This window comes from Streptococcus sp. 11273D007BT, from assembly GCF_053547195.1.
Window position 1 is genome coordinate 1,441,787 of sequence record NZ_JBPWPE010000001.1, and the last position, 461,373, is coordinate 1,903,159.

The window sequence follows — 461,373 nt, forward strand, 5'->3', positions numbered from 1 at the left end:
ACTCAGATACGGATTCTGAGACTGACTCGGATACAGATTCTGAAATTGATTCTGATACGGATTCTGAGACTGACTCGGAAACGGACTCAGATACTGATTCGGAAACGGACTCAGACACTGACTCAGAGATTGACTCGGATACTGATTCTGAAATTGATTCTGATACGGACTCGGATACAGATTCGGAAACTGATTCAGATACTGACTCAGACACAGATTCTGAGATTGATTCTGATACGGATTCAGACACTGACTCAGAGATTGACTCGGATACAGATTCTGAGATTGACTCGGATACGGATTCTGAAATTGATTCTGAGACTGACTCAGACACAGATTCTGAAATTGATTCTGATACGGATTCAGATACGGATTCAGACACTGACTCAGAGATTGACTCGGATACGGATTCTGAGACTGACTCGCTTACTGATTCAGATACGGATTCAGATACTGACTCAGACACAGATTCTGATACGGATTCAGATACTGACTCAGACACAGATTCTGATACGGATTCAGACACTGACTCGCTTACTGATTCAGATACTGACTCAGACACAGATTCTGAAATTGATTCTGAGACTGACTCGGATACTGATTCGGAAACTGATTCAGATACTGACTCAGACACAGATTCTGAAATTGACTCAGATACAGATTCTGAAATTGATTCTGAAATGGATTCAGATACAGATTCTGAGATTGACTCAGATACAGATTCTGAAATTGATTCTGATACTGACTCGGAGACAGATTCGGAAACTGACTCGGAGACGGATTCTGAAATGGATTCAGATACAGATTCTGAGACTGACTCACTTACTGACTCTGACACGGATTCTGAAACCGACTCACTTACTGACTCGGAAATTGATTCTGATACTGACTCGGATACAGATTCTGAGATTGATTCTGAAACGGATTCAGACACTGACTCAGAGATTGACTCGGATACTGATTCTGAGATTGATTCTGAAACGGATTCAGACACTGACTCGCTGACTGATTCAGATACTGACTCACTTACTGACTCGGATACTGATTCTGAGACTGATTCAGACACTGACTCGCTGACTGATTCAGATACTGACTCGGAGATTGATTCTGAGACGGACTCAGATACAGATTCTGAGATTGACTCAGATACGGACTCGGATACAGATTCTGAGATTGATTCTGAAACGGATTCAGACACTGACTCGCTTACTGATTCAGATACGGACTCGGATACAGATTCTGAGATTGATTCTGAAACTGACTCGGAAATTGATTCAGAGACTGACTCGCTGACTGATTCTGAGATTGATTCTGATACTGACTCTGAAATTGATTCTGAGATTGACTCAGACACGGATTCTGATACTGACTCACTTACTGACTCTGATACGGACTCGGATACGGACTCGGATACAGATTCTGAAACTGACTCGGAAATTGATTCAGAGACTGACTCGCTTACTGATTCTGAGATTGATTCTGATACTGACTCACTTACTGACTCTGATACGGATTCGGATACAGATTCTGAAACTGACTCGGAAATTGATTCAGAGACTGACTCGCTTACTGATTCTGAGATTGATTCTGATACTGACTCACTTACTGACTCTGATACGGATTCAGAGATTGATTCTGATACTGATTCTGAGATTGATTCACTTACTGACTCGGAGACGGACTCTGAAACGGATTCTGATACAGATTCTGAGATTGACTCAGATACGGATTCTGATACTGACTCTGATACAGATTCTGAGATTGACTCAGACACGGATTCTGAAATGGATTCTGATACTGACTCTGATACGGACTCGGATACAGATTCTGAGATTGATTCTGAAACGGATTCAGACACTGACTCGCTGACTGATTCAGATACTGACTCAGATATAGATTCTGAGATTGACTCTGATACTGATTCTGAGATTGATTCAGATACGGATTCTGAAACGGACTCGGATACAGATTCTGAGATTGACTCAGATACGGATTCTGATACTGACTCAGATACGGACTCGGATACGGATTCTGAGACTGACTCGGATACAGATTCTGAGATTGATTCTGAAACGGATTCAGACACTGACTCGCTGACTGATTCAGATACTGACTCAGATACAGATTCTGAGACTGATTCTGAAACGGACTCGGAAATTGATTCAGAGACTGACTCGCTGACTGATTCTGAGATTGATTCTGAAACGGATTCAGACACTGACTCGCTGACTGATTCAGATACTGACTCAGATACAGATTCTGAGATTGACTCTGAGACTGATTCTGAGATTGATTCAGATACGGATTCTGAAACGGACTCGGATACAGATTCTGAGATTGACTCAGATACGGATTCTGATACTGACTCAGATACGGACTCGGATACAGATTCTGAAACGGACTCGGATACGGATTCTGAGACTGACTCGGATACAGATTCTGATACTGACTCGCTTACTGACTCAGATACGGACTCGGATACAGATTCTGAGATTGACTCAGATACGGATTCTGAGATTGACTCGCTTACTGATTCAGATACTGACTCGGATACAGATTCTGAGATTGACTCAGACACGGATTCTGAAATTGATTCTGAGACGGATTCAGACACTGACTCGCTTACTGATTCAGATACGGACTCGGATACAGATTCTGAGATTGATTCTGAAACGGATTCAGACACTGACTCGCTTACTGATTCAGATACGGACTCGGAAATTGATTCTGAGATTGACTCAGATACTGACTCTGATACAGATTCTGAGATTGACTCAGATACAGATTCTGAAATGGATTCTGATACTGACTCAGACACAGATTCTGAGATTGATTCTGAAACGGATTCAGACACTGACTCGCTTACTGATTCAGATACGGACTCGGATACAGATTCTGAGATTGATTCTGAGATTGATTCTGAGATTGATTCTGAGACTGACTCAGATACGGACTCGGATACAGATTCTGAGATTGATTCTGAAACGGATTCAGACACTGACTCGCTTACTGATTCAGATACTGACTCGGATACAGATTCTGAGATTGATTCTGAAACGGATTCAGACACTGACTCGCTTACTGATTCAGATACTGACTCGGAAATTGATTCTGAGATTGACTCAGATACTGACTCGGATACAGATTCTGAGATTGACTCAGATACAGATTCTGAAATGGATTCTGATACTGACTCGCTTACTGATTCAGATACTGACTCAGATACAGATTCTGAGATTGACTCAGACACGGATTCTGAAATTGATTCTGAGACTGACTCAGATACGGACTCGGATACAGATTCTGAGATTGATTCTGAAACGGATTCAGACACTGACTCGCTTACTGATTCAGATACTGACTCGGATACAGATTCTGAGATTGATTCTGAAACGGATTCAGACACTGACTCGCTTACTGATTCAGATACGGACTCGGAAATTGATTCTGAGATTGACTCAGATACGGACTCGGATACAGATTCTGAGATTGATTCTGAAACGGATTCAGACACTGACTCGCTTACTGATTCAGATACTGACTCGGAAATTGATTCTGAGATTGACTCAGATACTGACTCTGATACAGATTCTGAGATTGACTCAGATACAGATTCTGAAATGGATTCTGATACTGACTCAGATACAGATTCTGAGATTGACTCAGATACGGATTCTGATACGGACTCAGATACAGATTCTGAAATTGATTCTGAGACGGATTCTGAAACGGACTCGCTTACTGATTCAGATACTGACTCAGATACAGATTCTGAGATTGACTCAGATACGGACTCGGATACAGATTCTGAGATTGATTCTGAAACGGATTCAGACACTGACTCGCTTACTGATTCAGATACGGACTCGGATACAGATTCTGAGATTGATTCTGAAACGGATTCAGACACTGACTCGCTTACTGATTCAGATACTGACTCGGAAATTGATTCTGAGATTGACTCAGATACTGACTCTGATACAGATTCTGAGATTGACTCAGATACAGATTCTGAAATGGATTCTGATACTGACTCAGATACGGATTCAGACACTGACTCGCTTACTGATTCTGATACTGACTCAGACACAGATTCTGAAATTGATTCTGATACTGACTCGGATACGGATTCAGACACTGACTCGCTTACTGATTCTGATACTGACTCGGATACTGACTCAGACACAGATTCTGAAATTGATTCTGAGACTGACTCACTTACTGACTCTGACACGGATTCTGAAATTGATTCTGAGACTGACTCAGATACAGATTCTGAGACTGATTCTGAAACTGACTCAGATACGGATTCTGATACGGACTCGGATACTGACTCAGACACAGATTCTGAAATTGATTCTGAGACTGACTCACTTACTGACTCGGATACTGATTCGCTGACTGACTCACTTACTGACTCGGATACTGATTCGCTGACTGACTCACTTACTGACTCTTTAACTGATTCTGAGACGGATTCACTGACAGAGTTCGATAACGATTCTGACGTCGAAATAGACTCTGAGGTTGACGTTGATTCTGAGACGGACTCAGAATTTGAGATGGATTCTGACGTCGAAATAGACTCTGAGGTTGACTCAGAATTTGAGATAGATTCTGATTTAGACGTCGATTCTGAGACGGACGTTGAGTTAGAGAGGGACTCTGAACTTGAAGTCGATTCAGATTCAGACAAGGAGAATGAATTAGACTCTGATAGTGACTCAGACTCAGATGTATCTACTGTATACCAGTGTGTCGTCTCATTGGCAGTAGCGGTGTATGTATTACGGAGGGAAAGCTGAATACCTAGAGGCGCGTGTCCATTGTTAACAAATGAATCGGCTGATCCTAACCATTTATATTCTGTACTACCTGTATTTTCAGTTGACCAAATTTGTACGCCTAGGAATATTCGACCATAAGTCCCACCTGTAGAATCATTTCCTGAAAATTGACCAACCAATCGGTAGAGACCATCTGGGCTTGTGTAAAAGACCATGATTTCATTACCCTTATAGGTATCAGTAGTATAGTTAGCTGTTATGGTACTTGAAGTATTCCATGAATAACCCGAATCATTTAGAGCGTTAAGCGTACTAGTCTCAAGGATCTTGATAAAGCCATCAGTATTTGTACCTGACCAGTCTAATGTACCTGTGTAAGATGGATCTGCAATATACACACCTTTGGTCACTGCACCATTTTCATCCACAACTGTTGCAAGGGTCTTGAATTTAAGATCTCCAAGCGAGGTATTATTAAATGAAAATAGATGAAAAGCACCTGGTGATTGATCAACAAGCGCTTGTGATTTCGTAGTTATTGAATAATCATAACCGGAGAAATCTCGAATTCCTGAAGCTGTAATCGTTTGACCACCAATAGTTACAATTGTGTAGCTAGCAATCAGTGAATCATCTGTTGTTTTATAGTAGGTTGTATTTGTACCATAAGCAGGGACAGGGTTGTTATAATAATAAGTTGCACCATCAAGAGTTGCAAAACGCATTGACCCTGGACTACCATCAATTGCAGTAGCGGTATCATAAATAATTTTAATCGTCTGGTTATTAGAATTGACAGTAGTTGGATAAGTAAAAGTTGCGCTTGAACCAGGCTCAATCTGATATGACTCTACAACATTACCGGTAGCTCTATCAACTAATTCCGCAAGTACTGTTGACGTTGTTGGATCTGAATCTAATGAATAACGGACATAAGCATTAATTGCAGTACCGTTAATTAATGTAATATTGCTTGTATCTGATTCGTCATAACCAGACACTTGTGTAGCATCGTATGTCTCAGTTGAGTAATACCCAAATGTATGCCATCCTGACTCAGTTGTGGCTGCAAAAGGTGTTGGAACCGTCTGATCTGTTACAGTTGCACCATTTGGATCATCCATTGATGGTGACGCTGTTGAGAGCGTGTCAACTAAAACACCATAACCTTCACCAACTTTTGTTACTGTAGCTGTCGTTGTTGTATCCAGCGCAAATGTAATGATGCCATCTTCATCATCTTTGATAAGTAAAGCACCAAGGGCTTGGCTACTGTTTTGAACAGAGTCAACAACTGTTTGAATCTCTTCTGCTGTCGCTTCAGTATTACCCAAAATTAGCTTAGCTGCTGCAATATCTTTGGTGCTAACTGCTACCGCATCTGTCAACTCTTGGCTAGGAGTCGTTTGACCATTGGCAATCTGAACCAGGATCTCAGCTTCTGAAGTCACTTGCTCTAAGACTTCACGAGCTTCTGTCGAACTACTTGAACTGCTGGTATCAGTGCTGCTTGAGCTATTTGAGCTACTTGAACTTGCTGCTTCAGAGCTTGCCTCACTTAATAAGGTAGAAACAGACTCAGAACTTGACGTTGACTCTGAGCTGGATGTGCTCTCTGAAAGAGACTCAGAAACTGATTCTGAGACAGATTCACTAATAGACGTTGAGGTTGAAGCCGATGCACTTTCTGAAAGCGACACTGATGTTGATGCAGATGCCGAATCAGACAAGGAAATGCTTGTTGACTCTGATGCAAAAACAGACAAGCTTGTTGAAGCTGAAGTAGATGCACTTGTGGTGTCAGCTGCTTCTGTTGTCGTTGTTGTCGTTGTTGTCGTAGCGGTTGTTGCTGATGCTGTATCTGTTGAAGATACTGTTGTGTCAGATAAGGCTACCGTATCAGTAGTTGCCAAGGTACTCGTGCTAGTCTCTGAGGCAATAGCAGTTTCTTCTGCAAAAGTATTCTCAGCCACCATAGCACCACCAGCCAAGGCACCTGCTGAGGCTAGACCACGTAAAAGAGCTGTCGGAACAGAGTAGTCCGTTACCTCTTTTTCTAGACGTTCAACCTTAACCTCATGTTGACCTGAACCACCCTTAAACAGGCGAACAAGATTAATCTGTGACATAACTGTACGAACCCAGTGTTTACCAGATTTGTGCATCTTAACACGGCTCTTACGCGACGATTCCGTATAGTCTTTGCGTAATCTCTTATTACTCATATCTACTGAAGATTCCTCCAAAAAAGTTTCTATCATCTACTTCAACATCACATTAGTGAGAAGGGTATAAAATATCCTAAATCTCCAATTTTTTTAATTTTATTATGGATTGTGATAGGATATTTTCAGATAATAGTACTATTGTAATATATAGCGTAACATATTTCAATGCTTTTTTAATGTTTGTTTTTTTTTTTTTTTAATTTCAAGCTGTGTCGTTTTAGGTAAAATATCTATTAAGAAATTTACTTGTTCCTCTTTTTTAGATAAACTTGATCGCTACTCTGATATGCCTGATGTTATCATCAAACCAGCAGATGTTTTTTAACTACCATAGCCCTTACCAACGCTCTGGCTTTCAGTTTACACCTGGCCATTCACATGGTGGGGTTTCCTTTACCTTTGAAAAAAGGAAACCGTCTTTTCTAATGATGTACTTTTTAGAGAAACTATCGGACCTACTGATTTGCCAACCAGTAACTTTGGTGATCTCATCACTAGGATAGCAGACCAACTGCTGACGCTCCCTAATCACTATACCGTTTATCCTGGACACGATTGGGATATCACCATTGGACACGAGAAAACCTTTAATCCATTTTTAAAATAAGAAAAATGCCCGTATAGACTTTTTGGAGTTCTATAATTTCTTTAGTGAGTAAGACCACTAAGGAGATCATGGAGCCTTTTTAAGTGTAAAAAGTCTCATATAACCTATAAGGTTTTGAACCCACTAGAATCGCCTACTCTAACACTAAATTAGAAGCTACCAATGATCTCATCAAAGTCATTAAGAGGAATTCCTCTGGTTTTAGGAACTTTTAAAACTTTAAAAAACGGATTCTGTTGCTTTAAACATAAAGAAAGAGAGGACTAAATTCGTCCTCTCTAGGTCTTAGCTTTTATCTACCCACTACAGTTGACAAAAAGCCGCATTATCTTGTTCTTTGATAAGTGGTTATTTTAAATATTGAGCATTAAACCATAGACTATCAATTAAGCAACAATAGCTTTGGCAACTTCTTCAACTGACATGCGTGAGAAATATTCTGTCGTATCAATTGTTTTTAAGGTCTCTAAAATATCTTGATACTCATAACGAACACCAACAAGAAGATCTTCAATATCTTTCACATCCTTGATACCAAAGAAATCCCCATAAATCTTAATCGATTTAATCACCGATTTATCAACATTTGCATAAATAGTTACTTTACCTGCTGGATAGCGGACACTACGAGAGATGGTGTACTCTGGTGCCGCACCATAAGTCCACTCCCATGTCCCAAACTGTTCATCGGCAGATTTTTGAATCTTAGCCAACTCATCTTCTGATAGAACATATTCTGTCATGTCAGGATAATGCTCTTTCATTTTTTCTAAGATTTTATCAGAAAATTCGTGAACTGTAATTTTTTCTGGTAACTCACTTAAAATATTCGTCACCCGTGCACGAACAGATTTGACACCTTTAGACTCAATTTTATCCTTGCTCACTTTTAAGGCATTTCCTAAAACGGTCATATCAACATCAAATAGCAAACAACCGTGGTGCATCATGCGACCATTAGAGTAAGCCTGGGCATTTCCACAAAATTTCTTCCCGTCAATTTCAAGATCATTTCGACCAGTAAATTCAGCAGTGACCCCTAAATCTGCTAAAGTTTCAATAACAGGTTGAGAAAAGGTTTTAAAATCAAAAGCTCCCTCATCAGCTTTATTGGAAATAATGGTATAGTTCAAATTATTTAGATCATGATAAACAGCGCCACCACCTGATAGGCGACGAACAACATGGATACCATGCTCATCTATATATTCCTTATTAATTTCCTCAATAGTATTTTGATGCTTCCCAATAATGATAGCAGGTTCATTTATCCAAAGAATGAAAATCTCATCCTCATCACGCAACTCTTTAAAAGCATAAGCTTCAAGAGCAATGTTGTAAGCAGGATTATTACTCTTATTGACAATATATTTCATTTCTAGTCTCCTATAAAAAAGATACTTCTATTTTAATGCAAACGGTATCAAAACACAAGTATTGAGATTACAAAAGCATCAGATGGCCTAGGATCTCTAATAATCAAAAAGGTATAGCTCCGACAAAACTTGAGAACTATACCTTCTTATTTTTTATAAACTTTAATTAAGATGATTATTTACGTTTTGGAGGGTTGTGGATGGCTACGCCTAAAACATCTAAAAAGGCTTCATACATGACCTCTGAGAAGGTAGGATGCCCATGAATAGAGGCTACAACATCATCAACTGTCAATTCTGATTCCATAATAGTTGCCGCTTCGTTAATCATTTCCGCAGCAACAGGTCCAATAATATGAACACCTAAAATCTCGTGGTATTTACTATCTGCAATCACTTTAACAAAACCATGTGCCTCATTAGAAGCAATCGCACGACCATTACCTGCAAATGAACAACGTCCAATCAAAATGTCATTGCCATATTGTTCACGTGCCTGATCTTCTGTCAGACCAACCATAGCAATCTCTGGATGAGTATAAACAGCAGCTGGCGTGTAGTCCAACTTGGCTTTATGATGATTACCACGCATAGCATTTTCTGCTGCCACCTCACCCATACGGTAAGCTGCGTGAGCTAGCATTTTTGTACCGTTAACATCACCTGGAGCATAGATCCCTGGAATAGAAGTTTCTTGATAAGCATTTACCTTAATACGACCACGATCAAGTTCAAGGTTAAGATTTTCAAGTCCAGCTAATTGTGGGACACGTCCGATGGACAATAAGGCTTTCTCAGAGATGATTTCTGAACCATCATTAAGTTTAATGGTAAGCTGATTATTAGCTTCAATAATTTCTTCCACACCAACAGAGGTTAGGAATTTCATTCCTTTTTTAGATAGCACTTTTTGAAGTTCTACAGAAACTTCACGGTCCATACCAGGAATGATACGATCTGCCATCTCTACAACAGTGACTTCTGTACCGTAGGAAGCATAAACCAAGCCAAGTTCCACACCGACAACACCACCACCCATAACAGTGAGTGATTTTGGAATTTCTCGAAGATCAAGGATATCATCAGAAGTTAAAACCAATTTAGAATCAATACCTGGAATATTGATACGTGATACCTTAGATCCTGTAGCAAGGATAATATTTCGTCCCTTAATCGTATCACCACCAATGGTTACCGTCTTATCTGGGTTGACTTGACCTAGACCATTAAAGATGGTTACTTTATTGGCTTTCAAGAGACCTTGAACACCACCAGTAAGCGTTTTGACAACTTGATTTTTAAAATCAACTGTTTTGTCCATATCAATGGTGTAATTGGTTGAGGCTAAGTTAATACCTCGCCCAGCAGCTATCTTAAGACCATCTAGGATTTCTGCATTTTTAAGATAAGTCTTAGTTGGGATACAACCCTTGTTTAAACAAGTTCCACCAAACTCTGATTTTTCAACAATGGCAATCTTACCACCTAATTGTGCACCACGAATCGCTGCATAATAACCCGCAGGACCTCCACCGACAACAACAATATCGTATTCATTTTCAGCTAGTGCAACCTTTGGTGTTTCTTCTGCCACCGATGCTGGAGCAGTTGGAACCTCTAAACCTGCTGCTTTCAAATCAGCAGTTGCTTGAGCTACCTCTGGTGTTGTAGCTGCATCTTCTACTACCTCACCTGCAGCACCGATATAACCGATAACTTCCGTTACTGGAACTGTTTCACCATTACCACGCACAATTTTCACCAAGACACCTGAATCCTCAGCTTCAAGTTCCATATTGGTTTTATCAGACATGATTTCAAGAAGAATATCCCCCTCTTTGACCTCATCTCCTTCTTGCTTTTTCCATTCAATAATTTCACCCTCTTGCATGTCCACGCCAAGTTTGGGCATAATAATTTCAATTGCCATAATTATGATACAAAGAACGTTAAAATGCGATAGAATTTTCGATAAGTCAGAAATCTTTGATCTCGTAGATCACCCACGTCAAGACAATTAAAACTTTCAAAGACTGTCGTCAAGGAAAGTTCAGACGTCTGCAACACAGAGAGCCCTATATCTTACCATTATCATCCTAGCATTTAGTTCGTGTTCCAATATCACGAACTCGTCCTACATCCTTTCTTTATTTTCTATTCAGAAACGTCTATTCTTTTATTTTTGATCAATGAAAACCTTATCAGATTAATAGTTCCAATGGATTTTCAAGCAAGTTTTTCAAGTCAACCATAAACTTAGCTCCATTCATCCCATCAACGATACGATGGTCAATGGTTAAGCACATCGCCATAATCGGACGCACAACGACTTCACCATCTACTACAACAGGTGTTGGAACCGTTGCAGCAACTCCTAGAATGGCTGAGTTCGGCTGATTGATAATCGGGTTAAACGATTTCGTACCAAACATTCCCAGATTGGTAATAGAGAAGGTTGAACCTGACATTTCTGCTGCTTTTAACTTACCAGTCTGTGCTTTTTTGATGACATCTTTTGATGCCACAACAAATTCTGATAGAGTCATCTTATCCGCACCATGTACAACTGGAACAACTAAACCTTCATCTAGACCAACGGCAATACCAATATTCACAAATTGGTGTAACTCAATTTCAGTAGCATCATTGATTAAAGAAGCATTTAAATAACGGTGCTCCTCTTTCATTAGTGTTCGTGTTACAGCTAAACCTATTAAGTCAGTAAAAGTTACTTTTAAACCTGTTTTATTCATAATAGGCTCTAGTACCTGCTTACGAAGAGCCATCAGATTCGTCATATCAATATCATAGTTAAGGGTAAAGGTTGGCGCTGTCAAGTATGAATGCACCATACCTTTTGAAATAGCCTTACGCATCGGACTCATCTTGATAATTTCTACACCCTCTGGTAATTCTTTGACAGACTCTTCTTTAGCCACAACAGCCTCAACTACTTTTTCTTCGACATTAGCTGGTTCAATCAGCGCAAGAACATCTTCTTTTAGGATTTTTCCGTTAACACCTGTTCCTGTCACTGTTGACAAATCAATTCCCTTATCTGCTGCAATACGAGCAGCAAGTGGTGTGGCTTTAGGAGCGGCTCCTTTAAAATCTTCAACGTCAGATTTATGAACACGGCCTTTAGGTCCTGTTCCGGGTACAAGGCCTAAATCAATATTCAATTCATTAGCTAGTTTCCGAGCAGCTGGAGTTGCTCTAACTTTACCAGCACCTTGGGCTTTTGCGACAAGTGGTGTCACAACAACAGGAGCTCGACCAGCTGGAACTTCTTCAATCGCAACGGCAGGACTAACTTCAGCAGTAGGAGTATCCCCAACTACTTCACCAGCCTCACCAATATAGCCAATCACTTCCGTTACTGGAACTGTTTCACCATCACCACGAACAATTTTAACAAGAACTCCTGAGTCCTCGGCTTCCAGTTCCATATTGGTTTTATCAGACATGATTTCAAGAAGAATTTCACCTTCTTTGATCTCATCTCCTTCTTTTTTCTTCCACTCGATGATTTCACCCTCTTGCATGTCCACACCGAGTTTAGGCATAATAATTTCTATTGCCATAATTATGATACATAAGACCTCTCTTTCCAGCCTGACTAATTACTGAAAGACTGTAATGAGATGCCCCACTCCCCTTCCTTTATTTTTATGCTACACAGCTTACAAAATATCTTTTATTAATCTGATCAGATAATAACAGACAAAGGGCTGATGCCCTCATCTTCATTATCTTAATTTCCTTTATTGACCATCTTGTAGATTGCAGTCTTAATCTTTTCAACATCTGGGAGCATGGCTTGCTCAAGGACACGTGCATACGGAACAGGAACATCTTCACTAGCTAAACGGACAATAGGATGATCAAGGTAATCAAATGCTTCACTTTCTGTGACCATTGTTGCGATTTCTCCAATAAAACCACCTGTTTTATAGGCATCGTTAACCAGCATCAACTTTCCTGTCTTTTTAACAGAATCAATAATTAATTCTTTGTCTAATGGAATAAGTGTACGTGGGTCAACAACTTCTACGTTGATACCATCTACAGCTACTTCCTCAGCGGCTTTTAAAACACGCTCTAGCATACGGCCGTAGGAAACAATCGTTAAATCAGTTCCCTCACGCTTAATCTCACCTTTTCCAAGTGGAATATAAAAATCAGGATCTTGAGTAACCTCTTCTTTTTTACCGTAAAGTGCTTTTGGTTCCATAAAAATCACAATGTTATTGTCCTGAATAGATGATTTTAACAACCCTTTTGCATCATTGGCATTTCCAGGAGCTACCACCTTAATCCCTGGAATGTGCGTTAACCATGCTTCCAAGGACTGAGAATGTTGTGCTGCCGATCCAATACCTGATCCAGATGCCACACGATAAGTTACAGGCGTCTTCAACCCACCACCAAACATGTAGTTATTTTTAGCACCATTGTTCACAATAGCGTCTAATGCAATAGTAATAAAGTCCATGAAGGTCAAATCAATGATAGGACGCAACCCTGTGATAGCCGCACCAACGGCAGCTCCTGCAATTGCTGCTTCAGAAATTGGAGTATCACGCACACGTTTTTCACCAAATTCTGCTAACATTCCTACTGAGGTTCCAAAGTCACCACCATAAACACCGACATCTTCTCCCATTAAGAAAATATCTTCATCCTTACGCATTTCCTCGCTCATGGCAAGGTTAATCGCTTCACGCAAAGCCATTACTTTTGTTTCAGCCATATTTTTATTACCAAAACCGATTAGAGAGTCGAAGACAAAATCCTCAGCCTTCCATTCGGTTCAATTCCTTTCCTCTTACCAATAAATACTATCTTTTTATGATGTTTAATCTACCCAGATATCTTCATAGGCTACCGCTAAATCTGGATCTGGACTGTTTACCGCAAACTCATAGGCATCATCCACTTCTTTAACCACCTGTGCATCAATCGCATCAAGTTCCTCATGAGTTGAGATCTCATTTTCAACTAAGTAGTTGCGATATTTAATTAGTGGGTCTTTTTTCTTCCACTCATCCACTTCTTCTTTCGTACGATAAACACCTGCATCAGCAGTTGAATGACCAAACCAACGATAAGAAATCACTTCAACAATAGCTGGTCCATTACCACCACGAACATGCTCAACAGCTTTTTCCATGGTTTCATATACAGCTAATACATCATTTCCATCCTCAACATAAAATCCAGGAATGCCATAAGCTTCTGCCCGAGTGTAAAGGTGAGGTGTATTGGTAGCATTTTTGATGTCCATCGAAATACCGTAGCCATTATTAATGATGAAAAAGATCACTGGTAATTTCCAAGTCGCTGCCATATTAACAGACTCATGGAATGACCCTTCATTAGTTGCACCATCGCCAGAAAAGGCTACTGCGATATTATTTGTTCCTTTATATTGTTGAGTTAAGGCTGCACCAACTGCCATCGCATAGCCCCCACCAACAATACCATTAGTTCCATAATTTCCTTTTTTAAAGTCTGCCAAGTGCATAGAACCTCCGCGTCCTTTAGACACACCTGTAACTTTACCAGCCAATTCAGCCATCATGGCATTTAAGTCCATATCTTGAGCAATAGATTGACCATGTCCACGGTGGTTAGAGAAAAAGATGTCATCATAAGTTAAGTGTTGAACAGCTCCTACGTTAGCAGCTTCCTCACCAACTGAAAAATGGGTCATCCCTTGAACAAAACCTCGACGGACTAATTTATTGATGCGCATATCGAATTCACGAATCCGTTGCATTTTCAAATACATCTCTAAATGTGTTTCTTTTGTTAACGTTTTCATTTTTCGCCTCCGAAATCATTTTACTTCTCTATCATATTGTAAAATTTCACAAAGTGCAAATAATTGAACCGCTTTCTTTACTTAAAATTAACCTTTTATCCTAGAAAAAACTTTGTGAAAAAATATACTTTTTTAAGTACCACTACTGATCAAATCAGAAGCCTTCTAGCATCCCGCTTCATTTTTAAATAATTTTATACGAGGAAAACTGGCTGAAATCAAAAATAAAAAAGCACCTAGAACATAGTCCTAGAGTGCTTTTCTCCTTGGGCTTTTGCCCATTTAACTCAATAAGAGATTATTTTTTAAGGTTGTAGAATGATTTGATACCTTTGTATTCTGCAACTTCACCAAGTTGATCTTCGATACGAAGCAATTGGTTGTATTTAGCGATACGGTCTGTACGTGACAATGAACCTGTCTTGATTTGACCAGCGTTAGTTGCAACTGCGATGTCAGCGATTGTTGAATCTTCAGTTTCACCTGAACGGTGCGATACAACTGCAGTGTAACCAGCTTCTTTAGCCATTTCAATAGCTTCAAATGTTTCAGTAAGAGTACCGATTTGGTTAACTTTGATAAGGATTGAGTTAGCTGCACCTTCTTTGATACCTTTAGCTAGGTATTCAGTGTTTGTAACGAAGAAGTCGTCACCAACCAATTGAACACGTCCACCAAGACGCTCAGTAAGTGCTTTCCATCCATCCCAGTCATTTTCATCCATACCATCTTCGATAGTGATGATTGGGTATTTGTTAACCAACTCTTCAAGGTAGTCGATTTGTTCTGCTGAAGTACGAACAGCTGCACCTTCACCTTCGAATTTAGTGTAGTCATATACACCACGCTCTTTGTCGTAGAATTCTGATGATGCACAGTCGAAACCGATCATGATTCCGTTTTCACCAGCTTCGTAACCAGCAGCTTCGATAGCTTTAAGGATAGTTTCTACACCATCTTCAGTTCCTTCGAATTTAGGAGCGAATCCACCTTCGTCACCAACAGCTGTAACAAGTCCGCGTTCTTTAAGGATTTTCTTAAGAGCATGGAATACTTCTGCACCCCAACGAAGACCTTCTTTGAAAGTAGGTGCACCAACAGGCATGATCATGAACTCTTGGAATGCGATTGGAGCATCTGAGTGTGATCCACCGTTGATGATGTTCATCATTGGTGTTGGAAGAACTTTAGTGTTGAAACCACCAAGGTAGCTGTAAAGTGGTACTTCAAGGTAGTCAGCAGCAGCACGAGCTACAGCGATAGACACACCAAGAATAGCGTTAGCACCAAGTTTACCTTTGTTTGGAGTACCGTCAAGAGCGATCATAGCACGGTCGATAGCTTGTTGGTCGCGTACATCGTAACCGATAAGCGCTTCTGCAATAACGTTGTTTACGTTGTCAACAGCTTTTTGAGTACCAAGTCCAAGGTAACGAGACTTGTCACCATCACGAAGTTCAACTGCTTCGTGCTCACCAGTAGAAGCTCCTGAAGGAACCATACCACGTCCGAAAGCACCTGACTCAGTATAAACTTCTACTTCAAGTGTTGGGTTACCGCGTGAGTCTAGGACTTCGCGAGCGTAAACATCAGTAATAATTGACATTATAATACTCTCCTTATGAGTTAAATATTTTACACTGCTATGATACCACAATCTCAACTGATTATCAAATAAAAGTGGCATTTTTTCAAAATTTCTATGGAGTTTTTAATATTTGTTCAGCTTAAAAATAACATTAGTAGCCCAATAAATCAAAAACTGCTATAATGACTGTATTCAATTTTTTACTGAGGTGACTTATGTCTAATTTAGAGGATCGTTTATTAAATTCATCTACAGGAGAGCATCGACTCCATCCTGATGAGCAAAGAAGATATTTAGGGACCTATGCAGAACGTGTCGCTCTTACCATTTTGGTGGAAGATGCTCGAAATGAACAGGTTACTCAACATTTTCCATCAATTCTAGAAGAACTTAATCATCACTACCAACCCTTAAAAGTCAAAATTTCTCCTACTCTTTCAGATCGCCTACAACTTGTCTATATGAAGACGTCCAAAAATTTAGGCATTCCTTCCTGTATCGTGGAAGAGCTTAAAAGTCAGACTCCTTTTGGCATTGTCGTTTTCTCTGATCATCCGATTAATGTCGAAAAACAGGATATCCACGAACGATATCCTGAATTATTTGAATCACCAATAAAAACAAATGATGAAAAAATTCCTTTTTGGAAAAAATTATTCCATTAAAATCTTTCCCCAGTTTCAAAAGCTGGGTTTTTTGCTGCTATTTTTAATAGTTGTGCTATATTTTGCGCAGTATATTCAAGATTCGCTTTAGCACTTAAAAAAGTGTGTTCTGGGCTATCAATTTTGGAAATAATGGAAAATGCTGCACGAATATTCTCAAATGGAAATTCTGGTAAAGCATCCGATAACGAACCACATATGGCAATGATGGGAATAGATTTAGGGGTATGTCTTGCTACCCCAATAGGTGCTTTCCCAGACAAACTCTGCTGATCTAGTCTTCCTTCTCCAACAATAACTAAATCGGCACCTCTTACCAATCGTTCGTAGTCGAGAAGCTTTAAAACTTCATCTATTCCAGACACCAGTTCTCCTCGAAGAAAGGTCACTAAACCTGCTGCCATCCCTCCACCTGCACCTGATCCACTTAAGGTAAAAATTTGAGGATTAATCAAGTGATAAAACTGCTTCAAGGCAGAGTCAACAACCGTTATTTTCTCTGTAGGTAAGCCCTTTTGTGGGCCAAAAACCTGACTGGCTCCTCGTGGTCCTACTAATGGATTGGACACATCTGTTAAGACCTTTATCTTGATCCCAGATAAGTCTGGACATTGAGATGTCTTTTCAAAATGAGCAACTCTACTTAAATTTTTTCCTAAAGGTTCTAACAATTCTCCTTTTTGATCATAAAATCGATAGCCCATCCCATGTGCTAGCCCTATCCCTCCATCAATTGTAGAGGTTCCACCTACACCAATAACAATCTCCTTAAACCCTTTTTGAATGAGATCATTCAATAACTCTCCCACTCCGACATTGGTAATGGTTAAAGGATCCCTTTTTTCATTAGGAATCAAAGCCAAACCCGTAATATCGGCTACCTCAAAGAAAGCCGTCTTATCCCGATAGACATAGGAAACTTCTTTTAATAGGCCAAAAGGTCCTGTCACCTTAGTATGAGAACGTTTTAGCTGAAGAGCTACACTAAGAGAAGAAATAGTCCCCTCGCCACCATCACCTACCGGTAATAAGTGATAATCTGCCTGTGGAAAAACTTTTTCAAACCCTAATTTTATGGCTTTAGCCACTTCTTCTGCAGAAAGGCTTTCTTTAAATGAGTCTGGTACAATCATAATTTTCATCATCCATCCCCCTTCCTTATAAGCTAAACCTATTATACTATTTTGATGCTATGATGTCTTTTGATAAAAAAAGATGAAGCAGGCTATAGCCAAACTTCATCTCTTTTAAAATAACTCTCTTTTTTTAACGCGACTTTTTTCTATTTGTTCTGCTTGAGCTAATGCTTCTTTATAAACTGCTGGACTCACAAAACCTCGATCAATAATAGCCTTTTCTAGCAAATAATCCACCAAGGCTACACTACTTGTTTTCAAATGATGGTAGTGTTTTAAAGACCCATCCTTAAACTTATAAAGCTCAGTGACATCAAGCTGATCTTTGGTCAACCAAGACTCTAATCGGGTCTGCTCCGACGGCTCAAATACCTCTAGACACTCTGTCAAAGTCTTTAAACGCTCTTCTAAAATCCGAACCTCATCTGCTTGTAATAAAATAGTGTAATAAACACCTTCAACACTATCTGTGGCTTCTTGCTCTAAGTAATGTTCTTCATCAGTAATAGCCAAGACACCATCAGCATGAAGACCGAATCTTTCCTCTGATGTCACATCATAAGCACCATAACGATAAACTTTTCCTTTATAACCTATATCAACGACAGGCAAACCTCCAAGAAGCGTTCTTTTTATCTCTGGGAAATAAAGACTCACGTCTACTTTATCCCACTGACTCGTTTCTGATGTCATAATATGGCTTGTTTTTCCCACTAAAAAAAGATTGATTAAAGCCAGTAATTTTTCTGGAATATAAATAGACCAAGCTAAAGGAAGAGCTACTCGCCAACGTCCCTTAAATTTTCTATTCGGTAAACTGCTCAAACGGTGAACACCATCATATAAATTCATGATTCCAAGAAAAACAGCATAAAGTCCAATAATCACTATTTGAAAAGAGGCTCGCTTATCTGAAAAAAGAAAGGCCAAAATTGCAAAAAGTGAGGATAAACCACCATCTACTGCATAACGAATTTGAGGAGTACTCCCTTCTCTTATCTCTTTAAAAAAGAGCACAAGATGTGTCGCTCCTACAAAACTAGCGTAACTTCCTAGAGATAGGGCTAGATTTTGTGAGGTAACTCCTCCATTCCAAATTAAAATCAACAAAAACAGAGTAAAGATTGTTTTAGTAAAAGCTAAAAAAAGTGTCTCCATCTTATCAAGTCGCGACCAAAATTGGCTTAATAAGTTATAAGTAGCTGAAAGAAAAGAAATAAACAAAAATAAGCGAACCAACCACATGGGTGTCAGGGCTTGAAAGAGAATTAATAGGACGCCTACAATAAGAAAAGCTAGTCCTTCTAGAACCAACTTTTGAGACGATAGCTTAAGATGAGAAAAACGATTCATGACAACTCCTTGAAACTAACTCCTTCTAGTTTAGTTGATTTTTTTGAAAATAACAAGTCAGAAACAAGATTTTTCATTAGAAAATATTTTTTGTTACAACCTTGCTATTTTCGACAGTGAGTTGTAAGATTTTGTCATCAAAACGTTTCATCAGTAATTTGTAATTTCTTTACGATCTTGAGTTTTAGAAGTCTTACCTTGACGTGAAACAAGGACGGCTTCAACTTCTTCCAAGGACACTTCGGTTTCAACTAATAATACTGCAAGATGATACAACAAATCTGCTGTTTCGTTGGCAATTTCTAATTTATCTGTATTTTTACTAGCGATAACAACCTCTGTTGCCTCCTCACCAACTTTTTTTAAAATCTTATCTAATCCTTTATCAAACAAATAATTAGTATAAGAGCCTTCTTTAGGGGATTTTTTTCGTTGCTGAGCTTCTTGATATAATTTTTCTAACATACACCCTCCTATAAAATCTCTTCAAAAAAACAACTATAAGCACCTGTATGACAGGCTGCACCTTCTTGCTGTACGGCAATCAAAAGGGTATCTCGGTCACAATCTGTCTTAATTGATTTAACATATTGATAGTGCCCACTGGTTGCCCCTTTATGCCAAATTTCTTGTCGGCTTCGACTCCAATAATGCATCTGCTTGGTTTTTAAAGTTAAAGCAAAGCTTTCCTCATTCATATAAGCCAACATCAGAACTTGTCCTGTTAGATGATCTGTTACAATAACTGGTACCAAGCCTGCTTGCTTTTTAAAATCTAACTGCACACTCATTGACGCACCTCGATTCCTTTTTTCTGCATAGCAGCCTTGGTTTCTGCAACAGATACCTCACCAAAATGAAAGATAGAGGCGGCTAAAGCACCTGTAACAGAAGTTTTTTCAAATACCTCAACCATATGCTCTTGATTTCCTGCTCCTCCTGAGGCAATAATGGGAACATTGACCACTTCAGCAAGGGCATTTAACATCTCAAGATCAAAACCAGCCTTTGTACCATCTCGATCCATACTGGTCAATAAAATCTCTCCTGCTCCTAGATTCACAACTGTTTTAGCCCAGCTAATTAAATCAAGTCCTGTATCTTTTCTACCACCTGCCACATAAACATGCCAACTACCGTCTTCTTCTTTTCTCGCATCAATTGCCACTACGACACACTGATTGCCAAATTTTTCAGAGCACGCTTTGATTAAATTAGGATTAGCCACTGCAGAAGAATTGATGGCTACCTTATCAGCGCCTGCTTTTAACATTTTATTCATATCCTCTACTGAGCGAATACCTCCGCCTACTGTGAAAGGAATAAAAACTTGGTCTGCCACGCGCTTCACCATATCAACTGTTGTCTCACGATCCTCATGTGTGGCGGTAATGTCAAGAAAAACTAGCTCATCACATCCTGCCTCATAATAAGCTTTAGCTGCATCGACAGGGTCTCCCACATCTGTCAAATTGACAAAATTAACCCCCTTAACCACGCGACCATCTTTAACATCTAAACATGGGATGATGCGTTTTTTCAGCATAGGCTACCCTCCAAAATCTTTTAACTCTGACAAATTGATATTGCCATTATAATAAGCCTTACCAACAATGGTGCCTGAAACACCAATAGTCTCTAATCTCTCTAAATCACTAATAGCATGAATCCCACCAGAAGCAATCACTTGAGTTTTTGTTAAACTAGAAACCAACTTTTCATAATGTTCAAAGTTGGGACCTAAAAGCGTGCCATCTCGATCCACATCTGTATAGACAATTAATGCCACACCTTTTTCTTCCATGGCTTTAGCAAGACTAAGATAATCAACATCTGAAGTTTCTAGCCAACCTTCTGTCGCTACCATACCAGATTTAGCATCAATCCCAACAACAATTTTATCTGGACCAAACTCCTTGAGAGCAGCTGTCACAAAGTCTGGATCTTTCACCGCCATAGAACCAATAATCACACGGTCAATCCCAACAGAAAGGTAATCGGCAATCTGCTCCAAGCTACGAATTCCTCCACCAACTTCAATCCCAAGACCAGTTTTTTCTTTAATGCTGGCAATCAGATTACGATTGGTTGCACGCCCATCCATTGCCCCATCTAAATCAACCACATGAATAAAGTCAATTCCTGCCTCAGAAAAAATCTTAGCTTGCTCTAAAACATCTGGATTCACCACTGTCTCTTTCTGAAAATCTCCCTTAAATAAACGAACTGCACGTCCATCACGAATATCAATTGCTGGTAAAATCTGCATTTATTCACCTCACTAGCCTCTATGGGCCTCTTCATTTATTCTCTGTATCTGATTGGCATAAATCCACAAATCGTTTCATCATATCCAAACCTATTTGCCCTGATTTTTCTGGATGAAATTGAACCCCAAAGACTTTATCCTTATGAATCATAGCTGGTACAGGAAAACTATATTCTGCCACAACATCACAATAATCTTTTGGCGTATCTGTATAATAGGAATGAACAAAATATACCGCTTGCCCCTCTACTCCCTGGGTTAGAGGAGTGTCTTTTCTTACTCTAAGGTCATTCCATCCCATATGCGGGATGGGGTAATTTTTTATTGCCTTCATCGGACGACAAACTCCTGGAATGAAACCAAAACCTTTAGTTTCACCATGTTCCAATCCCTTATCTAGTAACAGTTGCATCCCTAGACAAATCCCCAAAAGTGGCTTTCCTTGAGCAACAGCTTCTTTAATAACAGAAACAAGGCCTCTTTTTTCCAATTCTGCCATAGCTGTCGGAAAAGCCCCTACTCCTGGTAGAATCAAGCCTGACGCTGATGCGATTTTATCCTTATCACTAGACAGCTCAGCCTTAGCCCCAAGATTTTTCAAGGCACGCAGAACATTTGCTGTATTGCCAGCATCATAATCAATCACAATAATCATCGTCTGCTCCTTTATATGTTATAACATCCCTTTAGTTGAGTTGACGCCTTTAATATCTGGATTTATTGTCACTGCTTCACGCAAAGCACGTCCTGTTGCTTTAAATAAACTCTCTGCCTTATGATGACTATTTTTGCCATGTAAAATTTTAAGATGAAGGTTCATTTGAACATTAAAAGCTAAAGCTTGGAAAAATTCTTCTACCAATTCCGTGTCAAACTCACCAAGTTTAGGATTAGCAAAATCTGCATCAAATACGAGATAAGAGCGACCTGATAGATCTAGACTAGCCATACCGAGTGTTTCATCCATTGGAACAAAGGCTGTTCCATAACGATTGATACCTGCCTTATCACCAAGTGCTTCTCTGAGCGCTTGACCCAAAACAATTCCAACATCTTCCACAGTATGATGGCTATCCACCCACAAGTCCCCGTCTGCCTTAACAACCAGAGAAATTCGACTATGCCGAGCAAAAAGGGTCAACATATGGTCAAAAAATCCTACACCTGTTTGGATATCAACAGGCTCTTGGACATCTAAGTTCAGACTTAATTTTATTTTTGTTTCAAAAGTATTTCGTTCAATTGTTGCTTGTCTCATTTTTTACCTCATCTAAAATCTTGATCACTTGATAAAGATCTGGTTCATTAATATGATAGGGAGCTTCTTTTCGCACAATCTCTTTGGCGCAAAAAGCTATCCCAATACCAGCTTGATGAATCATAGGAAGGTCATTGGCTCCATCTCCCATTGCGATAGTATCTGATAAATCTAAATGATTTTCCTTGGCCCAATTGATCAAACTATCTTTTTTGACCTCCTTAGTTACAATTTCACCTAGTGTACGACCAGTTAGATAGCCATCTTTAACCTCTAGACGATTCGCCTTAACATAATCAAGACCTAACTGCTCAGCCAATCTGTCAACTGTTTCATGAAATCCACCTGATACGACACCTACTTTATAGCCTCTTTGATGAAGTTCTTCAACAAGTTCTTTCGCTCCTTGGTTAAAGTGAATACGGGTCAAAACTTTCTCAAAAATAGAATCAGGCAACCCCTTTAAAAGTGCCACACGTTTATCAAGAGCAGTTTTAAAATCTAACTCTCCCTTCATAGCACGTTCAGTGATATCAGCTATTTTTTCGCCTAAGCCTACTTCTTCACCTAATAAATCAATCACTTCCTCTTTGATGAGTGTTGAATCTACATCCATCAGTAGTAGTCCCTTAATTTTTGTCATTTCTCACCTCAATCGCTCTAGCATGAGCTTGCAACCCTTCTGCATAAGCTAGTCTTGTAATATCGTTTTCTGCGTTCAATACAGCTTCTTGACTGTATTGTGTGTATTGAATCCGTTTCACAAAATCGTGAACACCAAGAGCTGACGAGAATCTTGCTGTTGCTGTTGTTGGCAAGACATGGTTAGATCCAGCGTAGTAATCACCAATCGGTTCACTTGTAAAGTGCCCTAAAAAGATAGAGCCTGCATTTTCAATTTGATCAAGATAGTCGTAGGCGTCATCCATAGCAATCTCTAAATGCTCTGGTGCAATCTGATTCATTAATTCAAACATATCTTGTCGATTCTCTGTTACAATTAAACGTCCATTATTTTCAATAGAGGGACGTGCAATGGCTTCCCTTGGTAAGGTTTGAAGTTGCTTTTCTAACTCTAGTTCCACTTCCTGAGCTAATTGTTCTGAATTGGTCACTAAAATCGCACGTGCTAAAACATCATGCTCTGCTTGAGAGAGTAAGTCAGCAGCGACGTAAGCAGGATTAGCTGAGTCATCTGCAATGACCCCAATTTCAGAAGGGCCTGCAATCATATCAATTCCAACAAGACCATAAACCAGTTTTTTAGCTGTTGCAACATAAATATTTCCAGGACCTGTAATCTTATCCACTTTAGGAATCGTTTCGGTACCATAAGCTAAGGCTGCAATCCCTTGAGCTCCCCCAACCTGATAGATTTTATCAACTCCAGCAAGTCTTGCAGCGACTAAGATAGCTGGCACAAACTTCTCCTGCGGTGGAGTTATCATAATAATTTCCTTGACCCCTGCAATTTTAGCTGGGATAACATTCATCAAAACAGATGAAGGATAAGCAGCTGTCCCGCCTGGAACATAGACACCAACACGTTGGATAGGACGAATCAACTGCCCTCGAATCACTCCCTGACTAGGAGAATCTTCAAAACCTGTTTCTAATTGCTGTTTGTGGTAACTTTCGATATTAGCCTTAGCATTTTTTAAAGCCTCCAACACTTCTGGTGCTATCTCTAAAAACGCTTGTTCAATTAATTGTTCAGAGACTTCTAATTCTTCTGGAACAAGCTGATCAAATTGCTTAGAAAAGTCAAATAGGGCTTGATCTCCACGATTTTTAACCTCTTCTAAAATCGTCAATACTGCCTCTTCAACGTTAGCGTTTTGCTGACTTAAAACTAATTGTTCTTGATATAACTGTTTTGAAATCTCTTCAACAGACCCATTTAATCGCTTCATTTGAAGTCCTCCTCTTGATTTCCTACAATCGTTTCGATTTTTTGAATAAAAGAAATAATAGCTGGATTATTTTTTAGCGCTGCTTTATTCACAATCATACGAGTTGAAATACGACAAATATCCTCAAAAACCTCTAAACCATTGGCCACTAAAGTATTACCTGTTTCGACAATATCAACAATGGCATCTGCCAATCCTAAAACTGGCGTAATTTCGACAGATCCCTGAATAGAGATGATCTCAACATCCTCCCCTTTTTGATTAAAATGCTGTCGTGCCACCGTAGGGTATTTGGTTGCAATGCGTTTTCGCTTATGGTCATTAGGATTATAGCTTGGAATGGATGCCACTGAAAATTTACACAAGCCAAAATTAAGATCTAACATCTCAAGATAACCTGTGGGGTGTTCAATCAAAACATCCTTACCAACAACACCAATGTCAGCGACACCATGACGAACATAAGTTGTCACATCAGGTGCTTTAACCAATAAAAATCTAAAAGAGCGATCAGGACTTTCAAACATTAAATTTCGTCCCTTATTCGACATAAAACTCATGTCAAATCCTGCTTTTTCAAAAAGTTTAACCGTATCTTTTTCAATTCGCCCCTTGGTAAGAGCAATCGTAATAGGTTTTGTCATAGATCTCCCTTCTCAAATACAATTTGGTCCTTAATGGCTTGATAGACAGAATCAATATCAATTGCCCAACCTACCGCTGTCAGTTCTGTCGCTCCAAAACGCTCAAACAATTTATCGTAAACTCCACCTGACACAAAATGATCGGGAACCTTTTCACCAAAGACCTTAAACATCAATCCTGTATAATAAGGCATATTAGGGATTTGAGCTAAATCAAGAGAAGGAGAAACCAAATCTTGACCAAGACTCTCTAAGTAGCTTTCGATTTCATCCAAGGCATCTAAAATCTGTTGATTTTGAGTAAGGCTTTTAGCACGAGCTAAAACAGTCTGACTATTGCCAAAAAGATAAGGTAATTCTTTTAAGAGTGCATCAAACTGACTGGGGTGGGTTTGAGTAAACATATTGAGTTTGGTAATATTTTTCTCTTTAATACTCTCCTTAAGTATTTGTAACTCTGATTCAGTCAGCTGTAAGTCATCAAAAATGGTCTGTAAAATACTAGCATGCGAAAATTCAAATTGATAGGCAAGAACATGGCTAGCTTCTAAGGATAACTTTGCCATACGAATAGCTTCTAACAATGCCTGTTTCTGAGGATAGCCTACAATTTCAACACCTGCTTGTGTGTGCTCGTTAGTCAACCCTCTCATCTCTTCATGGTAGTTAAAAACCTTACCAGAATAAGAAAACTTAATAGGTGTTTCAACACGTGTTGAGGCAATGACACGTCCAATTTGACTAGTGATATCTGGCCTTAAAGCTAAGAGTTCTCCTGTCCTATCAAAAAGATGGTAATGTTCGGTAGTGACTGTATCTGAAAAAACTTGATAATGCTCTAAAGTTGGTGTTTCAATACGATAAAAACCATGTTCTATCAATAAATCACTGATTTTTCTTTCAATTTGATACATCACTTTAGCTCGCTTAAACAGCTTATCATGCATCCCTAAGGGTAAAGTATTTTTTTTCATTTCTCTGCCTCCTTGATAACAGATAGAACTTGTTTCATTTCATCTTCTTGACCAATAGATATCCTCAAATAGTCCTTAATACGCTCTACTTTTGGAAAATAGCGGACATAAATTTTTTCTTGTTCTAAGATTGAAAAAAGCTCAGCAGCAGATGTCTTATTTGGTTTTACTAAGATAAAATTAGTTAAACTCGGTAAAACATCAAACCCCATATTTATTAACTCATGACTAAACCAATCTCGTGTTGCACAAATTTTAGAAATAGTCTTCTCATAGTAAGACCAATCCTTGACAGCTTCAGTGGCTAACTTTTCAGCCACGGCATCTACATTATAAGGATTAATAGCATTTCTAACAGCGTCTATTACCCCAATTAATTCTGGACTCCCAATTCCATAACCCACTCGTAATCCTGCTAAAGCCGCATCTTTGGAAAACGTTCTTGTAATAAAAAGATTTGAATAAGTCTCTAACAAAGGAATGGCAGATTGGCCACCAAAATTAATATAGGCTTCATCAACAATCACAACAATATCAGGATTAGTTTGTAAAATTTTTTCAATTTCAGACAATGGTTTATATATCCCCGTTGGTGCATTAGGATTGGTTAGAATAATCCCACCTATCCTACCATGATAATCAGATAGATCAATTTCAAAACCTTCTGTTAGTGGGATTTCTTTAAAAGGAACTTGATATAAATCAGCCCAGACCTTATAAAAACCATAAGTTAAGTCTGGAAAAAGAACAGGGTCATTAGAATTAAAAAAACTCAGAAAAGCCATGGATAAAATATCATCACTTCCATTACCGATAATCAATTGTCTAGGAGAAACACCTAATTGACTAGCTAAAGCGGCTTTTAAATCAGCTTGATCTAGACTAGAGTAACGGCGAAGATCTTCCCCAGTAAAAGTAGATAAAGCTTTTAGGACTTTAGGGCTGGGAGCATAAGCATTTTCATTCGTATTGAGTTTTATCATTTGCTGTTGTTTAGGCTGGCTACCTGCCACATAGGGTTCAATTTGACGTAATCCTTTCATACTTTCTCCTTTTCTGATTAGACTTTAATTTAAAAAGATACAAAAAACGCCCTTGTTTTCACAAGGACGTTGACACGTGGTTCCACCTTTTTTCAACAGTCTGTCGCCAGAACTGTTCTCAAAGAGTCATTGACTCTATCCGTAACGTGGACCAAACGTCGAGCACTACTGTAATGTCTTAGTTCGCACCCGCACTCAAGAATGTGTCGTCTAGACTTTGTGTACTTTCTCAGCTTGCAGCACTCTCTGTCAATTTTTCTAGACTTTTTCTCTCATCGATTTAGTTTTTATCTATTTTACAAGAATATTCAGAATATTGCAAGTAAAAGTCATAAAAAATCGAACTAAATCAATATTTAGTTCGATGATTGTGATTAAAAACGAATATTTTCGCGAGTTTTTTCGTAAGATTTTACAAAACGTTCTGTTACTCCCGACTCAACGACTTCTAATGCATGAGAAATTGTATCAAATGAAGCTTGGTAATCAAAGTCTCTTTCAAAAAGTTGCAAGGCTTCAAGGAAAGCCGCCTGAACATTTGGCTCAAAACTACGATAGCGGTTGGAGTATTGTAATAATTGCTCCGTTAATGTCGCATTTTGAATAATCTCGTAAGTTGTCATTTCAAGATTATCAATCGCTGAAGTAGAAACCTCTGTCATTCGCTCAACAGTATCTATGTTAATTCTTGTATGATTCAATTCTTCGATCAGATTTTCTAGGTGATGACTAGTATTAAAGAAAAGATTCAAGAAATCCTGAGGAATACCAGGTAGGTTGCGTTTTTCCATAAAACGCTTGATGGAATGTAATTTATTCACAAAAATATCCACTTTTTGTCTTGAGCGATCTTCATTTTTTTCAATTTCCTTAAGGGCAGACACCACATCCAGTTGCCCTTCCTCAATTGTTTTTAAGTCCTCAAGAGTAGATTCAAATATTTTTTCCAAGTCTGAGAAAGGCTTTTCAGGAACTTGAAGATGGTTAATTTGTTCCAATGTTGTTTCTTCCATCTCTGTTAACTGTCCCTCAAAAGCATCAACTATCGAACTTTGTTTTTCATTGATGACATAACGTTTAGATAGACGTTCTAACTCAGCAAGCAATTGTTTGTTGTTTTCTCGTGTATGCGCTAAATAATCTGGAATAATGCGACTAGATTTTACGACCTTCTGATGTGCAGCAATCTCATCTTCAAACAAGCGATAAAGAGCATCAATTTTTTGTTGAATGAGTTCGTTTTCTTCTGCAGCACGATCCAACTCCAGGGTCACTAACTCTTCAGAATTATCACGAATAGATTGTCTAATTTCTTGGAATCGTGTTTCAATATTTTCTTCAGAAAATTGATAATTTTCCTCAATCAGACGGCGATAACCACTTTCCAAATCATCTAATTGATCAGGAAAATCATCTTCTAGCTTGGTTACGATTGCAGGAATTTTTTCTGTAATTTGTCCTAAAGCAATCGTATGTTCTTCGGCACGATCTAAAATCTCAGCTGCTTCAACGGGATCTCCTGAAGTATTTAGGGTCACAAATTGGGTAAACTCGGCTTCGATATTTTTCAAGTGCTTGTCAATCTCAGGCTTAGTTGTTCCGTAATTGTCTTCATTTTCAGAAATGCCGTTTTGCAAGGTTTCATAAAGATCTAAGGCATGTTTGACACGCGCACTATTTTTCTCTTCTTGTTCTTTTAAGACACCTAGTGCTTCGCGAATAGACTTGATATCTTCTTCTACGATGTTTAGTTGACTCTCCACAGTAGCAATTTCATGTCTTGCACGCACAAAATTAAAGGTATCATTTAAATTTTCAGCTGTAAAAATATGATGGTCGATATCAGGAAAAGTATTTTCAGATAGGTCCATCCATTTCTGATTCCACTCGCGAAAGTTGGTTTGACTTTGACCAACTAAGTGAAGGGACTCAATTTCATCTATCTCATCTTTCACTGGTAGAGCAACCAACTCATTCTTTCGTTCTTCTAATTTTTCAATAGTAGAATCATTTCGTTTTCTTATGATAATACCGACAATGTAAGCCAAAATAATCAAAACAACTATGGCTACAATCAGCAATACGATTCCGCTTGGCATGTTTATCTCCTTGGTTTCAATAAAATCTGTGTTTCCTTTGATTATAACATACTTACTCTCAATGTGTACAGATTTTCTAAATATAGTATTAGATGTCTAATGTACTATAAACAGCATTTTCTTCGATAAACTCTCGACGAGGTTCAACTTTATCCCCCATCAGCATATCAAAAATTTTATCTGCCTCTGCAGCATCATCAACCGTTACTCTGGCCATCAACCGATTCTCTGGGTTCATTGTTGTTTCCCATAATTGATGATCATCCATCTCTCCCAAACCTTTATACCGTTGAATAGTTGGACGTGATCTTCCTGTACTGAATCGTTCCATTGCATCTTTTAATCGTTCCTCTTGATCTTGTCCTGGTTGAATGTATTCTTTGATTTCACTTCCAACTTTGACACCGTAAATTGGTGGTTGAGCAATATAGACATAACCAGCTTCTAAAACAGGTCTCATAAATCGATAGATAAGGGTTAACAAAAGGGTCCTAATATGCGCCCCATCAACATCTGCATCTGTCATAATGACTAGCTTTTGATAACGTGCCTTAGTCACATCAAAGTCTGCCCCAAAACCAGTTCCCATAGCAGTAAACAAGCTACGAATCTCTTCATTGGCAAGAATTTTATCCATGGTCGCTTTTTCCACGTTTAGAATTTTTCCTCGAATCGGTAGGATGGCTTGAAACTCTCTGTTACGACCCGATTTAGCTGATCCTCCTGCTGAATCTCCTTCGACAATAAATAATTCATTTTGAGTGGGATCATTTGAAGAACAATCTGCCAATTTACCTGGTAGATTTGAAATCTCTAGCCCTGATTTTTTACGTGTCACTTCTCTAGCGCGTTTTGCTGCGATACGGGCTTTGGAAGCTAATATCCCTTTTTCGACTATCTTTTTAGCAATTTGAGGATTTTCTAACAAGAAGCGTGAAAATGCTTCACTAAATAGACGATTTGTAATCTTAACAACTTCGCTATTCCCAAGTTTTGTTTTTGTTTGTCCTTCAAATTGTGGATTTGGGTGTTTGACAGAGATAACGGCGGTCAATCCCTCACGAACATCTTCTCCTGTTAGATTATCCTCGTTTTCTTTTAGTATTTTGTTTTTCTTAGCGTAGTCATTGATCACACGCGTTAAGGCAGTTCTAAAACCTTGTTCATGAGTTCCTCCCTCATGAGTGTGGATATTATTGGCAAAACTTAGGACATTTTCATGATAGCCAGTTGTATATTGCATAGCAACTTCAACTGCAATTCCTTCCATCTCACCATCAGTATAAATAGGGTTGTTAAAAATGATGTCTTTCTTCTCATTGAGGAAATCAACATAACTAATGATTCCACCTTCATAGTAAAAAGTATCTTTCTTCTCTTCCCCATCTCGTTTATCTTCAATCGAAATGCGCAACCCCTTATTTAAAAAGGCCAATTCTTGAATACGTTTAGAAAGTTTAGCGTAATCATATACAGTTGTCTCAGTGAAAATATCTGGGTCTGGGGTGAAGTGAACTGTTGTTCCTGTACGGTCTGTTGTGCCAATAATAGCTAAATCAGCAACCACTTGACCACGTTGGTATTCTTGAAAGTAAACTTGCCCATTTTTATGTACATGAACGTCAAGTTGAGTTGATAAAGCGTTTACGACAGAAGAGCCTACACCGTGCAGTCCACCTGATACCTTATAACCGCCACCACCAAATTTTCCTCCAGCATGCAAGACGGTAAAGACTGTTTCAACCGCTGGTCGTCCAGTCTTTTCTTGAATATCAACTGGAATTCCTCGTCCATCATCAACAACTGTAATAGAGTTATCGGACTCAATAAACACTTGGATTTGGCTAGCAAAACCAGCTAAGGCCTCATCGATAGAGTTATCAACAATTTCCCAAACTAAGTGATGCAAACCTTCTTTCGAGGTTGAACCGATGTACATCCCAGGACGCATCCGAACAGCCTCTAAACCTTCTAACACTTGGATTTGACTAGCATCATATTCTTTTGCTAAATCTTCTAAATTTTTATGATCTTCTACCATTTCCCTAACCTATCCTAATTCATGCTAAAATCATGCATTTTAGTGCGCTAAATACATCATTAACTGGCATAAAATTTCATCGATTGACTATCTAAATTGATGTTCATTATTAGAATAGTCCATAAGTGACATTATATCATATTTCATCTATTTTTTACAGAATTTACTAATATCTAAATTCCAGCAAATTGAGCTAGCAAGCCTTTTTCTAAAAATAATAAAAAACATCAGAACTAATCTCTCAGTCCCAATGTTTTCAAGTTTAGCACCCATTGAAATAAATTATTTTTAGGCTTCACTATTCTCTGTTCAATTAACGCCAACTTCGACGTAATTGACTTTGCATTTGCTTTTCTTCAGCTAAATTATTTTGATAGGCCATTGATAATACCAAGCCAACGCCAATCAAATTAGATATCATCGCACTTCCCCCTTGTGAAATAAAAGGAAGGGGAATTCCTGTCAAGGGAAGAATCCCAACGGCAGCACCAATGTTTTCAAAAATATGAAATAAAATCATCATAATAAATCCAGTGGATATATAGGTGTAAAAACGATTATTGGATTCAAATGTCACTCTCACCATCCGATAAATCAATAGTAAGTACAAACCTAGAACTACACTGCTTCCCAAAAAACCAAAATTTTCTGCAATAACAGTAAAAATCATATCACTTTCTCGCACTGGAATGGCTAGTTCAATTTGATTGAATCCTTTACCTAGTAATCCACCGCTTCCAATTGCAATCAGACCCTGTGCTTGCTGGAAGGTTACCGTATCAGCGTATTCAAATGGATTTAACCAGGCTGAAATACGATTGATTTGATAAGTATCCATACCGATATCGCTTAGAAATTCTTTACCATTTGGCATTAAAAAAATAACCAAGAAGACTGTCACGGCTGTCACGGCTAAGCCGAGGACAGATAAAATAATCTTCCAAGATACACCTGATACTAAGACCAATCCTGCAAAAATAGCCATAAAGACCAATGCTGTCCCAAGATCTTTTTGTAAAAATAATAAGAACAAGACAGGTGCAGTAATCAAAGACATCAAACCAAGCAATCGAAAATCTGTTGACAACCCCTCATCCTCTTTTTTCTGTTGAAAAATCACCAAGGCTCTCGCCAACATCAAAATATAAGATAATTTCATAAATTCAGAAGGTTGAAATAAGGTCATATTATTGATCGTCACCCAGTTTTTTGCCCCTGTTGAAGCATATAAGGAAGGGCTGTAAAAAATCAAAGGCATAACCATTAAACATAGCCCAAATAAATATAAAATAGGCGTTATTCGCCATAAAAATTTTGTCGGAAAAAGCATAACGACAAAACTAATTACCACACCTAGCACCAACCAAGCAACCTGCTGTGCCATTACTATCCCAAGCTTATTAGGATAATCATGATGAACAGAAACATAAATGGCTATCACACCAATGATTAACAGTAAAAAAACAGGCAAAATTAAAGAATAATCAATGCGGTTATCTATCGAATTTTTTTTCATTACAGCCGTCTACCTCCAAAATATAACTATTTCATTATAGCACGTTTCCTCATCTCTACCGTATGAAAATATTAGATTTGTTAAATAAAAACTACTCTTATGGAAAGTTGGCGATGCTAATTAAAGACGAAATAAGTGCTGACGATGTTATTACCACCATCTCAGCGACCCACAACTTCCATACAACAGAGTATCTCCCCTAAAACAAAAGCTTCTGAAAGGCAAATAAGCATATCTGACAACCTCCTACTATTATACTGACACCAATGTTATCCTTATTAATAGCCAGAGAAAAGATTACCCAAGCTAGCAGAAAATAGTGTTCCTTTAAAAGCTATTATGGAACGTGTTGAACATACAAAGACAACACTAGCTATCTATTCACATGTTACCGTCAACCTAAAATTGCTCATCGCCCCTTTTTGACGATTAAAACAACAAAAACCCCTTATTTCAAAGGGTTTTTGTTCATTATTTATATTCCCTGCCGGAATCGAACCAGCAACTACTTCTTAGGAGGAAGGTGTTATATCCATTTAACTAAGGGAACAAAGAATCTACTTCCTCCATTCTACCTTAGACGAGTATTTTTTTCAAGGAAAAATTAAGCTACCCTAATTTTTTTCATTTCGATAGGTTTTCATTTTCTCTTTAAATAGCTCGCTACTAGTTGGTGCTGTGTAGGTCACTGCATTCGCTCCTGCTTGAATAACACTTAAAATACTTTCTTCACTAGGTCCTCCTGTTGCAATAATAGGAAAATCAGGATAGAGCTGACGTATTTTTTTCACAACTCTAGCCGTCTCGGCACCGCAACTGATATTTAATATATCCACTCCAGCCTCAATACGTGATGTTAAATCAATCTGATCAGATAAGACTGTATAAATAATTGGAATATCGATCATTTGATTCACTTTTTCAATGGTTTCTACATTTGTTGGCCCGTTTAAAACAACAGCATAAGCACCTTCTGATTCAGCTAATAAACTCATATTAGCTGAACGTGTTCCATTTGTTAATCCTCCACCAACACCTGAAAACACAGGGACAGAAGCAACCATCATTATACTTTTCAAAATGGCAGGATGCGGAGTAAATGGATAAACTGCCAAAACAGCATCTGCATCATGATTAGCTATGATTGAAACATCTGTTGAAAATAAAATCGAGCGAATCCTTCTACCATATATTCTAATCCCAGAACAAGTTTTAATGATTTCTGGGACACGAACAATCTCTTGCCGTAAATTAGACATCACATTAGGAATATTATCGTTCTTCAATTTCTACTACTCCTCATTCACTCTGTAGCCAATTCCTCTTGAGGAAGGTCATCATAGATAGTTAAACCATAATATTCTATCAATGCATTTAACTTCTCATCATATTGTGTATCTGTTGCATAAGTTCCTGTTAAAGCTGCTGTTGCATCTTGATAAGATGCAGTATTAACACGCCAAGTATCAATATAATAAGATGAACTTGTGAGGAGAACGGCATAATCTTCCAATGACTCTGACACACTAGGATAAGACCGAAAGGCCGCATCAATCGTATAGGCATTTCCTTCTCCATCATCTTCCCAAGTCTGCATGGTAACACTGGCACCATTATAAGCACCTTTAATCCCAAAAAGATTATTATAATTCGCTGATAAACTAGATTGCCCACTTTGAGACTCTAAAACTGCTTGCGCAATCATCACAGAGGGGTACAGGCCGTATTCGTCTGCAATAACTTTAGCATCTTCTCCGATTGTATGAATAAAATCAACTGTCACCTGATCATAGTCGTATCCAGATACCTTCAAACCTCTATTTTTATTAAAGGCAAAAACTAAACACAGGCTTGACAAAATTGTAAGTAGAATAATTGCCATTCGGCGCTTCTTCTTTTTCATTAGAAATCCTCCTGTCCTCACTTTTACTACCTCTACCCCCATTATAACTCAGCCTTCTTTTTATCTCAATAAAAAAACAATTTATTAGAAATAGATCTATATTATTAATTTTATGTTAAACTAATACACTAGAAGTATATTAAAATAAACGTACACTAAAAAGCTCCTTTATTAAAGAGCTTTTTAGTGTACGTCTAGATATAAGACTATTAACGACGAATTTCTTTGATACGTGCAGCTTTACCTTGCAATGCGCGTAGGTAATAAAGTTTAGCACGACGAACTTTACCATAACGGATAACTTCAATTTTGTCAACACGTGGTGTGTGAATTGGGAATGTACGCTCAACACCTACACCGCTAGAGATTTTACGAACAGTGTACATCTCTGAGATCCCTTGACCTTTACGTGAAATAACAACACCTTCAAAAATCTGGATACGCTCACGAGTTCCTTCGACAACTTTCGCGTGAACACGCACAGTGTCACCAGGACGGAATGATGGGATATCAGTACGAAGTTGACCTTCAGTCAAACTTTGAATTAATGGATTCATTTATTTTTCTCCTTCTCTTACCAATCTTGAGAGCCTATCGTCCCAGCGGATTAGCCGTTTTTTGTGTGTCCATTACACACTCTTAATATCTTAGCAAATTCTTCTTCACTTGTAAAGTTATTTAAAGTAAAATTCCTAAAAAAACAAAAGCTAACCCTAAAATATACGTCAAGCTACAATAAAAGATAAAATGATACTTACGATTAAAGAGAGCGAACAATTCATAATTCAAGGTAGAATAAGTTCCTAAACCTCCTAAAAAACCTGTTACTAAAATTGTTCTCCAGGTAGTATTAGAAAAGTGTTTTGAAAAATACCCTATCAAAAAAGCCGCCAATAAATTAGCTAACAAGGTCCCTAAAGGGATTGAAAATTTAGGATTTATCAGACTAAGGTAATATCGTACAACAGCTCCAATGCCACAGGCAAGAGCCACTAACACTACTTCCATTTTCTCAACTCCAAATATCTCCTAGCACAGTAGTGCGCAAAAAAGGCTACGCCAATTCCTCCGACAACATAGAGTATTGCATACCATAAAAAAGTCTTATAATTTTTATTCAATAAAAACTGCACAAAATCGAGAAGAGGACTAGCAATCGTCGTGAAGCCACCCAAAAATCCAACTCCTAAAGCAGTTAAACTTTCCTCACTCCAATTTTTTAAGGGTAACAGAGTCTTTACAAAGAAAACCAACAGGAAAATTCCAACAAAGTTAATAATAGCTAGAGGGAGAATACCTGGAAACAAGCTCACTAAAAAATAACGTAAAACTCCTGCTAAGCCAGCTAGGATAAATACATGTAACAGTAACCTAATTTGCTTCATCACTTTAATTTATCAGCTTGAAAGTCCCTTGAATGTTTCATTATGTCTGAAAACGTTCCAAGTAAACAAGCTTCATATTCCTTATTAGTAACCAGCTTAGCAATCTTATTTAATACTGCTTCTTCTCTAGATTGATCTAGAATTGGCATCTGATTTGCTTTTTTATAAGCCACCACTTCTTGAACAAGGTCCATTCGTTTTTCTAACAAAGCTACAAGTTCCTTATCCACTTGATCGATCATCTGACGTGTCTGTTCTAAATTCATTTTTTCCCCTTTTTCATTCTTTTATTTCTGATCAACTGATACAATAAAGCAAAGGCCACCACAATACCAATGATGGCTAAGAGTTGTTCTTTATTGCCTTTAAATAGAGCATCCCCGCCATAAGCATATAAAGCTGATGCTGGTAGCATACCAAGAAACATTGCACTTAAGATTTCTTTACAAGATAGCTTCAGATTAATAGCCGTGTAATTCACCAAAAAGGTTGGAATAACTGGAACCATGTAACCCAAGCTCAACCCCAATACTGGATTTTTAAAATGAGATAAATCATCTACAACATGCCCTAACCTTCTGCTATTTTGTGCTAAATGCGTCTGTTTTAAAATCTGCAAACTTAGGACGTTGCCAAGCACACCACCAGATATATTAACAACTAGTCCAATAATAGGTCCAAAAATTAAACCATTTGCAATGCAAATAACGGAACTAGAGATAAACGGCACAGCAGACATTAAAGCTGTTAAACTGAGTAATAAAAGGTAATCAAGTGGAGTCGGAGCTCTAAACATCTGCTCTAAATGACTAGGGCTTTCTCCTAGGCGTAGTAAAAAGATGAAATCATCCTGATAACGCACCATTAAAAGATAGAGCAAGACAAGAATGCCCCCTACTCCTACTAAGCTTAACCGCCAATTTAATTTTTCTTTTCGTTTTAGTTCGTTAAACAACGCTTTCATATTACCCTTTATCCATAGAAAAAAGAGGAGCGGGACACTCTTCACTTTCTGAGAACTATCCTTAACCCCTCTCCATTTAATCCATTTAAACCAACCACTCTTGCGATCATCTGATGATTTAAAATACCTTCAATCTCAACGAGTTATGGTAATTTGGTCAATAAAGACTCTGCGAATGCTTCTAATTTAGCAATGTCATCATCTTCTGCTGCCAAATCAACTTTAACAGAATCAGCTCCTTTAGTAGCACCTGTACCCGCAAAGGCTAGATCAAAGTCATCTACCGACTTACAAAAATAATCATAGAAAGTATCACCTGAGCCAACAACTCCATAAACCTTACCTGTTAAGTCAAGATCCTTTAGATCCTCATAAAAATCAACGATTTCATCAGGAAGATCACCATCACCATATGTATAACTTGCCACAACAGCAATATCTACATCTTGAAATTCATCAGCGTCGACAGTTGTACACTCATCTACATCTACATCTACGCCCAACTCACGAAGTTTATCGGCGACAATATCTGCAATTTCTTCTGTGTTACCTGTCATGCTAGCATATACAATTTTTGCTAAAGCCATAAGGTCCTCCAAAATTTAATTGGTTTTATTGTAGCATAATTTTTTGATTATTCCAACTCATTTCCTGACACCAGATAGGCTTTTTCGAGTTTACTTAGTAGCAGTTCTTTCTCTCTCTCACTTGCAAAACTTGCATTAATCGCAGCTTGATTGAACTGATAAAAGTCCTTTTTTCGAGTGCCAAAATACTTATTCCACAGTTCATATTCTTTTGTGAGATTAGTATCAGAAACAGTGCGATTGTCCGTATTGATGGTAATGTTAGCACCTGCTTGGTATAAGGGGAAATAAGGGAAATCGTCTATTGTTTTTGCCGCTCTTGTTTGTAAATTACTGGTCAAACACATCTCAGCAGTTGCCCCCGCTTTTACAAATTTAACAATGGTATCTGGATCTTTTACTAGAGCTGTACTATGTCCAAATCGTCTAATCCCTAACTCTATTCCTGTTAAAATATTAGAAACACAGCCACACTCTCCCGCATGGAAGGTCATTGGCAAGCCTAAATTCTGAGTTTGTTGGATAAGGTTTGATAACATCTCTGTGGGAAAATCTGCCTCATTACCGGCAAAGTCAAACCCCACCAAACCTTTCTTTGCTAGGTGAATGATATTTTCAAAAATATCCAAGGTTAGAGAAGGATCTGACTGTTTTAATCCGCAAACTAATACTCTTGCCACAATCCCAAAATCTTGCTCTGCCTTTTTTAAGCCATCTAACACCGCCTCAACTGTGTCAGATGCACTCAGACCTTTATCCATGGACAGCTCTGGAGCAAACCGTACTTCAAGATAAATCACATTTTCCATGGCCGCTTGCTTTGCCACGTCATAAGCTGCTAAACTTAAAGCCTCTTTACTTTGTAACAAGGGACGAATAAAATCAAAAGTTTTTAAATAATCCATCAACGATTCAATTGTTTCAGGCGCTGTGATCAATGATTTTAACTCTTCGTCGTTTTTAGGTAAATCAATCATAGCTAAATCTGCTAGTTGACGGATCGTCTGCATTGATATTGAGCCATCTAAGTGGCAATGGAGCTCTGCCTTCGCCAATTTTTGTAATTCAAAGTAATCCACATCCCTCTCCTTATATTTAAGATTTTTTCTATCTTATCATATTTCTCTTGAAATTCAAGTCAGTTTATGCTATTCTTTTGACATTTCACGATGAGATAAAGGAGAAAAATATGACATCTTATACATTACCAGATATTTGGGAAAATCCTAGTCAAATGGGAGGAGCGTGGGGCGGTCTCAACCAACCTACTGCTGGAAGTCGTTTTGAACAACATTTACCAAAGGGAGAAAAAACTTTTCAACTTTATTCCCTCGGTACTCCTAACGGTATTAAAGCTACTATTATGCTAGAAGAATTAAAAGAACTTGGTTTGAAGGCTGATTATGATCTTTACAAGATTGCAATTGGGGAAGGGGATCAGTTTGGATCAGATTTTGTCTCCATTAATCCTAACTCAAAAATACCTGCACTGCTTGATCAAGAATCACATACTAGAGTTTTTGAATCATCCTCCATTTTACTCTACTTAGCAGAAAAATTTCAGGTTCTTCTCCCAAAAACATTAACTGAAAAAACAGAAGTTCTTAATTGGCTCTTTTGGCAAACAGGTGCCGCTCCTTTTTTAGGCGGTGGGTTTGGGCACTTCTTTCACTATGCCCCTGAAAAACTAGAGTATCCTATTAACCGCTTTGCTATGGAAGCCAAACGCCAACTAGACTTATTAGATAAAGAATTAGCTAAAAAACCTTATATAGCTGGGGAAGACTATAGCATTGCTGATATCGCTATTTGGTCTTGGTATGGCCGTTTAGCTCAAGATAACATTTGGGATAAAGCAGGGATTTTCTTGGACGTCAAAAGTTATAAACATTTGCAAGCATGGACCGAAAAAATTGCACAACGTCCTGCTGTTCAACGTGGGCTAAATGCCAATTACAAAGAAATTAAGTAAATAGAAAGAGATTTTCAATCACTTGAAAATCTCTTTCTATTTATCTGTGTTATAATGGTTAAAACAAATGTGTGAGGTAACTATGCCAATCTTTCAAGATATTTTAGAAAAAATTAAAACTTATGACACCATCATCATTCATCGCCATATGCGTCCTGATCCAGATGCTCTAGGAAGTCAGGTGGGATTAAAAGAAATTATCCAGCATAACTTTCCAACTAAAACCGTTAAGGCTGTAGGTTTTGACGAACCTACACTGACTTGGTTAACACAAATGGATAAGGTTTCAGACGAAGATTACTCCAATGCTTTAGTTATTGTAACTGATACTGCTAATCAACCTCGCATTGATGATAACCGTTATACAACTGGGTCATTCCTCATCAAGATTGATCATCACCCTAATGACGATGTTTATGGAGACATTTGCCATGTAGATACATCTGCTTCTAGTGCTAGTGAGATTATCACAGATTTCGCTTTTTCAACAGGGCTCTCTCTAAATGCCCAAGCTGCTCGGTTGTTATATGCGGGTATTATTGGAGACACTGGTAGATTCCTATATCCCTCAACTACTGCTAAAACCATGTCCATTGCAAGTCAACTACGCCAATATGATTTTGATTTTTCTGCCCTAGCAAGACAAATGGATTCTTTCCCTTATAAGATTGCTAAATTACAAGGCTATGTTTACGATCATCTTGAATTGGATGACAGTGGTGTTGCGCGTGTTATCTTAACACAGTCCTTTATGAAGGAACAAGGGTTAACAGATGCTGAAACTTCGGCTATCGTCGGAGCACCTGGACGTATTGATAATGTAGAAGCTTGGGCTATTTTTGTAGAACAAGCTGACGGGCACTTCCGTGTACGCCTACGTAGTAAATCTGCCATTATCAATGGCATCGCCAAGCGTCACGACGGCGGTGGACACCCCTTAGCGAGTGGTGCTAATTCCTATTCCTTGGAAGAAAATGATCAAATCTACCAAGAATTAAAAGATCTTTTGATGTCAAAAAGCATTTAGGCTAAAACCTAAATGCTTTTTACTTTGTTATATTCGTTTTCCAAAATAGACATCAGAATAATATCTGCGTAAGACTCACCGTCCATAATAGCATGACGCAAGCGTCCTTTCTCTCTAAAGCCAACCTTTTAGCAAAGCCTTTGAGCTACCTTGTTATAAGAAAATACCTCAAGAGATAACCCATGCAACTGTAATTCTTCAAAAGCAAACTGAATAGCAACTTGCGTCGCCCAGATACCAATTCCACGATGACGATCTTTTAGAGAAAATAATAAAATTCTGAAATTAGCCTGCCTAGGCTAGTCCTCTATTTCATTTAATACAACCTCACCAATGGTTTTTCCATCTGGATTTAAAATCACAAAATCATAGCGGTCATCTGCCTGTGTCACTTTTTCTACATAAGATGTTATCTCCTCTTTAGAAAATTCTTTTTATCCACCTATAAAATAGACAAGCTTTGGATCTATAGGATTAAACCCTTCTTCATAATAGCCTGTGACATCAGATACCGACAAAGGTCTAATCTCATAACCATCCACTCTCTTTATCATAAAGTCCCCCCTTTCTCCCCAGCTTACTAAAATCAAGTAATTTTTTAAACAAATCTGAAAAAATTTATCAAAAGACTTGTCAAGAGAGCTGAGATTTGCTAAACTAGAATAGTTAATTAACTATGGCTCAAAAAGAGCTATGGCAGAAAGGAAATTTTTAAAAGATGAAAAAAGACATCCATCCAGATTACCGTCCAGTAGTATTCCTTGATACAACTACTGGTTACCAATTCCTTAGTGGCTCAACAAAAGCAACTAAAGAAACTGTAGAATTTGAAGGTGAAACTTACCCACTTATCCGTGTTGAGATTTCATCAGACTCACACCCATTCTACACAGGACGTCAAAAATTCACACAAGCAGACGGACGTGTGGATCGTTTCAACAAAAAATACGGTCTCAAATAAAAAAATGGTCCACTGGACCATTTTTTCTTTGCCTCTAGAAACTCAAAAAGACAAATGCTTTAAAATTGCTATAAACGTTGATTTTAAGCCATTCCTATCATGTAGGAATGGCTTTTGTTTTATAAAAGTAACGGAAAAAGTAACGGTTGAGGTTAAACGCCTAAAAATTGGGCAAACTTTTCAGCCGTTTTTTCCTTTACATTTTCTGTCACATGCGCATATATATTCATTGTTGTTTTAATATCCTCATGCCCCAATCTCTCTTGAACTTCTTTTATACTTGCTCCAGCTTCAAAAAGCAAACTACAATGAGTATGGCGAAAGCCATGAGGAGACTTGAATGGCAATCTATAAAACTGGAAAAGATTCCTAATAGTTGCGTTGCGATTAACTGCTATTTTACAACCTGTCAATGACTTCTTGAAGGTAGTAGATTGCATCAACTGGAATGGGATTTTGATCGTTTTTATGGTTAAAATTCAACAAAAAATCCAGTCTAAGTTGCATTCTATCTTTTAGCAATTGACGATAAGAAGCATCAAAAGGCGCTAAGGGATATTCCTGCAATTCTAGATAAGAGCAGCCAGGTAGCTCACCAAAAGGAGTAAAATTCCCTACTCCCTCTACTATTTTTTCAATCGCAGCAAGGGTGACTTCTTTTGGAATACTTTTTCCCATATAATTTCCAGTATTCACAATATAACAATCTACACCAGAATCGAATAATTCTTGAAATTTTTTAAAATCTTCTACTAAAGGATAGACTCTAAAAGGATTGGCATAAGGTTCAATAACCAATTGACTCAAATCCCTAACGCCATTTTCGGCATTAGAACGTTGTGTCATCAGGGTACAACCCAAGGTAGAAGAAAGTGAACTATTGTCAACTTTAAGAATGGGAGGGAGCGAATCATCTTTCATAATCCAAAAAATAGCATCAATTGCCTCTTCTATCTTATCTACCCGATTTGGAGTGGCGTAACGTGATTTAACTGTTCGACCATTACCATTTCTAATATCTTCTATTACCAAGACTTTTTTGCCTTCATGATTTAAAGTCACACCACAATTTTGTACGGTAACAAAATAATCTTGCTCAGGATGTCCTGCTGGGTAATCATTGGTTTTGTCAAAATAAGAGGACTCTAAAGCTATGGAAGAGCCATTTTTTGTTGAAATAATAAAGGCATCATCATGCAAAACTTGAATAGCATACTTTCCATCATGTTTAGCATGGGTTAACGTCGATTTTCCTGAACCAGATAAACCAAAAAAGGAAGCAACATAAGGCTTTTGCTCTACTTTTTTAAAAATCTTTAACCCACCGTGACAGGCAACGTAGTCATGTCTAGCAGCAGTTGCCCAAGCTAAGGTCAGCGTTCCTTTTTTGATTTCGCCAAAATAATTCAATCCTAAAATAACAGCAGTATTATGCAACGTGTCAAAATAAGCTAGGCCATCTGGGTAGGCTTCATCTTTCCAAGTGGGATCAAAAAAGATATAAATATCATTTTCATCTAGTGGTTTTGAAGCTAAATATCGCTGGTAATACACCTCGGTAAAGGCTTGAAAATTTAAAAGCCAAGAATAGAGGTTGGCGACTTCTTCTCTGGGTAACATCAAGTGAGCACAGACCATAAAATCTTCATCTAGTCCTACTAAGGCTTCTGAGGCATAGTAGGGTTTTAAACTGGCTTGATAAATCGCCTCTCGAATCCTAGGCAGAATCTGTTGGTCTTCTTGTAAATCCCTTCCTAAAATACGCCTCGCTTTTGCTGTTCGACCTGTCACAGCACCACCATTATGAACTAAAATTTTCGCTTCATCTGGTAAGTGTAGTTTCTCAGGATAGGTGACTGGCATATCTAACACAATTGTTGATGGTGATTTTTTTGCCAACTGGTAAACCTCACCAAGTCCTTTTAAATGCGTCACATTGTTGCCATAAAAAGCAGTCTCAACAATCGTCTTCAAGGTGGAAAAATGCGGGTTGTCTTTTGAAATATCGTGTGTAAAAAATTGATCTTGTGTTGCCATACTTCTTCCATCCTTTCTTTTAAAAACTGATATACAATAATGGTGTTAGTTTCTTTTATTATACTCCTTTTTTATTAAAAAATCATAAAAATATCAGCTAAAAAAACTAGAGTTTAAACCCTAGTTTCTTTTATAGATAAAAATATTTCTTTCAGTTGATTAGAAAATCACCTTACTCAGTGGGCAACAATCTCTTGTGCAATTTCATGCCCCGTCATATCTGCTGGGTAATAGGTTGGCCAATTTTCCATTTCTTCCAATAGTTTTTCTTGACTCTCTCCACCAAAGTAGATATGGAAATGTCCTGAATCTTGTGGGGAAATAGCATGGTCACTAAATTGAACGTATTTGAACTGACCAGCATTTTTGTCAGTTGCTTCAAATAAATAGCGAACACCACGATTACCTTTTTTATAAGTTAAAATTTCATAACCCACATACTTATAAGTGTACTGATAGGTTTTTCCATTTTGTGTAAAGGTCATTGTATTTTTTTTACCGTCAATCGTAATGTTGCTGACATCCGTCTTATAACCTGTCGTATAGTAAGCTTTGTACTCTTCTGCAGTCATATCTTTTTTAGACTTAGCCTTATAATCCCAGACAGGATCAAGTGTACCGTCTTCTAGATAAGGATAAACCGATTGCCACTCACCTGACCAATCTGCCAAGGTGCGTTTTTTAACATCCTTATCTTCAAAATACCCGTTATAAACGGTCTTACTGGTATCTTCTTCTGATTGTATTTCTTTACCTGACACATTGGTCGTTAATTGCAAGTTCTTTAAGTTTTGGCGCATGATTGAGAAATAATCTTCTCCTGCCTTCATTTGTTGACTTGTTAAACTTTCAAGCGGATTTAATACTGCTGTTTTAACCCCCGCAGCACTAGCCAAGGTATCTGCAACTTTTTTAGAAGCATTCTCTTCAAAATAAATATATTTAATATCATATTCTTTGATATATTTTGTCAAAGTCGCCAAACGTTTCGCTGAGGGTTCTGACTCAGCTGAAACACCTGTAATGGAAATCTGATTTAGACCATAATCAAGAGCCAAGTAGCCAAAGGCAGCATGCTGAGTAACAAATGAGGTTTGTTTAGCTTTAGATAAGGCCTTGTCGTACTCTTGATCTAAGGCTTCTAATTTCTTGATGTAGGCTGCTGCATTTTCTTTAAATTCATCTGCTTTTTCTGGAAAAGCCTTTGTTAAATCATCACGAATATTTTCTACAAGTTCAATCGAACGCTCTGGAGATAACCAAAGATGCGGATCATACTCATGAGTGTGACCATCTCCTTCTTCATGATCATGCTCTTCTTCCGCAATACCTGGTGCTAAAATCATATCACCTGTGGCTTCAATAATAGTCGTATTCTTACTATCAATGGATTTTTTTACCTTGGATACCCAAGTCTCCATACTATCATCATCATAGACAAATGCATCTGATTCTTGAATTTTAGCAATGTCTTTGGTGGATGGTTGGAAATCATGCACCTCTGTTCCTGCCTTAATAAGCAAATCGACATTTCCCTCATCACCAACAATGTTCTTTGTAAATTCATACATTGGATAGAAAGTTGTCACCACATCGACTTTATCATCTGCTTGAACAGTTTGAGCCGGACTCACTGCTGTCCCTAAAGCCAATGCAGATGCTAACCCTAGACCAAGTAACCATTTCTTTTTCATGAAACCCCTCTTTTCTTAACTGGTTAATCTTTTTGTTTACTGGTTAAGTATATCACATCGAACAGATTTTGCAAGCTTTTTTTGAAAAATTTTTCAAAAAAAGTCGAAACCTTATCAGTTTCGACTCAGACTGAAGACAAACATCTCGATTGATGTTTGTCTTTTTCTGTTTATTGGTCTGATAGTCCGTCTTTTTGCCAGCATAGTAGTTATTTGTGCAAAATAAAAAGGCTTCCCTGCCCTCATTCTTACCAATTTCTTTAGATTTAAACACGCCAAAGTCAGTCCAACTTTATCTTCCATTTTGGACTTGCCTTTCTCTCTTGTATAACGAAGATTGTGGTACTCTTTGGCCGTCCCAAAGAGACGTTCAATAGTTTCTTTCCGTTTCTGATAGAGCTCCTTCATACCTTTCCTGTGCCGAATCTCTTCACAGATTTCTAAAGCCTCTTTCCAAATGTGTCGAGTTACCACTTTCTGCTTGTTCTTGCTTTCTGTACAAATTGATAGAAGTGGACAAGTAGCACAGATAGCTGGATCACTCTTATATTCCCGATAACCTTCCCTGATTGTAGTGCGATAGGTTAAGACCTGATTCTCAGGACAGATATAACAGTCATAGTATTCATCGTAAACAAAATCCTTCGAGCGCAGTTTTCCCTTCTTCCCTTTCGGACGAGTGTAAGGAAAAACAGGAGTAATCTCTTGTTCCAGAAGGAAGTGAGCGATACTAGGGGTCTTATAGCCAGAATCGGCAATGAGAAAGCTAGGTTGAAAGGGCTGGAGCTTGGCGAAGAGTGCAGGAAAGGCCTGACTGTCATGGACATTGCCAGCCTCAAGGCTATAAGCCAGAGCCCAACCATACTTGTCACAAGCCACCTGAGCTGTGTAGGCAAATACTTCTTCGCTTTCTCATTTTGTAGGCTCAGGCTGAAAAGGTTCCCCGAACCTTTTCACTGGTCCCCTTTATGAAACAAACCACTTTCTGGGTCGGTTGTAGAAATTTTCTTAGCGACGGGCCCCTCCTCTTTTGCGGGCCCTAGCGGCTTTTTTGCATGCTTTTCTCTATCCCTGTTAATTTCAATCTCTAGCTGGTCACTCATAAACTTGGCTTGCTTTTCAATTTCACGATTGATGAATTTACGATTATTCGCCGCAGCCTTGATATGGGTACCGTCAATGAAAATTTCTGTTGGATCTATGAAGCCTGCATTGACGCAGAGACCTAAGATATGGGTGAAAATGCCTTCAATAACCTGTCTATCTTGGAAACGACGGACATAATTCTTTCCGTAGGTAGTGAAATGAGGCACCTTATCATCCAGTCGAAGACCAAGAAACCAACGGTAGGCAGTGTTTACTTCAATTTCCTTAATGGTTTGACGCATGGAGCGAATACCGAAGAGACACTGAAGGATTGGAATTTTAATGAGCAGAACAGGGTCAAGACTAGGACGCCCTGTTTCATCGCTATAGCTATCTGCGACTAAGTCATAGATAAAGGAAAAGTCAATAGCTTCCTCTATTTGACGAAGGAGATGATTTTGAGGAACAAGGTCATCTAAACTGTAGAAACCAAATTGACCGCGATTGTAGTCTGGGTTTTCTTTGTGTAACATAGCGATTCTCCCTCTACTTATTAACTGGATTCCTATCTCTATTATATTACTTTACGCATGAAAAAGCCGTTAGAATTAAAATTCTAACGACTTTGTCTTCATTCTGAGTCGAAACCTTATCAGTTTCGACTTTTTAGTCTGATTAAACACTTTTATATTTGACTTTATGCTATCAAATTTTTTAGTCACTAACCTCATATCGATTGGTCATCAAATTACTAGCATCCAATAAAATTTTAGCTAAGAGCTGATTAGTCTTAGATTCAATCTGATCACTTAATTGTTGATTCTCTTTTTCAAAATCAACTACTACACCTTGAGCCATTTTTTTATCAACTTGATGAATCATAGCTTGACCTAGCGCCATGGTTTCTTGGATATAATCCTCAATAATGCCCTCGTGCTTTTTAAAATGCGCATCTGCTAGACCTGCAATTAGGCGATTTGCCCAATAAAAACTATCCGTTGATACTTGTGCACCTGTATTCGAGAAGTACGTTGGTGTTGTTGCTACCTGTGTAAAGAAGGGAACGTTGGTGGCAAAAGGCATCGAACCAAAGGAAATCCACTGAATCCCCGTTGTTTCTTTAGGACAATCTGGACGAAGTTGTAAAATCGCTGTATGGCTGGTACGATTGATTCCAATAGGACGAAACGATCTTTGTGTGACACTTGATCCTTCTGGACCATAAGGGTCATACACCGTGTCTTGATAGTGACCACTTAAGACATACTTAATATCTTCAACTGTAATCTTACGATAGGGCTTTTGGCTCCAAGGGATAAAGAAACTTTGTGGATCTTGTTCTAGTCTAGGATTAAAGAATTTTTGGATAAACCAAGTACGAGGGGTGTTATAGTGACGATCTTTATCTCTTTGGCTACCAAATGCATAACGTGGGTTAAAATGTTCATTAGAGTAATTTAATTCCAAGTGATAGTCTTCAATAAAGTCTTTTAAATCACTCGAACACATATAATCATCTGTATTATTAAACTCAAAATGATCCAACCCTAATTGATTAGCAACCACCACATAAGTATCATCTGGCACACGTCTAGCAAGCCAGTGGTGACCACCAACTGTTTCCATCCACCAAATTTCATCCAAATCAGCAAATGCGATACCATTTGATTCATAAGTCCCATAAGCCTCTAGAAGTTCTCCTAAACGCTTAACACCCTCACGCGCAGACTTGATATAAGGTAATACCAAAGTTAAAATATCTTCCTCACCAATCCCTGTTTCAACTAAAGGATCTGCACCGAGTACACGGCTGTTAGTGGTTAAGGTTTCTGTAGCACTCATGGCAACATTAACTTCATTAATACCTGCTTGCCCCCAAATCCCTTCTTCACCTAGCGCATCAGGAACTGAGCTATAGGCCAAGGGATTATCGGGTAAGGTGATAGAAAACCGAGATAAAACAGACTGGTAATCCCGTGGCTGATCATTAGGTAAAACCATTTTAAATGCTTTAGGGGTAAAAACACCATTTTGTGAATCTTCTGTTCGAGCGATAAGAGTTGAGCCATCATAGCTTGCTTTTTTTCCAACTAAAATCGTGGTACACATCATTTTCTCCTTATAGTTCTTCTGCTATTTTATTAATCTTTCTTAAACGATGATTAACACCACTCTTGGTAAGAGGGGTATCTAAGCTATCCGCCAGCTGTTGAATAGAATAATCTGGATGAGCAATCCTAACCTGTGCAACTTGACGAAGTTCAACAGGAAGAGCATCCAATCCTACAGTGTCCATTATTTTGATAATATTATTAATCGTTTTCATACTAGCTGTAATAGTTTTAGCAATATTGGCTGTCTCTGCATTATTTGCACGATTAAGATCATTTCTCGTTTCCCGCAAAATTTTGACCTGTTCAAATTCTGACATAGCTTCCATTGCACCGATAACAATCAAAAAATCCATGATATCTTCAGCTTTTTGTAAATAGGTTATCGCACCTTTTTTTCGCTCAATCACCTTAGCATCTAACATAAATTTTTTCATCAAATTCGCCAAATCTTCCGCATGGTCTAAATAAACTGAAAAAATCTCTAATTGGTATTTACCAGTCTCTGGGTCTCTGACGCTACCATTGGACAAAAATGCTCCTCGTAAATAGGCTCGCCCTTTTTCATCGTCATTTAAAATCTCAGGCTCAATACCTGTTTCAATGCCAAAGAATGAATCGGCTAATTTCAAATCAGCTAAAATGGCCTCAACATTTTCCTCTAAAAAAACTGTATAAACACGATTTTTTCTAAGATTGGTCTTTTGATGGTATTTAATTTCTGCCTGTGTGTGATAAAACCTCTCTAGTAAGGCATAGAGATGGCGAGCTATTTTTGCATTCTCACTTGTAATAGAAAGCGTTAAGCCTGAACCTGATAATCCTAAACTTCCAGACATCTTAATCATGGCAGAAAGCTCACTTTTATCCTGATGAACCAGTTGCAGTAGCTCTTCTTTTACTTTGATGGTAAAAGTCATTTTCTCACCTGAATAATCCGAAGCAACTCCTCAACCACCAAGTCTCCGTGATGGAAAGCTCCGCCTTTTTCTAAACGTAAAAAATTTGAGGACACCACGCGAGGAACTTCTTTTCTTAGTCCTTGAAAATCGTGTTCAACCTGTACAAGATACTCATCAAAACGATTAGAATCCATGTAAGCCTGCGGAACTTTTTCAATATTGACTAAAACTGTATCAATAAATGGTTGTCCTAAGTGTTCATGTAAGACGCGAACATGATCTGCATCTGTAAAATGCTCAGTTTCACCGTATTGTGTCATAATATTGCAGACATAAGCAACTTCTGCTTGGGTTTTTAACAAGGCCTGCCCAATTTCTTTAATCACAAGATTAGGTAAAATCGAGGTAAATAAAGAGCCAGGTCCTAACACAATCATGTCACTTTCCATAATCGCCTCAACTACCTTACGACTAGCAGTAGGCTCATCATCGTTATAGGAATTTGTCACAAAAACATGATCATTCATCCCCTTATAATTAGCAATATGGCTCTCTCCGACCACTTCATGACCATCTTTGAAAATCGCATGGAGGGTCAAAGGATTTTCACTGGAGGGATAGATTTTACCTGTTGTATGAAAAAACTTAGTCAAAATCTGCATGGCGTTATAAGTTGAGCCCTGCATTTCTGAAATACCTGCAATAATGAGATTTCCCAAAGGATGACCAGATAAAGCGCCATCATTTTCAGCGAAACGATACTGAAAGATTTTCTCATAAAATTTAGGCATGTCGCTCATGGCTACTAACACATTTCTCAAATCACCTGGTGGGGTTAATTGCATCGCACTACGCAGTTCACCCGAACTCCCTCCATCATCAGCTACTGTGACAATAGCGGTCAAATCCACATCAAAATGGCGAAGGCTATTAAGAATGACAGGAATACCTGTTCCGCCACCTATTATTGTTATCTTAGGTTTTCTCATGAACGATTCACCGTTTCCTTACGTCTATCCTTATCACGATGACTTTCATTAACATGCCAATCTTTAGATAAATCATTTGCTAAGCGTCTGGCAAAAGCAACACTGCGATGTTGTCCTCCTGTACATCCAATTGCAATGGTCAGTACTGATTTTCCTTCTTTTTGATAGCCAGGCAATATCGGCTGCAACAAGCCTTTTAAGTTTTGATAGAAATCTTCTGATTCTGGGTGATTCATAACATAGTCCGATACTTCTTGATCGAGTCCTGTTTTTTCACGAAGCTCTACTTGGTAATAAGGGTTAGGTAGAAAACGCACATCAAATACAAGGTCTGCATCTAGAGGTAGACCGTATTTAAAGCCAAAGCTCATCACTTCTATACGAAATTGATTCACTTGCTCTTTAGCAGAAAACTGCTCAGTAATGGCTTTTCTTAGATGACGTGGGGTCAATTCTGTTGTATCCACAACATTTTGACTCATGCTTTTCAAAGGAGCTAGTAATTCCCGTTCCAACTCAATGCCATCCAAGACACGTCCATCTGCGGCTAAAGGGTGGCTACGGCGCGTTTCTTTATAACGTGACACCAATTCACCATCTGTTGCATCCAAAAAGAGAATTTTAAAGTTGATGTTATCATTACTTTCAATTTTATCTAAAATACTATTGATTTCTGAAAAAAATTGACGACTGCGCATATCCACAACCAAGGCAACCTTATCATAGTCACTGCCATGCTCAATTAAGTCTAAAAATTTCGGTACGAGCGCTGGTGGCATATTGTCTATTGTAAAATAACCTAAATCCTCAAATGACTGGATAGCCACAGTTTTTCCTGCTCCACTCATTCCAGTGACAATCACAAGATTGATTTGATGTTCAGACATTGAAACTTCCCCTCTTCTATCTTTTAATCTACTATTGCCATTATAACATATTCCTAACCTGAAACCTATGTCATAAAAACAATAAAAAGGAGATTTCTCTCCTTTTAACCTAGATAAGCAATCACTTCAATCTCTACCTTGACATCCTTAGGTAATCTTGCCACCTCTACTGCTGATCGTGCTGGAAAATCAGCTTTAAAAGCTGTCTGATAGACACTATTAAACGCAACAAAATCATTCATGTCACTTAAGAAACAGGTTGTCTTGACCACATGATCAAAATCTGTTCCCGCCTCCTCTAAAATAGCTGAGATATTTTTTAAAACCTGTTTGGTTTGTTCCTCAATTGTTTCACCGATAATCTCGCCTGTTTCTGGAGAGAGAGGAACTTGTCCAGAAGCAAATAGCAAGTTACCTGCCACTTTCGCTTGAACATAAGGGCCAATTGCTTTTGGGGCCTGATCTGTATGAATTGTCTTAACCATATCATTCTCCTTAACTTTAATAGCTTTATTTTAACAAAATCGTCAGAAAATTTCCACGATTTAGCGAACGAATCTCATCTTTACAGATGAATGATTTAATAGTAAAATATATCTATGCAAATAAATTAGGACAATGATCCTAGACTGGTTCGAAAACTTCCCAGAATAAAAAACTAAGTCGCATCATTATTTTGATTAAACTAGTTTTTGTGGAGTATTGGGTTTTACCCGCTCCATTTCTTTTTGCTGTACTGGGAGAGAGAATGAACCTTATTTAAACTGTTCATTCTCTCTTTTTATTATCCCTAATTTTATCTTAGAAAGGTTAAATATGACGAAACAACACGTTATTATCGACTGTGATCCAGGTATTGATGACGCTCTTGCCCTCATCTACGCCCTCAAACACCCTAATTTAGAAGTTGTTGCCATTACCATTGTATGCGGAAATGTTCCTAGTCAGCTTGGATTTGAAAATTGTGCCCTCATCTTAGAACTTGTCAATAGACTAGACATTCCCATCTATATAGGCGCAGAAACTCCTCTGAAACGCCCCTTTATCTCTGCTCAAGACACACATGGTATGGATGGTTTAGGTGAAACTTTTTTAAAACGAAACTGTAATAAAAGACCTGAGACCACCAAGGCAGATGACTATCTAGCAGATTACTTTAAGCAAAAACAAGATACCGCCATTCTAGCTTTAGGTCCACTGACTAATATCGCTTTAGCCTTAGAAAAAAATAAGGATTTAGGCGAAAACTGCTCTCGCTTTATCAGCATGGGAGGTAACTTTAAATCAAATGGCAATTGCTCTCCTGTGGCAGAATACAACTATTGGTGCGATCCTCATGCAGCAAACTTTGTTTTCAAGCACCTTAAAAGATGCGTTGAAATGGTAGGTCTTGATGTCACCCGAAAAATTGTTCTTAGCCCAAATCATCTAGAGTACTTAAAAAAGTTTCCTTCTGAACTAACTTCCTTTATTGAAAAAATCACTCGCTTTTACTTCGACTTTCATTGGAAGTATGAACATCTCTTAGGTTGTGTCATCAATGATCCACTGGCGCTAGCTTATCTTATTGATCCCAATATTTGTCATGGTTTTACCAGCTACACTGATATTGTCACAGATGGTATCGCACTGGGACAAAGTATTGTTGATGCTCAGCATTTTTATCAAAAAGACAGCAATAGTAAAATCTTAACAGAGGTTGATACCCTTAGATTTTGGCAAGATTTTTTGACCACAATCTTAGACCAACCAAAAGAGGTCATCTCACAGGACATTTTACAGTTTAATCTCGGAGGTTTCTATGAAAACTAGACAAAAAACTCATCTTATTATCTTTATCGCCCTTGCAATTGCCCTTAACTATGTCGGCAGCAACATTGCTCTCTTTTTAAAACTTCCTATCTATCTTGACATGGTTGGGAGTCTTCTTATCGCTCTATTATTTGGACCATGGCTTGGAGCTTTAACAGCTATTTTAAGTGCCCTATTAAGTTGGCTGACAACAGATATCTTTGCCATTTACTATGCTCCCGTTGCAATTGTGACCGTTTTTCTAGCTGGCTTTATGTTTAGAAAAAAAGCAGAGCTCAAACGATTGGCGATCCTAACCATCCCACTCTCTCTAATTGGAACACTTATTTCTGCCAGTATAACTGTCGTCCTTTTTAAAGGCATCACCTCAAGTGGCTCCAGTCTTCTAGCTCAAATCTTTCATGCTATGGGGATGAATCTAACAACTAGCTTAATCATGGTCCAAATCCTAACCGATTATCTCGATCGCCTAGTCAGTTTAACGCTTGTATTTGTTCTCATCAAACAACTCAAAGATCAACTCAGCTTCCAACTGTTAAAAGAAAAATAACTCGCAACCGCCTTAGAAACTAGTCTTTCTAAGGTTTTTTTATATAAAAATCCCCCTCTTGTAAAACCTAGACGACCTAGTTACTGATGAGGGGGATGTTATTTTCTTATATTGTCATTTAGTTTTTCTTTTATTACTGCATTAACTGGCCTTATCTAACTCCAGTTAGGCCTACGGCTCATTTCTGGTGCTAAAAGTAAACTAAAAGACGATAAATAATCCATTAGCTCAAGCTAATCTGTAATTTTAATAAAGGGTTTACCTTTATGTGCTGTATCATCTTTATCTGTACTTGCTTCTGAAAAAATACGACTGACAGGATACCACTCTGTTTTTCCTGTATAAGGATCTGATACAAGAGTTTGACCATTTTGGTAGCCTTTTAAAACAATTTCATGAGACCCTGTTGCCACAAACTTATTATATTGAACAGCTGCAACAACATAATGCCCTTCTTTTAGAGCATCCTCTAAAGCTGACTGGCTGTTTAATACGGTTGTATTTAAGCCCCAATTTTTACTTGCTTCAAAAATTCCAAGACTAGACGTTCCTATAAAGTATTTGTTGAAATGATTGGTCTGATGATATAGGTAATTAGCAACCGTAGTTGGTTTGATATCCTGGTTAGTCAGAGATGAGAAAACCATTGATAAGGCAGTTGGCACGCAACCAGCTGTTGCCAAGTTAAACAAACCATATTGAAGACCTCCCCAACGTCCATCTCGTTGGCTATAGACAGGCATTTCATAACGATTTCGTTCAACATATTGTGTACTTGATGCTAAAAACTGCATTTTACCGTCTAGTTTTTGATAGACATGAATCATATAATTTCCAGCATCTGCATACTGCTTACTATCAAATGTTGCTTCATAAGTTGTTGGGCTAACTGCTTTTGCACCATACCATTTCAAGTCGTCTTGTCCATTTTTTTCAGACCAAACTGCAAAGACCACTTCTCCCTTAGTGACCACATGGTTAATTGTCACACCATAGACACCTGTTCCTTTATAGGTTGTCGAAACCTGTACTTTGGCTTTTGGCACTTGGAGGTTATACTGACCTAGGTTAAATCCTTTTGTAGAGCCATCTTGATAATCAATATAGGTATGAATCGTGTAGTTTCCATCAATATACTTATGATTGACTGTATCAACAGTAATCTGAACCTGCCCATTTTTTGACTCAGTTGCAGTGTACCATTTTAAGTTAGATTGATTACTTTCAGACCAAGCTGCGACACGAACAAGTTTAACCGATGAAGCTTCTGTACCCGCATCTACGACAACAGTTACTTTTCCATTTTCTTTCTGGTAGTCGCTTGTGCTGACTTTAACCGTAGATGTCGTTGCCATGGTCTCTTTTGGTTTTGGTGTCGGAACCGTATAAGTGCTTGCAGCTAAACCAACTAACTGACTACGACCAATTTCTTGTCCATAAAAATGAACGTGGTACTGACCGGTTTCAGATTTATGATTTTTAGTGTCAACTGTTACCTGATAAGTTCCACTAGCTTGTTTGCTCGCTGTGTACCAAACCAAGTCATCTTGACCGTTCTGATTTGTCCATACAGGAACCTTAACTGAAGAGATGGTACTTGGAACATTAGTGATTGTCGCAACAAAAGCTGTTTCACCTTTTGCCACAACTGACACACTTGGTTGTTTAACAGTGTCTGCTTGAGAAGGTGTGACAGTGTAAGTTGCCGTGGTCAAACCTTGTAACTGAAGACTACCTGATGCTTGACCATAAGCATGAATGTGATACTGACCAGTTTCTGACTTATGATTTTTAGTGTCAACTGTTACTCGATAAGTTCCACTAGCTTGTTTGTTCGCGGTGTACCAAACCAAATCATCCTGACCATTCTGATTTGTCCATACAGGAACCTTAACCGAAGAGATGGTGCTTGGAACATTAGAAATGGTGACATCAAAAACAGAAACGCTTTTAGAGGATACGGTAATGGCAGGTTTAGCTGGGGCAACAACTGTCAGTTCAGTCGCATTTAAGCCCACCATGCGACCACTACGATCAGCATAAGTGTGGATATTGTACTTACCATAATCGCGATGATTTTTCAATTCCACATAGGCTGCACCTAACTTGTCTGCCGTGTACCACTTAAGGTCATCCTGACCTTTAAGATCTGACCAGACTGCAATCTTAATCACTTCATCGGAACTGATCGGACGGTTGTACTGAATAGTCAAGGCTTGATCTTTTTGCGCCACACTAGTCACTGGAAGATTAGTCACATCTGCCGCATAACCTTGCACCAAAGCGATAGCCGGTGACTCACTCGTCAAACTGGTCGTACTAGCAGTCGCACTAAGGCTAGAAACTGCATTTTCTGAACTGGCTGTCACTGGCGTAGAACTTACCGAACTAGTCTCAGAAGAAAGACGACTTGTTTGAGAAGCACTGGTTAAACTCGCTGTTTCAGAAGAGGCTGTGCTTGAAGTCACTTCTGAGCTAACATTAGAGAAAATCTCCGTACTCGTCTCACTACTTTCTTGCTGAGTTGAAACAGTAGCCTGAGACTCTGAAGAGGCTGTAGTTAAAGCATTAGTTTCTAGTGCACCTTTTACCTCAGCTATACTACTTTGAGTTAAACTCACCTCTGGCTGACTAGACTCGGTGGTCACCAATTCTTCTGCCTGAGCTTGAATGCCTCCCACAAAAGCTAAAACCATGGGAATGGTCAGAAACGCTTTACTGGCTAAATGTTTTTTTCCGTATCCTTTCATCATTTCTCCTAACTAAACATTTCATTTATCATTTTATTTTTTGATGTCAAAGTAAACACTATTCAAAGCTAAAACAGTCGGGTTGACTAAACCGAGACGACCATCCGCATTTGTCATAATGGAAACAATATAATTACCTTTTGGAGTATAGACGATTCCTGCATCATTAGCTGCACGATAGCCAGGATAACCAATCCAACCTGCTTTAGATTGTGTTTTATAAGATGAACCTAGGACAGATTTTATAGGTGATAGATTTGGGTTTTCAAACCAGGTTCCAACTTGTTTTCCATAGTTACTTGTTGTAAAGAACTGATAATTTCTTTGCCATAATGCAAAAAGCTCTTGAGCTGTCAAATAAGGATAGAGTGGAGTTACCACATTTGTTGCCACACCAGCTTCTCTTGCCCAGTTATATAAAGCAGATGGTCCATAAGTATCACGTAAATACTTGTAACCTTCATTACTTGAAGTTCTTAGCACATCTAAAATAGTACTACCTGATTTTTGGAAGGCTGAGCTATTATTGGCTACCAAGCTCGCAACAAAAGGTCCTTTAATGGTTGATGCAGAATAAAACTTGCTATTTTGGTTATAAGCAATTCCTTTATTGGTGTCTGCATCTACCAACTTAAATCCAATATTATAACCTTGATTTTCTAAAGTAGTAATGGTATTCGCTAGACTTTGTAAAACGGCATAGGTTGGATTATATTTCCCAAAAATGGTGAACGTTTTATTCGCAACTGTGAACTGTTTTTCTGATTGACTTTCTAAAGAGAGGGTTACGCTGGTTGAGGCAACCCCTTCTAGAGCACCTTGATTGTTTTTATAGTAAAGGTGGGCTAAGTATTTTCCATCAGTATATTTATGGTTACTTGCAAAGACTGTAACTTTATAGGTTCCGTTAGTTTGGGCTTGTGCTTGGTACCATTTGATATCATCTTGTCCATTTTGTTCAGACCAAACTGGTACCAAGACTTCTTTGATGCCTGCAGAAGCACCGACATTAGCAATCACTAGATCAAAAGTTCCTCTATAGTTATTCACATTTTCAACATGGATTGTCCCTTTGCTTTGTACACTTGGTACGGTGTAAGTTTCGGTCATCAGACCTTCCAATTTATCAGTGGCTTTATTTCGTCCATAAACATGAATATTATAAGAACCTGTTTGATATTGATGGTCCTTTAATTCGACCGTTACCGAAAAATCACTAGAAGTTAGTCGTTTAGCTTGATACCACTTAATATCATCTTGCCCATTTTTTTCTGACCACACTGGCACCATGACAGCAGAGATATCTGATGAAACATTAGAGATCGTAATATCAAAACCATTGTCTCCTTTAGCAGTAACTTTAAGAGCTGGTTTTGTTGTATCAGCTGGTTGAATAGAATCTGATGGGGTCGGTGTTGAATTATCTGTCACTTTATTGACAGCTGCATAGCGACGAACACCACTACGTGACATATAGCTAATCCACTCATAGCCCTCTGCTGTCAAAACTCGATCATAATTAACTTTTTGACCTGCTTCATAATAAACAACTTCTGGACTAGTAAGTTTAGGTTCACTTCTTACACTTGTCCGCTCTATAAAGACATAAGTCCCACTTGAAGGCAAGTTAGTTGTTGGTTGAGACGGACTCTCTGGTTGAGAAGGAGAAAGATTGTAACTAACTGCAGCTAAACCAACTAACTGACTACGACCACTTTCTTGTCCATAAAAATGAACATGATACTGACCGGTTTCAGATTTATGGTTTCTAGCTTCAACTGTTACTTGATAAGTTCCACTAGCTTGTTTGCTCGCGGTGTACCAAACCAAGTCATCTTGACCGTTCTGATTTGTCCAAACAGGAACTTTAACCGAAGAGATGGTGCTTGGAACATTAGTGATTGTCGCAACAAAAGCTGTTTCACCTTTGGCCACAACTGACACACTTGGTTGTTTAACAGTGTCTGCTTGAGAAGGTGTGACAGTGTAAGTTGCCGTAGTCAAACCTTGTAACTGAAGACTACCTGATGCTTGACCATAAGCATGAATGTGGTACTGACCAGTTTCCGATTTATGATTTTTAGTGTCAACCGTCACACGATAAGTCCCATTAGATTCCTTAGCAGCGGTGTACCAAACCAAATCATCCTGACCATTCTGATTTGTCCATACAGGAACTTTGACCGAAGAGATGGTGTTTGGAACATTAGAAATGGTGACGTCAAAAACAGAAACGCTTTTAGAAAATACGGTAATAGCAGGTTTAGCTGGAGCAACAACTGTCAGTTCAGTCGCATTTAAGCCCACCATGCGACCACTACGATCAGCATAAGTGTGGATATTATACTTACCATAATCGCGATGATTTTTTAATTCCACATAGGCTGCACCTAACTTGTCTGCCGTGTACCACTTAAGGTCATCCTGACCTTTAAGATCTGACCAAACTGCAATCTTAATCACTTCATCGGAACTGATCGGACGGTTGTACTGAATGGTCAAGGCTTGATCTTTTTGCGCCACACTAGTCACTGGAAGATTAGTCACATCTGCCGCATAACCTTGTACCAAAGAAAGCACCGCTGACTCACTCGTCAAACTGGTCGTGCTAGTAGTCGTACTAACGCTAGAAACTGCATTTTCTGAACTGGCTGTCACTGGCGTAGAACTTACCGAACTAGTCTCAGAAGAAAGACTGCTTGTTTGAGAAGCACTGGTTAAACTCGTTGTTTCAGAAGAGGCTGTGCTTGAAGTCACTTCTGAGCTAACATTAGAGGAAAGCTCTGTGCTAGTTTCACTACTTTCTTGCTGAGATATCACCGTAGCTTGAGACTCTGAAGAGGCTGTAGCTAAAGCATCAGCTTCTGGAGCACTTTTTACCTCAGCCGCACTACTTTGAGTTAAACTCACCTCTGGCTGAATAGACTCAGTGGTCACCAAGTCTTCTGCCTGAGCTTGAATCCCTCCTGCAAAAGCTAAAACCATAGGAATGGTCAGAAACGCTTTACTGGCTAGATGTTTTTTTCCGTATCCTTTCATTGTTTTCACCCTCTATCCCTTTCATAAGTAATCCAAAAAGATTGATAATGGTATTTTTAATATTACCGAATCATTAAAAATCATGCAATCTGTATGGTTTTTTGTCAGTTTTCGCTAATATTTTATGCATTCATTATAGCACATTTTCATGAAAAAGAAGAGGTGAATTGAAACAAAATATTTTTCTAGGTTTCACAATACTAAAAAATAAAAAGCCTTCATTAACGAAGACTTTTTATAACAAATCCAATAACATCTGATAAGACGGTACCTCATAAGTTGGATGTAAAGAGGAGGACGTTTGATTCTTTTTAGGGTTATACCAAACCGTATCAATCCCAAAATCATTCCCGCCTTTTATATCTGCACTCAAACTATCTCCAATCATCAAGGCTTCAGACTTGTTAAATCCTGAAATAGAGTTTGCGATATGATGATAAAATGCAACCTCTGGTTTTTGGCTACCTACTTCCTCTGAAATAAAGATTTTCTGAAAGAAGGGCTCTAGAGCTGATACTTTTAGACGGCCCTTTTGGATTGCAGCAATACCATTTGTAGCAGCATAGAGCTTGTAACCTCTATCTGTTAAATCGACCAACAATTCCCTAGCACCGTGATACAGCTGTCCTTGCTTTGAGAGATGATTTTGATAAGCCTTAGCTAAAGCCTTACCATCAACTTCACGACCAAAATGTGCAAATAATTTTGAAAACCGTGTATTCACTAACTCAGATTTTGCTATTTTTCCCTGTTCTAAATCTTGCCACATGCTTTGGTTCATCGGTTTATAGTAAGCCTTATAAGCCTCAATCGCCTCTACTTCTTGCTCTTTTAATAGCTCATCCAAGGCAAACTCTTCGGCAGCCTCAAAATCTAGCAAGGTATTGTCTAAGTCAAATAATAAAAATTTATAGCTCATGCTATCCTTTCTTCATTTAGAAAACTGTAAACTAGCTATCTCATCTATTCACTATCAGCTTATCTTTAAAATAGCAAGCAACCTGTGACAATAGACGGTTGCTTTCTTAATCTATCATTTGTTTATGGATGCAAACGGTGTAACATACGTGGGAATGGGATGGCTTCGCGGATGTGTTTTGTACCAGCAACAAAGGTTACCATACGCTCAATACCGATACCAAAACCACCGTGTGGGACAGAGCCGTATTTGCGAAGGTCAAGGTAAAACTCGTACTCTGATTTGTCCATGCCAAGCTCATCCATCTTAGCAACAAGGGCATCATAATCATCCTCACGCATAGAACCACCAATGATTTCACCGTAACCTTCAGGGGCTAAAAGGTCAGCACAAAGCACGCGCTCTGGATTACCAGGAACTGGTTTCATGTAGAAAGCTTTGAAACTTGCTGGGTAGTTGACCACAAAGGTTGGCACACCAAAGTAGTTTGAAATCCATGTTTCGTGTGGTGAGCCAAAGTCATCTCCATGCTCAAGATGCTCATAGTCTGTGTCTTCATCTGCTTCATGCTCTTGGAGAAGGCTAATGGCATCATCATAAGACACACGCTTAAATGGTTCTGCAATATAGCGTTTAAGAGCATCAACATCACGCTCAAGAGTTTCAAGTGCTTGTGGGGCACGGTCGATAACCCCTTGCATCAAGGCTTTGACATAAGCCTCTTGCAAATCAAGCGACTCCTCATGTGAGAGGAAGGAATACTCGGCATCCATCATCCAGAACTCTGTCAAGTGACGGCGAGTTTTAGATTTTTCCGCACGGAAAACAGGACCAAAGTCAAAGACACGACCAAGTGCCATAGCACCAGCTTCAAGATAAAGCTGACCTGATTGACTGAGATAGGCTGGGCTTCCGAAATAATCTGTTTCAAAAAGCTCTGTTGAATCTTCAGCAGCATTTCCAGAAAGGATTGGGCTATCAAACTTGATGAAACCATTTTTCTCGAAAAACTCGTAAGTGGCATAAATAATCGCATTACGAACTTGCTGAATGGCAACCTGCTTACGTGAACGCAACCAGAGATGACGATTGTCCATCAAGAAGTCTGTACCGTGTTCTTTTGGTGTGATAGGGTAATCAACAGATTCGCCAATCACTTCAAGATCAGTCACATCAAGTTCATAACCAAATTTTGAACGTTCGTCTTCTTTGACGATGCCAGTCACATAAACTGACGTTTCTTGGCTCAAACGTTTGATGGTATCAAACTTAGCAGCTCCTTCTTCTTCACCAAATTTTTCAATGAAATTTGGTTTAAAAGCAACTGCTTGGAAAAAAGCAGAGCCATCTCGGAGTTGAAGAAAGGCAATCTTACCTTTCCCAGATTTGTTGGCAACCCAAGCACCAATAGTCACTTCTTCTCCTACATGCTTAGGCACATCAATAATCGTTACTAATTTTCTAGACATTAATTTTTTTCTCTTTTCTAATTGTATTCCTCTTTGTGACAAACAGCCTCGATATTATTACTGTCTGGATCAATGATAAAAGCTGCGTCATAACCCTCATGATAATGGTTACGTTCCTAAGGAGCACCATTATCTTTGTCACCAGCAGCTAAACCTGTATGGTAAAAGGTTTCAACTTCTTACGCATCTTTGTATTAAAAGCAAAGTGATGGGGATTTGCTTGACCACTCTCCAACCAAAAATCTCCAGCAAGAGCACTTCCTCTAAGCTAACCAAAGCTAACAGCATATTCATTGTCGAAACTTAATTTATAACTAAGTGACTCTAAAGTTTTTCGATAGAAGGCTGTTGAGACTGTTGATTTTTAACACCAATACTAAAGTGGTCAATCATAAAACACCCTAGTTCTTTTCCATGAACTCTTTAATACGGCGAACAGCTTCTTTAAGGGTATCAAGGTCAGTCGCATAACTCAAACGAACATTCTCAGGGGCACCAAACCCTGCACCTGTTACCAAGGCAACTTCTGCTTCTTCTAAAATAGCATTCGTAAATGCTGTCACGTCTGTATAACCTTTCATCTCCATAGCTTTTTTGACATTTGGGAAAAGGTAAAAGGCACCTTGTGGCTTAATCACCTTAAAGCCAGGAATCTCAGCTAATAGAGGATAAATAGTATTTAGGCGTTCTTCAAAAGCTTGACGCATCCTTTCAATCGGCTCTTGGTCACCTGTTAAGGCTTCAATGGCAGCGTATTGTGCAACTGCTGTCGGGTTAGATGTGGTTTGACTAGCAATTTTTGCCATAGCAGAAATAATTTCTGGTTCACCTACAGCAAAACCAATGCGCCAACCTGTCATCGCATAAGTTTTTGAAACCCCATTAATCACAATAGTTTGTTTACGAATCTCTTCAGAGAGGCTAGAAATAGGCGTGAAACGATTGCCATTATAAACCAAACGTCCATAGATATCATCAGCCAAAATCAAAATATCATGCTCAACCGCCCAATCACCAATAGCTTTTAACTCTTTTGCTGTATAAATCATACCTGTTGGATTAGATGGTGAATTGAGTAAAAGAACCTTTGTTTTTTCTGTACGCGCTGACTCTAACTGTTCAACAGTAACTTTAAACTGATTTTCCTCAGTTGCTTGTACAAAAACTGGTTGTCCTTCCGCCATTTTAACCTGGTCAGCATAAGATACCCAATAAGGTGTTGGGATAATTACCTCGTCATTAGGATTAAGAACTGCCATAAAAAAGGCATAAAGAACAAACTTGGCACCTGTTGCCACCACCACCTGATTTGGGGTCACAGAATAGCCATAGTAATTTTCCATGTAAGTATTGATCGCATCCTTTAACTCAGGAAGTCCTGATGCCACCGTATAAAAGCTTGCTTTACCATTTGAAATAGCTTCAATCGCCTTGTCTTGAATATGTTTAGGTGTTGCAAAATCTGGCTCACCTAAGGTCAAAGCTAAGATATCACGACCTTCAGCTTTCAATGCCTTAGCACGCGCTCCTGCAGCTAAAGTAACACTTTCTTCCATAGTAAGCACACGCTCTGATAATTTTGTCATATACCCTCCGTTTTTACCAAATCCCCAGTTTTAAAATCAATGATATAGTAGGTTGTTCCAGATGCCACTTCCCAGATAGGTTTATCATCCATATAACCCAAAGTTGCCTTAACTGATTTAGCGCCATTTTCTTTAGCAATCTGTTCTGCTGCTTGTCTAGAAATCCCTTCTTTAGTCGGTATAATATGGATATCCTTATCTTTTATACCAATCACCACCACAACATTCTCATCTTGAGCAGTTTTACCAAAGACACTATAATAGCTTGTTTGTCCATTATACCGATCAATACGACTCACACTGGATAACTGGGCTTCCTTTGTAGCCACAGCCTTCACCATATTTTGTGTGTCAATATTGGGTTTCATAGAGAAAAAAATCACTAAAATAGTGGATAAAAATAAGACGAAAAAGACTAAACCAAGACCAATGATGAACTGCTCTTTGGTTGAGAGAACTCGTTTTCTTTTACGCTTTCCCATTTGATCTTCCTAAATTATTTGATGTTTTCTATTATATCAAAAAAAGCTTGTGATTTCAGTTACAATGTCAGGAAATTTTTTGCAAGATAGAGAACTATTTTGCTCAAGTATCTGACAAATTTGTTTGCCGTAACTTTTTGAGACTACTCGTTTATCTAAAATCAGAACTGCAGATACTTGATTTTCACGGCGCTGAGTTCTTCCGATAGCTTGTTTTAATTTCAAGGTCATGACAGGTAAGGTATAGTCATAAAAGGGATTTTTATGGTTTTGTCGCAAGTAGTGATTAACCTTTTTGACAAATCGATCTTCTGGATTTTCAAAAGGTAGGCGGGTAATCACCTCGATGAGCTGGTCTTGATGCACAAAATCAACTCCTTCCCAAAAACTGCCTGTCCCCAGCAAGATATTAACTTCTCCTCGATCAAAACGTTTTTTAATATTGTAAGCCAAGCCATTTTTTTCTTGACAGAGATGTTTCACCATCCAGGTATCCAAACGCTCCGATACTGCCAACATATGCTGTTTGGAATTAAATAACACTAAAATAGGCTTTTCTAGCTGTGAGAGTGCCATCAGTCGTCTAGCAATCTCTTCTTCATAAATGGCATCTGGCAAATCCACCAAATTTGGCATGGAAGTGTCAACCCATATCTTTTGATCAGAAGACTTAGTTGATTCAATCCGATAAGCCTCATAATCTGCTATACCAAGTAAATCTGGTAAGGTGACACGCTTACTAATCTCTAAGGTTGCCGACACAAAATACACTTTAGTCAAGTCAGGTAAGAAGGTTTGAAAACGAAATAAGTCAAGACGTGCTGCATTTAGGTAGGTTTTTCGTTGCTCTTGCTCGACTTCACTCTCAAACCAATAATCGCTGTAGTAAGGTAGAAAAATCTTCCACAGATCTTCTTCTAAACGAAGAGGATATTCACTGATATCTTGTCGTATGAACTCTAGGAGGTCTTGTGATAAACTCACTTCTTTTTTTTGATAAAAAGCCTGACTAGCCTGTGAAAGGTTAAATTGAAGACGTTCAAGGAGACGTTTTTGTAAAAGATTGACCGTCTGCTTGGCTTCTTTATCTAGCCATTGCAAGGTCTGGGTAATATCTAAACGTCGGCGAGAAAAGTTTTCCAAAGCTAAAAAGAATTTTTGGGCTTCGTCAACCACTAATACTTTTCCTTTTACAAAATCGATATCATCTTGCATCCTTTCAAGAAGGTAAGCGTGGTTGGTAATTAAAATTTGACTGGTTTTCGCTAGTTGGTCCGAACGCTCCCAAAAATCAACCGTTGCAAAGAGAGAATCTCTTTTCACTTGACCATCATGACGTAGCTCATCAAAATAAGACTCTAAGCGCTGCTTTTGCCTAATCTCATCCAAATCTCCTGTTTTAGTTTCAACCAGCCACACTAAGATTTGCATTTTAAAACGATTGAGCAAGCGATTTTTATCTTGGCGCTGCAGACTATGATAAAAGGCATCTAATTTGATGTAATTTCGAGGACTTTTCACACTATGGCTATTGATGTGAAAGATCTCTTTGAGCCGCTTTGCTTCATTTTCCATAATCTGATCTTGCAACAATTTTGTCGGCACACTTACTAAAATCTGCCCCTCTGCCTTAGCTAATAAAGGCAATAAGTAACCGTAAGTCTTACCGATTCCTGTCTGCGCCTCAATAAAACTGGGAACGAAAGAACCTAACCCGTCTTCAACGAGCTGTGAAAATTCTAATTGAGCAGCCCTCTCTTCTAAATCTAACAAAGCAAGATTAGTCAGAAAGTCTTGTGATAAATATTTGGATTTTCTATATTGCTTGCTATGTTGAATGACCAAACCACCAACTTCCAAGAGATGATCTGGTAACTGAGTGGGGACTTCCTCAAAAATCTCTTCAAGAACCAAACGCGACTCAAACAGAAGATGGTCCGCGAAAGACAAAATGGTTTCCAATGTTATCTTAGGTAGGCTAGCCATTTTTTCTCTGATTTTTAGAAAAAGCTGTGCTGTCGCATAAGCATCAGCTATAGCTGTATGCGCATCTTGTAAATCTAGGTCCAAGACTTCTGCTAAATTAGGTAAACTATATTTTTCAAAGCTCGGAAAAAAGACTTGTGCCAATTCAACCGTGTCAACTCTAGGTGTTCGTAACTCATACCCTTCAAAGAACAATTCTTCTGCTAAAAGATTGGCATCAAATTTGACATTATGGGCGACAAAAATACAATCCTCAATCAAGTGAAAAATCTCTCTTGCCACTTGCGAAAAATCAGGTGCCTTAGCCAAACGTTCATCGGTCAGACCTGTTAGTTCTACAATATGGTCATCTAAACTTTCATGAGGGTTAACATCTGTCTCGTAAGTTTTTATAATGTGATGATTTTCGATAATCACAATACCAACTTGAATAATTCTAGCATTGCTACCTGCAGAGGTTGCCTCCAAATCAACCACGGCATATTTTCTTGATTTTTTTTGACTCATAACACCTTAATTATAGCATAGTGCAGACTATTTCAACATGAGAAAGGGGGATTTTATCTTATTTGCTCATATGTTATAATAATTCTAACCTTATTTTAGAAAGACGATTTTACTATGATAAACTCAAAAAAATCGCTGGCTGAAGTTCATGCTAGTGTTTCTGTCCCAAAAACCAATAACTTTTGGAAACTTCTGATGACTTTCATAGGTCCTGGGAGTCTAGTAGCTGTAGGCTATATGGACCCTGGAAACTGGATAACAAGTGTTATTGGAGGGGCTAAGCACGGCTATAGTCTTCTCATTGTGATTCTCATTTCTTCTTTGATTGCCATGCAGCTTCAGCAAATGGCTGGAAAACTAGGTATGGTTACCCAGAAAGATTTGGCACAGTTAACAGCAGAACATCTTCCAAAACCTATCCGATACCTCTTGTTTGTTATTGCAGAATTGGCTTTAATGGCAACTGACCTAGCTGAGGTTATTGGATCTGCAATTGCACTTCATTTACTTTTTGGTTGGTCCTTGATTTTCTCAGTCTTTGTAACCATATTTGATGTTTTTATCCTTCTTTTACTGATGAAATTTGGGTTTAGAAAAATTGAAGCACTGGTTAGTACCCTCATTTTAACCATCTTTTTGATTTTTCTTTATTTGACTTTTCTAGCTAAACCGCATCCCAGTGCAATCTTTGCTGGCTACCTTCCTCAGACCATTCTCTCCAGTCCTCCTAGTCAGTATGCGTCACTTCTGACCCTATCACTTGGCATCATTGGGGCTACTGTCATGCCACATAACCTTTATCTGCATAGTGCTATCTCACAAACAAGAGCAGTTGATACCAGAGATAAAAAGGCATTAAAAAAGGCCATTCATTTTATGACCTTAGATTCTAATCTTCAACTTAGCTTAGCCTTTTTGGTCAATTCCCTCCTTTTAATTTTAGGCGCCAGCATTTTTCAAGGAAAAGCAGAGCATATTAAAGCATTTTCAGATATGTATCAAGCACTAGCAGACCCAAAAATCGCTGGTAGCATTGCCAGTGCTAGCCTATCAACACTTTTTGCCACAGCTCTCTTAGCTAGTGGGCAAAACTCCACCATCACAGGAACACTGACAGGGGAAATTGTCATGGAAGGCTTTCTTAATATCACCTTACCAAGATGGTTGATTCGCATGATCACAAGAAGTGTTGCTCTATTACCTGTTGCCATCTCTGCCCTAATTTTTGGCAATACAGAAGGAGCGCTAGATCAACTCTTAATTTACTCTCAGGTCTTTTTATCTATCGCACTTCCTTTTTCTATTTTTCCTTTGATTTATTTTAGCTCTAAAAAAGACATCATGGGGGAATTCCAAAATCGCAAATGGAATACCATATTAGCTTATGTGGCGGCTGTTATGTTGACGCTGTTAAATCTCAAGCTGATTATTGACTTATGGTGAAACCTAGAGCCGTTAGCTCCTCTAGGCCTCCTAGATTGGTTACTTTAGTAAATCCCTCATCTTTCAAATAAAGGGCTACCTGTTCCGCACGAACCCCTGCTTTACAATAGACATAAAGTTCCTGTGTTTGATCAGCAGTTTTTGCCCAATGGGGAATGTCACTCATAGGAATATTTTGGCTGCCCGTGATATGCCCTAGAGCATATTCCTCAGGTTCTCGAACATCAATCAGAAGGGCATTAGGATTCATTTTTTCTAACATTATCTACTCTTTTCTATCTTGATATACTTAGTATAGCAAATTTTAATAAGAATATCAGATTTTTAAACAATCAGAATAGCTTTCCCTTCAAACAACCTAAATACGGTGAGTAGGTTAATTCTTAATATAAGCTTCTCTAAAATCAGCTTCTCTTTACGATCAAGTAAGTATCTGAATTGAGATTCTCTTCTAAAGAAATACTATTTCATTTTAACAGTGCCTTTTTCAAAATAGCAAGCACTTCAAAAAATTTACTTTTTCCTCTTTTTTAGGTAAACTGGACTTATGGAAATTATTCGACTTTTAAATGCTGTCGCACGTGAAAACACTTATCTTTTAATAAATGATAAAGCTTGTCTTGTCATAGATCCAGGAAGTGATCATGCTGCGATCATTCATCAACTAGAAAAACAAAATCGTCCCTTGGCAGCTATCTTATTAACCCACACCCACTATGACCACATCATGAGTGTGGATATTCTTAGAGAGCGCTATGCTTGCCCAGTCTATGTTTCTGAAAAAGAGGCTGACTGGCTCTTTACCCCTGAGCTTAATCTTTCTGGTCTTGACCGCCACTCTGATATGCCTGATGTGATTATCAAGCCAGCAGATGCTTTTTTTAACTACCATAGTCCTTACCAGCTCTCTGGCTTTCAGTTTAGCGTCGTCCCTACACCTGGCCACTCACACGGTGGGGTTTCCTTTATCTTTGAAAAAGAGGAAACCGTCTTTTCTGGTGATGCGCTTTTTAAAGAAACTGTCGGACGTACTGACTTGCCTACCAGTAACTTTGATGATCTCATCGCTGGGATAAAAGAGCAACTGCTGACGCTACCTAATCACTATACCGTTTATCCCGGACACGGTTGGGATACCACTATTGGACACGAGAAAACCTTTAATCCGTTTTTAAACTAACCATTCTATCCATATCACATAAAAAACGATAAACATTCTGAAGATGTTTATCGTTTTTGTTATTATCAATTATACTTTCAAGAAACGTCTCATTGAGAGAACTGAACCTAGTGCTCCAATCACCATACCGACAGCTGCCATGGCAACAATCATAACTGGGATAAAAAAGCTAGGGGCATAAAGTGAGAGATTGTCTTCTTGGAAACTTGGATTCATCCCTTGATAAACCCAAGTATAGATAAAGAACATCAAGAGAGCTGGAACAATAGTTCCAATTAAGCCAATCCAAGCCCCCTCAAAGAAGAACGGTCCTTTAATGTAGGAATTTTTGGCACCTACAAGACGCATAATTTGAATTTCATTTTGACGTGCCATAATGGTGATACGAATAGTATTTGAAATGATAAAAATCGCAATCAATAACAAAATACCTGTCCCTGCTAGACCACCAATACGGATATAATTGGTAACAGTTGTTAAACGCTCGATATCTGCTCCACCAAAGTCAACCGAATCAACCTCTTCTAAATCTTGAATTTTTGCACTCAAACTTTTCAAGGAATCAGACGAGGTCAACTTAACTTCGTAAACATCCAAAAGTGGACTAGATTCCCAATCATCACCTAAAGTAGCCTTATATTTTTCTAGTTGTGCTTCCTTACTAGAATAAGTGATACTTTTGACTTGATCAAAAGCCATAATTTGATCATAAACCTTGTGATAATTCTTATTTGTAACGGTTTCACCTTTATCATTTTTAATCGTCTTTTGAGCGTCTGTCGATCCTTCTGATAAGCGAACTAAAATAGGAACATTCCCTTCAATATCTCTAGTCACCTTCTCGACATTTAACATCACTGAGGCAAACAAGCCCAATAGAATCAAGGTAATCGTCACAGAGGTTGTCGCAGCAAAGGTCATCCAACCATTACGTTTAATACTTTTCAGTGACTCCCAATTATAGCGAAAGAAACGCATCCGCACCATTAAAGTCACAAGCAAAGCAAGGATAATTACCCCTACACCTATTAGAATCCAAGGAGCTGCATTTCCGCCCACCTCTTGGCTACGTTGCCAAATTTGTTTCAATAGATTAGTCATCGTATCCATAGTCTCCTTCCTCTTGATCACGTACTAAACGTCCTTCTTCAACTGCTAGAACACGATGTTTCATAGTGTTGACAATAACACTATTATGCGTTGCCATAATCACAGTTGTCCCTTGAAGATTGATACGCTCAAGCAACTGCATTATCTCTAGCGCAATTTCAGGATCTAGGTTACCTGTTGGCTCATCGGCAATCAAAAGTTTTGGATTATTGACAATGGCACGCGCAATCGCAACACGTTGCTGCTCACCACCTGATAATTCCTCAGGAAATGAACGTGATTTATGTTTAAGACCAACTAAGTTCAATACCTCTGGCACACGCTTTTTAATATCCTTACGTTTGCTCCCAATCACTTCCATGGCAAATGCAACATTTTCATAAACCGTCTTTCGCTGAAGCAATTTATAGTCTTGGAAGACAACTCCAATGTTACGACGTAAAATAGGAACTTGACGCGCTTTAAGTTTTGTCAACTCAAATTCACCAACTTTAATGGTCCCTTTGGTTGCAGTTTCCTCACGGTACAAGAGCTTAATAAAGCTTGATTTTCCTGCTCCAGATGGACCAACAAGATAAACAAACTCTCCCTGATTGATAGAGACTGATAAATCTCTGAGTGCTGTAGAGCCACGTTTATATTTTTTGGTCACTCCTTTAAGTTCAATTAAGGCCATATTTTTCCTTTCTCTTATTCCATACGCCATTTTAGATAAGCGTCAATAAAGCCATCTAACTCACCGTCCATCACCTTATCCACTTGTGCTACTTCAAAGCTAGTCCGATGGTCTTTGACCATAGTATAAGGAGTAAAGACATATGATCTGATCTGACTTCCCCATGTAATCTCTTTTTTATCTCCTTTTAGAGCTGAGACTTCTTCGGCTTTTTTCTCTTGCTCCATTTGATAAAGCTTAGCCTGCAACATCTTCATGGCACGATCTCGGTTTCCATACTGGGTACGATCAACCGTTGAAGCTACGACAATTCCTGTTGGAATATGTGTCAAACGCACACCAGTTGAAACCTTGTTGACATTTTGTCCACCAGCACCACCTGAACGGAAAGTATCCATCTTAATCTCATCATCTCTAATCTCAACTTCAATGGTATCATCAAGTTCAGGCATTACCTCGACAGAAGTGAATGACGTGTGGCGTCGTTTGGCTGAGTCAAAAGGTGAAATCCTTACTAAACGATGTACCCCCATCTCAGACTTCAACAAGCCATAAGCATTTGGACCTTCAAACGATAAGGTAACAGATTTAATGCCAGCCTCATCACCTGCTTGATAGTCCAAAACCTCAACCTTAAAACCTTTAGCGTTTCCAAAACGGGTGTACATCCTCATGAGCATTTCTCCCCAATCTTGAGCCTCTGTTCCCCCTGATCCTGGGTGAATTTCCAAAATTGCATTATTATTATCGTAAGGCTCTGACAATAAGAGAGTCATCTCATAGCTGGTCATGATTTTCTCTAACTTTACAAGGCTCTCCTCTAACTCTTCTTGTAAAGAAGCATCTTCGGCTAGCATGTCTTGAAGAATCTCAACTTCATCAACCAGATCCTCCATATTGTGGAAGGTTTCATATTTTTGCTTTAACTCATTTAATTCTTGAGACGTTTTTTGCGCTGCAATGTTATCATTCCAAAAATCTGGCTCAGTCATACGATTTTCTAGCAGGGCAATCTCTTCTTCTAGGCGATCTAAGTCAAAGAGACCTCCTGAAGCTAGTCAACTTCTCTTTATGTTCTACTATTTTTTGACGGATTTCTGCAATATCCATACTATACCTCTTTCTTTTCAATCCTTTTCATTTTATCATAAATAGCCTATATTTGCCATTTTTTAAGGACTCTGGCACGCTCGTCCATAATATCATTATTAGATGAATCAATCCTTAACACAAAATTTTGAAGCTCTTCATTCGGTTTTTTGATAATTTCTCCAATAGCCCAAATGGCTGTTGCAACATGGATAGGATTTTGATTTTTATCAATGATTTCTAAAAGTTTTACCACTGCTGTTTTATCATGGGCATTAGCTAAAGCGATAATCGCATTTCGTTGCAAGATATTTTTTCCACGCCAAGATCCCGCAATCATTCCAAATTTCTCCTTGAACTGAGTATTTGATAATTCAAGAAATGGGATCAATTCTGGGTGCGCTAATTCTGGATCAATCTCTGTGACAGGAGGATGGTCAATCCCTTTATTATAAGGGCAAGAAATTTGACAAATATCACAACCATAGATAACCGTCTTTATTTTTTTCCGAAATTCTAAGGCCATCATTCCCTTATCTTGCGTTTGAAAGCTCAGACAACGTTTCGCATCCATGGTTGAATCACCATTTAAACAAGAGGTCGGACAAGAAGTTAAACAGCGCGTGCAATCACCACAACCATAATCAACAGGCTGATCAGGTTCAATCTCTAAATTGGTAATCAATTCCCCTAAAAACATATAAGAGCCGTATTCTTTAGAGATAACCAGCCCATTTTTTCCGATAAACCCAATCCCCGCTCGCCTAGCAACTGCCGTGTCAACCAAAGCACCTGTATCAACCATAGCCTTATGTTCATAAGGAAAACCTTCCTCTTGACATAGCCCTTCGATTCCTTCTGAAAGTTTTTTTAGCTTGTCGGCAACGACGTAATGATAATCAAGCCCCCAACTGTTAGGGGTTATCTTCCCCCGTTTATATTCGGTTTTTTGAGGTTGCTGGGGAAGTTTATGAGGATAAGCAATTGCAATGGAGATAATGGTTTTGGCACTTTCCAGTGACAGTCTTGGTTTCACCCTCTCCTCAATATTTTTATGTTCAAAACCTGAGTTAGTACCATTTTCGACTGCTAAGCGCAAGCTTTTCTCCAAATAAGAAAAATCATCAGCTGTTGCAAAACCTATCTTTGAAATACCAATATCATTGGCTAATTCTTGAATCCTTTTTTTAATATCCATATCTTTATTTTAGTGGAAAGCTGTTTGCGATGCAAGAAAAATAGGCTGGATAACTCCAACCTATTTAGGATGTTCTAAATCTTCTGGATGTTGAAACAAATCATTTTCCTCTTCGGATAAAGTCCAAGTCAAGCGAGACAACATGGGAACATCTACCATACTCATATAAGGGTAATTTTGATAGACTTCAAAAGTAACGCTATGAGCTTTACCATCATCTCGAACATCAATCACTTCGTAACGGTAGCTGACCTTGGCATCTTTTGGAAGCTCCTCTATATCACTGGTAGTTGCTCCTGACTCACCAATTTTTTCATTTAAAATAGCCAAAGTCTTTTGATCAGTTATTTTTGCCACTTGTTCATGACGAGCATTATAAACAAGGATATGATCTTGCTTTGCTGAAACCTGCCGACAAGCTACCAAAATCCAAAAAGATAAGATGAGACTGAACACACTGAGACTAACCAGTCTGAACCTCTTTTTCATGACTACCACCTCCCTTTTATTGTATTATATCACTAACACAATATTTTGTCAAAGATTAATAAAGGAGCTAAGGGGTTGACCTTAGCTCCTATTATCATTTTTTCTCAACCATTAAAATTTTAGATTGCTTTTTCATCGTAACCAAGTTTACGTTGAAAAAATTTGACGATTTCAACTGCCAATACCATAATTAAACTTCCAATGATGGTTACTAACCATTGTGTCGGAGATAAGACAGACACATGGAAGAAGGTATTAAATCCTGGAATAACAATTGTTGCCATCAACAACAAGAAAGCAAGTGGAATAGACCAGTTGAAGAGTCTGTTTTTAAAGAGTCCCACTGTAAAGATAGACTGGTAAACAGATTTAACGTTATAAGCATGTACCAACTGGATAAGACCCAAAGTCACATATGCCATCGTCAATGCATCTGCATGAATTTCTTTATAAGTTGCATGTTCTGGGTAAAGAAGTGCAAAACCATATACCCCAAGAACGAGGATAGTTTGTAAAATTCCTTGATAGATGATGGAACTCATCACACCACCTGAGAAGAAGCTTGAGTTACGTCCACGAGGCTTATGCGTCATAACACCTGGTTCTGCCGGTTCAACACCAAGCGCGATAGCTGGAAGGGTATCGGTCACTAAGTTAATCCATAAAAGATGAACTGGTTCAAGAACATCCCAACCAAATAAAGTCGCAAGGAAGATCGTTAGAACCTCTGCGGTATTAGCTGAAAGAAGGTACTGAATCGTTTTTTGAATGTTAGAGAAGACCTTACGTCCTTCTTCAACAGCAACAATAATGGTTGCAAAGTTATCATCTGCAAGGACCATGTCAGATGCTCCTTTAGATACCTCTGTACCTGTAATCCCCATACCAATACCAATATCGGCTGTCTTAAGTGATGGTGCATCATTAACACCATCACCGGTCATAGCAACTACCTTACCATCATTTTGCCATGCTTTCACAATACGAACCTTATGTTCAGGAGAAACACGCGCATAAACAGAGTATTGTTTGAAAACTTTTTGGAATTCTTCATCAGATAATTCATTAAGTTCTGCGCCAGTGAAGACATGGTCTTCTGTATCACCTTCTTCAATAATACCAAGACGCTTAGCGATAGCTTCTGCAGTATCTTGATGGTCTCCTGTGATCATGATTGGACGAATACCAGCTTCCTTAGCCACACGAACTGCTTCTGCTGCCTCTGGACGCTCAGGATCAATCATTCCGACAAGACCTGAGAAGACTAAGTCATTTTCAACAATGTCTGACTCAAGTTCAGGGATAGCATCAACGTACTTGTATGCCATCATCAAGACACGAAGGGCTTGTTTAGCCAATGATTTATTGGTAGCTAAGATAGCAGACTTATCTTCTTCTGTGATTGGACGGATAGAGCCATTATCTTCAATCTGTGTAACGCGCTTAAGTAGTTGATCAGGTGCACCTTTAACAGCAACCAAGAACTTACCATCTGCTTGCTGGTGAATGGTTGACATGAGTTTACGTGTTGAATCAAATGGTAACTCCGCAACACGAGGCTCATCAACTAAAGCTTCACGAACATCAAAATCATGATCAAGACCAAACTGAACAAGAGCTGTTTCCGTTGGATCTCCAATTAATTTCCCTGTTGGATCAACTTTAGTATCATTCGCAAAGTTCATGACACGAAGTGTTGAGTTACTTGCCTCAAATGCTTCTTTTGCATCAATCAATTGACCGTTTGTATAGACTTTTTCAACTGTCATTTGGTTCATCGTTAAAGTACCAGTTTTATCTGATGCAATAATTTCAGTTGAACCAAGTGTCTCAACAGCAGGCAACTTACGTACAATTGAATTACGTTTAGCAAGAACCTGTGTTCCAAGAGAAAGCACCACGGTAACGATGGCAGGAAGTCCTTCTGGAATAGCTGCAACAGCAAGTGCCACAGAGGTCATCAAACCTTCAAGTGGAGCCTGTCCTTGGATGAACACACCAACCGCAAAAGTAATGGCTGCAATCACTAAAACAGCATAAGTAAGTGTCTTAGATAAGTCATTCAAGTTTTGCTTAAGTGGTGTATCAGATTCGTCTGCATTAGCCAACATCCCTGCAATTTTACCAACTTCGGTAAACATTCCTGTATTGGTTACGACACCAATACCACGACCATAAGTGACGTTAGAGTTTTGATAAGCCATGTTTACACGGTCACCAATCCCTGCATCAGCTTCTAATGTTACCGTCAAATCTTTTTCAACAGGAACAGACTCACCTGTCAGCGCAGCTTCTTCAATTTTAAGAGAGTTTGCTTCTAACAAGCGCATATCTGCAGGCACCACATCTCCCGCTTCAAGCATAACCACATCACCTGGAACAAGATCTTTAGAGTCCACCTCTACTACGTGACCATCACGAAGGACACGAGCAACTGGACTAGACATGTTTTTTAAGGCTTCGATTGCTGCTTCAGCTTGACCTTCTTGATAGACACCAAAAGCTGCGTTAAGGACAACTACTGCCAAAATGATTACAGCATCTGCCCAATCATGACCACCTGTGGTAATAACTGATAGAACTGCGGCAACCAACAGGATAATGATCATCAGGTCTTTGAACTGATCTAGAAATTTTGCTAAGAGGGTGCGTTTTTCCCCTTCATCAAGTTCATTACGACCGTACTCTGTGAGACGTTTACTTGCTTCTTCACCAGTTAACCCTTCTGCTGAAGAGCCTAAGCTTGTCAACACATCGTCTGCATTTTGCGTGTAAAAAGTATCACGCTTTTGTTCTTTGGACAATTTTTCTCCTCCTTGGCCTCTATTTCTAAATGAAAAAGAGACCTGTTTTTATTAAAACAAGTCTCGCTATTTAAGATAGGGCCGGAAATAATTTCGGACTGACGACCCTATCACGATGAATATCGTTAGCTACTCCCTCGATTTGTTCTCTATTATAGCAAATTTATAAGGAAATTCAAACCATTTCTACTTCTGAAACCGTTTTCTAAGACCATGAAATTTTCATTTCGTAGTCTGCAAATATTTTTTGATTCTCTAAACCTTTCAAATGATAAGATAAATAAAGACATTGTTGATTCAAATCAACTTGATAAGCATCAGTTTGAGTGACAAAGTGCTGAATCCCTAAAGGTGTCGGAATAGTGACAACTGCTTCCTGACCTTCTAAAAAGCGCATAATGGTTTTAGGAGTTGAAAAGCGTGTCATCGTCATCTCAACGGATGAGAACTTAATCACAACTTTTTCTTTCTCTGAATTAGTAAAAAGTAAATAGTTATACCCTCCTTTTTGAAGCCATTCTCCCTCATGGACTTCGTGAATGTATTCGACCTCTTCACCCATTTGAATCTTATTTTTTAGACTAATTTTCACCACGATATCTCCTCTTAAACTATTCCTTTCTATTCTATCAAAAATTCCCAAAATTTGTCTTAGTTTCTTTAGCGCTAACTTTTCCAAAAAATAGGACTTTTTGCTATAATACTAACTATGATTGAAAAAATCTTCCGTGATCCTGTTCACAATTACATTCAAGTCAATTCTTTGGTTATCTATAAGCTCATCAATACCAAAGAATTTCAGCGTCTCAGACGAATCAAACAACTGGGAACAAGTTCATTTACCTTTCACGGTGCTGAACATAGTCGCTTTTCCCACTGTTTAGGAGCTTATGAGATTGCCCGACGCGTCTCTGATAAATTTGAACGGCATTATCCAAATCAGTGGTCTCCCAAGGAGTCCTTTTTAACCATGGTCGCCGCACTTTTACATGACTTGGGGCACGGTCCCTTTTCACACACCTTTGAACGCTTATTTCATACTGATCATGAGGCTGTAACTCAAGAGATTATTACAAATCCTGAAACAGAAATTTGTCAGATTCTTAAAACCGTTTCTGAGGACTTCCCAAATCAAGTGGCTAGTGTGATTGACCATACACATCCTAATAAGACTATTGTCTCTCTGATTTCAAGTCAAATTGATGTGGATAGAATGGATTATTTATTAAGAGACTCTTACTATACTGGGGCAAGCTATGGACAGTTTGATTTAACCCATATTCTAAGAACCATTCGCCCTGTAGCATCAGGAATTGCTTTTGATCAAAAAGGGATGCATGCTGTCGAGGACTATGTCATCCGTCGCTATCAAATGTACACGCAAATCTATTTCCACCCTGCTAGTCGGTCGGTTGAATTAGTTTTAGAAAAGTTGTTGCAACGTGCAAAATGGCTCTATCAAAAAAATCCAAATTATTTTTCTTTGAGTGCTCCAAAGCTGGTTCCCTTCTTTAAAGAAATCACTACTCTAGAAGATTATCTCTATCTAGATGATAGCATCTTAACGAGCTACTTTCAAAGTTGGATAGATTCTGAGGATGCTATTTTATCTGATTTGGCTACTTCTTTTATCAACCGTAAGCTATTCAAATCACTTTCTCTAGATGAAAATGATACCGATACCTTGTCCGCTCTAAAACAATGTATCGCAGCAGTTGGGTTTGATCCTGATTATTACACAGGATGCCATAAAACTGTAGATTTACCCTATGATAGTTATCATCCAAGAGATAAAAAACCTCGAACACAAATTGATATATTAGATAAGCACGGATCTATTGTTGAACTCTCACAACTCTCCAGTCTAGTCAGTAGCCTAACTGGAAAACAGCAAATCGACTTTCGTTTCTATTTTCCAAAAGAAATGTTAGAAGAAGATGATCTATTTTTAGAAACCAAGCAAGCTTTTAAATTACTTTTGAAACAATAAGGAGAACCTATGTCCATCAAACTTGTTGCTGTCGATATTGACGGTACACTCATTAACAGTAAACGCGAAATCACTCCAGAAGTCTATCAAGCTGTACAAGAAGCAAAACGAGCTGATGTCAAAGTTGTGATTACGACAGGACGTCCCATTGCAGGAGTTAAATCTCTCTTATCTGAACTCAATCTTGAAGATGAAGGTGACTATGTCATCACTTTCAACGGGGGACTGGTTCAAGATACGGCGACTGGTGAAGATTTAGTCAAAGAGACGCTCACTTATGAAGACTATTTGGAAATTGAATATCTAGCACGAAAACTTGGTCTTCATATGCATGCCATTACCAAAGATGGTATCTATACCGCCAACCGAAATATTGGTAAATACACCGTTCATGAAGCAACACTAGTCAATATGCCAATTTTTTACCGCACACCTGAAGAGATGGCAGATAAAGAAATTGTCAAAATCATGTTTATTGATGAACCTGAAATTCTTGACCCTGCTATCAAAAATATTCCCGATGAATTTTATGAAAAGTATAACCTGGTTAAATCACAACCCTTCTACCTAGAAGTTGTTCACAAAAATGTCAGCAAGGGGAATGCAATTATTCATCTTGCTAAAAAACTTGGTCTTACTATGGAGCAAACCATGGCTATTGGAGATGAGGAAAATGACCGTGCCATGCTAGAAGTTGTTGGCCATCCAGTCGTTATGGAAAATGGGAATCCTGAACTGAAAAAAATCGCCAAACATATCACCAAATCAAACGATGAATCTGGTGTTGCACATGCTATTAGAGAGTGGGTATTAAAATAATGTACACCTATCAAGTGAATATTACTGAAAAAGAGCATGATGACTTTGTCAGCTCTCATAAACAAGCTAATCTCTTACAAAGTAGCTCTTGGGCAAAGGTAAAAGATAATTGGGGAAATGCAAGAATTGGCTTTTATGAAAATGAGATACTAAAAGCTGTGGCTTCTATACTTATCCAGCCCCTGCCACTTGGATTTACCCTCTTATATATCCCTCGCGGTCCCATTATGGATTACACAGATAAGAAACTTGTCGCTTTTGTTCTAAAAAGTCTTAAAGAGTTTGGAAAAACCAAACGAGCTATTTTCATCAAATTTGATCCTAGCTTATTTTTAACCAAAGGGTTGATCACAGAAGAAAAATCAGACAATGCTGAAACTCTTGAAATCATCACTACTTTAGAGAGTTTAGGTTGTGAATGGACTGGACGAACAACAAATCTTGATGAAAATATTCAACCTCGTTTCCAAGCCAATATCTATCAAGATTATTTTTCAGATGAACAACTCTCCAAAAGTACTAAGCAAGCCATCCGAACCTCTCTAAATAAAGGGGTGGAAATTAGTTTTGGACAGACCGAATTTTTAGATGAATTTTCAGATCTCATGAAAAAAACAGAGGACCGCAAATCCATCTCACTTCGCGGAAAAAACTACTACAAAAAATTACTAGAAACCTACCCTGAACACTCTTATATCACTCTAGCTCACTTAGACCTAGAAAAACGTCAAACTTCTCTTCTTCAACAAAAAACTAAATTAGAGAATGAAGCTGCTAAATTTACTGAAAAAACCAAAGCAAGTAAAATCACTCATAACCAACAAGAGTTAGATAGAATAACAGAGGAACTCGCATTTTTGGAAGAAAAACTGAAAGATGGTCCAAAAAAAGTTGCCTTAGCTGGAACTTTAACCTTAGAGTTCGCTCAAACCTCTGAAAACGTCTACGCAGGTATGGATGACGAGTTCCGTCGTTATCAGCCTGCTATTATAACTTGGTATGGAACGGCTAAACATGCTTTTAAACGTGGTGCCATCTGGCAAAATATGGGAGGAGTAGAAAATGGCCTTGACGGAGGACTCTACAACTATAAATCTAAATTTAATCCTATTATTGAAGAATTTGCAGGTGAATTTAACCTCCCCGTAAACACTATTTTCTACCGTCTCACTAATAGTGCTTATAAAATTCGTAAAAAATTGAGGAGTAAAAATTAATGATTTTTTCTACTATTAGCAAGAAAGAGTTTTTAAACCACTGTCAACTTGCTGACAAAAAATCCTTTTTACAATCAGAAGAAATGGCCACATTGTTAAAAAAACGTGGATACACTGTTACTTATCTTGGTCTAAAAAACTCCCAAAAGGAAATAGTGATTTCTAGTTTAGTTTATAGCAAACCAATGACTGGTGGGCTATACATGGAATTAAATTCTGGCCCTGTCGCTACTGATCTCTCCTATCTTTCTGATTTTTATAGAGAATTACAAACTTATGCTAAACAAAAAGGCGTGATAGAGCTTGTCGTCAAACCCTATCAAACCTATCAAACCTTTGACACTGATGGAAATCCAATCTCGAAAGAACACACTGAATTGATAACTGATTTAACTTCCCTAGGCTATCTCCACGATGGCTTAAAAACAGGTTATCCTGGTGGGGAGCCTGATTGGCATTATGTCAAAGATTTAACTGACCTTAATCCTCAAACACTCCTAAAATCCTTTAGTAAGAAGGGCAGACCCTTAGTAAAAAAATCCCAAACATTTGGGATAAAATTGAAACGCCTAAATCGGGACGAACTTTACTTATTTAAAGAAATTACTAGCTCTACCTCAGAACGCAGAGAATATAGCGATAAAAGTTTAGACTATTATCAAGATTTTTATGATAGTTTTGGTGATAAAGCTGAATTTATGGTGGCAGTCTTAAATTTTCAAGATTATTACCAACACCTCGAGGAGGATCAAGAAAAACTTTCAAATAAAATAAATCAATTAACAGAACGCTTAGAAGCTCAACCTCAGTCCCAAAAACTCCAAAACCAAATCCGAGAGTTTTCTCAGCAACATGAAACCTTCGAAACTCGGAAACAAGAAGCAAAAGAATTCATTCAGAAATATGGAAATGAAGATAAGATCTTAGCAGGAAGCCTCTTTCTTTATACTCCTCAAGAAGCAGTTTACCTTTTCAGCGGATCTTATCCAGAATTTAATAAATTCTATGCTCCTGCCCTTTTACAAGAGTATGTCATGCAAGAAGCCATTAAGCGTGGCATCACTTTTTATAACTTCTTAGGGATAATGGGAGAATTTGACGGTTCTGATGGTGTTTTACGATTTAAGCAAAACTTCAATGGCTATATTGTTAGAAAAATGGGAACCTTCCGTTACTATCCAAAACCTATTTTATACAAAGTTATTCAAATACTAAAATCATTACTTCATCGTTCATAAAGGAGTCTTATGGCATTCCAAATTATTACCCCTCAACAATTTCATAACCATATTTTAGCAGCAGACGCCCAAGCATTTGAGCAATCTCCTCAGATGGCTCTTCTATTGAAAAAAAGAGGTTATCGTATCCAAATGGTCGGCTATGTAAAAGATAACGACATAAAGGTTTCTGCTCTAGTATTCAGCACTCCTATCGCTGGTGGACTAGCTATGGAAATCAATAACGGTCCTATTGTTACCGATCCAACCTACTTGGAAGATTTTTATAAGGGCCTCCAAAATTTCTCAAAACAAGAAGGTGCTATTGAGTTAAAGGTTAAACCTTACGATAATTATCAAATCTTAGACAGTAATGGCTCAGCCTTATCAGAGGAAAATCAGGCCCTGATTGACCACATGCAACATTTAGGGTTTCAACACTCTGGCTTAGAAGTTGGCTATCATACAGGAGATTGGAATTATGTTAAAGATCTTAGTCAGCTAACACCTGAGACACTCTTTAAATCTTTCAGTAAAAAGGGACGACCGCTCGTTAAAAAAGCTAAAACCTTTGGAATAAAAATCAAAAAATTAGAGAGATCAGATTTAGCAATTTTCAAGGAAATCACCTCTGCCACCTCTGATCGTCGTGACTTTGATGATAAACCATTGGAATACTATGAGTATCTTTTTGATAGCTTTGGCGATAAGGCAGAATTTGTCATCGCGACATTAAATTTCCAAGACTACTTGGATAACCTTAATACCGATCAAGCTAAATTAAAAGAAAAAATTGATCGACTAGCAAATGACCTTGAGAAAAACCCAAATTCTGAGAAAAAACAGAATCAGTACCGAGAGTTATCTAGTCAATTCGAGACATTTGATGTCCGTAAAAATGAAGCCCAAGAATTAATTAACCAATATGGACAAAACGACACCCCTTTATGTGCTAGTCTCTTCCTCTATTTAGAAAAAGAGGCTTTCTACCTCTACAGTGGATCTTATTCTGAATTTAACCGTTTCTATGCTCCTGCTATCTTACAAGAATATGCTATGTTAGAAGCCATGAAACGTGGTTTAAAACGCTACAACTTTCTTGGTATAAAAGGAGTATTTGATGGTACTGATAGTATATTAAGGTTTAAGCAAAACTTTGAGGGATATATTGAACATAAACCAGGATATTTCCTTTACCATCCACATCCACTCAAGCATAAGACTTATCAATTCATCAAAAAACTACTCGGTAGAAATTAACAGAACATCCCTAATTGAGATCCATTATATCTTCCAAAAAACAGGAAACTAAAAATATTTATAAAATTTAAAAAGACTTGTGAAAAACACAAGTCTTTTTAAATTTTATTTTACAAAGTCAAGAAGAGCTAGGAAGCTATCTGCTTCAAGTGAAGCACCACCTACAAGTGCACCATCCACATCAGGAGATGCCATATACTCTGCAACGTTTGATGGGTTTACAGAACCACCATATTGAACACGTACTTTATCAGCAACATCTTGTCCAAAATCAGCTGCAACAACATCACGAACTGCTTTACACATTTTTTGTGCATCATCTTGAGTCGCTGACTTACCAGTACCAATAGCCCAAATTGGCTCATAAGCAATCACAAGTGAAGCAACTTGTTCTGCCGAAAGATCTTTAAGTGCTGCTGAAACTTGAGCACCCACAAATTCAACTGCTTTACCAGCTTCGTAAGTTTCAAGTGACTCACCACAACAAATGATTGGCGTCATACCATTACGGAAGATAGCATGGGCTTTTTTATTGATGTCTTCATCAGTTTCGTGGAAGTAATCACGACGCTCTGAGTGACCAATAACAACATAGTTAACACCCATTTCAGACAATACTTTAGGGCTGTTTTCACCAGTAAAAGCACCTGCATCTTCAAAGTAGCAGTTTTGTGCTGCAACTTTAAGTTCTGAATCTTTAGCGAACCAAAGAAGTGCATTCAAATCAACTGCAGGAGCTGCAATGGCTGCTTCTACAAGATCAGCTGAAGGTAATTTACCTGCAATTGCCTCAACAAAAGCTTGAGCTTCTTGAGGGTTTTTGTTCATTTTCCAGTTACCAGCAATAATTGGTTTACGTGACATTTCACATACCTCTTCTTTTTTTATTTACCTTACTATTTTATCATATTTTTAGAAGCAACAAAAGGAATTTATCAGATTTTATCAAAAAAAGCTCCACCTAAGTGGAGCTTCAATTAAAGTTGTCTGACTCTAATTGTTAGTTTGGGAACTTAATTTAAATTAAGCTTCGATTTCTGAAACGATACCTGAACCAACAGTACGTCCACCCTCACGGATTGAGAATGTTGTACCTTGTTCTACGGCGATTGGGTGGATCAACTCAACGTCGATTGTCACGTTATCACCAGGCATAACCATTTCAGTACCTGCAGGAAGTTCGATAGAACCTGTTACGTCAGTTGTACGGAAGTAGAACTGTGGACGGTAGTTGTTGAAGAATGGAGTATGACGTCCACCTTCTTCTTTAGTAAGGATGTAAACTTCACCTTTGAATTTAGTGTGTGGGTTGATTGAACCTGGTTTAGCAATAACTTGTCCACGTTCGATTTCGTCACGTTGTACACCACGAAGAAGAACACCAACGTTATCTCCAGCAAGACCTTCGTCAAGTTGTTTACGGAACATTTCAACACCAGTAACAACTGCTTTTGAAGTTTCTTCTTTGATACCAACGATTTCGATTTCATCGTTAACACGAACAGTACCACGGTCGATACGTCCTGATGCTACTGTACCACGACCAGTGATTGAGAATACATCTTCGACTGGAAGAAGAAGTGGTTTGTCAGTATCACGTTCTGGTTCTGGGATGTACTCATCTACAGTGCTCATCAATTCCATGATGATATCTTCAAATTGAGTGTCACCTTCAAGAGCTTTAAGAGCTGAACCTTGGATAACTGGAAGGTCATCACCTGGGAAATCGTATTCTGAAAGAAGGTCACGGATTTCCATTTCAACCAATTCAAGCAATTCTTCATCATCAACAAGGTCGATTTTGTTCATGAATACGATAAGGTGTTTAACACCAACCTGACGTGAAAGAAGGATGTGCTCACGAGTTTGTGGCATTGGTCCGTCAGTTGAAGCTACTACAAGGATAGCACCGTCCATTTGAGCGGCACCAGTGATCATGTTTTTAACGTAGTCCGCGTGTCCTGGAGCGTCGATGTGAGCGTAGTGGCGTTTTTCAGTTTCGTACTCAACGTGTGCAGTGTTGATAGTGATACCGCGCTCGCGTTCTTCTGGAGCAGCATCGATTGACGCGTAGTCTTTTGGCTGGTTAACAGCTGATGGAAGACGACGTGCAAGTACAGTTGTGATAGCTGCAGTTAGGGTAGTTTTACCGTGGTCAACGTGTCCGATTGTACCAATGTTAACGTGCGGTTTACTACGGTCATATTTTTCTTTTGCCATTTGAGTAAAAGCCTCCAATAAAATATATTTTATAGATAGACAGTAGGCAATACAGTCTAACTTTACCTTATTATTTTATCAAATTATGATAAAAATGCAAGTGTTTTACTTTTTTTTTACCGATTTCTTCTCTCCTATATCAAATAAACTACTTTAATAAAAGCAACTCTCTATAGCAAGCTCAGAATTTTTCTTTTAATCTCGCTGTACTAACTTCTTTTTAGCCGTTCAGGACTGGATTGATTTAATATCCCTACTCTTTCTATAGATTAGTTATTTATCAATCAATCATCCATCAATAAATATCAAATAAATAAAAAAGATTGGTCAATCCAATCTTTTTTAGAATACTTCATATAATTCTTCTTCAATTTCTTGCGTCAGTTTCTCTCTTTTTTCGGTAGCATCTATATTCAAAACAATACCTACAGCAATCGATAATACCAATAAGCTATTTCCTCCTTGTGATAAGAAAGGAAAGGTTACCCCTGTTGATGGAATTAAGCCTGAAATCCCACCGATATTTACAAAAACTTGCATTAACATCATAGCACCCAAACCAAGTGCTACCATTGAATTGAAAGGATTTCTGGCTTTTATACCGACTAAAAAAATGCGTAAGATAAGGAAAAAAACTAGAGCGAGTATTAGGCTGGCACCAATCAGACCAAGCTCTTCAATAACAATTGAGAATACAAAGTCCGTCTGAGCTTCTGGAAGGTAACCATTTTTTTCAATAGAGTTTCCCAAACCGCGACCAAACCAACCACCATTACTCATGGCGTAATAAGAATTGGCTAACTGGTGTCCTGAGTCCGTTAAGTCTTCAAACGGATTATAAAAAGCTTTAAACCGCTTTGCAACATAACCAAAAACTGGTACTTTAGCCACTTTATCCACCCCTATAACTGAAATACTTCCCAATAACAGTGTGGAGCTAATCACAATCGTAAGGATTAGAGAAACAAACCACCTATAGCCAATTCCTGAAACAGAGAACAAAACAATAGCTGTCAATACAATAATGGAAGCATTTCCCAAGTCTGGCTGCATAGCCACTAGCCCTATCAAAATAGCGGTATAGGTTCGCCAATCTCTAAAAGTTTTTGGTAAAAATGTTCCTTTAGTCAAAGCTTGGTAGTCTTTTTGAGCGATGGACTGTTGACGTCTTGAAAAAGTAAAAGCTAAAAACCAAACTATAATAATTTTTAGGTATTCTGCTGGCTGAAATGACAACGGACCAAGCATAATCCAACCACGAGCACCATTAACTTCCTCACCAAATACACGGGCAATTATCAACAAAAGAATTTCAATTAAGATAACCATTGACACAACCGTTGGTTTCCTTAAAAAATTCAATTTTAAGCGATAAATAAAAGCAATACCAATTAAACTTATAATCCAAAATACACCTTGGTTAATAACCGAACGAAAAGGATTCAATCCGTATTGTACCATGGTTACACTGGTCGTCGAATAAACTACTATCAATCCTAAAACAGATAGGATTAAATAAGGAATTAAGATTGAGTAATTTAATAACTGCTTTTTATCAATTTGTGTCATTAATAATATACTTCCTACTCTTTACAATATATCATTGGCATTATACCATCTTTGTGTTTAAAAATAAACTCGTAGACAAAACATCAAAAATACAATAATAAGTTGAATATAGTGTGAACATCCTGATAAAGAATCTGATTAAAAAGAGAGAAAAAGCAGTATCAACTGCTTTTTCTCTCTTTTTAATTAGTAGCAACCTATCCAATGATCTAAACTATCAGTATATTATCACTACTTATATTAACCTGAGTTACGAAGACCAGTAGCAATACCGTTAATAGTGATGTGGATAAGTTTTTCTTGTTCTGGACTAAGTTCTCCTCGGCGTAGGCGTTCAATCAATTCAATTTGAATATAGTTTAACACATTGAAATAAGGAAGACGATAATCTAAACTCGCTTTCAGGAATCCATTGTCAGCTAATAACTCTTTTTGATCTTCGATAAGCAAAATAGTATCTTTGGTTAACTGCCACTCATCTAAGATAATATTAAAGACAGATTTGACCTCTTCACTTTGACAGAGCTGAGCATATTCAAAAGCAATATTCATATTAGACTTAGACAACACCATGTCAACATTAGACAGGAGAGCCTTAAAGAATGGCCAAGTCTGATACATTTCCTGTAACTTAGACAGATTGTTAGGGTCTTTTTTAATGAAATTATTAAAACTAGATCCTACACCATACCAACCTGGGAACATCACTCGGTTTTGAGACCATGAGAATACCCACGGAATCGCACGTAACCCACTAATCTCAGTAATGGTTTTACGAGCTGCTGGACGTGATCCAATATTTAAACTAGAAACTTCTTTTATAGGACTGGCTTCAAAGAAATAATCATAAAAGTTTTCATTTCCAAAAACAAGATCACGATAAATTTGATTACTTTCACCAACAATTTCATCCATAATCTCTGTGTAACCTGAGATTTTATCAGCTGGTACAACTTGATTAGAGACCATACGGTCCATAGCAGCTGAAATCAACATCTCAAGGTTATAATAAGCTGCATCTTTATTACCGTATTTATTTCCAATCACCTCACCTTGCTCTGTTAGGCGAATACGATCTTTGATAGTCCCAAACGGCTGAGATGAAATGGCATAATACGATGGACCGCCACCGCGACCGACTGTCCCACCACGACCATGGAAGAAGGTCACCTTAATACCACGCTCTTCACCGATACGCGTCAAATCTTTCTGTGCTTTGTACAAGGTCCATCCTGATGATAGATAACCACCATCTTTATTGGAGTCCGAGTAGCCCAACATGATTTCCTGGTAATTATGGTTGGCTTTAATCCATTGTTTCACAAGGTCTAACTCCAGATAAGAGGTCATAATGTCAGCTGAATTATCCAAATCTTCAATAGTCTCAAAAAGTGGAACAATTTGGACACGCGCAAGATCCTTATCCACTAATCCAACCTCTTTTAACATGACAGCAAGTTCTAACAAGTCTGAAACGCTTTCTGAGTGAGAGATGATATTTTGCTTAATAATCTCTTCTCCTAACGTGTCTTTTAATTGGCGTGCTGTCTTGAAGATAGCTAACTCTTTTTCAAGTAAGTCTGATTTAGGTGCATTTGTGGCAGACAAAATTCGTGGATCTTCTGTCAGTTGTTTTAATAAAAGCGCACACTTCTCATCCTCTGATAAGCTACTGTAATCTGGTACAATATTAGCTGATGCCAATAATTCCGCCACACAAGCTTCATGAACAGATGAATCTTGACGCATATCAATACTAGCTAGATAAAAACCGAAGATTTCTACTGCTTGTAGTAATTCTGTCAAGTCTCCCTTAACTAAAGTCTCTCCATTAAAGCGAAGGAGAGATGCCTTAATCGTTTCTAAGTCCGCTTTAAATTCAGTAGCTTTTGCATAACGTGGAGAGTGGTCTTTTCCTTTCGTTAAATAGGTGCGTGTATTTTCTAGACGCTCTTTAATATAGTGAAAGGCTCTACGGTACAGCTCCTTCTCACGAAATTCTGAACTATCATTGGATAATGATGCCAAGGCTTCTAACTCTTTTGAAACCTCTGTCAAACTTGTTGAAAGAGAAAAATCAGAATATAGACTCTCAACCTTTTCAATATAATAACTTAAGATAACCTCTCCTTGTACCGTTGCTGATAATCTTAAAGTTTCAGCCGTTACAAATGGATTACCATCTCGGTCTCCACCAATCCACATGCCCATTGTAATGGGTTTAGGATTGTCTAAAACAATCCCTTTTTCTAAAGCCAAGGTTTTATATTCTGTTACAAGACTAGTAATCGCTTTAATCAAGCCTTTATTATAATAATCTGTAACATTCTTGATTTCATTGGTGACTTTGAGCTTCTTCTCTCGGATGATGTCTGTCTGCATGATCATTTCAACATAAGCACGCAGCTCATTTAACCATTTGTCCTTATTGAGTAAGCCCAGCTTAACGTCACGGTGTTTTCGCAAAAGTTGGTGAATCTGATTAGTTAAGCCCAACATTGTCTTTCGTTGCACCTGAGTTGGATGTGCAGTTAAGACAGGCACAACATTGACATTTTCTAAAATTTCTTTAGCATTTTGACTTTGGGAAACAATATCAAGTGTGGTTGAGATTTTTCCAACATAATCCTTATTGATATTGTTTTGATAATTGATTTCATAGGCTAAATCAACATCTTCAGAAATATTAATCAATAAAGGTAAGATTGAAAAGTAACGCGCAATGACATCCATTTCATCCGTTGATAAATCACCTACGATTTGATTAACCTCTTGATAATTTTGAGCTCTAGATAACTCTGTCAGTGTTTGAATTTTTTTAAAAACTTCTTGGCTGACCATTTTTTGGGTTGTTTCATCTAATAGCCTCGTTAAGATATCCACTTCCTCTTTAATAATCGTCTTGTCGCTACTACCCTCTAAGTTTGGAATTAATTTTATTTTTTCCATTCTCTCTACACAACTCCTTATCATAAAGACAGCATTTGACTTGAAAATCCTGACCCTTTAATTTTTTAGTCTACTGCTTCTATCATACCACTTTTATACTAAAAGTAAACCGAAATTCCTAAAATTGTCTATTATTTCAGAAATGTTCTGATTTTTTTGAAAATAACAACTCCTCTACTTTCATATATCCATTTTTACTCTCTTTTTGATATACTAAACAAAAAGAGGAGGTTATGATGAAATTAAAAGATAGAACAAGTTTTCCAGAAAATGAGCTTTGGGATCTCTCTGCTCTCTACCAAGACCGCGAAGATTTTTTAAGAGCCATTGACAAAGCTATGGAGGATATCTACCTTTTTAGACGCAACTATTTTGATGGTCTAAATGAATTGGAAGATTTTGAAGAAGCTTTTTTAACATTAGAACAAATTTATATCCAAATGAGCCACATCGAAAACTATAGCTTTATGCCACAAACCACAGACTATAGGAACGAAGAATTTGCTCAGATCGCACAGACTGGTACTGACTTTATGACGAAAGCTCGTGTTCTTCTTAGCTTTTTCGACGATGCTTTATTGTGTACAACAGATAGTATCTTGGATCAATTAGAAAAAAATCACCACCTTAGTAGCTATATCCGACAAGCAAAAATAAAAAAAGCCCACTATCTCGGAGCTGAGCGTGAGCAACTGCTAACCCAACTTGCCGATACTTTCTCTGCCCCTCAAGATATTTACACTAAAATGCGTGCAGGAGACTTTAAAATGGAAGATTTTGAAGTTGACGGGAAAATTTATTCGAATAGTTTTGTCAGCTATGAGAATTTTTACCAAAACCACGAAAATCACCTGGTTCGCCAAAAAGCTTTCAGATCTTTCTCAAATGGACTACGCCAACATCAACATACTGCAGCAGCCAGCTATCTAGCCCAAGTCAAATTAGAAAAAGAAATCGCTCATCTTCGTGGCTATGATTCTGTATTTGATTATCTCCTTGCTGAGCAAGAGGTTGATCGTTCCATGTTTGATCGTCAAATTGATCTGATTATGAGTGATTTTGCCCCTATCGCTCAAAATTATCTTAAACATGTCGCTAAAATAAACAAACTCGATAAAATGACTTTTGCTGATTGGAAACTAGATTTAGACAATCGTTTAAATCCTGAGGTTACTATTGACCAAGCCTATGAACTTGTGATGAAATCGTTAAAACCTCTTGGGGAAGTCTATACCAAGGAAGTTAAAAGCTATCAAACCGAGCGTTGGGTTGACTTTGCAGCTAATCAGGGAAAGGACTCTGGTGGCTATGCAACTGATCCTTATCGTGTGCACCCTTATGTCTTGATGAGCTGGACAGGTCGTTTAAGTGATGTTTATACACTAATCCATGAGATTGGGCACTCTGGACAATTTATTTTCTCAGACAATCATCAGAGTTATTTTAATACCCATATGTCCACCTACTATGTTGAGGCCCCTTCAACCTTAAACGAGCTTCTTTTAAGCGACTATTTAGAGAAAGCTTTTGACAATCCACGTCAAAAACGCTTTGCATTGGCTCATCGCCTAACAGATACTTACTTCCACAATTTCATTACACATCTACTAGAAGCAGCCTTTCAACGCCGTGTTTATACATTGATTGAGGAAGGTAAAACCTTCGGAGCAGAAACACTAAACCGTATTATGAAAGACGTTTTAGAAGAATTTTGGGGAGATGCTATCGAAATTGACGATGATGCAGCTCTGACATGGATGCGACAGTCTCACTATTATATGGGACTTTACAGCTATACCTATTCTGCAGGACTGGTCATCTCAACAGTAGGTTATCTCAATATCAAGAAAGATAAAGACGGTGCCAAACGTTGGTTAGAATTTTTAAAATCTGGTGGAAGTTTACCACCTCTTGAAACCGCTCAAATTATTGGTGCAGACATCAGTACAGAAGAGCCGCTTCGCCAAACTATTGCTTTCCTAGATCAAACCGTCCAACAAATTATTGCATATAGCGAGGAATTACAAGATGACAACACTCTATAACTTCACTTTGACTGCCCAAGATGGTAGCCCAGTAGCCTTAGAAAAATATAAAGGTAAGCTAGTCCTAATCGTTAATACTGCAACAGGATGTGGACTAACCCCTCAATATAAAGGACTACAAGAACTCTACGATGCCTATCAAAATAAAGGATTTGAGATACTAGATATTCCTTGTAACCAATTTAAACAGCAGGCACCTGGCAGTGCTGAAGAAATCAACAGTTTCTGTAGCTTAAATTATGGCACTACTTTTCCACGATTTGCAAAAATAAAAGTAAACGGAAAAGAAGCAGACCCTTTATATCAATGGATGAAAGAAGAAAAGAAAGGTCCTTTTGGAAAAGTGATTGAATGGAATTTCACCAAATTCCTAATTGATCGAGAAGGAAATGTTGTTAAACGTTTTTCTTCCAAAACAGAGCCAGAAAAAATGGTATCAGAGATTGAAAAATATCTATAAAAAATAAGACAGAAAAAGAAAATCCTTTTTCTGTCTTATTTTTTATGGTCAATTCTTATAAACTTCTTGATAAAATTCTATTTTATCACCATCTTGAATCTTAATTTGATCAGCTGATTTTGGTGCTAACTCATCATTAACATCAAACATCCAATATTTTCCAGCTTTTTCATCTTGTTTGACACCATCAATTGCTGTAATAAAGCCATCTGTTTCTTCTACGTCATAATTTGCTTTTAAAAGGTCCATAACAGTATCACCTTGTGTAAAGCTAACCTTCTCATCTGTTGTATTTTTATCTGTTTTAACAACTAATTGTACCAAATGCTCCTCAGAAGAAGATGAACTAGTGGTACTTTGGTGACTCTGACAAGCCACTAATAAGATGGTCGAGAAAAATAGTAAAACTAAACTATAAATCTTTTTCATTTGAATAAAATCTCCTAAAAATAGAATGTATCAAGGGATAAAAAAATAGAGTTGATAAGCTATGCGCTATATTATAAGGCATTCCAGACAAGACATAAAGCCAGATTTTTGTACCAAATAAAATCGCTGACCAAGTATCAATCACCATACCGTAGACAATCCCAAGTATAGCAGCAAAAATCGCTTGATAGCCTAAACGATCTAAACTAACTCCTATTATTTTAACAGGTTTAAGATAATTTGTCAGGGGGTATAGGACATAAAACCAAATAGTTAACACCAAACTAAAGCTTCCAATTTGCCATAGCACCCATGGACCAAAACCAAGTAAAAAACTTGAGACAAACATGGTAAGAGCTGTAAGCGTAATGCCTTCTGATAAACTGAAACACACACTAACGACCAAAAATATAGCAGTAATCGGTTGAACATTAGGAAGACCTGAAAAAGCATAGCGTAATACAATACAAAGAGCAGTAAGTAAAGCCAATCGACTTATCTTTCGTAACAGCATCATCACTTCTTCCTTTCTTTTATTAACTTTAATAAACTTCACTTTCCTTGTCAAGTTGAGATCTTTTTTCTTATTTTAAGCATCTCGTTTTGATTTTTTACTAACTTTAAGTTACAATGGAAAGGATGAGAAAGAGAATTAAACCAATATTTGTTATTGTTCTTTTTACTTTATTTGGACTTGTATTGATGATTTCACGCATACATTTAAATCAATTAAAAAAATCAACCTTTGAAACTGCTAAGAAACAAATTCCATCATCTAATAGCTCCAGCTCTAGTAAATCGAGCTCAAAGACCAAGTCTTCTGAGGAACCTTTTGTCTTAAATCCTATTATAGATGTCTCTGGCTGGCAACTTCCGTCTAAGATTGATTACGACACCTTGGCTGACAATATTTCAGGTGCTATCATTCGTGTTCAGGGAGGATCAGGTATTGCTTTTGAAAATAATGCCGCTCATGAATCAGGAATTGATAAATCCTTCAAAACACATATCAAAGAATTTCAAAAACGTGATGTTCCCGTAGCTGTCTATGCCTATATCCGTGGCTCTTCTGTATCAGAAATGAAAAAGGAAGCTCAAACATTTTACAAAAATGCTTCTCCTTACAACCCTACTTTTTATTGGGTTGATGTGGAAGAAAAAACAATGTCTGACATGGACAAAGGGGTTCAAGCCTTTCGCAAAGAGTTAGAACGCTTGGGCGCTAAAAATATCGGTATTTACATAGGGACCTACTTTATGGAGGAGCATGGTATTTCCACCACTGGTTTTGATGCTGTCTGGATTCCTACATATGGAAGTGATTCTGGCTACTATGAGGTGGCACCTGTCACTGACTTAGATTATGATTTACATCAGTATACTTCTCAAGGCTATCTTCCAGGTTTTGACCAACCTCTTGATTTAAATCAAATCGCAATCACTAAAGATACAGAAAAAACCTATAAAAAATTGTTCACTATTCAAAAATAATATTGACAATTAAAAAATCAAGCGTTATAATGATTAAAATTTAAGATTTTCACAAAGGAGTGCTGTTAAGCTGAGATCGCTATTGCGAAATCCTCGAACCTGATCTAGTCAATACTAGCGTAGGAATTGTGACTGACTTTAGCTTGTCTTTAAGATCAGACTCCTTTTTGTGATTCAAAAGGAGTCTTTTTATGTCTAAAAAACAATCCTCAACAATTCTTGTTGAAACTGCCATTGTTGCCTCTTTTGCAATGAGTCTATCACTGCTACCTGACTTAGCTGGTTGGTTTACACCATCTTTAGGTGCCATCCCTTTGGTTGCTTTTTCATTAAAACGTGGTCTTCGATACGGCTTACTTGCCGGCCTTATTTGGGGGCTATTACATTTTATTTTGGGGAGAGTTTATTATCTCAGTTTTTATCAAGTCTTAATAGAGTATCTTTTGGCCTTTACTTGTATGGGATTAGCTGGACTTACTAGCCATAAATTTCAAGATACCTTAAAAAAAGGAAGTCTGCTTACTTCATCTTTTTGGGCTATTTTAGGAATAACTATCGCAGTTTTGATACGTTATTTCTGGCATTTCCTAGCTGGTGTCATTTTTTGGTCTGACTATGCTCCAAAGGGGATGTCACCTTATCTCTACTCTTTTATGGTAAACGGCAGTGCTTGTGGACTAACCTTTATTCTTTGTGTCATCATTTTCTTAGCTATTTTAAAATTCCAATCCAAACTACTAAAAAATTGATCACAAGGATTTCCATTTCGTATTTTATCAAGTTTGTGATATGATATTAAACATGGCTAAAACAAGAAAACGACAATCTAAATCAACGACAAAAAAAAAGCGACATAAACAGAAAATCATTTCTTTTAGCGCGATACTTTTTTTCCTCATCCTTCTTGGTTTTCATTTTACTTTCTCTATCACAACCTCAACACATTACCAGTCTAATCAGCAAGCCAGTTTGACCAATACTACGCTTTATTCGTTCCCTTACTCCATTTTAGGAACAAAACAGACTAAACAAACAGATGTGATGGTATCTGATTATTATTTGGTTCACAAAAATGGCAAAAAACTAACCTATGCTAAAATCAAATTTTCAGGACAATCATACTACGTTCTGGCAAAAGACTTAAAACTAAAACAAACCAATAGTATCAATACCTATCTAGAAGAACACCATTACCCTAAAACTACTTTTTCCACTGAATATCAAGGATTTTCTAAGCAAGCCTACCAAAATTTTTGGAAAAAACCTAGAGGAGTTATCATTCATGATACTGGCAATGAAGATTCAAGTATTGATTCAGAGGTAAGTTATATGACCAATAACTATTCCAGTTCGGGAGTTTTTGTTCATGCTTTTATTGATAGCAATACAATTTTAAGGATAGCAGATACCAACTATATGGCGCAAGGCGCAGGACCTTATGCCAACCCTTACTATATTCAATTTGAAATGACACATGAATATACTGCGGATGGCTTTGCAAGACAAGTTGGAAATGCTGCTTATTATACAGCTTATATGCTAAAAAAATATAACCTCCCTATTACTCTAGGACAAAAAGATGGTGACGGAACACTTTGGACACACGAAATGGTGTCACTTTACCTTGGAGGCACTGACCATATTGATCCTACAGCTTACTGGTCAAGTGCCGCAAGTGAGTACTTTGGGAGTGACTATACAATAGAGGATTTCCAAGATCTTGTCCAAGCTTACTATAATGAGATATAAATGGTATAATAAAGATACCATTTTTTATTTTGGAGGAAAATATGATTTCTTGGATTTCCCGTTTAATTAAGGGGGTTATTATTGCACTTGGCTTTATTTTACCTGGTGTATCAGGCGGGGTTTTAGCCTCAATTTTAGGACTCTATGAGCGCATTATTTCTTTTTTAGCTCACATTCGTCAAGATTTTGTTAAAAATGTTCTGTTTTTTATTCCAGTTGGAATCGGTGGAATTCTAGGAATCGCACTTTTTTCAGCACCACTTGAATACTTACTTGAGCACTACCAAGTTCCTGTCCTATGGGCATTTTCTGGTGCCATTATTGGAACTTTGCCAAGTCTATTGACAGAAGCTACTGCTAAATCAAAACGTGATACAACTGATATCTTGACCTTAGTCGCTACCTTTGTTGTCTCTGGACTCCTACTCTTTTTCTTAAACGATCTGGTTGGAGAAATCCCTGCTAACTTTGGTACTTTTATTCTAGCTGGTGTCCTTATCGCTTTGGGAGTTTTAGTCCCTGGACTAAGCCCATCCAATCTTTTACTTATTATGGGACTCTATACTCCCATGTTAACAGGTTTTAAAAATCTCGACTTGCTTGGCGTCTTTCTTCCAATCGCAATCGGTGGTGCTGTCACTATGCTAAGCTTTTCAAAAGCCATGGATTATGCTTTGACTAAGTTTCATTCTCGTGTTTATCATTTTATTATCGGATTGGTTTTATCAAGTACCCTATTGATTGTTATTCCAAACCCTCGAAGCGCTGAAAGTATTTCCTATGCTGGACTTGGTATTGGTGGGATTTTTACGACCCTACTTTTATTTGGCTTAGGGATTGCTCTAGGACTTTGGATGAGTAAACTTGAGGAAAAATACAAATGAGTAAAAAGGCAAAAATCAAAAAAACTTTAGTAGATCAGATTTTAGATAAGGCTAAAATTCCTCATGACAGCCTGATGTTTAATGGCCTTGAAGGAGAGATGCCAGAGGATATCAGACAAGATGATATTTTTAAAACTTTGGCATTAAAAGGAGATAAGACAGGCCCTGTTATTGGAATTTTACCTCTAACAGAGCATCTTTCTGAAAAGAAATTAGCTAAACTATCTGGTAACAAAAAAGTTGCCATGATTCCTCAAAAAGATTTACAAAGTGTTACAGGCTATGTGCACGGCGCCAATAACCCTGTTGGAATTCGCCAGAAGCACAACTTCCCTATCTACATTGATCAAACTGCTCTAGAAAAAGGAACCATGATTGTCTCTGCTGGAGAATTAGGACGTTCTATTCGTATTGATAGTCAACTTTTAGCTGATTTTGTCAGAGCTGAATTTGCAGATATTAAGGAGTAAGGCATGCGTTTATTAGGAAACTTGGTTTGGTTTATTTTGGCTGGCTTTTGGTCCTGGTTAGCTTGGACTTGTGTTGGAATCTTATTTTGTATGACTATTATTGGGATTCCTTTTGGGCTTCAATTTTTTAAAATTGCACGTTTTGGACTATTTCCATTTGGGCGAACTATTGTCCCTTCTCCTAGAACCAGTAGTTTATTATTAAATATCATTTGGATTGTCTTTTTTGGCTGGGAGTTGGCCTTAGCACATTTAGCATCTGCGCTCTTACTTTGCCTTAGTATTATTGGCATTCCTTTTGCTATTCAATCTGTTAAACTAGCTGGACTTTCACTATTTCCATTTGGAGCAGAATTTGAGTAGGAGACATTATGAAAATTTATCTTATTCGACATGGGAAAACTCAGTGGAATTTAGAAGGACGCTTCCAAGGAGCAAGTGGAGACTCTCCTCTTTTACCTGAAGCTAAAAAAAGTGTAAAAAAACTGGGACAAACTCTAGCAGATATTCCCTTTGATGCTATTTATTCAAGTGATCTCCATCGTGCCATCACAACAGCTGAAATCATCTCACAAGAACACCATCCCCCTTTATTGGTACAAAAAGAAGCTTCCCTAAGAGAATGGGACTTAGGGACATTAGAGGGGCAAAAAATTAGTATTATGGAAGCAATCTACCCCAAGCAAATAGAAGCTTTTACCCATAATCTCGCTCGGTTTGATCATAACGCTTTTGATGCAGAAAGTGTTTATCACACTACACAACGTATCGGTCACTTTATTAAGAGTCTATACGGCAAAAAAGATAGCATCTTAATCGTTGGGCATGGCGCAAGCCTGACAGCTGCTATTCGTTCTTTACTGGGTTATGAATATGCTAAACTACGACAAAATGGTGGACTAGATAATGCTTCTATCACTATTTTAGAAACCAATGACGGTCAAAATTTCGAGCTCATCACATGGAATGATACCAGTTATGATAAATAAAAATTGGGATAGTTAATCTATCCCAATTTTTATTGACTATACTTCATCCGAAGAATTTTTTCTTGTTTTTTATTGAGTCGTAAAAGAATCACGACTTTATCTATAGACATATTACTTTCCAATAAACGTTCAGCCGCCATCATCAAACCATTGTTTATTCCTAGTTGTAAAATAGGATTCTTTTTATCATTAACATCAAAAATAAATTTATTATCAGGTAAATCGAAAAGAACTTTTACCGCACCAAATAATTGCTCGAAACTATCAATTTCAAGATCAAAAACAGGCTTTGTTCCAGGCTTTAAACTACGCCCGCGATGATTAAACCACATCGAATGCCAGCCTCCGTTAAAAGCTCCCATGACATCATTATCATAAGAATCTCCCACATAGAGTGTTGTTGAGGGGTTCATATCAAATTGTTCCGCTGCAAGATTAAAGATTTCTTTTTCTGGTTTTTGAAAACCTGTCGCCTGACTGACAATCACACGTTTGGGATCCACATAATCATACAAACCCAACTTCTTCACTTTTTTTAATTGATGCTCAGTTGGCCCATTAGTAATAATACCCATAGGGACATTTTTAGACTTTAAAAAGTCCAATGTCATGCGCATCTCATCTAACATAGTAATATTTTCTAGCTCATGCTCATAAATTTCCTGAAAATGAATACCATCAGCTTCTGAGATTTCTCTATACCCAAACTCTAAAAGGGTCTCTCGGCAACGCCAAAATCGAAAATACTCTGTCGTCCACTCTCCAGCCATAACTCGTGGAAATCCAATGTCTGAATAATGACGAAATCGGATATAAGCCTGATGAATTTGTGTCATATCAAAATCAGGAAAGCACTTCTCCATAGCCAAACGATAAGGAGCCTGTTGGTCATAAATGGTATCATCAACGTCAAAAACAATAGATGTAATCATGGTATCCTTTTTCTTTCAACAAAAAATTTTTACGCCTTATTATACTATTTTTTACTAAGGAGTTCAAATCTAGAAAAAGCATAATATTTGATGAAATCATTGTTATTTTATGATAGAATAGAAAGGAAAACGATTTGGAGGAAAGCAATGTCTAACGAACATGTAGAAGAATTAAACGACCAACAGTTAGTTCGTCGTGAAAAAATGTCTGCCTTAGCTGAGCAAGGGATCGATCCTTTTGGAAAACGTTTCGAACGTACTACAAACTCAGCTGAATTAAAGGAAAAATACAACGATAAAACAAAAGAAGAATTGCATGAGATGGGAGAAACTGCCATTATCGCTGGTCGTATGATGACAAAACGCGGTAAAGGTAAAGCTGGTTTTGCTCACATTCAAGATCGCGAAGGGCAAATTCAAATCTATGTCCGCAAAGATGATGTTGGAGAAGAAAATTACGATATTTTCAAAAAAGCTGACCTTGGTGATTTTCTTGGTGTTGAGGGAGAAGTGGCTAAAACTGGTGTTGGTGAGCTAACAATCTTTGCGACTAGTATCACACACCTATCAAAAGCACTACGTCCCTTGCCTGAAAAATTCCACGGCCTAACCGATGTGGAAACCATTTACCGTAAGCGTCACCTTGATTTGATTTCTAATCGCGAAAGCTTTGATCGCTTCGTAACACGTTCAAAAATCATCTCTGAAATGCGTCGTTATATGGATGGGCTTGGTTTCCTTGAGGTCGAAACACCTGTTCTCCACAATGAAGCTGGAGGAGCTGCTGCTCGCCCATTCATCACTCACCACAATGCGCAAAATATCGATATGGTACTTCGTATCGCCACGGAACTTCACCTCAAACGCTTAATCGTCGGAGGGATGGAGCGCGTTTATGAAATCGGTCGTATCTTCCGTAACGAAGGTATGGATGCTACTCACAATCCTGAATTCACATCGATTGAAGCCTACCAAGCCTATGCTGATTTCCAAGATATCATGGACTTGACAGAAGGGATTATCCAGCACGTTACAAAGGCTGTCAAAGGTGATCAACCTGTTATCTACCAAGGAACAGAGATTAAACTCAACGAACCATTTAAGCGTGTTCACATTGTTGATGCTATCAAAGAACAAACGGGCATCGATTTTTGGCAAGAGATGACAATCGAAGAAGCAACTGCTTTGGCTAAAGAAAAAAATGTCCCTCTTGAAAAACACTTCACAACCGTTGGACATATCATCAACGCTTTCTTCGAAGAGTTTGTTGAGGAAACACTCATCCAGCCTACCTTTGTTTACGGGCATCCTGTTGAAGTATCACCTCTTGCTAAAAAAAATGCGGATGACCCTCGCTTCACAGACCGATTTGAACTCTTTATCATGACTAAAGAATATGCCAATGCCTTTACTGAGCTTAATGATCCAATTGATCAATTAGCACGCTTTGAAGCACAAGCTGCTGCTAAAGAACTTGGTGATGACGAAGCAACAGGTATCGACTACGATTACGTCGAAGCACTTGAGTACGGTATGCCACCAACAGGAGGTCTCGGTATCGGTATTGATCGCCTCTGCATGCTTTTAACAGACACTACTACTATTCGTGACGTTTTACTTTTCCCAACGATGAAATAAAATGAAAAAAGAATATATCGCTTTCTTATCTGCAGCTATTTTAATCATCTATGGTCTTCTTACTCAAAAATTTTTATTTGTTGGACTAGGAATTACCTTTATACTAATTGGAATTGCTGAAATATTAAGAAACAAGAATCATTAAAAAATCACCTCGACACATGTGTCGAGGTGATTTTTGGCCTACTGTCATCTAGCGATTAACCCCATACTTCTTTAACAATTTCTTGAATGAGAGCTAACTTTTTCCACTGATTTTCAATGGTTAATTTATTACCTTCTTCTGTTGAAGCAAAGCCACACTGGGTGCTAAGGTAAAGATCTTCAAGAGGAATGTATTGACTAGCTTCTTTGATTCTAGCGATCACCTCTGTCTTATCTTCTAGATCTGCTGATTTTGAGGTGATCAGACCAAGTACAACTTTTTTACCTGGTGTAACTTTAGCAAGAGGTTCGAATCCACCTGCACGCTCTGTATCAAACTCAAGATAATAAGCTTTAACATTTTCTTTTCCAAAAAGTGTTTCAGCTACCTTATCATATCCACCTTGAGATGCCCATGTAGAATGGTAATTGCCACGACACACATGCGTTGTAACATTAAGGTCTTCTGGCAAATCTTCCAAAATACCATTATTTAAGGTAAGAAAATCAGCACTTAACTCTTGACGAATCTGTTCAGCTGTCTTTCCAGTGTGTCCTGCAATCAGTTCCATTACGCGATCATCAACCAAAGTTCCCCAAGTACAGTCGTCCAACTGTAAATTACGTAAACCCACTGCATAAAGATCAGCAATGACGTCTTTATAAGCCTTAATAATATCCGCAAACAACTCTTCCTTATTTTCATAGTAAGTAAATGTATTTGCTGTATGCTCTGCATCACGAATTAATTCAAAGTAAAACTGAGCTGGTGAAGGAATTGTTAAGCGTGAAGCCAATCCTTCTTGATCAGCTAAGTCTTTTAAGAAAGTGTAGTGTGCAATAAAAGGATGATTCTGTCCTGATATTTTGCCTGTTAAGGACGCAGCATCTGGCTTAGTCGTCTCATCATGAAATTGATAGCCAATAGCAGCTTGTGTATGTGCTACTCCTTCAAGTCCCCAGAAAAAATCTTGATGCCAGTAAGCACGACGAAATTCACCGTCTGTCACACTCTCGAGGCCAGCAGCTTTTTGTTGTAAAACTAATTCACGAATGGCTTGATCTTCTACGGCAGTCAATTCTTCTTGTGAGATTTTCCCAGAAGTAAACGCGTCACGCGCTTCAACTAAGGCTTTTGGACGTAAATAAGATCCAACATGATCTACACGGAATGGGGCTGTTTGATGGGTCATAAAATTTCTCCTTGCGATATAATAAGAACATTATAACAGGCACTTGACTTCAAAACAAATTCTTATTTTTCATAAATAGATATAGTTTGAAACTATATCTATTTTACAGGCACTTTCTTTATAATATAGTCATTCTATTGGGGTTAGTTTTTCCATCCCTAGTAATCTTTCATATGAAGTTGTCAAGCAAAAAACCTCACTAAGATTATACACCTAGTGAGGTTTTTATGATTATTTTCATTATTCTAAGGCGAGGGAAGGGGCGGAGCCATCATAGATAGTTTGATCTGTCTCTTTTCAGTCTAATTTTTAAAGGCATTTACCAAGACTTCAAACTCTTCATTTGAAAGAGTAATCCCTTTCCCCATCTTAGTGTGATCGGGACTCCAAGTTCTAATATCAAACTTAGCTGGTGCGCCATTAAAGCTGACACGGTTCAACTCTTTTGTCCAACCTTTGTCATTTTCTGATAAAACGAGTAATTTTTCTTCAATTTCAAATTTAAATTCTGCCATAGGATTTCCTTTCTATTTTTTATTCGTAAAAAATGGTGTTAAATCCCAAATACTGAAGGATAAGTGACTAAACCTCTGACCTGCTCTGCTTTTTCCTCTAAAAATTTCACCATAAAATACTGATTGTCCACCTCAAAGGGAGGTTTTATGCCATAGTCGGATGCTGTTTGATAACCAAAACGGCTATAATAAGCAGGGTCTCCAAGAATAATAATCGTATCATACCCTTCTTTTTTAGCAACATTTTCAGCTTCTAATAATAACTGGCGACCAATCCCTTTTCCTTGATAAAGCGGATGAACAGACAGAGGAGCTAGAGCCAAGGCTCTGCTTTTTTCCACCTTTATCTCAGTTAATAAGACATGTCCCACCATCTCTTTCTCGTCAGCAGCAATCAAGCTAAGCTTAGGATGATAGGCTGGATCTTGACGAAGTCTTTGAACCAAGTCTGCTTCTTGTCCATCAGAATGAGGACTACCATTAAACGCTAAAGTAATCAACTCCTCCACCTGTTTATAGTCTGAAGGGGATTCTTGTCTGATGGTTAGCATTAAGCACGTACCGTTTGACTTGAGCCATCTGTTTTATAGAGATTAATCAGTCCTTCTTGACGATTGCGAATCATATCTCCTGGTTCTACCTTTTGCGGTACGGTTATTGTTAATAATTCCATTGGATTAGGGGCGCGATCAATTTTATTCCCCTGATCATCATGAAGATCTGTGATCGTCGCATCAAAATGGCGGAAACCTGGACCATAAAACTCGACCTGATCTCCCTCTGTAATAACATTACGTTGACGAATAGTTGCCGTCATAGTCTCTTCATCAAAGGAAACGACTTCACCTACAAATTTATACTGCGGAATTTTACGACGAGCACCAAAAAGCTGCATATTTTCATCTGGTGTTTCATAGTAAAATCCTGTTGCCAACTCACGTTGCGCAACTTTCCACATTTCATCAATCAAATCTTGTTTAATGGCTTCAAACTTTTCTGGGCTCTCAAGATAAGCATCAACACCTGCCTTATAAACATTTGCTACGGTTGAAACATAGTGAACAGACTTCATTCGACCTTCGATTTTAAGGCTATCCACACCATTTTCAATCATGTCTGGTAAATGCTCAATCATTGACATATCTACAGCAGACATAGAGAATTCTTCTGGAATTTCACCTTCTAGACTCTTTCTTTCTTGACCAAATGGCATCTCATAAAGGTCATACTTCCAACGGCAAGACTGTGAGCAACCACCACGGTTAGCATCACGCATACTCATATGGTTTGACAGGGTGCAACGTCCTGAATAAGAAATACACATAGCTCCATGAACAAAGGCTTCAATTTCAACATCTGTACGACGACGAATATCAGCCAACTCTTCCATAGAAACTTCACGCGCCAAAACCACACGTGTTAACCCTAAATTTTTCCAGAATTCAAGTGTTTCTACATTAGTAGCAGATGCTTGTGTCGAGAGATGAATTTCAAGACCTTGCGCTTCTTCAGCACAAATCTGAATAAGTGCTGGATCGGATACAATTACTGCTGCAATGCCGATATCACGTAAGCGACGGAACCACTCTCCTGCTCCTTTTTCATTTCCCTCATGGGTTACCATGTTCGCTGCCACATAGACTTTTGCACCGTACTTTTTCGCAAACTCTACTCCCTCTTCCATTTCTTCAAAAGTGAAGTTTCCTGCACGGCTACGCAAACCATAAGCTTGCCCACCAATAAAAACAGCATCTGCCCCATAATGAATGGCAACTTTTAATTTTTCCAATGTACCAGCTGGTGCTAAAACCTCTGGACGTTTTTTTACTTGTGTCATTTTATACTCCTATTTGCAAGATAGATGTAAGATAGTGCTCCTGAAAATAGACAAATCTAGCACTGTGAGACATTACTTGACCATGTCTGGGTCGTAGTCATAAAATCCGGTATCAAGACCGCGCTCTATAGGGTGATGTTTTCTAATCTCTTCGTCAAAGACAAAGGCTTGATCTTGAGTAAACTCACCTTTTTCCATCAAGTCACGCGCCTTCACAAAAACGGTTGCAATAGCAAGGAAATCTTGACCTGGTGTATAGAGTCCCTCTAATTTCCAATGGCTAAAGCCATGCTCATAAACCTCTAACAATTTAGGCATTAAATCCAAATCATTGTTAGCAAAAATATGAGTACCATGCTTATCCTCAAAGATAGAATAATGTGAGTCTGGATCATTTGGCTCACTTAAGAAAAGATTACGCTCACGCGATTTTTCCTCATCCATCTTAGTAAAGTTATAGTAATTTTGTAACAATGGACGTTTTGACTGGTGAATAATGCTAGCCCCATAAACCAAAAGTTCAGCTGGAATATCAAGATTTTCAGCCATAATAAAGAGTTCAGCTGATGGAATCTCTCTAGCCAATACAGCTTCTGAAATTCCCGCATTCTTAGCCCAAAAATTGATTTGACGGCTAGAAGTCACCATTGTTGAGGCATCATAGATTGTTTTTAAGGCTATGCCATCACGCTGTAAGGCATAAAAAACCCCAGCATCCCCAACAGTGATATAGTCAACTCCAATAGATTCTAAAAATTTCAAGTATTCTGGAAGAGAATCCATCATATCTTGATGCATCAAGGCATTGACAGCGACCACCATTTCTTTACCAGCATTATGGATAAGGTCAGCAAGTTCCCTCATCTCCTCACGACTAAAGTGATAGGGAAGACGAAGACCATAATCGCCTTCTCCCACATAAATGCGATCGACACCGAGAGCTAGGAGAGCTTTTGCTTGATCCATGCTCTCTGCAGTTGCAGTAATCATAATTTTTTTCATAACTCATCCATTATAGCAAATCTCATGCTTTTTGGCATAAAATAATACAAAAATCTTGATTTTCTCTTTATTTTATGAAAGTTTTTATGAAAAACAGTGACATTTACGGTAATTTATGATAGAATAGATAGGAATTTTGGAAAAGAAAGGAGGTTAGACTGTGAATACTAACAGAAAATTCGACCAGCACTACGATGAAGAGTATGAACAACAGATTGAGACAAGTCCGAAATATCAACCTTATCAACACATCAACAATCAATCTGCAAAATTGCGTGAACTATTATTTTTTGTGCAAATTGCTGGTTTCTGCATTTCGACTATTATCTCATGTCTAATCTTACTTTCCCTTCAGGTTAAAGTTATCCTAGCCTTTCCTTTGGCTATGATAATCAGTTTTGCTCTCTTATTGAGTTTAAAATTTTATATTAATTATCGAAAAAGACGAGGTTAATCTCCTCGCCTTTTTTTATTCCTTATGATCATCAGGATAATCAATCACAATATCATCAACTTGAACATCAGACTCAACGATAGAATCTGTGACATCTTTTACCGTACTTTCATGTTGGTTTGCTTTTTGTTTCACATGAGTAAAAGAATCTTTAGCAAAAGTTGCTGCCTGATTGGATTTTGTTTTTAATTCCTCCACGACGCTTTCTGTAGTGATTTCTCCTGTTTCCCATTTTTCTTTATAATCTTGGAAAGTATGGATAGCCAAATCTTTGTACTCTGCTGCCTTATCACTGGCTTTTTGATGATAGTCATCTTTGTTTTCTTGATAGTCTTTAAATAAATCTTGTGCTTTTTCTTTTAAGACTTTTCCTTTTTCGGTTGTTAAAAAATATGCTGCTGCTGCACCTGAGGCTGCGCCAACAACCAAAGTTTTTAAAAATTTACTCATGAGCTCTCTCCTTTTTCCTTAACACTTTTGAAGCAAATTTACTAATAGTATAGACTGTTCCTGCTTTAGCAGATTGCTTACCGACAGCACTTGCTTTAACAGATAGCTGTCTCGCTTGCGTATTTAAATCAGAGACACTTTCGGATAAATCTGCTACTGCTGTAAACAGGGGATCAATTGTTGCGACTTTACTATTCACATCTTCCACTAAAACATTTGCTTTAGCAAGAATTTCATTGGTATGGTGTAGGGTCACATTAAGATCACTGGTCAAAATCGTCAGAGTTTGCTGGGCCTCCCCAACGGTTGCTGTTAATTTTTTTATAAATAGTATGAGATAAATTACCAAAGCTACAAATGCTAGAGCAATCAATAAGACTGCTATTTCCATCATATCTTTTTCTCCTTTATATTATGTTTTTTCTAAATAAAAGTTAATGGCTTGATTTTTTCGGCGATAAATCCACAATCCCAAACCAATACAAAATAAGATTATCGATAACCACTGAGAAACACGTAACCCTGCTAACATGAGACTATCTGTTCGCATTCCCTCAATAATGAATCTCCCCAAACCATACCAGATCAGATAAAAGAATGTTGGCTCTCCAACCTTTAATAACTTAGGTCGACGAATGAGGATGGAAAGTAGTGCAAAACCAAGTAAATTCCACAAAGATTCATATAAAAAAGTCGGGACACGATAACTACCATCAATGTACATTTGTTCCTGCATCCATCGAGGAAGATAATCGAGATTGTTGATAGCCTTGCCATAAGCTTCTTGATTCACAAAATTTCCCCAGCGCCCAATAGCTTGTGCCAACATAACATTAGGAGCTATGATATCTAAAAAGTTTAAAGGCTTGATAAACCTCTGATAACAAAACCAAAATAGATAGGCTATCCCTGTTAGTAAACCACCATAAATAGCCAAACCGCCATTCCAAATCGCAAAGATTTCAGAAGGATGCTGAGCATAATAAGGCCATTGGAAAATCACATAATAAAGACGAGCCCCTAATATCGCTAAAGGAAAGGCAACCAAAATAAAATCTAAAATATCATCTGAGGTAATTCCCTTTTTTTTACCCTCATTTATTGTTAAATAAACAGCTAATATTAAGCCTGTCACAATAAAAATAGCATACCAATGGATAGCAAAGGGGCCTACTTGAATAGCGATAGGATCAATCATGGCTACCCTCATTTTGGCTAATTAACTTAGTCAAACGCTCTTCAAAGGTCTTGGTGGCATCATAGCCCATTTGTTTTGCACGATGGTTCATGGCTGCGGCCTCAATAACGACTGATACGTTACGTCCCGTTTTAACAGGGATTCTAACTCGTGGAATTTTTACAGATGATAATTCAATTTCCTCGCCACCATTTCCTAATCGATCAAAAACTTTACCTTTTTCAAAGTTTTCAAGATAGACAGCCAATTGAACTTGAGAAGAATTGCGGACAGCGCTAGCACCATACAAGCTCATAACATCAATAATGCCAACCCCTCTAATTTCAATCAAATGTCGTAAAATTTCAGCCGGTTCGCCCCAAAGAGTTTCCTCATCTTTAGCATAAACATCTACACGGTCATCAGCTACTAAGCGATGGCCACGCTTTACTAACTCAAGAGCTGTTTCACTTTTTCCAATTCCAGAATCTCCTTGAATGAGAACTCCCATCCCATAGATGTCCATTAAGACACCATGTACACTGGTACGTTCTGCTAAACAAGTATCTAAATACCAGGACATCTCGCCAGATAAACGGCTAGTAGGCACACGACTTTGTAAAACAGCTATCCCTTGCTCCTTAGCTGCTTGAACCATCTCATCTTGAATATCCAGATTGCGTGCCACAATAATAGCGGGAGTCTCAGGCTGAAACATTTTTTTCAAAACGGAATAACGGTTGTGAGAGGTCATAGCATTTAAATATGACCACTCCTTCATCCCTAAAAGCTGAATCCGCTCAGGAGAATAATAATCAAAATAGCCTGTCATTTCAAGACCAGGACGAGAAATATCTGATGTTATAATTTCTTTTTCTAGGGCTTCATCGGTAACATAAATCGGCTTTAACTTTACCTTTTCTGCTAACATTTTTACTGTAACAACCATAAGCTCCTCCTTTTTCTGTCTATTATACCATATTTATTTTCTGAAAGTAAGCGCTAACTTTTATGAAAATCAATAATGTCACCTATCTTTATCTAGTCAACAGCAGCATACTAATATGTCATATCAATAACTGCTTTACTATTGTTGATAAAGTAAAGTAAAAAAGATAGCAAACTACTAAAAAAATCAGAAACAAAGTCACTTCATGAACTTCTGTTTCTGATTTTTTTCAAGATTACCAAAACCATTTTCGGTCATTGATAACTTCGGCTTCTTTACGTTTACGTGGACCTTGTCCATACGCATCCTTAATCAAGTCTTCTTTATAGGGTAAGATAAGAGCTAGTATCAAGTATAAGAAAGCGCCTCCTTGTATAAAGATGAGTAAAAGTACAAACAATAGGCGTACTAAATTCAGATTCCAGCCAAACTTATCTGATAAACCAGCTAAAACACCGAAAAACCACCTATCTTTTTTTTGTTTATAAAATTTACCTTCCATAGAAGCTCCCTTCCAGAAATTTCCCTTGATTTTGTTCCTGTTATACAAAACCACTGTCATTCTTAGAATCTTTACTTTACCATTTTAAAGTATTTCCACAAAAAATAAATCAGCCCTTAGACTGATTTATTAAATGGTTATCTGCTTTAAAAAAGCCACCATCTTCTCTGGCTCATGAGAGGAAATGATCTGATTGGCTAACTGAGGATGGTGGGCAGTGGTGTCAAAAGCTAAAATAACTTTATTGAGCTGATGGGCTCTTGGCACAATGTCCCGTACTTCCGCATAATGATTAATATCTAGATAAATATCACAATACTTTAATAATTTTTCTACCCTAGCATCAATAATCTCAGGATAAATCAAAACATTGTCATACGAAGCTAAAATGGACAATTTTTCGGAAACCATCGTGTAGGCTGCAATATGAAACTGATAATCAGGCAAAGATTCAATTAAAAAACCTATCTGCTCTAGCTGGTCTGTCTCTGTCAAAATAAAGATATTTTTATCTGAGTAAACCACTGTCGCCATAGCTTCCTCATAGGAAACTGGCTTTTTGCGTTGCCCATCCATTTGGCTAAACTCCAATTGGAAATAATACCACCATAATTCCCTAAAGCGCGCGACGCTATAGCTGTTCCACGGCTTATCAGATGTTAAAAAATGAACCATACTGGGAACTTCATCTTTCAAATCTTCATAAAGGTAAGCTCTATGCTCATAGCGACTAACAACATCATAGGTCTGATAGTTGTATGTTTTATCTAATGCTAACCACTTTTGATCACAAACAATATTGAGGATACTCTGATCACCATTTCTCACTAAGTGATGCATGGCTTCTGCTGTCCGTAACAATTTGTCCGTTAAACCTTGCTCACGCCATAAACTCGCATTGATCAACATCACACCAGAATTAAAATTTCCACTTTCATTTTTATTAGGATCTTGAACAGCTGCAATATAATCTTCCTTCAAATCTAGGGCAAATAAGTCATCGAGATTTATATTAACAATCACGTCTGAATCAAGGTACAGGACCTTATCTGATGGTACAAACTCAGGGATAAATAATCTCAACCAACTACTGGCTGTTAGAAAGGTTTGAAATCTTTCAATTTGACGATTTGAAATAATCACATTTTTAAGGGTAGAGCCCAACTGTTTAAGTTGATAATTCACTGTTCTTATCCATTCCGTTGGTACTTCACCTTGATGAAATAAATAAAAATCCACATCACGATTATAGACACTGACGGACTTTATTGTCACCAAAGCCTTATCCAAATAATTTTTATCTGTTGCTAATACAATCGTTTTTCTCATTTTCGTCTCTCTCTACCATGAATTCGTAATAAGTTATACTTTAAACCTCTATTAAATATAAGGATGATTGACATCTCCCGCAAACATAACGCTTTAGGTTCATTTTTCTTTTTCTAAAATAATCTTGCCCACAAGCTTGACACTGGTAATGATAGGGATAAACCTCATCGTTTATTTTCGGGACAAAACGAAGCCCATTAACAGCTTTTAAAAGTTGTTTAAAATCCCTATCCTGATGTCTATATCCTTTTTTTTCAAAATAAAGATGATAGTGGCAAAGCTCGTGACGGACAATTTTTCTAAAGACCTCTAATCCTAAGGATTCATAAACTTTAGGGTTAAAGTCCAAATTGCCACTATTTGGATGAAAGCGCCCTCCTGTTGTTCTGAGCCGCTTATTCCAAGTAGCAGTGTGTTGAAATTTTTTTTGAAAGTCTTCTTGTGAAACTTTCTTGACATAATCATTGAGATTCACGAGGTGCTACCAAACTTAAATTAATCTTTTCACGTTCTAAATCAATTTTAGATACCCAAACCGTTACAATATCCCCAACTGATACTAGCTGACTAGGATGATTAACAAAGGTTTTACTCATCTGTGAGATATGAATCAAACCATCATCATGAAGACCAATATCAACAAATGCGCCAAAATCAACCACATTACGTACGGTTCCTTCTAATTGTTGCCCAATATAGAGGTCCTTAATATCTAAAACATCTTGACGAAGAGCTGGTGCTGCAAAGCTATCTCGTAAATCACGACCTGGTTTTAAAAGATCAGCAATGATATCTTTGAGAGTTTCAGGACCGATTTCTAAATCTTGAGCCAGTTCTTGTGGCTTCACAGCATTGAGTTTAGCCTTAGCAGCATCATCTAGCTGACTGATCTCTAACTGATGTAAAAGCTTTTCAACTGCTGCATAGCTTTCTGGGTGAACACCTGTATTATCTAAGAAATGCTCACCATTTGGAATACGTAAGAAACCTGCAGCTTGCTCAAATGCCTTAGACCCAAGACGAGGAACTTTTTTGATTTCAGAACGGCTCTTAATTTCGCCATTTTCTTCTCGATATTTAACAATGTTTTCTGAAATCGTCTTGTTCAAACCAGAGACATGTGACAAGAGTGCAGAACTTGCCGTATTGATGTTAACACCTACTTGGTTAACAACCATATCTACTACAAAATCAAGATTTTCAGTTAATTTTTTCTGACTAACATCATGCTGATATTGTCCAACACCAATAGATTTAGGATCAATTTTTACCAATTCAGCAAGTGGGTCTTGGAGACGTCTTGCAATCGAGATAGCCGAGCGTTTTTCCACCGTCAGATCAGGAAATTCCTGCCTTGCTAGTTCACTCGCCGAATAAACCGAAGCGCCACTTTCATTGACAATCACATACGAAACCCCTTTGACATCTTTGAGTAGATCTGCGACAAAGGCTTCACTTTCACGACTAGCTGTCCCGTTTCCAATAGCAATAATCTCAACCGCATATTCTTCCACCAAGGCTAGAAGCTCTGTCTTTGCTTGCGCAATCTTAGCAGGACTTGCAGGTGCAACAGGATAAATAACCTGGGTTGTTAATAACTTCCCAGTCTTATCCACTACTGCTAACTTAGCTCCTGTTCTAAAAGCAGGGTCAAAACCAAGCACAATTTTACCTTTCAGTGGTGGAATTAAGAGAAGATTTCTTAAGTTTTCAGAAAAAAGGGCAATTGCTCCATCTTCTGCAGTTTCTGTCAATTCTGAGCGAACACGGCGCTCCATAGCAGGCAGAACTTTCTTTTTCAAGGCTTGTTGGATCACGTCATCTATATAAAGATTTTTTTCCTTAAAACGTGCAGCATAAAACGCCAGCATCTTATCAGTATGATGATGGAAACCAACTTTTAAAACACCCAAACTCTCCCCACGATTAAGAGCTAGGGTACGGTAACCCTGCATTTTTGCAATAGCTTCTGAGAAATCATAGTAAATCTCAAAAATCTTTTTATCATCCAAGGTTTCATCTTTTACTTGTGAGATAATGTGACTATTGGCCCAAATCTCATTATAGGTCCAAGAACGCAGTCTTGCATCTTCTGATAAAGCCTCAACCAAGATGTCAACAGCTCCTTGCAAGGCATCCTTTGGCGTTTTAAAAGTCTCATTGATAAAGTTTTCTGCTTCTTTTTCAAGATTAGGAAGATTTTGTAAAATAAGGCGTGCTAACGGAAATAACCCAGCTTCTCGAGCAATCATTGCTTTGGTTCGGCGTTTTTCTTTATAAGGCAGATAGAGCTCCTCGACATCTGCCAACTTTTCAGCCGACTCAATCGCTTGACGAAGAGTATCCGTCAGTTTTCCCTGCTCTTCAATTTTTGCAAGAACAGTTGCCTTTCTATCTTTCAAGGCTGTTAAACTCTTATCTAGATCAATGATCGCTTTAATGACCACCTCATCTAGATTTCCCGTCACATCTTTACGATAACGCGCAATAAAAGGAATGGTGTTTCCCTCTTGTGTTAAACTTAAAACCCTCTCAACCTGATTTTGTGAAATTGAGAGCTGGTTTGCAATTTGTATCATATTTTCCATACAAATATTTTAGCATAATTTACAGAGAAAAAAGAGGGTGAAATTAAAAAGCACTTTCCAAATTGAAAAGTGCTGGCTATTTATTTTTTCTCAAAATGTGCTCTCACTTTTGGAGCAACTTTTTCACCAAAGAGACGAATAGCTTTTAGCGTCTCTTCATGCGGCATGGAGCCGATTGGAAGGTGAAGCATGAAGCGATCCAAATCAAGATCTTCAATAATTTTAATGATTTTTCTTGCCACATGATCAGGATCTCCTACAAACATGGCGCCATCTGGTCCAACAGCTTGAAGGTAGTCTTCATAAGTCATCTCTTTCCAATGCGGACGGTCTTTACTAATGGCATCAACAACCTGCTTCGTCGGATGGAAATACTCTTTGATAGCGGTTTTAGTATCCTCAGCAATCCAGCCCCAAGAGTGAGCCGCAACTTTAAGTTGTTCTGAAGAATGACCATGACGGCTGCCAATCTCTTTATAAATACGAACTAATTGGCGAAAAGCCTTTGGATTACCGCCAATTGTTGCATAGGCAATAGGAAGCCCTTGCTCTGCGATACGGACAGTTGAATCAAGATTACCACCTGTGGCTACCCAAACTGGAAAATCTTTTTGAACAGCTCGAGGATAGACAGGACGATTATCCACGGACTGCGTATATTGTCCCTTCCATTTCAGATTAGTATTTTCCTTAATCGCCAGAAGCATGTCTAATTTTTCATTAAATAAGTCTTCATAGTCATTCAAATCATACCCAAAAAGTGGGAAAGACTCAATAAAGGACCCACGACCAGTCATAATTTCCGCTCTTCCGTTTGACAAAGCATCAATAGTAGCATACTGCTGATAAACACGAACAGGATCAATTGAGGACAAAATGGTTACCGCACTGGATAAGCGGATATGTTGGGTGTTCACCGCTCCTGCCGCCAAAATAATTTCTGGAGCTGATACAGCAAAATCTTCACGATGATGCTCACCCACTGCATAGATATCTAAGCCAACTTGATCTGCCAACTCAATTTCTTCAATCATATTCCGAATACGTTCATCATGCGAAAGAGTTTTTCCTGTTTTTTCAAGGGGAGTTGTTTCGCCAAAAGTTGAAATGCCAAGTTCGATTGTCATAAGATTTTCCTCCGATAAGTGATGATGAAGATATATTATCACTAATTAGTGGTAATTACAAGTCTTTTGTTCAAATTTTGTAAAATCTGTTATTTGCTAGTATAATAGACCTATTAAAAATAGAAAGTTGGTCCAACTGATGGCAATTACCTTTAAAAAACGCGACGATTTAGAAAAAATGATGGAAAATTTTGCAACCCTTCCTCCTATTGAAACCACACCTCCTCCTCAAAAAGAAGAAGATAAAAAAGAAAGTAAAGAGAGTTGATCCATGACTCTATTTCAACAACTTCCTGATAGCCTTCTACAGATGCTGGCCATCTTTTTATCAATTATCATTGAAGCCCTGCCCTTTGTTTTACTAGGTAGTATCTTATCAGGTTTCATTGAGATTTTTGTAACACCAGATAAAGTTGCACAGTTTCTGCCTAAAAACAAGATCTTACGCATTTTGTTTGGTACCTTCATTGGTTTTATTTTTCCGTCATGCGAATGTGGGATCGTCCCTATTATTAATCGCTTTCTAGAGAAAAAAGTTCCCAGCTATACGGCAATCCCTTTTTTAGCCACTGCTCCTATTATTAACCCTATTGTACTTTTTGCGACCTATTCTGCTTTTGGTAACTCGATTAAATTTGTCCTACTAAGGCTACTCGGTGCTATTCTTATCGCCCTTTCTCTTGGTATCTTACTAGCTTTTGTTGTAGATGACAATATTCTAAAAGAAAATAAGGAAAATCATGATCATGCTAGCCATCATGATTCAAGTGGAAAAAAAATCTTTTTAGCGCTGAGTCATGCTATTGATGAGTTTTTTGACACAGGACGTTACCTCATTTTTGGGTCCTTGGTTGCCTCAGCAATGCAAATCTATGTCCCAACACGAATCCTAACTACTATTGGGCATAGTCCACTTATGGCGATCTTAGTCATGATGCTCCTTGCCTTACTTCTGTCACTTTGTAGTGAGGCAGACGCTTTTATCGGCGCCTCCTTATTATCAACTTTTGGCATTGCACCTGTTTTAGCCTTTCTTTTAATTGGTCCTATGGTAGATATTAAAAATCTTTTAATGATGCGCAAATACTTCAAGGGACGTTTTATTTTGCAATTTGTTAGCCTATCTAGTCTAATGGTAATCTTATATTGCATTCTTGTGGGGGTGATTTAGATGTTACGCTTTTTAATTCTCGTTGGCTATCTTGAGCTATCCATGTACCTCAAATTATCTGGCAAGCTAGACCAATATATCAACACACATTATTCCTACCTTGCCTATATCTCTATGGCTTTAGCCTTTATTTTAGCTATGGTCCAGTTAGTAATTTGGATGAAACAAATCAAGGTACATTCGCATCTTCATGGAACATTAGCTAAATTATCTAGCATCGTATTAATGACCTTTCCTATTTTTGTTGGTCTTTGTGTTCCAACAGTTACTCTAGATTCAACAACAGTTTCTGCTAAAGGTTATCATTTTCCACTAGCTGAGGGATCTAGTTCTTCTGGTCAAAGTTCAGATGGGACAAGCGTGCAATATTTAAAACCTGATACAAGTCTGTATTTCACGAAATCCGCTTATGAAAGTGAAATGAAAAAAGCTGAGAAAGCCTATTTAGGCACAGATAAATTAGTCATCACCACTCAAAACTATATGGAAGTGATGGAAATTATTTATAAATATCCCAATGACTTTATTGGTCGAGAAATTGAGTATGTCGGCTTTGTTTATAATGACCCTGAAGACTCAGACAGTCAATTTCTCTTTAGATTTGGTATTATCCACTGTATTGCCGACTCAGGTGTCTATGGCTTACTAACAACTGATGCTAGTGAACACTATGAAAACAATACTTGGGTCAAAGCCACAGGAACTATTCGCCTCGAATATAACCAAAACCTCAAACAAACCCTCCCCGTCCTTCACATCACAAAAAGCCAGAAAACTCAAGAACCACAAAATCCATACGTCTATCGTACATTTTAAGCATAAAATGCGGAGGGCAAAGAAAGTCCAAGGAAAAGCTAACATTTTCTCACAAGCTTTCGCTCGACGTTCAATTTCCAAGATACTTTTACATTAAGCAAGACGTAACAAAAATAGGAACTTGACAACAAAGTGCCTAGCACTTAGGAAAGGTCATTATTTTTGTTCAGTCTTGTCGTAAAAGTTCAATAAAAAAAGATGCTGAGAGTAGGGGAAATCTTATATTTTCTTAAAACTTTTAGCTAAACTCTATCAATAAATAAAAATACGCCTTTTTTTGATCATAAAGGTGTATTTTTATCGTTATTTAAACTGAGTAACCCTTTTAGCATCTAATCGAACGGACTGATAGCCGCTTTCTTTAGCCTTACCAATTGAAACAATCATAACAGGGAGGTAACGTTCTGGATCTAAGTCAAATGCTTCTGCCAGTTGATCAGCTTCAAAACCACCAATTGGATTGGTATCTAGCCCATAAGAACGTGCCACTAACATGAACTGCATCGCTACTAGACTGGCATCAATTTTCACAATATCTCGCATGGCTTCACGAGAAAGATTTTGATACATTGGGATAATTGCATTTAGTTGTTTATCACGCACTTCTTTAGGCATTTTTCCTTCTGCAACTGCCTTATCATAAATTTCAGGACCGTATTCGTAACACTGGGTATCACCAAAAATTAAGATCATAGCTGCTGAGGTTTCATTTTGGTTAGTATTAAAACGAATCAATGGTTTGAGCTTATCTTTGCCTTCTGGTGTATCCACCACAACAAATCGCCATGGCTGTAAGTTTACCGAAGAGGGAGCAGTGACTGCCTCATCCAATAATTGTAAAATGTCTTCACGAGATAATTTAAAGGTCTCATCATAATCACGAATGGACTTGCGTTCAAACGTAATTTTATCAAATTGATTTTCTAGACGTTTCATTTTTATAACTCCTTTATTTTAATCGCGCACGATTGATTTATGATATCATTGAGTTTATCAAGTTTCTAGATTTTTGTCAACATTTTATCATCTCTTTCTTTATACTCAAATGACAACTAATACCACTTTTAAAATGGTAAGGAGACAAATGTTACATTGTACAAAAAAAGATGATGAGCACAGCTAACTTCAGATTGACCTCACTAAAGTGGTACAAAATCTCAAATAATCCTTTACAGGAAAACTAAGACACCAATTTAGCAATCTTCCCTCTTAGTAAAGAAGAAATTGACAAATGACCTCGAAATAACTAAAAGTTAATGACCGCTTTAGACGACCGACTTCACTAAAAGACTGCTTGAACTTTCCCATCAATCGTGTTAAGCTAGTATTATCTAAATTTTATCATCAAAAGGTAGTAGCCAAGTCTGTGCTACCTTTTTATATTTTATGGAGGATACAATGCCATCAAAAGACACTGTCTCAAAAAATACCACCTTATCCATCGTTGCTACTGCTCTCCTTGGTTTTGCTGGTATCTTATCTGAAACAAGTATGAACGTCACCTTTCCAACCTTGCAAAAAGTCTTTGATCTCCCTTTATCAAGTTTGCAATGGATTACGACTGTCTATCTCTTAGCTGTTGCTATTTCCATGACCATCAGTGCTACTTTGCAACAAAATGTCAAAGAGAAAACCATTTTAAATCTTGCCCTAGTCCTTTTTACCTCAGGAACTGTCTTAGCCTTTATCACCAATTTCTTTCCGATGATGATTACAGGACGTGTGCTACAAGGGCTCGGAACAGGAATTGGGATGACACTTATGTTTAATTTAATTCTGGAGCGTGTGCCTCAAAATAAAATTGGAACTTACATGGGAATTGGAGGACTGATTATGAGTCTTGCGCCCGCATTTGGTCCAACTTATGGCGGCTTTATGATTGCACACCTTCCTTGGCAATGGATTTTCATTTTTATTCTACCTGTTCCAATCATCTGCTTTATTCTCAATCAGATCTATATGGAAAATAGCCCAAAAACTCACAAGCGTCCTTTTGATCTATTAGCTTTTAGCTTATTAGCCATTTCACTCACAAGCTCTCTTCTTGCCATCACCAGCTTAGAAGAAGGACATCCCAATTGGACCTACTTCCTCTTATTTTTACTCACTCTAAGTGCCTTTATCAGACGGAGTTTAAAAACGAAAACACCGTTTCTTGATATTCGCGTACTGAAAGTCCCTACGGTTTGGCTTGGCTTAATCCCTTTTTTCATCTATCAATTTTCAAATCTAGGTTCTAACTTCATTATTCCAAACTTCTTAATTGAAGTAAAGGGAGCTAGTTCCACCTTGGCAGGATTTGCCCTACTTCCTGGAACACTTCTAGGAGCACTTCTAGCACCTTTCTTTGGTAAATTTTATGATCGTAAAGGCCCAAAACCATCTCTTTATATTGGTAATACCCTCTTTGCTCTGGCTTTGTTTATCATGGCGAGTATGACCTCATCGTTAACTGTCTTTAGTTTAGCACTCTCTTACATCGTTTTTACTTTTGGACGTAACATGGCCTTTAACAATACTTTGGCAGTATCTGTTTCCCAACTCCCACAAGATAAAAAAGCAGATGCTTCAGCGATTTTCCAGATGATGCAACAATTTGCTGGGGCACTTGGAACAGCTATCTCTTCTGTTTTAGTCAATACCAGCTCCACACTAACCCAAGGCGTACAAGCTGTCTTTGCTTTGCAACTCGTCCTTGTTCTTGCAATCTATTTCTTCTTCTTTAACTTATTTAAACAATTAAAATAAGAGGAAAATTCTGTAAACCCTTTCAACAAGGGTTTTTCTTTTTGCGTAATTATGATATAATATAGAACGTTGAAAAGGAGAAAATCATGTTTAATACAGAATTTGGAATCATGATCTATGTTGAAGATGTAGAAAAAGAAAAGGAATTTTGGAAAAGTCTTGGTTTTGTCATTTCAAATGAACAAACTATCTTAGACTATCCATCGTTTGACATGAAAATTAACCCTGAGTCAAACTGTAAATTTACAGTCTATTCTCTTGAATTTATCCGTACTTATTCACCAGAAGTTGCTGAAAACCAACCAAGTTTACTCTTCACCAGTACAGATATCGAAACACTCTACGAAAAAGTGAAACAGATTAGCCCTTATGTCAGTGAGCTCAATGAATTACCTTTCAAAAACTTTAATTTCTCATCTGCAACTGGACAATATTATGCTGTAAGAGAAGCTTAAAAATAGAAACTAAGCATCATTTTTATGACTTAAAATCCCCATTTTCTATTAGAAAATGGGGATTTTGATTTATACAGTTAATTGAAATAGGGATAGGACAAAAGATCCTCAAGAAAAGTATCGCAATTGGCAATACTTTTCTGAGGTGTTTTTTGATATGAGCTCATGTTTTCTCAATAGGATTATACTCAGGTGAGTATGGAGGAAGTGGTAAAAGTTTATGCCCATACTCTTCACATAAGTGCTCTAGCCTACTCATTCTATGAAATCTTGCATTATCCATAATAATAACTGATGGTGTGTTTAATGTTGGCAGCAGAAATTTCTGAAACCTGGCTTCAAAAAAGTCGCTCGTCATTGTCTCTTCATAAACCATTGGAGCGATTATTTCACCATTTATCAGCCCTACAACCAAAGAAATCCTCTGATTTTTATAGGAGCTCGGAACAGGAAGGATATCATCTATGGACGCCATTACGGGAAAATATGACAGGAGCTAAGCAGTACAATAATTGGAGAGTGATGGCTATGAGAAGAACCATTGAAACACGTTTTTTCTGGTCTGAGCTGTCTATTTGATATCGAACACACATTAGCGAGGGGGCTAACGGGACTACAGTTACGACTTGAGCAAATCGTACTTGCACACAATTTACGATATTTGAAATTAACTAGCACCACGGGTAGCTAAATATAATTTTTAATAAAGTAATTTAATAACAATAATATAGATAAAAGGGAGAGAATGAATGCTGAGCTTATCACAAGACTAACGCTCATATAATTCAGCAATAAACTTAAAGCATATAAAATTAATAATCCACTTATCCTAGAGATTGTTGACTTGAGAGATATTAATGAAGATATTGTTTTCGTTGACACCTGTTTATTAAAATATATATTTAGAACAAATTGAATTATATAAAATATAAAGACATATAAAATATAGGCTATAAGATAAACTATGGGCAAGTTTAATAAGAAAAATAAAGGCAAGGCAATAACTAATAAGAGTAATAATCGATAGTTAACTAACTTTTGTAGTTTGTCTGTATGTATAGAATAGGATAGAATACTGATTATTTGAAAAAGAAAATAGAAAGCTGTGAAATATTGTTTATCAATACCTTTTTCCAATAAAAAGGATTGCCACAATTGAAAATGTGCTTGAAAAAATAACTGTGTTAATAAGTCAAAAACAATAATAACTCTAAGAATACTATTTTCTTTTAGCTCTTTAAAACTTATAGAAATTTGTCTCTTAAAAGTATCTATATTTATTTTTTCTTTATAGTAATCTCTATCTTCTTGGAAGAAAAAGCCAATATCAAAAATAGATAAACAAACTAATATTATAGCAATAATATATATTTTTATACCTATTATAAAATATAGAATACCACCTATACCGCTACCAATAATCATAGATGTAAATTGAATTTTATTATCTTTAGAAATAAAAGATTCAATAAGTCTATCATTAGATGAACGTTTCAATTTATTTATTAAATAGGAATCCAAAGTACCGCTTTCAAATGCTGCTGCAACCCCATATATAAACCAAGCTAAATATAAAAAATAGAAGTTGGAAGATATAAGGACAATAAGAAACATAATTATTAATAAAACTCTTGATGATAAGTATAAATACTTTCTTGACCAATTGTCTGATAGCATACCACTTGGAAATTCACACAATATAATTGCTAGACTGTATGCAGACTGTATTATTAATATTTGAGAAATTGATAGTCCTTTTTCTAGTAATAAGACTGTAAGTATTGAATGAGGTAGTGTATAGGCAACTGTAACTAAGAAAGTTGCAAATAGATAATGAAAAATTTGTTTTTTAATCATCTAGTGTACCACCACATATACTACAGTTAGGGTCTTTGGTATTAGGTAGGACATACTTTTCAAAGGAGTTACTATTAATACCCACTCGAGCATTAAGGGATTTTATACTATCATTATTACCTGCAAAATATTGAATAATATCCGATAGCGCTAAATCACATGCTAGTGAATTATTAATAATACTTGATGGTGAAGCATATTGTTTATTCAACTGTGCCATTGTTTTATCATTAGAGTTAATCTCACCGTTGATTGAAAATGTTCCATAACAGAAAGGACAGGAAGTTTTGTGGGGAATAACAAAAGGACCGATTACAGCAATATCGTTTAAATAACCAATATTTACAAATGGAACATTATTGGTAAGAAAGTATTTTGATGATATTGAAACAGCAGTATCGTCATCTCCAGATAATATCCCAAACATTGAATTAGTATCTTTGCCCTCAAGAATATTATTGATATTATTAGTATTTATAAACTCTGTATATACTTCAATATCAAGATCAGGATTACGTAATTTTAGTGCATCAGCAATTACTTCTGACTTGTATTTTCCGATATCGTTTATCGTAAATAGAAATTGTCTATTTAAGTTGCTTCTCTCAATTTTATCACCGTCAATAAGAACTAATTTGTTAGGAGAGTAGACCGATAAAGCATAACTCATAAAGTTTCCAATGCCACCACAACCAATGACGACAAAGGTTGTTTCTTTAAATTTAGTTAGAACATCTTGAACGTTATTTATCATTAGGTCCAAATAAAGTCCGTTTTTAAATTCCATAGTGTCTTCTTTTTGGAAAACAGCTCCACTAGTAGTGATTAATTTATTAGCTACTAATTTTTTAAAAAATGACTTATCAATATTATTACTGTCCAACCAGTTTAAGATTTCATCTTCATCTTTTTCTGTAAGTAGAAATTCTAGAATCTTTAGTGATAAATTGAATTCATCATCATTAACTGTATATTGTCTACTGCCAATACCGATTAAGTTTTCATTAGATTTTAGTGTAGTAGCGGTTAAGCTTGTTTTGTATTTCATAAATTAATCCTTCCCATTTATAATAAAAAAATCTATTTAACTATATCAAGAGATATAGCCAAATAGATTAAACTGATTAACCAAGTGTGGTTAGTTCCGGACTGTCCCTTTCATATTGGGTACCTCCTTCATATTTTTAGATAATTATACACCGCATGGAAAATAATGTCAATTCAAAAAATTCTGAATTTTATTTTTTGTGATTTGTTTCTTATTTTCATATTGGTTTGTTGTGTATAAAGTACCCGTTGTGCTAGTTAATTCTAGCCAAAACAAAAAACTTTGCGTATCATAAGCTCAAAACAAGCACGAAATGAGGAAACGATATGCAAAGCCAAGTCCATTATCTCGCAACTCCCAATCAAACACAAGTTATTTTTTCCAAAATTTTGACCAAAGTTATCACTTTGTATAAGCGCTTTGTCCCTGATAAGGTTAGAGATCGCCGAAATGTCCACTTACAAAAGCAATCTGATGTGGTTATTATTGCTAGCTATCTCTGGACAATTCAAGAAGGTTGTCGTACTGCTAGTAACATTTATAATTAATTGAAATAGGGATAGGACAAAAGTGCCTCAAAAAAGTATTGCAATTTGGCAATACTTTTTTGAGGTGCTTTTGATATGAGCCTATGTTTTCTCAATAGGATTGTACTCAGGAGAGTAGGGGGAGAGAGGTAAAAGTTTATACCCATACTCTTCACATAAGAGTTCTAACTTACTCATTCTATGGAATCTTGCATTATCCATAATAATAACTGATGGTGTGCCTAATGTTGGTAGCAGAAATTTCTAAAACCAAGCTTCAAAAACTCGCTCGTTATTGTCTCTTCATAAATCATTGGAGCGATTATTTCACCATTTATCAGCCCTGCAACAAAATAAATCCTCTGATACCTTTTATCAATTGACCTCTTAATGAGCGACCATATTCTCGATAAAAATAAGTATCGAATCCTGTTTCATCAATATAAACAGGTGTTAAGTGCTTTAAACTGTTAAAATTATTAAGAAATAACGCTACTTTTTCTGGATCTGGTTCATAGTAAGTGCTGTTCTTTTTTTGAGTATATCCCGCTTTGAGAGCATAGTGAATGGTAGTTGGATGACAGTCAAATTCAGAAGCTATTTCAGTCAAATAATCATCTGGATGAGCCATAAGATAGTTTTTGAGGCTATCTCTATCAACTTTCCTAGGTTTTGTTCCTTTTACTTTATGGTTTAGCTTCCTTGTTTTCTCTTTTAGTTTTAACCAGCCATAAATGGTGTTGCGTGAGATTTGGAAAACATCTGATGCTTCTGTGATACTACCTGTTCGCTTACAATAGGCGAGAACTTTTTTCCGAAAATCTAATGAATATGCCACAAGAAGATTATATCATGTACTATTTGTATTTCATTTTACTATACAATGCCTTCCAAGAGACCTTTTACAAAATCTTCAGAATTAAACTCTCCAATATCATCGATTTTTTCTCCAAAACCAATAAATTTAACAGGGATGTCCAACTCTTCACGAATAGCCAAAACAACGCCACCACGCGCTGTCCCATCAATCTTAGTCAATACAAGACCAGTTAGAGGGGTTATCTTAGAAAACTCTTTAGCTTGTACCAAGGCATTTTGACCAGTCGAGGCATCTAAAGCAAGAAGGGTCTCGTGGGGAGCATCAGGCAGTACTCGCTTAATAATACGTCCAATTTTTTCAAGCTCTGCCATCAAGTGATCTTTATTTTGCAGACGTCCAGCTGTATCAATCAGCAAAATATCGACACCCTCTGCAACAGCTTTTTCCATCCCATCAAAGACAACTGAAGCAGGGTCTGCTTTTTCAGGACCAGTTACAACTGGAACATCAACGCGACGTCCCCACTCCACTAACTGTGCCACTGCACCAGCACGGAAAGTATCTGCTGCAACCAACATCACTTTTTTTCCAGCCGTTTTATACTTATGCGCTAATTTTCCGATAGAAGTCGTTTTACCAACACCATTAACACCTACAAAAAGCATGACCGTCAAATCATCTTGAAAATTGATCTTCTCATTATCAAAACCATCTTTTTCATATAAATCAACCAATTTTTCAATAATGACACGACGCAACTCTTCTGGTTTTTTAGCATTTTCTAATTTTGCTTCATAGCGTAATTCCTCTGTCAAATTTGTGGCAACTGTCACACCCACATCTGATAAAATAAGCATCTCTTCAAGCTCTTCAAAAAAGTCCTCATCTACTCGACGGAAATTAGCTAAGAAAGCATTGAGACGTGCTCCAAACCCTGTTCGCGTCTTTTTAAGACTACGATTGTATTTTTCACTTTCTGTTTCAAGAGCAGGAACTTCTTGTTCTTCTTGTGGTTTTGTTTCTTCTGGTTTAACATAAGTTCCCTCAGCAATAGCTTTTTCAATTTCAGCACGCTTGGCATAGTACTCAGCCATAAAATCTTTAGCTGCTTGATTGGTTTCTATTTTTTCCTCTGCTAAATCTTCGTTCACCACCGTGTCATCAGATGTGACCTGTGTCGCATCAACCCTTGTAGCCTCTTCTCCAAATAAATCATTAAATAATCCCATGCTCTTCTCCTAAAATGAATTTTTCAACTGCCCAAGCTAAACCTGAGTCATTATTTGTATGAGGTGTCACCACATCTGCTTTTTCTTTTAATGCTGGAACACCATTTTTCATCGCAACCCCTAAACCTGCCCATTCAATCATGGTCAAGTCATTTTCCTCATCACCAATAGCTAGTACCTCTTTGGGACTAATCTCAAGATGCTGACAGAGGTGAGCTAAGCCCGCTGCCTTGTGAACCCCTTTAGGCATAAACTCTAAAACAATGTCACGTGATTTAAAGACCTCCACGTGCTGCCCTAACAAATCTTGTAAAACAGGAAGTTTTTCATCCAAAACCCTAGCATCATAAGCTGATAAAACCTTATTTAACACAATATCTTTTGGCAAATCTTCGATGCGATCTAGTTTATGAAAAACGAGATGGGGATTAACCGCTTGATAAAGTGAATGAAGCCCATCTGGATTATACTCATAAACATGAGCATCACTTAAAATATCAAGAGGTAAACCCATAGCCCCTGCTGTTTCAACAATTCGTCTAGCCTCTAAATAAGACATCTCTTTTTTATCTAAAATCTCACCCTGATTATTTTGAACTAGACCACCATTAAAAGTAATAGAGTAGGAGTCTTTTGTCATCAAATCAAGCTCCTCAAGAAGGTATTCAATAGCTTTTAAAGGACGCCCTGTGGTCACCACAACATGAACTCCTTTTTCTCTTGCTTTTTGCAAAGCCTGCTGGTTCCTTCGAGTAACTTCTTTTTGATCTGTAAAAAGAGTGCCGTCTAAATCCATGGCAATTAACTTAATAGACATCATCTACCAATCCTTCCATATAGGATAATACCGCTCCAGTGTGAGCGTGACCAATCTCAATATCAGCTATTTTTTTTATGGCTTCTCTAGCGTTTTCTGGAGCCACAGCATAGCCAGCCATGCCCATCATCTCTAAATCGTTAAGGTTATCCCCAAAAGCAACAACATTTTCTAGTCCTATGCCTAATCCTTGACAAAGATGCTCCAAACCAACACCCTTGTGAACATCTTTTAAAATGATATCCACTGATTCAAAACCTGTGGTCACAGCCGTAGCATAAGGCACAGCTTGATTCAACCAAGCCACCCCTGCTTCCATCTCTTCTGGAGAAATATTGGTAGTCACTTTAAAAATATCGTCCGTCACCTCTGAAAAAGAGCTAACCAGTTGAATATTTTCATAATATTGAGCCATAAAGGCACGATAACTGGGACTGGTCTCCTCAAGCATATAGGCGCCATCTTTTCCAGACAAGAGCAAGTCCGTCCCTTTTGCATAAGGACTATTTTTAATCACATCCGTCAAATCTAGATACTGCTCTGTGGTCATTTTAGCTTCAAAAAGTATCTCACCTTGATAAGTGACAACACTTCCATTTTCAGCCACTAAAGCAATCTGTTCCAAATACTCTTTAAACAACTCTTCTAAGGCTAAAAGAGGACGTCCACTAGCCACTGCAAAAATGATATTTTCCTGAGCTAATTTAGGCAATAAAGTCGTCAAACGGGTACGATCAAATTGACCATTTTCATCCAAAAATGTTCCATCCATGTCTGTTGCAAGTAACTTAATCTCTTGGGCCATACTAACTCTCCTATTTATCATACTCTTATTTTATCAAAATTTTAAAAAATCTTCTCGATTATCCCTCATTTCCCCTCTTTTTAACTGTTATCATATTTCGATCACTTCTAAAAAAAGTAAAGACTTCTTATCATTATCAAGTCCATTTTTAGTGCAATCTTTTTGAAGGATTAAAAAATAGCCAAAGACCTACTTCTTAAAGGGCATAACGGAGCCTTGCTAAGAAGCATGATTGTCTTAGGCTATTTGTATCATCATTTTTAGGTGGCTACATCTTTCAATTTGACTGAAACTAATTTAGACACCCCTGATTCTTGCATGGTAACACCATAAATACTATCTGCTGCCGCCATGGTCCCTTTGCGATGGGTCACGACAATAAACTGACTAGACTTATCAAAGCGATTGAGATAATCTCCAAAACGCTTCACATTGGCCTCATCTAAAGCTGCCTCAACCTCATCTAAGATGACAAAAGGAATGGTTTTGACCTTGATGATGGCAAAAAGAAGGGCCAAAGCAGAGAGTGCTTTCTCTCCTCCACTCATGAGATTCAGTGACTGAATTTTCTTGCCTGGTGGTTGAACTGATATCTCTACTCCCGCTGAGAGAAGATCTGAGCTCGTCAAAATCAAATCTGCAGCCCCACCTCCAAACATACTTCTAAAAGTCTGCTTAAAATTATCACGAATGGCCTCAAAGGTGGTGGTAAAGCGTTCCTTAACCTCAGCATCCATGTCTGAAATAGTATCTAGTAACATGGTCTTAGCCTGAACAAGATCCGATTTTTGACTGCTAAGAAAACTCAAACGTTGGCTAACTTCCTCAGATTGCTCAACAGCCTCTAAATTGATAGGACCCAAATCTTTAATGGAGCGCTCCAAATCAATCAAACGTTGTTTGGCAACGCTACTATTTTCAACAAACTGGGCAGCCTGCTTAGCTTCATCATATGATTTTTGATAATCAGTAATTAAGCGATGCCCTAACTGTTGCAACTGGCTAATGCTACCCTTTAATTCCGTTTCCAAAGCTGCTTGATTACGGATAAAGGAGTCATTTTTTTGACCTAGACTGGTTAGCTTCTCCTCAATTTCTTCCAGCTGAGCTTCTGTATCCTCTAACTCAAACTGCAACTTAATAGTATCTTGTTGTAGGCGATCAGCTTGAGCTTTAAAATGCCTTATCTTTTCCTCTAAATCAGGTAAATTTTCAGAAGATAGCTGATGACTGGCTTCCAGAAAAGCCTCTAGCTCTTGAATCTTGGACACCACCTGCTCCAAATCTAACTTTAGTCTAGAGAAATTGGCTGATTCAAATTTTAAGGTATTCGCTAATTCTCGCTCACTCAGCTGTCGCTCATTTAATAATTGACTGACATCTGAAAGCTCTTTTGTTAGACTTTCCTTATTTTCTTTAAGCTGATGCATCTCTTTTTGAAGTTCTTCTTTTTGTTTTTGGATATTTTCCAAGTCTTGATGCAACTGTGCTTTTTGCTCCAGTAATCCTTTCTCTCTTAAGTGATTATCTTTTGGAACTAACTTTGAAAAAGCCAATTCTAAATCAGACAAACGCTCCGACAACTGCTGATACTGTAGCTCCTCTTTTTGCTCTAATAGCCTAGCTTGATCTCCTGCTTGTTTTAGATTTTCCAATCCTTGACGAGCTCCATCTAACGTTTGCTTGAGACTAGCTACCTCTTGCTCCAAGCCTAATAGATCTATTGATAAGGCCGTGATGTCTTGTTTTAATTGATCAAGTTCTGGTTTAATAAAAGTTGGATTTTGTTGTCTCCTACTTCCGCCAGAAAAAACACCACCTGGTCGAATCTCACTGCCATCTAGGGTCACTATCCTCACTTGATAGCGCAATTCACGCGCCGCTTGATTGGCTTGGTCAATAGTTTGAAAAATAGCCGTTGTCCCTAGTAAATTTTTGAAAATCGCCGACAAAGCAGCATCGTAGGTTACTAACTCACTTGCTAAACCAATAAAACCTGAAAGACGCGATAACTGATTAATAACCTCATCTGATAAGTAACGTGGCTTAATGGTTGTTAATGGTAAAAAAGTGGCTCTTCCCTGACGACTTTTTTGTAAAAATTGAATCGAACGTTTCGCAGCAGACTCGTCTTCAACGATAATATGTTGACTACTAGCCCCCAACGCAATCTCTAAGGCTGTCTGATAAGATGGCGCAAAACTAAGATGCTCACTAACCGCTCCTATAATGCCATCTAACTCATGACTCGCCTTTAGTACAGCCCTGACACCCGCATAAAATTGACTATGGCTTTTTTGGATCTGTTTTAAACTTTCTTGCCTTGCTTCTTTGTGTTTAATCTGATCCATCTGATGAAACATCTGAGCTTGTTTTTCTTTATAAACTTCCTCTAGTCTTAACACCTCTTGTGACTTGTTTTGATAGTCTTCGAGCAAATCTTCAACTTGTTGTTTTGCAGACTGGTAACTCTTCAAGGCAACTTGAGTTTGTTGAGTTAAACTTAAGATTTCTGAATTTAACTTTTCAGTTTCTGCTGATTGAGTGTTTTGAGTTTCTTGATAGCTTTTAAGATCTGTCTCCACTTGTGTCAAAAGGGTTTTCTGATCAGCCTCTGTTTGCATCAAATCGACAAATTCATCTCTTAGCTGCTCTAAAACCTGATCAGGATTTTGATCAAAACGTGCCAACTTTTGTTTAAGACTTTGAATATCTTTCTCAACTTCTTTAAGTTGGGCCTCCACTTGCTCAATCGTTGCTTGCTTTTCTGTTAATTCTTGATCAAGCTGGTTTTTATCCTCTTTCAAAACCTCTAACTCTTTTAAGGCGTCAGCTCTTTTTTCTTCAGTTTGACTTGATTCAAGTGCCAATAAAGCAGCTTCTTTGTCTAACTCGCTCATTATTTTAGTAGTATCCTGCCATTCTTCTTGACAGGTTTTGATTTGCTCCACTAAATCTTGTCGGCCTTTTTTTAAAAGATGATAGTCCTGATCTAACTCGGCTTTCTCCGCATAATAAGCATCCAGCACTTCTTGAGCATCTTTGAGTTCCGAATCAAGTTTAGCCTGCTTTTGTTTCTGGTCTTCTATTTGATAAATCAGCAAATCTAAATCGAGTTGTTTTCTCTCTTTTTCTAAAATTAAAAATTGTTTTGCTGTTTCTGCTTGTTGTTTAAGCGGCTTTAATTGAAGATCCAATTCATAAATAATATCTTCTAGACGATCCAAGTTATCTTGAGTCTGATTAAGTTTTGATTCTGTTTCTTTTTTACGTGTCTTATATTTTAAAACACCAGCCGCTTCTTCAAAAATTGCTCGTCTTTCCTCAGGCTTACTGTTAAAAATCGATTCCACACGACCTTGAGAAATGATAGAAAAAGAATCACGACCTAAACCAGTGTCCATAAACAACTCATGAATATCTCGCAACCGAACCTTTTTCCCATCAATCAAATAATCACTATCACCATTTCGATAAATGTGACGTTCTATTCGGATTAAATCCGAGGCTTGTTTGATAAAATGATCAGAATTATCTAAGGTAACGGCAACACTTGCAAAGTTAAGAGCTTTTCGTCCTTGAGTTCCTGCAAAAATAACGTCAGGCATCTTGCCACCTCGAAGACTCTTTGCACTCGATTCTCCCAAAGCCCATCTTAAACTCTCTGTAATATTACTTTTTCCTGAACCATTGGGTCCAACAACAGCCGTAACCCCTTGATCAAAGTCAATTAAGGTCTTATCTGCAAATGATTTGAAACCTTGCATTTCAATTGATTTTAAGTACATTTTACCCTCTTGTTAAAATCTCCAAAGCGGCCTTAGCTGCTGCTTGTTCAGCTGATTTTTTTGACTTTCCACTTCCTTGTGCGACCTCTTGTCCATCAACCACAACTTTTACTTCAAACAATTTAGCATGTGCAGGACCAATTTCACGAAAAACTTGATAGGAAATCTTAACTTCTCCTTCTATCTGCAAATACTCTTGAAGTTTGGTCTTATAATCTGTGACGCGCTGATAATTTCCAGCTTCAACCTCTGGTATCATCACTTGATAAAGAAAATCTTTCACAACCTCAACACCTTGATCCAGTAAAACGGCACCCAAAAAGGCTTCAAATAAATCACCTAGGATCGTTGCGCGTTGTCTCCCACCTGACTTTTCCTCACCTTTTCCAAGTTTGATAAACTGATCAAATCCGCATGAAATAGAAAATCCTGCCAAGCTCTCTTCACGAACAATCATCGAGCGCATTTTTGAGAGATCACCCTCAGCTTTTTTAGGGTAGGCTGCAAAAAGATACTGAGAGATAATCAGTTGCAGAACAGCGTCTCCTAAAAATTCCAGACGCTCATTATGTGAAATATTTAGGAGGCGGTGTTCATTAGCATAACTCGTATGGGTAAAGGCTGTCTCAAGTAAAGAGAGATCTTTAAATACGATGCCAAAATCTTGCTTTAGTTTTTGAATTAAAAGTTGCATGACTATCCTTTCTAATTAACATCATAAATCATCTTACCATTATATCAAAATTCATACTAGCTGACTATAGAGAAAAGTAGAGGCTACACGCCATACGCCATACGCATGAAGAAAGTGCATATAACTGTTTTCTAGATACACGCATTTTTTCAAAAATACTTTTATGATATTTACATAATTACTTTGATTTATCCACTTTTTCATCTACATTATAATAAAATTTCATGATAAAAAGATAACTTTTTCTGAAAAACGTTATCTGAAAACGAAATTTTCTTCATGCATTTTCGTGGTAGAGGCTACTATCTGTTTTAACAATAAAAAATGCTTGAAAGACTCTTCCAAGCATTTTACTTTACCATTAAATAAGACTAAGAGGAGTTGCACTATCAGGGGAAGTATCATAAACCTGAAAATCTTTTCCCACAGCAAAATCAGCTTGTAAGAGGTTATTTTCCATGGTCATATGGGCTAACTCCTTAATGTTATTTTCTTTACTAAGGTGTCCAAGATAAATTTTTTTGGTTTTATTGCCAATAGTGCGTATCATAGTTCCTGCACCGTCTTCATTTGATAAGTGTCCTTTATCTGATAAGATACGTTGCTTTAATTTCCAAGGGTACATCCCTGAACGTAGGATTTCAACATCATGATTGGATTCAATGAGATAAGCATCTGCATTTTCAATAATCCCAGCCATTCTGTCACTCACATATCCTGTATCCGTTAGCATCACAAAACTTTTATCATCTTTCATGAAACGATAAAATTGGGGATCCACAGCATCATGGCTAACTCCAAAACTTTCAATATCCACATCACCAAAAGTTAAGACCTTCCCTCGTTCAAAAATATGCTTTTGCTCAACTGCAATTTTCCCCAACATATTTTGTTCATCCATCACTTGCCAAGTTTTTTCATTAGCATAGATATCTAAGTGATATTTACGCGCTAGCACCCCTACACCATGGATGTGGTCTTTGTGCTCATGGGTTACCAAGATGGCATCTAAATCTTTAGGGTCTCGCCCAATTTCTGCCAAAAGACTGGTGATCTTTTTACCAGACAAACCTGCATCTACTAAAATCCGCTTTTTAGGAGTCTCCAAATAAAAGGAATTACCTGTTGATCCTGATGCTAAAATACTATACTTAAATCCGCTTGTTGTCATTTACTCCTCTTCTTCATCCCAATTATCTACAGCGACACTTTCTTTATCATATGGCAGGACTATGGTAAAGGTAGAGCCTTTTCCGTACTCGCTCTTTGCCCAAATAAAGCCTCTATGTTGTTTAATAATTTCCTTAGCGATAGCCAGTCCTAAACCAGTCCCTCCTTGAGCACGACTTCTTGCCTTATCCACACGGTAAAAGCGATCAAAAATTAGAGGTAGGTCTTTTTTAGGAATCCCTAAGCCCTCATCGGCTATAGAAATAATCAGCTGAGTATCGGTTGTCTTCATTCCAACAGTTATTTTACCACCATCTGGAGAATACTTGATAGCATTGTTTAAGATATTATCTAAAACTTGGGTCATCTTATCATTATCAATCTCAATCCAAATGGGTGAAATAGGATACTCTCGAACGATATCATAGTGCTTACCTTCAATTGTTTGCTGACTTTTAATCTGATCAAAACGATTCAACACATAAGTCATAAAGGCAGTAAAATTCGTTAATTCGACATCAAGCTGACTATTATCATTATCAATACGTGATAAGCTTAGTAAATCTGATATCATTCGCATCATGCGGTTGGTCTCATCAAGAGACACACGAATAAAGCTAGGTGCCACCGCCTCCGTCAAAGCACCGTCATCTAGAGCTTCTAAGTAGGATTTAACAGATGTCAATGGCGTTCGAAGTTCATGACTGACGTTTGAGACAAATAGCCTGCGCTCACGCTCTTCTTTTTCTTGTTCAGTTGTATCATGTAAAACCGCAACTAAACCTGAAATAAAACCACTTTCCCGTTTGATAAGAGCAAAATTGATGCGTAAGCTAATCCATTCTCCAAACTCATTTTGACGTGTCAAGGTCACCTCAGGTGTCTTTGATAACAGTTCATGATAGGTATAATCTGACGTCTCACCAAGAATATCCAAAACATTCAATTCCAAAGCTTGATCCTTATCAAGTCCTAATTGACTCTGTGCCATAGCATTGATCATTATAATTTTTCCACGACGATCTGTAGCTAACACACCATCGCTCATATAAGCTAAAATGCTAGAGAGACGATTCTTTTCCTGCGCCAAATTTTCATGCGTCATGCGAAAGACATCTGATAAATCATTGATACTAGAAGACAAGTCAACTAAACTAGAAGAGCCTTTTAACGTCAAGACATCCGAATAATCCCCTGAAATTAAAGCCGTCACTTTCTGGTTCAACTGTTTTAATTGTTGATTAAACTTATAGCTTAGAATCAAAAGATAAATAAAGTAAAATAAAAAGAGAAATAAGAGAACAAGGAACCAAAAATTCCAATTAAAAATAATACGTTTGATAAACTCAATCATAAGACTTCATGAAATACCCTACACCACGACGCGTGAAAATATATTCCGGACGACTCGGTGTATCTTCAATCTTTTCACGCAAACGACGAATCGTAACATCAACTGTTCGAACATCCCCAAAATAGTCATATCCCCAAACCGTCTCAAGCAAATGCTCGCGCGTCATCACTTGCCCCATATGTGTAGCTAAATGATGCAACAACTCAAACTCGCGATGAGTAAGCTCTACTTCTTCACCATGTTTTTTGGCAATAAAGGCATCTGGAACAATCTCAAGGTTTCCGACAACAAGATTATTACTTTCTTTAGCACCTGCCTCTTCTTGAATTTGTGCGCCGAGATTATCTGTTCGGCGAAGATGGGCTTTAACACGCGCCTGCAACTCACGATTAGAAAAAGGTTTGGTGACATAGTCGTCTGCACCAATCTCAAGTCCAATAACCTTATCAAACTCACTATCTTTAGCTGACAGCATAATAATAGGCACATGGCTTGTTTTACGAATTTCCTTTGCCACTTCTAAACCATCAATTTCCGGCAACATCAAATCCAGAATAATCAAATCAGGCTTTTCTGCTTCAAACTGCTCTAAAGCTTCTTTTCCATCAAAGGCTGTAAAAACATCATAGCCCTCTTTAGAGAGATTGAACTTAATAATATCTGAAATTGGTTTTTCGTCATCAACGACCAATATTTTTTTCATATTTTTTCTCACTTATTCTTTTTATAAAATTATATCAAATTTTAGCAAAAGTTGGAAATTCTAGCTTTTTTCAGACACCTCAAACACTTACAAGTGCAGAATTTTCTGACAAATTTGACATTTTTTTAAGTTTGTGATAAGCTATTAAGTACATGTTAGAAAAGCTAACAAAGAATTATTGATTCAGTCCTATAGACTCAATCACCAAGGAGGATAAAATGGCACTTATTGAATATAAAAATGTCGAAAAATACTATGGTGACTACCATGCACTCAGAAACATCAATCTTGAGATTGAAAAAGGACAAGTGGTTGTTTTACTAGGTCCTTCCGGATCAGGAAAATCTACTCTCATTCGCACCATGAATGCCCTAGAATCTATTGAAACAGGAAGCTTAAAAGTAAATGGGCATGAGCTAGCTAATGCTTCAGCTAAGGAACTAGTTGCCCTTCGTAAAGAAGTCGGAATGGTCTTTCAACATTTCAATCTTTATCCACATAAGACCGTTTTGGAAAATGTAACCCTAGCTCCTATCAAAGTACTTGGTATGGATCCTAAGGAAGCCAATGCTATTGCTGAAAAGTACCTTACCTACGTTAATATGTGGGATCGTAAAGATTCTTACCCAGGCATGTTATCTGGTGGACAAAAACAACGTGTCGCTATCGCACGTGGTCTTGCGATGAAGCCTGAACTTCTTCTTTTCGATGAACCAACCTCAGCTCTTGACCCAGAGACTATTGGAGATGTCCTTACTGTTATGCAAAAACTGGCAAAAGGTGGAATGAACATGGTTGTTGTGACACATGAAATGGGATTTGCCCGTGAGGTTGCTGATCGCATTATCTTTATGGCAGACGGGGAGATTTTAGAAGATACAACTGATATTGAAGGCTTCTTCAACCATCCAAAAGAGCCTCGCGCTCAACAATTCCTAAGCAAAATTATTAACCACACTAGTGATAAAGTGAAAGAAGATTAGGAGGGCAACGATGAAGAAAAACTCTTTTTTCCTTAAGCTCCTTGCGATTGCAGTAGCTTTTATAGTCTTCACCCTTTCTTTTTCAACAGTTAGTGCAGACAGCTTGCCAAGTCAAGTTCAAAAGATTAAAGAATCTGGTGTGCTACGTGTAGGGGTTAAACAAGATGTTCCAAACTTCGGCTACCTTAACTCTGAGACTAATCAGTATGAAGGAATGGAAGTTGATATTGCACGAAAAATTGCTAAAGCTATTGGTGTAAAAATCCAATTTACTCCTGTAACTGCTCAGACTCGTGAACCCTTGATGGATAACGGACAGGTAGATATTATCATTGCAACTTTTACGATCACACCTGAGCGTCAAGAATCTTATAATTTCTCAACCCCTTATTACTATGACCAAATTGGTTTCCTAGTTAATAAGGATTCAGGAATTTCATCAAGTAAAGACCTAGATGGTAAAACTATAGGTGTCGCACAAGGATCAACCACTAAAGCCAACCTCAAGCTTTATGCAGAAGAACAAGGGATTTCCTTTAAATTTGCTGAACTGGGGTCTTATCCTGAGTTAGCTATTTCACTTTATGCTAACCGTATTCAAGCCTTTTCCGTGGACAAATCCATCTTGTCAGGTTATGTCAGCAGCAAAACTAAAATCTTAGACGAAGGTTTCAACACACAAGAATATGGTATTGCAACCAAAAAATCCAACACAGAGGTTATTCAATACATCAACACCCTCATTGAGAAATGGTCAGATGATGGTAGTCTAGAAAAAATCCAAGCTAAATATGGACTAAAATCCGCTGAGCCAACGGAATAAAAATAGGAGGTAATATGACTTTTTTAACTGTTGCAGGACCTTTTGCACTGTCTCGTTGGGTTGAATTTTTTCAAAACTTTGGAGAATTCGCAAAAGGATTCCTTTATACCTTAGGGTTATCTATTGGGGCATTAGCACTTGCCATGATACTTGGTATCGTGTTTGCCGCTATGTCTTCAAGTAAAAATAAATTCTTACAGATTTTATCACGCATCTATGTTGAATTTTTCCAAAATACACCACTTTTGGTACAATTTGTCTTTGTTTATTATGGTTTAGCCATTTTATCAGATGGTGCTATCATGATTTCAGCTTTCTTTACAGGTGTTATTTGTGTCGGACTTTACCATGGTGCTTATATCGCTGAGGTCTTCCGTTCAGGAATTGAGGCTGTTCCAAAAGGACAAACAGAAGCTGCTTTGTCACAGGGCTTCACCTATGCAGATACCATGCGCCTCATTATTATCCCTCAAGCTGTTCGAACAATTCTCCCACCACTGACCAATCAAGTGGTTAATTTGATAAAAAATACCGCAACGGTCGCTATTATTTCTGGTGCTGATATTATGTTTGTCGCTAAAACATGGTCCTTTGATACCACAAACTACGTTCCAGCATTTGCAGGCGCTGCTATTCTTTACTTCATTATGTGCTTCCCACTTGCTACGTGGGCACGTCGTAAAGAAGAAGCCAATAAAAAAGCCTATAGCTTATAAAATAGGAAGGAGTTACTATGTCAGATATTTTTAAAGCATCGAACCTAAGCTTCCTATTACAAGGCCTAGGGCTAACACTTTATATCTCATTTGTTGCTATCGTTTTATCAACAATATTTGGAACAATTCTAGCTGTTATGCGTAATGGGAAAAATCCCATCTTACGTATCCTAGCTAGTATCTACATTGAGTTTGTCCGCAATGTCCCTAACCTCTTATGGATCTTTATTATCTTCTTGGTTTTCCAGGTCAAATCGGTTCCAGCCGGGATTATCTCCTTTACCGTTTTTACCTCTGCTGCTTTAGCTGAGATTATCCGTGGGGGATTAAACGCTGTTGACCACGGGCAAACAGAAGCAGGGTTATCTCAAGGTTTTACCACTTTTCAAATTTTCACCATCATTGTCTTCCCACAAGCCATCCGCAAAATGTTACCAGCTATTATTTCACAGTTTGTAACCGTTATAAAGGATACGTCCTTCCTTTATTCTGTGATTGCGTTGCAAGAGCTATTTGGTAAGAGCCAAATTTTGATGGGGCGTTACTTTGAACCAGAACAAGTCTTCACACTTTATGGTTTGGTCGCTTTAACTTACTTTGTGATTAACTTTATTATCTCAAGCCTTTCACGCCGACTGGCAAAACGCTGGGAAAAAAGTGCTGTATAAAATAAGCTAGGTCACATAGAGACCTAGCTTATTTTTTATATGATATTTTTTCTTATTCTGATCTCCTTCTAAAATCATAACTCATCATCTGGCTACTATCTTTTATAGGACAAATGGTTGCACAAACTCGAAAAACGTCCCATAACATCTCTTCTGTGAAGACTTGCTTGACCTTGCCTGCAGAATAAATCTGTCCCTCTTTTAAAGTAATAATGTAGTCAGCATATTTAGAAACAAGAGAAAGATCATGTAAGACTAGCACAATGGTTTTATGATACTCTTTTTGCAATCTTTTCAATAACTCTATGAACTCAATTTGATGATGAATGTCTAGATAGGATGTTGGCTCATCAAGAAAGATATACTTCGTATCCTGTGCCAAAACCATTGCTAAAAAAGCACGCTGCTTTTGTCCACCACTTAAAGATAAAACAGATGACTTTTGATAAGATGTCATATCAACCCAGTCAATAGCTTTTCGACATAATTCTAAATCCTCACCACTCATTGAGGAAAACAGACGTTTATTATGCTGTCGGCCTAGACCTACTAAATCTTCGACTGTCATATGGTCTTGAAGGTTAGGAAATTGTGATAAAAAAGCGACAACTTTCGCTCTCTCCCTGTGGCTCAACCGATCAATCTTAGCACCGTCAATACAGGTGAAACCAGATGTCGGTTTTTCTAAATGTAGCATACTCTTTAATAAAGTTGATTTTCCCGATCCATTTGGTCCAATCAAAGCAATGAGTTGCCCCTCTTCTATTTCAAGAGAAATATCCTGTAAAATTTGTTTTTTGTCGTAGAAAAAATTGAGGTTTGAGACTGAAATCCCCATTATTCACTCCTTCTTTTCAATAAAATAATGATAAATCCTAGAGCACCAAAAAATCCAAGAAAAATATTAGTTGGTAAAACAGTAGAAAAAGCATAGTGAGCTAACAAATCACTTAATAAAATAGCATTAGCTGTCATAAAGCTACTACTTAACAAATAAAGTAGCCAACTTTCCTGATAATAAGGACGCATCACATATAAACTGGTAAATGCAACAAAAGGAAAGCTAGAGCCTAACAAAAGCCCCAACGCTAAGGCAAATGACATCAAGAAAAAATAATACACATGAAGAGTTCGTACCGAAATCCCCAAACCATACAAAGTCTCTTCATCTAAAAACAAGAATTTAAAATAAGGAAAGCTGACGACAAACATTAAAACGACTAAGGTGGTTAAAGCTCCCATCATGACAGCGTAATCTAAGTCGATATGATCAAAATTCCCTTGCATTAGTAAAGAAAAGATGTCTTTGATTTCAGGAGAATAGGTTTTTAAATAAGACAAAATGGTTGATAAAAAACTGTTAGCACCAATACCGACTAGCAACATCAAAGTCCCATCTAAAGAACCATTTTTTCCTTTAGAAAAACGGTACATGAAAATAGAAAACAGCAAGACAAACAGGGTAGAGAGAAAAAGAATTTGCCAGTAGGAGAGTTGACGCATGGCAGGACTATATAAGTATAATAAGGCCAAAGTTGTTATGGCCACATTTTGATAGCCCAAAGCGGTCGGCTCTGCTAAATCATTTTTTGATAAAGTCTGCAAGATAAGAGTTGATAAAACAGCTAATAAACTACTCGATAAAATCGCTAGAATCGCAGGTAAACGCATATGATGATTGTCCAAGCTGATAGTAAAGACTTACTAGAAGACAAACTCAAAGAATCAGCTGTCTGGCAAGACCTAACTGCCGTCAAAAATAAAAAAGTTATCTATGCGGACTATTCCACTTGGATGTTAGGATTTGGTGTCGTTTCTCAAGAGAAGATTATGGATCAAATTGAAGATAACTGGATAAACTAGCACAAAAGCTACCCAATCAAATCTGATTGAGTAGCTTTTTCATTTGTTTTCCTTTTTCTCTGACACATTTTTCAAGGGATTTGCCCGATTGGGCGTAGAGACCTTTGCGATTAAAATAACTTCTCTCCCAATCTTTTTGACCAATAGAAAAGACTAGTTTGGGAGAGCGAAAACCGTGACAAGTTTTTTTTCGAAACAAGGGATCATGATGCTCAATAGGATGGACATCCAATGCTCGATGTAAAGCATCATTTCGATAGGCATAATTAAAACTAGCTCCATTAATCACACCATTGTCTGTCTGTTTTTGTGGAGTCATAACATCAAGAAAATCCCCATCCTGAGATAGAATAAACTCCGTATGAAAATCAAGCAAGATTTTAAGGTTTATCTGAGATTTTCCATCTGGATAATAAAGCTGACCATTTTTTATGGCTAATTTATTGTGTAGTCGAGAAGACTCTTTAAACGTATAAGGTTGCCGTCTTCTCAAATATGGAGACTTTATTTTTACACTCTTTAGATAAGACAAGAGGGCTTCACGATCGGTTTGAGTTTCTTTACCATAGTGGTCTCTAACCCACTGAGATTGTTGAAGAGAAATCAGATAACGACATTGATGTATCTTTTTTTCTAAAAGCCCCTGTTGACTTAAACTCTCCTTAGGAAAGGCTAACTGAACACATTGTGCCAAGCTTTTCCAAAACCTATCATGAGGTGATAAATCGGATGAAAAACCTCTCAATAATTGTCTCACTTCCTCATCTTTTCCTGATAATTCTTCTGGAAAATCTAGCTGTTTAAGCAAAATTTGAAGTAAATTCTTGGCTTCTTTTGAAGATCGAGGTTGCGCTAGATCCCAAAGAGCCTTAAAGGAAGGAGAGCCAACCAACATCACCTCCTCAAAATATTCGTGATGCCGATAATGATCAAAAAAAGTAGAAACCAAGTTTGGTGGCCAACCATAGTCTAACAAACACTTAAGAATCTGTTTTTGTTTCAGTAAATTTCTCAAAACTTCCCTCCCGAATCACTTATTTTCATTATAAAGCTTTTCACAAAAAAAGTAAAAAATCCTTCATTAGCTCTCACCATTTCAAGCCTGCTAAACATTTTTGGTTACTAGGGATAAACCGTAATAAAAATAGATTGAAGAAAAGTATTCCATAAAGGACTACTTCTTCAATCTAAATATGATTTTATTAGCTTTTTTTCTGTGGTTAATCGTCCTCAGAAGTCACACGAGATTTACGGGCAATATCCGCTAAAATCGTGTTCACAAACTCGTCAACTGATTCAGTATGTGTTTGTTTGCTACCATAACGACGGACGTTGACTGCATTATCTTCCATTTCCTTATCACCAACAATGAGCTGGTATGGAATCTTGCTGGTCTGTGAGGCACGAATCTTGAATTGCATTTTCTCATTACGCTCATCCACTTCTGCACGGACACCATGATCACGCAAACGTTTGGCAACCTCCCAAGCATAATCCGTGTGAGCTTCATTTGACACTGGAATAAGTGTTACTTGGGTTGGCGCCAACCAAGTTGGGAAAGCACCCTTATAGGTTTCAATCAAGATGGCAGTGAAGCGTTCCATAGTCGAGATAACACCACGGTGAATCATAACTGGGCGGTGCTCTTCACCATCAGCACCAATATAGGTCAAACCAAAACGTTCTGGCAAGAGGAAGTCCAACTGAATAGTTGATAGGGTTTCTTCATTACCAAGGGCAGTTTTCACTTGGATATCCAATTTCGGACCATAGAAAGCCGCTTCACCTTCTGCTTCGAAGTAGTCCACGCCCATTTCATCCATGGCACCCTTCAACATACGTTGGGCATTTTCCCACATCTCATCATTGTCATAGTACTTTTCTTTATCCTCTGGGTCACGATAAGAGAGGCGGAAACGATAGTCGTTGAGGTTGAAATCTGCGTACACATCGATAATCAACTGGAGAGCTTTTTTGAACTCTTCTTGGATTTGCTCAGGTGTGACAAAAATATGACCATCGTTAAGTGTCATCTCACGCACTCGCTGCAAACCAGTAAGAGATCCAGATTTTTCATAGCGGTGCATCATACCCAGCTCCGCAATACGCACAGGCAATTCACGGTAAGAACGCACATGGTTTTTATAGACTTGGATGTGGTGCGGGCAGTTCATCGGACGTAGCACAAACTCCTCACCATCACCCATGTCCATGGTTGGGAACATGTCTTCTGAATAATGCTCCCAGTGACCTGAAGTCTTGTAGAGCTCAACAGAAGCCAATGGTGGTGTGTAAACGTGCTGGTAACCTGAGGCTAATTCTTTATCTGTGATGTAGCGCTCCAAGGTACGACGGATAGTCGCTCCATTTGGCAACCAGAATGGCAAACCTTGACCAACTTCTTGGCTAATCATAAAGAGATCCAATTCCTTACCAAGTTTACGGTGGTCACGCTCTTTAGCTTCTTCACGCATTTGAATGTATTTTTTAAGGTCTTTTTTGTCAAACCAAGCTGTCCCATAAACACGTTGCATCATTGGATTTTCACTCTTACCACGCCAGTAAGCACCCGCAACATTTAGGAGTTGGAAAACTTGAATACGACCTGTTGACGGAACATGCGGCCCACGGCAAAGGTCAACGTACTCACCTTGCGTATAAATGGTCAAACCACCTTCATCATCAGAATGTTCCTCAATCAACTCAAGCTTGTAGGGATCATTTTTAAAAATCTCACGCGCCTCGTCTTTTGAAACTTCACGGCGTTCTGATGGGAAATTTTCCTTAACAATTTGACGCATTTCATCTTCAATTTTTGCCAAATCTTCATTTGAGATTTGCCCTTCGCTATTATCCGTATCGTAATAAAAACCATCTTGAATAGCTGGACCAACCCCTAGCTTAATATTTGGAAAATGACGGCGAGCCGCTTGAGCAAATAAGTGAGCTGCTGAGTGACGCAAGATGTCCAAGGCATCCTCATGATCAGGCGTTACGATTTCAAGCGTCCCGTCCTCTTCAATAGCACGAGTGGTGTCAATCAGTTTACCATTAAACTTACCAGCAAGAGCCTTTTTAGCCAAAGACTTGCTGATGCTCTCAGCAATTTCAAAAGTTGTCACGCCAGCTTGGTACTCACGAACAGCACCATCTGGGAAAGTAATTTTAAGCATATTTATCTCCTTTTTATTTATTTTTTAATCCCTAATAACTCTTCTGTTTGAGTTAAAAAGGTTTCCATTTCTTTTTGAATATCAATATCTAGGCGGTCAGCCAGTTCAATCAACCACCAGATATTTTCAGCCAGTTTATGCTCCAAGCTATAGGGCGTTTCATCATAGTACCGACCCTGCTTAGTCATAATGAGACGATTCATATTGCCAATATCATTGGTAAGAGCCAAGAGGTCTTCCTCAATGGACCACTCTTTGTCGTGGTGCTTGAGTTCCAACTCTCTGTAAGCACGACGCACATCTTGACATCGTCTTAATAAGTCATCAGGTAGCATCATTCCTCCTCAAAAAAAATACGACGTCCTCGCAAAAGGACGTCGTAACGTGGTTCCACCTTCATTTATCTACGACAAAAAAGTGTCATAGACCTCATGTTTGGCGATAAGGGAACCACCCTTTTATGTTTGCATAAAATCATACCGAGTAGTGTCAATCCTATCCTCTATGTGCTTGCACCCACCGCACACTCTCTCAAAGATTTCCTAGAATTGATAAGTCTCTAAGTGTTATTATAGCATACAAAGAACATTTTTCAAGCTTTTTATCACATCAATCCTATATCAGGTGACAAATCCCTAATCTAGAAAATCTTGGATCGATTTGACTAACCTAACGGGGGCTTTGACCACTTTGACAGATGTTTTAGCGGTCTGTTTCATGGCTCTCTTAGGCAAGGTAACTGTTTGCTTGACTAATTTCAAGGATCGGTCTTCCAAACTTCCTGCCACTGTAAACGTTAGTTTATCACGTTCTCTCATCTTTTTAGAAATAATACAATCCTGGTAAAAGGCGTAAACAGATTTTCCAAAATTTTCAGCAGAAATCGCGTACAACTTCTCTTGCCACTTAAGCTCAGACTTTTTCGGTGTCGTAATCAAAGCATCTAATATGGCATCAGACAAGTCTGACTGATGATGATACAGCAAACCAAACATAGCATCGTCAATTAAATCAGCTAGATAGGGATTGCTATGCGCAATAATCGGAGTACCACTCGCTAAACTTTCTGTATAAGTCAACCCCTGTGTCTCACTAGTTGAAGCACTGATAAAGAAATCAGCCGCTTTATAATATCGAGCAGTCTCATCTGGATTAATCATACCAGTAAAGATAACATGCTCGGTTATCTCCAATTGAGTGGCTAAATCTTTCAACTCTGACAAATATGGACCATCGCCTACAATGACAAGTTTGATGTTTTCATTTTGTGTTAGGACTTCTGGAAGAGCGGTTAAAATAGCCTGAATATTTTTTTCATAGGAGATACGTGAAAGACTAAGTAACATCGTCTCATCACTTGTAAGCCCTAATTCATCTCGCAATTGTAAACTGGATTCTTCCGTAATATCTGGACGTAAATATTTCTCTAATTCTATTCCTGTTGGAATAATCTTTTTAGGAATTTTAACCGCATAGCCATCAAGAACATTTAAGACAATACGACTGGGACAAATCACACCATCTAAATCGTTAAGGTAACCTCGCACAATATACTTAACCATACTTGGTGTGATCACCTTACCCTTAGCAAAATAGTGAACATAGTCTTCATATTGCGTATGATAGGTGTGAATAACAGGAATTCTCAAGGCTCTCCCTATCATTTTTCCTAGCAAGCCCATACCAAACTCTGTCTGAGTGTGAATAATGTCCAACTGATATTTTTTAGCGATCCGATAAGATGACATAATGCCTCGATAAACCACTCGACGATCTGTAAACGAAATAAAAGGAACACTAGGCAATCGAATAATGGTTTCATCTTCACCATGTTTTAAATGCTTATCAGTAGTAGTAAAAATATAAACATCGTGGCCTAGTTTTTCTAACTCTTGTTTTAACGTTCGAATACTTGATGCCACACCTGATACCTGTGGAAAATAAGTATCTGTAAAAAGACCTATCCTCATCTTATAACTCCATGACTTTTTGATAAACTGTACCTAATTGACCCGCAATTCGCTCAATACTACGACTTTCTGCGACTCGGTAACCTTCTTTTCTCTTATCTACTTCTCCAGCTAAAATAGCGGATAAAGCTGCCACAAAATCTTCAACATCCTTACCAAATACCGTCGCTGTTTCATCTAACCACCCCTCATAAACAGGGATATCTCGTAAAACGGTATGCTGATGACTCGCTAATGCCTCTAAGACAACGATACCTTCTGTCTCCTCATAAGAGGGGAAAAAGAATGCATCCGCTCCACTCATAGCCCCTTCAAAAACATCTCCTTTGATATAACCTGCAAACGTCACGTTAGAAGGATGATGCTTTGTGACGATTCGTCTAATCTTAGCTGGAATAACCCATTTATTCGTTTCACCAAACCAAATAAAACGAACATGAGGCATTTGTTCTGCCACTTTGACAAAATCTTCAATTCCTTTTCTTTTAAAATAAAGGGCTGCGCAAATCACTACTTTTTCGTTCGGCTTGATATTAAAGTAAGAACGAAAAGCCTCCTCTTTAGCTGAATCTTTTTGATAACGGCTCAAATCAATCCCATTAGATACTGCTTCAATGGGAGTTTTCACACCATAGCCAGTAATTAACTCTTTAGAATAGGGTGTCGGAGTAATGATAAAATCTGCTTTATGATAAAAATGACAAAGGTAACGTCTAAATAAAGGTGCTAACAGGTTACTTCCAATAAAGGAATTTCTAAAATCTTCTTCCGTAGAATGCCCATGCATGATAACCTTTTTGCCAGCCTTTTTAGCTCTGTCCATTAAACGCCAGCTTTTAAACCCATAGGTATTGATATGAACAATATCATATTCCTCTTCTGGATTGGTGGTATAAGGAATCTCTTTAAGAGATAGGGCACGCTCTTGATGTTTAATAGCACGACCAATTCCTGACTTTCTTAAATAATGTTCCGCCTCTAGATACAGTAAAATCTTCATATTGCTATTATATCTTATTTTTATCTAAAATTCATCCCAATACGAAAAGACAATAAAAAGAGCTCCCTCACTTCCAAACATATCGGTCAGGGCCAAAATAGTTACTGGACTATTTTCCTCCCATCACCGAACACCTCAAACTGTCTAAATGACAGCCTGAGGTTGGAAATGAAGCGAACTCTTTACTTTGTTGAACCACGTTTAGTGATGCCGTGATTTAAGATAATCTCTTTTTCGTCTAATTCTTCTTTGTTCATGATTTTAGTCAACATCCTCATACTAATTGCCCCTAAATCATAAACAGGTTGGCTAATGGTCGAGAGGTTAGGACGAGTATATTTTGTAATTGGGGAATCATTACTTGTAATGATTTCAAAATCTTCTGGGACAGATTTACCCATCGCAAAAAGACCATTTTGAAGACCTGCTGCTAATTCATCAGAAGTGACATAGGCTGCCGTTGCACCTGAATTTACCACACGCTCTGCTAATTCAAAACCTTCATCATAACGGTACTTCGCTTCAAAAACTAACCCTTCACTAAAATCTAATTGATTAACTTTCAAACCGTCCTTATATCCTGTCAAACGAATCTTACCATTAATATCGTCAATTAAAGGACCTGAAACAAAGGCAATTTTCTGATGATTTTCAGCTAAAATAGCAATCACATCTTTTACCGCTTGCCCATAATCAATATTAACACTTGGCAATTGATGATCTAAATCAACCGTTCCAGCCAAAACAACAGGCGTACGAGAGCGTGAAAACTCTGCTCTAATTTTGTCTGTTAGGTGATAACCCATAAAAATAATACCATCAACCTGTTTAGCAAACAAAGTATTCACAACATTTACTTCTTTATCATCATCTTCATCACTAGAAGCCAAAACGATATTATACTTGTACATGGCAGCAATATCATCAATCCCACGCGCCAAGGTTGAAAAATAACTATTAGCAATATTAGGGATAACTACCCCAACTGTTGTTGTCTTTTTGCTTGCTAAACCTCTTGCCACAGCATTTGGACGATAATCCAAACGCTCAATAACCTCAAGGACCTTCTTTCGTGTATTTTCTTTTACATTTTTATTTCCATTAACAACACGGCTAACGGTTGCCATAGAAACGCCCGCTTCACGAGCAACATCATAAATAGTAATAGTTTCATCAGTGTTCATAAGCGACATCCTTTCTATTCTGAAAATCATGCTTTCATAATTATAATACCACCTTTTGAAAACACTTTCAAGCAAAATAAATGAAAATCTTTGAAAAAATCATCAAACACTTGATTTTTCAGTATTTTTTTGAAAAAATAGAAGACAAAAGGAAGGTAATGTTATGTCTAAAATTACGCAACTACTCCACTCACTTGAAGCAAATCAGATTGCTTGTGCGGTGATCTCTGATCCTGTTTCTATCAACTATCTCACAGGCTACTATGGTGATCCTCATGAAAGACATATGTATCTTTTTGTCATCTCTCAAAAAGAGCCGCTACTTTTTCTACCAGAATTAGATGTGGCGCGTGCTCGTCAAACTGTTAATTTTCCTGTCGTGGGTTATGTTGATTCTGAAAATGCTTGGGAAAAAATTAAGGCTGTTCTGCCAAAAACAGATTTCCAACAAGTTGCTCTTGAGTTTGATCACCTTAACCTGACTAAGTTTAGAGGATTAGAAAGTGTCTTTTCATCTGAATTTGTCAACCTCACACCTTATCTCAATCAAATGCGTTTATTGAAATCCTCAGATGAGATTGACAAAATGCTCTTTGCTGGTCAACTCGCAGATAAAGCTGTTTCTATTGGTTTTGATGCTATTTCTCTTAAACAAACAGAAACAGATATTGTTGCCAAAATCGAATATGAAATGAAACGTTTAGGTTACGATATGAGTTTTGAAACCATGGTCTTAACAGGAACTAATGCTGCTAATCCTCATGGTATTCCAGCAGATAATCCTATTGAAAACGATGCACTTCTGCTTTTTGACCTTGGTATCTCAGCTAATGGCTATATGTCTGATATGACGCGAACGGTAGCTGTTGGTAAACCTGATGCTTTCAAAGAAGAGATTTATCACCTCTGCTTAGAAGCCCAACTAGCTGCCCAAGACTTTATCAAACCTGGTGTTACAGCTAGTCAAGTTGATCAAGCTGCACGCGAGGTCATTGAGAAAGCTGGTTACGGAGAATATTTCAACCATCGACTTGGACATGGCATCGGAATGGATGTCCATGAATTCCCATCTATTATGGAGGGAAATGATCTTGTTATCCAAGAAGGCATGTGTTTCTCAGTAGAGCCAGGAATCTATATCCCTGGAAAAGTAGGTGTCCGCATTGAAGATTGTGGTTATGTGACCAAAACTGGCTTTGAAACCTTTACTAAAACCCCAAAAACACTCCTTCGATATTAAGCACACCATCCAAAAAGCAACGATCTCAAAATCGTTGCTTTTTTATTTATAGCTTACTTAAATTTAACCAAGCCCTTGTTCTTCTGCTACTAATTTTTTGTCATAGGCACGAACAAATGGATAGTAGATGAGAAAAGCTGTTAGAGCACACAACAAGGATAAGATAATCGCACGCCAGTCAGCTGTTCCAAGAAAAGCACCTATTCCAACTGGGGTTGGCCATGGCACTTGTGCAATAACAGCGTTTACAAGATTGAGCTTCATAGCAAAGTAGTAAACTGTTGCAGATGCAATCGGTGCAAGCATAAATGGAATAGCTAGTGCAGGATTGTAGATAATTGGAAGACCAAAGATCAGTGGTTCATTGATATTAAAGATGCCTGGTACAATAGAAGCTTTACCAATAGCACTTAGTTGCTCTGATTTGGCACGTGTTGCAAGCCAAATACATAGTCCCAAAGTAGCACCAGATCCACCTGCAATGACATACATATTTGAAAATTCACCTGCGACGATAAAGCGAGCACCGTCTGCATTGGCTGCCATATTAGCCAGTGCAATGGGACTAACAAAAGCAAAGATAATATTAGCACCATGAATCCCAACAATCCAAAGAGCTTGTGTCAAAAGATAAATAATGACTAAACCAATCCATGAGTTTGTTAAATTAGCAACGAATCCAAATGGAATGGCAATCACTTTAAAGATATCGGTTCCCAAAGCAACTAAGATACCATTAACCGCAATCATAAAGAAAGCCACGACAAAACTTGGAATCAAAGCTGTAAAACCACGAGAAACACCTTCTGGTACTGAATCAGGCATTTTAATAACCCAGTTATTCTTCACACAAAGGCGGTAAAGTAAAACTGCTGCAATCGCCATGAGGATAGCTGTAAAAATACCTGTTGTTCCAAAACGAGCAACACCACCACCCATTTGCCATCCATCTACAACAATGGTTCCATCCGCATCCAATGTATGAATGGCAGACATCACACCATCTTTAAACACAATCTGTGGCACTGTCATGATAAAGGCGAAAAGAGATAGGAGCGCACCATTAATTGGTGTTAGGTTCAAACCTTCTTCCTCAGCATAAATCTTAGTGAGTTCATAACCAATAACCAAGTTAAAGTAAAGAGATAAACATCCCATAGTTGCTGTATTAGCGACCATATAAAGACTGGTGAACTTATTAAATGAGGCATCAAAGATATCCCCCACTACAGGCCAGAATGAAAAGGCTAGAGGTAAAATACTAAAAACGAGAAACATTGATCCGACAATCGTAAATGGTACTGCTGCCATCCCTGCAGCTGTGATAGCCCGAACAACTTTATACTGTGCAATTTTTCCCATTGGTCCCATTAAGTATTTTTCAAGGAAACCAAATAATCCGTTTTGTTCTTCCATATTAGAAATCTCCTTCTAAATATTTAGTAAAATTGTTGCATCTTTTGAAAACGGTGGTAATAAGTATCTCTATCTTCTTTAATCTCAGTGATACGGTGAAGATTGATTCTAATCAATATAAGACCTAAAATTTGAAGACCTATCAAAAATAGACGAGCTTGCCATTGGTCTGAAAAAATAGGAAAGACAGCCCTACCAAAATTGAAAGATAGTAATACCAACAAGACAAGGTTAATGATCCCTTGAGCTTGTAAAGCCAGCTTCGTTTGTTTTAGTCGAACAACCTTATTTCCATATAGTCTGACTTGCTCTGAACAAGCCAAAATCTGTAAGAATAATAATAAGGTCGGAGCCAATATCAAGAAGCTCGTTTTATAAGCCAAGATCAATAACCAGTAAAGATTAGCAAAGAAGAAAATGGCTAATGAGTATCTAAAAAGCATCAAACGATTGAAGGCATTATTTTTTTCAATTTGCTGACGTTTTAAGGTTTGTGCATCAATAGTTTTAGTTTTTTGACTCATCGTTTTATCCCCCTAAGCTATTTTTTGATGCAAAGCTAGCATCTCTAGAGCGACCTCTCGCAAGGTCATAGTGGTCATCAAGTGATCTTGCGCGTGCACCATAATGATTTCTATTTTAATCTCCACACCACTAGCGTAATTTTGTAGCAGTGACGTCTGTGCATGATGGGCTGCTAATAGCTCTGTATTGGCATCTTCTAACTTTTGCTTGGCTTCTTCATACTGCCCTTCTCTCATAAAGCCAAAGGCTTCATGGACAAGACTTCTGGCGTTACCGCTACTTAGAATAATTTCAAAAGCAACAACTTGCAATTCCTCTGTATTCATAAAACAACCTTTCTATATAATGGATAAGAATAACTGTTTAAATTCCTCATAGGACTGAGAGTGAATCATTTTTTCCTTAATATCAGACCGCTCAGTGAGACGAACTAAAAGTTGGGTTAAGTCTGACAAACCATCATTATCATGTACGGAAGGTGAGACCAGAAAAACTAATTTAATGTGATGAAACTGCTCATCCCAGTCTAGCCCATTTTTAACAACAGCAACACCAATCTTATGCTGCTTGTCAAAAGCTTTTAAGGGATGAGGAACGGCTATATCTTGATCAAAGACAACTGAACTCATCTTTTCTCTTTGAATTATCAAATCCAAAAGATGATACTTGTAACTCACTTCCTCTTGTTCATTAAAACAGTCCACTAAAGCATTTAAGACCCCTGCCTTATCTGTTTTCTCAAATACTTGAAAGTAATTTGGTGAAAAATATTGGTCAAAAATACTAGCCAATTGATTGGCTTTACTAATGATTGGTCTAGAAGTACTTCCTGATAAGGTAGAGAGAACTTGTTTTATGGCTAAAACATCCTCACTTTTTAGAAAAACACTCACCGTTACAACAGGAACACTAAAAACCAACGTGGACAAATCAATTGAGGAGATAATCAAATCAACTCCAGTCAACAAGTCATCATTGATATCATAATAACCAACAACATCAACCACATGAACCTGCCTACTCAATTCATTGAGTAGGCGATGCTTTAGCATCTGTGCAGAACCATATCCCGTTGCACAGATGACTAAAACATTCACCTTTTCATCTTCTTTATACCGCTCAAGAGCTGCCATCAAATGTAGTGCAATATAGGCTAACTCATCATCTGACAGGTGGTAATCCTTAAAGAAAACAATCTGATTAACCAATTCTTTCGTCAACTCAAAAGGCTCCTGATAAAGAGATCGCACCTCTTCTAATAAAGGATTTTTTAGCTGAATCTTATTTTTTAAACGCTCTACCAAAACTTCCATATGGGTAAGTAAGCCCTCAATCAAGGTAAAATCTCGACTAAAAGCTAAACCATAACGTTCATCACACCTCTCAAGTGCTAACATTAAGTCTGATCGCAAACTCTGTTCAATATCAAGATAACGTTCTTTGGTACTGTACTTCCCTTTTGAAATTAAGTGTAGGGCAATATAGTCTGCCTCTTCTTTTGGAAAAATAATTCCTGTCATGCGTTCTAAACGATGGACTATGTGCTTTGCAATCACCAATTCATGAGCAAATTTCTCTTGATCTAAATAAATAGGAGTCATTTGAAATCCATCCATGACCCGTTTTAGAGCAAGCGCAATATGGACTACCAAATTTTGAATGACAAAATCAGATAAAGATAGTTTCCCGTTTCGGCATTCATCCAAAACAACGATGGTCAATTCTTCAAAACTAATGGGTAAATTCAAGATTTCCTCACTAATATAGTTTTGAAAGTTTTTCATAAAATGACCACTAAAAAAGTAATCCATGATGAAGCGCCGTTTATGGTGTTCTGCCCCTTCAACAAAAATCCCTCTATTAGCACGACTATTAATGTTAAGATGGTAATCAGACAAAATCCTACGAATCTTCTTCACATCTGATGATAAGGTTGAACGACTCACAAAGAGTTGATCTGCTAAATCATCAAACAAAATATCTTTTTGTTCAAAGATCAACTTATTGATGATATAGTAATGACGATCTGTAATGTCGGTATTTTTCTGACCAACTTTAACCAGATCTTCACCGACTAAGTTAAAAAATTCTTCCTCATCAGATACTTGAAGTTGATAACCATATCCCTGTTTAGAAAATAGCGATACCCCTTCGAGAGTTTTAAAAGATTCTGAAAGTGATTTTAAATAAGTCCTTACTGTACGGTCGGAGCAGTTCACTTGTTCTGCCAATTCTTTACTCGTCACAAACTGGTTTCGATGTTGAAACAAGTATTGGGCGATACTTTTTTCTTTTTGACTTAACATCGTTTCTCCTTTTATAGCAATAAGAACTATTTTATACCAATTTAACCTAGACGCCTAGAGTTTCTGTGATTAAATTAGCCATTTTTTCAATTCCCATAGGAATTGGAATATAAGCTTGTGGTGGAATTTGGACAACAGGTTTATCAACTTTCTGCCCCGCCTCTTGAAATTGTTTGAAAAACATCTTAGTCTGTGGACTGACAAGGTAAAGATCAAAATCTGCTGCAGCAATTGCTTTACCACCTTCTGTAGCACTAATGGCATCTACCTCAATATCATGACCTTTAGATTTTAAAAACTCAGTTGTTTTTTTAGCCATCAAAGATGATGACATCCCTGCTGCACAAATAATCAATGCTTTTGTCATAAGTTTATCCTCCGAAATAATGTTATCTTTTTGATAGTTCTAGTATAGATGATAACGCTTACAAACACAATAGTAAGCTTTTCCTTAGTAATAAGGAAAAAATAAATATGACCTTATACATAAAAAGAACTCGGTGATAGCACACCAAGTTCTCCTTTTATCTCTAGCCTTGCATCCAATTTTTAGTAAAGACAGAAACATCTTGTGATTGGATACCAAATTCTTGAGCTAACAGTTCTCGAATCTTTTTATCATTAACCAAACTCTCCACCACATAAGAAGTCTGATTGTTCACTTCAATGTCAAGAATAGCCATCATATCAGCACTCTTTGTCAAATCAGGAACCTCTATACCATTTAAAAATTGAATAACATAAACAGTTGTCTCTCCTTTCCCCGAACGACCAGGCGCTAGCAGCCTTTTATATAACCAAATAGTAAACCACGCGAAGACTAAAAAAATCCCAATTCCTAAAATATAAGACACTAGCTCTCCCATCTGACAGGCTCCTTTCTTTAGGCTAACTCTAATCTCTGAATAAAGGATGTGAAAGCGACTTTTGTTTCATAGAAAGCGTTTTCTTTTAGTATAGCCCCTTTTATCCTCTTTGTCAACTCACGTTATTTATACCTCAATTTACAGATGAGTATGGTTCCTGTCAACAACAGACTGACCCCATTTGCCAACATGAGAGGAATATCACCAATATTGATACCATGCCAAAACCATAAAGCAATACCAGATACAGTCATGGCATACATCCCAAGAGAAATTGCCGAAGTATCCTTTGTCTGAAAAATTTTAATGACCTGTGGAACAAATCCAAAAGTTGTTAATAATGCTGCCACTAATCCAACCATTTTTCTCCTCCTTATCAACAAAAATAGATAAGAAAAACCTTGTAGGAAAGGAGATTAATTCCCTACAAAGTTTCTCATCTTTAGACTTCCTCACCATTGCTTGCAATGACTTGCTTATACCAATTAAATGATAATTTGGGTGAGCGTTTGTAGCTACCTTGTCCCTCATCATCTTTATCAACATAGATAAAGCCATACCGTTTTCTCATCTCACCTGTACCAGCCGAAACTAAGTCAATACAACCCCATGGCGTATAGCCCATCAAATCAACACCATCTTCATCAACAGCCTTAATCATCTCTTTGATATGAGCCCCTAAGTACTCAATGCGATAATCATCATGCACCATACCATCTTCTTCTACTTGATCAATAGCACCAAAACCATTTTCCACAATAAAGAGAGGCAAACGGTAAGCATCGGTAAACCAATTTAGTGCGTAACGAAGACCTTCTGGATCAATCTGCCATTCCCAATCAGATGCCTTAACATAAGGGTTTTTAACCAAATCTTCTGTTTCAAGATAGTCAAAATACGGATTATTTTCACGATGCGCATCAATAGCAAAAGACATGTAGTAAGAAAAACCAATATAATCCACACAACCTGCTAGTAAATCTTTCTGATCTTGCTCAGTAAAGTCTAAGGAAATCCCTTTACGCTCCAGGTACTTCACAATATGTTTTGGATAACGCCCAAAAACATGTACATCTGTAAAGTAATAACGTTTTTGCATCGCTTTTTGCGCCATTAAAATATCTTTAGGATGGCAAGTCGCAGGATAAATTGGACACATGGCAATCATACAGCCGATCTGAAAATCAGGATTGATATCATGACCAATTTTAACAGCACGAGCCGAAGCCACCAATTCATAATGGGCAGCTTGGTACATAATCGCTTCACGATCTTCACCTTCTTGATAAACAATACCAGAGTTTGTAAAAGGAGCAAAGTCCTCTTGATAATTTGCTTGGTTATTGATTTCATTAAAGGTCATCCAATATTTAACTTTGTCCTTGTAGCGTTTAAACACAACCTCAGCAAAACGCACAAAGAAATCAATCACCTGACGATTTCTAAAACCACCATACTCCGTCACCAAATGATAAGGGAGTTCAAAATGTGACAAGGTTACAACCGGTTCAATCCCATATTTTAAGCACTCATCAAACAAGTCATCATAAAATTGAAGACCTGCTTCATTCGGCTCTTGTTCATCCCCTTTTGGAAAAATGCGTGTCCAAGCTATTGAAGTCCTAAAGCATTTAAAGCCCATTTCTGCAAATAAAGCAATATCTTCTTTGTAACGATGATAAAAATCAATCGCCTCGTGGTTAGGATAATATTTCCCCTCCACAACGCCTGCTGTAATCTCCCGAGCTACCCCGTGACGACCTGCTGTCATCACATCTGCTACACTTAGACCTTTACCACCTTCTTGCCAACCACCTTCTAGTTGATGAGCAGCTACTGCGCCACCCCATAAAAAATTATCTGGTAATCTAGACATGACATTTCCTCCTTGAATCTGATAACTCTAGTTTAATCCATTTTTATCTCCTCCACCACCTTGATTTTTTCCTTAATAATAAGGAAAAAGACCATCCCAAAGGATGATCTTTACTTCGTCATTCGAGATTTTTTATAACGTCGGATAACCTCTAAACCAATTGCCAACAAGATAAAGAAGATGCCTCCTATAATGGCTAATAACCATTTGTTGTTAAGGAGCTTATCGGTTACCTTTGTCTCAGCAGTAGATTTTCCTGTCACTAATTGAGCAGCTGAATCAATAATATTGGTGGACGCTTCTTCAACTTTTAATGTATCTGACAAGTTAGGGCTAACACTTTCAAGACCATTTTCGACGGATAAAACACCATCTTTCACCTGTAATTTAGGCTCTTCACCTTTTTTCACGGTCGCATAAAAATCTTTTTCTAAATGATAAGTTTTACCATCAATCTCATGGTCTCCTTTTGAAAAAATCTTTTTATACTCGTAATCGGCATAAGCTTTCTCTAAAAGAGCATTTCCAAAAGGATGACGATAATATTCACCATTTTGATCTGACCAGTCACCCACTCCCATGATCACTTCAACTAGACGTTGCTCACCTCGTTTTGCAGTTGCGATATAGTTAAAGGCACCTCTTGGACTTGAACCAGTCTTTAAGCCATCTACACCTTCAACACCATACAAAGCACCTTCTACTGAGTAATTGTAAGTTTCAAAGGTCTCCTCATAAGGTGTTCCTGCTTTAACGGTCACAACAGGATCATCAGTATGATCTAAAAATTGTGGATACTTTTTAACAAAATTGGCACTCAAAATTGCCATATCTCTAGCTGTCGTCTCATTGGCTGCATTATTGTCATAACGCGTTGGCAGATAATACCCTTCAAACGAAACCGCTGCTGCACCACTAGCGTTAAACCACTTGGTATTAGTCATCCCTAGCTCTTGAGATTTGGCATTCATCATATCCAAAAACTTATCTGGATCATTATCAGAAATTACATTTGCTAGCATCACCGTCGTCACATTTGAAGAAGGGACCGCAGTCATAGTAATCAACTCACTAACAGTATAATCAACCCCTGACACAATCTTATTATTAGAAATAGCATAAATACCAGCAATCGCTTGATCAACATCCGTAGCAGTGATGACCGTATCTTCTGACAATTTCCCTTGTTCAATCGCTTCATAAGTCAAGTAAAGTGTCATCAACTTACTCATACTCGCAGGGTCGCGTACCTCATCTGGATTATCTTGCCATAGTATGTCCCCTGTGTTAGCATCAATAATAATGGAAGATTTAGGTCTATTAACCTCACTCACCTCATAACCAGCTGCACGGGTAATATCCATCAACTCATCCGCCTGAGCAAGTCCTTGAAAACTCAGTCCTAGAACAAGTAAACTTGTAAAAACTAACTTCTTTATCATTATTTCTCTCCAAATTTTATATACTTTCTCAGTATAGCATATTTTGGTAAAGAAATATAGAGTATTAATCTTGAAAATCCTATTTATCTCTCCCTTCTTTTAATCCCCAAATTTCAAGTTGAAGTTAGCCACCCAAAAGAAATTCACTTGGCGACTTGTAGTCCAAGCATTTTTTAGGGTAGTTATTAATCCAATTTTCGATAAAAGCGACTTCTTTCGGAGTCGTTTTCTTGGTTCCTTTAGGTAACCATCTCCGAATCAATCGATTATGGTTTTCATTTGAACCTCTTTCCCATGAAGAGTAGGGATGTGCATAGTAGATATGTTCCTCAGGAAACACTTCAACCAATCGACTAAATTCCGAACCATTATCTGCAGTTATTGATAAAATATGATACTCAGCTATTAGTAACCTAAGTGCCTGATTGACAGATTCAGCAGTTTTATTTGGAATTAATCTTATGATTTGGTGTCTACTTCGTCGGTCGGTTAAGACTAAAAGACACTGATTTTTCGCTCTGGTTAGTAGAACTGTATCAATTTCATAATGACCGTTTTCCAATCGAAGATTGATGACCTCCGGTCGCTCTTCAATTGATTTACCAGCTGGCTTAAAGTTCGGACTGGCTTGCTTCTTGACAGCTTTCCATTTTCTAGGATAAAGCATATCCGCTTTTGTCAAACCTAAATGACCATTATGAAACCAATAGTAGATAGTTGAAATACCAACTTTCACTTGCTTCTTCTTAACCATCATTTCAGGCGAAAATTTTTGCTTATGATAGTGTAAAATCTTCTCTTTCATTTCTTTCGTTAGGATTATCTTTTTAACCGACCGTTTTCGATTGGATTGGTAAACAGTTTGTGCATAATCAGCAGAATAAACTTTCTTGTAGACCCCTTTTCGCACTTGTTGTAAGGTTGTCCCACGCTTGATTTCATTATGAATTGTTTGAGGAGCCTTTCCAAGCAAGCCTGCAATTTCACGATTGGACTTATTTTCAAGTTTCCACCGCTCAATCAAGCGACGGTTATCTATTGTCAAATGTTTCCCTTTTGGTGTATAATACTTTTGCATCTCTGTGCCTTTCCTTGTGTTTGTGGTGAACAACAAGTATAGCACAGAGGTGTTTTCTTATACCTTACATCAGATTTCATTTGACAACAGGAACCCTTGAAGCTGTTTTTTCAGCTAAACCAAGGCTATGATTAGCCTTGGGCACCTAGCCTAACAGCTTCAAGCCTGTTATCAAATGAAATCATCAACTTACTCAAACATAGTGAAACATCTAATTCTTGACTAAGGTAAGGTGGCTAACTTCATTATAGAACTTTCGCCTTCTTTTAATCTTAAAAAAGAGGCAGTATACCTTTTAATTTTAGGCTGGAAAACAGAAAAAGACAAACATCAATCGAGATGTTTGTCTTCATTCTGAAGAGACAATATGCCTCTTTTTATTGTTACAATTAGTCTTCTTTACGACGACGTTTTGCAGCAAGTCCAAGTGATGCAAGGATCATGCTTGCTCCCATAGCTGCAACAGATGCTGAGTTATCTTCACCTGTGTTTGGAAGAGTTTCTGCAACATAAGTTGGTTTAGCTGGTGCTTCTGGCTTAGCAGGAACACCTGGTTTAGCTGGTGTTTCTGGTTTAACTGGAACACCTGGCTGAACTGGAGCTTTTGGATCAACAGGAGTAACTGGTGTTACTGGATCTGTTGGATCTTCTGGGGTAACTGGGTCAGTTGGGTCAACAGGAGTAACAACTTTACGGTAGATGTGAGTAGTGTTACCATTCTCATCTGTAATAGTCTTACCTGTGAACTCATAACCTGGGATTGACTTGTTAGGTGTTGTACCTTCTTCTTGCGGTGCAATTGGGTTGCCTTCTTCGTCAACGTGGTTTGTTACAACCTTAGTTACCTTACGGTAGATATGTGTTGTGTTACCGTCTGGATCTGTTACAGTCTTACCTGTGAACTCGTATTCTGGGATTGACTTGTTAGGTGTTGTACCTTCTTCTTGCGGTGCAATTGGGTTACCGTCTTCGTCAACGTGGTTTGTTACAACCTTCTTAGCAGGTGTTTCTACTTTACGGTAAACGTAAGTTACTTCAGTAGTCTTACCACCTTCAACTGTACCTGTTTCTGAACCTTCCACACGAACAAGCTCATAAACTGTTCCATCTTCTGTTGTGATAGTGTTTGGCTTGTTGTCAGTTGTGTCATAAGACTTACCTGCTGGAGCGTTTATTTCATCTTGAACAGGTGCCTTAATGACTGTACCATCTTCAGTCACATAGTTCACCACAACATTACCGTTTTGAACGTAAGGGATTGGTGTGTCGATACCTGACTCGTCTGGAGTTGGTGGCACATAACCCTTGCTTGGATCTGTTGGATCAACTGGTTTCAATGGTTCGTTGGTCTTAGGATCTACTGGTGTGAAACCTGGAACATGTGGAATGGATGGAACTTCACCACCTGGGTAAGGGGTTGTTGGATCAATTGGCTTATCTGGGTTAGTTGGATCGAATGGGTAAGGGATTACTGGGTTAACTGGAGTTGGATTCTCTGGTGTTGCAGGAATTTGTGGAATCCAGTTAGCGACTTTCTGGTACTTGTAGGTTACTACAGTTGTACCTTCAGCAACTTCACCTGTTTCAGTAACTGGGTTACCATTTGGATCTACAGCAGTTGTTTTAGATGGAACCAATACATAACGAACGCCGTCTTTCACGATTTCAGCTGGCTTGTCGCCTTCGTCAGTCGTATCGTACTTAGTACCTGTTACAACAGCATTCTCATCAAGAACTGGATCTTTCAGAACGTTTGATTCGTTACCTGCTTCAACATAACGGATAACAACTGAACCTGTCTTCACGTCTGGAGTTGGTGTTTCTACTTTACGGTAAACGTAAGTTACTTCAGTAGTCTTACCACCTTCAACTGTACCTGTTTCTGAACCTTCCACACGAACAAGCTCATAAGTTGTACCATCTTCTGTAGTGATAGTGTTTGGCTTGTTGTCAGTTGTGTCATAAGACTTACCTGCTGGAGCGTCTGTTTCGTCTTGAACAGGTGCCTTAATGACTGTACCATCTTCAGTCACATAGTTCACCACAACGTTACCATTTTGAACGTAAGGGATTGGTGTGTCAATACCTGACTCGTCTGGAGTTGGTGGCACATAACCCTTGCTTGGATCTGTTGGATCAACTGGTTTCAATGGTTCGTTGGTCTTAGGATCTACTGGTGTGAAACCTGGAACATGTGGAATGGATGGAACTTCACCACCTGGGTAAGGGGTTGTTGGATCAATTGGCTTATCTGGGTTAGTTGGATCGAATGGGTAAGGGATTACTGGGTTAACTGGAGTTGGATTCTCTGGTGTTGCAGGAATTTGTGGAATCCAGTTAGCGACTTTCTGGTACTTGTAGGTTACTACAGTTGTACCTTCAGCAACTTCACCTGTTTCAGTAACTGGGTTACCATTTGGATCTACAGCAGTTGTTTTAGATGGAACCAATACATAACGAACGCCGTCTTTCACGATTTCAGCTGGCTTGTCGCCTTCGTCAGTCGTATCGTACTTAGTACCTGTTACAACAGCATTCTCATCAAGAACTGGATCTTTCAGAACGTTTGATTCGTTACCTGCTTCAACATAACGGATAACAACTGAACCTGTCTTCACGTCTGGAGTTGGTGTTTCTACTTTACGGTAAACGTAAGTTACTTCAGTAGTCTTACCACCTTCAACTGTACCTGTTTCTGAACCTTCCACACGAACAAGCTCATAAGTTGTACCATCTTCTGTAGTGATAGTGTTTGGCTTGTTGTCAGTTGTGTCATAAGACTTACCTGCTGGAGCGTCTGTTTCGTCTTGAACAGGTGCCTTAATGACTGTACCATCTTCAGTCACATAGTTCACCACAACGTTACCATTTTGAACGTAAGGGATTGGTGTGTCAATACCTGACTCGTCTGGAGTTGGTGGCACATAACCCTTGCTTGGATCTGTTGGATCAACTGGTTTCAATGGTTCGTTGGTCTTAGGATCTACTGGTGTGAAACCTGGAACATGTGGAATGGATGGAACTTCACCACCTGGGTAAGGGGTTGTTGGATCAATTGGCTTATCTGGGTTAGTTGGATCGAATGGGTAAGGGATTACTGGGTTAACTGGAGTTGGATTCTCTGGTGTTGCAGGAATTTGTGGAATCCAGTTAGCGACTTTCTGGTACTTGTAGGTTACTACAGTTGTACCTTCAGCAACTTCACCTGTTTCAGTAACTGGGTTACCATTTGGATCTACAGCAGTTGTTTTAGATGGAACCAATACATAACGAACGCCGTCTTTCACGATTTCAGCTGGCTTGTCGCCTTCGTCAGTCGTATCGTACTTAGTACCTGTTACAACAGCATTCTCATCAAGAACTGGATCTTTCAGAACGTTTGATTCGTTACCTGCTTCAACATAACGGATAACAACTGAACCTGTCTTCACGTCTGGAGTTGGTGTTTCAACCTTACGGTATACATAAGTCACTTCGATTGTCTTACCAGCTTCTACTGAACCATCTTCGTTTCCGATAGTTGCTGTTGGGATCAATTCGTAAACTGTTCCATCTTCTGTTGTAATAGTAGTTGGTTTGTTATCTGTTGTTGTGTAAGACTTACCTGGTTCAGCGTTTTCTTCGTCTGTTACAGTAGCCTTGATCACTGTTCCATCTTCTGTGATGTAGTGAACGATAACATTTCCAGCTTTTTCGTAAACGTATTGAACAGTTGTTGTACCTTCTACAACTTCACCTGTTGTTGAAGCTGAAGTGTCTTTCACCTCTTTGTAGTAGTAAACTGTACCGTCTGCTGTTGTGATGGTGTTTGGTTTGTGGTCTTCATCAGTGTTGTAAGCAGTACCTGTTGATGTTGATGGTGTATCAACTTCTTTCGTATCAACTGCTTCACCTGAATCTGAGATACCTGAAATCAAGTTACCTTCAGTATCGTAGTACTCAACAACAACATCGCCTTTGACTTCTTCGTAAACATAAGTTACTTCAGTCGTACCTTCTACAACGTCACCTGTTTCATTACCTTTTGTAAGTGATGGAACAAGGCGGTATGTCTTACCATCTTCTGTTGTGATAGTTGTTGGCTTGTTGTCTGTTGTGGTGTATGGAGTACCTGTTGATGAAGATGGTGTATCTTCAACTGGTTGTTTGATTACTGTACCGTCAGTAGTGATGTAGTTAACAACAACATTACCTTTCACTTCTTCATATACGTAAGTGATTTCTTTTGTTGTACCAGCTTCAACTGCACCTGTTTCTGAATCAACACCTGTTGCAGTACCGTTACCAGCTGCAGTCAGGTTGTTGCCTTCGCCTACAGTACCAACATTGTAAGTACCTGCTGGAACGAGTTTGTAAGTCTTACCATCTGCTGTTGTGATTGTTGTTGGCTTGTTGTCTGTTGTGCTGTACTCTGTTCCAGCTTTTTCGTTTGTTTCATCTGCTACTGGTGCTTGAATTGGGTTACCATCTGTATCAACATAGTTAACGTTAACAGATCCAGCTTTTTCATAAACATATTGAACAGTTGTTGTACCTTCTACAACAGTACCATCTTCAGCTGCTGAAGTTGATTTCACTTCTTTGTAGTAGTAAACTGTACCGTCTGCTGCTGTGATTGTTGCTGGTTTTTGATCCAAGGTGTTGTATGGTGTACCTGTTGATGATGTTGGTGTATCAACTACAGTTGTAGCGATGACATTACCATCTGTATCGTAGTACTCAACTACAACGTCACCTTTCACTTCTTCGTAAACGTAAGTGATTTCTTTTGTTGTACCTGCTTCAACTGTACCTGTTACTGAATCAACACCTGTTGCAGTACCGTTGCCAGCTGCTGTCAAGTTGTTATCATCTGAAACTGTACCTACGTTGTAAGTTCCTGCTGGAACAAGGCGATACAATTTGCCATCTGCAGTAGCAATTGTTTCAGGTTTGTTATCAACAAGAGTGTCATAGTCTGAAGCTGGTTTACCATCCGTCACATCCGCAACTGGGGCAATTAGTGGGTTACCATCTGTATCTACATAGTTAACATTAACGCTACCAGCTTTTTCGTAGATGTAAGTAACTTCAGTTGTACCTTCTACAACTTTACCAGTTTCGTTATCACCAGCTTTAACTTCTTTGTAGTAGTAGACATCTCCAGTTTCGTCGTTAACGATTTTTTCTGGTTTGTTATCAGTTGTATCGTAGTCTGTACCTGTGTCAGACGTTGGTGTATCCGTTACATCAGATGCAATTGTGTTGCCTTCAGTATCAACGTAATGAACAATAACATCACCTTCAACCAACTCATAAACATAAGTAATCTCTGTTGTTCCGACAACAACGTCACCTTTTTCGTTACCCTGTGTCGCTGCTGGAACAAGGCGGTAAACTTTACCATCAGCTGTTGTGATGGTGTTTGGTTTAAGGTCTGTTGTATCGTATGGAGTACCTGTTGAGCTTTCTGGTGTATCTGTTACTGTGCTTGCTGTTGTTGTACCTGCATCTGTTGTACCTGAGATTGGATTACCATCTTGGTCAACGTAATGAACAATAACGTCACCTTTAACTTCTTTGTAGACATAAGTTACTTCTTTAGTTACACCTGCTTCTACAGTACCAGTTTCATCACCAACTGTAGATGCTGGAACCAACTCATAAGTTTTACCGTCAGCAGTAGTGATCGTTGTTGGTTTCAAGTCAGTTGTATCGTATGTAGAACCTGGTTTACCATCTTTGGTATCATCAACTGTGCTTGCTGTTGTAGCTCCAGTATTTGTTGTACCTGAAAGTGGAGTACCATCTTCAGTGATGTAGTTTACAATTACACTACCAGCTTTTTCGTAGACATAAGTTAATTGTTTAACCGTATCTGTTTTAATTGTTCCAGTTTCTGCATCAATTTTCTCATTTGCACGATAGTCTGTGTCAGTGGTGTCATCTACAACTGGGTGAAGGTTTGCAGCTGTGGTATCAATTTCTTTGTAGTAGTAAACTGTACCGTCAGCAGCAGTGATACTTTCGTAACGAACTGATGTTGTATCGTAAGCTGAATCAGTATCACCATGATCTACAACAACATTCTTGTCAGCAACTGTAGAACCATCTTTAGCAGTAAAGTCTGTAAGAACTGTACCATCTGATGTTACGTAATGAACTTCAACGCCACCTTTTTCAGAGTACCAGTAACGTACGTGTTGTTCATTCTTCAGGTTGTTGTTTGGCATACTCATTTCAAGTCCACCAACATCCCAAGCAGTTTTTCCTGCTTCGCTATCAGTTAAACGAGTTTCGTCCGAAGCTGTGTGGTAGTTCCAACCATAATACCAAACAGACTCAGTAGCTTCATTCATATTAGCCTTGTCCCAAGGACCTGTTTCAACTCTAATAGTGTCTGTAGTAAATGGAGTTTCTGTTCCGTATCCAGGGTAAATCTCATCTTTACCATTTACTTTTCTCTGCGGAGCATCAACACGCCATTTAAGTGGTGTCAAGATATTGCCATCTGCATCAACATAGTTACCATCTGCATCTGTTTTATAAACTTTAAGATGATTAACCGTATAAAGATCCCCGTTAACATCTGTCACCATAGTATCAGTTGCTTTAGCTACAGAGATATTTTTCCCATTAGGAACGTTTATCGTTGTTTTATCATCACTTAAAGTACCTAAAACATCTCCGTTTTTGTCTAATACTTGAACGATTGTATTTTCAAGAACTAACTTATTAGCTTCATAGAACTTCTCTTCAAATAATCCTTCTTTTGTATTTTTATTACCCGGAGCAATAACTTCTGACGTAAACATTAATTTGAAATAATCTTTTAAATCAGCAATAGTAGCTTTTTCCATGTTATTTTTGTAGAAGTTTGCCCAATTTGGATTTTGTGGATCTAACATATACATTTGATACTGAAGAGAACCATCTTCATCAGTAATTGTTAATAAACGAGCTTCATTATAATTTCCACGAAGAACAACCCACTGAGCTCCTTTAGTATAATCTGACGCTAAAATTCCTGATGTTACCGTTGGAAGTTCTGAAGAAATTAATTCATAATTATTAAAGTCAATTGGACCAGCTATGTGGAACTTATCACCAACCAAACCATCTTTTTGAGTATACTTAGCTAGCATTTCTCGTGGACGATCAGTATCTGCATTTTCTTTTACATAGTAAGTTGTTGTTTGTGTCGTTGTACCTGGTACAAGCGCAGTTGAGCTATTATATTTAGTTCCTACCTTAGCTGTTTCTAATTTGTTATATAGATGTGTATTTTGATTAGTACCATTTGTGTTAGAAATCGAAAGATTACGAGTAGTTCCTCCTGTTGTTTGAACAGTGTAAAGAAAACTATAAGTAGTATTGTGTTCTTTATTTCCTTCAAGAACTTTCAATTCATCAAAGTTGTTTTTTACGCCAGGTTTCAATTGAATAGTATTAACAACGTTATCTCCGTTGGCTGTTTTTTCTACCAATTTTGCATAAACGACATCATTCGCTTCACGCTCAGCCTTATCGGTTGAAACTGAGAAAGTGATATAGTAGTTTTTGCCTACCCAGTCATTGAAGTTATTACCATCGCCATAACCATTTATGGTATCAAGATTATAGATCAAGAAAGTATCACGATTGGCATCTTGGTCACCTGAATAACCTGCTGGATAGTTTTTATCAGCTTCTTGAATAGTAGCGGGTTGATCAGCTACTGGCAGACCTGAATTTGCTGCTTTTACTGGATCTGGTATTTCCCAAACACCTTGTTGCGCATAAGCAACTGAATTTGGATTAGTAACATCAAGTGAAGTCGTAGTTGTAGCTGAAGTTGTTGTATTCATCAAGGCTACAATGTCACCATTTGGATAATATTTACGCAATTCCAAAGCAAGTGCTTCAACATTTGTACGAACAGCAGTGATTTGTGCGTTAACTTCGTCAAGTGTTGCAAGTGCATTGTTAAATGTCACTGTTGCTTCTGTGGCAACCAATTTTGTTGCTTCTGATGCTGTTTGAAGAGCTGTAGCATCTTCTGTTGAGCTTGCTGCTTGACGGCTAGCTTCTTGTGCTAAAACTTCTGCTTCTGAGATTACCTGCTCAAGAACAGTTTTTGCCTCTTCAACAGTTGTTGGTGTTGAAGCTGTGTTACTTGCTGTTTCAGATGCTGTTGAAGCTGTTGTGCTTGTTGCTTCTGAAGTAGCTTCTGTACTTGTTGTAGCTGATTCTGATGTTGCGGCTTCTGAGCTTGTTGAAGCTTCTGATGCTGTTGAAGTAGCTTCTGTACTTGTTGCAGCTGATTCTGAGCTTGTTGAAGCTTCTGATGCTGTTGAAGTAGCTTCTGTGCTAGTTGCCGTTGGGGCTTCCGAAGTCGTGCTACTGCTATCTCCTGTGCTTGAAGCTGCTGTTTGTGGCTCTGATACTGCTGTATCATCCGCTGATACGACAGCTCCTCCTCCTAAAAACATAAAAGCTGCAATCGCAACAGATGCTACACCGACATTAAATTTACGAATCGAATAACGGAAACGTTTGTCAGTTGCGGCTTCTTGTTGACGACGAAGCTTTGCCTTTTTCTTGTCTAACATTGAATAATGCTCCTTTATTTTTTTTAATCTCCAATTCAATCTGAATCAGAGCTTACAAAATTATTTTACCTATTTCTTATAGGATTTGCAACTAATTCGCATCGCATTTAACGATTTTAGTATTACTTTTAATACATTTTAATAATAGTTTATTAAAAAAAAAAAAACGAGAGATAGATTAGAATGGATAAATCAGCCACACGTCTTGCATGGCTGACGCATCCTTTTAACTATCTCTGATTATAAGCTTTAATCTGACGTTTGATATCACGATCCAGTTCACGACGTTTAATGGATTCACGTTTATCATAATCATGCTTCCCTTTAGCGAGTCCTAAAAGAACCTTGGCAAAGCCATCTTTCAGATAAACTTTCAAAGGAACTAAGGTCATACCAGTTCCTTTTAACTCATTAGAAAGTTTTTCAATTTCTCTTTTTTTCAACAGCAGTTTTCTGGTGCGATCTGGATCTTGATTCCAAATATTGCCTTGCTCATAAGGGGTAATATGGACATTATTTAACCAAGCTTCTCCATTTTTAATCTGAGCAAAGCCATCTTTCAAAGTTATACGAGCTGCACGAACACTTTTTATTTCAGTTCCTGTCAGTACAATTCCTGCTTCATAGGTATCCACAATCGTATAGTCATGTCTTGCTTTTTTATTTTGAGCGACGACGTTTCCTTGACCCTTTACCATGCTTTCCTCCTTTCTTCATGGCCTCTTTATAAAAAGGTTTTTTGCTCTTTTCTTTAGAAGAAGATTTTCCTTTTTGCTTTGAACCATGTGTTTGTTTTGATTTTTCAGACTTCCTTGCTTTTCCTCTCCCTTTACGAGCTGATTTTTCAACGACATCATACTCACTAGGAAGATATATAAAGTCAATGTCTCCTGTTTCTTTATCTGCTTTGGTTAATTGTACCTTGATCTGTTGACCAGCTCTGAAGACTACTCCTGACTTTTCACCTTCTAGTGACATCATACGCTCATTATAATGATAATATTCTGGGAGATTTGTAATGTGAATAAGCCCTTCAATCGTATTTGGCAACTCGACAAAGAGACCAAACTTCACCACACTTGAAACCACACCTTCAAACTCTTGTCCAACAAACTCTTCCATATATTCAGCTTTTTTCATAGCCTCAACCACGCGCTCTGCATCAATAGCACGTCTTTCTAAGCTTGAGGTTTCCTTGGCAATCTCTGGAATACGGTGATGAAAATGCTCAATCTTCTCAGCTGTCACTTGGTTGTACTCACGAATCATACGGTGGACTAATAAATCAGGATAACGACGAATAGGGCTAGTGAAGTGAGTGTAAAATTCTGCAGCGAGACCATAATGCCCATGATTATGCTCAGAGTATCTAGCTTGTTGCATCGAACGCAACAACATCATAGAAAGAACATCACTACCTGGTTGTCCTTCAAGGGCTTTCATAAAGTCTTGAAGTGCCCCTTGTGTAACTTTATTAGCTGTTCCTTGGACTTTCATCCCAAAAACACTCGCATAATCGATAAATTTTTGTAACTTTTCAGCCTTTGGCTCCTCGTGAATACGATAAATAAAGGGAAGATTTTTCTTAGCAAAATGCTCTGCCACACACTCATTTGCCGCTAGCATAAAGGACTCAATCATCCGCTCTGCCACACCACGCTGTCTGAGCTTTATATCCACTGGACGCCCCTTATCATCGACAATAATCTTAGCTTCTGAAGTATCAAAATTTAAAGCGCCACGTTTTTCGCGCATCTTCTCTAAAATTTGGTGCAATTTTGCCATCAGATGAAGACTAGGTACAATCGTTTCGTATTGCGCCGTCAAGGTCTCATCCCCAGCTAAGATTTTATTGACGTCACTATAAGTCATCCGAAAACTCGTCTTAATCACCGTTTGAGTAATCTGGTAATCCACCACGCGCCCATGGTGATCAATTTCCATAATAGCTGACTGAGTTAGGCGATCAACATTGGGATTAAGCGAGCAAATACCATTTGACAGACGCTCAGGAAGCATCGGAACAACACGATCAGTCACATAGACACTGGTCCCACGCGCCAGAGCTTCACGGTCCAGTGCTGAATTTTCCTTCACATAATAAGAAACATCTGCGATATGAACACCTAACTCCATATTGCCATTTTCTAAGCTTTTGATATGGACAGCATCATCTAAATCTTTAGCATCTGCTCCATCGATGGTAAAGGTTACCTCATCTCTCAGATCAACGCGCCCCATATAATCTTTTTCAAGGGGATAATCTGGTACTTGATTAGCTTCAGCAAGAGCAGCATCAGGGAAAGTTGAGACAATATCCATAGACTCTAGAACTTCTAACACATCGATTCCTGTATCACCTTGGTGACCGATGATGTCCCGAACAGCTCCAACAAAATAATCATGCTTTTTAGTGGGATATTTTTCAATATCAACCTTAATAATCTCTGTGCCGTCTAAAACAACAGGTTCTTTTCTAATATAGATTCTCTGTGTAATTTTTTGATTTTTACTCTTGATGTAACCTGCATACTTGGGCTTTTCGTCATCTAAAACAAATTTTCCTACCACCGTTTTTAAGGCATGATCCACAATTCTAACCACACGGGCTTCTGCAGCTGTGCCTTTTAAACGATTGGCCACTTTTTTGATGGCAACCTCAACAGTATCTCCATCAATCGCATGCCCCACATCATTTCTTCCTACAAAGAGATCTTCCTCAGCATCATCAATGGACACAAAACCAAAACCTGCTTTATTTGCTCGAAAGATCCCTTGAAGAGTCACTTCTTCTTTTTTAGACTTTTTCTCTTTTAGAGAAATATCGCCATTGTCATCAAAGGAAATCAACCCCTTACTTTCCATAGATGAAATCGTCTTAATTAGATCACGAAAGCCTGTCGAACTCGCCAAATCTAAGGCTTTAGCAAGATCATCAACGCTAGATTTCCCTTCTTCTTTTAAATAGTTTAAAATATCTTCTTTCATTTTTTCCTTTCAATTCTGAAAAAAAATGAGCCAGACATAGTCAGAGCCCACTTCTTATCTACTTGATAATACGGCAAGTGCCAAAGCAATCGCCAACCACAAAAATACCAAAATCGCTGTAAAACGTTGCATCACAGCTTCAAAACCACGTGCTTTTGTTCGTTCAAAAAGTGCTTCTGAGCCAGAGCTATCAAAGACATTACTACTTGGATTTTTTTGAGGTTGCATAAAGATTGCAATAATTAAAATCACTGATAAAACCAAAAGTGATGTCAGTAATAAATCGTACATATTATTTCCCTCCACTATCGTCCTTAGTAGTCTATCATAAATTAGATTAACTTTCAAGGTGAAGGGTTACTTTTCTTTCCTTGGGACAGTATTTAGGCACTGAAATTTTTTCAGGATGATTCTGTTTATTTTTACTGGTGAGGTAGTTTTTACTCCCACATTCTGAACACTTGAGGTTAATTTTAACACGCAAGGTCTAATCCTTCTTCCTTTCTAAAAGTTGCAAAAGCAGAGCTTTCACTTGATTTTCTAATTGCAAAAGATTGCCTCTATTGTCAATCACCTCATCTGCCAAGACTTTCTTATCTTCTAGAGGCATCTGAAAAGATAAGCGTTTGAGAGCCTCTTCTTTTGAAAAACCGTTGCGCTTCATCAAGCGTTTCACTTGGCTTTCGTGATCGACATAGACCAGCCAAATCACATCAAACCACTCTCCAAAATCTTTTTCAAACAAAAGGGGAATATCCATAAAAACAAGGGAATGCTCTTTTAAAGCTCTTTCCTTTTCATCCCATAATGCTTGACGAATGATAGGATCTTGAAGACGCGCTGACTTTTCTTGATGAGAAGGATTTGAAAAAATTAACTGTGCTAACTTTTGACGATCAAGTTCCCCTGATGGCAACAAAATCTCATCACCAAAAGCTTCTACAAGGGCTTGATACAGGTGCCCACCTTGTTTTTGGAGATCATGGACCAACTGGTCCGCATCAATGACGAGATAACCTTTCTCTCGTAAGATAGTCGTAACCGTTGATTTTCCAGAAGCAATCCCCCCTGTAAGTCCAATGAGTGTTGATTTCATAGTTGCTGACAAGAGGGACAAAAATGACTCCCTCTTCCTCCTACTTTTATTTTTTCAATGGGGCTTGCACACCTAGGACAAGGTTGACCGAGCTTATCATAAACCTGATGGTAGTCTTGCATCGTGCCATTATCACCAAAAGCATTTTGATAAGTCCGAATAGTTGAGCCACCTTTTTCAATCCCTAACTGTAAGATACGGATAATCTCTTTCCGCAAGATTTTTACCTCTAGAGGTGACAAGGTTTTACTGAGGCGTTCGGGATGAAGTTTAGCGGCAAATAAGACCTCATCTACATAGATATTCCCTAGTCCTGCCACTAAGCTTTGCTCTAAAAGATAGGGTTTAAGTTTCTTTGATGAAGAAGCCAGCGCTTTTTGAAATGGACCTAACAAAAAATCCTCTTCTGTTGGTTCTGGACCAATATGCTTTTTTTGAAAATAGCTTGGCAACTCATTTGTTGCCATGACTTCCATAGTCCCAAACTTTCGCACATCTTGATAGACCAAGCGCAGTCCACTATCAAGCTCGAAAAAAACATGACAATGCTTGTTAGCAGACTCCCCGTTTTTTAACAGAAAATACTTTCCTTCCATGCGAAGATGCGAAACCATAGCCACATCACCAAAATCAAAAATCAGGTATTTCCCACGACGTTTCACCTCTAAAATCGTTAAACCCACAAGTGTAGTTTGAAAGGTTTCCACATTAGACTTAACAATACCTGCATAAGTCAGATGCACCGCTTTAATGCGACAACCTCTAATCTGTTGATTTAAACCTTGTTTTACAATTTCGACCTCAGGTAATTCTGGCACGTCACTTCACCTCATTTTACTCATTCTGACTCGTCAAGCATGGATCACATGAACAAGATATCAAGTTCCTTTTAGAGAGCACGTTCTCTTTCTAATATTCCTTTTCGTTATATCCAAAATCAGCAAGGTCTAACTTTTTATCCCGCCAATTTTTCTTCACCTTAACCCAAGTTTCAAGAAAGACCTTATCACCTAGCATGATTTCAATATCACGACGTGCCATAGAGCCAATCTTTTTAAGCATAGTACCACCTTTACCGATGATAATGCCTTTTTGACTATCACGCTCAACCATAATCGTCGCACGGATATGAACCTTATCAGTCTCTTCATCACGCTTCATGGAATCTACCACAACTGCAACAGAGTGGGGCACTTCTTGCTGAGTCAAATGGAGCACTTTTTCTCGAATCATCTCAGACACTAAAAAACGCTCTGGATGATCCGTAATCATATCTTCTGGGAAATACTGAAAACCTTCTTCGAGATGGTCAGATAAGATCTCCATCAAACGATTGACATTATTTCCCTGAGTGGCAGAGATAGGAACAATCTCTTTAAAATCCATTTTACTTCTAAAATCATCAATCTGCTCTAATAATTGATCTGGATGGACCTTATCAATCTTATTAATAACTAGGATAACAGGAACCTTAGCTGCTTTTAAGCGCTGGATGATCATATCATCACCTTTTCCTCGTGCTTCATCAGCGGGCACCATAAAAATAACCGTATCCACTTCACGCAATGTACTATAAGCAGACTCCACCATAAAATCACCTAGTGCAGTCTTAGGTTTGTGGATTCCTGGGGTATCAATAAACACAATCTGCTCCTCAGCAGTGGTATAGATTCCCATAATTTTATTACGCGTTGTCTGCGCCTTGTCACTCATGATGGCAATTTTTTGTCCCATCACATAATTTAAAAATGTAGATTTCCCAACATTAGGACGACCTAAAATCGCCACAAAACCAGATTTAAATACCATCTAAATACCACGTCCATCAAATACTTAATCGCTCTGATGGTTCTTCCTTTCTCTAAAAAACAAGAACATACTGATAAAAGACCACATCTCAGGTCTTTATAACATTCTCTTTATCCAAACAATAACGTCCAAACTTTCGGCACAAAAATAATAAGCCCCGTGATAAAGGCATAACCTGAAACCACCAGTACCGCACCTGCTGCCATGTCTTTAGCATTTTTTGCCAGCATAGAAAAATGGTAATTTGATGCCAAATCCACAACATTTTCAATAGCTGAATTAATGATTTCAAACGTGATCACTAAAAAAATACTATTTAACAAAAATAGCCATTCTACGGCTGACACACGAAAAATCAAGCCTGCTATCACAGCCAAAACAGCTGATATAGCATGCTTTTTCATATTACGTTCTTCTTTAAAGGCCGTAAAAATCCCTGTGATGGCAAACTCTAGGCTATCTGATAAATTTCTATTTTTCCACTTCTTTTGTGGATTATTGTCGCGTAAGTCCATAGGCAGTTAAAATCTCTTCTTGTAAACCAAACATCTCTTTTTCTTCTTCAGGTGTATAGTGATCATAACCATTGATATGTAAAAAGCCATGAACCGCCAAAAAGCCCATCTCTCGCTCAAAACTATGACCATACTCTTCTGCCTGTTCTCGTGCCTTATCAATAGAAATAAATAACTCACCAATATAGCTATCAAACTCTGACATCATCTCAAGTAAATCTGGGTTATCTGCTAGATCCTCCTCATCAAATGTGATGGGGACCTCTGGTTTATATTCTAGGCTGATCACATCTGTTGGGCGATCCGTATCACGATATTCTAAGTTTAGGATATGGCTACGCTCGTTAGTCACAAACGTCACTGCCATCTCTTTATCCTCTTTGCCAGTTTTTTCTGCAGCAAAATTCAGTATATCTAAGGTCTGTTGCTTCATCTCTTCAGAAAGCTGCCCTGTTTCATCTATTAATTCAATATACATTACTTAATCTTCTTTCACAGTTTCATTTACCCTATTATAGCATAAAAAGGCTGAAATAGTCACTCCAGCCTTTATCTTGTTAGCCTAACATCGCTTTTTAAATCTTTGACTTCATTTAAAGCCCCTCAGCTTACTGCCACCTAATGCTCATTGTTTTTGATCATTTCCTAGTTGGCCAATCGTTTCAAAACTAGCTTTGTCAGGTCTATCTGCACTAGAAGTTTCATAGGCATTGATAACCGCTGCTACAACAGGGTGACGAACAACGTCCTTACTTGAAAAGTGAACAAAATCAATCTGTGTAATTCCTTTTAACTTTTCTTTAGCATCAATTAAACCAGACTTCACATTTCTTGGTAAATCAATTTGACTGATGTCCCCATTCACAATCATCTTAGAATTAAAACCAAGACGCGTCAAAAACATCTTCATCTGCATAATAGTGGTATTTTGCGCTTCATCTAAAATAACAAAAGCATCTTCCAAGGTTCGACCACGCATATAAGCTAGAGGAGCTATTTCGATAATTTCTCGCTCCATCAAACGATTGGTTTGCTCTTTTCCTAAAATCTGATAAAGGGCATCATAAACGGGACGAAGATAAGGGTCAACTTTTTCCTTTAGATCACCTGGTAGAAAACCTAGACTTTCTCCTGCTTCAACTGCTGGACGTGTTAAAATAATCCGTTTGACCTGTCCACGTTTGAGTGCTGTAACAGCTAAAGTAACCGCTAAAAAGGTCTTGCCTGTTCCTGCTGGGCCAATCCCAAAAACAATATCATGGTTTTTGACACTATCCACATAAACTTTTTGCCCCAAGGTTTTAACACGAATCGGCTTGCCATACGAATCTTTAATAATTTCCTCTTCATAAAGAGCAACAAACTTATCAATTTCATGGTTTTTAGCCATTGAAATCGCCGTCACGGCATCTGCAGTCCCAATCAACATCCCACGACTCACCAAAACAAGCAAGGCTTCAATGACCTGTCTAGCCATCTCAACATCTTGTTCCTCTAAGCCGATAATCTGAACACGCTCCACTCTGGCATGAATGGTCACTCCTAGTTCAGCCTCAATCAATTTTAAATGACGTTCATTCGTTCCAAATAAACTTAAGACATCATCAGGATGCTTCAAGATGACATCGATAGAATAATTTTGCAAAGCCAAACTCCTTTAGTTTAAATCACTTACTCTATTATAACAAAAAAATCTCTCAAATCGGAGATTTTCTCTGGGCTTAATGGGCTAAATACTCTTCCCAAATCTGATCAAAATCACTCATCGGAAAAGAAAAACTGGCTCTCTCTTCTAAAAATCGACTCACTTCATCAAAATCATCACTTTGTTTTGGAAAGTCATATTCTGAAAAAACATGGTCAGCTAAAAGGGCAACAGGGGCATGACTTTTGGGATTACGTTGCGTCATTAGCCAAGTATAAAAAGATTTTCTCATTGCCACTTCCTCTCTAGAAATTCTCGACGACGTTGGCTCGATAAAGCATAACGTTCTGGATTTTTACGATAAAAGGCCTGATGGTAATCCTCTGCCACATAAAATGGACAAGCAGGCTCTATCTTGGTCACAAGAGGTCGATCAAATCGACCAGACACTTCTAATGCTAACTTCGAGTCTTCTGCAATACGCTTTTGCTCTTTTGAAGTATAAAAAATAACTGGTCGATAATTATCTCCACGATCTTCAAACTGACCAAAAGCATCCGTTGGATCAGTTTGCGCCCAATAGATTTCCACCAAATCGGCATACGAAATTTTTTCTGGGTCAAAAATGATTTCCACAGCTTCTGTATGACCTGTAGTCTTTGTACAGACCTGTTCATAAGTGGGGTTTTCCACATGTCCACCTGTGTAACCTGACCGAACAGACAAAATTCCCTCCAATGTTTCAAAAGGTTTTACCATACACCAAAAACAACCACCTGCAAAAATCGCTCTTTCCATAGACCAGACTCCTTCAAATTTTTTAGCATTATATCATATTTCCTCATTCTTGTCAGAAAAATCAAATAGGTAAAATGCTAAACTAGGTTTGACATATCCTTAAGACTGCTGATTCTGATTTTTTAGATGTGTTTTTTCATACAGGGCAATATAATCTGATACTGTCAATCGGCTGGCTAACTCTCCCATTAGTGCAAAAGGGATATGCTTTGGATTTTTCAGTCTCACACAAGATTTTCCCATATCTAGTTTTGTCGGTACCTGGGACTGATAAGCTTCTTTGAACCAATTTTCCAAATCTTTGTCCATATAAAGCCCCATGTGATAGAGGGAAATACCATTTTTTTGAGAGGCTAAGGATAAAAAAGGAAGCGGAGTATCTTTTCCAACATGATAACCTTGTGGATAAAGATCAAGTGGAACTTGATAATGAATGAAACTCTTATCCACAGTCTCCACAAATCCTTTTGGTAAATGGGTGATGATTTCTTGACGTAACTTTAAAAAAGCTTCTCGTCGCTCGTCTGGAACTTGCCTTAAAAATTGATCTAGCATCATTAATCGACTAATTCTGTCCCCAAAGGATCTTGCTTAATTTTTTTAGCTTTCATCAACCCACCTAAAGCTTTCTTAAATTGACCTTTAGAAATACCAAAAGTAGCCTTAATGTCTTCTGGGCTAGACTTATCATTTAAAGTCATAAAACCACCATTACTCTCAAGGTAGGTTAAAATCATCTGTGCATCATTTTCTAACATCTCAAAGGAACGTGGTTTCAAAGAAAGATTTAAAGTACGATCAACTTCTCTAAATCCAATCACACGTGCCATCACTTCCTCTCCTAGTCTTGGCTCAGAAAAACGCTCACTAGGGTGAATAAAACCTAGCATATTATTATCTGGTAAATACACAAAAGTACCACTTAATTTCAATCGATAAACAATAGCACGAAGATTTTGATTTTGCATATTGTCATAGGCTTTTCCTACTAGCTTTTGAAACACTTCTGGTTCCGCTGGAATAGCCCAGATACGCTCTTTTTTATCCACTTCTAAGCGCACATAAAGTTGGTCGCCTTTTTTAGGCCACAACTCTTTCATCTCAGGCAAAAGGTCTAAAGACACGACAACCTGTTTATCTGGAAGACCTGTATCTACAAAAACTCCTAAATCTCGACGCACCTCTGTTACTTGTCCCCAACCATAGGTGGTTTGAGTGGCTGACACTTCTTTTGTTGTCAAACGTAACTTTTGTTTTATATCTGAGTAGGCAAACCCTTGAACCATATCTCCAAGTTGATGCTCCCCTTCTTCTTTAGAAAGCGCAAAGGTTAAGCCGTCTTTTTGAACAAAATAATAAGTTTTGTTTTCATCTGTAATCATCCCTGTTAGGACTGTTGCTAATAATGTTTTCATCTTTTTTCTTTCCTTGGTTTAAAACCCAAAAAAACGAGCAACTGGTTGACGCTAACTAGGACGATCCCGTTGTTCGTTTATTTTCTACTTTTAAGTGATTTTAGACTTCTAACAATTCTTTTTCTTTGTTAGCTGTCATGCCATCAATATGCTTCACAGCTTCATCTGTAGCTTTTTGAATCTCTTTTTCAAGAGCTTTCAACTCATCTTCTGTGATTTCTTTATTTTTTTCTTGCTTTTTAGCTTCATCCATAGCATCACGACGGATGTTGCGGATAGCAACTTTAGCATTTTCCCCAACTTTTTTCACATCTTTTGCCAAATCACGACGTGTTTCTTCTGTTAGAGCTGGAATAACCAAACGAACAACTGATCCGTCATTTGCTGGGTTAATCCCTAAATCTGACTCATTGATCGCACGTTCGATTTCTTTTAAGACAGACTTGTCAAACGGCGTAATCAAGAGAACACGTGCTTCTGGAATAGTGATAGAAGCCAACTGGTTCAGTGGTGTCATGGCACCATAATACTCAACTTGAATACGATCTAAAAGGCTTGCGTTAGCACGGCCAGCGCGGATGCTTCCAAATTCACGTGCAAGAGCATGATGTGATTGCTCAAATCTTTCCTTAGCTTTTTCAATAATAGCGTTTGCCATTTCCTACTCCTTATTCTGAAATATTATTTGTCACGGTAGTTCCAATATGCTCACCCAAAACAACACGTTTGATGTTGCCTGGCTCGTTTAAGTTAAAGACTACCAAATCGATATCATTATCCATAGACAAAGAACTTGCCGTAGAATCCATAATCTTAAGCCCACGTTTTAACACTTCCATATGCGTTAACTCATCAAATTTGTAAGCATCTGCATTTTTACGTGGGTCATCATTATAGACCCCATCAACACCATTTTTCCCCATCAAGATGGCATCTGCCTCAATTTCTGCCGCACGAAGAGCAGATGTCGTGTCTGTTGAAAAATAAGGTGAACCGACACCCGCAGCAAAGATGACAATACGATTTTTTTCCAAGTGACGAAGCGCACGTCCACGAACATAAGGCTCTGCTACTTGATTCATTGGAATAGCAGTTTGAACGCGTGTATCAACCCCCTCACGTTGAAGAGCATCAGCCATGACCAAAGCATTCATCACTGTTCCAAGCATTCCTGTATAGTCTGCTTGAACGCGATCCATACCAGCTGCTGCAGCTGGCTCACCACGCCAAAGGTTACCCCCTCCGATAACAAGAGCAATTTGGACGCCAGAATCTTTTACATCTTTAATCTCTGCAGCAATTTCTTGAACTGTAGGGATATCAATGCCAACTCCCTTAGAGCCTGCCAAAGCTTCACCCGATAGTTTAATTAAAACACGCTTATATTTTGGTTCTACCATTTTTTCACTCCTTATTTTATCTGTACTATTTTATCATAAAATTACCTTTTTAGGTAGGTGAAAACCCAAAATCTTTAGCTTTTGGAAAAAATAATTTTTCCCCAAATTTCAAGTTGAAGTTAGCCACCCAAAAGAAATTCACTTGGCGACTTGTAGTCCAAGCATTTTTTAGGGTAGTTATTAATCCAATTTTCGATAAAAGCGACTTCTTTCGGAGTCGTTTTCTTGGTTCCTTTAGGTAACCATCTCCGAATCAATCGATTATGGTTTTCATTTGAACCTCTTTCCCATGAAGAGTAGGGATGTGCATAGTAGATATGTTCCTCAGGAAACACTTCAACCAATCGACTAAATTCCGAACCATTATCTGCAGTTATTGATAAAATATGATACTCAGCTATTAGTAACCTAAGTGCCTGATTGACAGATTCAGCAGTTTTATTTGGAATTAATCTTATGATTTGGTGTCTACTTCGTCGGTCGGTTAAGACTAAAAGACACTGATTTTTCGCTCTGGTTAGTAGAACTGTATCAATTTCATAATGACCGTTTTCCAATCGAAGATTGATGACCTCCGGTCGCTCTTCAATTGATTTACCAGCTGGCTTAAAGTTCGGACTGGCTTGCTTCTTGACAGCTTTCCATTTTCTAGGATAAAGCATATCCGCTTTTGTCAAACCTAAATGACCATTATGAAACCAATAGTAGATAGTTGAAATACCAACTTTCACTTGCTTCTTCTTAACCATCATTTCAGGCGAAAATTTTTGCTTATGATAGTGTAAAATCTTCTCTTTCATTTCTTTCGTTAGGATTATCTTTTTAACCGACCGTTTTCGATTGGATTGGTAAACAGTTTGTGCATAATCAGCAGAATAAACTTTCTTGTAGACCCCTTTTCGCACTTGTTGTAAGGTTGTCCCACGCTTGATTTCATTATGAATTGTTTGAGGAGCCTTTCCAAGCAAGCCTGCAATTTCACGATTGGACTTATTTTCAAGTTTCCACCGCTCAATCAAGCGACGGTTATCTATTGTCAAATGTTTCCCTTTTGGTGTATAATACTTTTGCATCTCTGTGCCTTTCCTTGTGTTTGTGGTGAACAACAAGTATAGCACAGAGGTGTTTTCTTATACCTTACATCAGATTTCATTTGACAACAGGAACCCTTGAAGCTGTTTTTTCAGCTAAACCAAGGCTATGATTAGCCTTGGGCACCTAGCCTAACAGCTTCAAGCCTGTTATCAAATGAAATCATCAACTTACTCAAACATAGTGAAACATCTAATTCTTGACTAAGGTAAGGTGGCTAACTTCATTATAGAACTTTCGAAAATAATTTTTCTGATCAAACCATATAAAAAGAAGAGCCTCCTAGACTCTTCTTTCTTTTCATTAAAGTGAGTTAACGTCAACCTTAATCCCAACACCTTGAGTAGTTGTAATTGTAAGGTTTGTGACATAAGTTCCTTTAGCTGTAGCCGGCTTAGCTTTTTGGATTGTATCGTTAAAGGCTTTGAAGTTTTCAACCAATTTGTCTGCTTCAAATGATACTTTACCAATGATAGCTTGTACGTTACCTGCTTTATCAGCACGGTAAGTAATTTTACCACCTTTAGACTCTTCTACTGCTTTAGTAACATCCATTGTTACTGTACCAGTTTTAGGGTTTGGCATCAAGTTACGTGGTCCAAGGACACGTCCAAGACGTCCAACAACAGCCATCATATCTGGTGTTGCAATAACAACGTCAAAATCAAGCCATCCACCGTTGATTTTTTCAACAAGATCTTCTTCACCAACGAAGTCTGCACCTGCTGCTTTAGCTTCTTCAGCTTTAGCACCACGAGCAAAAACAAGAACGCGTGAAGTTTTACCAGTACCGTTTGGCAATACCATTGCACCACGGATTTGTTGGTCAGCTTTTTTAACGTCGATGTTAAGATTGTAGGCAACTTCTACTGTTGCATCAAATTTTGCAAAGTTTAATTCTTTTGAAAGTGCTACAGCTTCTTCTACGCTGTAAGCTTTTGTGCTGTCGATTTTTTCAAGAGCAGCACGCAATTGTTTGCTTTTTTTAGCCATTTTAAAATTCTCCTTGTAATGTGGTTATATCGATTTTCATCTCCCACGTCACCCATCAAATTACGATGAGGTCATGCGGGTCTTGGGTTGTTACGTTAAATTAGTCAGTAACAGTGAATCCCATAGAACGAGCAGTACCCTCGATCATACGCATTGCAGCTTCAACTGACGCAGCGTTCAAATCTGGCATTTTAGTTTCAGCAATTTCTTGTACTTGTGCACGAGTAACTGTTGCAACTTTAGTTTTGTTTGGCTCACCTGAACCTTTTTCAACACCTGCAGCTTTTTTCAAAAGAACAGCAGCTGGTGGTGTTTTTGTGATGAAGTCAAATGACTTATCTTCATAAACTGAGATAACAACTGGGATGATCATACCAGCTTGATCAGCTGTACGAGCGTTAAACTCTTTAGTGAATCCCATGATGTTGATTCCTGCTTGACCAAGTGCTGGTCCAACTGGTGGAGCTGGTGTTGCTTTACCAGCAGGAATTTGAAGTTTTACGATGTTTTCGACTTTTTTAGCCATGATATAAAATCCTCCTGTTGTGGTTCTTTCGGTAATTGAAATATTTTTACCTCCCACAGATATGCTCAAATAGCATACTGGAATAGTATAACGCAGTTCAATAAATAATGCAAGTTTTTTTAACAAATGATTTACATTCTTTTGTCTTTGCTATAAAATAAAAATCATGGATATGTATAAATTACTTGCGATTGTCTTTATTTTTTTGACATTAGCCTTCACTTATGTTCTTGTATCGATTTTTAAATTAAGGCGGTTTGATCTCAATGCGGCTGACCTAGCTCTTCCTTTATATGCTCTAGAGTTGGTCTTAGTATCTGGACATTTTTTTGTCCATCATTACTTACCTTTTTATGCCATTTTGATGTCTCTACTTGCTCTTATCTTAACCATCTATCAAGTACGCACAACACAACGCTTTCATTTCAGAGCCTTCTTTAAATTTTTTTGGAGATTTGGCTTTTTTGTCACATTAGCAGCTTACATTATGACAGTACTTGCTGTATTTTTAATGGGATGATTCGACGAAAGTTCTATAATGAAGTTAGCCACCTTACCTTAGTCAAGAATTAGATGTTTCACTATGTTTGAGTAAGTTGATGATTTCATTTGATAACAGGCTTGAAGCTGTTAGGCTAGGTGCCCAAGGCTAATCATAGCCTTGGTTTAGCTGAAAAAACAGCTTCAAGGGTTCCTGTTGTCAAATGAAATCTGATGTAAGGTATAAGAAAACACCTCTGTGCTATACTTGTTGTTCACCACAAACACAAGGAAAGGCACAGAGATGCAAAAGTATTATACACCAAAAGGGAAACATTTGACAATAGATAACCGTCGCTTGATTGAGCGGTGGAAACTTGAAAATAAGTCCAATCGTGAAATTGCAGGCTTGCTTGGAAAGGCTCCTCAAACAATTCATAATGAAATCAAGCGTGGGACAACCTTACAACAAGTGCGAAAAGGGGTCTACAAGAAAGTTTATTCTGCTGATTATGCACAAACTGTTTACCAATCCAATCGAAAACGGTCGGTTAAAAAGATAATCCTAACGAAAGAAATGAAAGAGAAGATTTTACACTATCATAAGCAAAAATTTTCGCCTGAAATGATGGTTAAGAAGAAGCAAGTGAAAGTTGGTATTTCAACTATCTACTATTGGTTTCATAATGGTCATTTAGGTTTGACAAAAGCGGATATGCTTTATCCTAGAAAATGGAAAGCTGTCAAGAAGCAAGCCAGTCCGAACTTTAAGCCAGCTGGTAAATCAATTGAAGAGCGACCGGAGGTCATCAATCTTCGATTGGAAAACGGTCATTATGAAATTGATACAGTTCTACTAACCAGAGCGAAAAATCAGTGTCTTTTAGTCTTAACCGACCGACGAAGTAGACACCAAATCATAAGATTAATTCCAAATAAAACTGCTGAATCTGTCAATCAGGCACTTAGGTTACTAATAGCTGAGTATCATATTTTATCAATAACTGCAGATAATGGTTCGGAATTTAGTCGATTGGTTGAAGTGTTTCCTGAGGAACATATCTACTATGCACATCCCTACTCTTCATGGGAAAGAGGTTCAAATGAAAACCATAATCGATTGATTCGGAGATGGTTACCTAAAGGAACCAAGAAAACGACTCCGAAAGAAGTCGCTTTTATCGAAAATTGGATTAATAACTACCCTAAAAAATGCTTGGACTACAAGTCGCCAAGTGAATTTCTTTTGGGTGGCTAACTTCAACTTGAAATTTGGGATGGGATGATTCGATCATAAAAAAGCTAAAATAGGCAAGCTCCTATTTTAGCTTTTTTTATTTTGTCATTAAGACTTTGCGTGGTTTAGTTCCCTCAGCAGGACCGATAACTCCAGCCTCTTCAAGTTCTTCCATTAATCTAGTAGCACGATTAAAGCCAACAGATAGGCGACGCTGTAACATGGAGGCACTCGCTTTTTGTGTCTCAAGTACCAAATTCTTAGCTTCTTCAAATAAGGGGTCTCCCTCACTTGAACTACCGCCACCAGTGTCAGTATCTGGGACATCCCCAGGATCAAAACTGTCATCATAGTCAGCTTCAGCTTGATTTTTAATAAAACCAACAATGCGTTCCACGTCATCATCTGAGATAAAAGAACCTTGTAATCGAACAGGGTGATTCTCATCAATCGGTTTAAAAAGCATGTCGCCTCGACCTAAAAGTTTTTCAGCTCCATTTTCATCTAAAATAGTACGACTGTCTGTCCCACTGGAGACGGCAAAAGCAATTCGTGAAGGAACATTGGCTTTGATCAGACCTGAAATAACATCCACTGACGGGCGCTGAGTTGCTAAAATCATGTGAATCCCCGCTGCACGTGCCTTTTGTCCCAAACGGATAATGGCATCTTCAACTTCTTTACTGGCTACCATCATCAAGTCTGCCAACTCATCCACAATAACCACCAATAGGGGCAAGGGAATATGTTTCGTCTCAGATTGCGCATTAAAGTCCTCAACCTTAGCATTGTAACCTGCAATATTTCTAACACCAAAATGGCTAAACAATTCGTAGCGATTTTCCATCTCATCAACAACTTTTTGAAGTGCCTTACTAGCTTTTCTAGGATTGGTGACAACTGGAATTAAGAGATGGGGGATATCGTTATAAACTGATAACTCAACCATTTTAGGATCAATCATCATAAATTTAACTTGATCAGGTCTAGCCTTCATCAAGATACTAGAAATAATGCCATTTACTGCTACAGATTTCCCAGATCCTGTTGATCCCGCTACCAATAAGTGTGGCATACGTGCAAGATCAAAGGAACGACTAGTTCCGTTAACAGCCTTACCAAGCGGAACCTCAAGTAGCTTATTAGGATCAGTCTTAGATTGCTCCCAAAGTTCTCTGAAACTAACGGTGGCAATTTCCGAGTTAGGCACTTCAATTCCTACTAGAGACTTCCCTGGAATTGGTGCTTCTATACGAACATCTTTGGCTGCTAAAGCCAAGGCCAAATCATCTGCTAAATTGGAAATCCGATTGACACGAACACCGACAGCCGGCTTCACTTCATACTTGGTGACAGAAGGGCCAATCTCAGCCCTCTCCACTGTCGCTTTAATCCCAAAGCTATTAAAAGTTTCCTCCAAAACCCTGATATTTTCACGTACCAGCTTCTTCTCTTTACTTTGATTTTTAGGTTTATCTGGCGCAAATAGATCAATACTAGGTAAATGATAAAGAAGATGCTGCTTAGGAGTGAAGTCAACCTCCACATCATGACCATCTCTCTCGTCAACTGGCTCTAATTGAGGAACTTGGGAAAAGTCCTCTGGTGGCATGGTATCTTCCAAACCTTCTAAATCATAGCTGACAATTTCTGGCTCAACTCTAACCGGCTCCTCTTTAACAGGTTCATCAAGGATCTCCCCTGTTTCCATATCAACCCTGGCCAAGCGTTGTTCTTGTTCTAACTCTTTTTTTTCTTGTAAAAGTTGAGCTGCTTTTTCTGCTCTTTCTGCTTCCTTTTCTTCTCTTTTAACAAAGCGTTCTTGCTTTCTCAGCTCACGCCGTGCTAAATAGCTCTGCCATTTTTCCACAAGCCACAAATTAGCATCATAAATATCCACAGGAAAAAGGGCAAAGACACCTAAAAGTAAGAGTAAACCTCCAATAATAAAGCTTCCGACATTAGAAAAAAGAAAGGAGACAGGTTTATACAATAAGGCTCCTAACATTCCACCTCCTGCAAAACTTTTGACAGTGAAGTGAGCCAAATCATCCATGATGACATAGGCTGTTGTTGTAAAAATGTCTTGATCTCTATTTTGTTCTAAGGCAAAAAAATAAGCATGGTAAATCAGTAACAACCCTAAAAATGTTAGTAAACTCGCCAATAATAAAGACTCATGCTTTCTAAATAATTTAAAACCATAAAGATACACCCCTAGCCACAACATCAACGGGTAAGCCAAACTACCAACCAAAAATCGGATAATATTATAAACTGTAACACCAAAAACACCTAATTGAAAAAGAGCAAAAAAAAGGATTAATGATAATCCCAAAGTTAACAAAAAACGTTGCAGTGCTTTTTGCCGTATTTTCTCTTCCTTGGTCATCTTTTTTTTAGTCGTTTTACGGGAACTTTTCTTCTTAGTACTCATAGTATCATTATACCATGTTTTAATTTTTTTGGAGAAGTCCTCTTGGTATGATAAAATAGAAAGAACCAATGGATAAGGAGCTACTATGAAAAAAATCATGTATTTATCTGCCTTGTCGCTACTTTTTTTAAGTGGTTGCAAGCAATTAGATCAAGCTATCAAAGGAGACAGCTATGTGGCATCTAGCCAAGCTAAAGAAGAAGCAAAAAAAGAGCTAGAAAAACTCAATCAAGCTGATATGCCACAATTGCAATCAAAAGTGGCTGAAGATGAAGCTGAGGTCAAACTCAAAACAAGCCAAGGAGATATCACAATAAAACTGTTTCCAAAGTATGCCCCACTTGCTGTGGAAAACTTTTTAACACATGCCAAGGAAGGTTATTATAACGGCCTTACTTTCCACAGGGTCATTAAAGACTTTATGATCCAATCAGGAGATCCTAATGGAGACGGCACTGGGGGAGAATCCATTTGGAATGGTAAAGATAGTGCTATTGATGCTGGATATGGGTTTAAAAATGAAATCTCACCTTATCTTTACCACATTAGAGGAGCGCTTGCTATGGCAAACACAGGTGATAGCCAAAGTAACGGCAGTCAATTTTTCATCGTTCAAAACTCTGACAACCAATCCAGTCAAACTTCCTCTGATTCGTATCCCCAAAAAATTATTGAAGCTTATAAAAATGGAGGCTATCCTTCTTTAGATGGTAACTATACGGTTTTTGGGCAAATTATTGACGGAATGGATATTGTGGATAAGATTGCTCAGGTTGAAACAGACAGCAACGACAAACCCAAAAAAGATATCACCATCGACTCTATTCAAATACTTAAAGACTATAGCTTTAAATAAATTTGTGGATAAGTCTCTTAAATAAAATAAATATACTATAAAAATAATCCCCAGTTTGTGACAGTTTTCAACACAAGCTGGGGATTATTTTATAAGATGTCTAAAAAGTTAAGCAGGATTTGAGCTGAGCGTTTTCCAGCTTCAATAATAAACTCATCGAAAGTCATATTAGCATCATGCGCAGCAGTATCACTCATGGCACGGACAACAATAAACGGACGTCCTGTTGCATGGGCGGCTTGTGCAATAGCGGCTCCTTCCATTTCAACAGCTAGAACCTCTGGAAATGCTGCTTTAATCCTATCAATCTTGTCTTGCCCAGCAATAAAGCTGTCTCCTGTTGCAATTAATCCTAAATGGGCAACTTGATCATGCTGTTTTAGAATTTTTTTAAACACATCGACAAAGACTTTATCTGATTCAAAATAAAGGGGTTGAGCTGACATTTGGCCATAAGCATACCCAAAAGCAGTTAAATCCACATCATGATAAGCTAGCTTCTCTGCAATAACCACATCACCAATGGCAATTCCCGCTGCAACAGCACCTGCTGAGCCAGTATTGATAATCCCCTCGACAGCAAACTTATCCACAAGAATTGCCACACTCATGGCACTCATGACTTTGCCAACGCCACTTTGAACTAGAACGACCTCATGACGTCCTAATCTACCTGTGTAGTAGCTATTTCCAATGACCGTCACTTCTTTTTTATCTTCTAGTTTATCCACAAGTAAACGCAATTCCTGCTCCATAGCAGCAATGATTCCAATTTTCATGTATTATCCTTTCAAAAAAGAGAGCTGAAAGAAGTATCAACTCCCTATTTATAGTTTAAAAATTGCCCAAACCAAAAGTATAATCAGAAAAACTAAAATCACGAGGATTTTATTGAGTTTACTCTGGAAGGTGCTTCTTTTTTTGTTTTCAATCCGACGACTTTTATAAATCGGCTCTTGATGGGAATAGCTTTTATCCTCAATCCCTTCTTCTTGTTCTAGCCACTTTTCTCTCTTGGCTTGTTCAATGATATCATCTGTTAATAAAGGCTTTCCCATTATTTTTCACCTCCAAAATGCAAAGCGTAGTATTGAAGGGCAATAATGGTTTTAGCATCTTCTATCTGACCTGAAGCAACCAATTCTTGACATTCTTCATAAGAAAGTTCATAAACTGCTAACGTTTCATCATCATCTTGTGGACGAGGATTTTCTACTCTCTGCAAGCCTTTTGCAAGATAGAGTTGGATCTTTTCATTACAAAATCCGATTGCTGTATAAAAGCTGTGGATTAACTCTAAATCGCCTGTATAGCCGGTTTCTTCCTCTAACTCTCGAAGAGCTGCTTCTTTTTCAGAGCCATTTTCTCCAACTTCTAGTTTGCCTGCAGGAATTTCATAGCTCACTTTTTCAATAGCTTTACGATACTGCTTGACAATGATAATTTTATTTTCAGGTGTCACAGCCAAAATAGATACCGCTCCTCTATGGAAAATCAATTCACGGGTTGCAGTTCCTTTGTCATTAGGTAAGGCCACTTGATCCACTGCAACCTTGAAAATTTTCCCTTCAAAAATATCTTGACGTTTAAGGGTCTTTTCCTCAAATTGCATGCCTACCTCCTATTTTTGACTGGGATGATGAGGTTGTTTTAAGGCATAGCCTAATTTATTAATTTGACGGCTACGTCCAATCGCAATACTATCTTTGGGAACATCTTCAATAATCGTTGACCCTGCAGCTGTTAAAGCATTCTCACCAATAGAAAGTGGTGCAATTAAAGTTGAATGGCTACCGACAAAGGCATTATTCCCAATTTTAGTTTTAAATTTATTTTGTCCGTTGTAGTTGACTGTAATAGTCCCTGCACCAAAGTTAACATCACGACCAACCTCTGCATTGCCAATATAAGTCAGATGTCCAGCCTTGGTATTCTCACCGATGGTAGATGCCTTAACCTCAACAAAGTTCCCAATATGAACACCACGCTCCAAGGTCGAATCAGGGCGGATATGGGCGTAAGGTCCGACAGTGACATCATCTGAAAGTGTTGAATTTTCAATCATCGAATGAGTAATCACTGTATTTTTTCCAATAAGAGAATCAACAATGTAAGTCCCACTCGTTAACCGTGTTGCCTGCCCCACTTTAGTCCTACCTTTTAGGGTAACATTAGCTTCTAAAATGACTTCTGGTGCAATCTCCACATCAATATCAATGTAAGTTGTTGCGGGATCGACAAATGAGACACCGTTTATCATATGAGCTTTATTAATTCGCTGGCGCATCACGTTTTCTGCAGTTGCTAAAGCCACACGGTCATTAACACCTAAACTCTCGTTGAAATCATGAAGTTTATAGGCGCCAACTTTTTCACCTGCTTCTTTAAAAATGCTGATAACATCTGTCAAGTAATACTCTCCTTGAGCATTATCTGTCGTAATATTTTTTAAAGCTTCAAACAAACGCTTATTGTCAAAGACATAGGTACCTGTATTAATTTCTTTAATCTGTTGTTCAAAATCGGAAGCATCTTTTTGCTCGACAATTTTGGTCACTTCATCATGTTGATTACGGACAATACGACCATAACCAAAAGGATTCTCAGCTTCTGCTGTCAGAATCGTTGCCACATTTTTATGATTAACATGAAATTCTATTAGATTTTTTAAACTTTCACCTGTAATTAAAGGGGTATCTCCCGCAATGACCAAGGTCTGACCTTCTAGATTGGCTAACTCAGATTCTGCCATCATAACAGCATGACCTGTTCCTAACTGCTCTGTTTGAAGAGCAAACTGTGATTGGTCAGCTAAAACTTCCTTAACCAACTCAGCCTTATGTCCAATCACCGTTACATTTTTTTCGGGATTAATGGCAGAAACACTACGAAAGACATGTTCCAACATTGTAATGCCTGCTACTTCATGAAGTACCTTTGGTAAATCTGATTTCATGCGAGTTCCCTTACCCGCAGCTAGAATAATAGCATAATTGCTCATAATTTTTCCTCGTACAATTGTTAATATCACTTCATTATATCATTTTAGCTAGACCTTGTTAAGTTTTTTCCTCAAGTGGATACGCCGTAGGCTGTAGCGTTACAATAGATGTGAGACTTCTAGAAGTTAAAAAGAAGATTCCCTGATATGATAAGAGTACCACCACTCACCAAAAAGGAATCTTCTCATGACTAGTATATCACAAAATCTTCGCTATTTACCACACACTCTAGAAACACGCTACCACGCTGTTAAAACCTACCAAAATGGTGCCTCTGTCGCCTTCATCTGTCGACGTTACAAAGTTTCAAAAGCCTCTCTCATGCGCTGGAATAAGCGATTTGATGGAACTAAAGAATCGTTGAAAAATCGATCCCATCGACCTCTAACACCTCATCCAAAGGCTCACACCGAGCAAGAGCTAACATGGATTAAAAACTGCATCAAAAGAAATCCAAACGCAACCCTCATCGAAATTTTTTACAAACTCAAAACAAATAAGGGATATGATAGACACCCTTGCTCACTATTTCGAATCTTGAGAAAACTGGACTTCTTCAAATCCCCTAAAACAAAGAAAAAACCTTATGTCCCAAAACCATATGACACGCCGACTAAACTCGGTATCAAGTGGCAGATGGATGTCAAATACGTCCCGACTCACTGCTACACAGGAAAACTACCTGACAAATTCTACCAGTATACCGTCATTGATGAGGCCAGTCGAGAACGCTTTATATTCCCTTTCAAAGAGCAGTCGTCCTACTCAACGGTTCAATTTCTCAAAATGGCTATTAAACACTTTGGATACAAACCAAAAATCCTCCAAACAGATAATGGCTTTGAGTTCACTCATTTCAAAGAGACCAAACAAGTTCACCCACTAGACTTGCTGTGTCAGGAACTTGGCATTGAGCATAAGCTGATTCGTCCTCGAACACCCAGACATAATGGTAAGGTTGAACGCAGTCATCGAAATGACAATCGGCGTTTCTATCAGCACTTGACCTTCTATTCCTATGACGATCTGATCAAGCAGATGAAAACCTATCTTTATCGTTCTAATCGGCTCCCTATGCAAACTTTAGGATGGAAATCTCCTATCGATATCAGAAAAGCTTTACTAGGAGCTAGCTCCTAGTAAAGCTTAACAAATGGATAGCTTCAAAATAACATTTTAGGTCTCACATCATTGACAAAGGTACATTTCCTCAAGTGGATACGCCGTAGGCATAAAGAAAATGCATGTAACTATTTTCTAGCTACACGCATTTTTTCGAAATATTTTCATCATTTTGACACTTTAAGAAGGACAAGTCCCTGTTCCAAAGTTATTCTATCACATTTTTCTGCCAAAAACGGATACCAATATTGAACAGTACGATTTCTGAACACTAAATTTTCTTCATGCGTTTGTCGTGTCAAATGGATAAACCTTACGAAATTCTTCGCAAACGATTAAGCTGGTTTCTGAGAACTCCAATCCCTTTTCTTTAAAATAAGGCGAGAAGAACTGACGATGGCTTTTTCGCCAACTGCTCAAACTCAAGTCTCCCTCACCCTCTTTTCGAGCATGCTCTGGTGAAACGTCACCAAAAGGTACTAGATAAACCGACGTAATCTCAATAATACAGACAGCCTGATCCTTACTATCTAAAATAACATCATAGCTCCCGACTTGAGGCAGTGGCTCTCCTTCAAGGAGGTACAAGTCATAGGCTGAGGCAGTCGCCGTCTTTTTTCCTTGATTAACTAAGCAGGCTAACTCATCAGCTTGTGCTCCAAATTGCCAAGCGTCAATGTCATCTCCGATTGAAGGATTGATTTTCTTATACTTGTTCCAAAGTTCTTGTGCGTTCATGGTTATCTCCTACTCTTTTTCTGTCTTACTTCTTCTTACAATCCGTTTGACAGAATTTCCCACTATGGTTTTCTCCTCTTCATTTTTAGGACACTCTTTCACTATTCTACCTTCGAAGCAATGCCAAAAATAAATTTGGTAGCTTTGCGACTTTTCTTTGTCCTTTTAAACCCTTCCCTGCTGTCACATATCCAGACGGACTTTCCTAGCCAAACTCTCACATATAGTGACATCGGTTTGATTTTGCCAACAATCCCTCTCATTTCAAATTCACTGCCATCCGCATGTTCAAATTCTGTGCGTAACCACCATGTATTACCATACCCAAATTCGATAAATTTTTTCATTATAGACTCCGCTTCTTGACATCATAATCTAAGAACTCACCCTTTCAAAAAGGGTGCGATTTCTTCGGCATATTCTTCTAAAAGACTTGATTGATAGACTTTTTCACGTCTTGAATCCCTAACCTGCCGCCATAAAATAGAGGCAACCTTCATTGGTGGATAGAACTGTTTACTCAAAGGGTCTTGGTTAAAATTTTTCACAAATCGGTTCCACTGATAGGTCTTTTCTTCGGCATTATCAGGCGAGGGCACTTGCGGTACTTCTAAGACTGCTATCAAATCAGCGATAGTTGCCGAATAATCCTGACTCGCCTCAACCTCTCTCATTTTAATCGCCATTGCTTTTTTGAATGAAAATTTATCAAGGCCAAAGTAGTTTTGGAAAAATTGTCTAGCCTCATCATTGAATGAAAATCCTGAATCCAATAGCTTAGTATTCAAAGTCATTTCAGATGCACTCAAAGTTTTTTTCAAACGTTTGTTTCGTCTAACAGGACGAATTTCCTCTGGTGCTTTCCCTGACAAATACTCTAGGATATAAGCTGTCAGCTCTGCCTTGGTGCCATAGGCTGGCAAGTGGTGTTGACGACAAATGTCTTCTAACTCAGTTTTGTACCAGTACTGTTCTCTAAATTCGGCAATGGTCATCTTTTCGGTAAATTCTGCCATATCATACTCCTATTTCAAACTCCATCCGCCATCCATTTTAACAATTTCTCCTTGCATAGATGCCGCCTTTCCAGATGCCAAAAACAAAGTTAACTCTGCAACTTCCTCAGGTAAGCTCCAACGTCCGATAGGCGTTTCACTAGCAACCCAATCTGCCAAACCGCCAGGCTCAAAATCTGCTTGTGTCATAGCAGTTTTGACAGCACCTGGAGCAATTCCAAAAACTTGAATGTGATCTTTAGCATAATCTAGTGCCAATTGACGCGTGAAACCTGCTAAAGCATGCTTTGATGCTGTATAAGCAGAGCCTCCACCACCTGCTAAAAAAGAAGCGATAGAACACATCGTAATGATAATGCCATCTTTTTTCTCTACCATTTTTTCCAAATAATAACGACAAATCTTGGTTGTCGCAAAAAAATTCGTGAAAAAAACGGCTTCAAACTCTTCTTCACTAACCTCTAAATGCGGTTTAAAATCATCAAGCACACCAGCTGTTAAACAAAGAATATCAACCTCTGCAATAAAGTTAAAAAGCGGCTCTAGATCTTCTAGTAAATCAAGCTTCAAAAAATGAAACTTTCCCTTTAACACTGGACAATCTGAGCGATCTACACCATACACCGTATAGCCCTCTTGTAGAAAAAGCCTAGCTTGCGCTAGACCTATCCCCGATGACACACCTGTAACCAATACCTTTTTAGTCATGAACTTCAACCCAGTCTGTCGCCAAAACATCACACGGAGTGGGACTCCACATCGAAAAACCTTCCCCCTCACCTGAAACATTAATCAAAAAATAAGGCGTGACTTCCAACTTCTGACCATTTACTTCAATTGTATCAAAGAGTTGAACATAGTTTTCAGCACCACCCCAACCTGTACGCACATACTTTTTCTTAACTTTTAAGCCTGGCAATATCTCTTCAAATGTCATGATTTTCTCCTTATCTTTTCGGCTAGATTGTCTTTCTCCTATCACATCGATTCCATCTAGCTCAACACCTATGCATTCTACCATATCCCCTTTTAATAAGCAAGAAGACCAAAGTCAGCCTTGAGCAAGAAAAAAAGACAGAGCCGTACTCCGTCTTCTTTCCTAGCCAATCTGACTGCCATTTGGCACAGATGGATCGACTGTTAATAAGGTCAAGTTGCCGTCATGCTCGGCTGAGAGGATCATGCCCTGACTAAGTAAGCCCATCATTTTACGTGGCTTAAGGTTGGCAACGATTTGAACTTTCTTACCGACCAAGTCCTGTTCGTTTGGATAGTATTTAGCAATACCAGATAAAATCTGACGATCTTCCCCGTCACCTGCATCCAGACGGAACTTAAGCAACTTGTCAGATCCCTCTACTTTTGAGACTTCCTTGACTTCTGCTACACGGATTTCCACCTTATCGAAGTCCTCGAACTTGATCGCAGCTTTCTCGTTTTTGAGTTCCACATCAGCTGGGTTCCACTCTTTTTCTTCCTCTTGAGAAATAGCAGAGCCACCGCCCATTTGAGACTTGATATAGGCAATCTCTTCTTCCATATCAAGACGTGGGAAGATTGGTGTCCCTTTTGCGACCACTGTCAATCCTGCTGGAAGACCTGCAAAGTCAAGGTTTTCAAGGTCAAATGCTATACCCAAACCGAGCTGTTCCATAATAGCATTAGAAGTTGTCATCATAAATGGCTGGATGAGATGGGCTACGACATGCAGACTCGCTGTTAAATGCGCCATTACAGCTGCTAACTGATCACGATCTGCTTCATCTTTTGCCAAAATCCACGGCGCTGTTTCATCAATATATTTGTTAGTGCGTGAAATAATATTCCACACCGCTTCCAAAGCACGTGGGTAATCCACAGCTTCCATGTGCTTGTGGTAGCTTGCCAAGTTGTCAGCCACTACTGCTGACAAGTCAGCGTCAAAATCTGTGACATTAGATACAAATGTTGGGACTTGGCCACCGAAATACTTGTTAATCATGGCAACGGTACGATTGAGCAAGTTTCCAAGGTCATTAGCTAACTCATAGTTAATACGACCGACATAATCCTCTGGGGTAAACGTCCCATCAGAACCGACTGGCAGACTTCGCATGAGGTAATAACGTAGTGGATCTAAACCATAGCGCTCCACCAGCATCTCTGGGTAAACGACATTCCCTTTAGATTTGGACATTTTACCATCTTTCATGACAAACCAACCATGAGCCACTAAACGCTCAGGAAGCTTCATATCCAACATCATGAGCATAATCGGCCAGTAAATCGAGTGGAAACGCAGAATATCTTTTCCGACCATATGATAAACTGTGCCATTCCAGAACTTATCGTAGTTGGCATGATTTTCCTGACCATATCCTAGAGCAGTCACATAGTTTAGTAGAGCATCAATCCAAACATAAACTACATGCTTAGGATTAGATGGAACAGGTACTCCCCAGGTAAAAGATGTCCGTGAAACCGCAAGATCTTCTAAACCAGGCTCGATAAAGTTTTTCATGATTTCATTCATACGACCATCTGGCTGGATGAAGTCTGGATGGGCATTAAAGAACGCAACAAGCTTATCTTGGTACTTGCTAAGGCGTAAGAAATAAGATTCCTCTGAAACCCACTCTACCTCATGTCCTGATGGTGCAATCCCACCAATGACTTGACCATTTTCATCACGGAAAACTTCCTCTAGTTGACTTTCTGTGAAAAATTCCTCATCAGAAACAGAATACCAACCCGCATACTCTCCTAGGTAGATGTCATCTTGTGCTAACAATTTTTCAAAAACAGCCGCCACCACTTCTTCATGATAATCATCTGTGGTACGGATAAATTTGTCATATGAAATATCAAGCAATTGCCAAAGCTCTTTGACACCTACTGCCATCCCATCAACATAGGCTTGAGGTGTGATGCCTGCTTCCTCTGCCTTTTGTTGAATTTTTTGACCATGTTCATCAAGACCTGTTAAGTAAAAAACTTCATGCCCCATCATTCGTTTGTAGCGTGCCAATGCATCGCAAGCAATGGTGGTATAAGCAGAGCCAATATGCAACTTACCGGATGGATAATAGATTGGTGTTGTAATGTAAAATGGTTGTTTTGTCATTTTCTTCTCCTATGTCACCCTAATGAAAGGTGTTTTCTAGTAACACTTCATTATATCATATTTTATGCTATGGGGAGCTAGTTTGAGATAGAAAAAAGCTGAGCAAATCCTATACTCAGCTTTTTTAATCATCAAAGGAGGATGTGGGATTCGAACCCACGCACGCTTTTACACGCCTGACGGTTTTCAAGACCGTTCCCTTCAGCCGGACTTGGGTAATCCTCCAAAATACTTTCTTATTTTATCTCATTTTTTATCATATTGCAAGGCTTTTTTGATAAAATATAAGAAGATAAGGAGACAACCATGACAGCATTACGTTTATACGATACTCTACCAACTTGGGAAAGAAAAACCATCCCAAAGGCTCTACTTGAAAAATACCAAACAACCGAAGGAACTTGGTCAAAACTGACTATCTTGTCAGGCGAGTTACAATGTGACTTTCTTGATGAAGAGGGAAATAGTGTCGAAAGACATCTCTTTACTCCTGATTCAGAAGTCCCGTTCATTTCTCCTCAGACCTGGTATAAATTGACCGCTTTAACAGATGATACACAGCTGAGTCTGAGCTTCTACTGCCAAGCTGAGGACTACATCAGTAAAAAGTATCAAACCCAGCCTCACTCTGAGGTCAAAGAGGCTGCTACCATCTTAGCCAAAGAAAATGTACTTGATCTTGGTTGCGGACATGGTCGAAATAGTCTGTTTCTAGCCACCAAAGGTAGTCAGGTCACTGCTCTTGATCTCAATCAAGATGGTCTGGAACATCTCAAAACGATTGCTAAAGCTGAGGATTTAGCCATTACGGTAAACTCCTATGATATTAATAGTGCTACACTGACAGAAAGCTATGATAGCATCATCTCGACCGTGGTTTTTATGTTTTTAGATCCAGATCGCATCCCTTCTATTATTAAGAATATGCAGGAACAAACTAAAATAGGTGGCCATCACTTGATTGTATCAGCAATGGATACCAAGGATTATCCTTGTCCCATGCCTTTTTCCTTTACTTTCAAAGAAGGAGAATTAAAGCACTATTATAAAGACTGGGAAATCATCAAATATAATGAAAATCTTGGCAACCTTCACCGCCTAGATTTATTTGGTAATCCTATTCGTATGCAGTTTGCCACCTTACTCGCCAAAAAAATAAAATAACCCCTCAAGCCCTGTCAGTTTCCTGACAGGCTTTTTTTTGATAAAATGAAAGGACTACTTATAGTAAAGGATATTGTTATGAAACTCATTTCTTGGAATATTGATTCCCTAAACGCTGCTTTAACCAGTGATTCTGCGCGTGCCCTCTTATCACGTGCTGTGATTGAAACACTGGTTGCAGAAGATGCTGATATTATTGCTATTCAAGAAACTAAACTGTCTGCTAAAGGGCCAACAAAAAAACACTTAGAAATTCTTGAGCATTATTTTCCAAACTATAAAAATACTTGGCGCTCATCAGTAGAACCTGCTCGTAAAGGTTATGCTGGCACCATGTTTTTGTATAAAGCAGAGCTTGATCCTGTGATCAGCTTCCCAGAAATCGATGCACCATCCACTATGGACTCCGAAGGTCGCATCATTACGCTTGAATTTGAAGATTTTTTTGTCACACAAGTCTATACTCCAAATGCTGGGGATGGTTTAAAACGCCTTTCTGAACGTCAAGTTTGGGATGAAAAGTATGCTGACTACCTTGCACAACTTGATCAGCAAAAACCTGTTTTAGCAACAGGTGACTATAATGTTGCCCACAAAGAAATCGACCTTGCCAATCCTACTTCTAATCGTCGCTCACCTGGCTTCACTGATGAAGAGCGTCAGGGCTTTACCAATTTATTAGCAAAAGGTTTCACCGATACTTTCCGCCATATCCACGGAGATGTTAAAGATGCCTATACTTGGTGGGCTCAACGTAGTAAGACGAGCAAAATCAACAACACTGGATGGAGAATTGACTACTGGCTTGTCAGTGAACGTCTAAAATCTCAAGTCACAAAATCAGACATGATTCACTCTGGTGACCGCCAAGATCACACCCCTATCCTTCTAGAAATTAACCTCTAAAACAAAGCAATTGCCAATCCACCTCTTTACTACTATAATGAATTTTCTACAAAAGGGAGAAAAAGTATGATTACAAAATCAACAACGATGTTATATGTAACAGATACTAAAGCTGCCATGGAATTTTGGACAGAAAAATGGGATTTGTCCTTTTAAAAACTGAAGATTTCGGTGAAGTTGTTTCTTATGAAATTGCACCTTCAACAGACTCTGCTACAAAGTTTGGCATTCACGACAAAGAATGGGTCGCAAAAGCTAACCCTGGTATGAATGTTGGCTTCCCATCTCTACTTTTTGAAGCAGACGATCTTGAAGCTGAGTATGACAAATTAACAGCTGCGGGGGTTACGACCAACCCTATCATGGAATACCAAGGAATGGTTCACTTTACTTTTGCAGACAACGAAGGCAACTATATCGCTGTTACGAAACCGTAAACGCAAAGAGATTGGGATTGACACTCCAATCTCTTTTTTCATCCTTAAATTTCAAGGATGATAACATATTTTAATGAGGTAAAAAAGCACATGACTTCTTCTAAACTCCACATCCTAAAACAACAATTAAATTTATTACAAAATCCACATGAAGCCCAAAAAATGTCAGCTTATATGCGACAGCACTTTTCTTTTTACGGCATCCCTGCTACAAAAAGACGTGACTGTTTCAAACCCTTTCTCCAAGCCGATAAAAAAGAGAAACAGATCGATTGGGAGTTTTTAAATCAAGCTTGGTGCGAAGAGGAGCGAGAAATGCAATACTTTGTTTTAGACTATATCCGCTCCTTAAAAAGCTATTTGACAACAGACGATTTAGAAAAGCTAGAAAAATTTGCTAGAGATAAACAATGGTGGGATAGTATCGACCATCTTGCACGCACTATTGGCTATATGGTCATAACGGAACCTCAACTTAAAAATACCATGCTGACTTGGGCACAAGATACTGATTTTTGGATCAGACGCATTGCTATTCTCCATCAATTAGGCTATAAAGACAAGACCGACCCCATCCTTCTTGAAACGATTCTTTCTCGCAATCTAGGATCTGATCAATTTTTTATCAATAAAGCTATCGGTTGGGCTTTAAGGGATTATTCTAAGAGCCATCCTAATTGGGTAAGTGGTTTTTTAGGACGCTATCAAGATCAATTAGCCCCTTTGAGTATCAGAGAAGCTTCAAAATATCTCTGATGCTCAAAGTGATTCTTACTATTTCATCCACCATAACTCTATCGCTTTTAAAGAGAACATAAAAAACGAGAGCCATTTTTGGACTCTCGTTTTTTGTCGCTATCAGAAAAGTTAGGACTCCTCTTTCTTCACAAACTTAAGATATAAATGTTAGACAAGATTTTTTAAGTGTATTCCTTATAGGTTCTAAAGAACACTATAATCATCTGTGAAGAAGAAATAATCTTTAATCTTCTTTACGACGACGTTTTGCAGCAAGTCCAAGTGATGCAAGGATCATGCCTACTCCCATAGCCGCAACTGATGCTGAGTTATCTTCACCTGTGTTTGGAAGAGTTTCTGCAACATAAGTTGGTTTAGCTGGTGCTTCTGGCTTAGCTGATGTTTCTGGTTTAAGCGGAACACCTGGCTGAACTGGAGCTTTTGGATCAACAGGAGTAACTGGTGTTACTGGATCTGTTGGATCTTCTGGGGTAACTGGGTCAGTTGGGTCAACAGGCGTAACAACTTTACGGTAGATGTGAGTTGTGTTACCATCTGGATCTGTTACAGTCTTACCTGTGAACTCGTAGCCTGGGATTGACTTGTTAGGTGTTGTACCATCTTCTTGCGGTGCGATTGGGTTACCATTTTCGTCAACGTGGTTTGTCACAACTTTCTTAGCAGGTGTTTCTACTTTACGGTAAACGTAAGTTACTTCAGTAGTCTTACCACCTACAACAGTACCAGTTTCTGAACCATCAACACGAACAAGCTCATAAGTTGTACCATCTTCTGTAGTGATAGTATTTGGCTTGTTATCAGTTGTATCGTAAGATTTACCTGCTGGTGCATCTGTTTCATCATTGACAGGTGTCTTAATGACATTACCATTTTCATCCACATAGTTAACAACAACGTTACCGTTTTGAACGTAAGGGATTGGTGTGTCGATACCTGACTCGTCTGGAGTTGGTGGCACATAACCCTTGCTTGGATCTGTTGGATCAACTGGTTTCAACGGCTCATTTGTCTTAGGATCAACTGGTGTGAAGCCTGGTACATGAGGAATTGATGGAACTTCACCATTTGTACCTGGTGTCGTTGGATCGATTGGCTTATCTGGGTTCGTTGGATCGAATGGATAAGGGATTACTGGGTTAACTGGAGTTGGATTCTCTGGTGTTGCAGGAATTTGTGGGATCCAGTTAGCAACTTTCTTGTACACATAAGTGATTTCAGTTGTCTTACCGCCTTCAACAGAACCTGTTTCAGAACCAACTGTCTTAGATGGGATCAATACATAACGTGAACCATCTTCAGTAACAATCTCAGTTGGCTTGTTATCAGTTGTATCGTAAGATTTACCTGCTGGTGCATCTGTTTCATCATTGACAGGTGTCTTAATGACATTACCATTTTCATCCACATAGTTAACAACAACGTTACCGTTTTGAACGTAAGGGATTGGTGTGTCGATACCTGACTCGTCTGGAGTTGGTGGCACATAACCCTTGCTTGGATCTGTTGGATCAACTGGTTTCAATGGTTCGTTGGTCTTAGGATCTACTGGTGTGAAACCTGGAACATGTGGAATGGATGGAACTTCACCACCTGGGTAAGGGGTTGTTGGATCAATTGGCTTATCTGGGTTAGTTGGATCGAATGGGTAAGGGATTACTGGGTTAACTGGAGTTGGATTCTCTGGTGTTGCAGGAATTTGTGGAATCCAGTTAGCGACTTTCTGGTACTTGTAGGTTACTACAGTTGTACCTTCAGCAACTTCACCTGTTTCAGTAACTGGGTTACCATTTGGATCTACAGCAGTTGTTTTAGATGGAACCAATACATAACGAACGCCGTCTTTCACGATTTCAGCTGGCTTGTCGCCTTCGTCAGTCGTATCGTACTTAGTACCTGTTACAACAGCATTCTCATCAAGAACTGGATCTTTCAGAACGTTTGATTCGTTACCTGCTTCAACATAACGGATAACAACTGAACCTGTCTTCACGTCTGGAGTTGGTGTTTCAACCTTACGGTATACATAAGTCACTTCGATTGTCTTACCAGCTTCTACTGAACCATCTTCGTTTCCGATAGTTGCTGTTGGGATCAATTCGTAAACTGTTCCATCTTCTGTTGTGATAGTGTTTGGCTTGTTGTCAGTTGTGTCATAAGACTTACCTGCTGGAGCGTCTGTTTCGTCTTGAACAGGTGCCTTAATGACTGTACCATCTTCTGTTACATAGTTAACCACAACATTACCGTTTTGAACGTAAGGGATTGGTGTGTCGATACCTGACTCGTCTGGAGTTGGTGGCACATAACCCTTGCTTGGATCTGTTGGATCAACTGGTTTCAATGGTTCGTTGGTCTTAGGATCTACTGGTGTGAAACCTGGAACATGTGGAATGGATGGAACTTCACCACCTGGGTAAGGGGTTGTTGGATCAATTGGCTTATCTGGGTTAGTTGGATCGAATGGGTAAGGGATTACTGGGTTAACTGGAGTTGGATTCTCTGGTGTTGCAGGAATTTGTGGAATCCAGTTAGCGACTTTCTGGTACTTGTAGGTTACTACAGTTGTACCTTCAGCAACTTCACCTGTTTCAGTAACTGGGTTACCATTTGGATCTACAGCAGTTGTTTTAGATGGAACCAATACATAACGAACGCCGTCTTTCACGATTTCAGCTGGCTTGTCGCCTTCGTCAGTCGTATCGTACTTAGTACCTGTTACAACAGCATTCTCATCAAGAACTGGATCTTTCAGAACGTTTGATTCGTTACCTGCTTCAACATAACGGATAACAACTGAACCTGTCTTCACGTCTGGAGTTGGTGTTTCAACCTTACGGTATACATAAGTCACTTCGATTGTCTTACCAGCTTCTACTGAACCATCTTCGTTTCCGATAGTTGCTGTTGGGATCAATTCGTAAACTGTTCCATCTTCTGTTGTAATAGTAGTTGGTTTGTTATCTGTTGTTGTGTAAGACTTACCTGGTTCAGCGTTTTCTTCGTCTGTTACAGTAGCCTTGATCACTGTTCCATCTTCTGTGATGTAGTGAACGATAACATTTCCAGCTTTTTCGTAAACGTATTGAACAGTTGTTGTACCTTCTACAACTTCACCTGTTGTTGAAGCTGAAGTGTCTTTCACTTCTTTGTAGTAGTAAACTGTACCGTCTGCTGTTGTGATAGTAGATGGTTTTTGATCCAATGTGCTGTATGGAGTACCAGTTGATGTTATTGGTGTATCAACAACAGTTGTCGCAATAACATTACCTTCTGTATCGTAGTACTCAACAACAACGTCACCTTTCACTTCTTCGTAAACGTAAGTGATTTCTTTAGTTGTACCAGCTTCAACTGTACCTGTTATGGAATCAACACCTGTTGCAGTACCGTTACCAGCTGCAGTCAAGTTGTTTGAATCTGAAACTGTACCAACATTGTAAGTTCCTGCTGGAACAAGGCGGTACAATTTACCATCTGCTGTAGCGATTGTTTCAGGTTTGTTATCTACAACTGTGTCATAAGCAGTTCCTGGTTTAACATCAGTTTCATCTGCAACTTTTGTCTTGATAACATTACCGTCTGTATCGACGTAGTTAACGTTGACTGAACCAGCTTTTTCGTAGATGTAAGTCACTTCAGTTGTGCCTTCTACAACTTTACCAGTTTCGTTATCGCCAGCTTTCACTTCTTTGTAGTAGTAAACATCGCCAGTTGTATCGTTAACGATTTTCTCTGGTTTGTTATCTGTTGTATCGTAGTCTGTACCTGTGTCAGATGTTGGTGTATCTGTCACATCAGAGGCAATAGTATTACCTTCTGTATCTACATAATGTACGATAACATCACCTTGAACCAACTCATAAACATAAGTGATCTCTGTTGTACCAACAACAACATCTCCTGTTTCGTTGCCTTTAGTCGCAGCAGGAACAAGGCGATAAACTTTACCATCTGCTGTTGTGATAGTGTTAGGTTTAAGGTCTGTTGTGTCGTATGGTGTACCTGTTGAGCTTTCTGGTGTATCTTCAACTGTGCTTTCAGTTGTTGTACCTGCATCTGTTGTACCTGAGATTGGGTTACCGTCTTGGTCAACATAATGAACAATAACGTTACCTTTCACTTCTTGGTAAACATAAGTGATTTCTTTTGTAACACCTGACTCAACTGTACCAGTTGTATCATCAATACCTGTTGCAGTACCATTACCAACTGCAGTCAAGTTATTGCCTTCGCCAACTGTACCAACATTATAAGTTCCCGCTGGAACAAGTTGATAAGTCTTACCATCTGCTGTTGTGATAGTAGTTGGTTTATTATCAACTACAGTATCATAGTCTGATCCTGGTTGACCATTTGTTACATCAACTACTGAAGCTTGAAGTGGGTTACCATCTGTATCCACATAGTTGACGTTGACTGAACCAGCTTTTTCATAGACATATGTCAACTCTTTAAGCGTGTCTTGTGCAACTGTACCAACTTCTTCGGTAATTTTTTCAATCGTACGTTTTTCAGTGTCTGTATTGCTTGAAGCTGGGTTAAGACCTGTTGTATCGATTTCTTTGTAGTAGTAAACCGTACCATCTGCTGTTGTGATTGTCGCATCTTTTACAGACTTCGTATCATAAGCTGTATTTGTATCAGCATGATCGTAGATGGTTACATCACTTTGAAGAACATTTCCTTCAGTATCAACGTAATAAACTTTTACGCCACCTTTTTCAGCGTAGTAGTAACGTTGATCGTTTTGGTTCAATGTGTTTCCGTTAAACATTGATAAGTTAATGTTCTTAAATTTCATATCAGTGTTAGTTGTTGTGTTGGTAATGACATTACCATCAGCATCTACAACTTGTAAATATGAACCATTTGAGTTAATCCAGTTGGCATTTGGATAACCAGAGAAGGCACCAGTCGCTGCACCCATTTTATTAGAGATAGTATTGTTACGTGTATCTTTGAAGTAATACTTAGTTGAAGTATATTCCCATGAATGCTCAGTCGTGATAGCATCACCATTTTCGTTGTATCCTTTTGGTGCGATCTCTTCTGATACGAACATGAGTAAGAAAGCATCATCGGCAGTGTTTACTGCAGCAGAGGCAGTTGCACGAAGTTCAGCAATCTTAGCTTTCTTCTCATCATCAGTTAAAGTAGTGCTCTTATTAACTGTTGCGATGTCTGTTTCCAATTGGTTAACAATAGCCATACGCTCGTTAATGCGAAGTACTGTTTCACCATCTTTTTGGAAATCAGTTTGAGACATTGTTTTATACTTAGCATAGTTTGCCAAGAAGTCTGCATTGTCAGGGTTGATAACAAAGTTCAAGAAACGTGATGAACCATCAGAGTCAGTAATGTACTGAACTTTAGACTCAAGGTAATCACCCCAGAAACGGATAATTGATGTAGCTTCTGTATAGTCAGAAGCAATTGTTCCAGCAGTAATTTCTGGTGATTCAATCAATTCATAGTTATCAAATGTTGCAGGACCTGCAATAGTGAAATTGTCACCTGAAAGGTCGGCAATTTGTGTATAACTTGCAAGAAACTCTTCAATACGCTTATCTGTTTCTTTCACCAAATAGTAAGTAGTTTGTTTAGGTGAATAAGTAGGTGCTGGACCAGAGTAGTCATTATAATAACCTTTATCTCCAGTAAGAGCTGCGTAAATTACTTGACCTTGAGCATTACCTTGAGTTCCTTGAAGGATTTGTGTCTCACGAAGGGTTGATGACTCACCAGCAGCATTTGTATAGGTAGTTTTTGTTAACGGAATACGGAAGTTGAAACCTCTGAGCAGAGATTGGTTGTTTGCAACAAGGTTATCAAGAGTTTTAAAACGACCAGTTGTACCTTCTGAAATTGAGATTTCTTCAATCAAACCAGTTGACTTGCTGACCAAACGTGCATACACATTCCCAGTAGTATTCACTCCATCAACAGAAAGTGTGATGTAGTAGTCGGTTCCCATACGGTTGTTGAATGAACCGTTAGCTGTACCATCAGCAACTGCGTTATCGTCATCTGAACCATTTCCAATATTTGAAAGAGTAAAGACTAAATATGTTGCACGTCCAGTTGTTGGATCAACAGCATAACCATCTGGTAAAGTTGACACAGCTGGTGAAGTTAAAGCTGTAGTTACTACAGTATCTTTGTTTGTAACGGTTACATCTTCAATCCAATAACCAGGTTTCCCAACTGAGTTATTCATATCAGTTGTCGTAGTCAAAGCTACTTGAATAAGGTCAGTTCCAAGATATTTACGCAATTCCAAAACAAGTGCATCTACGCTTGTACGAACAGCTGAGATTTGCGCGTTTACTTCTTCAAGCGTTGCAAGTGCATTTTGGAAAGTTACAGTCGCTTCTGTGGCAACCAATTTTGTTGCTTGGGCTGCTGTTTGAAGAGCTGAGGCATCTTCTGTTGAGCTTACTGCTTGACGGCTTGCTTCTTGTGCCAAGACTTCTGCTTCTGAGATCACTTGCTCAAGAACAGTTTTTGCTTCTTCAACAGTTGTTGGTGTTGAAGCTGTGTTGCTTGCTGTTTCAGATGCTGTTGAAGCTGTTGTGCTTGTTGCTTCTGAGCTTGCTGTTGAAGTAGCTGTACTTGTTGAAGCTTCTGATGCTGTTGAAGTAGCTTCTGTACTTGTTGCAGCTGATTCTGATGTTGCTGCTTCTGTACTTGTTGCAGCTGCTTCTGTACTTGTTGAAGCTTCTGATGCTGTTGAAGTAGCTTCTGTGCTGGTTGCCGTTTGGGCTTCCGAAGTCGCGCTACTGCTATCTCCTGTGCTTGAGGCTGCTGTTTGTGGCTCTGATACTGCTGTATCATCCGCTGATACGACAGCTCCTCCTCCTAAAAACATAAAAGCTGCAATCGCAACAGACGCTACACCGACGTTAAATTTACGAATCGAATAACGGAAACGTTTGTCAGCTGCGGCTTCTTGTTGACGACGAAGCTTTGCCTTTTTCTTGTCTAACATGAGACTCCTCCTAGAATTATTAAGAATAACAGATATAAAATAATCCGTTCCAATTCCAGTATATATATATATATATATATATATTGTCAAGGATTTTAATGTATCATTTTCTCAATATATTTAGTATGGTGTCGTCATATCAATAACACCTAAAATGAGGCCAACAAAAAAGTACTACCTTCTACTCTAAGGCAGTACCATTTCAACTATGTTAAGTTCAATTCTTTATAAGCTGTTCGATATCCAATTTGTAAAATGGTATCGTCTTTGATCAGAATAGGCCGTTTAATCAGCATACCGTCCTGTGCAAGAAGAGAAAAGGCTTCGTCAAGACTCAAACTAGGCAGCTTATCTTTTAAACCTAGCTCACGATAACGCTGACCACTAGTATTAAAGAATTTTTTTAAGTCTAAATCGGAATTTTTAAAAAACATCTTTAAACTCTCCACATTTGGAGGAGTAGCTTTAATATCAATAGCCTCAAAGTCTAATCCCAATTCTTTTAGCTCTGCTTTTGCCTTACGACAGGTCGAGCATTTAGGGTATTCATAAAATACTAACATGATTTCTCCTTTATTTGTGCTTCATGGTTTAATAGCCATGATTTTCTGTCTAAACCACCAGCATAGCCGGTCAACTTTCCATCTCTTGATAAAACCCTGTGACAAGGAATGAGGAGGCTAATAGGATTTTTACCAACAGCATTCCCAACTGCTTGGGCTGATGCGCAATCCAGCTCTTTTGCCAAATCACCATAAGTAATCACTTCACCAAAGGGGAGCATCAATAAAGCAGACCAAACTTTTTGTTGAAATGGCGTCCCAAGAGGAGATAAGGGAAGGTCCGTATAGACGATATCTTCCCCCTGAAAATAGCAATCCAATAACCGTTTGGTTTCTTCCAAAATCGGATGTGTCTCTAAAAGAGGCCTTTTTTCAAGACCTCTTTCAAAATATTTTTGATCTTCAAACCAAATCCCACGCAAGGCAATATCTGAAGCCACCAGAGACAATTTTCCTAAAGGACTCGTATAAACTTGTTTATAGAGGGTCATCTGTACCTACTTCTGTTCAGTTTTTAATTAAGCGTACTTTTACAATATTATCGCTAGTTTCAAACTTATTAACAAGCTCAGCTACCTTAGTTTCATCTGTTTCATCCAAATCAAGTAAGGTATAAGCATAATCCCCTTTAGATTTGTTAATAATATTATCAATATTTATGCCCAAGTCTGACACAGCAGTTGAGATACTTGCTACAATATTTGGCACATTTTTATTAATCAAGGTGATACGATATGGTGCAGAAAGACCTTGAACAACGTTAGGGAAGTTGACAGAATTGATGATTTCTCCTGTCTCCATGAAACGACGGATGGTTTTTCCTGCCATAATGGCACAATTCAGCTCAGCTTCTTCGGTCGAACCACCCACATGAGGAAATACCGTAACATGCTCTTTATTCAATAACTCCTCTGTTCCAAAGTCTGTCACATAGTTTTTCACCACTCCAGCCTCAATCGCCTCAAAAAGTGCTTGATTATCAACCAACTCTGCACGCGCAAAGTTAATAATTGTTGTGCCTTTTTGCATTAAAGCAAAGCTATCAGCATTGAAAGTATGCTTAGTATCAGGTGTCAGAGGAACATGAACAGTAATGTAATCAGATTGCTCAAAGATTTCTTTCAAATCAGCCACACGCTTAACATGACTAGAAATATTCCAAGCCGTTTCAATAGAAACATAAGGGTCATAGCCAAGAACATTCATTCCTAAACGACGTGCATCATTAGCAATCCGACCACCAATTGCACCAAGACCAATAACCCCTAAAGTTTTACCCGCAATCTCAGTTCCTGCAAATTGCTTTTTACCTGCTTCGATTTGCTTTGGCACATCATCACCCGTCAAGGTGTTGGTCCATTGATTAGCTGAAATATAATCACGCGCTGAAAGTAGAATTGAGGCTAAAACAGCTTCTTTTACAGCATTGGCATTGGCTCCTGGAGTGTTAAAAACAACAATCCCTTGTGCGCTTGCCTGATCAATTGGAATATTATTGACACCAGCCCCCGCACGCGCAATAGCTTTTAAGTTGGAAGGAAAAACTGTCTCATGAAGATTTTGACTGCGAATAATAAAAGCATCTGGATTTTCTGCCTTATCTCCGTCAATCTGAAACTTATTGCCCAATTCTTTTAACCCAATTTGGTTAATATTATTAAATGTTTTAACGCTAAATACCATTTTACTGATTCCTTACTTTAATTTTTGATAAGCTAGTCGCTCCCCTTCAAAGGTCACCTTACCACATTGTTCAAATCCCAATTTTTTTAAGATATGTTGCATGGCCATGTTTTTGGGATGAGTATCTGCACGAAATTCATTAGATTGACGTGTCTCAATTAAGCCTTCTAATAAAGTCTGAACGACTTGCTGTCCGCGAAAATCTTGATGAACCACCACACGATGAAAAGTGATGTAGTCATGATTTTCTGGATGGGTCCATGCGCCATCATAAATGGCATCATAGGCTGGCTCAAATCCCTTTATCATAGCAACATAAGCTGCAAGCTGACCTTCAATAACCGCCACATAGCCATACCCTTCTAGAATATCTTCCATTATGATTTCTTGACTCGGATAACCATTTTGCCACTGATCACTTCCATAGGAGGCAATGTGTTCTCTGGCTTGATGAATCATCATCATAATGGTATCAACCTCATTTGGATGAGCAAGACGAAATTCCATTACTTGTTTTCCTCTTCAAATTTAGCCATAAAGTCTAAAAGTGCCTGCACTCCTTCAAGTGGGAAGGCATTGTAAAGGCTAGCACGCATGCCACCGACTGAACGGTGTCCTTTAATATTTTTAAAGCCAGCTTCGTCTGCTTGTGCATTAAACTTAGCATCCAAGTCTTTACTTGGAGTGACAAATGGGATATTAGCAACTGAGCGATCTTTTATCTCTTTAACTGGGCTAGTGTAGAAGTCTGATTGAGCGATAAAATCATACAATAAGTTTGATTTTTGACGGTTTTGTTTTTCCATCTCAGCAACACCACCAAGTGATTTAACATACTCAAAGACTAATTTCGCCATATAAATACCAAAAGTTGGCGGTGTGTTGTAAAGCGAGTCGTTATCTGCTTGAATACGATAATCCAACATACTAGACAAGGCAGGCTCATCATTTAACAAATCCTCACGAATAATCACAATTGTCACACCTGCAGGACCAATATTTTTTTGTGCTCCTGCATAAATCATACCAAAATCAGCAACATTGTAATCAACCGCTAAGATATTTGAGCTCATATCAGCGATAATGGGAACACCATTAGTCTCAGGGAGTTCATAAATAGCTGTTCCTTCAATAGTATTATTAGTTGTCAGGTGGACATATGCTGCATCAGCATCAATTTTTGAGGCATCAATTTCTGGGATATGATCATAAACTGTTTCTTCTGATGATGCCAGTAAGATAGGCTCAAAAGGAATGGTTTTAGACAACTTAACAGCTTCTGTATAAGCTTTTTTCCCCCAAGAACCAGCAACCACATAATAAGCCTTACGTCCTTTAGCTAAATTGAGTGGAATCATTGAGAATTGAGTAGAAGCCCCACCTTGTAAAAATAGGACCTTGTAATTATCTGGAATCCCCATCAAGTCACGCAAGAGACTTTCAGCATCTTTGATAATAGCATCAAATTCTTTGGAGCGGTGGGACAATTCCATCACACTCATCCCTGAATGAGCGTAATCCAAAAATTCAGCTTGAGCTTTTTCAAGAACTGGTTTAGGCAAGACAGCTGGTCCTGCAGAAAAATTGTAAATTGTCATTAGTTTACCTCCAAATAAAGTTCTTTCATTATAGCATAATTTTCAGAATTTTGGCAACTTATTATACATCCTCAACCTATTAAAAAGAAAGGAACTGGCAAAAATGGTATAATAAAAAAGAAAAGGAGAAAACTATGTTAATTAAGGAATTTTGTGCTGAAAACTTGACAGATCTAGCAAAGCTAGATCCTAAAGAGGTTAGCCGTGTTGAACTATGTGATAATCTAGCTGTTGGCGGAACCACTCCAAGTTATGGCACCATTAAAGAAGCGGCAGCTTATCTTCATGAAAAAGGCATCACCCTATCAACCATGATTAGACCGCGTGGAGGAGACTTTGTTTACAACAGTTTAGAGTTAAAGGTCATGGAAGAAGATATCTTGAGAGCTGTTGAATTAGAGAGTGATGGGCTAGTCTTAGGACTCCTAACCAGCGATCATCAATTAGATCTTGAAGGTCTCGAGTATCTCCTTCCTGCTACTCAAGGATTGACCTTAACTTTCCACAGAGCTTTTGACAGGATTCCAAAAAATGAGCAATTTCAGGCTATGGATCATCTTATTGACCTTGGCTTCCATCGCCTTCTTATCCACGGCGATGCTTCTGATAATCCCATCTCAAAAAATAGTGAACATTTAAAAAAATTAATTCAGCATGCTAATGGACGTATTGAAATTATTTTAGCTGGAGGAGTCACAAAAGAAAACTGCTCACACTTATCACAAGACATCAAGACCCCTTATGTACATGGTACCAAAATCGTATAAAAAACAGCTTAGTCCTATTTTAGACAGGACTAAGCTGTTTTAACTTCTTTAAATAGCATCTCCACCACGCTCACCTGTACGAATCCGAACAACATCATCGATAGGTTGAATGAAGATTTTGCCATCTCCCACTTCACCTGTTCGTACAGTAGCAATAATCAACTCCACTAAATCATCTACAGCATGATCTTTTACAATGATCTCAACTTTGACCTTAGCCAACATGGTTGGAGTTACACGTTGCCCGCGAACAATTTCTACAAAACCTTTTTGATTTCCATAGCCTAAGACTTGTGAGATTGTCATTCCTTTTGCTAGCCCCGCCTTACTCAAAGTTGTCTTTAAATCCTCTAATTTCTCAGGTCTAATAATCGCTTCGACTTTTTTCATCTTCATCCTCCTACGAATCTAATCCCATAAAGGTTGGATAAGCTGTTTCCCCATGCTCTGTATCATCGAGGCCAATCGCCTCTTCTTTATCAGAAACACGAAGAGGGGTAAATAATCCAACGACTTTAATAATGATAAAGGTCATTCCAGCTGACCACACGATAGTAAATACAATCGCTCCTAAAGTAACTAAAAACAATCTAGGGTTACCATAAATCAGTCCAATATTGCTCTTATCAAGCGCTAAGTCTGGTGTGGTAAAAATTCCTGTCACAATACCACCAAAAATACCACCAACCCCGTGACAGCCAAAAGCATCTAAAGCATCATCATAACCTAAACGATGTTTGACCATTCCAATCGCGTAATAACAAACTGGGCTAACCATCAAGCCAATTAATAAAGCACTCCAAGTTGATACAAAACCTGCTCCTGGAGTGATAGCAACCAACCCTGCCACTAAGCCTGTTGAAGCTCCCACCAAGGAAGGTTTACCATTTTCTTTATACTCTAACAAAATCCATGAAAACATAGCTGCAGCTGCAGATAGATGAGTTGTTAGCATGGCATGAACCGCTAAGCTATCAGCAGCTAAGGCTGATCCCGCATTAAATCCAAACCAACCAAACCAAAGTAATCCTGCTCCCAATAATACAAAAGGAACATTGTGAGGTCGATACTCTAAACGATCAAAATCACGTCTTTTACCTAGAATTAAAGCCAACACCAAACCGCTAACACCTGAAGTGATATGGACAACATCACCACCAGCAAAATCAATAGTCCCCCATTGTGCTAGCAAGCCCTCATCCCAAACCATATGAGCAAACGGATAATATACTAAAAGTAGCCAAAAAACAATAAAGAACAAGAGTGGTTTAAATCGCATCCTTCCTACAACTGATCCTGTTAAAATCCCTACTGTAATGATAGAAAACATCATTTGGAACAGAGCAAATAAAGAGTCTGGAATCGTAAGATGTCTTGTACTAGCCGTATCACTCACCCCTTTAAAAAAGAAATGCCCTAAATCTCCTATGATAGAACCATCTCCAGAAAAAGATAGAGAATAGCCGACTGTTACCCACATCAAACTTGCAATAGCAAGAGACACAATGGACATCATCATGGTTGAAATAACATTTTTTCGTCTCTCTAATCCACCATAAAAAAATGCCAAAGCGGGGGTCATCAAAAAAACTAAGCCCGAACACAATAAAATAAAAGCAATACTAGAATGATCTAATGTCATAAGCAAACTCCTTTTTTTCAGAAAAGCAATGAAAGATATTAAATATGTTATATAATATAACACTCCATTTTTCTCTTGTAAACCCACAATTGACAGAAAATTCTGTATTTATGTCATAATATGTTAGCTGATGAAAAATAAAAAAATAGCTCTATCCCTTATTTTACAAAGGATAGAGCCATTGACATGCTAAGACATATTATTTTAATTGATGGAATTGCTGATAAAGTTCCTGACGATTCAAACTATATTCTTTAGCAATAGCTTTAATAGCTTGGTTAGGTTTTATACCATCATTAATTAACATTTGAACTTTTTCAAGATAATTCAGATCTTCCTCAAGCGTGCTTGTAGCATACTCCTCAGCATAACCACTAACAATAAGGAGACACTCTCCCTTTAGCGGATGTTCCTCAAGATAAGAAAGAAGCTCTGTAATTTTTCCTCGTTGATACTCTTCATAAAGCTTAGTCAACTCACGCACAAGCACCACTTGGCGATCGCCATAAACGGATAAAATCATTTCCAAAGTATCTACGACACGATAGGGAGATTCATAAAAAATCTGCGTTTCAGGATAGTGTAACTTAGATTCAAAAAATCGTTGTTGTTGCCCACGCTTTCTTGGTAAAAAACCGTAAAAAACATGTGGTTGTGGTGCAAGTCCACTGGCAATCAAGGCTGTAATACCAGCTGAAGCACCAGGTAAGGCAACCACTGAAATCCCCTCTTCAATAGCAGCCTTAACCAAGTCATGACCAGGATCTGAGATAGAGGGTAGACCTGCATCTGAAACCTGAGCTAAATCCTGCCCAGATTTTAAAAACGTGAGTAAATCAGGAATTTTATCAAATGCATTGTGCTCATGAAAACTGACCTGTCGAGTAGCAATCTCAAAATGTTTTAGCAATTGACCCGTATTTCTTGTGTCTTCTGCTGCAATCAGATCAACAGTTTTCAAAATCTCCACTGCACGAAAGGTCATGTCTTGTAAATTCCCAATAGGAGTAGGCACCAAATAAAGAGTGCCATAAGAAGATTGACCTTTAAAACTTTTTTGTACTCTCATCTTCGCTCCTACTCCCGAAATAGCAATTCGGTGCACATCATACAATCTTCTTCGCTTTCTCGACGTTGCCCATAAGCATCATTACAGATATGAAAGCCATCTTCATAAATTCCTTCCAAATGTTCTCTACCTTGAAAGAGGGATTTGCCTGGTTTGGTTTCTTGAATTTGTGCTAGACGTTCCCTTAATTTATTATTTTCTAAACGTAGTGTCGTATTTTCTTCCACTAAATCTTGAATATATTTTTTTATGTCTTCGATTTCTTCTAAGTTCTTAGCCAAGGTTAAGGAAAAACCATCAAAAAAATCAAACAAATCTTTTTTATCCATTAACTATTATGTCCTCCAATGAGAAGGTTAAACTCCCCTGTCTATCCTCAAATTTTAATTGAACTGTTTCTGATAAAATATCCATGCCAACAACTTCACCAACACCAATATCTGTCTTTATTTTTTCACCATAATCAGGGAATTTATCACGCGCCTCCTGATAAAAGTCATCTTCAAAGCTAAGGCAACACATCAAACGACCACAATGACCATTCATCTTCCCAGAATTTAAGGAGAGGTGTTGATTTTTTGCCATTTTAATGGAAACAGGTGGAAATTCTCCTAAAAAAGTCGAACAGCAAAGAGGACGACCACAGGGGCCTAAGCCACCATAAACCTTACTTTCTTCACGGTTAGTTAATTGCCTCAACTCAATTCTTGTTTTCAAAAGAGCAGCTAGTTCTCTTAATAATTGACGAAAATCTACACGCTTTTCAGCTGTAAAGGTAATCAAGACTTGACTACAATCCAAAGGATAAGACATGTCGATAATTTTCATACCTAGTTGATGATCGCTCACCAACTGCTTTACTAAGGGAAGCTCTGCTTCAACTTTTCTCACATTGACCTCTGCTTGTTTAAAGTCTTCTGAGGTCGCAAGTCGAAGCACCTGTTCAGTAGTAGGAAAAGAATGCGTCAGTTGCTCAGCTTCTACAACAACTTTGGCTAAATCAGCACCTTTTTCTGTATCAACAACTAACCAAGTATCTTTAACATATGTTTTATCTGTTTGAACAAGGGATAAACTTCCTTTATTTTGGTATTTTACACCTAGTATAACTGTCATACTAACACCATATACTCCAATACATTTTGAAAATTAACGTGATGTTGCCACATTCTGTAAGCTTCAACCAATCTAGATAAATAATTTAAACTCGCCGTACTTCTAGACTGATTAAAAATAATAGGCAAAATTTTAAAGACCAACTCTTGTTCTCCTTTATCACTAGCCAGAGTGACCAACCTTGACACTTCAAGATAAGCTTGTAAGTCATCAAGCGATAAAAGATTTACCCAGCGTTGACAAACTTTAATCAGTTCTAAGATTTTATGGTTGGAAGACAAGAGTTCGACATCCTCCCAATTAGAAACAAGTTCAGCTAAAATCTCGGCTTCCATCTTTAAAAAGCCCTTGTTTTCTAATTCTCCAACCAAGAGCGATCGATTTTTTAGAAAATGAAACTCCTGGCAACGACTTCTAATGGTCGGCAAAATCTTATTTTCATCATCTGTCAATAAGACAAGGTAAGATTGTGCAATAGGCTCCTCCATTAACTTTAAGAGACTATTACTGGCATTAAGGTGCATTTTATCAGCATCTTGGATAATAAAAAATTGAGAAGAACTCTCATAGCCAGATTTAGAAAATTCTTGCAAGAGTTGCCTAATAGTATCAGTCTTAATGACTTGATTGACTGGTCGAATTATTTTAACATCAGAGAAGTCTTCACTTGAAATCAAGCGACACGAACGGCAACGCTGACAAGGTAATTTATCAATTTTATCTTGACAAAAACGGCTCTGTGCCAAATAAATCGCCATATCAAGATTACCAAATCCACCTGAAAAGAGATAGGCATGGCTGATCTGGTCGGACTGGATGATTTGTTGAAACTGTTTAAAAAGCTTGGGTTGTAATTGTTCTAATGACATCCTGTTTCCTCAAGATAAGAAAGGATTGTCTGATAAGCTTCTGAAACAACTTCTGATAAAGGCTTACTCGCATCAATGATGACGATACGAGAATCATCTTTAGCGAGCTCAAGATAGCCCTGTCGTACTTTTTGATGCATCGAAAGCGCCTCTAAATCTAAACGATTCACCTCACGTTCATCTGCTTGCTTGATACGGCTCAATCCTTCTTCAGAAGGGACATCAAACAAAAGCGTTAAATGAGGTTTCAAACCATCTGTCGCATAAGTATTCAACCAATCAATACTTTCCTTATCCAAGCCTCGCCCATAACCCTGATAAGCCATTGAGCTATCAATAAATCGGTCCACTAAAACAATAGCCCCTCTTGATAGAGCAGGTAAAACTTTTTCAACTAAGTGTTGACGACGGGCAGCAATATATAATAAAAGCTCTGTTTTATCATCCATAGCCGTATGTTCGACATCTAGAATCACATTCCGAATGGCCTCTGCGATCCTAACACCACCTGGTTCTCTTGTTGAAATAACTTCAAGTTTCTCTTTTTGTTCTAAAAGTGGCAAGATGGCTTGTAAAACACTGGTCTTTCCTGCACCATCTGGCCCTTCAAATGAGATTAAACTACCTTTTTTCATCCTCTTCCTCAATCATGTTAATAGTCCTATTTTACCAAAATTTTACAAGAAAAGGGAGTGAAAGTAGGGGCTATTTGAAAAATCCATCCCACTATCACTCCTTCATTCTTTTAAAAACCAACTTTCGCTTTTGTTCTCTCAATAGCCTCAACTTCAAAGCCCTTAGCTTCGATCTTAGCTTTTAAAGCTTCTAAATCAACGTCACCTTCTAACTGTACCTCAATTGCAATCTTACCTGATTTTCGAGGTAGATGTAGGGTACTCTTGATGTTCAAGTTTTCCTCTACAATAATACGTAAAAGATCTCCTAAAACACCAACCTTATCATCAGCCAAGACATGAAGGCGAGCTCCTTCTTCACCGTATCCTGAAATTTGTAAAAAGGCACGAAAAACATCTTTATCAGTGATAATTCCTGAGACCATATCATTATCCATAACAGGCAAGACACCAATACTATGTTTAATCATTAGATAAATCGCATCTTCTAAGCTAGCATATTTAGAAACTGTGACAACATCTTTAATCATGACATCACGAATTTTTGTCTTATTAAGCAAATAATTCATCTCATAAATAGACAAACTTGTCGCTTTAGATGGGCTAGCCTCAGCGATAGTACCTTCTGTTACCAAACCAACTAACTTATCATTTTCAATAACAGGTAAACGACGAAGCCCTTGCTCACGCATAATTTCTGAAACATGGGCAACTGTTGTATCTGGAGATACATACACGACTTTTTTAGTCATAAAATCTTTTACTGACATTTCTCTAGCCTCCATCTTTTTGATACTTTTATTATATCACATTTTGTAATCGTTTACGAAAACTTTATGAAAATATTTTGGCTAAATCAAACTTTGTTTCTTTCCTCTTCTATCATCAAGAACTGAGCCAAAACTAGATAAAAGAAAATAATAGCAAAAAAGGAGCCACTAACTGCTCCTTTTTTCTAATCATTAACCACCTAGATAAGCTTTACGAACCTCATCTGATGTTAAAAGTTCTTGACCTGTACCAGAAAGAACAATCTTACCAGTTTCAAGAACATAACCACGATCAGCAATAGATAATGCTTTATTGGCATTTTGCTCAATCAATAGAACAGTTGTCCCTTGCTTTTGAATATCTTGAATAATATCAAAGATTTCTTGGATAAAGATTGGGGCAAGTCCCATAGACGGTTCATCTAACAACAAAAGTTTAGGTTGACTCATCAGCGCACGCCCCATTGCAAGCATCTGTTGCTCCCCACCTGAGAGGGTTGCCGCATCTTGATTTTTACGTTCTTCTAGACGTGGAAAACGTGCAAAGATTTTCTTTAGATTAGCTTGATTTTCTTCACGATTATTACGTAAGAAAGCTCCCATCTCTAAGTTTTCCATAACTGTTAAACCAGCAAAAACATGACGTCCTTCTGGAACTTGTGATAAACCATCTGCCACAATTTTACGAGCAGGAACCTTTTGGATTTCTTGCCCTAAAAATTCAATTTTTCCAGCCGAGGGACGAACAAGACCTGAGATAGTCCGTAAAATAGAGGTTTTACCTGCACCGTTAGCCCCAATAAGAGTGACAACTTCACCTTCATTAACCTCAAAGCTAACATCTTTGACTGCTTCAATCACACCATATTTTACAGATAGGTTATCTACTTTCAACATCGCCATTATGCCTCACCTCCAAGATAAGCTTCAATAACACGTTTATTGTTTTTGATTTCATCTGGTGTTCCATGGGCAATTAAGCGACCATATTCCAGAACATAGATGCGTTCTGTAACTTCCATTACCAAGCTCATATCGTGTTCAATCAAAATAATGGTAATTCCAAACTCTTCTTTAATTTTTCGAATCAGACCTGTTAATTCTGCTGTCTCTTGAGGGTTCATCCCTGCCGCTGGCTCATCTAGAAACAGGATTTTAGGTTCTGTTGCAAGGGCACGAACAATTTCCAAGCGACGTTGTTGCCCATAAGGAAGATTTTTAGCTAATGTCTCAGCATCACCATCTAAATCAAAGATGGCCAAAAGGTCCAAAGCTTTTTGACGCAATTCTTCTTCATTTTGATAGAATTTTGGCAAACGTAAAAAACTCGCTAAAATGTGTGGTTTACGATTATTACCAAGTCCAATCAAAACATTATCAAGTACCGTCATATCCTTAAACAAGCGAATGTTTTGGAAGGTACGCGATAAACCTAGTGAGGCGATAGTATAGGGTGCTTTACCATTTAAAACAGTACCATCAAGTGTAACAGTTCCCTCACTTGGCTCATAAACACCTGTCAAGAGGTTGAAAAGAGTTGTCTTACCAGCTCCATTAGGACCAATAAGCCCTACTAACTCTCCCTCGTTTAATTCCATTGTCACATCACCTACGGCAGTCAAGCCACCGAAGTTTTTGGTTAAATTTTTAACTTCAAGAAGTGCCATTAGTTTTTGCCCTCCTTATCTTTTTTAAAGAATTTCATTAGACTAAACTCTTTTGTTCCAAGTAAACCACCTGGACGGAATACCATAACAAGAATTAAGGCTAATGAGTAAATAATCATACGAAGATCAGAGACATTTTGCAAGAACATATTTAGAACACCTAGAACAATTGCTGCAACAATAGTACCTGTCATTGAACCAAGTCCACCAAATACCGCAATAATCAAGAATTCAATTGATTTCATGATTGTAAAGTCTTTAGGCATGACTGTCCCGATATAACCAACTTGTAAGGATCCTGCGATACTAGCTGTGATAGCTGCCAAAACAAAAGCCATTACCTTAACCTTGGTGGTATTAACACCCATTGACTCTGCTGCGATTTCATCTTCACGAACAGCAATCACCTCACGTCCTATTGGGCTACGCAAGAAATTGATGGTTAAAACAGTTGTTAAAACAACAAAGATAAAAACAACTGGCCAAGTCGTATATTCTAGAATCCCTGTTAGACCAGCCGCACCGTTTGTCAAGTCGCCACCATTGACAATGGCCATACGAATAATCTCAGCAACACCAAGTGTAGCAATAGCAAGATAATCTCCCTTCAAACGAAGAGTTGGAATACCTACAATAAGTGCAATAATAGCCGCCAAAACAGCGCCCACAAGCATAGAGAGATAAAATCCTGCAAAGGTAGGATTTGAGGTTGTCAGAATAGCCGTTGCATAGGCACCAATTGCCATAAAGCCAGCTTGACCTAGTGAAAATTGCCCTGAAAAACCTAAAACAAGGTTAATTCCCACAGCCATAATGATATTAATCCCAATCTGCATCAAAATTTGTACATAATAAAGATTAATAACACCAGCCATCGCTAAAGCATAAATAATACCATAAGTAGCTAGAATAAGTGCTAACCAAGTTAAATTAACTTTTAAATTTTTCTTCATTACTTACACCTTCTCTTTCACATTTTTACCAAGGATACCCGCTGGACGAACGAGAAGAATGATGATCAAAATAGCATAAACAATCGCGTCTTTGAAACTTGATAAACCAATTGAAACAGAGAAAGTTTCTAAAAGTCCAATAACAAAACCACCGATAGCAGCTCCTGGAATAATTCCAATACCACCTAATACAGCAGCGACAAAGGCTTTAATACCTGGTGTCATCCCCATAAGAGGATCAATCGCATTGTAATAAAGACCAATCAAGCATCCCGCAGCCCCTGCTAAAGCTGATCCCAAAGCAAAAGTAAAGCTGATTGTACGGTTAACATTAATCCCCATCAACTGTGCCGCATCACTATCAACAGACACCGCACGCATGGCTTTCCCCATCTTTGTTTGCTTAACAATAAAGTTCAAACCAAGCATCAAGACAATTGAAACGGCCAAAATCGTCAACTGGACGTTAGTTACCGTTACAGGTCCTAAATGATAACGTACTGTTTCAAGGGCTTGCGGAAAGGCACGTGTATTAGCACCTACAAAATAAACCATTCCATACTCTAAAAGGAAAGATACCCCAATTGCTGTAATCAAGGCTGCAATACGCGTTGAATTTCTCAGTGGACGATAGGCTAAAAACTCAATGATAACACCTAAAAGTGCTGTCAAGCCCATTGTTAAGACCAAAGCCACAAAAAAGTTCATCTTAAAGGCATTAATCAAATAATAACCAATAAACGCACCCATCATGTATAAATCACCATGAGCAAAGTTTATGAGCTTGATAATACCATAAACCATTGTATAACCTAATGCTAAGAGGGCATAAACACTTCCTAGAATTAAGCCATTGACAAGTTGTTGAACCATGTTTTCACCAAACTTTCTATAACATAATAATATCTGGAAAAGGAGCTTTCCTTTCCCAGATACTGTAATTTTTAGATATATTATTTAACCTCAACGACAGTTGCAGAATCTTCTTTACCGTCTTTGAGACCAATCATAATTGCTGACTTAACAGGATTGTGTTTTTCATCAATTGTTGTTTTACCTGTTACCCCATCAAAATCCTTAATCTTAGCAAAGTTCTTAGCAATTTCGCTTGAGTTTTCAGCATTCTCTGCAGCTTCTGCTACCATGTAGACAGAATCATAAGCAAGTGCAGCAAACATGTTTGGTTCTTCACCATATTTTGCTTTATATGACTCTACAAATTTAGCAGCTTTATCAGATAAATCAACTTTTGTTGAGTAACCAGAAACATAATAAACATTGTTTGTTCCTGCTGCTGTAGCATTTTCAATGAATTTTTCATCGCTAAAGCCGTCAGGTCCAAGAATTGGTTTATCAATACCCATGTCACGTGCTTGTTTTGTAATTAAGCCTGTTTCAGTGTAGTAACCAGGCATAATGATAGCATCAAACTCTTTATCTTTGATTTTTGTTAAAGCGGCTTGGAAGTCTTTATCACCAGCTTGGAAAGTTTCTTCTACAACAATTTCCCCTTTATATTGGTTTTTAAACTCATTGGCGATACCTTTGGCATAGTCACTTGAGTTATCATAATAAAGGACAACTTTTTTAGCTGAAAGGTTTTCTGTAGCATATTGTGCCAAGACTTGACCTTGGAAACTATCTTGGAAAGTCGTACGGAAAACGTACTCTTTTACTTTTCCATCGGCATAAGTTAGGCTGTCTTGTGTACCAGAAGGTGTCACAAGAGGAACTGCTGCTTTTGTTGCTGCCGGTGTTGCTGCTGCTGTAGCACCAGAAGTTGCAGGTCCAATCATCACATTAACCTTGTTTTGAGTGACTAGGCTGCTAGCAACAGATGCCGCCTCATTGTTTTCAGACTTATTATCTTTTGAAACAATTTCAAGCTCTTTTCCATCTACACCACCTGCTTTATTGATTTCATCAATGGCAAGCTCCGCAGCATTTTTTTGAACTTGACCGTAAGCCGCAACTGCTCCACTCAACTCAAAGTTCAAACCAACTTTAATCGTATCTCCAACTTCTGTACCAGTCGATGAAGACGAGCCACTAGGCGCTGCCCCACAGGCTGCAAGAACAGCTGTACTCGCAAAAGCAAGAGCTGCTAATGTTAATTTCTTTTTCATCTCTATATCTCCTTAAAGTTATCTAAAAATATACGTTAATAAGAATACTGAATTATCTGATAATTGTCAAGCTATTGGGAGTATTTTTTTCGATATCCAGTTTTTCTTGATGAAGATTCCCTACAAAATTTTGATCAATCGCTTTATAGGATGACACTTTAATATCTTTAACAAACTTCTGTTTTTCCAAATAACCCACAACTTCGTCTAAGTCAGCCACATCAATATACAACACAAGATAACGCAATCGTCTAGAATGGTAATGAACATCACCAAATTTAGACACTTTTCTAGCATCACGATTGTAGTAAAGATAGACCGCAATACCTATCCGATCTTTTTTGTCCACGATTAGCTATTCCTTTCTCTAATATGATGGCCTTTAGCATGAGGACGTCTATGAGGTGATAAAGGCAGGGCTTCATCTACAAAAATATCCTCCGATACACTTTTGGCTAAATAATGACTAACGGTCGATAAGAGTACTTGTAAATCATGCTCTGCCTGTCGCATTTCTTGAACTAAAGGATCCAAATCAAGTTGCCTTTTTTGTAATAACCACTCTTTTTTTAAGACCTTTAAGTCTTCTCTGTAGGGTAAATAGGCCTTTTGATTTTCAAAATCTTGATTTAAAGTAGAAAACAGTTGCAACTTTTCTTGTAAAGAAGTATTCTCCTGAAAACGAGTTTTTACTTTTTTATAATTTTTGACCTCTTTTGTTTCCAAAATGGACGCTACTAAAGCATCAATCGCATCGTCAATCTCTATCAATTCTTGATTTATTTCTAGCATATAAAGATTATATCAAAAAAAAGAAGTGGAGACTAGGTTACTCCACTTCCACCTTTTTGATTTTATTTTAAATCATTATTAGCCATAATATCGTCAATAAAGCCATATTCTAATGTTTCTTGCGCACTCATCCAGTAATCACGTTCCGCATCCTTATGAACTTGTTCAATCGTTTTCCCTGAATTATCAGCTAAGATTTGTTCTAAGTTTTGACGTGTTTTTAAAAGATGCTCTGCAGCGATAGCCATATCTGTTTGTTGAGTGCCACCACCTGTTCCACCCATAGGCTGGTGAATCATGTACTCAGCATTGGGTAACATGAAACGTTTTCCTTTAGTACCTGATGAGGCAATGATGGTTCCCATAGAAGCAGCAACACCCATTACAATAGTTTGGACATCAGATTTAATAAAGTTCATCGTATCTACAATTGCAAGTCCTGCCGATACGGAGCCACCTGGCGTATTGACATAAAGATAAATATCCTTTGTATTATCCTGAGCGTCAAGGAATAAGAGCTGAGCAATAATAGAATTTGCCATATTATCCTCAACTGGTCCTGTCAGCATAATAATACGATCTTTTAGCAAACGTGAGTAAATATCATACGAGCGTTCACCACGGCTAGTTTGTTCAATAACTACTGGAATCATAGAATTTCTCCTTTTTCTTAGAAGTTCCTACTTCTATCAATTAAGATATTACCATTATAGCTTTTTGGTCAATCTTGGTCAAATAAAAAATTTACTATTTTTTAGAAAAAGCAAAAGGTTGAAAGAACGCTCTCAACCTTTGATAAAACTTATTTTGTCCCAAACAAACGGTCACCAGCATCTCCAAGTCCTGGAACTATATAACCATTTTCATTGAGCTTTTCATCCAACGCCGCTGTGTAGATGTCAATATCTGGATGGGCATCTTGTAATTTCTTAACCCCTTCTGGTGCCGCAACTAAGCAGACAAACTTAATATTCGCTGCACCACGTTTTTTAAGGGAATCGACTGCTAAAATAGCAGAGCCCCCAGTTGCTAACATAGGATCTACAAGAAAAATTTGACGTTGATCAATATCTTCTGGCAATTTCACTAGATATTCAACGGGTTCAAGAGTCTCCTCATCACGATACATCCCAATATGACCAACCTTAGCAGCTGGAACAAGGCTGAGTAAGCCATCAACCATACCAATACCTGCACGCAAAATTGGAACGATTGCTAATTTTTTACCCGCTAACTGCTTTTGAACAGTTTTCACAATCGGTGTCTCAATCTCAACATCCTCTAGTGGCAAATCACGTGAGACCTCATACCCCATTAACATAGCGATTTCATTAACAAGCTCACGAAAATCTTTTGTCGAGGTGCTAGTACGACGTAAAATAGAGAGTTTATGCTGGATTAGTGGATGTGAAATAACTTGAAATTTTCCCATATGATGTCGCTCTTTCGAGCTTCCTACTTTCTAAAATTTTTTCTCCTTATTATACCAAACTTCGAGGGAGTTTTCATCTAGAAAGAAAAGATTTTAAAAAGTTTCAGCTAAACGGCGACAAGCCTCCACAATGATAGACCTAGGCGCTGCTGCATTTAGTCTAGCATGTAATTTCCCTTCGCGACCAAAAGTTAAACCATCATTTAAGATTAAACCAGCCTCTTTTTCTAGTTTATCAAACAATTCCGAATGAGATAAGCCATAGTCAGAAAAATCAAGCCAAATCAAATAAGTTCCTTCTGGTTTTAAAAATTTTATTCGCGGTACTTCTTTACTCAAAAAGTCAGTAATGTAGTTGATATTATCCTCTAGAACACCTTTGAGCTCCTCTAGCCACGGTTTTCCATAAGTTAGGGCAGTCTCCGTAGCTATTAAACCTAGGCTTGAAATTTCATGCTGATTATTTCTTAGCTGAATTTTACGAAAAGCTGCGCGAAGCTCAGGATTTTTAATCAAGACAAAACTATTTTTTGTTCCCGCAATATTGAAAGTTTTAGTAGCACTACTTAAAATCACAGAAAAATCCGAAAAAGCTTCCGAAACGGTATTAAAGCTATGATGTTGATTACCGTACAAAGCCAAATCTTGATGAATTTCATCTGAAAGTAAGATAACATGATATTTTTGGCAAAGTTTTCCAATTTTTTCAAGTTCATCTTTAGACCAAACACGACCACCTGGATTATGCGGGCTACAGAAAAGATAGATTTTAACTTGATGCTCAACAATATCTTTTTCCAACTGCTCAAAGTCAATTTCAAAGTGACCATTTTTTTCAATTAAAGAATTATTAACCAGTTTTCTCTGATTTAAGGTAATTGTTCGGGCAAAAGGGGGATATACAGGTGTATTAATCAACACAGCATCTCCTTCTTTTGAAAAAGCTTGTAGGGCTACCGAAATAGCAGGAACAACTCCCTCAATCAAGGTGATGTCTTCTTTTGAGATGAAGTAACCATGCTGCTCCTTTTCCCAATTAACAATTTTATCTAATAGGCTATCTGGTGTCGCATTGTAGCCATAGACACCATGCCTTGCAAATTCTTCCAAAGCTTTAGTCATTTCTGGAAAGGTCACAAAATCCATGTCAGCAATCCAAAGTGGCAACAAATTTTTATCTTCTTTTGTCGCCTGCCACTTGACAGCATTAGTTGATAAACGCTCAGGTACAGTGGTAAAGTCATATTTTGTCATCTTATCCCTCCAAAGCTGTCTTTAAATCTGTTATCAGATCCTCTGCATCTTCAATTCCAACCGATAAACGTAAGAGATCATCTGTCAAACCATAGGCATGACGAACCTCAGCTGGAATATCAAAGTGGGTCTGTGTAGCAGGGTAAGTAATCAAACTTTCAACCCCTCCTAAGCTTTCTGCAAAAGTGAAAACTTCCAAAGTATTGATGATTTGTGGAATATTTTCTTGGTTCTTAACTTTAAAGGAAACCATGCCACCTTTTCCTGTATAAAGTACCTCTTTAACTGCTGGAGACTGTCGCAAAGCTTCTACTACAGCTTTGGCATTCTCTGTTGATTTTGTCATGCGTAGCTTCAATGTTTTTAACCCTCGAATCAAAAGGTAACTGTCAAATGGAGATAAAACAGCTCCTGTTGTATTCAAATTAAAGAAAAGTTTATCATAAAGTTCTTGATCACTGGTTAAGACAACCCCAGCCAAAACATCATTATGGCCTGAAAGGTATTTCGTAGCAGAATGTACTACGATATCTGCTCCTAAAGGAATAGGATTAAGATAAACAGGGCTATAAAAAGTATTATCCACAATCACTTTAGCTCCTAGTTGATGAGCTTTATTGGCGATACTTTCAATATCAAACTCTACCATCAAGGGATTGGTTGGTGTCTCTAAATAAACAAGGTCAATCGTATCATCTAGCTGGTCAATAAGTTCGTCTTCTGTATTGGCATAAACAAAAGAAAAGCGTCCTTCTTTTTCTTTCTCATTAAACCATCTAAATGACCCACCGTAGAGATCTCTGGCTGCCAAGACCTTACTTCCTACAGGAAAAATTTCCATGGCAAGTACAATCGCACTCATCCCTGAACTTGTTGCTAAGGCAAATTCTGCCTGTTCAATAGCAGCTAAAGTTTCTTCTAATTGCGTTCGAGTTGGATTTTTTGTACGAGTATAGTCATATCCTGTAGATTGACCAAATTCTGGATGCTGATAGGTGGTTGAAAAATGCAAGGGAGTTGTTAACGCTCCAGTCGCTTCATCTGATTTAATACCAGCCTGCGCTAAGATAGTGTCTAATTTATAAGATTTTGTCATGATTTCCCCCTGATATTGTTTTCTTATTATTCTACCACTTAAACAGCCATTATAACGTTTTTCTTGTATATCATTTATTGATAGTTAGCTATAGTTTTTACTTATAACGTATCAAAAAAAATCTAGATATTAATCTAGATTTTTAAACAGACTCTATTTTTAACATTTGGCGCAGACGTTGTGCACGACTTCCGATTAATTTATCAAGACTACGGGTCAATAAGGCTAAATAACCATATACCGCTACACCGACAAATCCAACAATTACTAAATAAATGGCGCTTTGGACATAGCCTTTTGGAACAAAAATAAAACCTAAGACAAATTTTGTTAATATCACAAAAACTGCCATAATCCCTGTCATCAGTACGATAAGTAGAGCATTTTTTATCATAATTTTAGGATTAAAGTGGGTCACTTGACGGATCCGTTGATACATTAAAACGACGGGTACTAATAAACCAATAGTGGTGCTAATCACTGGTCCATAAGAGTGAAAAAGATAAATAAGAGGAATCTGTAAAACCACTTTAACAGCTAAACCAATTAAAAAATATCGAATCGCACGACGTCTCTCAAAAAGTGCTAGTAACATAGGAGATAACATGGTGTAAAAACTTACCACTAAAGTTTGTAGCAAAACAGCAATAAAGAGATGAATCGCAAGCGTCTCTGACTGCCCATAAAAGACTGTATAGAGTGGCTCAGCTAATAACACGGAACCTGTAAGAGCTGGTATCATAAAGATCATTAACATTTGAACGTTATTCAAAATCATACGAGCAATCGCTCTTTTATCTTTTTTCACAAAATTTTCGGTAATCAATGCAATTCCCACACCACCAATAGAGGAAGCAACAGAAATCAAAATCATAACAATCTTGTTAGGATTAGCATAGAAATACGTGTACATGGTGACCAATTGTTTCTCGGAAAAATTTGTGAACCACTTCATGCTATTGATAAAGGTTGCCTGATCAATCAAGCTAAAAATAGAAACTGCAGCTCCTGTTACAATAAAAGGAATGGCTTCCTTCGTTGTCTCAATGAGAATTTGGAGAGAATCAATCTCTTCATCAATATCCAATTCTGAAAAGAACTTCCCTAATACACCCATTTGCCATAAATAATAACCCAAGACCAGCATACTAGCCAACATCCCAACAAAAGCCGCAAAAGTGGATTGAATCACAGCTGCAACATAATCACCTGATCCCATTTTCATAATGAAAAAGGTCGCTAATAGCATCCAAATAATCCGAATAATCTGCTCGGCAATTTGACTAATAGAAAAAGGCTTTAAATCATTATACCCTTGGAAAAATCCGCGGATTACACTCATGACAGGAAAAATTAACACAGACAGTGATAAACTCTTTATCACAGGAACGAGTTCTGCACCTGAACCTGACATACCTGCAAAAATCCCTGCACCAAAATACATCACAGAGGCACCAATAATTCCTAGTATCAACATGAAACGCATAAAATGCCGCATCAGATAGATATTATGACTTTCTTTTCCTAAGGCATTGTATTTTGCAATCTGCTTAGCGATTGCAACTGGAATACCGGCTGTTGACATCAATAAAAACAGGGCATAGATACTATAGCCCATATTAAATAAACCATTAGCTTCTGCCCTATGCTCTCCCATCCACATATACCAAGGAATGATATAAAGAGCGCCTAATAGGCGGCTAACAATATTACTCATGGTTGACCATGCTGTCCCGCGTAACATTTTTTCTTCTTGACTAAGAGCCGATTGAGACAGCGACGAACGAGTAGTTTCTTTATTCATTAGTTACTTCCTAGAATTTTTTCAATCAAATTTATTATAAACTTTTCCTTTTGACTTGTAAAACAGGAACATAAGGTCTAAAATATTACTATGATTACAATTGAACATGTTTTAGACATTTTAAAAAATGACCAGAATTTTCGAGAAATTCTTTTTAACGGACAATATCATTACCATGCTTCTGATATTTGTTTTGAGCAATTAAGTTATGACAGCCGAGTAACAGATCAAAAAACACTATTTTTTGTCAAGGGTGCTCATTTTAAAAAAGAATTTTTAGATAAAGCAATCAACTCTGGTTTAACCTATTATATTTCTGAAAAAGATTATGAAGTTGATATTCCCGTTATTCTTGTTAACGATGTGAAACAGGCTATGAGTTTGGTTGCCATGGCTTTTTATGGTAATCCTCAAGAGCAATTAAAACTTTTGGCATTTACAGGTACAAAAGGTAAAACTACTGCTGCTTATTTTGCCTACCAGATTTTAAAGCAAGAACATAAACCAGCTATGCTCTCTACCATGAACACCACGCTTGATGGAAAAACATTCTTTAAATCAACTCTCACAACACCTGAAAGCTTGGACCTCTTTGCCATGATGGCTGAAGCTGTCAAAAATGGAATGACACATCTGATCATGGAAGTTTCCAGTCAAGCTTATCTCGTGAAACGTGTTTATGGCTTAACCTTTGATGTCGGTGTTTTCTTAAATATTAGTCCTGATCACATTGGGCCTATTGAACACCCTACTTTTGAGGATTATTTTTACCATAAACGCCTCCTAATGAAAAATAGCCGAGCAGTAATTATTAATAGTGAGATGGACCATTTTGATCTCTTAAAAGAGGAAGTTGCGACAAAAGATCATGACTTCTATGGAAAATTCTCTGACAATCCTATTTCATGCTCAAAAGCCTTTACATTTGATGTCAAAGGGAAGCTAGCTGGGCACTATCACATCCAACTCATTGGACGTTTTAACCAAGAAAATGCCCTCGCAGCAGCCTTGGCTTGCTTGCGCTTAGGAGCATCACACCATGCTATCCAAAATGGAATCGCTGAAACAACTGTCCCAGGCAGAATGGAAGTGCTAACTCAAGCCAATGGAGCTAAAGTCTTTGTTGACTATGCTCATAATGGTGTCAGCCTTGATAATCTCATCAAAGTCGTTAAAGAGCATCAGACAGGACAAATCACCCTCATCCTAGGTGCACCTGGAAATAAGGGAGAAAGCCGTCGAAAAGATTTTGGCGAAATTATCAATCAATACCCTGAACTAAAGGTTATCTTATCTGCCGATGACCCTAACTTTGAAAATCCTTTAACCATTTCTCAAGAAATCCAAAGCCACATCCATCGATCTGTAACTATCATAATAGACCGTGAAGAAGCAATAAAAACAGCCCTAGCTCAAACTAAAACCGACCAAGATGCCGTTATCATTGCAGGAAAAGGCGCAGATGCTTATCAGATTATTGAAGGAAAACAAGCCAATTACGATGGCGACATTACTGTTGCCAAACGTTATTTATCATAACAAATGAAATAGTGATGACCCAAAGCTATTAAGTCAATTCAAAGCTGAACAATAATAACCACTCCCTAGAAAAAAACAATTCCCACATGTATAATGTGGGAATTGTTTTTTTATTGGTTAACAGCTTAATGTAATGGCATTGGAAATAGCCCACTCCATTTTTTAGGATTAAGCATTAAAGCTCTCTGTCAATTGTGGTACAACTTGTTTCTTACGAGAAACTGCACCTTCAAGGAAGGCATGGTTGTTTTCAAGCTTAAAGTTAAATGCTGCTTCAACCTTATCCATATTTTGACCAAGTGCTAAGATTTCTGAGTTTGAATTAATGATATCTGTAATCATCAAAACAAAGTCTGAATAGCCGTTTGCCTCTGAAGCTGCTACCATAGCTGCTTCAATCTCAGCTTGACGTCCAAGAACTTCTGCAATATCAACAGTATTAACTTGAGCGACACGGACAGCATTGCCATTTAATTCAAACGTTTTGGCATCAATATCAATCAACTCTTCTGCTGATTTACTTGCAAGATTTGTCCCAGCTTTCAGCATAGCAAGACCGTACTCCTCAAGGTTAACACCAGCAATCTCAGCAAGCTCTTTAGCTACTTGTGGATCCGATGCATGAGTAGTTGGTGACTTCAACAATAGCGTATCTGAAATCAAACCAGATAAGAGTAAGCCTGCAACCTCACGTGGAAGCTCAACACCTGCTTCTTTTGAAGCACGGTAAACGATAGATGATGCTGAACCAACTGGTTCTAAACGCATATAAAGTGGATTAGCTGTTTCAAAATTGGCTACACGGTGATGGTCAATAACTGCTGCAACCTCAACATCACGGATATCAGCAATGGATTGCTGAAACTCATTGTGGTCAGTCAAGATTACTTGAGAAACTCCTTCTGCTTTAGCGGATGTCACTACACGAGGAGCCTCAACACCAAAATAATCCAAAACAAAAGCTGTTTCTTCATTTGGCGTACCTAATGCTACTGCCTCTGCCTCACGTCCCCAAGCTGTGCGCTCAAGATAAGCCCAACCATATGATGATGCAATAGCATCTGTATCAGGATTTTGGTGACCAAAAACTAAAATTTTAGACATGTCTTTTACCTCATAAATCTTTTTCCTTCTTATTTTAACAGAACTGTTAAGTTTTTTCCACCGTTTCTCATACAAAAAAGCACCAGATCGACTGATGCTTTTTCAAGTGTTGTCTTTTTTTTCTTGTGATGATGGAACAGGTTCCACTTCAACTAAAGTTGCCTTTTTTGTCCTATCAGTGTTAGCATTTCTCATTTGAGATAAGTTTCTAAATTTTTCTCTCAAATTAAGACTTCTAAAAGCTTTAACAAGTAGCTGATAACACAAAACAATGATGGATTCGAGTAATAAAAGGAGACTAAGAAGCATGACCCCAACTAAACTCCAAGTCATAAAAATAGTAACCCATAATTGAGATAGTACCTTTTTGACATTAGATAGGTGATTATTTTGGATTGCTAGTGTTTCTAAAAATAAGTCTAGAATTCCCCTAATCAACCCCATTTTTAACTCACGTTCACTAGAAGAAGGAGAAAAAGCACCGGCCTTTACGATCAACAGTTCATCTTCTATTGTGTACAACTCTACCTCATCTCCAAGGACAGGCTTAAAATCCAAGGTTTCACGAAAAACTTTTCTTATACTTCCATCGGAGCTTCTCAAATAGACACTATCTGAGGTCACTTTTACAACGGTAAACATCTCTTCTCCTTTCCCACTTATCTTTATCAGTATAGCAAGAAATTACAAGAAAGTAAATGAGGTGAAGAAGTAGACAGGTACTAGGCTTTAACTCTCTTCAAATAATCTTGATAAGACTCTGTCTCCATAAGATCTTTTGCATTTTTAACGCGATCAGCTGTCGGCGGTTTTACTCCCTCTAATGGATAAGGCACTCCCATCTCTCTCCACTTAAATTCTCCCATAGTATGATAAGGAAGAATCTCAAACTTATCTACATTTTTCAAGGTTTTAACAAATTTTCCTAATTCCAGCAAATCCTCATCAATATCCGTCAAGCCAGGAACTAAGACATGGCGAATCCAGACTGGTTTCCCAATATCAGATAGGTACTTGGCACAATCTAAAATGGTCTGATTACTTTGACCTGTTACCTTTTTATGTTGCTTATTGTTAATTTCCTTGATGTCTAGTAAAACTAAGTCTGTAACAGCCATTAAACGATCAAATTTCACTAAGTAGTCTGGATTATTTCTAAAAGGAAGAGCACAAGTATCTAAGGTACAGTGAATACCAAGTTCTTGTGCCTTGGTAAACAAGGCAATTAAAAAATCAATTTGTAAAAGAGCCTCACCACCGCTGACAGTGATTCCTCCTTTTTTTCCCCAGAACCCCTTAAATCGAAGCGCCTCAGCCAAGACATCATCCACTGTGCGTTCTTTGGCCTTGTTTGATTCCATAGCCCAAGTATCTGGATTATGACAATATTGACATCGCATTTTACAGCCCTGTAAAAAAATAATAAAGCGCACCCCAGGCCCATCCACTGATCCAAAACTTTCTGTGGAATGAACCAAACCTGTTACCTGACCATAGTCTATATCTGTCATAAGCTCCCCTTTTGTAACCGTTTTAATAGTAGTATTATACCATCTTTTACTAAAAAGTACACTGACAAGGTTTTCAAAAAATATAAAAAAATTTCTATAAAATGTAAAATTTTTAATAAATTACATGAAATTTAGTGTATAATATAATTAACCCTATTCTAATGAATGCAACCATTAGGGTAGGGTTCTCATCAACCAAAACTAGGACAGTCGCATCGCTGTTCTAGTTTTTTATTGTTAAAAAACCTACATAGAAAACTCTATCATCTGCAATTTGTTTGCCTTACTGCTGGTGTTTACCTCATATTTATAAAAATAAGGTTAGATGAGACATCTAACCTTATTCTTCTTCAATAGTTGTTTCTTTTGTGATGATCAATTTTAATTTAACAATCCGTCCATCCTTCACTTTATCATTAACCAAGGTTAGATGTTTTCCATTAGAGTCAATGTCAACACTATGTTTTTCTTCTTGACTAGGAATAGCACCGACTTCTGTTAAATAATAACCTGCTATCGTATCAACTTCAACATTTTCAATTTCTGTTTCAAAGTATTCATTAAAATCATTAAGGGTCATACTCCCTAAGACAATGTAAGTATGATCACCAATTTCACGCACCTCTAGTTCAGACTTGTCAGTTTCATCATCAATCTCACCCACAATCTCTTCTAGAAGATCCTCCAAAGTCACAATCCCTGCCACACCACCATACTCATCTTTTAGTATGGCCATCTGATTATGTGTTTTACGCAAAGCTTTTAATAAATCATCTACAAAGATGGTTTCTGGAACAAAAAGAGGTTCCTGCATAATTTTTCGAATAGAAAGCTTGTCAAAGCCCTGATTAAATCCTTCGTGTAACAGTTTTTTCGTATGAAGAACACCGATTACCTTATCTCTATCATCATCATAAACAGGGATACGAGAGAAATTTTCTTTTAAAATAGACTCAATAATAACATTAGACTCATCATTGATATCAACCATAAATGCATCAGTTCTTGGAACCATTACCTCACGCGCTAACAGTTCATCTAACGAGAAGACACCTTGTAGCATATCAATTTCTTCGGCATCTAGCGTTTCCTCACTATTGGTCAACATATAAGCAATTTCATCACGCGTCATTTTTTCATCCGCATCATCAAAAGTCATAGGGGTGATGCGACTCAAAAGGTTGGTTGAAACAGATAGCAACCAGACAAAGGGGCTAACAATTTTTCCTAAAATAATGATAACTGGAGCCGAAACAACTGCTAAATTCTCTTTCAAATTCATTGCAATACGTTTAGGATATAACTCACCCAAAACGATAGAAATATAAGTCAAAAACGCAAGAGAAATCATGCTACCTGCTGTCTGAGCTGTCGCTGAATTTCCTAGATACTTAGCAATCTCCTTACCAAGTGTATCAGCTAAACTAGCCCCTGATAAAAGAGTTATCAGGGTAATCCCAACTTGAATAGTGGATAAAAAGTTATTAGGATTTTCAAGAACACTTAATAGACGGATAAATTTTTTATCACCTTCTGCTGCTTTTTGTTCTACTCTCGAGCGATTTAAGGATACCATCGCCATCTCGCTAGCTGAAAAAAAGGCATTTAAAAGGGTTAAAACTAAAAGTAATAAAAATTGTAACAGTAAGGACTGACTACCAGGGTCTTCCATTGTTATCATTCTCCTCAAATTTAATATAGTCCTTCAATTATAGCACAATTCTCAACTTTTGACTAATCTTTTAAAAGACCTTTGAGAATATGATATAATGAAAGCAAAAGAGGGGGGGAGTCTATGACTTTAATTTCACTAAAAAATGTCAGCGTCATCAAGCAAGGAAAAACCTTACTTGATAATCTTAATTGGGAGGTCAAAAAAGGAGAGGCTTAGGCCATCTTAGGTTTAAATGGTTCTGGGAAAACAACGCTATTAAAGTTATTGATGGCAGAATTTTTTCAAAGTAGAGGGGATGTTTGTGTGTTGGGTGCCAAATTTGGACAGGGCGATATTACACCCATCCGGCAAAAGATTGGTATTATTGGCTCTTTTATTGCAGAACGACTTCCTAAAAACATGCCTGCTGAACACATTGTCCTAACTGGAAAATATAAAAGTAGTATCTTATATAAAGCCTATGGTAGTAAAGAATTAAACGAAGCCAAGGACATGTTAGAACACTTAGGTGGAGCACATCTTATCGGACGCAGGTACTTCACACTCTCTCAAGGAGAGAAACAACTTTTACTTATTGCAAGAAGTCTCATGGAAAACCCTGACATCATCATCCTTGATGAAGCTACCAGTGGACTAGATCTTTTTGCTAGAGAAAAACTCCTCAAATTAGTTGAAAACATCAAACAACTCCCTCATGCCCCAACCATCCTTTATGTCACTCACCATGCTGAAGAAATAACATCCAGTATCAGTCACCTACTACTCCTTCGAGAAGGTAAAATAGTCGCTGCAGGAAAAAAAGAAGAGGTGCTGACACCTGAATACCTCAAACTGCTTTACGGAACAGCTGTTGAACTCATTCCAATTGGTGATGAACGCTATTTTATTCAGCCTAAATAAAAACAGGACCTAACCACTCCTTCAATGAGTGGTTAGGTCATGTTTGGTTGGGGATAAAAATTAGACAGAAGCTGGTTCTAAAAAGTTATGATCAACCTCATTTAAGGAATAGCTTTCTAGTTCATTAACATTTTTTCTAAGACGTTTGGCTTCCTCTGCTGTTAAGATGCCCTTGTCTTGATACTCTGAAATCAGTTTTCGCTCTAAGTAATATCCTCGTAAAAGCTCATCCATATTATTTGGTCTTGCTCGTGTTAAAACCCTCTCAACAAAAGCACCTGATGCCATCACTTCTGCCTCTTGAAGACGTGACATTTGAAGGAAATTCACTAAGGCTGGACTATAAACCCCCTCAAGCTCCTCTAAAGCATCTAACACAAGCTCCGTATTTTGTAGATAAACATCTGCTAGATGGTCACGATTATCTTGACTCAGCTGAAATCGTTGTCGGTCTTCTTTTTTTAAAACTTGTCTTATGCGATACCCAAAGCTAGTCACCTCATGTAAGACAGCTCTTAAGACACGTAAGAATATCCGAAATCCATATGCAAAATTTGAGACAAATCCTCTATTAACCTGACCTTCTAACACTTTTAAATACCGTTGATAGATACGGTATTCTTTCAGGTCAATACGCCCTTTAGACAAGGCATACTCTAAGCCATCACTTTCAATGTCGATAATCAATAGTTGAATGATGGCTAATTCACGCTTCACCTCACTCGGTTCTTGTTCCAAAATCAAGCGTTCAATACGGTCTTTATAGTTGTCAATGGCAGCATATAAGGCGGCTTTTTCTGTGCTATTTTTTACATCTTCTTCTAAGATTTGAACAACATCAGCTAAAATGGAAATTTGAGACACATGATTAACCTCCTCGCTCCCTTCTCCTGCTAAGTAGGGAAGAACAACTAAGCCTGTCAAAAAACTCAATAGAGTAACGGCACCAACAGTAAAAAGTGTTAAACTGTATTGAAGGGAGTCTGTCTCTGGTAATAAAAGAATAGTAGCAATAGACACTGTCCCTTTGACACCAGAAAATGTTAATAGCAAAATATCTTGAATATAAGATGAAAACGAATTTTTTAAACGTCTGCTTTCCCAAAAGTAGTAAAGTCCTAAAAGTAAAAATCGGGTTAAAAATAACAAAGCTGTCACTGCAATGACAATCCCTAGAAGGTGCCAATTACTATAAAGTGGACTGGTCAAAGCTGGTTCCAAAATATGGGTCATTTCAAATCCAAAGACCATAAAAACCAAGCCGTTTAAAAGAAAAATCACCGTATCCCACACAACATGGGACACCTTATCAACTTGAGCATCAAATAAGGTGATTTTCTTCAAGCGTCTCGCCTGCATCACCCCTGCTATCACGACTGCAATGATACCTGAGACACCGACTTCACTAGCAATAAAATAAGCTAAAAGCGGTAAAGACAGCTCCAGTAAGAGTGCCCCTGTAACATCTGCTGCATCAAATTTTTCAAGTAAGGATAAACTCCAACGACTCAATAACGATAGGCTAAAACCAATTAAAAAGCCACCTAATATCGACCATAATAGTTGTAAACTAGCATGTGCTAAAGAAAAAGTCCCTGTCAGTAAGGCTGCCACAGCAAACTCAAAAGCAACTAAGCCGCTCGCATCATTTAAAAGCCCTTCTGACTTTAAAATATTTTCAACACTCTTTGGAAAATTAAAGCGGTTTGCCATTGAAATAAAAGCCACGGCATCTGTTGGACCAAGAGCCGCCCCTAGAGCAAAGCAAGCTGCTAAAGGCATCTCAATAGGAAGAAAGATACCAGAAAAGTAACCTAAGACTAGTGTGGTCACAAAGACAGTAGGGAGAATCAGATACAATATAATAGAGCGGTGCTCTAAAAAGCTAGTAATGTCACTTTCCTGCCCCTCTCTAAAGTTAATAGGGGCAATCACAAATGCTAGAAATAACTCTCCGTCTAGTTTAAACTCAGAGCCTTGATAGAATAAACCTAACAAAAGGCCAAAAACTAACTGAATAAAGGGCAAAGGAAGTTTAGGGAGCATCCTGTTGATAACATTGGACAAAATCAAAGCCAATAAAAAAGTGATCAACATAATGGCAAAATGCATAAAGACCTCCTAACGTTTTTGGCAACAATGCCCATAGAGTTCCCTTTGTTTATTAATTTTTTCCTCAATCACTGAGACATCTCGCGCTTCCAATCTCCGCTGACATTTTTCTAATTCTAAAGCTGCTAACTTTTTTTGAATTTTTAAAATCTTTTTATCTTGATAAGCAACTCTTTCTTGGGCAACGTGATGTTTAGGTTTATTCTCAATGTATTTTTGACGCATCTGCGTAATTTTTTCCAGTACATTAGTTTCCATTTTCTGTTTCCTTCAATTTTTCAATCATAATTAAAAAAGGTGGCGTGTTAATTTGATTAAGAGGTTGGTAAGCCATTACAGTGAAATATTCTTGCGGCAGATCCTCGACATAATGTAATAGGGCATTTTTTTCATAACTTCCCCCCTCATGACCATAATAAACCATAATAGCTACTCGTCCGCCTACTTCTAGACGCTCCAAAATCTGTTCAAGCGCAGACAAGGTTGTCTCAGGAACCGTAATGACGCTCTTATCTGCACTTGGAAGGTAGCCTAAATTAAAAATAGCTGCACGAATACGATCAACATAGTTCCCAACGGTTTCATGCCCTTCTAAGATAAGCTCTGCATTGCTAATACCAGCCTCTTTCAAGCGTTGCCTTGTTCTTTCTAATGCTTGCTGTTGAATATCAAAAGCATAGACTTTTTTAGCTAATTGTGCTAAAAAAAGCGTATCATTTCCATTTCCCATTGTCGCATCTACTGCGACACTTTCTTTGTCCAAGACCTCAGCTAAAAAGTCATGGGAAAGATGAATCGGTCGTTTTATCATAGCGTCCTCACTTTTTCTGTCATAGGGATTATTATAGCACTTTGCAGCAAGGAAAAAAAGCAAAAGAAAAAGGCTGGCTGTGCCAACCTTTGTTTAAAAATCTATTGAGCTCTCTTGTCTGACTTATTTTTGTTTGGCTTGAAAACGCCATTCAAACCGTTTTTGATCGTAAAAAGGATACAGGAGATTTAGCACACCATACCCCATCACAAAACCTGCCAAAACATCCGTTGGATAGTGAACCCCTAAATATATCCGTGACAAACCAATAAAAGCAATCAAAAGGACTAAAAGAGCTTCAAACACTGTTTTGCGCCAGCTTTTTTCCAAACGTTGATGAAGAACAATCAGAAGACTGCCAAAAATCAAGAAGGCTCCTAAAGAGTGCCCACTTGGAAATGAAAAGCCATCTGCATGAACAAGATGCTCTATCGAAGGACGAGGACGATCGTAAATATTTTTTAAAACGACAATGAGCACACCAGCTAAAACGCCACTTAAGGCAACCAGACCAGCTTCAACTTTCCATTTTTTGACAAAATAAAGAAAGGCAGAGATTGCTAGGACTAAAATCACCTGAGTGGATGTATTTCCTACAAGGGTAATATTTTTAAACAGCGAGGTTAAAAAGTTAGGCAGAGAGCCTCGAATAGCAGATTGAATCGGCTGATCAAAGACCACCAACTGCTCTGGGTAAAATCGAACGACATAACCGAGCATCACAAAGGCTAAAATAGCAAAGGAAGCTCTTGTAAGATAAAGTTGTTTATTTTTCATAAGAATATTTTAGCAATAAAGGCTTAAGCGAAAGATAAAGTAAAGCAAAAGAAAGTGTAAAAATTAGGCCTTGAATAAGATTAAAAGGGAGGACCATCCCGATCATATACCGACCAATACCAATAAATTTTTCAATATCAAAGTTTGCGAATGTTGCATATAAAGGAATCGCATAAAAATAATTTAACAAAAGCATTACTCCTGTTAAACTCAAGGTTCCTAATAAACCTGCCAGTACAAACTGTAAGCGTGTTTTTTCTTTTTTCCATAAAAGTGAAAATAAGAAGATAAACACTCCTAGAGCAAGCACGTTCATCGGTAAACCAATTAAGGTCGAGATGCCTTGGTTATTTAATACTAATTTTAAAAGCGTTCTCAATACTAAGATAACGTAGGCTTCTTTAAGCCCAAAGAGTGTCAATCCTACTAAAATAGGTAAAATACTAAGTTCTACCTTCAAGAAATCTGCTCCTGGAATAATAGGAAAATCTACTAGCATGAGCACAAAAGAAAGTGCTCCCAACAAGGCCACATAGGCCAACTTTCTTGTCTTAGACATAAAAAATTCCTCCAAATTTTACAATTTGAAAGAAGGTCCAACTATTTTTGTACACTAAAAAAGCAAGCACAAAAAACTTGGTCTTCTCCCATCCAGACTATACTGTCGGTTGTGGAATTGCACCACATCAGCTTGCGCTCACGGACTTCAAATCTAGTAATCCTAGACTTGTCACCGCCGGTCGGGATTTTCACCCTGCCCTGAAGACACTTTTATCTTAACAAAAAAATAAAAATTTGACAAGTCATTTATCTTTAATTAGTAATTTTTGCTATATTTTTAAACTAAAAATCAGTAAAAAAGCACTTTAAAAGTTAGGACATCTCACTAACTTTTAAAGTACAAGGGAAATATAGGAAAGCTATTTGTAGTGATAGCCTCTCACTTACAACTTCTTAATCTTCACGAATAACTTCTACACGATAACCATCAGGGTCAGTAACAAAATAATAATGTCCTGGATTTCCTGGAAGACCACTGATATCTGTTGTGGGATACCCCAAAGCCTTATGTTTGGCATTATCAGCCTCTAAATCATCAGAAGATAATGCAAGATGAGAAAAACCATCTCCAACAGTATATGGACCATGATTATAGTTATAAGTTAGCTCAATTTCAAAAGAATCTCCCTCTAAAGCGAGATAAACCAAGGTAAACTGATGCTCTGGATAGTCTTTACGACGTGTTTCCTTAAAGCCAAATGCTTCCTCATAAAATTTTTGCGATGCTTCAAGATTTTCTACACGTAAACAAGCGTGCAACATTTTTTTACTTGCCATTATCTGAACCTCCTTTAACTCATACTAGTATAACATATGTTTTTTACTTTTTTAAAAATCAGGATTTATTTCAGTTTATCTCCATCATAACGGTGGCTCAACTCCAACCCCTCAAAGTTTTGTTGACGAAGGGCTTCATAAACCATCATACAAGCAGTATTTGAAACATTTAAACTTCTAACATGTTCATCATTCATTGGAATACGAAGAGCTTTTTCAGGATGCTGGCGCATAAACTCCTCTGGTAGCCCTTTGTCTTCTCGTCCAAACATAAAATAGTGGTCACCATCTTTATTCAAATCAGCATCTGAATAAGTTTGATCTGCAAATTTAGTGATAAGATGAAGTTCCCCTTGATACGAAGCCATAAATTCCTCTATACTATCATAAAAATGAACATCTAATTTATCCCAATAGTCTAAACCTGCTCGTTTCATTTTTTTATCATCAATCGGAAAGGCCATTGGCTTAATGATATGTAGTGGACTATTAGTAGCCGCACAGGTTCTAGCAATATTTCCTGTATTTTGTGGAATTTGAGGTTCAAATAAAACAATATGATTACGACCAAAAGATACTTGAGACATTGATTCCTCCTAGTTATTTTTACATAAAAATAACCACGCTGCCCGGAGTCTAGCTCAGCAAACAGCGTGGTTTGGGATGATTCGTTAACTTAAATCATAACAGGTTTGATTTAAACCAGCGAATAGCATGTGATTATTATATCACTTATGTGACCATTGTCAACCTATTTTTTCGTTTTTTTCCATTATTTTTAGGGGTCATCAAAAAATGTTACAGGACTATTTCAGTTTATTATAATTAAGAAAAAACTAATGATTTTTTGGCAAAAAAAGAGTATGATAAAAGGTATCATTTGGAGGTTTAACATGAGAATTATTGTTATTGGCGGAGGAAAAGTTGGAACTGCCCTTTGCCGATCACTTGTTGAAGAAAAGCATGATGTCATCTTAATCGAAGAAAAAGAAAGCGTTTTGAAAAAAATCACCAAGCGCTATGATATCATCGGTATCCTAGGAAATGGGGCCAACCATAAGATTTTAGAGCAAGCTGATGTTCAAGATTGTGATATCTTTATTGCTCTCACAGATAAAGACGAGCTCAACATGGTAGCGGCCGTTTTAGCAAGAAAAATGGGAGCCAAAGAAACTGTGGTTCGTGTTAGAAATCCTGAATACTCTAACCCTTATTTCAAAGATCAGAATTTCCTTGGTTTCTCACTTATTATCAATCCAGAATTACTGACAGCTCGTTATATCGCAAATACCATTGATTTTCCAAATGCACAATCCGTAGAACATTTTGTGAATGGTCGTGTCATGTTGATGGAATTTAAGATTACTGAATCTAATAAACTCTGTCAAATGTCGCTCAATCAGTTCCGAAAAAAATTTGGAAATATCCTAGTCTGTGCCATTGAACGTGGACAAGAGGTTCTCATTCCTGATGGAGAGCAAACCATTTTACCGGGAGACAAAATTTTTGTAACTGGAAACCGCGTTGAAATGGTCTTATTCCATAACTTTGTCAAGGCTAAAATTGTCAAAAACCTCATGCTCATTGGGGCTGGAAAAATTTCCTACTATCTCCTTAATATTTTAAAAAATACCAAAATTAATGTTAAGGTCATTGAACACCATCTGGATCGTGCTGAATTTTTTAGCCAAGAATTTCCTAAAATCCATGTTGTACACGGAGATGGTACTGCAAAAGATGTCTTGTTAGAAGAAAATGCTGCTGGTTTTGATGCTGTAGCCACATTAACTGGGGTTGATGAAGAAAATATTGTAGCCTCCATGTTCTTAGAAAGTATTGGCGTTCAAAAAAACATCACTAAAGTCAATCGAACAAGTCTTTTAGAAATTATTGAGCACAAAGAATTTTCTACTATTGTAACGCCTAAAAATATCGCTGTCGATTCTATTATGCACTTTATTCGCGGTCGTGTAAATGCACAACACTCTAGCTTAGAGGCTATGCACCACTTAGCTCATGGTAGAATAGAAACCCTACAATTTGAAGTTAGAGAGCAAAATAAACTGGCCGGTAAAAAACTTTCTTCCATAGCTTTTAGGAACAATGTTTTAATTGTAGGCATTATCCGTAAAGGAAAGCCTATTTTCCCTACGGGAGAAGATAGTTTGGAAATTGGGGATAAGGTCGTTGTCATCACACTCTTAAAAAATGTGACCCATATTTATGACTTGTTAGCGAGGTAGTATAAATGAATAGATCAATGGTTCGCTACTTGCTTTCAAAACTCTTGCTAATTGAAGCTGTATTGCTTATCCTTCCCTTAATTGTCGCGCTGATTTATAAAGAAGATTTGCTTATCATATCTGCTATTTTAAAAACGATTGGAATACTTCTAGTATTTGGGATATTAGGACAGCTTTTTAAGCCAAAAAATTATCATATCTATACCAAAGAGGGAGTCCTGATTGTTGCTCTCTGCTGGATTTTATGGTCCTTTTTTGGTGCACTTCCTTTTGTTTTTAGTGGTCAAATTCCTAGCTTGATTGATGCTTTTTTTGAAACAAGTTCTGGATTTACAACTACTGGGGCAACGATACTTCCTGATGTTGCTGTTTTAAGCCACTCTATGATTTTCTGGCGAAGTTTTACCCACCTCATTGGAGGAATGGGTGTACTGGTTTTTGCTTTAGCCATCATGAATAACACAAAAAATGCCCACTTAGAAGTCATGCGGGCTGAGGTTCCTGGTCCTGTTTTTGGAAAAATTGTATCCAAGCTAAAAGATACTGCACAAATCCTCTATATCATTTATTTAGCGATGTTTGCAATCTTTACTGTGATATTATATCTAGCTGGCATGCCTTTATTTGACAGCTTCATCACAGCCATGGGGTCAGCTGGTACAGGAGGATTTACGGTCTATAATGATGGTATCGCTCACTACAATAGCTCTCTCATTACAGTACTTGTTGCTATTGGTACCCTAGTATTTGGTGTGAACTTTAACCTCTACTATCTATTATTGCTAAGAAAAATAAAAATCGTCTTGAAAGATGAAGAATTGCGACTTTACTTGCTGATTGTCGCTACTTCAACATTATTAATTTTCTTAAACACGGGAGGAATTTACAACTCTGATAAAACGGCGCTGGAGCTAATCTTCTTTGAAGTATCGACTGTTATTACAACTACTGGTTTTCCAATAACAGACTTAACTGTATGGCCGTTATTTTCACAATATATTTTACTACTATTGATGTTTATTGGTGGCTGTGCTGGTTCTACAGCTGGCGGGTTTAAGGTTATCCGTGGTTTAATCCTTTCAAAAATAGCTAAAAATCAGATTTTAGCTAGCTTATTTCCAAACCGTGTTCACTCGTTACATATTAATGACAACGTATTAGATAAGGAAACTCAAAGTGGTGTCTTGAAATACCTTTCAGTCTATACCATGATTTTCATTTTCCTTGTCTTAATGATCAGCCTGGATAATAACAATTTTATGGTTGTCATTAGTGCTGCTGCTAGTACATTTAATAATATCGGTCCTCTTTTAGGAACAAATGAAACCTTTGCGATTTTTAGTCCATTTTCAAAATTATTACTTTCTTTTGCCATGATTGCTGGACGATTGGAAATCTATCCTCTTCTCCTGCTATTCTTACCAAAGACTTGGTCTAAAATCTAATCCCCTACAAAAACACTCCTGAGATTGTCATCACAGGAGTGTTTTTTCTAATCTTTATACCAAAGGTCTCTAGCTAGAGGTCATCTTTTCCTAGTTCTTTTCAAAGTAAAATGATCAGGTACAGGATCTTCTCCTGCTTTTGTTAGAGGATGACAACGTAAAATACGGGCTATTCCCATTAAAATTCCCTTGAGCCCGTGTTTTTCGATCGCTATGATCATATACTGGGAACAAGTTGGCTGGAAACGACAGGTTGCTGGAAAAAAAGGGGAGATCCCCTTTTGATATAACTTGACCAAATAAATAAAAAATGATGTCATTTTTGTTTTGTAATCGCTGCATTATGAAGTTGACTAACTTCTTTTTTGTTTAGACGGCGTGCTTCACCTGGTCGAAGTCCTGATAAGTCTAGAGTCCCAAAACGCGTACGTGATAGCTTATCGACTGGCAAGCCAATAGCCTCAAACATCTTCTTAACTTGATGATTGCGCCCTTCATGAATCACTAATTCCACTACTGAGCGATCTTTTTCACGATCTGTCTTTAAAATGGTATAACGGGCTGGCTTGGTTTTTTTACCATCAATCATAATCCCTTTGACCAAGGGACGAAGGTTTTCCTTAGTTGCAAGCCCCTTAACATGCGCAAGGTAGACCTTATCAATTTCATTTCTAGGATGGATCATCTTATCTGTAAAATCTCCATCATTTGTCAGAATTAATAAACCTGATGTATCCCAGTCTAAGCGACCAACTGGATAGATTCGCTCTTTAACATCTGGCAGTAAATCAATTACAGTCTTTCTTCCTTTTTCATCTGATACGCTAGAAATGACACCGCGTGGCTTATTTAAGAGGTAGTAAACTTTCTCTTCATTATAGATTGGAGTTCCTTCAACTTCTACTCTATCACCTGATTTAACAGTAGTAGCGAGCTCTGTCACAACCTTTCCATTAATTGTTACCAAACCTTGTTGAATTAAAGCCTCAGCTTTTCGTCGACTACATAAACCAGCATGAGCAATATATTTATTAATTCTCATTTTCTTCCTCTAACTCTCTTTCCTCAAATAGATTAATTTCGCCTTCTTCCTCTTCTAAGCTTGAAATATCCAGTAATTCTTCTATATGATTAATTCCCATAAAATCTAGAAAATAGGCTGTTGTTTCATATAACTTTGGACGACCAATAACCTCTTTATGACCAGCTACCGCAATCAAATTGAAGGCCAATAATTTACCAATTGCACCACTTGAATTCACTCCTCTAATCTGATCTATTTCAATACGTGTAATCGGCTGCTTATAAGCAATAATAGATAAAACCTCCATACTGGCCCGAGACAAACTCTGATTGATCGGTGTTTTTGCATATTGGCGCAGAAGATCAGCATGGTCTTCTTTTGTCACTAGACGGTATTGATTGGCTGTACTAATCAGACACAAAGCACTCTCTTCATCTGCCCTATATTTATTTTTTAATTTTTCTAAAGATTGGACTAAACCAGTTGGAGGCATCTCTAACATTTCTGCTAATTGCCGTAAACTTAGCCCCTCTTCTCCTGCTATAAATAAAAGTGCCTCTATTTTTGCGAGACTGCTCATCTCTCCTCCTTCATTAAAAGAATTTCCCCAAAATTTTCAGACTGCTCTATTCTTAAAGATTGTACTTTAATCAATTCTAAAATAGCTAAAAATAATGTGATTAACTCATTCTTATGCTGTCGCCTACTAAATAACTGGCTAAGAAGGATTTGTTTATTGGCGCTTAAAATGGTATCAATCTCAACCATCATATCTTCAATTTTATAATCCTCTGCCGCCACTGTTGTCTCCATCTGAGATCCTTTACTTTGATGCTCGGAGATCACTTTAGAGAAAGCTAAAAACAAATCAATAACCGTCTTATCAGGAAGCAATTCAATATCTTCATAGACTAATTCTGTTTTTTCTTTTGAAAAGAAGTGGGCACGTTTGGTATGTTGCTTACCGAGATATTGACTGGCTATCTTATAACGGCTGTACTCCTCAATTTGCTCAAGTAATTCTTGTTCCAGATCTTCCTCATCTACTATCTGACTAGCAACTTTCGGTAAGAGTTTTTTACTTTTAATTAACATTAGCTGACTGGCCATTACCATATATTCTCCAGCCACTTCTAAACGCATAGCCTGTAAAGTCTTAATATAAGCAAGATACTGTTCAATCACATCAGCAATAGGGACGTCATAAATATCCATCTCATATTTTGACACAAGATGCAACAAAAGGTCTAAGGGACCTTCAAAATCTTTTATCTTTATCTCCATATCACTTAAAATATTTCTCCAGTGTTACTTGACTCTTCAACCCTAAGGTTTTAGCAATCTCCAAACTATTAAGGCCTTTTTGTTTCTGACATAAGATATACTGCTCTCTTAATCTTTGAGCATTTAAATCTGATAAACCTTGCTCTTCCAAGAAAAAGCGCAATTGGTTAAAAATCCATTGTCGCGAATAGACCTTCCCCTGATGCTCAAAAAGATAAAGCTGTGAAGAAAGATAATCCTCTAAATACTCTGCCAAATTAGAAGATAACTTGATAATACGATGATGCCCGTCACGACTAATAGCCATCACCTGAAAAGTAAAATCAATGTCTTCTACTTTTAATTGAAGTAACTCATTCGGTGATAAGCCACACTCCAAAATTAACAAGGCAATCAATTTTCCTTTAGGATAGTCAGTTTGAACAGAATAAAACTCCAAATCCAGCACTGCATCCTGTATCGGTTCTTTATCTAATTTTTCGCGATTTTCCAAACGAAAATAATGCTCAACTGCTTGCTTAGAATAAAGATAATACAAAAATTGATTGACTATAGATATTTTCCGTTTTTTAGCAGATACTTTTAAATCCACTAGAGAAGCTTCGTATAAGCGTAACTTACTCTCTCTTATTTGTCCATCTACAACTTTCACAAATTGTTGCAAATCATAATAATAAGATTGCCGAGAATTTGCCGATAACTTCTTCTCCTCAATAAAAGCTTCTACTAAATCTAATATCATCACTCAATTCCCAAAATCATCTTTCTATTGTGATCGTCTGCCATTAGGATAAACGTCTTTTATAAAAGGTCATTAAAGCATTCACCATCACTGCCTTTTATTTTTTGGTAATGCTATAATGATCCGTAAATTCATGTAATAAAGCATTAACAGCTTTTAAAACAGCTTTACGGGTAATAATCCCAACAAAACTGTTGTTGTCTGTCACTACAGGTAAAAAGGGATTATCAACAAGCTTATGCAGTACCTCTGTTAAACTAGCATTTAAATTAATGGTTTCAATCTTATCACTCACAGCTAAAGCAATATCAGTCTGTGACAATTCCCAGTCTGCCAACTCATGCTGATAGCGATAATTCATGATATCAGACATACTGATGGTCCCAACATATTTTTTATCATTAGTAATCACAGGGACTCTAGAATAGCCGTTATTTGCCAATAGTAGCATCACATGATCAATGTGGTGGGTATCTACAAAAATTGCCAACTGATCTGCAGGGATAAGGTAAGTATCCAACTGTCCCGTCAAAAAGTCTTCAAATTCTTTTGCAATCATCTTGAAAATTCCTTTGATAAATCAGAGTATAGTTGATGGTCTCTAGTATAGTAACCAACTTTAATAGTAGCCTCATCAATTTCAATCTTAGCATACAAACGTTCGTTAATCTCTCCTCTAGGTTGAGAGACACTCCCTGGATTGATAAAAAGTGTTTTTCCGTTTTTCCAAGCAGCTGGACGATGTAAATGTCCATACAAACAAATATCAGCATCAGCTTCCTGTGCAAATAAATCTAAGCGATGCCACTCAAAATTAATGTTATATAAATGTCCATGTGTTTGGGCTACCACGAGATCAGGAAACTTTGTCACTCGATTTTCTGGATAGCCACTATCATAATCACAATTTCCACGAACAACTTCTATCCCTGACCAGATGACATCATCTGACGGGAGCTCCGAGTCTCCATTGTGAAAAATAGCATCGACTTTTCCTAAATATTTCTCCCGAATGGCTTCAACAATCTGGCGATCCCCATGGGAATCACTCATTACAATTAATCTGTATTTTGCCATGATGGAAAGACCTCCATTAACTTCTTAACAGCTTGACCACGGTGAGATATTGCATTTTTCTCTTCAGCAGATAATTCTGCTGATGTTTTCCCAGTTTCCCCTACTAAAAAGAGCGGATCATAACCAAAACCATTTTCTCCTTTAGGAATAGTTGCAATATACCCATCCCAGTCAGCTTCTACAACTAAACTTTCTTTGTTTGGTGATGCAACAACTAAAGTTGTATGGAAATGAGCAGTTCGATTTTCCATATCAAAAACCATCGCCAACTCATGCAATAATTTAGCATTATTCGCAGCATCTGTGGCATCTGGACCCGCAAAACGTGCTGACCAAACTCCTGGCATTCCTCCTAAGACATCGACCATTAACCCTGAGTCATCTGCTAAGACCATCTTATTAGTTAACTGCGAAATCGTTTCTGCTTTTAATCGAGCATTTTCTTCAAAGGTCAAACCAGTTTCTGCCACCTCGGGTAAGTCAGGGTAATCGTTAAGGTTCTCCACCTTTAACCCTAATTTCCCAAATAGCTTACGGAACTCTTTTGTTTTTCCTTCATTGCGTGTCGCAATCAAGATAGTATCTCCAATAGTCTTAGTTTCTGAGGATTTTCCAAAAAACTCTTCTAAACTAAGACCTTCTTTAGGCAAGTGAACCATCAATACTTGGTTAGCCTCTGTCACTAGAAGCGCACCTTGATGTTGCACTAATTTTAACTGACGATTTTCCTGATGATTAATAGTATCAATTAAAAAGCTATAAAAACTAAAGATAGATCCCAACATCGCCACATGGACTTGAAGCTTATCAATTTTTAAGGTCTTAGTTAACTGATGAAATGCATCTTGGAGACTCTCATAAGTCTCATCTCTACCAAAACAAGTCAAGTCATTAAAGGCATCAAATTTTGCAATAAAATAATTTTTCTCATCTTGATAGTTATAAATTTGGTCTGTCATAATTCTACATGCTCCACTCTAATATCTCTCCCTAACCAAGCCTCCGCAATTTCTTTAAAAGCCAAGGGACTAGCTGTGGTATAAAACTGGTGATTCAACTCATCGCCTTGCCTACTACGGTTAATTTCAAAATAATTTAATAAGACTGAGATGTCCCGAACACATTCTGCACCGCTATCGATCAACTTTACCTGTGGTCCCATAACATTTTGAATAATCGAACGCAGTAGAGGATAATGGGTACAACCTAAAATCAGTGTATCAACTTTTCCCACTAAAGGAGCCAAAGTTTCATAAACTACCTTTTTCGCTAGGCTGGTCTGCGTCTCATTTGACTCGACGATGGGAACAAATTTAGGGCAAGCTAAACTTTGAACACGCATTTCGGGTGCTAAACGATTAATTTTTTCTTTATAAATATCTGACTCAATCGTCATGGGAGTCGCGATAACACCTATTTCACCACCTACAGTAGATTTAATAGCTGCACTAGAACCTGGCAAGATGACACCTAAAACTGGAATATCTAGCTTCTCTTTAACCTCTTCCCAAGCAACAGCCGTTGCGGTGTTACAAGCAAAAACGATCATTTTAACATCTTTGGTCAACAAAAAATTGACCAACTCCCAAGTATAAGCTTTAATTTGTTCAGCAGGCCTAGGACCATAAGGCGCACGGGCTGAATCACCGATATATATAATCTCTTCATGAGGCAGTTGTCGCATCAACTCGCGGACAACCGTCAGTCCTCCAACACCTGAATCTAAAAAACCAATTGGTCTATTATCCATTTTATCTTCTTTCTAAAATAAGACTAGGGTTCCCTAGTCTTATTTCAAAAAATTATTTTTTCTTTTTAGCTTGTTCTTTAGCAGCTTTTTGTTGTTTGTTCATTTGGCGAACAACCTGTTGCACCTTAGCTTCACTAGGTTTTTGACCCATTTGACTCATCATAGTACGAATCACATCAGCATTAAGGGGCGGATTTTCCTCAAGATAGTTTTCCATTTGACGACGGGCAATAAAGGTTCCCCCAACAAGACCTGCAACAAGAGCAACAATAATCAATAAAATAGCAATCCAAACTGGCATCATATTTTTTCTCCTAGTTTTTTTACTCACCTATTATAGCAAATTTCTGATCATTTGACAAAAAAGAGGAAGTCCTAAAAGTTAAATAATTCTATGATTGGACCTTTTATAAATAAAAAGATTGAATTAAATCCAATCTTTCTATCAATCTTAAAAATCAAATCCTTCAACAGTTGTGAAATAATCTGATGGAGTTTCAGCACGACGAATCAAGCGAATCGTTCCATCTTCTTGGTAGAGTAATTCTGCCGAGCGAAGTTTAGCATTATATTGATAACCCATAGAAAAACCATGCGCACCCGCATCATGAATGACTAAGGTATCCCCAATTTTTGTTAGAGGTAGCTCTCTTTGTACAGCAAATTTATCATTATTTTCACAAAGTCCACCGACAACATCAACAACTTCCTTTTCATTGCCATTTGGATTGTCCATGTTAGTAATGTGGTGATAAGAACCATACATGGCTGGGCGAAGAAGGTTGACAGCACTAGCATCTACTCCAACATATTTTCGGTAGGTTTCTTTACGGTGTAAGACCCTTGTCACTAAAAGACCATGTGGAGCTAACATAAAACGTCCAAGCTCTGTAAAGATTTTCACATCACCCATTCCAGCAGGTGTTAAAACCTCCTTATAAGCCTTTCTTACCCCCTCACCAATAAGAGCAATGTCGTTTGGCTCTTGATCAGGATGGTAATTTACGCCAATACCGCCTGAGAGGTTAATAAAGCTCAATGTCACCCCTGTTTTTTCACGAATCTCTAAAGCCAATTCAAATAACTGACGTGCCAAAACAGGATAGTAATCATTGGTAACGGTATTTGAAGCTAAAAAAGAATGAATCCCAAACTCCTTAACCCCTGCTTCTTTTAACTCTTTAAATCCTTGTAATAACTGATCCTTGGTCATGCCAAATTTTGATTCTTCTGGATGATCCATAATATCTGTTCCTAAGGCAAAAACCCCTCCTGGATTATAACGCAAAGAAATTGTTTCTGGAAGACCTGCAACCTCTTTTAAAAATGCAATATCCTCGTAGGCATCTAAATTGATGGTCGCCCCAACCTCTTTAGCATAGACGTATTCTTGAGCTGGAGTATCGTTTGAAGAAAACATGATATCCGTAAAGCCCATTTTATGGCTCATTAAAAGTTCGACTTCTGTCGCACAATCTACTCCACAGTTCTCTTCCTGAAGAATTTTTAAAATAGCTGGTGTTGGAGTGGCTTTCACCGCAAAGTATTCTTTAAATCCTTTGTTCCATGAAAATGCTTGATTTAAAGCACGTGCTTTCTCACGAATTCCTTTTTCATCATAAAGATGAAAAGGTGTTGGGTATTCTGCAGTAATATTATCTAAAGCTTCTTTACTGATAAATGGTGTCTTCATAGGCTCTCCTCAAAAATATATTAAGGGTATTATAACAAAAAATGAGAATGAATAAAAGATGATTTTTAACAAGAAAAAAGCTAGGGTAACATCCCTAACTTATCTATCTAACACTATCTCTTGCTCTTAAGAAGCGATAAATAAGGCAAAGAAACTTGTTCCAGCCATGTCAGCTAAGGCATGACCTAAGAAATACGGTGTCAAATTGTTATTTTTTCTCGTATAAAGGTAGTAATAGAATAAACCAAATGGAACCCCAATAACCAGCGCTGACGGCAAGCCTTGGTAAGTGTGGAAGGATGTTCTAACAATCGTTGAAAATAGAAGTACCCACGGACGTTTCTTTTGACTTGTACTCAACAAAAGACCTAGGAAGAAAAACTCTTCGTAAAAACCATTAAATAAAGAATAAATAATACGACTGGCATCTAATGACATAAAGTATTTAATAGGTGTCATAATAGACCAATCATAATAAGGCAAATAACTTAAGTAGTTATAGCCAGATTTGATACCTGGAATAAAGGAATAGAGCGTAAAAGTTAAGTCACTGATCAGTCCCGCACCTAAAAAGATCAATAGTCCCCATAACAACACATTCCAAGAAAGCTTCACCTTTAACTGTTTAAAATCAAAACGACGAATCAACAGATAGAGGATGGCTAAAGCTAACAATTTGGCTTGATTACCTAGTGCCCACCAGTTATCAGAAGCTGTAAACGAGCTGACTCCTGTATCGGCTGCTTCTGTCGCTGAAAAGGATGCTATCCAATAAAGCGTTGAAGTATAAATAGAATTTCCCCAAATAATAGCAGTTAAAATAATGAGATCAAACCATTTGAGCTCTTTTAATGGCTGATCTGGATGAATGTGTTTCAGTAGGTTTTTCACCTGTCTCCTCCTAAAAATAAGTATTAGTAATGAATCATTACCTTTTCTGATCACTATCTTATCTTAAAAAGCTTATAACAAGCTTAATATAAGAGGGGGAAAGCATAAAAAGCTAGGTTAAATCCCCAGCTTCTTATTGTAGCGCTTCATAAAGTGGCCTACCATCTTATCTGCAAGAGACTGTTTACTCTCAACGTAAGATAAGGCGTCAGATTTTTATTTACGCTGTTTACCAGCATTGCGGTTACTTTTAGATTTAGTAGTTACCGATTTTTGAGCTTGTGGCGTGACATCCTTGCGTGTATGAGATTGAACAGCTTTTGGAGGATTTTCTTCAAACTCTTTGGCAACTTTTTGACGTAATCGTGGCTTAAGCACATACATTGTAATCAATTGTTGGAAAATCGAGAAGAAACCTCCGACCAACCAGTATAGCCCCACTCCTGCAGGAAGGTTCATTGACATGAAGACCATCATCAAAGGCATCATGAACATCATAGAACGCATTTGCTGTCTTTGCTCCTCAGGAGCACCGACCATCGAAAGCCATGATTGAACAAAGTAAAGGACTGCTGTGCTAAGTGTTAAAGTCCAGCTTGGATTTCCTAAGTCAATTCCAAGAAAAGTACTCTCTGCAACACCTTCAGTAAAACGAGCTGCATAAAATAGAGCTGAGAAAAACGGCATCTGAATAAGGATCGGTAAGCAGCCAATGCCACCAAAAGGACTCACACCATATTCTCGTTGAGCTGTCATAAATTCAGTCTGCGCAGCTAATTTCTCTTCTTGTGTCTCTGCATTTTTCATGCGTTCTTGTATCGGACCAAAAACAGGTTTTAAAAATGCCATTTTTTCAGACTGATAGGCAGCCTTCCAAGATTGTTGGAGACCAAGTGGGAGAATCACAAATCGGACAATAATGGTCACGATAATAATAGCCAAACCAAACCCTAAGCCCAAATCATTGGCAAAGTATTTAATAGCATGGCCCATAGGCTCCACTAAAAGTTTATAAACCCAGCCTTCACCAGTTGGTTTTCCATTTTTTTGTTGAACACAGCCTGACAAAAAAAGAAGTAAAGACAAGGATAGTCCTGAAAAAAGGACGCGATTAAGTTTCTTTTTCAATGGTAATCATTCCTTCTAAATAGATAATATCTACTTATTTTAACGTTTTTTTGAAAAATACTCAATACTTCTAGAGACTGATTTTTTAGTTAGCCATCCTAAAATCACTATAATTGGAAAAAGCAGCCATTTGCACATCACAATAGTCCACTTTTGCTAAACGTGATGGCCCTTTACGAATTTCTTGAATAAACTTAGCCATTTTATGACTATCGTCTGATTGAGCAAGAATTTCAACTGTACCATCATCATTGTTCCAAACACGCCCATAAATATCACCTAACTCGATAGCTAAGGCATAAGTCGAATAGCGAAAACCAACTCCCTGAACACGACCAGAAACTAAAATACGAACTTTTTTCATTGTCTTTCCCTCCTCAAATTGGTTATAATAGCTATATGACTATTATAACCTCAAAATCCAATAATTTAATCAAAAAGACTAAAAAATTATTGCAAAAAAAACATCGAAAACATTCTTACCTCATTGAAGGATGGCATTTACTTGAAGAAGCTCAAAAATATGGGGCAGAGATTTTAAATCTCTTTACTCTTGAGTTGTATGCTGATCGTGTCACTCACTTTGATCAGGTTCATTTAGTGACAAATGACGTCTTAAAAGAACTCTCAGATACTGCTACACCCCAAGGGGTCGTAGCAGAAATTGCATATCCTAATCTAGACTTTCCTCAACAGCTTAAAGGTAAATTTTTGATTCTTGAAGATGTTCAAGATCCTGGAAATGTGGGAACCATCATCCGAACAGCTGATGCAGCAGGATTTGATGCCATATTTTTATCAGAAAAAACAGCTGATCTTTATAATGCCAAAACACTTCGTGCCATGCAAGGATCCCATTTCCATCTTCCTATCTACCGACAAGATATCTTTAAGATCATCAAACAGTTGCAGGAAGATCATATCTGCATTCTAGCCACTACTTTAGCACCACAATCCGTTGATTATAAAGCAATTCAAGCACCATCTTCTTTTGCTCTTGTCATGGGAAATGAAGGCAGTGGTATTTCTAAAAAAATGGCAGAGCAGGCCGATCATCTTATCCATATTACTATGCCTGGTCAGGCAGAAAGTTTAAATGTTGCCGTTGCTGCAGGAATAGTGATTTTTAGTCTTGTTTAAGCTTTTGTGCTATAATAAATCAAGAGGTGAAAAATTATGAAAGCCTACAAAGATAAAGAATATATGGAACATGTTGGCCATCTCATCCAACATCCTCGTGTTCAACGATTAGAAGAAATTGTTCAACATCACCATTCTAATCGCCTAGAACATTCGATAAATGTTAGCTACACTAGTTACAAATTAGCCAAACGTTTTGGCTGGGATGCAAAAAGTACTGCCCGTGGTGGACTATTACACGACATGTTTTACTACGATTGGCGTACCACAAAGTTTAAAAAAGGACATGCTTGGACTCATCCTCGTATTGCTGTTAGAAATGCTAATAAAATCACAACCCTAAACAAAAAAGAAGAAGATATTATCTTAAAACACATGTGGGGAGCTACTATTGCACCGCCACGTTACAAAGAAGGGTATATCGTCACTTTTGTCGATAAGTATTGGGCAGTGCGTGAGGCTATGCGTCCTTTAAAAAAAGTATGGCCGAGAGCACGACGTTTTAGCAGAAAATTTTTAGGTAGTCACCATCATTAACATATCAAAGGAGAATATATGAATCAACAAACCGTTTACACGCAAACAGACTCTGGTTTAGCCAGCTTCTTTACAAAAATTTATAGCCTAGTTGGTATGGGGATCGGCTTATCAGCCCTAGTAGCAGCTCTGATGACAACCGTTTTTAGAGATAATATGGTAGCCATCATGACCAATGCTCCTTGGTTATATATGGCAGCAGGCTTTATCGAGCTAGCACTTGTCTTTGTCGCTTCAAGTTCTGCACGAAAAAACAGCCCTGCAGCTTTACCTATCTTTTTAACTTACTCAGCTTTAAATGGGTTCACACTTAGCTTTATTATCGCACAATATACAGGAGCAACCGTTCTTTCCGCCTTCTTATCTTCTGCTCTTCTATTTTTTGTGATGGCTCTGATTGGACGTGTGACAAACAAGGATCTATCAGGAATGCGGAAGGCCTTAATGGCAGCCTTGATTGGGATTGTTTTAGCTAGTCTGGTTAATATCTTCTTAGGAAGTTCTGGAATGAGTTTCATGATCAGTATTATTTCCGTTGTGATTTTTTCAGGACTTATTGCCTATGATAACCAGATGATTAAAAATGTCTATTATCAAACTAGTGGACGTGTTCAAGACGGTTGGGCCATTTCTATGGCGTTAAGCCTCTATCTTGATTTTATCAATCTTTTCCTAAACCTTTTACGCATTCTAGGAAGAAATGACTAAAAAAAGTCTATTATCTTCTCTTAGCTCTTTAAACAATAGTAAAAACCTGCTAACTTATTTTTAGCAGGTTTTTACTATCTATTTTTCAACTGATTTTCAACTGACTTCCTTTACTATTTTAATTAGCTTAGTAGTGGATGGATACTTATACTAATAAAGATACTGGACATAGACATCCGTGATGGCTATGCCCTCACCCACAGAATAATGAAAATAACCACAAATCTCTCACCAGGTGTATAAACTTAGTGAGAGATTTGTGGTTAACGAACCTTTTCTTATGCGTTGGGGCTTTCCCACTCCCTTTATAATATTTTTTAGCAATAGAATAGTATTAAAGTGTTTTCTCTACTTTTATGATTTCTACTTCATAGCTTCCAGCTGGTGAGTCGATTTCAACTTTATCCCCAGTTTTTTTCCCAATTAAAGCATGCGCTAAAGGACTTTCATTGGAAATTTTCCCTGCAAAAACATCCGCTCCTGCAGCTCCAACAATAGAATAAACATCTGTATCATTTGTACCGACTTCTTTGACAGTAACTGTCTTTCCAATCGCTACTTCATCCTTAGCTACAGCATCACTATTGATAATCTCAGCGTTACGGAGTTTGGTTTCAATGGTTGAAATTTGACCTTCAACAAAAGCTTGTTCATCTTTAGCAGCATCGTACTCACTATTTTCAGATAGGTCGCCATATGAACGGGCAATTTTGATGCGCTCAACAACTTCAGGACGACGAACAAGTTTTAACTCTTCAAGTTCTTGTTCTAACTGTTCTTTTTCTGCTAAAGTCATTGGATATGTTTTTTCTGCCATTTTATTTCTCTCTTCTTTCTTTTTTTGTTTTTCTTTAAAAAGAATGTGGTTTCCCACATTTCTTTTAATTACTGCTTGATGATGTCGTTAATTTACTATTAACATATTTCTCAACATTAGCAGAATGGGTTTCATAATCTTCTGCAAAATAAACCTCACCAGTAGTCACATCAGCTACAAAATAAAGGTCATTCGTTTCAGCTGGTGTAATGACTGCTTTAATAGCAGACAAACTAGGACTATCTACTGGACCAGGCATTAAACCTGTATTCACATAAATATTATAAGGTGAGTCAATTGAAGTATCAATCGTTGCATCTTCTGCTAAGGTTGTTTTTTCACCTAATTTATCCATTGCGTATAAGATAGCGATATTGGACTGAAGAGGCATATTCTGAGCTAGCCGGTTATTAAATACTGCTGCAATTTTTTGACGATCTTTATCGCTTGAGCCTTCTTTTTCAACTAGAGAAGATAGGGTCAAAACTTCATTGACTGTCATGTTTTGTTTACTGATACTATTATAATATGGATCTAAATTAGTATCCATAGCTGCAATCATTTGCTCAACAAGATCTTCCAAAGTGGTATCTTCGTAATAATCATACGTTGCGGGGTATAGATAACCTTCCAGTTGATACTTCACATCTGATTTTGATGGGAGACTTTCTAACAACTGTGGATACTTCTCTACCATACTAGCAATAAAACTATCATCCTGAATCAGATTTAAAAACTCTTCGCTCGTAAATGGTGTTTTATCACTTGTGGTCTTTGTATTAACGTTATTAGAAATAGAGGCTGCAATTTGCTTAATAGTATATCCTTCTGTAATACGAATTTTACCAAGTGCAGGACTAACTGGTTCAGAAGTCCCACCTTTTTGCAATTCTTTTGCAATTTCCTCTACTGACATATTGGGTTGTAAATTATAGTAACCACTCTTGAAGTTAGCAAAGTTTTTAAACTTAGTATAATAGTTGAAGATAGATGCACTCTTAATCAGACCTGCTTCTTCTAAAATATTTCCAATTAACTTATTTCCCGCACCTTCTGGTACCTCAACTTGAACATATTCTGTTGATTTGCTATTAACTGGTGCCAAGGCGGTAGAAACATAACGATAACCCACAAAAGCTGTCGCTAGTGTTAAAAGTACAATAATCGTGACCAAGATTGCCGAAATTCGCATGGCAATCACATTTGTTTTTCGCTTTCTCATAGTAGTTGTATCTACTAGACCTTCCTCTATCTCATCATTTGATGATGTTAATACGTGATTCTCTGATTGATCATCTAGATGGTCGATATCAATGACAAGCTCCTCATCTTCCACAAATTCTGGCTCTTCTGCGAAATCATTTTCACCTAAATCAGCTTCTTCAGTCTGATCGGATGTCTCACTCAAACTAAGAGCATCTGAGGAATGATGAGTATCCCTTGTTGTTTTAGTGGAGAGATTTTCTTGTGCTAAGACACTTGCTAGCGAAGCTTTAGCCATCTGTTGAGGTGTTTCGGCCAAATCAGAGCTTACTTCAGAAAAAAGACTATCTTCCCCTTTTTTGAAAGCTGTTTCTTTATCCGAAAATGAATCTGATTTTTGGGAAACTTGCTCACTAGCTGCTTTTTTATAGGCTTCTTCTCTAATTTTCTGTGCTTGAGCAATTTTTTCAGCTACTTTTTGAGCTTGTCTTTCAACCTCAACTCGTCTAGCTTCCTCTAACGCCAACTTACGCTCTTCTTCTTGAGCACGTTCTTGTGCTTCTTCTTTTAAGCGCTCCAATCTTGCATTTTCTTCTGCTTGAAGTCGAAGGGCTTTTTCTTTTTCTTCTGCTTCTTTTAAAGCTTTGGTTAGCTCCTCTTCACGACGTTTAGCTTCTTCTGCTAATTTTAATTCTTCTTCACGACGACGTGCCTCTAGTTCAGCTTCAGCAATCGCAAGCTTCAGCTCTTCTTCACGGGCTTTAGCAGCAGCCAAAGCTGCTTCGCGTTGCTCATTAGCTTTTTTAATATCTTCTAGAATCTTCGCTTTAAAGCTTCTGACTTCTTTTTGTTTATCGTCAAAATTATCGGTCAAAATATGGCCTCCTAATCATTGTCAAACGCCATTATACCGTAATCCATTCACAAAAGCAATATTTGGAACTATTTGTTACAGTTTCTTAACACATTTTAATGAAAATAAGGATTTACCCAAACCATATTATACCAAACACTACCACCATGGTTGGACTCAGATAGGCCTCTATCTTCAAATCCATTCATACTATAGTAGGAAATTAACTCATCATGACAAGTCAACGTAATCCCTTGCCGATGAGTTGAAACTGCTAAGTCTTTCATAGCAGCTAAAAGTGCCGTTCCAACGCCTTGACCCTTAAAATCGGCGTCAACCGAAAGACTGGTAATGGCGATATAGCCACCTTTGTTATTATTTTCTTTCACTTCATGAAAGAGTTCATCAGTAATATACTCATGTGGAATAACGGGCCCCTCAATATAACCCGATATTTTTCCATCTATCTCTGAAATAAGAAAAGTATCACTAATTTTTTTTACCCTCTCCCGCATAGCTTCTGGAGTAGCGGCTTCATTTTCTGAAAAATTAGCTTGTTCAATACGAACAATATCTGCTAAATCTTCCATTTTTGCTTGTCTAATGATCATATTTCCTCCTAAATAAAGACTTAAGCCGGAATAAATTATTCCAGCTTAAGCGTTTTTTATTGATTATTTTGTGTCAAATTAGATAACAACTCCTCAAACGAGCGTTCGTAGAGCTGAATATCTCCTGCTCCCATAAAGACATAAACGGCATTATCATGATTGAGAAGCGGTGAGACATTTTCAACGGTCACAACCTTAGCAGGCTTACTAATTTTATCTGCTAAGTCTTCAACCTTTACTTCTCCTTTATCCACTTCACGCGCACTACCATAGATTTGAGCTAAATAAACAGAATCTGCTTCGTTTAGAGCTTGCGCGAACTCATCTAGAAGGGCAATGGTACGTGTAAAGGTATGAGGTTGGAAAATAGCTACAATCTCTTTACTTGGATATTTTTGACGTGCCGCATCTAAAGTCGCGACAATCTCTGTTGGGTGATGGGCAAAGTCATCAATAATAACTGTGTCGTTAATCAATTTTTCAGAAAAACGTCGCTTCACCCCTGAGAAAGTTTTCAAATGCTCTGCCACCAAAGTCATATCAAAACCTTCAATGTATAGGTTTGCAATTACAGCCGTTGCATTTAAAATATTGTGGCGTCCATAAGCAGGAACATGAAATTCTCCCAAAACCTTATCTTGAAACTTCACTTTAAAGTTAGAACCTGATGTTGAACGTTTAATGTCATAGGCTACAAAGTCATTTGTTTCATCAAATCCATAGTAATAAATTGGAGCATCTGAGGTAATCTGACGAAGTAACTCATCTTCACCATAGATAAACAGTCCCTTTTGAATCTGCTTTGCATAGTCGTTAAAAGCATTAAAAACATCATCAATACCTGTAAAATAGTCTGGATGATCAAAATCGATATTGGTAATAATACTGTACTCTGGATGATAAGGCATAAAGTGACGTTCATATTCATCTGATTCAAATACGAAATATTGACTATGTGCCGACCCTCGACCAGTACCATCACCAATCAAAAAGGAAGTATCTGTAATATTTTTCATCACATGTGCCAATAAGCCTGTTGTGGAGGTTTTTCCATGTGCTCCTGCCACTCCAAGACTTGTAAAGCGACGCATAAACTCACCTAAAAATTCGTGGTAACGTTTAAAAGGAATCCCGTTAGCAACAGCATAAGCAACCTCGATATTATTATCTGGACGAAAGGCATTCCCTGCAATCACTTCAATATCATCTGAAATATTAGATTCATCAAAAGGAAGTAATGAAATACCAGCTTTTTCTAGACCGTGCTGAGTAAAATAATATTTTTCAACATCACTCCCTTGTACTTGATAGCCCATTTGATGTAAGAGTAGAGCTAGTGCACTCATACCTGAGCCTTTAATGCCTATAAAATGGTAGGTTTTCGTCATGTTTTCTCCTTTAATATCAATCTTCAAATCGAGTCAAATTTAGCTCTTGGGCCACCCTTTTTTCAGTTTTTAACTGCCTATCTGGATAATTGTAAATCTGACTTTTCTTTAAGAAATCATAGTTGTTTTTCTTTTTAGTAGTATTCTTTTGATTTTTAGGTTGCTGATAGCGATTAGGAAGTTCTGCTAAGATATAAGTTTCTTGTCTCAATTTATCAGAAAATCGAGATAACTCTGTCATTGGCTTAGATGACTTTAGTATTTGACCAGACTGAGTTTTAGATTGTGGTTTTTGATAAGATTCTGTTTTTATTGATGAACTTGCTTTACTTGATAGCACTGGACTGGTTTTTATTTTATTGGATAGATAGTCTTGGCGCTTTCTTTTCAAATCGCGTTTAGAATTTTCCCTCATCTGTTCAGCGTAAGTCTTATCCTCAGATACCACCACTTGTGATACTCTAGTTGTTTCTTCCTTTATAGCCGATGAGATAGGACGTTCCTGTAAAGTCTCTTGATAATCCTTATCCTGATAAGTACCATGGATATTGGTAATCAAATCCTCAGTTTCATATAATTTCATGATTTTAGGCTGTTCCACAATAATTTCATGATCAGCCACTAAGGGGAATTTCCTCTTTTTACGATCCATGCTACCCTTCCTTTCTATAGCATTCCTATTATAAACTAAAATAGAAAAGTTTTCAAAATTTACCTTTTTATTTATTAAAAATTATTAAGTCATTCCAAGAATCTCTTTTATTTCCTCTATTGTCATATTAGACTGTGTCGCGTCCCCATCAAGAACACTGGCAACTAGATGTTTCTTACTTTCTTGTAACTCTAAAATTTTCTCTTCGATTGTTCCGCGTGTAATCAAACGATAGACCTCAACATTTTCTCGTTGCCCTAAACGATGAGCACGACTAATCGCTTGCATCTCTACAGCTGGATTCCACCAAAGGTCAATCAAGACAACAGTATCAGCTCCCGTCAAGTTCAAACCAACCCCACCTGCTTTTAAAGAAATCAATACTAGATCTTTTGAGCCATTATTAAATGCCCTTGTAATTTCTTGGCGTTGATCAGCAGGTGTAGAACCTGTGATTTTATAACTTGTCAGACCAATCTTGGTCAGCTCCTCTTCTGCGATATCTAACATTCCTCGAAACTGAGAAAAGACCAGTGCTCGGTGACCACTATCTTTAATTTGTTGCAAGAGCTCTCTTAAACTGTTAATCTTTCCTGACTCTCCTTCATAAGTCATAAAAAGTTTAGGAGTATCACAAATCTGGCGTAGCCTAGTGATACCTGATAAAATCTCAATTTTACTGCGATTAAGATCAGAATCTGAAGCACCTTTAATTCTTTCTTGCATTTGTCGTAATTGTGCGAGATAAATCGCTTTTTGACTATCTGCTAACTCATTGGCATAAGTCGTTTCTATCAAATCAGGTAACTCAGGTAGAACATCTTCTTTTTTACGTCGCATCACAAAAGGTTTAATATAACGCGATACAGTCTTTGGATCTAATTTTAAAAATGTTTTCTTATTAGGAAGTAATCCTGGTAAAACAATCTGAAAAATCGACCAAATTTCCAAAAGCTTATTTTCCACAGGTGTTCCAGATAAAGCAAAGCACTGCTTGGCTTCAAACTCTCTTAAATGTTGAGCAATCTTGGTCTGAGTATTTTTCATCACTTGTGCTTCATCTAAGATTAAATAGTCAAACTGATACTGACGATAAACTTCAAAATCTTGCCTAAAAGAAGTATAACTCGTGATGGTGACCTGATGTGCTTGCTGAATAAGCACATCGCGGTTAACTTTAGAACCGTAAGCGACAACCACGTCTAAGTCTGGTGAGAACTTTTTAAATTCATCTTGCCAATTATAAATCAGACTGGAAGGGGATAAAATTAAGACCTTAGATGCCTTAGTTAATTTAGAGGATAAAAAGGAAATGGTCTGAAGGGTTTTTCCTAGTCCCATATCATCTGCTAAAATCCCACCAAAACCATAGTGATCTAGCATAGATAGCCATCTAACTCCTGATAATTGGTAATCTCTCAACTCCGCTTGAACTCTTAAACTTGGAAGAGGGTAATTTTCTGGGTGTGTTAAGTCCTGTGCCATCTTTTTAAAATCATCTGAGAAGCTAATATTAGATATATTTTTAAAATGATCTGCAATTTGATAAGCGGCTACTCCTGATAACTCTAAATGCCCATTGACTGCTGTTTTGGCACGTAATTTTTGGAGGACTTGAGCAACTTTTTGAGTCTCTTCATCAAATAAGATCAACTTTCCTGATTGACTAATAAAATAAGGTGCATTTTGATACAGTGCTGTCAAGGCCTCATCTACATCATCTTCTACAATATTAGAAAAATCAAATGAAACATCTAACAAACTTCCCTTGGTTGCTATTGACACTCTTGGTTTTTCTTCTAAATGGAAACCTGCTAAGGTATCACCGATATAGACTTGACCGATTTTTCTAAAACGATTAAGCGTTTCTTCAAAAAAAGTATATAAGTCAGATGGTAAAAGTGGGGCGCGATAGGCTGAAAAATATCCCTCGAAACCTACTTGTGCCATTAAACGCTTGATTTTTTCCTCTTTTTTAAAATTACTAGCAAAGGGGAGTGACAACAGACTATCTTCTGTCACTACTTCTAGTTGCCCATAATCATAACGCAAAGATAAACTAATTTCCCCTGTTTTTAAACTATCAAAATAAAATTTAGGAGTAAAATCACGAATTTGAAAAGTTTTAGGAGCCTCAACTTGACCAACCTCTTGAAAATCCAATAAACTAGCTGCTAATTTTGCTTGTTCTTCTAAATTAAAGCGAAGATACTTTACCCCATCCTCATCTATCGGAAGGGTTTTTAAATTAGCCACCAACTTTCTTTGCTTCTGATTCAAATGATAAAAAATACCTTTATAAAAAAGATAGCGGTGATCAAATAAACTACTATAGTCCTTTTCTTTAATCATCAATTCAATGTACTGGCGATGCACGTCAATTTTAAATTGAATCAGCCCTTCTTCTCCCACCAAATCGTGAATGGTAACCTGCTTATAAATTTTATCAGCATAAGTTAATTGAGATTCTGGTAAGGCCTGTAGTAACTCTAAGCCTTCTTCAAAATATCCCAAGGGTAAGGCCAAATGTCTAGAATGATTTGGTAAAATATGTTCACTATCTAAACGATCACCTCGAGGAATCACGCGCCACAAAAACGTAATCAATTCTTGACTTGAGGCATCAAAATTCAACAAAGACAACGGTTCATAATAATTTTTTCCGATTTGATAAAAAGATTCTTCCTCTATGACCAGTAAAAAAGCTCTAATATCACGGATGATATAGCTTCTCTCATCTGGTAAGCGACGAATGCGCAAGGTCCACCAAATATCATTGGTATATAAACTTTGTTCACCAACAGCTAACAATTGGTAACGCAAGGTATCATCATCATTTAGAGATAAGTGATCAAGAAAACGACTTCCAAATGAAGTGATTGCCTGTGTTGCCTGCTTTTCTTTCTTTTCTTCCTTAATACCAGAAACCAGTTTTTGTCCTTCTGAATCATTTTTCATAAAATATTCTAAAGCGGCTTGATGAAGACAGTATTGTTTAGATTTAAAGAAATCACATTGGCAATTAACTTCCTCTGTATCCAAAGAAAATGAAATCATTTTACCATCTACCATCGCTTTAATGACCGAATCTTTTTCTTCTATTAATTCAAATTTTCCCGATTGATATAACTCAATCCCCTCGTTACGAATTCGCCCTGGGATAAGTTTAGCCATACTGATACCTCTTTTTCTTTATCCCTCTATTATAGCATACTTTAAAAATAAAAAAGAAGTTAAGCTGGTCTTAACTTCTTACGATTAGAGTTTGAGATTATTTTTCTGCGTCCATTTTAAGCTTGCCTATCTCAAATAAAAAGTAAGATAAAAATCTTTCTCTACTTCTGTTAGACCAAAGATGGCACATTTATGTTACAGGAGCTTTTATTTTCGTTTACGTGCAATCAAATGAATCGGTGTTCCTTCAAAGACAAAAGCTTGACGGATTTGATTTTCTAAGAAACGAAGGTAAGAAAAATGCATCAACTCTTCTTCATTAACAAAAATCACAAAAGTAGGTGGTTTCACTGCAACCTGAGTAGCATAGAAAATTTTAAGGCGTTTTCCTTTATCTGTTGGCGTTGGGTTAATTGCTATAGCATCCATAATAACGTCATTTAAAACAGCAGATGGAATGCGCATATTTTGATTTTGACTGATGCGTTTAATCATTTCTGGTAATTTGTGTAAACGTTGTTTCGTCAAAGCAGAAACAAAAATAATCGGAGCATAGGAAATGTATTGGAAATTATCACGGATATCATCTTCCCATTGTTTCATGGTATGATTATCTTTTTCTAGCGTATCCCACTTATTAACCACAATGATAATCCCTTTACCAGCTTCATGTGCAAATCCCGCAATACGTTTGTCATATTCTCGAATTCCTTCTTCCGCATTAAGCACCATCAAGACAACGTCAGAGCGATCAATCGCACGCATGGAACGCATCACAGAGTATTTTTCTGTATTTTCATAAACCTTACCAGATTTACGCATTCCTGCTGTATCAATCATAGTAAACTCCTGCCCATCACTATCGACAAAGCTTGTATCAATAGCGTCACGTGTCGTTCCAGCAATAGGACTTGCAATCACACGATCCTCTCCTAAGATGGCATTAATTAAGCTTGATTTTCCGACATTTGGACGACCAATTAAACTAAACTTGATAATATCTGGATTTTCTTCTTCTTCCTCAGTTGGAAGATTCTCTACAATCGCATCTAAAACATCTCCTGTTCCAATACCATGAACAGATGACACAGGATAAGGATCTCCCAAACCAAGTGAGTAAAAATCATAGATATCATTACGCATCTCTGGGTTATCTACCTTATTAACCACTAAAATAACTGGCTTGTGGGTACGGTATAAAATCTTTGACACATACTCATCAGCATCTGTCACCCCTTCTTTACCAGATACTACAAAAACAATGACATCTGCCTCACTCATCGCAATATCAGCCTGGTGTTTGATTTGCTCCATAAATGGTGCATCGACATCATCAATACCACCTGTATCAATGATTGAAAACTTACGGTTCAACCATTCGGCTGTTGTGTAAATACGGTCACGGGTTACCCCTTCAACGTCTTCTACTATAGAGATACGCTCACCTGCGATACGGTTAAACAAAGTCGATTTTCCGACATTCGGACGCCCGACAATAGCGATAGTTGGTAAAGCCATAATACTCTCTTTCTTGTTACAATAGTTTATGTTTTTTTAATAATTTTTCTGTTTCTTTTTGCTCAGCCTGTCCAAATTGTGAAATCAGGCGTTCAGACCAAGTTTCCGTTTGACGATCACCCGCATAAATCCTTTGGACTTCATCATAAGCCAGCACTACAGATGAATCCTGTTCCTTATACACTTCATCAAAGACGACAGCTTCTTTTGGTAAGCGTGGTTTAACAGGATGTTCTTGCGCAGGTTCTCCAAGTGCAATACAAAAAATAGGATAAGTATATTCTGGAAGGTTAAAGCAAGTCGCGACTTCCATAGCTTTGTGGCGAATCATCCCAATGAAAACACCTCCGTATCCCATACTCTCTGCTGCAAGGAGACAATTTTGTCCCGCTAAACTTGCATCAACAGAGGAAATCAAAAGATTTTCACTCCCTCTAGCATCAAAAGCCGTTTGATGTAAATCAGCTGCCTTACTTGCTCGGTTCAAATCACCTACAAATAATAAAATCGCCTGAGCTTGCAAAATAGCAGGTTGAGGGGTGAGTTCGTAAAGTTCCTCTTTTTTCTCTGCAGAGGTAACAACAATGATAGAATAGGATTGAAAATTTTTCCACGAAAATGCTGCTCTGCCTGCCTCAATAATCTGATCTAATTCATCAGCTGCTATTGGACGATTAGTAAAACGCCTAACAGAAGTATGTTTTAACATCAAATCAATCATATCTGTCATCTACGATTCTCCCCTTCTAAATGCAATTCTGTAGCCAAATAACGTATGCGTTCCATCACACGCTTGGCTTCCCAAACCTCACCATCAGCTTTGCCAGAAGATAATTTTTTCTCCAAATCAGCCATACTATAATTAGACGTAAAAAAGGTTGGCAGATTTTCAAGCATACGGTACTGTAAAATAACTTGTAAGACCTCATCACGTATCCAAGCACTAGCTTGTTCTGCACCAATGTCATCTAACACTAAAATTTCAGCCATTTTAATGCGATCAATTTCTTCTTTGACATTCCCTGTTTTGATGGCATGTCGAATATCAATCGCAAAGCTTGGAAAATGAAGCAAAGTGGTACTTAACCCTTTTTTCTCAGACAAATCTCTTGCTAAGGCAGCTAACATAAAGGACTTGCCAACCCCCATGTCACCATAAAGGTATAGACCTTTTGTTATCTGAGGAAAATGCTCTACAAAACTCACAATAGCTTCAAAAGCTTCGATACGCTTAATATCATCAAGCATAATATCTTCTAGCCCAATCTGCTTATATGACTTAGGGAGATTGACCAGATGAATACGATCGCTCACTGCCTGTTTTTCCTGCGCTTGATGATGTTCTTTCGTTTCCTTATAAGAGACATCAGCATAGCCTTCGTTCATCACTAATATGGGCTGATAGCCTTTAGCAACATAAGCCTCATCACCACGATTAAAACGATCACGCTCCATACGAAACTGATTCAGTTTGGTTAAACTCAACTGTACCTGATCAGGAGTTAGACCTTGCTCTTTTATAAATATGGCCACGTCTGGATCTTTTAAAATCTGCTCTTTTAGCTCTCTTGGGTTAAAACGTGTGGGGTATTGGATGCTTATCTTTTCCATCTAGTCCTCCTTTCCCAAATCTCTCAGTCGCTCTAGGGCTTTTTGCCGATAGGCTTCTAGTTTTTCTTGCTCATCTTGACTGGTTTGATTTTGATAATTTTGATTACTCCATTTAGGAATATTGGTTTTATTCGTTTTTTCTTTTGCTTGAGATTTTTTCTCTCCTACAGACCGAAGGTGCTTGATCGCATCATCAGCTCGCGAAATCCCCTTGCTCACAAAATCATTGGCTAATTTTAGCACATAGTTTTTATGCAAATTAGCAGATTGAGTCTTATTCATGGTATAGAGTACCATAATGTTAATCACTTCATCAAGCAATCCCATCTGAGCCATTTCTGCTAAAATTTTAACTTCATCTCTAGTCACTATTGCCTGCTTTGGCTTTTTAATTTTAGCTAAAAATACCTCAGGGCTATCTTCTCTAGCTTCTTTGATGACAATTTTTTCTTTCTCACTAAAGTCATTGGTAGAAGGGGAATTCTGACTTTCCTTTTTGGCCACCATTCGTGAAACTAAAATCTTATTTTGACTAGCTGTTTCTCTCGCCAATTGATAAGTATCATACCATGTTAGTTTATAACGCTCAGATAGGTTAAAAATAGCTACTAGATCCGTTTCTTCATCCGTAAAACTAAGTCCATCTCTTCTCATCAACCGTTTAAAACTATCTAAGTCAAAATAGTTTTTAGCTACCTTTGGATGCTCTGATGGAACAATTTCTCCTTGATTTCCAAATACTTCCGAAAACTTCTTAGAAAGATTTCTAGCTTCTGGAATCTCTTCGTCCATCTCAGAAACTGCAACTTGTCCAATAGCCCCTTCTAATAAATGACGATACAGAGCATGTGATAGGAAATTTTCTTTAGATAAAGGCGCTCTCACATCAATGATATAAGCTTGACGATCTTGATAGAAACGAACAAGATCTAGAGCCGTCAAAACTGCCAAAGCCTCCTCGAATCGTTGCATGTTATAGAGAGTATGATTTAAAATCTCATGAAAGGCATGTCGCTTTTTCCCTTGATCATAGAAGGCCTGTAAATAGCAATATAAAATATAAGCATCAGCTTTAATAATGGGATAATACAGTTGCATCGTCAAAGGATCAGCAACCTCTATCCTCCCTTTATCAAGATAGTAGAAGGAATCATTCGCTCGCATCTTTATCTAATCTCTTTTTCTTTGTGCGCATACTTTTAGTCAACTGGTGCAACAACTCTTCCAACTCATCGACATCTTTAAAGCTACGATAAACACTTGCAAAACGAACATAAGTAATCTCATCTAAATCCGCCAACTCATCCATCACTAGATTCCCAATAACCTCACTGGGAACCTCATTATCATAGTCACTGCGAATCGTCTGCTCAATACGAGCAATAGCTTGATCGATCACCTCAGCTGATACTGGACGTTTTTGAGCACTCCTTATAATACCTGTATAGATTTTCTCGCGAGAAAAGGATTCTCGCGTCCCATCTTTTTTTACCACAACAAGCGGAATATCCTCTATTCTCTCAAAAGTTGTAAAACGGTAATGACACTGGTCACACTCTCGACGACGTCTAATGGTCGTTCCTTCTTCTGCTTGACGACTATCAATCACACTTGATTTATTACAATTACATTTTGGACAACGCATGAAAACACCCCTATCTCCCAAAGAATTCGTATTCTTTATTGTATCATATTTTGAAGCACAATAAAAGAAAGTAAGGTAAGGAAGCCACACCATACGCATAAAGAAAATGCATATAACTCTTTTCTAGTTACACGCATTTTTTTAAATATTTTCATGATATTGACATAATTGCTTTGATTTATCCTCTTTTTCACCTAAATTATAACAAAATTTCATGATAAAAATATAACTGTTTATGAAAAACGTTATCTGAAAACGAAACTTTCTTCATGCGTTTGTCGTGGTAAGACAGTGATTTTAAAGAATACATAAAGAGGTATGACACCAGCCCCTCAATAGAAATATCATCTATGATGCTAATGATCATTTTTCCCTTACAATAGGGATGCGCAACATAAACTCTGTTCCCTTATCAACTTCACTCACAACATCTATCTGACAATGATAAGCTTCCACAATTTCACTCAAAATAGATAACCCAATTCCTAAACCAGCTTGTGTGCTTACACGATGGCGTGACTTATCAGACCTATAAAAGCGCTCAAAAATATGCTGTAAATCTTCTTTAGAAATTCCTTCTCCCTGATCTTTAACCCTGATCAAAGCATACTGTTCCTCTAAACCTATTGATAAGTCAATAACCTTTTTATCTCTAGAATATTTAACAGCATTATCCATTAGGATAGTCAACGCTTGTTCAAAATGATTTTTATACATCTTAATCATAATAGGCTGTGCCATCTGATCACTTAAGGTGATGCCAAAATCAGGGTGTAATCCTTTAAAGTTCCCCACAATGGCGGCACTGGATGTTTGAACTATACAAGTATCATTTTGATGCTGCTCAAAACTTCCTGTAATACGCACCATCTCAAGCATATCATTAATCATGATATTCATACGATTAATTTCTACTGAACTAACCTCTAAGCTCTCTTCTAGAATTTCAGGATCATTTTTCCCCCAACGCTGCAACAAATCTAAATGACCCTTAATCACAGCGATAGGAGTTCTAAGTTCATGACTGACATCGCTAATAAAACGAACTTGGCGATCATTTTGCTCACTCAACCGCTCCAGCATCTGATTATAAATATGAGCTAAACTTTCAATCTCATCGCCAGTATGAATTTCTACACGCTTAGATAAATCTGAAGGATTTTTCACAACCTCACGCATGGAAGCATTTAAAGTATGGACAGGACTTAAAAAACGCCTAGAAAACTCAACAATAACTAGCTGCCCAATAATCAAAATAAAAATTTCCATGATAACCAAAAAGAAAAATACACGGTTACGAAGATTATAATAAACTTGCAAATTTTGAAATATTTGAATATAACCTATAATCTTTTTAGAGTTGGATTTTGCATAAATCGGCTTAGTCAGCACATATCCCTTCACGTTACTGTAGGCCGTTGAATAAATCTCCCCAACATATCGTAAGGTTGGAGGATTTTTTTCAGAATCTGTTGTAAAAATTAATCGCTTTTGACTACTGTAAATATAAGCTTGTTGTGTTGATAGTAAGACCGAAGACAAATCTCTCATTTCTCGAAAAATATGATGTTCTCTAATCGATTCTTGAACCTTCACCACATCAGAATCTCTATGCGTATAAAGATAGTCTGATAAATTATCTAAAGTCAACTCCTTATCAATATCAGATAATTCTGTACTCAACTTTTGACTATTTGCTTGAAGTGTGTCTTTTTCGTGATTTAATAATATATAATTCATAGAAGCATAAGCCAAAATCGTTACAATAGTAAAAATAAACAGAAAAAGGAAAAAAGTCGTCACAGACAATTTTCCTTTTAAACTAGCACGGTGATAATACTCACGTATTTTTTTTAACATTATTTTTCACGTACCACATATCCCATACCACGAACGGTCTGAATGTAGCTTTCACGCCCTGGGACATCAATCTTACCACGAAGGTAACGAATGTAAACATCGACAACGTTAGTCTCAACCGCTTCATCGTATTTCCAGACACGTGAAAGCAACTCCTCACGTGTCATTACTCGATTGACATTGCTCATCAATGCGTTTAGCAAATCAAACTCACGTTTGGTCAATGGAATAGTTGTATCACCACGAACCACTGAACGATTTTGGCTATCAATTTTTAAATCACGATAAATGGCTGAACCATCAGAAGAGGATTTTTCACTTTCAAAATCTTGACGACGGAAAGTCGCACGAACACGCGCTAACAACTCCTCAATTGCAAATGGTTTAACAATATAATCATCAGCACCTCTATCAAGACCAGACACGATATCCATAACGGAATCACGCGCTGTCATCATAATCACATAAGTCGTTTTTTCTTGACGAAGACGGCGTGTCACTTCGTACCCATCCATCTCTGGTAACATCAAGTCTAAAAGAATTAAATCAAAATCTTCATCTATTGCTTGCTCTAGTCCGCTACGACCATCATGAGTAATTGTTACCTCATATCCCTCATGTTGCAACTCCAGAGAAACAAAGCGAGCGAGATTTTTTTCATCTTCAATAATTAAAATTTTCTTTACCATTTTCACCAACCTTCTTCCTTTTAAGATGTGATAGAGTCATCATCACATCTAAACTTAACGCATCGGTATAATTATACTATCTCTTGTTAGTTTTTTCAATCAATTTTATAGCAAACTGAACATTTTACACCACGTCACTCCTCAGTGTCAAATAATTTGCTCAAAGAGGCAAACGGACTCGACTCGGCCTTTTTTTCTTCCTGCAAATCCTTGTATTGACTCTCTGTCAAAACTGACCAAGATTGACCTGAAGGCATCTCATCATTAGTTTCCTCTTGAGCTGTCAAAACTTTCAGTGGAATGTTAAGGATAATATTATCCGCTACACTCTCTGACAAACTGAGGGTCGTTCCATCTAGAACTAAAACTAAGTCCTCATCTACTAAATCTTGTTTAGCAACTAGTTCTTCTGCTGAAACAAAAACCTCTGCAACTTCATAGGAATGTCTTAACTCAACAGGCTTCATGGATCGGCTTGAAGGGAGGACTAAAACATACGATAGTTGGTACTCCAAAAGATATAGTCCATTTTCATAAATCAACTGCCCTTTAGCCAAAATATCTTTGAGATCCAAGATTTCACTGTTACGGTCTTGTAACTCTTCTTTTAAATCCAATTGCTCTTCAAAGGCTATTCCATCAGGCTTTTTTTTTACATCTAAAAGATTAAATATCATAGCTTTCCTTCTATCAACTCATTTAAAGTGATTTGACGTGTTTTTATGATGATTTCTAATATTTCCTGACTAGATCTAGGCTCTGTTTCTTCTAACCAAGTTAAAATGATAGAAACAATACTCATAACACTAAGATTGATAACATACTGATCTGGCAATTCAGGAAATCTATTTTCTAATTGATATTCCTCAAAGATAAACCCTTGAATAAAAGTAATCACTTCCTTTTCAAAATACTTATCTCCATTTAGACCTAATAAACCTCTAAAAAGTTCAAAATGACTTTCAACATAATAAACGAGATAGGCCATTCTAGCGTTAGAGCTTCCATCGGTAGAAAAAGACGGAAATTCTTCTTTAAATTGTGCTAATAAACCTAGTTTTTGACTATTTAAAAAATCCTCTATATCTACATAGTGTAGATAAAAAGTACCTCGTGATAATCCTGCTTTTTTCGTCAAATTAGAAACAGAAACCTTATGAAAGGGAATCTCCTGTAATAACTCTACCAATGCTAAGTCGAGATAACGCCTTGTATTTTCTTTCTTAGTACTATATCCTGTCATAATTTTTTCAGAATAAACACCATGTTAAATTTATATCATAAAATTAACAATATGTCTATTTTTTTGTTCATTATCCTTCTAAATCATTTTTTCCTCACTTAAATTTTATCAAATAAGGGGAAAAACAGCAAATTTTTAGCTTTTTCATTACTTTCACCTTATTTTTGTGTCGCTAGAAGGTACTGATCCTTTATTTTTTTAAGATACAAAAAAATGAGAGCTTTATTTCCCTCACATTATCATTTTAATCTAGAGAAAAGAAAAATCTGGGATCTCCCAGATTTCTGTTTTATCACTAATTATAACACTAGCACCTCAAAATTTAAGTAGGATACTAAGAGTCATCACATCTTTTTTAAACGCTCAATTCTATCGGAGATAGGGGGATGAGTATAAAACAAAGACTGATAGCGGTTTGTTTTTTTAGGGTCATTGATATACAAGGCACTACTAGCATCGTCCACCTCGTGCTCCATCGGTACAGAGTGATCTAATTTTTCAAGTGCACGAATCAGACCTTGAGGATTTCTGGTCAACTCAACACCAGAAGCATCAGCTAAATACTCTCTCTGTCTAGAAATGGCCAGTTGCACTAGAGTGGCAGCTAGAGGCGCTAAGAGAATAGTGATTAAAGAAAAAATCACCATTACTAAGTCTGAACCAGAAGAACGGCTATTATCTTGGCGACGCTGAGAACGACCTGCACCGTACCACATCATTCTCCCTCCCATACTCGAGAGCATGGTGACTGCACTAGCTAAAGCAACCGCAATCGTAGAAATTCGAATATCATAATTTCTAATATGACTAACCTCATGGCCAACGACACCTTCTAGCTCTTCTCTATTCATCACAGATAGTAATCCCGTTGTTGCAGCAACAGCTGCATTTTCTGGACTAGATCCTGTTGCAAAAGCGTTCAACCCTCTATCTTCTATCACAAAAACTCTAGGCATGGGAATTTGGGCTACCATAGCCATATCTTCAACAATATGATAATAATCAGGATAATCCTCAACACTAATTTCTCTTGCACCATTCATAGACATGACCACATTAGTCGATTGAAAAATCATACTAAAAGCGTAGATAATCCCAATAATTAAGGCTACCACCATACCGCCTAAGCTTGAGCGTAACCACAAGTAACCAACTGCTGCGCCTAAAGCGGCTAAAAGTGCAAAGAAAACGATTAGTAGAAAAACTGTTCGCCTTTTATTTTGAGCAATTTGGTCAAATAGCATACCATCACCTCTTAAAAGTTAAACTCAACCTTTGGCACAGCTTTTTCTTCTTCAGGAATTTCTAAAAATTCACTTGGCTTAAATCGGAAAATTTTTGCAATAAGATTACTCGGAAAAGTCTCTAGTTTCACATTATAATTTGCAGTCGTAGTGTTATAAAGCTGGCGTGAATAAGAAATTTTATTTTCAGTATTCGTTAACTCATCTTGCAACTTAACAAAGCTAGCATTAGCTTTTAGATCAGGATAGTTTTCTGCGACCGCAAAGATACCTGACACTTGACGACTTAGCGCATCACTAGCTGCCATCGCTTCACTAGGTGTCTTGGCATTCGCCACCTGTGCACGCAACTCTGCAATACTCTCTAGCGTCTTTCCTTCATAGCTTGCATAACCTTTCACCGTTTCAATGAGATTAGGAATTAAATCATTTCGACGTTTCAACTGCACATCAATCTGACTCCAAGCCTCTGTTGTCTGCATACGACGTTTTACTAAACCATTGTAACTAAAAATTCCCCCTATTACTAAAATAGCAACTACAACTAATCCAATAATGATTCCCATTTTTGTCTCCTTTTTATTTTCTTTCCATTATAGCAAATTTCTTGAAATAAGGAGAAAATATATCATCTCTTTTTTAATCCCGCCACACCTTCTATTTTTATGATAAAATAATCAAGAATAAAGGAGAAACTATGACCAAACAAGAATTTTATACCCTACTAGCTCAATCGGGTTTTGAGCTAACTGATCATCAAAAAAATCAATTTGAACGTTACTTTACCCTCCTCGTTGAATGGAATGAAAAAATCAATCTCACTGCCATCACCCAAAAAGAAGAAGTCTATCTCAAACACTTTTATGATTCCTTAGCCCCAGTCCTAATGGGCTACATCAAAAATGAGCCCATCTCCATCTTAGACATCGGTGCTGGCGCTGGTTTTCCTAGTTTGCCAATGAAAATTATCTGTCCCAACTTGAAGGTTACTATTATTGATTCACTGAACAAACGTATCAATTTCCTCCATCTTTTATCAGAAGAGTTGGGGCTTCAAAATGTACGATTTTTCCACGGTCGAGCTGAGGATTTTGGACAAGATAAGGCTTTTCGTGGACAGTTTGATATCGTAACCGCAAGAGCTGTTGCAAGAATGCAAGTACTATCTGAGCTTACTATTCCTTTTCTAAAGGTTAATGGGCAAGTCATTGCCTTAAAAGCCAGCGCCGCCGACCAAGAATTAGAAGATGCCAAAAGAGCTCTTAACTTGCTCTTTGGTAAAGTTGACATCAGTCAGGATTACCAACTGCCAAATGGGGATGATCGCAACCTTACTATTGTCACTAAGAAAAAAGAAACCCCTAACAAATATCCTAGAAAAGCGGGAATGCCAAATAAAAAACCACTCTAAACCAGTTATTTAGAAAAACAACTTACACGCTATCAACCGAAAATTTCCCTTAATAAAGAGTTCCCATCTTTTAAAGTCCATCTTCACCCTCCCCATAACCAAGAGGTGAAGATGGACTTTTTATCGTCTAAATATCATCTGATAAACTGTCTTTCAAATAACTTTCTAGATTGCTTTTAAGTTGACTAAGACGTTTTTGGCTAGGAACTTGTCTAATACCATACCCCAATAAATAAGGAGATACCACATAACGAGGCATGATTTTACATACAAAACCCTCTTTTATAGGATATAAAAATAAATTATAGGAAGCTTCCTTATCTTTAAAATAAACGTGTGTGATAAAGCGTAAAACTAACTGAGATACATCCGCTAGGATTTCTAAATGCGAGCGTTTAGAGATAATAATATTAAACTCTAAACCACCTGCAATAGGATCCGAAGATAAGACCAGCCTAGCACCTTGTCTAAAAGATTGAACCTCCAGTCCCTCAAAAGCACTTTCTTGAATAAAAGCATAACCGTCAACGGTTTCTAACCCCACAATTTGAAGGTGAGGATGTCGCAAACTCCCACCAGACAAGGGGCCAAAATTTTTATAACATAGAACCGATTTAAATTCCCCAGATTGCTCTAGGCACTCAAATTTTTCTACTGCATAAGAAAATAGCTGTCGATTATAATCCCTAGAATAAATCGGAATGTCCCCATCATGCCAATCTGATTCTATAATCAAGGTTTGATAAGCCTGCTCTAAAACAGGGTATTTGTTTTCAACCCAAATCATTTGATCTTGTCGATCCAAGATTTTTCCTAATTCCTCTTGATAACAAAATGGACAACGATCTTGATTAGTTGGTTTTTTCTTTGCGATACTACTATTAAATGTTAATTTAGCCCGTGTCATATTTTCTCCTTTTCTTTTATTATACGCAAGGACTTCTCCTTGTCAAATCTCACTACCTCTTATTTTTTTGATATAATAACTCTAGTTTATTTTGGAGGTTCTATGAAAAAATCAATCCTCACTTATCCACTATCAACCACTCAAAAACTTAGCCTTAGTTTTATTGGTCTTATTTTTATTGGAAGTTTATTGTTAGCATCACCTATAATGCACTATCCAAATGCTCCTGAGACAAGCTATCTTGATCATCTTTTTACTGCCGTATCTATGGTCTGTGTGACGGGGTTATCTGTATTTCCTGTCAGTGAGGTCTATAATGGACTGGGCCAAGTGACTGCAATGGCCTTAATGCAAATTGGAGGACTTGGCTTAGTCTCTTTAGTCGCCTTTAGCCAATACAGCCTCAAAAAACGCCTCTCTCTGCGTGATCAAACATTGCTACAATCTGCGATGAGCCAAAGCACCCATCACCATTTAAAAGAATATCTCTTTTTTGCCTATCGTCTTACCTTTGGAATTGAATTAATCTGTGCGATTTTATTATCATTTGATTTTATTCCTAGATTTGGATGGGGAAATGGAATCTTCAATAGCCTCTTTTTAGCAGTTTCAGCTTTTTGTAATGCTGGATTTGACAATATCGGTCAAAACAGTTTACAAGTTTTTGCTCTCAACCCCTTGATTAATCTTGTCCTTGCTTTTTTAATTTTTTCTGGAGGATTGGGATTTAATGTCTGGCAGGATCTTTACAACAGCTACTTAAACAGCCGACAGCAACCACGATTTTGGGCGAATTTTTGGAAACACTTATCGATTCATTCTCGCTTAATTCTAAACAGTACGGCTATCATTCTCTTATTAGGAACAGGTTTATCTTTTCTATTAGAATATAATAACTCCGAGACCTTAAAATATTTGACCTTTCCTGAACAAATCTTGGTCAGTTTTTTTCAAAGTATCACCATGAGAACGGCAGGTTTTTCAACATTATCCTACCTAGATACTGGTCATGCGACAAATTTTCTCTATATCTTACAAATGTTGATAGGAGGAGGGCCTGGAGGAACTGCAGGAGGAGTTAAAGTCAGTGTTGCAGCCATTTTATTTCTTTTATTTCGAGCAGAGTTGGCAGGACAATCTCAGGTCTCCTTTCAAAATCGGACAATCCCTCAACGTATTTTACGACAGACTCTTACCGTCTTACTCTTCTTCTTTGGGATCCTAATCATCGGCTATCTATTATTATTAGAAAACGAGCCTCATTTAGACCCTTTTGCCCTATTTTTTGAAGCTAGCAGTGCTATTGCAACTGTTGGGGTTAGTATGGAGTTAACAAGCCAACTTTCGACAATAGGACGATGTATCATCATGGCCCTCATGTTTATCGGACGTGTTGGACCCATCACGGTCCTTCTTAGTATTTTACAAAAAAAAGAAAAAGACATTCACTATGCTGAATGTGATATTATTATTGGATAAGGAAAAACTATGAAAAGAAAAATTATTGGTGTTTTGGGGCTCGGTATCTTTGGTCGTACCATCGCAAAAGAACTTGCCCGCTTAGATCAAGATGTCATTATCATCGATAGCGAAAAGCAGTATGTCCAAGAATTAGCCGATCAAGTCACTAAAGCCGTTATCGGTGATATGACGGATATTGATTTTCTAAAACATGTCGGCATAGACCAGTGCGACACCGTTATTGTCGCAACAGGAACTAATCTTGAAAGTGCTGTCTTAGCTGTTATGAACTGCAAAAAACTAGGAGTCTCACAAATTATTGCCAAGGCTAGAAGCAAAACCTACGAAGAAGTCCTCTACGGGATAGGTGCCGACTTAGTCATCGCCCCCGAACGTGAAGCAGGGGTAAATCTTGTCTCTAGACTTTTACGAAATAGTATTAATGACGTCTTTCATTTTGAAGGTGACGTGTCTATTGTTGAATTTAAAACCCCTAAAAAATGGATTGGAAAATCTATTCCTCAACTCAATTTACGTCAACAATACGATATCAATGTCATCGGTATTCGTTCTAATAAGGGAGGGCCAATCAACACGACTTCTATCTTACAAGCTCCGCTAGAGGCTAACAATCTTATCGTAGCTGTTACCAGTTCTAAAACATTTGAAAAATATGATTATTTAGGGTATTTTGACTAAACGAAAAACTAGAATTTCTGATTCTTTCCAACAATTGAGATAAGGTCTCCAAAGTTGAAGGAAGTTGAAAATTCTAGTTTTTATTTTAAATTATTTTATTTCCAAGGATTATAAAAACGTCCACCATTGAGATAAAAGAGATAAAAACTTGTTAACAAAATTAGCACTGCCAAAAGTAGGACAAGGTAGTCATACCAAAGGAGAGCTTGCCCTTGGTACCAGCTTCTTTTCTTCTCTTTACCAAATCGACGTAACTCCATAGCAGTTGAAATCGTATCAATACGCTCAAGCGAACTAAAAATAAGAGGGGTAATAATCCGTATATTTCCTTTAATCCGCGAAAAGAGACTAGCTTTTGAGGATAATTCTAAACCACGAGCCTGTTGGGAGAGTTTAATCATGTGAAATTCCTCTTGAAGATCTGGAATATAACGTAGCGTCAAACTGACTGCATAGGCTATCTTGTAAGATACCCCAATTTGATTGAGACTAGCTGCAAATTGGCTAGGATGAGTGGTCACCAAAAAGATAATTGCTAGAGGAACCGTACAAAAATATTTTAAAATTAAATTTAACAAATAAAAGAGTTCTTGGCTTGTGATGTTAAAACGCCCCACACCTTCTACCAAAACTGTTTTTGCTCCATAAATCTCCTCACCATAAGCTGGTGCAAAGAGATAGACCATCACAACATTTAAGGTCGCAAAAGTCAAAATAAACATCAAGACAAATGAAATATCACGTAAGCGTATCCTTGCCAAACGAAACAAAACTAAGGATAAAACAGAGACCAGCGCAATCAAACGCGTATCGTAAGTTGTCATACAGGCAATCGATACCAGAAGGAAAAAAACTAGTTTAGTAGCTCCAGATAGGTTATATAGAAAACCCTGACCTTCATGAAAACCAATCAAACTATTAGATTGTTGCATCATTATCTCCTCTCGTTTTAATATAGTAATCTGTCACTTGCTCAGGGTTTTCCTCTATTTTTTGAGCTAAGGCAAATAAACTCGTCGGCTTTAAGTTAGCCTGTTCTAAAACAGCTGGCTGGTTTAAAACTTCTAGTGGACTAGCATCTGCTAAAATACGCCCTTCCGCTAAAACAATAGCGCGATCTGAGTATTCTAACATCAGTTGCATATCATGTGTAATCATGATAATAGTATGTCCTTTTTCCTGCAAAGCATTTAAAAAATTCATTAAGTCTGTGTAATTTTTTTGATCTTGTCCTGCGGTAGGTTCATCCAAAATAATAATTTCTGGGTTCAAAACCAGAATTGATGCGATACTAACACGTTTTTTCTGGCCATAAGATAGAGCAGAAATGGGCCAGTTTCTAAAAGCGTACAGACCACAAACTTTCAGGGTCTCATAAACCTTTTCTTTTATGACTTCTTCTTCTATTCCTCTTAGACGTAGACCTAGAGCCACTTCATCAAAAATCATTGTCTGGCTAATCATTTGGTTGGGATTTTGTAAAACATAACCAATGCGACTAGCTCGCTCTGTCATCGAATCATCTGCTATATTTTTTCCCTTATAAAAAATCTGACCTTCTGCCTGAACAAATTGACATAAGCTTTTGGCAAAGGTAGATTTTCCTGCACCATTTTTTCCAACTAGGGCTATCTTTTCACCTTTATAAACGCTTAAGTTGATATCTTTCAAAATAGGATTTTCTTTACGATAAGCAAACTGCCATCCCTTTACTTCTAAAAGCACTTCTGATTGTTTGTTCTCTAGAGTAGAAGTCTCGCCACTTAAGGTATAAGTTGGTAAATCTAGTCGATGAAGTTGATCCAGATACAGCTCTTCTTCAAACGGATAACCTAGAGAGCGTAAAACACTAATATAAAGAGGTTCACGAATACCATTTTCATTTAAAAGATTAGTCTTTAAAAGCTCATTAACCGATCCATTAAAAAGAATACTGCCGTCATTGATAAGAATAATGCGATCCACCTTACGGTAAATGACATCCTCTAAACGATGCTCGATAATGATCGTTGTCCCGCCAGTTGATTGATGGATATCATCAATCAAAGCAATCGTATCTTGTCCTGATTTAGGGTCTAAATTGGCTAATGGTTCATCAAATAATAGAATCGGACTTTCATCGATAAGAACACCTGCCAAGCTGACCCTTTGTTTTTGCCCCCCTGATAAGTCTTGAGGACGATGATATAATAAAGGTGTTAAGTCTAAATGCTTAGCCCAAAAATTAACTTTATCTCTCATTTCCTTTTGAGAAACCACATCATTTTCAAGCGCAAAGGCTAAATCCTCAGCCACACTAAGACCAATAAATTGCCCATCTGTATCCTGTAACACGGTACTGACCAGATGAGATTTATCATAGATTGATAAGTCAAAAGCAGGTTTTCCATCAATCAAAAACTCACCCTCGTGCTCACCTTGATGAATATGAGGAATAATCCCATTCAAACACTGTCCTAATGTGGATTTCCCTGATCCAGAAGGACCAACAATTAAAACCTTCTCTCCACGTTTGATAGAAAGATTGATATTTTTTAAGGTCGGCTCCGATTGAGCATCATATTTAAAACTAAAATTTTTAAATTCTATCACGTTATCTGTCATTTTATCTCTTATCTTTACATCTCATCTAAAAGTTTACTTTATTATTTTACCACAGTTACAGAATATGAGAAAACTCAGCTGACAAACAACTGAGCTGACTCCTTAATCTTTGGATAAACTTCCTGATTGTGTTCGAGTTTTAGCATATACTGCTAAAAGTAAAGTGCCACCAATGGCAATGGTTGTCGCATTAGACAAGCCAGCAACAAGCCCTTGTGTATAAACTTTACTTGAAGGTTCTTGATAAACCAAGATATCTCCAATAGGAGCAATCAAGCCCCAAACCAAAAGGTTAGCAACAATTTGTACGACATTAAATGTCAAGATATCTTTCTTATGAAATAGCCCTTTTTCAATTGATAACCTTTGCTTCAATAAACCAATAACTAGCCCTAATAGACCACTTGGAATAACCCAAGTCCACCAGATTCCGTAACCTGAAAACATATCTTTTACCATATGTCCGATAAAGCCAACCAAGCCACCAACAACTGGGCCATAAATTACAGCAAAAAGAGTCTGAACTGCATATTGCAATTGAATACTAGTATTTGGAACTGGGCTTGGGATATTCACCAAAATTCCGATGACTACAAATAAAGCTGCTCCGATACCTGTTGCCACTACATTTTTAATCGTATTATTTTTCATAACGTCTCCTAAATTTTCTTAATTTCAAGATGCCATTGGGGACCTACACCGACATTATAAGCCTTGGCAAAAGAACCTTGGTTAATAGCCAGTCCCAAACGATAAAGTGAATTGATGTATAAAATAGGTTGACCAATTCGAACATCCGCAAATGATTTGCCATAAGTCACTTGGTTTTGATAGACTAACATATCATTATTATAGATGGTCACTTCAAATCGATCACCAAACTCTGGGTCTAAACGATAAAACTCTTCACGCGTGATAGAGGTCCAAAGCGAGCCAAAACGAACATCTAAAATATCAATGGCACCTTTCACCAAATCCTCTTCTACTAGGGTCTCCACAACTGGTAACTCCACAATCGCATCAACAGAGAGCTCTGGACCTACCTCTTCAAAACTAATATGGCCTGAAGCAAGCTTTGCCCCTGTAAAAGCATAGACATCACGTCCATGAAAAGTATAAGATAGCTCGGTGTTTTCTCGGCGGTTTTTAACCTCTGAAATTTCACGAACAGCCTTAATACCTACATGTTTTTTAATATAAGACAAAGTCCCGTTATCTGGTGTTACAATATACTGATCGGCATTGGTTAGAGCAACAACACTTTTACGATCTGATCCCACACCAGGGTCAACAACCGAAACAAAAGTAGTTCCCTTTGGCCAATACTCTATGGTTTGAAAAAGGCGATAGCTTGCCTCAAAAATATTATAAGGTGTGATTTCATGGGTCAAATGATGAACTCCAAGATTAGGAGCTTCCTGAAGGGCCACCCCAATCATAGCCGAAACTGCACCATCAACCAAGCCAAAATCTGATTGCAAAACCAATAACTGATTACTCATAAAAAACCTGCACTTTCCATATTATTGAATATCAATAATAACATAGAACAGTGCAGGTGTAAAATACCGATTTATTTGAGCTAGATATAGTTTTAGACTATAGAAAAACTACATAATCTTAGCTTTTTATTTATTTTTTCTTTCCCCAAACAGACTTTTCAGCTACAGCTGTAAAAAGAACATCTGTTGAGGAATTAAGGGCTGTTTCAAATGAGTCTTGCAAAACACCAATAATAAAACCAACTCCTACAACTTGCATGGCGAGATCATTTGAAATACCAAATAAACTACAGGCTACAGGAATCAAAAGTAAAGATCCGCCAGCAACACCTGATGCACCACAGGCAGAAACTGCAGCCACAATACTAAGAAGAAAAGCTGTCGCAAAATCAACCTCAATCCCCAAGGTATTAACTGCTGCCATAGTTAACACATTAATAGTGACTGCTGCACCTGCCATGTTAATAGTCGCACCAAGTGGGATAGAGATCGAATAAGTATCTGGATCCAAGCCTAAACTCTCACACAATTTCATATTGACAGGAATATTGGCTGCAGAGCTTCTGGTAAAGAAAGCTGTCACGCCACTTTCTTTTAAGCAACGAAAGACAAGTGGATAAGGATTTTTTCGCATCATCACAAAGGCAATCAAAGGATTAATGACTAAGGCGATGAAAAACATGGTTCCAACCAAAACCGCAAGAAGCATCCCATAATCAGCCAAAATACCTAGACCATTTTCTGAGATAGTTGTAAAAACTAGGCCCATAATTCCAAATGGAGCTAGGTTAATAATCCAGCTAACCACTTGGGAAGTCACTTCTGCCAGAGTATGTAAAAGGTCTTTGGTATTAGGACTGGCAGTTCTCATTGCAAAACCAAAAATAACCGCCCAAAATAAAACACCAATATAGTTTGCCGTTGCTAGAGCATTAACTGGGTTATCCACTAGGTTTAACAATAAACTTTGAAACACTTCTGCTACACCTTGTGGAGGGCTCAACTCACCCGTCTCTGCTTTTTTTAACACCAACTTTAAAGGAAAGATATAATTAACAATAACAGCCATTAATGCCGCCGCAAATGTTCCTAAAAGATATAGCCCCACTACTGTTTTCATATTAGATTTTTGACCTTCTCTCGTTTGAGAAAGGGCATTCGCTACTAAGGCAAAAACCAACAAGGGAGCGACAGCTTTTAAGCCCCCTACAAATAAGCTCCCTAAAAGGCCTATCACTGTAAATTTCGGTACTACTAATCCTAAAACAATCCCAAATAGGACACCAATCATAATCCGTTTAATTAGACTGGTTCGATTCCACGTTCTGATAAATCTAGACATGTTACACTCCTTCATTTTTTCACATTCTCCATCATATTATAAATTAAAGCGCAAGTCAATCTTTCCTTCCTCTTCTTCACTGAGCTATTTGTTAAATTGTATAAAATTGACTTGAATTGTATGACAATTTAAGCTATAATAGATTTTCAAAATGTTTATGACTTGGAAAGGTTTTATATGAAAACAAAACAATTTGACGCTAAAGTCTATACCGTTATTGGTTTTATGCTTTTTGCGCTTTTCTTTGGCGCTGCCAACTTAATTTATCCTGCCCTTTTAGGAATTTATTCTGGTAAAAATGTCTGGGTATCTATCCTAGCTTTCTGCCTAACAGGTGTTACCCTTCCTTTTCTAGGTGTGATTGCAACAGCATGGTCTGGAGCAAAAAATATGGAAGAATTGGCTTCACGTGTCTCTAAGCCTTATGCTATCTTCTTTTCTGTGGCTCTATATCTTTCAATCGGACCATTCTTTGCTATCCCAAGAACTGGTGCAACCTCTTATTCCATGGGAGTAGAACCTATCTTTGGTTCTAGTTTAGTGGTCAAAGTCATTTATGCTTTAATTTTCTTTGGGTTATCCTACTGGATGGCTATTAAACCTAGCAAGATGACTGAGCGTATTGGGAAATACTTAACACCGACGCTTCTCATCACGATTGCAGTTGTGATTATCATGTCCTTTATCAATCCTTCTGGATCTCTTGGAGCAGCACACAATGCGAGCTCTAGTGTCAACGATGCTTTCAAGGATCTTCCATTTATCGCTGGACTCATTCAAGGATATGGAACAATGGATGCTCTTGCTTCCCTTGCTTTTGCAGTTCTAGTGATTGATGCTGCTAAACAATATGGTGCAACCTCTGAAAAAGAAATCTCAGGCTTGACCATCAAATCTGGTCTAGTTGCTATTTCTCTCCTAGCACTCATTTATATCTTTGTAGCACGTATCGGCGCAACCTCACAAGGGTTATTTGATTTTTCAAATGGACAATTTGTACAAAATGGAATGCCTATTGATGGAGGACACGTCCTTAGCCAAGCTTCCAGACTCTATCTTGGGACAATTGGGCAAAACATTCTTTCTATTATTGTCTTTCTTGCTTGCTTGACCACTTCAACAGGATTGATCACAGCTTGTGCGGAATATTTCCATGGTCTTATTCCAAAAATTTCTCATGTGATGTGGGCAAGCATCTTCACTTTGATAGCAACGACTTTCTACTTTGGTGGCTTGTCTGAAATTATTAAGTGGTCTGTTCCTGTCCTTTATCTCCTTTATCCTTTGACGATTACTTTAATTTTCTTAGTGCTAGGGGATAAATACTTCCACTCTCATCGTAGTGTCTATGTCTTTACCATTGGGTTGACATTTTTCGCTGGGCTTTATGATGCTATTTCTACTTTTGCCACTATGACAGGATTTTTTACTATCCCATCAGCTTTAAGTAATTTCTTTACCAAGGCTGTCCCTCTAGGACAATATTCACTAGGTTGGGTAACTTTTGCCCTCATTGGATTAATCCTTGGGCTTGTTTTCTCAAAGGTTAAAAAATAAGTAGATACAAAAACGACTACCAGATTTTACATCTGATAGTCGTTTTTTATGTTCTTAAACAAAAGCTTAACGGTGACTGATTTTTCGTGTCAAACTATCACCTGCAAACTGAATAGCAAAAATAATAAGAAGAATAATCAAGGTTGCCACAAAAGTAACATCATTGTTGAAGCGGTTATAACCATAAGAAATGGCCACATTTCCCAGACCACCTGCACCAATAGCACCAGCCATAGCCGTTTCACCAACTAAAGAGATAAGGGTTACTGTTGATACACGGATAAGATCTGGTAAGCCTTCTGATAAGTAAACCCCAACAATATCCCAAGTTGTCGCGCCAGAAGCTTGTGCTGCTTCAATCACTCCTTTATCCAGCTCTGATAAAACGACTTGCACTTGTCGTAAAAAGAAGGCAAATACTGCTACAGATAAGGAAACATTAGCAGCATCTGGCCCCAACATTGTCCCAACAATCAACATGGTCACAGGCATCAAAATCGCCAATAAGATGATAAATGGAATAGCTCTAAAAACAGAAGCAATCTTATCTAAAATCCAATAAACTGGCTTATTTTCAATAACACCACCTGGTCCTGTCATAACCAATAAAAGACCTGCCCCTAAGCCTGCTATCCCACCAATGATAAAAGGGATAACCGTCATATACAGTGTCGTAAAAATCGCAGTTCCCCAACCAGCATCACCACTCCAGCCCAATTGATACACATTTGGTAGATATGTTTGAATTAAGTTTGTCATTTAAGCACCTTTCTTTAATACGATTAAATCAATCCCTGCCTCTTTTATAGCTACTTGAGCCTGTACTAGTTTTTCTTTTTCACCTGACAAGACTACAATCAACTCACCAACAGGAGTATCTGATAAAATCTCAATATTGGCAAATAAAATATTTGCTGTTACTTCATAACGTTTATAAATCTCGTTTAAGATGGGTTCATCAGTAGAAGTTCCTGCATAGTTGAGTTGAGCTAATAGAGCATTCTCTGGAAGATGCTGAACAATATCTTGTTGTTCAATTTTTTCCATAGCATCTTCAATCCCTGTAGCAACCTTGATAAAATCTTGGGTCAAAGTCTCTTTAGGATTAGAAAAGATATCAAGAACTGTTCCTTCTTCAATAAGTACTCCATTTTGCATCACGGCTACACGATTGCAAATATCTTTAACAATCTGCATTTCATGGGTAATCATCACAATCGTAAGACCCAATTTTTTATTAAGATCCTTCAATAAGGCTAAAATCTGTTTTGTAGTTTTAGGATCTAGAGCTGATGTTGATTCATCTGAAATCAAGATCTTAGGGTCATTTGCCAAAGCACGCGCAATCGCAACACGTTGTTTTTGTCCTCCAGATAATTGAGATGGGTAATTGTCAGCACGTTCTGCAAGGCCAACCAAGTCTAGTAATTCTTCAACTTTTTTAGCTTTCTCCTCTGTCGTCAAAGAAGAGTGCTTGAGGGCAAAAGCAACATTTTCACGTGCTGTTTTCTGTGCCATCAAGTTAAAGTGTTGAAAAATCATTCCAATATCACGGCGTTTCTGACGTAAGGCTGCTGGATTTAGCTGAACTTTTTCATCTGAGAAGGTCACATCACCATCAATTGTAATCTTACCAGCTGTTGGAACTTGTAGTAAGTTGATCACACGAACAAGGGTTGATTTTCCAGCACCAGAATAACCTACAATACCATAAATATCACCTTGATTGATATGAACGGTAACGTCTTTGACAGCTTCAATGACACGTTTTTTCTGATGAAACGTAATGTCAATATGATCTAATTTAATAATAGGATTAGGCATAAGATTTTATTAACTCCTTAATTAATTCAATATGGGTATAATAATCAGCTATAGAAACATTTTCATCTCCACCATGATCTCGACTATTGGCATTACCTAAGCCAAAAGCTGCCATAGGGACACCTAATGCTTCATATATGGTGTGCATAGGACCCGTTCCTGCAGCAGTAGGCAGGACACAAATTCCTTCTGGATAAAAAGCTTTAGCGAGTTCAATAACTTTTAAAACAGCAGGTGATGACATATCGGATCGATAAGCTTCCTCACCAAGAGTATAGGTCACACGGATATGATCATAACCTGCCTGTTTCAAATGTTTTTGAATTTGCTCTAAAACATAGTGAGGACTAAGACCTGGAACCAAGCGCATCTCCATCTTAGCAGAAGCCTTAGACGGAATAATGGTTTTAACACCTTGACCTTGGTAACCCGTGCTCAACCCTTCTATTGAGAGGGCAGGTTCAAAATAATAAGTTCTCAAAAAATCGCGACGTTCTTTTTTAAGAGCAGGTAATCGCAGACCATATAGTTTTCTCAAAGTTTCACTATTTTCAAGAGCATACTCCTCAACTAAATCCAACTCACGCTGACTAGGCTCTTTAATCTGATCATAAATCCCCTCAACTAAAATCCGACCAGTTTCATCCCGTAAACTGTTTAAAGCACTTAGTAAATACCAAGAAGCTGAATCAATTACTGCACCAAACTTTGAATGAATATCAACATCAGCACTTTTGACAGATAAATCAAAAGTCACAATGCCTTTATTACCACCTGTGATTTCCAGTTGACCTGAACTATTTTTAGCTCCTTGCTCCCAGATAAGAAAATCTGCTGGAAGAAGATCTTTCTGATACTTGGCAAGATATTTATCCAAATCCGTTGAAGCAGACTCTTCTGCTCCTTCCATGATAAAAGTCACATTAACAGGAAGAGGACCAACTTCTTTAATATATTTTCTAACAGCTGTTAAACGTGCCGTGATGTGTCCCTTATCATCATCAACCCCTCGACCATACATGTAGCCCTTTCTAATGGTCAATTTAAAAGGATCATCCGTCCACTTTTGGTCCTTATCTGCTGGTACAGTATCATAATGATTATAAAAAATAATGGTTTTAGCATCAGGATTTGGACTTTTAAACTTAGCTATGACAAAAGGAGCAGTATAAGATTCATCAATCGTCACCTCTGCACCAACACTTGAGAAAACTTCTCCTAAATAAGCTGCTACGTCAGCTAAGCCAATTTGTTGCGCAAAAATTGACTTTTTTGAGATTAGCGTCCGCAAAACCTCAAAATAATGTTGGGCAACTTCATCATTTTTAAATTTTTCAATTTGTTCACGCTCACTTGAAAATGCCATCTTCTCTCCTTATACGACAAAATGGAGCTGGGAAAATCCCATGCTCCGTAAGCTAACTCAACCTCTTATGTTTTTTACCAAACTGGAACATCTACACCATTTGATGTTTCTTCGATCACTTTTTTCACTTCATCTGTGTGATAAGCTTTGATCAACTTAGCAATAGCATCCGCTTTGTCTGATTCTTTATAATCTTTTTGAGCTGCAATAATATTGATCCATTGTTTTGCTGAATCCTCGTCTGCTTGCTCTTTATAAAGTGAGGTATTATAGTCAATACCTGCTGGTACTGCATAGCTATTGTTCACAATAGCCGCATCAGCTGATGTCAAAGCACGAGCAGTCTGGCTAGCATCTAACTCTTTAATATCAAGATTTTTCTTGTTTTCAGTGATATTAGCAATCGTTGCAAGTTCCTCACCTGAAACATCTAGTTTAATCAAGCCCGCTGCCTGAAGAACATATAGGGCACGGCTTTCATTTGTCGCATCATTTGGTACCGCAATTTGAGCACCATCAGGAAGATCTGAGACTTTAGTGTATTTTGCTTTACCAGAAGAATCTGTACCAGAGAAAAGGTTAATTGGGCTAATATAAGTTTCTGCAGCAGATACTAAATCCCCTTTATTTTCCTTATTCCAGTTGTTAAGGAAGTTATAGTGTTGGAAGGCATTAAGATCCACTTCTCCATTTGCTAATGCCTTGTTAGGTTGTGAATAATCTGTAAACTCCTTATATTTCAAGGTAATGCCATCTTCTTTTAGAAGTTCTTCAATCTTTTCCCAACGTGCTTCATCTGACTCTGTTTTCGTCATAACACCAATAGTTAGGGTATTTTTATCTTCTGTTTGCTTTGAGCCACAAGCTGCTAAAACTAGTGTTGATGCTAAAGCTAATCCTGTAATTCCTAATACTTTTTTCAATTTCATGATATTTCCACCTTTAATTTTCATCTTTAACTGTTTTCTATTTTCTCACAATATATGTCATCTAGCAAATTGTTATTAGCTAAGTCTGGATATAGAAAATAACTATAAGGTAAATCAAACGTCCTGTTTGACAATTTTTAAAAAGCCCAGAGCATGTTGCTCTAGACTTGATGTGATTACTTGTTAGGAACGGTTAAGTCGTCTGCTGTTGGAACATAGTCTCCACCAAGATATTCTTTGGCTAACTTAGACAATGTACCATCTGCTTGAAGCTCTTTTAGTCGCTCATTAACAAATGTTTGGAGCTCTTCTTGATCTTGTCCAAAAATAAAGTAGATGAATGGTTGTTCTTGAGATTCTAACTCAATAGTCTGTAAATTATCTAGACCTTGATTTTTAATAACAGAGTTAACTGTTGGGGCATCAAAAATCTTAAAGTCTGCTTTCCCTTCACTCAAGCTAGTCAAAATTTGAGTGATATTTTCATTAGTATATTTCAATTCAACAGGATTATCTTTGTGACTATCATTGAACTCTTTTAACTGAGCCTCAGTTGTTGTTCCTTGTACAACCTGAGTAGAGTGTCCAGCAATGTCCTCATATGACTTAATCTCTGAATCTTTTGGAACGGTTAAAACTTGAGGAGTTGACCCAATTGGGTAAGAATAAAGGTATTTCGCTCCACGTTCTTCTGAGTAACTAATGTTGTTTCCACCCATTTGGAATTTTCCAGAATCTAGACCAGTAAAGATAGAAGTCCACTCTGTTTTTTGAAACTTCACTTCATATTTATCAGAACCTTCAAACACAGCCTTAGCCACTTCGATATCATAACCTGTTAACTCACCATCTTTTTCATATGAAAATGGTGCAGTTGTCCCAACAGTAGCAAATACAACTTCTTCTTTCGAGCTTGATGTAGTACTACTTTTTGACGATGATGAACTGCATGCCGCTAAAACAAGAGCCGATGCTGCCGCGATACCTGCAAACGTCACTACTTTTTTCAATTTCATATTATTCCTCCAAAACGTTAGTAAACCTATCTTACCACGATTTAAAAATACTAGCTAGTAGATAATTTTTATCACCGTGATAGCTTTTCTTTATCACCAAAATATGCCAATAACATTTCAGCATTGTTAACATAGTATTTAACAGCAATTGGCAAGGCTTCATCTTTTACCTTAAAGGTATCATGATGAAGATCGGGAGCATCAGGATCTCCATTTGCACCAATAAAAGCAAATACGCCTGGAATCTTTTCTTGGTAAGCTGCAAAATCTTCCCCACCCGTAACAGGAGCAACCTCAATCACTTCTGCAAAGCTTTTACTATTTTCCGCTATCAAAGGGGTTAGAATCTCATCATTATAAGTGACATTTGGCGTTTGATCCCACTGAATATCAACTTCTGCTCCAAATTGTTGAGCCGTCTGCTCCACAATCTGCGTAAACTTCTGACGTAAAAAAATACGATTATCTGGTGTAAAACTTCGAATTGTTCCTTCAAAAAAACCTTGATGAGGCATAATATTCCAAGCCGAGCCAACCTCAATATGCGTGACCGATAACACTGTCGGTTCAAAAGGAGAAACCTGACGTGACACAATTGCTTGAAGATTGTTCACCATCGTTGTAATGGTTAAGACAGTATCCACCCCCAAATCAGGTCTGGCAGCATGACCACTCACACCAGTCACACAAACTTTAAATTTTTCAACAGCTGCCATGATAGCCTTTGAACGTAGGCCGATTTGACCAGGTTTTAAAAAAGGCATATTATGGTAACCAATAATGGCAGAGACGTCTTCTAAGGCACCTGCAGCAATCATTGCATAGGCACCTGTTGCCACTTCTTCAGCTGGTTGAAAAATCAAGCGAAGCCTTCCTCTTAATTCTGATTCTCTAGCTTTTAATAGTTGTGCAGCTCCCAATAATGATGTTTGATGAAAATCATGTCCGCAAGCATGCATGGCACCATTTTGACTAGCATAAGAAAAGGTATTTTTTTCCACAATAGGAAGAGCATCAATATCAGCTCTTAAGGCAATGATAGGATAACCTTGCCCTATTTCAGCAACAAGACCAGTTGTTAAAGGCAAGTCTAAAATTTTAATATCCAAAGCTTCTAATTGTTGCTTTAAAAATTGAGTCGTTTGAAATTCTTTGTTAGAAATTTCAGGATTAGCATGAATATGCTGTCTCACTTTAGAAAGATTGTCGTAAAAATCCGATTCCATAAATTCTCCACTCTGTTATTGTTCTGGTAAATAGCTACCTCCGAGATAGGTTTGACTTAATTTTTCTAACTCCCCTTTAGCATAAAGTTTTTTAACAGCCTTGTCAAATTGGGATACAAAGTCCTTGGCATCTTTTGAAAAGACAATATAGTTATTAGGGTTCATATCTGTTTTTAAATCAGTAACTTCTAAATCATAACCTTTTTGTTTGATAAGGGTTTCAATACTGATTTTATCAAAAATCAAGTAATCAAACTTTCCTTCATTCAAATCAAAAAGACGTTTTCCGATATCTTCTCCAGTATAAACAATCGTTGAAGGCTGATTTTCTTGTTTTTTATTCCACTCTTCCACCAATTGTGCTGTTGAAGTCCCTACATCGTCATGAGTAGTCTTACCTGCCAAATCAGACAGAGTTCGTAGTTTTTCTGAAGGCCTACTGACTAAAACTAGGGGATTTTTAGCAATAGCTGTTGAATAAACATACTTCTTTGCCCTCTCTTCTGTATAACTCAGATTATTAGCTGCCGCCTGATAACGACCACTATCTAAACCAGGAAAAATACTTTCCCAAGATGTTTTTTTAAAGGTTACCTTATAGTCTTCAATTAATTGATCGGCTGCTTTTAACACTTCAATGTCATAACCTGTTAATTGCCCTTTACTCTCATAAGAGAAGGGTTTAATATCGCCTACAGTTGCCACGACAATTTCCTTTTCATCAGCACTGGCAGATGCTCCTCCAAGAACTAGAGGAAAAGCTAATCCTAAACTTATCAACACTTTTTTCATCGTCACTACTCCTTTTCATTTTGACCATGATAACATCCCTAATCCTAAAAGGCTAATACTTCTTTTTTATCACAGTGATAGAAAAAAGATATCAAAAAAGCCTAACAGATGCATATAGATTGCGTCTGTTAGACCATTTTTTATCAGTAAAACTTAAAAATCTGCCACATTGTGATAAACTTTTTGGACATCATCATCTGCTTCAAGAGCATCAATGAGTTTTTCAAACGTTTCAAGATCTTCACCTGAAAGCTCCACTTCTGATTGTGGAATCATCTCAAGTTCTGTTACTTGAAACTCTTCAATTCCATTAGCACGAAGGGCTTCAATTCCTTTATGAAGATCTGTCGGTGCAGTATAGACTGTAATTGAGCCATCTTCTGCCTCAACGTCATCCACATCCACATCAGCCTCAAGTAAGATTTCAAAAATACTGTCTGCATCATCGCCTGCAAAAACGATAACACCTTTTTTGTCAAACAAATACGAAACTGAGCCGGATGCTCCCATATTTCCACCGTTTTTACCATAAGCTGTACGAACATTAGCAGCTGTACGGTTAACATTTGATGTCAAAGTATCGACGATAATCATTGAACCATTTGGTCCAAACCCTTCATAACGTCCTTCTACAAAGGTTTCATCTGTATTACCTTTAGCCTTATCAATGGCACGGTCAATGATATGCTTTGGTACTTGCGCTTGTTTAGCACGCTCTAAAACAAAGCGTAGAGCCGCATTTGTTTCTGGATCTGGATCTCCTTGTTTGGCTGCAACATAAATCTCTACACCAAATTTAGCATAAATTTTAGACGTTGCTCCGTCTTTAGCAGTTTTTTTGGCAACAATATTGGCCCACTTACGTCCCATGGGTAATCTCCTTTTATCTTTTTAGTTTTATCTCGCTTTTTAAAAGCAGAGCGAAAATCAATATCCCTTATATTATAGCACTTTGTCAGCATTTGGTAAAATATTATTTAGACTGCTTTCACGAGCAAAATAAGTCTTTTGTTTTTCCTATCAAAGTGATAAGAAATTCCTATTTCACAAGAGTCTAAAATCATGTTATGATAATAAAGCCATTTAAAAGGAGGGGGGACAAGGAAATGAAAAAACCAATTATAGGAATTACTGGAAACGAAACCAATCAATTAGATCCTAATAAAGCCATCACCCGTACCTTTGCCTCTAAGGCATTCTCTGAGGCTGTGAAAGAAGCTGGAGGGATTCCTATCATCTTACCAATCGGTGATATTGCCATTGCTAAGGATTATGTTGATATGATTGATAAACTCATTATCACAGGTGGACAAAATGTACTGCCAGATTATTATGGTGAAGAACAAACTATTGATAGTGATGACTATCATCGTGAACGTGATGAATTTGAACTGGCCCTTGTTGCTGAGGCTATCAAACAAAATAAACCGATTTTTAGCGTCTGCCGCGGTACCCAACTGGTTAATGTTGCCATGGGGGGAACACTTGAACAATCGATAAAAAATCACTGGCAAAGTGAACTAGGCTCTCAAACTACCCATGAAATCACAGTCTTAAAAAATTCCGAATTAGCTAACATTTTTGGCTCTAAAAATAGCATTAATTCCTTTCACCGTCAAGCCATTAAAGATTTAGCACCATCTCTTGAAGTTATTGCAGTTGATCCCAAAGATAACACCATCGAAGCAGTAAGAAGCAATAAAATTGCCTACCTTGGTGTCCAATGGCACCCAGAACTCCTGATTCAAGAAAAAAATGAAAACTTCAAGCTCTTTCAATATGTGGTTAATGAATTATAAAAAAACGTCTGGTCAACAACCCAGACGAGTTTTTTTATTCATTTCTCCTTATGAGATACTAATAGTTTTAAATTATCTATCTACCCAGAATTCAAATATAGAGGGAAGATACAAGCCCGATCCGTGCCTAATGTGGTCTTTTGTTGTTAGTTTTTGGCGATTTGAAAAATGCTTAAAGTCTCTCGTTTGAGTAAAATAAATACCTCCAGCTTTTTTATTCCCTTCTGGATATTCATCTGTGTATATGGTATATAAACCACCACTTTTTATCACAAATGCCCCTTCTATATCTGTTTTAGTTTGAGGAATAGTGTCATAATCTTGAGACCAAGTAACAAAATCGTTGCTTGACCACAACTCTATCTCCTTATTTTTCTCATCCTTTATCAGTAAGCGATATGAATCAGTGTCCCAAAAAATATGACCATCAATTTTATTGCCTCCATCTAACAATAACTTTTTAACCGTGGAAACTGTCATATTTTCCAAATTTAATATCATGGTATAGTTATCAAACACCTTCATCTCATTACCATTTTTATCTGTTTCTAAAGGATTTCCTTCTGCTTGTACTGAGATGACAACACCCACTTTTCCATCTTTTGTCTGAAATAAATCAGGTGCCCAGACACTTTGGGTCTGAGGAGTTGTTAAACCAGCCTTTATCTCATGACGTTCTATCTGATTAAAATCTTTCGTTTTATAGATGACAAAGTCCTTACCTGTCTGAGGATCAAATTCTGTAACAGCTATATAGTAATACTCTCCTACTCTAAGAATAGAAGGATCTCTACCGACGATTTGAAGTTCTTTATATAAACTGATAGCATTCGGACGCCATCCTGTATAAATCTGTATTTTTTGGTCATCATTCTTAAAAAATGCATACAAGTAACGCGATCGTCCTACCATATAAATGAATACCGCCATCAATACTAACACAAATGCCACTATATAATAGCTCATCTGTTTTTTATCTCTTTGTTTCTCCATATGCTTTATCAGATAGCACTCCTTCATTTTATGATACTAATTGAAAAGATAGCTCATCCCCCTTGAACAATTGATAAAACAAGGCTCACATAATACCAGTCCATCCATTTAAAATACCTACTCCTATCTAGCTGATGTTATTTACAAGGTTCTTACTGGAATGCGACCAAAGTTCTGTTCCTTGATATCAGAATGACCTAAACGATAGATGTCATCTGCTTTTTGTGTCAATTCATCCCAAGGTTTCTGGCCAATTTTTGTGATCAAGGGGACACTTTTTTTTATGGACTTAAGATATTTCTGTCCTTTTCCATTAAATCCTAAGACATGGATCCCTTCTGGTAAGGTTGTTTCTTTGGCATTCACTAAAATATAAGTCAACATTCGTCTAACTCTAGCTTTAGTATAGCGTTTCGTCGCGACTTTTTCTACCAACTCATCTAGAGAAGAAGCTGTTCTAATAGCTGCTTTAATACGCTGTGCCATTTCTTGATTGACTTGATAAATTGTCGTCAAATCATCTTGGCTTAAAATACGATACTTGAGGTAAGAAAAATAGTTTTCCCAAGAGACTTGTGGACAAGATAAAAGTAACTGCGCTGAAGGACTAAACTTATCCACAAAATCTTGATCTGAAATATGCTTTCTAATAGCAGTTGCTGAGGCATAGTTTGTCTCTTTTTCTTCAGAGTGAAAAGCTGCACCTTGCCTTTGAATAGGGCTCAAGGTGATGCCATAAGCACTTGCTGCTTTCGTATAAGCTAGACCCAGGACATGATTTGGGGTGGAGCCTGAGAAACTTAAACCAGCAAATTTTTCCCACATGGCCTGCGTTTTTTGTGGATAAGATAAGGTTTCAGGTAAACTAGACAAATAATTCACCATTTCTTGCTGTTTTTCCACATAAAGTGTGGAAATCTTTTGATAATCAATCACTTCTTCTGTTCCAAAGACCAAGTTATCCACACCTAATCGCGCTAAGATAGCTATTGCTCCTTGTGCAAAGTGATCCGCCGCTTGAACTGAAGCCAAAAAAGGGAGTTCCACAACGATATCAGCTCCATTTTCCAAGGCCATTTGGGCTCTAGTCCATTTGTCCACAAGTGCAGGTTCCCCTCGCTGCATAAAATTCCCCGACATCGCCACAATTTTTAAACCTTGGGCTTTTCCTAAAAGATAAGCGTGACCATTATGAAAGGGATTAAACTCTGCGACAATTCCTGTAATCATGGTTTTTTAGCTACAAAGAACCATCGTGCAGATTGCTCCTGTGGCTCTTTATCCTCAAAATCAGCATAGACCTTAACATCTGTAAATCCTGCTTGCTCTAATAAAATGTCATAGGTCAGAATCTCGTAAGTTCTCTCCTCATGAATCTCATCAAAGCGAGTAAAACGTCCGTCATCATCCTGAATAAAAAAGGTTAATTCATGCACAACAGAATGAGGGGCTTCATCTGCATAAGTATCCCATACCATAGCAAAATCTTCTGCATTTTCATGATAAGAATAGCCTGGAAAAACCTCATCAGTTTGATAAGTGGAGTGGACATCAAAAATAAAGACGCCTCCCTCATTTAGACAATTGTAAACTTCTCCAAAAACATCACCAACCTCCACTTCATCTTGCATGTAACAGATAGAATCTGAGTAGCAAGTTACCAAATCAAAACTCCCAACATTTGATAAATCGAGCATATTACCTTGAAGAAAGGCTATCTTTTGATGCGCTGAGGAAGCGCGCTTTTTAGCAAGCTCAAGCATATCCGCACTCAAATCTAAGCCAGTAACCTCAAATCCCGCTTGAGCAAAACGGACAGACTGAATCCCTGTTCCACAAGCTAACTCTAATAACTTTTTCTTATGTTTAGGAAAGTGTCGTAAACTAAAGTCTGTCCACTTATCATAAAGGCTATCATCCATGATGCTATCATAAACTCTTGCAAAGGTTTCATATGTTGCCATCTATCTTTTATCCTTTCTAAAATGGTTAATAGAGGTTGAGATAACCTACCTCAACCTCTATTGATTTATTATTTAGGTAAAAATTCTGAAACATCAAGCAACGGGGCTTCATGCCAAAGTTTTTCCAAGTTATAGTGGTCACGCTCATCTTCTGAGAAGACATGGACAATCACACTATTTAAATCCAGTAAGACCCATCCTCCTTTGGCATCACCTTCAACATGGCTAGGGTCACCACCTGCTTCTTTCACTTTTTCACGGATATTTTCCGCAATCGCTTCGAGTTGACGGCTGTTTGTTGAGCTCATAATGACAAAATAATCTGTCATGCTCGTTAAACTCTGTAAATCTAAAATAGCGATATCTTCTGCACGTTTTTCATCGGCAGCACTCACCACTAATGTTAGTAATTCTTTTTCTGTCACTGCTTTCTCCTTTATTCTTTCAGCTTATGAACATAAGCATTGTATGTTTCTAGGGTTTTGGGATAAATAGGAAGAGCTTTTTTAGCTAGGTATTCAACAGTATGCACCGTTTCATAGGCCACTGCACGATCGAGATCTTCCTCAGCAATCAAGCGTGCCTCCTCAACAAGAGGAAATTGGCGATTGTGTTCAATATAATCGGCTACATAAACAATCTTATCCAGTGTTGTCATTTGAGCACTACCTACAGTATGGCATTCAATACTGCGTAAAATCTCAGCATCCCTCAGACCTAGGTCTTCTTGAATTTTATAGATACCAACTATACCATGCCAAACATTGTTATTCCAGTTTTTCAAATCAGGATCAAGTGCATAGCGATCAATCAGAGATAAGAACTCTTCATCTGAGAGCTCTTTGGCATAATCATGCAAAAGCCCTGCCAAACCTGCTTTTTCTTGATCATAATCATTTAACTGCGCTAGATGGATGGCTGCTTTTTCCACACCTAATACATGCTGAAAACGATTCTCACTCATGACCTTTTGCAAGGCCACTAATAAGTCTTCACGAGAGAGATTGATATACTTTTCATAGGTCATTGATAAAGTCCTTCTTCTTTGATATAGTCCAAAACAGGTTTAGGAAGAAGAAAATTAGGGGTCCGCCCAGACTTGATAAAATCACGAATCATACTCGATGAGATATCCATCAAGGGAACATCAACCCAAATGACAGGATAGCTAGTACCAGCCTTAAATTTTGGTCTTTGAACGCCGACAAATTGAACCATTTTCACTAACTCATCAATCTTATACCATTTTGGAAGATAAGCCACCATATCAGCTCCGATAATAAAGTAATAGTCCACATCAGGATGTTGTTTCGTTAACATTTTGATGGTGTCATAGGTATAGGAAACCCCTTTACGCTCTAGTTCAAGCGTTTCTACTGCTAAACCGTCAATGCCATCAAGTGCCAACTCAATCATTTTGAGACGATGCGTTTCATCAATCGTTTCTTTTTTATCTACATGCGGTGGCTCATATTCAGGCATTAGGAAGACTTGATCTAGTCCCAGTTGTTGCCTCACTTGGTCTGCTACTATCAAATGTGCGTTATGAACAGGGTTAAAATTTCCACCTAGGATACCAACCTGTTTGCGTCCTTTTTTATCGTCTTTCGTGTCAAGTTCTACTTTTGTAAATGGTGTTAAGAGTTCAATTGCCATAGCATCCTCCGAACCGATCTTTCCACCTTAAATCGCTTTTACTTTAGGTGAAAGTTTACGGTTTTCTTTGCGTGATGATTCTTTATAAAGAATCAAAATTCGTCCAATTTTTAATACGGTATCAACACCGATTTCGTCTTCTAAAATTTCTGCTACCTCATGAATGTCTTCATCAGTATTTTGTAACAGAGTGACCTTAATCAATTCTCTAGCATCTAGAGCATTGCGGACACTGGTTTTAATTTGATCATTTAGCCCGTTTTTCCCAATCTGAATAATCGGTTTTAGGCTATGTGCTTCTGATTTTAGAAAAGCACGTTGCTTACTCGTAAGTGCCATTTTTTCTCCTTTTTTATAAAAGCTTGTGCTTATTAGACTATCTTTAAATTAAAGCTTTTCTAAGTAGGACAGCAACACCTTCTGGAGCCCATGCTGCGATCCTTGCTTTACCTGTAACACGAATCCATCCTAGGCCAGAAAAAACAATATCTGTCTTCTCAGTGATGGTAAATTCGTGTTTGACTAAGTTTGGAAAGCCTGCTAAATCTTTAGGACCAGGTGGCATCAATAGACTCCCAACATGCTTATCATAAAAAGCATCTGCACCAATCATTTTGGTACGGTGAAGTTTAAGGTTATTATCTAAAAAGACAGTGAAGCCCTGCTTTTCACCCGAGATATAGTCAAAACGTGCTAAACCACCTAAAAATAGGGTTTGTTCTGGATTGAGCTGATAGGTCTTTGGTTTAATCTCTTTTTTAGGGCTGACATACTTGAGGTCTTTAGCACTTAAGTAATGTGCCATCTGATGACGGTGAATAATCCCTGGGGTGTCAAAGATATAGGAACCATCATCAAGTGGAATCTCAATCTTATCTAAAGTTGTCCCAGGAAAGCGAGAAGTCGTAATAACATTTTGATCACCTGTAATTTCTTGAATGATGGCGTTAATTAGAGTTGATTTTCCAACATTAGTTACTCCAACAACATACACATCCCGTCCCTTACGATAGGCATCAATTTTATCGATAAGCTCACGAATAGCTGTCTTATTTTGTGCTGAGGTCAACACCACATCAACAGGACGAATGCCTTCTTCATGCGCTCGTTCTGTCAACCATTGGGTTACTTTTCCATCTTTGACTGATTTAGGTAGGATATCTTTTTTATTTCCCACTAAAAGCACATCATTTCCAGCTACAAATCGAGGTAGCCCTGGAATAATCGAGCCATTAAAGTCAAAAATATCCACAACATTAACCACAAGAGCTTGACTATCACCTACTTCATGAAGGAGTTTTAAAAACTCATCATCTGAAATATTAACATCTGTGATTTCATTGTAGTGACGTAATCTAAAGCAACGTTGACAATAAACCTCACCCGTTTCTAGCCCTTTTTCAAGGGCAGCACTTGGAGTGTAACCTGCTTTTTCTTTGTCCTTGGTTTGAATCTGGGCTCCACAGCCAATACAGTATAATTCTTCCAAATTAAATTCCTTTTTGATAGTTTAGTTTTCCGTATTTATCTTCTAACTTGGCTACTACACGACGTTCACGCCAACGGTTAATTTTGGTATTCCATGCATCTGATGTGACCAACGGTTTTACCAAGATAGACTTAATACCAGCACGGTGAGCTGCACGAATATCGGTCATGAGTTGATCTCCTACCATAACAACCTCTGTCGGATCAAAGCCATAGCGATCAATTGCAATCTTAATCCCCCTTGTAAAAGGCTTCATGGCACGACTCACAAAGTCCACACCAAATTTGTCAACGGCACGCTCAACCCGTGAGTGCTTATTATTAGAAACCACTACAACAGGCATATCGGCTTCTGTCATACTATCCAACCAGTCACGAAGCTCTGGGGTACCATCAGGGTTGTTCCATGCAATCAAGGTATTGTCTAAATCGACTAAAACAGCCTTTATACCATGATGACGCAAACGGTCTGGGGTTAAATCATAAACTGCCTCAACTAAAAAGTCCGGCCTATAATCATCTATACTCACAATTTTCTCCAAAAATAAATTTACCCTTTATTTTACCATAATATCAGAAAAAAAGATAGGAATGAAGAGTAGTCTAATCACGCAAAAAGAGATCCCACTGGATCTCTTTTTGCAACTGTCTAAATTTCATTAATGAGTATTATTATTTTAGGTGATTGAAATAAGCAATATCTCATGGCTGATAATCCCAAGGGGAGAGGATACTAAACTTAAGACAGTCAGATTATATTATTTTTCGTCACGTTTACGACGTTTAGCAAGCAAGCCTGCACCAAAGAGTAAACCTAACCCTGATAGAAGAGCAGTGTTATTTTCTTCTGTACCAGTATTTGGAAGACGACGTTTAGCTTTTTCTGACATAGACTCAGAGACTGACTCAGACACGGATTCTGAGATAGATTCAGATACGGATTCTGAGACTGACTCACTTACTGACTCGGATATAGATTCTGAGACTGACTCAGACACAGATTCTGAGATGGATTCTGAAACGGATTCAGACACTGACTCAGACACAGATTCTGAGATGGATTCAGATACTGATTCTGACACTGACTCACTTACTGATTCAGATACTGACTCAGATACTGATTCTGAGACTGATTCTGAGATGGATTCTGAAACGGACTCGGAAATTGATTCTGATACAGATTCAGACACTGACTCAGATACAGATTCTGAAATTGATTCAGATACGGATTCAGACACTGACTCGCTTACTGATTCAGATACGGATTCTGAGACTGACTCAGACACAGATTCTGAGATTGATTCTGATACGGATTCAGATACGGATTCAGACACTGACTCAGAGATTGACTCGGATACTGATTCTGAGATTGACTCTGATACAGATTCTGAAATTGATTCTGAGACTGACTCAGATACGGATTCTGAGATTGATTCTGAAACTGACTCGGATACTGATTCTGAGATTGACTCTGATACGGATTCTGATACCGACTCAGATACAGATTCGGAAACGGACTCGGATACTGATTCTGAGATTGACTCAGACACGGATTCTGAGACTGACTCGGATACAGATTCTGAGATTGATTCTGAAACGGATTCAGACACTGACTCGCTTACTGATTCAGATACTGACTCGGATACAGATTCTGAGATTGATTCAGATACGGATTCTGAAACTGACTCGGATACAGATTCTGAGATTGATTCTGATACGGATTCAGACACTGACTCAGATACAGATTCTGAAATTGATTCTGATACGGATTCAGACACTGACTCGGAAATTGATTCTGATACAGATTCAGACACTGACTCAGATACAGATTCTGAAATTGATTCTGATACGGATTCTGACACTGACTCAGATACGGATTCTGATACTGACTCAGACACAGATTCTGATATTGATTCTGATACGGATTCAGACACTGACTCAGATACGGATTCTGAGACTGACTCAGACACTGATTCTGATATTGATTCTGATACGGATTCAGACACTGACTCGCTTACTGATTCTGATACGGATTCTGAGACTGACTCAGACACTGATTCTGAGATTGATTCTGATACGGATTCAGATACGGATTCTGACACTGACTCTGAGATTGATTCTGATACGGATTCAGACACTGATTCAGATACGGATTCTGACACTGACTCTGAGATTGATTCTGATACGGATTCAGACACTGACTCAGATACGGATTCTGAGACTGACTCAGACACTGATTCTGAAATTGATTCTGATACGGATTCAGACACTGACTCGCTTACTGATTCTGAGATTGATTCTGATACGGATTCTGATACTGACTCGGAAATTGATTCTGATACAGATTCAGACACTGACTCAGATACAGATTCTGAAATTGATTCTGATACGGATTCAGACACTGACTCGCTTACTGATTCAGATACGGATTCTGATACTGACTCAGACACAGATTCTGAGATTGATTCTGATACGGATTCAGACACTGACTCAGAGATTGACTCGGATACTGATTCTGAGATTGACTCTGATACAGATTCTGAAATTGATTCTGATACGGATTCTGAGACTGACTCGGATACTGATTCTGAGATTGACTCTGATACTGACTCTGAAACGGACTCAGATACGGATTCGGAAATTGATTCGGAAACGGATTCAGACACTGACTCGGAAATTGATTCTGATACAGATTCTGAAATTGATTCTGAGACTGACTCGGATACTGACTCAGACACTGATTCTGAGATTGATTCGGATACGGATTCAGACACTGACTCGCTTACTGATTCAGATACTGACTCAGACACTGATTCTGAGATTGATTCGGATACGGATTCAGACACTGACTCAGACACAGATTCGGAAATTGATTCTGATACGGATTCAGACACTGACTCGCTTACTGATTCTGAGATTGATTCTGATACGGATTCTGATACTGACTCTGAAACGGACTCAGATACGGATTCGGAAACGGATTCAGACACTGACTCGGAAATTGATTCTGATACAGATTCAGACACTGACTCAGATACAGATTCTGAAATTGATTCAGATACGGATTCAGACACTGACTCGCTTACTGATTCAGATACGGATTCTGAGACTGACTCAGACACAGATTCTGAGATTGATTCTGATACGGATTCAGATACGGATTCAGACACTGACTCAGAGATTGACTCGGATACTGATTCTGAGATTGACTCTGATACAGATTCTGAAATTGATTCTGAGACTGACTCAGATACGGATTCTGAGATTGATTCTGAAACTGACTCGGATACTGATTCTGAGATTGACTCTGATACGGATTCTGATACCGACTCAGATACAGATTCGGAAACGGACTCGGATACTGATTCTGAGATTGACTCAGACACGGATTCTGAGACTGACTCGGATACAGATTCTGAGATTGATTCTGAAACGGATTCAGACACTGACTCGCTTACTGATTCAGATACTGACTCGGATACAGATTCTGAGATTGATTCAGATACGGATTCTGAAACTGATTCTGAGACTGACTCTGAGACGGATTCTGAGACGGACTCTGAGACGGATTCTGAGATTGACTCACTAACTGATTCAGAAAGTGATTCTGATACGGACTCTGAGACTGATTCAGAGATTGATTCTGAGACTGACTCAGAAATTGACTCAGAGACGGATTCAGAAATTGACTCAGAGACGGATTCAGAAATTGATTCTGATACTGACTCAGAGACGGATTCAGAGATTGATTCTGATACTGACTCAGAGACGGATTCAGAGATTGACTCAGACACTGACTCTGAGATTGATTCTGATACGGATTCAGACACTGACTCAGATACAGATTCTGAAATTGATTCTGATACGGATTCAGACACTGACTCGCTTACTGATTCTGAGATTGATTCTGATACGGATTCTGAGACTGACTCGGAAATTGATTCTGATACAGATTCAGACACTGACTCAGATACAGATTCTGAAATTGATTCTGATACGGATTCAGACACTGACTCGCTTACTGATTCAGATACGGATTCTGAGACTGACTCAGACACTGATTCTGAAATTGATTCTGATACGGATTCAGACACTGACTCGCTTACTGATTCTGATACTGACTCAGACACAGATTCTGAGATTGATTCTGATACGGATTCAGACACTGACTCGCTTACTGATTCAGATACGGATTCTGAGACTGACTCAGACACTGATTCTGAGATTGATTCTGATACGGATTCAGATACGGATTCAGATACGGATTCTGACACTGACTCAGAGATTGACTCTGATACAGATTCTGAAATTGATTCTGAGACTGACTCAGATACGGATTCTGATACTGACTCAGACACAGATTCTGAAATTGATTCTGATACGGATTCAGACACTGACTCGCTTACTGATTCTGAGATTGATTCTGATACGGATTCAGATACTGACTCAGACACTGATTCTGAGATTGATTCTGATACGGATTCTGACACTGACTCAGATACGGATTCTGAGACTGACTCAGACACAGATTCTGAAATTGATTCTGATACGGATTCAGACACTGACTCGCTTACTGATTCTGAGATTGATTCTGATACGGATTCAGACACTGACTCGCTTACTGATTCTGAGATTGATTCTGATACGGATTCTGAGACTGACTCGGAAATTGATTCTGATACAGATTCAGACACTGACTCAGATACAGATTCTGAAATTGATTCTGATACGGATTCAGACACTGACTCGGAAATTGATTCTGATACAGATTCAGACACTGACTCAGATACAGATTCTGAAATTGATTCTGATACGGATTCTGATACTGACTCAGACACAGATTCTGATACTGACTCAGACACAGATTCTGAAATTGATTCTGATACGGATTCAGACACTGACTCAGATACGGATTCTGAGACTGACTCAGACACTGATTCTGAGATTGATTCTGATACGGATTCAGACACTGACTCGCTTACTGATTCTGATACGGATTCTGAGACTGACTCAGACACTGATTCTGAGATTGATTCTGATACGGATTCAGATACGGATTCTGACACTGACTCTGAGATTGATTCTGATACGGATTCAGACACTGACTCAGATACGGATTCTGAGACTGACTCAGACACTGATTCTGAAATTGATTCTGATACGGATTCAGACACTGACTCGCTTACTGATTCTGAGATTGATTCTGATACGGATTCTGAGACTGACTCGGAAATTGATTCTGATACAGATTCAGACACTGACTCAGATACAGATTCTGAAATTGATTCTGATACGGATTCAGACACTGACTCGCTTACTGATTCAGATACGGATTCTGATACTGACTCAGACACTGATTCGGAAATTGATTCTGATACGGATTCAGACACTGACTCGCTTACTGATTCTGAGACTGACTCAGACACAGATTCTGAGATTGATTCTGATACGGATTCAGACACTGACTCAGAGATTGACTCGGATACTGATTCTGAGATTGACTCTGATACAGATTCTGAAATTGATTCTGATACGGATTCTGAGACTGACTCGGATACTGATTCTGAGATTGACTCTGATACTGACTCTGAAACGGACTCAGATACGGATTCGGAAATTGATTCGGAAACGGATTCAGACACTGACTCGGAAATTGATTCTGATACAGATTCTGAAATTGATTCTGAGACTGACTCGGATACTGACTCAGACACTGATTCTGAGATTGATTCGGATACGGATTCAGACACTGACTCGCTTACTGATTCAGATACTGACTCAGACACTGATTCTGAGATTGATTCGGATACGGATTCAGACACTGACTCAGACACAGATTCGGAAATTGATTCTGATACGGATTCAGACACTGACTCGCTTACTGATTCTGAGATTGATTCTGATACGGATTCTGATACTGACTCTGAAACGGACTCAGATACGGATTCGGAAACGGATTCAGACACTGACTCGGAAATTGATTCTGATACTGACTCAGAAACGGACTCAGAGATTGATTCTGATACTGACTCAGAGATTGACTCAGATACAGATTCTGAGATTGATTCAGAAACGGACTCAGAGATTGACTCAGAAACGGATTCAGAAATTGATTCTGATACTGACTCTGATACTGATTCAGAAATTGATTCTGAAACTGACTCAGAGATTGACTCAGATACAGATTCTGATACTGACTCGCTTACTGATTCAGAAATTGATTCAGAGACTGACTCTGATACTGATTCAGAAACGGACTCTGAAACGGACTCAGAGATTGATTCTGAAACGGATTCAGAAACTGATTCTGAAACTGACTCAGAGATTGACTCTGATACTGATTCAGATACTGACTCAGAAATTGACTCGGATACTGATTCTGAGACTGACTCGGATACTGATTCGCTGACTGACTCAGAGATTGATTCTGATACTGACTCGGATACGGATTCTGAGATTGACTCACTTACTGACTCGGATACTGATTCTGAAATTGATTCTGATACTGACTCGGATACGGATTCTGAGATTGATTCTGAAACGGATTCAGACACTGACTCGCTTACTGATTCAGATACTGACTCTGAGATTGACTCTGATACGGATTCTGAAACGGACTCGCTTACTGATTCTGAGATTGACTCACTTACTGACTCTGAGATCGACTCAGATACGGATTCTGAGATTGACTCACTTACTGATTCAGATACTGACTCAGAGATTGACTCAGATACTGATTCTGAAACGGACTCAGATACTGACTCAGATACTGATTCTGAAATGGATTCTGAGACGGACTCGGATACAGATTCTGAGATTGACTCACTGACTGACTCAGAAATTGACTCAGAGACGGATTCAGAAATTGACTCAGAGACGGATTCAGAAATTGATTCTGATACTGACTCAGAGACGGATTCAGAGATTGATTCTGATACTGACTCAGAGACGGATTCAGAGATTGACTCAGACACTGACTCTGAGATTGATTCTGATACGGATTCAGACACTGACTCAGATACAGATTCTGAAATTGATTCTGATACGGATTCAGACACTGACTCGCTTACTGATTCTGAGATTGATTCTGATACGGATTCTGAGACTGACTCGGAAATTGATTCTGATACAGATTCAGACACTGACTCAGATACAGATTCTGAAATTGATTCTGATACGGATTCAGACACTGACTCGCTTACTGATTCAGATACGGATTCTGAGACTGACTCAGACACTGATTCTGAAATTGATTCTGATACGGATTCAGACACTGACTCGCTTACTGATTCTGATACTGACTCAGACACAGATTCTGAGATTGATTCTGATACGGATTCAGACACTGACTCGCTTACTGATTCAGATACGGATTCTGAGACTGACTCAGACACTGATTCTGAGATTGATTCTGATACGGATTCAGATACGGATTCAGATACGGATTCTGACACTGACTCAGAGATTGACTCTGATACAGATTCTGAAATTGATTCTGAGACTGACTCAGATACGGATTCTGATACTGACTCAGACACAGATTCTGAAATTGATTCTGATACGGATTCAGACACTGACTCGCTTACTGATTCTGAGATTGATTCTGATACGGATTCAGATACTGACTCAGACACTGATTCTGAGATTGATTCTGATACGGATTCTGACACTGACTCAGATACGGATTCTGAGACTGACTCAGACACAGATTCTGAAATTGATTCTGATACGGATTCAGACACTGACTCGCTTACTGATTCTGAGATTGATTCTGATACGGATTCAGACACTGACTCGCTTACTGATTCTGAGATTGATTCTGATACGGATTCTGAGACTGACTCGGAAATTGATTCTGATACAGATTCAGACACTGACTCAGATACAGATTCTGAAATTGATTCTGATACGGATTCAGACACTGACTCGGAAATTGATTCTGATACAGATTCAGACACTGACTCAGATACAGATTCTGAAATTGATTCTGATACGGATTCTGATACTGACTCAGACACAGATTCTGATACTGACTCAGACACAGATTCTGAAATTGATTCTGATACGGATTCAGACACTGACTCAGATACGGATTCTGAGACTGACTCAGACACTGATTCTGAGATTGATTCTGATACGGATTCAGACACTGACTCGCTTACTGATTCTGATACGGATTCTGAGACTGACTCAGACACTGATTCTGAGATTGATTCTGATACGGATTCAGATACGGATTCTGACACTGACTCTGAGATTGATTCTGATACGGATTCAGACACTGACTCAGATACGGATTCTGAGACTGACTCAGACACTGATTCTGAAATTGATTCTGATACGGATTCAGACACTGACTCGCTTACTGATTCTGAGATTGATTCTGATACGGATTCTGAGACTGACTCGGAAATTGATTCTGATACAGATTCAGACACTGACTCAGATACAGATTCTGAAATTGATTCTGATACGGATTCAGACACTGACTCGCTTACTGATTCAGATACGGATTCTGATACTGACTCAGACACTGATTCGGAAATTGATTCTGATACGGATTCAGACACTGACTCGCTTACTGATTCTGAGACTGACTCAGACACAGATTCTGAGATTGATTCTGATACGGATTCAGACACTGACTCAGAGATTGACTCGGATACTGATTCTGAGATTGACTCTGATACAGATTCTGAAATTGATTCTGATACGGATTCTGAGACTGACTCGGATACTGATTCTGAGATTGACTCTGATACTGACTCTGAAACGGACTCAGATACGGATTCGGAAATTGATTCGGAAACGGATTCAGACACTGACTCGGAAATTGATTCTGATACAGATTCTGAAATTGATTCTGAGACTGACTCGGATACTGACTCAGACACTGATTCTGAGATTGATTCGGATACGGATTCAGACACTGACTCGCTTACTGATTCAGATACTGACTCAGACACTGATTCTGAGATTGATTCGGATACGGATTCAGACACTGACTCAGACACAGATTCGGAAATTGATTCTGATACGGATTCAGACACTGACTCGCTTACTGATTCTGAGATTGATTCTGATACGGATTCTGATACTGACTCTGAAACGGACTCAGATACGGATTCGGAAACGGATTCAGACACTGACTCGGAAATTGATTCTGATACTGACTCAGAAACGGACTCAGAGATTGATTCTGATACTGACTCAGAGATTGACTCAGATACAGATTCTGAGATTGATTCAGAAACGGACTCAGAGATTGACTCAGAAACGGATTCAGAAATTGATTCTGATACTGACTCTGATACTGATTCAGAAATTGATTCTGAAACTGACTCAGAGATTGACTCAGATACAGATTCTGATACTGACTCGCTTACTGATTCAGAAATTGATTCAGAGACTGACTCTGATACTGATTCAGAAACGGACTCTGAAACGGACTCAGAGATTGATTCTGAAACGGATTCAGAAACTGATTCTGAAACTGACTCAGAGATTGACTCTGATACTGATTCAGATACTGACTCAGAAATTGACTCGGATACTGATTCTGAGACTGACTCGGATACTGATTCGCTGACTGACTCAGAGATTGATTCTGATACTGACTCGGATACGGATTCTGAGATTGACTCACTTACTGACTCGGATACTGATTCTGAAATTGATTCTGATACTGACTCGGATACGGATTCTGAGATTGATTCTGAAACGGATTCAGACACTGACTCGCTTACTGATTCAGATACTGACTCTGAGATTGACTCTGATACGGATTCTGAAACGGACTCGCTTACTGATTCTGAGATTGACTCACTTACTGACTCTGAGATCGACTCAGATACGGATTCTGAGATTGACTCACTTACTGATTCAGATACTGACTCAGAGATTGACTCAGATACTGATTCTGAAACGGACTCAGATACTGACTCAGATACTGATTCTGAAATGGATTCTGAGACGGACTCGGATACAGATTCTGAGATTGACTCACTGACTGACTCTGAAATGGATTCTGAGACGGACTCTGAAACGGACTCAGATACTGATTCTGAGATTGACTCAGATACTGATTCACTGACTGACTCTTTAACTGATTCAGAGACGGATTCACTGACTGACTCTTTAACTGATTCAGAGACGGACTCACTTACTGACTCTTTAACTGATTCAGAGACGGATTCACTGACAGAGTTCGATAACGATTCTGACGTCGAAATAGACTCTGAGGTTGACGTTGATTCTGAGACTGACTCAGAATTTGAGATGGATTCTGAGGTAGAAACTGACTCTGAGGTTGACTCAGAATTTGAGATAGATTCTGATTTAGACGTCGATTCTGAGACGGATGTTGAGTTAGAGAGGGATTCTGAACTTGAAGTCGACTCAGATTCAGACAAGGAATTTGAGTTTGAGTTCGAAAGCGACTCTGACTCAGATGTATCAACTGTATACCAGTGAGTTGTTTCGTTAACGGTAGTTGAATTCAAACCGTTGACTAAGCTTACCGATGTCCCTTTAGAGTTTGGGTTTAATGTCCCTGTAAATGTTTGATAATCCGGGTGACCTGGTTTCAGGATAACCTGCACTAACATACTTACAGGATAACTATTCGCCGCCTTGGCATAACCGTCAAAACCGATACGGATGGTTTGATAGTTATCTTCATAGATAACAGAGAAGATATCATTATCAGTTTTACCAGCTTGAGCATTTGCGGTAGCCAAAGCAGATTCTTCAGCTGAGATAAAATCTGTCACAGGAACAACAAGACTTGTATTCGCTGTTCCGGGAGCCATAACAGACGTTTCCATGACTTTGGTAAAGCCTGTTGTGTCAGCCGAGTTATAATCAACGGTTCCAGTGTAAGCCGGATCTTTTATCCAAATAGTCTTAACAAGGCTACCATTCTCATCTACTACTTCTGCCAGACGTTTAACATACAATGTTGAAATCGCACCATCATTATAAATCGTTCCTGGAGAATAAAGGCGTACCGGAGCACCACCGGTTGTACTTGCATAGTCATAGCCTACAAAATCACGTTTAGCAGATGGCGTAGCCATTTGTCCACCAATACCTTTAATAGTGTAGGTTGCTATCGTTGCACCATCAGTTGTCTTATAGTAAGTTGTATATTCTTGATAGGTTGGTACTAGGGTGTTAGTAAGTGTTCCACCATTATACTGTAATTGGAGCTCTCCTGCTGTTGTACTTGATGAGGTACTGTCACCGTAAGTAATAGTTAGAGGCAGGTTATCAGCACCTGAGTAGCTTTGGAAGTAAGTGAATGTTGCTGTCTCACCCTTATCCAAAGTATAACTTTCAACTACTGTATTTGTCGTCTTATTAACTAGTTCAACATAAGTTGTCGTCGTTGATGTATCATAATCTAACGAATATCGGAAATAATAATTTTCTTTGATTGTTTGATCAGTTAATCGATCACCAAACCAGTTGAATTTTGAATAGTTAAAGGTAAATCTTTCGGATTCTGATGAAGGCGTAAAGCTTGTACTATTTGCTGGATCTGAAATGGCAGCACCGTTAGCATTATCCATCGCTGGTGACGCTGTTGAAAGCGTGTCAACTAAAACACCATAACCTTCACCAACTTTAGTTACTGTTGCAGTCGTTGTTGTATCCAGCGCAAATGTAATGATGCCATCTTCATCATCTTTGATAAGTAAAGCACCAAGTGCTTGACTGCTGTTTTGAACAGAGTCAACAACTGTTTGAATCTCTTCTGCTGTCGCTTCAGTATTGCCCAAAATTAGCTTAGCTGCTGCAATATCTTTGGTGCTAACTGCTACCGCATCTGTCAACTCTTGGCTAGGAGTCGTTTGACCATTAGCGATCTGAACTAGAATCTCAGCTTCTGAAGTCACTTGCTCTAAGACTTCGCGAGCTTCTGTCGAACTACTTGAACTGCTGGTATCAGCGCTGCTTGAGCTGCTTGAACTTGCTGCTTCAGAGCTTGCCTCACTTAATAAGGTAGAAACAGACTCAGAACTTGACGTTGACTCTGAGCTTGATGTGCTCTCTGAAAGAGACTCAGATACAGATTCTGAGACAGATTCGCTAATAGATGTTGACGTCGAAGCCGATGCACTTTCTGAAAGCGACACTGATGTTGATGCAGATGCCGAATCAGACAAGGAAATGCTCGTTGACTCTGACGCAAAAACAGACAAGCTTGTTGAAGCTGAAGTAGATGCACTTGTGGTGTCAGCTGCTTCTGTTGTCGTTGTTGTCGTAGCGGTTGTTGCTGATGCTGTATCTGTTGAAGATACTGTTGTGTCAGATAAGGCTACCGTATCAGTAGTTGCCAAGGTACTCGTGCTAGTCTCTGAGGCAATAGCAGTTTCTTCTGCAAAAGCATTCTCAGCCACCATAGTACCACCAGCCAAGGCACCTGCTGAGGCTAGACCACGTAAAAGAGCTGTCGGAACAGAGTAGTCCGTTACCTCTTTTTCTAGACGTTCAACCTTAACCTCATGTTGACCTGAACCACCTTTAAACAGGCGAACAAGATTAATCTGTGACATAACTGTACGAACCCAGTGTTTCCCAGATTTGTGCATCTTAACACGGCTCTTACGCGACGATTCCGTATAGTCTTTGCGTAATCTCTTATTTCCCATAGAGGTTAATTTCCTCCCCTTAAAATTATAATATTTTTATTATCTAAAACATTACCAGCCAGCTTTTATTACTAAAGTTTTTAATCTTCAATTGTCTCAGATTTTAACTTTTTTTAAAATCAATCCCCATAATGACGATTTTAGCTTTTAGAATTTTGATTAGATAATATTACTATTTTATCTATATTTTGTTATTTCGTCAATATCTCTATATATTACAATCCTGTTAAATTCCTATCTTCTTCATCACTCATTAGATTTTTCAGTCTATTTTCTTTCTAACGGTAGTAAAAAACAAGACTTCCTTCAGTCTTGTTATCTTTTTCGCATAAATATCACAAGAGTTTTTATGACCGATTCTTTAGATTAAATGTTTTTAAGCTTTTTCTTTTTTCAATGATCATATCTTTCAAAGTAATTGAAATTACTGCTAGGAGAATCAACAACATTCCAACGAGGTCAATAAGATAAAACTTCTCGTGCATCAAAATAACTGAAAAAAATACCGCAACAATTGGTTCAATAGCTGCTAATAAGCTTCCTTTTACAGCCCCAATCATGCTAACACCTTTTAAAAATAGAGTATAGGCTACAATGGTTCCGATTCCAACAATTCCAAAATATGCTAAAAGATTATCAGGTGTCAAATGAGCATCATAGCGCCAAACTCCTACACCAATTGGGAATACCATTCCGCCAAATAACATCCCCAAGCCAATAACTGGAAGACTTCTCCATCGCTTAATCATCTCTACTGGAATTAAAATATAGGCTGCATAAGTGAAAGCAGAAAAAATTCCCCAAAATAAGCCCTTTGGTGTTAAGGATAAACTAGCAAAAGAGCCGTGTGTTGCAATAATAAAGGTTCCTAAAATAGCCAAAACAATAGATAGGACTTCAATCACACTAGGCATAACCCTAGTTTTTATCGACATGTAAATTAAAATTAAAACAGGTGTCGTGTATTGTAAAACTGTAGCTGTTCCTGCATTGGTATGGTGAATAGCTTGTAAATAAGCATACTGATTTAATACCAGACCAGCTAAACTAAAAATAAAGACCATCAGCAAGGTCTTTTTATCCAAAAACATCTGGATAAGAATCTTGTAATCTCTCAACGCCACAAATCCCGTTAATAAAATCCCTGCAATAAGAAGTCTGATCGAGGTCACCACATTGACATGGACACCTTGCTCCATCAAGTACTGACCACTCACACCTGATAGTCCCCACGAAATTGCCGCCGTTACAGTTAAAAGACTACCTTTTAATTTACTATCCATTATTATTTTCCTTTTCCTATTTTCATTTAAAGAGTTAAAAAGCCACTTCCTATTTTTAGGAAATAGCTTTTTTAGATTAATCCAATAACTTAGCCAGCTCTTCTGCTAATAATTTTTGAGCTACTTGTGGATTGGCTTGACCTTTAGTTGCTTTCATCAAGAAACCTGTAAATGCCTTATCAGCATTGCGTTTACCTGACTTGAAGTCGGCTACCGCTGCTTCATTGTCTGCAAAGACTTGGTGGATAATCGGAATCAAAACTGCTGGATCTGAAATCTGTACCAAACCAGCTTTTTCAACATAATCACGCGCTGACCCTCCATTTTTTGCCAAATGTACAAAGACTTTTTTAGCAATTTTAGAAGAAATCGTACCATCAGCAATCAAGCTAATCATTTCTACTAAGTTTTCAGGAGTCAAAGAAATCGTAGCTAAAGTTTTTCCTTCAGCATTTAAGAACTGAGCCACCTCTCCTTGCAACCAGTTGGAAACTTGTTTAGCATCGCCACCTACTGCCACTGCTGCTTCAAAGAAGTCAGACAGAGCCTTGGTAGAAGTTAATTGACCTGCATCATAGGCTGTCAAGCCCAAGTTTTCCACGTAGTTAGCACGACGTTCTTTTGGAAATTCAGGTAACGTTTCACGAATTTCTTCAATCCAAGCATCATCAATCTCATAAAGAGGAAGATCTGGTTCTGGGAAATAGCGGTAGTCTGATGATCCTTCCTTAACTCGCATGAGAATCGTCTCGCCAGTAGCTTCATCATAACGACGGGTTTCCTGCTGGATTTGACCACCTGATCGTAAAATCTTCGCTTGGCGTTCTACTTCATGTTGGAGCCCTTTTTTCACATAGTTAAAGGAGTTCAAGTTTTTAATTTCTGTCTTAGTTCCAAAAGCTTCTTGACCATAAGGACGAAGAGAAATATTGGCATCCACACGCATGGACCCTTCTTCCATCTTAACATCTGAAATTCCTGTGTACTGAATAATTTCCTTAAGAGCTGTCAAGTAGGCGTAAGCTTCCTCAGGAGAACGCATATCTGCTTCTGATACAATCTCAATCAATGGTACACCCTGACGGTTGAGATCCACATAGGAATAACCATCTGTACCGTGAGTGTTCTTTCCTGCATCCTCTTCTAAATGCGCACGCTCGATACGAATTTTCTTAGTTGAGCCATCTTCTAGTTCTATCTCAATCCAACCATTATAACCAATTGGCTCATCAAACTGAGAAATCTGATAAGCTTTAGGGTTATCAGGGTAAAAATAGTTTTTACGGTCAAAATGCATCTCCTTGTGGATAGCCATATTTAAAGCCAAAGCAGCCTTAATCCCCGCATCAACAACCCCTTTATTAAGAACAGGAAGAACTCCTGGGAAGGACCAGTCAATCACATTAGTGTTGGCATTTGGATCCTCACCAAAATGAGCAGAAGAAGGTGAGAAAATCTTAGAATTGGTGTTTAACTCAACATGGACCTCAAGTCCAATGACAGTTTCAAAGTTCATTTACTTGTCACCTCCAAAAATCACTGGTTGTTGTTTATGGTAATCAGTTGTCGCTTCAAACGCTGATGCCGCTTGATAGATGGTTTCTTCTGAATATTTTGGACCAATCAGTTGTAATCCTACAGGTAAGCCCTCTACAAAACCAGCTGGAATGGAAATTCCTGGAAGACCTGCAAGGTTAACTGGGATTGTTAATAAATCTGCTAAGTACATAGCTACTGGGTCATGATTCAAGGTGTCAAGACCAAAAGCAACTGTCGGAGCTGTCGGACCTAAAATCAAATCATAGTCTGCAAAGACTTTTTCAAAATCTTGAATAATCAAGCTACGGACTTGACCTGCTTTTTTGAAATAAGCATCATAATAACCAGATGACAAACTAAAGGTTCCTAGCATGATACGACGCTTCACTTCCTCACCGAATCCTTGACTACGCGTTTTCACATAAATCTCTTCTAAATTCTTAGCATCGTCTGCGCGGAAACCATAGCGAATCCCATCAAAACGTTGCAAGTTAGAAGAAGCTTCCGATGATGCAATGATGTAATAAACTGCAACACCATATTTAGAATGTGGTAGGCTAACCTCTTCTACTACAGCACCTAGTGACTCAAAATGCTTGGCTGCTTTTAAGATAGTATCCTTAACTGCTGGATCAATTCCTTCACCTATATACTCTTTAGGGAGGGCAATCTTCATCCCTTTGATTTCTTGACCAATCTTACTTGTAAAATCTGCAATCTCATTGACTGTAGAGGTGGAGTCTTTAGCGTCATGACCTGAAATAACATTCAAAAGCTGTGCATTTTCTTTTACTGTTTGTGAAAATGGACCAATCTGGTCAAGTGAGGAACCAAAGGCAATCAAGCCAAAGCGCGAAACGGTTCCATAAGTTGGTTTTAACCCAACAATCCCATTAAAAGCTGCAGGTTGACGAATAGAACCACCTGTATCTGAACCAAGTGATAAGCGAACCTGACCAGATGCAACTGCTGCTGCAGAACCACTTGATGACCCACCTGGAACTTTCGTTTGGTCCCAAGCATTTTTAGTAGCACCATAATAAGAGGTCTCACCTGATCCTCCCATGGCAAACTCGTCCATGTTCGTCTTACCAATCACCACCATATCCTTGGCATAGGCTTGTGCCACTGCTGTTGCATCAAAGATTGGTTCGTAGTTGTATAACATTTTTGAAGCAGCTGTTGTTAAAATCCCTTTAGTTGAAATATTATCTTTAACTGCTAAAGGAATACCTGACAGAAGATTGTCAGCATCAATTCCTTTTTCATCAACACGCGCTGCTTGAGCAAGCGCTGCTTCTTCAGCAATTGTAATAAAACTTCCAACAGCATCTTCACGGCTTTTAACATCTTCAAGTGTTGCCTTGGTTAACTCAAGGGCTGAGATTTCTTTTTTCACCAGAAGATCATGTAATTCTTCAATAGTCTTATGATTAAACGTCATTAAGCATCTCCTCCCCCATCCAAAATGGCTGGAACTTTAATAAAGTTATCTTGTGATTCTGGGACATTTTTAAAGAGCTCTGAGCGGTCATCCCCTTTTTGAGCCACATCTTCACGCAAGACATTTTTTCGATCTGCCATGGTTGTTGTAACCGCGACACCTGTTGTATCCACTTCGTTTAAGAGCTCAACTATATCAACAATTTTACTTAGAGTTGTCGCAAACTCTGCGGTTTCTTCGTCACTAAAAGACAGTTTTGACAACTGAGCAACGTGACGAACTTCTGCTTCAGAAATTTTCATTTTGAGCTTATCCTCCAATTAGTCTATCGTTTTTTATTATACCACATTTTAAAGTATTCACCTATCTTCTTTTCTTGCTAAACTCACAGCAAATGTAAAAAGAGCTGGGGTAAACCAACTCTTTATTTGATGATTCTAGCACCTAGAACCTGTTGAAAATGCGCCAAAGCCCAATCGTGATTTTCTTTTGTCAGACTGGCAACAGCTTTTTCTGGAATTTCAATCTGATAACCTAAATTATAAGCATCAATGGCTGTGTGTAAAACACAAATATCTGTCAACACCCCTGTTAACACAAGGGTATCAACACGACGCTCACGTAAACGAATATCCAAATCAGTCCCTGAAAATGCTGAATAATGGCGCTTATCTATCCAAAAAACACGGCTATCTGAGTGATGTTCTTGATAAAAATCCGACAATTTCCCATAAAGGGTACGGCCGTTAGTTCCTATAATATTATGTGGAGGGAAAAGATTGGTTTCTGGATGAAATTTATCCCCCTCATCATGACCGTCAATCGCAAAAAAGATATAATCTCCTGCCTCGTAAGCTGCCCGAGTGACTTGATAAATAGCCTCTGAAATCGCTTGAGCAGGCTCTCCTGCTGTTAATTTACCGTCATCAGCCACAAAATCATAGGTGTAATCAATTGAAATTAAAGCTTTTACCATAGCCTATTCGTAATCCTTAATCTTATCAAAAATGCCTTCGTTAATAACTTTTAGATAGGTCCCCTTCATTCCTAAAGAGCGACTCTCAATGATCCCTGCACTCTCTAGCTTACGAAGAGCATTAACAATAACAGAACGAGTAATACCAATACGATCTGCAATAACAGATGCCGTCAAGCGCCCTTCTGTTCCGTTTAATTCACCCAAAATCGCTGCAACAGCTTTCATTTCTGAATAAGAAAGGGTGTTAATCGCCATATTAACAGCGGTTTGCTTACGAATGGTTTCTTCTAAATTCTCAGTTTGAAGATTAAGCAGTTGTAAACCAACTACTGTTGAGGCAATCTCAACCAGGATAAGATCATCATCGTTAAACTCTTTATCATTACGCCAAATAATCAGTGTCCCTAGACGCATCCCTCCACCATAAATAGGGGCAATAGTCGTCAAGCCATCAGGATAGATATCCTTAGACTCCACAGGGAAAATTGTTAAATTGCTGTCAATAGGAAGGTTCGCCTCAGTATCATAGACACGACTCACCGATTTAACATAAGTTTCAGGAAATTTTTTAGCTTCAAAAAATTCTTCGACACGATCGGTATTGGTCTTGTACTTCATTGCGTAACCAAGTAAAACACCGCCACCATTGATAATACAAGCGTTACAATCAATAATATTAGCAAGTTGATCAGCCATAATATTGTATGGTAACTCTCCTTGCAGACTATCGACTGAGCGTTGTAAAATCGATGTTATTTTTCTTGTTTTTGATAATAAATTTGCCATTTTTTACTCTTTCTTTGATCATTCCCCCCAATTATAACAAAGCTCTTCTTAAATTGCAAACAATTATCAGAAAATTCCCTACATTATTTTAATTTAATAATTTCTGTTTTTTAACGACGGTATTGACGGAGGAAACGCTCCATTTTTTCCTGTATTTCTGCCAATTCTTCCACTCGCGGCAGATAAACAATACGGAAATGATCTGGATCCTTCCAGTTGAAACCTCGTCCATGAACTAACATGACTTTTTCTTGCTTCAAGAAATTCAGGACAAACTGTTCATCATCCGTGATATTATACATGGTCGTGTCAATTTTAGGGAAGATATATAAGCCTGCCTTAGGCTTAACAGCTGATAAACCAGGGATATCTTGGATGGCTTTAGTGATAAACTCACGTTGCTCGTAAAGACGCCCTCCAGGTATTAACAACTCATCTACTGACTGATAGCCACCAAGAGAAGTCTGAACCACCTGTTGCGCCAAGACATTTGAACAAAGACGCATATTTGATAGCATGTTTAGACCTTCAATATAGCCTTTGACATGTTCTTTAGGACCAGATAAAACCATCCACCCTACACGGAAGCCACAAATACGGTGTGATTTTGATAGCCCGTTCATCGTGACCACAAATAAATCTGGTGCTAGACTCGCGATAGGAATATGTGTTGCCCCATCAAAGACCATGCGGTCATAAATCTCATCTGAATAAATAATCAAGTCATGTTGACGAGCTATCTCAATAATCTGCTCTAAAATATCTTTTGGATAAAGGGCACCTGTTGGATTATTAGGATTGATGAGAACAATAGCCTTAGTATTTGATGTGATCTTAGACTTAATGTCATCTATATCAGGGTTCCACTCTGCCTGCTCATCACAGATATAATGCACCGCATGACCACCAGCAAGACTGACCGCTGCCGTCCAAAGAGGATAGTCTGGCATAGGAACCAAAACCTCATCTCCATTATCTAATAAAGCCTGCATGCTCATCGTAATCAGCTCACTGACACCATTTCCGATGTAAATATCTTCAACGTCAACATCTGGAATATTTTTTAGCTGACAATATTGCATAATGGCTTTTCGAGCACTAAAAATCCCTTTACTATCTGAATAGCCTTCACTGTCACGCGCATTCATAATAAGGTCTCGAATCACTTCATCAGGAGCTGTGAAACCAAATTCTGCTGGGTTACCAGTGTTTAGACGCAGAATCTTCTCTCCATTAGCTCGCATACGCATGGCTTCATCTAATACTGGTCCACGAATATCATAAGCAACATGCTCTAATTTCGATGATTTATCAAAATATTTCATAATCATACCTCAATTTTTCTACTAGTTAAAATTATAAACTAAATTTATAAAAAGGTGAACTAAATATATTTTTTCAACTAAGAAGACTTAAAAAGCGCATCACATATGAATCATTCTCCTCTAGAGACTTCTTAGCTTCCTTAACTAAATTAGGATAATCCGTAATCATACCATTGACTGAGCTGTTTAGATATTTTTCGATTTGGTCCTCATCATTTACTGTCCAAACATAGAGCGATTTTTTTAGATACTTAGCTTCTAAAGCCAGACGTTCGCGATATGAAAAATCTTCAATAACCCAAAAATCAACCTTATTTTTATCAAAATTTCCAATCTGTAAAGGAATGACATAACCTGTCTGTATCTCTGGTGCCAATTGTTCTATTTTTTCCATTACCGATAAATCTAGCGACATGGCTTGGTAATCTTTTTCAACACCCAACTCTTTCATCTTATCTACAAATAACTGGGCGTAGTTATCTGGCTCTGACCCATGTGGTTTCAACTCAACTAACAATTTGACACCTAGCTCTTTTGCCCTTGCGACATAATCTTCAAAAGAAGAAATTGTACTCTGATGACCATCTTGATGAATCGCAAGTCCTATAACCTCACTTGCTTTGAGATCACTAACATTTTTATCAACCCCAGCGAGACGACTGAGATTATTGTCATGAATAACCACAAAGTGATGATCCTTGGTTAATAGAATATCCATCTCAACATAGTCCACACCTTGTTTAGCAGCTCCTTCAAGTGCTTCAATCGAATTTTCCACACCCTTTGACACGTATCCTCTATGTGCAATTGTTTTAATATTTTTATTAAAAGCTGCGCCACTAAAACGCTCCCAATTCCAAGCCATCGTGACTAGTCCCATAGCAGTGACCAAGATCATTAAAGCTAAGAGTCTTTTTTTCTTTCTAACTTTTGGGACAGAAAGAAGATAAGGACTTTTATCTTCATTGATACTGGATAAAAGATAAGAAATAGAAGATAACTTAGATAACAATGAGGCTGAATACAGCACTCCCCATGAAAAGCTTAAAAAGATTGTTTGTAATATCAGATGTTTTTCACTACTATCAATATAATTTAAGCCCATTATAATCAGCAAAGCAATGCTAAATAAGGTCACTAAAATGACCGATTCAATGACAGCTAGCTGCCATAAAATCGTGAACGTTTTCTTTTTAGTGAGTTGCCAACTTTCTTTCATGTTAGACAAAAACGGAGCTTCTTTTATCACTGTTAAAGGAAGGGTATAAATAAAGCGAATGTTCAAATAAAAAACCAAAATCCCCATTACCATCATGATATACCGAGTAGGACTACTTTTCATGAGCTCATCGGTAATAAATTTGGGAATGTAAAGCTTTTCAACTAAAGAAGATGCCATCACATATTGCACCACGGGGACAGTTAAGATCAAGTAACCGATAAAGGCAAATAAATGAAAACCAGAGATGGATCTTAAAAATGGCTTAATTTTAAACAAAGATCGCTTAATCGTTACCCTTATTGGACTATCTTTTTGACGAATAATCTCTACTAAAATAGAAAATTCCATATAAACCAAAAGAGCAACCGCAAAGAAATAAAGGATAAATCCCAGTAACGTTAAAGGATTCAAAAAGAAATCAGCTAGATTATCCTTATTGAGTTGGACTTGATTTCCTAAAAATAAAATCAACGAAAAGAGCTCTGATAAGATATAAATCCCTATAGTAGTTAAAAATAGCTGTAGTAGCAAGGCTTTTAAGATATAGGTATATTTATGTTGATAAAGATCTCTTAAAACTTTCCTAATCATTTTTTCTCCCTTCATTTTTCTTTATTCTAACAGAAAATTTCTCACTGGCATCAAAAAATTTTCATCTTCTTTGTAAAAACGCTTTCATTTTTTTAAAAAAAGGAGTACAATAAAATCATAAAAGATAAGGAGGTCAAACTTATGTCACATCAATATGAACGTATCCTAGTTGCTATTGACGGTTCTTACGAATCTGAGCTTGCTTTTGAAAAAGCGGTTAATGTCGCTCTCAGAAATGGTGCTGAGCTTCTTTTGACTCATGTTATCGATACTCGTGCCCTCCAGAGTGTTGCCACTTTTGATGCTTATGTTTATGAAAAACTTGAACAGGAGGCTAAGGAGGTTTTGAACGATTATGAGCAACAAGCTAATAAAAAAGGACTATTAAAGGTTAAAAAGGTTATTGAATTTGGCAACCCAAAACCACTGTTAGCTACTGAAATTCCTGATCGTGAAGGGGTGGATCTTATCATGGTCGGAGCAACTGGGCTAAATACTTTTGAACGCCTGCTCATCGGCTCTTCATCAGAATACATTCTTCGTCATGCAAAAGTTGATCTGCTTATCGTCCGTGATCCTGAAAAAACTTTCTAAACATTAAAACTTGAGATTACTATCTTAAGTTTCTAATCTAAAAAAGTGAAACCGATTAAATCATCGATTTCACTTTTTATTTTTTATCCCAAATAGGTTGGTGAACAAGTTGTCTTATCGTTTATTATTACTGCATCTCCCCAAAACTATTTAGGGATACAAAAATCATTCCAAAACTTAGCTGAACGATCAGCTAACAACTGGTTTTTTCCTTCTATTCTATGGAACTTAGCTTTAATTAGTGATACGTTTTTCTGTCTCTAGGTCAAAGAAGTGGCCTTTAGCAACATTAAACGTCAAATCAACACTCTCTCCTGGTTCATGGAAGTCACGGGCATCAACACGTGATGCAAATTCTGTTTGACCAATTTTCACATACAGCATGGTCTCGCTACCTAAAAGCTCTGAAACCACAACTTCTGCTTGAACATTAGCACTTGGGAAGGTTTCTTTAACGATTTCTTTACTTGAAATATCTTCTGGACGAATCCCAAAAATCACTTTTTTCCCAAGGTAACCTTTTGCTTCTAAGACTTTTTCCTGTCCAGCTGGAAGAGCAATTCTAAAGCCATCATCACTACGAATCTCACCCTTATCAACCGTTACCTCAAAGAAATTCATAGCTGGGCTTCCAATAAAGCCTGCGACAAACTTATTAGCTGGTTCATTGTAAAGTTCTTGCGGTGTTCCAATTTGCTCAATACGACCGATAGAACCCGATTTATCTGGGTTTTTAGTGGCACTCATGATGACAATGCGATCTGCCAAAGTCATTGCTTCTGTTTGGTCATGTGTCACGTAGATGGTTGTCGCTCCAATACGACGGTGAATCTTAGCGATCTCTGCACGCATAGAGACACGCAATTTGGCATCCAAGTTAGACAATGGCTCATCCATCAAGAAAACTTTCGCATCACGAACAATGGCACGCCCCATAGCAACACGTTGACGTTGTCCACCAGATAGATCTGCTGGCTTACGTTGTAAAAATTCTGTCAAACCAAGAATTTCAGCCGCTTCTTTAACACGCTTATCAATTTCATCTTTGGAGTACTTACGTAGTTTTAGGCCAAATGCCATATTTTCATAAACACTCATGTGTGGATAGAGGGCATAGTTTTGGAAGACCATAGCGATATCACGATCTTTCGGCGCTTGGTCATTCATGAGTTTACCATCAATATAAAACTCACCTTCGGTAATGTCCTCAAGTCCTGCAATCATACGAAGAGTCGTTGATTTACCACAACCAGATGGGCCAACAAAAACAATAAACTCTTTGTCTTTAATATCAAGATTGAAATCTTCAACAGAGTAATACGTTGCATTTGGATACTTTTTGTAAACTTTATTAAGATTGAGGGTTGTCATAGGTTTTCTCCCTTATTTTAATTTGATTTTATTTTACCGCAAACGCTTGCATAAGTCAAGAAAAATTTTGCGCAGGAAATTTCCTACGCAAAATAGATTAACGACTAGCTTTTCGGATTAAGGATTTTTGAATTTGGCGATTCAACTCTCGCTTAAGAGCTGGTTCAGGGGCAAAGCGTTCTTCCCAATCATCCGGTTTTAAAATTTTATGTGTCACAGGATCAAAATGAGCTTGACCATCTGGGAAAATTTTTCCCATATTAGCTTCATGGACAGTATCAAAAAGTGGCTTAGGATCAACTCCCATTAAAACAAAAGAACCATAAGTCAAGTAAAGTAGATCTACTAGGGCATCCACTTCTCCAACAAGAGGACTTTCTGGATGAGGTTTGTTTTGCACCTTTTTGACTGCCTTATCAATTGCAAGATGAAGATTTGCGATAGCTTGAGTAAACTCCTCTTGGTCAGCATTTGATGCCGCATATAAAAACTCGATAATTTCCTCAACTTTAAAATCTGCCCGATGCCCTGCTTCTATAAGACCATAGGTCCTTGGTGTCTCACAGGTCTCACCATCCATCAGCTGATGAAAATCTTTTACCTTATTAAAATTATCATCGCTACTGGTAAATGTGCGGTCTGTTTCAATATGAATCAAACCATAATGTGACAAAGCTTTAGCAATGCCATCATGATTATTGCTACTCGTGCGATAAGTGGCGACAGTTGCTAACTCCTCCGTCGCATTTCCCATTGCAACGCCAACACCAACACCCATCAACATCTCTTTGTCATTATCTGAATCCCCAAAAGCCATAACCTCATCTAAGTCAAAACCAAAAATTCGACCAACTCGCTCAATGCCAACCAATTTAGATTGCCCTTTAGCAATTAAATCAGCAGAGTAAGGACTACTGCGTGTTATCTTTAGTTGTGGAAATTTCTCTTGGATTTTATCTGTTTCTCCTGCTGTTGCCACAAGAACGATTTGAAAAATAGGCTCACGCATAATCGTAAGAAGATTGGCACGATTCTGAGGAATAAAGCGACGAATCAAATGCTTAAAAGAGCGCTCAACTGTTTTTGTCAATCGCTTCGGAACAATACGACTAACAATTTGACCAAAACGACTCGTGCCCATATTGATGATATTAGATCCAACAAGACCAGATGCCGTTCCAAGAGAAATTTCTCGACGCTTGTCTCCTGCATACTTGATCACTTTATAGATAGTTGATTTAGGAAGCTGATTTTGATAAAGAATCTGATCGCGTGTAAAAATAAATTGACCATTATAACTAACTGCAAAATCTAACTCTAAATTTTCCATAAAGCGATTGATAAAACTAGGACCACGACCAGTCGCCACACCGACCAAAATGCCTTGTTTTTTCATTGATTTTATCGCTTCTTGTGTCGATTTGGAAACAGTCTTCATATCAGTCAAGAGCGTGCCATCAATATCAAAAAAAACTGCTTTAATTGCCAAATTATAGTCCTTCTTCTTCCTCTTCTTTATGTTAAAATATAGTATAACACATTTTGAGAGAGAAATAGAATGACAATGAAAAAAATCCTTGTCCTCCATACAGGAGGCACCATCTCCATGCATGCTGATCAAGAAGGAAACGTTGTTCCTGATACAGTAAATCCGATGACCCAAGTTGGACTAGATCTAAAACAAGTTAGCCTTGATGTTTTAGACTTTCTAAATGTCCCCAGTCCTCATATCACTATGACACATATGATGGCACTTTATCAAAAAATCAAGGGAACAGCTGGACAATATGATGGCGTCGTCATTACCCATGGAACAGATACCCTAGAAGAAACGGCGTATTTTTTAGATACAATGGCACTTCCTGATATGCCTGTTGTTTTGACAGGAGCCATGCGTAGCTCCAATGAACTAGGTAGTGATGGCATCTATAACTACCTTTCTGCTTTACGAGTTGCCAGCCATGAAAAAAGTAAAGATAAAGGGGTCTTGGTCGTCATGAATGACGAGATCCATGCCGCCAAATATGTGACCAAAACCCATACAACTAACGTCTCCACTTTCCAAACTCCGACACATGGTCCCTTAGGCATCATCATGAAAAATGATATCCTTTACTTTAAAACGGCAGAACCCCGTGTACGTTTTGAACTTGAGACTATCTCTGGTACCATTCCTATTATCAAAGCTTACGCTGGTATGGGAGATGGCATTATCAGCTTACTATCTCCTGACAGTGTGGATGGCATTGTGATCGAAGCACTGGGGGCTGGAAATATCCCTCCTCAAGCAGCACTTGCCTTAGAACAATTAATGGCTAATAATATCCCTGTTGTGCTAGTATCACGTTGCTTTAATGGTATTGCTGAGCCTGTCTATGCTTATGATGGTGGGGGAGTACAACTCGCTAAAAAAGGTGTCATGTTTGTAAAAGAACTAAACGCTCAAAAGGCTCGCATCAAATTACTCATCGCTCTAAATGCTGGTCTCAAAGGTCAGGAGTTAAAAGAATACATTGAAGGATAATATAAAAACGTTTGTGTAAGCACAAACGTTTTTATATTAAGGCAGACGATTACCTGCACTGCGATAAATACGATACCAGTCTTCCCTACTTAATTCAATTTGTTTTGCAGCAACGATTTTCTCTAAACGAACTGGGTTCATTGATCCTACAATAGCTTGAATTTTTGCTGGATGACGTAAAATCCAAGCAATAATAATCGCTTCATGCGAAACACCATATTGACCTGCAAGCTCCTCAATGGTTCGTGTCAAATCTTGATAATCAGGATGCCCCATAAAAATTCCTCTGCCTAAATCAATTTGAAAAGGAGACCAAGCTTGTGGGGTTATTTTTTTCAACTGGCAATAGTCTAAAATCCCATTATCTCTATCATAAGCGGGACGATCAACCATATTAACATTTAATCCAGCGTCAATCATAGGGGTATGTGCTGGAGAAAATTGCACTTGATTGACCGCCAAAGGCTGTTCTAGATAAGCTTCTAACAGTTCCATTTGATAACGGTTTTGGTTGCTAACACCAAAATAACGGACTTTTCCTGATTTTCTCAACTCATAGAAGGCATCTGCTACTTCTTCTACATCCATCAAAGCATCAGGACGATGTAGGGCTAGAATATCCAAATTATCTGTCCCTAAGCGTTTTAAAATACCTTCTACCGATGCTAGTATATGTTTCTTTGAAAAGTCAAAATAGCCCTCTCGAATACCGCATTTCGATTGAATAACCATATCTTCTCGCTTGATTCCAAGGCGCTTCACACTATCTCCAAAGACCTGTTCTGATTGCCCCTTACCATAAATATCCGCATGATCAAAAAAATCAATTCCAAGATCTAAACACCTAGTAATCACATCATCTACATTTTTTGCTTCTAAACTCGCCATACGCATACAACCTAGCGCAATTTTAGAAGCATTGATATCTGTTTGTCCAATTTTTTGTGACATAACCTCTTGTAATCCCTTTCAATTTATTTGAAATGAAAAGTTGGGAAATCCCAACCTTTTTTATGATTCTGCGTAAAATTCTTGACCGTATCCTTCAACCTCAGCATTGATCTGCCAGTTGATGCCAAACTTATCTGTCAGATTACCATAAGCTGGTGACCACGGTACTGCTTGTAATTCCATAGCAATAGCTTTGGCATCTTTTGAGAGTTTTGTAAATAAGTCTTGTGCTGTTTCTGCATCATCTGTAATCAAGGCTACTGTGATGTTATCTCCTGCAGTATATGGCATCTCTGGATTATTATCAGATAACATAAAGCGCTGACCATTTAAACGAAACTGAGCATTCATGACAAAATTTTCTAATTCTTTTGGACAATCAGGCAAAAAGTCCTTGTATAGATTGACTTGCTCAACTGTTGCACCTAGTGCTTCTTTATAAAATTCGATAGCTTCAAGACCATTTCCATCCGTTACCAAATAAACTTCCATTGCTTTTAACATCGTCGTGTCCTCTTTTATTTCATTTGCATAAAGCAACTTATTATAGCATAAATATTTTTTAAAAAGCAAATGGTTAGTCTGAGAGAAAGACTTAAACGGAGCCAGTTTTCACTAGCTCCTTCTTTGTATCCATAAAATCTTAATGACAAACACCGTAGTGAGGGAAATCTTTTTTCATTTGAAATTCTTTATTCTGATAAGCAACTTTGAGTTTTACAGTCATATGCGTCACCTCTTTCATTTGAATAGACTCATTGTAGCGGTAAACTCTTAAATAAATCTTTAACAAGACAAAAGCATCTTAGATCAAACTTTTCTTTTCTCAAATCGAAACATCTCATCCAAACCTTTACCATCATCACTTCGGTGTCTATCGGGATGATAAGGATGAAAGAACTCAACAATCTGAAAACCACAACGATTGACATAAAAGTGAATATTTCGTTTATCAAAATAAGGTGTCATGGTTTGCCAGATTTTTACCTTAGGATAAGCTTTTTCAAGTAAAGCCCAAGCAGTATAACCTATGCCTTTTCCTTGCATGTTTGGAGAAATAAATAACAACTCCAAATCCCCCTTATCCCCATTAATGGACACCACTGCTCCGCCAACTCTTTCACCATCTAGACAAATCCGATAAGCTTTCCCTTTAGCAAGTGATTCCTCAATGTCTTGTCTAGAAATGACCGGTTCTTCTTCAAGAGGGCTATCTAAAACGCCAAAGGTAGCTATTTGAAAAGCTTCTTGATTGTCTAGAATAAACTGCTCCTTATCTTTTTTCTCTAAACTCTCTAGTGTTATTTAACTATTTAACATATCATCACCTTTTTTGCTATCACTGTAAGGAGCCACTTAATCAAACTGCCCCTTTTCTTTTAAATTTTGAGCAATAATTTTCCACTCAGCTTGATTTTTCCAATTAGGCTGGCTAGTAATCTGACTGGCAACTTTTCTAGCTTCTTCGAGAATAGGGTAATCTTCTACCAAGTCAGCTACTTGAAATTCTGGGATGCCTGATTGGCGTGTTCCAAAAATTTCTCCTGACCCCCGCATTTTGAGATCCTCTTCAGCAAGAACAAAGCCATTAGTGGTCTCACACATTATTTTCATCCGTTGCTTTCCTGTCTCTGTTTTAGGATTAGCCACCAAAACTGCATAAGATTGTTTATCACCACGTCCTACTCGACCACGCAATTGATGCAGCTGACTCAGCCCAAAGCGATCAGCATCCATAATCACCATGATCGTAGCATTGGGAACATTTACCCCAACCTCAATAACAGTGGTAGAAACCAAAATATCAATACGATGAGCCTTGTATTCTTGCATAATGTGGTCTTTTTCTTCATTTTTCATACGACCATGCATCAAGGCCACACGCGCTTGATCTGAGAAATGATGCTTTAATTCTTCCTCCAAAGCTACCGCATTTTTTAAATCTAAACTTTCAGATTCTTCAATCAAAGGTGAAATAAAATAAACCTGGGCACCTTTTTTCAATTCACTCCCAATCCAGCTTAAAACTGACTCCATTTGCTCATGTTTAACCCAACGCGTCACAATCGGCTTTCTTCCAGCTGGCAGTTCATCAATAAGGGAAACATCCATCTCCCCAAAAGCAGTGATCGCAAGTGTTCGAGGAATAGGCGTTGCAGTCATCATCAGAACATCTGGATTTTCCCCTTTTTCACGAAAAAGGCGACGTTGCCCCACACCGAATCGGTGCTGCTCATCTGTAATCACCAAGCCCAAACGATGGTAAACCACTCCATCTTGAATTAAAGCATGGGTCCCCACAACCATATCCACTTGTCCATCAGCAATCGCTGCTAAGACTGTTCGCTTAGGACCCGCCTTCATCCCTGATGTTAAGATCGCAATAGAAAGGTCTGGAAACAACTTGGTCAAACTTTCATAATGCTGCTCTGCCAAAATCTCTGTGGGAACCATCATAGCAGACTGCAAGTCAGCAGTATAAGCCGCATACATAGCAAGACTAGCAATAACTGTCTTACCACTACCGACATCCCCTTGCAAAAGACGATTCATATGACGACCAGATGCCATATCTGCAACAATCTCATCTAAACTCCGTCTTTGAGCCTTGGTTAGAGGAAATGGCAAGTCTGCAATTTGTTTTTCTAGCGCAAGGGGGTCATAATCAATTTTTAGACCACTCGTTTCTGATTTATTTTCCGATTTTAAGGATTGTAAATTCATTTGAAAATAAAATAACTCTTCAAATTTAGTACGCCTCAAGGCTTGTTTATATTCTGGTAAATCCTTTGGAAAATGCATGGCTCGACAAGCCAGTTGCCTTGTGTACAGGCGGTACTTGTCTATTAAAGTCTGTGGTAAATTTTCATCTAGTAAATGATCATACCCCATCTCAAAGGCCGCTTTGATAGCCTTAGTCAAACTCGCTTGAGAGATACCTTGTGCGACATGATAAACAGGTTGCATTTCATCTTCTACCTGAGCTAAAATTTTCATGCCTGTCACAGCCCCTTTAGCTTGATCCCATTTTCCAAACACCGCAATTTCTTGTCCAACAACCACCTTATCTTGCCAATAAGGTTGATTAAAAAAAGAAACAGCAATGACCGCCTCTCCCTGTCGTACTTTAAATGACAAACGGTTACGCTTAAACCCATAATATTTAACATTAGCCGGTGTCACTACAGTTCCTGTAATGACAGCTTTCTCACCATCTAATAACTCAAACACCGATCGCGCTTTAAAATCTTCATACCGAAAAGGATAATAAAGTAATAAATCTTTGATCGTAAAAATAGATAATTTTTGAAATTTTTCTGCTGACTTAGGGCCTATCCCTGGCAAGACAGCTAAAGAATCTGTTAATAACATACTTCTCCTACTGAAAAAGCAGAGTTAGTTTCCTAACCCCACTCCTGTTTTATAGATAATCTCTTGGAATGCGATCACTAAGAAGACAAAGTACTTCGTAATTGATAGTCCCTCTTTTTTCTGCAATAGCTGTCGCAGAAATCACTTTTTCCTTATTTGTTCCAATTAAGGTCACTTTGGTGCCTAAAGGATACACTTTTGGTAAAGAAACCGTGATTTGATCCATCGATACACGACCAACGATTGGGCAAGGCTCCCCATCTACCAGCACACAAAAACCTTGCATATCTCTGGTCCAACCATCTGCATAACCAATAGGAATCGTTCCAATCACTTCTTCTTCAGTTGTTCGATAACTTGCTCCGTAACCTACTGCTTCTCCTTCAGACAAGACCTTCACATGTACCAATTCGGACTCCAAGCTCAAGGCAGGTTTTAAATCATAAGGCAACTCAAGGACAGTACCACTTGGATTAAGACCATAAATCACAAGTCCTAAACGAACAGCATTAAAAACCGTATCTTTATGCCAAAGACTCGTAGCAGAATTACTAGCATGAACCATTTCTGGAACCCAGTCTAGACCTTTTAAAATTTCTTTAAAACGAGAGAGTTGAGTATCAAAATACTCCTTTGAGGCTTCATCAGCTGTCGCAAAATGGGTAAAAATGCCTTCTACAAAAGCTGACTTATCCCCTAATATCGCCAAAGCTTGATTAACATCACTTGCTGTCCTAAAACCAATCCTTCCCATTCCTGAGTCTACTTTTAAATGTACAGATAAGCCCGTTAAATCAATACCTTTACGTTCAGCCAAGTCAAGCCACTCTAAACTAGCAATGGTTAAGCAGATATCATGCTCCAAGGCCAAATTAATCTCTTCTGGCATCAAGACACCTAAAACTAAGATAGATTTTTTAATCCCTGCTTCTCGCAATTCCAAAGCTTCATCCAAATTCGAAACACAAAAGCCATCAACTTGTGACTCAATTGCCCTTGAAACCGCTACTGCACCATGACCGTAAGCATTAGCCTTAACCACAGCAAAAGTTTTTGTCTTTTTATCTAATGAAGACTGAACTTGATGGATATTGTAGGTGATTGCCTCCAAATCAACATGAATGACAGTTGGTCTATGTGGACTTGAAATCATACTTCCTCCTCTAAAATAACACTAGCTTGGACAAAATTTCCTGAATGACTGATACTCACGTGAACAGAACCTGAAAAGGGATGCTTTGAAAAATAAGGTGCCCCTTTAGCATCTGATAAAATTTCTAAATCTTGAAATCGCAGTCCCTTAACCTCTATTCCCGTTCCATAGGCTTTTGAAAAGGCTTCTTTGGCTGACCAACGCCCTGCTAAATAGGTGAGTTGCCTTTTTCCCATTAAATCAGCAAAAACCAACTGTTCCTTAGGGGTCAATACCTTTGTGACAAAGTTTTTATTTTTTTTATAAGCCTGCTGAATCTTACTAATCTCTTGTAAATCTATCCCGTGTCCTACAATCATACGTCTTATCACCAAAAAGAAGAAGGGGGAATGCTTATAAGCCTCTTCCCCACTCCTTTTTACTACCTGTTATTATTTGATTAAATCTTCAAACGAATCATGTCCTAGTGTTGTATAGATTTCACGAATCATTTTTTCTGTTTTTTCCCAACCCAAACATGGATCTGTAATGGATTTACCAAATACCTCTGGCTCATCTTGACGACCATCTTCAAGATAAGACTCAATCATGAAACCACGAACATATTTATTGATTTTTTCGTTCCAATCACGGTTAATCAAAGTCTGACGGACAATACGCATCTGTTCAAGGTACTGTTTGCCTGAATTATCATGGTTAGTATCTAAAACGATAAATGGATTTTTCAGTCCCATTTTTTCATACTGAGCAATAGCTTTGAGCAAGACATCATAGTAGTAGTTTGGTTCATTTTCCCCATGCTCATTTGTTGCCCCACGCAAGATGGCATGGGCAAGCGGATTACCGTCTGTTTCCACCTCAGCATTATGGTAGATAAAGTTTTGAGCTGATTGCGCTGCATAAATCCCGTTGAACATCACATTCAGATTACCTGATGTTGGATTTTTCATACCCGTTGGCACATCGATACCTGATGCTACAAAACGATGCTCCTGATCTTCAACAGAGCGCGCTCCAATCGCATGGTAACTGACCAAGTCATCTACCAAAGGGAGATTAGACGGGTAAAGCATCTCATCTGCCGTTGTTAAACCTGTCTCTGTAATCACACGGTAATGAAGGTTACGAACAGCAGCAATCCCATTGATCAAATCAGGTAACTTAGAAGTGTCTGGTTGGTGCATCAGCCCTTTATAACCATCACCGTTCGTACGCGGTTTTGCAGTATAAACACGCATCACCATAAAAATACGATCTTTTACTTCTTCTTGTAATTTAGATAAACGATGAGCATACTCTAAAACAGCTTCTTCATTATCCGATGAACAAGGGCCAATCACCAAGAGAACACGATCATCCTCTCCTTTGATAATTGCCGCCAATTCTTTATCACGTGCTTCTTTTTTAACTAAAGCATCTCCAGATAGTTTTGAAAGTTCTTTCACATCTGAGACTTTAATGGTCTCACTTTTTTGTCTAATTGCCATAAATTATTTTCCTAACGAATCATAAAGTTCATGAACAAGCTGTTCAGTATTGTCCCAACCAAGACATGGGTCTGTGATAGACTTACCAAAGACTTCTGGTTCATCTTGACGACCGTCTTCAAGGTAAGACTCAATCATAAAACCACGAACATATTTTCTAATTTTTTCATTCCAGTCACGATTAATGAGTGTTTGACGAACGATGCGCACTTGCTCAAGGTAATGTTTGCCTGAGTTATCATGGTTAGTATCAATCATGATAAACGGATTTTCAAGTTGCATCTTTTCATACGTTTCAATCGTTTCAAGAAGATTGTCGTAGTAATAGTTTGGAATATTTTTACCATACTCATTAACAGCGCCACGTAAGATAGCATGTGCTAGTGGGTTACCACTTGTTTGCACTTCTTCCCCATTAAATAAGAAGTTTTGTTGGGCTTGTGCCGCATACATAGCGTTAAACATAATGTTTAAGTTACCTGACGTTGGATTTTTCATTCCTGTTGGCACATCAATTCCAGAAGCCACAAAACGGTGTTGTTGGTTTTCAACCGAACGCGCCCCAATAGCAATATAAGACACCAAATCATCAACAAGGGATAAATTCTCTGGGTAAAGCATCTCATCTGCTGTTGTGATACCAGTTTCTGTAATCACACGGTAGTGAAGATTACGAACTGCTTTAATACCATTGATTAAGTTTGGTGCACCTTTTGCATCTGGTTGGTGAACTAACCCTTTATAACCATCACCATTTGTACGTGGTTTAGCTGTATAAACACGCATCACCATAAAGACACGATCTTTGACTTCTTCTTGAAGTTTCGCCAAGCGATGAGCATACTCTAAAACAGCTTCTTCATTATCTGATGAACAAGGTCCAATCACTAAAAGAACACGATCGTCTTCTCCACGCATAATGGCTTCTAATTCCTTATCGCGTGATTCTTTTTTGGCTAAAACATCGCCTGTGAGACGTGTAGCACTTTTAACATCTTCCAAATTAATTTTTTCACTTGTTGCTTTAAATGACATATTTTTTCCTACTCTTTATAATTGTTGTCGTCCGTGGCAGTTTTTAAATTTCTTACCAGAACCACATGGGCATTTATCATTGCGACCAACACCACTAAAATCTAGTTTCTCTGTTGATACTTCTTCACCAATTGGTTTTGCCGCAATATTTTGCGTTGCCGTTGTAGTAGCTTGATGACTCGCACGTTCGCGTTCCACATTTTCATGAATTTGTGCTTTCATCATGGTCCGTGTCACATCAAACTCAATTGCTCCAATCATGTCGTTAAACATTTTGAAACCTTCTGTCTGATATTCGACAATTGGGTTATTTTGAGCATAACCACGAAGACCGACTGCGTTACGCAATTGATCCAAAGCATCAATATGGTCAGTCCACTTGCTGTCAACGACCATTAAAATCAATACTTTTTGGAACTCTATTAGCTTGTCAATATCACCTTTAAATTTAGCCACTTGACGATCATAGACTTCCATAGCACGATCATATAATTCTTCTTTTAGCTCAGCTGCTTTCAAACCTGTTAAATCAGCCAGCGAAATGGACTCTTCTGGAACAAGATTTAAACGTGCAAAGTTTAAGATAGCCTCTAAGCCTTCTTCTTTGGCACCATAATGGGCATCAACTTGACGATCAATGGTTCGTCCAATCATAGAGCGAATTTCTGGTCCTAGATCACGAAAAGCTGTAATGACATCATAACGCTCTGCATAGATAATCTCACGCTGTTCACGCATGACATCATCATATTGAAGGACTTGCTTACGCATGTCATAGTTGTTTCCCTCAACACGTTTTTGTGCGGATTCTACTTGACGAGTAAACATGCGTGATTTAATCACAGCATCCTCTTCTTCCAGACTCATACGATCTAAGAAGGCTTTGATACGGTCTGAACCAAAACGACGCATCAATTCATCTTCAAGAGAAAGGTAAAATTGCGACTCTCCTTTGTCCCCTTGACGACCTGCACGTCCACGAAGCTGGTTATCAATACGACGACTCTCATGGCGTTCCGTTCCAATCACACACAAGCCACCTAGATCAAGTACACCTGCTCCAAGCTTAATATCAGTACCACGACCAGCCATATTGGTCGCAATGGTAACTGCACCACGTTGACCTGCATTCATAATAATCTGTGCTTCTTTTTCGTGGTTTTTAGCATTTAAAACTTCATGTGGAACACCAGCTGCAACTAATTTTTTAGAAATAAGATCACTTGTTTCAACAGCAACTGTACCAACCAAAACAGGCTGTCCTTTTTCATAGCGACGTTTCACATCTTCTACAACCGCATTAAATTTAGATTCCAGAGTCGGATACAACAAATCAGGATGGTCAATACGTTGAATCGGACGGTTTGTCGGAATAGGAATAATACGCATATTATAGATTTCACGAAACTCTTCCTCTTCTGTCTTACCTGTCCCTGTCATACCCGAGAGCTTTTTATACATACGGAACATATTTTGGTAAGTGATAGAAGCACTTGTCTTAGATTCATCTTGAATTGGGACACCTTCTTTAGCTTCAATGGCTTGGTGTAAACCGTCAGAGAAGCGACGACCTTCCATTGTACGACCGGTAAATTGATCAACAATTAAAATCTCTTGTTCTGGACTAACAACATAATCCACATCTAAGGCCATAATATAGTTTGCACGAAGGGCGTTATCGATAAAATGTGTCAAGGCTACATTTTCAATATCATACAAATTATCAAGATGGAAATAAGCCTCTGCCTTATCAATTCCTGAATCCATAAGCCCGATGGTCTTTGTTTGAACATCGATAGCGTAGTCTTCACGAACCAGTGTTTTTACAAACATATCTGCTCGATGATACAACTGATTAGTATCAGAACTGGCCGGTCCAGAAACAATCAGTGGTGTTCTGGCTTCATCGATCAAGACTGAGTCAACCTCATCGACAACTGCAAAATTTAATGGTCGTTGAACCATATCCTCTTGACGAACCACCATGTTGTCACGAAGATAGTCAAATCCAACTTCAGAGTTGGTAGAATAAGTAATATCACATTGATAAGCTTGACGTTTTTCGTAAGGCGATTTGGCTGCTAAGTTAATTCCAACCGAAAGCCCTAACCAGCTATACAATTCTCCCATTTCAGTCGCATCACGTTCAGATAAGTACTCATTAACTGTGATAACGTGTACACCTTCTCCTGACAAAGCATTGAGATAAACAGGCATGGTAGCTGTTAAGGTTTTTCCTTCTCCGGTACGCATCTCTGGGACATCACCATGGTGGAGTACAATACCTCCCATGATTTGAACACGATAAGGATATAAGCCTAGTACCCTTTTAGCTGCTTCACGTACAACTGCAAATGCTTCTGGCAAAAGATCATCTAAACTCTCACCATATTGGTATCTCTCTTTAAATTCTTCTGTCTTAGCTTGCAAAGCCGCATCTGACAGGCTGTCCATTTCATCCGCATAGCTTTCAACTTTTTTTGCTATACGTTCTAATTTTCTTAATTCGCCTTTTTCATTTTCAATGATTCTGCGTATAATATGTGCCATCTGAATTCCTTTCGATAGTCTTATCACTCCATTTTAACATATTTGAGACTTTTCTTCAATCATTGAGACTAGCTTCTTCACGCCGTACGCATGAAGAAAAATCATGTACCTTTTTCCAACCGTGTACATTTTCAAAATATTTTTATGATAATTGCATATGGATGTTGATTTTTCCTCGTCTTCACCTACATTATTAATAAAAATATAACTGTTATGAAAAAGCAGGATTTGAAAAACAAAGTTTTCTTCATGCACTTGTTGTGTCATCTTGCATTATATATAAAAACAAAACACACCTCAAAAGTTAGACAAATTCTCTAACCTTTGAGATGCTATTATCCTTTTATATCACTTTACTCATGACTGTAACTTGCAATTACTTCTAAATTATCTCCCTCAAACGACCAGTGTTTGACGGTATGCGGTAAAATAAAGTGGCTGCCTTTTTGAATCGGATAAACCGTTTGATCAATAATTAGACGCCCCTGTCCTTCGATGACACTAACTAATAAATACGGCGCCACTTGCTTAAACTCAACCAAACCACTCAAGGTCCAATGATAAACTGTAAAGAAATCATTGGATACCAAAAGGGTACTATCTAATCGATCCACATGTAAAGAAACAGGCTTACTATTGGCAGGTTCGCCAATCGTTAGAACATCTACTGCTTTGTCTAAATGCAATTCACGCAAGTTCCCTTGATCATCAGGTCTGTCAAAATCATAGACACGGTAAGTTGTGTCGCTAGATTGCTGCGTTTCAAGAACCATGATGCCTTTTCCAATAGCATGCATGGTACCACTTGGAACATAGAAGAAATCACCAGCTTTAACAGGAATACGCGTCAAAAGATGCTCCCAGTCTTTATTATCTATTAAAGCTTGCAACTCTTCCTTGCTCTTAGCTGTATGTCCATAGATGATCTCAGCTCCTTCTTCTGCTGATAAAATATACCAGCACTCTGTTTTTCCAAGCTCCCCTTCATGAGCTAGACCGTAAGCATCATCTGGATGAACTTGCACACTTAACCAATCCTCAGCATCTAGGATTTTTGTTAATAAAGGAAAAACCTCGCTCTTAGGATTTCCAAATAATTGAGGTTGCTCACGATACAAACGATCTAAGGGCACGCCGGCATAAGTCCCATTTTCCACTATGGATACGCCATTAGGATGAGCAGAAATCGCCCAATACTCACCTGTCTTTTCACTTGGAATATCGTAGCCAAAAACGTCTCGTAAACGACTACCTCCCCAAATTTTTTCCTGCATCACTGATTTTAAAAATAGTGGTTCCACAATTACCAAACCTCCTAAATATTTTTGACATCTAACAATGAGTAACCTCTGACATCGTAACGATTACGACTACGAGAATACTCGACAGGACGACCATCTTCTAAATAAACAGCCTGCTCCACCTGAAGAACTGGGGTTGTCTCGTCACATTTCAAATACGCCATATCATATTCATCTGCTCTATCAGCCGTAATATTCCTATAGCTACCAACAAATTTTAAGTTTAAGGTCTCATGTAAATAGTCATAGATGGAGTGTAAGAGTACCTCCTCATCAAGCCCTGGAACTAAATCACAAGGCATGTAGGTATGTTCAATGACATAAGGTTCTTGATCCAACAGACGAAGACGAATGATGTGATAAACTGGTGATGTCAGACCAATCTGTAAGCGTTCTGAGATTTCTTTGGAGGGAAAGGCTACTTCAAATTTAATAATACGGCTTGTCAATGCTCTGCCATCTTTTTCAAGGTCCTTACTCAAACCATTAAAATTATTCAGCCTAACTTTTGTATCTCGAAGATTCCAAAAGGACGAATCTAATACTTTGGTGCCATTTCCTTGTTTAGAATAAATCAATCCTTCTATCGTCAAGATCTCGACAGCTTTTTTGACAGTCATCCGACTAGCATGAAATTCTGTCGCTAATTCCGTTTGAGTAGGCAATAAGGAGTCTACGGGATAGACTCCTTGTGCAATTCTTTCACGGAGAATATTAGCTATTTCTTCATACTTACTTATTTTAGCCATGATTTCTCCTCACTCCATCACTTCTTATGCCTATTATAATACAGAATCCTCTTGCTTGTCTAGTACACGAAGGAAAGGATACCAAATCAGCCCAACAATCACAACATCAACCAATTGGAGAAGACCACCCATGATAGAATTAGTTGCCATCATCCCGCTAAAGAAGAGAGGCACTGTCCATGGCACAGAAACACCTGTTGGAGCTGGAACTATTCCAAGTGCCATAACGGTATAGTTGATGGCTGTTACCACAATTGGGGCTACAATCCAAGGAATAAGAATCGTCGCATTCATCACAATTGGTAAACCAAAGATAACAGGCTCATTAACGTTAAAGATACCTGCTCCAAGTGCTAGTCGCCCAACATCCTTGTACACTTTTTTCTTAAGAACAAATGCCATAATCAGAACAACTGCAAGGGTCATTCCTGAACCACCTAAACCAACGGTAAAGGTTTCAATAAAGGACTTACTAATAATGTGTGGTGTAGCTTCACCAGCTTGAAAGGCTTCCAAATTTTCAAGGTTTAATGTGTTCCAAATTGGATCCATTACTGAGTTAACGAGAACTTGTCCATGTAAACCAAAGAACCACATGATTTGAATCGCAAAGATCGCAATTAATGTTGCCCCAATACTACCTCCCAAACCAATTAATGGCGCTTGAATGACTTTATAGATCACATCGTGGAGATTAACATGGAAGAAGTAAGTCACACAGGCATGTAGCGCAAGGAAAATCGATAGGGTTAATGTACCTGGAATCAGAGCAGCAAACGATTTGGCAACAGCAGGTGGCACAGTATCTGGCATCTTAATTTGCCAACCTTTTTTACTCATACGACTATATAACTCTGCTGCAACAAAAGCTGTAATCATTCCTAAGAACATCCCTTTAGCACCAAGACGATCTAAACTAAGCACACCACTAATCGCTTCACCCTTTTCAGGTTCGATAAAAAATGGTGTCAATATCAAGAAACTTGAAAGAGAAACTGCACCACCAAAAACCCCTTCAACATCATAAGATTTTGAAAGATAATAACCAATACCAAATACAACAAAGACTGTCATAATAGACATGGTTGCCATCTGACCATTTCCGAGTAGGTTGTAAAGGAAGGTTTTCGTATCGTCATTGAAAAACGGCAAGTTGTTGAAAACCACAATCAAGGAACCAAACATGGTGATTGGAAAAGATAGCATAAAGGCATCCCTTAGTACAGCTAGGTACTTGTTTGATCCTAGGGCATTGGCAATTGGTAAAAGTTTATCACTCAGTTGATCTAGAATTTTATTCATCTTCTTTCATCTCCTTTATTTTCTACGACTTGATTTTTCGATGTAACTCCAACATTTCTTTGGCAACTTCTAACAACGTCATCGTTGTCATCAAATGGTCCTGTGCATGGACCATGATAATCTCAATTTTTATCTCAACACCGCTAGCATAATGTTGTAACAATTCCGTTTGAGCATGGTGAGCTTCAACTAATTCCTTGTTAGCACTTTCTAGTTTCTCAACAGCCTCTTCATAGTCGCCAATTCTCATTAAGGCAAACGCTTCATGGATATCTGAACGAGCAGTACCGCTATGTAGGATAATCCCAAAGGCCGAAACCTGTAATTCTTCTGCGTTCATCTAACTTCTCCTATTATGACAATTGCTCTAAAACCACTTTCCCAAGCCCTTGAATACCTGTTGGAATTGGGACGTAAGCTTGAGGTGGAATTTGGACAACAGGTCGCCCTACTTTCTGACCAGTTTTCTCAAATTGCTTAAAATACATCCGTGTTTGTGGACTAATGAGATAAACATCATAAGCTGCACTCTCAATCACTTTATTTCCTTCGGTCGCACCGATCGCTTCGATAGTGATATCATGTCCTTGTTCTTGTAGATAGTCTGTTGTTTTCTTAGCCATAAGAGATGAAGACATCCCCGCTGCACAAATAATTAAGGCTTTTGCCATTTTAATTCTCCTTTACTTAGTTTAGTAGGCTTCTTTTATTTTTATATTATTTTTAAATACCGTTTTGTTCCGCAACCGCTTTAAACCACTCCCCTGATTTTTTAATGGTTTTCACTTGCGTATGAATATTATTTGAGATAAATCCATAGCGGTTGCGATAGGCATTGCTCCATGACCAACAATCAATTGGCGTCCAAAGGTGATAACCAAAGCAATTTGATCCTTCTTCGATTCCTCTATGAAGACACTCTAGATGCTCACGGATAAAATCAATCCGATAGTCATCTTGAATCTGACCGTTCTCATCCAAGAACCGTTCTTCTCGTGAAACCCCCATACCATTTTCAGAAACAAACCATGGAATATTCTTGTAATTGTCACGAATATTGATGGCAATATCGTACATGGCTTCCGGGTAGATTTCCCAGCCCTTATCAATATTCATCCGACGTCCTGGCATATCATAATGGTCATAATAGCGGGTAGGCATCCAGTCACCAACAGAATTCGGAGCGATGTCTGGTGCTTTCACACGGTTGGGATGGTAGAAGTTGACTCCAAGGAAATCTACTGTATTGTTCTTGAAAATCTCTGCGTCTTCTGGTTCTGTTTGCCAGATAACCTTATCGCGCGTCAAGACCTCTTCAAGTTCTGCTGGAAAATGGCCGTAAATAGCTGGTTCCAAGAACATCTTGTTGTTCCATAGTTCAGCAAATTTTGCTGCTTCTTGGTCAGCTGGCGCTTCTGAGGCTGCATAGGTAGGCGTCAAATTTAAGACTGTACCAATGCGTCCCCCATTCTTGGCCAAGTCCAATTCACGATACTTGGCAATGGCTTTGGCAGAAGCCAGATTGAGATGATAAGCTACCTGAACAGCTTTTTTCCCATCAACTACTTTAGGATAGTGGAACTGATAGAGGTACTCTCCATCAACTACTACCATAGGCTCATTGTGGGTCGTCCATTCTTTGACACGGTCACCAAAGTGTTTGAAAGCTTGTTCAGCAAATCCAACATAGAGATCCACCACATGACGAGAATCCCAACCACCATATTTGTGATAAAGCTCCACTGGCAAGTCAAAATGGTGCAAGTTTATAATCGGACGAATACCATTTTCAATAAAGCAATCAATCACCTGATTGTAGAAAGCAACCGCATCCTGATTGACTGTATTAGTTTCCAAATCATCAATCAGACGTGTCCATTGAATAGAAGTCCGCACACTGTTAAGACCAACCTCTTTCATGAGAGCAATATCTTCACGAAAACTATTGTAAAAGTTGGAAGCCGTATCTGGACCAACCTGATGATAGAAGGCTTCTGGTTCTATCTCATACCAGTAGTCAAACATATTGGCATGTTTTTTAGCAAAACGCCCTTCGCTTTGGGGACCTGATGTGGCTGCTCCCCACCAAAAATCTTTCGGAAATGTTTTCATCTGACTAGATCCTTTCTCCTTTTAAAATTCTAAAAATAATATCATTATATTTGGGAAGGTGCTCGTGACTATACTCAAGATAAAAAATCAATTACCAGCACACATACCCCACTCCTAAAGCCTGCTGATCTTAACTCGTCTACTATTTATTAAACCTCAGAGACAATTAGTCTCTTCAGCACTTCGTGCCCAATCACAGTAGCACCTGCCAAGGTCGGATGAACACCGTCATCGCCTGTGTAGTATTGGGCGGAATACAGAATAGCCTGTTCATTCAAGAAACCATCCAAGGCAACAAACTCCAAACCGAACTCCTTGACCAACCGTCGAATGATCTGAAGTTTTGGATCCAAATCCACTCGCCATTCTTGGCGATCCATAGGATAGGGCAAAACAAAGGGTTCTAAAACCAAGATTCGTTGCAGACCTGCCCTTACCAGGCTTGTCAGCAACTTGCGGTATTCTCCTTCAAACCGGTCCTGTTCTGTTTGACTACCGAAGGATTCTTGACCAACATTATGCCAAACATCATTAATGCCCACCATGAGTACCAGAACAGTTGGATGAAGATCAAGACAGTCATGGATACGAGCATTCAAATCCGCAACCTTGTCTCCACCGATACCGCAGTTGAAAAATTCAAAACGGTAGTCAGGATAATGGAAGAGTAAATGAGAAGCAACAAAGTGAACATAGCCATATCCCAGACTTTGTGCATCTTCTTTATCTCTTCCCCACTCTGTAATCGAATCTCCAAAAAAGACAATTCGGTCCTGTTTTTCTAATTTCATTTTTCTATCCCAATGTTATTTTGAAAATGAGCAACTACTCCAAGAAGGTTGGCATCATTATAAAATTGGCAAGTGTCAAGAGAGATGGTTAAATCTTGTGCTCCAGTTTTTTCTCGTAGATGATCAATTTGTTTAGAAACTTCCTCCACAAGACCCGGACGTTTAGAAAGTCCTCCTCCCAAAACCACCAAGTCAGGATTTAAAACCAAGGCTGCATTAAAAATTCCCTTTCCTAATGCTTGAAATAGGCTATCAACTGCTTGTCTGGCACTTTCATCCCCGTCATCTGACAATTGGAATAATTCCTGACCTGAAATAGATGTCGGTAGATCCTTTTCGCTTGAATAACGATTAGCCACATGGACTGGACTAGCTGATTGGCTTAAGGTATAGCCCTTATCCAGCATCATATAGCCGAATTCTCCCCCAAAAAGATTAATCCCCTTATGCAATTTGCCATCAATAGCCACTGCACCACCTATTCCTGAACCAATGACAAAAAAGAGTACCGTATTAGCAGACTTTGCCACTCCATAGGCTAATTCAACTAAGGCAGCGCAATTAGCATCATTTTCAATGGTGACGGGCAACTGAAACAAGTCTTCCAGTTCCTCTACTATCTTAAAATCATGGATATAAGAAATAGCACTAATACCACGAATCACGCCTGCTTCAACATCCACTGCTCCAGGACTACTAATAGCAACACCTTCCAAAGTCTCTCCTTTGAATGACTGCTTCACCTCTGATAGAAGCGCTTTCATTTCTTTCCAAGATAAAGGGGTTGTAAAAGACCGCGTACTTTCCAGTTCTTTATCTTTATACAGAGCGTATTTGACAGCCGTGCCCCCAATATCAAATACTAGTAATGCCATTTTTGATCTCCTTCCCTTTAACTGACTCTAGTATACTACAATATTTTTTAAATGTCTATACATTTATTTTATTTTTATATACTTTTCTTTTTAAAACTATTCTTCGTGTAAGTCAATATGGTTTAAAAATACATTGCTAACTAGATAAAAGAAAACAAAAAACTTGAATCTAGTCAACACTAAATCCAAGTTTCTTACTATTAATTTGAAATTTTCTTCGCTAGGGCGAAGTTTCCTAAGGTCGCTGAACCATTTTCAGCAACAGCAGGTGTAACGATATAATCTTTCACATTTGGAACTGGTAAATAACCATTCATAAGAGCAGTGAATTTTTCACGAACACGATTCAACATATGCTCTTGAGCCATGACACCACCACCAAAAACAATGACCTGTGGACGATAAAGGAGTGTAGCTTGAACTGCAGCTTGTGCAATGTAGTAAGCTTGAACATCCCAAACCTCAGAGTTTAATTCAATCAATTCACCACGAACGCCTGTACGCCCTTCAAGTGATGGTCCTGCAGCTAATCCTTCTAGGCAGCCATTATGAAATGGACACATCCCATCAAACTCATTTTTAGCATCATAAGGATGGAGCGCCACATAAGTATGACCTGCCTCAGTATGACCCATGCCACCAATAAACTCACCATTTTGAATCGCACCTGCACCAATACCTGTTCCAATTGTATAATAAACAAGGCTTTTCACACCCTTACGCACAAGTGTCTCACCATAAGCTGACGAATTGACATCCGTTGTAAAGTAAAATGGAATCTTGAATTCCTTAGCAATTAAACCAAGAAGATCAACATTTGACCAGTGTGGCTTTGGAGTAGAGGTGATATAACCATAAGTTTGTGAGTTAGGATCAATATCAATTGGACCAAATGAGCCAATCGCAATCCCCGCTAGACGATCTTCATAGCGTTTAAAAAATTCTACTGTACGTTCAATTGTTTCGTATGGAGTAGTCGTTGGAAACTGTGTTTTTTCGATCACTTGAAAATTTTCATCACCGACCGCACAAACAAACTTTGTTCCTCCAGCTTCTAAACTACCATATAATTTTGTCATAAAAAATGTCCTCTATATTTGTCTTTTTATACGATTTTAACAAAAAAATTACTAACTGAAAAGCCTTTTCCAACTAGGATAATTGGAAATCCTCAAAACGTGATAAAAGGATTTAGACTAGAAAACTGCCTAAACCCTTTATCAAATTTTTATTTCAAATCAAGAAGGTCAGCACCTTTAGCAACTGTACCAGTTGCAAGTGGTGTTACCTCAGCATATTCTGCTGTGTTGGTTACAATGATCATAGTTGTATCATCAAGACCTGCTTCTTTGATTTTAGCTGGTTCAAATGTCGCCAAAACATCTCCTGCTTTAACTTTTTGATCAGCTTTCACTTTTGGAGTGAAACCATTACCATCCATAGATACTGTATCGATACCGATGTGAATAAGGATTTCAGCACCTTTATCAGTTTTAATACCATAAGCATGACCAGTTTCAAAGGCGATGGAGATTGTACCGTCTGCTGGTGCATAAACTGTGTTATCGCTTGGTTTAATGGCAATACCTTTCCCCATAGCTTCGCTTGAAAATACAGGGTCATTAACATCTTTAAGATCAACAACTTGACCTGCAAGTGGGTTCACAATAACTTCAGCTGTAGTTCCTTCAACAAGGTTACCTGTTGTTGCTTCTTCTGCAAGCTTAGTGGTTTCTTGATTATCTGCTACAGTTGTATCTTCGTCCTCATAACCAAAGAAGTAAGTGAAGGCAAAACCAAGAGCAAATGATACCGCAACCATTAGAAGATATTGTGGTAATTGACCGTTAAGGTAAAGAAGCGTACCAGGAATGATAGTGATACCAAAACCTGTACCGGCAAGACCAAGAAGTGATGCTAACATACCACCGATGGCACCAGCTCCAAGTGATAGGAAGAATGGTTTACGGAAACGTAAGTTAACCCCAAAGATAGCAGGCTCAGTAATACCCAAGAAAGCTGATAGGGCTGCTGGGAAAGCAAGAGCTTTCAATTTAGCATTTTTAGTTTTCACACCAACGGCAACAGTCGCTGCACCTTGAGCTGTCATAGCCGCTGTCATGATAGCGTTAAATGGGTCAGCTTTTGTACTAGCAATCAATTGTGATTCAAGCAAGTTGAAGATATGGTGAACACCTGATACCACAATAACTTGGTGAAGACCACCAATAATCAAACCAGCAAGACCAAATGGCAATGAAAGAATAGCATTTGTTCCGACAAGGATGTAGTTTTCAACGACGTGGAATACTGGTCCAATAACAAATAGACCAAGAATTGACATGATAAAGAGTGTCAAGAAAGGTGTTACCAAAAGATCAAAGACATCTGGAACAACTTTACGAATCGCTTTTTCAAGCTTAGCTCCCAAAATACCAATGATGAAGGCTGGAAGAACTGATCCTTGAAGACCAACTACAGGAATAAATCCAAAGAAAATAGTTGGTTTGACATCACCACCTGAGGCAACCGCCCAAGCATTAGGAAGTGAACCAGAAATTAACATCATCCCAAGAACAATACCGATAACTGGGTTACCACCAAATACGCGGAAAGTTGACCAAACAACTAAAGCTGGTAAAGCGATGAAAGCTGTATCTGTCAAGATTTGTGAATAAACGTTCAAATCTTCAGGCAAGGTAATATTAAATGCTCCAAGTAAGCCACGAAGACCCATAAAGAGACCTGTCGCTACGATAGCTGGAATGATTGGAACAAAGACATCACCGAAAGTACGAATAGCACGTTGGAACCAGTTTCCTTGTTTCGCTGCTTCTGCTTTTTGCTCAGAAGTTGTTGACGTTGGCAAACCAAGTGCGACAACCTCATCATAAATTTTATTAACTGTACCAGTACCAAAAATCAATTGGTATTGACCAGAGTTAAAGAAAGCACCTTGAACTTTCTCAATGTTTTCTGCTTTGTCTTTGTCGATTTTTGCTTCATCAACAACCATGACACGCAGACGAGTTGCACAGTGAGCGACACTGCGTACGTTATCGCGACCGCCTAGAGCCTCAATAACCTCTTTTGCAATTTGTGTGTTATCCATTTGCAAAACCCCTTTTTCTTTTTTTCTTCGTGAAAGCGTTTCACTTTATTACAAAAACTATCTTATCATGTTTTTACAATATGTCAAGCGTTTTGCAGATTTTTTTAGTTGGCTAGAGGGAAGATGGGACTCTTTTATATGAAAACGTTCATCATAAAATACCAAATCAATAAGCAAACATAACATAAAAATACATAAAAGCTATTTTATTTCGAGAGACAAAAAGAAAAACACAGACAGTTCTGCTAGATTTCATTAAAATCAGCTCGAATCTATCTGTATTTTTTAGTTATTGGCTAGTTTTTACTCAACCTTTTAACAAACTAACATTTAGTGGGATTGAATTGCACTAAAGTAACCTAGTAGCCTTAAGACTATTCAACCTTAATCAGAAATCTTAGCAGCTCTAGTCTCCTCATCAAAAACTGCTTTAGCTTTTGTCTTACCATACAGATAAGTAAATGCAAAGGCTGCAGCAAAAGCAATCAACTCAGCAACAACATACATCGGAATTGAGGAAGCTTTAATTGAAAGAAAACCAATGAACCCTGCTGCTCCAAGTGAAACAGCAATAACATGTGTTAGCCCTGCGAAAAGAGCTCCAATCGCTGATCCTGCAAGAGCACAGAAAAACGGGAATTTGTATTTCAAGTTAACTCCAAAAAGAGCTGGCTCTGTAATACCTAGAAAGGCAGAAACTGCCGCTGATCCTGATAAACCTTTTGTTTTGGCATTCTTTGTTAGGAAATAAATTGCAAGAGTAGCTGCACCTTGCGCAACGTTAGCCATGGAAGCCACAACAAAAATATAATCACCATATCCTGTCCCGTTATTATTATATGCTGATAGCAATTGTGTTTCAATAGCTGGGAAGGACTGATGAAGACCAGTCATAACAATCAGTGAGTAAGTTCCACCAAAAATACTCATCCCAATCGCACCAGTTGTATCATACAACCAAACAATAGCATTAGTAATGGCATCAGATACAGTCAACATAACAGGTCCAATAACTGTAAATGTCAAGAAGCCTGTAATCATTACTGACAATAATGGTGTGAATGTAAAGTCAACCGCTGACGGCAATTTCTTGTGAAAGAATTTTTCAAGAGTCGCAAGAAGCCATACAGCTGCAAGAACTGGAATAACTTGATAGGCATAGTTTGTCTGAGCTACTTGGAAACCAAAGATATCCCAGAAAGCTTCTTTACCACCCAAATCTGGAGTAGTCATGATCATACCAATTGCTGCACCAAGAAATTGGTTTGCACCAAAGCGTTTTGCGGCAGAAATACCAACAAGAACTGGCAAGAACATGAATGGAGCAGCTGACATCAATTGAATCATAGCAGAAATGCCTTGGATAGCAGGGTACATTTCTTCAATTGATTTTGGACCAAACAAATCTGGAGAAGTCAAGAAGTTACGAAGCGCCATCAAGAGACCACCAGCAACGAGAGCTGGAATGATTGGTACAAAAATGTCTGACAAGAGTTTAATCAAGTCCATCAATGGATTGAACTTCTTATCTTGTGCTACAATTTGCTTCAAATCATCTGTTGAAACCTCTTTTAGGCCTGTAGCCTTGATGAGCTCTGCATAAACAAAGTTGACATCACCAGGTCCGATGATCACTTGGTACTGGTCATTCGCACTGAATGTACCTTTGACATCCGCATTATCATCGAGGGCTTTTTGGTTAACTTTAGACTCATCCTTCAAAACTAAACGAAGACGAGTGGCACAGTGAGCAGCTGCGACTAAATTCCTTTTTCCAACAGCTTCAATAACTTCATCGGCTACTTTTTTATAATCCATTATAAAATCTCCTTTATCAACTAGCATCACCAAATTTGGAAGCGCTTTATATATTCTATTTTAACACTTTTCTTAAATCTGTCAAGCGTTTGTCATATATTTTTTATTGAAATCCCTTAACATTATTATAACTTGATTTTTAACGAGAAAACGTTTACTATATAGATGTACTAAGTTTTTATGAAGAAAGGGAAAACTATGGATTTACCTAAAGAGATTCGTTACCGTCGATATGAAGACTGGACAGACGAAGAGATTAAAACTCTGAACGAAAATAAAGCAAAATCACCTTGGTTAAGCAATTACCATATCGAGCCTAAAACTGGACTATTAAATGACCCTAACGGCTTTTCTTACTTCAATGGACAATTCCATCTTTTTTACCAAAACTGGCCTTATGGTCCAGCACACGGTCTAAAACAATGGGTCCATACTGTCTCAGATGACTTGATTCACTTTTCTGAAACAGGAACCAAACTCCTTCCTGATCACCCACATGATAGTCACGGCGCTTACTCAGGATCTGCTTATGAAGTAGATGGAAAACTCTTTATCTTCTATACAGGAAATGTTCGTGATGAAAACTGGGTACGTGACCCTCTTCAAGTTGGGGCATTTATGGATAAAAATGGTCAGATTGAAAAGTTTGAAGAAGTTCTTATTCAACAACCTAGCGATGTTACTGAACACTTCCGAGATCCGCAAATCTTTGATCACAAAGGCCAGTTCTATGCTATTGTTGGCGCACAGAGCCTCGACAAAAAAGGCTTTATCAAACTCTATAAAGCGGTGAATAATGACATTAAAAACTGGGAACTTGTCGGTGACCTTGATTTTGGTGGAACAGGGTCTGAGTATATGATTGAATGCCCTAACCTTGTCTTTGTCGATGATAAACCAGTCCTCCTTTACAGCCCTCAAGGATTGGATAAAGCTGAGTTGGATTACGACAACATCTATCCAAACACCTATAAAATCTGTCAATCGTTTGACACAGAAAAACCTGCTCTAGTTGGAGCATCTAACATTTTAAACCTTGACTCTGGTTTTGAATGCTACGCTACACAAGGATTTAACACCCCAGATGGACGTGCTTTAGCCGTTAGCTGGATTGGACTCCCTGACGTTGATTATCCTACTGATCAGTTTGATTACCAAGGTGCTATGAGCTTAGTCAAAGAACTCACTCTTAAAGATGGGAAACTTTATCAATACCCAGTCGAAGCCATCACCTCATTACGTCAAACCGAAGAGGACTTTTCAGAGCGTCAAACTAGCCAAAATACTTACGAACTTGAATTAAACTTTAAAAAAGACAGTAAAACAGAGCTAGTTTTATTTGCCGATGAAAATCATAAAGGACTCCATTTAACAGTTGATACGGCTTCTGGTAAAGTGATGATCGATCGTTCTGAAGCTGGTCAACCATTTGCACTTGAATTTGGCACAACACGTGAATGTAGCATTGAAAACAGTGATACGACTGTTAATATTTTTATTGATAAATCAATCTTTGAAATTTTCATCAACAAGGGAGAAAAAGTATTTACTGGCCGTGTCTTCCCTAACGAAGACCAATCCGGCATCGCTGTAGTTAGCGGTGAAGCTACTGGAAAATACTTTGAGTTAAGTTACTAAAATGGTTGCAAAACTTACTGATGTTGCTGAATTAGCAGGTGTTAGCCCTACTACTGTTTCACGTGTTATCAATAATAAAGGATACCTTTCCCAGCAAACTATACAAAAAGTAAAGGAAGCCATGAAAACACTAGGTTATAAACCCAATAGCCTAGCTCGTGGACTTCAAGGGAAATCCGCTAAATTAATCGGCTTGATCTTTCCCAATATTAGCAATGTCTTTTACGCTGAACTTATTGAACATATGGAAATCGAGTTGTTTAATCACGGTTATAAAACCATCATCTGCAATAGTGAAAAAGACCCTAGTAAAGAAAAAGAATACTTAGAGATGCTTGAAGCCAATCAAGTTGACGGCATTATTTCTGGAAGTCATAATCTTGGTATCGATGATTATGAACGTGTCGAGGCACCCATCATCTCTTTTGACCGTAATCTAGCTCCAAATATTCCAATTGTCTCCTCAGATAACTTTGAAGGTGGAAAGATGGCAGCTCAAACTTTAGAAAAATTAGGTTGCAAAAAAATCGTCATGATTACAGGAAATGATAACTCCAATTCTCCAACTGGACTTCGAAAAGAGGGATTTGAAGCCCTATTACCAACTGCTAAAATTATTCATGTTCCCAGTAATTTTTCTCCTATTCGAAAAGAAATGGAGATTAAACAGGTCCTTCAAAAAGAGCAACCTGACGGCATTTTCCTCTCCGATGACCTGACTGCGCTTTTAACCATTAGAATTGCCAAAGAGATGGGGTTATCAATTCCAGATGATTTAAAAGTTATCGGTTATGATGGAACAACATTTATTGAAAATTTCTTTTCAGACTTGACAACGATTAAACAACCTCTCAAAGAGATTGCTTATCTTTGTGTAGAGCTACTTCTTAAAAAAATAAATTTCCCTGAAGAAGAGTTGGAAAAATCTTATATCCTACCTGTCAATCTTATTTCAGGAACAAGTGCATAAAAAAAGTGATTGGATTTCCAATCACTTTTTTTATGACTCATCTTCAATAAACTGACTTAACAAGCCATTGATGAAACGACTTGATGTTTCATCTGAGTATTTTTTTGCAATTTCAATAGCCTCATTAACAGCCACACGGTCTGGAGTTTCCTCAAAATACTTCATCTCATATAAGCCTAAACGGAGGATTGTTTTATCCGTTAAAGTTAGACGCGATAAGGACCAACCTTGTTTCAAATGCTTTGAAATCAATTCATCCAACTCCGCCTGATGATCAAGTACCCCATTAACCAGATTTAAGAGAAAGACTGGCACTTCATGTTCATCACCTTCTTTATCATAAATATAGGTATGATTAGCGGCATCAACAAACTCGCCTCCAAACTCTAGGCTAAAAAGAGCTTGGAAGGCACGCTCACGTAAATCACGTCTGGAATCTATAAAATGTCTAGTCATCTAAGAAATCCTCTTCGAACAACGATTTCATTTCTGGTTTTGGTGTTTTTTCAGGAACAATCCCAACAATATGAACATTAACCATTGATAGACTAACCTCAGCCATATCATAAATAGCTGATTTAACTGCTTTTTGAATCTCAATAGATACCGCAGGCACATTTACACCATACTGGAGATAAACATAGATATCTGCTGATACTTGTCCATCTTCAGCCGTTGTTAAATAAACACCACGTCCAAAAGATTCTTTACTGAAGCTATCTGCTACTTTCTTATTATGAAGTGAGTGAACTCCTTCAACTTTTGTCGCCGCAATTCCTGTAATAACCTCAAGAACACGAGGCGAAATGACAATTTCTCCAATTGTTTCAGTTGTCATAGCTTTTCCTTTCTAGCTGTTGATTAAAAAAGTCAGTTCTCCAATGTGGAAAAGCGCTCTTTTTTCTTAAGCACGTGACACGTAAGTCCCTTCAGCAGTATTGATAATCAATTTTTGTCCTACTTCAATAAAGTCTGGAACGTTGACCACAAGACCTGTTTCAAGCGTTGCTGGCTTACCTGATCCTGTAACAGTAGCTCCTTTGATAGATGGTTGTGTTTCTGTTACTGTCAACTCAACAGTTGTTGGGACAGTCACACCAATCACCTCTGATCCGTAAAATTGAATCTTAACTTCTGAGTTTTCAAGGATAAATTTCAACTCATCTGCAATTGCTGCTACTGGAATTTCATACTGATCATAAGTTTCATTGTTCATGAAGTATGCTGTATCATCCATTTGGTATAGGTACTGAGCTGGAACAGTTTCAATAATAGCTTGCTCAAATTTTTCTTCTGGACGGTAGCTTGTATCAAAAGTTGAGCCAGTACGAACATCACGTAATTTCATACGCATGATGGTATTTCCTTTACCTGGTTTATGGTGACTAGCTTCAAGAACACGAATCAATTTTCCATCTGCTGTTTCAAATGTCATACCAGCTTTTAGCTTACTTGCTTCAATCATTATCTATATACCTCTTTATAAAATTATTATCACTTCATTTTATCATATTGCACCTGTATTCTCAAATCTTTTTAAAAAGACTAATCCTCTCCCAAAAGAATCTTTGGGACATCATGTTGAAAATAGGGAACATTTTTCTTTTCTAACAAGGCAATAGCAAAGTCATGTTGACGATAAGCAGTTTTATAGGTGATTTTACACACTCCTGCTTGTAAAAGTGCCTTGGTACAGTTGATACAAGGAAAATGAGTGACATAAATCTCAGTATGATTCGTTGAAATCCCTTCTTTAGCACATTGGATCAAGGCATTCATTTCAGCATGAACCGTGCGAATGCAATGCCCATCTTCCATTTTGTGACCAACTTCATTACAATTTTCAGTAGCTGAAACACCACCATTATAGCCTGTTGCAATGATACGATTATTTTTTACCAAAACGGCACCAACAAAAGCGCGATCACAAGTGGAACGCTTAGAAATCAGCTCTGCATTTGCCATAAAATAATCTTGCCAAGACAAACGTTGCTCTTTTTCCATCACTTACTCCTTAAAGAACAATTAACTCTTTTGGTGCAAGAGTAAGGACCTCACATCCTGTTTCAGTAATTAAAAGATCATCTTCAATACGCACACCATACTTACCATCAAGATAAATACCTGGCTCATCTGTTAAAACCATCCCTGCTTTTATCGTTTCATCAGAATGACCAAAATAAGGGTACTCATGAATGTCTAATCCAATACCATGTCCAATACCATGTGTAAAATATGCACCATAGCCAGCATCATTGATGACATCACGTGCGATTCTATCATAATCTCGGTAGCTAACTCCCTCTTTTGCTTGATGAATCAGAGCTTGGTTAGCACGTAAACAAATCTCATAAATCTCACGTTCCTCATCCGTCACATGTCCAATATGAATGGTCCTTGTCATATCACTCACATAATGCTGATAATAGCAACCAAAATCAAGGGTCAAGGTTTCACCAGATTGAATTACCTTATCCGATGCGACGCCATGAGGCATGGCAGAACGTTGCCCCGAGGCAATAATAAACTCAAATGAAGCTCCCTCAGCCCCCAACTGACGCATACGGTGATCTAAAAAGTGATTCACTTCCATCTCTGTCGTTTGATTAGGTTTGATAAAATCCAAAACATCCATAAAAGCCTGATCAGAAATCTGACAAGCGCGACGAATGGTCGCAATCTCACTAGCATCCTTAATCATACGAAGACCTTCAATAAAATTAGCCATACCTTCCAGTTGATAATCTGCAAAAATGGCCTTCAACTCTTGATAATAGGCATAGCTAACTTGCTGATCAAATCCAATACTTTTAAGCCCATCTGCTTTAATCACCTTAGCAATTTCTTCTAAAGGAGAACGAGTTTCTATAATATCAAATCCCGTCACAACACCCTTTGCGATTAAACTATAACGTGAATCTGTTAAAAAAAGATGACGGCTCTTACTAATAAAAACAGTCCCTTCTGTTCCCCAAAAACCTGTTAAATAATAAACATTATTTTGACCAGAAACTACTACACCGTCCACCTGAGACTCAGAAAGTTTCGCTTCAAATTTTTTAAGTCTATTTTGCATCCCATTCCTCCAAAGATTTTGTAACTATTATAGCAGAAATAAAGGGAAATACCAATTTATTCCAAGGCTCATCTTTCAGTCAAAACATAATTTTGAACAATCCTTTAGAGCTAAGTCCAAACTATGATTGATAAAGCAAGATGGCTACTAAAAAGAAATCCAATCGGATTTCTTTTTATCTTATATCAACTTGTTTTTTAAATACTGACCTGTATAACTTCCTTTAATCTCTGCCACTTCTTCTGGAGTACCTGTAGCAAGAATTGTTCCACCACCATCTCCCCCTTCTGGGCCAAGGTCAATCACATGATCTGCAGTTTTAATTACATCCAGATTATGCTCAATCACCAAGACAGTATTTCCATCATCTGCAAATCGCGCCAAGACTTCTAACAAACGAGCAATATCATGTGTATGTAAGCCTGTTGTCGGTTCATCTAAAATGTAAAAACTCTTGCCTGTTGAACGTTTATGAAGCTCTGAGGCCAACTTCATCCGTTGCGCCTCACCTCCTGATAAGGTCGTTGCTGGTTGACCTAACGTTACATATCCCAAACCAACATCTTGAATGGTTTGTAGTTTTCTTGCGATTTTGGGAATAGCTGCAAAAAATTCGACCGCATCATTAACCGTCATATCTAAAATTTCTGCAATATTTTTTTCCTTATAGTGAACTTCTAAGGTCTCACTATTATAGCGCGTTCCATGACAAACCTCACAAGGAACATAGACATCTGGTAGAAAATGCATCTCAATTTTAATAATACCATCACCAGAACAAGCTTCACAACGTCCACCTTTAACGTTAAATGAAAAACGGCCTTTTTTGTAACCCCGAATCTTAGCCTCATTGGTCTGAGCAAAAAGATCACGAATGTCATCAAAGACTCCTGTATAAGTAGCAGGATTAGAACGTGGTGTTCGTCCAATCGGACTTTGATCAATATCAATTAAACGCTCAATCTGCTCAATTCCAGAGATAGATTGATGTTTTCCTGGTTTATCAGCATTGCGATTTAACTTTTGCGCAATCGCTTTTTTCAAAATACCATTAACAAGAGTCGATTTTCCTGACCCCGAAACACCTGTCACTGCGATAAATTTACCAAGTGGAATCTCAACAGAAATGTTTTTTAGATTATTGGCAGACGCACCTTTTATAGTAATTTTTTGACCATTTCCAGAGCGACGTTCTACAGGAATTGGAATAGCTTTTTTACCAGACAAGTATTGACCTGTGATCGAATGAGGATTGTTCTCAACCTGTTCAGGAGTGCCTGATGCAACAATCTCCCCACCAAAAACACCTGCTTCTGGACCAACATCAATCAGCCAATCCGCCTCTCTCATGGTATCTTCATCATGCTCAACCACAATTAAAGTATTTCCTAAATCACGCATTTTTTTAAGACTAGCAATTAAGCGATCATTGTCACGCTGATGAAGGCCGATAGAAGGCTCATCTAAAACATAAAGGACACCACTTAGGTTTGATCCAATTTGGGTTGCTAACCTAATCCGTTGACTCTCTCCACCAGACAAGGTCCCCGCAGAGCGTGATAAGGTTAAATAGTTTAGCCCCACATTATTCAAAAAAGTTAAGCGATCCTTGATTTCTTTTAATATAGGCTTAGCAATAATTTCTTCGTTTCTACCTAAAACTAATTCCTCTAGTAACTGCAGATGCTTCTCAATAGACAAGTCAGACACTTGACCAATATGAAGACCTTTTTCTCCTCCAACTTTAACAGATAAAGCCTGCTCACTCAAACGATAACCCTTACAAGTTGTACAGGTCAATTCATTCATATAAGTTCGCATTTGTGTGCGAGTATAGTCACTAGACGTCTCGTGGAAACGTCGATTGATATTGGTCAGTACCCCCTCAAAAGGAATATCAATGTCCCTTACGCCACCAAACTCATTTTCATAATGAAAATGAAATTCCTGACCAGCTGAGCCATTCAAAATCAAATCCTTATCCTCATCTGATAAGTCCTCAAAAGGTGTATCCATGTCCACACCAAAATGTTGCATAGCCTGCTCTAACATCTGAGGATAATAATTAGAAGAAATAGGATTCCAAGGTGCTAAAGCACCTTCACGTAGTGTTTTTTTAGCATCTGGAACAACTAGGTCGATATCCACTTCTAATTTAATACCCAAACCATCACAGGTCGCACAAGAACCAAAGGGAGCATTAAAGGAGAATAACCTAGGTTCTAATTCTGGGACAGTAAAGCCACATACTGGACAGGAGTAATGCTCTGAAAAGAGTAGCTCCTGATCATCCATGGTATCAATAACCACATAGCCATCCGCTAAACGAAGGGCAGCTTCAACAGAATCAAACAATCTACTTCTGATGCCGTCCTTGTTGACTAAACGATCAACCACAACTTCGATGGTGTGCATTTTACTCTTAGATAATTCTGGTACCTCAGAGATATCATAAATATCACCATCTACTCGAACACGGACATACCCATCTTTTTGAATTTTTTCAAAAATCGTCTTGTGTTGCCCCTTCTTACGACGGACAATTGGTGCTAAAATCTGCATTCTTGTCCGTTCAGGCAATTCCAACACCTCATCTGTAATTTGCTCTACAGATGAGGCAGAGATTACACCATGACCATTTTTACAATAAGGAGTCCCCACACGAGCATACAAGAGACGAAGATAATCATTAATTTCTGTCGCTGTTCCAACTGTGGAACGTGGATTTTTACTCGTTGTTTTTTGGTCAATAGAAATAGCAGGACTAAGTCCTTCAATCGAATCTACATCTGGCTTTTCCATATTCCCTAAGAACTGTCTGGCATAAGCTGACAAAGACTCCACATAACGGCGTTGCCCTTCTGCATAAATAGTATCAAAAGCTAGACTAGACTTACCAGAACCTGACAAACCTGTCACGACTACCAATTTATCTCGTGGAATCTCAACATCAATATTTTTTAAATTATGGGCTCTTGCACCATGAATCACTAATTTATCTTGCATCGTTTAATATTTCTTTCCTCAAATTTTCCTTTCCATTATATCAAATTTATGCTTATCTGATGCCCAAAAATATCTCAAAATATAGTATAATAAAACAGTATGCCTTTGACGAGACTACAAATACCAAACAGGGAGGCTTTAAAATGAAACAAATGTTTCTTTCAACAGCAACAGAATTTAAAGAAATCAATACATTTGAGCCAGGTGCTTGGATTAATCTTGTCAACCCTTCCCAGGAAGAGTCCGTCAAACTAGCCAAAGAGTTCAACATCGATATTACAGATCTTAGAGCACCGCTCGATGCAGAAGAAACTTCCCGTATCTCTGTTGAAGATGATTACACTCTTATCCTCGTGGACGTGCCAACCTATGAAGAGCGCAATAACAAAAGTTATTATGTTACCATCCCCTTAGGGATTATTGTCACAGAAAATGCGGTTATCACAACCTGTCTTGAAGATCTCACCCTATTTGATAATTTCATCAAGAGGCGAATCCGTAATTTCTATACATTTATGAAGACACGGTTTGTTTTTCAACTGCTTTATCGTAACGCTGAGCTCTTTCTAATAGCCCTTCGTTCTATTGACAGACAAAGTGATAAAATTGAAGCACAACTTGAAAGTGCCACACGAAATGAGCAACTCATCGACATGATGGAACTTGAAAAATCTATTGTCTATCTAAAAGCCTCTCTCAAACTGAACGAACGCATCGTCAAAAAGCTGTCAAGTAATGCGTCCAGTCTTAAAAAATACATCGAAGACGAAGACTTACTTGAAGACACCTTGATTGAAACACAACAGGCCATTGAGATGGCAGGTATTTATGAAAACGTCCTCAATGCCATGACTGAGACATCAGCCTCTATCATCTCCAACAACCAAAATACCATCATGAAAACCTTAGCTTTGGTTACAATGACATTAGATATTCCAACCGTTATCTTCTCTGCCTACGGCATGAACTTTAAAAACAATACCATGCCCTTAAACGGTCTAGATAACGCCTTTTGGTATGTTGTTGCTATTGCTGCTACTCTTAGTTCCTGTATGGTCCTCTACTTTATCAGAAAAAAATGGTTTTAACCTCATCAAAAATAAGGAAAATAATACAATATGGAAAACTTAACAAAGAAAAATCAAGAATTTATTCACATTGCCAAAAACCAACTTCATAAAGACGGAAAGTCAACAGAAGAAATCCAAGCTATTATAGATGATATTATGCCTAATATCTTAGAACAGCAAAATAAAGGTATCCCTGCCCGAACATTTTTAGGTGCCCCAACTACTTGGGCAGCAACTTTCACACAACAAGAGGCAACAACACAAAGTACAACAGAGCCTAAAAACACTAAACCGCTCTTTATGTGGACCGACAGTGCCTTATTTTTCTTAGGTCTTGTCTCTCTTATCCAAGGTTTTCTAGCTTTAACCAATAGCAACCAAATCCCATATGGCATCTTCACTCTCCTTGCAACTGGACTAGCAGGAGGTGGGGTAATGTATCTAACTTACCATTTCTTTTATCGACACCTTGGTAAAGAGCGTTCACAACGTCCAAACTTTTGGAAAAACCTTGGACTTCTAACTCTCTCTTTTGCTGGATGGGTGCTCCTTGTCTCATTAGTCAGCTTACTCCCTACCCAGTTTAACCCTCAATTACCTGCCTTATTGATGGTTGTATTAGGAGCTGCTGCTTTTGCAGGACGTTACTTCTTTAAAAAGCATTTTAATGTCCAAAGTTCTTTCACTGTAGAAAGATAAACTATAAGATCGATCTTTTCAAAAAAAGCAGTCAGTCTATTTGCTAGATTAAAATCCCGTAAATAGACTGACTGCTTTTACTCTGCAAAAATGTATTTTTGACTCATACATACTTTAGAAAAATAAGGCCAAACAAAAAGACCCAGATGGGTCTTTTGATTAATCTTCGTTTACGAAAGGCATCAAAGCCATAACGCGAGCACGTTTAATAGCTGTTGTTACTTTACGTTGGTTTTTAGCTGAAGTTCCAGTTACACGACGTGGAAGAATTTTACCACGTTCTGAAACGAAACGGCTAAGAAGCTCAGTATCTTTGTAATCAACATATTCAATTTTGTTAGCTGCGATGTAATCAACTTTTTTACGGCGTTTGAATCCGCCACGACGTTGTTGAGCCATGTTTAGTTCTCCTTTATATTATGATCTTACAGGTCTAGAAAATGATGATAGATAAGAAACTTACACAGCACTAAAATGCTTAGTTAAAGGTCTCTATCACTATTCTTCTAGCCCAAACTCAAATGAAGTTGAGTTTTTGTCCTAACCTACTTTAAAATGGTAGATCGTCATCTGAGATATCCATTGGGCTTGAATTTCCAAATGGACTTTCATCTCGACTAAAGTTAGGCGTTTGTGACTGTGAAGGCTGTTGGAAACCTGATGGTTGGCTACTAAAGCCTTGATCAAAGATATTAGACTGGTAAGATCCAGAGCTTCCTTCACGTGTAGCACGACTCTCTAAAATTTGAAAAGAGTCTGCAATCACTTCAGTTACATAGACACGCTGACCTTGTTGGTTATCGTAGTTACGCGTCTGAATACGACCTGTAACACCAATAAGAGCGCCTTTTTTAGCCCAGTTAGCTAGATTTTCAGCTTGCTGGCGCCAAATCACACAGTTGATAAAATCCGCCTCTCGTTCACCATTTTGGTTTTTAAAGTTGCGGTTAACTGCTAAAGTAAAAGTTGCTACTGCTTGGTTACTTGGTGTGTAACGAAGTTCTGCATCGCGGGTCATACGACCAACAAGTACTACATTATTAATCATAAACTACCCTCTTTGTAATTAAGCGTCTACTTTAACGATCATGTGACGAAGAATGTCACCGTTGATTTTTGAAAGACGGTCAAACTCGTTAAGAGCGATATCGTCGTTTGCTTCAACGTTAACGATGTGGTAAAGTCCTTCACGGAAATCTTGGATTTCGTATGCAAGACGACGTTTTTCCCAGTCTTTTGATTCAACAACAGTTGCACCGTTGTCAGTCAAGATAGAGTCAAAGCGTGCTACCAAAGCGTTTTTAGCTTCTTCTTCAATGTTTGGACGAATAATATAAAGAATTTCGTATTTTGCCATTGATATGTTCCTCCTTTTGGTCTAATGACTCATGATCCTTTGTCATGAGTAAGTGAGGTTATTCTCACAAGAAACTATTATACGCTAAAAAATAAAACTATGCAAGAAAAATCTATCGAAGAATAAAAAAACCTCAGAGGATGGACTAATCCTCTAAGGTTCCCCTCTGATTATCAAGAACGCTTTCCAAACTCTTGACTACAGAGTCATTTCATAAGGAGTCGTCAAACTCCATTATCTCCATTTTTATAGCGATTTAAATTCATCATTAGCATGTCGACATACCTCCGATTTTTACTTACTTCTATAAATTTTCAGTTAGAAATCACCATTTTTATACCGTGATACGTTAAATAGAATCATAAAGTAACCTCCTTAATATTAAGGAACTACAACTCGTCTCCGTTTTTATAGCGACTGATATTAAATCTTAACATTACAGTCCCTCACTTTCTTTGGGCGACGCTTTAAAGAAATACTACTTAAACCACTTGATTTTACATTGGATTCACCCCTTAAGCTATTTTTCGCAACAGCCTAAAGTGTCTCCATTTTTATAACGTCCTAAGTTCATACTAAGCATAACTGTTTTCCTCCGACATGTCGTTTCACAGCTCACTTTCACTAATCACCATTTTTATACCGCGATAGATTTAAATGTAACATAAGACCACCTCATAAGGTGAGATATAAAGTTATGAATGTTGCCTACCGTTTTAGGCTCTGTCTCCGTTTTTGTACCGTGCGATATTCAATTTCATCATAGGCTTTTTCTCCTTTGGAAATCTCTTATCCTTCTTTCTGTCTTTATTATAATGTATGCGCTTCCAAAAGTCAAGCTTTTTCTGTAAAAAAATCAGCTCATTTGTCTTATTTTTATGATTTGATAAAATAGACACATGATAAATTTAAAAGATTATGGAATTGACATGTGGGATGAAAAAACCATCCTCTCCTTCAGAAAGACCCTACTAGACTGGTATGATCGTGAAAAGCGGGACTTACCTTGGAGACGTAGTAAAGACCCTTATCATATCTGGGTGTCTGAAATCATGCTTCAACAAACACAGGTCAAAACAGTTATCCCCTACTATAAGCGATTTTTAAGCTGGTTTCCTTCAATCAAAGATCTAGCTCAAGCGCCTGAAGAGAAACTCTTAAAAGCTTGGGAAGGTTTAGGGTACTATTCTCGTGTACGCAATATGCAACAGGCTGCCCGGCAAATCATGACAGACTTTGATGGAAAATTCCCTAAAACTTTTAAGGAAATTTCTTCTCTAAAGGGAATTGGCCCCTATACTGCAGGAGCTATTGCTAGCATCGCCTTTGACTTACCTGAGCCTGCAGTTGATGGGAATGTCATGCGGGTTATGGCTAGATTATTTGAAGTAAATTATGATATCGGGGTCCCGGCAAACCGCAAAATTTTCCAAGCCATCATGGAACGGCTAATTGATACTGAGCGCCCTGGTGATTTCAACCAAGCTTTGATGGATCTAGGGACCGATATTGAATCGGCTAAAAACCCTAGGCCAGAAGATAGTCCAATTAAATTCTTCAGCGCAGCCTATCTTAACGGAACAATGGATAAATACCCTATCAAAGAACCAAAGAAAAAGCCACGTCCTCGATTTTTACAAGCCTTTGTCATTAAAAATTCAGAAGGTGCTTATCTCTTCCAAAAAAATACCAAAGAAGGACTCCTATCTGGTTTTTGGTCTTTTCCTTTATTGGAAACTAGACTTGTCGAACAACAACTTAATCTCTTTACAGATCCGGAGAAAAGCAGTACGACCTTATCTCAAAAAATAAGCTTTGAAGAAAACTATCAGATTCAACCCATTTGGTCAGAAAAAAGTTTTCCACTGGTCAAACATGTCTTTAGTCATCAAAAATGGCAAATTGAACTCTTAGAAGGAGAGATTCAAGATATTGACCTCCATCAACAAAAAGAGCTCCTATGGCTCAAACCTAAGGATTTTGACACCTACCCTTTTGCAACCCCTCAGAAAAAAATGTGGGAAGCCTATCAAACTGCTAATAATGACTAAGTATCTCCTTAACAGATAAAAAATAAGAAGCTAGATTTCTTTATCTAGCTTCTTATTTTATGCTAACTCTGCGACAATAGCCTTGATTTGTTCTTTGGTATGAACACCTGCTACTTGCTTAACCACTTCTCCATCTTTTTTAAACAAAAGCGTTGGGATACTCATGATGCCAAATTGTTGAGCTGTTGCTGGATTTTCATCAACATCAACTTTAACAATTTTTAATTCATCTTCATCCAATTCCTCTGCTAATTGCTCAAGAATAGGAGCTTGCATCAAACATGGACCACACCAAGTTGCCCAAAAATCAACTAAAACAAGCCCTTCACTCGTTTCTGACTCGAAGTTTGCATCTGTTAATACTTGTACCATAATAATCTCCTTTGATTGATAATCATACTTATATTTTACAGATTTCTCAGATTTTTTCCACTATTTGCTACGCTATCCTAGATTAGCAATGGTTGCTCCAGATCCACCTGCATTTTGTGGGGCATAACCAAAACTTTTAACATGCTTATTGCGTCTTAAATATTGGCTAACGCCCTCACGAATAACACCCGTCCCAATACCATGGATAATGTCAACCTGTGCCATGTTATTCAATAATGCCTGATCAATAAAGCTATCTAGTGCCATCATGGCTTCTTCATAGCGCATTCCTCTTAAATCCAGACGAGCACGCGGACCTTGTCCACTTGTTTTTTTCACAACATGGACTTGTTTTTTCTTAGGCTCTTTAGATTTTTCAACGCTTTCAATCTGAAACTCTTCCTCTTTAAGCGTCATCTTGATTAAACCAACTTGCGCTTCCCAGCGTCCATCTTTTAATAACTTGGTGAGACTACCTCTTTGTCCATAGCTAGTAACCACAATTGTATCACCGACTTTTGGAGCACGTTTTTTCTTGGCTTTTTTCAAAACCTTATTTTTAGACAAATCAACCTCAGGGGCTAATTTTTTCAACTGTCCTTTAGCTTCAATAATCTCATGTGGCTTGAGCTGGGCTTTAGTGTGCAGATTTTTTAAAATGGCTTCACTCTCACTAAGTGCTAAATCCACAATATCACGCGCTTCTTTCTGGGCTTTTTCGAATTCATTATCTCGCTCACGTGAAAAATCCTGATAGAGCTTTTTAACAGCTCGGTTAAACTTCAGATTATCTTGCTCCACTTCTTTGATATGGTCCAAACGTCTCCTGCTTTCAGCTGTCTGTTTTTCAAGCTGCTCAATAATAAGGTTCACATCTGTGTCGCGATCCGTTAAACGCTCCGCCTCTTCCACAATTTCCAAACCAAGTCCCAGACGCTTAGCAATTTCAAAAGCATTTGAGCGTCCTGGGACACCCTGCATAAAGTGATAAGTCGGTCTTAAACTGTCAGTATCAAACTCCATACTAGCATTTTCAACTTGCGGTGTTTCAATACCATAGGCCTTTAATTCTGGATAATGTGTGGTTGCCATGGTCTTGATGTGACGTTTTCTTAAATCTTCTAAAATGGCAATAGCCAGACTAGCCCCTTCTTGCGGATCTGTTCCTGCTCCAAGTTCATCAAATAAAACCAAGCTATCTGCATCAGCTTCTTCCAAAATCGCAACAATATGGGTCATATGACTTGAAAAAGTAGAAAGACTTTGCTCAATAGATTGCTCATCTCCTATATCTGCAAAAATCTGATTAAAAATAGCGACTTTAGATCCCTCATCCGCAAAAATAGGCAAGCCTGATTGAGCCATGAGTTGACTGACACCTAAAGTCTTAATCATAATGGTTTTCCCACCTGTATTGGGACCTGTAATGACAATACTATTTAAGGTCTCACCAAAATGAAGATCATTGGCAACAGGATTTTTCAAAAGAGGATGGCGGACATTAACTAGCTGAATGGTTTTGTGTTGAGAAATATGAGGAATAGTCGCCTGATAATCTCTCATAAACAATACTTTGGCTCTAACTAAATCAATATGACCTATCAACCAAGCATTATTTCGAATCGCTTGATGGTGAGGGCGAAGCATGTCAGACAAGTCGTGTAAGATGCGACTGATCTCATGCCGTTCATCTGCCTGAGCCTGTGTCATAATCTCGTTTAACTCAACAACTGCCCTTGGCTCGATATAAACCGTACTTCCTGATGCAGAAATATCATGGACAACTCCTGAAATCCGATTCCTGTGAGTATTTTTAACTGGTAAAACACTTCTGCCATTACGACTAGCAATCAAATTTTCAGCCAGGTAGTCTGACTTGCTTTTTAAAAGATCTTGTAAAATCTGTCTGACTTCAGTCTCGCTTTTTTGAATGGTACGTCTAATTTGAGACAGCTCTAAACTAGCAAAACTCTCAACAAATCCCCCATCGTTAATCGCCTCAAGAGCACCTGTTAAATTCGGAAAGACTTCAATATGCTCAAATAGCCTTCCTAAAGCACGTAACGAAACATTCTCTAAACCTGTATAAAAATGACTCAATTCTGACGACACTCGTAAAACATGCTTAATATCCAGTAACTCTGAAATATTTAAATCCGCATCCCACTCTAAACGCCTCAAAGATTCAGAAATATCCTTAATAGCAGCCACTTTAAAGCCATGAGAGGCGACAAAAATCTCCTCCATGTCCTTAATCTCCGAAAAGGCTTGTTTGATACGGTCACGTTCTGTCATCGGTAGCAAATCTTGCAATTCTTTTTCGGCCTGTTGACTTGCCACATAAGGTAAGAGCAACTGCTTTACCTTATTAAACTCTAAATTTTCTAAAATTCTATTATTCATAATTCTTTCTTTATCAAAAAAAGAGTGGATCAAACTCTTTGCAAACTTAAAGAATTTATCTCACTCCCTATCACTAGATGAGTATCTCTTCTACTTGGCTCCTTGAGCCTTTTACTCTGAGCTATCCTAGACTATTGGTTACCCAATAATAATGAACCAATTGACTCGTTATTGGGTTATAGTCGATGAGCATTTTTGCCAAACCTGAATTTAAATGATTTTGAAGGCTAGCATAAGGAATTGTTGCCAACAAAGACAAGAGCATTGTCAAAACACTAGCACTAACAAGAAGAGACAAAGTCCCTGCCAAAATTTTACCCAGTTGACTGTCTAAGGGTTGCCATTTCACAACATGAAAAATAACCCCTAAAAATCGGACAAACAAATACACCGCTGTGTAACATAGAATAAAAGCGACCCCTGAGTAAAAGACTTGCCCTAAATCAAACAAAGAAACGTCTGTAAAAAAATAAACACTAGCTCCTTCTTCAGCATTGGCATAAGGAACCCATAAGGTCAAAGTATTAGCCAAACTCTGATAGTTAAGCCCTGCGATAAAAATGGCTAGCATATGACCAATTGTATAAAGCAACTGCAGGAAAAAGCCTCTGGCATAACCAAGATAAAATTGCCACAATAAAATCAGTAAAATAAGCACTGTGATCATTTACTATCCTCCAGTTGAGCCTGATCTGATCGATCTTTAATTTGAGCAACTGTCATGTGTCTAAGTTTTTCCAACTCTTTTTCTTGCTTTTCGATGGCAATCTCTCTGGTCAACTGTGTCGATAAAACATTAATCGCCAATAAAATCGCCAACGTTTCATTATCTGCATCAGGTAGTTTTTCTTTAATGGTATCGTACTTTTCCTTCGCCACTCGTTCGACTTCTTCCATAAAAAGATTATCTTTGTCTGTTGTTAGCGTTAGTTTTTTTTCTCCAAATGTAAATTTATATCTATTTTTACTTGTCATGATTCATACCTCGCACCCTTTATTATATCGTAAATTTTATAATTGACCAACCTTGAAATAGGAAATCAGCTAAAATAAAACAGTCTGAGACACCTCTATCCCAAACTGCTCTGTTATTTAGCCTATAATCCCCTGATAAAATCTCATTATCGAGTCGGAGTGTAAACGAGTTTCTCTCCATTCTCTTTTAAAAATTCAGGTAATTCCGAATCTGGAATTTGACGAAGATAAAGATTAGCTCTAATCGTCACATCATCTTCTCGACAAGTTGATAAGACCACATACTTATCAGAAGAATTAATTTCAACTCCTTTATTCTGAGTATGTGCTTTTTCACGAACCTCTTTTAACTGCTCTTCAAATTGCGCGGTATTATCAAATGAAGTTCTATAAAAAGCCGTTGTTTCAGGGACAATAATTAAAAAAGCTACCTCATAATAGTATTTGCGCTCTGGTGTTTCAATGACCACATAGGGATGTTCATCCATATAAGATTGCTGGTCATAATAATTAACATCATTAAACATACGATGGTCAGCAACCTGACTTCCTCTAGCATGACCAAATAACCAAGTCAAACTATCAGAAAAATTTTTGTTATTATCCATATCCATGAAAACAGTTCCCATCAAAGGTTCATTAGCACCTTCAAAAGTCTTGTCAAGATAGGTTTCATTATCTGTAGTTTGAACAATCGGCTCATCCAGTTGTGTCCCTGGTGCATAAATATAACCAATCGTATCAGCATTAGTTGCTTTTAGACTGGCGAATTTATTAGTTAAATACTCTTTTTCTTCTGAGCTAACTGTATAGCCTGTTTGTTGTGTCTGCTGCGTTGTTTGTTGTGAAGAAGTATTGGAAGACAAAGACTGATTCGTCTTTATTCCACAGCCAACCAAGATCAACACCATCATGATAGCAAGAAAAATACCTGACCATTGTTTTTTTAATGAGCTTGTTGTTCTCATTTCTACTCCTTTTTATAAAATCACTTAATACACTAAAAGGGCTACCTACCAATAGGCAACCCTCTTTTCTTCCAAAGACAAGCTTAGATTATTTTACTGCACTTGTTTTTGGAAGAGCTTTTTGTCCTTGAGCTGTATCAGCTTTTGCAACGGACTTAGCCGCTGGTTTAACTGATGACTCAACCACTTCTTTATCGGTTACAGAATTACCATAAACATAACCATTGCCGTTTTCGTCAATTCCACCTTTCAAATTGGTACCTTGTGCAGTTGGAGCTGTTGCTGGTTTGGCGATGATAGTCGCTTCTCCATTTTCATCCAACACAGGATTGCCGTTCTCATCTTTTAGAACATCGTAAATCAAATCAGATGTTTGTGACGGTGCGGTCACAGAATCTCCTTTTTGAGTGATTTCAACTGTTCCATCTGCTAGGAATTGATCAATATTTAATTCAGGTTTTTCAGGTGCAGTAACACCTCCAAGAGCAGCATGATCCTCTGTATTCACAGTAGTTCCATTATCAAGAGCAAATGCTGGTATAGCTACTGCTACAAGAAGAGCTGTCGCTGAAAGTGAAACAAAAAATTTTTTCATTATCAAAATCTCCTTTTCATCTCATTTAGGAAAGCGCTTTACTCCTTTTGATGATTTTATTTTAACACAAGGTCTCTTTTATGGCAAGATTTTTAAGATGTTTTTTCATTTTTTTTGATTCCTTTTATGATAAAATAGAAGATATGAGTACTGTATCATTAACACTGAAAAACAATGAGATGACTTCTCTAAGGCAAAAACTTGCCCCTTATACCATCCCCAATCGTCACACTTCTGCTATCTTCACCGCAAAAGCACAGGGGCAGATGGTAACTTTGTATCAGTCAGGAAAATTAGTGATTCAAGGAAATCAGGCTGAAGAACTAGCTGAAACGTTAGGATTAGTAACTCCTAGTCCCAAACTTTCATTAGAGCAAAACGTCCCCCTCATCGGAACTGATGAGGTTGGAAATGGTAGTTACTTTGGTGGGATTGCTGTTGTGGCAAGTTTTGTTGAGCCTAGCCAACACGCTTTTTTAAAAAAATTAGGGGTTGGAGATTCTAAAGGACTAACAGATCAAAAAATTCGACAACTTGCGCCTGTTTTAAAGGATAAAATCGCTCACCGTGCTTTGCTATTATCTCCACAAAAATATAATCAAGTTGTTGGAGAAGGAAAAATGCACAATGCTGTGTCTGTTAAGGTAGCTTTACATAATCAAGCTATCTATCTCCTTATGAAAGACGGTGTAGAGCCTAAACGCATTGTAGTTGATGCTTTTACAACCGCTAAAAATTATGCTAAATATGTAAAGCACGAGCAACACCAAGTCTCTATGCCCATTGATTTGATCCAAAAAGCAGAAAATCAATTCCTTGCTGTCGCAGTAAGCTCGATCATTGCTAGAAACTTATTTTTAGAAAACCTTGATCAATTGGGACAAGATCTTCATCTCACTCTTCCTAGTGGTGCTGGACAAGCATCTGATATGGTAGCAAGCCAAATCATCAAACAATACGGCATAGAAACTCTCTCTCGTCTTGCAAAGCTGCACTTTGCAAATACAAAAAAAGCACTAAAACGATTGGAATAACCTTATGACATTCTCTTTTAAATCTTTTCTTAAAGAATGGGGAAGTTTTATCCTCATCTTATCACTGTTCACACTTTCTCGTCTTTTTATTTGGTTCCCTGTAAAAGTCGATGGGCATTCTATGGATCCTACTCTTGCTGATAGCCAACGACTCTTAGTCATCAAAACTGCTAAAATCGAGCGCTTTGACATTGTTGTCGCCAAGGAAGGTGATAAAAACATTGTCAAACGTGTTATTGGAATGCCAGGAGATACGATCAGTTATAATAATGACGTTCTAAGTGTTAATGGTAAGGTTGTTGAAGAAAGCTATCTTAAGGACTACCAAGCTGCTTATAAAAAAGATAAACTCCAATCAACCTATAGTTACAATAGCTACTTCCAAGAATTAGCACAGAATTCTAGCGCCTTTACCACCGATAGCTCTGGTCAAGCAAGTTTCACTGTCACTGTTCCTGAAGGACAATATTATCTCCTAGGGGATGACCGCATCGTTTCTAAGGACAGTAGAGCAGTGGGGACCTTTGCAAAAAATACCATTATTGGGGAAGCAAAATTTAGAATTTGGCCCGTCTGGCCAATCAGCAATTTAGGAAGCATCGACTAATAATCATTGCTACAAAGTGAGACAAGCACCCTCTTAATATTTGGGAATTGTCCCACTTTTTTAATATAAGGAAAACATTATGGCATATTATTTCTCAGGTACTATTGAACGCGTTATTTTTGAAAACGCCAGTAACTACTTTAAAATTTTACTACTTGACATCGAAGAAACTGATGCTGATTTTTCTGACTTTGAAATCATTGTGACAGGAACCATTGCAGATGTCATCGAAGGGGAGAACTATACCTTTTGGGGAGAGCTTATCCAACATCCAAGGTATGGCGAACAACTCAAGGTCAGTCGCTATGAAAAAGCAAGACCCACTGCTTCTGGCTTGGTAAAGTATTTTTCAAGCGAGCAATTTAAGGGAATCGGTAAAAAAACCGCTGAGCGCATCGTGGAGCTTTATGGTGAGCATCCTATTGACGCTATCCTAGAAGATCCTAGTCATCTCTCCACCATCACAGGACTATCTAAAGCTAATCGCGACAACTTCCTTGCCAAATTAAGACTAAATTATGGCGCGGAGCAGATCTTATCAAAATTAGCAGAATTAGGACTATCAAACAAACTCGCCCTACAAGTTTTTGAAACCTACAAGGAACAAACGCTTGATATTATCAATAATGAACCTTATCGGCTTGTAGAAGATATTAAAGGGATTGGCTTTGCTATTGCAGACCAATTAGCCGAACAATTAGGAATTGCTAGCGATGCTCCCCAACGTTTTCGTGCTGGACTGGTTCATAGCCTGACCGAGCTATCTATTGAACGAGGAGATACTTACGTCGAGGCACGAGACTTATTAGAGGCCAGTCTAACTCTACTTGAAAAGGCAAGACCTATTGAACTTGACCCTAGCCTTGTCGCCAATGAATTAAGCCAGCTTTTAGTGGAAGAAAAAGTTGCCAATGAAGGGACTAAAATTTTCGAAAATACCCTCTACCACTCTGAAAAAGGGATTCATAAACACATCAAACGTCTGCTTGAGCAAAATAATCAGCATCCCTTCAAAAAAGAAGCTATCAGTCAGGTCATCCAAAAAGTTGAAAAAAATCTAGGTATCCAGTATGACAGTACCCAAAAAGAAGCTATCCACCAAGCTGTCACCAGCCCATTTTTTATCCTAACAGGCGGTCCTGGTACTGGAAAAACCACAGTTATTAATGGCATTATTTCAGTTTATGCTGACTTACATGGAATTGATTTACATAAAAAGGATCTTCCCATCATCCTCGCAGCTCCTACTGGGCGAGCTAGCCGTCGGATGAACGAGTTGACAGGACTTCCTAGTGCCACTATCCATAGACACCTTGGGTTAACAGGAGATCAAGAAGACTACCAAGACTTAGAGGACTACTTGGATTGTGATCTTATCATCATTGATGAGTTTTCGATGGTGGATACTTGGTTGGCCTATAAACTATTCACCTCCATCTCCAGCCACACACAAGTCATTATTGTTGGAGACGCAGATCAGCTGCCTTCTGTTGGTCCTGGACAAGTTTTAGCTGATTTTTTAAAAATTACAGAGCTACCACAAGTCTCCCTCACTAAAATCTTTAGACAATCTGATGATTCTACTATTGTATCCTTAGCTAGCCAAATTCGACAAGGGATCATTCCTCCTGATTTTACTGAAAAAAAAGCAGACCGTAGCTATTTTGAAGCACAGGCCAACCATATTCCTCAAATGGTAACTAAAATTGTTGCTGCAGCCATTAAAAGTGGCATTGACCCACAGGAAATCCAGATTTTAGCCCCTATGTATCGTGGCGATGCTGGTATTGATAAACTTAACCAACTCCTACAAGATTTGTTAAACCCACTTGATGACCAGCTAAGCTTTTCTTTCAATGATATCAGCTTTAGGAAAGCAGATAAGGTCTTACACCTTATTAACGATGCTGAAAATAATGTTTTTAATGGCGATATTGGCTACATCACCGATCTGATTCCCGCAAAATATACCGAATCCAAACAAGATGAGCTCATCATTAATTTCGATGGTGCTGAGGTCACTTACCCTCGTAATGAGTGGGCAAAAATAACTCTAGCTTATGCTATGAGTATCCATAAGTCACAAGGGAGTGAATTTCAAGTGGTTATCTTACCCATTACTCGATCTAGTGGTCGCATGCTCCAAAGAAACCTGATTTATACCGCCATCACTCGTTCCAAAAGTAAACTGATTCTATTAGGAGAATACACAGCTTTTGATTATGCTATCAAAAATGAAGGGGCCAAACGTCACACCTACCTTGTTGAACGTTTCCTAGGAATAGAACCACTTTCAGAAAAAAACACTAAACAAGACCAAAACGATCCTCTAAATAAGGATAGCGAACAGTATCGCCTGACAGAAGCTAATTTTCTATCTATTGACCCCATGATTGGCTTGACGGATGAAGATATTCTGCAATTTTTTAAAAAAATTTCGTAGCATATAGACACTTGGATTAAAAAGTTTTATAATGATGGTGTCATCCATCTTAATTATCTTAATTTTTAGGAGGTTATGCTATGTTATCAAAAGAAAAGTTAAAACAAAGTCTTGCTAATAGCAATACTGCCGTCCTCATTCTGAATATCATCTTTCTCATTTTTGGATTATTTGGTGTTTTAGGACTTGTTACACTTGCTATGAACCTTGAAGAGTTTATCAAACAAGTGCCTGATCAAGAAGCAGTCTATCGCGCTAGCTTGACTCCGCTAGCTATTTTAGGAGTTGTTGTCAGTGTCACTATCACGGGAACCATTGTTATTTTATCCTGGTTAAACCGCAAACGCATCAAAAATAATCAGCCTTCTAAACTCCCTTACTATCTTGGGGCAGCTCTTCAACTCTATACTAGTTTGACCAATATCTTCAGTCTCTTTTTAACAAAAGCTAGTACAGGAATTTTACTAGGACTTGGAGTCAACTTAGCTCTTCTTGCCCTCTATGTTTTTGTGCTTTACAAAATCAATCAACTCGAAAAAGCAATTGCTGAATCATAAAGCAATCATTTAAAATAAGCTCCATGAGCCAAAGCTCATGGAGCTTATTCTTTTTAAAGATTATCATCCCTAAATTTTTAGCTTTATAAGGGCTTAAAAACACCCATCTTGGCTCAATTTTCCCTTAAACATAATACAAGTAAACTCCTCACAACAGCCTATCTGCAAATAAAAAAGATAATTCCATAATAGAACTATCTTTTCACTCAATTTTATGCAAATACAGAAATACGTTCTTTGCTGTAACCACCTTTTTCAGCAATATCAACCAAAGCCACCGCATAGTCGGCGTAACTGATATAGCTTTCACCTTCGTCATTGACTTGGAAAACCTCACCAGCAAGGCTATAGGCACCTGTCTTTGGACCTTCCGCATCAAAATCGGATGCAGGGCTGATATAGGTCCAGTTGACAGCTGTCGCCTGACGGTAAACCTCAAGACCTGCTCCCATCGCCTCTGCAATTGGTAGATATTCTGCAGGAAAATCTGGCGCATCCTTAAGCATAGCTGTCTGGCTCTCATCTAGATAAAGGCTACCTGCACCACCAACTACTAAGAGACGAGTTGGACTATCTGCAAGGATGGTTGCTAGATGCTCAGCTAGGCGACTGTGATCTGGTAGCGTTTCTGGTATCCAAGCACCAAAGGCATTGACCACCACATCAAATCCTGCCAAGTCTTCCTTGGTCAAATCAAAAGCATCTTTTTGAAGAACATCTTCAGCTGCACTCTTGTTTTCAGAACGGACAATAGCCGTCACCTGATGACCACGTTCTACTGCTTCCTTTGCAATGGCTTGACCTGCTTGACCGTTGGCTGCGATAATGGCTAATTTCATGTTGATACCTCACTTATTTCGTTGTAATGTTTTTGTTTACAATTATAGTATATCCTCGTTTCGTTGTAATGTCAAGTGTTACAACGAAGAAAATTTAAAAAAATCATCACAAAGATGATTTTTCTTGAAAATATGGCTACAATTCTGCCAATAAATCAGCAATGGTCGTCCTTCCCAACTCTCTTTCCAGAGCCGACTGGGCATTCTCTAGACGATGATCCAGTAAAGGATGAATATTGCGACCTACCTGACAGTTTGGATTGGGCTGCTCATGAAAGCCGAAGAGTTGTCCCTTTTCGCCAAACAACTCTACAGCCTGATAGACCTGTAAGAGAGTCATCTGGTCTGGAGCCTTTGCCAAGCGGGCACCTCCGACCCCACGCGCCACCTGAACCAGACCTGCCTCTTTGAGCTGAGCTAAAATATTTCGGATAATGACAGGATTGACACCCACACTGCCAGCAATGCTGGTACTGGTCTGTTTTTCCTTTTCTCCCTCCAAGGCCAGTAAGACCAAAATATGACTGGCTATGGTAAATCTACTCGAAATTTGCATCTTTTCTCCTTTTTTTTCAGTCTAACACAGACCCTATTAGAACTCAAGTCTGAAAATTAGTGACCGTCACCCCTAACAAGCGAATGCCTTTTTCAGCCTGCCCTACCTCTTCAAATAATTGACGAACTTCTCTTTCAATTACTTCTGATTGATCAGTGTATTCATCCAAACTATGCCGCTTTGTCAAGGTTGAAAAGTCACCATAACGAAGCTTCAACACAATGGTTCGTCCTTTTTTCTCATTTCTTTCTAAACTAGCTGCTACTCGTTGACAAAGGCTAATCAGCTCTTTTAGCACATCCTCATCACGATAGAGCAGTTTACGATAAGTTCGCTCCTTACCGATGGACTTACGAACGCGGTTGGCTTTTACTGGACTATTTGAAATACCTCTTGCTTTACGATACAAATCATAGCCAAATCGACCAAATTTATCAATCAAAACCATTTCAGGCACATCTAACAAATCCTTCCCTGTAAAAACTTCCATCTCATGCAGGCGTTCCACCGTTTTCTTCCCAACACCGTGAAATTTTTCAACAGGTAGCGATGATAAAACACTGACAGCATCTTCTGGTAAAATCACCGTCAAGCCATGCGGCTTTTCCATATCCGAAGCAATTTTTGCCAAAAATTTATTGTAGGAAACACCTGCAGATGCTGTGAGATGCAATTCATTCCAAATATCATGTTGGATTAACATAGCAACCTTTACCGCTGAGCTTAAGCCTAGCTTATTTTCTGTCACATCTAGATAGGCCTCATCAATGGACATAGGCTCTACTAAATCTGTGTAGCGATAAAAAATCTCCCTGACCTGTTGCCCCACTGTCTGATATTTTTCATAATTTCCAGAAACAAAAATAGCTTGTGGACAACGTTCATAAGCTTCTTTTGAAGACATGGCTGAATGAATCCCAAATTTTCTAGCTTCATAGTTAGCTGTTGAGACAACCCCTCTTCCACCTGTTAAACGGGGATCTGCACCAATGACCAGAGGCTTCCCCTTCAAAACAGGATTATCTCGCTCTTCAACAGAGGCGAAAAAAGCATCCATATCAATGTGAATAATTTTTCGTGAGGTATCATTGATTAGAGGAAAAATTAACATCGCAAAATTACCACTCTCTATTATCTGAATTATCCCTACAAATTAGAGAAAATATAATACAGTTAGCTATTTTTAAGAATCTGTATTATAAAAGATTTTCTTTAAAATCACTTTTTTTAGTTGTGAAAGCGTTTACTGTATGATATTATATATAGGTAAGTATAACACAGATTGTGTTTTTAAGTATTGAAGGAGAGTCTTACTATGGCAACTGTAAAAACAAACACTGATGTTTTTGAAAAAGCTTGGGAAGGTTTTAAAGGAACCGATTGGCGTGACAAAGCTAGTGTAACACGTTTTGTACAAGCAAACTACACACCGTATGATGGTGATGAAAGTTTCCTTGCTGGACCAACTGAGCGTTCTCTTCACATTAAAAAAATTATTGAAGAAACAAAAGCAGGCTACGAAGCAACTCGTTTCCCTATGGATGTCGATCGTGCAACATCTATTGCTGATATTCCAGCAGGGTTCATTGATAAAGATAATGAATTGATTTTTGGGATCCAAAATGATGAGTTGTTCAAATTAAACTTCATGCCAAAAGGCGGTATTCGTATGGCTGAGACAACACTCATCGAAAACGGATACGAGCCTGATCCTGTTCTTCATGAAATTTATACAAAACACGCTACAACAGTTAATGACGGTATCTTCCGTGCCTACACTGCTGATATCCGCCGTGCGCGTCACTCTCACCACGTTTCTGGTCTTCCAGATGCTTACTCACGCGGCCGTATCATTGGGATGTATGCCCGTCTTGCCCTTTATGGTGCAGACTACTTGATGCAAGAAAAAGTAAATGATTGGAATGCTATCACTGAAATTGATGAAGAAACGATCCGTCTTCGTGAAGAAATCAATATGCAGTATCAAGCTCTTCAACAAGTGGTTCAGCTTGGTGACAACTATGGTGTTGATGTACGTAAACCAGCTATGAACACCAAAGAAGCTATCCAATGGACAAACATTGCCTTCATGGCTGTAGCTCGTGTCATTAATGGTGCTGCAACTTCTCTAGGTCGTGTCCCAATTGTTCTTGACATCTATGCTGAACGTGACTTGGCTCGCGGTACATTTACTGAATCAGAAATCCAAGAATTTGTTGATGACTTCGTATTGAAACTTCGTACAGTGAAATTCGCTCGTACAAAAGCTTTTGATGAAATCTACTCTGGTGACCCTACTTTCTTGACAACATCTATGGCAGGTATGGGTAATGATGGTCGTCACCGTGTTACTAAGATGGACTACCGTTTCTTGAACACTCTTGACAACATTGGCAACTCTCCAGAGCCAAACTTGACAGTTCTTTGGTCTGACCAATTACCATATTCATTCCGTCGTTACTGTATGGCAATGAGCCACAAACACTCTTCTATCCAATATGAAGGGGTAACAACTATGGCTAAAGATGGCTATGGTGAAATGTCATGTATCTCTTGCTGTGTGTCACCACTTGACCCAGAAAGCGAAGACAAACGCCACAACATCCAGTACTTCGGTGCGCGTGTAAACGTTTTGAAAGCTCTTCTTTCAAGCTGGAACAACGGTTATGACGATGTGCACAAAGACTACAAAGTATTTGATGGCGTTGAGCCAAATACTTCTGAAATCTTCGATTATGACCAAGTCATTGCAAACTTTGAAAAAGCTCTTGATTGGTTGACTGATACTTATGTTGATGCCATGAACATCATCCACTACATGACAGATAAGTACAACTATGAAGCTGTTCAAATGGCCTTCTTGCCAACTCACCTACGTGCTAACATGGGATTCGGTATCTGTGGATTTGCAAATACTGTTGACTCTTTATCAGCAATCAAGTACGCACAAGTTAAACCAATTCGTGATGAAGATGGTTTCATCTACGACTATGAAGTAACTGGCGACTTCCCACGCTATGGTGAAGACGATGACCGTGTAGATGACATTGCGAAATGGCTCATGGAAGCTTTCTTCACTCGTTTGAACAAACACAAACTTTACAAAAATGCTGAAGCAACTGTGTCTATCTTGACCATTACATCAAACGTTGCTTACTCTAAACAAACAGCTAACTCACCAGTTCACCGTGGTGTCTTCCTTAATGAAGATGGATCTGTTAACACTTCTAAAGTAGAATTCTTCCCACCAGGTGCTAACCCAACTTCTAAATCTCGTGGTGGTTGGTTACAAAACTTGAACTCCTTGTCTAAACTTGAATTTGCTCATGCCAATGATGGTATTTCATTGACAACACAAGTTTCTCCACGTGCTCTTGGTAAAACATTCGATGAACAAGTTGATAACTTAGTCACTATTCTTGATGGCTACTTTGAAAATGGTGGTCAGCACGTTAACCTAAACGTTATGGACTTAAACGATGTTTACGAAAAAATCATGGCTGGAGAAGATGTTATCGTACGTATCTCTGGATACTGTGTTAACACTAAATACCTTACAAAAGAACAAAAAACTGAATTGACACAACGTGTCTTCCACGAAGTTCTTTCAATGGATGATCACGCTGCCGAAGTATCAGGAAACTAAAAAAAAAATAAAAGAGTTTGAATCCAAACTCTTTTATTTTTTTATTTAATCAAACTTTCCTAGACCCAGAAAAGACTCTTTAATTACTCTGATTAATTGATCTCGATCAAGAATCCACTGGGCTCTGTCATCTTTTTCATAGGTACGATTGGATAAAAAAATGACTGCTTGTTGAGCCTTAGGATGAAACATGATAAATGTTCCAGTGTAACCCGTATGCAAAAGCCACTCATCCTGCAAATCCCAAGCTATCCCTCTTGTTTTAAGATCATTAGAGTACGATTGAGACCAATCTATCGAAAAATCATGGTTTAAATAGTAATTTAGAAATGTTTCTAAATCTTTTAACGTCGAAAATAAACCTGCACTTCCTGTATGATTCCCTAAAACTTGAGCCTTAGGATCATACACTTGACCTGCCGTCTGATTTTTAGTGGTGGGAACAGCATCCCAAACAGGTCCAAATGAAGTCTGTAACATTCCAAGAGGTACAAAAATATTGTCAGCAAAAATCTGATCCAAGTCCTTTTGAAACAGCTCCTCTAGCATAAAACCCAGTAAAATGAAGTTAACATCAGTGTAATGAAATGACCTATCCTTTTTTAATTTCAGACGGTTCATAGCTTCCTTCAACCCCTTAAAATCCAGATGATCACGATTAGGGATATAAGGATCCAAACCACTGGTATGAGTTAAAAGCTGACGCAGAGTGACTTTGTCTTCTTGAAAATCAGGGTAATAACATCTCAGAGTATCATCTAAATGGATTTTTCCCATCTGCAATAACTGTAAACAGATAGTCCCCACACCAATAACCTTACTCACACTGGCCAAATCATAACTAAGATTGGCTTTCGTTGGCTTACCTGGCTCACTTTCTCCAAAATAAAATTCTTGCCATTTTCCATTATTAAAAAGGGCTAGACTAGCCCCTAAATAAATACGATCTTGAATCTGTTCTTGAATTTTTTCTTTTATTTTATCCATATTATTTTACAAACCAAAGTTCGATACGACTGAGATCTGAAATCACAAGAATTTTTTCAGCACGATCCAGATACACTTCTAGCCCTTTAGCTTCAAAATAAGTCTTAAGCTGCGATAAGTCTGTATCAGGATTAACTTTAAATTCCAAGACTTCCAAATCCCAAGTGACATTTGGCTCAACTTGGAGGTCACATCCTTCTTCTACCACAAAGGACAAATTTAAGGGAAGGGCGCCCCCAAATAAATCTTGATAAAAGTCTTGAGCATCTTTAGATGGAACTCGTAATACTATCTCTTGAATAGCAAAATCACTCAAACCCAAATTCTCAGTATGTGATTGAAAATCAGCTGTTTCAATCTCTACCAATGTGGACAAGTCATCCTCAGCATGCAGTAAAAAACGATCCTGCTCTGGAGAGGTGGCTTCAAAAGCAAAACCATTTTCTCCCCTATACAGCTTGTCATAGTCCACTCCTTTGGCTAGGAGGTTTTCAATATCCGCTGCTTGATGACATTTCACCACTATCTGCTTCAATTTTTTCTTTCCATCACGGACACGGCGAGTTCGCATAGATGGTGATTCTTCAATAATAAATTTAATCGTCTGATCCTCTTTACTAGAAAAAAGAGCCAAACCATTTTCCTCAGAATGTAAGTTAAAACCTAGTGTCTCACGATAAAAAGCACTGTTTTTATCCTTGTTATTCACTCGAATAAAAGGCAGGCTAAATACCATATTCTTAAATAATGTCATAATTCCTCCAACCCTATTATTTTAAAAAATTTTTTTTATTTTGACAAATAATTATATGGAAATTAGCCAGACTTTTTCATTATCTAACTAAGATCAACTATCTCACATTTATAAAAAACCACATCCTGTTAGGATGTGGTTTCACGAACGATTAGTTCATATAAAGATATTTAAATAGAGCTACAGCAAGGATTGATGCCAAGATTGGAGCAACAACTGGTACCCATGCGTACCACCATTTTGAATCAGCTTTAGCCTGTCCAAGAACTGTTTTTGGTAAGAAATGGTGAGCAAGACGAGGACCAAGGTCACGTGCTGGGTTAAGTGCTGGACCAGTAGGTCCACCTAATGCCGCAACAAGAGCCATAACAAGGAAACCAATTGCAATGTGAGCTGATGCAAGTGAACCTGTTACAAATGGAGCCACTTGAGTTTCAGCAGTTGTTTGATCATAACCATTTGCAACAAGGCGACCAACTAGCTCTGCACCAAAGAAGTTTTTCGTAAGAGCAAGTGCGCCAAAGAATAGAACGAATGAACCTGCAAACTCGTTAAGGAAACCGTTAATCCATGATGCTTTGTGGCTTTCTTTAGTACCATCATCAAGAGCTGAGATAGTAGAGAATGAGCCTAAGATATGATTTGAATTTTCAGTTTTTAAGAAGTAAGGTTTGTAAACTGTTACCACCACTAATTGACCAAAAATCGCCCCCAATACTTGAGCTACAATATATGGTGCAACGTGTTCCCAAGGGAAGAGTCCTGAAACTGCCAAACCAAGTGTGAAGGCAGGGTTGATGTGGTTACCTGAAACGTTACCAAACATCATAGCTGGCATCATTACTGCCAAACCATAGCCGATCGCAATAACAACCCAACCACTGTTATTTCCTTTTGTCCCTTTAAGGTCTACGTTAGCAACTGAACCATTACCAATAATCAGCAAGAGTGCCGTTGCAATAAACTCAGTAATGTACTTTAAAGTCCATGTGATATCCATGTTGTGTCTGAATTCCTTTCAAAATTGTAAATATTTTTAGACATCTAACATTCTATCAAGTATAATGGATAAAGTAAAGCACTTCTTAAAATAAAAACGCTTACTTGTGAGGTTCCCCTATGAAATTTAACCAATACAGTTATATTCCAACAACGATGGAAAAGGCACTTAGCGAACTAACGCATCTTGGCTTTCAACTTTCTTTAGCTCTCACACCTAAAGAAAATTTAACAGTCTTTCTAAAACGTCTTTTTTTTAATTACCCTGAAAGTGATGAGGTTTTAAAAGATTGGATTGCGGATGAACAGACAGACTTACTTGATTTTTTACAGTCTAATCAAGCTCTTAGTCCTGAAATCTTTTACACTATTGCCTTACAGGCACTTGAGTTTGTTCCTAATTTTGATTTTAGTGATGCAGGACGTTTTGTTCAGGATTGTCAATTTCCTATCCTATATGATGAAGCTAACCTCATTTTAAATCTCTATCAATTATTAACGTGCCGAACAAAGTCAGGTAATAGCCTAATCGATAAACTTGTCAGCACAGGCTTGATACAGGCAGATAATACCTACCATTTTTTTAATGGAAAAAGTCTAGCCACTTTTGATACCTCTCATCTTATTCGGGAAGTTGTCTATGTCGAAACACCCCTTGATACGCAAAATAAAGGACAATACGATCTTGTACGAGTCCGTATTATTCGGCCGAGAACATCCCATCAATTACCAGTCATCATGACCCAAAGTCCTTACAATGAAGGCATCAATGATAAAGCGTCCGATGATAAACTTTATCAAATGGAGGGTGAACTCTCTGTCAAACCTCCACATACAATCTCTGTTGAAAATAAGGAACTAACCTTTGCAAAAATTCCTAAAACACCTGTTCCAGAAGCAGAACAACTCGAAACATTTAGTCATATCCGCAGTTATACCTTAAATGATTATATGCTAGCTAGAGGATTTGCTTCTATCTACGTTTCTGGAATTGGAACTTTAGGTTCTGATGGGTTTATGACATCTGGAGATTACCAACAAGTTGCAAGTTATCAAGCAGTTGTCGATTGGTTAAACGGCAGAGCAAATGCTTATAGCAGCCGTAAACGTGATCAAAAGGTCACCGCTCACTGGGCTTCTGGCTTGGTGGCTACTAGCGGAATTTCTTATCTAGGAACCTTATCCACAGGACTGGCTACTACTGGTGTTGAGGGCTTAAAAGTCATTATTGCAGAAGCTGGAATTAGCTCTTGGTATGACTACTATCGTGAAAATGGTTTGGTGTGTAGCCCTGGAGGTTATCCTGGTGAGGATCTAGATGTCCTTACAGAACTAACCTACTCTCGTAATCTACTTGCTGGAGATTACCTTAAAAACAATGCCCTTTATCAAACACAACTAGATCAACAGTCCCAGTCTCTTGATAGGCTATCTGGCGATTATAATCAATTTTGGCATGATCGTAACTATCTCATCCATGCCAACAACGTTAACTGTGAGGTCATTTACACCCATGGTTTGCAAGATTGGAATGTTAAACCGGGACAGGTCTATCATATCTTGCAGGCACTTCCTGATACTGTTAAAAAACATGTCTTTTTGCATCAAGGGGCCCATGTTTATATGAACAATTGGCAGTCTATTGATTTTAGAGAAACCATAAATGCACTTTTGTGTGATCGCATCCTAGATATCGGGACACATTTTAAATTGCCTACTGTTATTTGGCAAGACAATAACCTTGAACAAACATGGAGAAACTTAGAAACATTTGGAAGCTCCCATAACAAGCGTCTTGGCCTTGGCCAAGAAGAAAAAACCATCCCTAATGCCTATACTCAAGATGATTTTGAACGTTATGGTAAAAACTTTCATCACTTTAAAGCTGATCTGTTTAGCCAAAAAACTAAGGCAGTGACGATCGATTTCCCTATCAAACAGGATTTATGGATCAATGGTCCAATCAAACTAAACCTTCGCCTAAAATCCTCTACCAATAAAGGCATCCTCTCTGCCCAGATACTAGATCATACCACCAAAAAAGGTTTTGGAGACAATCCTCGCCCTCTATTTGCTCAAAGCCTAGATAATGGTGTCAACTTTTCACGTGAAAACCTAGTGGAACTTCCCTTTGCAACGCAAGAGAAGCGCGTGGTCACAAAAGGATTTTTAAACTTGCAAAATCGCACTCATTTGCTAAAAGTAGAGCCTGTTGTTCCAAATGAATGGATGTCCATTGAACTTTCTTTACAACCTACTATTTATCAATTTTTAGCTGGTGATACCTTGCGGTTAGTTCTTTATACAACAGATTTTGAACACACCATACGTGATAATACCGACTATCATTTAACAGTAGATTTGGCACAGTCAACAATAAACTTACCAGTTCAACCAAATACAAACTAATTAGATTAGATAGAACAGTTAGCAACCAATATCAAAATAGATACCTTTGAGAGAATCCTAGATGCTCTAGAAACAGATGTTGAACATTTTTTTGATATTAGCATCAAGGAAAATAATCCTGAGGTTTCACAATTACTGGATTTACTGTCAGAGCTACCAAAAGACAGACAAGAAAAAAGCATTAAAGCTTTTCAAAGTTTGTTAGAACAAATGAAATAAATATAAGGTGACCAAAAATAGCTTCCCTCATAAAAGGAAGCTATTTTACATATTAAAAGGGAACTGCTCTAAATATCAAACTTATTAGTACAACTTCTTCAATCCAAATTTTGAGTTATGTCCTAAACATGATATAATAACTAAGAAAGAAAAAGTCGCTTCTGCCTTTGAAAATGTTTAACAATAAGGCAAAATAGGGCAACAAAAATTCAACAAGAGGGTCTAACCCCTTGATACGAAAGGAATCTTAAAAATCTTATGATGAATATGCAAAACATGATGAAGCAAGCACAGAAGCTTCAAAAACAAATGGAAAAAGCACAAGCTGACTTAGCGGCAACAACCTTTACAGGAAAATCTGCGCAAGATTTGGTTACAGCCAACTTCACTGGAGACAAAAAATTAGTTTCCATCAACTTCAAAGAAGCCGTTGTTGATCCTGATGATCTTGAAACACTTGAAGATATGACGGCACAAGCTATCAATGATGCCCTTAGTCAGATTGATGACGCTACCAAAAAGTCTCTCGGAGCTTTTGCTGGAAAACTACCCTTTTAAATGACCTTAAAAACTCCCATAGAGATAGCAAGTGCTAACCTTTATGGGAGTTTTAATACCAATATTAAAAAGGAGATATTATGAAAAAGAGTTTTAGTCGTTTTAGGACAGAATTTATTGCCATCTTGGTCCTTGCCTTATGTATCTCAGGAATGCAATTTCAATTTTCCAGTTTATCGAAATTAGCCCTTCCTGCCAAAGATTTTCCCTTATTTTTATTGGCTTGTAGCTTATTGGCACTTTATCTGATTCCCTTTATCTTTTTAACCAACTACCTCAAAAAACGTTTTCACATTCCTCAACCGATAATCATCAGCAGCTGGCTCTTTGGCTTGCTCATACCAGCAAATATTGGATCCTTGGGCAATGATGGTCTCTCTTACATCCTCCTAACTTTAGACCCTAAACGCCATATTTTAAATGACTGGGGAGCTTCTCTAACAGCGCCTTTTGCAGAAGAGATTGGAAAAGGATTAGTTGTACTGTTGGTATTCTTACTCTTTAGAAAGTTATCCCTAAAAGCAGGGCTAGTCGTCGGGATGATTGCTGGTATGGGATTTCAGCTCTCTGAAGACATTTACTACCTCTCTCAAGCAGCGATTAACAAGGAGCAAAATGTTTTCTCTATGGCATTTGAACGCATCGCCTCATCTGGCGTCAGCCACTGGGTCTTTACGGCTATCTTTTCACTGGGTCTCCTTGCTCTTGTCTCAAAAAGCAACCTCATTTCTAAACAAAAAGCTATCCTTTTTCTCTTAGCGCCTGTAGCCCTTCACTTCCTGTGGAACTCTCCGCTTGATTTTACAGGTATTGAAACTTTTTATGGGACATTAAACTGGATTGTTTTACTACTAGCCTTCAAAACAGTTGATCAACTACCAGATGATAAGGAAGAAGCTATAAAATAAGGCTCTATAATTTCTATAGTGGGTAAATCCACTATAGAGATTATGGGGTCTTTTTAAGTGTAAAAAGCTCCATATGACCTATGATGAAAAGCGTTCAAGCAAATCATTAGAAAGAGTTCATATGGAACTCCTTAAACATACTACAGATGTAGGCGGATTAAAAGATAGAATCATTAAAATCCTGATCGTTTTACAGCTTCACACCTACATCTAGATATGTGCAAAATTGGACTATCAAACACCTGACTGTTCCTATTATCAAGGAAAAAGGATTCCCAAACAAGGAGAAGTAAGAAATCTGATTTTTTATCAAAATAACACCTAACAGAATAAAGCCTGTTTCAAGCCCCCCTCATTGATGGTATAATAGCTCTATACTTTTAGAAAGGATAGTTATGAAAAAGAAATCTTACCAAGTTTTAGGAATTAGTCTTTTCAGTAGTTTATTGCTGGCAACACCCAAGGTCTTAGCTGATGAAATTTCACTTACACCTGCTGCTAACTCTAATACATCTGAAACGACTGCTAGTCAAGTAACGAATTATACAGACCATCAACCGTTAAACCAAGCTCTTTCAACAGCAGCTTCCGAAGGTATTGTGGTTGTCGCAGATGACACTGTGAGTTACGACACAAAACAGGCAGTTAAAAATGACTATAATGCACAAACCCAAACAGTCAATCAGCTGGTATCAGACTATCAAGCTGCTAAAGCGGACTATCAAAAAGCTGATCAGGCCTATCAGAACAACCAAAAAGAGGTTGAGAATTATCAAAAAGAAACACAAGCCTATCAAAATTATTTAGCTGCAGAAAAACAATACCAGACTGACTATAAGCAATATCAAAATCAACTAAAAACTTATGAAACAGCGGTAGCTAAAAATGATCTGTTAAAAACTGATTATCAAGTAGCCCTATCTCAATACCAACAAGAGGAAACCTCTTATCAAAAGGCCTTAGGGGAATATCAGAAACAGGTTGACCTCAATAAAGAAAAGGAAGCTCAGTTTCAGAAAGATCTGGCGAACTATGAAACAGCCCTCAATGATTATGAAGTGGCTAAAAAGGAATTTGATCAGGTCAAGGCAGACAATGATCAACTGCTTTCTCTTTATGAAGAGAAACTCAACCTCTACCAACAGAATCATAGGGAGTGGGAGCTTGAGAAAGCTCTTTACGACGAAAAGCTTAAGGCAGCTGAAGCTGACACCCTAAAAGATGGGTTTCTAAGCAAAGTTCATGCCCAATACCTCATCTTCAAAAATGAGCCTAACGCTAAAGTTAGCTTTGAAGGGGTTCAAGATTTCTTTGGGGCTAATCATGACTTTGGCCTTGCCCTAGCAGGTATTTCAGGAAATCCAAAGGACATCACCAGAGACCAACAGCCTAACTTAGCGATAGGAGTGGGGGGAGCTACCGCTGCTGGGGCAGGAGATGGCTATGGAGTTTTCTTAAAACAGGGTCAACCGATTACCGTCACCTATACTGGACTGGAAAAATCAACCTATAAGGGACGCGCTATCACAAAGGTTATCTATACCTTTGAGTTAGTCTCTACCTTTAGTCCTGAACAAGTAGCTACCGCTTTTATCTATAAAGACCCCACTAAAACGATCTATGTCGGTCATCATGGTGATAATCATGCCACTACGGACTTTACGATTCATCAGACCATTCGTTTTTACTATAATGATACCGAACAAGTCATTCTAGACGAAGCTACCTCGTCTTTACTCTCTCTTTCTTCTTTAAATCATAGTTTTGAGTTTGGTGAACAAGAATACGTCAAGCTTAGCGATACGATGACCTTTATTCCTATTACAGGTTCATCTGTTTCCTCAAAAGATGGGATTGTTGCTTCTTTTGGAAGTAACAATAGTAAAGCCGATGGGTCAAAATATGATCGTGCTGACTGGGATAATGATGGGGATGATAATGAATACTTTGGCGCTGGTGTGGCTAAGATTGTAGGATCTACCATTGCCTTTGACTTTGGAATACGGTATAGTCAAGTAGATATTAATCAATCCAGTAACCCAGGACAATTACGAAACAGTTCACGCCTCTGGTTTGCGGTGAATACGGATCTCAAAGCATCAGGGATATTAGATGCCCAGTTAAGAGAAGAACCCCAAGCGCCTGAGAAACCGACACTCAATACAGCCATCAAGGAGCCAAGCAAACCCAATAAACCTCAAGCACCTGAACTGATCTCTCCTCAGAAACCACAGGCACCAACCAAACCAAGTGAGCCAAACTATCAACCTCTTCCAAAGAAGCCAGTTGCTCCTAATGTACCTAAAAAGATAAATAAGCCTCAGAAACCAAAGGCTATAGCTAAACCCACACCACCTAATCTTCCTGTTATCTTTTACCACAAGGCTAGTTTCAAACCAGTTGTGAAAAATGCGGTAGCTAAGCCAGTTCAGGCGACAACGATTAGCTCAAAAACAGCTAAAGCAAGGGTTTACTACTTACCCGTAATGGTTAGCCCAACTCAAAGTCCAATCTATCCAAGCTATCGCCCCAACTATACTTTTAGTCCTACTAAAATTGTTGGTACTCTGGGTCCTCAATATTCAATGTCAATTAAGTCTTTGAATCCTGTCAGAGTCCAGTCTCAGAAGAAACCCAATCAACACTCCTCTAATAAGAAGGATCCTGATGATAAAGAGGATTGGTTTGGAGAAAATACTGGAATTAAGAATATCGATACAGGGGAGCGCTATCAAGATAATTTAATCAACTTTATTAAAGAGATTGGTCAAAAGGCTAAGAAAAAACATGGTCATGACCTGAATAAAATTAATAGGGATATTGCTTTAACATTGGCTTCTCCTTCCTATGGTGATGACAAGTTACAGAATTTTTTTAGTACTTTTAAAGGTTCAATATATAAGGTATCTGATGGTGCAAAAAATGCAATAGTAGATAATCATGAAAACGGAAAGATTGATTTTGCCCATGTCATGACAACACTTGCTTCTTTGGAGGACCAAAAATTCTCAGATAATTTGATCAAGAAACTGTCTTCACGCTCTTTTCTCTTAGCGTTTTTTCTAAAAAATCCAATGTTAGGCCACTCCATTAATGACCGTCATCAGCGTAACATTATACTTGAGCAGAATTCATTACTTGGGGATATCTTCACAACCATGCCAGTGTCTGATATTTATACCGATATGGATTCGATTATCCTCTCTAGACACCCTAAGTATAAGCATTTACCATTAGATCAACGCATCCTTGCTTATTATAATCAAGAACATCTAGATAAAAAGCGGAAAGACCTCTTTTTGGAAGTCTATGGGATGAATAAAGGAAAGGACAAGGGGGAAGCCCAATTAAGCTCCTTCATCGAAATTGTAGCGAGTTTTCTAACCATTGGTGGTCTTGGATTATTGGGGTATTCTGTGGTAAACGGGAAGTATAAAAATATTGATAATCACATCCATCAAGTGGATACTGTCCTTTATGACGGCAATATTAATAAGTTTCTTAAACACCCCCTAAAAACAACAAAAGCTGCCATTGCCAAAACCATTGAGAAAAAGGTGGTCAAACCTGTTACTAAGGCCCTTAAAACCATCAATAACAAGATCATTAAACCAGTGACTAAAACCATTAAGAATAAGATCATTAAACCTATTACTAAAGCTATTAAAACTATCAATAATAAGGTTATTAAACCTGTTGTGCGGACTTTCAAGAAAACAAGGGCTAAGGTCATTAAGAATATCAAGACATTTGTGACTAAAACAGTTCCCAAAAAAGTGAATAAAGTCATAAAAAAAGTCCCTACTGCTAAAAAAGTGATGGCAAAAGTTAGGAAAGTGATTCCTCAACCTGTCAAGAAGGCTATCAAAAAAGTCCCCCAACCCCTTAAGAGGGTGGTGAGGAAGGTGGTACAACCCCTTAGAAGAGCGAGAGTGGCGAGACCTGTTTTTCAGCCTGTCCGAAAAGTCATTAGACGAGCAGCACCTGTTATTAGAAAAGTGAATAGACCTGTCCAGAAATCAAGTAAAAAACGGAGAAGATAAGCAATGAAAAAGAAAAAAATGTCTTTTATCAAAAGAATGATGATCACAATTGTTGTGCTAGCTATTGGCTCTCTTACCAGCTTCCTTTACATCTATCATAATTTTTCCACCTACTTCATCTATTATGCCAAGCATATCCCTCACGAAAAAGGTGCTAATCCTGAAATGGTATTTATTGTAGACTATCTAGACTATCTAGACTATCTAGGAGAATCCTCTATTAAAGGATTAAAATATAGTACAGATGGGTATAATGCGATCGTAAAAAATCATTCTTTTTCAGTAAGGCAAGGCGTCATTCACGTCTCTTCTAAATATGAAGTCTCGATCTACAAGGGTACAGATGAAGAGATATACCGCATATATTTGTTTGATAAGAGTGGGAAATTCATGGCTTACTATTATCAGAAGCCTGGTGTAAAGAAAGGTATTTATGATAAGAGTACTGTCAGACAAAAAGAGGCACAGAGCTATGTGGATGAGGTGATCAATCCCATTGTGGAAAAGATGGAGACAAAGCCAAGCGTCAACTTACAATGGCTGTTTAATAAGATCTATCAAAAACGATTTGAATAAAAAGCAATTATCCTGTCCAGAAATCAAGTAAAAAACGGAGAAGATAAGCAATGAAAAAGAAAAAAATGCCTTTTATCAAAAGAATGATGATCACAATTGTTGTGCTAGCTATTAGCTCTCTTACCAGCTTCCTTTATATTGACCATAATTTTTCCACCTACTTTATCTACTATGCCAAGCATATCCCTCACGAAAAAGGTGCCAATCCTGAAATGGTATTTATTTTAGACTATCTAGACTATCTAGGAGAATCCTCTATTAAAGGTTTAAGATACGATACGGATGGTCATAATGCAATCATTAAAAATCATTCATTTTTTGTAGGTCAAGGAAATTTTAAGCCCTCTTCTAAATATCTAGTTCTAATCTTCAAGGGTACAGATGAAGAGATATACCGCACTTATTTGTTTGATAAGAGTGGGAAATTCATGGCTTACTATTATCAGAAGCCTGGTGTAAAGAAAAGCATTTATGACAAGAGTGCTGTCAGACAAAAAGAGGCACAGAGCTATGTGGATGAGGTGATCAATCCCATTGTTGAAAAGATGGAGACAAAGCCAAGCGTCAACTTACAATGGCTGTTTAATAAGATCTATCAAAAACAATTTGAATAAAAAGCTAATATAAAAAACTATTCCCACATCATACATGTGGGAATAGTTTTTTATGGGTTAATAACTTAATGTAATGGCATTGGACACCAGCTCTCTTTATTTACTGCGCTCTTTCGCTAGCTCCAAACAGTAGGAGGTGGCCTTACAATTAGGACAGCTTAGTTTTCGTGTTTTAGGTGTATGCTTTGCCTTTATAAAAGACAGATAAGTAGGCTTAAAAGTCTTGTGGCAGTGCGGACATAGATAAACCATTTTTTGATAGTAATATCGGGTAAGACCATAAACACCCACTAAAAAGGCTGCAGCTGTTAGTCCTCCTAATAAAAGAGAGTGCCTTTGATCTGCCCAATGAAAAGCTAACGTAACAACCACTACAATTCCCAGTAGATAAAGGAAAAATAACCTAAAAGTCTGATGCCAAAGTTTTTGATTTTTCATGATAAGCGAAACGTCTGATAGAGTCTCAAGTGAAGAGTTGGGATAGGTTTTCAAACTGTTAAGCAGAGTGACAGCTGTATCAAGCTTGGTCTTCTGTTCTAAAAGGACCATTTTTAAATGTCCAATGTGCTCCTGTAAGATCAATTCAAGGACTACACTAGAATCGTCCTCAGCCAGTAACCTTTTTATCTGTTCTATGGAAAAATCCATCTCCCTTAGAAAACAGATCATTTTCAGCTGTTGTAAATCCCTATCGTTATAAATACGCCTACCACCCTCTGTCAACTCAGAGGGTATTAAAATACCTCGTTGGTCATAGTACTGTACTGTTCGAACTGACACACCAGCTAGCTTTGCCAACTCCCCTGTCGAATAGGTATCAGACATTTCCTACACCTTCTTTCTATATACTGATGAGACAACGTGTAAATCCTGTGCACCTGATTTCCCTTTGTTCCTATCCATTATAGAAGATCACCCTAGGTCACAAACAAGCCCTTACCTAAGGTGATTTTTTATCAATCCAACCAATTTCCTAGACTTGCAAAAGGATTATCAATGCTCACTTCTTCTTGTTTTTCTAGAAGTTGGCGGTTTTCATCAAACTCAAGGAATTTTTCATAGACTTGGGCTGTCATCCGTGCATCCTCCAAGCTATTGTGTCCTTGACCTTTAATGTCTAAAAAATTAGCGACTGTCTGTAATTTTAAATTAGCAATCCCATTCAAATCTGTGCTACGGCGTTCAAAGGCTTGATCATAAAGATCAACTTGATAAAGCGAGGTCAAATCCAATCCATTTTCTAATAGTAAAGGAAGGTCACTTTTTTGAGCATTATAGCCAATTAAAGGGACTTGACCTACAAAATCTTTAAAACTCACTAACACCTGCTCTATCTGTGGTGCCGATTGAATTTTTTCAGCTGTAATACCAGTTAAACCATTGATAAAACTCTGTAAAGGAACCCTACTGTAAACATAACTGTCAAAACTGTCAACTTCAATCCCTTGACAATAACGCACCGCTGAAACTTGAATAATATGGCTGACATCATCAACTGTATTAAATTCCAAATCAAAAGCAATATACTCTGTTAATGTCTTCATCTCATTTCCTCCAAAAAAGAGTGGAAACCATCTAAACACCCCACTCTTTTCATCTTATCTGCTTATTTTTTAAAAAGACGTGCAAAGAAACCTTTACGAGCTTCAACTTCTTTTTGGCTTTGAATTTCTTCCACTTCAGCTTTTGCTTCATTCAAAGCTAATTGTAACTTTTTACTATCTTCCATAGCTGCCAAAGTCAACTGTTGTTGTTGATCTAGCTGCTTATCTTTTTCTGCGATCTGAACATCCTTGACACGCAATTGTTCATCTTTTTCAGCTAGTTGCACATCCTTAGCCTTAATCTGATCATAGAGACGTGTGATCTCAGTATTTTTTTCATCTACTAAGATTTGTAGTAACTCACGGTCATTAGCCTCTTCTTTCACAGGCTGATCTTCAAAAATGGTCTTATTGTAAATCTGCTCAAGCTTTAACAGTCCTTCACGCTTAACCACTGTCACCCCTTTGTCATTTTTGGTTAAATCTTCTTCTGGAAGAGACTTGACACGGTTGTTGACAGCTTGACGACTGACACCCAAAATCTCAGCAATTTCACTAACGGTTTTTTCAACTGACATTCTATCTTCACCTCGATTATTATTTCATTTATGATAGCACAGTTGACAACAACTGTCAATCTGACTTGACACCTCACATTAGTGAAAAATAGAACTTTTATGGTAAAATAAAAGCATGACACATTTTGATACTATCGTAATCGGAGGAGGACCTGCAGGCATGATGGCAGCTATTGCTTCTAGCTTCTACGGTCAAAAAACTCTCCTCCTTGAAAAAAATCGTAAACTCGGTAAAAAATTAGCTGGAACTGGTGGTGGACGTTGTAATGTTACCAACAATGGTAGTCTTGAGGACCTATTAGCTGGTATCCCAGGAAATGGTCGTTTTCTCTACAGTGTTTTCTCACAGTTTGACAATCATGATATCATAAACTTTTTTGAAGAAAATGGCGTCAAACTCAAAGTAGAAGACCACGGACGAATGTTTCCCACAACAGATAAATCTCGAACGATTATCGATTGTTTGGAAAAGAAAATCTTAGAACTAGGTGGGCAGATCAAAACGCAGTTTGAAGTGGTTTCGGTCAAAAAAATCGATCAACTTTTCCACATCAAATCTAGTGATACTTGTTTTACCTGTGAAAAACTCATTGTCACTACTGGCGGAAAATCTTACCCATCCACAGGTTCCACAGGATTCGGTCATGAGATTGCCCGACACTTCAAACTAGATGTGACAGCTCTTGAAGCCGCTGAAAGTCCCCTCTTAACCGATTTTCCACATAAAGCACTCCAAGGGATCTCTTTGGATGATGTGACCTTGAGCTATGGTAAACACCTTATCACGCATGATCTTCTCTTTACCCATTTTGGACTTTCTGGTCCTGCTGCCCTGCGACTATCTAGCTTTGTAAAAGGAGGAGAAACAGCACATCTTGATTTTCTTCCACAAACAAGTGAGGAAGAATTGTTGACCTTATTTGAAGCACAACGTGAAAAATCCTGTAAAAATGTCTTAAAAGACTTACTGCCTGAACGCCTAGCAGATTTTTTAGCGCAGCCTTTCCCTAAAAAAATCAAGCAACTCTCCCCACAAGAAAAGCAAGTCCTTGTGGACAACCTCAAAGCTTTCCCCATCAACATCACAGGCAAAATGTCTTTGGCTAAATCCTTTGTCACTAAAGGTGGCGTAGATTTAAAAGAAATCAATCCTAAGACCCTAGAAAGTAAAAAAGTTTCTGGACTTCATTTTGCAGGAGAAGTGTTAGATATTAACGCCCATACAGGTGGCTTCAACATCACTTCTGCCCTCTGCACAGGCTGGGTGGCAGGAACACCAAGGTATTAAACCTCCAATAGACAATAAGCAAGGCTAGACCAATACTATGGTCTAGCCTCGTTTTTATGCTATAGTATGTTTCGTAATGCTTTTATATCGTCATCTGTCGTTGACCAGCTGGTTGCTAGACGAATGACTGTATGGTTATCATCATACTTTTCCCAAAAGCTATAAGCGATTTTTTGAGAAAGTGAATCTAGCTGGCTATTTTCAACAATAATAAATTGCTGATTTGTCGGAGATTCTAAATAAAAACGATAACCTTTTTCTTTTAAAATAGCTTTTAATTCTTCTGCTAAGGCTAAGGCTTTTTCTCCGATCTTCACATAGAGATTGTCTGTAAAAAACTGATCAAACTGAATCCCATATAAACGTCCCTTAGCTAACAAGGCACCGTGTTGTTTGACAATGGTCATAAAGTGCTTTGGCATGTTCTTTTTGGTAAAGACCAAGGCTTCACCTGCTAGAGCTCCCATTTTTGTGCCACCGATATAAAAAGCTGAGCAGAGTCTTGCAATTGTAGGTAAATCAAGATCTGTCTCCTTGGCAGCTAAACCATAGCCTAGACGTGCACCATCTAAAAAGAGAGGAATCTGATAATCGTGACAAATTCGAGATAAATCTTCTAACTCTTGCTGGCTATAGAGTGTTCCATATTCGGTCGGATGGGAAATATAAACCATCCCAGGATAAACCATGTGGCTGTGGTTACCATCTGCATAAAAGGTTTCCAGGTAATCAGCTACAGCTTTTGCTGATAGCTTGCCATCTTGGTGGGGTAGCGTTAGAACTTTGTGTCCCGTATATTCAATAGCACCAGCTTCATGCAAGGCAATATGCCCTGTCTCTGCTGCAATAACGCCTTCATAAGACTGCAATAAGCTGGCAATCGCAACTTGATTAGTCTGTGTTCCTCCTGTCAGAAAAACAACCTCCGCCTCATCTAACTGACAAGCCTCTCTAATCTTTTCGATAGCAGACTGCGTATAGCTATCTGTACCATAGCCTGATAGGTTTTCCTCATTACTTTTGACCAAGGCTGCTAAAAGTTTGGGGTGACAGCCTTCATTGTAGTCATTTTCAAAATGTAACATTCTATCCTCCTTACATGACAAAACGCAAAAATGCAACACAGATAATCCCAACTGCTACAGCCAACATCACATTTTTCGTCTTAGCAACAACAAAAAAAGTCGGTAAAACAGCTAAAAACTCAACCCATTTTAAGCGAGGTAGCTGAGTAACTTCCTCTGTGAAAATACTAGATAAAATCAAGGCAAAGATGATGGTAATCGGCAAGTAGCTTAGAAACTGAACAACCTTATCCGGTAATTTAGCCAATTTCACTAAGAAATAAGGCAAAATACGAGGAATCCATGTGACCAAGGCTGCTAAAAAAATGGCCCAAAAAACATATGCACTAATCATTGATCATTACCCCCACAAAACATCCTAAAAGGGTGGCACCTAAAACCGCCAAAGACTCACTCACAATAATAGCTAATATAAAATAGGAAATAAAAACACTTAGCAAAATCCAAGCGACTTTTTTCACCGAGATACGCCTAATCATCCCTTCGAGTTGATTAACCAAAATAGCTACAAACATAGCAACTAAAGCAAAGTCAATCCCAAAACGATCTGGATTTGGAATTAAACCTCCTAAGATAGTCCCTACAACCGTTGCCAAAAACCAAGACAAGTAGCCTGCAAAGTTATTCCCATACATCCAAAAAGGAGAGATAACTTTTTGCTCCAAACGATGTCCCAATAAGACCCCATAACTCTCATCAGTCATAAAGGAGCCAATCAGCACTTGTTGATATAGCTTAGCTTGTGGAAAAATTGTGGACACATGAAGATTCATCAAAAAGTGCCTAATATTAATCAAAAATACCGTCATGGCAATGGTGGATAAAGGTGCCTTGGTCAGAAGCATGGCACATAAAACAAATTGCCCACTCCCTGAGTAAACCAGTAAACACATGAGCCCCATCTCAAATGGGGATAATCCAGCTTTACTCCCTACTATTCCACAGGCTAAGCCAATAGAGAGATAACCCAAAACAGTTGGAGTTGCCGCTTTTGCCCCAAGCTGCATTTCTTTAAACATAAAAACTCCTTGTACAGTTAGTGATTGCCCTATTATAAAACACCCTTGGCAATATAGCAAGGGTGCTTATGGACTTAGTTTTCTAAATAGTCAAATGCCAAACTCGGCTTGGCATTAAGGTCTAAGGAGGCAAAATTGCCCTTATCATACTCTACTGCTGCTGCATAAGCAATCATACCAGCATTGTCCCCGCAAAGTCGTAAAGGAGGAATGATGACCTTAACATCCCTTATCTCCTCTGCTAAGCGTTCTCGTAAGCCTTGATTGGCAGCGACGCCACCTGCAACCACTAATGTATTAACAGGGTAGCGCTCTAGCGCTTTTTTCGTCTTAGCCAAAAGAATGTCTAAAACAGCTGCTTGAAACGAGGCACAAAGATCCTCCAATACCAAATCCTCACCTTTTTGCTGAGCATTATGATGCAGATTGATGAAGGCAGACTTCAAACCTGAGAAAGAAAACTCTAGGTGGTCTTCTTTAATCATAGCACGAGGAAACTGATAAACATCCTGTCCTTTATGGGCTAACTCATCAATCTCACGTCCAGCAGGATAGGTCAGCCCCATAACACGACCAACCTTATCATAAGCTTCACCAACAGCATCATCTCGCGTTTCTCCAACAATATGGTACTCTCCAGGTGCTGTCACATAAACAAGCTCTGTGTGTCCTCCTGACACCAATAAAGCGAGTAAAGGATACTCTAGCTCCTCAACTTCTCTTGCTGCCATTAGGTGACCTGCCATATGATTGACTGGAATTAAGGGTAAGCCATGTGCCCAAGCAAATGCCTTAGCTGCTGCCATTCCAACCAAGAGCGCTCCCACTAAACCTGGTCCGTAGGTAACCGCAACTGCATCTAAGTCACTGGCTACAACCCCTGCTTCTGATAAGGCATCCTCAATACAAGTCGTAATAACCTCCACATGATGACGACTGGCTACCTCAGGGACGACACCACCAAAACGCTTATGGCTCTCCACTTGACTAGCAATGATATTAGATAATAGTTCCTTACCATTTTTTAATACAGCTACACTGGTCTCATCACAGGAAGACTCAATAGCTAAAATATATTGATCTGTTGTCATTTTTTATCCCCTATCTCTTTTCATTAGAATGGCATCTTCTGATGGTGCTTGATAATAGTTTTTTCGCTTACCAACTACTTCAAAACCAAATTTAGCATACAAGGTTTGGGCAGAGCGGTTACTCTCTCTAACTTCTAGAAAAACAGGCACACCAAGATCGACTAAAAAAGTCATCAAACGTTCCCCAAATCCTTTGGATTGGTGGGATTTTTTAACGGCAATATTCGTCAGCTCACACTCCCCCACCAGATGTTGAAGGGATAAAAAGCCTACCATTTCTCCGTCTTCGTACACATAAAAATACTCTGCTTGAGGCTGGGATAAGTCCGTCAAGACTTGTTGGTAAGTCCAAGGCGACTGTATGTAAACGTCTTCTAAAATAGCATAAACTGACTGGGCTAAATCTTCTCTTTTTTCTTCCAGCATCTCAAACTCGCTTAATGTAATCTGTGTCTGTTTCTTGATTTGTTTTTAACCAATTTTCCTCAGCTTCTACTTTTTTCAAGTATTCTGGCACAAAAGCATCAATAGCGACAGGATCTAGCGACAAGGAAACTTTCCCTATCTCGTAGGCACTTGGAAGAACTGGAGTAATCTCTGCTTTTGGGAGAGCATTTTTAATCTGATCAGAAAAATTGCCAACCTCACCAACAAAGCTGACCTTTTCGTAGTCTTTGACGGCTTCTAAAACTTGCTCAAAGCTAGCATGACAATCTGGCTTGATCGCTCTGCCTTTTTCATAAAAACCAGCATAAACATTATTTCTACGAGCATCCATCACTGGCACCACCAGATGTGAGCTAGGGTGATTTAAAGCAATAGCTTGTAGGCTAGACAGCCCTACTAGATCAATCTTTAAACTGTAGGCTAATGTCTTAGCAGTTGCTACTGCAACACGCAAGCCTGTGTAAGAACCTGGACCTTGTGCCACAGCGATACGGTCCAAATCACTTGGTTGCCAGCCCACTTGTTGCATCAAAAAATCAATGCTTGGCATGAGGCTGATACTATGATTTTTTTTAACATTAAGGGTTAGCTCCCCTTGTAATTGCTCATCTTCTAACAAGGCTAAAGAGAGCGCTTGACTTGATGTATCAAAGGATAAAACTTTCATTTCTTAACTGTCCTCACTTGATTCTATCCTTTATTGTATGATATAATTGTGATAATTGCAACGAATCAAGGTTAAATCCATTACACTATAACAATTGAATATGAGGTGGCTATTTAACAGTCACTTAACCCAGTGGTCATCTGCTATCATCTTTTAAAAAAGGTAGTAAACCAATCTTGGGGTGGGAGTCTGACGCTTTTGCAAGTCACATTTGGCCCACTCTCTTTTTATTAGTTCAATTCAGATGGGCTTAACCCATTCAAAACCAGAAAGGAAATCTCATGATTTATAAAGTATTTTATCAAGAACGCAAAGACCGTAGCCCAAAACGTGAACAAACCAAAGCCCTCTATGTAGAGGTGGAAGCTTCAACTGAACTTGAAGGACGTATTATTGCGCGTAAACTTGTTGAGGACAAAACAGACTATAATATTGAGTTTGTTGAGTTATTATCTGACAAACACCTTGAATATGAAAAAGAAACAGGTGTCTTTGAATTAACGGAGTTGTAAGATGTCAAATATCAATTTAAAACCCGAAGAAGTTGGGGTTTATGCCATCGGTGGCCTTGGTGAGATTGGTAAGAACACTTACGGTATTGAATACCAAGATGAAATTATTATTGTTGATGCTGGGATTAAGTTTCCTGAGGATGATCTCTTAGGGATTGACTATGTTATCCCCGATTATTCTTACATTGTTGAAAATATCGATCGTGTCAAAGCACTTGTGATTACTCACGGGCACGAAGACCATATTGGTGGTATCCCTTTTCTTCTCAAACAAGCTAATATCCCAATCTATGCAGGTCCTCTAGCGCTAGCTTTAATCAAGGGAAAACTCGAAGAGCATGGTTTACTGCGTGATGCTAAGATGCATGAAATCAACCACAACACAGAGTTAACCTTCAAAAATCTCAGTGTTACTTTCTTTCGGACAACCCACTCTATCCCAGAGCCTTTAGGAATTGTTATTCACACGCCTCAAGGTCGTGTGGTTTGTACAGGTGACTTTAAGTTTGACTTTACACCAGTTGGTGAGCCCGCAGATCTACATCGTATGGCTGCTCTTGGTGAGGAGGGTGTCCTTTGTCTCTTGTCAGACTCAACCAATGCAGAAGTGCCAACTTTTACTAATTCTGAAAAAGTTGTTGGTCAGTCCATCATGAAAATTATTGAAGGCATTCATGGGCGTATCATTTTCGCCTCTTTTGCCTCAAACATTTTCCGTCTGCAACAGGCCGCTGAGGCTGCTGTGAAAACAGGACGTAAAATCGCAGTCTTTGGACGCTCGATGGAAAAAGCTATTGTTAATGGTATTGAGCTTGGCTACATCAAGGTTCCAAAGGGGACCTTTATCGAACCTAATGAAATTAAAGACTACCATGCTTCTGAAATTCTCATCATGTGTACAGGAAGCCAAGGGGAGTCAATGGCTGCTCTGGCTCGTATCGCTAACGGTACCCACCGTCAAGTCACTTTACAGCCTGGTGATACCGTTATTTTCTCATCTAGCCCAATTCCAGGTAATACGACAAGTGTCAATAAATTGATTAACACGATCCAGGAAGCTGGGGTGGATGTGATTCATGGTAAAATCAACAACATCCATACCTCTGGACACGGTGGACAACAAGAACAAAAATTAATGCTCCGTTTAATGAAACCCAAGTACTTTATGCCTGTTCACGGTGAATACCGTATGCAAAAAGTTCATGCTGGTCTAGCAGTAGATACTGGGGTTGAAAAAGATAATATCTTTATCATGGAAAATGGTGATGTCCTTGCTTTAACAAAGGATTCCGCTCGCATTTCTGGTAAGTTTAACGCTCAAGATGTCTATGTTGACGGTAATCGCATCGGAGAAATCGGTGCTGCTGTCCTTCGTGATCGCCGTGATCTAGCTGAGGATGGTGTCGTCTTAGCAGTAGCTACAGTTGACTTCAACTCTAAGATGATTTTAGCTGGACCAGACTTGTTAAGTCGTGGCTTCATCTATATGCGCGAATCAGGTGATCTGATCCGTGAAAGCCAACGTATCCTTTTTAATGCCATCCGCATTGCCTTAAAAAATAAAGATGCTAGTATCCAATCTGTTAATGGTGCAATTGTCAATGCTCTTCGTCCTTTTCTTTATGAAAAAACTGAGCGTGAGCCCATTATTATTCCTATGGTACTAACACCTGATCACAAATAGAAAAAACCATTTCGGCTAGCTATATTAGCTGAAATGGTTTTTCTTTTTATAATCCATCGTGGTCATACCTGTCCATGGCTAGCCTTTATTTTATCTCTATATCTTATAAGCTAACAAATCCAACATAAACTAAAAACAAGAGACCTATCTAGGCCTCTTGTTTTAATAATGCTCTCGTCATACGAAGTCATAAGAGCGATCTCTTTTCATCATCTTTGAAATATCAATGTTAGACAAGCTTTTTATGACAAAGAATGGTAAAGACTCTTAATTGAGCTTATGAAAAGGGATTGGCTATTAATCTTCTTTACGACGACGTTTTGCTACAAGTCCAAGCGAAGCAAGAATCATGCTAGCACCTAGTGCAACGGCTGATGTGGTATCTTCTTCACCAGTGTTAGGTAATTGTTTACCTTTTGCTTCGAATTGATTGCTTGTTGAAGCATCAGATTGAATGGTGATACCACGTGTAGCAGAAACGGCTTTCTTACCAGTTTGAACTGCCACTTCTTCATCAATTACTTCAATAATGTCTGCTTCTGTTAATTCTGAAACATTACCTGCGGCATCTTTAGTGTAAGCTGTAACAACTGTGTTAGCCTTGATAACATCTCCAGGAATAATAACTTGTCCTGTTTCTGGGTTAACAAATACTACTGTGTTATCAGTTGTCCATTTACCATCTTCACCTTTCTTAACAACAACAGTTTGTGTATTACCATCTTGATCAACATAAGTAATCACAAGTTCTGTTGCATCATCAGAAGGGGTCACAACGATATTACCATTACCATCATCTGTAACCTCTGGAGCTACTGGTGCTGTTGTATCTGGAACCGTTACTTCAGTTGGTGTTGATGTATTACCTGCTTCATCTGTAGCTGTCGCAGTGACTTTGTCGCCTTCTTTAAGCTCAACACCTGCTGGGACGTCAACTGTGTAGTTACCGTCTTCATCTGCAGTTGTTGTTACAGTTGAACCATCTGGGAAGGTTACAGTGACTGTTGAGCCTGGTTCAGCTGTACCAGTTACTGTTGTGTCACCTGCTTTTGGTGCGTTAACAACTGGTGCTTCTGGTGCTGTTGTATCTGTAATTGGCGTTACTGTATCAGTACCTGGGATTGTATCAACTGATCCATCTGGGTAAGTGATGGTTACTGTTCCGTCGTTACCAACTGTGACTTCTGTTCCTGTTGGAAGGTCTGGATTAGCTTTCTCAACTTCTTCTTTAACTTTAGCTTTCTCATCATCAGTCAAGTTGTTTGTATCTTCAACTGGCGTTACGGCTGGAGTATTTGGGGTGTTCTCATCCGCATCTGATGGGTTAGCTGTCGTTGTAGCTTCTGTTGGTTCTGAGACGTTACCTGCTTCATCTGTAGCTGTCGCAGTGACTTTGTCGCCTTCTTTAAGCTCAACACCTGCTGGGACGTCAACTGTGTAGTTACCGTCTTCATCTGCAGTTGTTGTTACAGTTGAACCATCTGGGAAGGTTACAGTGACAGTTGAGCCTGGTTCAGCTGTACCTGTTACAGTTGTGTCACCTGCTTTTGGTGCGTTAACAACTGGTGCTTCTGGTGCTGTTGTGTCTGTAATTGGCGTTACTGTATCAGTACCTGGGATTGTATCAACTGAGCCATCTGGGTAAGTGATGGTTACTGTTCCGTCGTTACCAACTGTGACTTCTGTTCCTGTTGGAAGGTCTGGATTAGCTTTCTCAACTTCTTCTTTAACTTTAGCTTTCTCATCATCAGTCAAGTTGTTTGTATCTTCAACTGGCGTTACGGCTGGAGTATTTGGGGTGTTCTCATCCGCATCTGATGGGTTAGCTGTCGTTGTAGCTTCTGTTGGTTCTGAGACGTTACCTGCTTCATCTGTAGCTGTCGCAGTGACTTTGTCGCCTTCTTTAAGCTCAACACCTGCTGGGACGTCAACTGTGTAGTTACCGTCTTCATCTGCAGTTGTTGTTACAGTTGAACCATCTGGGAAGGTTACAGTGACAGTTGAGCCTGGTTCAGCTGTACCTGTTACAGTTGTGTCACCTGCTTTTGGTGCGTTAACAACTGGTGCTTCTGGTGCTGTTGTGTCTGTAATTGGCGTTACTGTATCAGTACCTGGGATTGTATCAACTGAGCCATCTGGGTAAGTGATGGTTACTGTTCCGTCGTTACCAACTGTGACTTCTGTTCCTGTTGGAAGGTCTGGATTAGCTTTCTCAACTTCTTCTTTAACTTTAGCTTTCTCATCATCAGTCAAGTTGTTTGTATCTTCAACTGGCGTTACGGCTGGAGTATTTGGGGTGTTCTCATCCGCATCTGATGGGTTAGCTGTCGTTGTAGCTTCTGTTGGTTCTGAGACGTTACCTGCCTCATCAGTAGCTGTCGCAGTGACTTTGTCGCCTTCTTTAAGCTCAACACCTGCTGGGACGTCAACGGTGTAGTTACCGTCTTCATCTGCAGTTGTTGTTACAGTTGAACCGTCTGGGAAGGTTACAGTGACAGTTGAGCCTGGTTCAGCTGTACCTGTTACAGTTGTATCACCTGCTTTTGGTGCGTTAACAACTGGTGCTTCTGGTGCTGTTGTGTCTGTAATTGGCGTTACTGTATCAGTACCTGAGATTGTATCAACTGATCCATCTGGGTAAGTGATGGTTACTGTTCCGTCGTTACCAACTGTGACTTCTGTTCCTGTTGGAAGGTCTGGATTAGCTTTCTCAACTTCTTCTTTAACTTTAGCTTTTTCTTCATCAGTCAAGTTGTTTGGATCTTCAACTGGTGTTACAGCTGGAACGTTTGGTGTGTTCTCATCCGCATCTGATGGGTTAGCTGTTGTTGTAGTTTCTGTTGGTGTTGATGTATTACCTGCTTCATCTGTAGCTGTCGCAGTGACTTTGTCGCCTTCTTTAAGCTCAACACCTGCTGGGACGTCAACTGTGTAGTTACCGTCTTCATCTGCAGTTGTTGTTACAGTTGAACCGTCTGGGAAGGTTACAGTGACTGTTGAGCCTGGTTCAGCTGTACCAGTTACTGTTGTGTCACCTGCTTTTGGTGCGTTAACAACTGGTGCTTCTGGTGCTGTTGTATCTGTAATTGGCGTTACTGTATCAGTACCTGGGATTGTATCAACTGATCCATCTGGGTAAGTGATGGTTACTGTTCCGTCGTTACCAACTGTGACTTCTGTTCCTGTTGGAAGGTCTGGATTAGCTTTCTCAACTTCTTCTTTAACTTTAGCTTTCTCATCATCAGTCAAGTTATTTGTATCTTCAACTGGGGTTACGGCTGGAGTATTTGGGGTGTTCTCATCCGCATCTGATGGGTTAGCTGTCGTTGTAGCTTCTGTTGGTTCTGAGACGTTACCTGCTTCATCTGTAGCTGTCGCAGTGACTTTGTCGCCTTCTTTAAGCTCAACACCTGCTGGGACGTCAACGGTGTAGTTACCGTCTTCATCTGCAGTTGTTGTTACAGTTGAACCATCTGGGAAGGTTACAGTGACTGTTGAGCCTGGTTCAGCTGTACCTGTTACAGTTGTGTCACCTGCTTTTGGTGCGTTAACAACTGGTGCTTCTGGTGCTGTTGTGTCTGTAATTGGCGTTACTGTATCAGTACCTGGGATTGTATCAACTGAGCCATCTGGGTAAGTGATGGTTACTGTTCCGTCGTTACCAACTGTGACTTCTGTTCCTGTTGGAAGGTCTGGATTAGCTTTCTCAACTTCTTCTTTAACTTTAGCTTTCTCATCATCAGTCAAGTTATTTGTATCTTCAACTGGCGTTACGGCTGGAGTATTTGGGGTGTTCTCATCCGCATCTGATGGGTTAGCTGTCGTTGTAGCTTCTGTTGGTTCTGAGACGTTACCTGCTTCATCAGTAGCTGTCGCAGTGACTTTGTCGCCTTCTTTAAGCTCAACACCTGCTGGGACGTCAACGGTGTAGTTACCGTCTTCATCTGCAGTTGTTGTTACAGTTGAACCATCTGGGAAGGTTACAGTGACTGTTGAGCCTGGTTCAGCTGTACCAGTTACTGTTGTGTCACCTGCTTTTGGTGTGTTAACAACTGGTGCTTCTGGTGCTGTTGTGTCTGTAATTGGCGTTACTGTATCAGTACCTGAGATTGTATCAACTGATCCATCTGGGTAAGTGATGGTTACTGTTCCGTCGTTACCAACTGTGACTTCTGTTCCTGTTGGAAGGTCTGGATTAGCTTTCTCAACTTCTTCTTTAACTTTAGCTTTCTCATCATCAGTCAAGTTGTTTGTATCTTCAACTGGCGTTACGGCTGGAGTATTTGGGGTGTTCTCATCCGCATCTGATGGGTTAGCTGTCGTTGTAGCTTCTGTTGGTTCTGAGACGTTACCTGCTTCATCTGTAGCTGTCGCAGTGACTTTGTCGCCTTCTTTAAGCTCAACACCTGCTGGGACGTCAACTGTGTAGTTACCGTCTTCATCTGCAGTTGTTGTTACAGTTGAACCATCTGGGAAGGTTACAGTGACAGTTGAGCCTGGTTCAGCTGTACCTGTTACAGTTGTGTCACCTGCTTTTGGTGCGTTAACAACTGGTGCTTCTGGTGCTGTTGTGTCTGTAATTGGCGTTACTGTATCAGTACCTGGGATTGTATCAACTGAGCCATCTGGGTAAGTGATGGTTACTGTTCCGTCGTTACCAACTGTGACTTCTGTTCCTGTTGGAAGGTCTGGATTAGCTTTCTCAACTTCTTCTTTAACTTTAGCTTTCTCATCATCAGTCAAGTTGTTTGTATCTTCAACTGGCGTTACGGCTGGAGTATTTGGGGTGTTCTCATCCGCATCTGATGGGTTAGCTGTCGTTGTAGCTTCTGTTGGTTCTGAGACGTTACCTGCTTCATCTGTAGCTGTCGCAGTGACTTTGTCGCCTTCTTTAAGCTCAACACCTGCTGGGACGTCAACTGTGTAGTTACCGTCTTCATCTGCAGTTGTTGTTACAGTTGAACCATCTGGGAAGGTTACAGTGACTGTTGAGCCTGGTTCAGCTGTACCTGTTACAGTTGTGTCACCTGCTTTTGGTGCATTAACAACTGGTGCTTCTGGTGCTGTTGTGTCTGGATTGTTCTTAGCAGTGTCTGTTGCTGGGTTTGAGGTGTTGCCTGCTTCATCAGTTGATGTGGCAGAAACTGTTGAACCATCTTGAACTTTATCTGCTGGAATTGTGACTGCGCCTGTAGTAGGATCTACAGTGACACCTGAATCTGCTGGAACGGACCATGTACCATCATCTTCTTTAGTAACAGTTACTGTTTGTTCTGTTCCATTTTCATCAGTGTAAGTGATGTCAACGGTCTTAGTATCATCACCAGCTGTGGTTGATGGAGTTACAGTGACTGAGCCATCTTCGTTAGCTACTACTGATGGTACTTCTGGTGCTGTTGTATCTGGATTATTCTTAGCAGTGTCTGTTGCTGGGTTTGATGTGTTGCCTGCTTCATCAGTTGATGTGGCAGAAACTGTTGAACCATCTTGAACTTTATCTGCTGGAATTGTGACTGCGCCTGTAGTAGGATCTACAGTGACACCTGAATCTGCTGGTACTGTCCATGTGCCATCATCTGCTTTAGTAACAGTTACTGTTTGTTCTGTTCCATTTTCATCAGTGTATGTGATGTCAACGGTCTTAGTATCATCACCAGCTGTGGTTGATGGAGTTACAGTGACTGAGCCATCTTCGTTGGCTACTACTGATGGAGATTCTGGCGCTGTTGTGTCTGGATTGTTCTTAGCAGTGTCTGTTGCTGGGCTTGATGTGTTGCCTGCTTCATCAGTTGATGTGGCAGAAACTGTTGAACCATCTTGAACTTTATCTGCTGGAATTGTGACTGCGCCTGTAGTAGGATCTACAGTGACACCTGAATCTGCTGGTACTGTCCATGTGCCATCATCTTCTTTAGTAACAGTTACTGTTTGTTCTGTTCCATTTTCATCAGTGTAAGTGATGTCAACGGTCTTAGTATCATCACCAGCTGTGGTTGATGGAGTTACAGTGACTGAGCCATCTTCGTTAGCTACTACTGATGGAGATTCTGGTGCTGTTGTATCTGGATTGTTCTTAGCAGTGTCTGTTGCTGGGTTTGAGGTGTTGCCTGCTTCATCAGTTGATGTGGCAGAAACAGTTGAGCCATCTTGAACCTTATCAGCTGGAATTGTGACTGCACCTGTAGTAGGATCTACAGTGACACCTGAATCTGCTGGTACGGACCACGTGCCATCATCTTCTTTAGTAACAGTTACTGTTTGTTCTGTTCCATTTTCATCAGTGTAAGTGATGTCAACGGTCTTAGTATCATCACCGGCTGTGGTTGATGGTGTTACAGTGACTGAGCCATCTTCGTTAGCTACTACTGATGGAGATTCTGGTGCTGTTGTGTCTGGATTGTTCTTAGCTGTGTCTGTTGCTGGGTTTGATGTGTTGCCTGCTTCATCAGTTGATGTGGCAGAAACTGTTGAACCATCTTGAACTTTATCTGCTGGAATTGTGACTGCACCTGTAGTAGGATCTACAGTGACACCTGAATCCGCTGGAACGGACCATGTGCCATCATCTGCTTTAGTAACAGTTACTGTTTGAGATGTACCTGTTTCATCAGTATAAGTGATGTCTGTCGTCTTAGTATCATCACCAGCTGTTTGTGATGGTGTTACGGTTACTGTACCATCTTCATTAGCTTCTACTGATGGGGTTTCTGGAGCAACTGTGTCAGAATATGAAACGGTAATCCAGTTATAGATATCTTGACCGTAAATGTTACGAGTTTGTACTCTTACTTCATACTCACCAGTTGTTGGAAGTGTGTCGACAGTTGCCTCTGTAACATCTGTACTTCCCACAGCACGGTAACCAACGACTGTACGAGTGTACTCTGTATCTGGCACTGTTGGAACATTATTACCAGTGTTAGGGAAAGCATCACTTGTTGTTGCAATAGCCAACTTAGCAAAGATCTCTGCTTCAGTAACTGCTGTACCTTCTTCTTTTTCGATTGAAGTTGTATCGACTTCTTTATCGGTATAAGCATACGTGTAGAAAGCATTACTTGTTGCTGTTGCACCATCATCATCTGTCACTATTACGCGGCGAGTGTAAGAACCACCTGCTGCATGGGCAAAGGAACCTTCCAATTTACCATCTGTACCAAGTGTCAAGTTGCTACCAAGTGTTGTCATTGGGGTGTTAGCATCATCATAAGAAACGCTAACAATCGTACCATCTGCATCTGACATAGTAATTGTCGCCGTAGCGTTGTCTTTATTGGCTACTGGGGCTGCAGTAGTTGCACCTGTTTCAGTTTCAGTTGTCCCCTCAGTTGTACCAAAGACAAATAGATACTTGTTTGTATCTTGGGTTGTCTTCAACTGTGTTCCATCTGTACCAACGCTATCAATAGTTGGAGCTTGGTTAGGTTTAGCAGTATAAGGTACAAAGTAAAGGTTAACAACATTTGTATCTGTTGCAGAGTTAATAGTTGAGTCCAATGCGACAATACGAGTGCGCGCATAAACTTGGCGTTGTGTTACAGAGTTAACCAACTGCTTGCCAGATGGGATATCGTCACTTGTAATTGTAATCTCACCTGCACCATTTTTGGCATCAATAGTAATTGAATCTGTTGTATTTGTCTTATCAACATCCAACGGAATCGTCTCACCACCACCAAGGTGAGTTGGGTTAACAACATCAAGATACTGAACAAGGTTTCCATTCTCATATGCAAGGTAGTCCTTATAGTAGAAACCATCTGCACCCGTAGAATCCCCAGTACCATAGTAATTATCAGCTGTTGAATTAACAATACCTGTTTCCAACTTCTCTTTTTCATCACCATTTAGTGTGCGGTTAGTAGAATCTACTGGATTAGCAACTAGAAGTTTTAGGATTTCATTAGCGTTGAATGACGTTGTATCATCCGCATCATAATAGTAAATAATTGACTTACCATCATCACTCCACGCAAAACCAGCATCGTTACGGCTAGAAACTGACTGCTGTGTCCAAGCTAGTTTATAGTCATTTTGAATGTTCAAGTCTTCTTTCAAGACCGCACCATAAGTACCAACAACAACATCATCATTATCAGCCTTAACCTGTGCTGCACCACCAGCAATATAATCCAATGGTTTTGAATCATCTACGATTGGTGTACGATAAGTTACTGTCCAGCGAGTTGTATTATTTGTACGACGGCTAGAGTTCAGTACATAGTACTCAGATTGAGAGTTGTTTAGAATAGCATCCGAGCCCGCAAAACCAGTACGATCAATAGCTGTTAAAATATGGTTTTGATTATTATAAATTACCGCATTAACTTGTCCTTCATTCAAACCTTTTTTATCAAAGTATCCGTTTCCGATAGGACCAATATTGGCAGCAATTCCCCCTGCAGCACCCTCACCATCAGGCCATGTATTACTTGTCGAGCGAACTGATCCATCTGTGTTATATTGAGTAACAACTAAATCTTCCATAGCTCCAACTGAACTTGGTATTGTGAAGAAGTAATTATAGTAGTTACGGTTTACATAATTATTGTTAAACTCATGTGTCCAGTATACGTAACCATCTCTGATTTCATAGTTTGAAACGACGTTTGCCACAGTACCAGTTCCACGCTCTGCCGAGATTGTTGTCCCTGTAGTATTCAAGGCAACTGTCAAGTTCCCATCTTCATCTACTTTAAGCATTTCATCAGCAAGCGCCAAAGTGCTTGCTTTCACTGTTTCAACTTGGCTATCTACTTGCTCTTGTGTTGCTGTTGCATCAGCAAGGACAAGGTTGGCTTGGTCAACAGTAGCTTGAGTTGATGTTGCTGCTGCTTCTAACTCAGTATTTCCTGCTTGAGTTGTTGCGACTTGGCGCAAAGCTTCATCTGAAAGGACAATAGCTTCTGAAATAACTTGCTCAAGAACAGTCTTATCCGCTAATTGAGATTCGGCAATTTCTTCTTCTTCAGATTTTTTAACAATCGCAAAGGACAAGATATTAACTTGGCTCTCTGAGATTTGCTGAGTAATGGTTGCAGCTTGACCTTGAGCCAATGTGTAACCTGCTGGAATATCTGCTGCAGCTACTGTAAGTGTCGATTCTGCCACTTCTTCAGAAGTTTCTGTTGCCACTAAGTTAGCAGTTTTGGCAACAACCTCACCTGTGCTAGTTGTATATTGCACTTCATAGGCAATATAAGCTGTACGGTTTGTTGTCTCTGCTGCTACTTCTGTGCTTGCTTCTGTAGCTGTTGATGCAGCAGATTCTGAGCTTGCTTCACTTGTTGCAGTAGAAGTTGCAGCTTCTGAACTTGCTTCGCTTGTTGCTACAGTGGAAGCTGCGGATTCTGAGCTTGCCTCACTTGTTGCTGCAGTAGAAGTTGCAACTGTTGAGCTTGCTTCACTTGTTGCAGTAGAAGTTGCAGCTTCTGTGCTTGTCTCAACTAAAGTTCCATCCTCTGATCCTACAGATGCTGTATTATCTAAAGTTGTGGTTGGTTCTGTTGTGACTGTATCTGCACTTGCAACATTGGCTACGGCACCAATGGCAAGTACAAGGGAGCATCCAAATAAGAATTGCTTCCCTTTTTTAATCATACGCCAATTTTTCTGTTGGCTACCTTGACGATTAAAATACATAAATACCTCCGAAATATTTGTGAGTTGAATTTTGACCACTCATTACCATTATATATATATATATATATATTGCAAGCATTTTGATTGCTGAATATTACTTTGTTTGATAGAAACTAAGCGATATATAAAATTTTTATAACAGTATTTTTAAATTTTTGATAATATTCAGATTTTTACAAAGACTAAAGCCTTTCTAAATAAAAAAACGCCTCAGCCCAAATTTCCTTGGGTGAGGAGATCGTTTTTATTTTCAAGTGCATTAGCTGAAATGGTTTTTCTTGTTATAATCCGTTATGGTCATGCCTGTCCATTTTTTAAAGGCTCGGCTAAAAGCATTGACCTCGCTATAGTCGACTAGGCTAGAGATTTCTTCAGCTGAGAGATTCATCTTAAGGTAAGAGAAAGCCATAGATTTTTGAACTGCTTGTAGTTCTTTCTTAAAGCTGGTAGTTTCAGCTGACAAATTTCTCTGTAAGGTACGCACACTCAAACCTAGACGATAACATCAATAAGAAACTCTCTTTATAATGTTAATCTGGTTGCTGTCCGTCGTGGGCCAACCACTTGCAGTCAGTCAAACTCATTTCTGTAAAGACAGCTTCAAAAGATGAGTCTTCTGGTGAACAGGCATAGATACCAAAACGAATTTTCCCACTGCCTTGATGCAGGTGGCAAATCCGCATTTGCTCAAAATGAATACCGTCTTTGGAGTTTTCAATGCAAAAATCACTGCCCCGGCGGCTCAAACGGTAGTAAATTGACTTGACAGAAGCAGGAATTTCCTGGGTTGCCCAGTCTGAAAAGCCCTGATTGGTCACAACGCTACCCAAATGCTGAAAATTTTCATTTTCATACTCAATCGAGCCCTTAATCCAGTTTTCCGAATCCTGATAAACCACGACACCACACTGGTCAAAACGAGTATGGCTATTGGAAAAATCCGTCTTAACCGTAAAGGAAAAATACTCTTCCTCCGTGTCCATCAAGAGCAGGGGAGCATTATCATTGACAAAATGGTAGTAGGTCTTCTGCCACAAGTCCGTATGAGCTTGGGTTGTGATTCTGATTTCCTTGTCTGAAATCTGGTAGTTTTCTGGTTCTCTTACCCAGTAAAAATTCTTAGTGTTCATGTTACTCCTTGGTTCTATCGTCAATAAAAGTTATCATCCGCTCAAATGCTTTCGCAGATACCGGGTCATTTCGTAAATTCGCCACAAAACCATGTGGCTTTTCAAGCCCTTCTTCTGATAAAGGATCGACCAATTCATTTTCAACTCCCGCTTGCTTCAAGGCTTTATTGAGCGATACCATATCTGTTCGATACTCGCTTCCCAGAAGGAAACTAGCTGGATAGTCCTTGTTCACATGTGAAATCGGGTTATAGACATTGATTTCTTCCTCACTTAGATAGATGGTTCCTGAAACATAATTTCCAACCAAGATCTTCGTGCTTAAGCTAAACTTGGCGTAATCTAAGGGAGCGTCGTCAATGACTAGAGCCTTGACATGTTCTTTTGCAATACTTGGTTCAATGTTCAATAGCTGAGCGTAATCCTTGTTGGCTAAGACACTACCATATTGTGCTACCATGATAGCACCTGCGGATGAGCCCATTAAGACGACATTGTCCATGTTCAAATGATATTCTTCAGCGTGTTCCTTTATGTAGGCAATGGCCTGATTCATCTGAATCACAGGTGTTGGAAAATGGTGGTCTGGTACAAGAGCATAGTCAACATTGACCACATTATATCCTTTTGACACGATATCGTCAATGAGATAGGTGGCTTGGCTGGCAGCCAGAGGGTCCCCCATATTTTTGCTACCTCCAAAGAAACCACCACCGTGGAAATAGAAGAGAGTTGGACGGTCAGCTTCAAAATTTTGGTCTGGATAGGTAATATCTAAAAAACTGTTAGGATATTCCTTACTATAGGCAATCTCACTTTTCAAATACTGACCATTTTCTTTCGATCCGTCGATAGGTTCATAAAGGGGACTGTAAGAGTTGGGTCAACTCTCCTGGTACATAAACGATTGAATGACCTCTGGTTTGTGCAAAATGGTGCATGAAGGAAGAGGTATGAATGACCCTGCCTGCTGCTTTTTCCAGCAAGGGCAGCAATTCCGTCGTCAAGATATAAGGAACTTGGACAGACAGCATAAAGGTCATCTCGATATTTTCTGCCGTTGCCACACGGGCATCACCAAAGTAAGCACCCGCATTGTTTAACAAGACATCAATCTGCTCAAAATCGCGTTTAATTTCTTGGCTGAAACGATAGACATCTGCTAACTTGGAAAAATCTGCAAGGTAGCCGTGAATCTTTTTATTTCCTGTTTTTAATTGGATATCACTGAGGGCTACACGGAGCTTTTCGCTATTTCGCCCGTGCAAAATCACTTCATGACCTTCACTAGCCAGTTTCATGGCTAGGTGTTTGCCGATTCCATCCGTCGATCCTGTGATTAAAATGGTTTTAGGCATTGGTTTCCTCCAAAAAGGCTAGTAAGGCTTTCGAAAAATCCTCTGCATTTTGGAAAATCGAGCCGTGTCCTGCATTTGGATAGATGATCAGTTGGCTATTTTTGATCTTCTCGTGCATAGTGTAAGAATTTTCTGTTGGAACCTGCATGTCCTTATCACCGTTGACGATCAAAGTTGGTTGGGTGATAAAGGTCATATCATCTTGAGGCTCTCTTCCCCAGCGTTTGATAGCTTTCAACTGGGTTAAAAATCCTGGAACATTCATGTCCTTGTCTGCATGAGCAGCACTTCTTTGCCCCATACGACCCAAGACTTTTTCTGCTTCCAGACGACCTGCTTCATCATGATTGTAGAAGATGTAGCGTTTCGGATCCACACGCTCCAAACCAGCCTTCAGCATATAGCGGAAGGTTTTTCCAGTCACCTTATCGACTTCAAAACCACCACGAGGACCTGTGCCTGCTAAAATCAAACGGTTGACCAGCTGACTATCCAGACGAACGATTTCTTGAGCAATGAAACCACCCATAGACAGACCCAGCAAATTGATTTTCTCATGACCCAAAGCCTTGATAATAGAAACAGCCTGCTCAGCCATTCCTGGAATAGTCGGAGCAACCTTGCCTTGACTAGCTCCCACGCCAGGAAGGTCTAGGACAATTACATGGTGCTTTTCAGCCAGCAAATCCAGCAATTTTGGATCCCAGTTGTCCAAGGTCGCCGCTAGGTGAACCAGCATGACCAAAGGAAGGGTCGACTTGCCCTTGCTGAGCTCACGATAGGCGATTTTATTGTTTGAAACGGTGATGTATTGGTTTTTGGTTGTAATATATGACATGATGTTTCCTTGTATATCTTATTGTCTTAGTTGAAACTGAGGACGGTTTTTCCGCGTGAACGACCGTTGGCAACCTTATCAAGTGCGGCGTTGACTTCTTCAAATGGATAAACGGTATCGATAGACGGTTTGATTTCGAGCTTGCTGAAAATGTCTGCTACTTCTTGCAGTTGGCGACCATTGCTCTCTACGAAAATGAAATGGTAGTGAACACCGTATTTCTTAGCCATTTTGTCAAATGAACGACCAGCTAGGCCAAACAAGATTTGTTTCCATTTTGGTAAATTCATACGTTTGGCAAATTCACCATTTGGCATGGCACGAAGGGAAACCAGCTGCCCACCTTTTTTCATGATGGACATTTGTTTTTCCGTTTCTGCACCACCAAGTGTATCCAAGACATAGTCAACATTGCTAAGTGTTTTGGTGTAATCTTCTGTCTTGTAATCGATAAACCGATCTGCACCCAATGACAACACCCGCTCTGCATTTGCCCCATCACCATTGGTAATGACGGTCAAGCCCTTGGCTTTGGCAATCGGAATAGCCATACCGCCGACACCACCAGTTCCGCCAGAAATGAAGATGGTCTTACCTGCCTCAGCACCCATGAGGTCAAGGGCCTGCATGATGGTCAAGGCTGTCAAAGGAACAGCAGCCGCTTCTTCATCTGTCAAGTAGGCAGGAACCTTAGCAAGAGCTTGAGCGTCAACCGCTACATACTCAGCGAAAGCACCGATACTATCAAGCGGAAGACGACCGAAGACACGATCACCTGCTGCAAAGTTGGTTACAGTTGCACCGATTTCTTGGATGATTCCAACTACTTCATTTCCAGCTGTTTGTGGCAATTTGTAAGGAACAAGCAATTTCACATCTCCACGTGAAATCATGTTGTCCAATGAGTTAACGCCTGCTGCGGTCACTTTGACAAGGACTTGGTTGGGTTTAATTTGTGGTTTAGCAATTTCTGTAAGGTTAAGGGTGATCTTGTTTTTGTTATAAGCTGTGTGTTGTGCTGCTTTCATGTTCTTCTCTTTTCTATTCTTTAGTTTGTTCCTGTATCACTTACAGGTCTATGTTGGGTTTTATAAAATCTGACCGAGGTCAGATTCGGGTTTCTTGTGCGGATTGATAGAGATTATCAATCACATTATCTAAGGATTGACGACTGAGTTGATTTTCCAGTTCTTGTTCAACACAGGAAAAGATGGGAACCATTGCCCCTTCTATATGCTGCCCAACTGGACAAGTAAGATTGGCATTCTGGTGTATCTGAAATAGGCGAATATGCTCCACTTCTTGCGTCGCAAGGTAGATTTCCAATAAGCTAATATCCTTAGGGGACTTGCTCAATTGGTAGCCCGATCGCCCTTGGTGCGAAGTGATTAAGCCTGCATTTTTCAAAAGTGCAATCACCTTGCGGATATAGCTGGCATTGGTGCCAACGCTCTCAGCTAGGGCTTGCGAGCTAAGTATTTCCTTACTCTCACTGATCATGGTCAGTATATGAAGGGCTACTGAAAACTTTGTATCCATTCGCGCTCCTTTCTATTCTTGTATCACTTACAAGAACAAGTTTACCATAAGCTAGACTTCTTGGCAAGTCTTTTGCTTTATTTTTTTTAAAACAAAGCACTCGACCAAGAAGTCGCTTGTCTTACATGCGTTTCCCGTTTAGGACGAAAGGCAAGGTTTTATCTATATGATAGGCGTGGACTGCGGAGGCGTATTGAACCACTTCTGCATTCAACTGCGGAGCTAGGTTGGCATAGAAGGCCTCTCTTGCCGCCTGATCCACAAAACCTAGGATGATGGAGGCATGAAGGTGGTCTTCTTTAGGATTGTCATGGGCAACATTTGGGGTATTCCAAGTCGCTTTATTCCAAGGAAGATAGACCTGTGTCCGTACTTCCGTTACCCCAGAAATTGTAGCCAGTTGACTGGCTAGTCCATCTTGAACAAATGTTTTGAAGCTGCCGCTATTAACACCATCTTTGCGACGGAAGTAAAGGACATCACGCAGTTGGGTTTGGGCCTGAGTGCTAGTATGGTACCAACGTGATGAATAAGGGAAGCCCATGTGCATCAAGGTCCGACGGAAAACGTTGACCTCATCTTCAAAGGCAAGAGCAGTCTGACGGCGACCGCCTATTGGTGCCAATAACTTTTGATAGGTCACTTCCGCAATGCCATCAATCCGACGGTCTTCTGGAATAGCCGTCTCTAAGCCTGTCACTTTCGGCCAAAAACTATGTTCCGTCTCACTCAAATGTTGCTGGCGGTATTCTAGTAGACCCGGTGAAGCTGCAATAATCTGTGCATGCCCGCCACTCCAGTAGTCCATTCCCTCTTGACGCGGTTTATCCTGACGCATCCATAATAAAATGAATAGTGAAAATCTTTTTTCAAAATTGTTAGACATCGTTACGAATACCTCATTGATTTTATACAAGGAATCAACTTGTCTCGCCGTCGGATTCGTCGCATCATGAAGAGATTGAATTTGGTTTCTGTTTACCAGAAGGCTACCTTCAAACCGCATTCTAATATGAAGAAAACCAGTAATTTTTTCTAAATGGTTACCATATCCCCAAAGAACTACAAGAAGCCTATTTACAGGAACTGGATGGCATCCGAAATCACTATCCCTCATCGTGAAGGAATGGTTATAAAAAATCAGAAGCCCAAAACTTCTGATTTTTACTTACAATTAAAACTTCCCTAGATTGGTCAAGAATTTTTTTATCTGACATGACTTCCTTGTTGTCTTTCTCACCTCACGGGATGAGTTAAAAACCTACGTTTTTGGCAAGGATTTTTCGAGACTTTTGGGCATTGTTCGGGAAAATAGCAGAGCTAGGAGCGAGTTCTATTCTGGCAGGTGATTTCTGCTAGTTTTCCGATCCCTTCTCTACATAGGGCGTGATATAGACCTGTCCGTCAAGGTATTCTGCTAGGAAAATATCTTTGAGTTGATAGCCTTCCCGTTCCAATTGTTTTTGTAACCAGTCCTGATTTTTACCAATCAGATCCAACACATCTTCGTTGATATGGGTATTGCTGATAAGAGGAAACTTGGGATTCTGGGAATGTTTGTCCAAAATTGTCAAGCTACCGTTTGGCTCCATAATGGCACTTTTAATATCTCTAGTTGACTGTAAACCAGCCATGCGAATATGGAGCATGAGCTGGTCAGCCGACAGACCGACACGGGCACAATTTTCGACATTGACCTGACCGTCCTTCACCAGAACGACAGGATTTCCCACCACCAAAGACTTAATCAACTTTTGATTGACCAATAATTTCACGACAATGACCACCAAGGACCAGATTAAGAGGACAATGATAAAAGTCAGTAGGGAAATGGTACTATTGTAAATAACCCCTCCAATAATCCCACCGAGGACATAGTTTTGAATTTGATTGAGTGGCGTGTTGGCAGAAAACTCATACTTTCCTAGGATATTGATCTGCAAAATCATCACAAAAATCCCAATAATAAATTTACAGGCTGCTAATACATACAAATCCATATTCTACTTCTCCCCGTTGATATAAACATTATGATCAATAACGTGCGTACGAACCAAGGTGTAGGAATTGGTGTCACTGTTGAGGTTTACTGTGTAATCTTCCTCATTGTACCGCACGATGATGCCGTCCTTGAGAGTGGTTGAATTGACATAAACCTCTTTTTCCGACACGTGATTATCAATGGCGACACTTTTGATAAATTGTGTCAATACCTGAGACTGTGTAAAGTCTTGGTTATTTTGCATATAGTCTTCAATCTGAATACCCAAGATAATGAACATTAAAATCACCATACCAATACTGATGTCTCGCAAGCGAGTGTTGAGACGATTTCGCATATAGCAAAGCACCGTCGCCGTCGCCACAATCAGCAAACCAATCAGTATAATAGACCGTAGAACGAGATTGAAGGATTGGTTCTGAATAATGTAATCTAAATCATAAAAGTTCATGCAACTAATAGTCCCTTCCCGTATATGATTTTTCCATTATAGCATACTTTTTCATCAAAAAAGTAGGCTTGAGACAAGAGAAAACAGGCAGAAAACTTCTGCCCGTTCTTTTTTTCCACCTAAAACTTCCCTAGATTCGTCAAGTCTTTTTTCTCTGGCATGACTTCCTTGTTGTCCCAGTGCTCGACAATCTTACCATCTTTGAGGCGATAGATGTCAAAGTGGGCGTAGTCCTGACCTGCAATCCAGACTTTCGAGTAAGCCACCACATAGTCACCCTGTCCCATCACCTTGAAGACAAAGTCATAGTTGACTTGATTGTCGACAAGATAATCCTTATAGGCTGCACCCCCTTGGGAAATCTCTTGGTTGTGCTGAATCAGGTCCGCTACAACATAGCCGTCAAACTTCTCAATTTCCCCATTTTGAAGGACATCAACCAAGAAACGACGGACGATTTTCTTGTTGTCCTCAGTCTTGTCTAGGTCTGTCAACTCAAAGTCGGCATAAATCGGGTCTGTTTGGCCAATGGTTTTTGGATAAGCATCAATAACATCCCAATGCTCGACGATACGGCCGTTTTCATCTGAACGGAAAATGTCCGCCGTCACCCACTCAGCCTCACCGTCATTGAGTTTCTGGTGGACATGGACGAAGATAAAATTTCCATCTTCAATGGCGCGCACAATGCTGATTTCCCGCTTGGGATTGCGTTTGAAAAAGTCCTCAAAGAAAGCCGCAAAGCCCTCCTTCTCATCCGGCACACCTGTACTATGCTGGGTGTAAGTAGCTCCCATATAGTTTTCATGGACTTCCTTGATTTCCCCGTCGCGAATGCCACGGAGATAGAGATTTTTAGCATTTTCTAGTTGATTAGTCATGGTTTTCTCCTATTTTAACAATTCTTCTTGTTCTAAATATTCCCTCGCCACTTGCTCTGCCGACTCGCCTTCCACATCGACCGCATAGTTCATCTGGGTCATTTCCTCGGTCGATATTTTGCCCGAAAGAACCCCCAAAACTTGCTCCAACTCAGGATAGTTCTCTAAGGTTTCTTTGGTCAATAGCGGAGCGGCCTGATAGGGTGGGAAGAGCTCTTTGTCGTCTTCCAGGATTTTCAGCTTGTAAGAAACAATCTTGCTATCCGTTGAGTAGGCATCAACTAGCTGCACATCTCCATTTTTAATAGCTTCGTAGCGAAGGGCAGGCTCCATGGTTTTGACATTGAGGTTTAGGCCGTACAGATTGGTCAGACCGATATTCCCGTCCTCTCGGTCATTAAACTCCAAAGAGAAGCCTGCGACAGCAGTCTGCTGCACTTTTGCCAAATCCGAAATCTTTTCAAGACCGTTTTTCTGAGCATAGTCTTCCGTCACAGCTAAGGCATAGGTGTTTTGAAAGTCTGTCGGAGCCAGATAAACCAGGCTATCCTGCTTCAAAATCGCTTCTTTTGCGTAGGTATAAACCTCCTCAGGATTGTTGGACAGATCAGACGGCGGACTCGTCAAAAGAGTGGTCGTAATGGTACCAGTGTACTCAGGGTAAATATCAATCGAGCCAGACTTAAGGGCTTCGTAGAGGAAGCTGGTCTTACCAAAGTTTGGCTCCAGCTCCACCTCGATATCCGTCTTGTCTTCAATTAAGAGTTTGTACATATTGATGAGGATTTCAGGCTCGGCACCCAATTTCCCAGCGATGACCAGCTTTTTCGATGACGATTGATTAAACGGCACATAGCTGACTCCGACAGCCAAGAGAGTCACCAAGAGAGCCGCCAGAATGGTCCGTGGCTTCTTATCCTGCAAGAACTTGATGACCGAGCCAAAGAGGATTGCCAAGACGGCCGACGACACCGCCCCAATCAAAATCAGGGCTGAGTCATTACGGTCAATTCCCAAGAGGATAAAAGAGCCCAAACCGCCTGCACCGACCAAGGCAGCAAGCGTTGCCGTTCCAATAATCATAATGGACGCCGTCCGAATACCAGACATGAGAATAGGCATGGCCAGAGCCAACTGAAACTTACGTAGTTTTTCTAGCTTGGTCATCCCAAAGGCTGTCGCAGCCTCTTCTAGCGAGGGATCGATTTCCGAAAGTCCGGTCAAAGTCCCCTGCAAAATGGGGAAAATGGCATAAATAACCAGAGCCACCACCGCAGGCAGCGTGCCAATCCCCATAAATGGAATAAAGAGCCCCAGAAGTGCCAAGGAGGGAATGGTCTGGAAAACGCCTGTCACCTGCAAACTCCACTCGGTCAGCTTTTTCTTGTTGGACAAGACCAAGCCCAGTGGCACCGCAATGGCAATGGCGATAATCAAGGCCAGAAGGGAAATCCGCAGATGCTCAAAGAGGGCTGTCAGCCAGTCCGCCTTGCGTTCCAGAAAGGTTGTTACCAACTGATCCATTAGGCACCTCCCCGATTTTTCATAAATTCAACAACAAAGTCATTGACTGGCTGATTGCGGAGCTCATCAGGCGTGCCCAACTGGACCACTTCTCCTGCCCTCATCAAACAGATACGGTCTGCCAACTTAACCGCTTCGTCCATATCATGCGTGACGAAAACCGTTGTCATCTTGAACTCTTCATGCAAGTCTTTGATTAAGTCCTGCAACTGCCCCTTACTAATAGGGTCTAGGGCTGAGAAAGGCTCGTCCATCAGCAAGACCTTGGGATTGGCAATGATCGCTCGCAGAATCCCAATCCGCTGTTTTTCTCCCCCAGACAAGTCCTTGGGTAGACGCCCCAGATAACTATCTGGATCCAAACCTACCTTAGTCAAAAGCTCTCTGGATTTTTTTAGAATATCTTGCTTGCTCATCCCCTTCATCTCAGGAATAAGAGCGATATTTTCAGCCACTGTCATATTTGGAAATAAAGCAATCTGTTGCAGAACATAGCCAGTTTCCAAACGTAGTTCTCGTAGGTCAAAGTCTTTCAGCCGCTTGCCCTGAATCCGAATATCTCCGTCTGTCTGCTCAATCAGGCGGTTGATCAGTTTCAGCGTGGTTGTTTTTCCGCTACCGCTTGGTCCAATCAAAACAAAGAATTCTCCCTCTTGAATGTCAAAGGTCAAATTTTTCAAGATTGGCCCGCTGACCTGACAGGTCAGGGACACATTTTGGTACTCAATCATTGGTTTCTCCTCCTAAGATTTCCGTCAAGGCCTGTCCATAGCGACCAAAGAGGTCCAGTAACTGCCCCTGTTCTTCCAAGCTGAACTGGGACAGGGCTGTTTTTTCTGCCTCTTCCAAGGGATCCAAAATCCGACTGGCATAGACACGGCCTTCCTCAGTCAGCTTGACCTTCTTATGCCGCTTATCTGCCGGATTTTCCTCAAAAAAGACATAGCCCTTATCAAGAAATTTCTTAATGGTGGCATTAACCACCTGCTTGCTAGAGTAAGTCTTCTTACTGACCAAATTCTGTGTCACACCTCCGGGATAATAATAAAGCCACATAAGGATCGATAGGCACTTGCCGTTTAGCCCCTGCCTCCTTGCATAGTCCTCATATAGACCATCCTGATTGTAAAAAATCTGAGCAAGTATCTTACTCCGCTGTCTCAATTCTGTCATCATCTTCCTCCCTATTGAGCACAATCACCTTGCCAAAAGCCTCCGCCCCCTCTAAATAGCGGTGAGCCTCCTGTATGGTATCCAAACAAAAAATCTTCTCAGGCCCAACTGGCACCTGATAACGAGCTAGGTAGTCAAACATCTCCTGCAACTTGTCCTGATTGACATTGCCCGAATAAAAAGTAGTCAAATAGATATTCTGCCGCAACTGCTCAATGGGGTCAAAGTCCTCCAGATACCACTTACCACCCAGCTGCCCCGTCGAGCAGACAATGCCGCCCTCCTCCAGATGAGCCAAGGAATCCGCTAGAGTAGCAGGACCAACCAGCTCAAGAATCTTGCCGAAGGTCAAGTCTGTCTGCAAACGCCCGTCTTTTTCGAGGATGACTTGGCTGAAACCAGAGGCCAACAGTTTATCGGTCTTTTCTAGCTTGCGGACAGAAGCGTAGATAGGCAGGTCTGGAAACTGGCTCCGCACTAATTTGACAAGAGCCTGTCCAACCCCGCTAGCCCCCGCACGCACCAAGATCCGATCTGACGCTTCCAGCTTGAGATTTTTCATGGAACCGTAGGCAGTGTAGTAGGTTTCAGGGACACTAGCTAGTTCTGCCCAGTCCAAATCAGTCTGGACAGGGTAGAGGATTTGATTAGGCACCAGGGCGTACTCTGCATAACCACCGTCAAAGGCTCGACCCAGCTCACCCATGATGGATACAACTCTTTGTCCAACTGGCAACCTGTCTGGCTCCGTCGTTTCCTCAATGACGCCGACCAATTCAATCCCTAAAATTCTCGGAAAGACAACACTTGGTGACAGACCCTGTCTAGTAAAAATCTCCGAATGATTGATACCAAAGCCCTTGATGTTTACCAAGGACCAACCTGGTTTCACCTGCGGTTTGGCAACTTCTTTTACTTCCAAAACCTCTGGCCCACCAGCTTTTGAAACCACAATAGCCTTCATAGGAACTCCCTTTCATTAGTCAATCTTTTTTACTATTATAACAGAAAAAGAAAGATAGTCAATATTTTTGACTATTTATCTCTGCAGGAGTTCTTGATAGATTTCACGGTCCGAATCCTTGAAAACATTGAAGACAACCTTGATGTGCGGGTGTTTTGGGACAAAATCCCGAACCGTTTTTACCGCAATCTCCGCAGCCAGCTGATTGGGAAAACGAAACTCGCCTGTGCTGATGCAACAAAAGGCAATGCTGGTCAGCCCATTTTCCAAAGCCACTTCCAAACTTTTTTGATAAGAAGAGGCGAGCAAGGCTTGATCTTGTGGACTAACCTCTGTCTGAATAATCGGCCCAACCGTATGAATGACATAGTTGGCTGGTAGATTGTAGGCTGGCGTTATCTTTGCTTGACCTGTTGCTTCCAAGTGCCCTTGAGCCTTCATGAGCTGGTAACAAGCCAGCCGCAGTTGAAGCCCCGCCTGCGAATGGATAGCATTGTCAATACATCGGTGATGTGGCACAAAGCAACCCAAGAGCTGACTGTTGGCCGCGTTGACAATAGCATCTACCTGCAAACTGGTAATGTCACCTTGCCAGAGATAGATCTGCGGCTCCACCTCCTGCAAGTCGGATAGACTCGTCAGGTTTTTCTGAGCCAATTTTTCCTGTAAATGGGTATCTTGCAAGGTCCAAAACTCTGCTGGCATAACCTTGGGCTCCCAGATGTTCATTAAGGCTCGCAAGGCCCATTCTTGCTCTTTCTGAGTCTGAGGTAGCTCCAAGTCAGGCGCCAGATAGTGAATCATTTTTTCTAGTTTTTCCATGCCCTTACCACCTCCTGCATATCTTGATGAAAGGTCAGAATCCCCTCACGCTCTGGGTCTTCTAGATTGACCCGAATCAGACTGGCACTTGGCAGGGTCTGATTCAAGCGTTCAAAGGGGAATTTGATGATAGTTGGCGTGTTGAAGCCCACACCCAGTTCCAAAAAGACAATGTTCTTGTCAGCATTGGCCTGCAAAAAATCCAGATAAGCCTTTTCTTGCCTATGCCAGGTAGCATCTTCGACAAAACGATGGTCAATTCTCAAGCGGCTCATCATGTCTGCCCCACACTTAGGACATTTGGGGATATCTTCACTTCTAACCTCCAAACCCTGACGGTTGGCAAGCAGGATTTCCAAGGCTGTTTGGTTATTATAAACGCCATCATGACAAGGCACCGAGCATTGAAACTCCCCGAAATTTCCCTGAACTTCAAAGAGTTTTTCTTTGTCAAATCCCGCCTTTTCAAACTGACTATCTACATTGGTCGTGATGACGAAGTAATTCTTGTCCGCCACCAGTTCATACAAATCCTGATAGAGTGGTAAGCTACCCGTTTGATAGCAATCGAGGTAGAGGTGCTGGCTCCAGTAGCCCCACTTCTTCTCCTCAGTCGCAAAGGGATAAAATCCAGCGGAATACATATCTGTCAGCCCATAGGCCTTGATAAAAGGGGCAAAATGTTCCTCAAAACGTTGTCCTGAGTAGGTCAAGCCCGCAGCACTGGACAGCCCAGCACCCGCTCCAATCACAATCGCATCCGCTTCTGCAAGCAATTTCTTGGCCTTATCAATTTTTTCTTGTTTCATTGTTTCCTCCAAATAGAAAAGAGGGAGCCACCCTCTTGTAGATAATTAGTTCAAACCCCAAAATTGTTCATTTAGGTCTATCAATACTTCACCCTTGTAGTCTGGAAAACCTGCCATGACAGCTGCTTTGTATTGACTGAATGATTCTGCATGAGCTAAACTTTCCTGTGCTAGATTGAGATAGTTAATCATTTGCCCAAAAACTGCATTTGTCGTTGGCAGACCATGCCCTGGTAACACTAGAGTCCAATTACGGTTGTTCAAATCCGCTACAACAGCTTTCCAATTTTCCAACTCCTGTTGAGCAACAAAGAGATGAACATTATTATAAACAATATCTTGTGCAATGATAACTTCTTGCTCAACCAATTCCAAAGTAGTGATAAAACTGCTTTCAGTATCGGCCACTTTTGTCACACGAATCGTAACCCCATCGAGCGTAACATCACCCTCAGCCAAAACAAGCGTCGGCATAACTGCTTGGCTTGGAACCAAATCTCCCAAAACTGCCTTATTCCGTTCGATCGCTGCTGGTCCAGTTTCTTGAATCTCATTCAACACTTCCTGAATCGCATACACTTTTTCCCCTTCAAAGACAGCTGTGCCGAACCAATGGTCTGGGTGTCCATGAGAAATGATGACCATTTCAATTGGTTTTTTCAGACTATCTACAAATGTTTTCACCTCATGAGCATATGGTAGAAGCATCTGGGTATCTACCACAATTAAGTGTGCCTCTGTTTCAATAATATGTGTATTTACCATTGCTCCATCTTCAGGAGCAGTGTAAGTGTGAACGGTAACTTTATCGAATGTATTGCTTGTAATTGTCATATCAATGACCTCCATGTAAATTTCTTCTTGCATTTTTCATGCCATGATTATATACTATCATTGTCAGTATCTTTTGGAAAGTATACACCTTAAAGTGCGGTAGTTACCTTAAGGTAAGAAATGCATATTTTCAAGAACTAACCGACTTATATTTTTTGAAAAAATTTTGGAGAAAGCTATGACCAGTAAAAAATTACCATTAGACTTGCCAGCTTGCCCTATTGAAACAACCTTGCTACTGATTAGTAGCAAGTGGAACATTCTCATCCTACGCGATCTGATGGGTGGCACCAAACGCTTTAGCGAGTTACAACGTTCCATTGGCTCCATTAGCCAGAAGGTCCTGACCAGCAACCTGCGAGACCTTGAAGCAAAAGGCATTGTGAACCGCAAGGTCTATCCAGAAGTCCCGCCCCGTGTGGAATACTCTCTAACCGAACTGGGGCACTCCTTGAAACCCATCCTTGATTCTATGTGGGACTGGGGAGAATGGTACAAAACACAACAAAACTAGCCTAGAATCTTCCAAGCTAGTTTTGTTACTTACAAGTAGTCACCTTTGACCACAAAAAAGTTCCTAGGATTTCTCCTGTTAATTTGCAACGTTGGCGAGCAAACTTGAATTCGCCTTTAAACTCTTTAGGAATCTCAATGCCATTGGACAATTTAAAACCGACTGCTCTCTTTCCTTCTTCTTAATGTAATGCAGGTTTGATGAGAAAACTTCAGAGATAAACCAAAGAGAGATTAAGCCACAAGCTTAATCCCTCTTTTTAGTTTATCACCTATCCAGCCTGTTAAGCATTTGGATAGATGTAAGATACTGTTCCTTGAGCTGTCGTTGGGTCAAAATAGCCACGATAATTTCCGATACTCATATTCCCATTATAGTTAGATTCTAATACTTGAATACTGTTAGCACTTTGAACATCCGTCACATAGGCAACGTGGCCATAACCACCATCATTCCATACCGCAATCGCACCGACCTGCGGTGTTGTTCCTACTGTAAATCCAGCTGCAGCTGCACTAGCCGCCCAATCAGCTGCATTTCCCCAGTTATTTCCAGCCCATGAAGCCAACTCTTTAACACCCCAAGTACATTGACCAACAGGATAAGTATTATTAGATGAGCTACTTGTTGTGGTAGCCGCTACTGTACTAGTTGTGGTACTTGTTGTATCTGTTGTTGCATAGCTGCTATCTCCAGCGTAGGTTTGTGCTACTTGCTCTGGCATATAAGTGGCCACAGGATCTTGTGAATAACCATAGTCCTGTCCATAAGGAGCGCCCCATTGATCCGCACTAGCTGAAGCGCCAGTAAAAATTGCTGCTCCTGATACAGCTGCTAAAGCTAAAGTTGATTTCATTTTATTTTTAAACATTATTATCATTTCCTCTCACGTTTTGATAGGTCTATCATACTCAAGCAATATGACAAAGCAATAGCGATTATATTAAAAATGTGACAGGAACTTTAGGCTTTAGTTGCCAGATAAGCTACTTTAAGGTTAAAGCGGTTTTATTTAAGGAAACTCTCTCATTACCCCAAATAGAATGATCAAGCTGTCTCATTTACCGCACAACGTAATTCTTGATCAATTTTTTCTGCTGTCTTACGCCCTTCACGAATCCCCCAAATCACAAGACTTGGGCCACGACGGGCATCTCCAGCCACATACACTTTTTTATTAGTCGTTGTATAATCGTCATAAACACTACGAACACCAAAAGCATCAAACAAACTGGTTTCTGCTCCTGTAAAGCCCATAGCTAAGAGAACAAGATCTGCCTTAATCTCTGTTTCTGTTCCTGAAATCGGCTCAAACCCAGGTCCCACTTGAACTGTTTTTGCAGCAATGACTTGATGATCATCATTTCCAACAAAAGCTGTAGTCGAAGTGGCATAAGCTGTCAGAGGCTCATCTTGTACAAATTTAGCTTCTTCTTGCCCATAACCAATGCGATTAATCATAGGATACTGAGGCCATGGATTAGTAGGCAAGCGTTCATCAGGAAGTTGAGGAGTAATTTCTAGCTGTTTGACACTAGCTGCACCTAAACGTACAGCTGTCCCAATACAGTCATTTCCTGTATCTCCACCACCAATCACTAAAACGTGTTTACCAGCAAGCGATTTTTCTAAACTCTTGTCTGGACTGGTTAAAACTTTCTTGGTGACGTCGGTTAAAAAGTCCACGGCAAAGCGAATGCCTGAAAGTTCACGACCTGGAACAGGTAAATCACGTGGCACACTTGCTCCTGTCGCCAAAATCACACGATCATATTGTGCTAACAGGTCATCAGCTGTAATATCCCGACCAATTTCTGTATTGGCAATAAAGGTCACACCCAGATTTTTCATCGTATCAATACGGCGCTGGACAATAGACTTATCCAACTTCATATTTGGAATACCATACATCAACAACCCACCAAAGCGATCGGAACGTTCATAAACCGTTACAGAGTGCCCCAATTTATTTAAACGCCAAGCAGCCGATAAACCAGCCGGACCTGAGCCAACAATCGCAATCTTAAATCCTGTACGCTCCTTGGGACGTCCTGACTCTTCTACCCAACCATTTTCAAAAGCGGTATCAATAATAAAGCGTTCATTATCATGGATGGTCACACCTGAACCATTCAATCCTTCGGTACATCCTTTTTCACAAGGAGCAGGACAAACTCGACCTGTCATCTCTGGTAAAGGATTGGTACGCGATAAGCGTTCAAAGGCACGCTTAAAATCACCACGAAAGACTAAATCATTCCATTCTGGGATAAGATTATCATTCGGACAACCTGAAACAGCTCGACCGCCACCATAAAAAGTCCCTTGGTGGCAAAATGGAATACCACAAGCCATACAACGTGCAGCCTGTTGACGTCGCTCTTCTTCAGATAGAGGGACTTGCAACTCTTCAAAATCCAAGATACGCTCACCAACAGGACGGTAAGGATTATCCTTACGGTCATATTTTAAAAATCCATGGGGATCTGCCATTTTAGTAACCTCCTCTTACGCTAGCCAATAATTCTTCTCGCTCTTTAGCTGTACTCTGAGCTCCCGTAGCCACTTCAAAGGTATGTAATTCTAATTCATAACCTGTTAGTCCACGCTGTTTAAGAGCATAAGCGATATCATTGATGTCATGGAACTCTGATGGATAAACCTTCACAAATTTCTGTTCTTCATTTTCCCAATTTTCTAAAAGGCGTTTTGCTTTAGCGCTACCTGTATAGTGATAGTGTTTTTCAATCATTTCTTTCAACACATGGTCTCCACGTGTTTCCCCTAAAGAATAAAGATCAACCATTTCAGTATTGACTTTATCCTTAAAGTCACCATCTGCATCATAAACATAAGCGATTCCACCGCTCATACCTGCTGCAAAGTTACGACCAGTGCTACCTAAAATAACAGCAACACCACCTGTCATATACTCACAACCATGGGCGCCAACCCCTTCAACAACGACCTTAGCACCTGAGTTACGAACACAGAAACGCTCCCCTGCACGTCCAGCAAAATAAGCTTCACCTGTTACTGCTCCAAACAAGGCAACGTTACCTACAATTGGAGAGTTTTCAACATCATAGGCAGCATCATGCGGTGGCTTCACAATTAAGCGTCCACCTGACATTGACTTAGCAATATAGTCATTAGCTTCTCCAATCAAGGTTAATTCCATTCCTTGTGTGATGAAACTTGCAAAACTTTGTCCAGCAATACCAGTGTACTCATACTTCAATAAGCCAGCCTCTAAACTGGTATTACCATATCGCTCAGCAATCCATCCTGCCATACGGCCGCCAACAGATCGTTGAACATTATTGATATCACCCTTGATGGTCACAGAAGTCTTACTGTCAATAGCGGCTTGTGCAAATCCATCTAACTCACGCCACTGACGTGGGTCCAAAAATGGATCTTCAACCTTACGCTCAATACCATAGCTTGTTCCTAAAATTCTTGAAAAATCAAGAGAATTAGCTTTTTCATCCAACATCACCTTAGCTTTTAAAACTTCAGTATGACCAACCATTTCATCAATAGATCTAAATCCAAGCTCTGCCATATATTCTCGAAGCTCCTCTGCTAAGAAGAACATCATATTAATAACATGCTCAGGTTTCCCTGCAAAATGCTGACGCAACTCAGGATTTTGTGTGGCAACACCTACTGGACAGGTATTAAGAGAACACACGCGCATCATCACACAACCTACAGAAACTAGAGCCAAAGAAGCAAAAGAATATTCCTCAGCTCCTAACAGTGTCGCAATAGCCAAATCGCGACCTGTCATCAGCTTGCCATCTGTTTCCAAAGTCATTCGTTGACGTAGGCGGTTCAAAGACAATGTTTGATGTGCTTCTGCTAAGCCCATCTCCCAAGGTAGCCCAGCATCACGAACAGAGTTACGAGGAGAAGCACCGGTTCCACCATCATAACCTGAAATCACCACTTTATCTGCACCAGCCTTCACACATCCTGTCGCAATAGTTCCAACACCTGTAGAAGACACTAGCTTCACATTGATTTTTGCATAAGGATTAATCACCTTAAGATCATAAATCAACTGAGCTAAATCTTCGATAGAATAAATATCATGATGTGGTGGAGGGGAAATCAAACGAACACCTGGCGTTGCTCCACGAATCTCAGCAACCCACGGAAAGACTTTTTGTCCTGGTAATTGACCGCCCTCACCAGGTTTAGCTCCTTGAGCTAACTTAATTTGGAGCTCTTCAGCTGACATCAAATACTCTGCATTTACTCCAAAACGCCCTGAGGCCACTTGTTTAATTTTGGAGTTGACATTCCGTCCATCAGCTTGAGGTTTAAAACGCTGACGATTTTCTCCACCCTCACCAGAGTTAGACTTAGCTCCAATTCGGTTCATAGCTTCTGCAATGGTTTCATGTGCTTCTTTTGATAAAGAACCAAAACTCATGGCACCTACTTTGAAACGCTTCACAATTAACTCCGCAGGTTCAACTTCAGATAAAGCAACAGCAGGACGTTCCGATGCAAATTCCCATGTGGACCGCAAGGTTGTTGGTCGCTCTAGAGCTTCTTTATCTAACTGCTGACTGTATTGTTTAAAGAGATGGTAATCGCCTTTTCTAACAGCCTGTTGGAAGTTATAAATTGATTCTGGATTAAAAAGATGATATTCCCCATCTGTCTTAAACTGATAAGCTCCACCTGATGGTAAATAGTCCTCACTTCGAGAGCCAAATGCAAAGTCTGTGCGTGCCTTGTATTCTTTTTCAATTTGTTCAAGAGACAAACCTTCAATACGGCTAACTGTTCCCGTAAAGTATTGGTTTACAACATCAGAGGAAAGACCAAGTGCTTCAAATAATTGAGCGCCTTTATAACCTAGGATAGTTGAGATTCCCATTCGGCTCATGACCTTCACAATCCCTTTTTCAGCAGCTTTACGGTAGTTTTCTAAACCATGACTATCCTGACCAAATTCTAATAAACTCGCATAAGCACCATAAGGATGAATGGCAGCAGCACCATAACCAACCAAAGTCGCAAAATGATGAACTTCAAAAGCCTCTGCTGTATCCACTACAATCGAGAACTGACTAGCCTTACCTTTTGCTACCATAGCATTATAAAGACCAGATACAGCTAAAAGGATTGGCAATGCCATTTGATTTTCCCCTTTAACTCCTCGATCTGATAAGATTAAAATAGTTGCCCCAGCATCCAAAGCTGCCTCTGCCAAAGTAAAAAGATCTGATAGGGCCTGTTGAATCCCTGTATCCAAATGATAAACGGTAGATAAAATACGGCTTTTGTGTGTTGAACTGTAAAGACTGGCAATTTTAGCAAAGTCTTGACTAGATAATACAGGACTATCAATTTTTATCTTCAAACAGTTATCTTTACCATCTCGACGAATATCACCATCTGCCCCTAAATAAACTCCTGTTGATACCACGATTTGTTCACGAATGGCATCAATCGGAGGGTTAGTGACTTGAGCAAATTGTTGCTTGAAGAAGGTAAATAAAGACTGAGGTTTGTCAGACAAAACAGCTAGAGGACTATCATACCCCATTGAAACAACAGGCTCCTCCCCTTTTTCTGCCATAGGAAGAATCACACTGCGCAAAGTTTCATCGGTATAGCCAAAAAGCTTCCACATGGTATTAATATCGTATTCCAAGTCTTGTGGTTCAGCGGCTTCGATATCACTCAACAGCGTCATATTTTCCTTCACCCATTCTTGATAAGGATGTTGTGTCGCATAATAGTTTTTAACTTCCTCGTTTTTAAGAAGACGACCTGTTTTTGTATCAATCAACATCATATTACCAGGTCCAAGAACACCTTTTTCAACGACACGACTTGGCTCAAGATCCACAACACCAGATTCACTTGAACAAATCAGGAAATTATCTTTGGTACGTGAATAGCGACTTGGTCTAAGACCATTACGGTCCAAGCGAGCCCCAACCATATCACCATCTGTGAAAACAAGGGCAGCCGGTCCATCCCAAGGTGCAACAAAACTTGAGGCATATTCATAGAAAGCCTTCAATTCGTCATTTAGTCCCGAATCTGGTCCCCACGCTTCTGGGACCATCATCAATAAACTTTGCGGAATATCACGACCATGACGATAAAGGTACTCCAAACAATTCTCTAACTTAGCTGAGTCCGAATTTTCTTCGTTATAGATTTCAATTTGATGACTATGCATCCAATTTTCAGCACCACGTAACGTATTAATCTCACCATTATGCGCTAAAAAGCGAAAAGGCTGTGCACGATCCCACGATGGAAAAGTATTGGTTGAAAAACGTGAATGTGTCAATGCAATATGAGATTGAAAATGCTCATCTGTCAAATCAGGATAAAAAAGCCCAACCTGAAAAGCATGTAACATCCCTTTATAGACAATTGTCTTACTAGATAATGAACAAATAAAGAAATCCTCATTTGTGATCGTTTTTTCTAGTTGACGACGTAAAGCAAATAAAGCATCTTCAAATGGACGCCCTCCTTCAATGTGTTCAGGCTTACCAATGACAAATTGAACAAAACTTGGCATAATAGCTTGCGCAGTCGGTCCACAGTGTTCATACCTAAACGGAACATCACGCTTAAACAGCAAGGAGTAACCTGCTTGAGAAAAAGATTTTTCCAACACCTCTTCTAGCGCTTCTTTTTCTACTCTATCTTGCGGCAAAAACAACTGTGCAACAGCATACTCACCAAGGTTTGGCATATCAACCCCAACTTGTTTAGCTTCTTTTCTAAAAAATTTATCCGGCATTCCCAATAAGATACCAGCACCATCACCAGTATCAGGTTCAGCTCCTGTCCCACCACGGTGATTCATGCGTTCAAGCATGGTCAAGGCATACTCAATTAAGGTATGGCTCTGCTTACCTTCAATTTGACTCACAAATCCCATACCACAGGCATCTGATTCAAAAGAAGGATTCCAAAGAGTTGTTTCTTGCGCTCTTAAGGCAGATTCTTTCATAATGTTTACTCCTTATAAAACCTTGTGTTTAAGACACTTCTATCAATAATCATTATAATTATTTCTACATTATATCATCTTTATTCTTTAAATAAAATCTGAATATTCTATAAATTCCTAAAAAAGAAAGAGAGGGGGAAGGCCAACCTTGTATTGTTGGATTTCCACACTCCCAATAGATGATATCTAGCTATTTTAATACAGATCCAAGTAGTTATCAACTTCCCATTGTGAAACAAAAGTAGCATAGCTTGCCCATTCGATCTTCTTAGCTTCTACAAAGTTTGTCGTAATATGAGTACCTAGCGCCTCTGTTACAACCTCATCTTCTTGAAGTGCCTTAATAGCGTTGTGAAGTGTTGATGGTAAATCAGCAATTCCTGCCTCTTTACGTTCAGCTTCAGTCATTACATAAATGTTTGATTCAACTGGAGCTGGAGCCTCAATTTTATTTTCAATACCATCAAGTCCTGATTCAAGAAGAACAGCTAGAGCAAGATATGGATTAGCAGTTGGGTCCACTGAACGTAACTCTAGACGTGTTCCCATACCACGTGAAGCAGGAACGCGAATCAATGGTGAACGGTTTTTACCTGCCCAAGCGATATAAACTGGAGCTTCGTAACCTGGTACCAAACGCTTATATGAGTTAACTGTTGGGTTCATAATAGCAGTGTAACTATAAGCATGTTTCATCAAGCCACCAAGGAAATAGTAAGCTGTTTCTGATAATTGCATCCCTTTTGGATCTTCTGGATCAAAGAAAGCATTGTTTCCATCTTTGTCAAAAAGAGACATGTTACAGTGCATACCAGATCCATTGATACCAAACTTAGGTTTTGCCATAAAAGTAGCATATAGTCCATGTTTACGTGCAATTGTCTTAACAACCAATTTAAAGATTTGGATATTATCACAAGCCTTCAAAACATCCGCATACTTAAAGTCAATCTCATGTTGACCAATAGCAACCTCATGATGACTCGCTTCTACTTCAAATCCCATCTCAGTCAATACATTAACAATCTCACGACGCGTGTTATCTGCAAGGTCAGTTGGAGCAAGGTCAAAATAGCCACCTTTATCGTTTACTTCTAGAGTTGGGTTACCTTGTTCATCCATTTTGAAAAGGAAAAATTCTGGCTCAGGTCCCAAGTTGAACGATTTAAAACCAACCTCTTCCATATGACGAAGAGCTTTTTTCAAGTTCCCTCGTGGATCACCAGCAAATGGCTCACCTTCTGTTGTATAAATATCACAAATTAATCCCGCTACACGACCATTTTCATCACCCCATGGAAAGATTGTCCAAGTATCAAGATCTGGATAGAGATACATATCTGACTCATTGATACGTACAAATCCTTCAATAGATGATCCATCAAACATTGCTTTATTTGACAGCACCTTATCGATTTGCTCATCAGTCGCTGGAATTTCAACATTCTTCATAATTCCTAGAATATCTGTAAACATTAAACGAAGAAAGGTAACATTTTTCTCTTTAATATCGCGTTTGATATCAGCTGCTGTGATTGCCATAAGTGGTCTCCTTTGAATTTTAGAAAAAATAAAATTTATATCCCGTATATTACTATACGAAAATTAACGAAAAATACTAGTTGGACTAGAAAAGCGTCCTTGATTACGCAACTCATCATGTAAAATACGTCGCACATCCTCATCGGTAAGAGCATGTTGTTTTTTCTGAGATCGTATTTCACGATCCGCATACTCTTTTTTTATCGCTGCTATGTTAAGCCCTTCATCTAAAAAATCTTTGATTTCGAGAAGAAGATCCATATCATTCAAAGAATAAAGCCGACGATTGCCCGAACTCCGATCTGGTGTTAGTAAGCCTTGATCTTCATAATAGCGGATCTGCCTAGCAGACAAATCGGTCAATTTCATAACAGAGCCCATTGGGAAAACTGCCATTGAACGTCTCAATTCTTTTTCTTTCATGACAAACTCCTTTCTCTTAGTAGCTATTATATTCTGAAAATTTTGACATGTCAAGCCCTTATGTTAGTTTTTCTAACATATATTTATTTTTTTCTATTTTTAACCATTTGTTTGTAGCGATCAATATCAGAATTCACCATAATGGCAATAAAGACACCTACAAAAGTTTCAAAAATCCGCGCAAAAACATATAAAATAGTATCATGGGAAGGAATAGATAAAGTGATAATCAACAAGGCAGATACTCCGCCAATAATCCCCGCTTTATTGTTAAAAGCCACATTAAACATAATAGTTAACATGGTTAAAATAGGGACTAAGAACAAGGTCACCCAAAATGCCCCTGAAAAATAGCTATTGATGACAAAAAAAACAAGAGCCAATGCCCCACCAATTGCGTTTCCCAAAATACGAGACGCCCCAAAAGAAACACTCTTATCAAAGTCTTCTCTTAAGCTAAAAACAGCCGTCAACGCTCCAATCTGCAAACCTTCCCAGCCTAATAAACCAAATAACAACAATACCAAGAAAACAGCTAGTCCTGTCTTGGTGGTCCGCATTCCTAATTTAAACTTCTTAGGATCAAATCGATTATTCTTAAACATAATTTTATTGTAACACGAAGTTAGAGTTTTGAGGCATTCAAATTCAAATAACTTTGACAAAAAATAACTCCATTCCCCTCTAGACTACCTAGTCTGACAACCAGCTCTCAAATGATTTCTTAAAAAAGGTAATTGGGTTGAAATCATAGATAAGTGCAACTAACTAGACACACATAATCTCTCCTACTCAAACATTGACACTATCTGTCTAAAACTAAATATGTGCGCTCTGTTGTCCACTTCTAGAGAGGCCTACAATAATTTCTAGACTTAAATCAACCAAGCAGAATCTGATTAAATATACCGCTTCTTCCCTTCTAAATAATCAAAAAAGGATGGGAAAACCATCCTTTTTCTAAAAAATCAAGATTTTACAGAAGCAGTAGATACAAAATTTATTTTTCCAGTTAATGTAGCAAGGTCTAGTATTTTTTCACCTTGCTAGACTTTCTAACTCGCCCAATATCGTAAAAACTCTACATGATGCACAAAATGCAACGGAAATCCGTTGCATTTTAGCTTTTGCACTAGAAAAGAAGTTGGTAACCCAACTCTTTTCGTCGTAATTTTTACTTTTCAGTAAGAGCTGCAAGACCTGGAAGTACTTTACCTTCTAGGAGTTCCATTGAAGCACCACCACCTGTTGAGATCCATGAAAACTTGTCTGCACGGCCAAGGTTGATAGCTGCTGCTGCTGAGTCACCACCACCGATGATTGATTTTACGCCTGGTTGTTTCACGATAGCGTCCATCACACCGATTGTACCAGCTTGGAAGTCTGGGTTTTCAAATACACCCATAGGTCCGTTCCAAACAACTGTTTTCGCACCAGTCAAGGCTTCGTCAAACTTAGCGATTGACTTAGGACCGATATCAAGACCAAGGAAGCCTTCTGAAACTGCTTCGCCTTCTGTATCGCGAACTTCAGTATAGCCAGCAAATGCGTTTGCTTCTTTTGAGTCAACTGGCAAGATCAATTTACCGTTAGCCTTTTCAAGAAGTGCTTTTGCCACATCAAGCTTGTCTTCTTCTACAAGTGAGTTACCGATTTCGATACCTTGAGCTTTGTAGAATGTGTAAGTCATACCACCACCGATAAGAACTTTATCAGCTTTTTCAAGAAGGTTTTCGATAACACCGATCTTATCAGATACTTTTGAACCACCAAGGATTGCTACGAATGGACGCTCTGGAGTTTCAACAGCTTCTTGGATGTAAGCAATTTCGTTTTCCAAAAGGAAACCAGCTACTGCTTTTTCTACGTTTGCTGAGATACCAACGTTTGATGCGTGTGCACGGTGTGCAGTACCAAATGCATCGTTAACGAAGATGCCATCTCCAAGTGAAGCCCAGTACTTACCAAGTTCTGGATCGTTTTTAGATTCTTTCTTACCATCAACATCTTCGAAACGAGTGTTTTCAACAAGGAGAACTTGTCCATCTTCCAAAGCATTGATAGCTGCTTCCAATTCAGCGCCACGAGTAGCACCAGCGATGAAAGCAACATCTTGACTCAATTTAGCTGCCAAGTCAGCTGCTACAGGAGCCAATGATTTACCTTCTTTATCAGCTTCTTCTTTTACACGCCCAAGGTGAGAGAAAAGAATCGCACGTCCACCTTGCTCAAGGATGTACTTGATTGTAGGAAGAGCCGCAGTGATACGGTTGTCGTTAGTGATAACGCCATCTTTCAAAGGAACGTTAAAGTCAACACGGACAAGAACTTTTTTCCCTTTCAAATCAACGTCTTTAACAGTCAATTTAGCCATTTGTTAGACTCCTTAAAAAATTTTTTATACAGGTTAATTATATCACAAAAATTGTAAAAGCGATAGCTTCTAACTGTCTGTTTTCATAACAAAAAAAGAGGCCTAAGCCTCTTTTGATACTAAATAAAATTATTTAGCGATTTTTGCAAAGTACTCAAGAGTACGTACAAGTTGTGAAGTGTATGACATTTCGTTGTCGTACCATGAAACAACTTTAACCAATTGTTTACCGTCAACGTCAAGAACTTTAGTTTGAGTTGCGTCAAACAATGAACCGTATGAGATACCTACGATATCTGAAGATACGATTTGGTCTTCAGTGTAACCATATGAATCGTTAGCAGCAGCTTTCATAGCAGCATTGATTTCATCAACAGTTACGTTTTTCTCAAGAACAGCAACCAATTCAGTTACAGAACCTGTTGGAGTAGGTACGCGTTGTGCAGCACCGTCAAGTTTACCGTTCAATTCTGGGATAACAAGACCGATAGCTTTAGCAGCACCAGTTGAGTTAGGAACGATGTTTGCAGCACCAGCGCGCGCACGACGAAGGTCACCACCACGGTGTGGTCCGTCAAGGATCATTTGGTCACCAGTGTAAGCGTGGATAGTTGTCATCAAACCTTCAACAACACCGAAGTTGTCTTGAAGAGCTTTAGCCATTGGTGCCAAACAGTTTGTAGTACATGAAGCACCTGAGATAACTGTTTCAGTACCATCAAGGATTTCGTGGTTAGTGTTGTAAACGATTGTTTTAACATCGTTTCCACCAGGTGCAGTGATAACAACTTTTTTAGCACCATTTTCATGGATGTGTTGTTCAGCTGCAGCTTTAGAAGCAAAGAATCCAGTTGCTTCAAGAACGATTTCTACACCGTCAGTAGCCCAATCAATGTTTGCTGGTTCGCGCTCTGCAGAAACTTTAACGAATTTACCGTTAACTTCGAATCCACCTTCTTTAACTTCAACGCTACCGTCGAAACGACCTTGAGTTGTGTCGTATTTCAACAAGTGTGCAAGCATGTTAGGATCTGTAAGGTCGTTGATGCGTGCTACTTCAACACCTTCTACGTTTTGGATACGGCGGAAAGCAAGACGACCGATACGTCCGAAACCGTTAATACCAACTTTAACTACCATTAGTGATTTCCTCCTTATGAAAATCAAATAAAAATTATTGTAAAGGGCAAGCCCTTAAGTCTTTGTGAAAAGATTAACTTGGATGGTTACAAATTAATCCTTCAACGTATTTATTATATAACTATTTCCATAAAATTGCAAACGATTTTACCCTTTTCTAAAAATATAAAAGCGCCTGTTTCCAGACGCTTGTATATTTTTAGATTGGAAGCTCTTATGCTTCTCCACCATTTTTCTTAATGATTTCTTCTTGAACTGATTTAGGAACATCTTCATAGTGGTCAAATACCATCATGAATGTACCACGTCCTTGAGTTGCAGAACGAAGAACAGTTGCATAACCAAACATTTCAGCAAGTGGAACGTAAGCACGAACGATTTGGCTGTTACCATGTGCTTCCATACCATCAACACGTCCACGACGAGCTGTAACGTGTCCCATAACATCTCCAAGGTTTTCTTCTGGAACTGTTACAGTAACCAACATCATTGGCTCAAGGATAGCAGGTTGTGCAGTCTTAGCCGCTTCTTTAAGAGCAAGAGATGCTGCGATCTTGAAGGCAGTTTCAGATGAGTCAACATCGTGGTATGATCCATCATAAAGTTTAGCTTTAACATCAACCATTGGATATCCTGCAAGAACACCGTTAGCCATAGTTTCGATCAAACCTTTTTCAACTGCTGGTACAAATTCACGAGGAACCACACCACCGACGATGGCATTTTCAAACTCGAATCCTTTACCTTCTTCGTTTGGTGTAAATTCAATCCATACATCACCGAATTGACCTTTACCACCTGATTGACGTTTGAAGAATCCACGTGCTTGAGTTGAAGCGCGGAATGTTTCACGGTAAGATACTTGAGGAGCACCTACGTTTGCTTCAACTTTAAATTCACGACGCATACGGTCAACAAGGACATCAAGGTGAAGCTCACCCATACCTGAGATAACTGTTTCACCAGTTTCAACGTTTGTTTCAACGCGGAATGTTGGATCTTCTTCAGCAAGTTTTTGAAGGGCGATACCCATTTTATCTTGGTCAGCTTTAGACTTAGGCTCAACCATCAATTGGATAACTGGTTCTGGAACGTTGATTGACTCAAGAATAACTTTTGCTTTTTCATCAGTTAATGAGTCACCTGTAGTTGTATCTTTCAAACCAACAGCAGCTGCGATATCCCCTGCGTAAACTGTGTCAATTTCTTGACGGCTGTTTGCGTGCATTTGAAGGATACGTCCGATACGCTCACGTTTACCTTTAGAGGTATTCATAACGTATGAACCTGATTGAAGAACACCAGAATAAACACGGAAGAATGTCAAACGACCTACGAATGGGTCAGTCATGATCTTGAAGGCAAGCGCTGCAAACGGCTCATCATCAGATGCTGGACGAGTTTCTTCTTCATCTGTATCTGGGTTAATCCCTTTAATCGCTGGAATATCAACTGGACTTGGAAGGTAATCAATAACTGCATCAAGCATCAATTGAACACCTTTGTTTTTAAAAGCTGAACCACATAATACTGGGAAGAATTCAACGTTGATAGTTGCTTTACGGATAGCAGCTTTCAATTCTTCTTCAGTGATTTCTTCACCTTCAAGGTATTTCATCATCAAATCTTCATCAGTTTCAGCAACTGCTTCAACTAATTTTTCACGATATTCTTCAGCTTGCTCAAGGTAATCTGCTGGAATATCTTCTTCAAGAATATCTGTACCAAGGTCGTTAGTATAGATTTCAGCTTTCATCTTGATAAGGTCGATGATACCACGGAAATCATCTTCTGCACCGATTGGCAATTGAATTGGGTGTGCATTTGCTTGAAGACGGTCATGAAGTGTGCTTACTGAGTAAAGGAAGTCTGCACCGATTTTATCCATTTTGTTAGCAAATACGATACGTGGAACACCGTATTCAGTCGCTTGACGCCATACTGTTTCAGTTTGTGGTTCTACACCTGATTGTGAATCAAGAACAGTCACGGCACCATCAAGAACGCGGAGTGAACGTTGTACTTCGATAGTGAAGTCCACGTGTCCTGGTGTGTCAATGATGTTAACACGGTGATCATTCCATTGTGCTGTTGTCGCAGCAGAAGTGATAGTGATACCACGTTCTTGCTCTTGCTCCATCCAGTCCATTTGTGAAGCACCTTCGTGAGTTTCACCGATTTTATGGATTTTACCAGTGTAGTAAAGGATACGTTCCGTTGTTGTTGTTTTACCAGCATCAACGTGAGCCATGATACCGATGTTACGAGTTTTTTCTAGTGAAAATTCGCGAGCCATTTGGTTTTCTCCTATAATTTTTTATTTTACTTTATTATTATACCATATTATTAAGAAAAGCGAGTGGGTTAATCCCACCCGCTTGATTTCTTACTCATGGTGTAAATTAGATGAGGTAAGCCTCAATCCTATTTGTGATGATTGGACGATAAGTTGCTACCATAATCTCAATTGATTTATGTAGAACTGACTTAACGTCCTCACATCCTAATTGAACTCGGGCTACAACTCACTGACAAAAAGATGAACCTCATTGATTGCACAGCAATCTGCTTCGCTTCCCTATTTTGTCTAGGAGTTGCTTGACGCCCTCGTATCTTAATCTTACCAGCGGAAGTGTGCGAACGCGCGGTTTGCTTCTGCCATTTTGTGAGTATCTTCACGTTTTTTAACAGCTGCACCTGTGTTGTTTGCTGCATCCATGATTTCTTTTGCAAGACGATCAACCATAGTGTGCTCACCACGGGCACGTGAGATGTTTACCAACCAACGAAGACCAAGTGTCGTACGACGCTCTGGACGAACTTCAACTGGGACTTGGTAGTTAGAACCACCGACACGACGGGCACGTACTTCAAGAACTGGCATGATGTTTTCCATAGCTGTCTCAAATACTTCAAGTGCGTCAGTACCTGTAGCTTCTTTGATTTGATCAAAGGCACCGTAAACGATGCTTGCTGCTGTACCACGTTTACCATCAAGCATAACACGGTTGATAAGACGTGTTACAAGTTTTGAGTTGTAGATTGGATCTGGTAATACTTCGCGTTTTGGCGCTTGATTTTTACGACTCATTTTTTCTTATCCCCCTTCTTATTATCCTTTAGGACGTTTAGCACCGTATTTAGAACGGCCTTGTTTACGATCAGCTACACCTGCAGTATCAAGTGCACCACGGACGATGTGGTAACGTACCCCTGGAAGGTCTTTTACACGTCCACCACGGATAAGAACCACACTGTGTTCTTGCAAGTTGTGTCCGATACCTGGGATATACGCAGTAACTTCGATAAGGTTGCTCAAACGTACACGAGCGAATTTACGAAGGGCTGAGTTAGGTTTTTTAGGTGTCATTGTACCAACACGAGTTGCTACACCACGTTTTTGTGGTGAAGATACGTTAGTTTGAACTTTTTTGTGGCTGTTGTAACCAACGTTCAAGGCTGGTGATTTAGATTTTTCTACTTTAGATTTACGTGGTTTACGAACCAACTGGTTAATTGTAGGCATCTACATTTCTCCTGTAAAATTTTTTATTTTTGGTTGACATGGCACGTGGTGACCGCCCATATCTGTGTGTACTTTTGCAACAATTGTCAGCACGTCTCTGTACACTTTTGAGAGACCAAAAGTAAAAAGTACCGTTAAATATAATAACATATATCCTCATTCACGTCAATTCTTTTTTCTAAAAAATAGATTTAAGGAAGAAATCAATGGATGACGAAAGTTCTATAATGAAGTTAGCCACCTTACCTTAGTCAAGAATTAGATGTTTCACTATGTTTGAGTAAGTTGATGATTTCATTTGATAACAGGCTTGAAGCTGTTAGGCTAGGTGCCCAAGGCTAATCATAGCCTTGGTTTAGCTGAAAAAACAGCTTCAAGGGTTCCTGTTGTCAAATGAAATCTGATGTAAGGTATAAGAAAACACCTCTGTGCTATACTTGTTGTTCACCACAAACACAAGGAAAGGCACAGAGATGCAAAAGTATTATACACCAAAAGGGAAACATTTGACAATAGATAACCGTCGCTTGATTGAGCGGTGGAAACTTGAAAATAAGTCCAATCGTGAAATTGCAGGCTTGCTTGGAAAGGCTCCTCAAACAATTCATAATGAAATCAAGCGTGGGACAACCTTACAACAAGTGCGAAAAGGGGTCTACAAGAAAGTTTATTCTGCTGATTATGCACAAACTGTTTACCAATCCAATCGAAAACGGTCGGTTAAAAAGATAATCCTAACGAAAGAAATGAAAGAGAAGATTTTACACTATCATAAGCAAAAATTTTCGCCTGAAATGATGGTTAAGAAGAAGCAAGTGAAAGTTGGTATTTCAACTATCTACTATTGGTTTCATAATGGTCATTTAGGTTTGACAAAAGCGGATATGCTTTATCCTAGAAAATGGAAAGCTGTCAAGAAGCAAGCCAGTCCGAACTTTAAGCCAGCTGGTAAATCAATTGAAGAGCGACCGGAGGTCATCAATCTTCGATTGGAAAACGGTCATTATGAAATTGATACAGTTCTACTAACCAGAGCGAAAAATCAGTGTCTTTTAGTCTTAACCGACCGACGAAGTAGACACCAAATCATAAGATTAATTCCAAATAAAACTGCTGAATCTGTCAATCAGGCACTTAGGTTACTAATAGCTGAGTATCATATTTTATCAATAACTGCAGATAATGGTTCGGAATTTAGTCGATTGGTTGAAGTGTTTCCTGAGGAACATATCTACTATGCACATCCCTACTCTTCATGGGAAAGAGGTTCAAATGAAAACCATAATCGATTGATTCGGAGATGGTTACCTAAAGGAACCAAGAAAACGACTCCGAAAGAAGTCGCTTTTATCGAAAATTGGATTAATAACTACCCTAAAAAATGCTTGGACTACAAGTCGCCAAGTGAATTTCTTTTGGGTGGCTAACTTCAACTTGAAATTTGGGAAATCAATGGATGACTGCAGACCTAGCAAGTATAATCGAATAAATAAAAAACTTCAAAAGTTAGACTTATCCTAACTTTTGAAGTTCTTGGGCAAAAAAAGATTCTATCTCGCCTTATCTCTCATCTTTTTTACGTTTATAACTAGCTAAAGCTGCTGCACTTAACATACCAAATCCAAGAAGACTAGCAGAACCATAAGTTGCCTCTCCTGTTGTCGGAAGTGTGTTATTTGTCTTATCTAAGGCTTTTGTCCCATTAGATACCACAGAATTAGACATTACTACGCTTGGTGAAGCAGGACGTTTCTGTGCTGTCTGTGACAAGACGTTACGACTAGCCTTCTCAACACGATTTTTCTGCTCTAACTGAGCCACTTGTTCACTTACTGGGATATTGACTTGTTCGTTCGACACTGTATCAACAGGTTTGAGACCTGTCGTATTAACAGGCTTCTGAGGAAGAACAACTTCTGTAATCACTCCGTCTTGCTCTGTCGGAATCACAGACTCTTGTTTTGCTAATTGCTCTTTTTGTAGTGCTAGCAAGACTTTTTGAGCAGCTACTAATGTAGCTTGTTTCGCTTCAAGCTGTGTATTGGCTTCTTTTAGTTGATTCGCTAAGGTTTCTTGTTCTTCAATTGCTAAAGCCAATTGAGATGTCAGAGTTTCTAACGTTTCAATAGCTGCCGCTAATTGTTCTTGACTCTCTGCTAATAAGTTTTCATTTTGATACTTCGCTAATAACTCTTTGGTTGCAGCTAACTCTTCACTTAAAGTATTCACTTTGTAATCAGCTGCACCTTTTGCCACAATCAAATCTCCTAGTTCAGATTTAACCGTATCAAAATTATTTTGAGCCGTTACTACAACAGCTTGTAATTCTGCTAGGCGTTTCTCTTCTAGTTCTAGAGCAGCTTGATTAGCCGCTACAGACTGAGTAGCTGTAGTTAGCTGAGTAGTTAAAGTTGATAAAGTCGCTTTTTCGCTAGATAATTGAGCAGATAGAGTGTCAACTTTATTTTGCGCAGCCACTACCGTTGAGTAGGTTGAAATATTGGATTGTTTAGATTGTAAGTCTGAAATTTTAGCTTTAAGATTACTGATTTCTTGACGGACCTGAGAAATCTTAGTTTCATCAACAGTTGATTTTGTTGCCACAATTGGTGTTCGAGAGAAACCTGATGATTGAATCTCGCTTTCTTTAACAACTAAATAATGTTGTGTAAAGGCAGTAGAAACACCTGTTGCACCCAAACCATTAATTCCTACACCAATATAGGCCGCCTCTCCACTATCACCTTTCAAGAAGGTACGAGTGTGACCAAAGTTTGAGCTAGCATCTGTAAAGAGCATGTAAATCAATTGATAATAGATCTTACTCTTTAGAGCATCTACCGTTGTCGTATGACTAGACAACCAAGTTGTTCCCATATTTTCATACCAAGAAGCGGTTAAACCTGCTTTACTTGCTTCTTGATTTAAAATGGTAGTATCATGAGCGCCATTTTCATATTGAATACGAGAATGCTTGCTAACATAGGCTGCAGAAACACTTTCAGCAAATGCCATTGAGGATTCTGTAATAGTTAGAGGTGATAAATTAAAGGCTGCGCGTACGGGATTGAGTAACTCAACAACAAATTGAGTCAATTCAACTTGAACTTCGTGGCTGATGTTATTGACATCAACTAAGCGTGTTGTGTCCTCTGCAATGGTCTTATAAGCTGTACTAGAGCCAACAAAACCATCACCCACAACACCATTTGCAGCTGCCGCCGCCTTACCAATTTGAATCAATTCATTCTTAGCGGCAGCAGAGATGGAACTATAATTGCGAATATTGGAAAGCTGTGTAGCATAGTTAGCAGGCACTACTAGAGTATTTCCACCTGTAACAGACTTCACTTCTGTTGTAGCAGTTTGAAGTTGACTCAATTCTGCTTCTTTTTCTGACAACTCTGTCTTAGCTTGCGTCAATTCTGTTGAAATTGCTGTTGAAGCGGTTGCCTTTGCGGCTTCAAGTTCTTTATCAGCAGTTGCAACTTCTTTTTCAAGACTCGCTACCTTAGCCTCACTACCTGCCTTTTCTTCGGCTAATTTTTCAGGGGATTGAACGGCTTCTGATAAAGTAGCAATGGTTTTTTCGCTCTCGCTAACGGCATCCTTAGATTCCTGTAATGCCGTATTAGCCGCTGCTGCCTCGGCTTCTTTTTCTTGTACAGCTTGACCTGCTACCTCTGAAGCTGTAGTGGCCGTTTCTAACTCAGAAGTAATTGCTTGGATTTTATCTTGAGTTTCAGAGATAACTTCAGGACTAGATTCTGAAGCGATGATTTCTGCCTCTGCTACGGCACTTTCTGCTGCTGTCACAGCTGTCTCTGCTTCAGCCACTTGCTCAGTCAAGTCTGCTACTACCGCATCTTGCTCGGTAGCAGCTTGAGTAGCTTGCTGTGCCGCGTCATTAGCTGTGGCTACTTCTTTTTCAGCATCGGCAACTGCTACAGTAGCCTCTTCGATGGTTGGGGTTGACTGTGTCGTTGTCTCCTCTGTAGTTGTTGTCACTTGAGTGGCTGTTTCTACATCCTCTGCGTGAACAGTCTGGTTAAGCCCACTTGCACCTAGAACAGCAAGTGTTGCAGATGTCGTTGCCAAAGTCGTTGTTAATTTATTCGTTTTTTTATTATCAATTGATTGATTTTCTATGTTCATTTTTATACCTCATTATATCTATAAACAATTAGAATTTTATCATAAAAAAGAGAGAGGGACAATCCTATCTCTTTTACAAAATTGTTACAGTTCAAATAAATTCCCTAATTCAACGCGAATAAATTTATTTTTTGTATCTAATTCAGCCACACTAAGAAGAGATTTATAGTCCACCAAATCCTTTTCTTCCTGCCGGTTTTCTGCAAATACCGCAACACCGACTAAGTGGCTATCAAATTCAGATAATAGACTGACCATTCCTGTAATCGTCCCGCCACCTTTTAAGAAATCATCTACAATCAAGACATTACTGTTAGGCTTTAGACTGCGTTTTGATAAAAACATCTTTTCAATGCGGTCACTCGAACCACTAGCATAGTTCACACTGACGGTCGATCCCTCTGTTATTTTTAAATCGCGACGAACAATAACAAATGGTACATTTAAAACATTTGCTACCGCATTAGCTAAAGGAACACCCTTGGTAGCTACAGTCATCACTGCATCTATCTTTTTTTCCTTAAAATGTGAAGCAATGATACGCCCTACTTGATTAAGAATGTGTGGTGTACTTAATAAATCTGATAAGTAAATGTATCCTCCAGGTAAGATACGATCACTTTCAGATAGACGATCACGTAAATCTGAAGCGACTTGATATGCCTCTTCTTTAGAAATGGTAGGTGTAAAGAGAACTCCTCCACTAGCTCCTGTCACTGTTTCAATTTCACCAATATGAGCTTCTTCAAAGGCTTTTTTAATAATAGAGATATCTTCTGAGATGGACGACTTAGCTGTTTCATATTTTTCAGCAAATACATTTAAGCTTGTTAATTGATAAGGATGATTGATGAGGTAGTTAGAGATGACCACCATACGCTCACTTCTTCTTAATTTCATACAGTTCTCCAGAAATTTATTTTCTGCTATTATATCATAATATAAGTAAAAAACGAACATTAAGTCCCCTCATGTTCGTTTTTCTTGGTTTTTTACTGATGATATTTTGGTTTGTAGAAGGAACGATTGTCCAAAGCAAAGACACGATTCGTCATTTCTCCCTCGGATACACGGCTAAGTGCTGTCTGCATCATCATCATTTCCGCATCAATATTATCAATCATATGAAGAATCTCAGCCTCCATAATCATAGGACGTACTGGGCTACCATATTCCAGCTGTCCATGGTGGCTTAAAATCAGATGGCGAAGCACAATAACTTCTTCTTTATCATCAGGGATATCTAGCTCTGTGATAACTTTGGTAATTTCCTCATTGATTAAGGAAATATGGCCAATCAGGTTACCGCGTACAGTATATTCTGTATTTTCTGGCCCAGTCAACTCAATCACCTTGGCTAAGTCATGCAACATAATGCCTGCAAATAATAAGCTCTTATTGAGGTCTGGATAAATGTCTCCAATCGCATCTGCCAAACGCACCATCGTAGCAGTGTGGTAAGATAAGCCATTTTCAAAAGCATGATGGTTTGTTTTAGCTGCTGGATAGGTGTAAAACTCCTTTCCAAACTTACGATAAAGCGCACGCACAATCCGTTGCCAAGTGGCATTTTCAATCTTAAAAATCATCTGATCAAGATATTCTTTAATATCATCAAGGTTAACAGGTGATTTTTCTTTAAAATCTTTAGGATCGGAAGGTTCTCCCTCATGAACTAGTCTCAAGGTGATTTGGTTCACTTGAGGCATCCCATTATAGACCTCTCGTCGGCCCTTCATAAAGATAACTTTACCTGCTATAAATTTTTCCACATTGTGAGCTTGTGCGTCCCATAGGTTTCCATTGATTTCTCCTGTGTCATCTTGAAAGGTAAACGCGATATAATCCTTACCTGCTCTAGTTTTTCGTACTTCCGCCGACTTAATAAGGTAATAGCCTTCAAAAAGTTGGTCTTTTTTCATCTGGTTAATTTTCATGGTTTTCCTCAATTTCTAGATTTGGTAAGAAAGAATCATCTTGCTCTACTTGCTCAAGACGATCCAAGCTACGTAATATGGCCTTGGTTCGTGTCGATAAAAGACTATCGATATTTTGACTCGCACGGTTTAATTGGGTCTGCGTTTTCGTTAGAAGACCTTCAAATTTACCAAACTCGGTTTTAATCTGACCTAGAGCACGTCCAATATCATTAGCTGAACGCTGCAAACTCAAGGTCTTAAAGCCAACAGACAAGGAATTTAATAAAGCTGATAAGGTGGACGGACCCGCAATCACGATACGATCATCCCGACGCAAACTATCAAAGAAAGCAGGATGTCTGACGACCTCCGCATATAGTCCTTCTGTCGGTAAAAACATAATTCCAAAATTGGTTGTTTCAGGAGGATTAAGGTATTTTTTATTGATATCTTTAGCAAAACGTTTGATAGCCGCCAAAAGCATTTTTCGGTGCAGCTCGATTTCTTCCTTTTGACCTCTTTCATAGGCATCTTCTAAGCGATAATAATCCTCTAAAGGAAATTTTGAATCAATCGGCAAATATATGGTCTGCCCTTGGCTTTGTCCTGGGAGTTTAATGGCATACTCCACACGCTCTCTAGAGCCTGAAACAGTTGGGACTTCCACCTCATACTGACTAGGGCTCATAATATCTTCAATGATTTGTCCTAATTGTAATTCCCCCAAAATCCCTCTGGTTTTGGTATTGGACAGAACCTTATTTAAAGTCCCCACATCACGCGCCACCGTCTTCATCTCACCCAGACCTTGATTGACACTTTCTAATTGCTGAGAAACCGTTGCAAAGGAAGCTTGTAAACGGCTGTGTAATGTTTTATCCAGCTTTTCCTCTACAGTCACCCGCATCTCTTCCAAACGCTTTTCATTAGAGTCTTGCATCAATCTGACTGCGTCGGTCAACTGTTTGGTCATCATTTCCAAGCGTTGATCTGAGCGATCACGATGCTCCGTTAAGTGTTGCCCTAAGGTTTCTCGAATAGACAATAGCTGTTGATAAAGATCCCTTTGTAATTCCTGTAGTTGCTTACTTTGCTCAAGAAGCAAATTTTTATTGGCGACTTCTAACTGGTAAGACAGTTGATCGGATAAGCGATCCGCTTCTTCTTCTTGAAATTGTACTTGTCTTCGTTGGTCATCTGCTTGCTTCCAAATCAAATATAGCAAAAGGATTACTATGATGATCAAAATCAGATATAACATGCTACCTCCTATCTCTACTCCTTATCACTACAACATAGTCATCTTCTACGGTCACTTTTATGGGATCATCTAAAAATTCATTACTGGTATAAATCTTCTTCTTAAAATAATTCGAAGAAACTAAGGGGTATTTGGCACCTAAAATCTCCAAATCCCCCTCACCACTTGTCATAAAGGCAACATAGGGTAGCTGTGGCTCTGGCATAATCAGATGACTCCCTTTAGGATAGTAACTGATATGATTTTGCTGATCTCTTAAAAAAAGCTGACGCATAAAGGGGGAAAGTTCAGGATCGCTAGGCATAAAGAGGTTAGACAAAGCGTGGTCCAAACGTCCACCAAAGGCACCAAAAACTGTTACACATGCTTCTGGATACTGACGAAAGACCTCTTTTAAAGCTAGCTCTGTATCTGTATCATTTTTTTCAGGCTGGGCTTGACAGACTCTTTGAGCTTTTTTAACGATCAAGGCTTTTTCTGAGGTTGATACGGAATCAAAATCTCCCACAGCCAAATCAAGTGGCAGACCCTTATCTAAGAGATATAGACAAGCTCGGTCCACCCCTACAATATAATCAAAATCAAAACAAGCTCCTGTGATGTCACCAGAGGCAAAAACAGCAACCGTTTTAGGCTTCAATTGCTTTTTTGAGTGTTGCCACACGTTCATTTAAATCTCCATTAAAGGCATAAGAACCTGCTACAAAGACGTTAGCTCCTGCATCTTTTGTTGCTTTGATGCTCTTATCATCAATCCCACCATCCACTTCAATATCAAAGTCTAAACCTTTTTCTTGACGCAGTTGGGCAACTCTTTTAATCTTTTCGACCATCTCAGGAATAAAGGCTTGCCCTCCAAATCCTGGGTTAACTGTCATAATCAAAACCTGATCAACCAAATCCAAAACAGGTATCAAAGCCTCAACAGGAGTTCCTGGGTTAATCACGACACCTGCTTGCATCCCACAAGACTTAATCTTTTGAAGGGCACCATGAATATGGGTGGTTGCTTCCACATGAATGGTCATAATATCAGCACCTGCTTGAGCAAATTCCTCCACATAACGCTCAGGATCTACTACCATCAAATGACAATCAAAAATCAACTTACTATGTTTACGCATAGCAGCGACCACACCTGCACCAAAGCTGATATTTGGTACAAATTGACCATCCATGATGTCAATATGAACATATTCGGCACCACTTGCTTCAACACGCTTCAACTCTGTCGCAAAATTAGCATAATCTGCTGCTAAAATAGATGGGGCAATCTTAAATTGTGACATAATAACCTACTTTCTTTTGACTGTTTTCTTATATGTTTCACGACGATTTTCAATTTCACTGAGTAGTTGTAAGTAATTTTCATAGCGTCCTTGAAAAATCTCTCCCTGCTCAAGCGCCTGCTTGACTGCACAATTAGGCTCATGGGTATGGGTACACGATCTGAACTTACATTGTGGGGTTAGACGCGCTAGTTCTCTAAAGGCCTGATTTAAGTCCTCACTCTTTGTGACTTCATAGTCTAAGGAAGAAAAACCTGGGGTGTCTGCAATTTTCCCCCCATGAACAGTGTATAAACTCACTGCTCGCGTCGTATGACGGCCACGTCCAAGACTATCTGAAATCTCACCTGTTTCTAAAGCTAACTCTGGGGCAATTTTATTTAGTAAGGTTGATTTCCCAACCCCTGTTTGTCCCATAAAAACTGTTACACGATCTTTTAATAATGGTAAGAGCTCCTCTAAGTTGTAACATACCTCATAACCAATCTCTTGATAAACACGACGCAACTGGTCTAGCTCTGCTTGATCCTCCAATAAATCAAGCTTTGAAACATAAATAATCGGCTCAATCCGCTTATGCTCCAAAAGCACCAGAAAACGATCTAAAAGATTCGCATTAAAATCAGGCTCCTTAGCCGACATGATGACCACTGCTTGATCGATATTCACAATTGGTGGTCTCACTAAGCTATTTTGACGCTCTTCAATCGCTAACACATAGCCTTCTGAATGGTCTTCTGCTGAAAACTCAACCCAGTCCCCCACATAAGGTGTTTGACCTTTTTTTCTAAAATTGCCACGCGCCCTGGTCTGATAAACGTGACCGTCCGCTTCAACGTAATAAAATCCTGCTAGGGATTTGATAATTCTTCCTCGCAAATGAACTCCTTAATACTTAATATCCCTATTATATCAAAAAAAGAAAAAGGACAAAACCCAGATAGGTTTGCCTTTCTTATTTCTTTATAATCCTGCTTCTTTCAAAGCATCTGACAATCTCGCAAAGTCCTCAAGTGATAAGGCTTCACCACGTAAATTTGCAGTTAGCTCTGCTTTTTCCAAGGCAAGTTCTAGCTTAGCTTTAACCTCATCAGACTTTCCAAAAGCATTGGTCAAGTTGTTCCAGAGGGTCTTACGACGGTGAACAAAGCTGGCTTTAGCAACCTTGAAAAAGAAGTCCTCATCCTGAACAGCTACCGCAGGGCTATCAAGGCGTGTCATCTTTAAAATCGCTGAATCCACATTTGGCGCAGGCACAAATACGGTACGAGGTACGATGAAGGCCACCTTGGCAGTCATGTAGTACTGAACCGCGATGGACAGACTACCGTAGGCCTTGGTGTTTGGCTCGGCAGAAATGCGGTCGGCCACCTCCCGCTGCATCATGACCACAAACTCGCTGAAGGGAATCTTACTCTCAATCAGGTGCATGAGAATAGGGGTAGTGATGTAGTAAGGCAGGTTGGCCACGACCTTGATGGGCAGGTCAGGATTCTTGAAATTCTGAATCTGGGTCTGCAAATCGGTCTTGAGGATATCTTGGTTGACCACGGTCACATTGTCAAAGCGGCCCAAGGTATCCGCCAAAATCGGAATCAGACGGTCATCAATCTCAAAGGCCATGACCTCAGCGGCACTCTCCGCCAAAAACTCGGTCAAGGCTCCGATTCCAGGCCCAATCTCGATGACATTGACATCCTGGTCAATCTCTGCCGTGTCCACAATCTTCTGTAAAATATTGGTATCAGTCAAAAAGTTCTGACCGAAGGATTTCTTAAAGGTAAACCCGTGGCGCTCAAGGACGGCACGAGTAACGTTTTTGTCTGCAATTCTCATTTATTTTGCTTCCTATTTTCAAACTCTGCTAATAGACATTTTTTCAACTTTTCTAGCTCTTGTCCCTTCACACACTTTTCATCTGCATACATTTCATCAAATGGCAACCACCAAACTGGCCCTTTACCATTACGACCGTAATCGCCTAAATCACCAGATTTTCTTGGAAAAATATGCCAATGTAGATGACTATCTCCATTCCCTAGACTCTCAATATTTATTTTATCAGCAAAAAAAGCTTCACTAACAAGTTCCGATACGTCCGCCATCTCGGATAAATGTTGATTTCGAAAAAGAGGAGGTAAATCATGCAATTCAGTGACGTGCTCCTTGCACAAAAATAAAGTATACCCTTTAAAATGTTGGTGATCCCCAATAACGACATACCCTGTCTCAAGTTCTTTTACAAAATACGGATTTTCATTTTGCTTAATCCATTCAATCCTTTCACAGATAAGACACATAAAATTCTCCAATCACACGGCCATCTCACTCAATCGTGAAACAACACTTAAGTTTCTCATAGTGGCTGTAATCTCAAATTTCTTTTTTTAGTATCAAATACTTTTCTTCATCAATAAAAAAATACCCTAACCAAAAATGATTACCAAAGCATTCATAAAAATGTGTAAAATAATAGTTAACTCTACTCTACGGGTTTTATAATATAAATAAGATAACAGGAGTGCAGATATGCCGTAATCAAGCCAAGATACAAGGCTATCTGGGTAATGTGGTAATATAAATAGAAAACCCGTTATCAAAAGACTCAATTTTAGATGTTGAGAAAAAATAACTTTTGGCAATATGCCACGAAAAACCATCTCCTCTGCCATAGGAGCAATTAAAATCATTGATCCAATACCGAGCCAAAAATCAATCGAGTTCAGAGGAAGAACTTCCTGACTATCATGAAATATAAATATGAATGATGCATAAGCCAGTGATGCTCCACAGATAGTGTATATTAACCATTTTACATTTTCTTTAGAAAATAAGCTATCATCCCAATTCAACCATTGTCCTTTGCGACCAATAAACAACAGTATCAGAAACAAAGTAGAAAATAATAGAATCAATAATATACCTTGCCCTAATGTCATCTGAGAGAGATTTTCTATACTATTTCCCAGTATCAAAGAAACTAGTGTGTTGCGTATATCAGACGACAATAATAACACAAAAAAAGCTAGTAATAATTGTTTCACAACCTTCATTGTAATCTCCTTATATTTATCTTACCTTCAATAACACTTCTAATACAAAGATGAATCAAAGAACAACTTTTTTCATCATCAACTTTTATACTCCCCCATCACATCTTCCACTTCCGCCAGGCTAATCCCAAACAACTCCAATCGTTTGAGCAACTGCTTGCCGTTGCAATAGCCGATGCGCAAGTGTTCTCCTAGATATTCTCTGCGCTTGCGGCTGTCACCGCCCATAAGGAGCCCTAGGCGCATCAGGTCTGACTTGGTGATGTCAAAGTTATTGTCGTCATCATAGTAACCACGGACACTGGAGAGAGCTTTTTCCAAGTCTTCAAAACTAGCATGCTCTACTCCTAGTGATCTGCCTTTGGTTTTTGACTTTGGAGTTGCTTCGTCTCGCTGTAAAAAGGCGTGCTTGACCGTGGGAATAGCCTGCATGATGATTTTTCGGATGCGCTCGCCATTGTAGTCGGGGTCAGTAAAGACAATCACCTCGCGCAAATCATGGAGACGCTCAATACGCGCTAGATCATCCTCATCAATGGCAGAGCCTCTGGTTTCATAAGTATCCACCTCATAAAAGCGTTTCAGGTTTGCAGTATCGTCCTTGCCCTCAACCACAATCACTTCTTGGATTTTTATTTTTTCAGTCAAGACCAAACAACCTCTTTGCATTTTCTGTTGTGGCACGCGCCACTTCCTCAACCGTTAAACCTCGAAGCTCGGCTATTTTTTCAACGACATAGCGTGTATAAGCTGTTTTATTTTCACGGCCACGTTTGGGAACAGGAGCAAGATAAGGGGCATCGGTTTCCACCAAAATCTTGTCTAATGGCAAATGTTGTGCAGCTTCTTGGACATCTAAGGCCTTCTTAAAGGTCACCACGCCTGAAAATGAAATCATCATCCCAAGCGCGATGAAGCGCTCTGCCATTTCCAAAGACCCTGAATAAGAGTGCATAATCCCACCACGAGGTCCTACACCAACCTCTTTGATGATAGCATAAGTATCCTCAAGAGCATCACGGGTATGAACGACAAAGGGTAAATCCAGCTCTTTTGCCAGAGCCATTTGGCGCTTAAAAACCTCCGCCTGAACCTCTTTTGGATCTTCCATCCAGTAGTAGTCCAAGCCAATCTCGCCAAGGGCAATCACTTTATCATGCCGGAGTTTCTCACGAAGGTAAGCCTCTACCTCATCACTATAGGAGCCCGCCTCTGTCGGATGCCAACCCAGTGTCAAATAAATCTCAGGATAGCTATCTGCTAACTCAAGAGCACGCTCAATCGTGGCATGGTCAAAACCAACCACATTATGAGCCGTCACGCCCATCTCCTTAGCCAAGGCTAACTCCTCTGCTACAGTTTCAGTAAAATTTTCTACGTTTAGATGTGTATGGGTGTCAAAAATTTCTATTGTCATATCTTTATTCTATCATATTTTCCCAATCAAAAAACCGACAGACTCGAGTTACTGTCGGTTTTTTTAGTCGCATTAAGCTGACAACACTTTACGTCCTTTACGACGACGAGCTGCAAGCACGCGACGTCCGTTTTTAGTTGACATACGGTGACGGAATCCGTGTTTACGTTGACGACGGATTTTACTTGGTTGGTAAGTACGTTTCACTTTGAATACCTCCTCATAGATTTTCGTATTCGTTTAGCCGGCTATTATTTGATCAGTTACTAAACATACCATAATATTTTATAACAAATAGCATCCTCTTGTCAAGAATTATTTGAGAGAGACGATGTTTTTTTTCAAATCAATACTCATTATCTTTGATTTAAGCTAGGAAATGAGCAAAAATAGCTCTAACACTAATGAATAGTCCTCAAGATGAACTAAAAAAACGCTTATTTCTAAGCGTTTTAGTCCCCCAAGGTCACAACAATATAACGATTGGGATCACTACCTTCAGAGTAGCTTTCCACACCAGAAACTTGGGCGATGGTTTTATGGACAATTTTACGTTCGCTATTGGTCATAGGGTCCATGACGTAATCTTGACCTGTTTCCAAGACACGATTTGAAATTTTCTTAGCAAACTCAATCAAAGTCTCTGTACGATGTTCAATATAATCGTTGACATTTAAAGAGACAGAAAAATGTTTAGAATAACGGTCATGTAAGAAATTCTGCGCCAAAAGTTGTAAAGATTTAAGGACTTTACCATGATAACCGATGACACGACCTGGCTCTGAGGTTTCAATCTGTAAATTAATCGCTCGACGGCTGTAATCTAATAAGATATTAGCCTCAATATCCATCTCATAAATGATGGTCTGAATATAGTTACCAATAGCTTCTGCTGCTTCTGAAATATTAGGGTAAGATTTTTCATCAGACGATACACTTTCTGATTGGAACTCTTCAACAAAGCTTTCTGATGCTACTTGGGCAAGAGATTCTGAAAGAGATTCTGAACTAGATGCCGACAAACTCTCCTCAAGCGATAAACTCAGACTCTCCGAGCTTTTTTTCTGCCTTGCAGAGTCTAGCTTTTCCGCCTCGACCATCACAGACTTAAGCTCCGCCGTCTGACTAAAATCCTCTAATCTTGCCACCTCAACAACAGCTGGCTTTTTGAATAATCCCAAAAATCCTTTTTTCTCGCGAGACACCACTTTAATACGTGCTTGTAAGCGAGAAAGTCTCAACTCTTTTAACCCTTTTTGAATGGCTTCTTCAACAGTAGATCCTGTGAACTGTCCCATTTTTATTCTCCTTATTTTCTCTTTTTCTGAGCCTTCTTCTTAGCTTTTCTTAGTCGTGCCTCTTTTTCTTTTTCCTCTTGTGCCAAACGCTGACGCTCCGCAATAATTTTAAAAGGATTGTTAAAGATCAAGGTTTGCGCTACTTGGTAAGCATTTGAAACCGTCCAATAAAGAGCTACCCCACTCGCCACACTGATAGAGAAAAAGAAAATCATCACTGGCATAAAATAAGTCATAATGGTCATCGCAAAATTCTTCTCAAGTGCTGATTTTGAACTTAACCATGTGGATAAAAAAGTGAATCCTGCCGCTAACACTGGCAAAATAAAATAAGGATCAGGTTGAGAAATATCTAACCATAAGAAATGACCAGTTTTTAAAAACTCTACTCGAGTGAGAGCCTGATAGAGCGCTAAAAGAACTGGCAATTGAATAAAAATAGGCAATAAGGTCAGATAGGGATTAACCTTATGCTCTTTATATAAACGCTGCGATGCCTCTGCAAGAGCCATACGACTATCGGTATCACGACCTGGATACTGAGCTTGTAAAGCCTTGAGCTCTGGCTGAAGTGCCTGCATACGCTGGCTTGACTTAATCTGTAAATTAAAGACAGGCAAGAGAACTGTCCTAATCACAAGGGTAAAGAGAATGATTCCCACCCCAATATTACCAAAAGACAAGCCTCTAATAGCTCTTGCAAATAAATAGACAAACTGTTCCCAGCCACCTGAGCTTGAGCTGGTAATATTGCCTGTCCCACAGGCTGTCAATATAAGTAAGCCCATAAGGAGCATCCCTACTACTTTAATCTTCTTTTTCACTTGATAAACCTTCCTGATAAAGATTTCCGAGTTTCAAGACATGCATCAAATTTTGTCTCAACTCTTGATAAGACAATTCCTCTACCCCTTTTCTAGCAATCACGACAAAGTCATCCGTTACTAAATAGGGGGAAAATTCCATCACTAAGTGACGTAATCGTCTTTTTATGCGGTTTCGCACCACGGCATTGCCTAGTTTTTTCCCAACTGAGAGCCCTACTCGGTAGTGTTTTTGTTGTTTTTCTAAGCGATAGACTACAAATTTTCGATTGGCGACACTTTGACTTGCCTCAAAAATTGCCTTAAAGTCCTTCTCGCTCTTTACTCGAAATGATTTTCGCAAAATACGACTCCAAACCTCTAAATTACATCTATTATACCATAAATCAAAAAAAAGCCAAAAAACCTCAGTTTCTTGACTTATTTTTCAACTAGAAAGAGTTTTTTGCCTCCTCAATCTGCCATAATACCTGCTTGAACCCTGTTCCTCCAAGCGAGTCGCGGCGCTCCACAGCTGTCTTAGACTGCAAAGCAAGATAAATATCTTCCTCAATTAAATCAGAAATTTCTTGATAGCGACTAAATGGCACATCTTGAAGATAGTAGCCTGCCTTTGTACACTCCAGGACTAGCTTACCAACCACTTCATGTGCCTCACGAAATGGTAAGCCCTTACTTGCTAAATAGTCTGCTAATTCTGTTGCATTTGAAAAGTCTTTTTCTGTGGACTCTGCCATGTGTTCCTGATTGACGGTCATGGTTTTTAACATTCCTGCCAAGATATCAATCGCAACGGTAATGGTCTCTGCGGTATCAAACATCCCTTCTTTATCTTCTTGTAAATCTTTATTGTAGGCCAAAGGTAGGGACTTCATGACAGTCAAAAGACCAATCAAGTTGCCGTAAACACGACCCGATTTTCCACGTATTAGCTCTGCCATATCTGGATTTTTCTTCTGTGGCATGATGGATGAGCCTGTTGAAAACGTATCAGATAGTGTGACAAACTGAAATTCATTAGAACACCAATTGATAATTTCTTCACAGATACGGCTCATATGCATCATCAAAATACTAGCATTGGATAAAAATTCTAAGATAAAATCACGATCAGAAACAGCATCCAGAGAGTTGCTATAAGGTTTGGCAAATCCCATCATGTCTGAGGTCAGCTGACGGTCAATCGGAAAAGTCGTGCCAGCAAGCGCAGCTGCTCCAAGCGGTGATAAATCAGCATGTTTCATGTTAAACTCAAAACGCTCACTATCTCTGGTAAACATATTGTAGTAAGCCATCAAGTGATGCCCAAAGCTAATAGGCTGAGCGTGTTGAAGATGAGTATAACCTGGCATAATAGTATAAACATTTTCTTCTGCCAAATCAACCAACACCTGACGAAGATTGGCCAGCTTCTCAACTACTTCTAGCAACTTATCTTTTAGATACAAGTGCATATCTGTTGCGACTTGGTCATTTCTAGAACGCGCTGTATGTAGTTTCCCAGCTACCGAACCAATTTTTTCTGTTAGAAGCGATTCCATATTCATATGGATATCTTCATTAGAAATATCAAATACCAGTTGCCCTGCTTCATACTCTTTTAAAAGCTCTTCTAAACCAGCTTTAATCGTATCTGCTTCTGCACTTTCAATAATACCTGTCTTTCCCAACATGGTCACATGAGCCAGAGAGCCTTGGATATCATATTTTGCCATTTTTTGATCAAATGCAATGGATGCTCCAAATTCTTCTACCCATTTTTCAAGGCCCGCTTCAAATCTGCCACCCCATAATTTTTTATCTGCCATTGTCTATCCTCTCTTCTCATCAATGAAAAAGGACGAGTGCTCTCATCCTTAGCTTGTGTCCCTGCACATGATGATAAATCCCAACTCTCTCGGATGGGTTTATTTATCCTCGAAGTTATCTCTCAGGATAACCTTGTCGATAAAGATTAAGAAAAGAGACTCAGATGTACCTCTCTGTGTACTTTTATCTGAAGTCCTTTCTTGACCTCTTTAATTCTGTGATTGTTCTTGTACCTGTGCGTTAACCTGTGTTGGAAGCCCCCAAAGTTTGATGAAGCCAACCGCAGCATCCTGATCAAAGCTATCAGCTGAAGTATAGGTTGCCAAGTTCTCATCATAAAGTGAGTTTGGTGATTTTCTAGCCACAACTTGCGCATGCCCTTTATAAAGCTTAACCTTGGCTGTTCCATTAACAACAGTTTGGGTTTCTTTAATATAAGCAATCAAAGCTTTGGTTGCTGGGCTAAACCATAGTCCATTATAAATCAAGTTTGATAATTCATTTTCGATGATTGGTTTAAAGTGAGAAACTTCACGAACCAAGGTCAAATCTTCGATTTCTTTGTGAGCTGTTAGTAAAGTAATAGCTCCTGGACATTCATAAATTTCACGTGACTTGATTCCTACTAATCTGTTTTCAACGTGGTCAATCCGTCCTACACCATGAGCGCCAGCTATTACATTTAATTTTTGAATTAAATTAGCCAAGCTAAGTTCTTCTCCATTAACCGCAACTGGAACACCTGCTTTAAACTCAATGTCCACATATTCTGGAGTATCTGGAGCTTGTTCTGGAGCTGTTGTAATACCAAAGGCATCTTCTGGAGCCTGATTCCAAGGATTTTCAAGAACACCACACTCATTTGCACGTCCCCAAAGGTTTTGATCGACTGAGTAAGGATTGTCAAGATCAGCTGGCACAGGAACACCATTTTCTTTAGCGTACTCAATCTCCTCTTCACGAGACCACTTCCACTCACGCACTGGGGCGATTACTTTCAAGCTTGGATCAAGCGCTGCAATGGCAACTTCAAAACGAACTTGGTCATTTCCTTTACCAGTACATCCATGAGCAATAGTTGTCGCACCTGTTTGGTGTGCGATTTCAACTAACTTTTTAGAAATCAACGGACGGCTAAGAGCTGACACCAGTGGGTATTTTTGTTCGTAATAAGCATGGGCTTGAAGGGCTGGAAGAACATAATCTTGTGCAAACTCTTCTTTTACATCAATCACATAAGACTCAATCGCTCCAACAGTCAAGGCCTTATCATGAATAAAATCTAGATCTTTTCCTTCACCAACGTCCATACATACCGCTACAACATCATAGTCTTTTTTCAACCAAGTAATCGCAACGGACGTATCAAGACCACCTGAGTAAGCAAGGATAACTTTTTCTTTTGACATAACATTTTTCTCTTTTCTTATTCTTAATGGGTTGATATCACTCAACCTTATGTTATACAGTATAATGCATATTTATTCTTTTGTCAACATATTTATGCAAATATTTTTATTTTTTTGGATAAAAATTCATGTTTTGCTATAAAATAGGGAATATAAAACCCGTTGTGCTAGTTAATTCTAGCCAAATAAAAAAACTTTGCGTATCATAAACTCAAAACAACCACGAAATGAGAGAATGCTATGCAAAGCCAATATTATTATCTCGCAAATCCCAATCAAACACAAATTATTTTTTCAAAAATCTTGACTCAAGTTCTCGCTTTATATGAGCGATTTGTTCCATGTGAGGTTTGAAATCGGTGAAACATCCACCTACAAAAACAGTTTGATGATGTTGTTATCGCTAGTTATCTTTGGGCAATTCAAGAGGGCTGCCGGACGGCAAGTGCGATTTACCGTGCGATTCGTCATAATCTCTTCCCTGACAACTTCCCAGAACGCTCTCGATTTTGCCGTATCTGTCAAAATCTTGCTCAAAGTATTCAGCGTATGCGCTATTTTATGGTCTTAGATCTTTGTCAAACCTGCTCGTTCGGCTTGATTGACAGCTTTCCTTGTGCCCTATGTCACCCCATTCACAACATGAGAGCTACATTGTTATCAGAGGTGGCAGATATTGGCTATAATGCGACTAAGAAAATCCATTATGATGGCTTGAAATTTTCAGTTCCTGTCAGCGATAGTGAGTTTCCTATTGATTATGTTTCACACCCGCATCTATTTATGATGGCGATGTTGCTTTGGAGCTACTTGAAAATAGCCCATTTCCAATCGTTTATGGAGATAAAGGATATGTGGATAGACAGACAAAGGCAGCGTTGGCAGACTGTGGTATCCAGTTAATTTCTCAACTCAGAAAAAACATGATGGGGTATTCGTGGCTAGAAAATTACAAAATAAGTCGATTGAGGAAACCAGTAGAGACTGCATTTTCTAGTTTAGAGCAGTTTGGAATGGAGGCTTTACGTTGCCGAAACATTCAGGCGCTCAAATTTAAGACAGAGGCAATAGTACTTATCTATTCTCTTTTGCTTAAAAGCAGTCATACTGAATTTGGTAGCAGTTTAAAACATTCCCTTGCTTACGCTTGATTAACTAGCACAACGGGTAAATATTATATGCAACGCCTGTAGTTATTTTGTCATTCTTATTTTTCTTTATTCTAGGTATAACAACTTAAAATCCCCGCTATCACAGGACAGCGGGGATACTTTTATTTCAAACCTGCCACTAGGTCAGCAATATCGGCTGGTCGAGTACGACAGCAGCCTCCAACTACCTTGGCACCCAGTTTGTGCCATTCAAGTGTGTTGTCCAGAAGAGAATAGCTGTCGCCTGCCTTTTCCTTCCAAGTTTGAGTGGCTCCATCATAGACTTCCCCAGAATTTGGATAGGTAACAAATGGTTTATCCGTTTTCTCTCTCAACTGGCCAAGGAAAGCTGAGTACCGCGAGGGAGCCGTACAGTTAAGACCAAGCGCCAAAATCTGCTCACTGCTGTTGATCAGCTCTGTTATTTCTTCAATAGACGTTCCGTCAGAAATCGACTGACCGTCTTGTGAGGTGAAACTGATATAGGCTTCAACATCTGGGAAATCATCTGCCAGCAACTCTACCAAAGCCTGTGCTTCAAGAACATTTGGAATGGTTTCCAAAGCCAATAGCTCTGCACCCTGTTCTAGTAAAAGCTCGATCCGACGACGGTGAAAGTCTTTCAGCTCTGCCACACTAATCAAGCCGTAATTACCTGTATACTCAGAACCGTCAGCTAAATAGGCTGCGTAGGGACCCACATCACCTGAAATAAGGGGATAGGTTCGTTGTGCTTTTTCAGCTTCAGACAATTCGGCCCAGACTTCATCTCGCGCTTCTTTCGCCAAATCTACTGTCAAGCGAATGAGGTCCTCTGCCTCTGCTTGTGACAAACCAACTCCTGCTAGACCTTCAAAGGTTGCCTGATAGGTAGATGTTGTCACCAAGTCTGCTCCGGCACGAATATAATCCTTGTGGATATCCTTGATGTACTGGGGATTTTCCAAAAGATATTTGGCAGACCAAAGCTTGCCCGATACATCATATCCTCGAAACTCCAACTCTGTTCCCAGAGCACCATGTAAAATGACAAACTCTTGATTTTCTAATAATTCCTTAAAACGACCCATTCTAGAACCTCCTACCACTTTTTAAAGCGAATGTAGTGATAAATATAGCAACCAATCATGAATGGCACACCAAAGTAAAGACCAGCACGCTGTGAAGGATCCCAGCCGATTCCGATGATAGAAATAACCAGCAAAATAACCGTAATCCATGGCAAGGTCGGTGAGAAGGGCGTCTTGTATTCCAATTCATCTTCACTGTGATGCTTCAAAAATTTACGACGGAAACCAATTTGTGCCAATGGAATGGCCAACCAAGCAATAACAACTGCAAAACCAGCAATAGAAACCAGGGCCAGGAAGATTGTATCTTCTGCATAAATTGACGCAATTAAAGCAACGACCACACCAATCATGGACAAAATCATGCCACGCATTGGAACACCGTGCTTGTTAATCTTGACTAATTCCTTGCTAATCATGCCTTCATTGGCCAAAGACCAGAGCATACGGCTTGAGGCATAGAGTCCCGAAGTTGAAGCTGATAAAATAGCTGTTAAAATAATGAAATTCATAATATCAGCAGCGTAAGGAAAACCAATCTTGTCCAAGACAAGTACGAAAGGAGCCTCAGTTACACCTGCTTCTGACATAGGAAGTAGGGCTGCCAAAACAACGATGGTCAAGACGAAAAAGATAACCAGGAGACCAATTGTTGATTTAATGGCTTGCGGTACGGCTTTTTTGGGATTATCCGTCTCACCTGCCGCAATTCCGATCATTTCTACACCTGAAAAGGCATAGTTAACGGACAACATGACCGTGATAAAACCAACCAGACCGTTAGGAAGTAAGCCGTTACTTGTGATATTGTTAAATAGCGGCGCAGCATTGGTTCCCTCAAATGGCAAAATACCAAAAATAGCCAAAGTCCCAAGCACGATAAAGGCTGCTATGGCATAGACCTTGATAGACGAAAGCGCATCTTCTGCCTTGGCAAACCAGCCAACAGATAGGGTATTCAAACCAAAGACAATGACTGCAAAAATCGTCGCAAAAACCCAAATCGGCACACTAGGAAACCAACGTTGCATGAGTTGAGCTGCTCCTACGAACTGAGAAGCCAGGGCAACGACCCAGCAAAGCCAATACATCCAGGCCACCATGAAACCAGTACCTGGACTGATAAACTTGGTCGCATAAGTATGGAAAGATCCAGTCACCGGCATTGCAACCGACAATTCACCTAAAGAGAACATGACCAAATAGACCATGATAGCTCCGAAAAGATAAGCCGCAACAGCTCCAAAAGGCCCAGCCTGTGCAATGGTATAGCCTGAACTTAAGAACAAACCTGTACCGATAACCCCACCGATGGACAACATCTGCAAGTGACGACTATTCATCTCTCGGTTAAAGGTACCTTGATTTTCAAAATTATGATTTTCCATACACTCTCCTAAATTCTTGTGATTATTCTA

General features: G+C 38.6%; 413 protein-coding genes, 2 tRNA genes, 18 pseudogenes and 3 riboswitches (1 of these 436 running past the window's edge). Of the genes and pseudogenes, 87 read left to right on the top strand and 346 right to left on the bottom strand.

Annotation, left to right across the window (positions count from 1 at the left end):
• Together ACEE75_RS07385 and ACEE75_RS07390 are read left to right on the top strand one after the other, a co-directional pair.
• Positions 1-4,805, top strand: the 3' portion of a protein-coding gene (locus ACEE75_RS07385) for a MucBP domain-containing protein (RefSeq protein WP_449173612.1). 1,462 nt of this gene lie to the left of the window's left edge; 4,805 of the gene's 6,267 nt are visible here — the last part of the coding sequence; its start codon lies beyond the left edge, outside the window; the stop codon is at positions 4,803-4,805.
• A 1,485-nt stretch (positions 4,806-6,290) separates the two neighbouring features.
• Positions 6,291-6,827, top strand: coding sequence for a hypothetical protein (locus ACEE75_RS07390; RefSeq protein ID WP_449173613.1), 537 nt, complete (start codon positions 6,291-6,293; stop codon positions 6,825-6,827).
• Here ACEE75_RS07390 and ACEE75_RS07395 read toward each other — a convergent pair.
• A pseudogene (locus ACEE75_RS07395) lies at positions 6,818-7,048 on the bottom strand (KxYKxGKxW signal peptide domain-containing protein); the annotation flags it as partial. The gene ACEE75_RS07390 and the pseudogene ACEE75_RS07395 overlap by 10 nt on opposite strands.
• A gap of 226 nt (positions 7,049-7,274) precedes the next feature.
• On the opposite strand from ACEE75_RS07395, the pseudogene ACEE75_RS07400 reads away from it, so the two are divergent.
• Together ACEE75_RS07400 and ACEE75_RS07405 are read left to right on the top strand one after the other, a co-directional pair.
• Positions 7,275-7,622 (top strand): annotated as a pseudogene (locus tag ACEE75_RS07400) (MBL fold metallo-hydrolase); the annotation flags it as partial.
• Between the two features lie 128 nt (positions 7,623-7,750).
• Positions 7,751-7,911 (top strand): annotated as a pseudogene (locus ACEE75_RS07405) (transposase); the annotation flags it as partial.
• Positions 7,912-8,008: 97 nt separating this feature from the next.
• On the opposite strand, the gene ACEE75_RS07410 reads toward ACEE75_RS07405, so the two are convergent.
• The 6 genes from ACEE75_RS07410 to eno form a co-directional block, all read right to left on the bottom strand.
• Positions 8,009-8,998 carry a lipoate--protein ligase gene (locus ACEE75_RS07410; RefSeq protein WP_447574320.1) on the bottom strand — a complete coding sequence of 330 codons (990 nt, stop codon included), beginning with the start codon at positions 8,996-8,998 and terminating at the stop codon, positions 8,009-8,011.
• Positions 8,999-9,173: 175 nt separating this feature from the next.
• Positions 9,174-10,928, bottom strand: coding sequence for a dihydrolipoyl dehydrogenase (lpdA, locus tag ACEE75_RS07415; protein WP_427895163.1), 1,755 nt, complete (start codon positions 10,926-10,928; stop codon positions 9,174-9,176).
• A gap of 271 nt (positions 10,929-11,199) precedes the next feature.
• On the bottom strand, positions 11,200-12,582 hold the full coding sequence (locus tag ACEE75_RS07420; RefSeq protein ID WP_447574319.1) for a dihydrolipoamide acetyltransferase: 1,383 nt from the start codon (positions 12,580-12,582) through the stop codon (positions 11,200-11,202).
• Positions 12,583-12,752: 170 nt separating this feature from the next.
• The gene (locus tag ACEE75_RS07425; RefSeq protein ID WP_354369306.1) at positions 12,753-13,751 is read right to left on the bottom strand and encodes an alpha-ketoacid dehydrogenase subunit beta; all 999 of its coding nucleotides are present in this window, start codon (positions 13,749-13,751) and stop codon (positions 12,753-12,755) included.
• A 105-nt stretch (positions 13,752-13,856) separates the two neighbouring features.
• Positions 13,857-14,825: a thiamine pyrophosphate-dependent dehydrogenase E1 component subunit alpha gene (locus ACEE75_RS07430; RefSeq protein ID WP_447574318.1), complete on the bottom strand. Its 969-nt coding sequence runs from the start codon at positions 14,823-14,825 to the stop codon at positions 13,857-13,859.
• Positions 14,826-15,123: 298 nt separating this feature from the next.
• Complete coding sequence (eno, locus tag ACEE75_RS07435) at positions 15,124-16,431, bottom strand: surface-displayed alpha-enolase (RefSeq protein ID WP_354369680.1); 1,308 nt, start codon at positions 16,429-16,431, stop codon at positions 15,124-15,126.
• A 197-nt stretch (positions 16,432-16,628) separates the two neighbouring features.
• On the opposite strand from eno, the gene ACEE75_RS07440 reads away from it, so the two are divergent.
• Positions 16,629-17,078, top strand: a complete 450-nt coding sequence (locus ACEE75_RS07440; protein WP_447574317.1) for a DUF1694 domain-containing protein — start codon at positions 16,629-16,631, stop codon at positions 17,076-17,078.
• Here the strand turns inward: ACEE75_RS07440 and ACEE75_RS07445 are convergent.
• From ACEE75_RS07445 to add, 26 genes are all read right to left on the bottom strand, one after another.
• Positions 17,075-18,220, bottom strand: coding sequence for a glycerate kinase (locus ACEE75_RS07445; protein ID WP_447574316.1), 1,146 nt, complete (start codon positions 18,218-18,220; stop codon positions 17,075-17,077). The genes ACEE75_RS07440 and ACEE75_RS07445 overlap by 4 nt on opposite strands.
• 105 nt (positions 18,221-18,325) lie before the next feature.
• Entirely contained in the window at positions 18,326-19,567 is a 1,242-nt protein-coding gene (locus ACEE75_RS07450; protein WP_447574315.1) for a hypothetical protein, read from the bottom strand.
• Positions 19,568-19,717: 150 nt separating this feature from the next.
• Positions 19,718-20,032, bottom strand: a complete 315-nt coding sequence (hisE, locus tag ACEE75_RS07455) for a phosphoribosyl-ATP diphosphatase (RefSeq protein ID WP_427895176.1) — start codon at positions 20,030-20,032, stop codon at positions 19,718-19,720.
• Positions 20,033-20,040: 8 nt separating this feature from the next.
• A complete protein-coding gene (gene hisI / locus ACEE75_RS07460) occupies positions 20,041-20,358 on the bottom strand; it encodes a phosphoribosyl-AMP cyclohydrolase (protein ID WP_447574314.1) in 318 nt (105 codons plus the stop codon).
• Positions 20,355-21,113: an imidazole glycerol phosphate synthase subunit HisF gene (gene hisF, locus ACEE75_RS07465; RefSeq protein ID WP_447574313.1), complete on the bottom strand. Its 759-nt coding sequence runs from the start codon at positions 21,111-21,113 to the stop codon at positions 20,355-20,357. The genes hisI and hisF overlap by 4 nt, the downstream gene beginning before the upstream one ends.
• Before the next feature lie 3 nt (positions 21,114-21,116).
• Complete coding sequence (gene hisA / locus ACEE75_RS07470; RefSeq protein WP_447574312.1) at positions 21,117-21,836, bottom strand: 1-(5-phosphoribosyl)-5-[(5-phosphoribosylamino)methylideneamino]imidazole-4-carboxamide isomerase; 720 nt, start codon at positions 21,834-21,836, stop codon at positions 21,117-21,119.
• Positions 21,837-21,867: 31 nt separating this feature from the next.
• Entirely contained in the window at positions 21,868-22,491 is a 624-nt protein-coding gene (gene hisH / locus ACEE75_RS07475) for an imidazole glycerol phosphate synthase subunit HisH (protein ID WP_447574311.1), read from the bottom strand.
• 18 nt (positions 22,492-22,509) lie between these two features.
• Positions 22,510-23,094, bottom strand: a complete 585-nt coding sequence (gene hisB, locus ACEE75_RS07480; protein ID WP_447574310.1) for an imidazoleglycerol-phosphate dehydratase HisB — start codon at positions 23,092-23,094, stop codon at positions 22,510-22,512.
• Positions 23,075-23,737 carry a phosphoserine phosphatase SerB gene (gene serB, locus ACEE75_RS07485; RefSeq protein ID WP_447574309.1) on the bottom strand — a complete coding sequence of 221 codons (663 nt, stop codon included), beginning with the start codon at positions 23,735-23,737 and terminating at the stop codon, positions 23,075-23,077. The genes hisB and serB overlap by 20 nt, the downstream gene beginning before the upstream one ends.
• Positions 23,724-25,007: a histidinol dehydrogenase gene (hisD, locus tag ACEE75_RS07490; protein ID WP_447574308.1), complete on the bottom strand. Its 1,284-nt coding sequence runs from the start codon at positions 25,005-25,007 to the stop codon at positions 23,724-23,726. Before hisD ends, serB begins: the two co-directional genes overlap by 14 nt.
• A complete protein-coding gene (gene hisG / locus ACEE75_RS07495; RefSeq protein WP_354369692.1) occupies positions 25,004-25,651 on the bottom strand; it encodes an ATP phosphoribosyltransferase in 648 nt (215 codons plus the stop codon). Before hisG ends, hisD begins: the two co-directional genes overlap by 4 nt.
• A complete protein-coding gene (locus ACEE75_RS07500; RefSeq protein WP_447574307.1) occupies positions 25,648-26,625 on the bottom strand; it encodes an ATP phosphoribosyltransferase regulatory subunit in 978 nt (325 codons plus the stop codon). The genes hisG and ACEE75_RS07500 overlap by 4 nt, the downstream gene beginning before the upstream one ends.
• On the bottom strand, positions 26,622-27,668 hold the full coding sequence (hisC, locus tag ACEE75_RS07505) for a histidinol-phosphate transaminase (RefSeq protein WP_447574306.1): 1,047 nt from the start codon (positions 27,666-27,668) through the stop codon (positions 26,622-26,624). Before hisC ends, ACEE75_RS07500 begins: the two co-directional genes overlap by 4 nt.
• 374 nt (positions 27,669-28,042) lie before the next feature.
• Positions 28,043-29,767 carry a septation ring formation regulator EzrA gene (gene ezrA, locus ACEE75_RS07510; RefSeq protein ID WP_447574305.1) on the bottom strand — a complete coding sequence of 575 codons (1,725 nt, stop codon included), beginning with the start codon at positions 29,765-29,767 and terminating at the stop codon, positions 28,043-28,045.
• An 88-nt stretch (positions 29,768-29,855) separates the two neighbouring features.
• Positions 29,856-31,808 carry a DNA topoisomerase (ATP-hydrolyzing) subunit B gene (gyrB, locus tag ACEE75_RS07515; RefSeq protein ID WP_447574304.1) on the bottom strand — a complete coding sequence of 651 codons (1,953 nt, stop codon included), beginning with the start codon at positions 31,806-31,808 and terminating at the stop codon, positions 29,856-29,858.
• Between the two features lie 313 nt (positions 31,809-32,121).
• A complete protein-coding gene (locus tag ACEE75_RS07520; protein WP_447574303.1) occupies positions 32,122-33,324 on the bottom strand; it encodes an FtsW/RodA/SpoVE family cell cycle protein in 1,203 nt (400 codons plus the stop codon).
• A 478-nt stretch (positions 33,325-33,802) separates the two neighbouring features.
• Positions 33,803-33,874: transfer RNA gene (locus ACEE75_RS07525), tRNA-Arg, on the bottom strand.
• Positions 33,875-33,938: 64 nt separating this feature from the next.
• On the bottom strand, positions 33,939-34,583 hold the full coding sequence (locus ACEE75_RS07530; RefSeq protein ID WP_447574322.1) for a hydrolase: 645 nt from the start codon (positions 34,581-34,583) through the stop codon (positions 33,939-33,941).
• A 44-nt stretch (positions 34,584-34,627) separates the two neighbouring features.
• Positions 34,628-35,227 carry a glucosaminidase domain-containing protein gene (locus ACEE75_RS07535; RefSeq protein ID WP_447574302.1) on the bottom strand — a complete coding sequence of 200 codons (600 nt, stop codon included), beginning with the start codon at positions 35,225-35,227 and terminating at the stop codon, positions 34,628-34,630.
• A gap of 209 nt (positions 35,228-35,436) precedes the next feature.
• The gene (gene rplS / locus ACEE75_RS07540; protein ID WP_354368367.1) at positions 35,437-35,784 is read right to left on the bottom strand and encodes a 50S ribosomal protein L19; all 348 of its coding nucleotides are present in this window, start codon (positions 35,782-35,784) and stop codon (positions 35,437-35,439) included.
• 121 nt (positions 35,785-35,905) lie between these two features.
• The gene (gene crcB / locus ACEE75_RS07545; RefSeq protein WP_447574301.1) at positions 35,906-36,235 is read right to left on the bottom strand and encodes a fluoride efflux transporter CrcB; all 330 of its coding nucleotides are present in this window, start codon (positions 36,233-36,235) and stop codon (positions 35,906-35,908) included.
• Positions 36,226-36,612 carry a fluoride efflux transporter FluC gene (locus ACEE75_RS07550; protein WP_447574300.1) on the bottom strand — a complete coding sequence of 129 codons (387 nt, stop codon included), beginning with the start codon at positions 36,610-36,612 and terminating at the stop codon, positions 36,226-36,228. Before ACEE75_RS07550 ends, crcB begins: the two co-directional genes overlap by 10 nt.
• Positions 36,612-36,878 carry a chorismate mutase gene (locus tag ACEE75_RS07555; protein WP_427895208.1) on the bottom strand — a complete coding sequence of 89 codons (267 nt, stop codon included), beginning with the start codon at positions 36,876-36,878 and terminating at the stop codon, positions 36,612-36,614. The genes ACEE75_RS07550 and ACEE75_RS07555 overlap by 1 nt, the downstream gene beginning before the upstream one ends.
• The gene (locus ACEE75_RS07560) at positions 36,875-37,576 is read right to left on the bottom strand and encodes a TVP38/TMEM64 family protein (RefSeq protein ID WP_447574299.1); all 702 of its coding nucleotides are present in this window, start codon (positions 37,574-37,576) and stop codon (positions 36,875-36,877) included. The genes ACEE75_RS07555 and ACEE75_RS07560 overlap by 4 nt, the downstream gene beginning before the upstream one ends.
• Before the next feature lie 143 nt (positions 37,577-37,719).
• The gene (locus ACEE75_RS07565; protein WP_427895212.1) at positions 37,720-38,163 is read right to left on the bottom strand and encodes a flavodoxin; all 444 of its coding nucleotides are present in this window, start codon (positions 38,161-38,163) and stop codon (positions 37,720-37,722) included.
• A 47-nt stretch (positions 38,164-38,210) separates the two neighbouring features.
• A complete protein-coding gene (add, locus tag ACEE75_RS07570; protein WP_447574298.1) occupies positions 38,211-39,242 on the bottom strand; it encodes an adenosine deaminase in 1,032 nt (343 codons plus the stop codon).
• A 110-nt stretch (positions 39,243-39,352) separates the two neighbouring features.
• On the opposite strand from add, the gene yghU reads away from it, so the two are divergent.
• The 3 genes from yghU (at position 39,353) to ACEE75_RS07585 (ending at position 42,123) form a co-directional block, all read left to right on the top strand.
• Positions 39,353-40,135, top strand: coding sequence for a glutathione-dependent disulfide-bond oxidoreductase (yghU, locus tag ACEE75_RS07575; protein ID WP_447574297.1), 783 nt, complete (start codon positions 39,353-39,355; stop codon positions 40,133-40,135).
• Positions 40,136-40,217: 82 nt separating this feature from the next.
• Positions 40,218-41,162: a DHH family phosphoesterase gene (locus ACEE75_RS07580; protein WP_447574296.1), complete on the top strand. Its 945-nt coding sequence runs from the start codon at positions 40,218-40,220 to the stop codon at positions 41,160-41,162.
• Between the two features lie 718 nt (positions 41,163-41,880).
• Positions 41,881-42,123, top strand: a complete 243-nt coding sequence (locus tag ACEE75_RS07585; protein ID WP_354368346.1) for a type B 50S ribosomal protein L31 — start codon at positions 41,881-41,883, stop codon at positions 42,121-42,123.
• Between the two features lie 152 nt (positions 42,124-42,275).
• On the opposite strand, the pseudogene ACEE75_RS07590 reads toward ACEE75_RS07585, so the two are convergent.
• The 9 genes and pseudogenes from ACEE75_RS07590 to ACEE75_RS07630 all read right to left on the bottom strand — a co-directional run.
• A pseudogene (locus ACEE75_RS07590) lies at positions 42,276-42,548 on the bottom strand (tyrosine-type recombinase/integrase); the annotation flags it as partial.
• Positions 42,523-44,160 (bottom strand): phosphoenolpyruvate carboxykinase (ATP), encoded by a 1,638-nt coding sequence (locus ACEE75_RS07595; RefSeq protein WP_447574295.1) that lies wholly within the window; start codon positions 44,158-44,160, stop codon positions 42,523-42,525. The pseudogene ACEE75_RS07590 and the gene ACEE75_RS07595, both read right to left, overlap by 26 nt.
• A 176-nt stretch (positions 44,161-44,336) precedes the next feature.
• Positions 44,337-45,854, bottom strand: coding sequence for a zinc ABC transporter substrate-binding protein AdcA (locus tag ACEE75_RS07600; RefSeq protein WP_447574294.1), 1,518 nt, complete (start codon positions 45,852-45,854; stop codon positions 44,337-44,339).
• A 52-nt stretch (positions 45,855-45,906) separates the two neighbouring features.
• A pseudogene (locus ACEE75_RS07605) lies at positions 45,907-47,473 on the bottom strand (IS1182 family transposase).
• Positions 47,474-47,654: 181 nt separating this feature from the next.
• Positions 47,655-49,052, bottom strand: a complete 1,398-nt coding sequence (locus ACEE75_RS07610) for a C69 family dipeptidase (RefSeq protein ID WP_447574726.1) — start codon at positions 49,050-49,052, stop codon at positions 47,655-47,657.
• A gap of 7 nt (positions 49,053-49,059) precedes the next feature.
• Positions 49,060-49,971 (bottom strand): DNA-binding protein WhiA, encoded by a 912-nt coding sequence (gene whiA / locus ACEE75_RS07615; RefSeq protein WP_354368338.1) that lies wholly within the window; start codon positions 49,969-49,971, stop codon positions 49,060-49,062.
• Complete coding sequence (locus tag ACEE75_RS07620; RefSeq protein WP_447574728.1) at positions 49,968-50,942, bottom strand: YvcK family protein; 975 nt, start codon at positions 50,940-50,942, stop codon at positions 49,968-49,970. The genes whiA and ACEE75_RS07620 overlap by 4 nt, the downstream gene beginning before the upstream one ends.
• Positions 50,939-51,829 carry an RNase adapter RapZ gene (gene rapZ / locus ACEE75_RS07625; RefSeq protein WP_447574729.1) on the bottom strand — a complete coding sequence of 297 codons (891 nt, stop codon included), beginning with the start codon at positions 51,827-51,829 and terminating at the stop codon, positions 50,939-50,941. The genes ACEE75_RS07620 and rapZ overlap by 4 nt, the downstream gene beginning before the upstream one ends.
• Positions 51,830-51,933: 104 nt before the next feature.
• Positions 51,934-52,314, bottom strand: a complete 381-nt coding sequence (locus ACEE75_RS07630; protein WP_354368332.1) for a RidA family protein — start codon at positions 52,312-52,314, stop codon at positions 51,934-51,936.
• Positions 52,315-52,452: 138 nt separating this feature from the next.
• Positions 52,453-52,497: riboswitch (PreQ1 riboswitch) on the top strand.
• A gap of 148 nt (positions 52,498-52,645) precedes the next feature.
• Here ACEE75_RS07630 and ACEE75_RS07635 point away from each other — a divergent pair.
• Positions 52,646-53,641, top strand: a complete 996-nt coding sequence (locus tag ACEE75_RS07635; protein WP_447574731.1) for a nucleoside hydrolase — start codon at positions 52,646-52,648, stop codon at positions 53,639-53,641.
• Positions 53,631-54,191, top strand: coding sequence for an ECF transporter S component (locus tag ACEE75_RS07640; RefSeq protein WP_447574733.1), 561 nt, complete (start codon positions 53,631-53,633; stop codon positions 54,189-54,191). The genes ACEE75_RS07635 and ACEE75_RS07640 overlap by 11 nt, the downstream gene beginning before the upstream one ends.
• 233 nt (positions 54,192-54,424) lie before the next feature.
• On the opposite strand, the gene ACEE75_RS07645 is transcribed toward ACEE75_RS07640, so the two are convergent.
• From ACEE75_RS07645 to ACEE75_RS07680, 8 genes and pseudogenes are all read right to left on the bottom strand, one after another.
• Positions 54,425-56,941, bottom strand: coding sequence for a GBS Bsp-like repeat-containing protein (locus tag ACEE75_RS07645; protein WP_449164847.1), 2,517 nt, complete (start codon positions 56,939-56,941; stop codon positions 54,425-54,427).
• A 33-nt stretch (positions 56,942-56,974) separates the two neighbouring features.
• A complete protein-coding gene (locus ACEE75_RS07650) occupies positions 56,975-59,980 on the bottom strand; it encodes a GBS Bsp-like repeat-containing protein (protein WP_449164848.1) in 3,006 nt (1,001 codons plus the stop codon).
• A gap of 235 nt (positions 59,981-60,215) precedes the next feature.
• Positions 60,216-60,899: a YjjG family noncanonical pyrimidine nucleotidase gene (locus tag ACEE75_RS07655; protein ID WP_447575319.1), complete on the bottom strand. Its 684-nt coding sequence runs from the start codon at positions 60,897-60,899 to the stop codon at positions 60,216-60,218.
• 122 nt (positions 60,900-61,021) lie between these two features.
• The gene (gene asnS, locus ACEE75_RS07660) at positions 61,022-62,368 is read right to left on the bottom strand and encodes an asparagine--tRNA ligase (protein WP_449164849.1); all 1,347 of its coding nucleotides are present in this window, start codon (positions 62,366-62,368) and stop codon (positions 61,022-61,024) included.
• 17 nt (positions 62,369-62,385) lie between these two features.
• Positions 62,386-62,761, bottom strand: a pseudogene (locus tag ACEE75_RS07665) (VOC family protein).
• 8 nt (positions 62,762-62,769) lie between these two features.
• A complete protein-coding gene (locus tag ACEE75_RS07670; RefSeq protein WP_447575589.1) occupies positions 62,770-63,954 on the bottom strand; it encodes a pyridoxal phosphate-dependent aminotransferase in 1,185 nt (394 codons plus the stop codon).
• Positions 63,951-64,436 (bottom strand): cell wall elongation regulator TseB-like domain-containing protein, encoded by a 486-nt coding sequence (locus ACEE75_RS07675; RefSeq protein WP_447575588.1) that lies wholly within the window; start codon positions 64,434-64,436, stop codon positions 63,951-63,953. Before ACEE75_RS07675 ends, ACEE75_RS07670 begins: the two co-directional genes overlap by 4 nt.
• Before the next feature lie 36 nt (positions 64,437-64,472).
• A complete protein-coding gene (locus tag ACEE75_RS07680) occupies positions 64,473-66,929 on the bottom strand; it encodes a bifunctional DnaQ family exonuclease/ATP-dependent helicase (protein WP_447575587.1) in 2,457 nt (818 codons plus the stop codon).
• 114 nt (positions 66,930-67,043) lie between these two features.
• On the opposite strand from ACEE75_RS07680, the gene ACEE75_RS07685 reads away from it, so the two are divergent.
• Positions 67,044-68,372: an Nramp family divalent metal transporter gene (locus ACEE75_RS07685; RefSeq protein ID WP_447575586.1), complete on the top strand. Its 1,329-nt coding sequence runs from the start codon at positions 67,044-67,046 to the stop codon at positions 68,370-68,372.
• On the opposite strand, the gene ACEE75_RS07690 is transcribed toward ACEE75_RS07685, so the two are convergent.
• Positions 68,356-68,634, bottom strand: coding sequence for a rhodanese-like domain-containing protein (locus tag ACEE75_RS07690; RefSeq protein WP_447575585.1), 279 nt, complete (start codon positions 68,632-68,634; stop codon positions 68,356-68,358). The genes ACEE75_RS07685 and ACEE75_RS07690 overlap by 17 nt on opposite strands.
• Before the next feature lie 285 nt (positions 68,635-68,919).
• Between ACEE75_RS07690 and ACEE75_RS07695 the strand changes: the two genes are divergently transcribed.
• Positions 68,920-69,552: an MBL fold metallo-hydrolase gene (locus ACEE75_RS07695; RefSeq protein WP_447575584.1), complete on the top strand. Its 633-nt coding sequence runs from the start codon at positions 68,920-68,922 to the stop codon at positions 69,550-69,552.
• 69 nt (positions 69,553-69,621) lie between these two features.
• Here ACEE75_RS07695 and ftsX read toward each other — a convergent pair whose 3' ends face one another.
• The 7 genes from ftsX to ACEE75_RS07730 all read right to left on the bottom strand — a co-directional run bounded on the left by ftsX (position 69,622) and on the right by ACEE75_RS07730 (position 77,510).
• Positions 69,622-70,539: a permease-like cell division protein FtsX gene (gene ftsX, locus ACEE75_RS07700; protein ID WP_447575590.1), complete on the bottom strand. Its 918-nt coding sequence runs from the start codon at positions 70,537-70,539 to the stop codon at positions 69,622-69,624.
• A gap of 106 nt (positions 70,540-70,645) precedes the next feature.
• A complete protein-coding gene (gene ftsE / locus ACEE75_RS07705) occupies positions 70,646-71,338 on the bottom strand; it encodes a cell division ATP-binding protein FtsE (RefSeq protein ID WP_354368298.1) in 693 nt (230 codons plus the stop codon).
• 14 nt (positions 71,339-71,352) lie between these two features.
• A protein-coding gene (gene prfB, locus ACEE75_RS07710) for a peptide chain release factor 2 (RefSeq protein ID WP_427895248.1) occupies positions 71,353-72,448 on the bottom strand; the annotation gives its coding sequence in 2 pieces (ribosomal slippage) (positions 71,353-72,375 and positions 72,377-72,448; 1,095 coding nt in all).
• Between the two features lie 46 nt (positions 72,449-72,494).
• Positions 72,495-73,625, bottom strand: a complete 1,131-nt coding sequence (gene queG, locus ACEE75_RS07715) for a tRNA epoxyqueuosine(34) reductase QueG (protein WP_447575583.1) — start codon at positions 73,623-73,625, stop codon at positions 72,495-72,497.
• 60 nt (positions 73,626-73,685) lie between these two features.
• The gene (locus ACEE75_RS07720; protein ID WP_447575582.1) at positions 73,686-74,114 is read right to left on the bottom strand and encodes a hypothetical protein; all 429 of its coding nucleotides are present in this window, start codon (positions 74,112-74,114) and stop codon (positions 73,686-73,688) included.
• A 119-nt stretch (positions 74,115-74,233) separates the two neighbouring features.
• Positions 74,234-76,918, bottom strand: coding sequence for a cation-translocating P-type ATPase (locus tag ACEE75_RS07725; protein WP_447575581.1), 2,685 nt, complete (start codon positions 76,916-76,918; stop codon positions 74,234-74,236).
• A 205-nt stretch (positions 76,919-77,123) separates the two neighbouring features.
• Complete coding sequence (locus ACEE75_RS07730; protein ID WP_447575580.1) at positions 77,124-77,510, bottom strand: DUF1934 domain-containing protein; 387 nt, start codon at positions 77,508-77,510, stop codon at positions 77,124-77,126.
• Between the two features lie 117 nt (positions 77,511-77,627).
• Between ACEE75_RS07730 and ACEE75_RS07735 the strand changes: the two genes are divergently transcribed.
• Genes ACEE75_RS07735 through ACEE75_RS07755 form a run of 5 tightly spaced genes read left to right on the top strand, consistent with a single transcriptional unit; the run spans position 77,628 to position 83,421 of the window.
• A complete protein-coding gene (locus ACEE75_RS07735) occupies positions 77,628-78,908 on the top strand; it encodes an HD domain-containing protein (RefSeq protein WP_447575579.1) in 1,281 nt (426 codons plus the stop codon).
• Positions 78,909-78,917: 9 nt separating this feature from the next.
• Positions 78,918-79,727, top strand: a complete 810-nt coding sequence (gene yidA / locus ACEE75_RS07740) for a sugar-phosphatase (RefSeq protein ID WP_447575578.1) — start codon at positions 78,918-78,920, stop codon at positions 79,725-79,727.
• Complete coding sequence (locus tag ACEE75_RS07745; RefSeq protein WP_447575577.1) at positions 79,727-80,944, top strand: aminoacyltransferase; 1,218 nt, start codon at positions 79,727-79,729, stop codon at positions 80,942-80,944. The genes yidA and ACEE75_RS07745 overlap by 1 nt, the downstream gene beginning before the upstream one ends.
• The gene (locus tag ACEE75_RS07750; protein WP_447575576.1) at positions 80,944-82,182 is read left to right on the top strand and encodes an aminoacyltransferase; all 1,239 of its coding nucleotides are present in this window, start codon (positions 80,944-80,946) and stop codon (positions 82,180-82,182) included. Before ACEE75_RS07745 ends, ACEE75_RS07750 begins: the two co-directional genes overlap by 1 nt.
• Positions 82,183-82,191: 9 nt before the next feature.
• Positions 82,192-83,421 (top strand): aminoacyltransferase, encoded by a 1,230-nt coding sequence (locus tag ACEE75_RS07755; RefSeq protein ID WP_447575575.1) that lies wholly within the window; start codon positions 82,192-82,194, stop codon positions 83,419-83,421.
• A gap of 105 nt (positions 83,422-83,526) precedes the next feature.
• Here the strand turns inward: ACEE75_RS07755 and tpiA are convergent, their stop codons facing one another.
• The 4 genes from tpiA to ppc all read right to left on the bottom strand — a co-directional run bounded on the left by tpiA (position 83,527) and on the right by ppc (position 90,159).
• Positions 83,527-84,285, bottom strand: coding sequence for a triose-phosphate isomerase (gene tpiA / locus ACEE75_RS07760; protein WP_354368277.1), 759 nt, complete (start codon positions 84,283-84,285; stop codon positions 83,527-83,529).
• 159 nt (positions 84,286-84,444) lie between these two features.
• Positions 84,445-85,641, bottom strand: a complete 1,197-nt coding sequence (gene tuf, locus ACEE75_RS07765; RefSeq protein WP_354368275.1) for an elongation factor Tu — start codon at positions 85,639-85,641, stop codon at positions 84,445-84,447.
• 342 nt (positions 85,642-85,983) lie between these two features.
• The gene (gene ftsW / locus ACEE75_RS07770) at positions 85,984-87,210 is read right to left on the bottom strand and encodes a cell division peptidoglycan polymerase FtsW (RefSeq protein ID WP_447574932.1); all 1,227 of its coding nucleotides are present in this window, start codon (positions 87,208-87,210) and stop codon (positions 85,984-85,986) included.
• Positions 87,211-87,450: 240 nt separating this feature from the next.
• Complete coding sequence (gene ppc / locus ACEE75_RS07775; RefSeq protein ID WP_447574934.1) at positions 87,451-90,159, bottom strand: phosphoenolpyruvate carboxylase; 2,709 nt, start codon at positions 90,157-90,159, stop codon at positions 87,451-87,453.
• A gap of 236 nt (positions 90,160-90,395) precedes the next feature.
• Between ppc and pepF the strand changes: the two genes are divergently transcribed.
• Together pepF and ACEE75_RS07785 are read left to right on the top strand one after the other, a co-directional pair.
• Positions 90,396-92,204, top strand: a complete 1,809-nt coding sequence (gene pepF, locus ACEE75_RS07780) for an oligoendopeptidase F (RefSeq protein ID WP_447574936.1) — start codon at positions 90,396-90,398, stop codon at positions 92,202-92,204.
• Entirely contained in the window at positions 92,188-92,664 is a 477-nt protein-coding gene (locus ACEE75_RS07785; protein WP_447574938.1) for a glutathione peroxidase, read from the top strand. Before pepF ends, ACEE75_RS07785 begins: the two co-directional genes overlap by 17 nt.
• A 48-nt stretch (positions 92,665-92,712) precedes the next feature.
• Here the strand turns inward: ACEE75_RS07785 and ACEE75_RS07790 are convergent, their stop codons facing one another.
• Positions 92,713-93,093, bottom strand: a complete 381-nt coding sequence (locus ACEE75_RS07790; protein ID WP_354368746.1) for a DUF4430 domain-containing protein — start codon at positions 93,091-93,093, stop codon at positions 92,713-92,715.
• Positions 93,077-93,607, bottom strand: coding sequence for an ECF transporter S component (locus tag ACEE75_RS07795; protein WP_447574988.1), 531 nt, complete (start codon positions 93,605-93,607; stop codon positions 93,077-93,079). The genes ACEE75_RS07790 and ACEE75_RS07795 overlap by 17 nt, the downstream gene beginning before the upstream one ends.
• Positions 93,608-93,732: 125 nt before the next feature.
• Here ACEE75_RS07795 and ACEE75_RS07800 point away from each other — a divergent pair, with 125 nt between their 5' ends.
• The 7 genes from ACEE75_RS07800 (at position 93,733) to ACEE75_RS07830 (ending at position 98,676) form a co-directional block, all read left to right on the top strand.
• Positions 93,733-94,584 carry a glycoside hydrolase family 25 protein gene (locus ACEE75_RS07800; RefSeq protein ID WP_447574940.1) on the top strand — a complete coding sequence of 284 codons (852 nt, stop codon included), beginning with the start codon at positions 93,733-93,735 and terminating at the stop codon, positions 94,582-94,584.
• Between the two features lie 45 nt (positions 94,585-94,629).
• Positions 94,630-94,727: riboswitch (TPP riboswitch) on the top strand.
• Between the two features lie 48 nt (positions 94,728-94,775).
• Positions 94,776-95,333 carry an energy-coupled thiamine transporter ThiT gene (thiT, locus tag ACEE75_RS07805; RefSeq protein ID WP_354368740.1) on the top strand — a complete coding sequence of 186 codons (558 nt, stop codon included), beginning with the start codon at positions 94,776-94,778 and terminating at the stop codon, positions 95,331-95,333.
• A gap of 40 nt (positions 95,334-95,373) precedes the next feature.
• Complete coding sequence (locus ACEE75_RS07810; RefSeq protein ID WP_447574942.1) at positions 95,374-96,333, top strand: peptidoglycan recognition protein family protein; 960 nt, start codon at positions 95,374-95,376, stop codon at positions 96,331-96,333.
• Positions 96,334-96,374: 41 nt separating this feature from the next.
• Entirely contained in the window at positions 96,375-97,217 is an 843-nt protein-coding gene (locus ACEE75_RS07815; protein WP_427895800.1) for a DUF368 domain-containing protein, read from the top strand.
• The gene (locus ACEE75_RS07820; RefSeq protein ID WP_447574944.1) at positions 97,214-97,687 is read left to right on the top strand and encodes an aminoacyl-tRNA deacylase; all 474 of its coding nucleotides are present in this window, start codon (positions 97,214-97,216) and stop codon (positions 97,685-97,687) included. The genes ACEE75_RS07815 and ACEE75_RS07820 overlap by 4 nt, the downstream gene beginning before the upstream one ends.
• Positions 97,688-97,690: 3 nt before the next feature.
• Positions 97,691-98,050: a YccF domain-containing protein gene (locus ACEE75_RS07825; protein WP_447574946.1), complete on the top strand. Its 360-nt coding sequence runs from the start codon at positions 97,691-97,693 to the stop codon at positions 98,048-98,050.
• An 8-nt stretch (positions 98,051-98,058) separates the two neighbouring features.
• Complete coding sequence (locus ACEE75_RS07830) at positions 98,059-98,676, top strand: histidine phosphatase family protein (protein ID WP_447574948.1); 618 nt, start codon at positions 98,059-98,061, stop codon at positions 98,674-98,676.
• Positions 98,677-98,705: 29 nt separating this feature from the next.
• On the opposite strand, the gene ACEE75_RS07835 is transcribed toward ACEE75_RS07830, so the two are convergent.
• Entirely contained in the window at positions 98,706-99,608 is a 903-nt protein-coding gene (locus ACEE75_RS07835; RefSeq protein WP_447574950.1) for an HAD family hydrolase, read from the bottom strand.
• Positions 99,609-99,755: 147 nt separating this feature from the next.
• On the opposite strand from ACEE75_RS07835, the gene lysS reads away from it, so the two are divergent.
• Both lysS and ACEE75_RS07845 read left to right on the top strand, forming a co-directional pair.
• Positions 99,756-101,246: a lysine--tRNA ligase gene (gene lysS / locus ACEE75_RS07840; protein WP_447574952.1), complete on the top strand. Its 1,491-nt coding sequence runs from the start codon at positions 99,756-99,758 to the stop codon at positions 101,244-101,246.
• A 1-nt stretch (position 101,247) separates the two neighbouring features.
• Positions 101,248-101,391 (top strand): hypothetical protein, encoded by a 144-nt coding sequence (locus ACEE75_RS07845; protein ID WP_354368724.1) that lies wholly within the window; start codon positions 101,248-101,250, stop codon positions 101,389-101,391.
• Positions 101,392-101,446: 55 nt separating this feature from the next.
• Here ACEE75_RS07845 and ACEE75_RS07850 read toward each other — a convergent pair whose 3' ends face one another.
• From ACEE75_RS07850 to ACEE75_RS07870, 5 genes are all read right to left on the bottom strand, one after another.
• A complete protein-coding gene (locus ACEE75_RS07850; RefSeq protein WP_449173614.1) occupies positions 101,447-102,583 on the bottom strand; it encodes a 5-methyltetrahydropteroyltriglutamate--homocysteine S-methyltransferase in 1,137 nt (378 codons plus the stop codon).
• A gap of 302 nt (positions 102,584-102,885) precedes the next feature.
• Entirely contained in the window at positions 102,886-103,098 is a 213-nt protein-coding gene (locus tag ACEE75_RS07855; protein WP_354368720.1) for a YdbC family protein, read from the bottom strand.
• Positions 103,099-103,136: 38 nt separating this feature from the next.
• Positions 103,137-103,649, bottom strand: coding sequence for a GNAT family N-acetyltransferase (locus ACEE75_RS07860; protein WP_447574956.1), 513 nt, complete (start codon positions 103,647-103,649; stop codon positions 103,137-103,139).
• A complete protein-coding gene (locus ACEE75_RS07865; protein ID WP_449173615.1) occupies positions 103,649-104,935 on the bottom strand; it encodes a peptidase U32 family protein in 1,287 nt (428 codons plus the stop codon). The genes ACEE75_RS07860 and ACEE75_RS07865 overlap by 1 nt, the downstream gene beginning before the upstream one ends.
• A gap of 72 nt (positions 104,936-105,007) precedes the next feature.
• Positions 105,008-105,937, bottom strand: coding sequence for a peptidase U32 family protein (locus ACEE75_RS07870; RefSeq protein ID WP_354368714.1), 930 nt, complete (start codon positions 105,935-105,937; stop codon positions 105,008-105,010).
• A gap of 160 nt (positions 105,938-106,097) precedes the next feature.
• Between ACEE75_RS07870 and ACEE75_RS07875 the strand changes: the two genes are divergently transcribed.
• Entirely contained in the window at positions 106,098-106,391 is a 294-nt protein-coding gene (locus ACEE75_RS07875; protein ID WP_449173616.1) for a DUF3270 domain-containing protein, read from the top strand.
• Positions 106,392-106,406: 15 nt separating this feature from the next.
• On the opposite strand, the gene ACEE75_RS07880 is transcribed toward ACEE75_RS07875, so the two are convergent.
• The 9 genes from ACEE75_RS07880 to ACEE75_RS07920 form a co-directional block, all read right to left on the bottom strand.
• Positions 106,407-106,841 carry a YtxH domain-containing protein gene (locus ACEE75_RS07880; protein ID WP_449173617.1) on the bottom strand — a complete coding sequence of 145 codons (435 nt, stop codon included), beginning with the start codon at positions 106,839-106,841 and terminating at the stop codon, positions 106,407-106,409.
• Positions 106,834-107,235 carry a DUF948 domain-containing protein gene (locus ACEE75_RS07885; RefSeq protein WP_447574964.1) on the bottom strand — a complete coding sequence of 134 codons (402 nt, stop codon included), beginning with the start codon at positions 107,233-107,235 and terminating at the stop codon, positions 106,834-106,836. The genes ACEE75_RS07880 and ACEE75_RS07885 overlap by 8 nt, the downstream gene beginning before the upstream one ends.
• An 18-nt stretch (positions 107,236-107,253) precedes the next feature.
• Positions 107,254-108,039, bottom strand: a complete 786-nt coding sequence (lgt, locus tag ACEE75_RS07890) for a prolipoprotein diacylglyceryl transferase (RefSeq protein ID WP_447574966.1) — start codon at positions 108,037-108,039, stop codon at positions 107,254-107,256.
• Positions 108,032-108,967: an HPr(Ser) kinase/phosphatase gene (hprK, locus tag ACEE75_RS07895; protein ID WP_354368704.1), complete on the bottom strand. Its 936-nt coding sequence runs from the start codon at positions 108,965-108,967 to the stop codon at positions 108,032-108,034. The genes lgt and hprK overlap by 8 nt, the downstream gene beginning before the upstream one ends.
• A gap of 235 nt (positions 108,968-109,202) precedes the next feature.
• Positions 109,203-109,469 (bottom strand): PspC domain-containing protein, encoded by a 267-nt coding sequence (locus ACEE75_RS07900; RefSeq protein WP_447574968.1) that lies wholly within the window; start codon positions 109,467-109,469, stop codon positions 109,203-109,205.
• A gap of 129 nt (positions 109,470-109,598) precedes the next feature.
• Complete coding sequence (locus ACEE75_RS07905; protein WP_447574970.1) at positions 109,599-110,798, bottom strand: glycosyltransferase; 1,200 nt, start codon at positions 110,796-110,798, stop codon at positions 109,599-109,601.
• Positions 110,799-110,838: 40 nt separating this feature from the next.
• Positions 110,839-111,273 (bottom strand): SprT family protein, encoded by a 435-nt coding sequence (locus tag ACEE75_RS07910; protein ID WP_449173618.1) that lies wholly within the window; start codon positions 111,271-111,273, stop codon positions 110,839-110,841.
• A complete protein-coding gene (locus ACEE75_RS07915) occupies positions 111,260-113,386 on the bottom strand; it encodes a Tex family protein (RefSeq protein WP_449173619.1) in 2,127 nt (708 codons plus the stop codon). The genes ACEE75_RS07910 and ACEE75_RS07915 overlap by 14 nt, the downstream gene beginning before the upstream one ends.
• An 80-nt stretch (positions 113,387-113,466) precedes the next feature.
• Positions 113,467-114,513: an LLM class flavin-dependent oxidoreductase gene (locus tag ACEE75_RS07920; protein ID WP_447574984.1), complete on the bottom strand. Its 1,047-nt coding sequence runs from the start codon at positions 114,511-114,513 to the stop codon at positions 113,467-113,469.
• 139 nt (positions 114,514-114,652) lie between these two features.
• On the opposite strand from ACEE75_RS07920, the gene ACEE75_RS07925 reads away from it, so the two are divergent.
• The 3 genes from ACEE75_RS07925 to ACEE75_RS07935 are packed head-to-tail and all read left to right on the top strand — an operon-like array spanning position 114,653 to position 116,500.
• Complete coding sequence (locus ACEE75_RS07925) at positions 114,653-114,781, top strand: SPJ_0845 family protein (RefSeq protein ID WP_427894535.1); 129 nt, start codon at positions 114,653-114,655, stop codon at positions 114,779-114,781.
• Positions 114,782-114,784: 3 nt separating this feature from the next.
• On the top strand, positions 114,785-115,684 hold the full coding sequence (locus ACEE75_RS07930) for a permease (protein ID WP_354368685.1): 900 nt from the start codon (positions 114,785-114,787) through the stop codon (positions 115,682-115,684).
• Positions 115,685-116,500, top strand: a complete 816-nt coding sequence (locus ACEE75_RS07935) for a TIGR03943 family putative permease subunit (RefSeq protein ID WP_354368682.1) — start codon at positions 115,685-115,687, stop codon at positions 116,498-116,500.
• A gap of 303 nt (positions 116,501-116,803) precedes the next feature.
• On the opposite strand, the gene ACEE75_RS07940 is transcribed toward ACEE75_RS07935, so the two are convergent.
• Positions 116,804-117,442 carry a nitroreductase family protein gene (locus ACEE75_RS07940; protein ID WP_427894545.1) on the bottom strand — a complete coding sequence of 213 codons (639 nt, stop codon included), beginning with the start codon at positions 117,440-117,442 and terminating at the stop codon, positions 116,804-116,806.
• A gap of 456 nt (positions 117,443-117,898) precedes the next feature.
• On the opposite strand from ACEE75_RS07940, the gene ACEE75_RS07945 reads away from it, so the two are divergent.
• The gene (locus ACEE75_RS07945; protein WP_447574739.1) at positions 117,899-119,248 is read left to right on the top strand and encodes an MFS transporter; all 1,350 of its coding nucleotides are present in this window, start codon (positions 117,899-117,901) and stop codon (positions 119,246-119,248) included.
• Positions 119,249-119,334: 86 nt separating this feature from the next.
• On the top strand, positions 119,335-119,703 hold the full coding sequence (locus ACEE75_RS07950) for a glyoxalase (RefSeq protein ID WP_354368676.1): 369 nt from the start codon (positions 119,335-119,337) through the stop codon (positions 119,701-119,703).
• Between the two features lie 77 nt (positions 119,704-119,780).
• Here the strand turns inward: ACEE75_RS07950 and ACEE75_RS07955 are convergent.
• Positions 119,781-120,145, bottom strand: a pseudogene (locus ACEE75_RS07955) (transposase); the annotation flags it as partial.
• Positions 120,146-120,150: 5 nt separating this feature from the next.
• Here ACEE75_RS07955 and ACEE75_RS07960 point away from each other — a divergent pair.
• Positions 120,151-120,394: pseudogene (locus ACEE75_RS07960) on the top strand (IS982 family transposase); the annotation flags it as partial.
• Here the strand turns inward: ACEE75_RS07960 and ACEE75_RS07965 are convergent.
• Both ACEE75_RS07965 and ACEE75_RS07970 read right to left on the bottom strand, forming a co-directional pair.
• Positions 120,391-121,560, bottom strand: coding sequence for an MFS transporter (locus tag ACEE75_RS07965; RefSeq protein ID WP_447574741.1), 1,170 nt, complete (start codon positions 121,558-121,560; stop codon positions 120,391-120,393). The pseudogene ACEE75_RS07960 and the gene ACEE75_RS07965 overlap by 4 nt on opposite strands.
• Positions 121,553-122,608: a ThiF family adenylyltransferase gene (locus ACEE75_RS07970; RefSeq protein WP_447574742.1), complete on the bottom strand. Its 1,056-nt coding sequence runs from the start codon at positions 122,606-122,608 to the stop codon at positions 121,553-121,555. Before ACEE75_RS07970 ends, ACEE75_RS07965 begins: the two co-directional genes overlap by 8 nt.
• Before the next feature lie 326 nt (positions 122,609-122,934).
• Between ACEE75_RS07970 and ACEE75_RS07975 the strand changes: the two are divergent.
• Positions 122,935-123,150: pseudogene (locus ACEE75_RS07975) on the top strand (IS982 family transposase); the annotation flags it as partial.
• On the opposite strand, the pseudogene ACEE75_RS07980 reads toward ACEE75_RS07975, so the two are convergent.
• From ACEE75_RS07980 to yycF, 9 genes and pseudogenes are all read right to left on the bottom strand, one after another.
• A pseudogene (locus ACEE75_RS07980) lies at positions 123,137-123,973 on the bottom strand (IS630 transposase-related protein). The pseudogenes ACEE75_RS07975 and ACEE75_RS07980 sit on opposite strands and share 14 nt — an antisense overlap.
• 38 nt (positions 123,974-124,011) lie before the next feature.
• Positions 124,012-125,184, bottom strand: coding sequence for a signal recognition particle-docking protein FtsY (gene ftsY, locus ACEE75_RS07985; protein WP_449173620.1), 1,173 nt, complete (start codon positions 125,182-125,184; stop codon positions 124,012-124,014).
• Positions 125,171-126,004, bottom strand: coding sequence for a Cof-type HAD-IIB family hydrolase (locus ACEE75_RS07990; protein WP_447574744.1), 834 nt, complete (start codon positions 126,002-126,004; stop codon positions 125,171-125,173). The genes ftsY and ACEE75_RS07990 overlap by 14 nt, the downstream gene beginning before the upstream one ends.
• Positions 125,991-126,806, bottom strand: coding sequence for a Cof-type HAD-IIB family hydrolase (locus ACEE75_RS07995; protein ID WP_447574746.1), 816 nt, complete (start codon positions 126,804-126,806; stop codon positions 125,991-125,993). Before ACEE75_RS07995 ends, ACEE75_RS07990 begins: the two co-directional genes overlap by 14 nt.
• Before the next feature lie 260 nt (positions 126,807-127,066).
• Positions 127,067-130,594 (bottom strand): chromosome segregation protein SMC, encoded by a 3,528-nt coding sequence (gene smc, locus ACEE75_RS08000; RefSeq protein WP_449173621.1) that lies wholly within the window; start codon positions 130,592-130,594, stop codon positions 127,067-127,069.
• Position 130,595: 1 nt separating this feature from the next.
• Positions 130,596-131,288 carry a ribonuclease III gene (gene rnc / locus ACEE75_RS08005; protein ID WP_354368668.1) on the bottom strand — a complete coding sequence of 231 codons (693 nt, stop codon included), beginning with the start codon at positions 131,286-131,288 and terminating at the stop codon, positions 130,596-130,598.
• A gap of 361 nt (positions 131,289-131,649) precedes the next feature.
• Positions 131,650-132,459: an MBL fold metallo-hydrolase gene (locus ACEE75_RS08010; protein ID WP_354369886.1), complete on the bottom strand. Its 810-nt coding sequence runs from the start codon at positions 132,457-132,459 to the stop codon at positions 131,650-131,652.
• The gene (vicK, locus tag ACEE75_RS08015) at positions 132,460-133,812 is read right to left on the bottom strand and encodes a cell wall metabolism sensor histidine kinase VicK (RefSeq protein WP_447574750.1); all 1,353 of its coding nucleotides are present in this window, start codon (positions 133,810-133,812) and stop codon (positions 132,460-132,462) included.
• The gene (yycF, locus tag ACEE75_RS08020; protein WP_447574752.1) at positions 133,805-134,515 is read right to left on the bottom strand and encodes a response regulator YycF; all 711 of its coding nucleotides are present in this window, start codon (positions 134,513-134,515) and stop codon (positions 133,805-133,807) included. Before yycF ends, vicK begins: the two co-directional genes overlap by 8 nt.
• Positions 134,516-134,733: 218 nt before the next feature.
• On the opposite strand from yycF, the gene ACEE75_RS08025 reads away from it, so the two are divergent.
• From ACEE75_RS08025 to ACEE75_RS08040, 4 genes are read left to right on the top strand one after another with little or no spacing between them, the layout of a single operon-like run.
• A complete protein-coding gene (locus ACEE75_RS08025) occupies positions 134,734-135,498 on the top strand; it encodes an amino acid ABC transporter ATP-binding protein (protein WP_447574754.1) in 765 nt (254 codons plus the stop codon).
• A 10-nt stretch (positions 135,499-135,508) separates the two neighbouring features.
• Entirely contained in the window at positions 135,509-136,321 is an 813-nt protein-coding gene (locus ACEE75_RS08030; RefSeq protein WP_447574756.1) for a transporter substrate-binding domain-containing protein, read from the top strand.
• 14 nt (positions 136,322-136,335) lie between these two features.
• Complete coding sequence (locus tag ACEE75_RS08035) at positions 136,336-137,037, top strand: amino acid ABC transporter permease (RefSeq protein WP_447574758.1); 702 nt, start codon at positions 136,336-136,338, stop codon at positions 137,035-137,037.
• Between the two features lie 17 nt (positions 137,038-137,054).
• Complete coding sequence (locus ACEE75_RS08040) at positions 137,055-137,705, top strand: amino acid ABC transporter permease (protein WP_447574760.1); 651 nt, start codon at positions 137,055-137,057, stop codon at positions 137,703-137,705.
• 52 nt (positions 137,706-137,757) lie between these two features.
• Here the strand turns inward: ACEE75_RS08040 and ACEE75_RS08045 are convergent, their stop codons facing one another.
• Both ACEE75_RS08045 and ACEE75_RS08050 read right to left on the bottom strand, forming a co-directional pair.
• Complete coding sequence (locus tag ACEE75_RS08045) at positions 137,758-138,543, bottom strand: ABC transporter ATP-binding protein (protein WP_447574761.1); 786 nt, start codon at positions 138,541-138,543, stop codon at positions 137,758-137,760.
• Entirely contained in the window at positions 138,543-139,376 is an 834-nt protein-coding gene (locus ACEE75_RS08050; protein ID WP_449164856.1) for an iron chelate uptake ABC transporter family permease subunit, read from the bottom strand. Before ACEE75_RS08050 ends, ACEE75_RS08045 begins: the two co-directional genes overlap by 1 nt.
• Between ACEE75_RS08050 and ACEE75_RS08055 the strand changes: the two genes are divergently transcribed.
• On the top strand, positions 139,377-139,568 hold the full coding sequence (locus tag ACEE75_RS08055) for a hypothetical protein (RefSeq protein WP_447574763.1): 192 nt from the start codon (positions 139,377-139,379) through the stop codon (positions 139,566-139,568).
• A gap of 16 nt (positions 139,569-139,584) precedes the next feature.
• Here the strand turns inward: ACEE75_RS08055 and ACEE75_RS08060 are convergent, their stop codons facing one another.
• The 6 genes from ACEE75_RS08060 to ccpA form a co-directional block, all read right to left on the bottom strand.
• Entirely contained in the window at positions 139,585-140,583 is a 999-nt protein-coding gene (locus tag ACEE75_RS08060; RefSeq protein ID WP_447574765.1) for a DUF3114 domain-containing protein, read from the bottom strand.
• Positions 140,584-140,788: 205 nt separating this feature from the next.
• Positions 140,789-142,741 (bottom strand): threonine--tRNA ligase, encoded by a 1,953-nt coding sequence (gene thrS / locus ACEE75_RS08065; RefSeq protein WP_427894506.1) that lies wholly within the window; start codon positions 142,739-142,741, stop codon positions 140,789-140,791.
• Positions 142,742-142,758: 17 nt separating this feature from the next.
• Positions 142,759-143,076, bottom strand: a complete 318-nt coding sequence (locus tag ACEE75_RS08070) for a MazG-like protein (RefSeq protein ID WP_447575330.1) — start codon at positions 143,074-143,076, stop codon at positions 142,759-142,761.
• Positions 143,077-143,376: 300 nt separating this feature from the next.
• A complete protein-coding gene (locus ACEE75_RS08075; protein ID WP_447575331.1) occupies positions 143,377-144,711 on the bottom strand; it encodes a glycosyltransferase family 4 protein in 1,335 nt (444 codons plus the stop codon).
• Between the two features lies 1 nt (position 144,712).
• Positions 144,713-145,711: a glycosyltransferase family 4 protein gene (locus ACEE75_RS08080; protein ID WP_447575332.1), complete on the bottom strand. Its 999-nt coding sequence runs from the start codon at positions 145,709-145,711 to the stop codon at positions 144,713-144,715.
• 182 nt (positions 145,712-145,893) lie between these two features.
• Positions 145,894-146,895 (bottom strand): catabolite control protein A, encoded by a 1,002-nt coding sequence (gene ccpA / locus ACEE75_RS08085; RefSeq protein ID WP_354369716.1) that lies wholly within the window; start codon positions 146,893-146,895, stop codon positions 145,894-145,896.
• A gap of 163 nt (positions 146,896-147,058) precedes the next feature.
• Between ccpA and ACEE75_RS08090 the strand changes: the two genes are divergently transcribed.
• Complete coding sequence (locus ACEE75_RS08090) at positions 147,059-148,135, top strand: M24 family metallopeptidase (RefSeq protein ID WP_447575333.1); 1,077 nt, start codon at positions 147,059-147,061, stop codon at positions 148,133-148,135.
• Positions 148,136-148,198: 63 nt separating this feature from the next.
• On the opposite strand, the gene celB (ACEE75_RS08095) is transcribed toward ACEE75_RS08090, so the two are convergent.
• From celB (ACEE75_RS08095) to rplK, 30 genes are all read right to left on the bottom strand, one after another.
• Positions 148,199-149,551, bottom strand: a complete 1,353-nt coding sequence (gene celB / locus ACEE75_RS08095) for a PTS cellobiose transporter subunit IIC (RefSeq protein ID WP_447575334.1) — start codon at positions 149,549-149,551, stop codon at positions 148,199-148,201.
• A 23-nt stretch (positions 149,552-149,574) separates the two neighbouring features.
• Positions 149,575-150,075, bottom strand: coding sequence for a hypothetical protein (locus tag ACEE75_RS08100; RefSeq protein WP_447575335.1), 501 nt, complete (start codon positions 150,073-150,075; stop codon positions 149,575-149,577).
• A 12-nt stretch (positions 150,076-150,087) separates the two neighbouring features.
• Positions 150,088-150,402, bottom strand: a complete 315-nt coding sequence (locus tag ACEE75_RS08105) for a PTS cellobiose transporter subunit IIA (protein ID WP_427894490.1) — start codon at positions 150,400-150,402, stop codon at positions 150,088-150,090.
• 12 nt (positions 150,403-150,414) lie between these two features.
• Positions 150,415-152,382: a BglG family transcription antiterminator gene (locus ACEE75_RS08110; protein ID WP_447575336.1), complete on the bottom strand. Its 1,968-nt coding sequence runs from the start codon at positions 152,380-152,382 to the stop codon at positions 150,415-150,417.
• 46 nt (positions 152,383-152,428) lie between these two features.
• Positions 152,429-152,749 (bottom strand): PTS cellobiose transporter subunit IIB, encoded by a 321-nt coding sequence (locus tag ACEE75_RS08115; RefSeq protein ID WP_354369710.1) that lies wholly within the window; start codon positions 152,747-152,749, stop codon positions 152,429-152,431.
• A 163-nt stretch (positions 152,750-152,912) separates the two neighbouring features.
• Positions 152,913-153,248, bottom strand: coding sequence for a hypothetical protein (locus ACEE75_RS08120; RefSeq protein WP_354369709.1), 336 nt, complete (start codon positions 153,246-153,248; stop codon positions 152,913-152,915).
• A 122-nt stretch (positions 153,249-153,370) separates the two neighbouring features.
• Entirely contained in the window at positions 153,371-153,610 is a 240-nt protein-coding gene (locus tag ACEE75_RS08125; protein WP_354369708.1) for a SemiSWEET transporter, read from the bottom strand.
• An 80-nt stretch (positions 153,611-153,690) separates the two neighbouring features.
• Complete coding sequence (locus tag ACEE75_RS08130; RefSeq protein WP_449173622.1) at positions 153,691-155,124, bottom strand: 6-phospho-beta-glucosidase; 1,434 nt, start codon at positions 155,122-155,124, stop codon at positions 153,691-153,693.
• 110 nt (positions 155,125-155,234) lie between these two features.
• Positions 155,235-156,566: a DUF1958 domain-containing protein gene (locus ACEE75_RS08135; protein ID WP_449173623.1), complete on the bottom strand. Its 1,332-nt coding sequence runs from the start codon at positions 156,564-156,566 to the stop codon at positions 155,235-155,237.
• 124 nt (positions 156,567-156,690) lie between these two features.
• Positions 156,691-157,644: an IS30 family transposase gene (locus ACEE75_RS08140; RefSeq protein WP_172054378.1), complete on the bottom strand. Its 954-nt coding sequence runs from the start codon at positions 157,642-157,644 to the stop codon at positions 156,691-156,693.
• A 389-nt stretch (positions 157,645-158,033) separates the two neighbouring features.
• Positions 158,034-166,214 carry a MucBP domain-containing protein gene (locus tag ACEE75_RS08145; protein ID WP_449173624.1) on the bottom strand — a complete coding sequence of 2,727 codons (8,181 nt, stop codon included), beginning with the start codon at positions 166,212-166,214 and terminating at the stop codon, positions 158,034-158,036.
• Positions 166,215-166,444: 230 nt separating this feature from the next.
• Positions 166,445-166,912 carry an SsrA-binding protein SmpB gene (smpB, locus tag ACEE75_RS08150; protein WP_354368898.1) on the bottom strand — a complete coding sequence of 156 codons (468 nt, stop codon included), beginning with the start codon at positions 166,910-166,912 and terminating at the stop codon, positions 166,445-166,447.
• A complete protein-coding gene (rnr, locus tag ACEE75_RS08155) occupies positions 166,875-169,202 on the bottom strand; it encodes a ribonuclease R (protein WP_447575290.1) in 2,328 nt (775 codons plus the stop codon). Before rnr ends, smpB begins: the two co-directional genes overlap by 38 nt.
• A gap of 54 nt (positions 169,203-169,256) precedes the next feature.
• Entirely contained in the window at positions 169,257-169,493 is a 237-nt protein-coding gene (secG, locus tag ACEE75_RS08160; protein WP_354368902.1) for a preprotein translocase subunit SecG, read from the bottom strand.
• 46 nt (positions 169,494-169,539) lie between these two features.
• Entirely contained in the window at positions 169,540-169,686 is a 147-nt protein-coding gene (gene rpmG / locus ACEE75_RS08165) for a 50S ribosomal protein L33 (RefSeq protein WP_354368904.1), read from the bottom strand.
• A gap of 3 nt (positions 169,687-169,689) precedes the next feature.
• Positions 169,690-170,298 (bottom strand): dephospho-CoA kinase, encoded by a 609-nt coding sequence (coaE, locus tag ACEE75_RS08170; RefSeq protein WP_427894543.1) that lies wholly within the window; start codon positions 170,296-170,298, stop codon positions 169,690-169,692.
• A complete protein-coding gene (gene mutM / locus ACEE75_RS08175; RefSeq protein ID WP_447575289.1) occupies positions 170,295-171,116 on the bottom strand; it encodes a DNA-formamidopyrimidine glycosylase in 822 nt (273 codons plus the stop codon). The genes coaE and mutM overlap by 4 nt, the downstream gene beginning before the upstream one ends.
• A gap of 91 nt (positions 171,117-171,207) precedes the next feature.
• Entirely contained in the window at positions 171,208-172,107 is a 900-nt protein-coding gene (gene era, locus ACEE75_RS08180) for a GTPase Era (RefSeq protein WP_447575288.1), read from the bottom strand.
• Between the two features lie 110 nt (positions 172,108-172,217).
• Complete coding sequence (gene dagK, locus ACEE75_RS08185) at positions 172,218-172,622, bottom strand: diacylglycerol kinase (RefSeq protein ID WP_354368910.1); 405 nt, start codon at positions 172,620-172,622, stop codon at positions 172,218-172,220.
• A complete protein-coding gene (ybeY, locus tag ACEE75_RS08190; protein ID WP_447575287.1) occupies positions 172,603-173,100 on the bottom strand; it encodes an rRNA maturation RNase YbeY in 498 nt (165 codons plus the stop codon). Before ybeY ends, dagK begins: the two co-directional genes overlap by 20 nt.
• Positions 173,101-173,247: 147 nt before the next feature.
• A complete protein-coding gene (locus ACEE75_RS08195; RefSeq protein WP_447575286.1) occupies positions 173,248-174,267 on the bottom strand; it encodes a PhoH family protein in 1,020 nt (339 codons plus the stop codon).
• 76 nt (positions 174,268-174,343) lie between these two features.
• The gene (locus tag ACEE75_RS08200; RefSeq protein WP_447575285.1) at positions 174,344-174,559 is read right to left on the bottom strand and encodes a YozE family protein; all 216 of its coding nucleotides are present in this window, start codon (positions 174,557-174,559) and stop codon (positions 174,344-174,346) included.
• A complete protein-coding gene (gene msrA, locus ACEE75_RS08205; RefSeq protein ID WP_427894471.1) occupies positions 174,556-175,065 on the bottom strand; it encodes a peptide-methionine (S)-S-oxide reductase MsrA in 510 nt (169 codons plus the stop codon). Before msrA ends, ACEE75_RS08200 begins: the two co-directional genes overlap by 4 nt.
• A 99-nt stretch (positions 175,066-175,164) precedes the next feature.
• Positions 175,165-175,620: a DUF1801 domain-containing protein gene (locus ACEE75_RS08210; RefSeq protein ID WP_447575284.1), complete on the bottom strand. Its 456-nt coding sequence runs from the start codon at positions 175,618-175,620 to the stop codon at positions 175,165-175,167.
• A gap of 2 nt (positions 175,621-175,622) precedes the next feature.
• On the bottom strand, positions 175,623-176,480 hold the full coding sequence (locus tag ACEE75_RS08215; RefSeq protein WP_447575283.1) for a CvfB family protein: 858 nt from the start codon (positions 176,478-176,480) through the stop codon (positions 175,623-175,625).
• Positions 176,481-176,580: 100 nt separating this feature from the next.
• Entirely contained in the window at positions 176,581-177,138 is a 558-nt protein-coding gene (frr, locus tag ACEE75_RS08220; protein WP_427894465.1) for a ribosome recycling factor, read from the bottom strand.
• A gap of 10 nt (positions 177,139-177,148) precedes the next feature.
• A complete protein-coding gene (gene pyrH / locus ACEE75_RS08225) occupies positions 177,149-177,880 on the bottom strand; it encodes a UMP kinase (protein WP_447575282.1) in 732 nt (243 codons plus the stop codon).
• Positions 177,881-177,999: 119 nt separating this feature from the next.
• Positions 178,000-178,953 carry an IS30 family transposase gene (locus ACEE75_RS08230; protein ID WP_172054378.1) on the bottom strand — a complete coding sequence of 318 codons (954 nt, stop codon included), beginning with the start codon at positions 178,951-178,953 and terminating at the stop codon, positions 178,000-178,002.
• A gap of 322 nt (positions 178,954-179,275) precedes the next feature.
• Complete coding sequence (gene rplA, locus ACEE75_RS08235; protein WP_354368928.1) at positions 179,276-179,965, bottom strand: 50S ribosomal protein L1; 690 nt, start codon at positions 179,963-179,965, stop codon at positions 179,276-179,278.
• 100 nt (positions 179,966-180,065) lie between these two features.
• Positions 180,066-180,491, bottom strand: coding sequence for a 50S ribosomal protein L11 (rplK, locus tag ACEE75_RS08240; protein ID WP_354368929.1), 426 nt, complete (start codon positions 180,489-180,491; stop codon positions 180,066-180,068).
• A 166-nt stretch (positions 180,492-180,657) separates the two neighbouring features.
• Here rplK and ACEE75_RS08245 point away from each other — a divergent pair, with 166 nt between their 5' ends.
• Together ACEE75_RS08245 and ACEE75_RS08250 are read left to right on the top strand one after the other, a co-directional pair.
• Positions 180,658-181,011, top strand: coding sequence for a DUF3397 family protein (locus ACEE75_RS08245; RefSeq protein WP_354368930.1), 354 nt, complete (start codon positions 180,658-180,660; stop codon positions 181,009-181,011).
• A gap of 264 nt (positions 181,012-181,275) precedes the next feature.
• Positions 181,276-182,229, top strand: a complete 954-nt coding sequence (locus ACEE75_RS08250; RefSeq protein WP_172054378.1) for an IS30 family transposase — start codon at positions 181,276-181,278, stop codon at positions 182,227-182,229.
• A 76-nt stretch (positions 182,230-182,305) separates the two neighbouring features.
• Here the strand turns inward: ACEE75_RS08250 and ACEE75_RS08255 are convergent, their stop codons facing one another.
• The gene (locus ACEE75_RS08255; RefSeq protein ID WP_447574796.1) at positions 182,306-184,645 is read right to left on the bottom strand and encodes a DNA translocase FtsK; all 2,340 of its coding nucleotides are present in this window, start codon (positions 184,643-184,645) and stop codon (positions 182,306-182,308) included.
• 85 nt (positions 184,646-184,730) lie between these two features.
• On the opposite strand from ACEE75_RS08255, the gene ACEE75_RS08260 reads away from it, so the two are divergent.
• Entirely contained in the window at positions 184,731-185,501 is a 771-nt protein-coding gene (locus ACEE75_RS08260; RefSeq protein WP_447574794.1) for a peptidylprolyl isomerase, read from the top strand.
• Between the two features lie 89 nt (positions 185,502-185,590).
• Here the strand turns inward: ACEE75_RS08260 and ACEE75_RS08265 are convergent, their stop codons facing one another.
• The 4 genes from ACEE75_RS08265 to glmU are packed head-to-tail and all read right to left on the bottom strand — an operon-like array spanning position 185,591 to position 188,502.
• The gene (locus ACEE75_RS08265) at positions 185,591-186,280 is read right to left on the bottom strand and encodes a 5'-methylthioadenosine/adenosylhomocysteine nucleosidase (RefSeq protein ID WP_447574792.1); all 690 of its coding nucleotides are present in this window, start codon (positions 186,278-186,280) and stop codon (positions 185,591-185,593) included.
• Positions 186,281-186,328: 48 nt separating this feature from the next.
• Complete coding sequence (gene macP / locus ACEE75_RS08270) at positions 186,329-186,559, bottom strand: cell wall synthase accessory phosphoprotein MacP (protein ID WP_447574791.1); 231 nt, start codon at positions 186,557-186,559, stop codon at positions 186,329-186,331.
• Entirely contained in the window at positions 186,559-187,113 is a 555-nt protein-coding gene (locus ACEE75_RS08275; RefSeq protein WP_447574789.1) for an NUDIX hydrolase, read from the bottom strand. Before ACEE75_RS08275 ends, macP begins: the two co-directional genes overlap by 1 nt.
• Positions 187,114-187,122: 9 nt before the next feature.
• Positions 187,123-188,502, bottom strand: a complete 1,380-nt coding sequence (glmU, locus tag ACEE75_RS08280) for a bifunctional UDP-N-acetylglucosamine diphosphorylase/glucosamine-1-phosphate N-acetyltransferase GlmU (protein WP_447574787.1) — start codon at positions 188,500-188,502, stop codon at positions 187,123-187,125.
• A gap of 187 nt (positions 188,503-188,689) precedes the next feature.
• Between glmU and ACEE75_RS08285 the strand changes: the two genes are divergently transcribed.
• Complete coding sequence (locus ACEE75_RS08285) at positions 188,690-189,643, top strand: DDE-type integrase/transposase/recombinase (protein ID WP_174853073.1); 954 nt, start codon at positions 188,690-188,692, stop codon at positions 189,641-189,643.
• 264 nt (positions 189,644-189,907) lie between these two features.
• Here the strand turns inward: ACEE75_RS08285 and ACEE75_RS08290 are convergent, their stop codons facing one another.
• From ACEE75_RS08290 to ACEE75_RS08320, 7 genes are all read right to left on the bottom strand, one after another.
• Positions 189,908-190,363, bottom strand: coding sequence for an ASCH domain-containing protein (locus ACEE75_RS08290; RefSeq protein ID WP_449173625.1), 456 nt, complete (start codon positions 190,361-190,363; stop codon positions 189,908-189,910).
• Positions 190,364-190,464: 101 nt separating this feature from the next.
• Positions 190,465-190,710, bottom strand: a complete 246-nt coding sequence (locus ACEE75_RS08295) for a DUF3977 family protein (RefSeq protein ID WP_273414464.1) — start codon at positions 190,708-190,710, stop codon at positions 190,465-190,467.
• Positions 190,711-190,746: 36 nt separating this feature from the next.
• Complete coding sequence (locus ACEE75_RS08300; protein ID WP_354368944.1) at positions 190,747-191,379, bottom strand: SAP domain-containing protein; 633 nt, start codon at positions 191,377-191,379, stop codon at positions 190,747-190,749.
• Between the two features lie 9 nt (positions 191,380-191,388).
• Complete coding sequence (locus tag ACEE75_RS08305) at positions 191,389-192,087, bottom strand: 3-oxoacyl-ACP reductase (RefSeq protein ID WP_354368945.1); 699 nt, start codon at positions 192,085-192,087, stop codon at positions 191,389-191,391.
• The gene (locus ACEE75_RS08310; RefSeq protein ID WP_354368947.1) at positions 192,080-192,316 is read right to left on the bottom strand and encodes a DUF2829 domain-containing protein; all 237 of its coding nucleotides are present in this window, start codon (positions 192,314-192,316) and stop codon (positions 192,080-192,082) included. Before ACEE75_RS08310 ends, ACEE75_RS08305 begins: the two co-directional genes overlap by 8 nt.
• 162 nt (positions 192,317-192,478) lie before the next feature.
• Positions 192,479-194,482 (bottom strand): methionine--tRNA ligase, encoded by a 2,004-nt coding sequence (metG, locus tag ACEE75_RS08315; RefSeq protein WP_449164837.1) that lies wholly within the window; start codon positions 194,480-194,482, stop codon positions 192,479-192,481.
• Between the two features lie 135 nt (positions 194,483-194,617).
• Positions 194,618-194,707: transfer RNA gene (locus ACEE75_RS08320), tRNA-Ser, on the bottom strand.
• Positions 194,708-194,788: 81 nt separating this feature from the next.
• On the opposite strand from ACEE75_RS08320, the gene tehB reads away from it, so the two are divergent.
• From tehB to ACEE75_RS08340, 4 genes and pseudogenes are all read left to right on the top strand, one after another.
• The gene (gene tehB, locus ACEE75_RS08325) at positions 194,789-195,646 is read left to right on the top strand and encodes an SAM-dependent methyltransferase TehB (protein WP_449164838.1); all 858 of its coding nucleotides are present in this window, start codon (positions 194,789-194,791) and stop codon (positions 195,644-195,646) included.
• A 78-nt stretch (positions 195,647-195,724) separates the two neighbouring features.
• Positions 195,725-196,552 (top strand): exodeoxyribonuclease III, encoded by an 828-nt coding sequence (locus ACEE75_RS08330; protein ID WP_449164839.1) that lies wholly within the window; start codon positions 195,725-195,727, stop codon positions 196,550-196,552.
• Between the two features lie 66 nt (positions 196,553-196,618).
• Positions 196,619-196,989, top strand: a pseudogene (locus ACEE75_RS08335) (VOC family protein).
• A 90-nt stretch (positions 196,990-197,079) separates the two neighbouring features.
• A complete protein-coding gene (locus tag ACEE75_RS08340; RefSeq protein ID WP_449164840.1) occupies positions 197,080-197,745 on the top strand; it encodes a DNA alkylation repair protein in 666 nt (221 codons plus the stop codon).
• Positions 197,746-197,971: 226 nt separating this feature from the next.
• Here the strand turns inward: ACEE75_RS08340 and ACEE75_RS08345 are convergent, their stop codons facing one another.
• The 6 genes from ACEE75_RS08345 to serC all read right to left on the bottom strand — a co-directional run bounded on the left by ACEE75_RS08345 (position 197,972) and on the right by serC (position 208,580).
• Positions 197,972-204,736, bottom strand: a complete 6,765-nt coding sequence (locus ACEE75_RS08345) for a MucBP domain-containing protein (RefSeq protein ID WP_449173626.1) — start codon at positions 204,734-204,736, stop codon at positions 197,972-197,974.
• A gap of 206 nt (positions 204,737-204,942) precedes the next feature.
• A complete protein-coding gene (locus ACEE75_RS08350; RefSeq protein WP_447574363.1) occupies positions 204,943-205,299 on the bottom strand; it encodes an arsenate reductase family protein in 357 nt (118 codons plus the stop codon).
• On the bottom strand, positions 205,293-205,790 hold the full coding sequence (locus ACEE75_RS08355) for a methylated-DNA--[protein]-cysteine S-methyltransferase (protein WP_447574362.1): 498 nt from the start codon (positions 205,788-205,790) through the stop codon (positions 205,293-205,295). Before ACEE75_RS08355 ends, ACEE75_RS08350 begins: the two co-directional genes overlap by 7 nt.
• A gap of 16 nt (positions 205,791-205,806) precedes the next feature.
• Positions 205,807-206,982, bottom strand: coding sequence for a 3-phosphoglycerate dehydrogenase family protein (locus tag ACEE75_RS08360; protein ID WP_447574361.1), 1,176 nt, complete (start codon positions 206,980-206,982; stop codon positions 205,807-205,809).
• A 12-nt stretch (positions 206,983-206,994) separates the two neighbouring features.
• Positions 206,995-207,489, bottom strand: coding sequence for an N-acetyltransferase family protein (locus ACEE75_RS08365; RefSeq protein ID WP_447574360.1), 495 nt, complete (start codon positions 207,487-207,489; stop codon positions 206,995-206,997).
• Positions 207,489-208,580 carry a 3-phosphoserine/phosphohydroxythreonine transaminase gene (serC, locus tag ACEE75_RS08370; RefSeq protein ID WP_447574359.1) on the bottom strand — a complete coding sequence of 364 codons (1,092 nt, stop codon included), beginning with the start codon at positions 208,578-208,580 and terminating at the stop codon, positions 207,489-207,491. Before serC ends, ACEE75_RS08365 begins: the two co-directional genes overlap by 1 nt.
• 134 nt (positions 208,581-208,714) lie before the next feature.
• On the opposite strand from serC, the gene ACEE75_RS08375 reads away from it, so the two are divergent.
• A complete protein-coding gene (locus ACEE75_RS08375) occupies positions 208,715-209,347 on the top strand; it encodes a copper homeostasis protein CutC (protein WP_447574358.1) in 633 nt (210 codons plus the stop codon).
• 48 nt (positions 209,348-209,395) lie between these two features.
• On the opposite strand, the gene ACEE75_RS08380 is transcribed toward ACEE75_RS08375, so the two are convergent.
• The 20 genes from ACEE75_RS08380 to ACEE75_RS08475 form a co-directional block, all read right to left on the bottom strand.
• A complete protein-coding gene (locus ACEE75_RS08380) occupies positions 209,396-209,737 on the bottom strand; it encodes a P-II family nitrogen regulator (RefSeq protein ID WP_354369653.1) in 342 nt (113 codons plus the stop codon).
• 10 nt (positions 209,738-209,747) lie between these two features.
• Entirely contained in the window at positions 209,748-210,989 is a 1,242-nt protein-coding gene (locus ACEE75_RS08385; protein ID WP_447574357.1) for an ammonium transporter, read from the bottom strand.
• A 199-nt stretch (positions 210,990-211,188) separates the two neighbouring features.
• A complete protein-coding gene (rsmI, locus tag ACEE75_RS08390; protein WP_447574356.1) occupies positions 211,189-212,058 on the bottom strand; it encodes a 16S rRNA (cytidine(1402)-2'-O)-methyltransferase in 870 nt (289 codons plus the stop codon).
• 8 nt (positions 212,059-212,066) lie between these two features.
• Positions 212,067-212,387, bottom strand: coding sequence for a DNA replication initiation control protein YabA (gene yabA / locus ACEE75_RS08395; protein ID WP_354369650.1), 321 nt, complete (start codon positions 212,385-212,387; stop codon positions 212,067-212,069).
• The gene (locus ACEE75_RS08400) at positions 212,380-213,174 is read right to left on the bottom strand and encodes a PSP1 domain-containing protein (RefSeq protein ID WP_447574355.1); all 795 of its coding nucleotides are present in this window, start codon (positions 213,172-213,174) and stop codon (positions 212,380-212,382) included. The genes yabA and ACEE75_RS08400 overlap by 8 nt, the downstream gene beginning before the upstream one ends.
• Positions 213,171-214,043, bottom strand: a complete 873-nt coding sequence (locus ACEE75_RS08405) for a DNA polymerase III subunit delta' (RefSeq protein ID WP_447574354.1) — start codon at positions 214,041-214,043, stop codon at positions 213,171-213,173. Before ACEE75_RS08405 ends, ACEE75_RS08400 begins: the two co-directional genes overlap by 4 nt.
• Positions 214,034-214,678 carry a dTMP kinase gene (tmk, locus tag ACEE75_RS08410; protein ID WP_354369647.1) on the bottom strand — a complete coding sequence of 215 codons (645 nt, stop codon included), beginning with the start codon at positions 214,676-214,678 and terminating at the stop codon, positions 214,034-214,036. Before tmk ends, ACEE75_RS08405 begins: the two co-directional genes overlap by 10 nt.
• Positions 214,679-214,788: 110 nt before the next feature.
• On the bottom strand, positions 214,789-215,448 hold the full coding sequence (locus ACEE75_RS08415) for a CBS and ACT domain-containing protein (protein ID WP_354369646.1): 660 nt from the start codon (positions 215,446-215,448) through the stop codon (positions 214,789-214,791).
• Positions 215,449-215,640: 192 nt separating this feature from the next.
• The gene (locus tag ACEE75_RS08420; protein ID WP_354369645.1) at positions 215,641-216,351 is read right to left on the bottom strand and encodes an ABC transporter ATP-binding protein; all 711 of its coding nucleotides are present in this window, start codon (positions 216,349-216,351) and stop codon (positions 215,641-215,643) included.
• Positions 216,351-217,115, bottom strand: a complete 765-nt coding sequence (locus tag ACEE75_RS08425; protein ID WP_354369644.1) for an ABC transporter ATP-binding protein — start codon at positions 217,113-217,115, stop codon at positions 216,351-216,353. Before ACEE75_RS08425 ends, ACEE75_RS08420 begins: the two co-directional genes overlap by 1 nt.
• Positions 217,115-218,068, bottom strand: a complete 954-nt coding sequence (locus tag ACEE75_RS08430) for a branched-chain amino acid ABC transporter permease (RefSeq protein ID WP_427894707.1) — start codon at positions 218,066-218,068, stop codon at positions 217,115-217,117. The genes ACEE75_RS08425 and ACEE75_RS08430 overlap by 1 nt, the downstream gene beginning before the upstream one ends.
• Positions 218,069-218,071: 3 nt before the next feature.
• Positions 218,072-218,941 (bottom strand): branched-chain amino acid ABC transporter permease, encoded by an 870-nt coding sequence (locus ACEE75_RS08435; RefSeq protein WP_447574353.1) that lies wholly within the window; start codon positions 218,939-218,941, stop codon positions 218,072-218,074.
• A gap of 80 nt (positions 218,942-219,021) precedes the next feature.
• Positions 219,022-220,194 carry an ABC transporter substrate-binding protein gene (locus ACEE75_RS08440; RefSeq protein WP_447574352.1) on the bottom strand — a complete coding sequence of 391 codons (1,173 nt, stop codon included), beginning with the start codon at positions 220,192-220,194 and terminating at the stop codon, positions 219,022-219,024.
• A 52-nt stretch (positions 220,195-220,246) separates the two neighbouring features.
• Positions 220,247-220,546, bottom strand: a complete 300-nt coding sequence (locus tag ACEE75_RS08445) for a DUF2129 domain-containing protein (protein WP_447574367.1) — start codon at positions 220,544-220,546, stop codon at positions 220,247-220,249.
• The gene (locus tag ACEE75_RS08450; RefSeq protein WP_447574351.1) at positions 220,546-220,986 is read right to left on the bottom strand and encodes a YlbF family regulator; all 441 of its coding nucleotides are present in this window, start codon (positions 220,984-220,986) and stop codon (positions 220,546-220,548) included. The genes ACEE75_RS08445 and ACEE75_RS08450 overlap by 1 nt, the downstream gene beginning before the upstream one ends.
• A 62-nt stretch (positions 220,987-221,048) precedes the next feature.
• A complete protein-coding gene (locus ACEE75_RS08455; RefSeq protein ID WP_354369638.1) occupies positions 221,049-221,639 on the bottom strand; it encodes an ATP-dependent Clp protease proteolytic subunit in 591 nt (196 codons plus the stop codon).
• 149 nt (positions 221,640-221,788) lie between these two features.
• Positions 221,789-222,418: a uracil phosphoribosyltransferase gene (gene upp, locus ACEE75_RS08460; protein WP_354369637.1), complete on the bottom strand. Its 630-nt coding sequence runs from the start codon at positions 222,416-222,418 to the stop codon at positions 221,789-221,791.
• Positions 222,419-222,511: 93 nt separating this feature from the next.
• Complete coding sequence (locus ACEE75_RS08465; protein WP_447574350.1) at positions 222,512-223,672, bottom strand: MalY/PatB family protein; 1,161 nt, start codon at positions 223,670-223,672, stop codon at positions 222,512-222,514.
• Position 223,673: 1 nt separating this feature from the next.
• Positions 223,674-224,768: a cystathionine gamma-synthase gene (locus ACEE75_RS08470; protein WP_447574349.1), complete on the bottom strand. Its 1,095-nt coding sequence runs from the start codon at positions 224,766-224,768 to the stop codon at positions 223,674-223,676.
• Between the two features lie 142 nt (positions 224,769-224,910).
• Positions 224,911-226,572, bottom strand: a complete 1,662-nt coding sequence (locus tag ACEE75_RS08475) for a putative polysaccharide biosynthesis protein (RefSeq protein WP_447574348.1) — start codon at positions 226,570-226,572, stop codon at positions 224,911-224,913.
• Positions 226,573-226,662: 90 nt separating this feature from the next.
• On the opposite strand from ACEE75_RS08475, the gene ACEE75_RS08480 reads away from it, so the two are divergent.
• Positions 226,663-228,111 (top strand): UDP-N-acetylmuramoyl-L-alanyl-D-glutamate--L-lysine ligase, encoded by a 1,449-nt coding sequence (locus ACEE75_RS08480; RefSeq protein WP_447574347.1) that lies wholly within the window; start codon positions 226,663-226,665, stop codon positions 228,109-228,111.
• A 168-nt stretch (positions 228,112-228,279) separates the two neighbouring features.
• Here ACEE75_RS08480 and ACEE75_RS08485 read toward each other — a convergent pair whose 3' ends face one another.
• The 4 genes from ACEE75_RS08485 to ACEE75_RS08500 all read right to left on the bottom strand — a co-directional run bounded on the left by ACEE75_RS08485 (position 228,280) and on the right by ACEE75_RS08500 (position 232,398).
• Positions 228,280-229,215, bottom strand: coding sequence for a manganese-dependent inorganic pyrophosphatase (locus tag ACEE75_RS08485; RefSeq protein ID WP_447574346.1), 936 nt, complete (start codon positions 229,213-229,215; stop codon positions 228,280-228,282).
• 102 nt (positions 229,216-229,317) lie between these two features.
• On the bottom strand, positions 229,318-229,857 hold the full coding sequence (locus tag ACEE75_RS08490) for a hypothetical protein (RefSeq protein WP_447574345.1): 540 nt from the start codon (positions 229,855-229,857) through the stop codon (positions 229,318-229,320).
• 80 nt (positions 229,858-229,937) lie between these two features.
• Complete coding sequence (gene pflA / locus ACEE75_RS08495; RefSeq protein ID WP_447574344.1) at positions 229,938-230,726, bottom strand: pyruvate formate-lyase-activating protein; 789 nt, start codon at positions 230,724-230,726, stop codon at positions 229,938-229,940.
• Between the two features lie 340 nt (positions 230,727-231,066).
• Positions 231,067-232,398, bottom strand: coding sequence for a hemolysin family protein (locus ACEE75_RS08500; protein WP_447574366.1), 1,332 nt, complete (start codon positions 232,396-232,398; stop codon positions 231,067-231,069).
• Positions 232,399-232,521: 123 nt separating this feature from the next.
• Between ACEE75_RS08500 and ACEE75_RS08505 the strand changes: the two are divergent.
• Positions 232,522-233,301 (top strand): annotated as a pseudogene (locus tag ACEE75_RS08505) (ABC transporter ATP-binding protein).
• 60 nt (positions 233,302-233,361) lie between these two features.
• Here ACEE75_RS08505 and ACEE75_RS08510 read toward each other — a convergent pair.
• The 7 genes from ACEE75_RS08510 to ACEE75_RS08540 form a co-directional block, all read right to left on the bottom strand.
• Entirely contained in the window at positions 233,362-235,413 is a 2,052-nt protein-coding gene (locus tag ACEE75_RS08510; RefSeq protein WP_447574343.1) for a cation:proton antiporter, read from the bottom strand.
• A gap of 9 nt (positions 235,414-235,422) precedes the next feature.
• Positions 235,423-235,671 (bottom strand): hypothetical protein, encoded by a 249-nt coding sequence (locus ACEE75_RS08515; RefSeq protein ID WP_447574342.1) that lies wholly within the window; start codon positions 235,669-235,671, stop codon positions 235,423-235,425.
• Entirely contained in the window at positions 235,661-236,224 is a 564-nt protein-coding gene (locus ACEE75_RS08520) for a class I SAM-dependent methyltransferase (RefSeq protein ID WP_447574341.1), read from the bottom strand. The genes ACEE75_RS08515 and ACEE75_RS08520 overlap by 11 nt, the downstream gene beginning before the upstream one ends.
• Before the next feature lie 123 nt (positions 236,225-236,347).
• Positions 236,348-237,001 carry a phosphatase PAP2 family protein gene (locus tag ACEE75_RS08525; protein ID WP_447574340.1) on the bottom strand — a complete coding sequence of 218 codons (654 nt, stop codon included), beginning with the start codon at positions 236,999-237,001 and terminating at the stop codon, positions 236,348-236,350.
• A complete protein-coding gene (locus ACEE75_RS08530; protein ID WP_447574339.1) occupies positions 236,991-237,560 on the bottom strand; it encodes an ECF transporter S component in 570 nt (189 codons plus the stop codon). The genes ACEE75_RS08525 and ACEE75_RS08530 overlap by 11 nt, the downstream gene beginning before the upstream one ends.
• Positions 237,561-237,636: 76 nt before the next feature.
• Positions 237,637-237,772, bottom strand: a riboswitch (FMN riboswitch).
• 183 nt (positions 237,773-237,955) lie between these two features.
• The gene (gloA, locus tag ACEE75_RS08535) at positions 237,956-238,339 is read right to left on the bottom strand and encodes a lactoylglutathione lyase (RefSeq protein ID WP_427894236.1); all 384 of its coding nucleotides are present in this window, start codon (positions 238,337-238,339) and stop codon (positions 237,956-237,958) included.
• A gap of 65 nt (positions 238,340-238,404) precedes the next feature.
• Positions 238,405-238,926 (bottom strand): tRNA (cytidine(34)-2'-O)-methyltransferase, encoded by a 522-nt coding sequence (locus tag ACEE75_RS08540; protein WP_447574338.1) that lies wholly within the window; start codon positions 238,924-238,926, stop codon positions 238,405-238,407.
• Between the two features lie 306 nt (positions 238,927-239,232).
• On the opposite strand from ACEE75_RS08540, the gene trkA reads away from it, so the two are divergent.
• Both trkA and ACEE75_RS08550 read left to right on the top strand, forming a co-directional pair.
• Positions 239,233-240,582: a Trk system potassium transporter TrkA gene (gene trkA, locus ACEE75_RS08545; protein ID WP_447574337.1), complete on the top strand. Its 1,350-nt coding sequence runs from the start codon at positions 239,233-239,235 to the stop codon at positions 240,580-240,582.
• Positions 240,583-240,587: 5 nt separating this feature from the next.
• Positions 240,588-242,027: a TrkH family potassium uptake protein gene (locus ACEE75_RS08550; RefSeq protein ID WP_449173627.1), complete on the top strand. Its 1,440-nt coding sequence runs from the start codon at positions 240,588-240,590 to the stop codon at positions 242,025-242,027.
• 80 nt (positions 242,028-242,107) lie between these two features.
• Here the strand turns inward: ACEE75_RS08550 and yidD are convergent, their stop codons facing one another.
• From yidD to ACEE75_RS08620, 14 genes are all read right to left on the bottom strand, one after another.
• The gene (gene yidD, locus ACEE75_RS08555) at positions 242,108-242,347 is read right to left on the bottom strand and encodes a membrane protein insertion efficiency factor YidD (protein ID WP_354369539.1); all 240 of its coding nucleotides are present in this window, start codon (positions 242,345-242,347) and stop codon (positions 242,108-242,110) included.
• A complete protein-coding gene (locus ACEE75_RS08560) occupies positions 242,344-243,069 on the bottom strand; it encodes a pseudouridine synthase (protein ID WP_447574335.1) in 726 nt (241 codons plus the stop codon). Before ACEE75_RS08560 ends, yidD begins: the two co-directional genes overlap by 4 nt.
• On the bottom strand, positions 243,059-243,631 hold the full coding sequence (gene scpB, locus ACEE75_RS08565; RefSeq protein ID WP_449164842.1) for an SMC-Scp complex subunit ScpB: 573 nt from the start codon (positions 243,629-243,631) through the stop codon (positions 243,059-243,061). Before scpB ends, ACEE75_RS08560 begins: the two co-directional genes overlap by 11 nt.
• The gene (locus ACEE75_RS08570) at positions 243,628-244,335 is read right to left on the bottom strand and encodes a segregation/condensation protein A (RefSeq protein WP_447574334.1); all 708 of its coding nucleotides are present in this window, start codon (positions 244,333-244,335) and stop codon (positions 243,628-243,630) included. The genes scpB and ACEE75_RS08570 overlap by 4 nt, the downstream gene beginning before the upstream one ends.
• 1 nt (position 244,336) lies before the next feature.
• A complete protein-coding gene (xerD, locus tag ACEE75_RS08575; RefSeq protein WP_447574333.1) occupies positions 244,337-245,077 on the bottom strand; it encodes a site-specific tyrosine recombinase XerD in 741 nt (246 codons plus the stop codon).
• Between the two features lie 97 nt (positions 245,078-245,174).
• Complete coding sequence (gene cbpB, locus ACEE75_RS08580; protein ID WP_427894250.1) at positions 245,175-245,636, bottom strand: cyclic-di-AMP-binding protein CbpB; 462 nt, start codon at positions 245,634-245,636, stop codon at positions 245,175-245,177.
• Complete coding sequence (locus ACEE75_RS08585) at positions 245,633-246,154, bottom strand: metallophosphoesterase (protein ID WP_447574332.1); 522 nt, start codon at positions 246,152-246,154, stop codon at positions 245,633-245,635. The genes cbpB and ACEE75_RS08585 overlap by 4 nt, the downstream gene beginning before the upstream one ends.
• Complete coding sequence (locus ACEE75_RS08590; protein ID WP_447574331.1) at positions 246,136-247,113, bottom strand: nucleoside-triphosphate diphosphatase; 978 nt, start codon at positions 247,111-247,113, stop codon at positions 246,136-246,138. Before ACEE75_RS08590 ends, ACEE75_RS08585 begins: the two co-directional genes overlap by 19 nt.
• Positions 247,110-247,904: a glutamate racemase gene (gene racE, locus ACEE75_RS08595; protein ID WP_447574330.1), complete on the bottom strand. Its 795-nt coding sequence runs from the start codon at positions 247,902-247,904 to the stop codon at positions 247,110-247,112. Before racE ends, ACEE75_RS08590 begins: the two co-directional genes overlap by 4 nt.
• A 52-nt stretch (positions 247,905-247,956) precedes the next feature.
• Complete coding sequence (locus ACEE75_RS08600; protein ID WP_321058534.1) at positions 247,957-248,205, bottom strand: YneF family protein; 249 nt, start codon at positions 248,203-248,205, stop codon at positions 247,957-247,959.
• Between the two features lie 150 nt (positions 248,206-248,355).
• Positions 248,356-249,597 carry a diaminopimelate decarboxylase gene (locus ACEE75_RS08605; protein WP_447574329.1) on the bottom strand — a complete coding sequence of 414 codons (1,242 nt, stop codon included), beginning with the start codon at positions 249,595-249,597 and terminating at the stop codon, positions 248,356-248,358.
• A gap of 126 nt (positions 249,598-249,723) precedes the next feature.
• Positions 249,724-250,488 (bottom strand): CPBP family intramembrane glutamic endopeptidase, encoded by a 765-nt coding sequence (locus ACEE75_RS08610; RefSeq protein WP_447574328.1) that lies wholly within the window; start codon positions 250,486-250,488, stop codon positions 249,724-249,726.
• 216 nt (positions 250,489-250,704) lie between these two features.
• Positions 250,705-251,616: a membrane protein insertase YidC gene (gene yidC / locus ACEE75_RS08615; protein WP_427894259.1), complete on the bottom strand. Its 912-nt coding sequence runs from the start codon at positions 251,614-251,616 to the stop codon at positions 250,705-250,707.
• 85 nt (positions 251,617-251,701) lie between these two features.
• Positions 251,702-251,980, bottom strand: coding sequence for an acylphosphatase (locus ACEE75_RS08620; RefSeq protein ID WP_354369518.1), 279 nt, complete (start codon positions 251,978-251,980; stop codon positions 251,702-251,704).
• A 35-nt stretch (positions 251,981-252,015) separates the two neighbouring features.
• On the opposite strand from ACEE75_RS08620, the gene ACEE75_RS08625 reads away from it, so the two are divergent.
• From ACEE75_RS08625 to ACEE75_RS08635, 3 genes are read left to right on the top strand one after another with little or no spacing between them, the layout of a single operon-like run.
• Positions 252,016-252,756: a TrmH family RNA methyltransferase gene (locus tag ACEE75_RS08625; protein ID WP_354369517.1), complete on the top strand. Its 741-nt coding sequence runs from the start codon at positions 252,016-252,018 to the stop codon at positions 252,754-252,756.
• Positions 252,757-252,792: 36 nt separating this feature from the next.
• Positions 252,793-253,293, top strand: a complete 501-nt coding sequence (locus ACEE75_RS08630) for an HD domain-containing protein (protein ID WP_354369516.1) — start codon at positions 252,793-252,795, stop codon at positions 253,291-253,293.
• Positions 253,294-253,311: 18 nt separating this feature from the next.
• Positions 253,312-254,001 (top strand): Bax inhibitor-1/YccA family protein, encoded by a 690-nt coding sequence (locus ACEE75_RS08635; protein ID WP_447574327.1) that lies wholly within the window; start codon positions 253,312-253,314, stop codon positions 253,999-254,001.
• A gap of 334 nt (positions 254,002-254,335) precedes the next feature.
• Here ACEE75_RS08635 and greA read toward each other — a convergent pair whose 3' ends face one another.
• The 17 genes from greA to ACEE75_RS08720 form a co-directional block, all read right to left on the bottom strand.
• On the bottom strand, positions 254,336-254,818 hold the full coding sequence (greA, locus tag ACEE75_RS08640) for a transcription elongation factor GreA (protein WP_354369512.1): 483 nt from the start codon (positions 254,816-254,818) through the stop codon (positions 254,336-254,338).
• A 64-nt stretch (positions 254,819-254,882) separates the two neighbouring features.
• Positions 254,883-256,895, bottom strand: coding sequence for an endolytic transglycosylase MltG (mltG, locus tag ACEE75_RS08645; protein WP_449164843.1), 2,013 nt, complete (start codon positions 256,893-256,895; stop codon positions 254,883-254,885).
• Positions 256,896-256,990: 95 nt separating this feature from the next.
• Complete coding sequence (locus ACEE75_RS08650; RefSeq protein WP_447574326.1) at positions 256,991-257,485, bottom strand: GNAT family N-acetyltransferase; 495 nt, start codon at positions 257,483-257,485, stop codon at positions 256,991-256,993.
• Between the two features lie 56 nt (positions 257,486-257,541).
• Positions 257,542-258,873 (bottom strand): UDP-N-acetylmuramate--L-alanine ligase, encoded by a 1,332-nt coding sequence (gene murC / locus ACEE75_RS08655; protein ID WP_447574325.1) that lies wholly within the window; start codon positions 258,871-258,873, stop codon positions 257,542-257,544.
• A 16-nt stretch (positions 258,874-258,889) separates the two neighbouring features.
• The gene (locus tag ACEE75_RS08660; protein ID WP_447574324.1) at positions 258,890-259,525 is read right to left on the bottom strand and encodes a hypothetical protein; all 636 of its coding nucleotides are present in this window, start codon (positions 259,523-259,525) and stop codon (positions 258,890-258,892) included.
• Between the two features lie 84 nt (positions 259,526-259,609).
• Positions 259,610-262,699, bottom strand: a complete 3,090-nt coding sequence (locus ACEE75_RS08665) for a DEAD/DEAH box helicase (protein ID WP_447574323.1) — start codon at positions 262,697-262,699, stop codon at positions 259,610-259,612.
• Positions 262,700-262,906: 207 nt separating this feature from the next.
• A complete protein-coding gene (gene der, locus ACEE75_RS08670; RefSeq protein ID WP_447574089.1) occupies positions 262,907-264,217 on the bottom strand; it encodes a ribosome biogenesis GTPase Der in 1,311 nt (436 codons plus the stop codon).
• A gap of 16 nt (positions 264,218-264,233) precedes the next feature.
• A complete protein-coding gene (locus tag ACEE75_RS08675; protein WP_447574090.1) occupies positions 264,234-264,947 on the bottom strand; it encodes an NADPH-dependent oxidoreductase in 714 nt (237 codons plus the stop codon).
• On the bottom strand, positions 264,944-265,828 hold the full coding sequence (gene dnaI, locus ACEE75_RS08680) for a primosomal protein DnaI (protein ID WP_354369828.1): 885 nt from the start codon (positions 265,826-265,828) through the stop codon (positions 264,944-264,946). The genes ACEE75_RS08675 and dnaI overlap by 4 nt, the downstream gene beginning before the upstream one ends.
• Entirely contained in the window at positions 265,829-266,992 is a 1,164-nt protein-coding gene (locus ACEE75_RS08685) for a helicase loader (protein WP_447574091.1), read from the bottom strand.
• On the bottom strand, positions 266,979-267,473 hold the full coding sequence (gene nrdR / locus ACEE75_RS08690; RefSeq protein ID WP_354369830.1) for a transcriptional regulator NrdR: 495 nt from the start codon (positions 267,471-267,473) through the stop codon (positions 266,979-266,981). Before nrdR ends, ACEE75_RS08685 begins: the two co-directional genes overlap by 14 nt.
• Before the next feature lie 363 nt (positions 267,474-267,836).
• Positions 267,837-269,333 carry a HAMP domain-containing sensor histidine kinase gene (locus tag ACEE75_RS08695; protein WP_447574092.1) on the bottom strand — a complete coding sequence of 499 codons (1,497 nt, stop codon included), beginning with the start codon at positions 269,331-269,333 and terminating at the stop codon, positions 267,837-267,839.
• A complete protein-coding gene (locus tag ACEE75_RS08700) occupies positions 269,333-270,022 on the bottom strand; it encodes a response regulator transcription factor (protein ID WP_447574093.1) in 690 nt (229 codons plus the stop codon). The genes ACEE75_RS08695 and ACEE75_RS08700 overlap by 1 nt, the downstream gene beginning before the upstream one ends.
• Before the next feature lie 134 nt (positions 270,023-270,156).
• A complete protein-coding gene (locus ACEE75_RS08705; protein ID WP_447574115.1) occupies positions 270,157-270,696 on the bottom strand; it encodes a DUF177 domain-containing protein in 540 nt (179 codons plus the stop codon).
• On the bottom strand, positions 270,696-271,265 hold the full coding sequence (locus ACEE75_RS08710; RefSeq protein WP_447574094.1) for a TetR/AcrR family transcriptional regulator: 570 nt from the start codon (positions 271,263-271,265) through the stop codon (positions 270,696-270,698). Before ACEE75_RS08710 ends, ACEE75_RS08705 begins: the two co-directional genes overlap by 1 nt.
• A gap of 344 nt (positions 271,266-271,609) precedes the next feature.
• Positions 271,610-272,509 (bottom strand): zinc metalloprotease HtpX, encoded by a 900-nt coding sequence (htpX, locus tag ACEE75_RS08715; protein WP_447574095.1) that lies wholly within the window; start codon positions 272,507-272,509, stop codon positions 271,610-271,612.
• A gap of 11 nt (positions 272,510-272,520) precedes the next feature.
• Complete coding sequence (locus tag ACEE75_RS08720; RefSeq protein ID WP_447574096.1) at positions 272,521-273,075, bottom strand: LemA family protein; 555 nt, start codon at positions 273,073-273,075, stop codon at positions 272,521-272,523.
• A gap of 131 nt (positions 273,076-273,206) precedes the next feature.
• Between ACEE75_RS08720 and rsmG the strand changes: the two genes are divergently transcribed.
• Positions 273,207-273,920 (top strand): 16S rRNA (guanine(527)-N(7))-methyltransferase RsmG, encoded by a 714-nt coding sequence (gene rsmG / locus ACEE75_RS08725; RefSeq protein WP_447574097.1) that lies wholly within the window; start codon positions 273,207-273,209, stop codon positions 273,918-273,920.
• Positions 273,921-274,047: 127 nt separating this feature from the next.
• Here the strand turns inward: rsmG and ACEE75_RS08730 are convergent, their stop codons facing one another.
• The gene (locus tag ACEE75_RS08730; RefSeq protein WP_447574098.1) at positions 274,048-274,827 is read right to left on the bottom strand and encodes a DUF4931 domain-containing protein; all 780 of its coding nucleotides are present in this window, start codon (positions 274,825-274,827) and stop codon (positions 274,048-274,050) included.
• A 102-nt stretch (positions 274,828-274,929) separates the two neighbouring features.
• On the opposite strand from ACEE75_RS08730, the gene ACEE75_RS08735 reads away from it, so the two are divergent.
• Both ACEE75_RS08735 and ACEE75_RS08740 read left to right on the top strand, forming a co-directional pair.
• Positions 274,930-276,306 (top strand): TrkH family potassium uptake protein, encoded by a 1,377-nt coding sequence (locus tag ACEE75_RS08735; protein WP_447574099.1) that lies wholly within the window; start codon positions 274,930-274,932, stop codon positions 276,304-276,306.
• Positions 276,307-276,315: 9 nt separating this feature from the next.
• Positions 276,316-276,987: a potassium channel family protein gene (locus ACEE75_RS08740; RefSeq protein WP_447574100.1), complete on the top strand. Its 672-nt coding sequence runs from the start codon at positions 276,316-276,318 to the stop codon at positions 276,985-276,987.
• Between the two features lie 95 nt (positions 276,988-277,082).
• Here ACEE75_RS08740 and ACEE75_RS08745 read toward each other — a convergent pair whose 3' ends face one another.
• The 5 genes from ACEE75_RS08745 to sstT form a co-directional block, all read right to left on the bottom strand.
• Positions 277,083-277,919 carry an energy-coupling factor transporter transmembrane component T family protein gene (locus ACEE75_RS08745; RefSeq protein ID WP_447574101.1) on the bottom strand — a complete coding sequence of 279 codons (837 nt, stop codon included), beginning with the start codon at positions 277,917-277,919 and terminating at the stop codon, positions 277,083-277,085.
• Positions 277,906-279,591, bottom strand: a complete 1,686-nt coding sequence (locus ACEE75_RS08750; protein WP_447574102.1) for an ABC transporter ATP-binding protein — start codon at positions 279,589-279,591, stop codon at positions 277,906-277,908. The genes ACEE75_RS08745 and ACEE75_RS08750 overlap by 14 nt, the downstream gene beginning before the upstream one ends.
• A gap of 102 nt (positions 279,592-279,693) precedes the next feature.
• The gene (locus ACEE75_RS08755) at positions 279,694-280,242 is read right to left on the bottom strand and encodes an ECF-type riboflavin transporter substrate-binding protein (protein ID WP_447574103.1); all 549 of its coding nucleotides are present in this window, start codon (positions 280,240-280,242) and stop codon (positions 279,694-279,696) included.
• 8 nt (positions 280,243-280,250) lie between these two features.
• Positions 280,251-281,093 (bottom strand): SAM hydrolase/SAM-dependent halogenase family protein, encoded by an 843-nt coding sequence (locus ACEE75_RS08760; protein ID WP_354369099.1) that lies wholly within the window; start codon positions 281,091-281,093, stop codon positions 280,251-280,253.
• A 130-nt stretch (positions 281,094-281,223) separates the two neighbouring features.
• Positions 281,224-282,435 carry a serine/threonine transporter SstT gene (sstT, locus tag ACEE75_RS08765; protein ID WP_447574104.1) on the bottom strand — a complete coding sequence of 404 codons (1,212 nt, stop codon included), beginning with the start codon at positions 282,433-282,435 and terminating at the stop codon, positions 281,224-281,226.
• Between the two features lie 177 nt (positions 282,436-282,612).
• On the opposite strand from sstT, the gene brnQ reads away from it, so the two are divergent.
• Positions 282,613-283,992, top strand: a complete 1,380-nt coding sequence (gene brnQ, locus ACEE75_RS08770) for a branched-chain amino acid transport system II carrier protein (RefSeq protein WP_447574105.1) — start codon at positions 282,613-282,615, stop codon at positions 283,990-283,992.
• 66 nt (positions 283,993-284,058) lie between these two features.
• Here brnQ and ACEE75_RS08775 read toward each other — a convergent pair whose 3' ends face one another.
• From ACEE75_RS08775 to ACEE75_RS08810, 8 genes are all read right to left on the bottom strand, one after another.
• Positions 284,059-284,751 (bottom strand): methionine ABC transporter permease, encoded by a 693-nt coding sequence (locus ACEE75_RS08775; protein ID WP_354369105.1) that lies wholly within the window; start codon positions 284,749-284,751, stop codon positions 284,059-284,061.
• Positions 284,752-285,816: a methionine ABC transporter ATP-binding protein gene (locus ACEE75_RS08780; RefSeq protein ID WP_354369107.1), complete on the bottom strand. Its 1,065-nt coding sequence runs from the start codon at positions 285,814-285,816 to the stop codon at positions 284,752-284,754.
• Positions 285,809-287,182: a M20/M25/M40 family metallo-hydrolase gene (locus ACEE75_RS08785; protein WP_447574107.1), complete on the bottom strand. Its 1,374-nt coding sequence runs from the start codon at positions 287,180-287,182 to the stop codon at positions 285,809-285,811. The genes ACEE75_RS08780 and ACEE75_RS08785 overlap by 8 nt, the downstream gene beginning before the upstream one ends.
• 74 nt (positions 287,183-287,256) lie before the next feature.
• Positions 287,257-288,111: a MetQ/NlpA family ABC transporter substrate-binding protein gene (locus ACEE75_RS08790; protein ID WP_354369111.1), complete on the bottom strand. Its 855-nt coding sequence runs from the start codon at positions 288,109-288,111 to the stop codon at positions 287,257-287,259.
• Positions 288,112-288,287: 176 nt separating this feature from the next.
• Positions 288,288-289,127 (bottom strand): amino acid ABC transporter substrate-binding protein, encoded by an 840-nt coding sequence (locus tag ACEE75_RS08795; RefSeq protein WP_447574108.1) that lies wholly within the window; start codon positions 289,125-289,127, stop codon positions 288,288-288,290.
• A 71-nt stretch (positions 289,128-289,198) separates the two neighbouring features.
• The gene (locus tag ACEE75_RS08800) at positions 289,199-290,353 is read right to left on the bottom strand and encodes an amidohydrolase (RefSeq protein ID WP_447574109.1); all 1,155 of its coding nucleotides are present in this window, start codon (positions 290,351-290,353) and stop codon (positions 289,199-289,201) included.
• A gap of 15 nt (positions 290,354-290,368) precedes the next feature.
• Positions 290,369-291,145, bottom strand: coding sequence for a transporter substrate-binding domain-containing protein (locus ACEE75_RS08805; RefSeq protein ID WP_447574110.1), 777 nt, complete (start codon positions 291,143-291,145; stop codon positions 290,369-290,371).
• Positions 291,146-291,298: 153 nt separating this feature from the next.
• On the bottom strand, positions 291,299-292,015 hold the full coding sequence (locus ACEE75_RS08810; RefSeq protein WP_354369119.1) for a YebC/PmpR family DNA-binding transcriptional regulator: 717 nt from the start codon (positions 292,013-292,015) through the stop codon (positions 291,299-291,301).
• A 236-nt stretch (positions 292,016-292,251) separates the two neighbouring features.
• On the opposite strand from ACEE75_RS08810, the gene ACEE75_RS08815 reads away from it, so the two are divergent.
• Positions 292,252-292,944 carry a gamma-glutamyl-gamma-aminobutyrate hydrolase family protein gene (locus tag ACEE75_RS08815; RefSeq protein WP_447574111.1) on the top strand — a complete coding sequence of 231 codons (693 nt, stop codon included), beginning with the start codon at positions 292,252-292,254 and terminating at the stop codon, positions 292,942-292,944.
• Positions 292,945-293,016: 72 nt separating this feature from the next.
• Here the strand turns inward: ACEE75_RS08815 and ACEE75_RS08820 are convergent, their stop codons facing one another.
• The 18 genes from ACEE75_RS08820 to ACEE75_RS08905 all read right to left on the bottom strand — a co-directional run bounded on the left by ACEE75_RS08820 (position 293,017) and on the right by ACEE75_RS08905 (position 320,870).
• A complete protein-coding gene (locus tag ACEE75_RS08820) occupies positions 293,017-293,910 on the bottom strand; it encodes a family 43 glycosylhydrolase (RefSeq protein ID WP_447574112.1) in 894 nt (297 codons plus the stop codon).
• Between the two features lie 168 nt (positions 293,911-294,078).
• Positions 294,079-295,167 (bottom strand): nucleotidyltransferase, encoded by a 1,089-nt coding sequence (locus ACEE75_RS08825; RefSeq protein WP_447574113.1) that lies wholly within the window; start codon positions 295,165-295,167, stop codon positions 294,079-294,081.
• Positions 295,164-295,901 (bottom strand): class I SAM-dependent DNA methyltransferase, encoded by a 738-nt coding sequence (locus ACEE75_RS08830; protein ID WP_354369126.1) that lies wholly within the window; start codon positions 295,899-295,901, stop codon positions 295,164-295,166. The genes ACEE75_RS08825 and ACEE75_RS08830 overlap by 4 nt, the downstream gene beginning before the upstream one ends.
• 68 nt (positions 295,902-295,969) lie before the next feature.
• Positions 295,970-296,326 (bottom strand): ribosome silencing factor, encoded by a 357-nt coding sequence (gene rsfS / locus ACEE75_RS08835; protein ID WP_354369128.1) that lies wholly within the window; start codon positions 296,324-296,326, stop codon positions 295,970-295,972.
• 11 nt (positions 296,327-296,337) lie between these two features.
• Positions 296,338-296,928 carry a bis(5'-nucleosyl)-tetraphosphatase (symmetrical) YqeK gene (yqeK, locus tag ACEE75_RS08840; RefSeq protein WP_447574114.1) on the bottom strand — a complete coding sequence of 197 codons (591 nt, stop codon included), beginning with the start codon at positions 296,926-296,928 and terminating at the stop codon, positions 296,338-296,340.
• Entirely contained in the window at positions 296,925-297,557 is a 633-nt protein-coding gene (locus ACEE75_RS08845; protein ID WP_427894324.1) for a nicotinate-nucleotide adenylyltransferase, read from the bottom strand. The genes yqeK and ACEE75_RS08845 overlap by 4 nt, the downstream gene beginning before the upstream one ends.
• Positions 297,558-297,584: 27 nt before the next feature.
• Complete coding sequence (yhbY, locus tag ACEE75_RS08850; protein WP_427894326.1) at positions 297,585-297,896, bottom strand: ribosome assembly RNA-binding protein YhbY; 312 nt, start codon at positions 297,894-297,896, stop codon at positions 297,585-297,587.
• Positions 297,897-297,939: 43 nt separating this feature from the next.
• Positions 297,940-299,046 carry a ribosome biogenesis GTPase YqeH gene (gene yqeH, locus ACEE75_RS08855; RefSeq protein ID WP_427894328.1) on the bottom strand — a complete coding sequence of 369 codons (1,107 nt, stop codon included), beginning with the start codon at positions 299,044-299,046 and terminating at the stop codon, positions 297,940-297,942.
• Position 299,047: 1 nt separating this feature from the next.
• Positions 299,048-299,575 (bottom strand): YqeG family HAD IIIA-type phosphatase, encoded by a 528-nt coding sequence (locus ACEE75_RS08860; protein WP_354369138.1) that lies wholly within the window; start codon positions 299,573-299,575, stop codon positions 299,048-299,050.
• A gap of 228 nt (positions 299,576-299,803) precedes the next feature.
• Positions 299,804-311,701, bottom strand: a complete 11,898-nt coding sequence (locus ACEE75_RS08865) for an accessory Sec-dependent serine-rich glycoprotein adhesin (protein WP_449173639.1) — start codon at positions 311,699-311,701, stop codon at positions 299,804-299,806.
• A gap of 347 nt (positions 311,702-312,048) precedes the next feature.
• A complete protein-coding gene (locus tag ACEE75_RS08870) occupies positions 312,049-312,984 on the bottom strand; it encodes a DMT family transporter (protein WP_449173628.1) in 936 nt (311 codons plus the stop codon).
• A 76-nt stretch (positions 312,985-313,060) separates the two neighbouring features.
• Positions 313,061-314,500, bottom strand: coding sequence for an Asp-tRNA(Asn)/Glu-tRNA(Gln) amidotransferase subunit GatB (gene gatB, locus ACEE75_RS08875; RefSeq protein WP_447574522.1), 1,440 nt, complete (start codon positions 314,498-314,500; stop codon positions 313,061-313,063).
• Positions 314,501-315,967: an Asp-tRNA(Asn)/Glu-tRNA(Gln) amidotransferase subunit GatA gene (gene gatA, locus ACEE75_RS08880; protein ID WP_447574521.1), complete on the bottom strand. Its 1,467-nt coding sequence runs from the start codon at positions 315,965-315,967 to the stop codon at positions 314,501-314,503.
• A complete protein-coding gene (gene gatC, locus ACEE75_RS08885; protein WP_447574520.1) occupies positions 315,967-316,269 on the bottom strand; it encodes an Asp-tRNA(Asn)/Glu-tRNA(Gln) amidotransferase subunit GatC in 303 nt (100 codons plus the stop codon). Before gatC ends, gatA begins: the two co-directional genes overlap by 1 nt.
• 122 nt (positions 316,270-316,391) lie before the next feature.
• Positions 316,392-316,943 (bottom strand): cysteine hydrolase family protein, encoded by a 552-nt coding sequence (locus ACEE75_RS08890; RefSeq protein ID WP_447574519.1) that lies wholly within the window; start codon positions 316,941-316,943, stop codon positions 316,392-316,394.
• A 3-nt stretch (positions 316,944-316,946) separates the two neighbouring features.
• A complete protein-coding gene (codY, locus tag ACEE75_RS08895; protein ID WP_427894337.1) occupies positions 316,947-317,732 on the bottom strand; it encodes a GTP-sensing pleiotropic transcriptional regulator CodY in 786 nt (261 codons plus the stop codon).
• A 110-nt stretch (positions 317,733-317,842) separates the two neighbouring features.
• Positions 317,843-319,057 (bottom strand): pyridoxal phosphate-dependent aminotransferase, encoded by a 1,215-nt coding sequence (locus ACEE75_RS08900; RefSeq protein ID WP_354369333.1) that lies wholly within the window; start codon positions 319,055-319,057, stop codon positions 317,843-317,845.
• Between the two features lie 73 nt (positions 319,058-319,130).
• A complete protein-coding gene (locus tag ACEE75_RS08905) occupies positions 319,131-320,870 on the bottom strand; it encodes a glycerophosphoryl diester phosphodiesterase membrane domain-containing protein (RefSeq protein WP_449173629.1) in 1,740 nt (579 codons plus the stop codon).
• 141 nt (positions 320,871-321,011) lie between these two features.
• Between ACEE75_RS08905 and ACEE75_RS08910 the strand changes: the two genes are divergently transcribed.
• A complete protein-coding gene (locus tag ACEE75_RS08910; RefSeq protein ID WP_354369337.1) occupies positions 321,012-321,464 on the top strand; it encodes a universal stress protein in 453 nt (150 codons plus the stop codon).
• 234 nt (positions 321,465-321,698) lie between these two features.
• Here ACEE75_RS08910 and ACEE75_RS08915 read toward each other — a convergent pair whose 3' ends face one another.
• Both ACEE75_RS08915 and ACEE75_RS08920 read right to left on the bottom strand, forming a co-directional pair.
• Complete coding sequence (locus ACEE75_RS08915) at positions 321,699-322,835, bottom strand: ABC transporter ATP-binding protein (protein ID WP_354369339.1); 1,137 nt, start codon at positions 322,833-322,835, stop codon at positions 321,699-321,701.
• A gap of 97 nt (positions 322,836-322,932) precedes the next feature.
• Positions 322,933-324,324 carry a Cof-type HAD-IIB family hydrolase gene (locus tag ACEE75_RS08920; RefSeq protein ID WP_447575222.1) on the bottom strand — a complete coding sequence of 464 codons (1,392 nt, stop codon included), beginning with the start codon at positions 324,322-324,324 and terminating at the stop codon, positions 322,933-322,935.
• Between the two features lie 75 nt (positions 324,325-324,399).
• Here ACEE75_RS08920 and ACEE75_RS08925 point away from each other — a divergent pair, with 75 nt between their 5' ends.
• A complete protein-coding gene (locus ACEE75_RS08925) occupies positions 324,400-325,359 on the top strand; it encodes an asparaginase (protein ID WP_447575225.1) in 960 nt (319 codons plus the stop codon).
• A 36-nt stretch (positions 325,360-325,395) separates the two neighbouring features.
• On the opposite strand, the gene ACEE75_RS08930 is transcribed toward ACEE75_RS08925, so the two are convergent.
• The 21 genes and pseudogenes from ACEE75_RS08930 to ACEE75_RS09030 form a co-directional block, all read right to left on the bottom strand.
• Positions 325,396-326,310 (bottom strand): aldo/keto reductase, encoded by a 915-nt coding sequence (locus ACEE75_RS08930; RefSeq protein ID WP_447575221.1) that lies wholly within the window; start codon positions 326,308-326,310, stop codon positions 325,396-325,398.
• Positions 326,311-326,370: 60 nt separating this feature from the next.
• Positions 326,371-326,814 (bottom strand): VOC family protein, encoded by a 444-nt coding sequence (locus ACEE75_RS08935; protein ID WP_354369345.1) that lies wholly within the window; start codon positions 326,812-326,814, stop codon positions 326,371-326,373.
• A gap of 139 nt (positions 326,815-326,953) precedes the next feature.
• The gene (locus ACEE75_RS08940; protein ID WP_447575220.1) at positions 326,954-327,103 is read right to left on the bottom strand and encodes a hypothetical protein; all 150 of its coding nucleotides are present in this window, start codon (positions 327,101-327,103) and stop codon (positions 326,954-326,956) included.
• A gap of 17 nt (positions 327,104-327,120) precedes the next feature.
• Positions 327,121-327,615, bottom strand: coding sequence for a GNAT family N-acetyltransferase (locus ACEE75_RS08945; protein ID WP_449173640.1), 495 nt, complete (start codon positions 327,613-327,615; stop codon positions 327,121-327,123).
• A 51-nt stretch (positions 327,616-327,666) separates the two neighbouring features.
• Complete coding sequence (gene recG / locus ACEE75_RS08950; protein ID WP_447575219.1) at positions 327,667-329,682, bottom strand: ATP-dependent DNA helicase RecG; 2,016 nt, start codon at positions 329,680-329,682, stop codon at positions 327,667-327,669.
• Positions 329,683-329,731: 49 nt separating this feature from the next.
• The gene (gene alr, locus ACEE75_RS08955) at positions 329,732-330,835 is read right to left on the bottom strand and encodes an alanine racemase (protein ID WP_447575218.1); all 1,104 of its coding nucleotides are present in this window, start codon (positions 330,833-330,835) and stop codon (positions 329,732-329,734) included.
• Positions 330,832-331,194, bottom strand: a complete 363-nt coding sequence (gene acpS, locus ACEE75_RS08960; RefSeq protein WP_447575217.1) for a holo-ACP synthase — start codon at positions 331,192-331,194, stop codon at positions 330,832-330,834. The genes alr and acpS overlap by 4 nt, the downstream gene beginning before the upstream one ends.
• A 72-nt stretch (positions 331,195-331,266) precedes the next feature.
• The gene (locus tag ACEE75_RS08965; RefSeq protein WP_427896377.1) at positions 331,267-332,322 is read right to left on the bottom strand and encodes a 3-deoxy-7-phosphoheptulonate synthase; all 1,056 of its coding nucleotides are present in this window, start codon (positions 332,320-332,322) and stop codon (positions 331,267-331,269) included.
• 3 nt (positions 332,323-332,325) lie between these two features.
• Positions 332,326-333,357, bottom strand: coding sequence for a 3-deoxy-7-phosphoheptulonate synthase (locus tag ACEE75_RS08970; protein ID WP_427896379.1), 1,032 nt, complete (start codon positions 333,355-333,357; stop codon positions 332,326-332,328).
• 15 nt (positions 333,358-333,372) lie between these two features.
• A complete protein-coding gene (gene secA, locus ACEE75_RS08975) occupies positions 333,373-335,907 on the bottom strand; it encodes a preprotein translocase subunit SecA (RefSeq protein ID WP_447575216.1) in 2,535 nt (844 codons plus the stop codon).
• Between the two features lie 353 nt (positions 335,908-336,260).
• Positions 336,261-337,211 (bottom strand): mannose-6-phosphate isomerase, class I, encoded by a 951-nt coding sequence (gene manA / locus ACEE75_RS08980; RefSeq protein WP_447575223.1) that lies wholly within the window; start codon positions 337,209-337,211, stop codon positions 336,261-336,263.
• A gap of 11 nt (positions 337,212-337,222) precedes the next feature.
• Positions 337,223-337,948, bottom strand: a complete 726-nt coding sequence (locus ACEE75_RS08985) for a GntR family transcriptional regulator (protein ID WP_354369678.1) — start codon at positions 337,946-337,948, stop codon at positions 337,223-337,225.
• 42 nt (positions 337,949-337,990) lie between these two features.
• Positions 337,991-339,259, bottom strand: a complete 1,269-nt coding sequence (gene celB / locus ACEE75_RS08990) for a PTS cellobiose transporter subunit IIC (RefSeq protein ID WP_447575214.1) — start codon at positions 339,257-339,259, stop codon at positions 337,991-337,993.
• 22 nt (positions 339,260-339,281) lie between these two features.
• Complete coding sequence (locus ACEE75_RS08995) at positions 339,282-339,599, bottom strand: PTS cellobiose transporter subunit IIA (protein WP_447575212.1); 318 nt, start codon at positions 339,597-339,599, stop codon at positions 339,282-339,284.
• 13 nt (positions 339,600-339,612) lie between these two features.
• The gene (locus tag ACEE75_RS09000) at positions 339,613-339,930 is read right to left on the bottom strand and encodes a PTS cellobiose transporter subunit IIB (RefSeq protein ID WP_354369675.1); all 318 of its coding nucleotides are present in this window, start codon (positions 339,928-339,930) and stop codon (positions 339,613-339,615) included.
• Between the two features lie 52 nt (positions 339,931-339,982).
• Positions 339,983-341,371, bottom strand: a complete 1,389-nt coding sequence (locus ACEE75_RS09005; RefSeq protein WP_447575211.1) for a glycoside hydrolase family 1 protein — start codon at positions 341,369-341,371, stop codon at positions 339,983-339,985.
• 149 nt (positions 341,372-341,520) lie between these two features.
• On the bottom strand, positions 341,521-342,162 hold the full coding sequence (locus ACEE75_RS09010) for an SGNH/GDSL hydrolase family protein (protein WP_354369673.1): 642 nt from the start codon (positions 342,160-342,162) through the stop codon (positions 341,521-341,523).
• Positions 342,159-343,037, bottom strand: coding sequence for an ROK family protein (locus tag ACEE75_RS09015; RefSeq protein WP_447575209.1), 879 nt, complete (start codon positions 343,035-343,037; stop codon positions 342,159-342,161). The genes ACEE75_RS09010 and ACEE75_RS09015 overlap by 4 nt, the downstream gene beginning before the upstream one ends.
• A gap of 200 nt (positions 343,038-343,237) precedes the next feature.
• On the bottom strand, positions 343,238-344,116 hold the full coding sequence (scrK, locus tag ACEE75_RS09020) for a fructokinase ScrK (RefSeq protein ID WP_447575207.1): 879 nt from the start codon (positions 344,114-344,116) through the stop codon (positions 343,238-343,240).
• Between the two features lie 149 nt (positions 344,117-344,265).
• Complete coding sequence (locus tag ACEE75_RS09025; RefSeq protein ID WP_354369670.1) at positions 344,266-346,149, bottom strand: sucrose-specific PTS transporter subunit IIBC; 1,884 nt, start codon at positions 346,147-346,149, stop codon at positions 344,266-344,268.
• A gap of 411 nt (positions 346,150-346,560) precedes the next feature.
• Positions 346,561-347,967, bottom strand: a pseudogene (locus ACEE75_RS09030) (sucrose-specific PTS transporter subunit IIBC); the annotation flags it as partial.
• Positions 347,968-348,165: 198 nt separating this feature from the next.
• On the opposite strand from ACEE75_RS09030, the gene ACEE75_RS09035 reads away from it, so the two are divergent.
• Both ACEE75_RS09035 and ACEE75_RS09040 read left to right on the top strand, forming a co-directional pair.
• On the top strand, positions 348,166-349,605 hold the full coding sequence (locus ACEE75_RS09035; RefSeq protein ID WP_447575205.1) for a sucrose-6-phosphate hydrolase: 1,440 nt from the start codon (positions 348,166-348,168) through the stop codon (positions 349,603-349,605).
• A 1-nt stretch (position 349,606) separates the two neighbouring features.
• Positions 349,607-350,575 carry a LacI family DNA-binding transcriptional regulator gene (locus tag ACEE75_RS09040; protein WP_354369668.1) on the top strand — a complete coding sequence of 323 codons (969 nt, stop codon included), beginning with the start codon at positions 349,607-349,609 and terminating at the stop codon, positions 350,573-350,575.
• A gap of 30 nt (positions 350,576-350,605) precedes the next feature.
• Here ACEE75_RS09040 and nusB read toward each other — a convergent pair whose 3' ends face one another.
• The 6 genes from nusB to uvrA all read right to left on the bottom strand — a co-directional run bounded on the left by nusB (position 350,606) and on the right by uvrA (position 356,657).
• Positions 350,606-351,031: a transcription antitermination factor NusB gene (gene nusB / locus ACEE75_RS09045; protein ID WP_447575203.1), complete on the bottom strand. Its 426-nt coding sequence runs from the start codon at positions 351,029-351,031 to the stop codon at positions 350,606-350,608.
• Positions 351,024-351,413, bottom strand: a complete 390-nt coding sequence (locus tag ACEE75_RS09050; RefSeq protein WP_354369666.1) for an Asp23/Gls24 family envelope stress response protein — start codon at positions 351,411-351,413, stop codon at positions 351,024-351,026. The genes nusB and ACEE75_RS09050 overlap by 8 nt, the downstream gene beginning before the upstream one ends.
• Before the next feature lie 66 nt (positions 351,414-351,479).
• Complete coding sequence (gene efp / locus ACEE75_RS09055; RefSeq protein ID WP_354369665.1) at positions 351,480-352,040, bottom strand: elongation factor P; 561 nt, start codon at positions 352,038-352,040, stop codon at positions 351,480-351,482.
• Positions 352,041-352,120: 80 nt separating this feature from the next.
• The gene (locus tag ACEE75_RS09060; protein WP_427895095.1) at positions 352,121-352,579 is read right to left on the bottom strand and encodes a deoxycytidylate deaminase; all 459 of its coding nucleotides are present in this window, start codon (positions 352,577-352,579) and stop codon (positions 352,121-352,123) included.
• 10 nt (positions 352,580-352,589) lie between these two features.
• Entirely contained in the window at positions 352,590-353,651 is a 1,062-nt protein-coding gene (locus ACEE75_RS09065) for a M24 family metallopeptidase (RefSeq protein WP_447575200.1), read from the bottom strand.
• 180 nt (positions 353,652-353,831) lie between these two features.
• Complete coding sequence (gene uvrA, locus ACEE75_RS09070) at positions 353,832-356,657, bottom strand: excinuclease ABC subunit UvrA (protein ID WP_447575198.1); 2,826 nt, start codon at positions 356,655-356,657, stop codon at positions 353,832-353,834.
• 143 nt (positions 356,658-356,800) lie between these two features.
• On the opposite strand from uvrA, the gene ACEE75_RS09075 reads away from it, so the two are divergent.
• Together ACEE75_RS09075 and ACEE75_RS09080 are read left to right on the top strand one after the other, a co-directional pair.
• Positions 356,801-357,745, top strand: a complete 945-nt coding sequence (locus ACEE75_RS09075; RefSeq protein ID WP_354369661.1) for a magnesium transporter CorA family protein — start codon at positions 356,801-356,803, stop codon at positions 357,743-357,745.
• A gap of 30 nt (positions 357,746-357,775) precedes the next feature.
• The gene (locus ACEE75_RS09080) at positions 357,776-358,426 is read left to right on the top strand and encodes a DUF1129 domain-containing protein (RefSeq protein ID WP_447575196.1); all 651 of its coding nucleotides are present in this window, start codon (positions 357,776-357,778) and stop codon (positions 358,424-358,426) included.
• A 159-nt stretch (positions 358,427-358,585) separates the two neighbouring features.
• Here ACEE75_RS09080 and rpsR read toward each other — a convergent pair whose 3' ends face one another.
• The 3 genes from rpsR to rpsF form a co-directional block, all read right to left on the bottom strand.
• Entirely contained in the window at positions 358,586-358,825 is a 240-nt protein-coding gene (gene rpsR, locus ACEE75_RS09085) for a 30S ribosomal protein S18 (protein ID WP_000068664.1), read from the bottom strand.
• A 151-nt stretch (positions 358,826-358,976) separates the two neighbouring features.
• Positions 358,977-359,474 (bottom strand): single-stranded DNA-binding protein, encoded by a 498-nt coding sequence (locus ACEE75_RS09090; protein ID WP_447574292.1) that lies wholly within the window; start codon positions 359,472-359,474, stop codon positions 358,977-358,979.
• An 18-nt stretch (positions 359,475-359,492) separates the two neighbouring features.
• Entirely contained in the window at positions 359,493-359,783 is a 291-nt protein-coding gene (gene rpsF, locus ACEE75_RS09095) for a 30S ribosomal protein S6 (RefSeq protein WP_354369759.1), read from the bottom strand.
• An 899-nt stretch (positions 359,784-360,682) separates the two neighbouring features.
• Here rpsF and mutY point away from each other — a divergent pair.
• Complete coding sequence (mutY, locus tag ACEE75_RS09100; protein WP_447574291.1) at positions 360,683-361,834, top strand: A/G-specific adenine glycosylase; 1,152 nt, start codon at positions 360,683-360,685, stop codon at positions 361,832-361,834.
• 57 nt (positions 361,835-361,891) lie between these two features.
• Here mutY and trxA read toward each other — a convergent pair whose 3' ends face one another.
• The 6 genes from trxA to ACEE75_RS09130 form a co-directional block, all read right to left on the bottom strand.
• Complete coding sequence (gene trxA / locus ACEE75_RS09105; protein ID WP_354369757.1) at positions 361,892-362,206, bottom strand: thioredoxin; 315 nt, start codon at positions 362,204-362,206, stop codon at positions 361,892-361,894.
• Between the two features lie 72 nt (positions 362,207-362,278).
• Positions 362,279-364,609 (bottom strand): endonuclease MutS2, encoded by a 2,331-nt coding sequence (locus ACEE75_RS09110; protein WP_447574290.1) that lies wholly within the window; start codon positions 364,607-364,609, stop codon positions 362,279-362,281.
• Positions 364,610-364,730: 121 nt separating this feature from the next.
• Complete coding sequence (locus ACEE75_RS09115; RefSeq protein WP_447574289.1) at positions 364,731-365,276, bottom strand: CvpA family protein; 546 nt, start codon at positions 365,274-365,276, stop codon at positions 364,731-364,733.
• Complete coding sequence (locus ACEE75_RS09120) at positions 365,273-365,584, bottom strand: hypothetical protein (RefSeq protein ID WP_447574288.1); 312 nt, start codon at positions 365,582-365,584, stop codon at positions 365,273-365,275. The genes ACEE75_RS09115 and ACEE75_RS09120 overlap by 4 nt, the downstream gene beginning before the upstream one ends.
• Before the next feature lie 146 nt (positions 365,585-365,730).
• Positions 365,731-366,552 carry a class B sortase, LPKTxAVK-specific gene (gene srtB, locus ACEE75_RS09125; protein ID WP_447574287.1) on the bottom strand — a complete coding sequence of 274 codons (822 nt, stop codon included), beginning with the start codon at positions 366,550-366,552 and terminating at the stop codon, positions 365,731-365,733.
• An 88-nt stretch (positions 366,553-366,640) separates the two neighbouring features.
• The gene (locus tag ACEE75_RS09130; RefSeq protein ID WP_447574286.1) at positions 366,641-367,147 is read right to left on the bottom strand and encodes an LPKTxAVK-anchored surface protein; all 507 of its coding nucleotides are present in this window, start codon (positions 367,145-367,147) and stop codon (positions 366,641-366,643) included.
• 143 nt (positions 367,148-367,290) lie between these two features.
• Between ACEE75_RS09130 and rnhC the strand changes: the two genes are divergently transcribed.
• The 4 genes and pseudogenes from rnhC to ACEE75_RS09150 all read left to right on the top strand — a co-directional run bounded on the left by rnhC (position 367,291) and on the right by ACEE75_RS09150 (position 371,788).
• The gene (rnhC, locus tag ACEE75_RS09135) at positions 367,291-368,181 is read left to right on the top strand and encodes a ribonuclease HIII (RefSeq protein ID WP_447574285.1); all 891 of its coding nucleotides are present in this window, start codon (positions 367,291-367,293) and stop codon (positions 368,179-368,181) included.
• Positions 368,182-368,185: 4 nt separating this feature from the next.
• Positions 368,186-368,788 carry a signal peptidase I gene (gene lepB, locus ACEE75_RS09140; protein ID WP_447574284.1) on the top strand — a complete coding sequence of 201 codons (603 nt, stop codon included), beginning with the start codon at positions 368,186-368,188 and terminating at the stop codon, positions 368,786-368,788.
• Between the two features lie 79 nt (positions 368,789-368,867).
• Positions 368,868-371,070, top strand: a pseudogene (recD2, locus tag ACEE75_RS09145) (SF1B family DNA helicase RecD2); the annotation flags it as partial.
• A 241-nt stretch (positions 371,071-371,311) separates the two neighbouring features.
• Positions 371,312-371,788, top strand: a complete 477-nt coding sequence (locus ACEE75_RS09150; RefSeq protein ID WP_447574283.1) for a hypothetical protein — start codon at positions 371,312-371,314, stop codon at positions 371,786-371,788.
• 212 nt (positions 371,789-372,000) lie between these two features.
• Here the strand turns inward: ACEE75_RS09150 and ACEE75_RS09155 are convergent, their stop codons facing one another.
• From ACEE75_RS09155 to dinB, 3 genes are all read right to left on the bottom strand, one after another.
• Positions 372,001-372,627: an NAD(P)-dependent oxidoreductase gene (locus tag ACEE75_RS09155; protein ID WP_447574282.1), complete on the bottom strand. Its 627-nt coding sequence runs from the start codon at positions 372,625-372,627 to the stop codon at positions 372,001-372,003.
• 136 nt (positions 372,628-372,763) lie between these two features.
• Positions 372,764-373,183 carry an Rrf2 family transcriptional regulator gene (locus ACEE75_RS09160; RefSeq protein WP_427895069.1) on the bottom strand — a complete coding sequence of 140 codons (420 nt, stop codon included), beginning with the start codon at positions 373,181-373,183 and terminating at the stop codon, positions 372,764-372,766.
• A gap of 43 nt (positions 373,184-373,226) precedes the next feature.
• Positions 373,227-374,294: a DNA polymerase IV gene (dinB, locus tag ACEE75_RS09165; RefSeq protein WP_354369745.1), complete on the bottom strand. Its 1,068-nt coding sequence runs from the start codon at positions 374,292-374,294 to the stop codon at positions 373,227-373,229.
• A gap of 204 nt (positions 374,295-374,498) precedes the next feature.
• On the opposite strand from dinB, the gene pflB reads away from it, so the two are divergent.
• On the top strand, positions 374,499-376,829 hold the full coding sequence (gene pflB / locus ACEE75_RS09170; RefSeq protein WP_447574281.1) for a formate C-acetyltransferase: 2,331 nt from the start codon (positions 374,499-374,501) through the stop codon (positions 376,827-376,829).
• 45 nt (positions 376,830-376,874) lie between these two features.
• On the opposite strand, the gene ACEE75_RS09175 is transcribed toward pflB, so the two are convergent.
• The 3 genes from ACEE75_RS09175 to gla all read right to left on the bottom strand — a co-directional run bounded on the left by ACEE75_RS09175 (position 376,875) and on the right by gla (position 379,570).
• Positions 376,875-377,816 (bottom strand): serine hydrolase domain-containing protein, encoded by a 942-nt coding sequence (locus ACEE75_RS09175; RefSeq protein ID WP_447574280.1) that lies wholly within the window; start codon positions 377,814-377,816, stop codon positions 376,875-376,877.
• A 1-nt stretch (position 377,817) separates the two neighbouring features.
• Positions 377,818-378,570, bottom strand: coding sequence for a CppA N-terminal domain-containing protein (locus ACEE75_RS09180; RefSeq protein ID WP_447574279.1), 753 nt, complete (start codon positions 378,568-378,570; stop codon positions 377,818-377,820).
• A 151-nt stretch (positions 378,571-378,721) separates the two neighbouring features.
• Positions 378,722-379,570: an aquaglyceroporin Gla gene (gene gla / locus ACEE75_RS09185; protein ID WP_447574278.1), complete on the bottom strand. Its 849-nt coding sequence runs from the start codon at positions 379,568-379,570 to the stop codon at positions 378,722-378,724.
• A 119-nt stretch (positions 379,571-379,689) separates the two neighbouring features.
• On the opposite strand from gla, the gene ACEE75_RS09190 reads away from it, so the two are divergent.
• The 6 genes from ACEE75_RS09190 to ACEE75_RS09215 all read left to right on the top strand — a co-directional run bounded on the left by ACEE75_RS09190 (position 379,690) and on the right by ACEE75_RS09215 (position 388,896).
• Entirely contained in the window at positions 379,690-381,978 is a 2,289-nt protein-coding gene (locus tag ACEE75_RS09190) for a Xaa-Pro dipeptidyl-peptidase (RefSeq protein WP_447574277.1), read from the top strand.
• 477 nt (positions 381,979-382,455) lie between these two features.
• Complete coding sequence (locus ACEE75_RS09195; protein ID WP_354369606.1) at positions 382,456-382,755, top strand: YbaB/EbfC family nucleoid-associated protein; 300 nt, start codon at positions 382,456-382,458, stop codon at positions 382,753-382,755.
• An 80-nt stretch (positions 382,756-382,835) separates the two neighbouring features.
• Positions 382,836-383,663, top strand: coding sequence for a PrsW family intramembrane metalloprotease (locus ACEE75_RS09200; protein WP_447574276.1), 828 nt, complete (start codon positions 382,836-382,838; stop codon positions 383,661-383,663).
• A 395-nt stretch (positions 383,664-384,058) separates the two neighbouring features.
• Positions 384,059-387,706, top strand: coding sequence for a GbpC/Spa domain-containing protein (locus ACEE75_RS09205; RefSeq protein WP_447574275.1), 3,648 nt, complete (start codon positions 384,059-384,061; stop codon positions 387,704-387,706).
• 3 nt (positions 387,707-387,709) lie between these two features.
• Positions 387,710-388,282 carry a hypothetical protein gene (locus tag ACEE75_RS09210; protein ID WP_447574274.1) on the top strand — a complete coding sequence of 191 codons (573 nt, stop codon included), beginning with the start codon at positions 387,710-387,712 and terminating at the stop codon, positions 388,280-388,282.
• A gap of 50 nt (positions 388,283-388,332) precedes the next feature.
• Positions 388,333-388,896 carry a hypothetical protein gene (locus ACEE75_RS09215; RefSeq protein ID WP_447574273.1) on the top strand — a complete coding sequence of 188 codons (564 nt, stop codon included), beginning with the start codon at positions 388,333-388,335 and terminating at the stop codon, positions 388,894-388,896.
• Between the two features lie 96 nt (positions 388,897-388,992).
• Here the strand turns inward: ACEE75_RS09215 and ACEE75_RS09220 are convergent, their stop codons facing one another.
• The 3 genes from ACEE75_RS09220 to ACEE75_RS09230 all read right to left on the bottom strand — a co-directional run bounded on the left by ACEE75_RS09220 (position 388,993) and on the right by ACEE75_RS09230 (position 391,018).
• Positions 388,993-389,721: a MerR family transcriptional regulator gene (locus tag ACEE75_RS09220; RefSeq protein WP_447574272.1), complete on the bottom strand. Its 729-nt coding sequence runs from the start codon at positions 389,719-389,721 to the stop codon at positions 388,993-388,995.
• A gap of 131 nt (positions 389,722-389,852) precedes the next feature.
• The gene (locus tag ACEE75_RS09225) at positions 389,853-390,440 is read right to left on the bottom strand and encodes a 3'-5' exonuclease (protein WP_354369621.1); all 588 of its coding nucleotides are present in this window, start codon (positions 390,438-390,440) and stop codon (positions 389,853-389,855) included.
• 62 nt (positions 390,441-390,502) lie between these two features.
• Positions 390,503-391,018, bottom strand: coding sequence for a DUF536 domain-containing protein (locus ACEE75_RS09230; RefSeq protein ID WP_354369622.1), 516 nt, complete (start codon positions 391,016-391,018; stop codon positions 390,503-390,505).
• Between the two features lie 115 nt (positions 391,019-391,133).
• Here ACEE75_RS09230 and ACEE75_RS09235 point away from each other — a divergent pair, with 115 nt between their 5' ends.
• Positions 391,134-392,306 (top strand): NAD(P)/FAD-dependent oxidoreductase, encoded by a 1,173-nt coding sequence (locus ACEE75_RS09235; RefSeq protein ID WP_447574271.1) that lies wholly within the window; start codon positions 391,134-391,136, stop codon positions 392,304-392,306.
• Positions 392,307-392,365: 59 nt separating this feature from the next.
• On the opposite strand, the gene ACEE75_RS09240 is transcribed toward ACEE75_RS09235, so the two are convergent.
• From ACEE75_RS09240 to tsaB, 6 genes are all read right to left on the bottom strand, one after another.
• Positions 392,366-393,391, bottom strand: coding sequence for a threonine aldolase family protein (locus ACEE75_RS09240; protein ID WP_447574270.1), 1,026 nt, complete (start codon positions 393,389-393,391; stop codon positions 392,366-392,368).
• A gap of 10 nt (positions 393,392-393,401) precedes the next feature.
• Complete coding sequence (locus ACEE75_RS09245; RefSeq protein WP_354369625.1) at positions 393,402-393,725, bottom strand: AzlD domain-containing protein; 324 nt, start codon at positions 393,723-393,725, stop codon at positions 393,402-393,404.
• Positions 393,718-394,410, bottom strand: a complete 693-nt coding sequence (locus tag ACEE75_RS09250; RefSeq protein WP_447574269.1) for an AzlC family ABC transporter permease — start codon at positions 394,408-394,410, stop codon at positions 393,718-393,720. Before ACEE75_RS09250 ends, ACEE75_RS09245 begins: the two co-directional genes overlap by 8 nt.
• 74 nt (positions 394,411-394,484) lie before the next feature.
• Positions 394,485-395,501 carry a tRNA (adenosine(37)-N6)-threonylcarbamoyltransferase complex transferase subunit TsaD gene (gene tsaD, locus ACEE75_RS09255; RefSeq protein WP_354369627.1) on the bottom strand — a complete coding sequence of 339 codons (1,017 nt, stop codon included), beginning with the start codon at positions 395,499-395,501 and terminating at the stop codon, positions 394,485-394,487.
• A gap of 3 nt (positions 395,502-395,504) precedes the next feature.
• The gene (gene rimI, locus ACEE75_RS09260) at positions 395,505-395,927 is read right to left on the bottom strand and encodes a ribosomal protein S18-alanine N-acetyltransferase (protein WP_447574268.1); all 423 of its coding nucleotides are present in this window, start codon (positions 395,925-395,927) and stop codon (positions 395,505-395,507) included.
• A gap of 1 nt (position 395,928) precedes the next feature.
• Positions 395,929-396,615, bottom strand: coding sequence for a tRNA (adenosine(37)-N6)-threonylcarbamoyltransferase complex dimerization subunit type 1 TsaB (tsaB, locus tag ACEE75_RS09265; RefSeq protein WP_447574267.1), 687 nt, complete (start codon positions 396,613-396,615; stop codon positions 395,929-395,931).
• Positions 396,616-396,896: 281 nt separating this feature from the next.
• On the opposite strand from tsaB, the gene ACEE75_RS09270 reads away from it, so the two are divergent.
• Entirely contained in the window at positions 396,897-397,127 is a 231-nt protein-coding gene (locus ACEE75_RS09270; RefSeq protein WP_354369630.1) for a DNA-dependent RNA polymerase subunit epsilon, read from the top strand.
• Between the two features lies 1 nt (position 397,128).
• Complete coding sequence (gene rnjA / locus ACEE75_RS09275; RefSeq protein WP_354369631.1) at positions 397,129-398,811, top strand: ribonuclease J1; 1,683 nt, start codon at positions 397,129-397,131, stop codon at positions 398,809-398,811.
• Positions 398,812-399,108: 297 nt separating this feature from the next.
• On the opposite strand, the gene ACEE75_RS09280 is transcribed toward rnjA, so the two are convergent.
• The 19 genes and pseudogenes from ACEE75_RS09280 to ACEE75_RS09370 form a co-directional block, all read right to left on the bottom strand.
• Positions 399,109-408,453: an Ig-like domain-containing protein gene (locus tag ACEE75_RS09280; protein WP_449173630.1), complete on the bottom strand. Its 9,345-nt coding sequence runs from the start codon at positions 408,451-408,453 to the stop codon at positions 399,109-399,111.
• A gap of 259 nt (positions 408,454-408,712) precedes the next feature.
• On the bottom strand, positions 408,713-408,943 hold the full coding sequence (locus tag ACEE75_RS09285; RefSeq protein WP_449164908.1) for a helix-turn-helix domain-containing protein: 231 nt from the start codon (positions 408,941-408,943) through the stop codon (positions 408,713-408,715).
• 40 nt (positions 408,944-408,983) lie between these two features.
• A complete protein-coding gene (locus ACEE75_RS09290) occupies positions 408,984-409,583 on the bottom strand; it encodes a DUF1349 domain-containing protein (protein ID WP_449164909.1) in 600 nt (199 codons plus the stop codon).
• A gap of 1 nt (position 409,584) precedes the next feature.
• Positions 409,585-410,406, bottom strand: a complete 822-nt coding sequence (locus ACEE75_RS09295) for an alpha/beta hydrolase (RefSeq protein ID WP_449164910.1) — start codon at positions 410,404-410,406, stop codon at positions 409,585-409,587.
• Between the two features lie 91 nt (positions 410,407-410,497).
• Positions 410,498-410,941 (bottom strand): annotated as a pseudogene (locus ACEE75_RS09300) (SDR family NAD(P)-dependent oxidoreductase); the annotation flags it as partial.
• A complete protein-coding gene (locus ACEE75_RS09305; RefSeq protein ID WP_449164911.1) occupies positions 410,934-411,779 on the bottom strand; it encodes an alpha/beta fold hydrolase in 846 nt (281 codons plus the stop codon). The pseudogene ACEE75_RS09300 and the gene ACEE75_RS09305, both read right to left, overlap by 8 nt.
• Positions 411,780-411,805: 26 nt before the next feature.
• On the bottom strand, positions 411,806-412,807 hold the full coding sequence (locus ACEE75_RS09310) for an NADP-dependent oxidoreductase (RefSeq protein ID WP_449164912.1): 1,002 nt from the start codon (positions 412,805-412,807) through the stop codon (positions 411,806-411,808).
• Positions 412,808-412,886: 79 nt separating this feature from the next.
• Positions 412,887-413,318, bottom strand: a complete 432-nt coding sequence (locus tag ACEE75_RS09315) for an Rrf2 family transcriptional regulator (RefSeq protein ID WP_449164913.1) — start codon at positions 413,316-413,318, stop codon at positions 412,887-412,889.
• A gap of 121 nt (positions 413,319-413,439) precedes the next feature.
• A complete protein-coding gene (locus tag ACEE75_RS09320; protein WP_449173631.1) occupies positions 413,440-414,204 on the bottom strand; it encodes a hypothetical protein in 765 nt (254 codons plus the stop codon).
• A gap of 469 nt (positions 414,205-414,673) precedes the next feature.
• The gene (locus ACEE75_RS09325) at positions 414,674-415,318 is read right to left on the bottom strand and encodes a DUF421 domain-containing protein (protein WP_449164915.1); all 645 of its coding nucleotides are present in this window, start codon (positions 415,316-415,318) and stop codon (positions 414,674-414,676) included.
• A gap of 3 nt (positions 415,319-415,321) precedes the next feature.
• Positions 415,322-415,771, bottom strand: a complete 450-nt coding sequence (locus ACEE75_RS09330) for a DUF3290 domain-containing protein (RefSeq protein WP_449164916.1) — start codon at positions 415,769-415,771, stop codon at positions 415,322-415,324.
• Between the two features lie 119 nt (positions 415,772-415,890).
• A complete protein-coding gene (locus ACEE75_RS09335; RefSeq protein ID WP_449164917.1) occupies positions 415,891-416,652 on the bottom strand; it encodes a nuclear transport factor 2 family protein in 762 nt (253 codons plus the stop codon).
• Between the two features lie 9 nt (positions 416,653-416,661).
• Positions 416,662-418,176 (bottom strand): ABC transporter permease/substrate-binding protein, encoded by a 1,515-nt coding sequence (locus ACEE75_RS09340; RefSeq protein ID WP_449164918.1) that lies wholly within the window; start codon positions 418,174-418,176, stop codon positions 416,662-416,664.
• The gene (locus ACEE75_RS09345; RefSeq protein ID WP_172021104.1) at positions 418,176-418,907 is read right to left on the bottom strand and encodes an ATP-binding cassette domain-containing protein; all 732 of its coding nucleotides are present in this window, start codon (positions 418,905-418,907) and stop codon (positions 418,176-418,178) included. Before ACEE75_RS09345 ends, ACEE75_RS09340 begins: the two co-directional genes overlap by 1 nt.
• On the bottom strand, positions 418,900-419,349 hold the full coding sequence (locus ACEE75_RS09350) for a MarR family winged helix-turn-helix transcriptional regulator (protein ID WP_449164919.1): 450 nt from the start codon (positions 419,347-419,349) through the stop codon (positions 418,900-418,902). Before ACEE75_RS09350 ends, ACEE75_RS09345 begins: the two co-directional genes overlap by 8 nt.
• Positions 419,324-420,313 carry a zinc-binding dehydrogenase gene (locus ACEE75_RS09355; protein WP_449164920.1) on the bottom strand — a complete coding sequence of 330 codons (990 nt, stop codon included), beginning with the start codon at positions 420,311-420,313 and terminating at the stop codon, positions 419,324-419,326. Before ACEE75_RS09355 ends, ACEE75_RS09350 begins: the two co-directional genes overlap by 26 nt.
• Before the next feature lie 75 nt (positions 420,314-420,388).
• Positions 420,389-421,135: a protein-ADP-ribose hydrolase gene (locus tag ACEE75_RS09360; protein WP_449164921.1), complete on the bottom strand. Its 747-nt coding sequence runs from the start codon at positions 421,133-421,135 to the stop codon at positions 420,389-420,391.
• A complete protein-coding gene (locus ACEE75_RS09365) occupies positions 421,123-421,944 on the bottom strand; it encodes an SIR2 family NAD-dependent protein deacylase (RefSeq protein WP_449164922.1) in 822 nt (273 codons plus the stop codon). Before ACEE75_RS09365 ends, ACEE75_RS09360 begins: the two co-directional genes overlap by 13 nt.
• 45 nt (positions 421,945-421,989) lie before the next feature.
• Positions 421,990-422,811 carry an MBL fold metallo-hydrolase gene (locus tag ACEE75_RS09370; protein WP_449164923.1) on the bottom strand — a complete coding sequence of 274 codons (822 nt, stop codon included), beginning with the start codon at positions 422,809-422,811 and terminating at the stop codon, positions 421,990-421,992.
• A gap of 145 nt (positions 422,812-422,956) precedes the next feature.
• On the opposite strand from ACEE75_RS09370, the gene ACEE75_RS09375 reads away from it, so the two are divergent.
• Positions 422,957-423,292, top strand: coding sequence for a winged helix-turn-helix transcriptional regulator (locus tag ACEE75_RS09375; RefSeq protein ID WP_447575312.1), 336 nt, complete (start codon positions 422,957-422,959; stop codon positions 423,290-423,292).
• Between the two features lie 29 nt (positions 423,293-423,321).
• On the opposite strand, the pseudogene ACEE75_RS09380 reads toward ACEE75_RS09375, so the two are convergent.
• The 12 genes and pseudogenes from ACEE75_RS09380 to rpsL all read right to left on the bottom strand — a co-directional run.
• Positions 423,322-423,473: pseudogene (locus ACEE75_RS09380) on the bottom strand (phage tail protein); the annotation flags it as partial.
• Between the two features lie 102 nt (positions 423,474-423,575).
• Positions 423,576-423,920 (bottom strand): annotated as a pseudogene (locus ACEE75_RS09385) (CHAP domain-containing protein); the annotation flags it as partial.
• A 419-nt stretch (positions 423,921-424,339) separates the two neighbouring features.
• The gene (locus tag ACEE75_RS09390) at positions 424,340-425,785 is read right to left on the bottom strand and encodes a glutamate synthase subunit beta (RefSeq protein ID WP_447575311.1); all 1,446 of its coding nucleotides are present in this window, start codon (positions 425,783-425,785) and stop codon (positions 424,340-424,342) included.
• A gap of 1 nt (position 425,786) precedes the next feature.
• A complete protein-coding gene (gene gltB / locus ACEE75_RS09395; RefSeq protein WP_447575310.1) occupies positions 425,787-430,295 on the bottom strand; it encodes a glutamate synthase large subunit in 4,509 nt (1,502 codons plus the stop codon).
• A 195-nt stretch (positions 430,296-430,490) separates the two neighbouring features.
• On the bottom strand, positions 430,491-431,837 hold the full coding sequence (gene glnA, locus ACEE75_RS09400) for a type I glutamate--ammonia ligase (RefSeq protein WP_447575309.1): 1,347 nt from the start codon (positions 431,835-431,837) through the stop codon (positions 430,491-430,493).
• Positions 431,838-431,900: 63 nt separating this feature from the next.
• The gene (locus ACEE75_RS09405; RefSeq protein WP_447575308.1) at positions 431,901-432,260 is read right to left on the bottom strand and encodes a MerR family transcriptional regulator; all 360 of its coding nucleotides are present in this window, start codon (positions 432,258-432,260) and stop codon (positions 431,901-431,903) included.
• Positions 432,261-432,343: 83 nt separating this feature from the next.
• On the bottom strand, positions 432,344-432,865 hold the full coding sequence (locus ACEE75_RS09410) for an FUSC family protein (RefSeq protein ID WP_447575307.1): 522 nt from the start codon (positions 432,863-432,865) through the stop codon (positions 432,344-432,346).
• Between the two features lie 569 nt (positions 432,866-433,434).
• A complete protein-coding gene (locus ACEE75_RS09415; RefSeq protein WP_449164924.1) occupies positions 433,435-434,634 on the bottom strand; it encodes a phosphoglycerate kinase in 1,200 nt (399 codons plus the stop codon).
• A gap of 129 nt (positions 434,635-434,763) precedes the next feature.
• Complete coding sequence (gap, locus tag ACEE75_RS09420; protein WP_354367691.1) at positions 434,764-435,774, bottom strand: type I glyceraldehyde-3-phosphate dehydrogenase; 1,011 nt, start codon at positions 435,772-435,774, stop codon at positions 434,764-434,766.
• 214 nt (positions 435,775-435,988) lie between these two features.
• Positions 435,989-438,070 (bottom strand): elongation factor G, encoded by a 2,082-nt coding sequence (gene fusA, locus ACEE75_RS09425; RefSeq protein ID WP_354367693.1) that lies wholly within the window; start codon positions 438,068-438,070, stop codon positions 435,989-435,991.
• Between the two features lie 324 nt (positions 438,071-438,394).
• The gene (rpsG, locus tag ACEE75_RS09430; RefSeq protein ID WP_354367695.1) at positions 438,395-438,865 is read right to left on the bottom strand and encodes a 30S ribosomal protein S7; all 471 of its coding nucleotides are present in this window, start codon (positions 438,863-438,865) and stop codon (positions 438,395-438,397) included.
• A gap of 21 nt (positions 438,866-438,886) precedes the next feature.
• Positions 438,887-439,300 carry a 30S ribosomal protein S12 gene (gene rpsL / locus ACEE75_RS09435; protein ID WP_009854984.1) on the bottom strand — a complete coding sequence of 138 codons (414 nt, stop codon included), beginning with the start codon at positions 439,298-439,300 and terminating at the stop codon, positions 438,887-438,889.
• Between the two features lie 473 nt (positions 439,301-439,773).
• Here rpsL and ACEE75_RS09440 point away from each other — a divergent pair, with 473 nt between their 5' ends.
• Positions 439,774-440,727 carry an IS30 family transposase gene (locus ACEE75_RS09440; RefSeq protein ID WP_172054378.1) on the top strand — a complete coding sequence of 318 codons (954 nt, stop codon included), beginning with the start codon at positions 439,774-439,776 and terminating at the stop codon, positions 440,725-440,727.
• A 133-nt stretch (positions 440,728-440,860) separates the two neighbouring features.
• On the opposite strand, the gene ACEE75_RS09445 is transcribed toward ACEE75_RS09440, so the two are convergent.
• From ACEE75_RS09445 to ACEE75_RS09530, 18 genes are all read right to left on the bottom strand, one after another.
• Entirely contained in the window at positions 440,861-443,455 is a 2,595-nt protein-coding gene (locus ACEE75_RS09445) for an SEC10/PgrA surface exclusion domain-containing protein (RefSeq protein WP_447575551.1), read from the bottom strand.
• A gap of 84 nt (positions 443,456-443,539) precedes the next feature.
• Positions 443,540-444,355 (bottom strand): pur operon repressor, encoded by an 816-nt coding sequence (gene purR, locus ACEE75_RS09450; RefSeq protein ID WP_447575552.1) that lies wholly within the window; start codon positions 444,353-444,355, stop codon positions 443,540-443,542.
• 92 nt (positions 444,356-444,447) lie between these two features.
• Entirely contained in the window at positions 444,448-445,392 is a 945-nt protein-coding gene (locus tag ACEE75_RS09455; RefSeq protein WP_354367701.1) for a 3'-5' exoribonuclease YhaM family protein, read from the bottom strand.
• Positions 445,382-446,635 (bottom strand): DNA recombination protein RmuC, encoded by a 1,254-nt coding sequence (locus ACEE75_RS09460; protein WP_354367703.1) that lies wholly within the window; start codon positions 446,633-446,635, stop codon positions 445,382-445,384. The genes ACEE75_RS09455 and ACEE75_RS09460 overlap by 11 nt, the downstream gene beginning before the upstream one ends.
• 1 nt (position 446,636) lies before the next feature.
• Positions 446,637-447,305: a thiamine diphosphokinase gene (locus ACEE75_RS09465; protein ID WP_447575553.1), complete on the bottom strand. Its 669-nt coding sequence runs from the start codon at positions 447,303-447,305 to the stop codon at positions 446,637-446,639.
• Positions 447,265-447,924, bottom strand: coding sequence for a ribulose-phosphate 3-epimerase (gene rpe / locus ACEE75_RS09470; protein WP_447575554.1), 660 nt, complete (start codon positions 447,922-447,924; stop codon positions 447,265-447,267). The genes ACEE75_RS09465 and rpe overlap by 41 nt, the downstream gene beginning before the upstream one ends.
• 6 nt (positions 447,925-447,930) lie before the next feature.
• The gene (gene rsgA / locus ACEE75_RS09475; protein ID WP_354367709.1) at positions 447,931-448,803 is read right to left on the bottom strand and encodes a ribosome small subunit-dependent GTPase A; all 873 of its coding nucleotides are present in this window, start codon (positions 448,801-448,803) and stop codon (positions 447,931-447,933) included.
• Positions 448,804-448,887: 84 nt separating this feature from the next.
• Positions 448,888-449,760, bottom strand: a complete 873-nt coding sequence (gene rsmA, locus ACEE75_RS09480; RefSeq protein ID WP_447575555.1) for a 16S rRNA (adenine(1518)-N(6)/adenine(1519)-N(6))-dimethyltransferase RsmA — start codon at positions 449,758-449,760, stop codon at positions 448,888-448,890.
• Positions 449,757-450,224, bottom strand: coding sequence for an HIT family protein (locus ACEE75_RS09485; protein ID WP_447575556.1), 468 nt, complete (start codon positions 450,222-450,224; stop codon positions 449,757-449,759). Before ACEE75_RS09485 ends, rsmA begins: the two co-directional genes overlap by 4 nt.
• Before the next feature lie 126 nt (positions 450,225-450,350).
• Complete coding sequence (locus ACEE75_RS09490; protein ID WP_354367715.1) at positions 450,351-450,977, bottom strand: CPBP family intramembrane glutamic endopeptidase; 627 nt, start codon at positions 450,975-450,977, stop codon at positions 450,351-450,353.
• A gap of 78 nt (positions 450,978-451,055) precedes the next feature.
• On the bottom strand, positions 451,056-451,646 hold the full coding sequence (gene rnmV, locus ACEE75_RS09495; protein ID WP_354367798.1) for a ribonuclease M5: 591 nt from the start codon (positions 451,644-451,646) through the stop codon (positions 451,056-451,058).
• Positions 451,618-452,388, bottom strand: coding sequence for a TatD family hydrolase (locus tag ACEE75_RS09500; protein ID WP_449164809.1), 771 nt, complete (start codon positions 452,386-452,388; stop codon positions 451,618-451,620). The genes rnmV and ACEE75_RS09500 overlap by 29 nt, the downstream gene beginning before the upstream one ends.
• A gap of 78 nt (positions 452,389-452,466) precedes the next feature.
• Positions 452,467-452,601, bottom strand: a complete 135-nt coding sequence (gene rpmH, locus ACEE75_RS09505) for a 50S ribosomal protein L34 (protein ID WP_002885866.1) — start codon at positions 452,599-452,601, stop codon at positions 452,467-452,469.
• A gap of 245 nt (positions 452,602-452,846) precedes the next feature.
• Complete coding sequence (gene jag / locus ACEE75_RS09510; protein ID WP_447574992.1) at positions 452,847-453,692, bottom strand: RNA-binding cell elongation regulator Jag/EloR; 846 nt, start codon at positions 453,690-453,692, stop codon at positions 452,847-452,849.
• An 11-nt stretch (positions 453,693-453,703) separates the two neighbouring features.
• Positions 453,704-454,516, bottom strand: coding sequence for a YidC/Oxa1 family membrane protein insertase (locus ACEE75_RS09515; RefSeq protein WP_354367720.1), 813 nt, complete (start codon positions 454,514-454,516; stop codon positions 453,704-453,706).
• Complete coding sequence (gene rnpA, locus ACEE75_RS09520; RefSeq protein WP_427894936.1) at positions 454,500-454,859, bottom strand: ribonuclease P protein component; 360 nt, start codon at positions 454,857-454,859, stop codon at positions 454,500-454,502. The genes ACEE75_RS09515 and rnpA overlap by 17 nt, the downstream gene beginning before the upstream one ends.
• Positions 454,860-454,947: 88 nt before the next feature.
• A complete protein-coding gene (argH, locus tag ACEE75_RS09525; protein WP_354367724.1) occupies positions 454,948-456,324 on the bottom strand; it encodes an argininosuccinate lyase in 1,377 nt (458 codons plus the stop codon).
• Positions 456,325-456,534: 210 nt separating this feature from the next.
• A complete protein-coding gene (locus ACEE75_RS09530; protein WP_447574994.1) occupies positions 456,535-457,734 on the bottom strand; it encodes an argininosuccinate synthase in 1,200 nt (399 codons plus the stop codon).
• A 240-nt stretch (positions 457,735-457,974) separates the two neighbouring features.
• Here ACEE75_RS09530 and ACEE75_RS09535 point away from each other — a divergent pair.
• Positions 457,975-458,885: pseudogene (locus tag ACEE75_RS09535) on the top strand (IS982 family transposase).
• Positions 458,886-459,007: 122 nt separating this feature from the next.
• On the opposite strand, the gene mmuM reads toward ACEE75_RS09535, so the two are convergent.
• On the bottom strand, positions 459,008-459,955 hold the full coding sequence (gene mmuM / locus ACEE75_RS09540) for a homocysteine S-methyltransferase (protein WP_449164764.1): 948 nt from the start codon (positions 459,953-459,955) through the stop codon (positions 459,008-459,010).
• An 11-nt stretch (positions 459,956-459,966) separates the two neighbouring features.
• A complete protein-coding gene (locus tag ACEE75_RS09545; RefSeq protein WP_449164765.1) occupies positions 459,967-461,343 on the bottom strand; it encodes an amino acid permease in 1,377 nt (458 codons plus the stop codon).
• Positions 461,344-461,373: the final 30 nt, after the last annotated feature.

Excerpts from the sequence above, each read along its gene's own strand:
- ACEE75_RS07410 (WP_447574320.1), bottom strand. The coding sequence starts at position 8,998 with ATGAAATATATTGTCAATAAGAGTAATAATCCTGCTTACAACATTGCT.
- lpdA (WP_427895163.1), bottom strand. The coding sequence starts at position 10,928 with ATGGCAATTGAAATTATTATGCCCAAACTTGGCGTGGACATGCAAGAG.
- ACEE75_RS07420 (WP_447574319.1), bottom strand. The coding sequence starts at position 12,582 with ATGGCAATAGAAATTATTATGCCTAAACTCGGTGTGGACATGCAAGAG.
- ACEE75_RS07425 (WP_354369306.1), bottom strand. The coding sequence starts at position 13,751 with ATGGCTGAAACAAAAGTAATGGCTTTGCGTGAAGCGATTAACCTTGCC.
- ACEE75_RS07430 (WP_447574318.1), bottom strand. The coding sequence starts at position 14,825 with ATGAAAACGTTAACAAAAGAAACACATTTAGAGATGTATTTGAAAATG.
- eno (WP_354369680.1), bottom strand. The coding sequence starts at position 16,431 with ATGTCAATTATTACTGATGTTTACGCTCGCGAAGTCCTAGACTCACGC.
- ACEE75_RS07440 (WP_447574317.1), top strand. The coding sequence starts at position 16,629 with ATGTCTAATTTAGAGGATCGTTTATTAAATTCATCTACAGGAGAGCAT.
- ACEE75_RS07445 (WP_447574316.1), bottom strand. The coding sequence starts at position 18,220 with ATGAAAATTATGATTGTACCAGACTCATTTAAAGAAAGCCTTTCTGCA.
- ACEE75_RS07450 (WP_447574315.1), bottom strand. The coding sequence starts at position 19,567 with ATGAATCGTTTTTCTCATCTTAAGCTATCGTCTCAAAAGTTGGTTCTA.
- hisE (WP_427895176.1), bottom strand. The coding sequence starts at position 20,032 with ATGTTAGAAAAATTATATCAAGAAGCTCAGCAACGAAAAAAATCCCCT.
- hisI (WP_447574314.1), bottom strand. The coding sequence starts at position 20,358 with ATGAGTGTGCAGTTAGATTTTAAAAAGCAAGCAGGCTTGGTACCAGTT.
- hisF (WP_447574313.1), bottom strand. The coding sequence starts at position 21,113 with ATGCTGAAAAAACGCATCATCCCATGTTTAGATGTTAAAGATGGTCGC.
- hisA (WP_447574312.1), bottom strand. The coding sequence starts at position 21,836 with ATGCAGATTTTACCAGCAATTGATATTCGTGATGGACGTGCAGTTCGT.
- hisH (WP_447574311.1), bottom strand. The coding sequence starts at position 22,491 with ATGATTATTGTGATTGATTATGATGCTGGCAATACAGCAAATGTTCTG.
- hisB (WP_447574310.1), bottom strand. The coding sequence starts at position 23,094 with ATGAGACAAGCAACAATTGAACGAAATACTTTTGAAACAAAAATAAAA.
- serB (WP_447574309.1), bottom strand. The coding sequence starts at position 23,737 with ATGACAAAAATTAAGGGACTACTACTGATGGATGTAGATTCAACACTC.
- hisD (WP_447574308.1), bottom strand. The coding sequence starts at position 25,007 with ATGAAGCGATTAAATGGGTCTGTTGAAGAGATTTCAAAACAGTTATAT.
- hisG (WP_354369692.1), bottom strand. The coding sequence starts at position 25,651 with ATGACAAAACCTATTACGATTGCTCTTACCAAGGGGCGAATTGAAAAA.
- ACEE75_RS07500 (WP_447574307.1), bottom strand. The coding sequence starts at position 26,625 with ATGAAAAAAAATACTTTACCCTTAGGGATGCATGATAAGCTGTTTAAG.
- hisC (WP_447574306.1), bottom strand. The coding sequence starts at position 27,668 with ATGAAAGGATTACGTCAAATTGAACCCTATGTGGCAGGTAGCCAGCCT.
- ezrA (WP_447574305.1), bottom strand. The coding sequence starts at position 29,767 with ATGCCAAGCGGAATCGTATTGCTGATTGTAGCCATAGTTGTTTTGATT.
- gyrB (WP_447574304.1), bottom strand. The coding sequence starts at position 31,808 with ATGGTAGAAGATCATAAAAATTTAGAAGATTTAGCAAAAGAATATGAT.
- ACEE75_RS07520 (WP_447574303.1), bottom strand. The coding sequence starts at position 33,324 with ATGAAAAAAAATTCGATAGATAACCGCATTGATTATTCTTTAATTTTG.
- ACEE75_RS07530 (WP_447574322.1), bottom strand. The coding sequence starts at position 34,583 with ATGTCTAATTTACGGCAAGAGATTGTTCGTGTCCCAGAAATCATTAAA.
- ACEE75_RS07535 (WP_447574302.1), bottom strand. The coding sequence starts at position 35,227 with ATGAAAAAGAAGAAGCGCCGAATGGCAATTATTCTACTTACAATTTTG.
- rplS (WP_354368367.1), bottom strand. The coding sequence starts at position 35,784 with ATGAATCCATTAATTCAAAGTTTGACTGAAGGTCAACTTCGTACTGAT.
- crcB (WP_447574301.1), bottom strand. The coding sequence starts at position 36,235 with ATGGAAGTAGTGTTAGTGGCTCTTGCCTGTGGCATTGGAGCTGTTGTA.
- ACEE75_RS07550 (WP_447574300.1), bottom strand. The coding sequence starts at position 36,612 with ATGAAGCAAATTAGGTTACTGTTACATGTATTTATCCTAGCTGGCTTA.
- ACEE75_RS07555 (WP_427895208.1), bottom strand. The coding sequence starts at position 36,878 with ATGAATTTAGAACAGACACGTCAGATGATCGATCAAGTGGATAAGGAA.
- ACEE75_RS07560 (WP_447574299.1), bottom strand. The coding sequence starts at position 37,576 with ATGAAAGCGTTGTTTAACGAACTAAAACGAAAAGAAAAATTAAATTGG.
- ACEE75_RS07565 (WP_427895212.1), bottom strand. The coding sequence starts at position 38,163 with ATGGCTTTAGCAAAAATTGTATATGCTAGCATGACAGGTAACACAGAA.
- yghU (WP_447574297.1), top strand. The coding sequence starts at position 39,353 with ATGACATCTTATACATTACCAGATATTTGGGAAAATCCTAGTCAAATG.
- ACEE75_RS07580 (WP_447574296.1), top strand. The coding sequence starts at position 40,218 with ATGCCAATCTTTCAAGATATTTTAGAAAAAATTAAAACTTATGACACC.
- ACEE75_RS07585 (WP_354368346.1), top strand. The coding sequence starts at position 41,881 with ATGAAAAAAGACATCCATCCAGATTACCGTCCAGTAGTATTCCTTGAT.
- ACEE75_RS07595 (WP_447574295.1), bottom strand. The coding sequence starts at position 44,160 with ATGGCAACACAAGATCAATTTTTTACACACGATATTTCAAAAGACAAC.
- ACEE75_RS07600 (WP_447574294.1), bottom strand. The coding sequence starts at position 45,854 with ATGAAAAAGAAATGGTTACTTGGTCTAGGGTTAGCATCTGCATTGGCT.
- ACEE75_RS07610 (WP_447574726.1), bottom strand. The coding sequence starts at position 49,052 with ATGATGTGTACCACGATTTTAGTTGGAAAAAAAGCAAGCTATGATGGC.
- whiA (WP_354368338.1), bottom strand. The coding sequence starts at position 49,971 with ATGACTTTTACCATCAAAGTAAAAGAAGAGCTACTGCAACTGGTTCAT.
- ACEE75_RS07620 (WP_447574728.1), bottom strand. The coding sequence starts at position 50,942 with ATGAGAAAACCTAAGATAACAATAATAGGTGGCGGAACAGGTATTCCT.
- rapZ (WP_447574729.1), bottom strand. The coding sequence starts at position 51,829 with ATGTCTGAACATCAAATCAATCTTGTGATTGTCACTGGAATGAGTGGA.
- ACEE75_RS07630 (WP_354368332.1), bottom strand. The coding sequence starts at position 52,314 with ATGGTTAAGACAATTCATACAGATCAGGCCCCAAAAGCAATTGGCCCT.
- ACEE75_RS07635 (WP_447574731.1), top strand. The coding sequence starts at position 52,646 with ATGACGAAACAACACGTTATTATCGACTGTGATCCAGGTATTGATGAC.
- ACEE75_RS07640 (WP_447574733.1), top strand. The coding sequence starts at position 53,631 with ATGAAAACTAGACAAAAAACTCATCTTATTATCTTTATCGCCCTTGCA.
- ACEE75_RS07645 (WP_449164847.1), bottom strand. The coding sequence starts at position 56,941 with ATGAAAGGATACGGAAAAAAACATTTAGCCAGTAAAGCGTTTCTGACC.
- ACEE75_RS07650 (WP_449164848.1), bottom strand. The coding sequence starts at position 59,980 with ATGAAAGGATACGGAAAAAAACATCTAGCCAGTAAAGCGTTTCTGACC.
- ACEE75_RS07655 (WP_447575319.1), bottom strand. The coding sequence starts at position 60,899 with ATGAGCTATAAATTTTTATTATTTGACTTAGACAATACCTTGCTAGAT.
- asnS (WP_449164849.1), bottom strand. The coding sequence starts at position 62,368 with ATGTCTAGAAAATTAGTAACGATTATTGATGTGCCTAAGCATGTAGGA.
- ACEE75_RS07670 (WP_447575589.1), bottom strand. The coding sequence starts at position 63,954 with ATGACAAAATTATCAGAGCGTGTGCTTACTATGGAAGAAAGTGTTACT.
- ACEE75_RS07675 (WP_447575588.1), bottom strand. The coding sequence starts at position 64,436 with ATGGGAAAGCGTAAAAGAAAACGAGTTCTCTCAACCAAAGAGCAGTTC.
- ACEE75_RS07680 (WP_447575587.1), bottom strand. The coding sequence starts at position 66,929 with ATGAGTCAAAAAAAATCAAGAAAATATGCCGTGGTTGATTTGGAGGCA.
- ACEE75_RS07685 (WP_447575586.1), top strand. The coding sequence starts at position 67,044 with ATGATAAACTCAAAAAAATCGCTGGCTGAAGTTCATGCTAGTGTTTCT.
- ACEE75_RS07690 (WP_447575585.1), bottom strand. The coding sequence starts at position 68,634 with ATGTTAGAAAAAATGAATCCTAATGCCCTTCTGATTGATGTTCGAGAA.
- ACEE75_RS07695 (WP_447575584.1), top strand. The coding sequence starts at position 68,920 with ATGGAAATTATTCGACTTTTAAATGCTGTCGCACGTGAAAACACTTAT.
- ftsX (WP_447575590.1), bottom strand. The coding sequence starts at position 70,539 with ATGGTGCGGATGCGTTTCTTTCGCTATAATTGGGAGTCACTGAAAAGT.
- ftsE (WP_354368298.1), bottom strand. The coding sequence starts at position 71,338 with ATGGCCTTAATTGAACTTAAAGGAGTGACCAAAAAATATAAACGTGGC.
- queG (WP_447575583.1), bottom strand. The coding sequence starts at position 73,625 with ATGGATATTAAAAAAAGGATTCAAGAATTAGCCAATGATATTGGTATT.
- ACEE75_RS07720 (WP_447575582.1), bottom strand. The coding sequence starts at position 74,114 with ATGAAAAAGAGGTTCAGACTGGTTAGTCTCAGTGTGTTCAGTCTCATC.
- ACEE75_RS07735 (WP_447575579.1), top strand. The coding sequence starts at position 77,628 with ATGATTGAAAAAATCTTCCGTGATCCTGTTCACAATTACATTCAAGTC.
- yidA (WP_447575578.1), top strand. The coding sequence starts at position 78,918 with ATGTCCATCAAACTTGTTGCTGTCGATATTGACGGTACACTCATTAAC.
- ACEE75_RS07745 (WP_447575577.1), top strand. The coding sequence starts at position 79,727 with ATGTACACCTATCAAGTGAATATTACTGAAAAAGAGCATGATGACTTT.
- ACEE75_RS07750 (WP_447575576.1), top strand. The coding sequence starts at position 80,944 with ATGATTTTTTCTACTATTAGCAAGAAAGAGTTTTTAAACCACTGTCAA.
- ACEE75_RS07755 (WP_447575575.1), top strand. The coding sequence starts at position 82,192 with ATGGCATTCCAAATTATTACCCCTCAACAATTTCATAACCATATTTTA.
- tpiA (WP_354368277.1), bottom strand. The coding sequence starts at position 84,285 with ATGTCACGTAAACCAATTATTGCTGGTAACTGGAAAATGAACAAAAAC.
- tuf (WP_354368275.1), bottom strand. The coding sequence starts at position 85,641 with ATGGCAAAAGAAAAATATGACCGTAGTAAACCGCACGTTAACATTGGT.
- ftsW (WP_447574932.1), bottom strand. The coding sequence starts at position 87,210 with ATGACACAAATTGATAAAAAGCAGTTATTAAATTACTCAATCTTAATT.
- ppc (WP_447574934.1), bottom strand. The coding sequence starts at position 90,159 with ATGGAAAAAATAAAATTAATTCCAAACTTAGAGGGTAGTAGCGACAAG.
- pepF (WP_447574936.1), top strand. The coding sequence starts at position 90,396 with ATGAAATTAAAAGATAGAACAAGTTTTCCAGAAAATGAGCTTTGGGAT.
- ACEE75_RS07785 (WP_447574938.1), top strand. The coding sequence starts at position 92,188 with ATGACAACACTCTATAACTTCACTTTGACTGCCCAAGATGGTAGCCCA.
- ACEE75_RS07790 (WP_354368746.1), bottom strand. The coding sequence starts at position 93,093 with ATGAAAAAGATTTATAGTTTAGTTTTACTATTTTTCTCGACCATCTTA.
- ACEE75_RS07795 (WP_447574988.1), bottom strand. The coding sequence starts at position 93,607 with ATGCTGTTACGAAAGATAAGTCGATTGGCTTTACTTACTGCTCTTTGT.
- ACEE75_RS07800 (WP_447574940.1), top strand. The coding sequence starts at position 93,733 with ATGAGAAAGAGAATTAAACCAATATTTGTTATTGTTCTTTTTACTTTA.
- thiT (WP_354368740.1), top strand. The coding sequence starts at position 94,776 with ATGTCTAAAAAACAATCCTCAACAATTCTTGTTGAAACTGCCATTGTT.
- ACEE75_RS07810 (WP_447574942.1), top strand. The coding sequence starts at position 95,374 with ATGATATTAAACATGGCTAAAACAAGAAAACGACAATCTAAATCAACG.
- ACEE75_RS07815 (WP_427895800.1), top strand. The coding sequence starts at position 96,375 with ATGATTTCTTGGATTTCCCGTTTAATTAAGGGGGTTATTATTGCACTT.
- ACEE75_RS07820 (WP_447574944.1), top strand. The coding sequence starts at position 97,214 with ATGAGTAAAAAGGCAAAAATCAAAAAAACTTTAGTAGATCAGATTTTA.
- ACEE75_RS07825 (WP_447574946.1), top strand. The coding sequence starts at position 97,691 with ATGCGTTTATTAGGAAACTTGGTTTGGTTTATTTTGGCTGGCTTTTGG.
- ACEE75_RS07830 (WP_447574948.1), top strand. The coding sequence starts at position 98,059 with ATGAAAATTTATCTTATTCGACATGGGAAAACTCAGTGGAATTTAGAA.
- ACEE75_RS07835 (WP_447574950.1), bottom strand. The coding sequence starts at position 99,608 with ATGATTACATCTATTGTTTTTGACGTTGATGATACCATTTATGACCAA.
- lysS (WP_447574952.1), top strand. The coding sequence starts at position 99,756 with ATGTCTAACGAACATGTAGAAGAATTAAACGACCAACAGTTAGTTCGT.
- ACEE75_RS07845 (WP_354368724.1), top strand. The coding sequence starts at position 101,248 with ATGAAAAAAGAATATATCGCTTTCTTATCTGCAGCTATTTTAATCATC.
- ACEE75_RS07850 (WP_449173614.1), bottom strand. The coding sequence starts at position 102,583 with ATGACCCATCAAACAGCCCCATTCCGTGTAGATCATGTTGGATCTTAT.
- ACEE75_RS07855 (WP_354368720.1), bottom strand. The coding sequence starts at position 103,098 with ATGGCAGAATTTAAATTTGAAATTGAAGAAAAATTACTCGTTTTATCA.
- ACEE75_RS07860 (WP_447574956.1), bottom strand. The coding sequence starts at position 103,649 with ATGCTAACCATCAGACAAGAATCCCCTTCAGACTATAAACAGGTGGAG.
- ACEE75_RS07865 (WP_449173615.1), bottom strand. The coding sequence starts at position 104,935 with ATGACACAAGTAAAAAAACGTCCAGAGGTTTTAGCACCAGCTGGTACA.
- ACEE75_RS07870 (WP_354368714.1), bottom strand. The coding sequence starts at position 105,937 with ATGAAAAAAATTATGATTACTGCAACTGCAGAGAGCATGGATCAAGCA.
- ACEE75_RS07880 (WP_449173617.1), bottom strand. The coding sequence starts at position 106,841 with ATGAGTAAATTTTTAAAAACTTTGGTTGTTGGCGCAGCCTCAGGTGCA.
- ACEE75_RS07885 (WP_447574964.1), bottom strand. The coding sequence starts at position 107,235 with ATGATGGAAATAGCAGTCTTATTGATTGCTCTAGCATTTGTAGCTTTG.
- lgt (WP_447574966.1), bottom strand. The coding sequence starts at position 108,039 with ATGATTGATCCTATCGCTATTCAAGTAGGCCCCTTTGCTATCCATTGG.
- hprK (WP_354368704.1), bottom strand. The coding sequence starts at position 108,967 with ATGGTTGTTACAGTAAAAATGTTAGCAGAAAAGGTAAAGTTAAAGCCG.
- ACEE75_RS07900 (WP_447574968.1), bottom strand. The coding sequence starts at position 109,469 with ATGGAAGGTAAATTTTATAAACAAAAAAAAGATAGGTGGTTTTTCGGT.
- ACEE75_RS07905 (WP_447574970.1), bottom strand. The coding sequence starts at position 110,798 with ATGAGAAAAACGATTGTATTAGCAACAGATAAAAATTATTTGGATAAG.
- ACEE75_RS07915 (WP_449173619.1), bottom strand. The coding sequence starts at position 113,386 with ATGGAAAATATGATACAAATTGCAAACCAGCTCTCAATTTCACAAAAT.
- ACEE75_RS07920 (WP_447574984.1), bottom strand. The coding sequence starts at position 114,513 with ATGACAATCGAACTTGGCATTTCAACTTTTGGCGAAACAACTCCCCTT.
- ACEE75_RS07925 (WP_427894535.1), top strand. The coding sequence starts at position 114,653 with ATGGCAATTACCTTTAAAAAACGCGACGATTTAGAAAAAATGATGGAA.
- ACEE75_RS07930 (WP_354368685.1), top strand. The coding sequence starts at position 114,785 with ATGACTCTATTTCAACAACTTCCTGATAGCCTTCTACAGATGCTGGCC.
- ACEE75_RS07935 (WP_354368682.1), top strand. The coding sequence starts at position 115,685 with ATGTTACGCTTTTTAATTCTCGTTGGCTATCTTGAGCTATCCATGTAC.
- ACEE75_RS07945 (WP_447574739.1), top strand. The coding sequence starts at position 117,899 with ATGCCATCAAAAGACACTGTCTCAAAAAATACCACCTTATCCATCGTT.
- ACEE75_RS07950 (WP_354368676.1), top strand. The coding sequence starts at position 119,335 with ATGTTTAATACAGAATTTGGAATCATGATCTATGTTGAAGATGTAGAA.
- ACEE75_RS07965 (WP_447574741.1), bottom strand. The coding sequence starts at position 121,560 with ATGATTAAAAAACAAATTTTTCATTATCTATTTGCAACTTTCTTAGTT.
- ACEE75_RS07970 (WP_447574742.1), bottom strand. The coding sequence starts at position 122,608 with ATGAAATACAAAACAAGCTTAACCGCTACTACACTAAAATCTAATGAA.
- ftsY (WP_449173620.1), bottom strand. The coding sequence starts at position 125,184 with ATGGGATTATTTAATGATTTATTTGGAGAAGAGGCTACAAGGGTTGAT.
- ACEE75_RS07990 (WP_447574744.1), bottom strand. The coding sequence starts at position 126,004 with ATGATGTCTATTAAGTTAATTGCCATGGATTTAGACGGCACTCTTTTT.
- ACEE75_RS07995 (WP_447574746.1), bottom strand. The coding sequence starts at position 126,806 with ATGGCCCAAGAGATTAAGTTACTTGCAACAGACATGGATGGAACATTT.
- smc (WP_449173621.1), bottom strand. The coding sequence starts at position 130,594 with ATGTACTTAAAATCAATTGAAATGCAAGGTTTCAAATCATTTGCAGAT.
- rnc (WP_354368668.1), bottom strand. The coding sequence starts at position 131,288 with ATGCAACTTTTAATTCAAAAACTAAAGCAAGATTTTGGCATCGTATTT.
- ACEE75_RS08010 (WP_354369886.1), bottom strand. The coding sequence starts at position 132,459 with ATGACAACAAGCGGATTTAAGTATAGTATTTTAGCATCAGGATCAACA.
- vicK (WP_447574750.1), bottom strand. The coding sequence starts at position 133,812 with ATGATTGAGTTTATCAAACGTATTATTTTTAATTGGAATTTTTGGTTC.
- yycF (WP_447574752.1), bottom strand. The coding sequence starts at position 134,515 with ATGAAAAAAATATTGGTCGTTGATGACGAAAAACCAATTTCAGATATT.
- ACEE75_RS08025 (WP_447574754.1), top strand. The coding sequence starts at position 134,734 with ATGGCACTTATTGAATATAAAAATGTCGAAAAATACTATGGTGACTAC.
- ACEE75_RS08030 (WP_447574756.1), top strand. The coding sequence starts at position 135,509 with ATGAAGAAAAACTCTTTTTTCCTTAAGCTCCTTGCGATTGCAGTAGCT.
- ACEE75_RS08035 (WP_447574758.1), top strand. The coding sequence starts at position 136,336 with ATGACTTTTTTAACTGTTGCAGGACCTTTTGCACTGTCTCGTTGGGTT.
- ACEE75_RS08040 (WP_447574760.1), top strand. The coding sequence starts at position 137,055 with ATGTCAGATATTTTTAAAGCATCGAACCTAAGCTTCCTATTACAAGGC.
- ACEE75_RS08045 (WP_447574761.1), bottom strand. The coding sequence starts at position 138,543 with ATGGGGATTTCAGTCTCAAACCTCAATTTTTTCTACGACAAAAAACAA.
- ACEE75_RS08050 (WP_449164856.1), bottom strand. The coding sequence starts at position 139,376 with ATGCGTTTACCTGCGATTCTAGCGATTTTATCGAGTAGTTTATTAGCT.
- ACEE75_RS08055 (WP_447574763.1), top strand. The coding sequence starts at position 139,377 with ATGATGATTGTCCAAGCTGATAGTAAAGACTTACTAGAAGACAAACTC.
- thrS (WP_427894506.1), bottom strand. The coding sequence starts at position 142,741 with ATGCTTAAAATTACTTTCCCAGATGGTGCTGTTCGTGAGTACCAAGCT.
- ACEE75_RS08070 (WP_447575330.1), bottom strand. The coding sequence starts at position 143,076 with ATGCTACCTGATGACTTATTAAGACGATGTCAAGATGTGCGTCGTGCT.
- ACEE75_RS08075 (WP_447575331.1), bottom strand. The coding sequence starts at position 144,711 with ATGAGGATAGGTCTTTTTACAGATACTTATTTTCCACAGGTATCAGGT.
- ACEE75_RS08080 (WP_447575332.1), bottom strand. The coding sequence starts at position 145,711 with ATGAAGATTTTACTGTATCTAGAGGCGGAACATTATTTAAGAAAGTCA.
- ccpA (WP_354369716.1), bottom strand. The coding sequence starts at position 146,895 with ATGAACACTGATGAAACTATTACTATTTATGATGTTGCTCGTGAAGCG.
- ACEE75_RS08090 (WP_447575333.1), top strand. The coding sequence starts at position 147,059 with ATGTCTAAAATTACGCAACTACTCCACTCACTTGAAGCAAATCAGATT.
- celB (WP_447575334.1), bottom strand. The coding sequence starts at position 149,551 with ATGGAAGAACAAAACGGATTATTTGGTTTCCTTGAAAAATACTTAATG.
- ACEE75_RS08100 (WP_447575335.1), bottom strand. The coding sequence starts at position 150,075 with ATGAGTCAAAAAACTAAAACTATTGATGCACAAACCTTAAAACGTCAG.
- ACEE75_RS08105 (WP_427894490.1), bottom strand. The coding sequence starts at position 150,402 with ATGAATACAGAGGAATTGCAAGTTGTTGCTTTTGAAATTATTCTAAGT.
- ACEE75_RS08110 (WP_447575336.1), bottom strand. The coding sequence starts at position 152,382 with ATGTTAAGTCAAAAAGAAAAAAGTATCGCCCAATACTTGTTTCAACAT.
- ACEE75_RS08115 (WP_354369710.1), bottom strand. The coding sequence starts at position 152,749 with ATGACAAAAGCATTGATTATTTGTGCAGCAGGGATGTCATCATCTTTG.
- ACEE75_RS08120 (WP_354369709.1), bottom strand. The coding sequence starts at position 153,248 with ATGGGAGAGCTAGTGTCTTATATTTTAGGAATTGGGATTTTTTTAGTC.
- ACEE75_RS08125 (WP_354369708.1), bottom strand. The coding sequence starts at position 153,610 with ATGGTTGGATTAGTGGCAGCATTATTAACAACTTTTGGATTTGTTCCA.
- ACEE75_RS08130 (WP_449173622.1), bottom strand. The coding sequence starts at position 155,124 with ATGTCTAGATTACCAGATAATTTTTTATGGGGTGGCGCAGTAGCTGCT.
- ACEE75_RS08135 (WP_449173623.1), bottom strand. The coding sequence starts at position 156,566 with ATGATAAAGAAGTTAGTTTTTACAAGTTTACTTGTTCTAGGACTGAGT.
- ACEE75_RS08140 (WP_172054378.1), bottom strand. The coding sequence starts at position 157,644 with ATGCAAAAGTATTATACACCAAAAGGGAAACATTTGACAATAGATAAC.
- ACEE75_RS08145 (WP_449173624.1), bottom strand. The coding sequence starts at position 166,214 with ATGTTAGACAAGAAAAAGGCAAAGCTTCGTCGTCAACAAGAAGCCGCA.
- smpB (WP_354368898.1), bottom strand. The coding sequence starts at position 166,912 with ATGGTAAAGGGTCAAGGAAACGTCGTCGCTCAAAATAAAAAAGCAAGA.
- rnr (WP_447575290.1), bottom strand. The coding sequence starts at position 169,202 with ATGAAAGAAGATATTTTAAACTATTTAAAAGAAGAAGGGAAATCTAGC.
- secG (WP_354368902.1), bottom strand. The coding sequence starts at position 169,493 with ATGTACGATTTATTACTGACATCACTTTTGGTTTTATCAGTGATTTTA.
- coaE (WP_427894543.1), bottom strand. The coding sequence starts at position 170,298 with ATGAAATCAACACTCATTGGACTTACAGGGGGGATTGCTTCTGGAAAA.
- era (WP_447575288.1), bottom strand. The coding sequence starts at position 172,107 with ATGGTATTTAAATCTGGTTTTGTGGCGATTTTAGGTCGTCCTAATGTT.
- dagK (WP_354368910.1), bottom strand. The coding sequence starts at position 172,622 with ATGGACTTACGCGACAATAATCCACAAAAGAAGTGGAAAAATAGAAAT.
- ybeY (WP_447575287.1), bottom strand. The coding sequence starts at position 173,100 with ATGTATATTGAATTAATAGATGAAACAGGGCAGCTTTCTGAAGAGATG.
- ACEE75_RS08200 (WP_447575285.1), bottom strand. The coding sequence starts at position 174,559 with ATGAGAAAATCTTTTTATACTTGGCTAATGACGCAACGTAATCCCAAA.
- msrA (WP_427894471.1), bottom strand. The coding sequence starts at position 175,065 with ATGGAAAGAGCGATTTTTGCAGGTGGTTGTTTTTGGTGTATGGTAAAA.
- ACEE75_RS08210 (WP_447575284.1), bottom strand. The coding sequence starts at position 175,620 with ATGCTAGATCAATTTTTAAGGCAAGTTCCAGACGAGCGACGAGAAGCT.
- ACEE75_RS08215 (WP_447575283.1), bottom strand. The coding sequence starts at position 176,480 with ATGAAAACATTATTAGCAACAGTCCTAACAGGGATGATTACAGATGAA.
- frr (WP_427894465.1), bottom strand. The coding sequence starts at position 177,138 with ATGGCAAACGCTATTATTGAAAAAGCTAAGGAAAGATTTGAGCAATCA.
- pyrH (WP_447575282.1), bottom strand. The coding sequence starts at position 177,880 with ATGGTAGAACCAAAATATAAGCGTGTTTTAATTAAACTATCGGGTGAA.
- ACEE75_RS08230 (WP_172054378.1), bottom strand. The coding sequence starts at position 178,953 with ATGCAAAAGTATTATACACCAAAAGGGAAACATTTGACAATAGATAAC.
- rplA (WP_354368928.1), bottom strand. The coding sequence starts at position 179,965 with ATGGCTAAAAAAAGCAAACAATTGCGTGCTGCTCTTGAAAAAATCGAC.
- rplK (WP_354368929.1), bottom strand. The coding sequence starts at position 180,491 with ATGGCTAAAAAAGTCGAAAACATCGTAAAACTTCAAATTCCTGCTGGT.
- ACEE75_RS08245 (WP_354368930.1), top strand. The coding sequence starts at position 180,658 with ATGGATATGTATAAATTACTTGCGATTGTCTTTATTTTTTTGACATTA.
- ACEE75_RS08250 (WP_172054378.1), top strand. The coding sequence starts at position 181,276 with ATGCAAAAGTATTATACACCAAAAGGGAAACATTTGACAATAGATAAC.
- ACEE75_RS08255 (WP_447574796.1), bottom strand. The coding sequence starts at position 184,645 with ATGAGTACTAAGAAGAAAAGTTCCCGTAAAACGACTAAAAAAAAGATG.
- ACEE75_RS08260 (WP_447574794.1), top strand. The coding sequence starts at position 184,731 with ATGAAAAAAATCATGTATTTATCTGCCTTGTCGCTACTTTTTTTAAGT.
- ACEE75_RS08265 (WP_447574792.1), bottom strand. The coding sequence starts at position 186,280 with ATGAAAATTGGAATCATTGCTGCTATGGAGCAGGAATTGCGTTTACTT.
- macP (WP_447574791.1), bottom strand. The coding sequence starts at position 186,559 with ATGGGAAAGCCTTTATTAACAGATGATATCATTGAACAAGCCAAGAGA.
- ACEE75_RS08275 (WP_447574789.1), bottom strand. The coding sequence starts at position 187,113 with ATGCAATTTGAGGAAAAGACCCTTAAACGTCAAGATATTTTTGAAGGG.
- glmU (WP_447574787.1), bottom strand. The coding sequence starts at position 188,502 with ATGAGCAATTATGCTATTATTCTAGCTGCGGGTAAGGGAACTCGCATG.
- ACEE75_RS08285 (WP_174853073.1), top strand. The coding sequence starts at position 188,690 with ATGACTAGTATATCACAAAATCTTCGCTATTTACCACACACTCTAGAA.
- ACEE75_RS08290 (WP_449173625.1), bottom strand. The coding sequence starts at position 190,363 with ATGAACGCACAAGAACTTTGGAACAAGTATAAGAAAATCAATCCTTCA.
- ACEE75_RS08295 (WP_273414464.1), bottom strand. The coding sequence starts at position 190,710 with ATGAAAAAATTTATCGAATTTGGGTATGGTAATACATGGTGGTTACGC.
- ACEE75_RS08300 (WP_354368944.1), bottom strand. The coding sequence starts at position 191,379 with ATGGCAGAATTTACCGAAAAGATGACCATTGCCGAATTTAGAGAACAG.
- ACEE75_RS08305 (WP_354368945.1), bottom strand. The coding sequence starts at position 192,087 with ATGACTAAAAAGGTATTGGTTACAGGTGTGTCATCGGGGATAGGTCTA.
- ACEE75_RS08310 (WP_354368947.1), bottom strand. The coding sequence starts at position 192,316 with ATGACATTTGAAGAGATATTGCCAGGCTTAAAAGTTAAGAAAAAGTAT.
- metG (WP_449164837.1), bottom strand. The coding sequence starts at position 194,482 with ATGACAAAACAACCATTTTACATTACAACACCAATCTATTATCCATCC.
- tehB (WP_449164838.1), top strand. The coding sequence starts at position 194,789 with ATGACAGCATTACGTTTATACGATACTCTACCAACTTGGGAAAGAAAA.
- ACEE75_RS08330 (WP_449164839.1), top strand. The coding sequence starts at position 195,725 with ATGAAACTCATTTCTTGGAATATTGATTCCCTAAACGCTGCTTTAACC.
- ACEE75_RS08340 (WP_449164840.1), top strand. The coding sequence starts at position 197,080 with ATGACTTCTTCTAAACTCCACATCCTAAAACAACAATTAAATTTATTA.
- ACEE75_RS08345 (WP_449173626.1), bottom strand. The coding sequence starts at position 204,736 with ATGTTAGACAAGAAAAAGGCAAAGCTTCGTCGTCAACAAGAAGCCGCA.
- ACEE75_RS08350 (WP_447574363.1), bottom strand. The coding sequence starts at position 205,299 with ATGTTAGTATTTTATGAATACCCTAAATGCTCGACCTGTCGTAAGGCA.
- ACEE75_RS08355 (WP_447574362.1), bottom strand. The coding sequence starts at position 205,790 with ATGACCCTCTATAAACAAGTTTATACGAGTCCTTTAGGAAAATTGTCT.
- ACEE75_RS08360 (WP_447574361.1), bottom strand. The coding sequence starts at position 206,982 with ATGGTATTTAGCGTTAAAACATTTAATAATATTAACCAAATTGGGTTA.
- ACEE75_RS08365 (WP_447574360.1), bottom strand. The coding sequence starts at position 207,489 with ATGGAATTTCGTCTTGCTCATCCAAATGAGGTTGATACCATTATGATG.
- serC (WP_447574359.1), bottom strand. The coding sequence starts at position 208,580 with ATGACAATTTACAATTTTTCTGCAGGACCAGCTGTCTTGCCTAAACCA.
- ACEE75_RS08375 (WP_447574358.1), top strand. The coding sequence starts at position 208,715 with ATGTTAATTAAGGAATTTTGTGCTGAAAACTTGACAGATCTAGCAAAG.
- ACEE75_RS08380 (WP_354369653.1), bottom strand. The coding sequence starts at position 209,737 with ATGAAAAAAGTCGAAGCGATTATTAGACCTGAGAAATTAGAGGATTTA.
- ACEE75_RS08385 (WP_447574357.1), bottom strand. The coding sequence starts at position 210,989 with ATGACATTAGATCATTCTAGTATTGCTTTTATTTTATTGTGTTCGGGC.
- rsmI (WP_447574356.1), bottom strand. The coding sequence starts at position 212,058 with ATGAGAGTACAAAAAAGTTTTAAAGGTCAATCTTCTTATGGCACTCTT.
- yabA (WP_354369650.1), bottom strand. The coding sequence starts at position 212,387 with ATGGATAAAAAAGATTTGTTTGATTTTTTTGATGGTTTTTCCTTAACC.
- ACEE75_RS08400 (WP_447574355.1), bottom strand. The coding sequence starts at position 213,174 with ATGACAGTTATACTAGGTGTAAAATACCAAAATAAAGGAAGTTTATCC.
- ACEE75_RS08405 (WP_447574354.1), bottom strand. The coding sequence starts at position 214,043 with ATGTCATTAGAACAATTACAACCCAAGCTTTTTAAACAGTTTCAACAA.
- tmk (WP_354369647.1), bottom strand. The coding sequence starts at position 214,678 with ATGAAAAAAGGTAGTTTAATCTCATTTGAAGGGCCAGATGGTGCAGGA.
- ACEE75_RS08415 (WP_354369646.1), bottom strand. The coding sequence starts at position 215,448 with ATGTCAGTAAAAGATTTTATGACTAAAAAAGTCGTGTATGTATCTCCA.
- ACEE75_RS08420 (WP_354369645.1), bottom strand. The coding sequence starts at position 216,351 with ATGGCGATGTTGAAAGTAGATAACCTATCTGTAAAATATGGTGTGATT.
- ACEE75_RS08425 (WP_354369644.1), bottom strand. The coding sequence starts at position 217,115 with ATGGCACTTCTTGAAGTTAAAAATTTAACCAAAAACTTCGGTGGCTTG.
- ACEE75_RS08430 (WP_427894707.1), bottom strand. The coding sequence starts at position 218,068 with ATGAAGAAAAATTTAAAAGTTAATTTAACTTGGTTAGCACTTATTCTA.
- ACEE75_RS08435 (WP_447574353.1), bottom strand. The coding sequence starts at position 218,941 with ATGGTTCAACAACTTGTCAATGGCTTAATTCTAGGAAGTGTTTATGCC.
- ACEE75_RS08440 (WP_447574352.1), bottom strand. The coding sequence starts at position 220,194 with ATGAAAAAGAAATTAACATTAGCAGCTCTTGCTTTTGCGAGTACAGCT.
- ACEE75_RS08450 (WP_447574351.1), bottom strand. The coding sequence starts at position 220,986 with ATGCTAGAAATAAATCAAGAATTGATAGAGATTGACGATGCGATTGAT.
- ACEE75_RS08455 (WP_354369638.1), bottom strand. The coding sequence starts at position 221,639 with ATGATTCCAGTAGTTATTGAACAAACTAGCCGTGGTGAACGCTCGTAT.
- upp (WP_354369637.1), bottom strand. The coding sequence starts at position 222,418 with ATGGGAAAATTTCAAGTTATTTCACATCCACTAATCCAGCATAAACTC.
- ACEE75_RS08465 (WP_447574350.1), bottom strand. The coding sequence starts at position 223,672 with ATGACAAAATATGACTTTACCACTGTACCTGAGCGTTTATCAACTAAT.
- ACEE75_RS08470 (WP_447574349.1), bottom strand. The coding sequence starts at position 224,768 with ATGACAAAATCTTATAAATTAGACACTATCTTAGCGCAGGCTGGTATT.
- ACEE75_RS08475 (WP_447574348.1), bottom strand. The coding sequence starts at position 226,572 with ATGAATAAAGAAACTACTCGTTCGTCGCTGTCTCAATCGGCTCTTAGT.
- ACEE75_RS08480 (WP_447574347.1), top strand. The coding sequence starts at position 226,663 with ATGATTACAATTGAACATGTTTTAGACATTTTAAAAAATGACCAGAAT.
- ACEE75_RS08485 (WP_447574346.1), bottom strand. The coding sequence starts at position 229,215 with ATGTCTAAAATTTTAGTTTTTGGTCACCAAAATCCTGATACAGATGCT.
- ACEE75_RS08490 (WP_447574345.1), bottom strand. The coding sequence starts at position 229,857 with ATGTTTACCGTTGTAAAAGTGACCTCAGATAGTGTCTATTTGAGAAGC.
- pflA (WP_447574344.1), bottom strand. The coding sequence starts at position 230,726 with ATGACAGATATAGACTATGGTCAGGTAACAGGTTTGGTTCATTCCACA.
- ACEE75_RS08500 (WP_447574366.1), bottom strand. The coding sequence starts at position 232,398 with ATGGAAGACCCTGGTAGTCAGTCCTTACTGTTACAATTTTTATTACTT.
- ACEE75_RS08510 (WP_447574343.1), bottom strand. The coding sequence starts at position 235,413 with ATGCATTTTGCCATTATGTTGATCACTTTTTTATTGGCTTTGATTTTG.
- ACEE75_RS08515 (WP_447574342.1), bottom strand. The coding sequence starts at position 235,671 with ATGGAAACTAATGTACTGGAAAAAATTACGCAGATGCGTCAAAAATAC.
- ACEE75_RS08520 (WP_447574341.1), bottom strand. The coding sequence starts at position 236,224 with ATGATAAAACGACCGATTCATCTTTCCCATGACTTTTTAGCTGAGGTC.
- ACEE75_RS08525 (WP_447574340.1), bottom strand. The coding sequence starts at position 237,001 with ATGAAAAATAAACAACTTTATCTTACAAGAGCTTCCTTTGCTATTTTA.
- ACEE75_RS08530 (WP_447574339.1), bottom strand. The coding sequence starts at position 237,560 with ATGTCTAAGACAAGAAAGTTGGCCTATGTGGCCTTGTTGGGAGCACTT.
- gloA (WP_427894236.1), bottom strand. The coding sequence starts at position 238,339 with ATGGCAAGTAAAAAAATGTTGCACGCTTGTTTACGTGTAGAAAATCTT.
- ACEE75_RS08540 (WP_447574338.1), bottom strand. The coding sequence starts at position 238,926 with ATGTCTCAAGTATCTTTTGGTCGTAATCATATTGTTTTATTTGAACCT.
- trkA (WP_447574337.1), top strand. The coding sequence starts at position 239,233 with ATGAGAATTATTGTTATTGGCGGAGGAAAAGTTGGAACTGCCCTTTGC.
- ACEE75_RS08550 (WP_449173627.1), top strand. The coding sequence starts at position 240,588 with ATGAATAGATCAATGGTTCGCTACTTGCTTTCAAAACTCTTGCTAATT.
- yidD (WP_354369539.1), bottom strand. The coding sequence starts at position 242,347 with ATGACATCATTTTTTATTTATTTGGTCAAGTTATATCAAAAGGGGATC.
- ACEE75_RS08560 (WP_447574335.1), bottom strand. The coding sequence starts at position 243,069 with ATGAGAATTAATAAATATATTGCTCATGCTGGTTTATGTAGTCGACGA.
- scpB (WP_449164842.1), bottom strand. The coding sequence starts at position 243,631 with ATGAGCAGTCTCGCAAAAATAGAGGCACTTTTATTTATAGCAGGAGAA.
- ACEE75_RS08570 (WP_447574334.1), bottom strand. The coding sequence starts at position 244,335 with ATGGAGATAAAGATAAAAGATTTTGAAGGTCCCTTAGACCTTTTGTTG.
- xerD (WP_447574333.1), bottom strand. The coding sequence starts at position 245,077 with ATGATATTAGATTTAGTAGAAGCTTTTATTGAGGAGAAGAAGTTATCG.
- cbpB (WP_427894250.1), bottom strand. The coding sequence starts at position 245,636 with ATGATTGCAAAAGAATTTGAAGACTTTTTGACGGGACAGTTGGATACT.
- ACEE75_RS08585 (WP_447574332.1), bottom strand. The coding sequence starts at position 246,154 with ATGGCAAAATACAGATTAATTGTAATGAGTGATTCCCATGGGGATCGC.
- ACEE75_RS08590 (WP_447574331.1), bottom strand. The coding sequence starts at position 247,113 with ATGACAGACCAAATTTATAACTATCAAGATGAGAAAAATTATTTTATT.
- racE (WP_447574330.1), bottom strand. The coding sequence starts at position 247,904 with ATGGATAATAGACCAATTGGTTTTTTAGATTCAGGTGTTGGAGGACTG.
- ACEE75_RS08600 (WP_321058534.1), bottom strand. The coding sequence starts at position 248,205 with ATGCCAGTTTGGATTGCTATTTTATTGATTATTGTTGCTCTTGTTGCA.
- ACEE75_RS08605 (WP_447574329.1), bottom strand. The coding sequence starts at position 249,597 with ATGAAGACACCATTTATCAGTAAAGAAGCTTTAGATAATATTACTGCA.
- ACEE75_RS08620 (WP_354369518.1), bottom strand. The coding sequence starts at position 251,980 with ATGAAAAAAGTTCGTATTTTAGTTTCTGGTCGTGTTCAGGGAGTTGGT.
- ACEE75_RS08625 (WP_354369517.1), top strand. The coding sequence starts at position 252,016 with ATGACTATTATAACCTCAAAATCCAATAATTTAATCAAAAAGACTAAA.
- ACEE75_RS08630 (WP_354369516.1), top strand. The coding sequence starts at position 252,793 with ATGAAAGCCTACAAAGATAAAGAATATATGGAACATGTTGGCCATCTC.
- ACEE75_RS08635 (WP_447574327.1), top strand. The coding sequence starts at position 253,312 with ATGAATCAACAAACCGTTTACACGCAAACAGACTCTGGTTTAGCCAGC.
- greA (WP_354369512.1), bottom strand. The coding sequence starts at position 254,818 with ATGGCAGAAAAAACATATCCAATGACTTTAGCAGAAAAAGAACAGTTA.
- ACEE75_RS08650 (WP_447574326.1), bottom strand. The coding sequence starts at position 257,485 with ATGATCATTAGACAAGCAAAAATGGAAGATTTAGCAGATATTGTTCGT.
- murC (WP_447574325.1), bottom strand. The coding sequence starts at position 258,873 with ATGACGAAAACCTACCATTTTATAGGCATTAAAGGCTCAGGTATGAGT.
- ACEE75_RS08660 (WP_447574324.1), bottom strand. The coding sequence starts at position 259,525 with ATGGATCGTAAAAAGAGGAAATTCCCCTTAGTGGCTGATCATGAAATT.
- ACEE75_RS08665 (WP_447574323.1), bottom strand. The coding sequence starts at position 262,699 with ATGGCTAAACTTATCCCAGGGCGAATTCGTAACGAGGGGATTGAGTTA.
- der (WP_447574089.1), bottom strand. The coding sequence starts at position 264,217 with ATGGCTTTACCAACTATCGCTATTGTCGGGCGTCCGAATGTCGGAAAA.
- ACEE75_RS08675 (WP_447574090.1), bottom strand. The coding sequence starts at position 264,947 with ATGACAGATATGATTGATTTGATGTTAAAACATACTTCTGTTAGGCGT.
- dnaI (WP_354369828.1), bottom strand. The coding sequence starts at position 265,828 with ATGGAAAAGATAAGCATCCAATACCCCACACGTTTTAACCCAAGAGAG.
- ACEE75_RS08685 (WP_447574091.1), bottom strand. The coding sequence starts at position 266,992 with ATGCGAGCGAATGATTCCTTCTACTATCTTGATAAAGGGAGGATAGAG.
- nrdR (WP_354369830.1), bottom strand. The coding sequence starts at position 267,473 with ATGCGTTGTCCAAAATGTAATTGTAATAAATCAAGTGTGATTGATAGT.
- ACEE75_RS08695 (WP_447574092.1), bottom strand. The coding sequence starts at position 269,333 with ATGTTAAAAAAAATACGTGAGTATTATCACCGTGCTAGTTTAAAAGGA.
- ACEE75_RS08700 (WP_447574093.1), bottom strand. The coding sequence starts at position 270,022 with ATGGTAAAGAAAATTTTAATTATTGAAGATGAAAAAAATCTCGCTCGC.
- ACEE75_RS08710 (WP_447574094.1), bottom strand. The coding sequence starts at position 271,265 with ATGACAGGATATAGTACTAAGAAAGAAAATACAAGGCGTTATCTCGAC.
- htpX (WP_447574095.1), bottom strand. The coding sequence starts at position 272,509 with ATGCTATTTGACCAAATTGCTCAAAATAAAAGGCGAACAGTTTTTCTA.
- ACEE75_RS08720 (WP_447574096.1), bottom strand. The coding sequence starts at position 273,075 with ATGGGAATCATTATTGGATTAGTTGTAGTTGCTATTTTAGTAATAGGG.
- rsmG (WP_447574097.1), top strand. The coding sequence starts at position 273,207 with ATGACCAAACAAGAATTTTATACCCTACTAGCTCAATCGGGTTTTGAG.
- ACEE75_RS08730 (WP_447574098.1), bottom strand. The coding sequence starts at position 274,827 with ATGACACGGGCTAAATTAACATTTAATAGTAGTATCGCAAAGAAAAAA.
- ACEE75_RS08735 (WP_447574099.1), top strand. The coding sequence starts at position 274,930 with ATGAAAAAATCAATCCTCACTTATCCACTATCAACCACTCAAAAACTT.
- ACEE75_RS08740 (WP_447574100.1), top strand. The coding sequence starts at position 276,316 with ATGAAAAGAAAAATTATTGGTGTTTTGGGGCTCGGTATCTTTGGTCGT.
- ACEE75_RS08745 (WP_447574101.1), bottom strand. The coding sequence starts at position 277,919 with ATGCAACAATCTAATAGTTTGATTGGTTTTCATGAAGGTCAGGGTTTT.
- ACEE75_RS08750 (WP_447574102.1), bottom strand. The coding sequence starts at position 279,591 with ATGACAGATAACGTGATAGAATTTAAAAATTTTAGTTTTAAATATGAT.
- ACEE75_RS08755 (WP_447574103.1), bottom strand. The coding sequence starts at position 280,242 with ATGAAAAATAATACGATTAAAAATGTAGTGGCAACAGGTATCGGAGCA.
- ACEE75_RS08760 (WP_354369099.1), bottom strand. The coding sequence starts at position 281,093 with ATGAGTAATCAGTTATTGGTTTTGCAATCAGATTTTGGCTTGGTTGAT.
- sstT (WP_447574104.1), bottom strand. The coding sequence starts at position 282,435 with ATGTCTAGATTTATCAGAACGTGGAATCGAACCAGTCTAATTAAACGG.
- brnQ (WP_447574105.1), top strand. The coding sequence starts at position 282,613 with ATGAAAACAAAACAATTTGACGCTAAAGTCTATACCGTTATTGGTTTT.
- ACEE75_RS08775 (WP_354369105.1), bottom strand. The coding sequence starts at position 284,751 with ATGACAAACTTAATTCAAACATATCTACCAAATGTGTATCAATTGGGC.
- ACEE75_RS08780 (WP_354369107.1), bottom strand. The coding sequence starts at position 285,816 with ATGCCTAATCCTATTATTAAATTAGATCATATTGACATTACGTTTCAT.
- ACEE75_RS08785 (WP_447574107.1), bottom strand. The coding sequence starts at position 287,182 with ATGGCATTTTCAAGTGAGCGTGAACAAATTGAAAAATTTAAAAATGAT.
- ACEE75_RS08790 (WP_354369111.1), bottom strand. The coding sequence starts at position 288,111 with ATGAAATTGAAAAAAGTATTAGGAATTACAGGATTAGCTTTAGCATCA.
- ACEE75_RS08795 (WP_447574108.1), bottom strand. The coding sequence starts at position 289,127 with ATGAAATTGAAAAAAGTAGTGACGTTTGCAGGTATCGCGGCAGCATCG.
- ACEE75_RS08800 (WP_447574109.1), bottom strand. The coding sequence starts at position 290,353 with ATGGAATCGGATTTTTACGACAATCTTTCTAAAGTGAGACAGCATATT.
- ACEE75_RS08805 (WP_447574110.1), bottom strand. The coding sequence starts at position 291,145 with ATGAAAAAAGTGTTGATAAGTTTAGGATTAGCTTTTCCTCTAGTTCTT.
- ACEE75_RS08810 (WP_354369119.1), bottom strand. The coding sequence starts at position 292,015 with ATGGGACGTAAGTGGGCCAATATTGTTGCCAAAAAAACTGCTAAAGAC.
- ACEE75_RS08815 (WP_447574111.1), top strand. The coding sequence starts at position 292,252 with ATGAAAAAACCAATTATAGGAATTACTGGAAACGAAACCAATCAATTA.
- ACEE75_RS08820 (WP_447574112.1), bottom strand. The coding sequence starts at position 293,910 with ATGAGCTATTATATAGTGGCATTTGTGTTAGTATTGATGGCGGTATTC.
- ACEE75_RS08825 (WP_447574113.1), bottom strand. The coding sequence starts at position 295,167 with ATGATTACAGGAATTGTCGCAGAGTTTAATCCCTTTCATAATGGTCAC.
- ACEE75_RS08830 (WP_354369126.1), bottom strand. The coding sequence starts at position 295,901 with ATGGCAACATATGAAACCTTTGCAAGAGTTTATGATAGCATCATGGAT.
- yqeK (WP_447574114.1), bottom strand. The coding sequence starts at position 296,928 with ATGACCTATGAAAAGTATATCAATCTCTCTCGTGAAGACTTATTAGTG.
- ACEE75_RS08845 (WP_427894324.1), bottom strand. The coding sequence starts at position 297,557 with ATGGCAATTGAACTCTTAACACCATTTACAAAAGTAGAACTTGACACG.
- yhbY (WP_427894326.1), bottom strand. The coding sequence starts at position 297,896 with ATGGCACTTACGAGTAAGCAACGTGCTTTTCTAAAATCAGAAGCACAT.
- ACEE75_RS08865 (WP_449173639.1), bottom strand. The coding sequence starts at position 311,701 with ATGGGAAATAAGAGATTACGCAAAGACTATACGGAATCGTCGCGTAAG.
- ACEE75_RS08870 (WP_449173628.1), bottom strand. The coding sequence starts at position 312,984 with ATGGATAGTAAATTAAAAGGTAGTCTTTTAACTGTAACGGCGGCAATT.
- gatB (WP_447574522.1), bottom strand. The coding sequence starts at position 314,500 with ATGAACTTTGAAACTGTCATTGGACTTGAGGTCCATGTTGAGTTAAAC.
- gatA (WP_447574521.1), bottom strand. The coding sequence starts at position 315,967 with ATGACGTTTAATCATAAGACTATTGAAGAATTACATGATCTTCTGGTG.
- gatC (WP_447574520.1), bottom strand. The coding sequence starts at position 316,269 with ATGAAAATTTCTGAAGCAGAAGTTCGTCACGTTGCTCAGTTGTCAAAA.
- ACEE75_RS08890 (WP_447574519.1), bottom strand. The coding sequence starts at position 316,943 with ATGGTAAAAGCTTTAATTTCAATTGATTACACCTATGATTTTGTGGCT.
- codY (WP_427894337.1), bottom strand. The coding sequence starts at position 317,732 with ATGGCAAATTTATTATCAAAAACAAGAAAAATAACATCGATTTTACAA.
- ACEE75_RS08900 (WP_354369333.1), bottom strand. The coding sequence starts at position 319,057 with ATGAAATATTTTGATAAATCATCGAAATTAGAGCATGTTGCTTATGAT.
- ACEE75_RS08905 (WP_449173629.1), bottom strand. The coding sequence starts at position 320,870 with ATGATTAGGAAAGTTTTAAGAGATCTTTATCAACATAAATATACCTAT.
- ACEE75_RS08910 (WP_354369337.1), top strand. The coding sequence starts at position 321,012 with ATGTCACATCAATATGAACGTATCCTAGTTGCTATTGACGGTTCTTAC.
- ACEE75_RS08915 (WP_354369339.1), bottom strand. The coding sequence starts at position 322,835 with ATGACAACCCTCAATCTTAATAAAGTTTACAAAAAGTATCCAAATGCA.
- ACEE75_RS08925 (WP_447575225.1), top strand. The coding sequence starts at position 324,400 with ATGAAAAAAATCCTTGTCCTCCATACAGGAGGCACCATCTCCATGCAT.
- ACEE75_RS08930 (WP_447575221.1), bottom strand. The coding sequence starts at position 326,310 with ATGTCACAAAAAATTGGACAAACAGATATCAATGCTTCTAAAATTGCG.
- ACEE75_RS08935 (WP_354369345.1), bottom strand. The coding sequence starts at position 326,814 with ATGTTAAAAGCAATGGAAGTTTATTTGGTAACGGATGGAAATGGTCTT.
- recG (WP_447575219.1), bottom strand. The coding sequence starts at position 329,682 with ATGTTATTAACAGATTCTTTAGCTGTCTTGCCAGGGATAGGCCCTAAG.
- alr (WP_447575218.1), bottom strand. The coding sequence starts at position 330,835 with ATGATTTCAAGTCCACATAGACCAACTGTCATTCATGTTGATTTGGAG.
- acpS (WP_447575217.1), bottom strand. The coding sequence starts at position 331,194 with ATGATTGTAGGACACGGGATAGATTTACAAGAGATTAGTAAGATTCAG.
- ACEE75_RS08965 (WP_427896377.1), bottom strand. The coding sequence starts at position 332,322 with ATGGCAATTAGACAAAAAAGTGAGACCATTAAAGTCTCAGATGTGAAA.
- ACEE75_RS08970 (WP_427896379.1), bottom strand. The coding sequence starts at position 333,357 with ATGTCATTTAAAGCAACAAGTGAAAAAATTAATTTGGAAGATGTTAAA.
- secA (WP_447575216.1), bottom strand. The coding sequence starts at position 335,907 with ATGGCACATATTATACGCAGAATCATTGAAAATGAAAAAGGCGAATTA.
- celB (WP_447575214.1), bottom strand. The coding sequence starts at position 339,259 with ATGAATAAAATTCTAGATCAACTGAGTGATAAACTTTTACCAATTGCC.
- ACEE75_RS08995 (WP_447575212.1), bottom strand. The coding sequence starts at position 339,599 with ATGAACGCAGAAGAATTACAGGTTTCGGCCTTTGGGATTATCCTACAT.
- ACEE75_RS09000 (WP_354369675.1), bottom strand. The coding sequence starts at position 339,930 with ATGGCAAAAGCCTTAATTATTTGTGCAGCGGGGATGTCTTCATCTCTT.
- ACEE75_RS09005 (WP_447575211.1), bottom strand. The coding sequence starts at position 341,371 with ATGAAAACATTTCCGAAAGATTTTTGGTGGGGAGCAGCCACATCAGGT.
- ACEE75_RS09010 (WP_354369673.1), bottom strand. The coding sequence starts at position 342,162 with ATGAAATTAGAAAAACAGGACCGAATTGTCTTTTTTGGAGATTCGATT.
- ACEE75_RS09015 (WP_447575209.1), bottom strand. The coding sequence starts at position 343,037 with ATGGCATTACTAGTATTTGATATTGGGGGCACGGCTGTCAAATACGCT.
- scrK (WP_447575207.1), bottom strand. The coding sequence starts at position 344,116 with ATGACAAAATTATATGGTAGTTTAGAAGCTGGAGGAACAAAGTTTGTT.
- ACEE75_RS09025 (WP_354369670.1), bottom strand. The coding sequence starts at position 346,149 with ATGGATAACACACAAATTGCAAAAGAGGTTATTGAGGCTCTAGGCGGT.
- ACEE75_RS09035 (WP_447575205.1), top strand. The coding sequence starts at position 348,166 with ATGGATTTACCTAAAGAGATTCGTTACCGTCGATATGAAGACTGGACA.
- ACEE75_RS09040 (WP_354369668.1), top strand. The coding sequence starts at position 349,607 with ATGGTTGCAAAACTTACTGATGTTGCTGAATTAGCAGGTGTTAGCCCT.
- nusB (WP_447575203.1), bottom strand. The coding sequence starts at position 351,031 with ATGACTAGACATTTTATAGATTCCAGACGTGATTTACGTGAGCGTGCC.
- ACEE75_RS09050 (WP_354369666.1), bottom strand. The coding sequence starts at position 351,413 with ATGACAACTGAAACAATTGGAGAAATTGTCATTTCGCCTCGTGTTCTT.
- efp (WP_354369665.1), bottom strand. The coding sequence starts at position 352,040 with ATGATTGAAGCAAGTAAGCTAAAAGCTGGTATGACATTTGAAACAGCA.
- ACEE75_RS09060 (WP_427895095.1), bottom strand. The coding sequence starts at position 352,579 with ATGGAAAAAGAGCAACGTTTGTCTTGGCAAGATTATTTTATGGCAAAT.
- ACEE75_RS09065 (WP_447575200.1), bottom strand. The coding sequence starts at position 353,651 with ATGCAAAATAGACTTAAAAAATTTGAAGCGAAACTTTCTGAGTCTCAG.
- uvrA (WP_447575198.1), bottom strand. The coding sequence starts at position 356,657 with ATGCAAGATAAATTAGTGATTCATGGTGCAAGAGCCCATAATTTAAAA.
- ACEE75_RS09075 (WP_354369661.1), top strand. The coding sequence starts at position 356,801 with ATGAAACAAATGTTTCTTTCAACAGCAACAGAATTTAAAGAAATCAAT.
- ACEE75_RS09080 (WP_447575196.1), top strand. The coding sequence starts at position 357,776 with ATGGAAAACTTAACAAAGAAAAATCAAGAATTTATTCACATTGCCAAA.
- rpsR (WP_000068664.1), bottom strand. The coding sequence starts at position 358,825 with ATGGCTCAACAACGTCGTGGCGGATTCAAACGCCGTAAAAAAGTTGAT.
- ACEE75_RS09090 (WP_447574292.1), bottom strand. The coding sequence starts at position 359,474 with ATGATTAATAATGTAGTACTTGTTGGTCGTATGACCCGCGATGCAGAA.
- rpsF (WP_354369759.1), bottom strand. The coding sequence starts at position 359,783 with ATGGCAAAATACGAAATTCTTTATATTATTCGTCCAAACATTGAAGAA.
- mutY (WP_447574291.1), top strand. The coding sequence starts at position 360,683 with ATGATAAATTTAAAAGATTATGGAATTGACATGTGGGATGAAAAAACC.
- trxA (WP_354369757.1), bottom strand. The coding sequence starts at position 362,206 with ATGGTACAAGTATTAACAGATGCAAACTTCGAGTCAGAAACGAGTGAA.
- ACEE75_RS09110 (WP_447574290.1), bottom strand. The coding sequence starts at position 364,609 with ATGAATAATAGAATTTTAGAAAATTTAGAGTTTAATAAGGTAAAGCAG.
- ACEE75_RS09115 (WP_447574289.1), bottom strand. The coding sequence starts at position 365,276 with ATGATCACAGTGCTTATTTTACTGATTTTATTGTGGCAATTTTATCTT.
- ACEE75_RS09120 (WP_447574288.1), bottom strand. The coding sequence starts at position 365,584 with ATGACAAGTAAAAATAGATATAAATTTACATTTGGAGAAAAAAAACTA.
- srtB (WP_447574287.1), bottom strand. The coding sequence starts at position 366,552 with ATGAGAACAACAAGCTCATTAAAAAAACAATGGTCAGGTATTTTTCTT.
- ACEE75_RS09130 (WP_447574286.1), bottom strand. The coding sequence starts at position 367,147 with ATGAAAAAATTTTTTGTTTCACTTTCAGCGACAGCTCTTCTTGTAGCA.
- rnhC (WP_447574285.1), top strand. The coding sequence starts at position 367,291 with ATGAGTACTGTATCATTAACACTGAAAAACAATGAGATGACTTCTCTA.
- lepB (WP_447574284.1), top strand. The coding sequence starts at position 368,186 with ATGACATTCTCTTTTAAATCTTTTCTTAAAGAATGGGGAAGTTTTATC.
- ACEE75_RS09150 (WP_447574283.1), top strand. The coding sequence starts at position 371,312 with ATGTTATCAAAAGAAAAGTTAAAACAAAGTCTTGCTAATAGCAATACT.
- ACEE75_RS09155 (WP_447574282.1), bottom strand. The coding sequence starts at position 372,627 with ATGAAATTAGCCATTATCGCAGCCAACGGTCAAGCAGGTCAAGCCATT.
- ACEE75_RS09160 (WP_427895069.1), bottom strand. The coding sequence starts at position 373,183 with ATGCAAATTTCGAGTAGATTTACCATAGCCAGTCATATTTTGGTCTTA.
- dinB (WP_354369745.1), bottom strand. The coding sequence starts at position 374,294 with ATGTTAATTTTTCCTCTAATCAATGATACCTCACGAAAAATTATTCAC.
- pflB (WP_447574281.1), top strand. The coding sequence starts at position 374,499 with ATGGCAACTGTAAAAACAAACACTGATGTTTTTGAAAAAGCTTGGGAA.
- ACEE75_RS09175 (WP_447574280.1), bottom strand. The coding sequence starts at position 377,816 with ATGGATAAAATAAAAGAAAAAATTCAAGAACAGATTCAAGATCGTATT.
- ACEE75_RS09180 (WP_447574279.1), bottom strand. The coding sequence starts at position 378,570 with ATGACATTATTTAAGAATATGGTATTTAGCCTGCCTTTTATTCGAGTG.
- gla (WP_447574278.1), bottom strand. The coding sequence starts at position 379,570 with ATGGATATCACATGGACTTTAAAGTACATTACTGAGTTTATTGCAACG.
- ACEE75_RS09190 (WP_447574277.1), top strand. The coding sequence starts at position 379,690 with ATGAAATTTAACCAATACAGTTATATTCCAACAACGATGGAAAAGGCA.
- ACEE75_RS09195 (WP_354369606.1), top strand. The coding sequence starts at position 382,456 with ATGATGAATATGCAAAACATGATGAAGCAAGCACAGAAGCTTCAAAAA.
- ACEE75_RS09200 (WP_447574276.1), top strand. The coding sequence starts at position 382,836 with ATGAAAAAGAGTTTTAGTCGTTTTAGGACAGAATTTATTGCCATCTTG.
- ACEE75_RS09205 (WP_447574275.1), top strand. The coding sequence starts at position 384,059 with ATGAAAAAGAAATCTTACCAAGTTTTAGGAATTAGTCTTTTCAGTAGT.
- ACEE75_RS09210 (WP_447574274.1), top strand. The coding sequence starts at position 387,710 with ATGAAAAAGAAAAAAATGTCTTTTATCAAAAGAATGATGATCACAATT.
- ACEE75_RS09215 (WP_447574273.1), top strand. The coding sequence starts at position 388,333 with ATGAAAAAGAAAAAAATGCCTTTTATCAAAAGAATGATGATCACAATT.
- ACEE75_RS09220 (WP_447574272.1), bottom strand. The coding sequence starts at position 389,721 with ATGTCTGATACCTATTCGACAGGGGAGTTGGCAAAGCTAGCTGGTGTG.
- ACEE75_RS09225 (WP_354369621.1), bottom strand. The coding sequence starts at position 390,440 with ATGAAGACATTAACAGAGTATATTGCTTTTGATTTGGAATTTAATACA.
- ACEE75_RS09230 (WP_354369622.1), bottom strand. The coding sequence starts at position 391,018 with ATGTCAGTTGAAAAAACCGTTAGTGAAATTGCTGAGATTTTGGGTGTC.
- ACEE75_RS09235 (WP_447574271.1), top strand. The coding sequence starts at position 391,134 with ATGACACATTTTGATACTATCGTAATCGGAGGAGGACCTGCAGGCATG.
- ACEE75_RS09240 (WP_447574270.1), bottom strand. The coding sequence starts at position 393,391 with ATGTTACATTTTGAAAATGACTACAATGAAGGCTGTCACCCCAAACTT.
- ACEE75_RS09245 (WP_354369625.1), bottom strand. The coding sequence starts at position 393,725 with ATGATTAGTGCATATGTTTTTTGGGCCATTTTTTTAGCAGCCTTGGTC.
- ACEE75_RS09250 (WP_447574269.1), bottom strand. The coding sequence starts at position 394,410 with ATGTTTAAAGAAATGCAGCTTGGGGCAAAAGCGGCAACTCCAACTGTT.
- tsaD (WP_354369627.1), bottom strand. The coding sequence starts at position 395,501 with ATGACAACAGATCAATATATTTTAGCTATTGAGTCTTCCTGTGATGAG.
- rimI (WP_447574268.1), bottom strand. The coding sequence starts at position 395,927 with ATGCTGGAAGAAAAAAGAGAAGATTTAGCCCAGTCAGTTTATGCTATT.
- tsaB (WP_447574267.1), bottom strand. The coding sequence starts at position 396,615 with ATGAAAGTTTTATCCTTTGATACATCAAGTCAAGCGCTCTCTTTAGCC.
- ACEE75_RS09270 (WP_354369630.1), top strand. The coding sequence starts at position 396,897 with ATGATTTATAAAGTATTTTATCAAGAACGCAAAGACCGTAGCCCAAAA.
- rnjA (WP_354369631.1), top strand. The coding sequence starts at position 397,129 with ATGTCAAATATCAATTTAAAACCCGAAGAAGTTGGGGTTTATGCCATC.
- ACEE75_RS09280 (WP_449173630.1), bottom strand. The coding sequence starts at position 408,453 with ATGTATTTTAATCGTCAAGGTAGCCAACAGAAAAATTGGCGTATGATT.
- ACEE75_RS09290 (WP_449164909.1), bottom strand. The coding sequence starts at position 409,583 with ATGAACACTAAGAATTTTTACTGGGTAAGAGAACCAGAAAACTACCAG.
- ACEE75_RS09305 (WP_449164911.1), bottom strand. The coding sequence starts at position 411,779 with ATGTCATATATTACAACCAAAAACCAATACATCACCGTTTCAAACAAT.
- ACEE75_RS09310 (WP_449164912.1), bottom strand. The coding sequence starts at position 412,807 with ATGAAAGCAGCACAACACACAGCTTATAACAAAAACAAGATCACCCTT.
- ACEE75_RS09315 (WP_449164913.1), bottom strand. The coding sequence starts at position 413,318 with ATGGATACAAAGTTTTCAGTAGCCCTTCATATACTGACCATGATCAGT.
- ACEE75_RS09320 (WP_449173631.1), bottom strand. The coding sequence starts at position 414,204 with ATGTCTAACAATTTTGAAAAAAGATTTTCACTATTCATTTTATTATGG.
- ACEE75_RS09325 (WP_449164915.1), bottom strand. The coding sequence starts at position 415,318 with ATGGATTTGTATGTATTAGCAGCCTGTAAATTTATTATTGGGATTTTT.
- ACEE75_RS09330 (WP_449164916.1), bottom strand. The coding sequence starts at position 415,771 with ATGAACTTTTATGATTTAGATTACATTATTCAGAACCAATCCTTCAAT.
- ACEE75_RS09335 (WP_449164917.1), bottom strand. The coding sequence starts at position 416,652 with ATGACTAATCAACTAGAAAATGCTAAAAATCTCTATCTCCGTGGCATT.
- ACEE75_RS09340 (WP_449164918.1), bottom strand. The coding sequence starts at position 418,176 with ATGGATCAGTTGGTAACAACCTTTCTGGAACGCAAGGCGGACTGGCTG.
- ACEE75_RS09345 (WP_172021104.1), bottom strand. The coding sequence starts at position 418,907 with ATGATTGAGTACCAAAATGTGTCCCTGACCTGTCAGGTCAGCGGGCCA.
- ACEE75_RS09350 (WP_449164919.1), bottom strand. The coding sequence starts at position 419,349 with ATGACAGAATTGAGACAGCGGAGTAAGATACTTGCTCAGATTTTTTAC.
- ACEE75_RS09355 (WP_449164920.1), bottom strand. The coding sequence starts at position 420,313 with ATGAAGGCTATTGTGGTTTCAAAAGCTGGTGGGCCAGAGGTTTTGGAA.
- ACEE75_RS09360 (WP_449164921.1), bottom strand. The coding sequence starts at position 421,135 with ATGGAAAAACTAGAAAAAATGATTCACTATCTGGCGCCTGACTTGGAG.
- ACEE75_RS09365 (WP_449164922.1), bottom strand. The coding sequence starts at position 421,944 with ATGAAACAAGAAAAAATTGATAAGGCCAAGAAATTGCTTGCAGAAGCG.
- ACEE75_RS09370 (WP_449164923.1), bottom strand. The coding sequence starts at position 422,811 with ATGCAAGAAGAAATTTACATGGAGGTCATTGATATGACAATTACAAGC.
- ACEE75_RS09375 (WP_447575312.1), top strand. The coding sequence starts at position 422,957 with ATGACCAGTAAAAAATTACCATTAGACTTGCCAGCTTGCCCTATTGAA.
- ACEE75_RS09390 (WP_447575311.1), bottom strand. The coding sequence starts at position 425,785 with ATGGCAGATCCCCATGGATTTTTAAAATATGACCGTAAGGATAATCCT.
- gltB (WP_447575310.1), bottom strand. The coding sequence starts at position 430,295 with ATGAAAGAATCTGCCTTAAGAGCGCAAGAAACAACTCTTTGGAATCCT.
- glnA (WP_447575309.1), bottom strand. The coding sequence starts at position 431,837 with ATGGCAATCACAGCAGCTGATATCAAACGCGATATTAAAGAGAAAAAT.
- ACEE75_RS09405 (WP_447575308.1), bottom strand. The coding sequence starts at position 432,260 with ATGAAAGAAAAAGAATTGAGACGTTCAATGGCAGTTTTCCCAATGGGC.
- ACEE75_RS09410 (WP_447575307.1), bottom strand. The coding sequence starts at position 432,865 with ATGTTTAAGAATAATCGATTTGATCCTAAGAAGTTTAAATTAGGAATG.
- ACEE75_RS09415 (WP_449164924.1), bottom strand. The coding sequence starts at position 434,634 with ATGGCTAAATTGACTGTTAAAGACGTTGATTTGAAAGGGAAAAAAGTT.
- gap (WP_354367691.1), bottom strand. The coding sequence starts at position 435,774 with ATGGTAGTTAAAGTTGGTATTAACGGTTTCGGACGTATCGGTCGTCTT.
- fusA (WP_354367693.1), bottom strand. The coding sequence starts at position 438,070 with ATGGCTCGCGAATTTTCACTAGAAAAAACTCGTAACATCGGTATCATG.
- rpsG (WP_354367695.1), bottom strand. The coding sequence starts at position 438,865 with ATGAGTCGTAAAAATCAAGCGCCAAAACGCGAAGTATTACCAGATCCA.
- rpsL (WP_009854984.1), bottom strand. The coding sequence starts at position 439,300 with ATGCCTACAATTAACCAGTTGGTTCGTAAACCACGTAAATCTAAAGTA.
- ACEE75_RS09440 (WP_172054378.1), top strand. The coding sequence starts at position 439,774 with ATGCAAAAGTATTATACACCAAAAGGGAAACATTTGACAATAGATAAC.
- ACEE75_RS09445 (WP_447575551.1), bottom strand. The coding sequence starts at position 443,455 with ATGAACATAGAAAATCAATCAATTGATAATAAAAAAACGAATAAATTA.
- purR (WP_447575552.1), bottom strand. The coding sequence starts at position 444,355 with ATGAAATTAAGAAGAAGTGAGCGTATGGTGGTCATCTCTAACTACCTC.
- ACEE75_RS09455 (WP_354367701.1), bottom strand. The coding sequence starts at position 445,392 with ATGAAAATTAACCAGATGAAAAAAGACCAACTTTTTGAAGGCTATTAC.
- ACEE75_RS09460 (WP_354367703.1), bottom strand. The coding sequence starts at position 446,635 with ATGTTATATCTGATTTTGATCATCATAGTAATCCTTTTGCTATATTTG.
- ACEE75_RS09465 (WP_447575553.1), bottom strand. The coding sequence starts at position 447,305 with ATGAACGTGTGGCAACACTCAAAAAAGCAATTGAAGCCTAAAACGGTT.
- rpe (WP_447575554.1), bottom strand. The coding sequence starts at position 447,924 with ATGTCACAATTTAAGATTGCCCCATCTATTTTAGCAGCAGATTATGCT.
- rsmA (WP_447575555.1), bottom strand. The coding sequence starts at position 449,760 with ATGAGAATTGCAGACAAAAACGTTACTCGTGCCGTCCTTGAGCGCCAC.
- ACEE75_RS09485 (WP_447575556.1), bottom strand. The coding sequence starts at position 450,224 with ATGTGTCTTATCTGTGAAAGGATTGAATGGATTAAGCAAAATGAAAAT.
- ACEE75_RS09490 (WP_354367715.1), bottom strand. The coding sequence starts at position 450,977 with ATGAAGGTTGTGAAACAATTATTACTAGCTTTTTTTGTGTTATTATTG.
- rnmV (WP_354367798.1), bottom strand. The coding sequence starts at position 451,646 with ATGCAAAGAGGTTGTTTGGTCTTGACTGAAAAAATAAAAATCCAAGAA.
- jag (WP_447574992.1), bottom strand. The coding sequence starts at position 453,692 with ATGGGACAGTTCACAGGATCTACTGTTGAAGAAGCCATTCAAAAAGGG.
- argH (WP_354367724.1), bottom strand. The coding sequence starts at position 456,324 with ATGGCAGATAAAAAATTATGGGGTGGCAGATTTGAAGCGGGCCTTGAA.
- ACEE75_RS09530 (WP_447574994.1), bottom strand. The coding sequence starts at position 457,734 with ATGTCAAAAGAAAAAGTTATCCTTGCTTACTCAGGTGGTCTTGATACG.
- mmuM (WP_449164764.1), bottom strand. The coding sequence starts at position 459,955 with ATGGGTCGTTTTAAGGAATTATTAGAAAATCAAGAGTTTGTCATTTTA.
- ACEE75_RS09545 (WP_449164765.1), bottom strand. The coding sequence starts at position 461,343 with ATGGAAAATCATAATTTTGAAAATCAAGGTACCTTTAACCGAGAGATG.